The organism is Pandoraea sp. PE-S2T-3 (assembly GCF_002179965.1).
GTDB lineage: Bacteria > Pseudomonadota > Gammaproteobacteria > Burkholderiales > Burkholderiaceae > Pandoraea.
In genome coordinates, this window is the sequence record NZ_NGUQ01000007.1 from 227,969 (window position 1) to 689,341 (window position 461,373).

General features: G+C 63.3%; 386 protein-coding genes, 2 tRNA genes and 3 pseudogenes (1 of these 391 running past the window's edge). 182 read left to right on the forward strand and 209 right to left on the reverse strand.

What is annotated here, in order from left to right:
- A protein-coding gene (locus CDV46_RS03125; protein ID WP_087721770.1) for a hypothetical protein crosses the window boundary here: on the forward strand, nucleotides 1-197 show its 3' portion. It extends 139 nt beyond the left edge of the window; only the last 197 of its 336 coding nucleotides appear in the window; its start codon lies beyond the left edge, outside the window; it ends in the stop codon at nucleotides 195-197.
- A gap of 171 nt (nucleotides 198-368) precedes the next feature.
- Here the strand turns inward: CDV46_RS03125 and CDV46_RS03130 are convergent, their stop codons facing one another.
- Nucleotides 369-869 carry a copper chaperone PCu(A)C gene (locus CDV46_RS03130; RefSeq protein ID WP_087721771.1) on the reverse strand — a complete coding sequence of 167 codons (501 nt, stop codon included), beginning with the start codon at nucleotides 867-869 and terminating at the stop codon, nucleotides 369-371.
- 218 nt (nucleotides 870-1,087) lie between these two features.
- Between CDV46_RS03130 and CDV46_RS03135 the strand changes: the two genes are divergently transcribed.
- Both CDV46_RS03135 and CDV46_RS03140 read left to right on the forward strand, forming a co-directional pair.
- Entirely contained in the window at nucleotides 1,088-2,356 is a 1,269-nt protein-coding gene (locus tag CDV46_RS03135; protein WP_087690349.1) for an ATP-binding protein, read from the forward strand.
- Nucleotides 2,353-2,895, forward strand: a complete 543-nt coding sequence (locus CDV46_RS03140; RefSeq protein WP_058376821.1) for a response regulator transcription factor — start codon at nucleotides 2,353-2,355, stop codon at nucleotides 2,893-2,895. The genes CDV46_RS03135 and CDV46_RS03140 overlap by 4 nt, the downstream gene beginning before the upstream one ends.
- A 104-nt stretch (nucleotides 2,896-2,999) precedes the next feature.
- Here the strand turns inward: CDV46_RS03140 and hslU are convergent, their stop codons facing one another.
- The 7 genes from hslU to CDV46_RS03175 all read right to left on the reverse strand — a co-directional run bounded on the left by hslU (nucleotide 3,000) and on the right by CDV46_RS03175 (nucleotide 10,985).
- Nucleotides 3,000-4,358: an ATP-dependent protease ATPase subunit HslU gene (gene hslU / locus CDV46_RS03145; RefSeq protein WP_058376820.1), complete on the reverse strand. Its 1,359-nt coding sequence runs from the start codon at nucleotides 4,356-4,358 to the stop codon at nucleotides 3,000-3,002.
- Nucleotides 4,359-4,546: 188 nt separating this feature from the next.
- Complete coding sequence (gene hslV / locus CDV46_RS03150) at nucleotides 4,547-5,098, reverse strand: ATP-dependent protease subunit HslV (RefSeq protein WP_058376819.1); 552 nt, start codon at nucleotides 5,096-5,098, stop codon at nucleotides 4,547-4,549.
- A 284-nt stretch (nucleotides 5,099-5,382) separates the two neighbouring features.
- Entirely contained in the window at nucleotides 5,383-7,446 is a 2,064-nt protein-coding gene (locus CDV46_RS03155) for a TonB-dependent receptor domain-containing protein (RefSeq protein WP_087722008.1), read from the reverse strand.
- Nucleotides 7,447-7,741: 295 nt separating this feature from the next.
- The gene (locus tag CDV46_RS03160; RefSeq protein WP_087721772.1) at nucleotides 7,742-8,227 is read right to left on the reverse strand and encodes a hypothetical protein; all 486 of its coding nucleotides are present in this window, start codon (nucleotides 8,225-8,227) and stop codon (nucleotides 7,742-7,744) included.
- Between the two features lie 274 nt (nucleotides 8,228-8,501).
- Nucleotides 8,502-8,921: an RNA polymerase-binding protein DksA gene (gene dksA, locus CDV46_RS03165; protein ID WP_058376817.1), complete on the reverse strand. Its 420-nt coding sequence runs from the start codon at nucleotides 8,919-8,921 to the stop codon at nucleotides 8,502-8,504.
- A gap of 389 nt (nucleotides 8,922-9,310) precedes the next feature.
- Nucleotides 9,311-10,399 (reverse strand): CobW family GTP-binding protein, encoded by a 1,089-nt coding sequence (locus CDV46_RS03170; RefSeq protein WP_087690353.1) that lies wholly within the window; start codon nucleotides 10,397-10,399, stop codon nucleotides 9,311-9,313.
- Between the two features lie 91 nt (nucleotides 10,400-10,490).
- Nucleotides 10,491-10,985 carry a Fur family transcriptional regulator gene (locus CDV46_RS03175; protein ID WP_087690355.1) on the reverse strand — a complete coding sequence of 165 codons (495 nt, stop codon included), beginning with the start codon at nucleotides 10,983-10,985 and terminating at the stop codon, nucleotides 10,491-10,493.
- A 135-nt stretch (nucleotides 10,986-11,120) separates the two neighbouring features.
- Between CDV46_RS03175 and CDV46_RS03180 the strand changes: the two genes are divergently transcribed.
- Complete coding sequence (locus CDV46_RS03180) at nucleotides 11,121-11,996, forward strand: DMT family transporter (RefSeq protein WP_087721773.1); 876 nt, start codon at nucleotides 11,121-11,123, stop codon at nucleotides 11,994-11,996.
- 53 nt (nucleotides 11,997-12,049) lie between these two features.
- Here CDV46_RS03180 and CDV46_RS03185 read toward each other — a convergent pair whose 3' ends face one another.
- The 5 genes from CDV46_RS03185 to CDV46_RS03205 form a co-directional block, all read right to left on the reverse strand.
- A complete protein-coding gene (locus tag CDV46_RS03185; protein WP_058376813.1) occupies nucleotides 12,050-13,264 on the reverse strand; it encodes a class I SAM-dependent rRNA methyltransferase in 1,215 nt (404 codons plus the stop codon).
- 147 nt (nucleotides 13,265-13,411) lie between these two features.
- Nucleotides 13,412-14,299 (reverse strand): tyrosine recombinase XerC, encoded by an 888-nt coding sequence (gene xerC / locus CDV46_RS03190; protein ID WP_087722009.1) that lies wholly within the window; start codon nucleotides 14,297-14,299, stop codon nucleotides 13,412-13,414.
- 171 nt (nucleotides 14,300-14,470) lie between these two features.
- Nucleotides 14,471-15,148: a DUF484 family protein gene (locus tag CDV46_RS03195; protein WP_087690358.1), complete on the reverse strand. Its 678-nt coding sequence runs from the start codon at nucleotides 15,146-15,148 to the stop codon at nucleotides 14,471-14,473.
- Nucleotides 15,149-15,318: 170 nt separating this feature from the next.
- Nucleotides 15,319-16,170, reverse strand: a complete 852-nt coding sequence (dapF, locus tag CDV46_RS03200; protein WP_087721774.1) for a diaminopimelate epimerase — start codon at nucleotides 16,168-16,170, stop codon at nucleotides 15,319-15,321.
- A gap of 42 nt (nucleotides 16,171-16,212) precedes the next feature.
- Nucleotides 16,213-17,109: a lipid A biosynthesis lauroyl acyltransferase gene (locus CDV46_RS03205; RefSeq protein ID WP_058376810.1), complete on the reverse strand. Its 897-nt coding sequence runs from the start codon at nucleotides 17,107-17,109 to the stop codon at nucleotides 16,213-16,215.
- 192 nt (nucleotides 17,110-17,301) lie between these two features.
- Here CDV46_RS03205 and metK point away from each other — a divergent pair, with 192 nt between their 5' ends.
- Nucleotides 17,302-18,480 (forward strand): methionine adenosyltransferase, encoded by a 1,179-nt coding sequence (metK, locus tag CDV46_RS03210; protein WP_087690362.1) that lies wholly within the window; start codon nucleotides 17,302-17,304, stop codon nucleotides 18,478-18,480.
- Nucleotides 18,481-18,627: 147 nt separating this feature from the next.
- Here metK and CDV46_RS03215 read toward each other — a convergent pair whose 3' ends face one another.
- Nucleotides 18,628-20,016: a coniferyl aldehyde dehydrogenase gene (locus CDV46_RS03215; protein ID WP_441339304.1), complete on the reverse strand. Its 1,389-nt coding sequence runs from the start codon at nucleotides 20,014-20,016 to the stop codon at nucleotides 18,628-18,630.
- 217 nt (nucleotides 20,017-20,233) lie between these two features.
- Nucleotides 20,234-21,898, reverse strand: coding sequence for an isovaleryl-CoA dehydrogenase (locus CDV46_RS03220; protein WP_087721775.1), 1,665 nt, complete (start codon nucleotides 21,896-21,898; stop codon nucleotides 20,234-20,236).
- A gap of 312 nt (nucleotides 21,899-22,210) precedes the next feature.
- Between CDV46_RS03220 and CDV46_RS03225 the strand changes: the two genes are divergently transcribed.
- On the forward strand, nucleotides 22,211-23,890 hold the full coding sequence (locus CDV46_RS03225) for a GMC family oxidoreductase (RefSeq protein ID WP_087721776.1): 1,680 nt from the start codon (nucleotides 22,211-22,213) through the stop codon (nucleotides 23,888-23,890).
- Here CDV46_RS03225 and CDV46_RS03230 read toward each other — a convergent pair.
- The 15 genes from CDV46_RS03230 to gatC all read right to left on the reverse strand — a co-directional run bounded on the left by CDV46_RS03230 (nucleotide 23,861) and on the right by gatC (nucleotide 42,680).
- Nucleotides 23,861-24,754, reverse strand: coding sequence for a prepilin peptidase (locus tag CDV46_RS03230; RefSeq protein WP_254915914.1), 894 nt, complete (start codon nucleotides 24,752-24,754; stop codon nucleotides 23,861-23,863). The genes CDV46_RS03225 and CDV46_RS03230 overlap by 30 nt on opposite strands.
- Nucleotides 24,754-25,866 (reverse strand): type II secretion system F family protein, encoded by a 1,113-nt coding sequence (locus CDV46_RS03235; protein WP_140413281.1) that lies wholly within the window; start codon nucleotides 25,864-25,866, stop codon nucleotides 24,754-24,756. The genes CDV46_RS03230 and CDV46_RS03235 overlap by 1 nt, the downstream gene beginning before the upstream one ends.
- 36 nt (nucleotides 25,867-25,902) lie before the next feature.
- Nucleotides 25,903-27,627 (reverse strand): GspE/PulE family protein, encoded by a 1,725-nt coding sequence (locus CDV46_RS03240; RefSeq protein WP_087721777.1) that lies wholly within the window; start codon nucleotides 27,625-27,627, stop codon nucleotides 25,903-25,905.
- A complete protein-coding gene (locus tag CDV46_RS03245; protein WP_140413282.1) occupies nucleotides 27,611-28,063 on the reverse strand; it encodes a hypothetical protein in 453 nt (150 codons plus the stop codon). Before CDV46_RS03245 ends, CDV46_RS03240 begins: the two co-directional genes overlap by 17 nt.
- Entirely contained in the window at nucleotides 28,053-29,342 is a 1,290-nt protein-coding gene (gene pilO2, locus CDV46_RS03250) for a type 4b pilus protein PilO2 (RefSeq protein WP_087721778.1), read from the reverse strand. The genes CDV46_RS03245 and pilO2 overlap by 11 nt, the downstream gene beginning before the upstream one ends.
- Nucleotide 29,343: 1 nt before the next feature.
- Nucleotides 29,344-31,101 carry a secretin N-terminal domain-containing protein gene (locus CDV46_RS03255; RefSeq protein WP_140413283.1) on the reverse strand — a complete coding sequence of 586 codons (1,758 nt, stop codon included), beginning with the start codon at nucleotides 31,099-31,101 and terminating at the stop codon, nucleotides 29,344-29,346.
- Nucleotides 31,102-31,151: 50 nt separating this feature from the next.
- Complete coding sequence (locus CDV46_RS03260) at nucleotides 31,152-31,667, reverse strand: toxin co-regulated pilus biosynthesis Q family protein (protein WP_087721780.1); 516 nt, start codon at nucleotides 31,665-31,667, stop codon at nucleotides 31,152-31,154.
- Nucleotides 31,668-31,707: 40 nt separating this feature from the next.
- The gene (locus CDV46_RS03265) at nucleotides 31,708-32,349 is read right to left on the reverse strand and encodes a type II secretion system protein (RefSeq protein WP_087721781.1); all 642 of its coding nucleotides are present in this window, start codon (nucleotides 32,347-32,349) and stop codon (nucleotides 31,708-31,710) included.
- A 519-nt stretch (nucleotides 32,350-32,868) separates the two neighbouring features.
- On the reverse strand, nucleotides 32,869-36,045 hold the full coding sequence (locus tag CDV46_RS03270) for an efflux RND transporter permease subunit (protein WP_087721782.1): 3,177 nt from the start codon (nucleotides 36,043-36,045) through the stop codon (nucleotides 32,869-32,871).
- Nucleotides 36,042-37,445 (reverse strand): efflux RND transporter periplasmic adaptor subunit, encoded by a 1,404-nt coding sequence (locus tag CDV46_RS03275; protein ID WP_087690384.1) that lies wholly within the window; start codon nucleotides 37,443-37,445, stop codon nucleotides 36,042-36,044. Before CDV46_RS03275 ends, CDV46_RS03270 begins: the two co-directional genes overlap by 4 nt.
- A gap of 203 nt (nucleotides 37,446-37,648) precedes the next feature.
- Nucleotides 37,649-38,455 carry a polyphosphate kinase 2 family protein gene (locus tag CDV46_RS03280; RefSeq protein ID WP_058376798.1) on the reverse strand — a complete coding sequence of 269 codons (807 nt, stop codon included), beginning with the start codon at nucleotides 38,453-38,455 and terminating at the stop codon, nucleotides 37,649-37,651.
- 224 nt (nucleotides 38,456-38,679) lie between these two features.
- Nucleotides 38,680-40,152, reverse strand: a complete 1,473-nt coding sequence (gene gatB, locus CDV46_RS03285) for an Asp-tRNA(Asn)/Glu-tRNA(Gln) amidotransferase subunit GatB (protein WP_087690386.1) — start codon at nucleotides 40,150-40,152, stop codon at nucleotides 38,680-38,682.
- A 117-nt stretch (nucleotides 40,153-40,269) separates the two neighbouring features.
- Nucleotides 40,270-40,770, reverse strand: a complete 501-nt coding sequence (locus CDV46_RS03290; protein ID WP_087690388.1) for a hypothetical protein — start codon at nucleotides 40,768-40,770, stop codon at nucleotides 40,270-40,272.
- Between the two features lie 2 nt (nucleotides 40,771-40,772).
- Nucleotides 40,773-42,263 (reverse strand): Asp-tRNA(Asn)/Glu-tRNA(Gln) amidotransferase subunit GatA, encoded by a 1,491-nt coding sequence (gene gatA / locus CDV46_RS03295; RefSeq protein WP_087721783.1) that lies wholly within the window; start codon nucleotides 42,261-42,263, stop codon nucleotides 40,773-40,775.
- Between the two features lie 117 nt (nucleotides 42,264-42,380).
- Nucleotides 42,381-42,680, reverse strand: coding sequence for an Asp-tRNA(Asn)/Glu-tRNA(Gln) amidotransferase subunit GatC (gatC, locus tag CDV46_RS03300; protein ID WP_058376796.1), 300 nt, complete (start codon nucleotides 42,678-42,680; stop codon nucleotides 42,381-42,383).
- Between the two features lie 549 nt (nucleotides 42,681-43,229).
- Between gatC and CDV46_RS03305 the strand changes: the two genes are divergently transcribed.
- The 10 genes from CDV46_RS03305 to CDV46_RS03350 all read left to right on the forward strand — a co-directional run bounded on the left by CDV46_RS03305 (nucleotide 43,230) and on the right by CDV46_RS03350 (nucleotide 54,284).
- Nucleotides 43,230-44,273 carry a rod shape-determining protein gene (locus tag CDV46_RS03305; RefSeq protein ID WP_010805637.1) on the forward strand — a complete coding sequence of 348 codons (1,044 nt, stop codon included), beginning with the start codon at nucleotides 43,230-43,232 and terminating at the stop codon, nucleotides 44,271-44,273.
- Between the two features lie 184 nt (nucleotides 44,274-44,457).
- A complete protein-coding gene (gene mreC / locus CDV46_RS03310; RefSeq protein ID WP_058376795.1) occupies nucleotides 44,458-45,426 on the forward strand; it encodes a rod shape-determining protein MreC in 969 nt (322 codons plus the stop codon).
- Between the two features lie 9 nt (nucleotides 45,427-45,435).
- Nucleotides 45,436-45,948, forward strand: coding sequence for a rod shape-determining protein MreD (gene mreD / locus CDV46_RS03315; protein ID WP_058376794.1), 513 nt, complete (start codon nucleotides 45,436-45,438; stop codon nucleotides 45,946-45,948).
- 52 nt (nucleotides 45,949-46,000) lie between these two features.
- Nucleotides 46,001-48,283 (forward strand): penicillin-binding protein 2, encoded by a 2,283-nt coding sequence (mrdA, locus tag CDV46_RS03320; RefSeq protein WP_087721784.1) that lies wholly within the window; start codon nucleotides 46,001-46,003, stop codon nucleotides 48,281-48,283.
- A complete protein-coding gene (gene rodA / locus CDV46_RS03325) occupies nucleotides 48,283-49,431 on the forward strand; it encodes a rod shape-determining protein RodA (RefSeq protein ID WP_087690811.1) in 1,149 nt (382 codons plus the stop codon). The genes mrdA and rodA overlap by 1 nt, the downstream gene beginning before the upstream one ends.
- A 275-nt stretch (nucleotides 49,432-49,706) precedes the next feature.
- The gene (locus tag CDV46_RS03330; protein ID WP_087721785.1) at nucleotides 49,707-50,648 is read left to right on the forward strand and encodes a hypothetical protein; all 942 of its coding nucleotides are present in this window, start codon (nucleotides 49,707-49,709) and stop codon (nucleotides 50,646-50,648) included.
- Between the two features lie 150 nt (nucleotides 50,649-50,798).
- Nucleotides 50,799-52,184, forward strand: a complete 1,386-nt coding sequence (locus CDV46_RS03335) for a hypothetical protein (protein ID WP_087721786.1) — start codon at nucleotides 50,799-50,801, stop codon at nucleotides 52,182-52,184.
- Nucleotides 52,185-52,321: 137 nt separating this feature from the next.
- Nucleotides 52,322-53,200 (forward strand): hypothetical protein, encoded by an 879-nt coding sequence (locus CDV46_RS27030; RefSeq protein WP_176398992.1) that lies wholly within the window; start codon nucleotides 52,322-52,324, stop codon nucleotides 53,198-53,200.
- The gene (locus CDV46_RS03345) at nucleotides 53,175-53,558 is read left to right on the forward strand and encodes a CesT family type III secretion system chaperone (protein WP_176398993.1); all 384 of its coding nucleotides are present in this window, start codon (nucleotides 53,175-53,177) and stop codon (nucleotides 53,556-53,558) included. Before CDV46_RS27030 ends, CDV46_RS03345 begins: the two co-directional genes overlap by 26 nt.
- A gap of 30 nt (nucleotides 53,559-53,588) precedes the next feature.
- A complete protein-coding gene (locus CDV46_RS03350; protein ID WP_087721789.1) occupies nucleotides 53,589-54,284 on the forward strand; it encodes a hypothetical protein in 696 nt (231 codons plus the stop codon).
- A gap of 60 nt (nucleotides 54,285-54,344) precedes the next feature.
- Here CDV46_RS03350 and CDV46_RS03355 read toward each other — a convergent pair whose 3' ends face one another.
- From CDV46_RS03355 to CDV46_RS03365, 3 genes are all read right to left on the reverse strand, one after another.
- On the reverse strand, nucleotides 54,345-56,657 hold the full coding sequence (locus CDV46_RS03355) for a hypothetical protein (RefSeq protein ID WP_087721790.1): 2,313 nt from the start codon (nucleotides 56,655-56,657) through the stop codon (nucleotides 54,345-54,347).
- Nucleotides 56,658-56,785: 128 nt separating this feature from the next.
- The gene (locus tag CDV46_RS03360; protein ID WP_087721791.1) at nucleotides 56,786-57,124 is read right to left on the reverse strand and encodes a hypothetical protein; all 339 of its coding nucleotides are present in this window, start codon (nucleotides 57,122-57,124) and stop codon (nucleotides 56,786-56,788) included.
- Nucleotides 57,121-57,582: a hypothetical protein gene (locus tag CDV46_RS03365; protein ID WP_140413284.1), complete on the reverse strand. Its 462-nt coding sequence runs from the start codon at nucleotides 57,580-57,582 to the stop codon at nucleotides 57,121-57,123. Before CDV46_RS03365 ends, CDV46_RS03360 begins: the two co-directional genes overlap by 4 nt.
- 256 nt (nucleotides 57,583-57,838) lie before the next feature.
- Here CDV46_RS03365 and CDV46_RS03370 point away from each other — a divergent pair, with 256 nt between their 5' ends.
- Nucleotides 57,839-59,440 (forward strand): winged helix-turn-helix domain-containing protein, encoded by a 1,602-nt coding sequence (locus CDV46_RS03370; protein WP_176398994.1) that lies wholly within the window; start codon nucleotides 57,839-57,841, stop codon nucleotides 59,438-59,440.
- A gap of 70 nt (nucleotides 59,441-59,510) precedes the next feature.
- Here the strand turns inward: CDV46_RS03370 and CDV46_RS03375 are convergent, their stop codons facing one another.
- The 39 genes and pseudogenes from CDV46_RS03375 to def form a co-directional block, all read right to left on the reverse strand.
- Entirely contained in the window at nucleotides 59,511-60,020 is a 510-nt protein-coding gene (locus tag CDV46_RS03375) for a hypothetical protein (protein ID WP_140413285.1), read from the reverse strand.
- 50 nt (nucleotides 60,021-60,070) lie between these two features.
- Complete coding sequence (locus CDV46_RS03380; protein WP_087721795.1) at nucleotides 60,071-61,195, reverse strand: IpaD/SipD/SspD family type III secretion system needle tip protein; 1,125 nt, start codon at nucleotides 61,193-61,195, stop codon at nucleotides 60,071-60,073.
- A gap of 27 nt (nucleotides 61,196-61,222) precedes the next feature.
- On the reverse strand, nucleotides 61,223-62,323 hold the full coding sequence (locus tag CDV46_RS03385; RefSeq protein WP_087721796.1) for an IpaC/SipC family type III secretion system effector: 1,101 nt from the start codon (nucleotides 62,321-62,323) through the stop codon (nucleotides 61,223-61,225).
- Between the two features lie 15 nt (nucleotides 62,324-62,338).
- The gene (sctE, locus tag CDV46_RS03390; RefSeq protein ID WP_087721797.1) at nucleotides 62,339-64,060 is read right to left on the reverse strand and encodes a type III secretion system translocon subunit SctE; all 1,722 of its coding nucleotides are present in this window, start codon (nucleotides 64,058-64,060) and stop codon (nucleotides 62,339-62,341) included.
- A complete protein-coding gene (gene sicA, locus CDV46_RS27545) occupies nucleotides 64,057-65,337 on the reverse strand; it encodes a type III secretion system translocator chaperone SicA (protein ID WP_303395607.1) in 1,281 nt (426 codons plus the stop codon). The genes sctE and sicA overlap by 4 nt, the downstream gene beginning before the upstream one ends.
- A 119-nt stretch (nucleotides 65,338-65,456) precedes the next feature.
- Nucleotides 65,457-66,557 carry an EscU/YscU/HrcU family type III secretion system export apparatus switch protein gene (locus CDV46_RS03400; protein WP_217896711.1) on the reverse strand — a complete coding sequence of 367 codons (1,101 nt, stop codon included), beginning with the start codon at nucleotides 66,555-66,557 and terminating at the stop codon, nucleotides 65,457-65,459.
- A gap of 1 nt (nucleotide 66,558) precedes the next feature.
- Nucleotides 66,559-67,347 carry a type III secretion system export apparatus subunit SctT gene (gene sctT / locus CDV46_RS03405; RefSeq protein WP_217896712.1) on the reverse strand — a complete coding sequence of 263 codons (789 nt, stop codon included), beginning with the start codon at nucleotides 67,345-67,347 and terminating at the stop codon, nucleotides 66,559-66,561.
- Nucleotide 67,348: 1 nt separating this feature from the next.
- Nucleotides 67,349-67,612, reverse strand: a complete 264-nt coding sequence (locus CDV46_RS03410; RefSeq protein ID WP_087721799.1) for an EscS/YscS/HrcS family type III secretion system export apparatus protein — start codon at nucleotides 67,610-67,612, stop codon at nucleotides 67,349-67,351.
- 58 nt (nucleotides 67,613-67,670) lie between these two features.
- On the reverse strand, nucleotides 67,671-68,318 hold the full coding sequence (locus CDV46_RS03415; protein ID WP_087721800.1) for an EscR/YscR/HrcR family type III secretion system export apparatus protein: 648 nt from the start codon (nucleotides 68,316-68,318) through the stop codon (nucleotides 67,671-67,673).
- Nucleotides 68,308-69,210, reverse strand: a complete 903-nt coding sequence (locus CDV46_RS03420) for a YscQ/HrcQ family type III secretion apparatus protein (RefSeq protein WP_087721801.1) — start codon at nucleotides 69,208-69,210, stop codon at nucleotides 68,308-68,310. Before CDV46_RS03420 ends, CDV46_RS03415 begins: the two co-directional genes overlap by 11 nt.
- Nucleotides 69,204-70,124, reverse strand: coding sequence for a SpaN/EivJ family type III secretion system needle length determinant (locus tag CDV46_RS03425; protein WP_140413286.1), 921 nt, complete (start codon nucleotides 70,122-70,124; stop codon nucleotides 69,204-69,206). Before CDV46_RS03425 ends, CDV46_RS03420 begins: the two co-directional genes overlap by 7 nt.
- Nucleotides 70,112-70,567 (reverse strand): hypothetical protein, encoded by a 456-nt coding sequence (locus CDV46_RS03430; RefSeq protein ID WP_176398995.1) that lies wholly within the window; start codon nucleotides 70,565-70,567, stop codon nucleotides 70,112-70,114. Before CDV46_RS03430 ends, CDV46_RS03425 begins: the two co-directional genes overlap by 13 nt.
- Nucleotides 70,551-71,852, reverse strand: a complete 1,302-nt coding sequence (locus tag CDV46_RS03435) for a FliI/YscN family ATPase (protein ID WP_087721804.1) — start codon at nucleotides 71,850-71,852, stop codon at nucleotides 70,551-70,553. The genes CDV46_RS03430 and CDV46_RS03435 overlap by 17 nt, the downstream gene beginning before the upstream one ends.
- Nucleotides 71,849-73,930: an EscV/YscV/HrcV family type III secretion system export apparatus protein gene (locus CDV46_RS03440; protein WP_087721805.1), complete on the reverse strand. Its 2,082-nt coding sequence runs from the start codon at nucleotides 73,928-73,930 to the stop codon at nucleotides 71,849-71,851. The genes CDV46_RS03435 and CDV46_RS03440 overlap by 4 nt, the downstream gene beginning before the upstream one ends.
- Nucleotides 73,930-75,108 carry a type III secretion system gatekeeper subunit SctW gene (gene sctW, locus CDV46_RS03445; protein WP_176398996.1) on the reverse strand — a complete coding sequence of 393 codons (1,179 nt, stop codon included), beginning with the start codon at nucleotides 75,106-75,108 and terminating at the stop codon, nucleotides 73,930-73,932. The genes CDV46_RS03440 and sctW overlap by 1 nt, the downstream gene beginning before the upstream one ends.
- A complete protein-coding gene (sctC, locus tag CDV46_RS03450) occupies nucleotides 75,095-76,969 on the reverse strand; it encodes a type III secretion system outer membrane ring subunit SctC (protein ID WP_176398997.1) in 1,875 nt (624 codons plus the stop codon). The genes sctW and sctC overlap by 14 nt, the downstream gene beginning before the upstream one ends.
- A gap of 41 nt (nucleotides 76,970-77,010) precedes the next feature.
- Entirely contained in the window at nucleotides 77,011-77,781 is a 771-nt protein-coding gene (locus CDV46_RS03455) for a helix-turn-helix domain-containing protein (protein WP_217896713.1), read from the reverse strand.
- A 79-nt stretch (nucleotides 77,782-77,860) separates the two neighbouring features.
- Nucleotides 77,861-78,163, reverse strand: a complete 303-nt coding sequence (locus tag CDV46_RS03460) for a hypothetical protein (RefSeq protein WP_087721808.1) — start codon at nucleotides 78,161-78,163, stop codon at nucleotides 77,861-77,863.
- A complete protein-coding gene (locus CDV46_RS03465; RefSeq protein ID WP_087721809.1) occupies nucleotides 78,160-78,849 on the reverse strand; it encodes a hypothetical protein in 690 nt (229 codons plus the stop codon). Before CDV46_RS03465 ends, CDV46_RS03460 begins: the two co-directional genes overlap by 4 nt.
- 10 nt (nucleotides 78,850-78,859) lie before the next feature.
- Nucleotides 78,860-79,477, reverse strand: a complete 618-nt coding sequence (locus tag CDV46_RS03470; RefSeq protein WP_087721810.1) for a type III secretion apparatus protein OrgA/MxiK — start codon at nucleotides 79,475-79,477, stop codon at nucleotides 78,860-78,862.
- The gene (locus tag CDV46_RS03475; RefSeq protein ID WP_087721811.1) at nucleotides 79,474-80,238 is read right to left on the reverse strand and encodes an EscJ/YscJ/HrcJ family type III secretion inner membrane ring protein; all 765 of its coding nucleotides are present in this window, start codon (nucleotides 80,236-80,238) and stop codon (nucleotides 79,474-79,476) included. The genes CDV46_RS03470 and CDV46_RS03475 overlap by 4 nt, the downstream gene beginning before the upstream one ends.
- Complete coding sequence (sctI, locus tag CDV46_RS03480; RefSeq protein WP_087721812.1) at nucleotides 80,235-80,576, reverse strand: type III secretion system inner rod subunit SctI; 342 nt, start codon at nucleotides 80,574-80,576, stop codon at nucleotides 80,235-80,237. Before sctI ends, CDV46_RS03475 begins: the two co-directional genes overlap by 4 nt.
- Nucleotides 80,577-80,636: 60 nt before the next feature.
- A complete protein-coding gene (sctF, locus tag CDV46_RS03485) occupies nucleotides 80,637-80,888 on the reverse strand; it encodes a type III secretion system needle filament subunit SctF (RefSeq protein ID WP_087690401.1) in 252 nt (83 codons plus the stop codon).
- Between the two features lie 67 nt (nucleotides 80,889-80,955).
- On the reverse strand, nucleotides 80,956-82,161 hold the full coding sequence (locus tag CDV46_RS03490; RefSeq protein WP_176398998.1) for a PrgH/EprH family type III secretion apparatus protein: 1,206 nt from the start codon (nucleotides 82,159-82,161) through the stop codon (nucleotides 80,956-80,958).
- A 367-nt stretch (nucleotides 82,162-82,528) separates the two neighbouring features.
- A complete protein-coding gene (locus CDV46_RS03495; protein WP_087690404.1) occupies nucleotides 82,529-83,239 on the reverse strand; it encodes a tetratricopeptide repeat protein in 711 nt (236 codons plus the stop codon).
- A 181-nt stretch (nucleotides 83,240-83,420) separates the two neighbouring features.
- Nucleotides 83,421-83,843, reverse strand: a complete 423-nt coding sequence (locus tag CDV46_RS03500) for a DsrE family protein (RefSeq protein WP_087690406.1) — start codon at nucleotides 83,841-83,843, stop codon at nucleotides 83,421-83,423.
- Between the two features lie 59 nt (nucleotides 83,844-83,902).
- On the reverse strand, nucleotides 83,903-84,046 hold the full coding sequence (locus tag CDV46_RS27035) for a hypothetical protein (RefSeq protein WP_176398999.1): 144 nt from the start codon (nucleotides 84,044-84,046) through the stop codon (nucleotides 83,903-83,905).
- 635 nt (nucleotides 84,047-84,681) lie between these two features.
- Nucleotides 84,682-85,125, reverse strand: coding sequence for a 6-carboxytetrahydropterin synthase QueD (gene queD, locus CDV46_RS03510; protein WP_058376785.1), 444 nt, complete (start codon nucleotides 85,123-85,125; stop codon nucleotides 84,682-84,684).
- Between the two features lie 9 nt (nucleotides 85,126-85,134).
- On the reverse strand, nucleotides 85,135-85,770 hold the full coding sequence (queE, locus tag CDV46_RS03515) for a 7-carboxy-7-deazaguanine synthase (protein ID WP_087721815.1): 636 nt from the start codon (nucleotides 85,768-85,770) through the stop codon (nucleotides 85,135-85,137).
- Between the two features lie 58 nt (nucleotides 85,771-85,828).
- Entirely contained in the window at nucleotides 85,829-86,596 is a 768-nt protein-coding gene (queC, locus tag CDV46_RS03520; RefSeq protein WP_087721816.1) for a 7-cyano-7-deazaguanine synthase QueC, read from the reverse strand.
- A 211-nt stretch (nucleotides 86,597-86,807) separates the two neighbouring features.
- A tRNA-Phe gene (locus CDV46_RS03525) sits at nucleotides 86,808-86,883 on the reverse strand.
- 111 nt (nucleotides 86,884-86,994) lie between these two features.
- A complete protein-coding gene (locus CDV46_RS03530; RefSeq protein WP_087690410.1) occupies nucleotides 86,995-87,732 on the reverse strand; it encodes a response regulator in 738 nt (245 codons plus the stop codon).
- Nucleotides 87,733-90,024 carry a sensor histidine kinase gene (locus CDV46_RS03535; RefSeq protein ID WP_087690813.1) on the reverse strand — a complete coding sequence of 764 codons (2,292 nt, stop codon included), beginning with the start codon at nucleotides 90,022-90,024 and terminating at the stop codon, nucleotides 87,733-87,735.
- Nucleotides 90,025-90,373: 349 nt separating this feature from the next.
- Nucleotides 90,374-90,958: pseudogene (locus tag CDV46_RS27335) on the reverse strand (DUF4390 domain-containing protein); the annotation flags it as partial.
- Nucleotides 90,955-92,268 (reverse strand): 16S rRNA (cytosine(967)-C(5))-methyltransferase RsmB, encoded by a 1,314-nt coding sequence (gene rsmB / locus CDV46_RS03545; RefSeq protein ID WP_087721818.1) that lies wholly within the window; start codon nucleotides 92,266-92,268, stop codon nucleotides 90,955-90,957. The gene rsmB and the pseudogene CDV46_RS27335, both read right to left, overlap by 4 nt.
- Nucleotides 92,269-92,473: 205 nt before the next feature.
- Nucleotides 92,474-93,334, reverse strand: a complete 861-nt coding sequence (gene htpX / locus CDV46_RS03550; protein WP_087721819.1) for a zinc metalloprotease HtpX — start codon at nucleotides 93,332-93,334, stop codon at nucleotides 92,474-92,476.
- A 227-nt stretch (nucleotides 93,335-93,561) separates the two neighbouring features.
- The gene (gene fmt / locus CDV46_RS03555; RefSeq protein ID WP_087721820.1) at nucleotides 93,562-94,545 is read right to left on the reverse strand and encodes a methionyl-tRNA formyltransferase; all 984 of its coding nucleotides are present in this window, start codon (nucleotides 94,543-94,545) and stop codon (nucleotides 93,562-93,564) included.
- Between the two features lie 90 nt (nucleotides 94,546-94,635).
- Nucleotides 94,636-96,459 (reverse strand): ArnT family glycosyltransferase, encoded by a 1,824-nt coding sequence (locus CDV46_RS03560; protein ID WP_087721821.1) that lies wholly within the window; start codon nucleotides 96,457-96,459, stop codon nucleotides 94,636-94,638.
- 265 nt (nucleotides 96,460-96,724) lie between these two features.
- Complete coding sequence (gene def, locus CDV46_RS03565; protein ID WP_058376777.1) at nucleotides 96,725-97,228, reverse strand: peptide deformylase; 504 nt, start codon at nucleotides 97,226-97,228, stop codon at nucleotides 96,725-96,727.
- Here def and dprA point away from each other — a divergent pair.
- The 3 genes from dprA (at nucleotide 97,227) to CDV46_RS03580 (ending at nucleotide 102,112) form a co-directional block, all read left to right on the forward strand.
- Nucleotides 97,227-98,780 (forward strand): DNA-processing protein DprA, encoded by a 1,554-nt coding sequence (dprA, locus tag CDV46_RS03570; protein ID WP_254915915.1) that lies wholly within the window; start codon nucleotides 97,227-97,229, stop codon nucleotides 98,778-98,780. The two genes, def and dprA, sit on opposite strands and share 2 nt — an antisense overlap.
- 77 nt (nucleotides 98,781-98,857) lie before the next feature.
- The gene (locus tag CDV46_RS03575) at nucleotides 98,858-99,244 is read left to right on the forward strand and encodes a thioredoxin family protein (RefSeq protein WP_058376775.1); all 387 of its coding nucleotides are present in this window, start codon (nucleotides 98,858-98,860) and stop codon (nucleotides 99,242-99,244) included.
- A 174-nt stretch (nucleotides 99,245-99,418) separates the two neighbouring features.
- Entirely contained in the window at nucleotides 99,419-102,112 is a 2,694-nt protein-coding gene (locus tag CDV46_RS03580; protein ID WP_087690419.1) for a DNA topoisomerase III, read from the forward strand.
- 112 nt (nucleotides 102,113-102,224) lie between these two features.
- Here CDV46_RS03580 and CDV46_RS03585 read toward each other — a convergent pair whose 3' ends face one another.
- Nucleotides 102,225-103,193 carry a LysR family transcriptional regulator gene (locus tag CDV46_RS03585; protein ID WP_058380007.1) on the reverse strand — a complete coding sequence of 323 codons (969 nt, stop codon included), beginning with the start codon at nucleotides 103,191-103,193 and terminating at the stop codon, nucleotides 102,225-102,227.
- Nucleotides 103,194-103,672: 479 nt separating this feature from the next.
- Between CDV46_RS03585 and hemN the strand changes: the two genes are divergently transcribed.
- Entirely contained in the window at nucleotides 103,673-105,250 is a 1,578-nt protein-coding gene (gene hemN / locus CDV46_RS03590; protein WP_254915916.1) for an oxygen-independent coproporphyrinogen III oxidase, read from the forward strand.
- A gap of 16 nt (nucleotides 105,251-105,266) precedes the next feature.
- Here the strand turns inward: hemN and CDV46_RS03595 are convergent, their stop codons facing one another.
- Together CDV46_RS03595 and CDV46_RS03600 are read right to left on the reverse strand one after the other, a co-directional pair.
- Nucleotides 105,267-105,464 carry a YbdD/YjiX family protein gene (locus CDV46_RS03595; RefSeq protein WP_058376773.1) on the reverse strand — a complete coding sequence of 66 codons (198 nt, stop codon included), beginning with the start codon at nucleotides 105,462-105,464 and terminating at the stop codon, nucleotides 105,267-105,269.
- 102 nt (nucleotides 105,465-105,566) lie between these two features.
- Nucleotides 105,567-107,633 carry a carbon starvation CstA family protein gene (locus CDV46_RS03600; protein WP_087690421.1) on the reverse strand — a complete coding sequence of 689 codons (2,067 nt, stop codon included), beginning with the start codon at nucleotides 107,631-107,633 and terminating at the stop codon, nucleotides 105,567-105,569.
- A gap of 276 nt (nucleotides 107,634-107,909) precedes the next feature.
- On the opposite strand from CDV46_RS03600, the gene CDV46_RS03605 reads away from it, so the two are divergent.
- Both CDV46_RS03605 and CDV46_RS03610 read left to right on the forward strand, forming a co-directional pair.
- The gene (locus CDV46_RS03605) at nucleotides 107,910-109,292 is read left to right on the forward strand and encodes a cache domain-containing protein (protein WP_087722017.1); all 1,383 of its coding nucleotides are present in this window, start codon (nucleotides 107,910-107,912) and stop codon (nucleotides 109,290-109,292) included.
- Nucleotides 109,289-109,921: a response regulator gene (locus CDV46_RS03610; RefSeq protein WP_058376770.1), complete on the forward strand. Its 633-nt coding sequence runs from the start codon at nucleotides 109,289-109,291 to the stop codon at nucleotides 109,919-109,921. Before CDV46_RS03605 ends, CDV46_RS03610 begins: the two co-directional genes overlap by 4 nt.
- A gap of 24 nt (nucleotides 109,922-109,945) precedes the next feature.
- Here CDV46_RS03610 and CDV46_RS03615 read toward each other — a convergent pair whose 3' ends face one another.
- From CDV46_RS03615 to CDV46_RS03625, 3 genes are all read right to left on the reverse strand, one after another.
- A complete protein-coding gene (locus CDV46_RS03615; RefSeq protein WP_369597101.1) occupies nucleotides 109,946-110,368 on the reverse strand; it encodes a type II toxin-antitoxin system VapC family toxin in 423 nt (140 codons plus the stop codon).
- 14 nt (nucleotides 110,369-110,382) lie between these two features.
- Nucleotides 110,383-110,607, reverse strand: coding sequence for a DNA-binding protein (locus tag CDV46_RS03620; RefSeq protein ID WP_140413288.1), 225 nt, complete (start codon nucleotides 110,605-110,607; stop codon nucleotides 110,383-110,385).
- A 294-nt stretch (nucleotides 110,608-110,901) separates the two neighbouring features.
- Nucleotides 110,902-112,782, reverse strand: coding sequence for a phosphoenolpyruvate carboxykinase (GTP) (locus CDV46_RS03625; protein WP_249277648.1), 1,881 nt, complete (start codon nucleotides 112,780-112,782; stop codon nucleotides 110,902-110,904).
- Nucleotides 112,783-113,362: 580 nt separating this feature from the next.
- Here CDV46_RS03625 and CDV46_RS03630 point away from each other — a divergent pair.
- Nucleotides 113,363-114,373 (forward strand): D-2-hydroxyacid dehydrogenase family protein, encoded by a 1,011-nt coding sequence (locus CDV46_RS03630; protein ID WP_058376767.1) that lies wholly within the window; start codon nucleotides 113,363-113,365, stop codon nucleotides 114,371-114,373.
- A 146-nt stretch (nucleotides 114,374-114,519) separates the two neighbouring features.
- Here the strand turns inward: CDV46_RS03630 and CDV46_RS03635 are convergent, their stop codons facing one another.
- From CDV46_RS03635 to CDV46_RS03645, 3 genes are all read right to left on the reverse strand, one after another.
- On the reverse strand, nucleotides 114,520-115,368 hold the full coding sequence (locus CDV46_RS03635; RefSeq protein ID WP_087721823.1) for a patatin-like phospholipase family protein: 849 nt from the start codon (nucleotides 115,366-115,368) through the stop codon (nucleotides 114,520-114,522).
- A gap of 55 nt (nucleotides 115,369-115,423) precedes the next feature.
- A complete protein-coding gene (locus CDV46_RS03640; RefSeq protein WP_087690431.1) occupies nucleotides 115,424-115,825 on the reverse strand; it encodes a PaaI family thioesterase in 402 nt (133 codons plus the stop codon).
- A 215-nt stretch (nucleotides 115,826-116,040) separates the two neighbouring features.
- Entirely contained in the window at nucleotides 116,041-116,628 is a 588-nt protein-coding gene (locus CDV46_RS03645; protein WP_087690433.1) for a hypothetical protein, read from the reverse strand.
- 374 nt (nucleotides 116,629-117,002) lie between these two features.
- On the opposite strand from CDV46_RS03645, the gene CDV46_RS03650 reads away from it, so the two are divergent.
- A complete protein-coding gene (locus CDV46_RS03650; RefSeq protein ID WP_058376763.1) occupies nucleotides 117,003-117,410 on the forward strand; it encodes a DoxX family protein in 408 nt (135 codons plus the stop codon).
- A gap of 243 nt (nucleotides 117,411-117,653) precedes the next feature.
- Nucleotides 117,654-118,217: a periplasmic heavy metal sensor gene (locus tag CDV46_RS03655; protein WP_170936067.1), complete on the forward strand. Its 564-nt coding sequence runs from the start codon at nucleotides 117,654-117,656 to the stop codon at nucleotides 118,215-118,217.
- A 151-nt stretch (nucleotides 118,218-118,368) separates the two neighbouring features.
- On the opposite strand, the gene CDV46_RS03660 is transcribed toward CDV46_RS03655, so the two are convergent.
- Together CDV46_RS03660 and CDV46_RS03665 are read right to left on the reverse strand one after the other, a co-directional pair.
- Nucleotides 118,369-119,055, reverse strand: a complete 687-nt coding sequence (locus CDV46_RS03660) for a Fe2+-dependent dioxygenase (RefSeq protein WP_087690436.1) — start codon at nucleotides 119,053-119,055, stop codon at nucleotides 118,369-118,371.
- A gap of 165 nt (nucleotides 119,056-119,220) precedes the next feature.
- Nucleotides 119,221-121,482, reverse strand: a complete 2,262-nt coding sequence (locus CDV46_RS03665) for a TonB-dependent receptor (RefSeq protein ID WP_087721824.1) — start codon at nucleotides 121,480-121,482, stop codon at nucleotides 119,221-119,223.
- Between the two features lie 704 nt (nucleotides 121,483-122,186).
- Here CDV46_RS03665 and CDV46_RS03670 point away from each other — a divergent pair.
- The 3 genes from CDV46_RS03670 to CDV46_RS03680 all read left to right on the forward strand — a co-directional run bounded on the left by CDV46_RS03670 (nucleotide 122,187) and on the right by CDV46_RS03680 (nucleotide 128,170).
- Nucleotides 122,187-123,224: an aliphatic sulfonate ABC transporter substrate-binding protein gene (locus CDV46_RS03670; RefSeq protein WP_441339299.1), complete on the forward strand. Its 1,038-nt coding sequence runs from the start codon at nucleotides 122,187-122,189 to the stop codon at nucleotides 123,222-123,224.
- A 411-nt stretch (nucleotides 123,225-123,635) separates the two neighbouring features.
- Complete coding sequence (locus tag CDV46_RS03675; protein WP_176399000.1) at nucleotides 123,636-127,394, forward strand: BTAD domain-containing putative transcriptional regulator; 3,759 nt, start codon at nucleotides 123,636-123,638, stop codon at nucleotides 127,392-127,394.
- Nucleotides 127,395-127,582: 188 nt separating this feature from the next.
- Complete coding sequence (locus tag CDV46_RS03680; protein ID WP_170936069.1) at nucleotides 127,583-128,170, forward strand: molybdopterin-dependent oxidoreductase; 588 nt, start codon at nucleotides 127,583-127,585, stop codon at nucleotides 128,168-128,170.
- 14 nt (nucleotides 128,171-128,184) lie between these two features.
- Here the strand turns inward: CDV46_RS03680 and CDV46_RS03685 are convergent, their stop codons facing one another.
- The gene (locus CDV46_RS03685) at nucleotides 128,185-129,177 is read right to left on the reverse strand and encodes a FadR/GntR family transcriptional regulator (RefSeq protein WP_087721826.1); all 993 of its coding nucleotides are present in this window, start codon (nucleotides 129,175-129,177) and stop codon (nucleotides 128,185-128,187) included.
- A gap of 290 nt (nucleotides 129,178-129,467) precedes the next feature.
- Here CDV46_RS03685 and CDV46_RS03690 point away from each other — a divergent pair, with 290 nt between their 5' ends.
- The 7 genes and pseudogenes from CDV46_RS03690 (at nucleotide 129,468) to CDV46_RS03720 (ending at nucleotide 137,033) form a co-directional block, all read left to right on the forward strand.
- Nucleotides 129,468-130,673 carry an ABC transporter substrate-binding protein gene (locus CDV46_RS03690; protein WP_058376754.1) on the forward strand — a complete coding sequence of 402 codons (1,206 nt, stop codon included), beginning with the start codon at nucleotides 129,468-129,470 and terminating at the stop codon, nucleotides 130,671-130,673.
- A gap of 160 nt (nucleotides 130,674-130,833) precedes the next feature.
- Entirely contained in the window at nucleotides 130,834-131,691 is an 858-nt protein-coding gene (locus CDV46_RS03695; RefSeq protein ID WP_087721827.1) for a branched-chain amino acid ABC transporter permease, read from the forward strand.
- Nucleotides 131,691-132,686, forward strand: coding sequence for a branched-chain amino acid ABC transporter permease (locus CDV46_RS03700; protein ID WP_087721828.1), 996 nt, complete (start codon nucleotides 131,691-131,693; stop codon nucleotides 132,684-132,686). Before CDV46_RS03695 ends, CDV46_RS03700 begins: the two co-directional genes overlap by 1 nt.
- Complete coding sequence (locus CDV46_RS03705) at nucleotides 132,683-133,450, forward strand: ABC transporter ATP-binding protein (protein WP_087690452.1); 768 nt, start codon at nucleotides 132,683-132,685, stop codon at nucleotides 133,448-133,450. The genes CDV46_RS03700 and CDV46_RS03705 overlap by 4 nt, the downstream gene beginning before the upstream one ends.
- Complete coding sequence (locus tag CDV46_RS03710) at nucleotides 133,447-134,148, forward strand: ABC transporter ATP-binding protein (protein ID WP_087690453.1); 702 nt, start codon at nucleotides 133,447-133,449, stop codon at nucleotides 134,146-134,148. The genes CDV46_RS03705 and CDV46_RS03710 overlap by 4 nt, the downstream gene beginning before the upstream one ends.
- Nucleotides 134,149-134,263: 115 nt before the next feature.
- Nucleotides 134,264-135,526, forward strand: coding sequence for a Zn-dependent hydrolase (locus CDV46_RS03715; RefSeq protein ID WP_087721829.1), 1,263 nt, complete (start codon nucleotides 134,264-134,266; stop codon nucleotides 135,524-135,526).
- Nucleotides 135,527-135,585: 59 nt separating this feature from the next.
- Nucleotides 135,586-137,033, forward strand: a pseudogene (locus CDV46_RS03720) (M81 family metallopeptidase).
- A 25-nt stretch (nucleotides 137,034-137,058) separates the two neighbouring features.
- On the opposite strand, the gene CDV46_RS03725 reads toward CDV46_RS03720, so the two are convergent.
- From CDV46_RS03725 to CDV46_RS03735, 3 genes are all read right to left on the reverse strand, one after another.
- Complete coding sequence (locus CDV46_RS03725) at nucleotides 137,059-138,051, reverse strand: hypothetical protein (RefSeq protein ID WP_140413289.1); 993 nt, start codon at nucleotides 138,049-138,051, stop codon at nucleotides 137,059-137,061.
- Nucleotides 138,052-138,298: 247 nt separating this feature from the next.
- Entirely contained in the window at nucleotides 138,299-139,609 is a 1,311-nt protein-coding gene (locus CDV46_RS03730) for an MFS transporter (RefSeq protein WP_170936070.1), read from the reverse strand.
- Entirely contained in the window at nucleotides 139,606-140,802 is a 1,197-nt protein-coding gene (locus CDV46_RS03735) for a M20 aminoacylase family protein (protein ID WP_087721831.1), read from the reverse strand. The genes CDV46_RS03730 and CDV46_RS03735 overlap by 4 nt, the downstream gene beginning before the upstream one ends.
- A gap of 274 nt (nucleotides 140,803-141,076) precedes the next feature.
- Between CDV46_RS03735 and CDV46_RS03740 the strand changes: the two genes are divergently transcribed.
- The 3 genes from CDV46_RS03740 to CDV46_RS03750 all read left to right on the forward strand — a co-directional run bounded on the left by CDV46_RS03740 (nucleotide 141,077) and on the right by CDV46_RS03750 (nucleotide 144,223).
- A complete protein-coding gene (locus CDV46_RS03740; protein WP_087690463.1) occupies nucleotides 141,077-141,997 on the forward strand; it encodes a LysR family transcriptional regulator in 921 nt (306 codons plus the stop codon).
- Nucleotides 141,998-142,069: 72 nt separating this feature from the next.
- Nucleotides 142,070-143,488 carry a TAXI family TRAP transporter solute-binding subunit gene (locus CDV46_RS03745; protein ID WP_249277649.1) on the forward strand — a complete coding sequence of 473 codons (1,419 nt, stop codon included), beginning with the start codon at nucleotides 142,070-142,072 and terminating at the stop codon, nucleotides 143,486-143,488.
- Between the two features lie 153 nt (nucleotides 143,489-143,641).
- Complete coding sequence (locus CDV46_RS03750) at nucleotides 143,642-144,223, forward strand: GNAT family N-acetyltransferase (RefSeq protein WP_254915917.1); 582 nt, start codon at nucleotides 143,642-143,644, stop codon at nucleotides 144,221-144,223.
- 10 nt (nucleotides 144,224-144,233) lie between these two features.
- On the opposite strand, the gene CDV46_RS03755 is transcribed toward CDV46_RS03750, so the two are convergent.
- From CDV46_RS03755 to CDV46_RS03800, 10 genes are all read right to left on the reverse strand, one after another.
- On the reverse strand, nucleotides 144,234-144,971 hold the full coding sequence (locus CDV46_RS03755; RefSeq protein ID WP_087721832.1) for a glutathione S-transferase: 738 nt from the start codon (nucleotides 144,969-144,971) through the stop codon (nucleotides 144,234-144,236).
- 60 nt (nucleotides 144,972-145,031) lie between these two features.
- Nucleotides 145,032-146,078, reverse strand: coding sequence for a diguanylate cyclase (locus tag CDV46_RS03760; protein WP_407668816.1), 1,047 nt, complete (start codon nucleotides 146,076-146,078; stop codon nucleotides 145,032-145,034).
- A gap of 13 nt (nucleotides 146,079-146,091) precedes the next feature.
- Nucleotides 146,092-147,105 (reverse strand): chemotaxis response regulator protein-glutamate methylesterase, encoded by a 1,014-nt coding sequence (locus tag CDV46_RS03765; RefSeq protein ID WP_087690469.1) that lies wholly within the window; start codon nucleotides 147,103-147,105, stop codon nucleotides 146,092-146,094.
- Nucleotides 147,105-149,549: a hybrid sensor histidine kinase/response regulator gene (locus CDV46_RS03770; RefSeq protein ID WP_087721833.1), complete on the reverse strand. Its 2,445-nt coding sequence runs from the start codon at nucleotides 149,547-149,549 to the stop codon at nucleotides 147,105-147,107. The genes CDV46_RS03765 and CDV46_RS03770 overlap by 1 nt, the downstream gene beginning before the upstream one ends.
- On the reverse strand, nucleotides 149,546-150,232 hold the full coding sequence (locus CDV46_RS03775) for a chemotaxis protein CheW (protein ID WP_176399001.1): 687 nt from the start codon (nucleotides 150,230-150,232) through the stop codon (nucleotides 149,546-149,548). The genes CDV46_RS03770 and CDV46_RS03775 overlap by 4 nt, the downstream gene beginning before the upstream one ends.
- Before the next feature lie 5 nt (nucleotides 150,233-150,237).
- Complete coding sequence (locus CDV46_RS03780; protein WP_087721835.1) at nucleotides 150,238-151,716, reverse strand: CheR family methyltransferase; 1,479 nt, start codon at nucleotides 151,714-151,716, stop codon at nucleotides 150,238-150,240.
- Nucleotides 151,713-152,216, reverse strand: coding sequence for a chemotaxis protein CheW (locus CDV46_RS03785; RefSeq protein WP_087721836.1), 504 nt, complete (start codon nucleotides 152,214-152,216; stop codon nucleotides 151,713-151,715). The genes CDV46_RS03780 and CDV46_RS03785 overlap by 4 nt, the downstream gene beginning before the upstream one ends.
- A 36-nt stretch (nucleotides 152,217-152,252) precedes the next feature.
- Nucleotides 152,253-153,902, reverse strand: a complete 1,650-nt coding sequence (locus CDV46_RS03790) for a methyl-accepting chemotaxis protein (RefSeq protein ID WP_087690479.1) — start codon at nucleotides 153,900-153,902, stop codon at nucleotides 152,253-152,255.
- A 164-nt stretch (nucleotides 153,903-154,066) separates the two neighbouring features.
- On the reverse strand, nucleotides 154,067-154,897 hold the full coding sequence (locus CDV46_RS03795; protein WP_087690480.1) for a 3-keto-5-aminohexanoate cleavage protein: 831 nt from the start codon (nucleotides 154,895-154,897) through the stop codon (nucleotides 154,067-154,069).
- Nucleotides 154,894-156,237, reverse strand: a complete 1,344-nt coding sequence (locus tag CDV46_RS03800; RefSeq protein ID WP_087721837.1) for an aspartate aminotransferase family protein — start codon at nucleotides 156,235-156,237, stop codon at nucleotides 154,894-154,896. Before CDV46_RS03800 ends, CDV46_RS03795 begins: the two co-directional genes overlap by 4 nt.
- A gap of 252 nt (nucleotides 156,238-156,489) precedes the next feature.
- On the opposite strand from CDV46_RS03800, the gene CDV46_RS03805 reads away from it, so the two are divergent.
- Nucleotides 156,490-157,395 (forward strand): MurR/RpiR family transcriptional regulator, encoded by a 906-nt coding sequence (locus CDV46_RS03805; RefSeq protein ID WP_087690483.1) that lies wholly within the window; start codon nucleotides 156,490-156,492, stop codon nucleotides 157,393-157,395.
- 143 nt (nucleotides 157,396-157,538) lie between these two features.
- On the forward strand, nucleotides 157,539-157,937 hold the full coding sequence (locus CDV46_RS03810) for an RT0821/Lpp0805 family surface protein (protein WP_087690485.1): 399 nt from the start codon (nucleotides 157,539-157,541) through the stop codon (nucleotides 157,935-157,937).
- 111 nt (nucleotides 157,938-158,048) lie between these two features.
- Here the strand turns inward: CDV46_RS03810 and CDV46_RS03815 are convergent, their stop codons facing one another.
- Nucleotides 158,049-159,284: an MFS transporter gene (locus CDV46_RS03815; RefSeq protein WP_087690487.1), complete on the reverse strand. Its 1,236-nt coding sequence runs from the start codon at nucleotides 159,282-159,284 to the stop codon at nucleotides 158,049-158,051.
- Between the two features lie 448 nt (nucleotides 159,285-159,732).
- On the opposite strand from CDV46_RS03815, the gene CDV46_RS03820 reads away from it, so the two are divergent.
- Nucleotides 159,733-161,334, forward strand: a complete 1,602-nt coding sequence (locus CDV46_RS03820) for an EAL domain-containing protein (protein WP_087690489.1) — start codon at nucleotides 159,733-159,735, stop codon at nucleotides 161,332-161,334.
- Nucleotides 161,335-162,035: 701 nt separating this feature from the next.
- Nucleotides 162,036-162,887 carry a TOBE domain-containing protein gene (locus CDV46_RS03825; protein WP_087690490.1) on the forward strand — a complete coding sequence of 284 codons (852 nt, stop codon included), beginning with the start codon at nucleotides 162,036-162,038 and terminating at the stop codon, nucleotides 162,885-162,887.
- Nucleotides 162,888-162,983: 96 nt separating this feature from the next.
- Here CDV46_RS03825 and CDV46_RS03830 read toward each other — a convergent pair whose 3' ends face one another.
- Complete coding sequence (locus CDV46_RS03830; RefSeq protein ID WP_087690492.1) at nucleotides 162,984-164,174, reverse strand: MFS transporter; 1,191 nt, start codon at nucleotides 164,172-164,174, stop codon at nucleotides 162,984-162,986.
- 202 nt (nucleotides 164,175-164,376) lie between these two features.
- Between CDV46_RS03830 and CDV46_RS03835 the strand changes: the two genes are divergently transcribed.
- On the forward strand, nucleotides 164,377-165,285 hold the full coding sequence (locus tag CDV46_RS03835) for a LysR family transcriptional regulator (RefSeq protein ID WP_087721838.1): 909 nt from the start codon (nucleotides 164,377-164,379) through the stop codon (nucleotides 165,283-165,285).
- 26 nt (nucleotides 165,286-165,311) lie between these two features.
- Here the strand turns inward: CDV46_RS03835 and CDV46_RS03840 are convergent, their stop codons facing one another.
- Complete coding sequence (locus CDV46_RS03840) at nucleotides 165,312-166,724, reverse strand: MFS transporter (RefSeq protein WP_087690495.1); 1,413 nt, start codon at nucleotides 166,722-166,724, stop codon at nucleotides 165,312-165,314.
- A 240-nt stretch (nucleotides 166,725-166,964) separates the two neighbouring features.
- Between CDV46_RS03840 and CDV46_RS03845 the strand changes: the two genes are divergently transcribed.
- Nucleotides 166,965-167,858 (forward strand): LysR family transcriptional regulator, encoded by an 894-nt coding sequence (locus CDV46_RS03845; protein WP_058376727.1) that lies wholly within the window; start codon nucleotides 166,965-166,967, stop codon nucleotides 167,856-167,858.
- A gap of 63 nt (nucleotides 167,859-167,921) precedes the next feature.
- A complete protein-coding gene (locus CDV46_RS03850) occupies nucleotides 167,922-168,296 on the forward strand; it encodes a hypothetical protein (protein ID WP_087690497.1) in 375 nt (124 codons plus the stop codon).
- A 31-nt stretch (nucleotides 168,297-168,327) separates the two neighbouring features.
- On the opposite strand, the gene CDV46_RS03855 is transcribed toward CDV46_RS03850, so the two are convergent.
- Nucleotides 168,328-168,681, reverse strand: a complete 354-nt coding sequence (locus CDV46_RS03855) for a DUF2288 domain-containing protein (RefSeq protein ID WP_087690499.1) — start codon at nucleotides 168,679-168,681, stop codon at nucleotides 168,328-168,330.
- Nucleotides 168,682-168,868: 187 nt separating this feature from the next.
- Here CDV46_RS03855 and CDV46_RS03860 point away from each other — a divergent pair, with 187 nt between their 5' ends.
- Both CDV46_RS03860 and CDV46_RS03865 read left to right on the forward strand, forming a co-directional pair.
- Nucleotides 168,869-169,291 carry a hypothetical protein gene (locus CDV46_RS03860; RefSeq protein WP_058376724.1) on the forward strand — a complete coding sequence of 141 codons (423 nt, stop codon included), beginning with the start codon at nucleotides 168,869-168,871 and terminating at the stop codon, nucleotides 169,289-169,291.
- A 312-nt stretch (nucleotides 169,292-169,603) separates the two neighbouring features.
- Entirely contained in the window at nucleotides 169,604-169,906 is a 303-nt protein-coding gene (locus CDV46_RS03865) for a DUF4148 domain-containing protein (RefSeq protein ID WP_087690501.1), read from the forward strand.
- Between the two features lie 473 nt (nucleotides 169,907-170,379).
- Here CDV46_RS03865 and CDV46_RS03870 read toward each other — a convergent pair whose 3' ends face one another.
- On the reverse strand, nucleotides 170,380-171,333 hold the full coding sequence (locus CDV46_RS03870; RefSeq protein ID WP_087721839.1) for a dienelactone hydrolase family protein: 954 nt from the start codon (nucleotides 171,331-171,333) through the stop codon (nucleotides 170,380-170,382).
- Nucleotides 171,334-171,604: 271 nt separating this feature from the next.
- On the opposite strand from CDV46_RS03870, the gene CDV46_RS03875 reads away from it, so the two are divergent.
- Nucleotides 171,605-172,924 (forward strand): O-acetylhomoserine aminocarboxypropyltransferase/cysteine synthase family protein, encoded by a 1,320-nt coding sequence (locus CDV46_RS03875; protein WP_058376722.1) that lies wholly within the window; start codon nucleotides 171,605-171,607, stop codon nucleotides 172,922-172,924.
- A 258-nt stretch (nucleotides 172,925-173,182) separates the two neighbouring features.
- The gene (locus tag CDV46_RS03880) at nucleotides 173,183-174,037 is read left to right on the forward strand and encodes an undecaprenyl-diphosphate phosphatase (protein WP_087721840.1); all 855 of its coding nucleotides are present in this window, start codon (nucleotides 173,183-173,185) and stop codon (nucleotides 174,035-174,037) included.
- 8 nt (nucleotides 174,038-174,045) lie between these two features.
- On the opposite strand, the gene CDV46_RS03885 is transcribed toward CDV46_RS03880, so the two are convergent.
- Nucleotides 174,046-175,161 (reverse strand): Fic family protein, encoded by a 1,116-nt coding sequence (locus tag CDV46_RS03885; protein WP_087721841.1) that lies wholly within the window; start codon nucleotides 175,159-175,161, stop codon nucleotides 174,046-174,048.
- A gap of 88 nt (nucleotides 175,162-175,249) precedes the next feature.
- The gene (locus tag CDV46_RS03890; RefSeq protein ID WP_087721842.1) at nucleotides 175,250-176,113 is read right to left on the reverse strand and encodes a LysR substrate-binding domain-containing protein; all 864 of its coding nucleotides are present in this window, start codon (nucleotides 176,111-176,113) and stop codon (nucleotides 175,250-175,252) included.
- 165 nt (nucleotides 176,114-176,278) lie between these two features.
- On the opposite strand from CDV46_RS03890, the gene psrA reads away from it, so the two are divergent.
- Nucleotides 176,279-177,394 (forward strand): iron-containing alcohol dehydrogenase PsrA, encoded by a 1,116-nt coding sequence (gene psrA / locus CDV46_RS03895; RefSeq protein WP_087721843.1) that lies wholly within the window; start codon nucleotides 176,279-176,281, stop codon nucleotides 177,392-177,394.
- Nucleotides 177,395-177,743: 349 nt separating this feature from the next.
- Nucleotides 177,744-179,050 (forward strand): annotated as a pseudogene (locus CDV46_RS03900) (MFS transporter).
- Here the strand turns inward: CDV46_RS03900 and CDV46_RS03905 are convergent.
- Both CDV46_RS03905 and CDV46_RS27340 read right to left on the reverse strand, forming a co-directional pair.
- Entirely contained in the window at nucleotides 179,044-179,298 is a 255-nt protein-coding gene (locus tag CDV46_RS03905; protein ID WP_087721844.1) for a hypothetical protein, read from the reverse strand. The pseudogene CDV46_RS03900 and the gene CDV46_RS03905 overlap by 7 nt on opposite strands.
- Nucleotides 179,299-179,614: 316 nt before the next feature.
- Nucleotides 179,615-179,740 carry a hypothetical protein gene (locus tag CDV46_RS27340; RefSeq protein WP_254915918.1) on the reverse strand — a complete coding sequence of 42 codons (126 nt, stop codon included), beginning with the start codon at nucleotides 179,738-179,740 and terminating at the stop codon, nucleotides 179,615-179,617.
- 413 nt (nucleotides 179,741-180,153) lie between these two features.
- Here CDV46_RS27340 and CDV46_RS03910 point away from each other — a divergent pair, with 413 nt between their 5' ends.
- Nucleotides 180,154-180,471: a DUF4148 domain-containing protein gene (locus CDV46_RS03910; RefSeq protein WP_170936072.1), complete on the forward strand. Its 318-nt coding sequence runs from the start codon at nucleotides 180,154-180,156 to the stop codon at nucleotides 180,469-180,471.
- A gap of 145 nt (nucleotides 180,472-180,616) precedes the next feature.
- Here the strand turns inward: CDV46_RS03910 and CDV46_RS03915 are convergent, their stop codons facing one another.
- A complete protein-coding gene (locus tag CDV46_RS03915) occupies nucleotides 180,617-181,741 on the reverse strand; it encodes an adenosine deaminase family protein (RefSeq protein WP_087721845.1) in 1,125 nt (374 codons plus the stop codon).
- Nucleotides 181,742-181,817: 76 nt separating this feature from the next.
- Nucleotides 181,818-183,224 (reverse strand): NCS2 family permease, encoded by a 1,407-nt coding sequence (locus CDV46_RS03920; RefSeq protein WP_087690517.1) that lies wholly within the window; start codon nucleotides 183,222-183,224, stop codon nucleotides 181,818-181,820.
- 119 nt (nucleotides 183,225-183,343) lie between these two features.
- On the opposite strand from CDV46_RS03920, the gene CDV46_RS03925 reads away from it, so the two are divergent.
- Nucleotides 183,344-184,396: a LysR family transcriptional regulator gene (locus CDV46_RS03925; protein ID WP_087721846.1), complete on the forward strand. Its 1,053-nt coding sequence runs from the start codon at nucleotides 183,344-183,346 to the stop codon at nucleotides 184,394-184,396.
- A gap of 69 nt (nucleotides 184,397-184,465) precedes the next feature.
- Here the strand turns inward: CDV46_RS03925 and CDV46_RS03930 are convergent, their stop codons facing one another.
- Entirely contained in the window at nucleotides 184,466-185,578 is a 1,113-nt protein-coding gene (locus CDV46_RS03930; protein ID WP_087690520.1) for a nucleoside hydrolase, read from the reverse strand.
- A gap of 55 nt (nucleotides 185,579-185,633) precedes the next feature.
- Nucleotides 185,634-186,764: a porin gene (locus tag CDV46_RS03935; protein WP_087721847.1), complete on the reverse strand. Its 1,131-nt coding sequence runs from the start codon at nucleotides 186,762-186,764 to the stop codon at nucleotides 185,634-185,636.
- Nucleotides 186,765-187,120: 356 nt separating this feature from the next.
- Between CDV46_RS03935 and CDV46_RS03940 the strand changes: the two genes are divergently transcribed.
- Complete coding sequence (locus CDV46_RS03940) at nucleotides 187,121-187,897, forward strand: hypothetical protein (protein ID WP_140413290.1); 777 nt, start codon at nucleotides 187,121-187,123, stop codon at nucleotides 187,895-187,897.
- A 6-nt stretch (nucleotides 187,898-187,903) separates the two neighbouring features.
- Here CDV46_RS03940 and CDV46_RS03945 read toward each other — a convergent pair whose 3' ends face one another.
- Nucleotides 187,904-189,175, reverse strand: coding sequence for a DUF445 domain-containing protein (locus tag CDV46_RS03945; protein WP_087690523.1), 1,272 nt, complete (start codon nucleotides 189,173-189,175; stop codon nucleotides 187,904-187,906).
- Between the two features lie 131 nt (nucleotides 189,176-189,306).
- On the reverse strand, nucleotides 189,307-191,487 hold the full coding sequence (locus tag CDV46_RS03950) for a malate synthase G (protein WP_087722019.1): 2,181 nt from the start codon (nucleotides 191,485-191,487) through the stop codon (nucleotides 189,307-189,309).
- 454 nt (nucleotides 191,488-191,941) lie between these two features.
- On the opposite strand from CDV46_RS03950, the gene CDV46_RS03955 reads away from it, so the two are divergent.
- From CDV46_RS03955 to CDV46_RS03990, 8 genes are all read left to right on the forward strand, one after another.
- Nucleotides 191,942-194,002 carry an ATP-binding protein gene (locus tag CDV46_RS03955; RefSeq protein ID WP_254915919.1) on the forward strand — a complete coding sequence of 687 codons (2,061 nt, stop codon included), beginning with the start codon at nucleotides 191,942-191,944 and terminating at the stop codon, nucleotides 194,000-194,002.
- A 289-nt stretch (nucleotides 194,003-194,291) separates the two neighbouring features.
- The gene (locus tag CDV46_RS03960; RefSeq protein ID WP_058376708.1) at nucleotides 194,292-195,044 is read left to right on the forward strand and encodes an IclR family transcriptional regulator; all 753 of its coding nucleotides are present in this window, start codon (nucleotides 194,292-194,294) and stop codon (nucleotides 195,042-195,044) included.
- A gap of 44 nt (nucleotides 195,045-195,088) precedes the next feature.
- Nucleotides 195,089-196,729 (forward strand): OPT/YSL family transporter, encoded by a 1,641-nt coding sequence (locus CDV46_RS03965; RefSeq protein ID WP_087690529.1) that lies wholly within the window; start codon nucleotides 195,089-195,091, stop codon nucleotides 196,727-196,729.
- Between the two features lie 64 nt (nucleotides 196,730-196,793).
- The gene (locus CDV46_RS03970; protein ID WP_087721849.1) at nucleotides 196,794-197,984 is read left to right on the forward strand and encodes an aminotransferase class V-fold PLP-dependent enzyme; all 1,191 of its coding nucleotides are present in this window, start codon (nucleotides 196,794-196,796) and stop codon (nucleotides 197,982-197,984) included.
- A 56-nt stretch (nucleotides 197,985-198,040) separates the two neighbouring features.
- On the forward strand, nucleotides 198,041-198,754 hold the full coding sequence (gene pepE, locus CDV46_RS03975; protein WP_087721850.1) for a dipeptidase PepE: 714 nt from the start codon (nucleotides 198,041-198,043) through the stop codon (nucleotides 198,752-198,754).
- A 50-nt stretch (nucleotides 198,755-198,804) separates the two neighbouring features.
- A complete protein-coding gene (locus CDV46_RS03980) occupies nucleotides 198,805-199,746 on the forward strand; it encodes a DUF1177 domain-containing protein (RefSeq protein WP_058376704.1) in 942 nt (313 codons plus the stop codon).
- A gap of 329 nt (nucleotides 199,747-200,075) precedes the next feature.
- The gene (locus tag CDV46_RS03985; protein ID WP_087690535.1) at nucleotides 200,076-201,239 is read left to right on the forward strand and encodes a porin; all 1,164 of its coding nucleotides are present in this window, start codon (nucleotides 200,076-200,078) and stop codon (nucleotides 201,237-201,239) included.
- Nucleotides 201,240-201,411: 172 nt separating this feature from the next.
- Nucleotides 201,412-202,317, forward strand: coding sequence for a DMT family transporter (locus tag CDV46_RS03990; RefSeq protein WP_087721851.1), 906 nt, complete (start codon nucleotides 201,412-201,414; stop codon nucleotides 202,315-202,317).
- Between the two features lie 104 nt (nucleotides 202,318-202,421).
- Here the strand turns inward: CDV46_RS03990 and uvrA are convergent, their stop codons facing one another.
- A complete protein-coding gene (gene uvrA / locus CDV46_RS03995) occupies nucleotides 202,422-208,286 on the reverse strand; it encodes an excinuclease ABC subunit UvrA (protein ID WP_176399015.1) in 5,865 nt (1,954 codons plus the stop codon).
- A gap of 401 nt (nucleotides 208,287-208,687) precedes the next feature.
- Between uvrA and vapB the strand changes: the two genes are divergently transcribed.
- From vapB to CDV46_RS04025, 6 genes are all read left to right on the forward strand, one after another.
- On the forward strand, nucleotides 208,688-208,924 hold the full coding sequence (gene vapB / locus CDV46_RS04000; protein ID WP_087721852.1) for a type II toxin-antitoxin system VapB family antitoxin: 237 nt from the start codon (nucleotides 208,688-208,690) through the stop codon (nucleotides 208,922-208,924).
- On the forward strand, nucleotides 208,924-209,325 hold the full coding sequence (locus CDV46_RS04005) for a type II toxin-antitoxin system VapC family toxin (protein ID WP_087721853.1): 402 nt from the start codon (nucleotides 208,924-208,926) through the stop codon (nucleotides 209,323-209,325). The genes vapB and CDV46_RS04005 overlap by 1 nt, the downstream gene beginning before the upstream one ends.
- Nucleotides 209,326-209,551: 226 nt before the next feature.
- On the forward strand, nucleotides 209,552-210,088 hold the full coding sequence (locus CDV46_RS04010; RefSeq protein WP_254915920.1) for a sigma-70 family RNA polymerase sigma factor: 537 nt from the start codon (nucleotides 209,552-209,554) through the stop codon (nucleotides 210,086-210,088).
- The gene (locus CDV46_RS04015; RefSeq protein ID WP_087721854.1) at nucleotides 210,085-211,203 is read left to right on the forward strand and encodes a FecR domain-containing protein; all 1,119 of its coding nucleotides are present in this window, start codon (nucleotides 210,085-210,087) and stop codon (nucleotides 211,201-211,203) included. The genes CDV46_RS04010 and CDV46_RS04015 overlap by 4 nt, the downstream gene beginning before the upstream one ends.
- Before the next feature lie 160 nt (nucleotides 211,204-211,363).
- Entirely contained in the window at nucleotides 211,364-213,853 is a 2,490-nt protein-coding gene (locus CDV46_RS04020; RefSeq protein ID WP_140413291.1) for a TonB-dependent siderophore receptor, read from the forward strand.
- A gap of 76 nt (nucleotides 213,854-213,929) precedes the next feature.
- A complete protein-coding gene (locus CDV46_RS04025) occupies nucleotides 213,930-215,570 on the forward strand; it encodes an SH3 domain-containing C40 family peptidase (protein ID WP_087721856.1) in 1,641 nt (546 codons plus the stop codon).
- 22 nt (nucleotides 215,571-215,592) lie between these two features.
- On the opposite strand, the gene CDV46_RS04030 is transcribed toward CDV46_RS04025, so the two are convergent.
- From CDV46_RS04030 to CDV46_RS04045, 4 genes are all read right to left on the reverse strand, one after another.
- Nucleotides 215,593-217,746 carry a UvrD-helicase domain-containing protein gene (locus CDV46_RS04030; protein ID WP_087721857.1) on the reverse strand — a complete coding sequence of 718 codons (2,154 nt, stop codon included), beginning with the start codon at nucleotides 217,744-217,746 and terminating at the stop codon, nucleotides 215,593-215,595.
- 27 nt (nucleotides 217,747-217,773) lie between these two features.
- On the reverse strand, nucleotides 217,774-219,024 hold the full coding sequence (locus tag CDV46_RS04035; protein ID WP_087721858.1) for an NAD(P)/FAD-dependent oxidoreductase: 1,251 nt from the start codon (nucleotides 219,022-219,024) through the stop codon (nucleotides 217,774-217,776).
- Nucleotides 219,025-219,098: 74 nt separating this feature from the next.
- Entirely contained in the window at nucleotides 219,099-219,452 is a 354-nt protein-coding gene (locus CDV46_RS04040) for a RidA family protein (RefSeq protein WP_058376695.1), read from the reverse strand.
- Nucleotides 219,453-219,579: 127 nt separating this feature from the next.
- A complete protein-coding gene (locus CDV46_RS04045) occupies nucleotides 219,580-220,239 on the reverse strand; it encodes a TetR/AcrR family transcriptional regulator (RefSeq protein WP_058376694.1) in 660 nt (219 codons plus the stop codon).
- A gap of 157 nt (nucleotides 220,240-220,396) precedes the next feature.
- Between CDV46_RS04045 and CDV46_RS04050 the strand changes: the two genes are divergently transcribed.
- From CDV46_RS04050 to CDV46_RS04065, 4 genes are all read left to right on the forward strand, one after another.
- A complete protein-coding gene (locus CDV46_RS04050) occupies nucleotides 220,397-221,689 on the forward strand; it encodes an NAD(P)/FAD-dependent oxidoreductase (protein ID WP_087690549.1) in 1,293 nt (430 codons plus the stop codon).
- A 122-nt stretch (nucleotides 221,690-221,811) separates the two neighbouring features.
- Nucleotides 221,812-222,132 (forward strand): DUF3331 domain-containing protein, encoded by a 321-nt coding sequence (locus CDV46_RS04055; RefSeq protein WP_249277668.1) that lies wholly within the window; start codon nucleotides 221,812-221,814, stop codon nucleotides 222,130-222,132.
- A 285-nt stretch (nucleotides 222,133-222,417) separates the two neighbouring features.
- Entirely contained in the window at nucleotides 222,418-223,623 is a 1,206-nt protein-coding gene (gene blaPNC / locus CDV46_RS04060; protein ID WP_087721859.1) for a PNC family class C beta-lactamase, read from the forward strand.
- Between the two features lie 160 nt (nucleotides 223,624-223,783).
- A complete protein-coding gene (locus CDV46_RS04065; protein ID WP_254915921.1) occupies nucleotides 223,784-224,629 on the forward strand; it encodes an alpha/beta hydrolase in 846 nt (281 codons plus the stop codon).
- Between the two features lie 21 nt (nucleotides 224,630-224,650).
- Here CDV46_RS04065 and aceE read toward each other — a convergent pair whose 3' ends face one another.
- Nucleotides 224,651-227,347 (reverse strand): pyruvate dehydrogenase (acetyl-transferring), homodimeric type, encoded by a 2,697-nt coding sequence (gene aceE / locus CDV46_RS04070; protein WP_087690553.1) that lies wholly within the window; start codon nucleotides 227,345-227,347, stop codon nucleotides 224,651-224,653.
- 101 nt (nucleotides 227,348-227,448) lie between these two features.
- On the opposite strand from aceE, the gene CDV46_RS04075 reads away from it, so the two are divergent.
- The 3 genes from CDV46_RS04075 (at nucleotide 227,449) to CDV46_RS04085 (ending at nucleotide 229,057) form a co-directional block, all read left to right on the forward strand.
- Nucleotides 227,449-227,907, forward strand: a complete 459-nt coding sequence (locus tag CDV46_RS04075; protein WP_087721860.1) for a MarR family winged helix-turn-helix transcriptional regulator — start codon at nucleotides 227,449-227,451, stop codon at nucleotides 227,905-227,907.
- A gap of 180 nt (nucleotides 227,908-228,087) precedes the next feature.
- Entirely contained in the window at nucleotides 228,088-228,729 is a 642-nt protein-coding gene (locus CDV46_RS04080; protein WP_087721861.1) for a glutathione S-transferase family protein, read from the forward strand.
- A gap of 4 nt (nucleotides 228,730-228,733) precedes the next feature.
- Nucleotides 228,734-229,057, forward strand: coding sequence for a DMT family transporter (locus tag CDV46_RS04085; RefSeq protein WP_087721862.1), 324 nt, complete (start codon nucleotides 228,734-228,736; stop codon nucleotides 229,055-229,057).
- Between the two features lie 11 nt (nucleotides 229,058-229,068).
- On the opposite strand, the gene metC is transcribed toward CDV46_RS04085, so the two are convergent.
- The 7 genes from metC to CDV46_RS04120 all read right to left on the reverse strand — a co-directional run bounded on the left by metC (nucleotide 229,069) and on the right by CDV46_RS04120 (nucleotide 235,900).
- The gene (gene metC / locus CDV46_RS04090) at nucleotides 229,069-230,256 is read right to left on the reverse strand and encodes a cystathionine beta-lyase (RefSeq protein WP_087722023.1); all 1,188 of its coding nucleotides are present in this window, start codon (nucleotides 230,254-230,256) and stop codon (nucleotides 229,069-229,071) included.
- 77 nt (nucleotides 230,257-230,333) lie between these two features.
- On the reverse strand, nucleotides 230,334-231,953 hold the full coding sequence (locus CDV46_RS04095; RefSeq protein WP_087721863.1) for a rhodanese-like domain-containing protein: 1,620 nt from the start codon (nucleotides 231,951-231,953) through the stop codon (nucleotides 230,334-230,336).
- 216 nt (nucleotides 231,954-232,169) lie between these two features.
- Nucleotides 232,170-232,760 carry a cysteine dioxygenase family protein gene (locus CDV46_RS04100; protein WP_087690563.1) on the reverse strand — a complete coding sequence of 197 codons (591 nt, stop codon included), beginning with the start codon at nucleotides 232,758-232,760 and terminating at the stop codon, nucleotides 232,170-232,172.
- 93 nt (nucleotides 232,761-232,853) lie between these two features.
- On the reverse strand, nucleotides 232,854-233,621 hold the full coding sequence (locus CDV46_RS04105) for an amino acid ABC transporter ATP-binding protein (protein WP_140413303.1): 768 nt from the start codon (nucleotides 233,619-233,621) through the stop codon (nucleotides 232,854-232,856).
- Nucleotides 233,622-233,667: 46 nt separating this feature from the next.
- Entirely contained in the window at nucleotides 233,668-234,360 is a 693-nt protein-coding gene (locus CDV46_RS04110; protein WP_058376682.1) for an amino acid ABC transporter permease, read from the reverse strand.
- Between the two features lie 4 nt (nucleotides 234,361-234,364).
- On the reverse strand, nucleotides 234,365-235,057 hold the full coding sequence (locus CDV46_RS04115; protein WP_058376681.1) for an amino acid ABC transporter permease: 693 nt from the start codon (nucleotides 235,055-235,057) through the stop codon (nucleotides 234,365-234,367).
- A 15-nt stretch (nucleotides 235,058-235,072) separates the two neighbouring features.
- Nucleotides 235,073-235,900 carry a transporter substrate-binding domain-containing protein gene (locus CDV46_RS04120; protein ID WP_087721864.1) on the reverse strand — a complete coding sequence of 276 codons (828 nt, stop codon included), beginning with the start codon at nucleotides 235,898-235,900 and terminating at the stop codon, nucleotides 235,073-235,075.
- Nucleotides 235,901-236,078: 178 nt separating this feature from the next.
- On the opposite strand from CDV46_RS04120, the gene CDV46_RS04125 reads away from it, so the two are divergent.
- Nucleotides 236,079-236,957, forward strand: coding sequence for a LysR substrate-binding domain-containing protein (locus tag CDV46_RS04125; RefSeq protein ID WP_087690569.1), 879 nt, complete (start codon nucleotides 236,079-236,081; stop codon nucleotides 236,955-236,957).
- A gap of 51 nt (nucleotides 236,958-237,008) precedes the next feature.
- On the opposite strand, the gene CDV46_RS04130 is transcribed toward CDV46_RS04125, so the two are convergent.
- The 4 genes from CDV46_RS04130 to CDV46_RS04145 form a co-directional block, all read right to left on the reverse strand.
- Nucleotides 237,009-237,581, reverse strand: a complete 573-nt coding sequence (locus CDV46_RS04130; protein ID WP_087690570.1) for a DUF1993 domain-containing protein — start codon at nucleotides 237,579-237,581, stop codon at nucleotides 237,009-237,011.
- A 450-nt stretch (nucleotides 237,582-238,031) separates the two neighbouring features.
- Nucleotides 238,032-238,928, reverse strand: coding sequence for a LysR family transcriptional regulator (locus CDV46_RS04135; RefSeq protein ID WP_087721865.1), 897 nt, complete (start codon nucleotides 238,926-238,928; stop codon nucleotides 238,032-238,034).
- Between the two features lie 42 nt (nucleotides 238,929-238,970).
- Entirely contained in the window at nucleotides 238,971-239,675 is a 705-nt protein-coding gene (locus CDV46_RS04140; protein WP_087721866.1) for a cysteine hydrolase family protein, read from the reverse strand.
- A 127-nt stretch (nucleotides 239,676-239,802) separates the two neighbouring features.
- Nucleotides 239,803-240,768 carry a nickel/cobalt efflux protein RcnA gene (locus tag CDV46_RS04145; RefSeq protein ID WP_087721867.1) on the reverse strand — a complete coding sequence of 322 codons (966 nt, stop codon included), beginning with the start codon at nucleotides 240,766-240,768 and terminating at the stop codon, nucleotides 239,803-239,805.
- A gap of 177 nt (nucleotides 240,769-240,945) precedes the next feature.
- Here CDV46_RS04145 and CDV46_RS04150 point away from each other — a divergent pair, with 177 nt between their 5' ends.
- From CDV46_RS04150 to CDV46_RS04170, 5 genes are all read left to right on the forward strand, one after another.
- A complete protein-coding gene (locus CDV46_RS04150; protein ID WP_058376673.1) occupies nucleotides 240,946-241,215 on the forward strand; it encodes a metal/formaldehyde-sensitive transcriptional repressor in 270 nt (89 codons plus the stop codon).
- 31 nt (nucleotides 241,216-241,246) lie between these two features.
- Nucleotides 241,247-242,431: a hypothetical protein gene (locus CDV46_RS04155; protein WP_087721868.1), complete on the forward strand. Its 1,185-nt coding sequence runs from the start codon at nucleotides 241,247-241,249 to the stop codon at nucleotides 242,429-242,431.
- A gap of 19 nt (nucleotides 242,432-242,450) precedes the next feature.
- Complete coding sequence (locus tag CDV46_RS04160; RefSeq protein ID WP_087721869.1) at nucleotides 242,451-243,089, forward strand: ABC transporter ATP-binding protein; 639 nt, start codon at nucleotides 242,451-242,453, stop codon at nucleotides 243,087-243,089.
- Nucleotides 243,090-243,242: 153 nt separating this feature from the next.
- Nucleotides 243,243-244,703: an MFS transporter gene (locus CDV46_RS04165; protein ID WP_087721870.1), complete on the forward strand. Its 1,461-nt coding sequence runs from the start codon at nucleotides 243,243-243,245 to the stop codon at nucleotides 244,701-244,703.
- Nucleotides 244,704-244,950: 247 nt separating this feature from the next.
- On the forward strand, nucleotides 244,951-246,822 hold the full coding sequence (locus CDV46_RS04170) for a methyl-accepting chemotaxis protein (protein ID WP_087721871.1): 1,872 nt from the start codon (nucleotides 244,951-244,953) through the stop codon (nucleotides 246,820-246,822).
- Between the two features lie 113 nt (nucleotides 246,823-246,935).
- Here CDV46_RS04170 and CDV46_RS04175 read toward each other — a convergent pair whose 3' ends face one another.
- The 4 genes from CDV46_RS04175 to CDV46_RS04190 all read right to left on the reverse strand — a co-directional run bounded on the left by CDV46_RS04175 (nucleotide 246,936) and on the right by CDV46_RS04190 (nucleotide 253,596).
- Entirely contained in the window at nucleotides 246,936-248,318 is a 1,383-nt protein-coding gene (locus CDV46_RS04175) for an HlyD family type I secretion periplasmic adaptor subunit (protein ID WP_087721872.1), read from the reverse strand.
- On the reverse strand, nucleotides 248,315-250,471 hold the full coding sequence (locus CDV46_RS04180; RefSeq protein ID WP_087690585.1) for a type I secretion system permease/ATPase: 2,157 nt from the start codon (nucleotides 250,469-250,471) through the stop codon (nucleotides 248,315-248,317). The genes CDV46_RS04175 and CDV46_RS04180 overlap by 4 nt, the downstream gene beginning before the upstream one ends.
- Before the next feature lie 6 nt (nucleotides 250,472-250,477).
- On the reverse strand, nucleotides 250,478-251,791 hold the full coding sequence (locus CDV46_RS04185) for a TolC family outer membrane protein (RefSeq protein WP_176399002.1): 1,314 nt from the start codon (nucleotides 251,789-251,791) through the stop codon (nucleotides 250,478-250,480).
- A 395-nt stretch (nucleotides 251,792-252,186) separates the two neighbouring features.
- On the reverse strand, nucleotides 252,187-253,596 hold the full coding sequence (locus CDV46_RS04190; RefSeq protein ID WP_087721874.1) for a hypothetical protein: 1,410 nt from the start codon (nucleotides 253,594-253,596) through the stop codon (nucleotides 252,187-252,189).
- Nucleotides 253,597-253,914: 318 nt separating this feature from the next.
- On the opposite strand from CDV46_RS04190, the gene CDV46_RS04195 reads away from it, so the two are divergent.
- Nucleotides 253,915-253,999: transfer RNA gene (locus CDV46_RS04195), tRNA-Leu, on the forward strand.
- Between the two features lie 41 nt (nucleotides 254,000-254,040).
- On the opposite strand, the gene CDV46_RS04200 is transcribed toward CDV46_RS04195, so the two are convergent.
- The 3 genes from CDV46_RS04200 to CDV46_RS04210 all read right to left on the reverse strand — a co-directional run bounded on the left by CDV46_RS04200 (nucleotide 254,041) and on the right by CDV46_RS04210 (nucleotide 257,363).
- A complete protein-coding gene (locus CDV46_RS04200; protein WP_087690591.1) occupies nucleotides 254,041-254,850 on the reverse strand; it encodes an alpha/beta fold hydrolase in 810 nt (269 codons plus the stop codon).
- Between the two features lie 190 nt (nucleotides 254,851-255,040).
- The gene (locus CDV46_RS04205) at nucleotides 255,041-256,375 is read right to left on the reverse strand and encodes an MFS transporter (protein ID WP_441339305.1); all 1,335 of its coding nucleotides are present in this window, start codon (nucleotides 256,373-256,375) and stop codon (nucleotides 255,041-255,043) included.
- A gap of 103 nt (nucleotides 256,376-256,478) precedes the next feature.
- Nucleotides 256,479-257,363: an isocitrate lyase/PEP mutase family protein gene (locus CDV46_RS04210; RefSeq protein WP_087721876.1), complete on the reverse strand. Its 885-nt coding sequence runs from the start codon at nucleotides 257,361-257,363 to the stop codon at nucleotides 256,479-256,481.
- 232 nt (nucleotides 257,364-257,595) lie between these two features.
- On the opposite strand from CDV46_RS04210, the gene prpR reads away from it, so the two are divergent.
- Nucleotides 257,596-259,617 (forward strand): propionate catabolism operon regulatory protein PrpR, encoded by a 2,022-nt coding sequence (gene prpR, locus CDV46_RS04215; protein ID WP_087722024.1) that lies wholly within the window; start codon nucleotides 257,596-257,598, stop codon nucleotides 259,615-259,617.
- On the opposite strand, the gene CDV46_RS04220 is transcribed toward prpR, so the two are convergent.
- On the reverse strand, nucleotides 259,598-260,050 hold the full coding sequence (locus CDV46_RS04220) for a YiiD C-terminal domain-containing protein (RefSeq protein ID WP_087721877.1): 453 nt from the start codon (nucleotides 260,048-260,050) through the stop codon (nucleotides 259,598-259,600). The two genes, prpR and CDV46_RS04220, sit on opposite strands and share 20 nt — an antisense overlap.
- 167 nt (nucleotides 260,051-260,217) lie before the next feature.
- On the opposite strand from CDV46_RS04220, the gene CDV46_RS04225 reads away from it, so the two are divergent.
- Nucleotides 260,218-261,054, forward strand: a complete 837-nt coding sequence (locus CDV46_RS04225; RefSeq protein WP_087690601.1) for an AraC family transcriptional regulator — start codon at nucleotides 260,218-260,220, stop codon at nucleotides 261,052-261,054.
- A gap of 44 nt (nucleotides 261,055-261,098) precedes the next feature.
- On the opposite strand, the gene CDV46_RS04230 is transcribed toward CDV46_RS04225, so the two are convergent.
- Entirely contained in the window at nucleotides 261,099-262,037 is a 939-nt protein-coding gene (locus CDV46_RS04230) for a helix-turn-helix domain-containing protein (RefSeq protein WP_087721878.1), read from the reverse strand.
- A gap of 88 nt (nucleotides 262,038-262,125) precedes the next feature.
- Between CDV46_RS04230 and CDV46_RS04235 the strand changes: the two genes are divergently transcribed.
- A complete protein-coding gene (locus CDV46_RS04235) occupies nucleotides 262,126-263,598 on the forward strand; it encodes a cytochrome P450 (RefSeq protein WP_087721879.1) in 1,473 nt (490 codons plus the stop codon).
- Between the two features lie 14 nt (nucleotides 263,599-263,612).
- Here the strand turns inward: CDV46_RS04235 and CDV46_RS04240 are convergent, their stop codons facing one another.
- The 8 genes from CDV46_RS04240 to CDV46_RS04275 form a co-directional block, all read right to left on the reverse strand.
- Nucleotides 263,613-264,167, reverse strand: a complete 555-nt coding sequence (locus CDV46_RS04240; protein ID WP_254915922.1) for a DUF2878 domain-containing protein — start codon at nucleotides 264,165-264,167, stop codon at nucleotides 263,613-263,615.
- 60 nt (nucleotides 264,168-264,227) lie between these two features.
- Nucleotides 264,228-265,433, reverse strand: a complete 1,206-nt coding sequence (locus CDV46_RS04245; protein ID WP_087721880.1) for an SAM-dependent methyltransferase — start codon at nucleotides 265,431-265,433, stop codon at nucleotides 264,228-264,230.
- Nucleotides 265,430-266,272, reverse strand: a complete 843-nt coding sequence (locus tag CDV46_RS04250; RefSeq protein WP_087721881.1) for a DUF1365 domain-containing protein — start codon at nucleotides 266,270-266,272, stop codon at nucleotides 265,430-265,432. Before CDV46_RS04250 ends, CDV46_RS04245 begins: the two co-directional genes overlap by 4 nt.
- Nucleotides 266,269-267,585 carry an NAD(P)/FAD-dependent oxidoreductase gene (locus CDV46_RS04255; protein ID WP_087722026.1) on the reverse strand — a complete coding sequence of 439 codons (1,317 nt, stop codon included), beginning with the start codon at nucleotides 267,583-267,585 and terminating at the stop codon, nucleotides 266,269-266,271. Before CDV46_RS04255 ends, CDV46_RS04250 begins: the two co-directional genes overlap by 4 nt.
- A 14-nt stretch (nucleotides 267,586-267,599) precedes the next feature.
- Entirely contained in the window at nucleotides 267,600-268,724 is a 1,125-nt protein-coding gene (locus CDV46_RS04260) for an SAM-dependent methyltransferase (RefSeq protein WP_087721882.1), read from the reverse strand.
- Between the two features lie 38 nt (nucleotides 268,725-268,762).
- On the reverse strand, nucleotides 268,763-269,599 hold the full coding sequence (locus CDV46_RS04265; protein WP_087690613.1) for a DUF1295 domain-containing protein: 837 nt from the start codon (nucleotides 269,597-269,599) through the stop codon (nucleotides 268,763-268,765).
- 123 nt (nucleotides 269,600-269,722) lie between these two features.
- Complete coding sequence (locus CDV46_RS04270) at nucleotides 269,723-270,598, reverse strand: DMT family transporter (RefSeq protein WP_087721883.1); 876 nt, start codon at nucleotides 270,596-270,598, stop codon at nucleotides 269,723-269,725.
- Between the two features lie 213 nt (nucleotides 270,599-270,811).
- The gene (locus tag CDV46_RS04275; RefSeq protein ID WP_087721884.1) at nucleotides 270,812-271,705 is read right to left on the reverse strand and encodes a LysR substrate-binding domain-containing protein; all 894 of its coding nucleotides are present in this window, start codon (nucleotides 271,703-271,705) and stop codon (nucleotides 270,812-270,814) included.
- Nucleotides 271,706-271,872: 167 nt separating this feature from the next.
- On the opposite strand from CDV46_RS04275, the gene CDV46_RS04280 reads away from it, so the two are divergent.
- Complete coding sequence (locus tag CDV46_RS04280; RefSeq protein ID WP_087722027.1) at nucleotides 271,873-272,391, forward strand: sugar ABC transporter; 519 nt, start codon at nucleotides 271,873-271,875, stop codon at nucleotides 272,389-272,391.
- Nucleotides 272,392-272,484: 93 nt separating this feature from the next.
- A complete protein-coding gene (locus tag CDV46_RS04285; protein WP_087721885.1) occupies nucleotides 272,485-273,324 on the forward strand; it encodes an MBL fold metallo-hydrolase in 840 nt (279 codons plus the stop codon).
- 71 nt (nucleotides 273,325-273,395) lie between these two features.
- On the opposite strand, the gene CDV46_RS04290 is transcribed toward CDV46_RS04285, so the two are convergent.
- The 3 genes from CDV46_RS04290 to CDV46_RS04305 all read right to left on the reverse strand — a co-directional run bounded on the left by CDV46_RS04290 (nucleotide 273,396) and on the right by CDV46_RS04305 (nucleotide 285,829).
- Nucleotides 273,396-274,940, reverse strand: coding sequence for an amino acid permease (locus CDV46_RS04290; RefSeq protein WP_087721886.1), 1,545 nt, complete (start codon nucleotides 274,938-274,940; stop codon nucleotides 273,396-273,398).
- Nucleotides 274,941-276,251: 1,311 nt separating this feature from the next.
- Nucleotides 276,252-276,530: a hypothetical protein gene (locus tag CDV46_RS04300; protein WP_087721888.1), complete on the reverse strand. Its 279-nt coding sequence runs from the start codon at nucleotides 276,528-276,530 to the stop codon at nucleotides 276,252-276,254.
- Nucleotides 276,530-285,829 (reverse strand): hemagglutinin repeat-containing protein, encoded by a 9,300-nt coding sequence (locus tag CDV46_RS04305; protein ID WP_087721889.1) that lies wholly within the window; start codon nucleotides 285,827-285,829, stop codon nucleotides 276,530-276,532. Before CDV46_RS04305 ends, CDV46_RS04300 begins: the two co-directional genes overlap by 1 nt.
- A 332-nt stretch (nucleotides 285,830-286,161) precedes the next feature.
- Here CDV46_RS04305 and CDV46_RS04310 point away from each other — a divergent pair, with 332 nt between their 5' ends.
- A complete protein-coding gene (locus CDV46_RS04310; RefSeq protein ID WP_087721890.1) occupies nucleotides 286,162-287,940 on the forward strand; it encodes a ShlB/FhaC/HecB family hemolysin secretion/activation protein in 1,779 nt (592 codons plus the stop codon).
- A 139-nt stretch (nucleotides 287,941-288,079) separates the two neighbouring features.
- Here the strand turns inward: CDV46_RS04310 and gyrB are convergent, their stop codons facing one another.
- The 3 genes from gyrB to dnaA all read right to left on the reverse strand — a co-directional run bounded on the left by gyrB (nucleotide 288,080) and on the right by dnaA (nucleotide 293,730).
- Nucleotides 288,080-290,557, reverse strand: coding sequence for a DNA topoisomerase (ATP-hydrolyzing) subunit B (gyrB, locus tag CDV46_RS04315; protein WP_087690640.1), 2,478 nt, complete (start codon nucleotides 290,555-290,557; stop codon nucleotides 288,080-288,082).
- A gap of 176 nt (nucleotides 290,558-290,733) precedes the next feature.
- Nucleotides 290,734-291,840 (reverse strand): DNA polymerase III subunit beta, encoded by a 1,107-nt coding sequence (dnaN, locus tag CDV46_RS04320; RefSeq protein ID WP_058376642.1) that lies wholly within the window; start codon nucleotides 291,838-291,840, stop codon nucleotides 290,734-290,736.
- 309 nt (nucleotides 291,841-292,149) lie between these two features.
- Nucleotides 292,150-293,730 (reverse strand): chromosomal replication initiator protein DnaA, encoded by a 1,581-nt coding sequence (gene dnaA / locus CDV46_RS04325; protein WP_087721891.1) that lies wholly within the window; start codon nucleotides 293,728-293,730, stop codon nucleotides 292,150-292,152.
- An 811-nt stretch (nucleotides 293,731-294,541) separates the two neighbouring features.
- On the opposite strand from dnaA, the gene rpmH reads away from it, so the two are divergent.
- The 5 genes from rpmH to mnmE all read left to right on the forward strand — a co-directional run bounded on the left by rpmH (nucleotide 294,542) and on the right by mnmE (nucleotide 298,811).
- The gene (gene rpmH, locus CDV46_RS04330) at nucleotides 294,542-294,676 is read left to right on the forward strand and encodes a 50S ribosomal protein L34 (RefSeq protein WP_010806664.1); all 135 of its coding nucleotides are present in this window, start codon (nucleotides 294,542-294,544) and stop codon (nucleotides 294,674-294,676) included.
- A 59-nt stretch (nucleotides 294,677-294,735) separates the two neighbouring features.
- Complete coding sequence (gene rnpA / locus CDV46_RS04335) at nucleotides 294,736-295,179, forward strand: ribonuclease P protein component (protein ID WP_084656496.1); 444 nt, start codon at nucleotides 294,736-294,738, stop codon at nucleotides 295,177-295,179.
- A 79-nt stretch (nucleotides 295,180-295,258) separates the two neighbouring features.
- Nucleotides 295,259-295,615 (forward strand): membrane protein insertion efficiency factor YidD, encoded by a 357-nt coding sequence (gene yidD / locus CDV46_RS04340; RefSeq protein ID WP_087690644.1) that lies wholly within the window; start codon nucleotides 295,259-295,261, stop codon nucleotides 295,613-295,615.
- 24 nt (nucleotides 295,616-295,639) lie between these two features.
- Nucleotides 295,640-297,292, forward strand: a complete 1,653-nt coding sequence (gene yidC, locus CDV46_RS04345; RefSeq protein WP_087721892.1) for a membrane protein insertase YidC — start codon at nucleotides 295,640-295,642, stop codon at nucleotides 297,290-297,292.
- 124 nt (nucleotides 297,293-297,416) lie between these two features.
- Nucleotides 297,417-298,811 carry a tRNA uridine-5-carboxymethylaminomethyl(34) synthesis GTPase MnmE gene (gene mnmE / locus CDV46_RS04350; RefSeq protein ID WP_087690649.1) on the forward strand — a complete coding sequence of 465 codons (1,395 nt, stop codon included), beginning with the start codon at nucleotides 297,417-297,419 and terminating at the stop codon, nucleotides 298,809-298,811.
- Between the two features lie 34 nt (nucleotides 298,812-298,845).
- On the opposite strand, the gene CDV46_RS04355 is transcribed toward mnmE, so the two are convergent.
- A complete protein-coding gene (locus tag CDV46_RS04355; RefSeq protein WP_254915923.1) occupies nucleotides 298,846-299,784 on the reverse strand; it encodes an aminotransferase class IV family protein in 939 nt (312 codons plus the stop codon).
- Between the two features lie 140 nt (nucleotides 299,785-299,924).
- On the opposite strand from CDV46_RS04355, the gene CDV46_RS04360 reads away from it, so the two are divergent.
- From CDV46_RS04360 to CDV46_RS04385, 6 genes are all read left to right on the forward strand, one after another.
- Nucleotides 299,925-300,290 carry a MerR family transcriptional regulator gene (locus CDV46_RS04360; protein WP_087721894.1) on the forward strand — a complete coding sequence of 122 codons (366 nt, stop codon included), beginning with the start codon at nucleotides 299,925-299,927 and terminating at the stop codon, nucleotides 300,288-300,290.
- 205 nt (nucleotides 300,291-300,495) lie between these two features.
- Nucleotides 300,496-300,843: a hypothetical protein gene (locus CDV46_RS04365; protein WP_087690655.1), complete on the forward strand. Its 348-nt coding sequence runs from the start codon at nucleotides 300,496-300,498 to the stop codon at nucleotides 300,841-300,843.
- Nucleotides 300,844-300,857: 14 nt separating this feature from the next.
- Nucleotides 300,858-301,439 carry a hypothetical protein gene (locus CDV46_RS27040; RefSeq protein ID WP_254915924.1) on the forward strand — a complete coding sequence of 194 codons (582 nt, stop codon included), beginning with the start codon at nucleotides 300,858-300,860 and terminating at the stop codon, nucleotides 301,437-301,439.
- Between the two features lie 86 nt (nucleotides 301,440-301,525).
- The gene (locus CDV46_RS04375; protein WP_087721895.1) at nucleotides 301,526-301,888 is read left to right on the forward strand and encodes a hypothetical protein; all 363 of its coding nucleotides are present in this window, start codon (nucleotides 301,526-301,528) and stop codon (nucleotides 301,886-301,888) included.
- Between the two features lie 88 nt (nucleotides 301,889-301,976).
- Nucleotides 301,977-302,561, forward strand: coding sequence for an RNA 2',3'-cyclic phosphodiesterase (gene thpR, locus CDV46_RS04380; protein ID WP_087690659.1), 585 nt, complete (start codon nucleotides 301,977-301,979; stop codon nucleotides 302,559-302,561).
- Between the two features lie 62 nt (nucleotides 302,562-302,623).
- Nucleotides 302,624-302,842: a hypothetical protein gene (locus tag CDV46_RS04385; RefSeq protein ID WP_087690840.1), complete on the forward strand. Its 219-nt coding sequence runs from the start codon at nucleotides 302,624-302,626 to the stop codon at nucleotides 302,840-302,842.
- A 95-nt stretch (nucleotides 302,843-302,937) separates the two neighbouring features.
- Here the strand turns inward: CDV46_RS04385 and CDV46_RS04390 are convergent, their stop codons facing one another.
- Nucleotides 302,938-303,732, reverse strand: coding sequence for an MHYT domain-containing protein (locus tag CDV46_RS04390; RefSeq protein WP_087690661.1), 795 nt, complete (start codon nucleotides 303,730-303,732; stop codon nucleotides 302,938-302,940).
- 437 nt (nucleotides 303,733-304,169) lie between these two features.
- Between CDV46_RS04390 and CDV46_RS04395 the strand changes: the two genes are divergently transcribed.
- Both CDV46_RS04395 and CDV46_RS04400 read left to right on the forward strand, forming a co-directional pair.
- Nucleotides 304,170-305,735 (forward strand): DHA2 family efflux MFS transporter permease subunit, encoded by a 1,566-nt coding sequence (locus tag CDV46_RS04395; RefSeq protein WP_176399003.1) that lies wholly within the window; start codon nucleotides 304,170-304,172, stop codon nucleotides 305,733-305,735.
- Nucleotides 305,736-305,877: 142 nt separating this feature from the next.
- The gene (locus CDV46_RS04400; RefSeq protein WP_087721896.1) at nucleotides 305,878-306,825 is read left to right on the forward strand and encodes a DedA family protein/thiosulfate sulfurtransferase GlpE; all 948 of its coding nucleotides are present in this window, start codon (nucleotides 305,878-305,880) and stop codon (nucleotides 306,823-306,825) included.
- A gap of 80 nt (nucleotides 306,826-306,905) precedes the next feature.
- On the opposite strand, the gene CDV46_RS04405 is transcribed toward CDV46_RS04400, so the two are convergent.
- Nucleotides 306,906-307,361 carry a MarR family winged helix-turn-helix transcriptional regulator gene (locus tag CDV46_RS04405; protein WP_058379983.1) on the reverse strand — a complete coding sequence of 152 codons (456 nt, stop codon included), beginning with the start codon at nucleotides 307,359-307,361 and terminating at the stop codon, nucleotides 306,906-306,908.
- Nucleotides 307,362-307,580: 219 nt separating this feature from the next.
- Between CDV46_RS04405 and CDV46_RS26740 the strand changes: the two genes are divergently transcribed.
- The 7 genes from CDV46_RS26740 (at nucleotide 307,581) to CDV46_RS04435 (ending at nucleotide 317,394) form a co-directional block, all read left to right on the forward strand.
- On the forward strand, nucleotides 307,581-308,204 hold the full coding sequence (locus CDV46_RS26740; RefSeq protein ID WP_140413292.1) for a hypothetical protein: 624 nt from the start codon (nucleotides 307,581-307,583) through the stop codon (nucleotides 308,202-308,204).
- A gap of 16 nt (nucleotides 308,205-308,220) precedes the next feature.
- Nucleotides 308,221-310,005 (forward strand): ClcB-like voltage-gated chloride channel protein, encoded by a 1,785-nt coding sequence (locus CDV46_RS04410; RefSeq protein ID WP_441339300.1) that lies wholly within the window; start codon nucleotides 308,221-308,223, stop codon nucleotides 310,003-310,005.
- A complete protein-coding gene (gene mnmC / locus CDV46_RS04415) occupies nucleotides 310,002-312,071 on the forward strand; it encodes a bifunctional tRNA (5-methylaminomethyl-2-thiouridine)(34)-methyltransferase MnmD/FAD-dependent 5-carboxymethylaminomethyl-2-thiouridine(34) oxidoreductase MnmC (protein ID WP_087721897.1) in 2,070 nt (689 codons plus the stop codon). Before CDV46_RS04410 ends, mnmC begins: the two co-directional genes overlap by 4 nt.
- 416 nt (nucleotides 312,072-312,487) lie before the next feature.
- The gene (locus tag CDV46_RS04420; RefSeq protein ID WP_087690666.1) at nucleotides 312,488-313,693 is read left to right on the forward strand and encodes a cation:proton antiporter; all 1,206 of its coding nucleotides are present in this window, start codon (nucleotides 312,488-312,490) and stop codon (nucleotides 313,691-313,693) included.
- Between the two features lie 3 nt (nucleotides 313,694-313,696).
- Nucleotides 313,697-314,812 (forward strand): YbdK family carboxylate-amine ligase, encoded by a 1,116-nt coding sequence (locus CDV46_RS04425; RefSeq protein ID WP_087690668.1) that lies wholly within the window; start codon nucleotides 313,697-313,699, stop codon nucleotides 314,810-314,812.
- Nucleotides 314,813-316,140: 1,328 nt separating this feature from the next.
- Nucleotides 316,141-316,782, forward strand: coding sequence for a MarR family winged helix-turn-helix transcriptional regulator (locus CDV46_RS04430; RefSeq protein WP_058376626.1), 642 nt, complete (start codon nucleotides 316,141-316,143; stop codon nucleotides 316,780-316,782).
- A 159-nt stretch (nucleotides 316,783-316,941) separates the two neighbouring features.
- Nucleotides 316,942-317,394, forward strand: coding sequence for an SET domain-containing protein (locus CDV46_RS04435; RefSeq protein ID WP_087721898.1), 453 nt, complete (start codon nucleotides 316,942-316,944; stop codon nucleotides 317,392-317,394).
- A gap of 129 nt (nucleotides 317,395-317,523) precedes the next feature.
- Here CDV46_RS04435 and CDV46_RS04440 read toward each other — a convergent pair whose 3' ends face one another.
- Nucleotides 317,524-317,829: a 4a-hydroxytetrahydrobiopterin dehydratase gene (locus tag CDV46_RS04440; RefSeq protein WP_058376624.1), complete on the reverse strand. Its 306-nt coding sequence runs from the start codon at nucleotides 317,827-317,829 to the stop codon at nucleotides 317,524-317,526.
- Nucleotides 317,830-318,041: 212 nt separating this feature from the next.
- Nucleotides 318,042-318,887, reverse strand: a complete 846-nt coding sequence (phhA, locus tag CDV46_RS04445; RefSeq protein WP_058376623.1) for a phenylalanine 4-monooxygenase — start codon at nucleotides 318,885-318,887, stop codon at nucleotides 318,042-318,044.
- A 141-nt stretch (nucleotides 318,888-319,028) separates the two neighbouring features.
- Here phhA and CDV46_RS04450 point away from each other — a divergent pair, with 141 nt between their 5' ends.
- Nucleotides 319,029-319,541, forward strand: coding sequence for an Lrp/AsnC family transcriptional regulator (locus tag CDV46_RS04450; RefSeq protein WP_058376622.1), 513 nt, complete (start codon nucleotides 319,029-319,031; stop codon nucleotides 319,539-319,541).
- 91 nt (nucleotides 319,542-319,632) lie between these two features.
- Here the strand turns inward: CDV46_RS04450 and CDV46_RS04455 are convergent, their stop codons facing one another.
- Nucleotides 319,633-320,148 (reverse strand): FUSC family protein, encoded by a 516-nt coding sequence (locus tag CDV46_RS04455; protein WP_087690672.1) that lies wholly within the window; start codon nucleotides 320,146-320,148, stop codon nucleotides 319,633-319,635.
- A gap of 196 nt (nucleotides 320,149-320,344) precedes the next feature.
- Here CDV46_RS04455 and CDV46_RS04460 point away from each other — a divergent pair, with 196 nt between their 5' ends.
- The 4 genes from CDV46_RS04460 to CDV46_RS04475 all read left to right on the forward strand — a co-directional run bounded on the left by CDV46_RS04460 (nucleotide 320,345) and on the right by CDV46_RS04475 (nucleotide 330,819).
- On the forward strand, nucleotides 320,345-326,389 hold the full coding sequence (locus CDV46_RS04460; RefSeq protein ID WP_087721899.1) for an alpha-2-macroglobulin family protein: 6,045 nt from the start codon (nucleotides 320,345-320,347) through the stop codon (nucleotides 326,387-326,389).
- A 106-nt stretch (nucleotides 326,390-326,495) separates the two neighbouring features.
- Nucleotides 326,496-327,293 (forward strand): lysoplasmalogenase, encoded by a 798-nt coding sequence (locus tag CDV46_RS04465; protein ID WP_087721900.1) that lies wholly within the window; start codon nucleotides 326,496-326,498, stop codon nucleotides 327,291-327,293.
- 10 nt (nucleotides 327,294-327,303) lie between these two features.
- Complete coding sequence (pbpC, locus tag CDV46_RS04470) at nucleotides 327,304-329,628, forward strand: penicillin-binding protein 1C (protein WP_254915935.1); 2,325 nt, start codon at nucleotides 327,304-327,306, stop codon at nucleotides 329,626-329,628.
- Between the two features lie 219 nt (nucleotides 329,629-329,847).
- Nucleotides 329,848-330,819 carry a delta(1)-pyrroline-2-carboxylate reductase family protein gene (locus CDV46_RS04475; protein ID WP_058376619.1) on the forward strand — a complete coding sequence of 324 codons (972 nt, stop codon included), beginning with the start codon at nucleotides 329,848-329,850 and terminating at the stop codon, nucleotides 330,817-330,819.
- 11 nt (nucleotides 330,820-330,830) lie between these two features.
- Here the strand turns inward: CDV46_RS04475 and CDV46_RS04480 are convergent, their stop codons facing one another.
- From CDV46_RS04480 to CDV46_RS04505, 6 genes are all read right to left on the reverse strand, one after another.
- The gene (locus CDV46_RS04480; RefSeq protein WP_087721902.1) at nucleotides 330,831-331,703 is read right to left on the reverse strand and encodes a heme ABC transporter ATP-binding protein; all 873 of its coding nucleotides are present in this window, start codon (nucleotides 331,701-331,703) and stop codon (nucleotides 330,831-330,833) included.
- Between the two features lie 42 nt (nucleotides 331,704-331,745).
- On the reverse strand, nucleotides 331,746-332,870 hold the full coding sequence (locus tag CDV46_RS04485; protein ID WP_249277657.1) for a FecCD family ABC transporter permease: 1,125 nt from the start codon (nucleotides 332,868-332,870) through the stop codon (nucleotides 331,746-331,748).
- A 31-nt stretch (nucleotides 332,871-332,901) separates the two neighbouring features.
- On the reverse strand, nucleotides 332,902-333,738 hold the full coding sequence (locus CDV46_RS04490; RefSeq protein WP_254915936.1) for a heme/hemin ABC transporter substrate-binding protein: 837 nt from the start codon (nucleotides 333,736-333,738) through the stop codon (nucleotides 332,902-332,904).
- A gap of 176 nt (nucleotides 333,739-333,914) precedes the next feature.
- The gene (locus CDV46_RS04495; protein ID WP_087721903.1) at nucleotides 333,915-335,018 is read right to left on the reverse strand and encodes a hemin-degrading factor; all 1,104 of its coding nucleotides are present in this window, start codon (nucleotides 335,016-335,018) and stop codon (nucleotides 333,915-333,917) included.
- 141 nt (nucleotides 335,019-335,159) lie between these two features.
- The gene (locus CDV46_RS04500) at nucleotides 335,160-337,463 is read right to left on the reverse strand and encodes a TonB-dependent hemoglobin/transferrin/lactoferrin family receptor (RefSeq protein WP_087722032.1); all 2,304 of its coding nucleotides are present in this window, start codon (nucleotides 337,461-337,463) and stop codon (nucleotides 335,160-335,162) included.
- A 527-nt stretch (nucleotides 337,464-337,990) separates the two neighbouring features.
- A complete protein-coding gene (locus CDV46_RS04505) occupies nucleotides 337,991-338,452 on the reverse strand; it encodes an Lrp/AsnC family transcriptional regulator (RefSeq protein ID WP_058376615.1) in 462 nt (153 codons plus the stop codon).
- Between the two features lie 250 nt (nucleotides 338,453-338,702).
- On the opposite strand from CDV46_RS04505, the gene CDV46_RS04510 reads away from it, so the two are divergent.
- Both CDV46_RS04510 and trpS read left to right on the forward strand, forming a co-directional pair.
- Nucleotides 338,703-342,308, forward strand: a complete 3,606-nt coding sequence (locus tag CDV46_RS04510; RefSeq protein ID WP_441339306.1) for an indolepyruvate ferredoxin oxidoreductase family protein — start codon at nucleotides 338,703-338,705, stop codon at nucleotides 342,306-342,308.
- 325 nt (nucleotides 342,309-342,633) lie between these two features.
- The gene (gene trpS, locus CDV46_RS04515; RefSeq protein ID WP_087690855.1) at nucleotides 342,634-343,662 is read left to right on the forward strand and encodes a tryptophan--tRNA ligase; all 1,029 of its coding nucleotides are present in this window, start codon (nucleotides 342,634-342,636) and stop codon (nucleotides 343,660-343,662) included.
- 108 nt (nucleotides 343,663-343,770) lie between these two features.
- Here the strand turns inward: trpS and CDV46_RS04520 are convergent, their stop codons facing one another.
- Nucleotides 343,771-344,820, reverse strand: a complete 1,050-nt coding sequence (locus CDV46_RS04520) for a hypothetical protein (protein WP_140413293.1) — start codon at nucleotides 344,818-344,820, stop codon at nucleotides 343,771-343,773.
- A gap of 373 nt (nucleotides 344,821-345,193) precedes the next feature.
- Between CDV46_RS04520 and CDV46_RS04525 the strand changes: the two genes are divergently transcribed.
- Nucleotides 345,194-346,573, forward strand: a complete 1,380-nt coding sequence (locus CDV46_RS04525) for a DASS family sodium-coupled anion symporter (protein WP_087721906.1) — start codon at nucleotides 345,194-345,196, stop codon at nucleotides 346,571-346,573.
- A gap of 99 nt (nucleotides 346,574-346,672) precedes the next feature.
- Here the strand turns inward: CDV46_RS04525 and CDV46_RS04530 are convergent, their stop codons facing one another.
- From CDV46_RS04530 to CDV46_RS04550, 5 genes are all read right to left on the reverse strand, one after another.
- Complete coding sequence (locus tag CDV46_RS04530) at nucleotides 346,673-347,905, reverse strand: metal-dependent hydrolase family protein (RefSeq protein ID WP_087690861.1); 1,233 nt, start codon at nucleotides 347,903-347,905, stop codon at nucleotides 346,673-346,675.
- A 117-nt stretch (nucleotides 347,906-348,022) separates the two neighbouring features.
- Nucleotides 348,023-349,312 (reverse strand): MFS transporter, encoded by a 1,290-nt coding sequence (locus CDV46_RS04535; protein WP_087690863.1) that lies wholly within the window; start codon nucleotides 349,310-349,312, stop codon nucleotides 348,023-348,025.
- 215 nt (nucleotides 349,313-349,527) lie between these two features.
- A complete protein-coding gene (locus tag CDV46_RS04540) occupies nucleotides 349,528-350,430 on the reverse strand; it encodes a LysR substrate-binding domain-containing protein (protein WP_058376609.1) in 903 nt (300 codons plus the stop codon).
- A gap of 44 nt (nucleotides 350,431-350,474) precedes the next feature.
- The gene (fumC, locus tag CDV46_RS04545) at nucleotides 350,475-351,872 is read right to left on the reverse strand and encodes a class II fumarate hydratase (RefSeq protein WP_441339301.1); all 1,398 of its coding nucleotides are present in this window, start codon (nucleotides 351,870-351,872) and stop codon (nucleotides 350,475-350,477) included.
- A 261-nt stretch (nucleotides 351,873-352,133) separates the two neighbouring features.
- On the reverse strand, nucleotides 352,134-353,009 hold the full coding sequence (locus CDV46_RS04550) for a LysR family transcriptional regulator (RefSeq protein ID WP_087721907.1): 876 nt from the start codon (nucleotides 353,007-353,009) through the stop codon (nucleotides 352,134-352,136).
- A 236-nt stretch (nucleotides 353,010-353,245) separates the two neighbouring features.
- Between CDV46_RS04550 and CDV46_RS04555 the strand changes: the two genes are divergently transcribed.
- Both CDV46_RS04555 and CDV46_RS04560 read left to right on the forward strand, forming a co-directional pair.
- On the forward strand, nucleotides 353,246-354,754 hold the full coding sequence (locus tag CDV46_RS04555; RefSeq protein ID WP_087721908.1) for a CoA-acylating methylmalonate-semialdehyde dehydrogenase: 1,509 nt from the start codon (nucleotides 353,246-353,248) through the stop codon (nucleotides 354,752-354,754).
- A gap of 140 nt (nucleotides 354,755-354,894) precedes the next feature.
- Nucleotides 354,895-356,529: a GMC family oxidoreductase gene (locus CDV46_RS04560; protein ID WP_058376605.1), complete on the forward strand. Its 1,635-nt coding sequence runs from the start codon at nucleotides 354,895-354,897 to the stop codon at nucleotides 356,527-356,529.
- A gap of 33 nt (nucleotides 356,530-356,562) precedes the next feature.
- Here the strand turns inward: CDV46_RS04560 and CDV46_RS26745 are convergent, their stop codons facing one another.
- Both CDV46_RS26745 and CDV46_RS27610 read right to left on the reverse strand, forming a co-directional pair.
- The gene (locus CDV46_RS26745) at nucleotides 356,563-357,213 is read right to left on the reverse strand and encodes a hypothetical protein (protein ID WP_140413294.1); all 651 of its coding nucleotides are present in this window, start codon (nucleotides 357,211-357,213) and stop codon (nucleotides 356,563-356,565) included.
- A 10-nt stretch (nucleotides 357,214-357,223) separates the two neighbouring features.
- Entirely contained in the window at nucleotides 357,224-357,646 is a 423-nt protein-coding gene (locus CDV46_RS27610) for a D-alanyl-D-alanine carboxypeptidase family protein (RefSeq protein WP_087721909.1), read from the reverse strand.
- Nucleotides 357,647-358,754: 1,108 nt separating this feature from the next.
- Between CDV46_RS27610 and CDV46_RS04570 the strand changes: the two genes are divergently transcribed.
- The 5 genes from CDV46_RS04570 to CDV46_RS04590 all read left to right on the forward strand — a co-directional run bounded on the left by CDV46_RS04570 (nucleotide 358,755) and on the right by CDV46_RS04590 (nucleotide 363,570).
- The gene (locus tag CDV46_RS04570) at nucleotides 358,755-359,534 is read left to right on the forward strand and encodes an ABC transporter ATP-binding protein (protein WP_058376604.1); all 780 of its coding nucleotides are present in this window, start codon (nucleotides 358,755-358,757) and stop codon (nucleotides 359,532-359,534) included.
- 8 nt (nucleotides 359,535-359,542) lie between these two features.
- Nucleotides 359,543-360,292: an ABC transporter ATP-binding protein gene (locus CDV46_RS04575; RefSeq protein ID WP_058376603.1), complete on the forward strand. Its 750-nt coding sequence runs from the start codon at nucleotides 359,543-359,545 to the stop codon at nucleotides 360,290-360,292.
- A 95-nt stretch (nucleotides 360,293-360,387) separates the two neighbouring features.
- A complete protein-coding gene (locus CDV46_RS04580; protein WP_058379977.1) occupies nucleotides 360,388-361,587 on the forward strand; it encodes an ABC transporter substrate-binding protein in 1,200 nt (399 codons plus the stop codon).
- 88 nt (nucleotides 361,588-361,675) lie between these two features.
- Nucleotides 361,676-362,560: a branched-chain amino acid ABC transporter permease gene (locus CDV46_RS04585; protein WP_087690872.1), complete on the forward strand. Its 885-nt coding sequence runs from the start codon at nucleotides 361,676-361,678 to the stop codon at nucleotides 362,558-362,560.
- A gap of 11 nt (nucleotides 362,561-362,571) precedes the next feature.
- On the forward strand, nucleotides 362,572-363,570 hold the full coding sequence (locus tag CDV46_RS04590) for a branched-chain amino acid ABC transporter permease (protein WP_087721910.1): 999 nt from the start codon (nucleotides 362,572-362,574) through the stop codon (nucleotides 363,568-363,570).
- Nucleotides 363,571-363,727: 157 nt separating this feature from the next.
- Here CDV46_RS04590 and CDV46_RS26750 read toward each other — a convergent pair whose 3' ends face one another.
- On the reverse strand, nucleotides 363,728-364,003 hold the full coding sequence (locus CDV46_RS26750; RefSeq protein WP_140413295.1) for a hypothetical protein: 276 nt from the start codon (nucleotides 364,001-364,003) through the stop codon (nucleotides 363,728-363,730).
- A gap of 95 nt (nucleotides 364,004-364,098) precedes the next feature.
- Between CDV46_RS26750 and CDV46_RS04600 the strand changes: the two genes are divergently transcribed.
- The 43 genes from CDV46_RS04600 to CDV46_RS04810 all read left to right on the forward strand — a co-directional run bounded on the left by CDV46_RS04600 (nucleotide 364,099) and on the right by CDV46_RS04810 (nucleotide 413,267).
- Nucleotides 364,099-364,878, forward strand: a complete 780-nt coding sequence (locus tag CDV46_RS04600; RefSeq protein ID WP_087690878.1) for a sulfite exporter TauE/SafE family protein — start codon at nucleotides 364,099-364,101, stop codon at nucleotides 364,876-364,878.
- 174 nt (nucleotides 364,879-365,052) lie between these two features.
- Nucleotides 365,053-366,198: an ABC transporter substrate-binding protein gene (locus tag CDV46_RS04605; protein WP_087690880.1), complete on the forward strand. Its 1,146-nt coding sequence runs from the start codon at nucleotides 365,053-365,055 to the stop codon at nucleotides 366,196-366,198.
- Between the two features lie 244 nt (nucleotides 366,199-366,442).
- Entirely contained in the window at nucleotides 366,443-366,943 is a 501-nt protein-coding gene (gene hpaR / locus CDV46_RS04610) for a homoprotocatechuate degradation operon regulator HpaR (protein ID WP_087721912.1), read from the forward strand.
- 334 nt (nucleotides 366,944-367,277) lie between these two features.
- Nucleotides 367,278-368,333 carry a branched-chain amino acid ABC transporter permease gene (locus tag CDV46_RS04615; protein WP_058376596.1) on the forward strand — a complete coding sequence of 352 codons (1,056 nt, stop codon included), beginning with the start codon at nucleotides 367,278-367,280 and terminating at the stop codon, nucleotides 368,331-368,333.
- A gap of 18 nt (nucleotides 368,334-368,351) precedes the next feature.
- Entirely contained in the window at nucleotides 368,352-370,148 is a 1,797-nt protein-coding gene (locus CDV46_RS04620; protein ID WP_058376595.1) for a branched-chain amino acid ABC transporter ATP-binding protein/permease, read from the forward strand.
- Complete coding sequence (locus tag CDV46_RS04625; RefSeq protein ID WP_058376594.1) at nucleotides 370,148-370,894, forward strand: ABC transporter ATP-binding protein; 747 nt, start codon at nucleotides 370,148-370,150, stop codon at nucleotides 370,892-370,894. Before CDV46_RS04620 ends, CDV46_RS04625 begins: the two co-directional genes overlap by 1 nt.
- Nucleotides 370,895-372,650: 1,756 nt before the next feature.
- Nucleotides 372,651-374,615, forward strand: coding sequence for a tRNA uridine-5-carboxymethylaminomethyl(34) synthesis enzyme MnmG (mnmG, locus tag CDV46_RS04630; protein WP_087690881.1), 1,965 nt, complete (start codon nucleotides 372,651-372,653; stop codon nucleotides 374,613-374,615).
- Nucleotides 374,616-374,626: 11 nt separating this feature from the next.
- Nucleotides 374,627-375,307 carry a 16S rRNA (guanine(527)-N(7))-methyltransferase RsmG gene (gene rsmG, locus CDV46_RS04635; protein WP_087721913.1) on the forward strand — a complete coding sequence of 227 codons (681 nt, stop codon included), beginning with the start codon at nucleotides 374,627-374,629 and terminating at the stop codon, nucleotides 375,305-375,307.
- Nucleotides 375,304-375,894 carry a lipocalin family protein gene (locus CDV46_RS04640; RefSeq protein ID WP_087690885.1) on the forward strand — a complete coding sequence of 197 codons (591 nt, stop codon included), beginning with the start codon at nucleotides 375,304-375,306 and terminating at the stop codon, nucleotides 375,892-375,894. The genes rsmG and CDV46_RS04640 overlap by 4 nt, the downstream gene beginning before the upstream one ends.
- A 184-nt stretch (nucleotides 375,895-376,078) precedes the next feature.
- Entirely contained in the window at nucleotides 376,079-376,849 is a 771-nt protein-coding gene (locus CDV46_RS04645) for a ParA family protein (RefSeq protein WP_058376589.1), read from the forward strand.
- Nucleotides 376,850-376,876: 27 nt separating this feature from the next.
- Nucleotides 376,877-377,776, forward strand: a complete 900-nt coding sequence (locus CDV46_RS04650) for a ParB/RepB/Spo0J family partition protein (protein WP_058376588.1) — start codon at nucleotides 376,877-376,879, stop codon at nucleotides 377,774-377,776.
- A gap of 80 nt (nucleotides 377,777-377,856) precedes the next feature.
- Complete coding sequence (locus CDV46_RS04655; protein WP_087722034.1) at nucleotides 377,857-378,984, forward strand: SLC13 family permease; 1,128 nt, start codon at nucleotides 377,857-377,859, stop codon at nucleotides 378,982-378,984.
- A gap of 243 nt (nucleotides 378,985-379,227) precedes the next feature.
- The gene (locus CDV46_RS04660; RefSeq protein ID WP_058376587.1) at nucleotides 379,228-379,731 is read left to right on the forward strand and encodes an ATP synthase subunit I; all 504 of its coding nucleotides are present in this window, start codon (nucleotides 379,228-379,230) and stop codon (nucleotides 379,729-379,731) included.
- Between the two features lie 67 nt (nucleotides 379,732-379,798).
- A complete protein-coding gene (atpB, locus tag CDV46_RS04665) occupies nucleotides 379,799-380,650 on the forward strand; it encodes a F0F1 ATP synthase subunit A (protein WP_087690889.1) in 852 nt (283 codons plus the stop codon).
- A gap of 83 nt (nucleotides 380,651-380,733) precedes the next feature.
- A complete protein-coding gene (gene atpE / locus CDV46_RS04670) occupies nucleotides 380,734-381,000 on the forward strand; it encodes a F0F1 ATP synthase subunit C (protein WP_010807762.1) in 267 nt (88 codons plus the stop codon).
- Nucleotides 381,001-381,122: 122 nt separating this feature from the next.
- On the forward strand, nucleotides 381,123-381,593 hold the full coding sequence (locus CDV46_RS04675; protein ID WP_058376585.1) for a F0F1 ATP synthase subunit B: 471 nt from the start codon (nucleotides 381,123-381,125) through the stop codon (nucleotides 381,591-381,593).
- 2 nt (nucleotides 381,594-381,595) lie between these two features.
- Nucleotides 381,596-382,126, forward strand: a complete 531-nt coding sequence (locus CDV46_RS04680) for a F0F1 ATP synthase subunit delta (protein ID WP_058376584.1) — start codon at nucleotides 381,596-381,598, stop codon at nucleotides 382,124-382,126.
- Between the two features lie 51 nt (nucleotides 382,127-382,177).
- Complete coding sequence (gene atpA, locus CDV46_RS04685; RefSeq protein WP_058376583.1) at nucleotides 382,178-383,719, forward strand: F0F1 ATP synthase subunit alpha; 1,542 nt, start codon at nucleotides 382,178-382,180, stop codon at nucleotides 383,717-383,719.
- Nucleotides 383,720-383,807: 88 nt separating this feature from the next.
- On the forward strand, nucleotides 383,808-384,695 hold the full coding sequence (gene atpG, locus CDV46_RS04690; protein ID WP_087690891.1) for a F0F1 ATP synthase subunit gamma: 888 nt from the start codon (nucleotides 383,808-383,810) through the stop codon (nucleotides 384,693-384,695).
- Between the two features lie 61 nt (nucleotides 384,696-384,756).
- Nucleotides 384,757-386,148: a F0F1 ATP synthase subunit beta gene (atpD, locus tag CDV46_RS04695; protein ID WP_058376581.1), complete on the forward strand. Its 1,392-nt coding sequence runs from the start codon at nucleotides 384,757-384,759 to the stop codon at nucleotides 386,146-386,148.
- A gap of 148 nt (nucleotides 386,149-386,296) precedes the next feature.
- On the forward strand, nucleotides 386,297-386,716 hold the full coding sequence (locus CDV46_RS04700) for a F0F1 ATP synthase subunit epsilon (RefSeq protein ID WP_058376580.1): 420 nt from the start codon (nucleotides 386,297-386,299) through the stop codon (nucleotides 386,714-386,716).
- Nucleotides 386,717-386,980: 264 nt separating this feature from the next.
- A complete protein-coding gene (locus CDV46_RS04705; RefSeq protein WP_087690893.1) occupies nucleotides 386,981-388,699 on the forward strand; it encodes an AMP-binding protein in 1,719 nt (572 codons plus the stop codon).
- Nucleotides 388,700-388,901: 202 nt separating this feature from the next.
- The gene (locus CDV46_RS04710; protein ID WP_087690894.1) at nucleotides 388,902-390,119 is read left to right on the forward strand and encodes a Bcr/CflA family multidrug efflux MFS transporter; all 1,218 of its coding nucleotides are present in this window, start codon (nucleotides 388,902-388,904) and stop codon (nucleotides 390,117-390,119) included.
- 473 nt (nucleotides 390,120-390,592) lie between these two features.
- A complete protein-coding gene (flhD, locus tag CDV46_RS04715) occupies nucleotides 390,593-390,910 on the forward strand; it encodes a flagellar transcriptional regulator FlhD (protein ID WP_010807753.1) in 318 nt (105 codons plus the stop codon).
- A 66-nt stretch (nucleotides 390,911-390,976) separates the two neighbouring features.
- A complete protein-coding gene (gene flhC / locus CDV46_RS04720; protein ID WP_058376577.1) occupies nucleotides 390,977-391,591 on the forward strand; it encodes a flagellar transcriptional regulator FlhC in 615 nt (204 codons plus the stop codon).
- 117 nt (nucleotides 391,592-391,708) lie between these two features.
- Entirely contained in the window at nucleotides 391,709-392,569 is an 861-nt protein-coding gene (gene motA / locus CDV46_RS04725; RefSeq protein WP_058376576.1) for a flagellar motor stator protein MotA, read from the forward strand.
- Nucleotides 392,570-392,581: 12 nt separating this feature from the next.
- Nucleotides 392,582-393,589, forward strand: coding sequence for a flagellar motor protein MotB (gene motB / locus CDV46_RS04730; protein WP_058376575.1), 1,008 nt, complete (start codon nucleotides 392,582-392,584; stop codon nucleotides 393,587-393,589).
- A gap of 29 nt (nucleotides 393,590-393,618) precedes the next feature.
- Nucleotides 393,619-393,999 (forward strand): response regulator, encoded by a 381-nt coding sequence (locus CDV46_RS04735; protein ID WP_058379975.1) that lies wholly within the window; start codon nucleotides 393,619-393,621, stop codon nucleotides 393,997-393,999.
- Between the two features lie 48 nt (nucleotides 394,000-394,047).
- Nucleotides 394,048-396,252 (forward strand): chemotaxis protein CheA, encoded by a 2,205-nt coding sequence (cheA, locus tag CDV46_RS04740; RefSeq protein WP_087690896.1) that lies wholly within the window; start codon nucleotides 394,048-394,050, stop codon nucleotides 396,250-396,252.
- 17 nt (nucleotides 396,253-396,269) lie between these two features.
- Nucleotides 396,270-396,785, forward strand: a complete 516-nt coding sequence (locus CDV46_RS04745) for a chemotaxis protein CheW (protein ID WP_058376573.1) — start codon at nucleotides 396,270-396,272, stop codon at nucleotides 396,783-396,785.
- A gap of 155 nt (nucleotides 396,786-396,940) precedes the next feature.
- Entirely contained in the window at nucleotides 396,941-399,349 is a 2,409-nt protein-coding gene (locus CDV46_RS27550) for a methyl-accepting chemotaxis protein (RefSeq protein WP_087721914.1), read from the forward strand.
- 62 nt (nucleotides 399,350-399,411) lie between these two features.
- Nucleotides 399,412-401,211: a methyl-accepting chemotaxis protein gene (locus CDV46_RS27555; protein WP_087690899.1), complete on the forward strand. Its 1,800-nt coding sequence runs from the start codon at nucleotides 399,412-399,414 to the stop codon at nucleotides 401,209-401,211.
- A 262-nt stretch (nucleotides 401,212-401,473) separates the two neighbouring features.
- Nucleotides 401,474-403,105: a methyl-accepting chemotaxis protein gene (locus CDV46_RS04760; RefSeq protein WP_087721915.1), complete on the forward strand. Its 1,632-nt coding sequence runs from the start codon at nucleotides 401,474-401,476 to the stop codon at nucleotides 403,103-403,105.
- A 28-nt stretch (nucleotides 403,106-403,133) separates the two neighbouring features.
- Entirely contained in the window at nucleotides 403,134-404,075 is a 942-nt protein-coding gene (locus tag CDV46_RS04765; protein WP_087690903.1) for a CheR family methyltransferase, read from the forward strand.
- Nucleotide 404,076: 1 nt separating this feature from the next.
- Nucleotides 404,077-404,751 carry a chemoreceptor glutamine deamidase CheD gene (cheD, locus tag CDV46_RS04770; RefSeq protein ID WP_058376569.1) on the forward strand — a complete coding sequence of 225 codons (675 nt, stop codon included), beginning with the start codon at nucleotides 404,077-404,079 and terminating at the stop codon, nucleotides 404,749-404,751.
- A complete protein-coding gene (locus CDV46_RS04775; protein ID WP_084656491.1) occupies nucleotides 404,748-405,827 on the forward strand; it encodes a protein-glutamate methylesterase/protein-glutamine glutaminase in 1,080 nt (359 codons plus the stop codon). Before cheD ends, CDV46_RS04775 begins: the two co-directional genes overlap by 4 nt.
- Before the next feature lie 129 nt (nucleotides 405,828-405,956).
- The gene (gene cheY, locus CDV46_RS04780) at nucleotides 405,957-406,355 is read left to right on the forward strand and encodes a chemotaxis response regulator CheY (protein WP_058376568.1); all 399 of its coding nucleotides are present in this window, start codon (nucleotides 405,957-405,959) and stop codon (nucleotides 406,353-406,355) included.
- Nucleotides 406,352-407,026 (forward strand): protein phosphatase CheZ, encoded by a 675-nt coding sequence (gene cheZ, locus CDV46_RS04785; protein ID WP_371328806.1) that lies wholly within the window; start codon nucleotides 406,352-406,354, stop codon nucleotides 407,024-407,026. The genes cheY and cheZ overlap by 4 nt, the downstream gene beginning before the upstream one ends.
- Nucleotides 407,027-407,128: 102 nt before the next feature.
- Nucleotides 407,129-408,271 carry a flagellar biosynthesis protein FlhB gene (gene flhB / locus CDV46_RS04790; protein WP_058376567.1) on the forward strand — a complete coding sequence of 381 codons (1,143 nt, stop codon included), beginning with the start codon at nucleotides 407,129-407,131 and terminating at the stop codon, nucleotides 408,269-408,271.
- 3 nt (nucleotides 408,272-408,274) lie between these two features.
- Nucleotides 408,275-410,380 carry a flagellar biosynthesis protein FlhA gene (gene flhA / locus CDV46_RS04795; RefSeq protein ID WP_058376566.1) on the forward strand — a complete coding sequence of 702 codons (2,106 nt, stop codon included), beginning with the start codon at nucleotides 408,275-408,277 and terminating at the stop codon, nucleotides 410,378-410,380.
- Entirely contained in the window at nucleotides 410,377-411,660 is a 1,284-nt protein-coding gene (gene flhF / locus CDV46_RS04800; RefSeq protein ID WP_087721916.1) for a flagellar biosynthesis protein FlhF, read from the forward strand. The genes flhA and flhF overlap by 4 nt, the downstream gene beginning before the upstream one ends.
- A complete protein-coding gene (locus tag CDV46_RS04805) occupies nucleotides 411,653-412,501 on the forward strand; it encodes a MinD/ParA family ATP-binding protein (protein WP_058376564.1) in 849 nt (282 codons plus the stop codon). The genes flhF and CDV46_RS04805 overlap by 8 nt, the downstream gene beginning before the upstream one ends.
- A 37-nt stretch (nucleotides 412,502-412,538) precedes the next feature.
- The gene (locus tag CDV46_RS04810) at nucleotides 412,539-413,267 is read left to right on the forward strand and encodes an RNA polymerase sigma factor FliA (RefSeq protein ID WP_058376563.1); all 729 of its coding nucleotides are present in this window, start codon (nucleotides 412,539-412,541) and stop codon (nucleotides 413,265-413,267) included.
- A 46-nt stretch (nucleotides 413,268-413,313) separates the two neighbouring features.
- Here CDV46_RS04810 and CDV46_RS04815 read toward each other — a convergent pair whose 3' ends face one another.
- From CDV46_RS04815 to flgA, 6 genes are all read right to left on the reverse strand, one after another.
- Nucleotides 413,314-413,538 (reverse strand): CBU_0592 family membrane protein, encoded by a 225-nt coding sequence (locus tag CDV46_RS04815; protein WP_217896714.1) that lies wholly within the window; start codon nucleotides 413,536-413,538, stop codon nucleotides 413,314-413,316.
- 26 nt (nucleotides 413,539-413,564) lie between these two features.
- Nucleotides 413,565-414,575, reverse strand: a complete 1,011-nt coding sequence (locus tag CDV46_RS04820; RefSeq protein ID WP_087721918.1) for a nucleotidyl transferase AbiEii/AbiGii toxin family protein — start codon at nucleotides 414,573-414,575, stop codon at nucleotides 413,565-413,567.
- Nucleotides 414,547-414,963 (reverse strand): DUF6088 family protein, encoded by a 417-nt coding sequence (locus CDV46_RS04825; protein WP_087690911.1) that lies wholly within the window; start codon nucleotides 414,961-414,963, stop codon nucleotides 414,547-414,549. Before CDV46_RS04825 ends, CDV46_RS04820 begins: the two co-directional genes overlap by 29 nt.
- A gap of 329 nt (nucleotides 414,964-415,292) precedes the next feature.
- Nucleotides 415,293-415,751 carry a flagella synthesis protein FlgN gene (locus tag CDV46_RS04830; RefSeq protein ID WP_087721919.1) on the reverse strand — a complete coding sequence of 153 codons (459 nt, stop codon included), beginning with the start codon at nucleotides 415,749-415,751 and terminating at the stop codon, nucleotides 415,293-415,295.
- Entirely contained in the window at nucleotides 415,748-416,083 is a 336-nt protein-coding gene (gene flgM / locus CDV46_RS04835; RefSeq protein WP_058376559.1) for a flagellar biosynthesis anti-sigma factor FlgM, read from the reverse strand. The genes CDV46_RS04830 and flgM overlap by 4 nt, the downstream gene beginning before the upstream one ends.
- Before the next feature lie 126 nt (nucleotides 416,084-416,209).
- A complete protein-coding gene (flgA, locus tag CDV46_RS04840; protein ID WP_176399004.1) occupies nucleotides 416,210-417,262 on the reverse strand; it encodes a flagellar basal body P-ring formation chaperone FlgA in 1,053 nt (350 codons plus the stop codon).
- Nucleotides 417,263-417,691: 429 nt separating this feature from the next.
- Here flgA and flgB point away from each other — a divergent pair, with 429 nt between their 5' ends.
- The 11 genes from flgB to flgL all read left to right on the forward strand — a co-directional run bounded on the left by flgB (nucleotide 417,692) and on the right by flgL (nucleotide 428,552).
- Nucleotides 417,692-418,129, forward strand: a complete 438-nt coding sequence (flgB, locus tag CDV46_RS04845; RefSeq protein ID WP_212677145.1) for a flagellar basal body rod protein FlgB — start codon at nucleotides 417,692-417,694, stop codon at nucleotides 418,127-418,129.
- 5 nt (nucleotides 418,130-418,134) lie between these two features.
- A complete protein-coding gene (flgC, locus tag CDV46_RS04850; RefSeq protein ID WP_058376557.1) occupies nucleotides 418,135-418,539 on the forward strand; it encodes a flagellar basal body rod protein FlgC in 405 nt (134 codons plus the stop codon).
- A 22-nt stretch (nucleotides 418,540-418,561) separates the two neighbouring features.
- Nucleotides 418,562-419,296, forward strand: a complete 735-nt coding sequence (flgD, locus tag CDV46_RS04855) for a flagellar hook assembly protein FlgD (RefSeq protein WP_087690920.1) — start codon at nucleotides 418,562-418,564, stop codon at nucleotides 419,294-419,296.
- Nucleotides 419,297-419,404: 108 nt separating this feature from the next.
- Nucleotides 419,405-420,661: a flagellar hook protein FlgE gene (gene flgE / locus CDV46_RS04860; RefSeq protein ID WP_058376555.1), complete on the forward strand. Its 1,257-nt coding sequence runs from the start codon at nucleotides 419,405-419,407 to the stop codon at nucleotides 420,659-420,661.
- Nucleotides 420,662-420,701: 40 nt separating this feature from the next.
- Nucleotides 420,702-421,445: a flagellar basal body rod protein FlgF gene (locus CDV46_RS04865; RefSeq protein WP_087690922.1), complete on the forward strand. Its 744-nt coding sequence runs from the start codon at nucleotides 420,702-420,704 to the stop codon at nucleotides 421,443-421,445.
- 58 nt (nucleotides 421,446-421,503) lie between these two features.
- Nucleotides 421,504-422,286: a flagellar basal-body rod protein FlgG gene (gene flgG / locus CDV46_RS04870; RefSeq protein ID WP_058376553.1), complete on the forward strand. Its 783-nt coding sequence runs from the start codon at nucleotides 421,504-421,506 to the stop codon at nucleotides 422,284-422,286.
- A gap of 126 nt (nucleotides 422,287-422,412) precedes the next feature.
- Nucleotides 422,413-423,066 (forward strand): flagellar basal body L-ring protein FlgH, encoded by a 654-nt coding sequence (locus tag CDV46_RS04875; protein ID WP_371328807.1) that lies wholly within the window; start codon nucleotides 422,413-422,415, stop codon nucleotides 423,064-423,066.
- Nucleotides 423,067-423,152: 86 nt separating this feature from the next.
- Nucleotides 423,153-424,286, forward strand: coding sequence for a flagellar basal body P-ring protein FlgI (locus CDV46_RS04880; RefSeq protein ID WP_087690926.1), 1,134 nt, complete (start codon nucleotides 423,153-423,155; stop codon nucleotides 424,284-424,286).
- A 1-nt stretch (nucleotide 424,287) separates the two neighbouring features.
- Nucleotides 424,288-425,166: a flagellar assembly peptidoglycan hydrolase FlgJ gene (flgJ, locus tag CDV46_RS04885; RefSeq protein ID WP_087721921.1), complete on the forward strand. Its 879-nt coding sequence runs from the start codon at nucleotides 424,288-424,290 to the stop codon at nucleotides 425,164-425,166.
- A gap of 144 nt (nucleotides 425,167-425,310) precedes the next feature.
- Nucleotides 425,311-427,299 (forward strand): flagellar hook-associated protein FlgK, encoded by a 1,989-nt coding sequence (gene flgK / locus CDV46_RS04890; RefSeq protein ID WP_087721922.1) that lies wholly within the window; start codon nucleotides 425,311-425,313, stop codon nucleotides 427,297-427,299.
- A gap of 17 nt (nucleotides 427,300-427,316) precedes the next feature.
- Nucleotides 427,317-428,552, forward strand: a complete 1,236-nt coding sequence (flgL, locus tag CDV46_RS04895) for a flagellar hook-associated protein FlgL (RefSeq protein ID WP_087690932.1) — start codon at nucleotides 427,317-427,319, stop codon at nucleotides 428,550-428,552.
- Nucleotides 428,553-428,666: 114 nt separating this feature from the next.
- On the opposite strand, the gene fliR is transcribed toward flgL, so the two are convergent.
- The 13 genes from fliR to fliF all read right to left on the reverse strand — a co-directional run bounded on the left by fliR (nucleotide 428,667) and on the right by fliF (nucleotide 440,376).
- A complete protein-coding gene (gene fliR, locus CDV46_RS04900) occupies nucleotides 428,667-429,458 on the reverse strand; it encodes a flagellar biosynthetic protein FliR (RefSeq protein ID WP_087690934.1) in 792 nt (263 codons plus the stop codon).
- A 45-nt stretch (nucleotides 429,459-429,503) separates the two neighbouring features.
- Nucleotides 429,504-429,773, reverse strand: a complete 270-nt coding sequence (gene fliQ / locus CDV46_RS04905) for a flagellar biosynthesis protein FliQ (RefSeq protein ID WP_058376547.1) — start codon at nucleotides 429,771-429,773, stop codon at nucleotides 429,504-429,506.
- 16 nt (nucleotides 429,774-429,789) lie between these two features.
- On the reverse strand, nucleotides 429,790-430,476 hold the full coding sequence (fliP, locus tag CDV46_RS04910) for a flagellar type III secretion system pore protein FliP (protein WP_140413304.1): 687 nt from the start codon (nucleotides 430,474-430,476) through the stop codon (nucleotides 429,790-429,792).
- A gap of 89 nt (nucleotides 430,477-430,565) precedes the next feature.
- Nucleotides 430,566-431,147, reverse strand: coding sequence for a flagellar biosynthetic protein FliO (gene fliO / locus CDV46_RS04915; RefSeq protein WP_254915926.1), 582 nt, complete (start codon nucleotides 431,145-431,147; stop codon nucleotides 430,566-430,568).
- A 38-nt stretch (nucleotides 431,148-431,185) separates the two neighbouring features.
- Nucleotides 431,186-431,623, reverse strand: a complete 438-nt coding sequence (gene fliN / locus CDV46_RS04920; protein ID WP_058376545.1) for a flagellar motor switch protein FliN — start codon at nucleotides 431,621-431,623, stop codon at nucleotides 431,186-431,188.
- Nucleotides 431,623-432,621: a flagellar motor switch protein FliM gene (gene fliM / locus CDV46_RS04925; protein WP_058376544.1), complete on the reverse strand. Its 999-nt coding sequence runs from the start codon at nucleotides 432,619-432,621 to the stop codon at nucleotides 431,623-431,625. Before fliM ends, fliN begins: the two co-directional genes overlap by 1 nt.
- A 7-nt stretch (nucleotides 432,622-432,628) precedes the next feature.
- Nucleotides 432,629-433,111, reverse strand: a complete 483-nt coding sequence (fliL, locus tag CDV46_RS04930) for a flagellar basal body-associated protein FliL (protein WP_058376543.1) — start codon at nucleotides 433,109-433,111, stop codon at nucleotides 432,629-432,631.
- 234 nt (nucleotides 433,112-433,345) lie between these two features.
- Complete coding sequence (locus tag CDV46_RS04935) at nucleotides 433,346-434,791, reverse strand: flagellar hook-length control protein FliK (protein ID WP_087721923.1); 1,446 nt, start codon at nucleotides 434,789-434,791, stop codon at nucleotides 433,346-433,348.
- Nucleotides 434,792-434,808: 17 nt separating this feature from the next.
- Nucleotides 434,809-435,261, reverse strand: a complete 453-nt coding sequence (fliJ, locus tag CDV46_RS04940) for a flagellar export protein FliJ (protein WP_058376541.1) — start codon at nucleotides 435,259-435,261, stop codon at nucleotides 434,809-434,811.
- A 14-nt stretch (nucleotides 435,262-435,275) separates the two neighbouring features.
- Nucleotides 435,276-436,670: a flagellar protein export ATPase FliI gene (gene fliI / locus CDV46_RS04945; RefSeq protein ID WP_087691191.1), complete on the reverse strand. Its 1,395-nt coding sequence runs from the start codon at nucleotides 436,668-436,670 to the stop codon at nucleotides 435,276-435,278.
- Between the two features lie 344 nt (nucleotides 436,671-437,014).
- On the reverse strand, nucleotides 437,015-437,674 hold the full coding sequence (fliH, locus tag CDV46_RS04950; protein WP_087690939.1) for a flagellar assembly protein FliH: 660 nt from the start codon (nucleotides 437,672-437,674) through the stop codon (nucleotides 437,015-437,017).
- 19 nt (nucleotides 437,675-437,693) lie between these two features.
- Entirely contained in the window at nucleotides 437,694-438,692 is a 999-nt protein-coding gene (gene fliG, locus CDV46_RS04955) for a flagellar motor switch protein FliG (protein WP_084656486.1), read from the reverse strand.
- Nucleotides 438,679-440,376, reverse strand: a complete 1,698-nt coding sequence (fliF, locus tag CDV46_RS04960; protein WP_087721924.1) for a flagellar basal-body MS-ring/collar protein FliF — start codon at nucleotides 440,374-440,376, stop codon at nucleotides 438,679-438,681. The genes fliG and fliF overlap by 14 nt, the downstream gene beginning before the upstream one ends.
- Before the next feature lie 327 nt (nucleotides 440,377-440,703).
- Between fliF and fliE the strand changes: the two genes are divergently transcribed.
- Entirely contained in the window at nucleotides 440,704-441,039 is a 336-nt protein-coding gene (gene fliE, locus CDV46_RS04965; RefSeq protein WP_058376538.1) for a flagellar hook-basal body complex protein FliE, read from the forward strand.
- A gap of 109 nt (nucleotides 441,040-441,148) precedes the next feature.
- On the opposite strand, the gene CDV46_RS04970 is transcribed toward fliE, so the two are convergent.
- The 13 genes from CDV46_RS04970 to CDV46_RS05030 all read right to left on the reverse strand — a co-directional run bounded on the left by CDV46_RS04970 (nucleotide 441,149) and on the right by CDV46_RS05030 (nucleotide 454,222).
- On the reverse strand, nucleotides 441,149-441,433 hold the full coding sequence (locus CDV46_RS04970; RefSeq protein ID WP_087721925.1) for a type II toxin-antitoxin system RelE/ParE family toxin: 285 nt from the start codon (nucleotides 441,431-441,433) through the stop codon (nucleotides 441,149-441,151).
- The gene (locus CDV46_RS04975; RefSeq protein WP_140413296.1) at nucleotides 441,430-441,981 is read right to left on the reverse strand and encodes a hypothetical protein; all 552 of its coding nucleotides are present in this window, start codon (nucleotides 441,979-441,981) and stop codon (nucleotides 441,430-441,432) included. Before CDV46_RS04975 ends, CDV46_RS04970 begins: the two co-directional genes overlap by 4 nt.
- Entirely contained in the window at nucleotides 441,963-443,162 is a 1,200-nt protein-coding gene (locus tag CDV46_RS04980; RefSeq protein ID WP_087721927.1) for an ATP-binding protein, read from the reverse strand. The genes CDV46_RS04975 and CDV46_RS04980 overlap by 19 nt, the downstream gene beginning before the upstream one ends.
- A 258-nt stretch (nucleotides 443,163-443,420) precedes the next feature.
- On the reverse strand, nucleotides 443,421-443,789 hold the full coding sequence (locus CDV46_RS04985; RefSeq protein ID WP_087690956.1) for an EscU/YscU/HrcU family type III secretion system export apparatus switch protein: 369 nt from the start codon (nucleotides 443,787-443,789) through the stop codon (nucleotides 443,421-443,423).
- Entirely contained in the window at nucleotides 443,786-445,213 is a 1,428-nt protein-coding gene (fliK, locus tag CDV46_RS04990) for a flagellar hook-length control protein FliK (RefSeq protein ID WP_087721928.1), read from the reverse strand. The genes CDV46_RS04985 and fliK overlap by 4 nt, the downstream gene beginning before the upstream one ends.
- Nucleotides 445,214-445,283: 70 nt before the next feature.
- Nucleotides 445,284-445,622: a flagellar protein FliT gene (locus CDV46_RS04995; RefSeq protein ID WP_058376534.1), complete on the reverse strand. Its 339-nt coding sequence runs from the start codon at nucleotides 445,620-445,622 to the stop codon at nucleotides 445,284-445,286.
- The gene (fliS, locus tag CDV46_RS05000) at nucleotides 445,615-446,049 is read right to left on the reverse strand and encodes a flagellar export chaperone FliS (protein WP_058376533.1); all 435 of its coding nucleotides are present in this window, start codon (nucleotides 446,047-446,049) and stop codon (nucleotides 445,615-445,617) included. Before fliS ends, CDV46_RS04995 begins: the two co-directional genes overlap by 8 nt.
- A 42-nt stretch (nucleotides 446,050-446,091) precedes the next feature.
- Nucleotides 446,092-448,194, reverse strand: a complete 2,103-nt coding sequence (fliD, locus tag CDV46_RS05005; RefSeq protein WP_087690961.1) for a flagellar filament capping protein FliD — start codon at nucleotides 448,192-448,194, stop codon at nucleotides 446,092-446,094.
- A 157-nt stretch (nucleotides 448,195-448,351) separates the two neighbouring features.
- Nucleotides 448,352-449,764, reverse strand: coding sequence for a flagellin N-terminal helical domain-containing protein (locus CDV46_RS05010; protein WP_087690963.1), 1,413 nt, complete (start codon nucleotides 449,762-449,764; stop codon nucleotides 448,352-448,354).
- A 459-nt stretch (nucleotides 449,765-450,223) separates the two neighbouring features.
- On the reverse strand, nucleotides 450,224-450,883 hold the full coding sequence (locus CDV46_RS05015; protein ID WP_058376530.1) for a response regulator: 660 nt from the start codon (nucleotides 450,881-450,883) through the stop codon (nucleotides 450,224-450,226).
- Complete coding sequence (locus CDV46_RS05020) at nucleotides 450,880-451,794, reverse strand: sensor histidine kinase (protein WP_087721929.1); 915 nt, start codon at nucleotides 451,792-451,794, stop codon at nucleotides 450,880-450,882. The genes CDV46_RS05015 and CDV46_RS05020 overlap by 4 nt, the downstream gene beginning before the upstream one ends.
- A gap of 369 nt (nucleotides 451,795-452,163) precedes the next feature.
- A complete protein-coding gene (locus tag CDV46_RS05025) occupies nucleotides 452,164-453,558 on the reverse strand; it encodes a sensor histidine kinase (protein ID WP_249277678.1) in 1,395 nt (464 codons plus the stop codon).
- Nucleotides 453,551-454,222, reverse strand: a complete 672-nt coding sequence (locus tag CDV46_RS05030; RefSeq protein WP_058376527.1) for a response regulator transcription factor — start codon at nucleotides 454,220-454,222, stop codon at nucleotides 453,551-453,553. Before CDV46_RS05030 ends, CDV46_RS05025 begins: the two co-directional genes overlap by 8 nt.
- Nucleotides 454,223-454,493: 271 nt before the next feature.
- On the opposite strand from CDV46_RS05030, the gene CDV46_RS05035 reads away from it, so the two are divergent.
- From CDV46_RS05035 to CDV46_RS05045, 3 genes are all read left to right on the forward strand, one after another.
- The gene (locus tag CDV46_RS05035) at nucleotides 454,494-455,534 is read left to right on the forward strand and encodes an ABC transporter substrate-binding protein (RefSeq protein WP_087690967.1); all 1,041 of its coding nucleotides are present in this window, start codon (nucleotides 454,494-454,496) and stop codon (nucleotides 455,532-455,534) included.
- Between the two features lie 183 nt (nucleotides 455,535-455,717).
- Nucleotides 455,718-456,569 carry an ABC transporter ATP-binding protein gene (locus tag CDV46_RS05040; protein WP_254915927.1) on the forward strand — a complete coding sequence of 284 codons (852 nt, stop codon included), beginning with the start codon at nucleotides 455,718-455,720 and terminating at the stop codon, nucleotides 456,567-456,569.
- Between the two features lie 111 nt (nucleotides 456,570-456,680).
- Entirely contained in the window at nucleotides 456,681-457,550 is an 870-nt protein-coding gene (locus CDV46_RS05045; RefSeq protein ID WP_170936083.1) for an ABC transporter permease, read from the forward strand.
- 114 nt (nucleotides 457,551-457,664) lie between these two features.
- On the opposite strand, the gene CDV46_RS05050 is transcribed toward CDV46_RS05045, so the two are convergent.
- The 4 genes from CDV46_RS05050 to CDV46_RS05065 all read right to left on the reverse strand — a co-directional run bounded on the left by CDV46_RS05050 (nucleotide 457,665) and on the right by CDV46_RS05065 (nucleotide 461,188).
- Nucleotides 457,665-458,267, reverse strand: coding sequence for a BPSL1445 family SYLF domain-containing lipoprotein (locus CDV46_RS05050; protein WP_087690969.1), 603 nt, complete (start codon nucleotides 458,265-458,267; stop codon nucleotides 457,665-457,667).
- Nucleotides 458,268-458,584: 317 nt separating this feature from the next.
- Nucleotides 458,585-459,112, reverse strand: a complete 528-nt coding sequence (locus CDV46_RS05055) for a hypothetical protein (RefSeq protein WP_087721930.1) — start codon at nucleotides 459,110-459,112, stop codon at nucleotides 458,585-458,587.
- 46 nt (nucleotides 459,113-459,158) lie between these two features.
- Nucleotides 459,159-459,947 (reverse strand): response regulator, encoded by a 789-nt coding sequence (locus CDV46_RS05060; RefSeq protein WP_087722036.1) that lies wholly within the window; start codon nucleotides 459,945-459,947, stop codon nucleotides 459,159-459,161.
- 74 nt (nucleotides 459,948-460,021) lie between these two features.
- On the reverse strand, nucleotides 460,022-461,188 hold the full coding sequence (locus CDV46_RS05065) for an ATP-binding protein (RefSeq protein ID WP_249277680.1): 1,167 nt from the start codon (nucleotides 461,186-461,188) through the stop codon (nucleotides 460,022-460,024).
- Between the last annotated feature and the right edge of the window lie 185 nt (nucleotides 461,189-461,373).

Below are 461,373 nucleotides of genomic sequence, written 5' to 3' on the forward strand. Positions count from 1 at the left end.
CGACCGTAACCTGCTGGTGTCTCGACTGGCCGCATCTGCCGGCCTCGGCACGGCTCGGGGTCGGCGCGTGCCTATGCCCCGCGTGTCTTCGTGCGGCGCTGGTGGCCGCCGGGGTCAGTCTTACCGGCACCCCGGCCGACCTTACCGACAGCCTCATCGGCGCTATCGGCCCCAAGGCCCCCACCGACGAGACCTGAACCGGGCTTGCGCCCGGGGGCTGCCGGCGCAGGCGGCTTGCCGCGTAGCGCGGCAACACCAAAGCTGTCACCCGCGCCACTGCCGACACCCACCCCGCGCACGCCGCCCGTTCCGCGAAACATCAGCTTCTGGCGGGTACCGAGCGACTTGTTGGCCATGGCCGCGCTGCCTTACTGGCTATGCGAGCCGTGCGACATGCCCGGCATGGCGCTCATGGCACCGCCCGCTGCCGGGGCCGGCGCCGTCAGGTCGCGCACCTGCACTTGCACTTGCTGCTCTGTCTTCTTGTGATCGGCACTCTCGAAGCGCAGCGTGACCGGCACGGTGTCGCCCTTCTTCAGTTGTGTCTTCAAGTCGTTGAGCATGATGTGATAGCTGCCCGGCTTGAGCTGTACCGGCTGGTTTGCCGGCAACGGCAGGCCGTTTGGCAGCGCGCGCATCTTCATGAGCGTGCCTTCGAGCTTCATCTCATGGACTTCCGCCGTGGCGGCGGCCGGGGTGCTCACGCCGACGAGCGTGGTCGCATCGCGCGACTGCAACGTCATGAACACGCCGGTGGCGGTCTGGCCGGGCACGGTGCCGCGCGCCCACGCGTCGGAGACGGCGACCTGTGCATATGCCGAGACCGTCGCCAGGCTCAGTGCAGCAGCCACCCAAATCTTATGTTTCATGCAAACTCCTTTTGGTTGTGGGCCGGCGGATACCGGCCTTGTATCGCATGAGACGTTGCGCGACGATGTGTCGCGCAGGACGTGGACATTCATTGTAGTCGCGGCCTGCGCGCGATGCGTGGCGCCCGCGTAATAGATGGAATTTCGGCGTGCGGCAGAGTGTCGCAGCGCCCGGCGCGGCCGGACGGCCGGTGGGCCGCTCTTGGTACACTTGTCGTATGACTCATTTCCCTATCGAGCGAACCAACGTCGTTCAGCTTTTCTGGCTGCGCTGTCTGGCCATCGTCGGCCAGTTGGCCACTATCGGTGTCGCCCAACTCTGGCTCGGCGTGCGTCTGCCGCTCGAACCGATGCTCACCATCGTGGCGCTCGAAGTGCTCTTCAACGTGCTCACCTGGATTCGGGCACGACGTGGGCTGGAACGCGCCAAGCGTCGCACCGATCTCGACCTGATGGGGCAATTGCTGGTCGATCTCGCGGCACTCACCGCCCTGTTGTTCTTCTCGGGCGGCGCCACCAATCCCTTCGTCTCGTTGTTTCTCCCCGGTCTGGCGATTGCCGCCGCCGTGCTGCCCTGGCGTAACGCGTCGCAACTGGCATTGCTCTCGCTCGTCGCTTATGGCGCGCTGAACTTCCAGTACGTGCCGCTCGACCTCGCCGACCCGGGCAACCTGCTGCGGCTGCACCTCGCGGGCATGTGGGTCAACTTCGTGGTGAGCGTGCTGGTGATCGCATGGTTCGTGTCGCGCATGTCGCGGGCGCTGCGTGCCCGCGATGCCCAACTGGCCCGTGCGGAACAACGCCTGCTGCGCGACGAGCGCATGGCCGCGCTCGGCGCCCAAGCCGCGAGCGTCGCCCATGAACTCGGCACACCGCTCTCCACCATGGCGGTGGTTGTCGGCGAGTTACGCAGCGAGAGTGTGGGCAACGCCTCGCTCAAACCCTTCGAGCCCGATTTGCAGACGCTTGAGCAACAGATTGCGCTGTGCAAGAGCGCCATCGGCCACGTGCAGATGCGGGCGGCGGCGCCGGTGCGTCAGGCGCTCGCCGAGTGGTTGCCGGCCTTCACCACACAATGGCGCCTGCGTCACCCGCAGGTGCAGTTTCAGTTGCACGTGCCGCCGCAACTGACCGCGCGTATCGAAGACACCGTACAGGTCGGGCAGATCCTCACCATCCTGCTCGATAACGCCGCGTATTTCAGTCCGTCGTCGGTCACGCTCGATGTAGCGGTGGCCCCCGACGATCTGCGCTTTACCGTCTGCGACGAAGGCCCCGGCATGACTGCCGAGCTGCGTACGCGGCTGGGCAACTCACCCGTCATGAGCACACACGGCGGACACGGCATGGGCCTGTATCTCGCCTTTGCCAGTGCGCAACGTCTCGGCGGCGACATCATCCTCACCCCCAACACGCCGCAAGGCACGCGCGCCGAGCTGCGCCTGCCGATGGCCACCTTCTTCTTCGGCTCGCGGAGTCAGACATGAACGCCTCCCATTTTCTTCTCATCGACGACGACGTCGTTTTCGCCGAAACGCTGGCTCGCGCCCTCACGCGCCGCGGTTACGACGTGCAGATTGCCGCCGACGGTGCCGCCGCATTGCTCGCGGCACGCACGCGTCAGTTCGATCTGATCTCGGTCGATCTGCATCTGGGTCACGACTCGGGGTTGCCGCTCATCGCGCCGCTGCGTGCCTTGCAACCGAAGGCACGCATGCTGGTGCTGACGGGCTACGCGAGCATCGCGACCGCCGTGCAGGCCGTCAAGGACGGTGCCGACAACTATCTGGCCAAGCCCGCCAACGCCGACACCATCCTCGCGTCGTTGCGCAACGATGCCAGCGAGACGCAGGCCGACGAGGCCTTCGAAAACCCGTCGCCGCTGTCGGTGGCGCGCCTCGAATGGGAGCACATCCAGCGCGTGCTCGCCGAGCACAACGGCAATATCTCCGCGACCGCGCGGGCGCTGAACATGCATCGCCGCACGCTGCAACGCAAGCTGCTCAAGCGACCGGTCAAGCAGTAAGGTCCGTCAGGCGTCCACCGCACCTTCGACGCCAGTTCGACGCGCATAAAAAAACGGCCCCGAATGGGGCCGTTCTTCATTTCGCGAACGATGGATCGATCGCCTTACAACACGTAGCGCGACAGGTCTTCGTTCTGTGCCACTTCGCCAAGCGACGCGTCCACATAAGCCGCGTCGATGGTGACGACCTGATTCGCCTGCTTGCCGGCGTTGTACGAGACGTCTTCGAGCAGCTTCTCGATCACGGTGTACAGACGGCGTGCGCCGATGTTCTCGGTGCGTTCGTTGACCGAGAACGCGATCTCCGCGAGACGCTTGATGCCGTCCGGCGCGAATTCGAGCGCCACGTCTTCCGTCGCGAGCAATGCCTGATATTGCTTTACGAGGCTCGCATCGGTCTGCGTGAGAATCGATTCGAAGTCTTCGACGGACAGCGAGTCGAGTTCGACACGGATCGGGAAGCGGCCCTGCAACTCGGGAATCAGGTCGCTCGGCTTGGCCAGATGGAACGCACCGCTCGCGATGAACAGAATGTGGTCCGTCTTGATCATGCCGAACTTCGTGCTCACGGTCGTGCCTTCGACCAGCGGCAGCAAGTCGCGCTGCACGCCCTGACGCGACACGTCGCCGCCGCCGACTTCGCTGCGCGTGGCGATCTTGTCGATCTCATCGAGGAACACGATGCCGTTCTGCTCGACGTTACGCAGGGCCAGTTGCTTGACCTCTTCGTCGTTGAGCATCTTCGACGCTTCTTCGTCGGTCAGAATCTTGAGCGCGTCCTTGATCTTGAGCTTCTGGCGCTTCTTGCGCTGATTGCCCAAATTCGCGAACATGCCCTTGATCTGCTCGGTCATTTCTTCCATGCCCGGCGGGCCCATGATCTCCATGCCCTGCGCCGGAATCTCGACTTCGAGCTCGACTTCCTTATCATCGAGCGCGCCTTCGCGCAGCCGCTTGCGGAACGTCTGACGCGTGGCGTTATCTTCGGTGCTGGGTTCCGGTTCATGCGACACCGAACCGAAGCGGATATCACGCGAGGACTCGCGGCCCGTCGGCAGCAGCAGATCGAGAATGCGGTCTTCGGCACGATCTTCGGCCGTCGTGCGCACCTTCTTCATCTCCGCTTCGCGGGTCTGCTTGATGGCGATTTCGGCCAGATCGCGCACGATGCTGTCCACGTCGCGGCCCACATAGCCCACTTCGGTGAACTTGGTCGCTTCGACCTTGATGAACGGCGCGTCGGCCAGCTTGGCCAGACGACGGGCGATCTCGGTCTTGCCCACGCCGGTCGGCCCGATCATCAGAATGTTCTTCGGGGTGATTTCCTGACGCAGCGGGTCCGCCACCTGCTGGCGACGCCAGCGGTTACGCAATGCCACCGCGACAGCCTTCTTGGCCTTGTTCTGGCCGATGATGTGTTTGTCGAGTTCGGAAACGATCTCGGAGGGGGTCATATGGGTCATGACGTTCGCCAAATTAGGGTTTCGATCAGGGTGACGCCCGGCCGGTCATACCCCGGCCGGCAAGTCACGCCGCAGGAGTCCACCTGCTGCGGCGTGCGCGTCGACCGTCGTCACTTGCTGCTCGTTGGTCGTGAGTCTCTGCGTTGAATGCCGGGCGGATTTGCCATGCAGACCCGCCTCGCCATTCGTTACTTCGCAGCCTTCTGCGGCAGCGACTCGATGATGTGGTTCTGGTTCGTGTAGATGCACATGTCGCCCGCAATCGTGAGCGCCTTCTTCACGATTTCGGCCGGCGACAGATCCGTGTTCTGCACCAGCGCGCGCGCCGCTGCTTCAGCGTACGAGCCACCCGAGCCGATCGCGGCCACGCCGCCTTCCGGATCGAGCACGTCGCCGTTGCCCGTGATCACCAGCGTGGTCTCGGCATCGGCGACAATCATCATCGCTTCGAGCCGGCGCAGCATGCGGTCGGTACGCCAGTCTTTGGCGAGTTCGACGGCCGAGCGCGTCAGATGACCCTGGTGCTTCTGCAACTTCGCCTCGAAACGATCGAGCAGCGAGAACGCATCCGCCGTCGCACCTGCAAAACCGACCATGACCTTGCCGTCATAAACGGTTCGCACCTTGCGGGCGGTGCCCTTCATCACGATATTGCCGAGCGTGACCTGACCGTCGCCGCCGAGCGCGACCTGATCGCCGCGCCGAACGGAGACGATGGTGGTGCCGTGATATTGCTCCATGCCTGTTCCTTTTCGGGGGGCGTCGTGCGCCCCGTAACGATTGGCCCGGACTTCACCGCGCGCGTCCCCCATGCTGTGAGAACGTGCCCGACCGGGCGAGACGTGACTGTAGTTTAGGGCAATCGAAGGAATATCAAGAGGCGTCGACGGCAGCTTGTTCGACGTGATTTGTGTGCTGTTCGATAAGGCACGGAACGCGCCATCCGCGCGGCATTGCACCATGCGGAGGGGGGAATGACGGGGGAATTTCTCGGAAATTCCCCCGTTTGTGCGGCAGGTTCTGCTTAGAAGGTGGTACGCAGACCGACGCGCACCGCACGGCCGCCCTGCGGTGCAATGTCGCGCAGGAACGAACTGGCCAGACGCACTTCCTGATTCGTCAGGTTCTCGCCCTTGAGATACGCCAGCCACTGCGCGCCACCGGTCTTGAACTGATACGTGAGTGCCGCACCCAGCGTGGTGTAGCCGTTGGTCGTCAGGTCACCCGCCGGCACGCGGCCCTGATTGCTCGCATGCACCACTTCCACGCGCGCTCCCCACGGGCCGAGGCCGTACGCAAGCGCCGCCGTCAGACGCAGCGGTGCAATGCGCGGCAGCGGCTCGCCGGTGTCGCGGTTGCGGCCCAGCGTGTAGTCGCCGCGCAGTTCCACATCGACGTTGCCGTAGCCCTGCCACACCCGGGCGCGGCCTTCGGCTTCCACGCCGTAGAGCTCGGCCGGCACACCCGCATATTGATAGACGGGCAAACCGCCGGACGTCACCGTCTCGCCTTCCCCATTGACCGAACGGCCGGTGTTTTCCAGCGCAATAAAGTTGGAGAAGCGGCTGTAGAACACCCCGACGCTGCCCTTGTGCGGACCACTCGCGTAACGCAGCGACAGGTCGGTCGAGAACGCTTTTTCAAGCTTCGATTGCGCGTTGCCGATTTCCCAGATGCCGGTCGCCGCGTGCGGGCCATTGGCATACAACTCGTAGAAGGTCGGCGCACGTTCGGTATACGACGTGTTCAACGCCACCGACCAGGCCGGTGCCAGCGCGAAGACAGCGCCCGCCGAGACACTGCCCGGCGTGAAGTTGCGCGTGGGCAGATTGTCAAAACGGTCGCTGCCACCGGCCGTCGGCTTCACGTGCGTGTGTTCGATGCGCGCGCCGAACGAGAGCTTCACCGCTTGATTCACGGCCCATTCTTCGAGCGCAAAAAGGGCCACGTTGCTGGTATCGCTCTTCGGCACGAACGCTTCTTCACCGAGCGCCGAGAAAGTGTTCTGGGAGAACTGCACGCCGACGGCCCCCTCGAACGGACCGATCTTCGCGTGACGTGCTTCGATACGCCCTTCGTAGCCGTGGTTCTTGAAGGTCGTGCCGGTCTGACCGTTTTCGATCTCCTTGTGTTCGTAGTCGGTGTAGCCGAAGTTGAACTTGAGGGCCGTGAACGGGCCGCTCAGGTTGCGCACTTCGCTCGCCAGTGCGAGATGCTGCTGACGCAGCCGGATGCGCGTGTTTTCTTCGGCCACCGTGCCGTAGTCGGAGTCGTAACCGGAGTAGGACAAGCCGCTGTAGCCGTTCGCCCACGTCCACGACGCGCCGACGGCCGCACCGCTCGCCTGCCCGTTGCTGTTGGGCAGGGTGCCGGACGGTTGCTCGGTGCCTTCGGGGTCACGGGCACGTTGTTGTGCGGAACGCGCGAAACCCGGAATGCGCAGGTCCGTGCTCTTGCGCGCGAAGCCGTCGACGTGGAACGCGAACTGGCCGTTGCCCACTTCGATCAACGCCGCGCCCGCACGCTCGCGATTGGCACCGCCGTAGCTCAGGTCGGTCGCGCCCGAGACGCCGTTGATCGGTTCGCGCGGAATGCGGTTGTCGATCGTGTTGACCACGCCGCCCACAGCGTTGCCGCCATAGAGCAGCGCCGCCGGACCACGCACGATTTCGATGCGCTCGATGGAGAGCGGGTCTTGGGCCACGGCGTGGTCGTAAGACAGCGATGACGCGTCGAGCGCGCCCGTGCCGTTTTGCAGCACGCGGATGCGGTCGCCGTCGAGACCGCGAATGATCGGACGGCTCACATTCGGGCCGTAAGACGTGGATGAGACGCCGGGCAAGCCGTCGAGTGTCTCGCCAAGGGTGCCGGTACGGCGCAGTACCAGCGCGCGCCCGTCGAGTGCCGTGACGGGCACCGTGAGGTCGGCCGCTGCCCGGCCAAGCGGGTTGCCGGTGACGAAGGTCGTCGAGAGTGCCAATGCGTCGTCGCCGGGGACGGTGGCGGAAGTGGGGACGGTGGTGGCGTTAGGCGTGGCGTTGGTGGCGTTGGCGGCGGCGGGGGTCGCGTCAGCGGCGTTCGCCTGCATGGCCGCGAAGGCCAGTGTCAGACCTACGGCGAGCGGTACCGGGGCAAAGGAGAACGAGACCGCAGCGCGCGCACGCGCCACGTTGAAGGTAGGAGATGCCATGTCGTTGTTGTGTTGTCAGGTCTGCGACGGGGTACCCGTCGATTGGCACGCACGAACGCCGTCACAACATGCGCCGCAGCCACATGGGCGCAGACGAATGGCGACCTTGCCCGCAGCCGTCGGCAAAGCCGTTGAGCTGTGGGGCAAATGAAAAACGTTTCAGCGGGAATTCGCGCGTGCAGCGCGTGGAAGATCAGGCCGTGACAGGCGGGGCGCGAGAGCGGAACGGCAGCGTGAGTGCACTGGCATGCGAGCGGCCGGTAGCGCGCGATGGCGTGAGATCCGTGTGGCTATCGGCGCGCCATTCCAGCACCGCAACAGCCATGGCGGCCGCCAGCGTGGCGCCTTCGAACAGATGGCAGTGATGGTGATGACTGCCGTAGGCGGTGTGAGCGAGGCTCGTATTGACCGGCGCCCATGCGTTCTGCGCCTCGGCATCGTCATCGACGTCGGCGTCTGTGCCGGTCGCATTGCCAGTCGCATTGCCAGTCGCTATGCCCGCCGCCGGCACGCCGATGTCCGCCAGTTGCCGGGCGTGCACGATCTCGTGCTGCAAGCCCCACATCTGCACGCACAGCAGCGCCACGATGAGCCACGCCACCCAACCGCTGCGCCCACGATTCACCGGGGTGCGCAGACGCGCACGCCAGTATCGGAAGGTGAACGGGAAGGACGGCATGGAAGAGATGGCAAAGCTCAATTGCAACTGAGTTGCAATTCTGCCATAAAGCGCGCCCTGCCGCGAGCTTTGTGTGACGTTGCGCGCAGGCGACAGTCAGCCCCCTCGGGTGCCCTCTCGATCAAAAAGAGAAAACAAAAAAGGCATGTCACGAAGACATGCCCTTTGCAAACCGAGGGGCCGAAGCACCGCCACCGCGCGGTGCCTGGCTTTAAGGCTTTCGATTAGAACCTGGCTTGAATCGGATTCAAATCAGGTCCCAATCGCGTTCAAATCAATCGCCGAACAGTTTCTGACGCAGCTCGCGACGCTCTTGTGCTTCGAGCGACAGCGTAGCCGTCGGGCGTGCGAGCAAACGCGGGATGCCGATCGGCTCGCCGGTTTCTTCGCACCAGCCGTATTCACCCGATTCGATGCGGGCGAGCGACTGTTGCACCTTCTTCAGCAGCTTGCGCTCGCGGTCGCGGGTGCGCAGCTCGAGTGCGTGTTCTTCTTCGATCGTGGCGCGGTCGGCCGGATCAGGTACGAGAATGGTTTCGCGGAGGTTCTCGGTCGTCTGGCCGGCGTTACGCAGAATTTCCTCTTGCAGCTTTTCCAGACGATCCTTGAAGAAGGCGAGTTGATCTTCATTCATGTAGTCCTTCTCGCCCATCTTCAGAATTTCGGCCTCGGTCAAAAGTCTTTTCTTGCTCATGGGTTTTTGTGGCGTCTCTTTCGGATAGTCCGGCGACGCTCCTTTAGCGGGTGGAGCGTCTTGCTTGCCGGCGGTGCCGCTGGCGGCGTCCTGGGTTACGTTCCTGCCGGGTGATTTGGGCGGCCCCTTCTTGGCGGCGGCTTTCTCACCCGTCTTCGGCTTGCCTGCTGGAGCACGCTTGGCGCCCGCATCCGGCGCCGGTTCTGCCCGGCGCGTGGGGCGTGCGGTGGCTGTCTTGCGAGAGGCGGTGGCCATTGCGGTGCTCCCCTGCCTTCCCCCCGGTATGCCGCGTGAATTCGCTGGCGGCAACCCAGTGGGCAGCTATTGTAACCGAATCGGTCAACAGCCCCGTTTAAGGGGTTTCCCGTTGCTCGAAACGGCGGTCCCGCTCAGACCAGACAGCGCTCCAGCCCTTGCAGGATGATGTCTTTCGGCAGCTCGGCACCGATGAACACCATCTTGGTATTCGGTGTCTCGCCCGGTTGCCATTTCGTGCCCACGTCGCTGCCCATCATCTGGTGAACGCCCTGGAACACGACCCGGCGGTCGATGCCGCGCATGTTTAATACGCCTTTATAACGCAATAAGCGTTCGCCGTACACCTGGAGGATGCTTCCCAGGAAATCCTCCAGCTTGGCCGGATCAAACTGCTTTTCACTGCGGAACACGAACGACTTGATGGCGTCGTCGTGATGGGCGTGATGATGGTGGTGGCCATGATCGTGACCTTCGTGATCGCAATGGCCGTGATCGTGGTCGCAATGCGAATGATCACCGTGGTCATGGCCGTGGTCGTGGCCATGGTCGTGCGCGTGATCATGATCGTCGGCGGCGAGGAATTCCGGATCGATGTCGAGCTTGTCGTTCAGGTTGAAACCGTGAATGTCGAAGATCTCTTTCAGATCGGCCTTGCCGAAATCGACCACCTGCTGCGGCGCGCGCGGGTTCATGTGCGCGAGGCGATGCTTCAGGTCATCGACGGCCTCGGGCGTCACCAGATCCGCCTTGGTGATGAACAGACGGTCGGCAAAGCCGACTTGGCGCTGCACCACTTCATGCTCGTCGAGTTGCTTCTGGGCGTGCTTGGCGTCCACCAGCGTGATGATGGCGTCCAGGCGGTAGGTGTCGGCCACTTCATCGTCGATGAAGAAGGTCTGCGCCACCGGGCCCGGGTTGGCCAGACCGGTGGTCTCGATGACCACGCGGTCGAACTGGATCGTGCCGGCGTCGCGCTGGCTGTTCAGATCGGACAGCGCCTGCACCAGATCGCCACGAATCGTGCAGCAGATGCAGCCATTGCTCATCTGTACGATCTGCTCGGCGTTTTCCTGCACGAGGATGTCGTTGTCGATGTTCTCTTCGCCGAACTCGTTCTCGATCACGGCGATCTTCATGCCGTGCGCCTCGGTCAGGATGCGCTTGAGCAGCGTGGTTTTCCCGCTGCCGAGAAAGCCGGTCAGGATAGTGACGGGGGTCATGAATGCAATGTCCTGTAGTGAAGCGGTGTGCCGCAGGCCGCTGGAATGCCGCTCAATGTACCCGAGCTGGCAAAAAGCGGCTTGGCACGCGTCAGTTGGTGGCGCCGGCGCACTGGGCGCAAGTGCCGTGAATCATCAGCTCGACCTGTTCGCCCACGAATCCCTTGGGCAGGCGCTTGAGTTCGCGCTCACTTAATTGGGGATGCTGGGGCCAATCGTCAAGGCAGAACGTGCGGTGGCAGCGTACACAGCGGAAATGACCGTGTTGCGTATGCGGACGCGGCGACGCGGCCCGTTGCGGGTCGACGTGCTCGGCCATGACGAACCGGAAGATGCGGTCGTCACCGGCCTGCTTGATCGCCCAGCCCTGCGCGACCAGCCAGTCGAGCACGCGATAGGCAGTGACGCGGTCGAGCGGATCGGTGTCGGTCGCCAGATCGGCCAGCACTTCCTGATGGGTGAGCGGGCGGCCTGCCTTGAGCAGCAGGGCCAGTACACGGACACGTCCCGAAGTCACGCGCCCCGATTGCTCCTGCAAGCTCGCGCGGGCGGCTTCCAGATACGGTTGTAGTTGAGTAAGGCTCATGAATCGATTTAAGCACAGCGCCGTGAACGCTGCAACCGAGTTGCAAAAGTGGGCATTTCACGGGATGTCCACCCAAATTGGCGGAAAGTGGACAGGCGATGCGTCATACAATTGTCACAAAAAACGCCTCCCACCATGTCACCGACCGCCCTCGCCTTCGTTGTTACCGCCGCTTTTCTGCACGCCACGTGGAATTTTCTGGCCAAACGCATCGACACCACGGAGGGCGGCGGCCCCCAGCTGGTCTTTCTCTACGCGCTGCTGACGGTCGTTCTCTACACGCCGCTCGCGCTGTTCTTTCTCGTCGGCTCACACGCTGACTGGCCGGACTGGCGCGGCTGGGCCGTCATCGCCCTGAGCGCCCTGCTCCACTATGGCTACACGCTGGTGCTGCAACGCGGCTACCGGGTCGGCGATCTCTCGGTCGTCTACCCGCTCGCGCGCGGCACCGGGCCATTGCTCTCGTCGCTCGGTGCGATCGTATTGCTGGGCGAGCGCCCGGGCTGGCTGGCGCTTGTCGGCATCGGCCTGGTGGTCGGCGGCGTGCTGATCATCGCTGGCGGCGAGCGGCTGTTCCGGCGCGGCACCATGCATGCCGGGGCCGGCTGGGGCGTGCTCACCGGCGCCTTCATCGCGGCGTATACGCTGGCCGATGCTTACGCCGTCAAGACGCTGATGCTCGTGCCGCTCGTCTACTACTACCTTGAGAACGTGGTGCGCGTGGTGCTGTCCGCCCCGGTGGCGCTGTCGCGGCCAGCCAGAGTGTCGCTGCTCTGGCGCGCCAACTGGCGCAAGATCGTGCTGATTGCGCTGATCTCGCCGATGTCCTATTTCCTGATTCTGACGGCGCTTCAATACGCGCCCGTCTCGCACGTGGCCCCGGCGCGGGAGATGTCGATGATGGTGGCGGCCCTGCTCGGGGTACGGCTGCTGGGCGAAGGCGAGATGCGCCGCCGGGTCGGCGGCGCGGTACTGATTGCGCTGGGTGTTGTGGCGCTGACGCTGGGCTGACCGGCGATCCGATTGGCCGTTTGGCCGTTTGGGGGCGCGAGCCCCCGCACACCTCAGATGCGCTGAAGCCAGAGGCCCTTGAGGTACTCGCCTTCGGGGAATTGCGTGAGCATCGGGTGATCCATGCCCGCCGACAAGCGGCGCAGGATACGCGCATCGACACCCGCGTCGACCGCAGCACCGGCCACGATCTTCTGGAACAGATCGGCGTCGATAGCCCCCGAGCACGAATACGTCAGCAACTGACCGCCCGGACGCAGCAGCTTGAAGCCCGCCAGATTGATGTCCTTGTACGCACGCGCGGCACGGTCGACGTGATGCGCCGACGGCGCGAACTTCGGCGGGTCGAGCACGATCATGTCGAAGGTGCGTCCCTCTTCCCGCAAGGCCCGCAGCGTCTTGAACACATCGGCGTCGCGCCATTCGGTACGCGAGGCGTCGAAGCCGTTGAGTTCGACGTTGCGCGCGCCGATTGCCAGCGCCTCGCCCGACGAATCGATCGACAGCACACTCTGCGCGCCACCCGCCAATGCCGCGAGCGAGAAACCGCCCGTATAGCAGAAGCAGTTCAACACGTCGCGGCCCTTGGCCTGTTGCTTGACCAGCAAACGGTTGTCGCGCTGGTCGACGTAGAAGCCCGTCTTGTGGCCGTGACGCACGTCGACGTAGTACTTCACGCCGCACTCGTGCGTGGTCAGCGACTCGGGCGCTTCGGGCGGCTCGGCCCCGGCAAGCACGCCGGTAATGCTCGGCAGCCCTTCGCGCTCGCGCACGGCGGCGTCGGAGCGTTCATAGACGTTCGGGCAGCCCGTCGCGGCCACGAGTGCCTTGGTAATGGCGTCTTTCCATACTTCCACGCCAGCGGCCATGTACTGGCACACCAGTTGGTCACTCGCCGGCTGGCCCGGTGCGGATTGGTAACGGTCGACGATCAGGCCCGGCAGGCCATCGGCCTCGCCGAAGATCAGGCGGGTCGCGCCGGTGTCGTGCACCATCTGCTCGCGATAGGCCAGCGCCGCCGCCACGCGGCGTTTGAAGAAGGCGTGATCGACCGGCTCGTTCTCGTCGAACGTCCAGACGCGGGCGCGAATGGCCGAGACCGGGCTGAACGCGGCGCGCGCCAGAAAGCGGCCGTCGGCGGCACGCACCACGACCGTCGCGCCGGAGGCCGGTTTGCCTTCCACATTCGCCACGGCAGTGGCGTAAATCCAGGGATGGCGGCGCAGCAAGGATTTTTCTTTGCCGGGCTTGAGGATCAAGGTGTTCATGTGGAGCTGGCCAACGGTTGCATTCGGAGAGCGGCAAGTCTTGCGGCACGGCGTGCGGCGTCGCCACGACTGGGCGTCGGCACACGGGCGGGACTTGCTGGGGAAGGACGCGATTCTACACCGAGTCGGGGCAGCGCCACGGCTGAGTCAGGTCTTCTTGCGCGCGCGCGGGTGCGCCTGATCGTAGACCTTGGCCAGATGCTGGAAGTCGAGCTTCGTGTAGATCTGCGTGGTCGAGATGTTGCTGTGGCCGAGCATTTCCTGCACGGCCCGGAGGTCGCCGGACGATTGCAGCACGTGGGTCGCAAACGAATGCCGCAGCATGTGTGGATGGACATGCGTGGGCAGCCCCGCCGCCAGCGCGTGGCGCGATAGTCCCTGCTGAACCGCCCGCGCACCGATCCGCTTGCCGCGTGCGGACAGAAACAGGGCGTGCGGCTCGGCAGCCGTCAGCCCGGTGCGGATATTCAGCCAGTCAGTCAGTGCTTGCACCGCTTTCTCGCCCACCGGCACGCGGCGCCGCTTGTTGCCCTTGCCGGTGACGATCACCTCGCGCTCGGCCAGATCCAGCCAGCTTGCGGAGCGATAGCCATCGGCTTCCACGTAGCGATGATCGAGCCCGGTCAGCTCCGACAGCCGCAACCCCGACGAGTACAGCAACTCGAACATCGCCCGGTTGCGCAGCGCCTCGGCCGAGGTGCCGGTCGAGTGCTCGACCAGCGCCGACGCCTGATCGGGCGACAGCGCCTTGGGCAGCGGCTTGGGTTGTTTCGGCGCTCGCACACCATCGACCGGATTCGCCGCCAGCGCCGAACGCTGGGCCAGCCACGCGTAGTAGCCGCGCCATGCCGAGAGCTTGCGGGCAATCGAGCGGCCGACCAGCCCCTGACTGTGCATCTGCATCACGAACTTGCGGATGTCGCCGTGCGCCAGCGCGTCGAGCGGACGGCCTTTGGCCATCACCTGCAATTGCCGCAGGTCGCGGGTGTAGTTCTCGAGGGTGAGGGCGGCGAGCTTGCGCTCGCTCGCCAGCATGATGAGATAGGCCTGAATGCCCGGCTGAAGGGGGACTTCAGGGATATCAGCGATCTCGGAGGATTCGGGCGCCTCACCAGTGGCAGCGGTGACAGTTTTGCCGCGCGGCTTGGGCGTTGCCTTGGCTTTCGGCTTGGCGTCTGGCTTGGCCACAGTGGCGCCCGGGTCGACTCAGTCGTCCGCGCGCAGCTTGCTCAGCGCCGCGCCCGCGAGTTCGCCGATCTGCGACAGGAAATCGGTCGCCATGCCTTCGTGGAAACGGCGGGCGTCATCCGAGCCCATTACCAGCAGGCCGAACACCGGGGCGTCGGCGCCTTGTTGTGCGAGCGGATCGCGCAAGGCGAGCAGCGCGACCGATGCCGGATCGACCGGTGCGCCGAGCCACGTGACCGCTTCGAAACCGGTGTTCGCGCCGCAATACGGCGTGGCCAGACTCGACGCGAAAATCTTCACTTCTTCGCTGACGCTGCGGGCAAATTCGGCCGGTTGATACGGCGCGGACACATTCCACACGCGTACAGCGGCGAACGGCACGTTGAACACGTCGCGCAGCCCGCGGGCGATGGCATCGGGCAGCGCATGCGGATCGCGCTCGCCGAGCAGGCCGAGGGTCCAGCGGTGCAGCTTGGCCGAGATATCGTCGTTTTCGTGGCCGTAACGCATCAGTTCGGCGAGGCGTCGCTCGATCTGCTTGGTCTTCTCGCGCTGCATCTCGATCTGACGCTCCTGCAACGACACCGCCCGTTGTCCATGGGGGCTCGTCAGGCGCACGCCGGCCAGCAATTCGGCGTGGCGTTCGAAAAAGTCGGGATGCGCGATCAGGTATTCCGCAATATCTCGGTCGTTCATGAGTGTCCGTCTGCTGTTCATCGAAAACCGCACCGCCCCCTGCTTGCACAAGGAGACCCGGCGGCCGTCAGGGTCGCGATATCAGAAGCTTCAGAAACCAAATCGGTCTTGCGGGCGCCCCCGTTCTCACCATGGCCGATGCCACGGGGCGCCTTGCGGGCAACACGGTATCAGATCTCGATGGTGCCCTCGAAGACCGTTGCGGCGGGCCCCGTCATGATGACCGGGCCGGCGGCGCCATCCCACTCGATGGTGAGGGTGCCGCCATGTGTCTCGATGGCGACCGGCGAGGCGAGCAAGCCCCGGCGAATGCCCGCCACCGCGGCAGCACAGGCGCCCGTGCCGCAGGCGAGCGTCTCGGCGGCGCCGCGCTCAAATACGCGCAGGCGTGCCTGATGCTTGTCGACCACTTGCAGGAAACCGGCGTTCACGCGGCGCGGGAAACGCGCGTGGCGCTCGACCAGCGGACCGTCGGTCTCGACCGGCGCGGTGTCGACGTTCTCGACCACCTGCACAGCATGCGGGTTGCCCATTGAGACGGCCGAAATCCACGTGGTCTTGCCAGCGACATCCAGCGGCCAGAGCGTGTCGTCGCCCTCGCGGCGGCCTTCCAGCCCGCTCGCGTCGAACGGCACGTCCGACGGCGTCAGAATCGGTGCGCCCATATCCACGCTGACCTGACCGTCTTCGCGTGCGGTGAGCGTAATCACGCCCTGCTGCACTTCGACGCGTACCGAGCGCTTGTCGGTCAGCCCGGTATCGCGCACGAACTTCACGAAGCAGCGCGCGCCGTTGCCGCAATGCTCGACCTCGCCGCCATCGGCGTTGAAGATGCGGTAACGGAAGTCCACGTCCGGCAATGCCGAGCGTTCGACGAGCAAAAGCTGGTCCGCGCCGACGCCAAAATGGCGGTCGGCGAGCGCACGCCATTGTTCCGGCGTGAAATCGATGGTCTGCGAGATGCCGTCGATCACGACGAAGTCGTTACCGGCGCCTTGCATCTTGGTGAATTTGAGCTTCATGCCGCTATTGTAGAGGAGAAGTCGACGCGCATCCGGTGCCGGTCAATACACGCCCGGCTGGCCTTCCGGGCGGGTCTTGAAACGCTTGTGCACCCAGTAGTACTGCTCCGGCATTTTCAGAATCTGTTCTTCCAGAAACGCGTTCATGCGGCGGGCATCGGCGTCCGGGTCGCCGCTGGGGTAGTTTTCCCACACTGGGAACACCTTGAGCCGGTAGCCCTTGTAGTTCGGCAGCACTTCGCCGATGAACGGCAGGATTTGCGCGCGGCCCACTTCCGCCAGTCGCGACACCGACGTCAGCGTGCAGGCCTCGACGCCGAAGAACGGCACGAACGTGGAATTGCGCGCGCCGTAGTCCATATCGGCGGCCAGCATGACCGGTTTCTTCTTGCGAAACATGCGCAGCACGTCGCGGGCGCTGTCACCGCGCGGGATCATTTCGGCGTCGAACCGGCCGCGTTGCTCCCGGGCCATGGCATCGAACGCCGGGTTCGACATGGGGGTGTAGAGCGAGGCACAGGGCCGGTGCAGCGAGTAATTGATGAAAACCGAACCGGCTTCGATCCCCACGAAGTGGAACCCGAGCAGGATGGTCGGCGGCATGTTCGGATCACGCAGATCCACGGCCGAATCAAGCTCGATCAGCTTTTCCAGCTTCTTGCCGTCGGCAAACCACTGCACGCTACGCTCGGCGTAGCTGCGAATGGCGTGCACGAACGACGCCCGCGCCACGCGCTCACGGGTGGCGTCGTCCCAGTGCGGGAAACACAGGCGCAAATTGGTGTGCACCACGCGCTTTCGCGAGCTGGGAATGAGGTACAAAAGTTGTCCGAGGCCCGCGCCGAAACGCGCGACCCAGCTATAGGGGAGCAGGTTGAGCCCCCGCAGCAGGCCTACGCTCACGTAGTACCCGATGGATTTCTTGGGAGTGGTTGCCATGTCGCCAGCAGATTTTCTACAGGGGCGTATAATAAGCGACATCGCCGAGTTAACTGACAACTTGCGGGGCGATTCGAATGAGCCACCCTATCTAGGCAGCCCATTCGACTAATTTTTCCGCTAAAGCGTCGCCGCTTCTTCTCCGATGACGGCTACGTGAGTCGCCAATCATTCGTTACAGAGGAGCCTGAAGTGGCGAACGACTATCTCTTTACTTCCGAATCGGTATCCGAAGGTCACCCGGACAAGGTCGCTGACCAAATCTCGGATGCTGTCCTTGACGCGATCCTGACCCAGGACAAATACGCGCGCGTCGCCGCCGAAACGCTTTGCAACACCGGTCTCGTCGTACTCGCGGGTGAAATCACCACGACCGCCACGGTGGACTATCAACAAGTTGCGCGCGAAACCATTCGCCGCATCGGCTACGACAACACCGACTTCGGTATCGACTACAAGGGCTGCGCCGTGCTGGTCGCCTACGACCGCCAGTCGCCCGACATCGCGCAAGGCGTGGACCGCGCCCATGACGACAACCTCGATCAGGGTGCCGGCGACCAAGGCCTGATGTTCGGCTACGCCTGCGACGAGACGCCGGAACTCATGCCGCTGCCGATCTACCTGTCGCACCGTCTGGTCGAGCGCCAGTCGCAAGTGCGCCGCGACGGCCGCCTGAACTGGCTGCGTCCGGACGCCAAGTCCCAAGTCACCATCAAGTACGAAAACGGCCGTCCGCACAGCATCGACACGGTCGTGCTGTCGACGCAGCACTCGCCGGACATTGGTCTGGAAGCGCTGCGCGAAGCTGTCATCGAAGAAATCATCAAGCCGGTGCTCCCCGCCGAGCTGATCAAGGGCGACATCAAGTTCCTGGTGAACCCAACCGGTCGCTTCGTGATCGGCGGTCCGCAAGGTGATGCCGGTCTGACCGGCCGCAAGATCATCGTCGACACGTACGGCGGTGCCGCACCGCACGGCGGTGGCGCGTTCTCGGGCAAGGATCCGTCGAAGGTCGACCGCTCCGCCGCCTACGCCGGCCGCTATGTCGCGAAGAATATCGTGGCTGCCGGTCTGGCCTCGAAGTGCGTGATTCAGGTGTCGTACGCCATTGGCGTGGCGCGCCCGACGTCGGTCATGGTCAACACGTTCGGCACGGGCAAGATCAGCGATCAACGTATCGCCGAGCTGATCGAAAAGCATTTCGACCTGCGTCCGAAGGGCATCATCCAGATGCTCGACCTGCTGCGTCCGATCTACGAGAAGACGGCTGCCTACGGTCACTTCGGCCGTGAAGAGCCGGAATTCACGTGGGAAGCCACGGACCGCGCCGACGCCCTGCTGGCCGACGCCGGCCTGCGCGCCGTCGCGTAAGCTTCACACGCTGCCTGTCACCGTCAGCGCTCGCTGACGGCAGACGGGACAACGTACAGATGTAACGACGTAAAGAAAAACCCCGCTCGGGTCTTCCCAGCGGGGTTTTTCTTTGCCTGCGGTGCTTTCAAATTCCGGTGCGCCAACTCAGCGCAGCAACTGTTTGATCATCATCGCAAATCGCTTGCCATACGGCGGGTTGAGCAGGCCCGCGCCGTTGAATCGCGCCTGCCGGAAGATCGGCTTCTCCTTCGAGAACGTGCGGAACCCGGCTTCGCCGTGATACCCGCCCATGCCCGACGATCCCACGCCACCGAACGGCAACCCATGCTCCGCCACGTGCAACAGGGTGTCGTTGATCGTCACACCGCCCGAAATCGTGCCGTCCACCACCCGATCGATGCGCGTGTCGTCGGTATCGAACACATACAGCGCCAGCGGGCGCGGACGCTCGTTCACATAGGCGATGGCCGCGTCGAGATCGTCATACGGCACGACGGGCAACAGCGGCCCGAAAATCTCCTCGCGCATGACACGCATGCCGTCGTGCACACCGGTGATGACCACCGGCGGCAAGCGTCGGCGCTCGGCTTGCGCAGGCGCATCGAACAGCGCATGCGACGTTGCCCCTTGCGCGGCAGCCTCGCCCGCGAGCCCCGTCAATCGTTCGAAATGGCGCGGTGAGACGATGCTCGTGTATTGCGGATTGTTGACCGCATCGGGATACAAGCGAGCCGCCACCTGACGCGCCGTCGCGACGAACGCATCGAGCTTTTCGCGCGGCACCAGCACGTAGTCCGGCGCGACGCAGGTCTGTCCGGCGTTCACCAGTTTGCCGAGCATGATGCGCTCGACGGCATGCTCCCAGCGTGCCCCCGGCCCGATGATCGCCGGCGATTTTCCGCCCAGCTCCAGCGTGACGGGCGTGAGGTGTTCGCTCGCCGCGCGCATGACGTGATGCCCGATCGACGTTGCGCCTGTGAACAACAAATGATCGAACGGCATCGTCGAGAACGCGCGGGCCATCTGCGCGTCGCCGGTGACGACGGTCACCCATTCGGCGGGGAAAAATTCGGCGACGGCCTTCGCGAAGACTTCCGCAAAGCGCGGCGTCACTTCCGAGACCTTGAGCATCACCCGGTTGCCCGCCGCGAGCGCATCGGTCAACGGGCCGACTGCGAGAAACAGCGGGTAGTTCCACGGCACGATCACGCCAACGACACCGAGCGGCTGCGGCACGATGGCCGTGCGCGCAGGCAGCAGCCAGAGGTTGGCCCAACCGTGCGTGCCGCGCATCCATCGGCGCGTGTTGGCCAACGCATGCTTGAGGTTGCCGTGCGACGGGAACAACTCCAGCATGTCGGTCTCTTCCGCCGACCGGCCGCCGAAGTCTTCGTCGATGGCTTTGGCAAACGCCTCGCGATACTGGTGCAGCATTGCCTGCAAGGCCTTGAGATGCGCCTTGCGTGCCTGCCAGTCGACCTGCGGCGCGGCGTCGTGTGCACGGCGCATCGCGTCGAAACGCGGCAACAGCATGGCGCGCGCGATATCGTCGTCGGATGCCGCGTGCAGCGCGGGCGGCGCATCGTGCAGGCCGCCGAACTCGTGGTTGTGTCCCATGCCGTCCTCCCTGTGGCTGCCGATGGCCGCCGTTGTCATTATTGTCATTTGGTACTGCACGTCCTGCGAATATTGCGATTACTGCGAGTATTTCGAATACTGCGGGTGCTGCCGACACTGCGAATGCCGACGTTCAACCCGCAAACGCGCGATCCAGCCACGCGCGTTGCACACCCACGGCCAGTGAGTCAGGCATCACGCCATAGACGCGACCGCCATGATTCGCCAGGCGGCTCTCGACAAAGCCATGCGCCAACTCGGCCGGCGCATGTTCAAGCAACAACGCGGCCTGTGCGAGCAGTACGATCTGCTGCGCAATCGCACGCGCGCGCACGGCGTGCGTTGCCGGGTCGGCAGCGAGCCAGCCGTGCAGTTGCGCCAATGCCGCGCGCAACGGGGCGTGTGCGCCCACGCGTTGGCCCAGCCAGTCAAACCATGCCTGTGCCACTTCCGGCTCGCGCCCGATGGCGCGCAACACATCGAGGCACATCACATTGCCCGAACCTTCCCAGATGGAATTGACCGGCGCCTCGCGATACAACCGCGCGAGCGGCCCGGTTTCCACATAACCGTTGCCGCCCCACACCTCCATGCATTCGCCGGCGAGTTCGAGCGCGCGCTTGCACACCCAGAACTTCGCGGCAGGCAACACAATGCGTCGCCATGCGCGCTCGAGCGGGGCATCGTCATCCGCCTCGGCCGCGTCGAACGACTGGGCCAGCCGCATGGCGAGCCACGTCGCGGCTTCCGACTCCAGCGCAAGATCGGCAAGCACGGTCGTCATCAGATCCTGATCGACCAGCTTGGCGCCGAACGCCGTGCGATGCCGGGCGTGATGAATGGCCTGTACGACACCCGTGCGCATCATCGCCGCACTGCCGATCACGCAGTCGAGTCGCGTGTACGTCGCCATCTCGATGATCGTGGGAATCCCGCGTCCCTGCGCGCCCACGAGCGTGCCGTAAGCGCCCTGAAATTCGACCTCGCTGCTCGCGTTCGAACGGTTGCCGAGCTTGTCTTTCAGGCGCTGAATCTGCACGGCATTCTTCTGGCCGTCGGGTGTGTAGCGAGGGACGAAGAAACACGACAACGCGTCGCTGTCGTCAGCGCGGGCGAGCACCAGATGTGCATCGCATTGCGGTGCAGAGAAGAACCACTTGTGGCCGACCAGCGAATACGTATCACCGCCCAACGCACGGGCGACGGTCGTGTTCGTGCGAACGTCCGACCCGCCCTGCTTCTCGGTCATGCCCATGCCGACGAGCATGGTGTGCTTCTGCGCGAGCGGCAGATCGCGGGGATCGTGCTGCGGTGCGAACAGTTTGTCCTTGATCGTGGGAAACAGCGACGGCACCTTCGACAGCACCGGAATACTGGCAAACGTCATCGTTGTCGGACACAGCGACCCCGCTTCATTCTGTGCATGCAGAAAATACGACGCCGTGCGTGCAGCCATCGCCCCCGCCTGCGGATGCGCCCACGGCAGCGACTGCAATTGTGCACCGCGCAAAAGCCCCATCAGCGCGTGCCAGGCCGGGTGAAATTCCACGTGATCGATGCGGTTGCCGCGCGCATCGAAGGTTTGCAACTCGGGCTCGTGGCGATTCGCCGTCTCGGCCCACTGCTGCACTTCGGCCTCGCCCAATCGCGCGCCCTGACGATGCAGTTCCTTCGCATGCCAGCCGGCATTGAACGTCGTCACGGCGGCCTGCAACGCCGCGTCGGTGGCGTACAGGTTGTAATCGACGAGCGGCGGCACCTGATTGGTGACGTCGTGGGTTTGCCAAGCCTCAGTCATCCGTGTCTCCCTCCGGGAATGCCAGCCGTGTGCGTGCCGTGCAGGTCGTTGATGCGTGTCGATGGACGCTATTGCGCTCGATCGGACGGTCACACCAAGTCGATCATTTCATCATAGCGGTTGAACTCTGCCGTCCGCACAAATTAGAGGAATGCTTCACATCGCGCGCGAATCGGAGAAATGTCTGCCTACAATGAGTGCCGCCGCTTCAGGTCACAGCAATCTGACGCATGCGGTGCGGCGAATAGCAGTGCACAAGAAAGATAAATACAAAGCAGGCAATGCAGTGCCCATCCAAGGGAGGATGACAGCATGGACTATGACTACGTCATTGTCGGTGGCGGCTCGGCGGGCTGCGCGCTCGCCGCACGCTTGGCCGACGGCTTACCCGGGCGCACGATCGCCCTCATCGAAGCGGGCCCGCCCGACAACAGCTTTCTCGTCAGGCTGCCGCTAGGGCTCGCGGCGCTGGTGCCATTCCGGTCACGTCGCAACTACGGATTTCGCACGACACCGCAGGCGGGTCTCGGCGGGCGTCAGGGCTACCAGCCCCGCGGCCGAGGTCTGGGCGGATCGAGTTCGATCAACGCCATGATCTACACACGCGGACACCCCGACGACTACAACGACTGGGCGCAAGCCGGTTGCACCGGCTGGGGCTGGAACGACGTGCTGCCGTACTTCCGGCGCAACGAAAACAACGAACGCGGTGCCGACGACTGGCACGGCAGCGGCGGCCCGCTCAACGTGGCGGATTTGCGCACCGTCAACCCGTTCTCGCGGCACTATGTCGACGCAGCTCGCGAAGCGGGCTTCCCCGTTTCCAGCGATTTCAACGGTGCGCAATACGAAGGTGCGGGCATCTATCAGGTCACGCAGAAGGGGGGCGAGCGATGGAATGCCGCACGTGCGTATCTGCATGGAAAAACGCGTGCGAATCTCCATGTCATCACCGATGCGCTGGTGCAGCGAATCACCTTCGACGGCATGCGCGCGACGGGCGTCACGCTGCAACGTCGCGGTGCGCTCGAGACGCTCAAGGCGCGTGCGGAAGTGATCCTCAGTGCCGGGACTTTCAACTCGCCGCAGTTGCTGATGGGCTCGGGTATCGGCCCGGCAGCGCAACTGCGTGAGCACGGCATCGCCGTGCGGGTCGATTCGCCGAACGTCGGCGAGAATCTGCAAGATCACATCGATTTCATCATCAACAAATACGTCGCGCACAGCGATCTGGTGGGCTACACGCCACCGGGCCTATGGCACTTGCTGATGCAGGGCGTGGCGTATCTGCGCGACAAGCGCGGCCTGCTTGCGAGCAACGTTGCCGAAGCGGGCGGCTTTCTCAAGAGCGATCCGGGTCTCGTTCGCCCCGATCTGCAAATGCACTTCCTCGTGGGGATCTGCGACAACCACAACCGGCGTCTTCATCTGCGGCGCGGTCTGTCGTTGCATGCCTGCGTGTTGCGCCCGAAGAGCCGTGGCCGCGTCACGCTCGCCACGGGCGACATGCGCGATGCACCACTGATCGATCCTGCGTTTCTGCAAGCACAGGAAGACGTCGACACCTTGCTGCGCGGCGCCCGCGTGATCCGCCGGATTCTGGCCGCACCGTCACTCGCGCGCTTCGGCGGAAGGGAATTGCACAGTCGCGGCGTGGAATCGGACGAAGCACTCATGGCACTGATTCGCCAACGTGCCGACACCATCTATCACCCGGTCGGCACTTGCCGCATGGGCAGCGATGCGGCGTCGGTGGTCGATACCGAACTCCGTGTGCGGGGTGTCGACGGCCTGCGCGTTGTCGACGCGTCGATCATGCCGACGTTGATCGGCGGCAATACCAACGCACCGTCGATGATGATCGGGGAAAAGGCGGCGGACATGATTCTGCGGCAAGCGCAGCGTCAGGTCGGCGGCGTGGACGCCGGCCGTGATCGCGCCGCCAATGCCGGACATGCAACGTTAGCTGCCCGCGTACAACCACAGGCCTAGAAACCGCTCGCCCCGGAGTGCGCTCGCTACGGCTCCTGCGGCGAGCCACGGGCCGAACGGCAGCGGCCCGCACATCGTGCGGCCGCGCAGTATGCCGAGAACGCCAAACGCGAGCGTTGCCGCCACGGCGCCGAACGCCAGCGTGAGCGGCACGCCGATCCATCCGAGCCACGCCCCACAGGCGGCGACAAGCTTCACGTCGCCGCCGCCCAGTCCTTCGTTGCCGGTCAGCAGAAAGTGCCCCCCGGCAATGAGCCACATCGCGACATAGCCCAGCGCGGCGCCAAGCACCGCATCACTTACCGGCACCGTCACGCCCGCGACGCTCAGCAGCAGACCGATCCACAACAGCGGCAACGTGATCACGTCGGGCAACAGACGGGTTTCCGCATCGATGAGTGAAAGCGAGAGCAGCGCCGCGCCGAAACCGCACCACGCAAACATCGTTGCGTACAACATCAACGGCGCGAACGTCCAGCCGATGGCCGCGAACATGACACCGGCGCTCAATTCGACAATGGGATAACGCAAGCTGATGGTGGCGTGGCAATGCGCACAGCGCCCCCGCAACAAGAGATAACTCACCACGGGCAAGTTGTGCCACGCAGGGATGCGATTGTCGCAACGCGGACAACGCGACGGCGGCCACGCCAGATTGAAGATCGGCGTAACCGGAGGCATGTGCCCGGCCCAACGGGCCGCCTCGCGCGCCCACTGCACTTCGAGCATGCGTGGCAGCCGCCAGACCACCACATTGAGAAAGCTGCCGATGAACAGGCCGAGAATGCCCAACATCGCCGCGAAGCTCTCGCGCGGCAGCGCCTTGATCGAATGCACCAGCAGGTCCAGAAGGTTCGCCATCATCACATCATCGACTGCGCGTGCTCACCTGCCGCACGACCGATCTGCAACATACCGGCCACGGTCACCACGATCGTCAACCCCACCAATGCCATCAGCACGGAGCGTGCCGCCGCCGCGCGCGCCTTGATGCGATCGGCGGTCTCTTCGATGGTCATCAACCCGATCTTGCGAATGCCGACATCGAAGTTGGTCCGCCCGGAATATTCGACGAGACGATCGAACACTTCCTCGTTGAAGAGCCCCGTGTCCATGGCCTTTATCATGCTTCTGTCACTTCTGAGCGACGCGCGCATGCGCAACAGATGCGAGCGCATCCACGGCGACGCGCCCGAGAGGAGCAACGAGATCGCATCGAAGACCGAGGTCTTGGCACTGGTCAGTGCCGCGAGTGCCACCAGAAACTCACCGGAACGCACATCGCGATAGACGGCGTACGGCCCGAAATCGTCAAAACGGCGACGCAACGGCCCGGTCCAGCGGCTGAGCGACCACGACATCACGACCAGCAACACCAACGGCACACCGTAGAGCAGCGGCCACCAGTTGGCGACGAACCCCGACATCACGTATAACCACGCCCCGATCATCGGAAATTTCTCCGGCGGCATGATCTCGGTCATGATCGGCATCATCCCGTAAGCCACCCCAAGTTGAATCGCCGCGAGCAATACCGACATGAAGATCGGCAGCGTGATCGCCCCGGAGATCGCACTGCGAGTCTGTTGTTGCAGTGTCACGACGCGTGCGAGAAAGCGCAGCGTACCGGGCAGATCACCTTTTTCCCCCGCAGCAATGACCACCAGATCGGCTTCCGGGATCGTGCCCTCCAGCGATTTGCGCAAGTTCTTCGAGCTGGCCCTGTCGCGCCACACGGCGTACAGCGGCGCCATTGCGTTGCGGCGCTCCTTCGCACGAGCGCACCGGCGCGAAAACAGGTCGAACGGATTCGCACCGTCTTCGATCGCGTCGGCAAAGTCGCTGTAGAACTTCGCGCGAGTCTTGTGGAACTGGCGCTTCGCCTTGGCTAGCCCCGGGTAGGCGTCACGCGGGGGAGAGAGTTTGGCGAGGAATCGATTGGCGGCGTCGAGCATGGCGTGGAGGTGAGACGTCAAAACATCATTGCAGGGGAAGAAAGCGGCCGCGACGACTCACACACTCGCGAGTCGTCGCGGCGTCGTGGCTGTCGGCGCGGTGGCTTGGGGAAGGTGATACTTCTTCAATTTGTAGAAAGACGCTTCGATGTCGCGCGGGTCGATGCGTCCCTGTGACATCTTGTAAATCGCATGCTCGATGGCGGTCTTGCCCGTCATGTCCGGGCTGGTGAGATCGCCGTTGTGACTCGCGCGCCATTGCCGCTCGGCTTCCCAAAAATGCGACTCGCGCAGCAGATCGAGCATGTCGTCGGTCAACTCACAGACCTCGGCGACAACGGTTTGCCCCGCCGTACCTCGCCCCTTGCACCGCTCGCAGCCGGCCCCCTCGACGCAGACATTGGCGACATCGATACCGAGCGCCGCAATGACGTCGAGTGCGGGTGCATCGAGATTGCCGATCGCGGGCAATTTGCAGTGCTCGCACAGCACGGGGATCAGCTTCTGATACACCATCGCCGTCAAGAAGTTGGGTGACGTGACGGCCGCCAGCGGCATGCCGATCTCATCACTGACGAGGCGCGGGATGATGCCGAATGCGCTCGACGCGTGCACGGTGGAAAGCACTTGGTGGCCGGTCTCGGTCATCGACTTCGCGAACGAGCCTGTCTCCGAATCGCGGATCTCGCCGGGCATGAGCTTGTCCGGGTCCCCCCGCAGCAACACCTTGGCCGCCGCGCCGAACGCGGATTCTCCCGCACCATCTTCGGCCCGCCGCTGAATCGGAATCTGCGTCATGTGCGGCTGGATGTACTCAACCGGGTCTTCGATGGAGAAAAATTTCTTGCCCGAGTCGCGCTCGTACATCATCAGCGTGCGAAGCGTCGTGGATTTCCCCGACCCGGTTTCCCCTGCAATGATCGTGAGACCCGGGCTGCGATGCACAGCGTCTTCGAGCACTTCGACTTGATCATCGGAATAGCCGAGTTGCGAGAGCGAGAGCACATCGCCTTCCACCGCTTCATTAAGAAGCAGACGCAGCACCACATCCACGCCGCGATTCTCCTTCACGCTCTGGAATCGCAATTGATATTTGCGCTGGCGAATGGAGAGCGGAATCGAACAGCTTTGATGCTGATCTTCATCGAAGTGGTTGTGACTGCGGCTGCTCGGATCGGCCCGGGAGTTGTACGCGGCGGACACCGCGTCAAGCATCGCGTGATAGTCGCGCGAGAGCCGGTCGCTGTCGCCGGTCACGCGCAGCTTGCCGTGAATGCGCATGCGCACCTTCACGTGTTGCCCGTCGCGAAATTCGAAGTGGATGTCTGACGTACCGGCTTCGACCGCCTTCTCGATGAGCAGATCGAAGTTGCGATAGGCCCCGGTGCGTTGCTCGTCGGATCGGCCATCGTCATCGTCTTGCTGCTGCAACTGCGACTGCATGAGCAGAATTTCTTCGGTGGTGCCGACATAGATGCCTTCGAGATCGAGGCGATGCGTGGCGCGCACCGCCTGATCGAAGCGTTCGAGCAAATCGGAGCCCTGCATGCGCACAAAGGTCGTGTGCTCGATCAGCACCAGAAACAGTCGTGGCTTCATCGCCACCAGCACGAGCGAGCCTTGCTCCGCGCCGGCAAGCGTCAGGCCGAGATCCTGACGCCAGCCGAACGTCTGGATATCCTCGGAGCGTAGATCGGCGACGGGGCGGGCGACGGGGCGCGTGCCGCTACGTCCGTTCGCTCGCGCCCACGCGACGCGAAGACGTTCACCGATTGTCGCCATCGTGCCGCCCTTGTGCAGCGTGCTGGACAGCTAAGGCATCAGGCAGCAGCAAACGCGCGGGCTTGCCATGCCGTTTCACGTCGACGAAATCGTCACCGATGCTCACTACCTGCCAGTCGCCGACGTGATCACCGCGCTTCACCGTGTGGCCGAAGCGGCCGTCGACGCGCAGGTACGCAACGGTAGTGTTTTCCACCCCCTGTATGAACAGCAACTCGGGCGGCGAGTCCACCCGGGCGGGCTTGCTTGCTACATCGGGGGCAATGCCGTCCGGCGATTGTCCATTGCCAGCCGCCTTATCCTCCTGTGCATCTTGCGATGCCTTGAGGTGGGCGCGCGCAAACGCATCGATATTCTCTTCGGCATGCGCAGGCGTGGACAATACGGCAGCAAATGCCACCGCGAGCCGTACGAGATGACGTGATCTAGTGGACATAGTAGGTGCCTTGAGCGGTGAAGACGGGTTTGCCGTCGCTGATGTCGATCTTCACGTCACGCAGCGACATGTTGCCCGCGCGCATCATCAGACCGGCGACCGAATCGAGAAATGCGAGATGACCGGCCATCTGCCATTCGCCCTTGGCAATGGATGGCGGCACGTCTTTCCCGGCCGCCGCCGTTGGTGGTGGCTTCACCAGCGGTTCGGCCATCGTGAGCGAGATATCCATGCCGTAGTCGCCCAGCGCCTGCAAGCGCGCGCCGGCCGTGCGGAGAAACTGATTGCGGGGAATCGGCGTGACGCGGGCGTCGGCGGCGGCATCTGCGTCCTGCCCGTCGTCGGTGATCGCCACGACCTCTTTCGCGTGGTCCAGATCGACGATCATCGCGTCGGGCCGCTGTGAAAGCAGCAAATCGAACGTGCCGCCTTCCTTTCGCCGCCAGTCGATGCTGCAACGTGCTGCATTGCACTCGATGCTCGCCGGACGCCATCCCCCAGCACTCGCCGGGAGTGCCTGCACCACCGACTGCACACGCTGTGCATAATCTGCACCGAAGGCAAACGGCTCGGCGGCAATGGCCCGTGCGAGCGAACGCTTGTAAGCATCGACCGGATCGACCCGATTCGCGGCGGCCCGTTGTTGTTGTTGCAGATCGTCGTACCAAGACCAGCCCAGCCAGCCCGCGCCACCAAGTCCCGCGACGATCAGCAGCGCCACGGCAGCGATGGCCAGTTCTCTCGCGGGCAGCGGCTTGCGCACGAGTTGCAGCCGCGCTTCAGCAGGCCGCTCGCGGCGCACATGCTCGGCGATGGCATCAAGGGAGAGCGAAACGTCGGGGGGTGGCAAATCGGCCAATTCCATACCGGCAATCTTCACCGGCCCTTCGACTTCCGCCGTCCATCCCGCGAGACGCGCCTTCAGATGCGCAAGCGGCAGCACGGTATCGATGTCGGGGCGGCGGTCTCGCAGCGTAACGAACAGGGCGGCCGAAGGGTCATCCGGATCGGCATGGACGAAAGCGACATTCGCGCCGTCGACCATCTGCCCTAGCACGGCCGCAAGCGCATAGCGATCGGGGACCGCCTCGTCTTTTGACGCAACGGGCAGTGACATGAGCCCTACGGTGCGGGTGCCGGAGCCATCATCGGCCACAGCGAAGTGCGACGCATCACGGCTTCGGGCGAGGCCGCGAATCTCCGTCGGCTCCTTCTGCAAACCGATGAGCGTCTCCCACTGCGCGCCGACGACGAGATGATTGGAGAGTGCGCGTGTCATCTCACACGCCCTCGGTCAGTTCCGGCGAGATCACGATGACGACCTCGTTCACCCGCTGGCGCGCTTCTTTCGTACCGCCCTCGTAAGCAAAGATGCCGTCGCGGTCGGTGCTGTCGTCCTTGCGCCGGAAGCCGCTGAGCACCAGCGTATCGCCCGACTTCAGCGACGCGCGCTGCATCGTCTGAATCGATGCCGTCAACGGCAGTTGCATGAACGTGCCTGTGCCCAAACCGTCGTCGTGGCGGGCTTTATCGTCTTCGTCCTTGTCGCCGTCGACGGCCACCTTCACATCCTTTCCATCGACGCTGACGCTTGTACCGCCGCCCTTGCCCCCGGCGTCGCTGCCGCTCGGCGCCTCTTTGCCGGTGCGTAGATTGATCTTCTCGAGCTTCTTCAGATCGGACATATCGATCTGCACCTGCAACATCACGCTGCGGTTATCCATGACAGTGGGCAGCAAATTCATCACGAAACCCGTCGTCAGCACGGACTGCTCTGCGGTCACGACAGCCTGGCCGCCGTAGTTGCCGGGTGTCATGCTGGTCTGCGCGACGAAGCCCTGATTCTGCGTCACGGCGACTGGCGCGGGTTGATTGTTCAGCGTGACGACGGTCGTATCGATGATGGCGCTAACACGTCCCTGCTGACTGAGCGCCTTGATGAACGCCGTGGACCCGGCCAGCACGCCGCGAGGAATCTTGCTCACGCTCAAGCCACCCTTGCGTGCCATCAGCGCGCCGCCGAGCGCCGGGCCGCCTAGTCCTGCAACCAATCCACCGGCCGATTGATAGACCAGATTCCAGTCGATACCCGCCGCCGAGTTTTCTTCGAGCGTGACGGAGTACACCTGCACGCGCAGCTTGACCTGGCGGCCCAGCACGGCATTCTCGGCGTCGATGTATCGCTTCACGCGTTCCATGACTTCTGCGGTGTCGGTGACGACAAGCGAGCTCGTGACCACCGACGGCGTGACGCGACCGCCATCGGAGAGCATGTCGGAGACAGTCTTGACGAGATCGGCCCAGTAATCGAGTTTGGACTCCGTCGTCACCTTGGCGTCGGCATTGAAGTCGAGTTTGACGCCACCGGCCGAACCACCGCCACCGCTCCCGCCCGAAGCGCCCCGATCCGCCTTCATCTCCGACTTCTTGCCCACCGATGCACTGAACGTCGAACTCCCCGGCATCATCTTGATCTGGAAGCTTCGCGTGACGTAGCGAGTGAACTGCACGACACCATTGCGATACGACCAGTGCGTGCCCGAGCGATACGCGACGGTGTCGAGCAGGCCGGACAACGTGCCGTTGTAGTGCAGCGGCACGGCGGGTTCGCCGCTGTCCGTGCAATTCATCTGGAAGAGTTTTGACGCGCCACCGCCACCACGGCTGCCGCCTCGCCCCGAACCGCCGCCGTCGTCGCACGACACATCCGCCGCGACGCGAATCGTCAGCCCATTGCCGCGCGCGATCTGCCCGAGCACGACCGACATGGCGAGGGGTGCTCCGGTGGAAAAGCGGACGTTACGTTTGAAGAAATCAGGGAGGGATTCGGTGGCTTCGATCGCCACGGAATGTCTGGCGAGCCACGCGCCGTCGACGTGCTCGATGGCGCGAATCGGTATAGCGGATTTTGCGTCGATTGCCGTGCGCACGGCTTGCTGTGCCTGCGTGACGTTCGCGTCGGTCTTGCCGAGCATTCCCGGCGTACCGCACGCCGCCAGTAACGTGATGGCGCACAATACGCCGAGTCGCTTTCTCATGGGTTGCTGGTCTTTGTTATGGTGGGCTGCCGTGTGACGCACGACCAACGTTATTGCGTGGCGTGCACGACGCGCAGCACGCGATTGGCCTCGTAGACTTTCACGCGAATCGGTGCGTCGCTGTTTTGCAGCGACAGCACCACCTGCTCGATGATGCCGAGGAAATCACCCGTGAACGTCGCGGGATACTCGATAGGGAAATCGCGTTCGATTTCCCATGCGAGTTGCCAGCCGTTGGCCTCGGCGTAACGCTTGATGGCTTGCGAAACACGGCCGTCGGAGGGTTGTATGGCGAGCAATTTCTCGAGAGGACCCGCAAGCCCGCCGGCTGGGAGCGTGTCGTTATCCACTGGCGTGTCGCGAGTTCGAGCAACCGCATCACGCGCATCGACTGTCAATGCGGGTAACGGCAGCGCCGCGAGACGGGCGGTTGCCACCAACGGCCGGTGAATCGGGAGCGACGCTGCGATCGAAGTAGACGGCACTTCCTCGTGCGCCACCACGACCGTCGATCCGAACACCGAAAGCGCCGACAAGACTACGAAGTCAAGCTTGGGACGGCTCATGCTCTCTTGCCTCCAATTCTTGTCTGAGAAAATGCGGTGCTCAGCCCGCCAGGGTGAACTCAAGATCGGCTCGGGTCGCTGGGGTGTCAGCCGGGGTAGTACCTGAGTTATCGGTGGTCAACTCGCAACGCGCGTTAGCCAACGTCATCGAATCGGCAAGTGTGATGGCGGGCCCTTTAACGGGCGTTCCGTTGATCGAGAGCGTCGCAAAGGTAGGCATCATTTTTGCCGCGAACTCCCGGCATTGCTCCGTCGGATAACCCGCTGACGTCACTTGTATGCCGCTCGACGGAAACGTGCCACTACCTCCCGCCACGCCCTGCACTGTTACAGCGCCACCGAATCGATTCAATATATCCGTGCCGCTTCTGTTGAACCCGTCCATCACACCGGCAGAGACAATGTCTGCTTGATTCGTACCCGTCGCAACGAGACGCCCCGTCGCTACCGCGTTCTGCACCGCCAGCGAGGCCATCTGCCAGTCCTTGAGCTCCTGCGTCAGCTTCACGCTGGCCATCAGTCTCGGCACCCCTACCATCGCCCCGGCCATGATCAACCCCATCACCGCCACGGCGACCGCCAGTTCCACCAGCGTCACGCCGCGTTGACGGCGCTTGTTCAGGCGCTGCGTCATCTTCGTTTTGAATTGTGCGAGCGCACCTGCATTCACTTGCATAGCCATAAGTCCTCGTCCGAGATCAGAAGTTATTGAGAGGGGAAAGATTCGAAGCGCCGCAGAATTCGCCTTCGCAACGACAGGGCCGATTTATGCCTGAAGGCGATTCGCCGCGTTGTCGGGTGCAGACCGCGTCTTTAGCAAATTGACAATCCGCACAGGCGTGAAAACGCCCATTCACATGCGGTTTCCGATAGGGGATGTCACTCGGCCGAAGCGACCTGAATCGTCGCGTTCTCCCGCCCGATCTAGGCGAGACAGCGAGAGGCGTGGGGAAAGTCGTCAAGTCGAATTCGACGACATTAGGAATCGAACCAACCGCAGAACGAGTATTCGCGGCGGAAGGCGTTTTCGCCCCGATTCAGCGGTTTCACAAGCCACGTTGCATGGCCTGTCTTCGCACTACTGATGAAATTTCCGATGCCGTTCGAATGCAACTCACAACGTCGTCAACAAAAATGGCGGCAGATCACACGACAACGTCGCGCCACCTGCCGCCATCTTTAACCGTCGAACTTCAGAGCGTCAGTGCGCGCCCGCCGCCTGACGCTCGGCATGCTCGGCTCGCGCCACGCCATGTCCGGTATCGGCATCGGTATCGGCATCGCTGCCATCGCCGCCGCCATCGTTCGCCGCCCGATCCCCCGGCAGCACCAGCGGCCCCTTCCCGGCAAACCGGTCGAGATAGAGATAAATCACCGGCGTGATGTACAGCGTAATCACCTGCGAGAACAACAAGCCACCGACCACCGCCAGCCCCAGCGGCTGACGCAATTCCGCGCCCGCCCCCAAGCCCAACGCGATCGGCAGCGCGCCCATCAGCGCCGCCAGCGTGGTCATCATGATCGGCCGGAAGCGCAGCGCGCACGCCTGCCGGATCGCCTGATCGGGCGTCATGCCGCCGTTTCGCTGCGCATCGAGGGCGAAGTCGATCATCATGATGGCGTTCTTCTTCACGATGCCGATGAGCATCAAGATACCGATCACCGCAATCAGCGACAGATCCATGCCGAAGAGCCGCAGCGTCAACAACGCGCCGACCGCTGCCGACGGCAAGCCCGCCAGAATCGTGAGCGGATGGATGTAGCTCTCGTAGAGCACACCAAGCAGCACGTAAATCACCAGCAACGCGCCCACCAGCAACACCACCTGACTCGACTGCGACGCCTGGAACGCCGCCGCATCGCCGCCCCAGCTCGTGATGATGCTCGGGGGGAAACCGAGTTGACGCTGGAAGCCGACGATCTTCTTCGACGCATCGCCCAGCGCCGCCCCCGGCGCAAGATTGAACGACAGCGTGACCGCCTGCAACTGCCCTTGGTGGTTGACCGACACCGGCCCCATCTTGCGTTCTACCGTCGCCACTGCCGACAGCGGCACCAGTGCACCACCCTTGCCTCGCACGTAGATCTTGTCGAAAGCGCCTTCGTCGCGACGGTCGTTATCCGCCGCTTGCAGAATCACCTGATAGCTGTCGCTCGGCGTGTAGATCGTCGACACCTGCCGCTCGCCGAACGCGCTATACAACGCGCTGCGAATGTCACCAATCGCCACGCCCAGCGTGTTCGCCTTGTCGCGATCGATGGTGAGCTGCGCTTGCAGGCCCTTCATCTGCGCGTCGGTCGTCACGTCGCGGAAGATCGGGTCGGCACGCATCAGGTTCATCAGCTTGTCCGACCACACCTGCATCTCGCCCGGCTTCACGCTCTGCATCACGTACTGATAGCGGCTCTTGCTCTGCTTGCCGCCCAGTTGCAGGTTCTGCACCGGGTTGAAGTACACGTTCAGCCCCGGCACCTGCTTGACGTCGCGCCGCAGCGTCTCGAGCACCTCGCTCATATGCGGGCGCTCGCCGTGCGGCTTCAGGTTGATGAACATGCGGCCCTGATTGCTGTCGCTGGCCGACACGATCGCCGTATCCACAGCGGGATTCGCGCGAACGATGTCGCCCGCCTGACGCAGCAACGTCGACATGGCCGTGAACGAGATATCCTGCGCACCTTCGGCCGTCACCTGAATCTGACCGATGTCTTCGCTCGGGAAAAAGCCCTTCGGAATCGTGGCGAACAGCACCCCGGTCGCGACAAACGTCGCCCCCGCCGCGCCCATCACCCACTTGCGATTCGCCAGACACCAATCCACGCTGCGAACGTAGCGGTCCTGCACCCACACGAAACCGTCTTCAAACCATTGCGTGGCGCGCAACCCCAAGCCTTCGCTCTGCTCGTGCTTCAGATAGCGGCTGCACAGCATCGGAATCAGCGTGAGCGATACAGCGGCGGACACCAGAATCGCCAGCGACACTACCACCGCGAACTCGTGGAACATCAGCCCGATCACCCCCGGCATGAAGAAGATCGGGATGAACACGGCCACCAGCGAAATCGAGATCGAGAGAATCGTGAAGCCCATCTCGCGCGAACCGACGAGTGCCGCGCGCAGCGGCGGCACGCCGTTCTCGATGTGACGCACGATGTTCTCGAGCATCACGATGGCGTCGTCCACCACCAGCCCCACCGCCAGCGTGATGCCCAGCAGCGAGATGTTGTCGATGGAATACCCCATGCCCTTCATGAGCGCGACCGTGCCGATCAGCGACACCGGCAGCGACATCACCGGGATCATCGTGGCGGCCAGCCGGCGCAGGAACAGGAAGATCACGAGCGTGACCAGAATCACCGTGAGCCCCAGCGTGAACTGCACGTCGTCGATGGATTCGCGAATCGACACCGAACGGTCGTTGAGCAACTTGACCTGAATCGACTGCGGCATCTGCTCGGCCAGACGCGGCAGCGCGGCCTTGACCTGATCGACCGTCGCCACCGTGTTCGCATTGGGCTGGCGCAGCACGGCCAGCACGATCGAGCGCTCGCCATTGACCCAGCTGCCGGTCTTGACCGATTCGACGCTGTCTTGCACTTCGGCCACATCGCGCAGGTAGACCGGGCTGCCGTTCACGCTCGCAATGATCAGGTTCGCGAACTGGTCGGCCTTGGTCATCTGGCGGTTGGCTTCGATGGTCAGCGTCTGGCGGCTGCCGTCGAGCGTCCCCACGGGGCTGTTGGCGTTGGCCGAGGCCAGCGCGCGGGCCACATCGTCAAGTGTGAGCTTGCGGGCGGCGAGCGCATCGGGACGCGCCTTCACGCGCACGGCAAAGCGTTTCTGCCCGAAGATCAGCACCTGCGCGACGCCGGGCAGCGTGGAGAGCGTGGGCGAGACGAGGTTTTCGGCGTAATCGTCGAGTTCGGCCAGCGACATCGACGGCGAATTCATCGCGAGGAAGAGAATCGGCGCGTCGGCCGGGTTCACCTTGCGATACGACGGCGGTGTGGTCATCTCTACCGGCAGCTTTCGCTGCGCACGGAAGAGCGCGGCCTGCACGTCGACGGCGGCGGCGTCGATATCGCGGTCGCTATCGAATTCGATGATGATCGAGGTCGTGCCCTGCGTATTGGTCGAACTGATGACCGCGACGCCCGCAATCGTCGAGAACTGTTTTTCCATCGGCGCCGCAACGGACGCCGCCATCGTCTCCGGACTCGCCCCGGGCAGCGTCGCGGTGACCTGAATCACCGGCGAGTTGTAGCTCGGCAAGGCCGAGATCGGAATCTGTCCGTAAGCGATCAACCCGGCGACGACCGCTGCCACACACAGCAGAATCGTCATCACCGGCCGGCGGATACATAGTTCGGAGAGGTTCATGGCGTGCTCTTCGGCGAGGTGGCGTCAGCGGTACGCACTTCGGCCGACGTGGCGGTTGCTGCCGTGTTCGCTCTGGCGCTCGCGGCTTCGCCACCGGCAGCGGCGGCCTTCGTCGCATCCTTCGTCGGCGTCGTCTGCGGCGTCGCGTCGCCACCTTCGCGCGATGCGACCACCGTCACCTTGTTACCGGGCCGCAGGTTCTCCGCGCCCTCCTGCACCACGCGTGCGCCTGCGGGCACGCCTTCGACGACCGCGAGCTTCGCTTCCACGTAGCCGACCTTCACCGGCTTTGCGCTCACCTTCCCGTCGGCACCGATCACATAGACGAACTTGCCGTCCGGGCCGGTCTGCACCGCTTGCGGCGGCACCACGCTGGCCTGCTTCAGAATGCGGCCGATCACGGCGATGTTCAGATACATCCCCGGCCACAACTTCGCGTCGCGGTTGTCGTACGCCGCCTTCAGGCGAATCGTGCCGGTCTGCGAGTCCACCGCGTTGTCGATGAAGCTGAGTTGGCCGGTCGCCGTCATCCCCGTCGTGCCCAGCGTGGCGGTCACCGCCACCGGGCCACCGGCGCGCGCCGCCTGCAATTCGGCCAGTGCACCTTCCGGCAGCGTGAAGCTGATGTCGATCGGATCGAGTTGGGTAATGGTCACGAGCGCCGCGCCGCCCGGCGTCACGAGACTGCCCGGGTGCACGTTGATGGCACCGGTACGGCCGTCGATCCCCGCGCGAATCTGGTTGTAGTCGACCGCGACCTGACTGGCCGAGATGGCTGCACGGTCGGCCGCGACCTGCGCGGTGAGGCTGTCGACGCCGCTTTGCGCCGTGTCGAGCGCGCTTTGCGAGACGAAGTGTTCGGCGATCAACTGCTTCGTGCGTGCCAGCGTGCGGCGTGCGTTGGCCAGATCGGCTTCGTCCTTGGTGAGTTGTGCCTGCACCTTCTTGAGGTTGGCCTCGTCCATGCGGGCGTCGAGCGAGAACAGCAGTTGCCCGGCCTTGACGGAGTCGCCTTCCTTGATATGCACCTGACGGATGATGCTGGAGATCTGCGGGCGCACTTCGATGGTCTGGCGCGCGGTGACCGTACCGTTTGCCACCAGCCGCACGGGCACGTCACGTACGTCGACCGTGGCCGCCGTCACCGACGGGGCGAGCGCCGCCTTGACCGGCTTCTCGGCGCCGCGCGAGCGCAGCCAAGCCCCGGCCCCTGCCACCACCACGACCGCCAGGACGGCGATCACCCAACGGCGGGGGCGCTTGTTACCCGATGTGTTACCCGATTTGCCGCCCGAAGCCGTTTCGCTTGCCGTGGCCGCACCGTGGCCGGCCTGCGGTTGATGGGCGGCAGCCTTGTCCCCCGCCACCGGCAATGGCCGGCGGGCGTTCTCGTCACTCATCTTCTTCCCCGTTTCCCCATGCGGCGCGATCCGTTCGACCTGTTCGATCTATTCGACAGGTTCGATACGCCCATTCAGCACGACAGGCCCCCGCCCGTCCGGCTGCGCCGGTTTCTTCTATTAAAACGGCCGTGGTTTCCCACGGCCGCTCACGTCACCTCAACACCACTTGTTTCGCTATTCGACCCCGACCCTGCAAGGTTTCATTCCACCTTCATGCCCGTCAATTCGGGTCTTGCCGGTGGATAGGACAACTTGAGGTCAGTCAGTGCTTGCACCAGCAACTCTGCCACCATCAGGTTACGGTGGCGTTTCGAGTCGGAAGGCACGATATACCACGGCGCATTTTCCGTCGAGGTCGCCGATAAAGCCGCTTCGTACGCCTTGGTGTATTGCGGCCAGAAGCTGCGCTCCTTGAGGTCGCCCAGCTCGAATTTCCAGTGCTTGTTCGGGTCGTCGATACGCTCCTGCAAGCGCTTGCGCTGCTCCTCGTTCGAGATATGCAGGAAGCACTTGATGATGGTCGTGTTGTTATCGACCAGCAGTTGTTCGAAATTGTTGATGTGGGTGTAGCGGCGCTTGCACTCGTCGGCATCGATCCAGTCGTGCACGCGCGTGATCAGCACGTCTTCGTAGTGGCTGCGATTGAAGATGGCCAGCTCGCCCGCGGCGGGCACCACCATGTGCACGCGCCAGAGGAAGTCGCGCGCCAGCTCAATGGGCGTGGGTGACTTGAAGTTGGCCACGCGAATGCCCAGCGGGTCCACGTTCTGGAACACGGCGCGAATGGTGCCGTCCTTGCCGCTGGTGTCCATGCCTTGCAGCACGAGCAGCACCCGGTGCTTGCTGTTGGCATGCAGGATGGTCTGCAACTCGTCGAGCTTGGCGGCGAGTTCCGCCAACCGCTCCTTGTCGTCGTCCTTGCTATCGCCCGAGAACGGTTTGTCGGCCGGATCGTAGTCCGACAGGTCGAGCTTCTTGCCAAACGGTACGCGGTATTTCTCGAACATCGCCAACTCCTTCGTGACAAGCGCACGCCCTTGGGGCGCCAGAGTGGCAGTATCGCGCAATTTGCGGAGGGGAGAAAAAAAGCCCGATATAAGCGAATCACGCGGGCAGATAAGGCGGGGGGGGGGGCGGGAGTTGGACCGTCAACGCAAAAGCGCGGCACCGTACCGGCTGCCGCGCTTTTCGCGTGATGCGCTGAAATTCAGACGCTCATTCAGGCACTCATTCAGGCGCCCAGCTTCTTCTTGAGCAACTCGTTGACTTGCGCCGGGTTGGCCTTGCCCTTGGTGGCCTTCATCGCCTGACCGACCAGGGCGTTGAACGCCTTTTCCTTACCGGCCCGGAATTCCTCCACCGACTTGGCGTTGGCCGCCAGCACTTCGTCGATGATCTTCTCGATCGCGCCGGTGTCGGTGATCTGCTTCAGGCCCTTCGCTTCGATGAGGCGATCGGCTGCACCGTCGTCGGTGGCGCGCTCTTCCCACATCAGTTGGAAGACTTCCTTGGCGATCTTGTTCGAGATCGTGTTGTCGGCGATACGTGCCAGCAAACCAGCCAACTGCGCGGCCGAGACCGGGCTGGCATCGATACCGATGTCTTCGCGGTTGAGCAGCGACGACAGCTCGCCCATGATCCAGTTCGCGGCCGGCTTGGCGCTGGCCGCACCGGCCTTGGCCACCACGGCTTCGAAGTAACCCGCCTGCGCCTTCGATTGCGTAAGCACGGCGGCGTCGTAATCCGACAGGCCGTATTGCTCGACAAAGCGCACTTGCATGCCGGCCGGCAGTTCAGGCAGCCCGGCACGCACACGTTCGATCCATTCGGCATCGATCACGAGCGGCATCAGGTCCGGGTCCGGGAAGTAGCGATAGTCGTGCGCGTCTTCCTTGCTGCGCATCGAACGTGTTTCCTTCTTGTCCGGGTCATACAGACGCGTTTCCTGCACGACTTTGCCGCCGTCTTCAATCAGCTCGATCTGACGGCGCACTTCGTACTGAATCGCCTCTTCGAGGAACCGGAACGAGTTCAGGTTCTTGATCTCGGCGCGCGTGCCGAATTCCTTCTGACCGACCGGGCGCACCGATACGTTGGCGTCGCAGCGGAACGAGCCTTCCTGCATGTTGCCGTCGCAAATACCCAGCCACACCACCAGACCGTGCAGCGCCTTGGCATACGCCACGGCTTCCGCCGCGCTGCGCATTTCCGGCTCGGTCACGATCTCCAGCAACGGCGTACCGGCGCGGTTCAGATCGATGCCCGTCATACCCGCAAAGTCTTCGTGCAGCGACTTGCCGGCGTCTTCCTCCAGGTGAGCACGCGTGAGCGTCACCACTTTCTCGTAGGCTTCACGCCCCGTGCGAGCGTCGGCTTCGACCTGAATCTTCAGCGAGCCGCCCTGCACCACCGGAATCTCGTACTGGCTGATCTGGTAGCCCTTCGGCAGATCGGGGTAGAAGTAATTCTTGCGCGCGAAGATGCTGCGCGACGCGATGGTCGACCCGATGGCGAGACCGAACTCGATCGCACGCTCGACGGCGCCGCGATTGAGCACGGGCAGCACGCCCGGCAGCGCCAGGTCCACCGGACACGCCTGCGTGTTGGGGGCCGCGCCGAACTGCGTCGATGCGCCCGAGAAAATCTTGGAAGCGGTGGAGAGCTGTGCGTGCGTCTCCAGACCAATAACGACTTCCCATTGCATAAGGTTCACCCTGTCTCAACTTGTCGGCACGGCGCGCTCGCCCTGCCCTTGCTGCGGGTTCGTCACCGGTATCGCCCTGCGCGATGTCCCCGGGTAACGCCCCGCCTGTTCGTCAAATTACCGACGCGTGTCCGCCGCGCAAACGCCCGAATGCGGATCGAAACTCACCGGCCACGCATTCTCGTAGACGCCCGCCGTGCAATACGCCTCGCAGTTCGCGTGGCCGATCGTCACGTTGCCCGGGTCTTGCCAGATCAGCAGCTTGCAACTGCCGCTGTTGGCGCGCAACTCGATACTCGGGCGCGACTGCGTCTGGTGGAAGTCCGCCAGATTGAAGTGGCAACTGCCGCGCTGGCCCACCCACAAGCGCCAGTCGAGGGCCTGCACTTGATTGGCCGACACCTTCAACGTCGCCTGCTCGCGAAAACCGTCTTCATCCGTCTGCGAGCAATAGCCCGACAGATTGATTTCGCGGTACGCAATTGGCGTAGGGCGGCTGAACGGCAGGCTGCACGACGCGAGCGTGAGCACGGTCGCGGCCAACCCGGCCAATGCCGCCCAACGGCGGGCCTGCGAAGTCACGACGCTCACGACGCTCACAACGCGCTGGCGGGCCATCGTTATACGCCTGCCGGCGCGCGCTTGTGCCAGTCGGTCGCGCGCTGGAACGCGTCGGCCACTTGCAGCAGGCGGGCTTCGTCGAAGTAGTTGCCGATCATTTGCAGACCGACCGGACGCGATTCGCGGCCCTGTCCCACCGGCAGGCTCATGCCCGGCAGACCGGCCAGACTCACCGACAGCGTGTAGATATCGGCCAGATACATCTGCACCGGGTCGGCGCTCTTCTCACCGAGGTTCCACGCGACCGACGGCGCCACCGGGCCCATGATCACGTCGCACTGGGCAAATGCGTTCTGGAAGTCCTGCGCGATCAGGCGGCGAATCTTCTGCGCTTGCAGGTAGTACGCGTCGTAGTAGCCATGCGAGAGCACATACGCGCCCACCAGAATGCGGCGCTTCACTTCGGTGCCGAAGCCTTCGGCACGCGACTTCTTGTACATGTCGAGCAGATCGCCGTACTCGGCCGCGCGATGGCCGAAACGCACGCCATCGAAGCGCGACAGGTTCGACGAGGCTTCCGCCGGGGCGAGTACGTAATAAACGGGAATCGACAGCTCGGTCTTCGGCAACGTCACCGGCACGCGCACGGCACCGAGCTTCTCGAATTCGACCAGCGCGTTGTCGATGGCTTCGCGCACGTCGGCGTCGAGCCCTTCACCGAAGTACTCAGCCGGCAGACCGATACGCAGACCGGCGAGCGGCTTGTCGGCGGTGGCGCCGTCGAGCGGCTTGCCCAGACCGCGGGCGAAGTCCTCGTCGGCGCGCTCCAGACTGGTGGAATCACGCGCGTCGAAACCGGCCATGCCGTTGAGCATCCACGCGCAGTCTGCGGCGCTATGGCCGAACGGGCCGCCCTGATCGAGCGACGACGCGAAGGCGATCATGCCGTAACGCGACACGCGGCCATACGTCGGCTTGATGCCGGTCACACCGCAGAACGCGGCCGGCTGGCGAATCGAGCCGCCGGTGTCCGTGCCCGTGGCCACGGGCGCGAGGCGTGCCGCCACGGCGGCGGCCGAGCCACCCGACGAGCCACCGGGAACGGCGCGCTTGTCCCACGGGTTTTTCACCGGGCCGAAGTACGAGTTTTCGTTCGACGAGCCCATCGCGAACTCGTCCATATTGGTCTTGCCGAGCGTGACCATGCCGGCATCGAGCAGACGCTCGACCACGGCAGCGTCATACGGGCTGACGTAGTTTTCGAGCATGCGCGAGCCGGCGGTGCTGCGCCAGCCGCGCGTGACGAACACGTCCTTGTGCGCCACGGGAATGCCCAGCAGCGGACGGTTGGCACCCTCGCCGGCGGCGATGCGCGCATCGGCGGCACGGGCCTGCGCGAGGCTGGCCTCGGCATCGACCTGCACGAAGGCATTGAGGTCGGCGGCGTCGGCGATGCGCGACAGATAGTGTTGCGTGAGCTCGACGCTCGACACGCGCTTGGCGTCGAGCGCAGCGCGCAGGTCCTGCAAATGAATCAGATCTTGTTCCATGGTGGCGGCAATAGAGCACATGAGGGAGTGACGGAGCACGATGGGTGGGTAACACCCGCGCGCCGCAGCGTGTCGCGCGGTGACCGGACTACCCGGCGCACCGGCGCGCGGCGGTCGTCACTCGATGACCTTCGGCACCAGATAAAGGCCGTCCTGAACCGCAGGTGCCGGACGCTGATTCGCGTCGCGATCGACCACTTCGGTCACGGCATCGGTACGCAGTCGTTGGGCAACTGCTTGAATTTGCTCGATGGGATGCGCGAGGGGAGCGACGCCTGTCGTGTCGACCGACTGCATCTGCTCGACGAGCGCGAAGAAGCCGTTGAGCTCCTTTTCCATGTGAGCCGCCTCGTCATCCGCCAGCTCCAGACGTGCGAGATGGGCGATGCGTTTGACGTCGGAGAGATTCAAAGCCATGAAGAAATCCCGAAAAAATGCGCATTGGAGAGCAGCCGGATGCAGGCCTGACGCCGAAATTAGGGACAGGATGCGGAGAATGCGCGCTCGCTTTGGCGATCACGCGCGGTTTTACTCCGTGCACCGGGCTGCGCAGGAGGGCTGGCACACCGTGCCACGGGGCTTTCGGCGCGAGGGCCGGGGGAGCCGAATGTGGTGTCAACGTGCTCGTTTTTCCTGCAAAACCTGCGAAATTATAAGGTATCATTGCGCATTAAATTTGCGTCGAAGCGTGTTTTTGCACCCTTCGCCGCTGTCGCGCAGGTGGGCCACGGCAAGTCCGGGGGGCGTGACAGACGATCGCGCAGTCCAGTGGATGACCCTGACGCGACGAATTTACGAAGGCAGCCCCGCCTCCTGCCGGCACAGCATTCCTCGGTTTGTCCGCACGATTCGCGAGCCGCCGCGTGGCGCCTGGCGATTTTTTTGCGAACAGTCCGGAACCCAGATGACAGGCAGCCGTCCCAGTCACATCCCTTGGGGCGGTCTCACGCAAACACAGGATTTTGCATGTTCGGTTTTCTTCGCAGCTATTTCTCCAACGACCTGGCCATCGACCTCGGCACGGCAAACACTCTGATCTATATGCGCGGCAAGGGCGTCGTCCTCGACGAACCGTCAGTCGTTGCTATTCGTCAGGAAGGTGGCCCGAGCGGTAAGAAGACGATTCAGGCCGTCGGTAAGGAAGCCAAGCAGATGCTTGGCAAAGTACCGGGCAACATCGAGGCGATCCGCCCGATGAAGGATGGCGTTATCGCCGACTTCACGGTCACTGAACAGATGATCAAGCAGTTCATCAAGATGGCGCACGAATCGCGCCTGTTCTCGCCTTCGCCCCGCATCATCATTTGCGTACCGTGCGGTTCGACCCAGGTCGAGCGCCGCGCCATCAAGGAAGCCGCACACGGTGCCGGCGCCTCGCAGGTGTATCTCATTGAAGAGCCGATGGCTGCCGCCATCGGTGCCGGTCTGCCGGTCTCGGAAGCCACGGGCTCGATGGTCGTCGACATCGGCGGCGGCACGACCGAAGTCGGCGTTATCTCGCTGGGCGGTATCGTCTACAAGGGTTCGGTCCGCGTCGGTGGCGACAAGTTCGACGAAGCCATCGTCAATTACATCCGCCGCAACTACGGCATGCTGATCGGCGAACAGACGGCGGAAGCGATCAAGAAGGAGATCGGTTCGGCTTTCCCGGGTTCGGAAGTCAAGGAAATGGAAGTCAAGGGCCGCAACCTGTCGGAAGGCATTCCGCGCGCCTTCACGATTTCCAGCAACGAAATTCTCGAAGCCCTGACCGATCCGCTGAACCAGATCGTGTCGTCGGTGAAGATCGCCCTCGAACAGACGCCGCCGGAACTGGGCGCCGACATCGCCGAGCGCGGCATGATGCTCACGGGTGGTGGCGCACTGCTGCGTGACCTGGATCGCCTGCTCGCCGAAGAAACCGGTCTGCCGGTGCTCGTCGCCGAAGACCCGCTCACGTGCGTGGTGCGTGGCTCGGGCATGGCGCTCGAGCGTATGGACAAGCTCGGCAGCATCTTCTCCTACGAGTAAGCCAACGTGCGTGGTCCGTCGTCCGGCGCGGTGGGGCAACACCATCCACACCCCGCCAGACCGGACGGGCTACGCTGCACTCATACGCGCACGGGGGGCATTGCCATGCCGCCCGGTCGCGCCCGACTGACACCATTCGCGCACCGCAGCGCCTTGCTGCGCGTGCTCCCCTGAAGGGCCCACCATGCAGTACAGTCCGCCGCCACTGTTCAAACAGGGTCCGTCGGCGTTGGCCCGGCTGATCTGTTTTGTCGCGCTCGCCATCGGCCTGCTCGTGGTCGACTCGCACTACAACACGCTTGAGCGAGTGCGCACTGTCGTCGGTACCGCCCTCTATCCCGTGCAGCGCATGATGCTGCTGCCGCGCGATGCCATCCTGAACGTCGCAGGCTTCTTCTCGACGGAAAACCAGCTCACGACCGAAAACGGCACACTGCGCGAGAAGAACCTCGAGCTCGCGGTACAAGCCCAGCGCAACAATCAGCTCGTGGCCGAGAACGAACATCTGCGCCAGTTGCTCACGCTGCGCGAGCGCCTGCCGGTGCCCAGCATTCCTGCCGAAATCGAATACGACACGCGTGACCCGTTCACGCAGCGCGTGGTCATCGATCGCGGCACGAAGCATGGCGTGAAGCTTGGCGCGCCGGTCGTCACCGAGCAGGGCCTGCTCGGTCAGGTCTCGCGGGTGTTCCTGCTGCAAAGCGAAGTGACGCTGCTGACCGACAAGGAACAGGCCGTGCCCGTGCAGGTCACCCGTAGCGGCGTGCACAGCGTGATTTACGGCGGCCTGCGCGGCGACGTGCTCGATCTGCGCTTCATCCCGCTGTCGGCCGACGTGAAGGTCGGCGACGAGATCGCCACCAGCGGTCTGGACGGCATCTACCCGGCCGGTCTGCCCGTGGCCCGCATCACCAAGGTCGATCGCGTCTCGGACACCGCCTTCGCGCGCATCCTGTGCCAGCCGGTCGCCAACCTTCGCAGCCAGCGCCAGGTGCTGGTCCTGCAATACACCACGCCGCTCGCCCTGCATCCGGACGCCGCCGCCGATCTCGCGCGCGCCTCCGATCCGTCGGCCAGCGGTGAAAAGCCCGGCCAGAAGGGCGCCACGCGTGCGGATCCGAAGCGCGCGCCGGCCGTCAAGAAAGGCCATTAAGGAATCGACATGCCACGACCGCAATACATCCTGCTGCCGGTCAATCCGTACTTCATCGCGCTCAGTCTCGTGGTGGCGTTTCTGGTCAACCTGATGCCGTGGGGCCACGCCCCTGCCATGCCCGACTTCGTCGCGCTGGTGCTGATGTTCTGGAACATCCACCAGCCGCGCAAAGTCGGTATGGGCGTCGCGTTCCTCGTCGGCCTGCTCATGGACGTGCACAACGCCGGCTTGCTGGGTGAGCATGCGCTCGCTTACACGCTGCTGTCGTACGGCGCTATCATGATCCACCGCCGGGTACTGTTTTTCACGCTGCTCGGCCAGGCGTTGACTGTCTTGCCGTTGCTGTTACTTGCCCACGTGGTGCCGTTCATCATCCGGCTCGCCACGGGTGCTGCGTTTCCGGGATGGTGGCCGCTGGCCGCCAGCTTCGTCGAAGCGCTGCTCTGGCCCGTGATCAGTATCCTGCTGCTGGCGCCTCAGAAGCGCGCCGTCGACCGCGACGACACGCGTCCGATCTGATGGGCCAGCACCCGAACGATCGCACCACCATGGCCCGCCCGTACCCGCCAGCATGACCGAGTTCAAGAATCCCCAGCAGCAACTACAGACGTTTCACCTGCGGGTGACGGCGGCCGCGCTCTTCGTGCTGATCTGCTTCAGCCTGCTCGCGGTCCGCTTCGTCTATCTGCAAGTCTTCCGCCACAATCAGTACGCCCTGCAAGCCGACGAAAACCGCGTCTCGCTCGCGCCGATCGTGCCCAACCGCGGCGTGATCATGGACCGCAACGGCGTGGTGCTCGCGCGCAACTACTCCGCCTATACGCTGGAAATCACGCCGTCGAAGATCGGCCGTCCGCTCGAAGATCTGATTACCGATCTGTCCGACGTGATCGACATCACGCCGCGCGACCGCGCCCGCTTCAAGAAGCTCATGGACGACAGCAAGAGCTTCGAGAGCCTGCCGATCCGCACGCGCCTGACCGACGACGAAGTCGCCCGCTTCACCGCACAACGTTTCCGCTTCCCCGGGGTCGACGTGCATGCGCGTCTGTTCCGGCAATATCCGCTGGGCGAGACCGCCGCGCACGTGATCGGCTACATCGGCCGGATTTCGCTGCGCGATCGCCAGCGCATCGAGGCGATGAGCGACGAGAACGACAGCGACAGCGCGAAGTACGACATCCGCCGCGACGTGAACAACTACAAGGGCACGGACTACGTCGGCAAAATCGGCGTGGAACAGAGCTACGAGACGCAGTTGCACGGCATCACCGGCTTCGAAGAAATTGAAGTGACCGCCGGCGGCCGGCCGGTGCGCACGATCTCGCGCACGCCTGCCACGCCCGGCGACAACCTGGTGCTGTCGATCGACATCAAGCTCCAGCAGGTCGCCGAGCAGGCGTTTGCCGGACGGCGCGGTGCTGTGGTCGCGATCGAGCCGAAGACCGGCGACGTGCTCGCCTTCGTCTCTGCGCCGAGCTTCGATCCGAACATGTTCGTCGAAGGCATCGACCAACAGAATTGGGACGCCCTGAACAACTCGGCCGACCGCCCGCTGCTCAACCGTCCGCTGCGCGGCACGTACCCGATCGGCTCCACCTACAAGCCGTTCATGGCGCTCGCAGCGCTGACGCTGGGCAAGCGCACGACCAACTGGGGCTTTCAGGACACGGGTTCGTTCACGCTCGGCAACCACACGTTCCGCAACGACGTGCGCAACGGTCAGGGCTGGATCGACATGTACCGCTCGATCGTGGTGTCGAACGACACCTATTACTACATGCTCGCGCACGACCTCGGCGTGAACGCGATCCACGACTTCATGAAGCCGCTCGGCTTCGGCCAGCTGACCGGCATCGACATCGAAGGCGAAGCGCGCGGCATCCTGCCCTCGACCGAGTGGAAGCGCAAAGCCTACAAGACGGCTGCCCAGCAGAAATGGTACGACGGCGAGACGATCAGTCTGGGCATCGGTCAGGGCTACAACTCGTTCACGATTCTGCAACTCGCCCATGCCACCGCCACGCTGGCCAACGACGGCGTGGTGATGAAGCCTCACCTCGTGAAGGCGGTTGAAGACCCGGTGTCGCACTCGCGCCAACTCACCGTGCCGCACGAAAGCGCGCGTCTGCCGTACAAGCAGGCCGACATCGATTTCGTCAAACGCGCGATGGTCGGCGTGATCAAGGAAGGTACGGGCCGTCAGGCATTCGCTGGCGCGCCGTACGACGCCGGCGGCAAGACCGGTACGGCGCAGGTGTACTCGCTGGGCAAGAACGAGAAGTACAACCACAACGCGATTCCGGAGTTCAAACGCGACCACGCGTTGTTCATCGCTTTCGCACCGGCCGAAAATCCGAAGATCGCCATCGCGCTGATCGTGGAGAACGCCGGCTGGGGTGGCGCGCAGGCCGGTCCGGTGGCGCGCCGACTGCTCGACTACTACCTCGTGGACGAACCGAAGGAGCGCGCCGCCGAAGCGGCCGCGCTGCAAGCCGGGGCATCGGTACCGGGCGCCGCGTCCGGCGTCGCGGGCGTGTCGGCTGCGCCGGATGCACCGCCCGCCAGCGCCGCCGAACTGGGGCTGCGTGCGGCGGCGGGCTACGGCCCGGCCACCACGACAGTCCCGCGCGTTGCACCGGCTAATGCACCCGGTGTTGCCTCGGCAGCCGTCGCAGGCGCGGCACGCCCGGCGGATGGCAAAGCCTCAGCGCCGAGTGCCGCAAACCCGCTCAAAGCACCACCCGCACCGCCCGCGCCGCAGCGTCAGCCCGCCGTGAGCCCGACCGTCGCCGACGAGGCCCGCCATCGCGCAGCGATCCGTGCACAAAGCGCGCAAGGAGGAACGCCATGATGGCGCTCGACAAACATACGTGGAAAGAACAGGTCAAGCGCCTGTTCGTCGCCTTCGACAAGCCGCTCGCGCTGATCGTGTTCCTGTTGCTGTGCGTGGGGCTCGTCACGCTCTACAGCGCCAGCATCGACGTGCCCGGGCGCGTCGAAGACCAGATCCGCAACATCGTGCTGACCTTCATCCTGATGTGGGTGCTCGCGATGATGCCCACGCAGACACTGATGAAGTTTGCCGTGCCGCTCTACACGGCCGGGGTGGCGTTGCTCATTGCCGTCGCCATGTTCGGCCTGACGAAGAAAGGTGCGAAGCGCTGGCTGAACGTCGGCATGGTGATCCAGCCGTCCGAGATCATGAAGATCGCCATGCCGCTGATGCTTGCGTGGTACTTCCAGAAGCGTGAAGGCAACATCCGCTGGTTCGATTACCTGGCCGCGCTCGCGCTGCTCGGCGTGCCGGTGGGCCTGATCGCCAAGCAGCCCGACCTGGGGACCGGCCTGCTCGTGGCCGCCGCCGGGCTGTACGTGATCTATCTGGCCGGGTTGTCGTGGAAACTGATTCTGCCGGTGCTCATCGCCGGCATCATCGGCATCGGCACGATCCTCGCGCTGGAAGACAAGATTTGTCAGCCCGACGTCGAGTGGCACATCCTGCACGACTACCAGAAGCACCGCGTGTGCACTCTGCTCGACCCGACGTCAGATCCGCTCGGCAAGGGCTTTCACACGATTCAGTCGGTGATCGCCATCGGCTCGGGCGGCACCATGGGCAAAGGCTGGCTCAAGGGCACGCAGGCTCATCTGGAATTCATTCCCGAGAAGCACACCGACTTCATCTTCGCCGTGTTCGCCGAGGAGTTCGGGTTGATCGGCGAAGGCGTGCTGATCCTGCTGTACCTGCTGCTGGTCGCGCGCGGGCTGATGATCGCCGCGTCGGGCGCCACGCTGTTTGGCCGCTTGCTCGCGGGATCGGTAACGATGATCTTCTTCACCTACGCCTTCGTGAACATGGGCATGGTGAGCGGCATTCTGCCCGTGGTGGGCGTGCCGCTGCCGTTCATGAGTTACGGCGGTACGGCGCTCGTGACCCTCGGTCTCGGCGTGGGCATTCTGATGAGTGTCGCGCGCGAGAAGCGATTGATGCAGAGCTGACGGCGCTCGACTTCCCCTGCGCATCGACCCGGCGACACCCTCCTCGACGTGTCGCCACAACAACGGCAGAGCCTTCGCTCTGCCGTTTGTTTTTCATCGTCCGCTCACCGCTCCGACGATGAGCGTTATCTGCGAGTCGCTGGTAGGCGCATCGCGTAAAACCAAATCTGATCCTGCACGGCCCGGCGCGAAACCTTTGCCAGCGGCTCCCGGAACACCGGTGCCTCTCGCGGGACAGCGTGCGCGTGCGTCCCATTGGAAGAGGAAATTACGTCATGTCAAATACGCTGCATTCGGTTGCTACCCAATCATCCACGACGCTGGAGTACCTGAGAACCGGGGCCTTCGATACGCAAGAACTTCGCATCGGCATCCGCAAAGACGGTTCGCTCACGGTCTACAAGGGCATGCAGTACTTGCTGCATCCGAAGGAAACGCATCGGGCGCTGAAATTTCTCAAGGAAAACAAATTTAGCGAGAGCGCGAAATCGACGCTCCAACAAGATTCGCTCCGTCTGAGCAAGGCCGCCACGCGGGACTTGATCATGACATTGCGAACGCATTGCTCGTCTTATGCCGCGCCGCCCGTGCAAGCACGCAAGTCGTCGGTGGCGCACCGCCCCCGCTCCGCCAGTGCACCCACGTTGACGACGCCCAAACCCACCACCCCGATCGCACGATCCCGCGCCGGCAGCATTGGCACCTCTCCGATGCCGAACAAGGCTGACTGGGGCCTGCTGCCCCAGATCATGACCGAGCTCGCGCGTGGCCCCGAGGGTGCACCGCCACTGCCGCCGAAAGAGAATCGCGAGGCGCTGCGTAACGGTGTTGAAGCCGCACGGGCTCGCGCGGCCGGCATTAGCGCTCCGGTCCCGGCGCCACGTCGTTCGCCGGGCGCGATGCCTGTCTCGATCGCCGCAACGCGCGAGCGCCCCACGCCAATGCCGCGCAACGCGTCACTGCCGAACGTGACCACAGCGGTGTCGGCACTGCCCGACGTGACCACGGCGGTGTCGACACCGCCGGTGCCCAAACCACGCCCGAACATCGTGCGCAGCGCCACGTTTTCGGTAGCGAGCCAGAACGCCGTCCGTGCTGCACGTGCCGCCCGTGCCATGCAAACGAATCAGCCCCTCACCTTCGTAGAACAGTTGCAGCAACAGTCCGTATTGCATCCGGGTCTGCTCAGGCAAATGCTCGCCAACCGCGGCCTCTGATCCGGCGCAGTGTCCACCGGCCCCGAGGGTCCGGCGTTGTCCGCACCGCCGGGGCCGGCCTGCGCGATGAGCCAAACGTGCAAGCGCCATTCCGGCGCGACGACGACCATGGATCCATGCTCGTTCTGGATTTTGGAGGAAACCCGGCGCATGGCCTCGATCCACACGCAGATCAACGCTGCGACCCTGACCCGTCATGAAGCCGAGCGTCTGCACCGTCTCATCTGCCGTCACGCGATAGACCCCGCTCGCACCACGATCGGCGTGAGCCGTGACGGCTATCTGATGTTGCTCATCGGTTGGAGTGCCTACCGCCATCCCCGGCAATGGCGACGCGCGCACGAAATGATCGTGGCGGCGCAGTTGCCATGCCAATCACCGGCACCCTTCGTACCTGTCGAACCCGTCGTACGGGCCAGTCCATGCCCGTCGGGCCGCACCACCACGCTCGCGCGTGCCCTCCGAGGCTGCCTTGCCCGCTGGTTTCAGAGCACGCGCGCGATGCGGCTCAATCAACCCCGCGTGCTCGTCTGGCTGCTGCGCAACGCCACCGCGAGCCTCAAAGACCGGATGCTTCAGGGCATCGGACGCCAACTCACCTGGCGCGGTCACGACAGTCTGTGCCGTATCGAAATCGCAGCGCGCTGCCTGCCACACGATGCACCGACGGAGCTCAAGCTGCGCATGGGGTCGGCACAAAGCGTCACCGGACTGTACAAGCTGCTGACTGATCGGAACTCGCGCTATCGCGATCAGTTTCACCGCGAGATGTCGACGAGCCGTGACCGCAAGCTTTGGGTCTCTCGTCAAACGGTGCTTCGCGGGCGCAACGGTGCGCTGCTGCCGGCGAGCGTCATACACGTCGGTCACCGGGTGGTTGCCGTGGCGTGCCAGGCGCCCGAGCCCACCGACGTCGAGCGCCATCTGGAACTGCTGATGACGCTGCGCCCGAGCGTCGTCGTGTACGTGACGACACACCTCGTGCCAGACAGTACGTTGCCCGGACATTGCCTGTGTGCTCTCCACCTGAACGATGGCCGCGCCGGTCAGATCCGAACCGACACCCGTCACATTGCCACCAGCGCGGCGGCGACGTGCATGACCGATTTCAGCGTCTACGCGCGCACGTTGACGTCGGCGTCGCAGGAAGTCGGTTTCGCCGTGCTGCACGCCCCGTATCGGCACGCACCGGAAGTCGCCACCGACAAGCTGTATGTGATCCAAACCCTTCAGTTCATCGAAGACGCCACACGGCATGTGCCGGCTTATACCCTCCCGCGCGACAAAACCGACGGCCTCGCCACCGCAGGCACGGTCATCGTGTTCGACGACACCGACGGCATTGCCGGTGTACTCATTGCCGCCATCGCGCTGTACGCCGAATCGCCGGGCCAGCGTCAGCAGGTCAGTGTCGAGGAGGTGATTACCGACATTCGCCTGACGGGGTCACCTCATTTGATCGGCACCACCCACCAGATCGACGTCATCAGTGCATTTGCCGACGACCTCAGGTTGCCGTTGCTCAAAGACCGCTAATTCGTTCACCCGCTCACGCTATCCCGTCATTCCGTCATTCCGTCATCCCGAAATTGCCGCGGCGCCCCGACCGGCCCGCCGTTCCTTAGTACGCACGAACCACATCACGCGACACCCTCGCGTGCGGGAGATCCGCCATGCTGCCCACTGCCATCGAACCCTCGTTAATCGGACCTGCCGCGTCAGCGGTACGTCACACCTCGGGCGGCAAGACCTGGCCGCGCAATCATTTGCGTGAAAGTCCGGCGCTTTGCCACGCCGGCCGGGTACTGGCCGAGCGGCGCGAGCCCGCCAGATCGACGGACATCGAACGGTATTTGCACCGCTGGTTCACGCACCCGCCGTCGGTACTGGTCACGCTGGCCTCGGATAGCGAACTGCTGGCCCGCAACGCCGACTATCCGACGTTGTCGTGCGATAGCCGGCGCTTCGGCGACATCGCGTATTCGACCTATGTGCTCGCGCAAAACCTCAGTCCTCTGGATGGCATTTTCATGCGCACTTGTGTCGTTACGCTCACACAAGGCGACGACATCGTGACGTTTCCGGCGGTGCAGGCATGGACGCGAGATACCACCCCGATCGTGCACGCCGAAGCGCTGGTGCATCTGCATCAGATCACCGAACGACTCAGAATCGGAACCCCGGCCCGGCATACCCACCGGAGCAGTTTCTACAGTATCGAAACCGTGCCGCTGGTGGCGCGATGCCTTGCCGTGCAAGCCATCCATCGCACCGCACGTCTGGGTATGTGGCTCGCCATGTTGGCGTTGTTCGAGCGCGGCAATGCGTCTCTGGACAACGTGCTCAGAGACATTCGCATCGGCACGCTCAGGTTCGACCCGACCTTCGCCCAATATCAGGAACTCACCCGGCTCGCCAGAATGCGCCATCGCCGCGCATCCGCCGCCGATATGTCGTCCGCGTTTTCCACATCGCGTTTCGCCCTGCCTTCGACCGATTCTCCCTCACTGCCAAGGACGCCTCACGATGCAAAACCTGCACCCCTTTCATAACGTTGTCGGCGAGCTGTTGCTGCATATCGGCTTTCCGGCCTTCGCGCCCGAGCCCGATCAGGAGGTCGTGAGTCTCGACGTGGAAGATCGGTTGTCCGTGCATTTCGGCGCCATCGATCACGTGTCGTGGTTCATGCTCGCCGAGATCAACGAGCGGCCATCGACCGAGTCGATGATCGCCGCGCTGCAAGCCAATCACCTGCGTGCCGATCGCTATCAGCCCGTGATCTCCATCAGTGACGAAGGACAGCTGAATTGTTGGCTGAAGATGCCGCTCGAAGGACACGATCGCGTGTCGCTTGCCGACGCCTTCGGCGAGCTGATCGACGTCGCCCAGACCTTGCCCGGTGCGGGGTGAATACCCCTCGCTCTCATTGGAGACTACACAATGCCATCCATCCAACCGTATCAACATGCTGACGTCAGAGAGTTCGTGACCCTTCCTGAAAACACAAGAATCGGCATGACCGAGACGGATAAATTCGTCTCCTATGGGGGGACCAGTTTTTACCTCCACCCGGAGCAGACGTTGCGCGCAAGCCGCTTTATCCAGAGTTTCCCGAAAGTGGGGGCCGACGGGGAGTGGCACCGCGCCAGCCGATGGCGGCAGTTTTTGCATCACGCGCAGGCGGTGTTTCAGGGAGTCAAGGCGAGCAGCTTCATCAAGCGTTGTTCGGGCGGCCGGGCGGCAGCGCCGCTGGAAAAGTCCAAAGCCGCGGCGAACGCGGCCCGAATGAGGTTTGAGACATCGGTCAATGTTGCGATGGCGGCGATACGTTTCGGCGACGCTGGCGCCCGAGCGGCGGCACAACAGACGACGGCCCAGTCCCCCGTGTCAGCCAGTACCTCACGCATCGACGTGCCACTAGATTCGCCGACGACTGAACGCCGGGCAAAGGTGTCGAGCTTCGTCGGCACAGCAACGTTAAGGACGGTTGCACCGTCACCCGTCAATCAAGCGCGCCGTCCGCCGGTCCCGACGACGCTCCCATTACGCCAGCCGTTGACGGGGACTCCCACTGCGCAAACCTGGTCCTCCCCGCCAGAACTCACCCTTCCTGCCGAGCGTCGCATCCCGTCGTAGCCCCCACAACGTCTGACAGGACCGACGCGGATTCCACCGCGTCGGCGGCCGCACAGTGACTCAGCCAACATGCGCCAACGGTGCCCTCAGTTGCGGGTTGAACGGGTACGGCTCAAGGCGCGGCATTTGACGCGGCGGCATGCCTGTCACTTCGTCGTGACTCTCGTCACGCGCACGCTTGCGGTCCGAGGCATGCACCCAGTTGCTCTTGACCTGCGCGCCGTAGCCCCCCTTGGCATAGGCGACGAACAGGTCGGCCAGCGCGGCGTGTGCCTTTTCGCGACGTGACGGTGTGGGCGCGTCCGCCATCTGCTGCGCGCACAGGCGCAGTCGTTCGAGCAACGGTGCCGTCGACGGGACTTCTTGTACGATGCGTCGCAAGTCCGCATGCAGTGCACTGTCCGGCTCGCCGTCTGCGATATTGAAGAACAGCCTGTCGAAGGTCTCGCGCTGTCGCTCGACAAAGGCATCCCACCAAGGTCTGCCGCCGTACGCCATGCTCGTCAGACGCGTTCTCGCAATGGGCAGCAGTATGTCGAGGCAGGTGCTGCCGAAAACCAGCGATTCGGCCATGACCGACGTTGATGTCGTCGTCATGCTCGCCGAGACCGGTGCGAACGGCACCCGCGTCTTCGATCGATAGTTCGTCGCCGAGCCGGTCGTTGCGTACAGCAACGCCGCACCGTTTTCCTTGAGCTTGTAACGCAGCGTGGTCTGGAGACCCGCGTCGTACGTGATATCGCCCGCTTTGACGGCCGTGACGATGTTGGTGACGTCCCACGCACCGCCGAGGCTCACACCGGCCAGTTCGAGCGCTTCGTCCGCCCCGCCGACAAGATTGAGGGCGCCCGCGATTTTGATTTCGAGAAAGCTGCCGCAGTAGTAAGGGTCTTCGTCGCGCGTCACTTTTTCATAGGTGACCCGCACCGCTCCGCCGTTGGCCAACTCCCGGCAGAAACCCACGTTCACATCCAGTGCCGCCTGCCACTTGTCCTGCTGGCAGGTTATCTCGTGAGTGGCCAGCGCCTTGGGGCGAAGTATTCGCTGAAACTCATCAATGAGCGCCAAGCAGTTCGCTTCCTCCTGCGGCGTCAGCCGATGCTCGATCTTGAGCAATCCGAACTGCTGGAGCAACGCCCGCGAGTGCGTCTCCATCGCTTTGACGGCATTGCTCTTCACACCGGTCATCATCTCCGCCGTCACCGCTAGACTCGACTTGTCGACGTGGACGGCCAGCGCCTGCATCAGCGACCCCGCATCATGCCGGAGCACGACACCCTTCAGTACGCTTCGCGCGGCATCGGGTCGTGTCTGGGCAAGATCGATGATGTCGAGTCGCGTCCGCTTTGTGGTTGACAATTTTTTCGCGGAAGCCTCTACGCTGGACGATACGACCAGATCGACCGCTGCGCCAATGCTCACGGTGCCGGAGATGGTGTGGTGCTGCTCAAGCGGCGACGGCTCCGGCTTGCGCGAATGGATGTCGATACACTGCCCGTCGATGTTGCGCATGTGGTGATCGAGAAACGGCCGGCTGATGTCCGCACGTGCCTGATCGCTCGGATACACCGACGACAGCGAAAACAGATCGCGAATCCGGCTCAAAAGCGCGACGGGTCCTTCGTTGAGCCAGGTCCTGAACTTGTGACTGGCGCTGGCGACGTAGTCTGACAAGGAGGCATAGATATCGGCCCGGGACGCCGTCACACCCGCCGAGCAGTTGACCGACAGGAAACTCAGCAGCTCGGCATCCGCCGCAAGCGAGCCGGACCGGTCGGTACTGTCGACGAACCACTCCGTCGGCGTGAGCGCAACGCCGGCCTCGTAGGAGAGATCGGCACCCAGCCGCATCCCGGGGACCGCATCGGCGCGCAGGTTCAACGTGGCGGACCACGACGTCGACGAGCCCGGCGTCATCGTCGCCATGCGCTCGTACAGCGCGCTGTCCAGCGTCTCCTTGATGACCTCGTGCGCGCTGGCACGGAACTGCCACTTCATCGCCCGGCTGACGTACAACGCACTGGTGAAAACGTCGTCCTTGACCTGTTGACGGTCGCCAACATTTTCCAACGCATGCTGCATCGAACGGAAGAAGCGATAGGTCTCGATCATGTCCACCGCATCCGCCTCATGTCGCGGATCGCGCGCCATCAGACGCTCATATCGCTGCGCGAGTTGCTGCTCCACTCGACCGCTTCCGGCGATTTGCAGTTTTTCACGAAGATTCATCAGCACTTTTCCCAGTGCCTTCGCCACGCTCTGCACCTCTCGCGTGGAGACCGGGGCCCCGACGTTCGATGGGCGACGCTCGCGCTTGACCACCACGTCGTTGTTGTTGCTGTCGTTGGCGGCGTCCAGCGTGACGGCATCCATGCCTATCTCCATATCGGATGCACAGCTTGACGTCTCGACCGCGGCACGTCCTTTCTCGACAGTCTTTTCGACCCACGGGGTCAACGGAATATTCGCTCGGCTCATTTCAATCATAGGGTGAAGCTCCTTCAGAGAGATCCGGTAAGGAATCTCTCGACCAACGCCACGATGGCGGCCCTTGTAGGGCTCACATCGCAGGCATGAATCAATTGCATCCGACGCGACCGAAAGTGGGCGGGACCGCACAACCACCACTCACCGGCCACGCTGCGCTCGCCGTAGCGAACATCCGCTAACGGCGCGTCGGCAGACACGGCGACCATCAACGTCAGTTGACCGTGTACGTATTCCAGAATCCAGAACGGCTCCCTGCCCGCCAGTGAACGCACCTGAAAGAATGTCCCAACGTCGTCGGGTAATTCCGCGCGAAGCGCCGGCACGATGAAGGCAAAGCCATCGTCATTCATGTCGACAGGACCTCGCGCTTGATGTGCGTCGACACGACGAGAAAACGGCGAATGGCCGCTACCCGGGCGTCGAAGTCCATCGGTGCTGCCACGTAGCCGTGCAACACCAACGTTTTTCCCGCGACACCGAAGACCATCGCTCGGCGACACAATGCCGGGTTCAGTGCGAGCGCCAGCGTGGTACGGATATCGTCGACGTCCGCCATGCGACGCTCGATCCGCGTGCCGCCGGTGTGACGGATGACGCAGACATCCCCGTCGCAGGCTTCGAGAAAAATGGCATCACGATGCAGCGTGACGTCCGCGTGCCAGCGATCGCGCATGGCGTCACACAGGCATCGCGCGGTGGACGCCGCCTGATCGGGCCGCTGCGAAGGCATCGATTCACCGCGCCTCCCCTGCGCTCTGCGCAGGTCGGTGGACGACATCGACCGAGTGGTGGGGGTGGGCACTTCCATGATTTCTGATAGGGGGACGATTTTTTGGAATACGTCTTGCTTGCAGCCATGATCCCGGTCTTGTTGCTTTACTGAATTCCATCTTTCGCCCACCTGCCGCATCCATATGGGTCAGGTCAACCCGCCAAAACCGGGAAATCACCCATTTGTGAAGCACCGTGAAGGTGAAAGCGAGTGATCTTCGAATAGTCTCCACGAGATGAATCCCACCAGCACTCCGCATCACGGCAGGACCTTTTTATTCGATGATTTCTCGTTGGATGGCAGCGGCGTCCTGACACAGGCGGATCGACAGACCAGCCTGCCGCCCAAGGAAGCTGCGGTGTTGCGCGTGTTGCTCGAAGCGGCGGGAGACACCGTCAGCAAGGACACGCTGCTGAGCCTCGTATGGCCGCAGCAGGACGTGAGCGAGGAGTCGCTTACGCGTTGCATCTACGCCGTTCGGCGCTTGCTGCGCGAAAAGAAGGCCGATCGCATTGTCGAAACGGTCTATGGCACGGGGTACCGCATCCGGCGCTCGGTGGCCATCGTGTCGGCGGCATCGCGCGCGACGGCGCTCTGCACGTTAGCGGTCATGCCGTTTCGGATGCAGAACCCCTCACAGGCACTGATCCTGCATGATCGGCTGGTCACACGGCTCTTTGAGTACACCGCCTACGGCCTGCGCGTATTGCCTGCATCGATTACCCGCACCTCTCTCGAATGTCACGACATCGCCACTTTCGTTGAACGGTTCTCGCCTGACTTCTATGTGTGCGGCCATCAGATCGACGACACGCGCCTGCGCATCGAGCTGGTCGACTCGGCGGGCCATCAGTTGCTCTTCAGCGAAGACTTCCTGATCGCCGACAATGCGGGCGGACTGCCGATCGAACTTCGGATCACCGACATGATCACGAAGCACGTGCCCGGCCTCACCGCGTCGGTGCATCTCTCGCAGTCATTCGACACGTTCGATACCGCCACGACATTCCTTCACGCGCGCTTCAAGCTCCAGCAGCACACCCCGTCCAGCCTGCGTCAGTCGTTGCAGCTCTTCCATCAATGCGTGGGCGGCGGTGCTTCGCGCACGTCACCGTATTGCGGACAGGCCGAGTGTTATCTCGCGCTCGCGCATCTGGGGTTGTTCGATCAGAAGGCCGCGATGCAAGGCGCACGAGGGGCGGTGGAAGCCGCACTCGCGCTGGCGCCGCGCGACCCCCACGCGATCAGCCTGCTCGCGATTTTGCACAGCATGAAGTTCGAGTGCAGCGTCGCCAACATTCTGTTTGACCGGGCCTTGTGGTCGGCACCCGCCAACCCGTATGTGCGCTACCACCATGCGTGGCATTGCATGCTCGCGGGGCAAGCTGCGGCAGCCGAAGTCGCCCTAGATATCGCACTGGAACACGATCCGAGTTTTGTGGCCGCCGCCATGCTCAAGGCGTGGGCCATGTTCTTCGACCGGCGCACCGACGAGGCGATTCGCTTCGCGCGGGAGAACCTGCAACGGCATGGTCAATATCATCCGGTGCTCACCAGCACGATGGCGGTAATGTTGTCGCATCAGGGGCACCATGAAGCCGCAGAAACGCTGGTGCGCACATTGCGTGAAACCGGTGACGACACGGGGTTGCTGCTCATCAATCGCCACTACGTGGAACTTGGTCGCGGGGGCACCGTGGCGACACGCGCCAGTGCCCAACTGTTGGCCGAAGTGGATTGCCGTCAGGTGCGGGCGGGCTTGTTGCCGTTGATTCTGCGCGTGCACGGTTTGACCGCCGCACGCGAGACCTGGCGGAAAATGCGGATGGACTGGTATCCGTGGCAACGCTTCTATCGCCACGACCCGCGACTCGACACGTTGTTCTCGATTTGAAAACGGCCCCCCGCTGGCAACGACGGGGGGCCGAATCGGCATGACACTCACGGCATCCGGGCTGTCTTGGTTACTGCAATACCCTGTCGTTCGTGGATGCCGCGATCAGACCTTGCGCAGACAAGGTTGGCGGTCCATCGAACCAACCGAGCCCGGCGAGCATGGCCGCGACGAGCGGGTTCTTGCGAATCTCGTCGCTGGCCGTCGAACCGCGCAGAAACAACGCCAGTGCGAAAGCACACAACGACTCGCGTTGCGGATGCTCCGCGAGCATCGTGATCACGCTGCCCAACACGTCGCCCAGCAAGCGCGCTTCGCCGCTCGCAAAGCGCTCGAAGATCGTGCGTTGATGCATCGCATCGCGCGGCAGAACGGCGTCGCGCATGGCCATGTACTGGCGGCGCAGCGCGATATCGTCGAGCGGCGCAGGGTCGAGCGCATCGCGGATCACCCGCATCAGGACCACACCGATCGACGTGGCATCGCCGCTGGCAAACATCACCGACAGATACCCCTGCGACGGGAGATTGCGCAACGGGCCCGCACGAAACCCGGCGCGGCGCGCACAAGGGGCCAACACGGGTGGCACCCGCAGGCGAGCCGCATCACAGAGCACGCCGCTCACCCGGCTCACCTGAGATACCCCTTGCAGACTTCGAGCGTGGCATTGATCGTGGCGCTCAGTATCTTGACGAGGTTGTCGTAGACCGAGTTGGCCGTCGAATAGCGCTGCATCAGAGACTGCATCGATGTCTTGATCAGGTTCTCCTGCGAGGTGAAACCGGAGCGCCAGATGTCGAGCTCGAAGGGGTTCATCACGCCGCTGGCGGGCACGTTCTCGATCATGCGATCGAGCGGCGCCGTGTCGATGACGACGACATACTTGCCGCTGCCTTCCGGCTGCTCCTTCAGGCTTCGCTCGGGCAGGCCCAGATCCTTGAGCCACTTCTCGGCGGCCTCCTTGGTCGTCCCCTCGATCCCGTCGGCGTCCTTGCCCTGAGGCGGGAACAGCACGGCGGCGGGATTGGGGAGCTCGAACGCGGCTTTGACCTCCTCCAGCGCTGCCTTAAGCGCCGCCACATCCAATGTGACCTTCTCGCCCTTGTCGTCCGCCTTGATCCACGTCGACAGCTTGGCGACGATCTTGCTTATCGCATCGTTGAATTTGAGATATTTGTCGGCCGCGTCGCCATAGACCGTCAGGTAGTCGTCTTTCATCTTGCCGATCATCTCGGCAATCTTCTCCCACAGCTCGGCATTGCTCATGCTCGTGTCGTCCGCCGATGGCGGCAACTCTCCGGCCTCGGGCGCCGGGGCTTCGCGTCGCGCCTCGGGGGCGCCCTGAGCCTTCGGACCGCCCGGCCCCTCCGGATTGCCTTGCAGACCCGGCACGCTGCTACGCATCGCTTTCACGATGTCATCGCGCACCTTATCGGCGATGGGCACCTCGATGGCTGCCAGTCCGCGAATGCGGCGCGAGAGATCGTGCGCCCCCACCGCCGCCGCGTCACGTGTCGCTTGCGTGGGGGATTGCATGCGAATCTCCCGATCAAGCGTGCGCAGTCGATCGCTCAGGTTGCCGATCGCCTGAAGGGCCCCCGCGAGCAACACCACGTCGCCCGTCAGTGCGTCATCGGGGGCGGTGTCAGAGTCGGCAAGGAACGGCTCACCGGGCGGACGCCCGCCCAACGCCGGGGTATCGACACTTGGCGGCAACGGGCTCCGCCGATAGGTGGCATTGACGGTTTCGCTCATCTGGCTGGTCTCTCCAAAGGCCGTTGATCACGCACGAATATTCCCCGCGATGAGGCCCATCGCACTCGTACGTGACTGCATCGCGGTGTCGATCGCCTTAAGCATGTCGGCAATCATGGCGCTGTCGCGATTGGCCTGCTCCTGCGTCGAACCGGTGGAGTCCTTGTGAACCTGCGATGCGGCATCCTTCTGGCGCTGATCAGCCTGAGCGATGGACTCCGCGTAGCGGCCGGACCCGGTCGCGATACTGCCGGTGGTGCCGGCCAGTTGCATCAGCGCCTGCCCTTTGGTGCGTTGCGCTTCGAGCGGGTTGATCGTGTCGGCGGCGACGGCAGGCGGCGGCGTCTCCGGCACATCGGGGGCGGGGGGCGTGGGTGGTGCCGGCGGCGTTGGCGGAACCGGTGACGTCAGTGGCACGTCCGGCAGATCCGGCAGATCCGGCGCGCCGGCGACACTCGGCGTGACGCCGGTATCGAGTCGGGGGGTCGGTGACGACAAAGCAGACGAAGATGGCGTCGGCGTCGGCACATCAGGCGTCACATCCTGCCTGAGCGCGCTGGCTGGCGCGGCCACGGTCTTCAGTTGCTGGAACGCACCTGCGCCAGCCATCCCCAGCGATATGGTGGCGCCCGAGATGTTGCCCATCATGTTGGCGAGACCGCCCTTCTTGATGGCCTCGACCGAAGCCTTCAGCGACTCTGCGTTCATCTGCGTCAACGCGCTGCGCAGTTTGATGTCGTTCTCGAACGCCTTCTGGAAGAACGCGAAGAACTGCAACAGCAGCATGCCCTGCTTCGACATGATGCCGCCGAAGCCGCTGTCGCTGTCGCCGAGCGGCTTGTCATCGACGGCGGCATCCCGATTGTCGGGCATCCCGCGATTCATATCCCGACTGCCCGCCGCATCGATCTGGCGGAGCAGATCTTGCGCCGCAAGGCGATCCGCCAGCGCAGAAGGCTCGTTCAGCGCGGGCAGCGTCGCCTCGCCCTGCAAGCGCGTCTGACGTTTCGCGTCGGCATCGGGATCGAACAGGCGCGGTATTCCCGCGATCGGTGGCACCGCATTCCAGCCGGGCGGTGACGGGTTCGGTGCGACAAATACCGGGCGGCTGTCGATAGCAAAGGTCATGTGTTCTCTCCGGGATCAGGCACGTACGTTGTTCAGGATGAAGCGTCCCGCGTCGTTCTGGTTCTTCGCCGCATCGGACATCGCCGTCAACAGATTGGTGACGAAGTTATCCGACGACGTGAAGCTCTGTGCCGCCTGTTTCACCCACTCGCTGACCTTGTCGAGCGTTTGGCGCGAGATCTCCATTTCGGCGGTAAGGTCCGTCGCGTTCTTGTCGAACACGCCTGCTGCGACCTGCCCGCCGGCCTGCGTGCCCGTCAGACCCAACTCCCCGCCAACGGCGACCTTCGTCATCACATTGCCGATGACCTGCCCACTGCCTTCGTTGACCCCCATGCGCGAGGAAATCGCCGCCACGGCCTGATTCATCAGCTTGCTGCCCGCCTTGATCGATTCGCGTATCAGATCGGGCACGATCTTCTTCACCGTCTCGCCGATCAAATTCCCAATGGTGCCGCCCAGCTTGCTGGCCACGGCCGAGCCCACCACCATCGTCAACGCGAGCACGGCGATGATGGCGATGGCCGCAACCACGGCACCGATCACGCCGCCGATGATCTCGGCCGTCTCTTTGGCGACGCCCATCTTTTCGAGGAGCCCGCCGATGGCGCCACCGATTGCCGCCGCCAGCGGCTGGATCACGCTCGCCATCAACGGTTTGAGCGCTTCACCCAGCAACGAGAAGCCACTCAGCGCACCAACGGTCGTGTCGGTGAGCATGGCCCCGCCCATCACCACCAGCGGCGTGGTGAGCCCGCCGGTAAGTGCCGCCCCTACGATGCCCACGATGGTGATGACAGCGCCCAGAATCTTGCCCAGCCAGCCCATCGTGCGGTTCAGTTGCTCGGCCTTTTTCACCTGATCGCGATAGTCGGCGTTGCGCTTTTCCAAATCCTTCTCGCGGGCGTCGCGTACCGTCTCGAAGAACTTCATGTCTTCTTCGATGGCTTTCTGTGCAGAGTCCCCCAGCAACTTCGCGTACATCGCCATCATGGCGAGCAGCGACTTGATCTGTTCGAGATGCTGCTCGCCGTCTTCCCCCGGCGCCGCCTCCGGGGCCGACATCAGATCGCTCAGCAGTGCGTCGCTCTTCTTGACGGCGGCGGTGGCGGCATCGTGCGCCTTGCTCTGTGCCGATTTCGCATCGTCGAACTGCTTCGTTGCCGCGTCGAACTCCGCCTTGGCCGTATCGTGAGCCGTCTTGGCGGCGATGGCCTCGGGCGTATCCGGCGCCGCTGCATCGAGTGCCGCCTGCGTTTGCGCCAGCTTGTCGCGCGCCCGGTCGAGGGCGGTTCGCGCCTCACTCGTGACCTGAGCGGCTGACTCGTAAGCACTCAACGCATCCTTGGCGTCGCGCAAGGCACTCATGAAGGCCTCGCCCTCTTTGGTTCGAACGGTCTGTTTTGACGACTCCTGCGCCTGCCACTGCGCGAGGCGCGTCTCGATCTCCGCCAGCGAGCCGTTGCCCAGCATCTGCATCATGCGACCGATCAACGCCGTCAGGTCTGTCTCGCCCTGCGTGCGCGGAGGCTGTAATGCGGGCGCATCGGACATCGTTGCCGCCTTGTCCAGCGATGCAGGTGTCTTGTCGATACTGGCCGCCAACAAATCGCGCAGCACGTTGTCGTTACCCACCAGCGGGGGGGGCACCGGCTTGCCGGCCGGGGTGAGCGTGAGGTCGCCGTCGCCAGCGCGCGACAGCGTCGGCATTCTGCTGTCGATCGTGGTCGTATTCATGCGGCCTCCTTGGCGCTTGCGCGCTTGTCCTTCACGTCCTGTCCGTTTTGCAAACTCTGTGCGCCGTTGGTGTCCTCTGATTCCTGTGGCGCAGGGCTATCGAGCGCGCTCAGATAGGCCACGGCCCGGGCACATAACTCGGCATCGGCACTGCTCTCGCTCACGAGCGCGAAACACTCACGTGCAGCCACGGGGTCTTGCATCATCATCTGACACTGCCCGGCATAGAACACCGGACGATAGTCGTTCTTGCCGACCGCGAAGGCCATGGCGTACAGATCGACCGCCTTCTGATATTCGGCTTTCAACTGGCACACGGCCGCCAGACCGACGATGTACTCCGAGTTGTAGAAGTCGTAGATGCACAGGAAGCGGAAGAACGCTTCAGCCTGCGCCAACTGTCCTTTGCAGTAGAAGTCGTAAGCATGCGCGTACAGACCGTCCATGGTCTCGCTCGAAATGCCGTGAATGTCTTTCAGACTGGCCCCGGCGATGACCGCGTCCCAGATCGCGCCTGTGGCACGCACCGCTTCCGTTTCGAACTGCTTTGTCTCGTTTGACATTACTTTTCCTCCTTCCGATACCCGACACCGGGTGAGTCGTCGACCGGCCAATCGGCCGGTCGGTAGAAATCCATTCGGCAACGCGCCGGCACCGCGCCAGTTGGCGACCCGGGTTGCCCTGCCTGTCTTGCCCTGCGTTGCCATGGGATGCGCGATGACACCCCGTGCGTCCTTCACGGCCGCGACACCCGCGCTCTCGCGCCGGTCGCTGCGCATGACCATCCGGGGCAGCGGCAACGATGCGAGGCAACGGACCCAGCCATCGGCACTGCCCGCGCGCACGGCGCGGTAACAGTCGTCGGCCCGTGCCGACGCCGCTCGCGCCTCGGCGGTGGCATGCTGAGATTTGTGAATTGCCCGCGTGTACTGCGGGTCGCCTGGCGAGAGAACGTCCAGTACGACCTGTGTCTCGGCCACGGCATAGTCCGCCGCCATCGCCACCTGCTGACTCGCGGCAAACGCCTCGCGTGTTCGCACGTGCCCGGCCTCGGTGTGACGCGCCGAGACGCGCAGTGCCAGCACCGTCTGTCGTCGCACCAACGTGGACGATGCGATCACGCCGTACGGCGACGATGCCCCGCGCACATCGAGCGACCGGATAAACCCCGTGGGCAACGTAATGCCGTCATCGCGGGCGACCTGCATGAGTCTCGTCATCGCCGCCCCCGCAATCGCGTGAAGCGTGTCCTGCATCTCGTCGCCATGTCGTCCCATCGATCCTCCCGATCGTTCAAACCATTGGGGAGCCTCACGTTGCTGCGTTTCGCAGTCAGCGGCGTCCCGATGAGCTTCATTAAACCAACCTGCGACGTGAATAACTTGCAGAAAGCGGCTTATTCCCGGCGAACTTCCGACGGATCGTTGACTCCGCCGCCGGCCGGACCGGCGTCGGCAAGATCGTCCTGCGCGCCGGCGCGCTCGACATCGTCGAGCCATTGCAGCAGGCGCATGATGGCGTCCAGGTCTTCGAGGGCGACGAACGTGTAGCGGCGATGCGTGCGATACAGTTGTCGCGCGAGTCTCACGTCGCGGATGACAGGCACCCCCACCGACTCGGCATAGGCCCGTACGGCCATCGCGCGCTGATTGGTTTCCATCACCGAGATAAAAGGCAACGCAATGACATCGGGCCGAAAATAGATGCCCACGGCAATATGGGTGGGATTGGCGACGATCAAGCGTGAATCGCGAATGTCGGCGCGCATCGGCTCCGACAGCAACTCGTGGTGAGACTCACGGCGCCGCGACTTGATTTCGGGGTTGCCTTCGCTGTCCTTGTGCTCGCGCTTGACCTCCTGCACCTCCATCCGGTGCTCGCGGATGAACAGCCAGAACTCGACCATGGCGTCGAGCACGGCAATCGGTGCGATACATGCCAACGCGATCCACGCGAGCTTGCCGATGAGCACCGCCCACGCGGCGGCGACACCGGCCGGACTCATGTGAACCTGCGCGAACAACAGGCCGCGGCCGTCGAACCAGAGCGCCAGGGCAATGCCCGCAAAGCTCATGAGATACAGCACCGACTTCAGGGCATCCTTCATGGTGCGCAGGCTGAATATCTTCTTGGCACCCTGCAAGGGATTGAGCGCACCAAGATTGAACTTGATGGCTTGGCTCGCCCAGACAAAACCGGTTTGCAGCATCGCGGGCAGTACCGCCGCCGCCGTACACACGAGCCACACCGGCGCCAGCATGCGCAAGCCGTGCTGAAACAGGCTGAGCGCATAAGCCTGCGGGTTGGCGAACGTCCCCTCGGCGAGCACCTGACGGTATTCCTGCATCAACCAGACGAGCGGATCGGTCGACAGCACGAACAGCAGCCCGACGAAGACGAGCGTTACCGTCGTCAGCTCCTTGCTCTTGAACGATTGCCCCTTCTGGGAAGCATCGCGCAGGCGTTTGGCGGTCGGCTTCTCCGTCTTGGACGCCACCCTAGCGCTCCACGGGGGAAAGCCAGCGCACGACATCGTGCGGCCGGGTCGTCAGCCCATTGAGGGCATCGGGTAACGCGGCAGAGAAGTAGATCAGCAACACCGCAAACGCGATCAGACTCTTGATCGTCAGCGACAACGCAAACGCATTCACCTGCGGCGCGAAACGTGAGAGCAAGCCCAACATCAGTTCGCTGAGCAGCAACGCCCCGACGACCGGCGCACTCAGCGAGATCGCGTGACTCACGATCGTGTCGAGCAGGGCGTAGACACGATCGGACGACAGCGTGCATTGGCCGAATGGCTCGCAAACGCGATAGCTCTTCGCCATCACCTCCAGCAGCAGTGTCATGCCGCCGAGATGCAGGTAGATGACGGCCCCGAACCACTGGAAGAAGTTAGCCAGCTCGGACGTATCGACGCCATTGGCCGGGTCGATCACGCTGCTGAGCGTGGCGCCTCGTTGGTTGTCGATATACGCACCCAACCCGTGAAAGACCCAGAACGGCCACGCCAGTGCGCAACCCAGCAGCAAACCGACACTGCCTTCGCGAATGACCAGCGACCAGACCGGTGTCGTCATGTCGAGCGGCGCACCGTAGGCATAGGGCCAGACCCCGACTGCGATCCACATGGCCACAGCGGTGCGCAATACGCCGGACATCACATTGCCATTGAGTATCGGCAAAAGGTAGACGACCGGGGCCACGCGCGCGAACGCGATGCCTGCCGCGATCACGCCGTCAAAGTGGGCGGAGGCGAGCGACGACAGGGATGCGAATGACGTCACGTCAACTCTTGCCCGTCATCGCCAGACGCATCACGGTCGTGCCGAAACTCACCAACGTCTCGCCGTACCAGCCGGCCAGCAGGAACAGGCTCAACGAGACGGCCAGCAGCTTGAGACCGAACGGCAGCGTCTGTTCCTGCACCTGCGTTACGGTCTGGAGCAGCCCGACGGCCACACCGACCAGCGTCGCCACCGCGACCGGCCCGGCCGAAAGGATCAGCACCAGATATAGCGCTCGGTTCCCTGCAAAGATCAGGTTGTCCACGACGGCCTCCGGTACGCGGCGGTCATGTTCGCCATGACGGTCGTGAGGGTCATCGTGCTCATGGCAGGTACTGCCGGATCAGCCCCTGCGACAACAGCGACCAGCCATCCATCGCCACGAACAGAATCAGTTTGATCGGTACCGAGATCGTGACCGGGCTCATCATCATGCCCAGTGAAAGCAGGATGCTCGACACCACGAGATCGACGACGACGAACGGCAAATACAGATAGAAGCCGATCGTGAAGGCGCTCTTGATTTCCGACAGCGCGTAGGCGGGCAACAGGGCGAAGAGGGAGGGCTCGGCCGGCTCGCCGTCCCCCGGCACTGCGCCTGCGTCGCGCCCCATCTCTTCTCGCGCGAAGAATTGCGTGAGGCCCGGGTCGGCGTACTTGAGCAGATATGCCCGGTACGGCGCCAGCCCCTCGTCGATAAAGAGGCGCACGGACGCGGCGTCGGCGAAGTTCACCGGGTTCGCCTCGTAGGCATTGAACACGGCGGTGGCCACCGGCAGCATCACGAACATCGAGAGCAGCAAGGCCGCGCCATTGAGCGTCATGTTGCTCGGCACCTGCTGCAACCCGAGCGCGTTACGCACCATCACGAACACGATGGAGAACTTCACATAGCAAGTGCCGGAGGCGATCAAGAACGGTAACAGCGTGAACAGACTCAATACGCCGATGGCCGGTACATCACTCCACATGCGCCGCGCTCCCGAACCACTCGTTGATCTCTACGCCCAGCCGCCCATCGAGTTGCACGAGTTCGCCGCGCGCGATCAGCGCGTCGTTCACGCGAACTTCCACGCATTGCTCGGCCCCCGGTGGCAACGGCAGTGTCTGCGTCTGCCAAAGCTGCCGCAGCTCCGCCAGCGAGATTCGCTGGCGTTGCAGGATGAACACCAGGTCCACGGGTAATTGCTCGAGAGACGATACCTTTGATGCCGCCGATGCCGCCTCGTGCACCGCCTCCGGTTGTGTGTAGGTTTCCAGCATCAACGCTCCTTCTTCCACTCGATAGCTGCCCATCGTCAGTCCGCCGCAACTCAGCCAGCGGTGTGCCTCACGAATAAGCAGAACGTCCCCGCGCTCAATCGATCCCAGCGTCGCCGCACTCACCCGGCTCCGGCCCAACTCCGCATCCAGCCAGAACCGCACGCCATCCAGATCGCGCTGCAACCGGTCGTCGACCACGGGCGCATCGGCGATCCACACCGGGCATTCGCTCGCCCGCACCTTGAGGAGCAACCCGTCGGGCAAAGCGCTGCCGTCGATGGGTGCGCCAACCTCCAGGGCGTCGTATCCCAACTCGGGGACCGGCAAATGCAGGGGGCGCTCGCTCGAGGCAAACAGCCGCGCCGCGAGTCGCTCGGTATCCGCACAACACGCGAGCGATGCCAGCTCGCGCGATACGCCTTCGAGCCACATGCCCGGCTCGATCCACGCCTGCCAGGTTCTCGCCGTGTCGCGCACGCAGATCCACGTGCCCATGCGCGGCAGGTGTTCGAGCGACGTGCGCAAGCCCCTCGCGCGCCAGACGGCTTCTGCCCTGGCAAGCCGTGACTGGGCGCCGTCGACGCGACGCAGTCTCAGCATTCGCCCTCCTCCTGCATGGCATCGCCCATCGGCAAGACACCCGCCACCTTCAGTGCCGCAGGCTCGCCCAACTGCCAGCGCGACGCGCCTGCCGGCGTGCCCGGCCACATCGCCTGCAACCGGCGCTGCACCAGCGCATCGGACGCCCCGAGAACGAAACCCTGCTGGCCACCGATCTGCACACACTGCACGTGGACGAAATGTCCCTTGCCCCAACTGTCGAAGGCATATCGCAACCCGTCGCTGCCGACAGCCGGCAGGTATCGGTCGGTGCCACCGGGCGGCGGTTGCGCGGGCCGGTCCCGTTGTCCCTGTGCCGGGAGTGGCATGGCATGCGTGGTGTCGCGTGCGGCGCTTCCCGGCAGGCTCAGGAGCGGGACGTTGTCGGTCGCACCGATATCCGTCTTGCGATGCTCGGGCGGCAGGGGCGCCCCCCGTACGGCGCTCGCTGCCGGTGGCGCAGTGGCGTTGGCGTTCGGGACGTCGGCTCGCTCGCCAAGCCCCGCCATCGCCGTATCTGCCAGCGTGACTCGCGTTCTATGAACCGCGACGCCGGGGCGTGACCCGGGGGTGTCCGTGGTGCCGGTCTCGGCCGTTGCCGTGGCGTGCCGGTGCCGGGCGGGCGGCGGCGCCTTGCGCTCAGCACGTTCCGTCTCGGTGGCGGCACGTTTGTCCGGTCGTTGAGGCGTCGCGTGCAGCGTCGTTTCCGCACGCCACATCACCGGCCATATCGGCACCGCAGCCGGTGCGCTCCCGTCCGGCGCGTCATGCGCTCTGCGCTCGGATGACCGGCGTTTTAACGCCTGTTCAAAGGCTTTCGTCACTTCGCTATCGTTCTGTCCGTCCTGACTCTCCCGGCTCGACGCCGTACTTGCCGGTGACGGAGGCGCTGCGCGCATCTCTAGCGTTTCCATGCCAGACGCTCCTCAATGTCGAGCGCTTCGCGTTGCGCCGCACGACGCATTGCCGTCTTGCGCAACGCCGCGCTCAGGCGGGTGTACTTCGTTTCCTTGCGGCACCAACGCCGCTGCAACGCCTCGCTGTGCCCGCGTTGTGCGGCGAGGGCGTCGCTGGCTTCGTCGAGGGTCGTCGCGCGCACGCCCAACTCCCGCACTTGCTGCCGCAACAGCGCCCCCGCGCGCAATTCGCGTTGCAGCCCGGCGAGATCCAGTTGCACTTGCGACAGACGCGACGATTCGATCAGTCCCCCGATCGCATCGCACTGCTGGTGCAACGCGTCACGCTGGGCACCGAGTGTCGCCTCCCTCGCGGAGAGCTCGCGCAGATCGCGCTCCTGCAACTGCTTCAATTGTCCGGCGCCGTAGCGCAGACGGCGCAGATCAGTCCACGATGTCATGCAATCTCTCCAGGGTCTCGTCTTCTGACGACCATTCGTCGCGCGTCTGACATAGAAAAGCCTCCATGGCCGGTTTTGCGGCCATCGCACGGTCATCCTGCGCATCGACACCGGGTCGGTATTCCCCCAGATCGACGAGCGTCTGCAACGCCTCCAGACGCGCGAGCCAGGCACGCAACGCGCCTGCGGCACGCAGGTGCTTCGGTGTGGCCACACGCGTCGCCACCCGGCTCACACTGCGCAGCACATCGATGGCCGGGTAATGACTTCGCTGCGCGAGTCGCGCACTCAGATGGATATGGCCGTCCAGAATCGAGCGAATCTCCTCGGCCATCGGGTCGGTCGTATCGTCGTCTTCGATCAGTACCGTGTAGAACGCCGTGATGCTTCCTGACGTCGACGCCCCTGCGCGTTCGAGCAACTGAGGCAGCGCGGCATAGACGGAGGCGGGCACGCCCGCACGCATCGGCGGCTCGCCGGTGGCCAGCGCGAGATCGCGACAGGCGCGTACGTAGCGGGTGAGCGAATCGACAAACAGCGCGACGTGGTGACCCTGCTCGCGGAAATACTCGGCCACCGTGGTCGCCAGCAGCGCCGCATTACGCCGGGCGACGGCCGGAGCGTCCGACGGGGCGAAGACGACGATGCAGCGATGCGCACTGGGCGACTGACGCAATTCGTCGACAATTTCCACGACCTCGCGGCCCCGTTCGCCGATCAGCGCGATCACCGTCGTATCGGCCGCCACCCCGGCCATCAGCGTGTTCATGAACGATGTCTTGCCGCAACCCGCCGGCGCGAAGATGCCCACGCGCTGCCCTCGCCCGCACGGCAGACAGCCATCGATGGCCCGCAAGCCCGTATGCAGCCGCGCGTCGATCCCGACGCGGGCGTCGTAGGGGAGCGCGGGCGCCAGCAACGGGCGCGCTTCGCGCGCCCCGACCGGCACGCGCGGTGACACCGGTTGTCCGTCAATCCGGTCAACGATCTCGCCACGCGCATCGAGCACGGCACCCCGCCACCCGGCCTGCGGGCGGCAGGTCGCGTGACTTCCCGTGGGCACCAGCGCGGATTCGCACGACAGTCCCTGCGTGGCAGCAAACAGACTCAGCATGGCGCGATCGTCGTGCACAGCGATGACCTGGGCCTGCCCGACGGTCTCGGTATCGCGCCACGTCCGGCGAACCTCGCATATTTCGCCGATCGAGACGCCCGGCATATGCGCCTCCGCGGTATGGCCTGCGATACGCGAAACGAGCGACATCTGCCTGATGAAATGCGTCATATCGTGGCGATCACGTTGACTGACACCCCGTCGACCAATTCGCCGAACGACAACACTTCCAGATCGCGATAGCGCGTCTCCACCAGCTTCTTGACGAAACGCCGCACGTCGACCGATGCCAGCATCACCACGTCCTTGTGAGCACGCCCGGAGGCGTCGAGCGAGAGGCCGACGCGATCAAGCAACGTCTCGGCATCCTTCGGCTCCATGTTGACGAACGACCCGCCCGCTGTCTGACGGATCGCGCGGCGCACGGTCTCTTCGAGCTCCGCAGACAGCATGACGACCCGCAGCTCGCCGTTGCGCAGAAACTTGTTGCAGATGTAGCGGCCAAGCGCGCTGCGCACGTGTTCGACGAGGTTGAGCACGTCTTTCTCGCGCGGCGCCCACATCGCGAGCACTTCCATCACGAGCTTCATGTTGCGCACCGAGATGCGCTCCATCACCAGCCGCTGGAGAATCTCGGCCACCCGCTGCAACGCCACATGACGCAGCACTTCCTTGACCAGATCCGGGTAGTGACCTTCCACGAGATCGAGCATCTTCTTCGCCTCCTGAATCCCGAAGAACTCGTTCACGTGACGCGTCAACAAGACCGCGAGGCATTGGTACAGCTCGTCACCCGGCGCGAGCGTGGCGTGGTTCATCTGCGCGAGCAGGTCGCCCTGCGCCGGTGTGACCCATGCGCCGCGGCCCCGCTCGGGCCCCGAGAAAGCCGGTGCCAGCCCCATCGCCGCGACCTCGTCGGTATAGGCCTCGACGCGTACGCGGTCGTAGTAGATGCCGAACTCGTCGGCACGCACTTCGTTGATGTAGACGGCCGCCCGCGCGGCGTCGATCTGGGCCGAGCCTTGCAGCAGCACCTCGGGCAAATGCACCCCGAAGTCGTTGAAGAACTGACTGCGGATACGGCGCGCAAAGGCATCGGCTTCGAGCGCAGCCACCCGGGCAGTAGGGACGACGACGGCCAGCGGTGCCGTTGCCGGGGCGACGCCGTCGAGATCGTCGATCAACATCAACCCGCTGCCGGAAGCGTGCTTTGACGGCTTGCCGCTGTCGCTACCCGAGGCGTCGCCCCGGCGTGTGCCCGCAACCGCCCCGGCATCGGCTGCGGTGACCGACTTCGGCCGCGCGAAATAGCACGCCGCCGCCAGCAGACCGGCGAGCACCGTGAACGTGAGCATCGGAAAGCCCGGCAATGTGCCGATCAGCAGGGTGAGCAACGCCGTTGCCCCGAGCACGAACCGGTTGCTCATGAGCTGGCTGACAATGGTGCGGCCCATGTTGCCGGCTTCGCCGTTCACCCGCGTGACGACAAAGCCCGCCGCCACCGAGATGAGCAGCGCCGGAATCTGCGCCACCAGTCCGTCGCCGATGGTCAGCGTGGAGTAGGTGGTGATGGCACCGCTCAGCGCCATGTCACGTTGCGTCACGCCGACGATGATGCCGCCGATCAGATTGACGAAGATGATGACGATCCCGGCGATCGCGTCGCCCTTGACGAACTTCATCGCACCGTCGAATGACCCGTAAAGCTGACTCTCGCGCTCGAGCACGCTGCGCCGCTCACGCGCGCCTTCGGTGTCGAGCGTGCCGGCCTTCACGTCGGCGTCGATGCTCATCTGCTTGCCCGGCATGCCGTCGAGCGAGAACCGTGCGGCCACCTCGGCCACACGCTCCGAGCCCTTGGCGATCACGATGAACTGCACGATGGTGACGATCGCAAACACCACGAAGCCCACCGCCAGACTGTCGCCGATCACGAAGTCGCCGAACGAATCGATGATCCTGCCGGCGTCCGCATCCATCAGGATCAGGCGCGTCGTGCTGATCGAGAGGGCCAGACGGAACAGCGTGGTGATCAGCAACATCGACGGAAACGACGAGAAGCTGAGGATCTTCTCGATGTGAAACGCGCCGAGAAAAAGCAACACCGACAACGCGATGTTGATGCCGATAAGAAAGTCGACCAGAAAGGTCGGCAGCGGTATCACCAGCATCGCGATCACGCACGTCATCAGGATCAGGATGATGATTTCGGGCCGCTCGCGCAGACCGCCCAGCAGCAGGCTCGGCATCAGACACTCCTGCGGTCGCGAGAGACCGGATCCGCACCGGCGGCCACCGGCTCGCGACGATACGCGGCCTCGGCGAAGCGCAGCAGGCCGTCGAGCACCGCGTCGCGTGCGTCCTGCGTTTGCAGCGGCTCGCCCGGCAACAACTGGCAGGCACGCTGCAACAAACCGATCAGCTTGCCGTGGGCGTCGAACCCCTGCCGCATCGCTGCGTCGCCGGTAACGTCGCGCAATGCCCCATCGAGCGCTTGCGGGTCGGTCAGAATGGCCAGCAGAAAATGCAACCAGTCCTGCGCACGATCATTGAACGGGCGCGCCAGCGGGCTGGTGCTGACACGCGTGATGAAGGTGGCTTCGCAAGTCCGCAGGCGTCGCAAAACGGCGAGTCGCGTGAGGGGCAGCAGAAACTCGCGGGCCGTGCTGCTCGGATCATTGGCGCGCATATCGTCGACCAGCGCGCCTTCCATGAAATGAAGGACCTGTGTGCGCCGGTCGAAGCCGAAGCCTGCGATCCAGTTCTGATAGATCTCGACGTCGGCCTCGTCGCCGCACAGGAAATTGCGATAGGCGGCACGCAACATCGCCGGCGTATAACCCAACGGCATCCCGGCATTCGCCAGACGCGCCTTGATCGCGCAGTGAACGCCGGCCAGGCGCTCACGCACTTCCTGTGGTGGCGCGGCCTCGGCCTGCGCCAGCAAGGTGTCGAGCGCATGCTGTTGTGCCGGCGCGAGCGACTCGCGTTGCGAGATCAGAATCCGGAGCGCGAGCCAGCGGTCGCTCACGTCGGGAAAATCGACGCACAGCATGCGCGCAAGCGTTTCGGGCGAGGCCCATGTCGCGGCCAGAATTCGCTGGATCTTGTTGGGGGCCGATTCGTCGAGCAGGTGCGCGTAGCTGTCATCCAGACTCCGGCGCTCTTCACTGCTGCGCAACGCGCGCGAGCGGAACTGCGCCATTGCTGCCGACATTTCATCCGAGGCGTTCTGCGCGCGCTGTATGTCGGCCACCGGCCCGGCGAGGATCTGTCGTGTCGGGCCATCGTCATCCTCGGCCATCTGCGACGCGCGGTGACGGCTTGCTGCGGTCTTCTCCTGCGTCTGCGCGAAACGAACGGACGGAGCGTGAGGCGCGAGCGGTGCAAGCGACGAAAGGGGGCGAACCGAATCAAGCGCGTTCATGCACACCTCCTCCGCGATGCGGGATAGGCCATCTGCCGTCACTCGCTTCGATGCCGGCCGGCATCGTGTTGTCTCGCGTCTTGTCTGGCGCTTCTGGCGCGCTCGACGCGTTCGGCGCGTGCGATCCGCCCGGCGGATTCGCGGCGTCCGCACCCATTGCGCCATTGCCCGCCGGCGCGATCAACTCGCTCGCCTCGCGCACTGCCTGCAAGGTGGCATCCGGTGCATAAGGCAGCGTCTTGATCGTATCGCCGCCGATGTCGCTCGCGTCGCGCGCCAGTGCCTGACCGATCTCGCGCGGCTGAATCAGGAACACGCGAACATTGTTGTTCTGCGCGTTGCTCGTGTAGCGAAACAACCGCCCGAGCAGCGGAATATCGCCCAACAACGGAATCTTTTTCTCGACCGTATCGCCGCCGTCGCGGGTGTAACCACCGATCAGCAGACTCTTGCCTTGCGGCACGCGCGCAATGGTGCTGATGTGCGTGCGCGAGACGGTCGGCAACGCCGTGTACTTGCTGTCGCTTTCTCTGGGTGAAGCGCTCGTGCCATCTTCGATGTTGAGCGTCATCTCGATCTCGTCGTCACCGGCAAAGCGCGGCCACACGCTCACCATCGTGCCGTAGGTGACGCTTCGCAAATCGGTCGTGCGTTCGCCTTCGAGCGGCACATAAAACGTCTGGCTGCCATCGAACAACGCCGGAATATTCTCCTGCGCCAGAATCACCGGGCGCGACACCACGGTGGCCCGCCCGTTCGACGCCAGCGCGTGGATCTGCGCGAGAAAGCGCACACCGTCCAGCGTGCTCAAGGGCGTGGCGGCATTGAGCAGCATGCCCACTTTCGACCCCAGATTCACGCCGCCGGACCAGTCGATACCGAGCGAATCGAGCGCTTCGCGGCGCAGATCGATGATCCACAGCGAGAGTTCGATGTGCCGGCGCGGGACGTCCAGACGCGTCACCAACCGCTCGATGCGCTCGACCTGTTGTGCCGTCCCTCTGACGATGAGACTGTTGCCGGCAGGATAGGCACGTACGACGATTGGCGTCTGGGCCGAGGGGGCCGTCTCGGGGGCATTTTCAGGCACTGTGTGCGCCGTCGACGAGTTGTCATCGCTAGCGGCATCGGTTGCATCGGCTGAAGCATTGCCCGTCGACGTAGACGCGGAAGGTATTTCCTGCGACGGCGACGTGTCCCCTGAAGCGACCAGTTGCCTGACGATCGTCTCCATGCCGGGAATGACGATCTTTTCATCTCGCATCACGTAGGTACGGTCGGTGACGAACGCGTTGTCCATACGCACCACGCCGATATGTTCCGGCGCGGAGGCCAGCGCTTCGTCATTGCTTCGCGTGGCCCGGTCGAGCGACTTCGACGCGGCAAGCACGAGATCGACAAACACCGGCGGTCCCGAGACATAAAAAACATTGCTGCGTGTGTCACCGCGCACCGGATAACGACGGTCATAAAGGCCTGTCGTGCGCAGATACGCAGTCACATCGGCCACACGGGCATACCGAAGCGACACCGTCGCGCTGCGCACTTCCGACGCGTCGTAGAGATAGATCGACTGTCCGTCGTGATACCAGATGAGACCCAGCTTTGCCGCGAGCGATTCGAGCAAGGCGCGTGCGTTCGACAAGTCGAAATCACCCGACACCTGCTTTCTCGCAGCGGCCTTGCTCACAATCACCGGCTTGCCGAGATACGGGGAGAGGGCGTCGAAGAACACGCGCAAGTTGTCGTTGCGTGCGACATAACCGCCGCGCGGCGATGCGGTGTTAGCAGCGGGGGCTTCGTCGGGTGTGGCGGCCGACGCCAGCGTCATCGCCCACGACGCGTTGGCGGCGCCAGACATCGCGACACATAACATTGCACCGACGAGAGAGTGCCGTGTCTTCATCGGGCCAACGTCCGCAATGCACCCGCCGCATGGGTCGGCGACATGCCGATCAGTTCCTTGATCTCGGTGGAGAAGTGTGACGACGACGCGTAACCGTTGCGCAGCGCAATCTCGGTATAGCTATCGCTGCCCTGTGCGACCTCGAGCATCGAGCGCGCCATGCGCCAGTCGCGCAACACGATCTTGGCCGATTCGCCCAGTGCACAACGGCACAACCGCCGGAAATGCGAATACGACACACCGTATTTCGCGCACATGTGACGCAACGTGCCGCCCGTGTGCGAACGCGACAGCAGGAAGCGCACGAGCTTGTACGACTCGCCGCGGCGCAGCACTGCCAGCATGGTGCAGAAGGCGTCGCTTGGCGCCGCGAGTTGGCTCAGAAACCAAATCTCGCATTGACGCCGGTCGGTCCAGAGCGCGTCTACGGGCACGTGGTGCAACGTCGGCGAGCTCTCGTGGCGCTCGGCTTCGCAGGGCCCGGCGACTCTGGCTTCGTCCATGAAGGCCAGTAGTTTGACGAGCACGTCGCAATGCAACGGGTGGTAATCCAACGCGCCGCCAGCGACACGCACCTGGCCACGGCCAAACATCAACAAACCGCAGTAGCCGGCGGGCAATGCGAGGCGCGTCGACTGACTGGCATGCGTGGATTGCAGTACCAGCGAAAGATCCCCCGTCGTCTGCCGGACGAACCACACGCCATCGGATGCCAGCGCACGGGCGTCGTTTGCGCACAGTTCCTGCCGTAATCCCATGATTTCCATACCTCTCATTGCCCACCTCACTTCAGTCGTATCGTCGGGGTTCTCTCTGCGATGCGGTGCCCGCCTGCGCACCGCGTGACTACATCCCACCTATCTCCTGATAGCGCTGCCTGCCACTCTCGAACCAGTCCACCCACTGCTTGCGAATCCAGATGTCGCGGAATATCGATGCGACGTCGAAACCGCCCGCGTCCTGGTGGCTTCCATCACTGCCCTCGCTTACCGGGTCCAGGTTGTTTAGCGGCTCGGGTGCGGCATCGCCGGGTCGCCGTTCACGCCCGGCACGGGCGTCGTGCACGCGCTGTAACAACGTTGGCGAGACGGCGCTTTCCTGCGCACTCGCGACGTGGTTCGACCTGTCGAGGCTGGACACCGGGCTCATGCGGCGGCGCCCCGAGTCAAGGTTTCAACGGCGCTCCCGGGAACGTAGTTCCGCGCCTGTCGGGAGAGCGCATCGACACGCGCCTGCAACGACAACAAGGCCGGTGCCAACAGGGCGTGCAGGTCACCCGGCAACACGTCGGGCAGTACGTCCGGCTGCGCATCGAAAGCCAGACCGGCCCGTTCGAGGAACTCGGCCGGGTTGTATTCGACGACGTGATCGCCACGCCGCACGGCAACCCCATCGTCGCGGCGAAGTTCGAACGTCACAGCTGCGCGGAAGGCGGCCGTCGCGCGGGTCCGAATCGACTCGCGATGGGCCCCGAGCGTTGCCGGCAACGCGATGATCAGCGGCGCATCGGACGGCGAGGCAGCGAAGGTGTCCAATGCGTCGGCAAGGGCCGCGAGCAGCGCCTGCGGGTGCGTTGCTGCCGACGCGAGCAGGGTTCTCGTCCGGGCAGCCATCTCGGTGCGCCACTGCCGGCACATCTGCTCGGTGCGCATGAGATGGGCCACCGTGTCTTCAAGCGCCGCCGCAATGCCGCAGGCATAGCCATCGCGCATCGCCCGGCGTTGCAGCCGCGTGGCGAGCGCCTGCGATTCGCGCACGTGCCGCTTTGCCCACTGCCGGATGTCGCGATCGACGCGGGCGTGCACAGCACCGCGGGCCAGTTGCCGACGCTTCACGACGACACCGTCAATGGCGGTTGTCAGGGGGGGAATGGGGATGCTTTTTGGCATATTGCAAGGCAGTCACGAACAGGCGCAGGTCGAATGCGCCGGGGCTGTGTCCGGCACGCGCAACGTCTGACGCAAACAACAGCGGCAGACGCTGGCGCACCGGCTCGGGGAGCGGAGCGGCAATCGCGGTCAAGCGCGCGAAACCCTCGGCCAGCAGGTCCGCGTGCGAAGGCGGATGCAGCCCCGTCGGCGCGGTGGGTTCAAGTAGCGGCAGACTGGCGAAAGCGCTCGCCCAGCCCGGCAGGTTCAGCATCGCAGCACGCCGGCACAGTCCCGCCTTGAGCGCCTGACATCCCATCAGAAACGCCACTTGCGGCAAGTGCCGCCAGTTGAGCAGCCACGGGCGCTCGGCGATCCCGACGCGATCAAAGGGCCAATGCATGTCGAGCCGCAGCGCGATGATCAGAATCTCGTTGACGACGGCACGTTGACGCGGCGACGAGAGCGGCTCGGGCAAGGCGAAGTGCGCCGGGTGGATGTACGACACCGGGTCGAACATCATCATTCGCCAGTTGACCGCGATCGCACTGGGCGACTCGCGCAGGCAGGGCTTGCGCGCGGGCGTCATGGTCATGGCAGGTCCTCCACTGTCGGGAACGGGCGTTGCCTTGCCGCCCGCGCACGCGTCATCATGCCGATGCCGGACACGACGGCGAAAGCCAGCAGCAGCGCAAGTAGCCCCGTGGTCCAGTACCCCCAGTACCCGGGCCCCGCATTGCCCGGGCCCGCCGGCACTTTGGCCGGTACCTCGATGGCGGCCGGTTGCGCAGACAGCACCACCGAAATGTTTTCGTAGCGCACGTCGTCGATGCTGTTCTTCAGAAAGCGCTTCACATCGTTGATGAGCGCCGTCGCATCCACATCGTTCTGATAGATCGCGACCGCTGCAATATGAGGCGCCGACTGCCCCTGATCTGCGGCGAGACCTTCTACGTCGTAGCTCACGTGAACGCGCGCGGCGAGTACGCCGCGCATCAGACGCAGCGACTGTTCGAGCCGTTGTTCGATGGCCGAATACAGTCGTGCACGCTCGGCGCGCGGCGATGCCACCAGCGCATCGGGCGGAAACATCTGGGCGATCTCCACGCGCGGGCGCGACGGCAGGTCGTAGGTCTTGAGCCAGTCGACGGCGGCCGGGAAGTCGCTCGCGTCGACTTTGATCGCGTAGCCCGCCTTGCCGGCATCGACCTTTTCCGCCGCAATGTCGTGACGAAGCAGTACCGCCGCGACTTCGTTGGCCTGCTGCTGGTCGAGCGACGTGAGCAACATCTCGCCGCGCCGGCAACCGGCCAGCAGGATGAGTGCACACACGACGAGGGCATTGCGATACTTCACCTTAATAACGCCTCCACGGCACCGACGACCTTGCGCGCGAGCGTGGACGTCATCGACACATCCAGGCTGTATTGCGCCAGCCGGACCTGCATGGCGTTCATGGCGACGAGGTCCGTGGGGTCGATCCGGTTGACGTCGTCGGCGATCTGCGCGCGATCGGCTTCGAATCTGGCGGACATATCGGCGGCAGCCCGGATGAAACGCGACTCAAGAGAATCGGTGGCGTCGGGCTGATTGGCGATCACCGATACCGAGGCATCCATAACGGAGTGCGCGGAATGCGCGGGGGGTGCGGTGAGGCGCAATGCGGGTGAGAGCGCCACGGGAGCGATCGACATTGGGGGGCTCGCTGAATAAGGGCTGGAGGCTGGTGGCGAAAAGTGGCGGGGTGTGTAGCGTCAGAACTTCTGGATGATGCCGGCGGCGGTATCGCGCCAAGTCTTGACGGAGGCGGATTGCGCGCTTTGCACCAGCGTGTATTCCCCGAGCACGGCCTGATATTTCGCGAGTGTCTGCGCGTCGCTTGCGTCGCCCTGAATGGCCGCGAGGGCTTCGTCGACGCGCGTCTTCAGCGTCTTCGCTTTTTCGTCGAACGATCGCGATATCTTCTCGAGCGTTCTCAGATCGTCCGGTGCATTGATGGTGGTCATGATGTCTCCTTGGCGACTTGTCGCCGCTTGCTTCCGCTTGCTGGCGGTTACTGTCGGTTACTGCCGGTTACTGCCGGTTAACGAACTGCCACTGCCGTGGCCCCTCTTTGATGTAAGCCATCTCGCCGTAGGAGTACGACTTCTGCCCCGTCCAGTCGTCGCGCAAATCAACGTTGAAGCGCACGAGCTTGGTCCCCCAGCGCTTGGCGAAACTCTGCATGAAGCTGTACAGCCGGCGTAGTTGCACGTCGTCGAGTTCGGCACTGATGTGGAACGTCACGCCCTCGGGGGTATCGGTGCGCAGAAACGGCACCATCTGACGCTTGAGCGCGTCTTCGGCTTCGTTACTGGCATCCGCTTCGTCATGCGGGACGATGCTCACCCGCTTGGCGTAGGGCATCTTTTCGTGCAGCAGGCTGCGGAACTGTGTGGCCTCGTGTTCCGAGAGCCGGAAGTGCTGCTTGCCGACCCACAGTTCCGGCGCCGCCGGATCGTCGAAATAAAGCTTGAAGTAGGGAACCTGATTGCGCGATGCGTCGATCCACTGCGTGATGCGCTCGTTTTCTTCGTCGAGCGCGAGCACGACCAGCCCCTCGCGCTGGATCACCGCGGCACCGAGGATGCGTGTCAGAGACAGTCGCTGCGCGCTGTCTTCCGTGAGCACGTACATCATGCCGTCGGTGCCCGGCAGCACCTGCGCCCGGCCACCGATCGTCTCCAGATACTCGGCAATGCCCTCGGCCTGACGTTGCGGCGCACTGCGGGCGTAGAACCACGCACCGCCTGCCAGGACCGCAAGCAGCACGGTTCCCCAGAACATCTGTTGCCAGCGGCGGCGCCCGCCCGGGCTTTGCGTCGCATCGGATGCGCCACGCTGCGCGCACATGCTGCGCGAGACGTGCGTCGACCAGGGTTCATCCACACGCCTGACGCCAATGCGTACGTCGCCGATCTCCGCGATCTGGGTCGCGTCGATACCGATTTCCCTGCCCGCGACGTCACTCAACACTCTGACGAAGAGGCCCGGGCGGTCGTCGTGATCGACGAGTACCTCGAAATTGTCACCCTCGCCGTCCATCGGCACGTAAATGGCATTCGGCGGCATATCCGCTTGCCAGCCACGGTCGACGGCCGGATCGCTCGGGCCGATGACGAACAGCGTGATGCCCTCGGTCAGCGTGAATTCGCAGCCACGCATCGGCCCCGTGAGCAGCCGCAATACGGCGCTGTGCTGCGCGCTGTCGATCGCATCCATCGAAGTGTCTGGCGCCATCGATTCTTCGCGAACGGGCAGCGTGTGCGGTCGGTGCGGGTCGGTAGTCCCCGCGAGTCCTCCGCGACCTGCGGCGTTCGCGCTCCTTATGAGTAACATCGTTGACGCCGATGCTACTCACGCTGCGCCGACGAGTCCTGATGGGATTCTTCTTAAATCCCCCAACAGTGATCATGATTTGCAGACGCGACTCGGCGGCCACTCGCGGCGTGGCTTGTGACATCGGAATGGAGACGTGGGCGCGTGGGACTTACGACGGAAGACGAGATGCGGGGGTGCACCGACGTCGCGCTGGCCGTCCGTCAGCGACGACGGAACGGCACTCGCGAATGACGATGCCGTGGGATTGAAATGTCAGTTCAGGCGCTCAGCGAGTGGACGCCGCACTACCCGGCGCGCCTTGACGCTTGAAGGCATCGAGCTTGCCCTGCGCAGCAACATCCCCCTGCGCTGCGGCCTTCTCGTACCAGAAGCGGGCCTGATCGAGATCGGGGGTGACAACACCGTAGCCGCGCTCGTAGTAGCTCGCCACGATGTATTGCGAGGGCAGATCGCCGCCCTTTGCCGCCTTCTCGTACCAGCCGAAAGCGATTCTGTAATCCTTGGGCACGCCGCGACCGATGAAGTACTCGTTGGCAATCGCCGCCTGAGCCTGCACGTGGCCTTGTTTCGCGGCCTTCTCGTACCAGTGGTTGGCCTGCGGAATCGACTTGTCCACGACGTAGCCATCGTCGTACATCTTGCCGTACACGTACTGTGCCTGCGTCATGCCGGCGTTGGCCGCCCGATCGAGCCACTGCACGGCCCCCTGCGGGTCGGGGGTGCCGCCTTCGCCCGCGAGCAACATCATCGCGTAGTCGAACTGGGCCAGCCGGTTGCCTTGCTGCGCCGCCCGGCGAAACTCATCGAGCGCCTGCGTCTGCTGCCCCGCTTCATAGTCATGGACTGCCCGGTCGGTAAGTGCCTGCGCGGGGGCCTGAGCCGCCGCCACCGCATAGGGAATCGATTGGCACGCCACACTCACTAATGCGAGCGTGGTGCTGGCGAGCAGCCAGCGCATGGCGTAAGACGTCGACATGAGGTACCTCCGGGGACGGGCACGCGCCTATTGTGCGCCAAACCGGCGACGCGCGCCGGCGAGTGACGTCGCATACGAAAACACCCCGAAGGCCGGATCGATATCCAGCGCTCGGGGTGCGGCTTCCCGTTCGACCGGGCGCAAACGTCACACGCCCGAGTCGCAGATCGGCGATGTCAGGTTACGGCTTGATGTACGCGTAACCCTGTTGTTGCAGTCGCGTGAGTTCCACCACGCCCGACGGCGTGAAGTCCGCTTCCAGCACGAACTGGTCCTTCGTGAGACTGCGCTGCTTCATGGTGATCTCGCACACCTCGAACTTCACGCCACGGCCATGCAGCGCAGCGACGAGCGGCCCGACGGTCGCGGCATCCTTGTAGTTGTTCATCAGGAAGTCGACGCCCTTCGCATGCGCGACGACCACGACATCGGTGTCCGGGACGGTATCGAGCTGATTGCGGATGTTGCGCAGTCCGGCGAGCGCCTGACTTTCGGCGTCATTGATGTGGTACACGACCTTGTCTTTCGCAAATGCCGACGTGGCGGGCAAAGCAAAAGCCGTCAACAGCAAAGCGGCGAACAAGCCGCGCAGAAGCGATTTCATTTTGAGTTGTCCCCTATGAGTTACGGTGTGCAACTCGCATCATATCGCGATGACGCCGTTCAGCCGCGGTCGACGTCCGTGCGGCGTGACTGGCCGAAGAACGCACCGAGCCACGCCTTGTCCGGTGGCGCATACGGCGGCGGGACATCCACCGAAGCGTAGGCAGGCAGCGCACCGACTTGTGAGTCGTATGGCGGGGGCAAGTCTTTGTCGACGGCTGGCTCCGGGCGTCGCTCGTACGCCGCGGGAATCGCTGCCCGTCGTGTGCTCGGGGGCGTCCAACCGTGCTGCACAGCCAGATTGCCGCGTCTGCCGTCCTGGCCTCGCGCCCCTGCGCGGGCGTGTCTTTCGGGTGCCGCGCGAGGCGCCTCTTCGGCGTACGGTACGCGGCGTACGGCTTGGAGATCGGTGCGTAGTGTGTCGAGCAAGCCCGCACGCCTTTCGTAAGACCTCGGGGGCGGCACGATCGTCGGCGTTGCGCCGATTTGCACGGGTGGCAAGCCACCCCGGCGTAGATTCAGCGCTTGATTCAACTCCCCTACGATGTGAGGCGGGATGTCGCCGCCGCCGTTTCTTTCATTGTCGACCGGCGTCCATCGAAGTTCGGCTACAAATACTCTCGTCATGATGCTTCCAGAAGTGAAAAAGCCCGCCAGACTCAGGATCTGGCGGGCTCACACTTTCTGACTTCCCGTGACGGGTTGCCTCGGCTTTCGACGAATGCTTTCGAATTCGCGTCTCGGTAGGTCAGTGCCCACCGAATTCGGAAAACTCCCGCCTAAAACATGGCGAGCTTCGGCTTGTTTTCGCACGGGCGGCGCACCTCACCGTCAATGCGTTATGCCGTGACTTCCGACCAGCAGTTCGGCGTCTCGTACAGGCGCAAACGCACCAGTCGCAGGTCGCGGCCGTAGTGGGCGTCGAATACGCCGCTCAGTTTGTCGAACGCGGCGGCGGCCAGATTCTCGACGGTCGGTACACGATCGAACACGACCGTCTTGTGGTCAGGCATCGTCGCCAGAAAATCGCGCACGGCCGTATCACCCTCGTACACGAGGAACGCGTGGTCCCACACAGAGACAAGGTGCTCGTTGGCGAGTGCTTTCACGTCGGCAAAATCCATCACCATGCCGTTGTCCGATGCGCCGCTCTCGCGGCTCACCTCGCCCGCGAGCGTGATCTCGAGCACGTAGCGATGCCCGTGCAGGTTGCGGCATTGGCTGCGGTGGTCGGGAATGCGGTGGCCCGCATCGAATTCAAGTTTCCGGGTAATCGTAATCACGGCAACGGCTCAGGGAATATTCAGATATTTGTGCGTCTGCATCGACAGCGACCAGCGCGGATGCGACTTGCAATAATCGATCGCCAGCTTCGTATTGGTGTCGCGCAGCGGGCCATCCATCGGCTGGAGATAGAAATGCGTGAAGTCGAGCGTCTCGTATTCGGCCAGACGCTGGCGATCCTGCGGCACGACGACCTTCAACTCGTCGCCGCGCGTGACGACCAACCCGGCATCGGCCTTCGGGCTCACGCACACCCAGTCGATGCCTTCGGGCACGACCTGCGTGCCGTTGGTCTCCACAGCGATGCGAAAGCCCTCGGCATGGAGTGCCGCGATCAGCGGGGCATCGAGTTGCAGCAGCGGCTCACCGCCCGTGCAAACCACGAAGCGATGCGCGCGGTCGCCTTCCGGCCACAGCGCCACGATCTGCGCCACGAGGTCGGACGGCGTGCGGTACTTGCCGCCATTCTCGCCATCGGTGCCGACGAATTCGGTATCGCAGAACTGGCATACGGCCTCGGCACGGTCCTCTTCGCGCCCGGTCCACAGGTTGCACCCCGCAAACCGGCAGAACACCGCCGGGCGGCCGGCATTCGCGCCCTCGCCCTGCAAGGTGTAGAAGATTTCCTTAACCGCGTACGTCATGATGCTCTCGATTTTTGATGGATCAGGCCGCGCCGTGCGTCTGATGGTTAGCGGCGTGCTAGCTGGCGTTATTGCTAACGCTATTGCCAGCGCTATTGCCAGCGCTATTGCCAGCGTCGTTACCGCGTGCACGCCACTGCTCGTAGCCGCGCTGACGCAACTGACACGCCGGGCACTCGCCACAGCCGTAACCCCACGGATGCAGCACGCTGCGCTCGCCCAGATAGCATGTATGCGTGTCTTCACGCACGGTTTCGACCAGCAGGTTGCCGCCGAGATCCTGCGCCATCTGCCACGTGTCGGCCTTGTCGATCCACATCAGCGGTGTCTCGACGATGAAACGCTGGTCCATGCCGAGGTTCAGCGCGACCTGCAAGGCCTTCATGGTGTCGTCGCGGCAGTCGGGATAGCCCGAGAAGTCCGTCTCGCACATGCCACCCACCAGCACGCGCAAGCCGCGGCGATAGGCGATCGTCGCACCGATCGTCAGAAACAGGATATTGCGGCCCGGCACGAACGTGTTCGGCAGGTTGTTGGCCGCCATCGCGATGGTGGTCTCACGCGTGAGCGAAGTCTCGCTGATCTGACCCAGGATCGACAGGTCGATCATGTGATCGTCGCCCATGCGCGGTGCCCAATGCGGGAAGCGCTGGCGCATCTTGGCGAGTACGTCGGTGCGGCACTCCAGCTCGACGCTGTGGCGCTGGCCGTAGTCGAAGCCCAACGTCTCGACGCGCGCATAGCGCGAGAGCGCCCACGCGAGGCAAGTGGTCGAATCCTGTCCACCGGAGAACAGAACCAGAGCGGAATCGGTGCTTGTCGTCATGATCTTGCGCTAGCAGTATCAGTATCGCCCTCGCCGTCAGGACGACGGGGGCCGGGCACGCGATTCAGGCCACCGGGGCAGCCCGCGTGCGGGAGAGGGTCACGCGACATAACGCAATCAGCGCAATATCAGCGGGGCGTTATACCCCTCATCGGGGCGCGTTTCCGTGAAACGCAAAAAGGGCTTGCGCTGTGCGCAAGCCCTTCGAATTTGGTGGCCTGGGTCGGAATCGAACCAACGACACGCGGATTTTCAATCCGCTGCTCTACCAACTGAGCTACCGGGCCAAGAGAAAAGCGATTATAGAGAGCCCTGATGATTTTCGCAAGCCCTTTGTCGAAAAAACCTGCGGGAATTGCGCGCCGGTCTTTCGACGCCACGGACTTTCGCCGGTGACGTCAGGTCTTGCTCTTGGAAAGCTCCACGCCCAATTGCTTGAGCTTGCGATACAAGTGCGTGCGCTCAAGCCCCGTCTTCTCGGCCACGCGCGTCATGCTGCCGTGTTCCTTCGCCAGGTGATAAGCAAAGTACGCGCGCTCGAAGGCATCGCGCGCTTCGCGCAGCGGCACGTCGAACGAGATGTCGGCGGCGAGGCCGGCACCACCGGCGCCCACAGCCCCGTCGGCATCATGCGCCCCCAACGGCGCGTGCACCGTGGTGCCGTTCAGGCCCGTTGCCGCGTGACGAGGTTCGCTCTCGCCGAACACGCCGGTCTCGAGCTCGTCGTCAGCGGCATCGAACGCACTGGGCGCCCCGCCGGCGGCGTCGCGCTTGCCGCGCACGAGACCCTGCTCGACCGCTTGCAACAGCTTCTGCAAGGCAATCGGTTTTTCGAGGAAGTTGAGCGCGCCGATCTTGGTCGCCTCGACGGCGGTATCGATCGTCGCGTGACCCGACATCATGATGACCGGCATGGTCAGCAGTTGCTGTGCCGCCCATTCCTTGAGCAATGTCACGCCGTCGGTATCGGGCATCCAGATATCGAGCAGCACGAGGTCGGGGGTGTGCGCCGCACGATAGGCGCGAGCCTCCTGTGCGTTCTCCGCCACCTCGACGACGTGCCCCTCGTCGCTCAGAATCTCCGAGAGCAGCTCCCGGATTCCCATTTCGTCGTCCACCACCAAAATGGTTGCCATTTACGCTACCTTCGTGTGTTCTGTCGGCTTATTGCGCGACAGATCCTGGTCGTCAGCCAATTGAGTAAACAAGATCGAAATCTGTGCTCCCGCACTGCCCTCACCCTCGGGCAACGTCCGGTTGCGGATGTCGATGCGCGCCTGGTGTTCGTCGATGATCTTCTTGACCATCGCCAGACCGAGCCCCGTGCCCTTTGCCTTGGTCGTTACATACGGTTCGAATGCGCGGGTCAGGATGCGTGCCGGGAAGCCCGGCCCATTGTCCGTGATCGTGAGACGCACTGCCGTGCGTTTCGGTTCTCCGGGATGCGCGTCCGTTCCTGCGTATTCTACTGTCTTCGTTTCCACAGTGATAAGAGGGTTTTCGGTTCCACTCACTGCATCTTGAGCATTTTGCAGCAGATTATGGATAACCTGACGCAATTGAGTCGAGTCGCCCCGAATTTCCGGCAGGTCTGCACCGAGGTAGGGACGGATCGCGCCCCGCCCTTCATCCACCCCGTAGAGCGTGAGTACTTCGCCGATCAGCTCGTTAAGTTGCAGCGAATGCATGATCGCCGGCGGCAGACGCGCGTAATCGCGGAAGTCGTCGACCATGCGCTTCATCGCCGCCACCTGATTGACGATGGTCGTCGCGCCGCGACGCAGGAATTCGGCTTCGGTCGGCGGCAACTTGTCGGAGAGCTTCATCTGCAAGCGCTCGGCCGAGAGCTGAATCGGTGTGAGCGGATTTTTGATCTCGTGCGCAAGACGCCGCGCCACTTCCGCCCATGCCACCGAACGCTGTGCCGAGATCACGTCGCTGATGTCGTCGAACACCACCACATACCCGCCGCCCGAGCGCGTGGGCACACCCGCCACCGCCATCGCCGGCTCGGGCAGATGCGAGCCGCGCACGAGCAAGGTCACCGAATCGGTTTCGCCGGGCAATGTCAGGCCGATCTGCTGTTGCCAGTGACCGCCGGGGCCGAGATCGGCATTGGCATCGCGATCGGCAAATGCGCGGCGCAAGGTCTCGCCAAATTCCACGAGGGCCGGAATATGCGACGGCGAACGATTCAATTCGCCCTGAAAACTCTGCTTGAAGATGCGTTCAGCTCCCGAGTTGGCCGTGGTCAGCCGGAAATCTCGATCAAACACGAACACGCCGGCCGTCAGGCTCGACAGGATACTTTCCAGGTGAGCCTTCGAGCTTTCGAGCGCCAGCCGATTGCGCTCGACCGTGGCGCGCGCATCGGAGAGCTGCCGCGTCATCGCATTGAATGCCTGCGTGAGGAAACCCAACTCGTCGTTGGTGCGCACTTCGCCCTTCGGCGAGAGATCGCCCGCGGCCACCTCCTGCGTGCCACGCGCGAGCAGAAACAACGGCCGCGCCAACTGACTTCCGAGCGCCAGCGCCAGCATCATGGCCACGAAGGTGGCGAGAAACAGCGATAGCGTCAGCGTGCCGATATACATCTTGCGCAAGCCGGTCCGGCCAAGCGCCTTCTCCTGGTATTCACGATAGGCGTTCTGCACCGCCTCGGCGTTCTGCGCCAGATTAGCGGGCACCAGTTGCGTGACTTGCAGGAACCGCTCTTCGTCTTGCAGCGACGAGGTGTAGCTCGACGGAATTCGCAACACCACGCGCCAGCGCAACTGGTCGTCCGAGCTGTGCCGGTCGTAGCCCTCGCCGCCGCCCTCGATGGCCGTGTAGCCACGCGATTGCGTGCGCGCCTGTCGCAGCATCAGCGGTGTGGGCAAGTCGGGCACGAGCGCATTGAAGTTGCCTGACGCGGAGGCGAGCACACGGCCGTTGCCGTCGACGATCGTCGCGTCCTGCAAACCGAACTGGTCACGCATGCGCAGCAGCGTGAGCGTGCCGCCCTTGTCGCCGCTCGCGGTGAGATTGTCGGCGACGAGTTGCGCCTTGGCGCTCAGATCGGACAAGCCGTTGTTCAGAATCGCGCGGCCGAGTTCGAGCCCGGAGTCGAGCGCGGTCTCCACACGCACGTCGAACCACGACTCGATACTGCGCGAGACGAATTGCAGCGACACCAGATAGATGATGCCGCCCGGCAGCACGCCCACCAGCGCGAAGAAAATCGCGAGCTTGGCGAGCAGCCGCGTGCCGAAGCGTCGCTGGCGCAGGCGCACCAGAATGATCCAGATCAGCGCCCCGACGATGAAGACGAAGATGATCGCGACCGCGATGTTCGCCGTGTAGAGCAGCGAGTAGTAGCGATCGAAGAATTCCGTATTGGCGGAAGCCAGCGCCAGCAGGCCGAAGAGGCCGATGGCGACCAGCGCCATCGTGACGATCAGCGTGCGAATGACAATGCGCTTGAGCAGGCCGCCGCCGTTGTTACTTGACACGAGACGCCCCCGGCGGCAACGCCGCGCTGAACGCCAGCGGCAGACGGCCGGTGAGCCGCGCGACCGGCCCCGATGCAGCGTCCTCGTCAGCGGGCGAAGCCAGCAAGGCGATCGGAAGTGCCGGGGCAGCATTGGCAGACGACGTGCCCGACGTGCTCGAAGTGCTCGATAGGCCGGCGGGTGCGTTGACCGACGCCGGTGCCGGTGCCACCGCAGGCGCCGCAGAAGCCATCGCGTTCGCGCCCCCGGCCCCCGGCAGGCTGGCTGCGGCAGGCGGTTGCGGGGGTGAGAACAGGAAGCGCGCCCAGTCCGAGCTCAGGTTCCAGTCGCGATTGTTCACCGCATCGATCTGGAACGGCTTGGGCATGAGGGCATTGTCGAGTCGCATGCGCACCGACGCCTGATATTGCGTGCCGGGCTTGACCACGCCTTTCTCGATGACGCGCCAGCCGCTCACGTTGCGCACGAGTGCCATCGCCTCACGCAACGAACTGAAGCCGAGTTGCAGGCCGCTGTTGCTGCTGTTGCCGTTGTTGCTTGAGACGCGATATTGACGCGTCAGCGGCTGGAACCACAGCCGCACACTCTGCGAGCTGGTGACGACCTTCTCGTCGAACCAGTACCAGCGCGAGCGGGTGAGTTCGAAGTCGGTCGTGAAGTAGAGGGAGATACCGCGATTGACCGCGTCTTCCAGGCTACTGTTGAGTTCGAACGCGAAGCGCGCGTCAAGCGTCCACCCACCCTCGGAGGATTCGAGCCGGGCTTCGCGCACCTGAATTTCGTTGTCGGCACGTGCGGGTCCCGCAAAGCCGAGCGTAACAACGCACAGCAGCGGCAGCAGGCAGGCCAGTAGCCGTTGGGAGAAAGTCACCGTTTCTGGAAGCGAGCGTAATAGAAGCCGTCATGGGCGCCGCCAGGGGTCATCAGCAATTGCCCGGGAGCGTCCAATCGTACCGCATCTGTGCGAACGCGTTCAAACCATTGCGCTTGCTGTTCGTTTTCCGACGGGAAGATCGAGCAGGTGACGTAGACCAGCTCGCCGCCGACGGCCAGCGTTTCCCACAGCGACAGCAAAATGCGCTGCTGTTCGGCCACCAGCGCCGGAATGTCGTCGGCACGGCGCAACCAGCGAATGTCCGGGTGCCGGCGCACGATGCCCGCCGCCGAGCACGGCACGTCGGCCAGAATGCGGTCGAACGGAACGCCGTCCCAGCCGCCACCCGACCACTTGGCCGGATTGCCCGCGTCGCCGATGCGTACGTCGGCCGACAGCCCGAGGCGCTCCAGATTTTCGTAGATGCGCGGCACGCGAGTGCGGTCCGATTCGAGCGCGGTGACCTGCACGTCGGCGAGTTCCAGCAGATGACCGGTCTTGCCACCCGGCGCTGCGCACGCATCGAGCACTCGCATGCCGGCACGCGGGTTGTCTCCGAGCACGAGCGGTGCGGCCAGTTGAGCACCCGCGTCCTGAATCGACACCCAGCCTTCGGCAAAGCCCGGCAGCCGGTCCACCGGCACCGCTTGCGCGAGGCGCAGGGCGACCGGGCCGACCACTTCGGACGCCATACCGGCGAGCGTCAGACTCTCCTGCATGGCCGCCACGCTCACGCGCCGCGTATTCACACGCAGGGTCATCGGGCCCCGGTTATCGCCCGCGGTGAGCAACGTCTCCCATTGGCCGGGGTATGCGTCTCGCACCGTGTTGATCCACCACGTGGGGTAGTTCCAGCGCGCTTCTGGCTGTTGGGCGATCTGGGCCAGCAACGCCTCGCGCTCGCGCAGGAAACGGCGCAGCACGGCATTGGCCAGCCCCTTCGCGGCGGCCGTGCGGCGTTGCGCGGCAATGGCTTCGACGGCCTGATCGACCACGGTAAATTCGGTGTACGCAGCGTCTTCCACAGGGTCTTGCAGCAGCGCAAGCGCGCACAGCAGGATGTCGCGCACGCGCGCCTGCATCGCGGGCTTGACCAGCACCGCCAGCAAGGCACGGCTGCTGCCGAGACGGCGCACCGTGCGGTAAGCCAGATCCTGTGTGGCGGCGCGGGTGCCCGGGGCACACTGCGCGGTCGCCTGCGCGAGTGCCTGCGGCAACGCCATGCCCTTCTGGACAGATTCGAGGGTTTGCGCGGCACGTTGCAGCGCGTACGCCAGAGATTCGGTGGGCAGAGTGGCTTGCGGCATGGGCTTTCTACAAACAAATATGCCCGCGCGACGGCGGGCATAGGGGGCTATCGGACGGCTGTCGGGCGACAGGATAGCAGACTGACAGCCAACGGACGGCGACCCGCAGGACGCCGTCAGGCCATGCGCGGTCAGTCCTCACTCACGGGGTCCGCGATGGCTGGCGTTGGTTCTCGCGGCGGCGCGCCCTGATCTGACCCCGGGCTCAGACCGGATATTGTCCGGTGCGTGCCATCTCCATCAAGCGCGCAATACGCTCTTCAGTGGCCGGGTGCGTCGAGAACAGGTTGGCGATCGTGCCGCCCGAGAGCGGGTTCATGATCATCATCTGCGCCGTGGCCGGATGTTGCTCGGCGGCCTCGAATGGGATGCCCTGTGCAAAGCGATGAATCTTGTCGAGCGCCGCTGCCAATGCCTGCGGATCGCCCGAGATTTCGGCACCGCCACGGTCAGCCTCGAACTCACGCGCCCGCGAAATCGCCATCTGAATCAGCGAGGCGGCCAGCGGCGCGAGAATCGCCACGGCAATGCTCGCAATCGGATTGCTCGGACGCCCGTTCTGGTCACGACCGCCGAAGAACATCGCGAAATTGGCCAGCGCCGAGATCGCACCGGCCATGGTGGCCGAGATGGTCGAAATCAGAATATCGCGGTGCTTCACGTGGGCCAGTTCGTGGGCCATCACGCCGCGAAGTTCCCGGTCGGAAAGCACACGCAGAATACCGGTGGTGGCTGCCACGGCCGCATTTTCCGGATTGCGGCCGGTCGCGAACGCGTTGGGTGCATCTTCATTGATCAGATACACCTTCGGCATCGGCAACCCGGCGCGTTGCGACAACTCGCGCACCATGTTGTAGAACTGCGGCGCACTGGTCTCGTCGACTTGCTGCGCGTGGTACATGCGCAGCACCATCTTGTCCGAGAACCAGTACGAAAAGAAATTCATCGCGAGCGCAACTGCCAGCGCGAGCATCATGCCCTGCTTTCCGCCGATCATGCCGCCCACCACCATGAACAACGCGGTGATGGCCGCCATCAGCAGGGTGGTCTTCATCCAATTGAACATGGTGTTCTCCTCTGCAAATCTGGGTGACCTGAGGATTGCACGCACTTCGCGTGTCCTCGGGCGTTAGATGAGGCAAATCATCGAAAATTCAATGCCCGCAAGCAAATTGCACGCCATTTCCGCGCGGTTACCGCTGCTTGCCGACGCTTTCACCGATGTTTGCGGGTTGTTTATCGAATTTTGAAGAATAAAACCCGCCATTGACTGGTCAATGTCCGCGGTCGATGTCAGGCATCCGTGTTCGGCACGGCGTCGAACATGTCACCCGGCGCGATGGCAAATCCCGCGAGAAACTCGCGCACCGGCAGGCGCTTGCCGCCCGGCTTCTGGCATTCGGTCACGTTCAGCGCGCCTTCGCCGCAGGCGATGACCACGGCGTCAGCGCTCACTTCGAGCACGGTACCGGGCGTCGCACCGGCCTTGCCGGCAACGGCATTCGCACGCCAGAGCTTCACGGCCGTGCCGCGCAGGGTGCCCAGTGCACCGGGGAACGGATCGAACGCCCTCACCTGACGTGCCAGCGCCTGCGCCGGACGGCGCCAGTCGAGCGCCGCTTCCTGCTTGGCTATCTTCTCAGCATAGGTCACGCCGGCGTCGGGCTGAGGCTCGGCCGGCAATTTGCCGTCGCGTGCCAACTGGCGCAGTGCATCGACGATCAGCTTGCCGCCTAGCGCCGCCATGCGGTCGTGCAACGTGGCCGTGGTGTCATCGGGGCCGATCGGTTCGGCTTCGCGCAGGATCATCGCGCCAGTGTCCAGACCGGCATCCATCTGCATGATCGTGATGCCCGTCTCGGCGTCGCCGGCTTCAATCGCCCGGTGAATCGGCGCCGCACCGCGCCAGCGCGGCAGCAGCGACCCGTGAATGTTCAGACAGCCGTAACGCGGCAGATCGAGCACTTCCTGCGGCAGGATCAGGCCATAAGCCGCCACCACCATCACATCGGGGGCCAGCGCGCGCAGTTGGTCGATGGCCGCAATCGCCGCTTCCGGATACTTGCCGTTACGGCGCAGCGATGGCGGCTGTGCGACCGGCATGCCATGCGCTTCGGCGTAGCGTTTGACCGGGCTGGCCTGCAACTTCATGCCTCGCCCTGCCGGACGATCCGGTTGGGTGAGCACCAATTCGACAGGAAAACCCGCCGCATCGATGGCGGCCAGCGCGGTTTGTGCAAATTCCGGCGTGCCGGCGAATACGATACGAAGCGTCATGATGAATTTTCTCCTGCCTGCTGCTGACTGCTTGGGCTGACTGCTTGAGGGCTTGGGGGCCTTGGGTTGGCGTAGCGCCTTGGTCGTGCTTTATTGACGCAATGGCGTCAGGGTAACGCCGGGCGCGACCAGCAAGCGGAAACGCTCATTGGTGTCGCCGGCCCGACCGCCCTGCCATACCTCGCGCCACCCGGCGGGTGCGTCGATCCGCGCGGCCGCCTTGTCGAGCACCAACAGTACCCGGCACTCCGAAGCCTGCGCCAGACTCGGCAATTGCACGGGGCGAATGGCGACGAAGTAATCGAGCATCGCGCGCTCCGATTCCCCCACGTTGAACGAGCCGACACAGGTGCCGTTGAGTGTTCCGCCTGCGTCGACAAACGACGTCATCATCGCGACGAACGGCGTGCGGTAGCTGCGCGCCTCGTTGATCCACGGCAGCAACAGCGTCGAGAGCGTGCCCCACACGAACATCAATCCAGCGAAGCCGAACACGAGCGCGCCGAGCTGACGGCGGTAGATGATGGCCGCCACCCACAGGGCAGCGATGATCACCGCGCCCATCACCAGCCCGGGCGAGAACGGCAGCACGTAATCGAGCGGCAGCCATTTGCCGATCGGGCCCGCAGCAACGTGACCGTGGCCACCGAGTTGCAGCCCCCAGCGTACCCAGAGGAACACGCCCAGCACGCTCATCAATACCAGCGCGACGATCGACCACGTCTTTTCGAGCCAGTTCGGCAAGCGCACACCGGCACCGAGCACGCCGAGCGCCGGGAAGATCGACAGCATGTAGATGTCGCGAATGGCCGACGACGTGACGAGCGTCAACACGAACAGCACGACATACAGCCACAGCATGGCCAGTTCAGGGCGTTCGGCGACAAACCGGCGCAGTCCGCCACGTTCAGCGCTGCGGCTTGCAGCGCCGCTTGCAACGCTGCGTTCATGACGGCCGCGCAGTTGCGCAACCAGTGCCCCCACGGCGAGCCAGCCCGCCGGGAAGGTCAATGCCAGCAGGCTGCGGAAGTCGCTCCAATACGACTTGCGCTCGCCACCCAGATGGACGAAGCCGAAGAAGCGGCCGAAATTGTTATCCCAGAACCATTCGATGAACAGCGGCTCCGAGGCGCGCCAGAACAACGCCGGCCAGATGACCACCCAAGGCAGCGCCGCCAGCACGGCCCAACCGAGCGCAGCGGCATAACGGCGCGTGCGGTAGGCCGGCAACGCGAACGCGGCCAGCGCGGTGAGGCCGAGCACGCCGGGCACCAGCAAGCCTTTGCTGAGAAAGGCGATGCCCGCGCCGGTGCCGAGCAGCAGACCCCAGCGCCACGACGAGACCGTCGGTCTGGCCAGACGCGCGAGCGCGAACAGTGCCAGCGCGGCGCCCGCCATTTGCGGCACGTCGGCCGTGAGCTTGTGGATGTTTTCGATGGCCCCGAAGCTGCCCACCATCAGCATGGGCGCGAGCCAATTGAATTGGTTGGCAGTCCCCGTATCGGATGTCGACGTCGGCGCGTGCAGACGCTGCGCGAGTCGGGCCACGCAGAACACGGCAATCAGAAGCCACGCCAGCACGGCCAGTTGTGCGCCTTGGAAGACGGGCAGCACGGCAGACGTGAGGCGCGCGAAGATCGCACCGGTCCAATACATGACGGGGGGTTTTTCGACGAACGGATCGGCGCCCACCCGCGGCACGATCAGGTCATGGCCTCGGAAGAAGTTGAGCACCATGCCGACCGAATACGGTTCGTCGGCCTTCCAGGGATCACGATCGAACAATCCTGCGAGCAGGAAAGCGAAGAGGAGTGCGGCGCTCAACCAATAGATCTTGCGGCGACGGGACGACGTTGAAATCGATGAGGCCGACGAAGCCGTCGAAGCCGACGACGAAGCATTAACGATGGACATCCGGGGAAACCGATCGGGTTGGGCCCGACGGCAAACGTCCCGTTGACGTCCCGTCGCAGCAGGGTTTCGCGCCAAGGCTGGCGCAAAAATTCGCTGCAAGTATAGATGACTTTACTGCGTGCGCCATCTCAGACAGCGAGCGGCGAGCGGGGTGAAATCCCCGTCAGACGCCAATATCCCGCTGTGTATCGCTGAGTACCGCCGGGCGCTCGCTTGGCGCTCGGCGGGTGTTCGCCTGACGTTGCTTAACGTTGCTTCACACCGATTACGCGCGCTCGACCTGCTTTTTCATCTTCTGCTTGATGCGGTTGCGCTTGAGCGGTGAGAGGTATTCGACGAACACGCGGCCCTTGAGGTGATCCATCTCGTGCTGAATGCACACGGCGAGCAGGCCATCGGCATCGAGTTCGAACTTCTCGCCTTTCTCGTCGAGGGCCCGCACGCGCACGCGGTCGGCACGTTCGACTTCGTCATAGATGCCGGGCACCGACAGGCAGCCCTCTTCGTAGACTTTCTGCTCGTCGCTGCGCCACACGATCTGCGGGTTGATGAACACCCGCAACTCGTCGCGCGTTTCGGACAGATCCATCACGATGACTTGCTCGTGCACGTCGATCTGCGTAGCCGCGAGACCGATGCCGGGGGCGTCGTACATGGTCTCGGCCATGTCTTTGACGAGTTGACGGATGCGGTCGTCCACTTCGGCCACAGGTTTGGCCACTTTATGTAGACGCGGATCGGGGTATTGAAGAATATTCAGGAGTGCCATGGTGAAAACGGGATATCGCCGCATTGCCATCGGGGTTCACGCCAACTCACAATCGAGCGATGGCGAAACGCGTCGCGAACTACGCGCCGCAGGCTTCGCCAGCCTTGGCCCCCCGGTCAATGCTTACCGGATGATGAAAAATTTTATCACAGCGCCCCTCTCGCCGCTGGCGGGCGGCACCGCACTTCCCGTGTCAGACGGGCCTCGCCGCGAAATCGCGACCACCGACGCCGCCTTCAACCCGGGCGAGGCGAGAGGGGCCGCCATCGACGCTTCACAGATCAGGGCCGGCACGGAAGATATCAAGGCATGGTTGCGGCTGTGCGCCACGCCGCAAGTGCCGCCCGCTGCCGCGCGGCGTCTGCTGGCGGCGTTCGGGCTGCCTGATGCGATCTTTCGTGCGACACCCGATGAACTCGCCCGCGTGGTGCCGCACGAGATCGCGGCGCGGCTGCTGGCACACCCCTCTGCGGCGCTGCGCGAGCTGATCGACCGCACCCTCGACTGGGCCGCGCAGCCGGGCTGCACCGTGCTGACGCTGGCCGAGGCGGACTATCCGCGCGCGCTGTTCGACCTTGGCGATGCCCCGCCCATGCTCTATTGCTGTGGTGACGCCACGCTGGCGAACCGCGCCGGGCCAGCGGCCGTGGCCATTGTCGGCAGCCGCCTTGCGTCGCCGCAGGGCCGGGAGAACGCGCGACGCTTCGCACGCGAGCTGGGGGAAGCGGGTGTCACTGTCATTTCCGGACTCGCGGCAGGTATCGACGCGGCGGCCCACGAAGGCGCACTGGACACCCCCGGCGGGACCTGCGCGGTCATCGGCACGGGGCCGGACACCGTCTACCCCGCCCGCAACCGGACGCTGGCCGAGCGTATCGGCGGTTCTGCCGCCAACGGGCTCGTCATCTCGCCGTTTTCCGTCGGCACCCCGCCCCGGCCCGCGCATTTCCCGCAACGCAACCGGCTGATCGCTGCACTTGCCCGATGCACGCTGGTCGTCGAAGCCGCAACGAAATCGGGATCGCTCATCACGGCGCGTCTGGCGGGCGAGTTGGGGCGCGACGTCCTCGCCGTGCCCGGTTCGATCCATGCGCAGCAAAGCGCGGGTTGCCACGCGTTGATTCGCGACGGCGCGACACTCGTCACCTCGCCGGACGACGTGCTTGAGGCCCTTGGCCTGCCCGGGAACACGGCCGCCTCACCGCGGGTCCATGGTCGAAGGGTTCCGCCGACGATCACAACGGCCACAGCAATCCCAGCGACACCCCGGACGCCCCCACGACCGAACCGGCCGACCGGATCGACCGGATCGCCCCGACGGCCCCAACAGGCAGGCCCCGCCACACGGCAACCGACCGGACTGACCCCGCCTGCCGCAGCGATTCTCGAAGCGCTGGGTTATGATCCGTCGAGCGCAGACACGCTTCGTGCGCGCACCGGGCTGAACATCGTCACGGTCCTCCAGCAATTGAGCGTGCTCGAACTCGACGGCTGGATTGCACGCGCACCGGGCGCCTGTTTTGTCCGTCTGACGCCACAGGCACCCGCGTGACGATGTCGAGCCGACCGACTCGATCGGCCAGTGCAACCGCCCCCAAGAACCCCAGACACCCCCGACACCCCGATACCATGCCTGTTCTCGACCCTGTCGCCGATCGTTCCGCGCTTGCCACGGCACTGGCCGACGGCCAGACGCGTCTGGTGGCCTGCCTGTGTGCGGCGTGGTGCGGCACCTGTCGCGAGTATCGGGAGGCGTTAGAGCAGCTCGCAGCCAGCCATCCGCAACTGTGTTTCGTCTGGGTGGATATCGAGACGCACGCCGACTGGCTGGACGACCACGACATCGAGAATTTCCCGACCCTGCTCGTGCAGGACGCCCACCAGACCGGCGAAGAGGCACGGTTTTTCGGGCCCCTGCTGCCGGCGATCGGTATTCTCGAGCGCATGCTCGACGCTGGTGTGCTGGGCGACACCCGTGTGGCAGCACCCGCGCTGCGTGCCCACCTGCTCGGCTGACGCCCCGGTGCCCCGCTCCGGGTACCTGCGACCTTGCCGCCGGCCTGCGACGCGCTTATGATGTGCCGCTTTCGGGCCGCCTTGTGCCCGATCCGACGGCAACGCCGGATTCGCTATATGTTATAAAGCCAACGAATGTCGCTTGGCGACACCCCCTCTACATTACCTAACGTCATGTCAAAAGCTCTGATCATTGCCGAGAAACCGTCCGTCGCGAATGACATCGCGCGGGCGCTGGGCGGCTTTACCAAGCATGACGAGTACTTCGAGAACGACGACTACGTCATCTCGTCGGCGGTTGGCCACCTCGTCGAAATCGGCGCGCCGGAAGACTATGAAGTCAAACGCGGCAAGTGGAGCTTCGCCAACCTTCCCGTGATTCCCCCCCACTTTGACCTCAAGCCGATCGCCAAGAGCGAGTCGCGCCTGAAGGTGCTCACCAAGCTGATCAAGCGCAAGGATATCGACCTGCTGATCAACGCCTGTGACGCGGGGCGCGAAGGGGAACTGATTTTTCGTCTGATTGCCCAGCACGCGAAGGCCAAGCAGCCGGTAAAGCGTCTGTGGCTGCAATCGATGACGCCGCAGTCGATTCGCGACGGCTTCAAGCGTCTGCGTACCGACGAAGACATGCTGCCGCTGGCGGATGCCGCCCGCAGCCGTGCCGAAGCCGACTGGCTCGTGGGTATCAATGGCACGCGTGCCATGACCGCCTTCAACAGCAAGGGCGGCGGCTTCTTCCTGACCACCGTGGGCCGCGTGCAGACGCCGACGCTCTCGATCGTGGTCGAGCGGGAAGAAAAGATTCGCAAGTTCGTCTCGCGCGACTATTGGGAAGTGCGGGCCGAGTTCGTCTGCGCGGCCGGTTTCTACGAAGGCCGCTGGTTCGATCCGAAGTTCAAGCGCAACGAGTTCGATCCGGAGCAGCGCGACTCGCGTCTGTGGAGTGTCGCGGCGGCCGAATCGGTCGTGGCCGCCACGCGCGGCAAGCATGGCACGGTGACGGAAGAGTCGAAGCCGACCACGCAACTCTCGCCGCTGCTCTTCGACCTGACGAGCTTGCAGCGCGAGGCCAACGGCCGGTTCGGCTTCTCGGCCAAGAACACGCTCGGTCTGGCGCAGGCGCTGTATGAAAAGCACAAAGTGCTGACGTACCCGCGTACCGATGCACGCGCCCTCCCTGAAGACTATCTGGACACCGTCAAAGAGACGATGGCCGTGCTCAAGGAGAGCAACAACTATCACCAGTTCGCCAATCAGGTGTTGGCCAAGGACTGGGTCAAGCCGAACAAGCGGATCTTCGACAACAGCAAGATCAGCGATCACTTTGCCATCATCCCGACGCTGCAAGCGCCGAAGAACCTCTCCGAGCCGGAGCAGAAGCTGTACGACCTCGTGGTCAAGCGCTTCCTGGCGGTGTTCTTCCCCGCAGCCGAGTATCAGGTGACGACGCGGATCACGGAAGTGGTCGGTCATCACTTCAAGACCGAAGGCAAGGTGCTCACGCAAGCCGGCTGGCTCGCCATCTACGGCAAGGAATCGGCCGGTGACGGCAAGGATGGCAAGGAAGACGCCCCGACCCTCGTGCCGATCGCCAAGGACGAGAAGGTCGGTGTCGACAAGGTCGAATCCGTTGGGTTGCAAACCAAGCCGCCGGCGCGCTACAGCGAAGCCACGTTGCTCTCGGCGATGGAAGGCGCAGGCAAGCTCGTCGAAGACGGCGAACTGCGCGAGGCCATGGCAGGCAAGGGCCTCGGCACACCAGCGACGCGTGCGGCCATCATCGAAGGCCTGCTCGGCGAAAAGTATCTGATTCGCGAAGGCCGTGAGTTGCATCCGACGGCCAAGGCGTTCCAGCTGACGACGCTCCTGCGCGGGCTTGGCGTGGACGAATTGACGCTGCCCGAACTCACCGGCGAATGGGAAGCCAAGCTCTCGCAGATCGAGCGCGGCGGCCTGAAGCGCGACGAGTTCATGCAGGAAATCGCGCAGATGACGCAGACCATCGTCAAGCGCGCGAAGGAATACGACTCGGACACGATTCCCGGCGATTACGCGACGCTCAGCACGCCGTGCCCGCATTGCGGCGGCGTGGTCAAAGAGAACTACCGTCGTTTCGCCTGTTCGAATTGCAGCTTCTCGATCTCGAAGATCCCGGGCGGACGTCAGTTCGAAATTCCGGAAGTCGAAGAGCTGCTCAAGAACAAGACGATCGGGCCGCTGTCGGGTTTCCGCAGCAAGATGGGCCGTCCGTTCTCGGCCATTCTCAAGCTGTCGCCCGACGACGAAATGGGCTACAAGCTGGAGTTCGATTTCGGTCAGGACAACGGCGACGAAGACGGCGAGGCCCCGGACTTCACCGGTCAGGAGCCAGTCGGCAAGTGTCCGAAGTGCGGCGGCCGCGTCTTCGAGCACGGCATGCGTTACGTGTGCGAAAACGCCGTGGCCAACCCGAAGTCGTGCGACTTCACGTCGGGCAAGGTGATCTTGCAGCAGGAAATTTCGCGCGAGCAGATTCACAAGCTGCTGACCGAAGGCAAGACCGACTTGCTGACGAACTTCAAGTCGTCGCGCACGGGCCGCAACTTCAAGGCGTATCTGGCCCAGCAGAAGGACGGCAAGATCGGCTTTGAATTCGAGGCCAAGGCGCCGAAGAAGACGGCCGCCAAGGCGGCGGATGCCGAAGGCGATGAGGGTGGTGACGAGAAGGCGGCCGCACCGGCACGCAAGACCGCCGCTGCCAAGGCGCCGGCGAAAAAAGTCGCCGCCAAGAAGGCCCCGGCAAAGAAGGCTGCGGCGAAAACGGCCGCCAAGCCGACCAAGGCCGCGGCTGGCGATGCCTTCGATGACGACGATGCACCGTTCTGATCGACCGTCTGTCGCATATTGACCGTCAGGGTCAATGAAAAACGGCCACTTCCTCGCGGGAGTGGCCGTTTTGCTTTGGGGCGCGCGAGCGCCCGCTCAGACTGTCATGCCGTCATACCGGAATTTCGGCGTTCGGCGTGGTCGGCGACGGCAGCTTGGGCGGCACCCAGCGCTCGGCGGCCGAGATGCCTTCGTTCTGACGGAAGTATTCGACCGTCAGGTCGATGAAGCCACGCGTCTTGGCCGACAAATACTTGCGGCTCGGGTAGACGAGCGAGACATCGATCGGCGTTTGCGTAAAGTTGCGCAGCAGCGCGACGAGATCGCCGTCGCGGACATCGTTACCCACCAGATACGACGGCAGGAACGCGATGCCGTGCCCCAGCAGCACCGACTGACGCAGCAGCGCCGTGTTGTTGCAGATGAACTTGTTCTGCACGCGCACCCGCACTTCGCCTTCCGGGCCCGAGAACACGCGGTCATCACTCCAGAAATCGTTGGGCAGACCCAGCACGCCGTGTTCGCTCAGTTCCTGCGGCGTCACCGGCTCACCGTGTTCGGCAATGTAGGCCGGCGAAGCGCACAGCATCACGCGCGTCTCGGCGAGCACCCGCGAGATCAGGCTTTCGCTGTTGATCATGCGGGTCAGCAGAATGCCGCAGTCGTAGCCTTCTTCGACCAGATCGATCGCACGATCGGTGAGCGTGAGGTCGACCACGACCTTCGGGTGCATTTCCTGATACTTCTTGATGAGCGGCGCGAGGTTGCGCAAGCCGAACGACACCGGGGCGACGACCTTCAGGGTGCCCTTCGGATCGCGTGACGCGCTCGAGATCAGTGCGTCGGCCTCGTCGACTTCGTCGATGATCTGCCGGCAGCGCTCCAGATAGACCTGCCCGGCACCGGTGAGCGAGAGACTGCGCGTGGTGCGGTTGAGCAGGCGAACGCCGAGATGCGACTCCAGTTCTGCGACGTGACGTGTGACCACGGCGGCGGACAGATCCATCTGAGCGGCGGTACGGGCAAAACTCCCGTTATCGGCCACCTTGACGAAAACGCGCATCGATTGCAGACGGTCCATGTTGTTTCCAATCGTGATGTGCCGCGTCGTTCCGGCGAAGATGCATTGCGCACCTGCGAGCATGGGGGCGAACCTGCCGCTACCTACGACCGTTTCCGATGGGTAGCAGCGGGTCGTCGGGGCACCGCTTGGCCCGCCGCCCCGGAACCTTCCGGAGTGGGCCGCGTACGTGCCGCCAGGGCCGTCGACGCGGCGGGGGACTTCGATAAGGCGCTAGCTTACCGTAGGCAGCCGAAATTTGCCCGACGTGGCAATGATTCCGGTGCAGTTCTGCCATGCGGCGCGTGCATGCGTGCACTTGACAGGCGCCCCCGGTATCGCGCTTTTGCCTCGCATCCGACCCCGTTTTGGCCTGTAAAAGCGCCGTATGCGACCAAATGTCGCAATTCCGGGGCTTGAGCGCACGGTTTGACGCAGGTCACGGCTCGGCCGGCATCACGTGGCTAGAGTGGGGCATCACTCTCGTTTCAGGCTTCGTCATGCAACCCCATCCCCCCCTGTCGACGCCACGCGCCGAGGACGCCCCTGCCCCCGCCACCGAACGCCAATGTCAGGGGACGTGTCCGTCCTGCGCTTCGCGTGGGTCTGGCGCTTCTCTGGACGCTTCCTCGAACGCTTCCTCGAACGCCGCACCGGGCACCGCAAGCGCATCCACCCTCATTGCACCGCCCGCGTCGAAGACACCTCCGCTGCGCGTCGACGCCCGCCTGCTCGGCCGCTACGACGTCAACGGGCCGCGTTACACCTCGTACCCGACCGCCCTGCAATTCCACGACGACTTCGGCGCCAGCGATTACGCCCGCGCCGCGGCGCAGTCCAAGCGCTCCGGCAAACCGCTTTCGCTCTACGTGCACGTGCCGTTCTGCGACACCGTGTGCTTTTACTGCGCCTGCACCAAGATCGTCACCGGCAATCGCGCGCACGCCGACGCCTACGTGGCGCGCCTGCACACCGAGATTGCCCGTCAGGCGTCGCTGCTCGGCGCCGGACGCACGCTCGCCCAGATGCACTGGGGCGGCGGCACCCCCACGTTTCTCTCGCTGGAACAGATTGCATCGCTGGTCGATGCCATCCGCCGTCAGTTCGTGATGGCCCCGGACGACAGCGCGGAATATTCCATCGAAATCGACCCGCGCAGTGCCGGCCCCGCATCGATTCGCGCGCTACGCGCCCTTGGCTTCAACCGTCTGTCGATTGGCGTGCAGGACTTCGATCCGCGTGTGCAGCAGGCCATTCATCGCGTGCAGCCGCGCGCCTTGGTCGAAGCCACGCTCCACGCCGCGCGCGATTGCGGGATTCGTTCGGTCAATTTCGATCTGATTTACGGGCTGCCGCATCAAACACCGGCGTCGTTCTCGAAGACGCTCGATGCCGTCATCGAAATGGCGCCCGAACGGCTGTCGGTATTCAGCTACGCGCATCTGCCGCAACAGTTCAAGATGCAGCGCTGTCTGCCCGACGACCTGCCGGCCGGTCCGGAAAAAGTGGCGTTGTTGCAGACGATCATCGCGCGGCTGACCGCAGCGGGTTACGTCTACATCGGCATGGACCACTTCGCCCGCCCCGACGACGAACTCGCCCGCGCACAGGCGGCGGGCACATTGCATCGGAATTTTCAGGGCTATAGCACGCGCGCCGATTGCGATCTGATCGGTGTGGGCATGTCGTCCATCGGCCGCGTAGGCGACAGCTACGCGCAGAACGCCAAGACCCTCAAGACGTACTACGAGGCTATCGATGCGGGCGGATTGGCGATTACACGAGGCGTGCGGCTCACCGGCGACGACCGGCTGCGGCGCGACGTCATCTCGCGCCTGATGTGCCATATGTCGCTGAACTTCGAGGCGATCGAGCAGACGCACGACATCGACTTCGTGGCGTATTTCGCAGCGGAACTGGGTGAGTTGGCCGACCTCGCTGACGACGGTCTCGTCGCCATCGATGCGCGCGGCTTGCGTGTGCTTCCCGCCGGACGGTTGCTGGTGCGCGTCATCGCACAGGTCTTCGACAGCTATCGGCGCAGCGCGGCGAATGCGCGGTGCGCCAAGGTGATGTGAGGCGCCGCTAGCAGCGTTAGCAGCAGCGCCCGCCGCTCTTGCCGCCGTAGCGCGCCTCCTGACGTTCACGGAAGAACGCCTCGTAGTCCATGACCGGCTTGTCCGGATGGGTGGCCTGCATGTGTGCCACGTAGGTGCCGTAATCGGGCAGACCGACCATCAACCGCAGACTCTGCCCCAGATAGCGTCCCATCTTGCCGACATCTTCAAACATGGCGACTCCTGCTTAATCACTAATTCCGTCACTAATTCCGTCAGTCGTTTCAGCAGCGATCCCGAGGCGAACTCGTAGTCCGCCGTCGGGATCTGCACTGCGTCAGACTCGCTGGCCTGACGGCATCGGTTCGAACGGTGTTTCGCTGGCCGTCGGCTTGTTGGCGCGACGGGCGAGCATGATGGTGCGCAAGCCGAACAGCACTACCGCCACCACCACGAACATGAACACACCGGCAAGCGTGGCGTCCACGTAGTCGTTGAACACGATCTGCTGCATCTGCGCGACCGACTTGGCCGGGGCGAGCAGCTTGCCATCGGCGAGTGCTGCCTGATACTTGGCCGCGTGCGCCAGGAAGCCGACCTTCGGATCCGGATCGAACATCTTCTGCCAGCCGGCGGTCAGCGTGCAGGCGAGCAGCCACACCGTGGGCAGAATCGTCACCCAGGCGAAGCGCTCGCGCTTGAGCTTGAACAGCACGCAGGTGGCCAGCATCAGCGCAATCGCGGCCAGCATCTGGTTCGAGATACCGAACAACGGCCACAGCGTGTTGATACCGCCCAGCGGGTCGACCACGCCCTGATACAGGAAGTAACCCCACGCCGCCACGCACAGTGCCGTGGCGATCAGGTTGGCGGGCAGCGACTCGGTGCGCTTGAGTGCGGGCACGAAGGTGCCGAGCAGGTCTTGCAGCATGAAGCGGCCGGCGCGCGTGCCTGCATCGACAGCCGTCAGAATGAACAGCGCTTCGAACAGAATTGCGAAGTGATACCAGAAGGCCATCATCGCTTCGCCGCCCACCACCTGATGCAGGATGTGCGCCATGCCGACGGCCAGTGTCGGTGCGCCGCCTGCACGCGAGATGATGGTGTTCTCGCCCACGGCCTTGGCGGTCGCGGTGAGCACATCCGGCGTGATCGAGAAACCCCAGCCCGAGACGACTTGCGCCACGGCTTCCGGCGTCGTGCCGATCACGGCGGCCGGGCTGTTCATGGCGAAGTACACGCCCGGATCGATCACCGATGCAGCGACCAGCGCCATGATGGCGACGAACGATTCCATCAGCATGCCGCCATAGCCGATCAGGCGCGCATTGACTTCGTTATCGAGCAGCTTCGGCGTGGTGCCCGAAGAGATCAGCGCATGGAAACCCGAGACGGCCCCGCACGCAATCGTGATGAAGAGGAACGGGAACAGCTTGCCCGACCAGACCGGGCCGCTGCCGTCGACGAACTTCGTGAGCGCCGGCATTTTCAGCTCGGGTGCGACCACCAGAATGCCGATGGCGAGCGCGAGGATCGTGCCGATCTTCAGGAATGTCGAGAGGTAATCGCGCGGCGCGAGCAGCAGCCACACCGGCAGCACCGAGGCGACGAAACCGTAGCCGATGAGCATCCACGTGAGTTGCTTGCCGTCGAACGTGAACAGCGGCGCGAGCGTAGCGCTGTCATGCACACTTTGACCGAAGTAGATCGCGGCCATCAGCCCGATGAAGCCGATGATCGACACTTCACCGATACGGCCCGGGCGAATGAAGCGCGTGTAGACGCCCATGAACAGCGCGATCGGAATCGTGAGACCGACCGTGAACGTGCCCCAGGGCGAACCCGCGAGTGCCTTGACTACGATCAGCGCGAGCACCGCGAGAATGATGATCATGATGAGGAACGCACCGAAGAGCGCGATCACACCGGGGATCATGCCGAGTTCCGACTTCACGAGATCGCCCAGCGAGCGGCCGTCGCGACGCGTGGAGATGAACAGGACCATGAAGTCCTGCACGGCGCCTGCAAAAACCACCCCAGCGAGAATCCACAACATGCCCGGCAGGTACCCCATCTGCGCGGCGAGCACGGGACCGACCAGCGGGCCCGCACCGGCAATCGCGGCAAAGTGGTGACCGAACAGCACGTACTTGTTGGTCGGGACGTAGTCGAGGCCGTCGTTGTGACGCCATGCCGGCGTCATGCGCGAGCCGTCGAGTTGCGCGACGCGTGTTGCGATGAACTTGCTGTAGAAGCGGTAAGCGATCAGATAAACGCAGATGGCTGCGATCACGATCCAGAGTGCGCTGATGGTTTCGCCGCGCGATAGGGCGACCGTGCCGAGCGCGCACGCGCCGACGACGGCCACCGCTGCCCAGGGCAGTTGTTGCCAGATTCGATTCATTGTCTCTCCTCGGAACTGCCTCCTTAGGGCAGCGACCCGGGACTGTGCCGTGTCAGCGCGGTCCCGCCTTTGTTTTTTGACATCGTGTCGATGTCGCGAAGCGTGGCGCAAGGCATGGCCCTCTTGAAGCGAGGGTCTGATAGCAACCAGGGCACGATTCGCCGTGTAGTATTGGCGTTTGCCTGACGTGCCACAAGCGCGAAACTACGCAGGCACACTACGTAATAATACGTAGCGAATGCCGCTAAAAAGCGGCCTTGCAGGCTCTTGAACGTCATGAATCTCCGACAGAAATTTTTCGTGCTGGCCCTGCTGCCGGCTGCCCTCGCGATGGTCGCCATCGCCCTCGCCGTGCGCTATCAGGGCAATGAATTGGCACGTGCGCAGCACGAGGCGGTGCAGACCGCATCGCTTGCCAACAAGCGCGCCGAGCTGCTGCATTACGTCGGGCTGGCGCGCAACGCCATCGAGCCGTTCTACAACGGCCCGGACACGCCGGCCGCACGCGCAGAGGCACTCGCCACGCTTGCCCGTATGGAGTTCGGCAAAGACGGTTACTTCTTCGTCTACGATCTCGAAGGCAACAGCCTGATGCACCCGCGTCAGCCCGAGCTGGTCGGTCACAACCTGTGGTCGCTCAAGGACCCGGAAGGTGCGCCGACGATTCAGCGATTGATTGCAGCGGCAAGTGCTGGCGGGGGCTATGTGCAGTACCCGTGGGAGAAGCCATCGCTGGGGCAGACGGCACCCAAACTGAGCTACGTGATTGCGCTGCCGCGCTGGCGCTGGATGATCGGCACCGGCATTTATCTCGACGACGTGGAGGCCACGCTGCGTCAGTCCGACGAGCGCGCACAGAGCAACATTGACCGCACGCTAATCTGGATCACGATGATTGCCTCGACGTGTCTGGCAATCGTCGGGCTCTGCGGTCTGGTCGTGAACATCACCGAGTTGAAGACGGCTGACGCCAAGTTGCGCCAACTGGCACGGCAGGTTGTGGAATCGCAGGAAGTCGAACGCTCTCGTATTTCGCGTGAGTTACACGACGGCATCAGCCAGTTGCTCGTCTCGGTCAAGTTGCTGCTCGAATCGGCGTCGATGCGCCTGCCGGGCTCGCCTGCGGCGGCGAGCACGACGCTTGGCGTGGCGATTGAGCGACTGAACGGCACGCTCGGCGAAGTGCGGCGAATTTCGCAGGCGCTGCGTCCCGCGATGCTCGACGATCTTGGCGTCGCTGCTGCCATCGACCAACTCGCACGCGAGTTCGGCTCACATGCGGGTTTGCCGGTCGAGATGCACGTCGAAGGCGAGGCCCCGGCACTGGATGACAACATCAAGACCATGCTCTTCCGCATTGCGCAGGAAGCGCTCACCAATATCGAGCGGCATGCGAACGCGTCGCGCGTGTCGATATTGCTGGTGTTTAAAGCGGAAGGCATTCACCTGTCGATTGCCGACGACGGGCGCGGTTTCGACGTCACCGACGTGCACCACGACCCGCGTCACGGCATCGGCTTGCGCAATATGCGCGAGCGGCTTGATGCCGTCGGCGGTGCGCTCGGCATTCAATCGTGGCCCGGCCTCACTACCATCAGCGCGTGGGTGCCGCTCACGCCCGCTGCCGCTAAAGCGGCGCTCAACGCTTCACGCCAATGACTCAAGTTCACCCTATCCGTTTGTTGCTGATCGACGATCACCCGCTCGTGCGCGACGGTTTGCGCGCGCGCTTCGATGCAGCGCCCAATCTGCAAGTTGTCGGTGAAGCCGGCAATGCGGCGGAAGCGCTGGCACGGGCCAAGACGGCATCGCCCGATCTGGCGCTGATGGACATCAGCATGCGCGGCACCAACGGCATCGAGCTGACGGCACAGTTTCGCGAACAGTTTCCGCACATCGCCGTGTTGATTCTGTCGATGCACGACAACGCCGAGTATGTACGTCAGGCGGTGCGTGCCGGTGCGCGTGGTTATGTGCTCAAGGATGCCCCGGCGCATGAAATCGTGACGGCGATCGAGCGCGTGGCGAAAGGCGAGGCGTATTACAGCGCAGCGATCGCAGCACGCGTCGTGCAGGCGTCGACATCGCATGGCCCCATCGACTCGCTCACACCGCGCGAGCGCGAAATCCTGACGCTCATCGCACGCGGGCTGGCCAACAAGCAGATCGCCACGGAAATGGACCTGTCGGTGCGCACCGTCGAAACCCATCGACTCAACATCAAACGCAAGCTCGGTATCGAGGGGCAAGCGGAGTTGATCAAGTTTGCGGTGGAGAATCGGCTGTAACGAGGAGGCTAATCGTCGTACTCGTCAGTGCAAAAACGGGTTGTGCACCTCCACACCGGTATCGGTGAAATCCTTGACGTTACGTGTGACGACAACCAACCTGTGGACCAACGCCGTCGCCGCGATCAGCTTGTCGATGGCGTGCTCCTGTCGAGGCACGCGCAAGCGGGCCCATTCGTAGCAGATGGTCTGGTCGATCGACAGGATTTGTCCGTCATGATCGCGCTTCACCGATTCAATCCAACTCTCCACGAGTGATGCCTGAACGACGTCGTTTCGGTGACGAAGCACGCGCGCACCGCGGTGCAACTCGCCTAACGTGATTACCGACAGAAAACGGGGATGGTTGTTGCGGATCGCCCGGCGAATGAAGCGCTGAACGCCGACGTCCCCTCCATTGGACTTTCGGCATTCGCTGACGACGTTGGTGTCAAGCAGATACATCATTTCCCTCGATTGACTCAGTTGATGCGCTCGAAATCACTGTCGAGCCCGACGTTCGGAAAATTCAGGATCGCTTCGTCGAGCGACCGGAATCCCGGCCGACGCGCGACGTTATCAAGAATCGACCACACTTCTTCCTTCGGCGTTCTGCCATGCAAGGCGGCGCGCGACCTGATCGACCGCATGAGCGGTTCATCGATGCCGTCGATCACCATCGTGTGCATGGGCATTTTTCCCTTCATGGAAGATTTTCTGACAGACGTTTTCTTTGACATGCGCATTTCCTTTTCTTCGTAAAAGATCATCGTGATCCGTTGCAGACCACGGAGGAAATGCTATCACCGCCAACCCGCCAGAAGTCGCTGAAAACCGCGTCTGGCAAGCCTTTCGGACAGTTCACAAAGCCATAAAAAATCCCGCCGAAGTTTCCCCCGGCGGGATAGTTTGTCAGCACAGCGGCGTGTGCGGTGAGACACGTCAATCGTCAGGCAACCATCACCCTCGTTCGACAGCTTCCGCCACTAACGCCTGATGACTCACGCCTTCAACCGGCGCTCGATATCTGCCTTCGTATCGAGCAGCGCTTGCGGCAGGTTGTGCTTGAGCGTCTCGAACAGCTCGGCGTGCAGTTTCAGCTCTTCATGCCACGCGGCCGGATCCATCGACGTCACGTCGTCGAACTGCGCCGGCGTGAACGACACGCCGTCCCAATTCAGATCTTCGTAGCGCGGCGTGATGCCGAACGCGTTTTCCACGCCTTGCGCCGTCCCATCGATACGCCCCAGCATCCATGCCAGCACGCGCATGTTCTCGCCGAAACCCGGCCACACGAACTTGCCGTCGGCACCCTTGCGGAACCAGTTCACGCAATAGATCTTCGGCAGCGTGGCACCCGTCTTGTCGAGATGCGCGCCCGTGTCGAGCCAGTGCTGGAAGTAGTCGCTCATGTTGTAGCCGCAGAACGGCAGCATCGCGAACGGGTCGCGACGCACCACGCCCTGCTGACCGGCGGCCGCAGCGGTGGTCTCCGAGCCCATGGTCGCGGCCATGTACACGCCTTCCGTCCAGTCGCGCGCTTCGGTCACGAGCGGCACGGTCGTCGAGCGACGGCCGCCGAAGATGAACGCGTCGATCGCCACGCCTGCCGGGTTTTCCCAGTCGGCATCAATCGACGGACATTGCGATGCCGGCGCGGTGAAACGCGAATTCGGATGCGCCGCCTTGCGGCCCGATTCCTTCGCGCTCTCCGGCGTCCAGTCCTTGCCCTGCCAGTCGATCAGATGCGCCGGCGGCGTGTCCGTCAGGCCTTCCCACCACACATCGCCGTCATCGGTCAGCGCAACGTTGGTGAAGATCACGTTCTCGCCAAGCGTTGCGAGCGCGTTCGGGTTGGTCTTCTGGCTCGTGCCCGGGGCCACACCGAAGAAGCCGGCTTCTGGGTTGATCGCATACAGGCGGCCGTCCTTGCCCGGTTTGATCCACGCGATGTCGTCACCGATGGTCTCGACCTTCCAGCCCTCGAAACCCTTCGGCGGAATCAGCATCGCGAAGTTCGTCTTGCCGCAGGCCGACGGGAACGCGGCAGCCACGTGGTACTTCTTGCCCTGCGGCGAGGTCACGCCGAGGATCAGCATGTGCTCGGCCAGCCAGCCCTCGTCGCGGCCCATCTTCGACGCGATACGCAGCGCAAAGCACTTCTTGCCCAGCAGCGCATTGCCGCCGTAGCCCGAGCCGTAGCTCCAGATTTCGCGCGTTTCAGGGAAGTGAACGATGTACTTGGTGTTGTTGCACGGCCAGGCAACATCCTTCTCGCCATCGGCCAGTGGCTTGCCCACGGTGTGCACGCACGGCACGAATTCGCCGTCGTCGCCGAGCACGTCGTACACCGCGCGGCCCATGCGCGTCATGATGCGCATGTTCACGGCCACGTACGGCGTATCCGACAGTTCCACGCCGATGTGCGCGATGGGCGAACCCAGCGGGCCCATCGAGAACGGCACCACATACATCGTGCGCCCGCGCATGCAGCCTTCGAACAGGCCGTCGAGCGTGGTGCGCATTTCGCGCGGATCGATCCAGTGATTGGTGGGGCCGGCGTCTTCGCGCTTCTCGCTACAGATGAACGTGCGGTCTTCCACACGGGCGACGTCCGACGGATCGGACAGCGCGAGGAACGAGTTGGGGCGCTTGGCCGGGTTGAGCCGCTTCATCGTACCGGCGGCGACCATCTGTTCGCACAGACGGTCATATTCCTCTTGCGAACCATCACACCACACGACGCGCGCGGGCTGGGTGATCGCAGCGATCTGCGTGACCCAGTCGATGAGCTTGCGGTGACGCACCCACGAGGGCAGATCACGTGTGACGACATTGGACGAGGAGGAATTGAGCGCGCTCGCGCTACTGGCTTGCGTCATGGGGGTTGTCTCCATGCAGAGTCGGTAAATCGGGGCGAACGCAGAGCGTTCGTCGCGCGGGCACCGCTGGGTGTCGGCACGCCGGGACAGCACGACCGGTTGGGGATACCGGACGCACGACAAGGTCCCGACGCTTGCCATGTGCACCGGAAATTCCGGCGCCCACCGGCACGGGCCGCGTGAAATATTGAGCATGTCGCAAAACGTGCGGCACACGCGGGAAGGCAGGGGGCAACATGCGCACGGGTAGGTGCGCAGCAGGCGTCTCGCTCACCGGTTCCGACTTGTTTTTGCGGGGTGGGTTCGATTTTTTGCCATCGTGTTTGGGCGGTTTCGCCATGGTTGCCAGGACACCTGCCATACTATGCAAAACGAGGCGTCAGCATACCACCGCGCAAATCGCGCCGGTGCTGCGTCGCAACAAGGCTGGTGCGGGTTTTGCCCGGTTTTTGTCCGGGTTTTGCCGGATAGGCGCCAGCCGAGTCAACGACCAGTGCGCCCGCCGAACATGGCGGCCTCCGACAACTGTTACGTCAGCGCGCGGCCCACAAGCCGGGCGCGGAACCGATTACGCTTTGCCATGAAAATTGCCATTCTCGACGACTATCAGGATGCCGTTCGCAAGCTCGACTGCTTTTCCCTGCTCGCCGGACACGACGTCAAAGTCTTCAATAACACTGTCAAGGGCGTCGGCCAGCTCAGCGCCCGTATCGGCGAAGCCGAGGTGCTGGTACTGATTCGCGAACGCACGGCAATCACCGCCCAGCTCATCGACAAACTGCCGCGTCTGCGCGTCATCAGTCAGACCGGACGCGCCGGCAATCACATCGACATCGACGCCTGCACCGCGCGCGGTGTGGCCGTGCTCGAAGGTGTCGGCTCCCCCACCGCCCCCGCCGAACTCACCTGGGCGCTGATCATGGCGGCCCAGCGCCGCATCCCCCAATATGTCTCCAGCCTCAAGCACGGTGCCTGGCAACAGTCGGGCCTGAAGTCGTCGAGCATGCCGCCGAACTTCGGTCTCGGTCAGGTGCTGCGCGGTCAGACGCTCGGCCTCTGGGGCTACGGCAAGATCGGCAAGCTGGTCGCGGGCTACGCCAAAGCCTTCGGCATGGAAGTGATGGTGTGGGGTCGTGAAGGCTCGCGCGCAGCGGCGGCGGCCGATGGTCTGCGCGTGGCAGACAGCAAGGAAGAACTCTTCACGCAAAGCGATGTGCTCTCGGTGCATCTGCGCCTGAACGACGAGACGCGTCACATCGTCAAACTCGAAGACCTTCAGCAGATGAAGCCGACGGCGCTCTTCGTGAACACGAGCCGCGCCGAACTGGTGGAAGAAAACGGGCTCATCACGGCGCTCAATCGCGGACGCCCGGGCATGGCGGCCATCGACGTCTTCGAGAGCGAGCCGATTCTGCAAGGCAACCCGCTGCTGCGTCTCGAGAACTGCGTCTGCACGCCGCACATCGGCTACGTCGAGCACGAAAGCTACGAGCTGTACTTCCGGGTGGCGTTCCAGAACATCGTCGACTTCCTGAACGGCGACCGCGCGCATGTCGCGAACCCGGCCGCGTTGCTGGGTTTCGGTCGTTAAGCGAACGGCAATCTGGCATCGGGTTCGGCAGATTCAGCAAGTCTGACGAATCCGGCAACGCCGTCGCGCAGCGCGGTGAACTGCCCCGTTACCCGCTACCCGTCACCCGCTACCAGCCCGCTATCCGCTCTACCACCCGATTCCCGTTACCCCAGCGTCTCCAGATGGCGCAGGAACGTCTCGCCATCCTTTCTGCCGAGGTCATACGCCGGCCCCATCATGTCGGGCCGCGTGTAGTCCCAACTGGAGATCGGCACCGGCACTGACGGCTGCACGTACAGCCGGTCCTGCCCCGCGTGGTGCTGCGTGAAAATTTGCGGCCGCGGATAGCGCCGCGTCACCAGCACCAACACCTGCCCCGGCGTCGCATCCAGTGCATCGACGGGCACGTTGTCGACCATGCCCCCATCGAGCACCGCCCGACCGCCTCGCCGCAAGATCGGCGTGAACGGCGGCGTGCACGACGACTGCAACATCAGATCGGCCAGATCCGACGTCGTCGCACAATCCTGCGCCCGGACAAACTCGGGTCGAAACCCCAACTGCCGCGCGAGCGTCGGGTGCAGCGTGCGCCGCACGTGTTTATCGATGTTGTATGCCACGAGCCCCGCTGCCGTCGCCGATCTCGGCCCGAGCCAACGCGGGATATGTGAAACCCCCACGCGAATCTCCGGCCCGGTGGCGAGCTTCTCCAACTGACCGTCGTAAATGTCGAGCAATGCCTGACGGTAAATCCGGTAATGCGGAAACACGCGCTCGCGCCGCAGCAGGTTGCCCCAATAGGCGTTCTTGCGATTGCCGGCGAGCGCTTGCCGGTAGTAATCCATCACCCAGTCCGACGCGCGCATGTGCAGCATACAGGCCGTGGCCGCCCCGGCCGAAATACCGGCAATGACGCGCGGTCGCAACGGCACCTCGCGCGTCACCCGCTCCCAGAATCCCGCCTGCCACCAGCAGCGATTGCCGCCGCCGGCAAATACGATCTGATCGAACACCGTAGCCTCCCTGCTCCGTCAGTCCGCCGTGCCGTTACATCTGGCGCGTTCGCGCTCAGAGCAACGCATACGTCGTGGTCGCGTGCACCGCCATCTTTCCGGACGCGTCGAAAATCTCGATTTCGCCGAACACCAGATTCTTGCCCCGGCGCAGAATGCGCGCGATCACGCGCAGATCGCCCTCAGTGACGGGGCGCATGAACTGCGTGTTCAGCGTGACCGTCGTCATCGGTTGAAAGCCGCCAAGCGCCGCCGACAACGCCACGACCATCGCCGTATCGGCCACGGCCATGAAGACCTGACCGCAGATGACGCCGCCGCCATGTTTGAACGCCGCGTCGAACGGCAGACGCAATTCGCTTTGCTCGGCGCCCGTCGCTACGACCTGCAAATTCAGTTGCCGCACCCAGGGCGAGACGAGTTCTTCGAGCATCTTCTGCGCTTGCACCAGCTCCATCCTGATCATCCTTGTCGTTTGTGATTGTTGAGTTCGTGACGACGATGATAGCCCCATCCGGATAGACCCCGTGCCCCAAAACAAAAGCGCCACCCGGTGAGGGGTGGCGCAAGCGCCTTTTGATGGCGCTTCTCTCAATACCGCTTCAGTACTGCGCGTGCGTGTGGTTTTGGCGGACCCGTGAAACTTGGGCTGCTTGGCCGGGACGCAGTCCGTTATCCGTTCGTCTTGTCCTGACGGATGCGGTTGCTCTGATGATTTTCCTTGTGTTGAATGCCGGCTTGCTCGCCCGCGCTCACATGGCCGTTCTTGCCCGCATGCGCTTCAGCGGTATCGACATGCGCCTGACCGTGCTCAAGATTGCCGACCTGATGGTTGTTGAGCGTGCCTGCGGCCTGCCCCTGAGCGATGCGCTTCTGCTGATTCACATTGCGTTGCACGTCGGCCTGCATCCGCTCGGACGACTTGGAATTCGGGTTGGCCACGACGCCGTTGCTCTTCGCCTGCGCAATCTTGGCGCTTTCATGATTCTGCGCCGCAGCGATGCGGGCCTTCTGTGCGGCCGTGTCACCGGTGTGATCGGCGTGCGCTTGCATGCGATCGATCTTGGCTTCGCCCTTCTCGAGGCTCGATGCTTCCTTGGTGCTCAACTGGCCGCTCTTCAGGCCGTTCTCGATGCGTTGCTGCTGGTTGATGTCGCGCGAGGTTTCGGTCGCGGTGCTCTGGGCGAAGGCTTGCCCGGCGAACACACCACCGAGGGCAACGGTCACGGCGCTCAGGATAAGAGTTTTACGAACGTTCATGATGGATTCCTTATTTGCTTGCGCGGTGGGCCGCTGGCGCACCGCGTCGGCCTGATGCCGGTCGGGGCCCGGTACCGTCGGCGGGATTGCCGATCGTTTGCCGTGTCCTTAAGGCGAATAACGCGGCCCGGCGACCGCCCGCCGACAGCCACCGTGTAACGGCGTCGCCGCAAAAGTAACAGGCTGTAATCCGCAGGCCGGAGGGAATTCTTGCCAAGTGCCTGAAAAGGTTGGGAGTCCCGCAGACAGCGCGGTAACGATTTGATACAGTGGTGCCGATTTGCAAGGCGCGCCAGCCTGTCCGGCGCGTCGACCGAACCCCGAACCCATCAGCCCCCGTTGCGCATATCCGCAAGAAAGGAAGGAGCCTTACCATGCAGAGCACCAAAGACGATCTTGGCAAACTGATCCTGCGTCTTACCCTCGGTATCCTGCTGCTGTTTCACGGCGTGAGCAAAGTGATCAACGGCGTCGGATTCATCGAAGGCATGATCACATCGCATGGCTTGCCGAGTTTTCTCGCCTACGGTGCCTATCTGGGCGAAGTTCTCGCACCGGTATTGTTGATTCTCGGCGTGCTGACCCGTCTGGGCGGCGTGCTGGTGGTGGGCAACATGCTCGTCGCTTTCTCGCTGGTGCACCTGAGCCAACTCGGCGAACTGTCGAAGACCGGCGGCTGGGCACTCGAACTGCAAGGCTTCTATCTGTTCATGGGCCTGTGCGTGATTCTCTTCGGTGCCGGCCGCTACAGCGTGTCGGGTGGCCGCGGCGCGTGGGATTGAGCACCACCTGAGCCAGTCTGAAAGTGGGGAACTGAAAGCGTCACACGCTGTCACGCGAACTTCACAACGGCCCGCCTCTGTCGAACACCAACGACACAGGCGGGCCGAGTCGTTTCGGAATATTGCGAAAGCGGGCGCTGGTAACGTCGAGTAATACGGCCGTTGCACTTTGCAACTTGTTCAGCGGGGCGATGACTTACTCTGAAAATGCCAATTCCGGCAGTATCAACAGGAGTCAACACCATGCGCAAACTGAAGATCGCCGCTGCGTCGGCCGTCCTCGTCGCCACTTCGATGTTTGGCCTTGCCCATGCCGCCGACGCCACCGCGCCGGCCACGGGTCCGCAAGCCGCGATGCACCATATGCGCGGCGGTCACGGTCCGTGGGGGCTGGGCGACATCAAGAAGTTGCACGACCAACTGAAGCTCAACCCGCAACAGGAACAAGCCTGGCAGCAAGCGGTGGCCACGTCGAAGCAGAACCATGACGCGATGCGCCAGAACGGCCAGCAATTGCGTCAGTCGATGATGCAGGCGAAGGATCAGAAGATTCTCGATCTGGCCGGCATGCGCGCCGCCCGCGAGAAAGTATTCGATCAGAACCGTCAACTTCGCAGCCAGACCGAGGATGCCTGGCTGAATGTGTACAACGGTCTGGACGACGGTCAGAAGACCCTCGTGAGCAGCGCCATCAAGGCACGCTGGGCCAAGATGAAAGACTGGCACGACAAGGCCATGCAGCGCCGCCAGCAGATGCACAAGGGCGCCCCGGGTGCCCCGGCAGCGACGCCGCCGGCTGCTCAGTAAGCCCAGTAATAAGCCGAGTCATAACAAGCGCGAGGCCAGCGCAGCCGGACGCGACAGTCCGGCGCTTCGTGACACGCCCGGTCCATTGGGACCGGGCGTTTTTTTATGGTTCAGCGAACTGGCGCACTGGAGAACCCGTGGGCCGCGTGGCTCAGGTTTCGCTCCAGATCCGCAGCAGGTTGTGATAACAACCGATCAGCGTGCGGCGTGCGGTCTCATCCGCGTCTGAGGAATTGAGCCGCTGGATCGCGTTGTCCATATCGAAGAGCAGCGTGCGCTGCGTGTCGTCCTTCACCAGACTTTGCACCCAGAAGAAGCAGCCCACGCGCGAGCCGCGTGTGATCGCGTTCACGCGGTGCAGGCTGGTCGCCGGATAAAGCACCATATCGCCCGCCGGCAGCTTCACCTGATGCGCGCCGTACTGGTCTTCGATCACCAGCTCGCCACCCTCGTATTCGTCGGGGTTCGCGAGAAACAGCGTGGCCGACACATCGGTGCGAATGCGCATGCCGCTGCCCGGTTGCAGTCGAATCGCGCCGTCGACATGGTTGCCGAAGTGCATGCCTTCGCCGTAGCGGTTGAACATCGGCGCATAGACCTTGTTCGGCAGCGCGGCACTGATGAAAAGCGGATGGCGTTCGAGCGCCCCGAGAATCACGTCGCCCAACTCCCGCGCGATGGCCGAGCGTTCGTCGATCTGCTGATTCTGTTTGACGGGCGCGCCCTGATAGCCGGCCGTGGCCAGCCCGTCGACCCAGGCGTCTCCGGCGTTATCCAGTTTGGCGCGCACCCAGCGCACCTGATCGGGGCTGAGGACATTTGGCACATGCAGCAACATCGGCGGGCTTCCCTCGTGAAATAGCAAGGCGCGAGCGCGGCGACACCGCCGGCTCGCGCCTCGTATTGTCCGTCATTTTGGCCGGACCCGGCCAGCGCGGTGGCCGCCCGCTTGCGATGGATCAAGCCGTGACGGCGACCGGATCCGCGGGCGACGCCAGCCGCGTCAGAACCGGTACGTGCCCGTGAGCATCGCCGTGCGTCCGACGCCCGGCACCGCACGCCCGCCATCCGACGGAATCAACGCATCGAAGTAGTTCTTGTTGAACACGTTCAGCACGTTGAGGCGGATGTCGTACTTCGGCTGATGGTAGGCCACGGTCGCGTCCCAGCGCGTGTAGCCGCCCACCCGAATCAGGTTCGTGTTCGCCGCATAGCGCATCGACATGTAGTTCATGCCGCCACCCACTTCCCAATGCCCCAGCGTGTACGTCGACCACAACGTGACCGAGTGACGCGGCGTGTTGGCGAGCACGTTGCCCTGCGTGCCGTCATTCGCTTGCAGCACCTGCGAGTTCAGGAACATGTAGCCGCCCATCACCTGCCAGTTCGTGGTGATGTGGCCCGTCACGCCGACCTCGGCGCCGCGAATGCGCACCTTGCCCGCGTCGGAGTACTCGCCGGTCGTGCCGGTCTGCGTACGCGAGTTGTTCTGCGTGACCTGAAACAGCGCGGTGTTGATCGAGAGGTTGTCGTCGAACAGGTTCCACTTGCTGCCCACTTCGAACGACTGGTTCGTCTCGGGCGGCAGCGCCTGCGTGTTGTTCGTGACAGTGAGCTGTTCGAGCGACGGGTTGAACGACGTGCCGTACGAGAAGTAATACGACTGCGATCCGCTCGGCTGATAGATCAGGCCCGTGCGCACGCTCGTGTAGTTGACAGTCTGCGTGGCGTAACCCGGCGCGTTAAGCGTGTTCGAGAGTTGCGCCTTGTAGCGATCCCAGCGCAAGCCGCCGACGAGCTTCCACTGCTTGGTCAGCTCGATCGTGTCGTTCGCATAGAACGCCACCGACTCCGCGCTGCCCTGCGCGAGGTTGCCGGTGGTCTGCGTCACGTTCGGCAGGTTGGAGTAGTACGCCTGACTGTTCGCCGGAATCCAGCCCAGAAAGCCCGACGCCTGCCCAGCGCCCGTGCGCAGGTAGGTCTGATTCTCGTAGGTATCGCGCCCGACTTCTGCCCCGGCGATCAGCGTGTGCTTGAACGGCCCCGTGTCGAACTTCTTCACGACATCGGTCTGGTTATAGAGCGACGTGTCGGTAATCTTGCGGTCGTGACTCTGCAACTGCACCCAGAGCTGATCGAGCGAGTACGACGGAATGCCCGCCGTCTGCCCTGTCGGCAGCGTGGTAAAGCCCCCCGAGCCATTGGGCACACCCACCGCGTGCGACGCAGTCTCCACGGCGTCGATCACATAGCGGCTGTACTGCGTCTGATTGGTGATCTTCAGGCTGTCGTCGACCTTGTGCTCGATCTTGGCCGAGAAGCTCATCACGTCCTGCACCGTGCGATCGGTCGTCAGGCCGTAGAACTGATTCTTCGAGATCGGCAGCGGGTGACCGTTGTAGCCCACGGTGCCGTAGTCGGGCATGTCGTGGTTATGCTCGATGAGCGCCGACAGGGTGATCTGCGTCGGCGTGCCGATACCGAGCTTGAGCGTGGGGGCAATGCCGAAGTCCTGATTGCTCATGACGTCGCGCGTGGTGTGGATGTCCTGCGCAAAGCCGTTGATACGGAACGCCGCCGTGTCCGAGAGCGGATGGTTGAAGTCGAACGACGTGCGGTAGCGGTCGTTAGTGCCGATGGTGCCCGAGACTTCGTTGAGCGGCTTGAGGTTGGCCTGCTTGCTCACCTGATTGATGACGCCACCGGTCGAGCCCCGGCCGAACAACATCGACGACGGGCCTTCGAGCACTTCAATGGAATCCAGATAGAACGTGTCGCGATAGTACTGACCGCGATCGCGGAAACCGTCGAGATAGATGTCGGTGCGCGCCGTGAAACCGCGCAGGTTGATGTTGTTGCCGATCTGGCCGCCTTCAGCGCCGCCGATGGTGATGGCCGGTGAATTGCGCAACGCGTCGGCAAACGAGGTTGCGCCCTGTGCCTGCATCACGGCCTTGTCGATGACCGTCACCGATTGCGGAATGTCGCGAATGGCCGTCGGCACCTTGCCGCCGACGGTCGAGACGTCGCGTTGATATTCGTCACGAATCGACGTGCCGGACACCTCAGTCTGCGGCAGCGCCGCAGCAGGGGCATTGGCGGCGGGCGCAGCCGGTGAAGCGGAAGCATCCCCGGCGGTAGCCGGCGCGCTTGAAGACGCACTGGAAGCGGCACTTTGGGCCATCGCTGGCGTAGCGAAGGTGGTGGCGAGTGGCGTTGCGAAGAGGGCCATCATCGCGAGGGCCAGCGGCTTGCGTTGCATCATGATCGGTGTCGGTGTGCGTCGTCGTTGATTGCGCGCCAGTCCATGAGCCCGTGCATTCCTCCGTGCTCGTGGCCAGCGTCGAAATTTGCGCCGGAGAACGACTGCTGCACCCGATCTACGCGATCTCTGAAGCGCCGCCTGTCTCTCCCCGACTTGCGGCGCGAATATAAATAGGAATGATTTTCATTTCAAGCATCCGAAAGGATGGTAACTCTATGAAATTACGGGATTTTTTGTAATACGTCGTAATACGTTTGCACCAATATCGTGCGTGCATTCGGTAAGACGATGAAAGCATGGCAAATGCTTTCTCGACACGCTGTCGGTAATGCCGCGCGTCCGAAGCGTGATGCAGGGGTTTTCCCTAGGGCCATAGACGCAACGGCTGCTGAATTCTTGAGCAAACCTGACAGTTTCGGGAGGGTTCCAAGGTGGGCTTTCGGTTTCACCTGTCGATATCGCCGCCGTTAGCACGAAATAACGGGGTGTTGACGGCAAGACAGTCCCGCCGCCCGATCCGGCGGAATCCGGCGGAATCCGGCGAATATCGATATGCACATCGCCTCGCTAAGCAAAGTCGAATAACTTGTTGGCACGCTGCCGGTGCGACGCGTTACAAGTCGGGCAAGCGCAGCGCGCCGCCCGTGCCACGGTCCGGACCCGCTGCATTTCCCGCAGACCGCTTCGTTCCGACCGATTTTTCCATGCCCCATTCACCCGACCTCGCCCGCCGACGCCACTTTCTCCAACGCACCGGAGGCACGCTGCTGGCCGGTGGCGCACTCTCCGCGATGGGCACGCTGGGTGCCGTCGCCGGCGCGCTGGGTTCGCTGACGCAAAGCGGCAACGCCCGCGCTGCCAACGCACCGCTTACGCTGCGCATCGGCTATCAGAAGTCGTCCACCCTCATCGTGCTTGCCAAAACCCGAGGCACGCTGGCGAAGGCGCTGGCGCCGCACAACGTCACCCTCACATGGCACGAGTTCACCAGCGGCCTGCCGTTGCTTGAAGCGCTCAACGTCGGCAGCATCGATTTTTCGGCCGACGTAGCCGACACCGTGCCTGTCTTTGCGCAGGCCGCCGGAGCACGCATTGCCTATGTGGCACGAGAGACGCCCTCGCCCGACGCCGAAGCCATTCTGGTGCCGCAAAACTCGCCGATTCGCTCGCTGGCCGATCTCAAAGGCAAACGGGTCGCGGTCACGAAGGGTGCAGGCGTGCATTACCTGTTGATCGCCGCGCTGCAAAGCGTCGGACTCCGATTCACTGACGTGCAGCCCGCCTATCTCACCCCAGCCGACGCGCGCGCCGCCTTCGCGAGCGGCAATGTCGACGCGTGGGTCACGTGGGACCCGTTCTTCGCCAGCGTCGAACAACAGGACAAGGTGCGCGTGCTGAGCACCGCACGCGGGCTCGCCGGCTATCAGCGCTACTACCTCGCCACCCCCGCATTTGCGCGCGATCACGACGCCGTGCTGCGTGCGGTCTATCAGACCTTGCGCGAAACCGGTCAGTGGGTGCGCACCAACCCTCGCGAAGCGGCAGCGCAACTGGCGCCGGTGTGGGGGCTGGATGCTGCCATTGTCGAAGCGGCAAACCGCCGGCGCAGCTATGACGTGCAGCCGGTCGTGCGCGACGCGATTGCCGAGCAGCAACGCATTGCCGACGTCTTCACGCAAGCCGGGCTGCTGCCCAAGCGTATCGACGCCGCCGACGCCACTATCTGGCAAGCGCCCGCCTGATATTGACGCGTCACGAAATGGCGACGCGCCCGACGTCATCAGTCCTCACCGGGCGCCCCCGTTGTGCCAGGCGCACCGGGGGCCGCCAACTGTTGCAAAAACCACGCGCATGGCAGGCCGGGTCCGACAATAACGCACGGATTTTTCGGGTATTACCGACGAGATTCATACACCTGTTTATACTTGGGCCTGCAATACGAGAACAAAGACGGCCGGAGCCCCCCCGGAACGGCCCTTGGCGTTGTGCCAGACTCGCCATTCGCCCAGCCCGCTCACGCCGGCCCCGGGGTACCCGGGAACGCCACGTGACGTGACTGTGCGAAGGCCAGGCACGACGACATCATGAAATTCGCGACGTCGGTACTCGCCCCCGGGCGAGCGCCGGCGTTGCCTATTTGCCGTCCAGGGACAATGCAAGCCACCAGATCGCTCTACCTGCTCGGACCGATGCGGGTCGAACAAGGCAAACAGTCGTGTGCCGTGAAGTACACGAAGGCACGCGGCATGCTCGCCTATCTCGCCCTGCAACCGGGCTTCCACACCCGCGGCGCGCTGGCCGACCTGTTCTGGCCCGACGAAGACGGCCAGGGCGGACGCGACAAGCTCAAGCGCATGCTCTTCCATCTGCGCGACACCCTCGGCGACGAACTCTTCGAGTCGGACCGCCAGGTCGTGCGCCTGCGCCCCGAGACCGGCCTGTGGATCGACGCGCACGTTTTCGCGAGCATGATCACGCAGGCCAGCCGCACGCTTGATGGCGTGACCGGCCTCGATCTTGCCGCCCATCTGCAACAGCTCGCCGATGCCGTCGCGCTCTACCAAGGTCCGTTCCTGCATGGCCTGTCCGTGCGCGACACCCCCGACCTCGAGCAATGGATCGAGTTGCAGCGCGACGAATACCAGCGCCGCCGGGTCTTCGGCGAACGCCTGCTGGCCGACGGTTACGCCCGCCTGGGCGACCTCGACCAAGCCCTCGCCCATGCGCGTCAGCTCGTCTCGCTCGCGCCCTTCGATGAATCCGGCTGGCAGTGCCTGCTCGCACTGCTGTTGCGTGCGGGACGCCGCGACGAGGCGGAAAACGAATATCGCCGCCTGTGCGACATCCTGCGTGACGAACTCGGCGAATTGCCGGGCGAGGCCCTCACCCAGTTGCTCGAAACGCCGCCCGCACGCATGGAACAGCGCGCCACCGGCCCCGAGCGGCGGCAGGTGACGGTCGTCGCCGTCGAACTCGCCCCCAACGGCATCGACGACCCCGACCAGCTCGTCGGCGTGATGCGCCCGCCGCTGGTGAAGTGCGAAACGATCCTGCGTCAGTCATGGGGTTACACGCTGCGCACACCCACGGGCGGCCTGCTCGGCTACTTCGGCTATCCGACGGCGCTCGAAGGCGCCGGCCGCCATGCCGTGGAAGCGGCCATGCGCTGCGCGCAAGCCACCACCGCCCGCGTCAGCATCGGTGTGGGCGTTCACACCGGCATTGTCATCAGCTCGGCAGCAGACGACAGCCCCGACACCGGCGGACGTGTCTCGCGCTCTGCCGTGCAACTGGCCGATATGGCGCAGGCTGGCGAAGTGCTGATGTGCGATGCGACGCAGCGTCTGATCGGCGTCGCGCTGGCCAGTACGCCGCACGGCAGCGTGCGCGAGCGCCATGCCAATCGCGACATTCCGGTATTTCGCGTCAATCCCGACCCGACGCCCGAGCGCCGCTCGCGCCGTCGCGCGGCCATGCTCTTCGGGCGCGATTCGGCGCTGGCCGAACTCGGCGCCGCCCACGCCAGCGGGCGGGATGCGAGCACCGGCCATGGCGTCGTCGCCCTCGTGATCGGCGAGGCGGGCATCGGCAAATCGGCCCTCACCCGTCACTTCGTCGACACTGGCGGCTTGCGCGTGATCGATCTCGCCTGTGCGCAAGACGGCGCCGGTACCCCGTTCCATCCCATCGTGCGCTGGCTGCGTGCGCAACCGGTCGCCGAAGCCTCGCAATTGCCGCAACCGGCATTGCTCGCCTACCGGCGTTTGCGGCACTTGTTCGAGACGCCCGCCGACATCGCGGCACCGCACGCGTGGAAGCAGGCCGTGCTCGACGAAGCGCCGCGACTGCTCGCAGCGCTGCTGCCCGATGGCGGCGTGCTGCTGCTCGACGACGCACACTGGGCCGACCCATCGACGCAGGAACTGCTCGCGCTGATGGCCGAGAACCCGCCTGCGGGCCGTCTGTTGATGGTCTGCGCACGCCCTGAATTCGAAGTGCCGTGGCGGCACACCGTCGCGTTGCGGCGGATCGATCTTGCGCCGCTCGACGCGGGCGCGGCGGCGTCCATCGTGCGGGCAGCAACGCCCCGCGTCGCCCTGCCGGCAGCCCTGCGCGAGCGCATCGTGCATTTGGCCGAAGGTGTGCCGCTGTTCCTGCAAGAACTCGCCCGCGCGACCGCTGCCCAGCAAGGTGGCCGTAACGCCGGCGGCATGCCCATGCCGGCGAGCCTGCAAGAGTTGATGATGGCGCGCATCGATGCGGCTGGCAGTGCGAAGCCGGTGGCGCATTTCGCTTCGTGCTTCGGTCAGGAATTCCACGCCGATCTGCTCGCGTCGGCGAGCGGGCGCACGATGCCCCTCGTCGAACGCGCACTCGACACGCTCGTCGCCTGTGCACTCGTGCAGCGACAGGAAAGCGGGCGCTATGTGTTCCGTCATGCGTTGCTGCACAAGGCCGCCTACGACGCTCAGCCTCAGGAACGCCGTCAGGACGCGCATCGCCGGATTGCACTCGCCATGCGCGAGCACGACCCGGCCATCGTCCAGACCGAACCCGAAGTGCTCGCGTGGCATTTCCGTCAGGCCGACGAACCCGACGCCGCCATCGAGCATTACCGGCTGGCGGGGGGTTATGCCACCGGACGTCAGGCATTTCGCGAAGCCTGCGCGCATTACCAGAGCGCGCTCGACGTGCTGCGTCAAACGGGCCCTAGTACCCAAACCGCACCGCATGAATTGCAACTGCGCATGGCGCTCGGCGTGCCGCTCGTCTCGCTGCACGGCTACGGTTCGGAACCCGCGCGGCACAACTTCGAAACGGCACTCGCGCTTGCCCAGCCGATGGGCGACGACGTCGCGTTGTTCCCCGTCTACTGGGGACTGTGGCTCGGCTCCAGCTCGTGGAGCGACTTTGACCGCAGCGTCGATCTGGCCCGCAAGCTCATCCTGATCGCCGAACAGGCCGGCGACGCGCCGCTGCTCGCGCACGCTTACTACGCGCTCGGCAACAGCCTGTGCTGTCAGGGCGACTTTGGCGGCGCGGTGACCGCGCTCGAAACCGGTATTGCGCATTACCGCCCTGAGACGGCAGACACGGGCCTTGGCGAAGACGCCAAGATCACCGGGCTGTCGTTCCTGTCGTGGGCTTACTGGTTCACCGGACGGCACGACGCCTCGCTCGCCGCCAGCGAAGAAGCGCTGGCGATGGGCCGTCAGCAAGGCCGCCGCTACTCGTTCTCGTTCGCGCTGGTGTTCGCCGCCTTGCTGCGCCGCTTGCGGCGTGAAGTCGCGTCGGCCGAAGCGCTGGCCAGCGAAGCCACCGAAGTATCGGAAGAGACTGGCGTGGCACTTTGGGCACTGGCGGGTCAGACGATTCGCGGCTGGGCACTCGCCTCGCGCGGCGACGCAGCCGGGTTGGAGCGCATCACCGATAGCGTCGGGCGCCTGAGCGAAATCATGGGCGGCGTGGAAGGCATCTTCTTCGGCTTGCTGGTGGAAGCCTGCGCGGGGACCGGCGACATTGCACTGGGCCTGCATGCGGCAGAACGCGGTGCGCACGTGTCGGCACGTCGCAACGACGGCCACTGGCAGGCGGAATTTCTGCGGCAGAAGGGTGACTTCCTGCGCGCGGGACATCATCCGGAAGACGCCGTACGGCCGTGGCTCGAACATGCGTTGCAGATTGCCCGCGCACAGGCCTCACCGATGCTGACGTTGCGTGCGGCAGTCAGTCTGCTGCGCGTGGGGGGTGGCGATGCCCCGGGAGATGCCGACTGTGCCGTGCTGCTGCGCGAAGCGCTCGATGGCCTGCAAGGCGGAGAAAGCCTGACCGACGTGCAGGAAGCCCGCGCCATGCTCGCCGATGTGACGGCGAAGTTGCCCGATCGGCGCACGGCCCGCTGCGGTAGCTGATACGGAAATCGATTCGGCAGCCGGTGCCGCCTGACGGCATCGCACCGGCACGCCGGAGCCTATGACGCGCCTTCGCGAGCCCTTGCTGCAAGCCGAATAGCGGCTATCAGGCACCTCGTATGTCCGTGCCGGGGGCGGCGGCTATATTGATGCCACCGGTGCCCCCAAGCCCGTACACCGAATCCGACATGCCCATCGAACCCTTGCGTGCGTCGGCGTCCAACACGCCGGCTGCCGCCTCTGACACGTCTCGTCTGACCACGCCCGGTGCGCCGCTCACGCTGGTGAGTCCGCCACCGGCCATCACGTCGCTCGTCTCGCACGAAGTCGTGGTGTCCGGTTGCGTGAATCGCCGCCACTCGTTCGACCTCGCTTCGCTCATGCGACTGCCGACCCAACTCACGGGGCCGCTCGATGTCGTGTGTCTGTCCGGGCGGAAAGTGCGCAGCGCGAGCGAATACAAAGGCGTGCGGCTTACGGCACTGCTTGACGTGGCGCGCCTGCGCTTGCCCCAAGCGCGCGACTTCACCCGTGCTTATGTACTGGCAGAGGGTGCCGATGGCTATACGGTCATGTTCTCGTGGCACGAGTTGTACAACACGCCGGTCGGCGTAGGTGCACTCGTGGTGTATGAACGTGACGGCCGGCCGCTCGGGGAAGACGAAGGCGGCATCGGCCTGATTTCAACGTGTGATTTGCGCGTGGCATTACGACAAGTGCGCGCCCTCACACGACTCACCGTGCATCTGGCCGAGTCCGGCGCCGGCACGCGCTGACGCGGCGCGACTTATCAACCCTTCTTGCGCGGCGTCGCCCGGGTCGTCGCCACGGGCTTGGCCGGGGCTTTCTTCGCTACGGCCTTCACACGCGCCTTCACACCGGCCTTCGTCGCCACTTTTGCCGCAACCTTCGCCGCCGTCTTGCGAGGCGCACGCGCCGTCTTCACCGGTGCCGACGCCGCGGCCCCACTCTGCGAGCGAACGCGTTGCTGCATGTCGGCAATATCCGAATCGAGGATCAACCGCCCGCGCAGCTTGCCATTCATGCGCTTGATGTAAGTGCGCGCCTCCTGCATATGAAACTGCATGAGTGAACGCACGCGCTCCACATCGCCTGCCCGTGCGGCGTCCGTGATCTGTCGATGGATGTTGACGTTGGCCGTGCCGAACTTCTCGTGTTCCTTGCGCGGTGTTTCGTTGCCGAACACGATCAACTGGCGAATCATCTCGTTGACGAGTTCGCACGTAAATCGCAGGAAGCTATTCGGATTCGCCGCCGCGAGAATATCGTGAAAGTCGACGTCGGCCTGACGCTGGCGCAGCAGTTCGCTTCTGTCGTGCGACGCGGGGCTGCAACATGACATGTTGTTCTCCAGCGCCGCGAAATCGTCCTCGGTGAGATGCGGCACCGCGCCGGCCGCCAACTCCGGTTCAAGCAACTGACGCACGGTGTAGATGTCGTCGATGCTCACTTCCTTGAAGAACAGATAGTTCTGCATCAACTGGAAGGTGCGCTCCAGCGGCACTTCCACCACCATGCCGCCACCCGACGGTCCCGTGCTCACCTTAATGAGCCCTTGCACCTCAAGCGACTTGAGGGCTTCGCGGATGGTGCTCTTCGACACCGCGAACATCTGCTGCAACTCGATCTCGCGCGGCAACCGATCGCCGGGCAACAGGTTGCCTTCGGTGATCAGGCGCTTGATGGCCTCGGCGACGAGATCGCCGCGTTTCTGCTGTTTGATTTCCAACGGTTCTCGCATCGTTTGCGGATCCAATGCCATGTGGCGCCTCGTTAGGCTCTTGTTCACCCGTCAGACCGGCACGCCGGTAAATCCGGAGACTCCGGTGCCTCCGATCTCGAATTTTTTCCCGATTGACACCGAAAAGCATTATACCTACGATCAAATTCATCCTATTTATCATGATAAATATGACGGATAGGAATTAGGGGGAACAGACCCTAGGCCCCGGACGTCGCACATTGTCGTTGCCAGGTTGCTGCCTGACCCGAGCGTGACGCGCTGCACGTTTGCACCCCATGAACGATTGCTCCCCTTCATTGGAGACCATCTTGAATCGTCGTGAACTGTTGAAGCTCGCCGCCGCTGCGTCTTTGCCTGGCTCCCTACTTACCGCCCGCGACGCGTTCGCACAGGCCTCCGGCGCCATTCAACTGGCCTGTCCGGTGCCGATGTCGGGCCCGTTCGCCGCCAACGGCAAGTTTGCCGATCTCGGCATGAAGCTCATCGTCGAGCAGTACGGCAAAGTGCTGGGCCGTCCGCTCGCCTACACCACACTGGATACCGAAGGCAAACCCGCCACGGCCATTCGCCGCGTGCAGGAAATCGCCCAGCAAAAGGGCGCGCGCTTCTTCGCGGGCGGCATCCTGTCGTCCGAGGCGCTGGCGATGGGCAAGGAAGCCGAGAAGGCCGGCGGCATCTTCATCACCACGGCCGGTGCGGACGAAATTACCGGCAAGGATTGCAACAGCGCAACCTTCCGCTGGTCGGTGCCCACGTTCGGTGCCATCGAACAAACGGTGCGCCCGCTGATCGACGCGCACCCGAAAGCGAAGCGCTGGTACACCATCACGCCGCAATACGTGTTCGGCGACGGCCTGCTCACGGCCGCGAAGAACATCTTCAAAGAGAAGGGCATCGAGCACGTGGGCAACAGCTATCACTCGCTCACCGAGAAGGAATTCTCGGGCTATCTCACCAACGCCGTCGCGGCCAAGCCCGACGTGCTGCTGATTCTGAACTTCGGCTCGCAGTCGTCCGATACGCTGCGTCAGGCCGTGAGCTTCGGCATGAAGAACAACTGCACGATCCTGATGGCGTGGGCCTCGGGTCTGGAGCAGTTCGAGACGCTCGGTGCCGATCTGTGCGATGGCGTGTACTTCGGCGCGCAGTACTGGCACGCCGTGGCCTCGCCGCTCAATCTCGACCTCGTCAAGCGCACGCAAGACCGCTTCAAGCAGAACCCGAACTACAGCCTTGCCGGCTCGTACATCTGCACCAAGCTCATGCTCGATGCGATGGTCAAAGCAGGCAGCGCCGATCCGAAGGCCGTCATCGCGGCGATGGAAGGCATGAAGTACGACGGTCTCACGGGTCCGGAAGAAATCCGCAAGGGCGACCATCAGGTACTCAAGAACTACTACCTGCTCAAGGGCAAGGCCAAGTCGAAGATGAAGAATCCCGACGACTATGCCGACATCGTGAGCGCAGGCAAATCGTTCCTGCCGCTCGACAAGACCGAGTGCAAGATGGCCTGATTGGCGCAGCCGTGCGTTATTGGCACACCCAATGCACTCGGCTGTCGCCGTTCGCGGGGACGCGTACTCGTCGTCCCCGCATCTGTCGTCCGCGCGGCGCGTAACTCGACTTACGCCCGCGTGCGGCGGCCCACGTCCACTCAAGCTCTTCGGGACGCGCATGAACGTTTATTTGCTGCAAGTCATCAACGGCGTCGGCATCGGCATGCTGTACTTCCTGCTCGCCGTCGGCTTATCGATCATCTTCGGCCTGTTGCGCTTCGTGAACTTCGCGCACGGCGCCTTCTATCTGCTCGGCGCGTACTTCTGCTTTCAGGCGATGCAATGGGGCCTGTCGTTCTGGCTCGCGCTCATCGTGTGCCCGATCGTCGTGGCCGTCGTCGCATGGATTGCCGAGAAGGTTCTGCTCTCGCATATCTACGACAAGGCGCATGAGTTCCACATTCTCGTGACCGTCGGCCTTGCCCTCGTCGTGCAGGAACTGGTCATCATCGTGTGGGGGCCGCTTGGCGACAACGTGCCGGTGCCGCAGGCACTGGATGGCGTCGTGATGTGGGGCGCCTTCATCTATCCGAAGTACCGCCTCTTCCTGATCGGCTTCACCGCAGTCTTCGCCGCCATTCTCTGGTGGCTGCTCGAAGGCACCCGGCTGGGCAGCGCGGTGCGCGCGGGCAGCGAGTCGTCGGAGATGGTGTCGTTGCTCGGCATCAACGTGTTCCGTGTGTTCAGTCTCGCCTTCGCACTGGGGGCAGGCACCGCAGCGCTCGCCGGTGTGCTCGCAGCCCCCGTGCGCGGCGTCGAACCGTTCATGGGCATCGAGGCGCTGGGCATCGCATTCGTCGTGGTGGTGATCGGCGGCATGGGCAGCTTTGCCGGTGCGCTGGTCGGGGGGCTGGTGATCGGCATCGTGCAGAGCCTGATGAGCACGATCTGGCCGGAAGGTGCCCGCCTGATGATCTATGTGGCGATGGCGGCGGTGCTGCTCATGCGCCCGCACGGTCTGCTCGGGAGAGGATGATGTTCGTACGCTACCGTTTTTGGCTGCTGGCTGCGGCCGTCACGCTGATCCTGCCCGCGACACTCTCGTCGGGCACGCTCGCCACCGAAGTCCTCGTCTATGCCCTCGCCGTGCTCGGCTGCAACCTTTTGCTCGGCTACACCGGGTTGCTGTCATTCGGGCAAGGTATCTTCTTCGGCCTTGGCAGCTACACGCTTGGCATTCTGCTCACGCGCACTGCATTGCCCATGCCGCTGGCGATCGTCGTCGCCATCGTGCTGGGTGCGTTGATTGCCGCTGTCGTCGGCAGTTTTGCGATCCGGCAGAAGGGCACGTACTTCGTGATGCTCACGCTGGCGTGTGCGCAGATGTTCTACTTCGTCGCCTACACCGCCACCGACTGGACCGGCGGTGACAACGGCCTGCTCGACATCCCGCGCAAATCACTCGCCATCGGCGGCCAGACGCTGATCCCCCTCACCACGCCGTGGCAGTACTACACCTTCGTGGCGGTGATCTTCCTGATCGTGTTCGCGGTGCTGTTGCGCGTGGCCGATTCGGTGTTCGGGCGCACGTTGCTCGCCATTCGCGACAACGAAACGCGGGCGGCCGCCATCGGCTATCACGTGAAGACGTTCAAGCTCGTGGCGTTCGCGATCTCGGGCGCCGTCACTGCGCTGGCCGGTGCACTGCATGCGCTGATGACGGGCATCGCACCGCTGTCGAACATCGAGTACCACACGAGCGAAATGATACTCGTGATGACGGTCATCGGCGGCACGGGCAACCTGTTCGCGTCGGTGCTCGGTGCGGCGTTCTACGTGCTGGCATCCGACTGGCTCTCGACGCTGTGGCCGCGCTGGCTGCTGTTGCTCGGCCTGCTGCTCATCGCCGTGAGCCTGTTCATGCACAAGGGGCTCTGGGGCGTGGCCGAGTCGTTGTGGTACCGGCTTGGCGGCAAACGGCCCGACGCGGATGAGCGCAGCAAACTGGACACGCAGGGAGACCCGACATGAGCGACGTTCTCATCGAAGCCGCCGGCATCGTCAAGCGCTACGGCAAGTTCACGGCCCTGCATGGCGTCGATCTGCGCGTCGCGCCGCGCACGGTGCACTCCGTGATCGGCCCGAACGGCGCGGGCAAGACCACGCTGTTTCACATGCTCACGGGCACCGTGCCGGTGTCTGGCGGGCGCATCCTGTTCGATGGTCACGACGTGACGACCGAAGCCGACTACCGGCGCGTGCAGCGTGGCATCGCGCGTTCGTTTCAGGTCACGGCGCTGTTCCAGAATCTGTCGGTGCGCGAAAACCTTCGCCTCGCGGCGCTTGGCGTCACACCGCGTCGTGCGCTGTCGTGCTGGAGCAAAGCAGAAGGTGCCCGCGCCTGCGCATCCGTGGTCGACGACGTGCTCACGCGGCTCGCCCTCACACGTCACGCCAACACTGCGGCGGGTTCGCTCTCGCACGGTCAGCAGCGCCGGCTTGAAGTCGGCATGGCGCTCGCGGCGCGCCCCAAGGCGATCTTTCTCGATGAGCCCACCTCAGGCATGGGCATCGACGATCTCGACGACATGAAGCAACTCATTCGCGGCCTGCGCGACGATCACACGGTTGTGCTCATCGAGCACAACATGAACATCGTGATGGACATCTCCGACACGATCACCGTGATGCAGCAAGGCCGCGTGCTGGTCGAAGGCAAGCCCGATGCCATTCGCGCCGACGAGCGCGTGCGCGCGGCGTATCTCGGCAACATGATCACCGGAGGCCGCGCATGATTCTCGACGTCGCAGGCGTTCATAGCTACTACGGCAAGAGCCACATTCTGCAAGGCGTATCGCTGACGGTCGGAGACGGCGAACTCGTCACCCTGCTCGGGCGCAACGGCGCAGGCAAGTCGACCACGCTCAAGACCATCGCGGGTGTCGTTACCCCGAAAGCGGGCAGCATTTCGTTCCTGGGCAAACCGGTCGCGGGTCAGCCCGCTCACCGCATTGCGGCGCGCGGCGTGTGCTTCGTGCCCGAGCATCGTGGCATCTTCAAATTGCTCACGGTCGAAGAGAATCTCAAGCTCGGCGCGCGTCGCGATTCCCCCTGGCAGCTCGCCGATATCTACCGCATCTTTCCTCGCTTGCAGGAACGTCGCAAAAACGGCGGCGCGCAGCTCTCCGGCGGCGAGCAGCAGATGCTCGCCATCGGCCGCGCGCTGATGAATCACCCGCGACTGCTCATGCTCGATGAACCGGTGGAAGGTCTCGCACCGGTGATCGTCGAAGAGATCGTGGCGCAGTTGAAACTCATCAAACAGGCCGGCGTCGCAATCCTGCTGGTCGAACAGAATCTGGAAGTCTGCACGCAGCTCGCCGACCGGCATTACATCGTCGAGCAGGGCGTGATCGTCTACGGCGCCGATAACGCTGCGTTTCTCGCCGACGAGGTGGTCAAAGACCGTTACCTCGGCGTGGGCGTGGCCTGACGCTGCTCATCAAGAACCCGGCGCGCGACGCTACGCCGCTCAGCGCGCGCGCCATTGTTGCCAATGCGTCCGACCGTCCCTCGGCGGGGCGGACGCCCCTAAGGACTGGTGAAACATGGAACGTCTCGACCCAACCGCTGCCGCAGTGCGCATCGACGGCGCGCGCCTGTGGGACAGCCTCATGCAACTCGCGCAGATCGGTGCGACCGCCAAGGGCGGCGTGTGCCGGCTGGCGCTGACCGATCTCGACCGGCAGGGCCGCGATCTCTTCGTGAAGTGGGCGACGGAGATCGGCTGCACCGTGCGTGTCGATGCCATCGGCAATATCTTTGCGCGCCGCGCCGGGCGCAACAACCACTTGCCGCCTGTCATGACCGGCAGCCATATCGACACGCAGCCGACCGGCGGCAAGTTCGACGGCAACTATGGCGTGCTCGCCGGGCTTGAGGTGCTGCGCACGCTCAACGATCGCGGCATCGACACCGACGCGCCGCTCGAAGTCGCCGTCTGGACCAACGAGGAAGGCTCGCGCTTCGTGCCGGTGATGATGGGCTCCGGCGTCTACGCGGGGGCATTCACGCTCGATCACGCACTGGTGCAGAAGGATCACAACGGCATCAGCGTGGCCGATGCGCTCGCCAACATCGGTTATGCCGGATCGGAATCGCCCGTCGGAAAACCCGGTGCCGTCGGCGCGTACTTCGAGGCGCATATCGAACAGGGTCCGGTGTTGGAGGCCAACCACAAGACCATCGGCGTCGTGCAAGGCGCCCTCGGGCAGCGTTGGTACGACGTGGCCGTCACCGGCATGGAAGCGCACGCTGGCCCCACACCCATGGAACTGCGTCGTGATGCGTTGCTGAGTGCGGCGCAACTGATTCAGGCCGTCAATCGCATCGCGTGTGAGCATGCGCCGCATTCGCGCGGCACCGTGGGCTGGGTCGATAACTATCCAAACTCCCGCAACGTCATTCCCGGGCGTGTGAAGTTATCCGTCGATCTGCGTGCCGCCGACGACGCCACGCTCGATGTGCTCGATGCCAAGCTGCGCGCCGAATGCGCCGCGCTCGCGGCCAACGGCATCGAGGTATCGGTCGAGCAAGTGGTGTACTTTCCGCCGCAACCCTTTGCACCAGAGCTCGTTGAGGCCATTCGCAGCGGGGCACAAGCGCTCGGACTGTCGTCGATGGATGCGATCAGCGGGGCGGGGCACGACGCCGTGTATCTCGCGCGCGTGGCGCCCACGGCGATGATCTTCGTCCCGTGCAAGGATGGCATCAGCCACAACGAAATCGAAGATGCCGATCCGGCGCATCTGGAAGCCGGTTGCAACGTGCTGCTTCAGGCCATGCTGCAACGCGCGGGAGGTGTCGCATGAAAGTGATGATCGCCCGCATGAATCACGAGACCAACACGTTCTCGCCGGTACCAACGCCGATGGAAGCGTTCGGCAATCACGGGCCGACTTACGGCGACGACGCCTATCGCGACAACAAGGGCATGCGCACCGCCATGGCCGCGTTCATCGATCTGGCCGAGGCGGCGGGCGCCGAGATGGTGACGCCAGTGTCTGCCGGTGCGAATCCGAGCGGCCCGGTGGCAGCGGCGGCGTACGACGAACTGTGCCGTCGCATCGTTGCGGCAGCAACAGGCGTCGACGCCATCCTGCTCGATCTGCACGGCGCGATGGTGGCCGAGAACAGCGACGACGGGGAGGGTGATCTGCTCGAACGCGTTCGCGCTGCCGCACCGGACACGCCGATTGCCGTGGCACTGGATCTGCACGCCAACGTCACGGCGAAGATCGTGACGAACGCCGACATCGTCGTGGGTTTCAAAACCTATCCGCACGTCGACATGTATGAAACCGGCGAACATGCCGGACGGCTGCTGTTCGACCTGCTGGCCGGCAAGCGCCGCCCGCGCGTGGTGTGGCAACAGCCGCCGCTGATGGTGCACTCGCTGCGCAGCACGAGCCATGGCGGCGCAATGAAACGCGCGCTGGATGCCGCGCGCCGTGCCGAAGCCGAGGAGGGTATTCCGGCAGTGTCGGTCTTCTCGGGCTTCTCGCTGGCCGACATTCCGGCGCCTTGCATCAGCGTGGTAGTCACGGCCGACGAGAGCGAAGAGGGCGACGACGGCGTCGCACGCGCACAAGCGGTGGCCGATCGCATCGCGCAGCAAGCATGGGACGAGCGCGACGGTTTTGTCTACGACAGCGCGCCGCTCGCCGAGTCGATTGTCGAAGCGAAGCGACTCGCGCAAGGCGCCGACAAACCCGTGCTGCTGCTCGATCACAGCGACAACTGCATGTCCGGCGGCACGTGCGACACGATGGACGTGCTGGAGGCCGCTTTGGCGGGTGGACTTACCGGCATTGGGGTGGGGCCGCTGTGCGACCCGGAGGCGGTCGCTACGCTCATCGCCGCAGGCGAGGGCGCGGAAGTGACGCTCGCCCTCGGCAACAAGCGGGCGATGCCGCAGTTGGGCATCACCAAGACGCCGGCGGTACTCACCGGCATCGTGCGCAAGGTGAGCGACGGCGAGTATGTGGTGAGCGGGCCAACTTACACCGGGCAGCGTTGCTACATGGGCCGCACGGTGCTGTTCGATATCGGCACGGCACGCATCGTGGTCACCGAGCGCACGCACGAACCGTGGGACCACGGTGTCTTCACGTGCGTGGGCTCGATCCGCGCAGCGAGCGCTTTTTGCTGCTCAAGTCGCGCATGTACTGCCGCCCGGTGTTCGTGCCGATCTCGGCGGGGCTGGTGGAATGCGACAGCAACGGTGTGACGAGTTCGAACTACGCCCTGTTCCCGTTCTCTCGCGTGAATCGCCCGGTGTATCCGCTGGATCGGGACGTCACATTCAAGACGCAGTAACGAGCGAGCGTCGCTGCGACTTGCGTCAGCGACGCATGGCTTCGAACGGTGCCGTCACGATCGGCGGCACCTGCCGGACGAGGTTCACGAGCCACAAGAATGCACTATCGAATGCGTCGTATCCGGCGGCGATACGGCGTGCTTCGATCTGGGCCTCGACGACCGTCGGTTTTCCGTGTTCGTGATTGACGTGATCCACAGCCACTGCACGGGTGGCAACGAGATGCGGCGGGTAGCCGTCCGTCGCCGCCCAGTCCTCCAGACCGGACACGTTATTGGCCTTGGCATGGATCATGACCGCCACATTGCTTTGCCGGGAGAGCTCGGCGACCAGATATTCCTCTTGGTTCATCGCGATCAGGCCGCTGAGTAATGCCCGCCCCTCATTCACATACTGTTGCGTCGGCACCTGCCTGAAGGCCAATGATCGCAGTTTGCCGATGTTGTAATACAGCGCCTGCATCGTGCCCGGCTCGAAACCACGCTCGGTGAGCAATAGTGACGGCAAGCGGTAAGCCATCAGCCGCTGGATGGACGCCGGCGATATGCCGTCCTCCGGCGCCTGATCGACCAATCTGCCAAGCAATGCCCGGTTGGACAGCGGTCCGTCGCCGTGCGCATTTGCAGCGCTCATCTCATAGATCAGATTGGTGAGGGTCTTGTTGACCAGCGGGTGATCGTAGATGCTGCGGCGCGTGCGCGCCCCGAGGTTCGCGTTCACCTGGGACACATCGCCAACCTCGAGACCATGCAACGCCGCAGTCACTGCCGCTGCGGCTCGGGCGGCGTCTGCCCGCAGCGGCATCGCGTCCGCCGACCGAAGATCGGCGGACAGCGACTGTGCCAGCCGTCCGTCCAACGCCGGGGATCGATCGTGCGCCCGCTGACTGACCACGGGCGCCAACGATGCGGCCGTGGCCGGAGACGCCGCGAAGGCAATCGGCATAACGGTTGCAAGCGGGGTGGCCAGCGGGGAAAAGACCGACGGCGAGAGGGTAGTTGAAGGGATGACCGGCATAGCGAGCGCTCCTGAAATGGCGTGCCGAACCCCTCGGCGCACCGTGCCCGGATCGTCCTCCGCCACGCGCCCGCCCACTATCGAAGACTGTCACCGGCTTGTCCCCGATCGAACGCACGGTGTGCATTCCCAATGCCCGGCACCGTCGTGTCATGACGCGGCTCGCGTCGCCTCCCGCAGAAAAACAAAAGGCGACGACAGTCTCCCGTCGTCGCCTCTGCGCAGCGATACCGTTAGCGCCGAACGATTACTCGTCGAGCACCTTGTTGCCGGTTTCTTCAAACATCGACACGGCGATGAGCGAGATCAGCACGCAGGCGATCATGTACCACGCCGGTGCCATCTTGTTGCCGGTCACGCGAATCAGCCAGCCCGCGACCAGCTGTGCGGTACCGCCGAAGAGCGACACGGCAATAGCGTAAGCACTCGACATGTACCCCGCACGCAGATGCTTCGGGAAGTTCTCCGGCATCAGCGCATAGGCCGGTGCCGAACCCATCGTGTAGCAGAACATCAGCACGACCAGCGCCGCCAGCACCACCGGCAGCGACGGGAAGTGCGTCATGACCCAGAACGCCGGGTAGAGCAGCACGATCAGCAACACACGGCCGGTGATCGTGAGCGGCTTGCGGCGGCCCATCTTGTCCGACCATGCGCCGTAGATCGGGCACATCACCAAAGAGATCGTGCTGGCCGCGACACCCGCGAGCATCGACATTTTCGGCGGCAGACCGAGGTACTGAATGCAGTACGTCGGCATGTAATACATCATCACGTACGTCGACACCGACATGCCCATGATCGAGAAGATCGTGAGGAACCAGTTACGCACGTACACGGCACGCTTCGGGTCATTGCGCCCGGCGACAACCTTCGCCTTGGGCGGCTCTTCCTGAATATGGCGACGCAGATAGATACCGACCGGCGCGATCAACGTGCCGAGCAGGAACGGAATACGCCAGCCCCAGTTGTGCATCGTGTCGTCGGAGAGCAGGAAGCCCAGACTCGCGGCAAGGCCCGAGCCGAGCAGCGCGGCTGCGCCCTGACTCGCCAGCTGCCAGCTCGCACGGAAACCACGGCTCTTCGCGCCGCCCACTTCCAGCAGCGTCGCCGTGGCAGCGCCAAACTCACCGCCCTGTGCGAAACCCTGCAACAGACGCGCGCCGACGATCAGCAACGGTGCAGCGATACCGATTTGCGCGTACGTCGGTGCCAGACCGATGGCGGCCGAACCGATGGCCATCAGGCCGATGGTGAGCGTAAGTGCAGGCTTGCGGCCGGCGCGATCGGCGTAGCGGCCGAGCACGATGCCGCCGAGCGGGCGCATCACGAAGCCCACGGCAAACACGGCGAACGCCAGCAGCGACGACGTGATCGGATCGTCCGACGGGAAGAACTGCTTGCCGATGGTCAGTGCAAAGTAGCTGTAGACCGTGAAGTCGAAGAACTCCAGCAGATTGCCGATGACCGCAGCGAATACGACCTTGCGCTGTTGCGCAGGTGTCATCGGCGAGGTGCTGGCGTCAGTGGCCGGAAACGATTGCGTTGCAGTGCTCATGCTCGGTCCTTCGCAAGGAAACGTTCGACCAGACGCGTCCAGAAGGCGGCCCCGATGGTCAGATTGTCGTCGTTGAAATCGTATTTGGCGTTGTGCAGCATCGGGCGGCCTTCGCCCACACCGTTACCGAGGCGAATGAAGCAGCCCGGCACTTTTTGCAGGTAGTACGCGAAGTCTTCGCTGCCGGCGATCGGCGGGAACGGCGAAATGATGTGCTCGTTGCCCACCAGTTCTTCGGCCACGCCACGGGCGAATTCCGTTTCGGCTTCGCTGTTCACGAGCACCGGGTACCCACGGATGTATTCGATCTCTGCCGTGCCGCCGTAGCCTTCGACATGCGTCGTGACCAGCGCACGGATGCGTTCTTCGAGTTTGGCGCGCACGGCTGCCGAGAACGAGCGCACGCTCATTTCCATCGTGGCCGATTCGGGAATCACGTTCGGTGCGAAACCGGCGTGGAACGTGCCGACCGTGACCACGGCGGCTTCGGTCGGATCGATGTTGCGTGCCACTACCGTTTGCAGCGCCATCACGAGGCTGCTGCCGATCATCACCGGATCGACGGCCAGATGCGGACGCGCGGCGTGACCGCCACGGCCATGAATCTTCACCTTCACGGTGTCGCACGCCGCCATCAACGGGCCGGCGCGGAAACCGAATGTGCCCGTGGCAACGCCCGGGTGGTTGTGCAGACCGAAAATCGCCTGACACGGGAAGCGCTCGAAGAGGCCGTCGGCAATCATCTGCTCGGCGCCGCTGTTCGAACCGGCTTCTTCCGCCGGTTGGAAAATCAGATTCACGGTGCCGTCGAAATTGCGCGTCCTGGCGAGTTGCTGCGCAGCGCCCAGCAACACGGTCGTGTGACCGTCGTGGCCGCACGCGTGCATCTTGCCGTCGTGCACGCTGGCGTAGGCGAGGCCGGTCTGCTCGTGAATCGGCAGCGCATCCATGTCGGCGCGCACGCCCACGGTGCGGCCGCTGGTGCCCGCGGTGAGCGAGGCCACCACGCCGTGGCCACCCACGTTGCGCGTGACCTGATATCCCCAACCCTCGAGCTTCTCCGCCACGTAACGTGACGTGTCGACTTCCTCGTAGGACAGTTCGGGATGTTGGTGGATATGGTGGCGGATGTCGGCCAGCTGCTCACGCGCGTCGGCCAGATCGCTCACCTCACAGAAGCGAATCTCACTCATCGGGGGGCTCCTCTCTATTTTTGAATACCGCGAAGTAGCGGAGTATTGCACCGACGAAAATTCCCACCCATGACGCAAACCCGTCCAAAATGTTGCTCTCAAAGCAACAATTGACGCCATGATGTCGGGAGATTTGTTGCGGCACCCATCCAGAAAATCATAACAAATCAACGATTTATGGTGAATTTCATTCATTTATGCAGCATCTGGGGTGGTGAGCGCTACGGCAGCCGCCTTGGGAACGAAATCGCTCGAACGGGACAGTGAAGCAGAGATGACGAACGACGCATGGATGGACGAGATCGGTGAGCGTCCGCTCAAGTACCTCACCGAGATTGCGAGCACGGGCGGCGTGCGCATGGCCGCCGAATCGCTCGGCGTGAACCCGTCGGTCGTCAGCCGGCAGATCGCCGCGCTGGAGCGCCGGTTACGCTTCCCGCTCATCGAGCGTCGCGGACGCAACGTGAGCGTGACCGAGATCGGTCAGGTGCTGATCGACTACTACCGCGACGGCCAGCGCCGCCAGCGCGACCTCTCGGCACGGCTGGAGGAATACCGGCATCTGAAGCGCGGACGGGTCGCCATCGGCGTGGGCGAAGGCTTCATCGGCAACCTGATCGCGCGCGCCCTGCAACGCTTCTCGATGACGTATCCGGACATCCTCGTCGAGATACGCTCCGGCCCCACACCCGTGGTGCTCTCGCTCGTGCGCGACGACGTCGTCGACATCGGCCTGTGCGTGCGCTCGGCAGACGACCCCGCCATGCGTATCCACCCGTTCGCTGCGAAACCGTTATGCGCGGTGGTCGCGCCGTCGCATCGCTTTGCCACCATGGCGAGCGTGCCGCCCACGGAGCTGGCCAACGAGCGGCTGATCTTCATGACCGAGGCCTACGGCGTGCAGCACTTCGTCCACTCCGTGCTCGAAACCGTGCGCCTCAACGTCATTCCGGCTTATCGGGTCGACCTGTTCAACACCGCGCAGACGCTGGCAGCCGCGGGACTCGGCGTGGCCTTCATGTCGGCGATCACCGCACGGCGCGGCATCGAACTGGGCGAACTCGTCGCGGTCCCCATCGACCATCCGATCGCGACCGGTTTCTCCAGCCAGATGATGACGCGGGTCGGCCGGCGGCTTTCCCCCGCGGCCGATCACCTCTGGAAGCAACTCGCGCAGAGTCTGGCCCAGCGCTGATCGGGCAATGACGCGGGACACTCACCGCAGATGGCGTATCATCGGCCGGGTGTTGGATATTCCTGCCTGCCGATGACGACCGACGAGAACCAACCCTCCGGGCCTGCCCACAAACGACTGCGTGCGCGCTTTGTCGCGATCTCCTGGCGCGACCTTGCCGTCTCTTTCGGCCCCGTCGTGCTTGTCGCCATCGCGGCCATCTGGCTCGCCGTGTGGCTCGTACAGCCCGCCCCGCCACGCACCATCACGATCAGCGCCGGACCGGAAGGCAGTTCGTTCTGGAACGCCGCGCAGCGCTACAAGACGATCCTCGCGCGCAACGACATCACGCTCAACGTGCTGACCTCCGAAGGCTCGCGCCAGAATGTGGAGCGTCTGGCAGACAGCAAGCAGAACGTCGATCTGGGTCTCGTACAAGGCGGTGTGTCGGGTGAGCTCGACATCGATGGCCTCGTCTCGCTCGGCAGCGTGTTCTACGCCCCGATTTCCGTGTTCTATCGCGGCCCGCGCGTCACCAAACTCTCCGACTTCACCGGCAAGCGAATTGCCATCGGCCGCGAAGGCAGCGGTGCCCGCGCGCTCGCGCTCGCCTTGCTCAAAGCTAACGGCATCGAGCCGGGCGGCCCCACCGATCTGACTTCGTACGACGGGCAGGAAGCCGCGCAGGCGCTGGTCGATGGCCGCGTCGATGCCGCCATGCTCTCGGGCGATACCGCCACCGGCCCGACGATGGGCAAGCTGATTCGCACCCCCGGCGTGCGGCTGATGGACTTTGCACAAGCCGACGCCTACACGCGCCGCTTCACCTATCTGAATCAATTGACACTGCCGCGCGGCGTGTTCGATCTCGGCAAGAATCTGCCCGCGCAGCCGGTGCACGTCATCAGCCCCACGGTCGAACTCGTGGCGCGCGACAGCCTGCACCCGGCGCTCTCCGATCTACTGATCGAAGCCGCCCGCGAAGTGCACGGCAAGGCCAACCTGCTGCAACGCGCCGACGAATTCCCGTCTTCGCAAGTGCACGAGTTTCCGCTCTCCGACGACGCCGCGCGCTACTACAAGTCAGGCAAGGGCTTCCTGTACCGGCATCTGCCGTTCTGGGTGGCGAGCCTCGCCGATCGCATCGTCGTATTGCTCGTGCCGATCATCGTGGTGCTGATTCCGGCGTTCCGGCTGGTGCCGTCGCTGTATAGCTGGCGGGTGAAATCGCGGCTGTATCGCTGGTATGGCGCGCTCATTGCGCTGGAGCGCGAGGCGCTCGCCGACGATGCGCACACCGAGTACAAGAGCCTGCGTCACCGGCTCGATGCGATCGAGGCGGCCGTGAACCGGCTGAAGATTCCGCTCGCGTATGCCGACCAGTTCTACGTGCTGCGCGAACACATCGGTTTCGTGCGGCAGCGGCTCGATGCCATGAATGCCGAACCCGTACCGCAACCAGACGCTGCGGGCGATTCGGACAGCGCCCCGGCGCCGACCGGTCACGCTTAGCCCATCTCAAAGCGATGCTTATGCATGTCATAACCATCACAAGCTTTTCTTATGGACCGGTGCAGCGCAAACTGCGGCAATGTTTCGGGCGGGGATGCCAGTCATCCCGGCCTATCCTGCCCACCGTAAGCGCCTTAGCTGCCGAAAGTCCGTATGCCGTTGCTCGCCATGACCTCCGCTCCCGTGCCTGCTCCCACTGAGAAGGCGCTTGCCGCTTGCGTCGCTCGCCCCGTGCGCGACGACGATCTCCCCGCTATCACGGCCATCTATGCCCACCACGTGCTGAACGGTTCGGCCTCGTTCGAAGAAGTGCCACCGGGTCAGGCGGAGATGCACGCGCGGTGCGCCAAGGTGATCGATGCGGGGTTGCCGTATCTGGTCGCAGAACGTGACGGCAAAGTCCTCGGCTATGCGTATGCCACACATTACCGGCCGCGCTCGGCCTATCGTTTCACGCTGGAAGATTCGGTGTATCTGGCCCCCGATGCCATCGGACAGGGCGTGGGCCGCACGCTGCTGCTCGCGCTCATTGCGCGCTGCGAGGGCGGGCCGTGGCGGCAACTGATCGCCAACGTGGGCGATAGCGGCAACGCGGCGTCACTCGGCTTGCATGCGTCGTGTGGCTTCGTGCACGCGGGCACGCTCAAATCCGTCGGCTTCAAGTTTGGCCGCTGGGTCGACACGGTACTCATGCAACGCCCGCTCAACACGGGTGACGCCACCCTGCCGGAGTAAGCCGCGCGCGTCAGAACGGCGACGCGCGGTCCAGTTCCTTGTAATGCCGGAAGATGCCCGTCGTGTTGAACGCGATGCGTCGTGGCGACTTCAGATACGCCGCGATACGGGGCTGCCGCGCCACGCCGTCGTGCACACCCTGACAGCGCGGATACGCCTTCGCAAAACCCGCCATGGCGCGCGGGAATGCGTAATTCAACCCGGCAATCAGTTGAAACAACGACAGATCCGCGTACGACATCGCGCGCTCTGAGAGCCATCCGCCTGCGTGGGGATTGTTGGTCAGCACCCGCTCGAAATAATCGAAGAACTTGGGCAGACGATAGTCGATCAACTCGGCGGTGCGCTTGCGCGCTTCGGCCCGTTGGTTGCTGTAGTAGAGCCTGCTGGAGATCGGATGATGGCCGTCGTGCACCTCGGCGACGAGATCGGCCAGCGTGAGTTGCAACTGATTGACGAAGCGGCGGGCGCGCGGCGATTCGCCGACGAGACCCAATACCGGCCCCAGAAACGCGAGGATGTTGGCTGTCTGGCCGATCAACTCGCCGTCCGCACGCAGGAACGGCGGCGCGAAGGGCGGATCGGTGCAGGCGGGGTCATCCATCGTGTGCAGCATGCCGTCCATGCCCTGCCCCGGCCCCTCGCCTTGCACGATTTCCACGAACGGCGTGCCGGTCGCTTCGAAGGCCAGCCGGACAAACTCGCCGCGCCCTTGCAGACCCGGCCAATAGAACAGTTCGAAGGTCATGCCACCTCCTCAGGCTGTTTCAGGCCAGCGAATCGCGCTTCACACGTCACGCATCGCGCATTACGCGACGCCCGGTTGCATCTCCACACGATTCTTGCCCTGTTGCTTGGCGCGATAGAGCGCCAGATCCGCCGACTCGATGAGCGAGGTCGACGCCATGTGCGTGCGCGGCACCAGCGCCGCACCGCCGAGACTGATCGTCACATTGCGGCCGTTGGCCGAGCCGACGTGCGGGATGCCCATCGCATCGATCTGCGCGCGCACCTTCTCCGCAATGATGGCGGCCCCGGCCGACGACGTATTCGGCAACACCATCACGAACTCTTCACCGCCGAAGCGCGCGGCCAGATCGGCGGGACGCGTCGCCGAATCGGCCAGCGTCTGGGCCACGCGGCGCAACACGTCGTCGCCTGCGATGTGGCCATAGGTGTCGTTATAGATCTTGAAGTTGTCGACGTCGATCATCAACAACGCCAACTCGCGCTGTTCACGCAGCGCGCGACGCCATTCCGCGCCGAAGTACTCGTCGAAGTAGCGGCGATTGGCCAGCCCCGTGAGCCCGTCGGAATGCGTGAGCCGTTGCAGTTCCAGATTCGTTTCGAGCAATTGCTGCTGGCTCTCGCGCAGCGCCCGGTAAGCCTCGTCGCGTTGCAGCAGGTTCATGTACGAGCGCGAGTGATAGCGCAAACGCGCGACCAGTTCGATGGTGTCGGGCAGCTTGACCAGATAGTCGTTCGCACCGGCCGCGAACGCTTCACGCTTGATCGTCGACTCTTCTTTGGTCGAGAGCACGATGATCGGAATATCGCGCGTGAGCGGGCTCGACCGGTACTGCCGCACGAGCGACAGGCCGTCGGTGCCCGGCATCACCAGATCCTGAAGAATCACGGTCGGGCGTGTTTGTTCGGCCACGCGAAGCGCTTCGTCGGGATTCGAACAATAGTGGAAGTCGATGTTCGGCTCGCCTGCCAGCGCGCGGCGGATCGCTTCCCCGACCATCGCCTGATCGTCGACAAGCAACACCATTGCCGACGAATCGTTCAGGCTGCTCTCGGAGCCGGTCGGCAGGGCGGCGGGCGGCGTGGGTTGGCGTGGGGTTGTTGTCATGATGTGCGTCCTGTCAAACAGTGCCAAACAGCGTAATCAATTGCGGCGCGATGGTCGTGAGCGGCAAGATTTCGGAAGCCGCGCCAGCCTCCGCCGCCGCCTTGGGCATGCCATACACGGCACTCGTCGCGCGATCCTGCGCGATGGTGATGAAGCCGCGCGTGCGCATGGCACCCAGCCCGGCCGCCCCGTCGCGTCCCATGCCCGTGAGCAGCACGCCCACGGCACGAGCGCGCCAGCATTCGGCCACGCTTTGCAGAAATACATCGATGGAGGGCCGGTACACGGCGCTCTTGGGTTCGTCGGAATACCCGCAACGCCCGCTCGCATCCAGACGCAGATGCCGGTTGCCGCCCGCGAGCAGCACTTCACCCGCCACCGGCCGGTCACCTGCTTGCGCCAGCCGGACGGTGAGCGGCGTCTGCTGATCGAGCCATGCTGCCATGCCGGGCGCAAACGCGTCGTCCACGTGCTGGACAACGATCACACCGGCCGCAAAATTCGCGGGCAACCGGCCAAGCAACGTCGCCAGCGCGGCCGGTCCGCCCGCCGATGCGCCGATGGCGATCAGTGCGTCGGTGCGCGGCGTGATCGGCGGCGCGACGGGGGCGACCGGCACGACGGCATTGGCCTCGGCCTGTTGTGCGGCCACCGCATCGATCTTGGAAAGCAAGGAAGACGCCGGACGCGCCAGATCCGAACCGCCCAACACGGGCGTGTCGACCGCATCGACGGCACCGGCGCCCATCGCGTCGAACACCAGACTCGCGTGGTGGCCCACGTCGGAGGTCACGATCAGAATCGGGCACGGCGTGCGGCGCATGATCTCGCGCGTGGCCGCCACGCCGTCCATCACCGGCATCACCAGATCCATCAGCACGAGATCCGGCGGCACCGGCGCACACATCGACACCGCCTGCGCGCCGTCGTAAGCCACCCAGGCCACCTCCAGCCCCGGGCGCTGCGCAAGCGTGCGGCGTAGCGCTTCTACGGCGATGACCGAGTCGTTCACGATACCGATCTTCATCACTGCGCCTCCCCGATGAGATCCACCACCGCACGCAGGAGCGCGTCGTCGTGGAAACTGCCCTTCGCGAGATAGTAATCCGCACCGGCATCGAGCCCGCGCTGGCGATCCTCCTCGCGATCTTTGTATGAAACGATCATGACCGGCAAATCAGCCGTGCGCGCGTCGCGCTTGATCAGCGTCACGAGCTCGATGCCGTCCATGCGCGGCATGTCGACGTCGGTGATCACCATGTCGAATGTCTCGCTGCGCACGGCATTCCAGCCGTCCATGCCGTCGACGGCCACACTCACGTCGTAGCCGCGCGCGGCCAGCAGTTTGCGTTCGAGTTCGCGCACGGTCAAGGAGTCGTCGACCACCAGCACGCGCTTGCGCACCGCCACCCCACCCTGCGCCGCACGGGCGGGCAGACGCTCCAGCGAGCCGGTCTCTACGGCCTTCGCGATGGAGCGCAACAAGTCGGCCGGATCGATGATGAGCAACGGCGTGCCGTCTTCCGCCAGCGCACCGGCGGCAATGTTCGGCAGCTTGCCCAGCCGCGCATCGAGCGGCTGCACGACGAGCATGCGTTCGCCGAGAAACTTGTCGACGGCCAGTCCGTAACGCGCCTCGCCGTCGCCGATCACCACGACCGGTTGCGCACCGGGTGCCGCGACCGGCTCGCTGCCGTAGAGCACTTGCCGCGCGCTGACGACACCGATCTGACGGCCGTCGAGCGTGAAGTGCGGCCGGCCTTCGAGCATTTCGATGTGCTCGGGCGCGAGGGCAAGCGTGCGCGACAGACTCGCCAGCGGCAACGCGTAGGATTCGCCGCCAATCTCCACGAGCAGGCTGCGCACTACCGACAACGTGAGCGGCAGTTGCAGCACGAACTTCGTGCCGCGCCCCGGCGAGTGCTCGATGCGAACCGTGCCGCGCACGGCAGCGACCATCGCGCGCACAGCATCCAGCCCCACGCCTCGCCCCGAAACATCGGTCACGGTGTCGCGCAGCGTAAAGCCGGGAAGCATCAGGAATTCGAGCAGTTCGTTGTCGTCGAGCCGCTGCGCCGTTTCCATCGTCACCAGACCGCGCGCCACGACCGCGTCGCGCACCCGGTCGAGATCGATGCCCGCGCCGTCGTCGGCGACACTCACCAGCAGCAGCCCGGCGCTGTGGCGCGCACTGAGCGTAATTTTGCCTTGCGCCGGCTTGCCCGCTGAGAGGCGCTGTGCCTGACTTTCCAGACCGTGATCGACGGCGTTGCGCAGCAAATGTCCAAGCGGGGCTTCGAGCTGATCGAGAATGTCGCGATCGACCTGCGTATCTGCACCGCGAATATCGAGCTGCGCAGGCTTGCCGAGCGAGCGGCCCAGATCGCGCACCATGCGGGCAAAGCCACCCAGCCGGTCGCCGAGCGGGCGCATGCGGCAGGCGAGCGCTTCGTCGTAAAGGCGCTGCGAGAGCTGGGTCGAGCGCCGGTCGAACTGATCGAGTTCGTGCAGTTGCTCGCCGAGCAACTGACTGCCGACGCCGAGCGCGCGGCGCAGGTCCGCCAGTGCACTCAAGAGTGTCTGACGGTCTTCATCGTTGCTGGCCGCGTGCGTCAGCGCCGTGCTCATGCGATCGAGTGCCTCGCCTGCTTCATGCTGATGACGCTTCAGCCGCTGCAACGATTGTGCAAACGGTTGCGACCAGCGCGAGGCCACGAGCGCTTCGCTCGACAACCGCAGCAGGCGGTTCAACGTGTCGGCCGACACGCGCAACGCACGGGCAGCGTTGTCGCCTTCGCCCGCGTCATGCTGGTCGTCAGCGTCGTAGGCGCCCGGCAGTCCCATGATGCTGTCAGCCTCACGGGGTTGATTCATCTCGCTCAGCGATGCCAATGCGGGCGCGATCGGCTCACTGGTCGATCCGGTCGATCCGGTCGATCGGGACTGCCCGATGCCGGTCACTGCGGCTGACGGTGCGGGCGTTGCCGGTTGCGCGTCCTGCGACGACAAACCGTAGCTCGCATAGTCGAACGCTTCGGGTGCGTTGCCCGTGGTGTTCTCGGGCAGCTCGGCAAGTTGCGCTGTCAGCGTGGCGACAAACGTGTCGATCTCCGCTTTGCCTGCGCCTTGCGCCCATCCCATGTCGCCGCCCGGCGGGTGCGCCATGCGCATGAGCAGATCGACACCCTGTAACAGCTTGTCGATGTAAGCGGTGTCCAACCGGAGCGTGCCGCGCTGCGCTGCGACAAAGGCGTCTTCCAGCACGTGAGCCAGCGCCACACCAGCGTCGACGCCGACGATGCGCGCCGCCCCCTTGAGCGAGTGCGCCGCGCGCATGCACGCCTCAAGCCGCGTGGCGTCGGTTGGCGTGCGCTCCAGTGCGAGCAGTCCGTCGCCGAGCACTTGTGCCTGCGTCTCCGTTTCCATCCGGAACAGATCGAGCAACGAGGCGTTTTGCAGATCGTCGCTCATCCAAGGCTCCGGTCGAAAGCCGCGCCCACACGCGCCGGGTCCAGCAAGCCCACGACACGCTCGCGCCAATGCAGCACCGCATGGGCGAAGCCATCGGACGCACCGAGTGCCGTCGCGGGCACCGTGCCCAACGCGCTGCTCGCAGGCGTCACCGTGCCATGGACTTCCGTGACGGGGAATGCACTCAGATGCGCGCCATGACGCATGGCCAGCAGGCGCGATGTACTGGTGCGCCACGTGTTCGCCGGTGTTGCCTGCGTCGCCAGCGGTTGGGCCGCAGGCTGCACGCCGAGCAATTCGCCGAGCGACACGCACGGCACGAGCGCACCGCGCAGATTGACCAGCCCGAGCAGCGCGCGCTGACGATGCCCCGGCACCGTGTGCCATGCGCGCATCGGCGAGACTTCTTCGATGACGGAAGCCGGCAGCGCCAGCCATTCGTCCGCCAGACGGAACAACAGCAGCGCCGCCCCGCGCGAGGTCGACTCGTCGTGTGCTGCGGCACGCCATGGTGCCGGATCAGCGGGCACGACGGGCAACCGGTCGAGCAGATCGGCGGCCTGCCGATGCAGAGCACCATCACTCAACAAGGCCGACCGGCGCGCGCCAGCTTGACGGCCCGCCTCGGGGCTGTCTTGCAATGCGGGCTCGCGCGGCGGTTCGCCGGCCGTGGTGTTCGTCATGTCAGTCATCGATGTCTGGCCCCGTGGCGGTGTGCATCATGAGGGGCGTCTGCCGTGCGGTCTGCCGGCCCGGCCCGGCCGGCGCGCTCTGCACGTTCGCGCAGGCGACGTGCGCCAGCCGCATCGCCTCGCGCATCGAGTTGTGCTGCGCAATGCACGAGCGCTTCGTAGTGGCCCGGATCGAGATAGAGGGCACGGCGGTAATGCACGAGTGCCTGCTGCGCGTCGCCGCGCGCGTCTTCCACCAGTCCCAGCAAATACTCCGCCTGTGCATTGGCACGGTCGGTGGCGAGCACCGTTCGGCACAACGCAATGGCGCGCGCGAAATCGCCCGCATCGGCCAGTGTCTGCGCCTCTTGCAGTTGCGCCGCAATGTCGGGGGTCTGCGCAGATCGGCGGGACGCGGTCGTACCCACGCGCGAGGTTTCAGGAGCGACCGGATTGCCAAACGCTCGCGCACCGGGTGTTGCCGTCGGCGCTGGCGGAACCGCTGGCGTCGCAGGCATCGTGTTCGGCGCGGGGAACACCGGCGTCACCTGCGCAGCATGTCCGCGCCGATGTTGAATGGCGTCGAACGTCCGTGTCGGTGACTGCGTGCTGAACGTCGACAGCGTGCCCGTGAGGGGCGCCGCTCCGACGGGTGATGACGTCACGTCGCGCTGCGGCCCTGCCAATCGGAACGAAAACGCCTGCACGTGACCCGTCGACGACAAGCCGTTGGACGTGAGCGAACCACCCTCGGCGGGCCCGGCAAACAACGTCGCGCCCATGCGCATCAGCCGCTCCAGCGCGGCAATCGCGCGGCGCTGGCCTTCCCGGTCGAAATAGATCAGCACATTGCGGAAGAACACGAAGTCGAACGTCCCCAGCCGGTCGACGAGCGTGGGGTCGAACAGGTTGCCCGCATGCCAGCGAATCGGCGGACGCAGCGCGCCGTTCACGCGATAGGTCTCGCCCTGCGGCGTGAAGTAGCGATCACGGAACAGCAGATTGGCAACCGGCCCCCGAAACGAGTTGCGTCCATACACGCCTTCGCGCGCGATCGTGAGCGCGCGTTCGCTGATGTCGAGCGCATCGATGGTGAAGTCGCCCACCTGAAAGCCCGCATCGAACAACGTCATCGCCATCGAATACGGTTCTTCGCCAGTGGCGCAGGGCAGGCTCAACAGTCGCAACGCCTGACCTTCGCGCACGGTGCCACGTCGCGCGGCGCGTTCTTCGGCCGCCATCTGGGCGAGCGCCGTGAACGCCTCGCGATGCCGGAAGAACCACGTCTCGGGCACGACCACCGCTTCGATCAGCGCCTGCAATTCCTGCGGCGACTGTTGCAGCAGTTGCCAGTAGGTCGACGTGTCGTTTGTCTCTGGGGACAGCACCGCCAGCCGGGCGCGCACAGCACGCTCGATGGCATTCGCGCCGAGCGTGCCCGCGTCGAGCCCCATCGTGTCGCGCAGCAAGCGCTCGATCTGTTGCACGGGGCTCATGACGCGGCCTCCGACGGCGTATCGTGTTCGGGCGCATCGCAAGCGTCACGTGCGGCGTCGAACAGCAACGCCCGCGCTTCGTCGGTAAGCAACTGGTCTACGCGCACCCACTGCACCAGACCTTCCTCCGTATCGAGGACGGGGCCGAGATAGCGGCCCTCGGGCAGATCGACGCCACTCGCGCGGAATGCCTGCGCGTCGGCGCGCAAGGTATCGGTGGCCCGCTCCACGAGCACGCCCAGACGCCGCGCGTGCGGACCCGGTTCGGGGTAGTGCACGAGCACGAGACGGGTCGAGCGGCGCGCGGGCGCCGCCGTGCCTGTTGCGAGATGAGTCAGATCGAGCACCGGCACCGGTTCGCCGCGATAGCTGAACGCACCGGCCACCCAGGCGGGTGCGGCGGGCAAGCGCTTGAGCGCGAGCCACGGCAGCACCTCGGCCACGTGACTGGCCTCAATGACGTAGTGATCGGTGGCAATGGCAAAACGCAGGAACAGCATGGCGGTGTCCGCGAATAGTCAAAATGCGTGTGGCAATCAAACCAGCCCTGCGGGCGTGCTCGACAGCACCTTGAAACGCGACACGCCGCTCTTGAGTCCGTTGGCGACGTGATTGAGTTCTTCGATAGCCTGACTCGACTGCTGCAACGACTCGGCCGTCTGCTGCGCCGCTTCCGAGAGCTGCACGAGTGCCTGATTGATCTGCTCGGCGCCGGTGGCCTGCGCCTGCATGCCCTCGTTGACGACCTGGAAGCGCGGCGGCAGCGTCTGCACCTGCGCAATGATCTGCGCGAGCTGATCGCCCACCTGACGCATCTCGTCCATGCCGCGCCGCACTTCCTCGGCGAACTTGTCCATGCCCATCACACCGGCCGACACCGCAGACTGAATCTCTTTGATCATCTGCTCGATGTCGTAGGTCGCCACCGCCGTCTGATCGGCGAGGCGGCGAATCTCGGTCGCCACCACGGCAAACCCGCGACCGTACTCACCGGCCTTTTCGGCTTCGATGGCGGCATTGAGCGAGAGCAGATTAGTCTGATCGGCCACCTTGGTGATGGTGGTCACGACCTGATTGATGTTGCCGGCCTTCTCATTGAGGATGCCCAGCTTGCCGTTCACCGAACCCGCCGCTTCCATCACGTGACGCATCGCGTCTTCCATGCGCGTGAGGCCAACGTGGCCGGTACCGGCCAGCGACGCCGCGTGGTCGGCCACACCAGCCACTTCGGTCATGGTGCGGGCGAGGTCGCGCGAGGTGGCGAAGATTTCGCGCGAGGTCGCGCCGATTTCCGTGGTCGTGGCGGCCGTCTCGGAGGCCGTGGCCTGCTGCTGACGCGAGGTGGCGGCAATCTCGGTCACGGAGGTCGTCACTTGCAGCGCCGACTTCTGCGCCTGTCCGACCAGCCCGGTCAACTCGTCCGTCATGCGGTTGAAGCCCGCTTCGAGCGCGCCGAACTCGTCGCGCCGGTCCAGATCGAGACGCTTGGTCAGGTCGCCGGAGCGCATGACTTCAAGAATCTGCATCACGTTCGCGAGCGGCACGCTGACCGCCTTGAACAGCAACCAGCCGCACAGCACCGCACAACCCAAGGCGACGGCCAGCGTAATGAGCAGCGTGGCCTTCGCGGCAGTCACTGCCTCGGCAATGTTGTGAGTCGCTTCGTCAGCGAAGGTCTTGTTGGTGTCGACCAGCCGCTGGATCGCGGCGCGCCCACGTCCCCATTCCGGGTAAAGCTGTTCGGAGAGCATGGCGCGGGCGGCGGGCATCTGGCCGTTGGCCACGAGCTTGAGCACTTCGTTGCCGATGCGGCCGTACTGCTGGCGAACGCCGCGCACTTCGTCGTATTGCATGCGGTCGACCGCACGATTGACCGTGTTGCCGTAGTCCTTGATCCAGCCGTCGATCTTGGTGTCGGCCGCACGCAGCGCGTCGAGGTCGACGGCGCGCGCCTTGTCGTTGTCGTCGATCGCGACCACTTGTTGCAGCAGCTGGTAGCTCTCGAACCACGCACCGCGCAGCATGGTGCTGTAGTACAGACCCGGGGTGGAGTCGGACTCCACGCTGAACGCTTCGCGCTCAATGGCGGCGAGACGCGTGTAAGCGACGCCGGCCATCAGCGCCATCAATGCGAGGATCAGGCCAAAACTGGCCAGAATGCGATGTCGGATCGACCAGTGTTTCACGCCGCGCTCCCGTGTCGGTGTTCGCGCCCGGCGCCGCACAGGGCGACACGAGGCTTTTTGAGGTAACGCCGATTCTATTACAGCGGCACCCCGGGGCGGCGGCGGTCTAAACGTCTATTTGGCCTTATTTCGCGTCATCCCCGGGGTTTCCCCCGAGGGATAGCTCAACGAGTGAGTTCGCGCAGCGCGTCGGCGGACATCGGCACCAATGCCAGCGGGGTTGCCGCGGCACGCAACACGTCGAGCGACGCGGCATTGCCCGGCGAAACGCTGCCGTCGGGCAAATACAGGTTGTTCTCGAAACCGATGCGGGCGTGGCCGCCCTGCAACACCGCCGCCAGCGCACATTCCGCCTCGCGCGGGCCAAAGGCGCACATCGCCCAAGGCGTGGCGCCGGCATGCTCGCCACCGGCCTGCCACGCCGAAAGGAATGGCAAGAGATCCGACGGCGCCGACAACTGCCCCAAGCTGTACCGCCCCAGCACGAACAGCACCCAATGGCGGCCCGGGCGAATCGCGCCCTTGGCGCGCAGGCGCCAGTAGTGCGCCACGTCCTCCGCGTCGTACAGGATGTACTGCGCGACGATGTTCTCCTGCCACATCCATTCGAAGAACGCCTCGGCCGCCGGGCCGTGCGCGGCGTCGGGCAACACTTCGCGCAGTGCCACGGAGATCGCTTCCGGGCGCAGTGCGTGCACCGTCGCGATCTGCTGTTCGGGGGTGTAGATGCCGACGGCTTCGGTGGTGACCTGAAGCACCAGCGCGTTGCCGACGGCGCGGCGCACCGCTGCGATACCCGCCACGTAATCGGGCACTTCGAGGCTATGCGTGCCATCGGCCTTGCGCACGTGCAGGTGAATCATGGCCGCGCCCGCGTCGAGACACGCCTTCGCGCACGCGCCAAGCTCGTCGGGCGTCACCGGCAGTGCCGGGTGATCGGCGTGCGTGCGACGGGCGCCGTTCGGGGCCACCGCCAGAGCGTAGGCGCGCGTCATGCCGCGGCCCCTGCCGAAACACCGGTCACGTCGGCCACGGCCGCCGCCAGCAATTCGACGATCCGGTCGATGTCCTTCGGCTGGCAGATGAACGGCGGCGCGATCAGCGCATGGTCGCCATGCACGCCGTCGACGGTGCCGCCCATCGGGTAGATCAACAGGCCGCGCGCCTTGGCAGCCGCCTTCAGACGAGCGTTCATCTTGTCGGCCGCCGGCAGCGTCTGCTTGGTCGCACGGTCGGCCACAAACTCGACCCCGACGAACAAGCCACGGCCGCGCACATCCCCCACGTTAGGGTGATCGGCGAAGACTTCCCGCAAACGGGTGCGCAGTTGCTCGCCGCGCGCCTTCACGTTGTCGAGCAGATGCTCGTCGGCAATCGTGCGTTGCACGGCCAGCGCCGCCGCGCACGCCATGGCGTGGCCCAGATACGTGTGACCGTGCTGGAAGAAGCCGGAGCCGTCGACGACGGCGTTGTAAATCTTGTCGGAGCAGAGCATGGCGCCGATGGGCTGATAGCCTGCGCCGAGGCCCTTGGCGATCACCAGAATGTCGGGCACGACGCCGTCTTCTTCGCAGGCGTACAGATACCCCGTGCGGCCCATGCCCGACATCACTTCGTCGAGCAGCAGCAGCACGCCGTACTTGTCGCACACGGCGCGGATGCGCTTGAAATAGTCGCCCACCGGCGGCACCGCACCGGCCGTGGCGCCGACCACGGTTTCTGCCACGAACGCGATCACGGTGTCGCCGCCGAGTTCGAGAATCTTGTTTTCCAGTTCGTCGGCGAGACGCTGCACGTACGCGTCGTCGGTCTCGCCCTCATGGCGCTCGCGATAGGCGAAGCATGGCGAGACGTGATGCGCCGGCACCAGCAACGGCAGGAACGGCTCGCGACGCCAGGCGTTGCCGCCGATGGCGAGCGCGCCCAGCGTGTTGCCGTGATAGCTCTGGCGGCGGGCGATGAAAAATTGGCGCTGCGGCTGGCCGATTTCGACGAAGTACTGACGCGCCAGCTTGAGCGCCGCTTCGACGCCTTCGGAGCCGCCGCTCAAGAAATAAACATGGTTCAGATCGCCGGGGGCGCTGGCGACGAGCGTATCGGCCAGTTGCTCGGCCACTTCCGTCGTGAAGAACGAGGTATGCGCATAGGCCAGTTGCGCAGCCTGCTGCTGCATCGCTTCGATCACGCGCGGGTGGCCATGCCCGAGGCACGACACGGCCGCGCCGCCACAGGCGTCGAGATAGCGCTTGCCGGTGCTGTCGATCAGCTCGATGCCCTCGCCGCCGACGGCGACGGGCAGCGTCTGGCGCGGATTGCGGTGAAACACGTGAGTCATGCCATAACCCCTGACGGAAAGAATGCGCGCGCCAGCGTTCGCGACGCGCCAACAATGTCGCCAAGTGTAGGCTCAGCGTCGGCCGTTTGCAACATATGTTTCACGCATTTTAACATCGCAACATTCGCGCAACAGCGTTACCACACCTGCCATTTCCCCGCACGGCAAGCGTCTGGGAGATTACGCGTGCGCGCTTGTGGCATTTCATGCAACAATCGTTACACACCTACGTTGCCGTGTTGCTCTCCCCCAATGACCGAAGCCTCAGTGCTGCCGCAATCGCTCGACCAGCTCAACACCTTGTTGCGCGAGCGCTATCCCCACCTCAGCCCGCAGTTTCAAGCGGGTGCCCGCTTTCTGCTCGACCACCCGCAGCAGGTGCCCATCAGCTCGATGCGCGCGATTGCCGCCGAAGCGGGCGTGCAACCGGCCACGTTCGTGCGGCTGGCGCAGCACCTCGGCTTTGACGGCTGGCACGGCCTGCGCGAGCTGTTTCTCGAATCGATCCGTCTGGGGCCGCAGCCGTATGCGAGCCGCGCGCGGCAGGTCATCCGTGAGGGCGACGCGGCGCGCATGGTGCCGGAGATGTTTCGGGTGCAGCACAACAATCTCGACCTGACCGAAGCGGGGGCCAATCAGTCGCTCGGCGCCGCCGTGGAATTGCTCGCCAGTGCGGGCACCGTGCATGTGGCGGGTTTTCGCGCCTGCTTTCCGATTGCCTTCACGTTCCAGTACATCTACCGCCTGTTTCGCCCGACGGTGCATCTGATTCGTGGCGAAGCGGGCACGCTGGAGATGGAACTGCGGGCGCTCTCGGCGCGCGACGTAGTCGTCGTGATCAGCTTTGCGCCGTATTCGAATGAAGCGCTGATCGTGGCGCGTGCGGCCAAGGCAGCGGGTGCGCGGGTGCTGGCGCTGACCGATTCCACGGTCTCGCCGCTGGCGCTCGATGCCGACGCCACGGTGCTGTTCTCGCACGAGAGTCCGTCGTTCTTTCCGTCGATTACGGCGGGCATTGCCGTGGTGGAGACGCTGGTCGAAATGCTGCTCGCCCGCAAAGGGCGCGGCGCGGTACGCGCACTGGAGCTGGCGGAAGATCAGTTGCATGGCACGGGCGCGTATGTGACGCCGACCGGTACCGGCAAGGGGCCGGGATGACGCGGCGCCCGGATTCTTTTATGATCGACGCGTCCCCTGCCGCCGTACCGGTGCGAGTTCTGTTTTCAGGCACCGTGCGGGCCGCGCTGCCCGTGCAGCACCCGGCAGGCACCGTCCCCGCCCGACAATCTCAAGGACTCCGAATGTCGCATACCCGTTTGCTCGCGCTTGGCGCAGCACTTCTCATCGGCGCAGGCGCTGCCGCGCCCGTGCTCGCCGCCTCCAACCTCACGTTCATGAGCAACTCGCCGCTGGCGTGGCTGCGCGCGAAAGACAACGCCTCGCTCGCCAAGGCGGCCGACGACGTGCTCTCCAACAAGCAGGACAACGAGACCGTCGAGTGGAACAACAAGGGCACCGGCACGCCCACGCAGTTCACCGGCCAGATCACGGCGACCAACACCCAGAAGACCGACGACAAGACGTGCCGCGATCTGATCGTGCTGCTCAACGCCAAGGGTCAGGACGTCACGCTCAGGCTCAATGCCTGCAAGGCCGGCGAGAAGGGCAAGTGGGAACTGCAAAAGCGCGCCGCACCGTAAGGTAGTCGATACCCAAGCAAAACGCCGGTCCTGATCGCTCAGGCCGGCGTTTTGTTTTGGGCGCTGCCGGGAAAGCCCCCGGTAGCGCCCAGTCAGGCGATCAGCCCCGTATCAGGCCGCCGCCGTCTTCTTGTGACCTTCGACGTTCGGCAGGAAGATCGTCACGATACCGAGCAGCGGCAGGAACGCGCACACGTGGTACACGAAGTCGATGCTCGTCGTGTCTGCCAGTTGACCCAGCACGGCAGCACCCACGCCGCCCATCCCGAACGCGAAGCCGAAGAACAGCCCCGAGACCGTCCCGACCTTGCCCGGAATCAGCTCCTGCGCGTAGACCAGGATCGCCGAGAACGCCGACGCCAGAATCAGGCCGATGGCCACCGTCAGGATGCCGGTCCAGTACAGGCTGGCGTACGGCAGCATCAGCGTGAACGGCGCCGCACCGAGGATCGAGCCCCAGATCACATACTTGCGGCCGATCTTGTCGCCCAGCGGGCCGCCGATCATCGTGCCGGCCGCCACCGCGAACAGGAACACGAACAGATGGATCTGCGCGTTCTGCACCGACACGTGGAACTTGCTGATCAGATAGAACGTGAAGTAGCTGCTGATGCTCGCGAGGTAGAAGTACTTCGAGAAGATCAGCACCAGCAGGATGCCGATGGCGAACATCACCTTGCCGCGCGACAGGTGCGCCGTGCCGCCGCGACGTGCGGCCGGCTTGCCCTTGCTGGCCGCGCGCTGCGCCGCATACCAGCGGCTCACGTGGAACAGCACGAAGATCGCGACGAGCGCCGCCACCGAGAACCACGCCACACTGCCACGGCCATGCGGGACGATGATCAGCGCCGCCAGTAACGGGCCCAGCGACGAGCCGACGTTACCGCCGACTTGGAAGAACGACTGCGCCATGCCGTGACGGCCACCCGAGGCCATACGGGCCACGCGCGACGATTCCGGATGGAACACCGACGAGCCCATGCCCACCAGCGCCGCCGCGACAAGCAGCACGCCGAAATTAGGCGCCACCGCCAGCAGCAGCAGACCCACGAGCGTGAATCCCATGCCGACCGGCAATGAATACGGTTTCGGGTACTTGTCGGTATAAAGGCCGACGACGGGCTGCAACAACGACGCGGTGATCTGATACGTCAGCGTGATCAGGCCGACCTGCCCGAAACTCAGGTCGAAATTGGCCTTGAGCAACGGATAGATCGCCAGAATCAACGACTGGATCATGTCGTTGAGCAAGTGGGAAAAGCTGATGGCAGACAGCACGCGGAACGCCGTGCCCTGCGCAGCCGGCGTAGGGGCGCCAGCGAGGGAGGAAGCAGGTTGACTCGACATGGGAGGAACGACTTGACGTCTCTAGCTTAGGAAAACGGTCAGATTCCGACGGCTTTCGCGCAGATATGCATGAAAGTTGGGATATTTCTCAAATTCCGTCAGAAATTTAATGAGTGAAGTGTAGAGCATGCGTAAATCGTCGTTACGCCAAGTTTTGTCGCGATTCCGCCATGAATTTGCCCTGCGTTCGGCCTGAATTCGCTCTGAATTCGCCCTCGCTACGCCCCAAGTTGCGTAGCCCAAGGCGGCTTCATGCCCGTCGGAAACACGTCGTAATCGCGTCAATGCTGTGCCGAAATGACGCGATTGCGACACTCCTAAGGGTTTTGTCGTGCGGGTTTATCGGGCGTTGGATGCCGTCAGGGATTCGTGTAGAGTCGATTGACGGGTTGTGCCCTGCAACACAAACAGCACACAAGGGCCCCACTTATTTCCGGGTTGGCAGCACATGATTCAACATTCGAGAGTCGTGCAGTGGCTGGTGACCGGGGTTGTTGTGGCGGTCACGTTTGTCGTTGTCCTCTTCGTGGGCTGGCTGCGCATTTATCACATGTCGCAGTCGATTCTTCAGGAAGAAGCCGTCCGCCAGCGCGATGCCCTCGAGCGCATCGTCCTTCAGGCGGAAAAGACGCTTCAGGGCGTGACCCCGTGGGTCGGCCGCGCCTGCGAAGACGTCGGCAACCAGCTTCAGGCCACCGGCACCCTCAGTCCCTACTTCCGCTCCATCTGGCTCGTGTCACGCGGCCAGCTCTATTGCTCGTCGGTCCCACGCTCGACCGACGGCCTCGACATGGCCATGCCGGCCGAAGTCGTCCCCATGCTCACCGGCGCCCGCACGCTGCTCGTGCCCGGCTCGCCCTACGCCCGCGAAGCGCCCGCGCTGGCCCTGTATGTGCCGACCTCGGCGACCGATGGCGTGCTCGGCTATGTCGACGGCGTCTACCTGACCGAAACGCTGCATAGCGTGAAGAACAACGACCTCGCGTGGACGGCGATGACCGTGGGCAAGATGTCGCTCACCTCCGAGGGGCCGCTGCTCCAGTCGTCCGGCGTTGCCACGCGTGGCGCGCAGGTCACGCTGGCGTCGGAGCACTTTGCGACCTCGCTCGCCGGCAGCCCGACGCTCATGCGCGAGCTTGCCGCGAGTCAGGCACCCATCTTCCTGTCGTTCGGCGCCGTCATCGCGTTTCTGCTCGGTGTGATGACGTTTCGCCACCTCGGTCCGGCGCAGTTCATGCGGCGGCAGATTGCGCGCGGCATCAAGCGCGACGAATTCAAGGTGTATTACCAGCCGGTCATGGAACTGGCCACGAACCGCTGCGCCGGTGCCGAGGCGCTGTTGCGCTGGCACCACCCGCTCGCAGGCCTCGTGCGCCCCGACGCCTTTATTCCGATTGCCGAAAGCAACGGCCTGATCGTGGATCTCACGCGCTCCGTGCTCCGGCAGATTCGCAACGACATGTCGATGGGGGCGCTGCCGCCGGGCTTTCACATGGGGATCAATCTCGCCGAGCGGCACCTGCGCGACACCACCATCGTGCAGGACATCGAGCGGCTGTACGGGTCGTTGAACGACACTTATCCGCTGGTGGCCGAGATCACCGAGCGCTACGTCATTCGCGACACGGCGGCGGCGCGCCACGTCATGTCCGAACTGCAACGGCGCGGCATCGAAACTGCGCTCGACGACTTCGGCGCCGAGAACAATTCGATCGGCTACCTCAAGCGCTACGACTTCAACTATCTGAAGATCGACAAGGAATTCTTGCCCGTCACCGAAGACGACACCGTCACGCGCAATATCTGCGACTCGATCATCCAACTCGCCAACAACTTGCAGATGACGATCGTGGCAGAAGGGGTGGAAAACGAGATGCAGGCGAATTACCTGCGCGAGCGCGACGTCACTTATGCGCAGGGGTATTTGTTCGCCCGGCCGATTTCGTTCGATGAACTGGTGCAGTTTGCGATTGCCCATGCGGGCACCGGCCTCATGGCCGTCAAGACGACGCCCAGGCCTGCCGAACTGCCGCCGAGGAAGGCAGGCTGAAGGTGGTCAAGCGGGGTTGACCGACCGTTCGGCTGGAATCTCGCACTGCCCGGATATCAAGGACAACCAACTAATGCCCGGGTGTCGCCGTCAAAAATTCCGATTCGATAAACGAAAACGCCGGGGCGGAGTGATCCGGCCCGGCGAGATATTCGCTTGCGGTATGGCTTCGTTAAAACACCAACTGAGGCATATTGCTGCGTGGGGCAGGGGCAGCCGCCGCACGCGTACTGTCTCGCATTTCGGCACGCAGCAACCAGAGTCGCTGCGCCACGAAACGCCTGAAGCGCATTTCACCCGCGGAGAAAGAGATTTGCATCTGATGTCGCTTACCGTTAGGCAGTGTGCGAACCAGACGATAGTATCGAGCCCCGTCAACCGTTTCCTTGATATTCCTGACGCGCATCATTTCACCCCGTTTCTGTTGTGTCAGGTGAGTGGGCACTTCGGTAAACGTCGCATTCCCGGGCGCACCTCGTCAGGACCGTGAAGTCGTTGGTCTGGCGGGATTCGACCGGCATTGGGGGGGCATGCGGCAAATTCAATGTAGATGAGAAACGTCCCCCATTCGTCCCCCAATCAGGCCTCCGAAGTGACCTCCGTTGGTGCGCCGCAACACTCGGGCTTTCGGCTATTGTTTCTGACAGGTTCCGTAGGCCTCTACAATGCGACCACCTCTGGGTTTGATAGAAAAAAACATTATGGTTTCCGAACCTTCTTCAACGCCGGATGATGTTTTGCGCAACGAAACAAATAATGCACTGCAAGTGAGTGGCTCACTTTGGCTGCATCGCGGCAATTCGTCACTCGGCGGACAGGCACGTATCGCCCTGCTCGAACACATTGCTACGCAGGGTTCGATCACAGCCGCGGCGAAGGCTGCCGGCATGAGCTACAAGGCGGCATGGGATGCGGTCGACGCGATGAACCAGCTCGCGGGCGAACCCCTCGTGGCGCGCAGCACCGGCGGGCGCGGCGGCGGCGGCACCACGTTGACGGCACGCGGCGCGAAGCTCGTGGCAGCGTTTCGCGCAGTGGAAGCGGCGCAGCAGCAGTTTCTCGCCCGGGTGGCCAACGATCTCGAACACTTCGACGAGCAGTGGCAGGTGATTGCGCGCCTCGGCTTGCAGACAAGCGCGCGAAATCAGTTGCACGGCACGATCACGGCGATTCGGCGCTGCGGTGTGAACGACGAAGTGACGCTCACGCTGCCCGGTGGCGAAGCGATCACGGCGTCGCTCACGCATCACAGCACGCAAACGCTCGGACTCGCCGTCGGCGGCGATGCCTTCGCGCTCATCAAGGCGCCATGGATCGAGGTTGCGCGCGGGGCAGACCTTGCCGGTTTGCCGACGGCCAACCGGCTGGCCGGCACGGTGGTCGCCATTACGAACGACACCGGACAGGCCGAGGTGATCCTCGCGCTGCCCGGCGGCGGTCGACTGGCCGCCGTCATGCCGCACGACACCTTGGTGAACCGGGGACTCGCAGAAGCCAACGGCGCGACGGCGGCATTTGCCGCCACCAGCGTCATCATCGGCGTGCTCGCCTGACGTCACTCGTTGACGTCAATGAGCACAGGTGCCAAACGAAAACCGGGGCGACGGGTGTGAACCCGCCGCCCCGGCGTCATTGAAACGCGTCGACGATTACATCGCCGGTGTTTCGCAGTTCGGCGTCAGTTGTGCACGCGCATCGCGACGATCCAGACGCAGGCTCAACAGCGCCACGCCTACCCCCGCCAGCGGCACCAGCGCCGCCACCCAAGGCACCGCCGTCAGGCCGCCGTGATTGATCACGAAGCCACCCAGCCACGCACCGATGGCGTTACCCAGATTGAACGCGGCAATGTTGAAGCTCGACGCGAGGCTCTCGCCCGCACCGGACGCCTTCTCCATCACCCAGAGTTGCAGCGGTGCGACCGTTGCGAACGCCGTAGCGCCCAGCAGCGCGACAAACACGATGGACAGCCATTGCGAGTGCAGCGCAAAGGTCATCAGGCCCAGCACGACCGACAATGACAGCAGGCTGCCCAGCACGGTCGGCACGACGCGGCGATCGGCGAGCTTGCCACCCAGCAGATTGCCCACCACCAGACCGCCGCCGAAGATCAGCAGAATCGGCGACACGGCGCGCTCGGCGAAGCCGGTCACTTCCGTGAGCAGCGGCGCGATGTAGGTGAACACACCGAACACACCGACCCAGCCCAGCACCGTCGTGAGCAACCCCAGCAGCACCGGACGGCGTGCCAGCGCACGCAGATCCGCACGCCAGTCACCAGCGTCCTTCGGGGCCGCAATCTTTGGCACGAACATGGCGATCACCACGAACGCGAGCGCGCCGATGACCGTCACCGCCCAGAAGCTCGCACGCCAGCCGTAGCTCTGGCCGAGCCACGTGCCGAACGGCACGCCGAGAATGTTGGCGACCGTCAGGCCCGTGAACATCACGGCGATGGCCGACGCACGGCGCTCACGCGACACGAGACCGGTGGCGACCACCGAGCCCACGCCAAAGAACGTGCCGTGAGCAAACGACGTCAGCACGCGCGCGGCCATCAGCGCGGTATAGCTCGGCGCGATGGCACAAGCCGCATTGCCGATGGTGAAGATCGCCATGAGCACCAGCAGCACGGTCTTGCGCGGCCAGCGGGCGGTAGCGGTGGTCATGAGCGGGGCGCCGACAACGACACCTAGCGCATAACCGGAAATAAGCAGGCCTGCGGCCGCGATCGAGACACCGAAATCGGCGCCGACGTTGAGCAGCAGACCCATGATGACGAACTCCGTCACGCCAATGCCGAAGGCACCGGCGGTCAGGGCGTAAAGGGCGATGGGCACGAGAAACTCCTGTCTGAATATTGCGAATCTTTGGAAAGGCCGCGTCCGGGCGTCAGAAGAAAAACAGCAACCGCTGAGACAACGCTGACCGATGCCACGCAATATAGACGTCCTCGCATTGATGAAATAGACTGCGCGAAGGAAAATCATTTGTGACTTCAAGTCACAACACGTCAAACGACGAGTACGAGAGGCACCGACGATGGGTCGACAGGACGTCAACCGCTCCGGCGATATGGAAGTTTTCGCGCGCGTGGCAGAACTTGGCGGGTTTTCAGCCGCTGCACGGGCGCTGCATATGACGCCGTCGGCCGTGAGCAAGCTGATAGCGCGCCTCGAAGCGCGCTTGGGTGCGCGGTTATTCAACCGTTCGACGCGCCGTCTGCAACTTACGCCAGAAGGCACCGCGTTCCACGAGCGTGCCACTCGTGTGCTGGCCGACATCGAGGCCGCCGAGCGCGAAGCCGCAGCGGGTGCCGTGCCGCGCGGCCTGCTTCGTGTGAACGCGAGCGTGCCGATCGGCACGCTCTATCTGCTGCCGGTCATCCCGGCATTTCTCACACAATTCCCTGAAATCCGGCTCGATCTCACGCTGACCGATACCGTCGTCGACCTGCTGGAGCAACGCGCCGATGTTGCCGTGCGGGCGGGGCCGCTGCGCGACTCGCGACTCGTGGCGCGCAAGCTCGGCGAGAGCCGCATGCATGTCGTCGCGTCCCCCGGCTATCTCGCGCGCAACGGCCCGCTGCGCACCCCCGCCGATCTGATTCATCACAACGTGATGGCCTTCAACTTCGATCGTCAGGTGCAGGGCTGGCCGTTTCTCGATGGGGCGGGCGGTATCACGCACTACCCGCAGATCGGCAATATGGTCGTGAGCAATGGCGAGATCATGCGCAAGCTTGCCGTCGAAGGCCTCGGGCTCGGGCGTCACTCGCGATATCACGTCGATACCGACCTGCGCGAAGGACGCCTCGTCGCCGTGCTCGAAGACTACAACCCGGGCGATCTGGAACCCGTGCATGCCGTCTATGTGGGGCAGGGCGGACACCTGCCCGCCCGTGTCCGCGCGTTTCTCGATTTTCTCGTCGAGCACGTGCATCTGCCTTAGCGGCCGAGCGGCTTGGCGCCGAGAGACTATTGCGCCGCACGCGCACGATGCGACCACACGAACAACGGCCACGCCAGCGCGGCACACAAGAGCCCGCCTGACCACACGAGTGCCCAGCCGCCGATCGAGAGCAGGAACGGAATCGAAAGCGGCGTGACGAACATCGTCATGAAGACGCCCGTGTTGCCGATGCCAAGCGCAGTCCCGGCACGCGATGCGCCCGCCAGCGTCGCCAGTTCCGTGAACGCCACGCCGTGCCACGCCGACGCCACCATACCGCCCACGATCAGCAACGCGATCAGCCACGGCGTGCCGTGCGCCAGCCAGTCCGGGCGCAGCGTCAGCGCGGCCACCAGCGCCGCCAGCAGAGCAAAAACAACGCCCACCGTCACCGTACACACGCGCAAGTATTGCGGACGATTGCGGCGCTTGTCGGTGTAGCGGCCGCTCCAGACGCGAGTAAGCGCCGCGCCCGTCTGCACCGCCCCGAGCGTGAGCGAAATCGTCAGCACGCTCACATGCGCAAAGTCATGCAGAAAGACCGTCCCGAACGTCAGCACGGCGATTTGCGGCATGGCGAGCACCGCCATCCCCAGCGCCGTGCTCAGTAACCGCGCATCACGCAGCGGTGAGTATTGGACAGGTGCGCTGGCGGTGGCACCGGCACGCACTGGCGCAACACGTGCGGCGTCTGCCGACTCATGCGCTTCTTCCGGCGGTTCGAGCAACCATAGCCACGCCATGTAGGTTGCCGCAACGCACGCGACTGCCAGCCCGATGTAGACCACGGCAAAGCCGAAATGCAGCGCGGCCCCTGGCAGCAGCATCGCGCCGATGCCGCCACCCAGCGGCACCGCGCATTGCCGCACGCTCATCGCCAGCCCGCGCTCGCCGTCATGAAACCAGCGCATCACCGCGCGCCCGCTCGACCCGTTGACGCTGCCGCCCAGAATGCCGATGGCGAGCATGCCTGCGGCCAGCAACGGCATCGGTGGCACATGCCGGGGCGTTGGCACCACCCAGATGCCCATCGCGAACAATGCCGCCGCCGTCACCATCAGTCCGACCAGCAACACGCGACGGTCGCCCCAGCGGTCGGTGAGCATGCCCCATGGCAATTCGGAGACGGCGATGCCCAGCCCGATCAACCCGAGCACGAGACCGAGGTCGCCGTTGGCGAGTGCGTAGTCGCTGCGCATCTGCACGGCCGTCGCCGGCAGGCCGCCCAAGGCGGCGGCAAAGCTGGCGTTGGCCGCCACGCCCACGCCCAGCACCTTCCAGCGGTGCTCGCGGCCTAATGGGCGGGTACCGCCACGGCGCAGCGCCGCGTCAGCAGCGGGCAATACCGTGGGCGCAGGCCCGGGCGTCAGAGGCGTGAGGGGAACCAAGGGAATAGCCGGGCCGGGCGGCGCGGCGGTACACGATAGGCGATCGTTCATGAGTGACACGGTGCACGGCCCGGAGGCGCGTCGCAGAGGAGGAGGGATGCTACGCATCGTACGGATAGACAATCCATCGGAAAAGCGGGAAAATTCGATGCCTTATATCGTGTTTTCCGGATTATCTACGCCGAGGGGCGCCGGTTCGACCCGATAGGCGAGATACCGCAGAGATACCGCAGAGAAATCGCAGAGATACCGCAGCGCTATTGCAGCGACAGCACCCACCCGAGAGCCGCCATGAACGCCCGCGCCTTCGACCTCACGCAGTTACGCACCTTCATCGCCATCCACGATGCGGGCAGCATTTCGGCCGCTGCCGAACTGATCTTCCTGTCGCAATCGACGGTCAGCGAGCAATTGAAGAAGCTTGAGGAGCGGGCGGGCCAGCCGCTGCTGGTGCGCTCACGCAAGGGCATGCGCGCGACGCCGGCCGGCACGCGCCTGATTGCCTACGCGCGGCAGATTTCCGCCCTGTCCGAGGCCGCCTTTGAAGACTTGCAAGGCGTGTTGCTCGACGGCGAATTACGCATCGCCATCACCGACTACTACCGCCCCCACGATGTGGGCCGCGTGCTAAAGCGGTTCGCAAGCCTGTATCCGCGCCTGCGGTTGCATGTGAGTGCGATGCAGAGTGCGCAGATCGAGCGCACGGCGCTGACCGGCGAGCATTTCGATGTAGGGCTGGCGTTGCGGCTGATGAATGAAGATGTGGGCAAGGGCGCGAAGACGCTGGGCTACCGGGCACCGGGCACGCTGGTGCGCCGCGAGCGGCTGGTCTGGGCGATGTCGTCGACACTCGCCGAGCCCTTGGGCGAGCCGCTGCCCCTCGTCACGCTGCCACCGTCATGTGCGCTGCAAAGTCTGGTGCTCACGGTGCTGGAGCGTCACAAGGTGCCGTACCGCGTCTCGCACTCGGCAGCAGGTGTCGCGGGGATGCAACTGGCACTGGGGGCAGGCTTGGGAATTTCGTGTCTGAATGAGTCGGCGCTCACGTCCGACCTCATCGTGTGCCCGCCCTCGTTGGGTCTGCCACCGCTGCCACGCGCAGAATTCCATCTGATACCCGGACGCGCTGACGAGACCGAATTGATCCGCCACGCGCGCACCGCGCTGCTGCGGCTGTTTGCGTGATACCTTTGGCGCCCTTGCGCACCCTTGCCCCTTGCTCAACATCCATCAGAGAGTGCAATCGTCATGCCGGAAGCCACACCGATTCGTCTGAATTTCAACACCCGTCGCGCGCTGCTATTCGCGCTGACGGCCGAGCGACTGTCGGCCTTTTACGAGCATGGGCAGTGGATGACCGACAAGCAGGGCGCGTCGCTGGCGCAGCTTTGGCTGTCGCGCTCGAAACTGCAATTGCCGCTGGCAGAGCGGCGCGTGCTGTCGGAGTTGAGTGACGATTTCGCTCGCGAACTGGCCGGTACGCTGTCGCGCGAAGCGGGTCTGTACACGGCGCATGAGATGACGGAATCGCTCGACGCGGACTACGCCTACGCGTCAGCCGTCGCGCAAGACCTGCTCGAAGACTGCACGCGGCGACTGGTCGAAGCCGGCATAACCGACTGACCTCGCCCGACTTACCTCGCCGACTCTGACCTCACAGACTGACGGAGCGCTCCTGCACGAGCACCCACGGCGCGACCACCACGGCCCACAACTCGGGCGTGCGGGCGGCAAAATCGCTGGCTTGTTCGGCTTGCATGCGTTGCACCAGGCTGGACGAGAGCCACTGCGTCACGACCGGCGTGTCGTCGTTGGCCACGGCTTCCGCGACCGAGACGAGATCGACGCCCGGCGCCACGTACAGCAGCACGCCACGGGCGAAAAACGATTCCAGATCCTTCCAGTCGATCTTGGCGGTCTCGCCCAGCAAACGCACATACGTCTCGCTGGCAGTGTTGGCGGTGTCGGTGGCGGCTTGCGGGGCTTGATCTTGCTTGGGTGAATCCATGACGGCTCCAGGCGGCGCAGGCTGAAAATTGCCTGCACCCGGGGTAATTCAAATGACGAAAGCCGCATTGTAATGCGCCCCGGCGCGCGCGACGGTGGTAGCATCGGAACCCCACGCACGCCGCTGAAGTCGGAAGTGGTATCCCTCGCCGCGCTGCATGGTGACTAACGTTTTACCGAGGACCCGCATGACCAAACAAAAAACCGATCCCAAGCTGGAACAAGCCCTGACGCGCGGCGATCTCGCCATGCGCCAGATCAACTCCGCGCGCGCCACTGCCTTGCTGCGTGCCCTTGGCGAGATGATCGTGGCCGCATCGAAGACGATCGGCGTCGACGCAGTCGTGGACGTGCCGGGTGGCGACAAGATCTATGACCCGGAAGACGGCGTGTGGCCGCAATCGCTCGTGCTGTCGTTCGACGGCCCGATCGACGAAGCCGACGAAGAAGAACTGCGCACCGTGCAGCTTCGCGCCGACAAGTATCCCGAGACGTTCCAGGTCGAATGGCATCGCGCCGACGGCAAGCTGGGGCATCACGAAGCCCGTCCGCTCGCCATGGTCGCGTTCCTGACCGACGTCGAAGTGCCTTGGCTCGACGACGACGCCTGAGCCGCTTAGACATCTCGCCGCACCGCGATCCAGCGATCAGCCCCTGATTCGCTGATCCACCACACCGCCGCCCGAGGCTCACGCCCGGGCGGCGGTGTCGCATTCAGACCTCCCCCAGCCCGAAACCCGCGCCACTACTGCGTTAGCGCTCACTCGCGTGCATACGCCTGCCCCTTCTTGCGCACATTATTTCTAAAACAGCAATTTAAAATAGACAATTATCGACTTTATTGCGATTGATGCGAGCAATAGACTGCAACTGTCGACGGTGAAACGAACACCGCCAACGTTCAAACGACAGGAGAAAACATCATGAAGCGCACTCTTATTACCTCGGCTCTGGTTTCCGCAATGCTTGCTGTGTCGGCCGGTTCGGCCTTTGCCAGCGACGCCTTCGAAGGTCCTTCGGAATTCGCATGGGTTCCGCAAACGAGCGCCGTGAGCCGCGCACAGGTCCGCACGGAACTGATCCAAGCTCAGCAAGCCGGTCTGCTCGAACAGCACGACTCGGTGTATCCGACGACGGTTGCCAAGGTTGGCGGCGCCGCACAGCCGGTGATGGCAGGTTCGGTGACCAACGTTGCCAGCGCAGGTAGCACTTACTTCGGTAGCTGATCACCCGCATGTGCCCGTGAGCCGGCGCCGGTGTCAGGCGCGACGCGACTCCGGGTCACGCACCCTCACCGATGACAAATCGGCCGCAATTTCAGCGGCCGATTTTGTTTTGTCTGCGCGAAACGATGTCACTTCAGCGGGTTGTGGATAAGTCTGTCGATAACCCGGTGAACAAGCTGTGATTGGCACAGGGACAAGTCTGTGGACAGTCTGGGGATAGTGCAGGGATAACTACGGGATAAGTCGCCTCATTCGGGTGGATATCGCGTGGATAAGCCGTGAACAAGCTGTGGATAGGCCGTGGATAACCCCGGCATTACCAGTGGATTACCTGTGGAGATCCCGGGGTTTTGCGGTGATTAACCTGTGGATACCTGGTGCACAACTCTCGGAAAATCGCCCGCAGATGCCCGCCTGACGGGCATCTGCATCAGTTTGCCGAAATTCCCTAACGGTTTTGATCCTTCAGAAAATCAGGACGCAAAAGCCTTCGCCAGAAATGCGGTGACGCGAGCGATAGCGTCATCGCGCGCTTCCGGCTGCGTTCCCGTGATCGGCACGATATGGGTTTTCGGATTGGTGAACTCGGGGCGCTCGCGCAACGGCAGATTCGGATAGTCAAAGTCGTGATACGCGCCCGGATACATGTGGAAGGTGATCGGCGCGCCCTTGGCGGTCACGTCCTTCACGAAGGCATCGCACGGCACCGGCTTGGACCAGACGTCGTCGGCGCCGATCAACACGAGCAACGGGATACGCGTCGACCAGCCGGGCCCTTGTGCCTTCGTGTTGCACCACCCCGGATAGAACGCGACCGCTGCCACGAAGTCGGGTGGCGTGGGCGCCGTTGATACGGGCGCTGACACCGGCACTTTGCCCGGGCTGCGCGGCCCCACGGAGTACAACACCGTGCCACCGCCGTGCGACCAGCCCATCAGCGCGATGCGATCTGGCGCGATCCCCGGCAGTTGCTGCAAATACCGCAACGCGCCGTAGGCATCGCGCGGGCGCTCCACCGACGGTCGAACATCCCCGCCACCCCGGCATTCACTGGGCTGCCCGCGCGACGTAAAGCTGTCGACCGCCAGCACCGTATAGCCCTGCGCATTGAATCGCTGGGCCCAATCGAGCTCGCGGCTGTCGATCTTGCCCTTGCGCGTGATCATCCCGTTGCAGCCGTGCATGAACACGACCGCAGGCGTCGGCCCGTTGGCGTTGGGCGCACGAAACAGGTACGCGTCGAGCATCACCGGCTTGCCAGCGTTGTCCGTATCCAGCGAAGGAATGCTGATCTTCTCCTGCGCATGGGCCGTCGCCGACCACGCGCCCGCCATGCAGGCAAACACCAGTGCACATCGCAAAGCGGCACGCCCCGGCACACCGGCGTGCGTGCCGAGACGCGCAAAAAGCGCAGAACGAAACGTCATGATCGGGCGACTCCGTAGCGGTGGTGAATCAGCGTGAATCGAGTATATCCAGCCGAATAACGCCCAAACGTAAGCGCTATTACGCGCGATATTACGAACCGTTGCGCCCGGGCCGAGCTAAGCATGTGCAGATCAGAGATAAGGCGTCGCGGAGCAGGCCATTAGAATGTCCTCGGAGACCTAAACAAACCGCGAATCAAACCCGCTAAGCCAACTCGCCAACCCATCCGTTCCCCACCGGGAACGTCATGTTTATCCGGAGACAATCGACATGACCGAGAAGACACAGAGCACCGAAGAGAACGCACAAGCGCCGAAGTGGCGCCTGGAGACGCTGGCCGTGCACGGTGGCTATCGCCCCGACCCGACCACGCGTGCGGTGGCGGTGCCGATCTACCAGACCGTGGCGTATGCGTTCGACGACACGCAGCATGGCGCCGATCTGTTCGACCTGAAGGTGCCGGGCAACATCTACACCCGCATCATGAACCCGACGCAGGACGTGCTTGAGCAGCGCGTCGCCGCGCTCGAAGGCGGCATTGCGGCACTGGCCCTCGCCTCGGGTCAGGCGGCCGTCACGTATGCGATCCAGACGATTGCCGAGGCCGGCGACAACATCGTGGCGGCGAGCGCCCTTTACGGCGGCACCTACAACCTGCTGGCGCACACGCTGCCGCTCTCGGGCATCACCACGCGCTTTGCCGATCCGCGTGAGCCGGAGTCGTTCGAGCCGCTCATCGACGAGAAGACCAAGGCGATCTTCGCCGAGTCCGTCGGCAACCCGCTGGGCAACGTCACCGACATCGCCAAGCTGGCGGAAATCGCGCATCGTCACGGCATTCCGCTCATCATCGACAACACCGTGCCGTCGCCGTATCTGCTGCGTCCGTTCGAGCATGGTGCCGACATCGTCGTGCATTCGCTTACCAAGTATCTGGGCGGGCACGGCACGAGTCTGGGCGGTGCCATCGTCGACTCCGGCAAATTCCCGTGGGCCGACCATAAGACACGTTTCAAGCGCCTGAACGAGCCCGATGTGAGCTACCACGGCGTGGTCTACACGGAAGCCTTCGGGCCGGCGGCGTACATCGGCCGTGCGCGCGTGGTGCCGCTGCGCAACACCGGTGCGGCCATCTCGCCGTTCAACGCTTTCCAGATCCTGCAAGGCATCGAAACGCTGGCCTTGCGGCTGGACCGCATCACCGAGAACGCACTGAAGGTGGCACAGTTCCTCAAGAAGCATCCGAAGGTCGAGTGGGTGAACTACGCCGGTTTGCCCGAGCATCCCGACAACGCGCTCGTGAAGAAGTACCTGTCGGGACGCGGTCCGGGCATCCTGACCTTCGGGGTGAAGGGCGGCCGTGCGGCCGGCGCGTCGTTCCAAGATGCGTTGCAACTCTTCACGCGGCTCGTGAACATCGGCGACGCCAAGTCGCTGGCCACGCACCCGGCATCGACCACGCACCGCCAGCTCTCGCCGGAGGAATTGCGCAAGGCGGGTGTGAGCGAAGAAACCGTGCGCCTGTCGATCGGTATCGAACACATCGACGACCTGCTGGCCGATCTGGATCAGGCCCTCGCACGCCTCTGAAACGTGGCTTAGTCACTCCAGCACGTTTCTGCTGATGAAACAACGGGCGCCCCCAGAGGCGCCCGTTGTCATTTCAGCGTTACGGTGTGCCGGGCGCCAGTGAAGTGCCCCTGCAAAGACCTCATTCAAGGCCAATTCTGACGGGGTATCATGCGCGGCAGCCGGTCGGGGGCAGGGATCGGCGACGCCGTCATATGACTGTCACCAAAACGACATAATTGCAGCGTAGTGTGCTTGCCCATTTCCCAAGGATTGCGCATGGACTATTTGCAAGTGCTGGTGCTCGCGATTGTGCAGGGCGTGGCGGAGTTGTTGCCCGTTTCAAGCTCTGCGCACGTCATCATGGCCGAGAAGCTGATGGGGCTCGACCCGACCGCCCCCGAGATGACCTTGCTGCTGGTGATGTTGCACACCGGCACGATGCTGGCGGTGATCGTGTACTTCTGGAAATCGTGGCGCGAGCGTTACTTCTCGTCCCGCCGCGACTTCGTCCACAACGCCAAGCAAGTGATTGTCGCCACCGCCTTTACCGGCGTGATCGGCATTGCGCTGATGCTGTTCATCGAGAAGGTGCTGATGCGCGGCACGCAGCATTCCGAGATCGAGCATCTGTTCGGCAATCTGTACATCATCTCGGCGGGTCTCGCGATGGCGGGCATCCTGATCCTCATCTCGGGCCGCAAACGCCCGCCGATGGGCGACCGTCCGATGCGTGCCGCCGACTCCGCGTGGATCGGTGCGGTGCAGGGCGTGTGCCTGCCGTTCCGTGGCTTCTCGCGCTCGGGCTCGACCATTTCGACCGGCATGCTGCGCGGGCTCGACAAGATTCGTGTCGAAGAATTCAGCTTCGCGCTGGCTGTGGTGCTCACCCCGCCGGTGATCGTCAAGGAAGCGTATCGCCTGTACAAATCGGGCGCCACGCAGGCCTTCTCGGGCCACTTCATGACGGTGCTTACGCCGTGTGTCGTGGGCATGGTGTTCAGCTTCTTCGCGGGCCTGATCGCGCTGCGCTGGCTCTCGCGCTGGCTGGAGCATGGCCGTTGGTACCTGTTCGGCATCTACTGCCTCGTGGCCTCGGCCGTGGTGCTGTTCTCGAGCCAGTACCTGAGCTGATCCGCGCGTCAGTCCGCCAGTTCGTACGACGTATTGCGCCCCGCCCCGGGGCCTTTACGCAGCACACCGTGGCCGAGCAATTCGGTAATGTCGCGCAACGCCGTGTCCGGTGAGCACTTCGCGAGCGCCGCCCATTTGGCGTTCGTGAGCTTGCCCTCGAAGTCGTCGAGCAGTCGATTGAGCACTTTGATCTGACGGCCATTGAGCGGCAACGTGGCCCACGCTTGCCACAGATGCGCCTTGCGAAGTACCGCATCAAGCGTTTTGTCGGCTTGCTCGATAGCACGCTCCAGCGCGTCGTAGAACCACAGCAGCCACGCGGTGACATCTAACGTGCCCGTTTGGGTGCGCTCCAGAATCTCGTAGTAGCCCTTGCGCTCGCGCTGAATCTGCGCCGACAGACTGTAGAAGCGTTGCGGACTGCCGTCGCCGCGCGCGAGCAGCAGATCGCCGATCGCCCGCGCGATCCGGCCGTTGCCATCGTCAAAGGGATGCAGCGTCACGAACCAGAAATGGGCGAGGCCTGCTTTGATCAGCGCGAGTTCGTCCGACTCGTGATTCACCCAGCCGAGAAAGCGCGTCATCTCCTCGTCCAACCTTGCGGCGGGGGGCGCCTCGAAATGCACGCGCTGCCGGTTGTGCGAACCGGAGACCACCTGCATGGCACCGCTGGCATCGTCGCGCCAGTTCGCCACAGCAATGCGCGACATCCCTGAATAACCGGTCGGAAAGAGCGACACATGCCAGCCGAAGAGACGTTCGCGCGTCACCGGCTCGGCGCTACGTTGTGTGGCATCGAGAATCATCTCCACGACACCTTCGACATGGCGATCCACGGGTGCCAGTGCGCCGATATCGACACCAAGGCGATGGGCGATGGACGAACGCACCGACGCCGGATCGAGCTGTTCGCCTTCAATGGCGCTGGTCTTGAGTACGTCCTCGGTCAGCGCCGCCAGACTGGCTTCGTCGCGCAGGGACATCCCGACGTCTGCCATGCGGCCATACAAGCGCCCCTGCGCGCGACTGACCCGCGCGAGCGGACGCGCCAGTAATGCCATGTCGTAGCGCATTGCCGGCCATTCGGGAGCCTGCCAGAGATAAAGCCAATCACCGCGTTCCATGCGGCGATTATGGCGAAGATTCGCCGGAGGGGCAAATCAATCACCGCAGATTCTGCGGCGATTACACCCGACATTCACCGCAAGCGCGTCAAACCAACCCACCGACCACGTTCAGGAACGCCGCGATCATGCGCGATTCACGGCGCTCTGCGAGGCACACCACCACGGTGGTCGTCTCCACTTTGGCGTCGCTGATCGACACCATTGCCAGCCGCTCATCGGGAATGTGTTCGCGCGCCGACACCGCCGCGATGCCGAGCCCGAGAATCACCGCTTCGCGAATCGCCTCGCGGCTGCCGATCTCCATCGAGACGTCCGGCACTACCCCCGCCGAGGCAAGCGCCGCCTCCAGCGCGTGACGCGTCGTCGACCCCGGTTCGCGCATCAGCATCGGCTCGCCCGCCAATTCCGCCAGCTTCACACTACGACGGCGCGCAAACCGGTGACCCCGTGGCACCAGCAACACCACCGGATGCGTACGATACGGCACGGCATGCAGTCGCGCGTCATCCTGAAAACGCGCCAGCACCGCCACATCCGTGCGGTACGCAAGCAGGCCGTCGATCATCTCCTCCGAGTTGCCCGCACGCATCGAAATGGCAATGCCCGGATAACGCGGCCGAAACGCCGCCACGATCTCCATCGCGTGATGCGGTCCCACCGCACCAAGGCGTAGCTCCCCCGTTCTCAGCCCGCCATGCTCCTTGAGCAGACCGAGCGCTTCAGCCTCGTCCGCAAAGATGCGCAGGCTCACCGAATACAACGCCTTGCCCGTGGGCGTCAGCGTCAATCCGCGACCGTGCCGATAGAACAACTCGATGCCGTAAGTCTCTTCGAGCGCGCGAATCTGCGTCGTCATCGTCGGCTGGCTCACATGCAGCGCCTGCGCCGCACGCGTCACGCTGCCGTGATGCGCCACGGCATGGAACGAACGCAATTGGGTAATCCGCATCGGTGACGCTCCCGTGACGAGGTATAGGTTTTACCAATAGGTTGGCGAAAAAATGTGAATTGGAAGTATAGGACGGCGCTCACCATAATCCAGCTCAATCTTTCGCCAACCGTTCGCTTCGCCGGATGCGAAGCGCCAAACGCGGCATCGTCCCCGCCATCCGCCATGACCGAACGTTCGCGCTCTTCCAGCTTCCCCAGCTTTCACAACCCTGTCGACGTCCACTTCGGCGACGGCGCCCTCGCCCAGCTACCGGCCCTCGTCGGCCAGCGCCGTGTCGTGCTGGTCACCATGCCCGAAGCCCGCGCGCTGGGCATGACCGGTCAGGTCGAAGCCCTGCTCGGCGGCCAGCTTGCCGGCGTGATCGATCAGGTGAGCCCGAACCCCGACGTGCGCGAACTGGCGCCGATGTACGGCGACTTCTGGCGTCGCTACGGACAGTGCGAGGTGATCGTGGCACTCGGTGGCGGCAGCGCGCTCGACACGGCCAAGTTGTTGATGGTCGCCGGTGACGACGACCGCTTCAGCACGCTGGTCGATGCGCTCGATGCAGGCGGCACCTTCAACCCTACGCGCACCAAGCGGCTCATCACGATCCCGACGACAGCGGGCACCGGCAGCGAAGTCACGCCGTGGGCCACGCTCTGGGACCGGCACGTGAAGCGCAAGAAATACTCGCTGCATTTGCCCGAAACGTGGCCCGAAGCCGCCATCGTCGATCCCCGGCTCACTCGCTCGCTGCCCCGCTCCGTGACATTGCAAAGCGGTCTCGACGCGCTCTCGCATGCGCTGGAAGCGATCTGGAACGTCAACGCGAATCCGATCTCCGACACCTTCGCGGTCACCGCAGCGCGCGACATGATGCGCGTGCTGCCGCAGCTCATGGCGTCACTCGACGATATCGACCTGCGCCGCGCCGCTGCACTCGCCGCGTTGCAGGCAGGTATGGCGTTCTCGAACACGAAGACGGCCCTCGCCCATTCGATTTCCTACGACATGACCATTCGCCACGGGCTGCCGCACGGCATTGCGTGCTCGTTCACGCTGCCCGCCGTGATGCGTCTGGCGATCGGCCGGCGCCCGGACCGCGACGCCGTGCTCGCGCAAGTCTTCGACGGCGATATCGCGGGTGCGCCCGAGACGCTCACGGCCTTCTTGAACGACTTGGGCGTCGCCACCGAATTCGCCGCCTATGGGGTGACCGAGTTGGAGTCGACGGCAATGATTGCCGCCGCACTCGACGGCCCACGGGGTCGCAACTTTATCGGGGCAATGGCCTGACGGGCCTGCGTCCCACGCTCCACCGCGCGGCACTGAACGCATCGCAGGCGCCGGGCGCGGCGAGCCACCGAAGTTTGTCGCTGTCGTACTGAAGCATTGACGTTTCGATGTACCGGCGCGTGGCCGTTTGCAGCGTCGTTTTACTTGGGTCTGCTTTGGCTTACCTGAGCGTACCTAAGCGTGCCTAGGCATTTCCGAGACTTATCCGCAGTCCCCGCAACAGCCATTATCGAAAAAACAGCCGCCGGTCCAACGCGCGGTCACAAGACAACCATGGAGACAGACGCCCCGGCGCAGACCGGAGCGTCGCAGCGCGCCGCCACGGCGCGGCGCATCAACAGGAGGCGCAATGGAACAGGTTCTCACCGGGATCGGCAACAGCGATACCGTCTCTGCCGAAAAGGCAGTGCGTACGGTCGCGCTGGCCAGCCTGATCGGCACGACCGTCGAATGGTATGACTTCTTCCTGTACGGCACCGTCACAGGACTCGTCTTCAACAAGCTCTTCTTCCCCAGCGGCGATGCCTTCATCGCCACCGCACTGGCCTATACCGTCTACGCGGTGGGCTTCGCCACCCGTCCGCTCGGCGGCATTCTGTTCGGTCACTTCGGCGACAAAATCGGGCGCAAGCCGCTGCTCATCATCACGCTCACCATCATGGGGGTATCGACCTTTCTGGTCGGGCTGGTGCCGAGCTACGAAAGTATCGGCATCGCCGCGCCATTGATCCTGCTTTTCCTGCGCCTGTTGCAAGGCATCGGGCTGGGTGGCGAATGGGGCGGCGCGGTGCTGATGGCCTTCGAGTACGCCCCCCGTGACAAACGCGGCCAGTTCGCGGCCTACCCGCAGATCGGGCTGGCCGTCGGGTTGTGTCTGTCGACCGGTGTCGTGGCCCTGCTCTCGTCGACGCTGACCGATGCGCAGTTCATGTCGTGGGGCTGGCGGCTCGCCTTCATGCTCAGTCTCGCGCTGGTGGCCGTGGGCATGTTCATCCGACTGAAGGTACTCGAGACACCCGAGTTTGCGCGCATCAAGGACAGCCAGCACGTGGCCCATGTGCCGCTCAAGGAGATCGCACGCGACTACCGTCGCAATGTGCTGCTCGGCTGGGGGGCGCGCTACATCGACGGCGTCGTGTTCAACGTCTACGCCGTGTTCGCGATTTCCTATCTGGTGGGACGCTGCACTTCCCGAAGACGCCCGTGCTGGTGGCGGTCACGCTGGCCGCACTCGTGCTTGTCGTGACGATTCCCTACGCATCGAAGCTGTCCGATCGGGTGGGCCGCCGTCGCGTGTTCGGCTGGGGAGCGATGGCGTGCGGGTTGTCGTCGATTCCGGCGCTGGCCGTCATGCACTACTCGACAAACATCTGGTGGGTATCGCTCGCGGTGATCTTGCCGCTGGGCGTGGTGTACGCCTTCGTCTACGGGCCGGAAGCCTCGATGTTCTGCGAGCTGTTCGACACGCGCGTGCGTTACACGGGTATCTCGGTGGTGTATCAGGTGTCGGGGATTGTTTCGAGCTCGATCACACCGCTGGTGGCGGCAACGCTGCTCGAATACGGCGGCCACAAACCGTGGTGGATCGCGGTCTATGTGGTCGCCGTCGGGTGCCTCTCCGCCGCGTGCGCCGCGGCGATGAAGAAGACTTACTGACCGAAGTAGATCGAACCGGCGCGGTTCACGCGACCCGGCACTTCATACACCGGTGCCACGGTCGTGGCTTGTTGGGCGGCAACAGGACCCGGCTGGGCTTGTTGCTGCACCTGCACCTGCACCTGAGCTTGCGTTTGCGATTGCGCTTGTTGCGGCTGCGATGCCGGTTGCGTGTTTTCGGCAGCTTGTGCAGCGCCAACGGTCAGCAGGGTGGCAGCAAAGGCCGAAGCGATCAGAGCGTGTTTCATTTTCCATTTCTCCTGTCGGAAGCGACGTCCACGACGGGCGCCACCATTGCCGCCAATCTACGCTCGCGCACGCATGAGAAAAACGCGGTCCCGGAGAAGGACGCATTGCTGAAAATGAAATAATCGGGGAATGTTTGAGGCGATTGATCGCGCACACCGAATCATGGCGAACATCGCAGCGGGCTCACGTTGCACGAACCCCGCGCGAGGCGAGGCTCGCGCAAATTCAAAGTTTCGGATCAACCGGTTACACCCATCTGCGCCAGCGCAGCTTCACAACTGCGTAGCGATCGGCATCACGCCAACATCCCGGCAATCAACGACGCGTAATACGCACTGCCTGACGACGCGAGCGGTTGGCACGTTCCTGACGGCTGCGCAAATACACGGCGGTGAGCAACGAAGCACTCGCCAGCAAGAGGAAAGAACCGAGGGCAGCCATTTTTATGCTCCTGTACGGGCCAACATCGTCCGCGGTGCGGCGCACCTTGCGAACCACGACGTCGGCCAGACTTCATGATTGTTACTCTACTGCTGACACGCGTAGCAATAAACCCCATTGCATGAGACAGGTTGTTGCGCAAAGCGGCATTTCCCGCCAAATCCCCGCCCAAACCCGGTCAGCGCACAGCCATATATCCCTTATATCGGCGCCAGAGCGTTGATTTTCAATAGATTTTTCGAATCAGACGATTGGTTGTGTTTTGTGGACGCTCAGTTGCGAAAAAACCACGGGTTATCCCTAAGATTCAACTCATGCCAACGCGACGGACACCGCAGTGCAGCAAAACCGCGGAAATGCCCCGAACGCTAGCTGAACACGAAAGAACACAATCAATTGACAGGAGTATCACCATGAACACCCGTATCCTTGCTGCTGTTGTCGCTGCTACTGCATTCGTGTCGGCCTCGGCTTTCGCCGACGCTCGTTACGACAATTCGATCGGCGACACGCAACAGCTCGCCAGCCAAAGCGACGTGTCGCGCGCTGAAGTTCGCAGCGAAATTGCCCAGGCTCGCGCCGACGGTCAGCTCAATCAAGTGGAAACCGGCACGCCGTTGACCGCACAGATTCAGGACAACAAGGCAGCCCCGGCCAGCGGTATTACCCGTGCCGACGTGCGCGCCCAGTTGAACGACCGCAATCTGGTCGACCCGGACAACCACTCGTAATTCATTGGTTGGATCGTTGCCCGCGCATCGTCCCCAAGCGATGCGAAGCCGCCAGCGTGCAGACGCCGACGGCTTTTTTCTTGGGTAAAAAAAATGCCGCCCGAAGGCGGCAAATGGTCGGGTGAGACCAAGGAAAAACCGTAACTCAGGCGCCCGCACCCGGCTTTGCAAGCGACGCCTCCAACGCACGACGCGCCGTATCGAACTCCACGGCGAACGTGCGACGCCATGCGCGGCGAGTGCTGTCGTCGATCCACGCACCGTCGAGACCGTTCTGCATGAACGTCTGCAAATCGTCGAGCGAGAAGCCCAGATGGCTGAACATCAACTCCCACGCCTGCGCCGGGTTGACCTTGTGCAGCGTCGGATCGTCGGTGTTCGGGTGAATCTTCAGACCCAACCCCGGCATGCGGCGAATCGGGTGATCTTCCGCCCAGCGCTCCGGCGTCAACGTGCGCAGGTAATACGAGTTGGTCGGCACCACCGTGAACACGATGCCGCGCTCGGCGCATTCGTGCGCGAAGTCCGGTGCGTCGACGATGGTGTAGCCGTGATCGATGCGATCGCACTTGAGCAACTCGACAGCCGTCTCCACGTTCGTCCACGGCGTGCCGAATTCGCCCGCATGCGCGGTCGTCTTGAAGCCCGCCAGACGCGCGTTGCGGTACGCCTTCCAGAAGAACTCCGGCGGGCGGTCATTTTCCCGATAGTCGATACCGATACCGATTACTTCATCGGCGCGATGCGCACGCATCCACTCGACCATCTCAACGGCTTCGCGCGGATCGGCTTCGCGGTCGATGCTCGGGATCAGACGCCCGACGATGCCGTGGTCGCGCTCGGCGTCACGAATCGCGGCGACGATGGCGTCTTGCGCATCGACATACGGAATGCCCGACGTGCGCACCGTACCCGTCGGGTTCCAGAAGAATTCGCTGTAGCGCACGTTATGCGTAGCGGCATCGGCCAGATATTCGTAGGCGATGCGATGCAGATCGTCAGGCGTGGTCAGCAGATACTCGTCGAGCGCGCGCAGCACACGCAGCACGCCCACGGGCTTCTCGCCACGGGTGTAGAACCCATCGATCTCGTCGCGCGCGAGCGGTGCGTTCGACTTCTCGGCCAACGCGACGAACGTGTCGTGACGCACGGCACCCAGCAAGTGGCAGTGCAGTTCGACCTTCGGCATCGCGTGGAAAAACGTGCGATGCGCCTCCTGAATCTGCACGCCGGTGCGTGCGGCGGGCACGTGGCCCGGTGTCTCTGTCATAACGCTCAGTCTTATTGAATTCATGAGGCCCGCCCATGGCGGACGGGCCGATGTTGCTCAGGGGTAACCGCGTCGCTTAGTGACGCCCCACCACCGTCCAGAAGTAATACGCGAGGGGCAGCGTCAACACGTACAGCCCCCACGGCAGATCCTTGAAGCGCCCCATCAGCACCTTCACCAGCACATAGCAGAGCAAGCCGCCCGCGATACCCGTGCCGAAGCTGTTCGAGAGCAGCGTGAGCAGCACCATCGCAAGCACCGGGAATGCATCGCTGAAGTCGTCGAACGGCACATGACGAATCGTGCTGAACATCGACAGACCGATCAGGATGAGTGCGGGCGCCGTGGCTTCCTTCGGAATGGCCAATGCCACCGGTACGAAGAAGCACACCAGTGCAAACATGAACGCGGCGGCAATCGACGTCAGGCCCGTGCGGCCACCCGCTTCCACGCCTGCCGCCGATTCGACCAGCGCCGTCAGTGCGGGAATGCCCAGCAGCGCGCCGCCCGTGGCGGCAATCGAGTCGACCAGAAACGGTCGATTGATGTTGGCCATGTTGCCGTGCTCGTCAAGCAGGCCAGCCTTGCCGCCCACGGCGAGCGTGGTGCCCAGCGTGGAGAAGAACTCCGCCGCGAAGAACGCGAACAGATACGGCAGCGCCGCCACGGTCAACGCGCTATGCAGATCCAGTTGGAACGCTACCGGCGCAATGCTGTGCGGCAGCGAAATGAACGACTCGGGGACCTTGGTCACACCGAGTGGCACGCCGGCGAGCGCCGCCAACAGGATCGACCAGAGAATGGCGCCCGGCACCTTGCGCCCTTGCAGCAAAATGGCCGCGCCCAGCCCGACCAAGGCCACGATGGTGCCCGGCTTGCTGAAGTCGCCCAGCGCGAAGGCGTTGGTCTTGGCGTTGGCCACGACCATGCCTGCGTTGCGCACGCCCAGCACCGCAATGAACAAGCCGATGGATGCGCCCAGCCCCAGCTTGATGGCCGTCGGGATCAATCGCGCGACCACGCTGCGCGCGCCGAGCACGGTCAGCAGCAGGAACAGCACGCCCGAGAGGAACGCGATGGCGATGCCGGTCTGCCACGCGACATGCTCCGTTGCCGCCAGCGTCACGCCGACGATCACCGAGCCGCCGATGCCCGGGCCGACCACGAACGGCAGGTTCGCGTAGAAGCCCATCAGCACCGAAAACAGCACGAACACGAGCATGACCGCCGTGGTAGCGGCGCCGCGATCCATCCCGCCGGTGGCGAGCAACGAGGGAATTACCACCATCAGGTAGGCGGCGGCCAGAAACGTCGTGATACCGGCCAGCACTTCGGTACGCACGGACGAGCCGCGCTCGGCGATGGCGAAACGTCGCTCGAACCAGCCGCGCGGCGCACTTGCCGTGCCGCCCTGCGGCAGGCTGCCGCTGGTGCCGCCCGCGTGGCCACTATTAACGTCGCGCTCAGTAGGAGAGGTATGCATATGCCAAGAATAGTTGGGTCTTTGCGTGGCACTTTACGGCCAAGCGACTATAAATAAAAAATCAAATTACTTATGATTCGATAATTCGAATCTATTCTTCGCAAACCCAGGAGCGCGCTATGGCGACACCCCCGAATTCATCGCGCCGTACCGGTCAATCGGCCGCCGCCAAAGCCTCGCCCGCCACCACAACGCCGCCGCAAGCGAAGAAGGAAGCACCGGCGACAGCCAAGGCCACCGCGACCGCCCCCCCAGCCACCGTGCCGCCACTGCCTGCGCTCACGTTGCGGCAAGTGCAGTACTTCGTTGCGCTGGCGCACTCGCGCAGCTTCACGCAGGCGGCGCAGGCGCTCTCCGTGACTCAGCCCGCACTGACGGCCGCCATCCGGCAAATCGAGTTTCTGCTCGGCGGCCGGTTGTTCGAGCGCTCAGCACACCGTCTCACGCTGACCGAGGCCGGCACGACCATCCTGCCGCTCGCCGAGCGCCTGCTCAACGCCGCGCGGGGCACCTTCGACGACATGACCAGCACCTTCACGCTGCAAGCGCAGACGGTGCGTATCGGCTTCATCCCGTCGGTGGCCGCCCGCTTGCTGCCGGTGCTCGGCAGCCTGCGAGAAGCGCACCCCGGCGTTCGCTTCGCCCTGAGCGATCTGCCGAACAGCGAACTCGTCGCCGCGCTCGCCCGTGGCGAGATTGACCTCGGCGTGGGCATTCGCGATGAAGACGACGAAGCGGTCAGCGCCGAGGGCTTTCGCTGCGACGACCTGTTCGACGATGAAATCGTGCTCGTCGCGCGCCACGACGATCCGCTGGCAAAGGCGGCGTCTGCCACGTGGGCACAACTCACCGAGCGCGATCTCGCCGTCTTCGTGCGCGGCAACGTCAGCGATTCGTTGCGACGCACGGGCGGCTCGCACAATCTACGTCTGGAGCCGAAATACCGCATGGAGTACACCGAGCCGCTGTACGCGCTCGTGCGCAGCGGTCTCGCGCTTGCCATCCTGCCCAAGCTCTACACCCTGCACTTGCACGACCCGGACCTCGTCGCGCTCGACGTCACGGCACCGCGCGTCACACGTACCGTCGCGCTGATGTCGCTCGACGGCAAGGAGCGCGGCCCGCAGGTCAGCGCCTGCCGCGACTGGATCGCGAAGCATCTCGCGACGTAATCACAACATGCGAAAACGCGGTGCCCTTGTCTTTGCTGGGGCACCGCGTTGCTTCATTACCTCGAGTCGTTACGGCAGGCGCGCAATCCGCGCCAGCAACGTCTCGTAGAAACGATCGTCATCCACGTCGGTGATCCACGTGGCGTTCACGGCGCGCTTGGTGCGCCCGGTCCAGTCCACCACGGTCTCGCCCAGCGTGAGTTGACCCGTCGTCTCGACCGCCACGTTCACGCGACGCCCGCCAAACATCGTCGGATCGATCAGGTAGCCGATCGTGCAAGGGTCGTACATCGGTGCCGACTCCACACCGCGGCGGCCCTTCTGATAGGCCACTTCCGCCGCGAGAATGTCCGCCACGATCGGGCCGCAACGATTCTTCAACGCGCGGAACGGTGCCACACGTGCCGGGGTAATCGGGGCCTTCACGCAAACGTCGCGCGGCATCACCGTAATCGGCACACCGGCGTTCAGCACGATGCTCGCGGCTTCCGGATCGACAAAGATGTTGAACTCGGCAGACGGCGTGATATTGCCGCGCTCGAACCACGCGCCGCCCATCACCACGATTTCGCGCAGCGCTTTTGCGCCGTCCGGCGCGGCGGTCAACGCGGTGGCCACGTTGGTGAGCGGCCCGATCGCCACGAGCGTCACGCTGCCCGGTTTGGCCGCGCGCAGCGTGTCGATCAGATACGTCACGGCGTGCTGCGGGGCCAGCGGTGCGCGCGGCTCATGCAACGTCACGCCGTCGAGGCCCGTTCGGCCATGCACATTCGCGGCCGTAATCAGATCGCGCATGAGCGGCTTCGGGCAGCCGGCATACACCGGCAGCGAGTGCGTCTTGCCCGCCCAGTCGCGCACGATGCGCGCGTTGCGCTCGGTCAGTTCCAGCGGGACGTTGCCGCCCACCGTCGTGAGCGCTTTCAGGTCGATCTGATCGCTGGCACCCAGTGCAAACAGAATGGCGATGGCATCGTCCTGACCCGGGTCGCAATCGATGATGACGGTGCGACGCGGCGTGCCGTCGGCCGCGAGGCGCGACGCGCCTTCGGTCGACGTCAGTTCTGCCAGCGCGTTACCGGCACCGGTGGCGCCCAGCGTCGCCAGCGAGGCGGCGAGCGACGTGCGCAGGAAAGTGCGGCGATTGCGCTGCGGGGCCGTGCTCGGTTCGTTGATGTCTGCCATGGCGTCGAATCTGAAATTAGCGTGAAAGGCGAAGTCGTGAGGCCGCGTCGGTCGATCAGAACGTGTGGCGCATGCCCAGCGTCACGGCCAGCTGACGCTTGGTGCTCGATGCGGCGTAGCCGAACAGCTGCGCATTCTGCGCGTCGCCTGCGGCCTGCTGCGCGTTGAGCGTGAGCGCCACGTCAGTGCGCTTGGACAGCCAGTAATCGGCTTGCAGGTTCACCTGATGCCATTGCGGGCGCGTGTTGATCACATCGTAGTTGCCCGTCGTGAAACCGTACGCAGCGCCCAGCACGAGGGCCGGCGTGACGTTGTAGTTCAGCGTCAGGTTGTAGTTCTGCAAGTGCAGATGCGACGCGTCGAGATACGTGTAGCGCACGTCGGAGAACATCGCACCGATCAGCGCCGGGCCCCAGTGGTAGAAGCCGCCCGTGGCGAAGACGCGCTGCTGGCTCGCGTACATCGTCGGATGCACGGCGCTCTTCGAGAAGATCAGCAGCGGGCTGGCGTAGTCGTTGGCGATGGCGCCGTCGTTGTTCGTGCCGCTGAACGGGTTGTTGTATTGCGCGTACGCGGCGTTCCAGTCGAAGTCGGCGTACTTGTAGCCCAGGCCGAAGCTGTAGGCGTTGTTATTGCGAAAGCCCGTGGCCGAGTTCGAGAAGCCGTATTGCGCCGTGCCGTGGAAGCCGCCCACCGTCGGGCTCACCCACTTCACCGAGTTCTGCATACGGATATCGTTGTAGCCGTTGTCGTTGTCGCCGATGTTCACGCCGTTGCTCGAAATGATGATCGGGCCGACGTAATCGTGAATGGTGTCGTACTGGCGGCCGAGGGTCAGCGTGCCCCACTTGTTGTCCGACAGGCCGACGAACGACTGGCGGCCGAAGGCACGGCCGTTCTGGGCCGCCGTGCCGTTCACGATGCTGAAGCCGGCTTCGAGCGTGAAGATCGCCTTGGTGCCGCCGCCGAGATCCTCAGACCCACGGAAACCCCAGCGCGGGTTCTGGTTCGTACCCGAGAGCGCCTGCCACGTCTTGTTGCCGCCCTGATTGCTCACGTACCCCACGCCGCCCGAAATCAGGCCATAGATGGTGACGTTGCTTTGCGCATGTGCCGAGGTTGCGGCAAGGGCCATCGCGGCGCAGGCGCCGGCAAGGCCCAGACGGGCCAGAATCGTGGTCTTCATGAGGTGTGGCGTTCTCTAAGGTTTTATCTGCGCGCCGGCGAGATAGGTGCATTCGGCGCTACAGGGACCGAACTATAGGGAACGGGTTTGTATAAATATAATTTTGATTTTTTATATATCGATAAATTTAATCGATTCAACGACGACAGCCACGTGCGGCGGCGTCTTGGGCGGCAAAAACCGTTGTCGTGGCGATCGAGAGTGTGCGTTGCGCGCCACAGTCAGTGAAGTTTCGCGTCTTCGCCCTGCGCGATCAGGGCGTGTCCCCACCGGCGAACGTAGGCAACCGCGCGAAGCGCGAAGGTGCTCTGGGAATCGACGATCCGCGTCGATAGGATTCGCACCAGCCGGGCACATTGCCAGCACATCGTTGGCCGTTACTTCGTTATTCCGTCACTCATTTACTCAGTTACGCCCCCGGCTCTCTCTTCCCTCTGAACTGGAGCGCCCGCCTCATGACGATCGTTACCCCCCTGCCGCCCCCTGCTATCCCATACGCCAATGCTTCCGAGGCTGACGGTCCGCCCAGCGATCAGACGTACGAAACGCGGCTCGGTGAAGTCCTCAAGGAGAAATTCGCGGTCGTATACGTTGGCTACTCGGGCGCGGGATATGCAGCGCAGACCGGAATCAAGGAAGCCATCGCGCGGGACCTGAAAGCCATTTGCGAGGAACGCGGTCGAAAAGACGACGTGGTCGTGGTCGCCGGCGGCACGCCCGAAGGGATCGGCGTCGTCTACGAAGTCGCCCGGGACATGCGGCTTGCCACGCTCGGCATCGTGGCCGAACAAGGTGCGCAATATGCTTCAGCGAATTGCGAAACGTTGGTGACCGTGACAAACGGCGACACGAACGATTGGTCGACGCGCATGCCCCAATCCGGCGAGGAACTCGTTGTCACCGCGCTCAGGATCGCCAATGAGCAGGGCAAGGGCGCCCAACTGCTGGCGTACAACGGCGGTCCGCAGGCATTTGTCGAAGCGATGGCGGCGGCCAAAGCCGGCTACAACGTGAAGATCGCCCACGAACATCAGGCGATGAAGACCGACAGGCCGATGCCGTTCAACGACCCCGACAAGTTCAGTGCGCTCATCGCGGCAGGGGCGACGCTTGCATCCCCGTCCGAGAGTTGACCTCGTTCATCGCGCCAGCAGGGTCGGCGCTTGAGCGATCAGGTACAGCAGCGCGCCGATCAGTCCTCCCACGAGGGTGCCGTTGATGCGGATGTATTGCAGATCCTGCCCCACGCTCAGGCGGATCTGCTGCGAGAGATGTTCCGCATTCCAGCCGTGCACCGTCGCGCGGATGTGTTCGGTCACGAAGTCGGCGAAGCCCGGCGCCATGCGCTCGGCAGCGTCGAGCAGTTGCGCATCAAGCGCACGGCGCAGCGATTCACTGCGCGCCAGTTCTTGTGCGATCCACGACGCTGCGCCCACGATCTTCGCGCCGATCACCGAATTTTCCTGCGCCAGGTCGCGCTTCACCCAACTGCGCCACTCGTTCCACAGACTGCCCGCATAAGCGGTCAGCGCCGTGTCGCCCTTCAACTGCGCCTTGAAGCCGTCGAGCTTCGCTTGAAACTCGGCGTCGTTGCGCAGCCGCTCGATCAGTCCGGCCACCGCGCGGTCGAACGCCTGACGCAACTGGTGCGAATCGTCAGCCTCCATTTGGGCAAGCAGGCGCGTCACGGCGGCCGAAATCATGTCCGAGCCCTTGTTGCCGATCCATTCCGAGGGAAGCACCTTCTCCTTCTTCGGGTGATCGGCCTTGAGCCACTCCACGATGCGCGCCGAGAGAAATTCGCGCGTCTGCGGTTCGTTGAGCAGTTCCACGAGGTACTCGAGCGTTTCGTCGAGCAGCGCCTGATGGCGGCCATCGCGCGTGAGAGTGTCGAGAATGGCAGCAGCCGATTGCGACAGGTCGAGCCGGTCGATCATCGTGTCGAGCGCACGGCGAATGAACGCCTGCACGTTGCGCTCGTCCATCACGTCGAGCACGCCACTGGCCACCTTCACCAGCACGGCGCTCAATTGGCGTGCGTTGTCGTGCGAGCCCAGCCAGTGGGTCACCGCGTCGGCGGGATTCTGTTGCTGGATGAGGCGCACCACCGAGGGCGTATCGAGAAATTTCTCGCGAACGAAACGGGCCAGACCATCGCCCAGCGCGTCTTTCTTGCGAATGAGAATGTTGGTGTGCGCAGCCAGCCCGGGAATCGGAATGCGCCGGAACAGCGCCTCGACCGCGAACCAGTCAGCCAGGCCGCCGACCATCGCCGCTTCGGCGGCAGCGCGAATCCAGCCGGTGAGAAAGTGCGGCGGCATGAAGAGCGTGGCGATGAAAATCGCCAGCGCGACCAGCAGGAAGTACAGGGCACGCCGTTCGGCGCGTTGCAGTGCGATGGCGGGGTCCATGCGCAACAGGCTCCTGAAAAAACACGAACGCCTGACAGGTTACCCCGTCAGGCGTCCGGTGATAAGTCTTGTGCTTATCGAGACCTGCTATTCACGCAATTCACGCGATACACGCGATACACGCGATGACGTTAGCCGCGTTGTTCCGCCTTGAGCTTCAGACGGTACTTGTGCAGCAGCGGTTCGGTGTAGCCGTTCGGCTGCGTGAGGCCTTCGAACACGAGGGCGCTGGCAGCCTGAAACGCCAGCGAATCGCTGAAGTTCGGGGCCATCGGGCGGTACTGCTTGTCGCCTGCGTTCTGCTTGTCCACCACGGCGGCCATGCGCTTCATGGTCTCTTCGACCTGTTCGCGCGTGATCACGCCGTGACGCAGCCAGTTCGCCAGATGCTGGCTCGAAATACGCAGCGTGGCGCGGTCTTCCATCAGGCCGATGTCGTTGATGTCGGGCACCTTCGAGCAGCCCACGCCCTGATCGATCCAGCGCACCACGTAGCCGAGAATGCCCTGCGCGTTGTTCTCGATTTCCTTGCGGATCTCTTCAGCGTTCCATTCGGCCTTGGCCACCACCGGCACCGTCAGCAAACCGGTGAGCAGGGCGTCGCGCTCTTTCGCGTAGTCGATCTTTTCGAGTTCCTGTTGCACGGCCTGCACGTCGACGACGTGGTAGTGCAGCGCGTGCAGCGTGGCGGCGGTCGGCGACGGCACCCAAGCCGTATTGGCACCGGCCTTCGGATGCGCGATCTTCTGCTCCAGCATGGCGTGCATCAGGTCGGGCATGGCCCACATGCCCTTGCCGATCTGTGCGCGGCCACGCAGGCCGGCAGCCAGCCCCACGAGCACGTTGCTCTTCTCGTACGCGGTGATCCACGCCGACGACTTCATGTCGCCCTTGCGCATCATCGGGCCGGCTTCCATCGCCGTGTGCATTTCGTCGCCGGTGCGGTCGAGGAAGCCCGTGTTGATGAACGCCACGCGCGCAGCCGCCGCAGCGATACACGCCGACAGGTTCACGCTGGTGCGGCGCTCTTCGTCCATGATGCCCATCTTGAGCGTGTTGCGCGGCAGGGCGTACAGGTCTTCGATACGGCTGAACAGTTCGTCGGCGAAGGCCACTTCGGCCGGGCCGTGCATCTTCGGCTTGACGATGTAGATCGAGCCGGTGCGCGAGTTCAGGCGGTGCTTGCGGTCATGCAGCGATGCCAGCACGGTGACCACGCCGTCGAGAATGCCTTCCGGAATCTCACGGCCGTCGCGATCGGTGATCGCCGGGTTGGTCATCAGGTGGCCCACGTTGCGGATGAACAGCAGCGAGCGGCCATGCAGCTTCACCGGCTTGCCATCGGCGCCCGTGTATTCGCGATCGGCGTTCAGGCGGCGGGTGAAGGACTTGCCACCCTTCGACACTTCTTCCGTGAGCGTGCCTTGCATCAGGCCCAGCCAGTTGCGATACAGCTCGACCTTGTCGTCGGCGTCCACGGCGGCAACCGAGTCTTCGCAGTCGATGATGGTCGTCACGGCGGCTTCGACGAGCACGTCCTTGATATGGGCGGTGTCCGTCTTGCCGATCGGGTGGTTCGCGTCGAATTGAATTTCGAAATGCAGACCGTTTTGCTTGAGCAGCACGGCCGTCGGCTTGTCGGCATCGCCTTGATAGCCGATGAAGAGTGCCGGCGTAGCGAGCGTGGTCTTGCCGTTCTTGGTCGTGATGACGAGCTGGCCGTTCTCGACGCTGTAGCCGGTCGCATCCTTGTGCGAGCCTTCGGCCAGCGGCGCCGCCTGATCGAGGAAGCCGCGTGCGAAGGCGATCACGAGTTCGCCGCGCTTCGGGTTGTAGCCGGAGCCTTTCTCGGCGCCGTTGGCTTCGGGAATCGCGTCGGTGCCGTAGAGCGCGTCGTACAGGCTGCCCCAACGTGCGTTGGCGGCGTTCAGGGCATAGCGGGCGTTCGAGAGCGGCACCACGAGTTGCGGGCCAGCTTGTTCGGCGATTTCGTAATCGACTTCGGCGGTCGTCGCTTTGACGTCAGCCGGTGCGGGCAGCAGATAGCCGATCTTTTCGAGGAAGGCGCGGTAGGCGGCAGCGTCGGCGATCGGGCCAGGGTTGGCGCGGTGCCAGCCATCCAGTTCACCTTGCAGACGATCGCGCTCGGCGAGCAGCGCGCGGTTTTTCGGCGCGAGGTCGTGGACGATGGCGTCGAAGCCCTTCCAGAAGGTTTCGACATCGACACCGGTGCCCGGCAGGGCTTCCTTTTCGATGAACGCGATCAGATTGTCTGCGACCGTCAGGCCGCCACGCTGGGAAGTGGAAGTCATGATGCTGTACTCGAGTTTGAAAACCTGGTTGACGCTGCTTCGCCGGGCCATTCACTTGTCACCGAAAACGCATTTCACGTTAGGGCGGCGCATGATCGCTGACGAAAAGGGGCAGTCTTATATAAGACCCTGAGTGTAATCGTTCTCCCGGCGCTCGGAAACCCGGGATTTCGAGTCGTGACTCCACCCCAGCTTATAGGTGGCATAAGGGTTTGCGTATGACGCCGGCCTGACGGGCCTTCGCGGGCACCCGTCTTTTTTGGACGTGCGGTTGCAGCATTCGGTATGGCGTTTCACTTCATGAGAAATGAACACGGCGCGGTAGGAATCCGAAATTCCAAATTGATACCCATCGAGCGTTGCAGCTTCCCCACGCGATGCCCACAATCCTGCCCAGTCGCCCCCCTCTCGACGTCACAACCCTTAGCCGCCTTCAAGGGGATATCCCGTGAACATGAACACCAATCTGACGGGGCGGTTGCGCAATACGCCACTGCCGCAGCACAAAGGCCTTTTGCCGCTCTTCGAAGCGGTCGTGAATTCGATCCACGCCGTCGGCGCAGGCGAGGGAGATGCCACCCGGGGCGAGATTCAGATCGACATCGAGCGTCTCGCCCAGACCGACCTGACGCTCGACGACGCGTCGTCACGACGCGGCGCGCCACCTCTGGCACCGATCTCCGGCTTTCGTATCGTCGATAACGGCGTCGGCTTCGACGCCGCGAACATGACGTCGTTCGAAACACTCGACAGCGACCATAAAGCCGCGCACGGCTGCCGCGGCGTGGGGCGTCTGCTCTGGCTCAAGGCGTTCGAGTGCGTCACGGTAGCGAGTGTTTTCCGCACCGGCCGTCAGCGCGCGCGCCGGCGGCAGTTCCATTTCACCGCCGGACAAGGCATCCGGAACATCGACTTGCGTGACGCGCGCGCGAACGAAACCCCGCACACGGTCGTGCACCTGCAAGGCTTTTTCCAGAGTTATCGGGAGAAGTCGGCCAAGACGGCGCGCGCCATCGCCAACAGTCTTTTCGAACATTGCCTGTGGTACTTCGTGCGCGATGGCGGTGTGCCCAGCATCGTCATTTGTGATGGCGACGAAACCATCGATCTGGTCGATGTCTACGACAGCTATCTGTTGGGTGGCGCACAACGCGAGACGCTCGATATCAAAGGACATCCGTTCGTCATCACTCACGTGAAACTCAAGACCAGTGCGGTCACCCAACCCGTCATTGCCTGGTGCGCGGCGAGCCGGGTCATCGAGAACGAGCCGCTCAGCGGCAAGCTGCCGGGCCTTCACGGCAAATTGCAGGACGGCGAGGGAGATTTCACCTATGCCTGCTACGTCACATCCCCCTGGCTCGATCAGCACGTACGCCCCGAGCGTATCGGCTTTGATATTCCGGAGTCGTCCGACGATCTCTTCGGCAGCGCGTCGCCGGGACGCGCCGATATCCGGGAGGCACTGCTCGCCGCTGCGGCCAACTACCTTGCCCCATGGCTCACCCAAACCCGGCAGGCGAGCCGCGATCGCGTCGAGCGCTTTGTCACTCATCGTGCGCCCCGTTACCGCCCGATCCTCCCCCATATCGATCAGGACCGGCTAAGTGTGCCGCCTGACATCTCCGATCGGGATCTCGATCTGCTGCTGCATCGCGAATTGGCCAATGTCGAACACTCGTTGATCGCCGAGGGGCACGACATCATGCAGTTCGCCTCGAGCGAAACCACCGAGAGGTACCGCCAGCGCCTCGCGGGCTATATCGCCAAGGCGGACGACATCAAGCAATCGGATCTCGCCAATTACGTATTTCATCGCAAGACCATCCTCGACATCCTCGCGCAGGCGTTAAAGCGGGGCGAAGACGGACGCTTCGCACGCGAAGAGGTAATTCACGAGTTGTTCATGCCGATGGGCAAGAGCTCAGACGAAGTGCACGCCGAGCATGGGAATCTGTGGCTGCTCGACGAGCGGCTGACGTTTCATTCGTATCTGGCGAGCGACAAACCCCTGCAATCGATGCCGATCACGGACTGCGTCTCTGGGCGCAAGCCCGACCTGTGCGCACTGAAGGTCTTCGACCGGCCGATGCTGATGGCCGATGGCGCGCACGGGCCGCTGGCGTCACTTGTGGTGGTCGAGCTCAAACGCCCCATGCGCAACGACGCGGCGGCGGGGGAAGACAAAGACCCCGTCGAGCAGGCCATCGGTTATCTCGTGCGAATTCGCGCCGGGTCGGTCACCACGCCGGGGGGACGGCCCGTACCGGGGGCGGCGTCGCTACCGGGCTTTTGCTACGTGGTGTGCGACATCACCCGCTCTGTCGTGCAGCGCTGCCAGATGCTGCAACTGAGCGAGACCATGGATGGGATGGGGTTCTTCGGCTACAACAGCCACTTCAAGACGTATATCGAAGTGATCTCGTACGACCGATTGCTGCAATCGGCTTATGAACGCAACCGCGCGTTCTTCGACAGGCTCGGTCTGCCTTCCGGCGGCCATCCGGCGACCTAGTCACTCGCCCGCGAAGCCCCTCTTTCCCGCCCAATGAAAAACGCCCGGACTTGTCCGGGCGTTTTGTCTCGGCGTGTGAGGCTTGTCACACGCGCACCGGGAATTCCCGGCAGATCCAGCATTCATGCGGCTTGGGGGGCAGTTTTCGGCACACTTCGCACCAAAAAAGGGCGAAAAGCGACACGGGTGTTTACCCTGAATTTGTGAATTTAGCGTTGCCGCCCCATTTATGCCTTTCTAAAATGTACCACATACAGACACAGTGGTGCTAATAGAGAGACAAATTTTTATGACGCTGAAGACGCTCGACAACGCGCTGACGCTTTTGCGCCACTTCACGGCCGAGAATCCGACGTGGGGCGTGCGTGAGTTGGCCAAGGAAACCGGCATCAACCACTCGGTCGTGCAGCGCATTCTCGCGACCTGTGCCCAGCACGGTTTCGTCACGCAGCGTGGCAAGTCGCGCAAGTACGCACTCGGCATGGCGTTTCTCGAATTCGCGCAGTCGTTGCGCGAAGGGTTGCATCTGTCGGACCTCATCCTGCCGATCATGCGTCGTCTGGCGGCTAACACCGGCGAGACCGCGTTTCTCGCGGTGCTCGATGGCAAAGAAGCGGTCTATCTCGAAATCGCCGAGTCGGATCAGAACATCAAGTATTCCGTGGCCGCAGGCACGCGCTTCGCGCTGCACGCCGGCTCGTCGGGCAAGGTCATCGCCGCGTATCTGCCCGAGGCCCAACTCGACGCCATTCTCGAACACGGTCTGAAGCGCTACACGAGCAGCACCATCACCGAACCGGCAGCCCTGCGCGCCGATCTCGCGGCCATTCGCGAGCAAGGCTGGAGCTACTCGGCCAACGAATTTGCCGACGGCGTGTTCGGCCTCGCCCTGCCCGTATTCGACGAGACCGACGGCATCCTCGCCTCGTTCGGTGTCTCGGGCCCCGACTTCCGCATGACCGACGACAAGCGCCGCGAGATGCTCGCCGCCGTGCGTCAGGAACTCGCCGAAGTGCAGTCGCTCATGCGCCGTTTCTACTGACCCGCCCCGATTTCGCCAGACAAGCCCCTTCGAGAATCAACCCGATGAAATCCGCCCCGCCCTCTGCCGCCGCCAAGCCACCCGGCGCACCTTATGCGCCGCTCGACGGCAAGCACCCGTCCGTTTTCGAGCCGACATCGTTACTGCTGATGGTGGCCGTGTCGGTCGCGGGCGCGATCATCGGCATGCAGTTGATCGTCACGCTCGGCATCTCGGCCAACACGTCGATCATCGGCGCACTGCTCGCCATGCTCGTGGCACGCCTGCCCATCGCGATGATGCGCAAGTTCCGCTCCGTGCATCGTCAGAATCTGGTGCAGACGGCAATCTCGTCGGCCACCTTCGGCGCGTCGAACAGCCTGATGATTCCGATCGGCATTCCGTTCGCGATGGGTCGCCCCGATCTGATCGTGCCGCTGCTCATCGGCGTGATGATCGCCATGTTCCTCGACGGCACGGTGCTCTATCGCGTGTTCGATTCGAAGGCATTCCCCGCCACGGGCACCTGGCCCGCCGGTATCGCCACCGCCGAATCGATCATTGCCGGCGATCAGGGCGGCAAGAAGGCCCGCCTGCTCGTCTATGGCGTGGTGGGGGGCGTCGCCGGCTCGGTGCTGGGCATTCCGATGTCCGCCTTCGGTGTGGCCTTTATCGGCAACATCTGGGCGTTGGGCAGCTTCGGTACGGGTCTGCTGATCAAGGGCTATTCCCTGCCGCTGCTGCACGTCGATCTGAACAAGATCTATCTGCCGCACGGCTTCATGATCGGTGCCGGTGTGGTCGCGCTCATTCAGGTGACGTTCCTCGTGCTGCGCGGCAACCGCAAGGGCGCGCAGGCCGAGACCGGCTACCAACCCACCGTGTCGGATCGCAAGCTCGCCGGCTTCCTCGGCGTGAGTTTTCTCGCTTATGTCGGCATCGCGTTGCTGATTGCACTGTGCGCCGGCCTCGCCACGCACATGTCGCCGGGCATGCTGATCGGCTTCCTGTTGTTTGCCGCGTTCGCAGCCTTCGCGCATGAACTGATCGTCGGTATCGCCGCGATGTACTCGGGCTGGTTCCCGGCGTTCGCCGTCGCGCTCATCACGCTGGTAATCGGCATGCTGTGCGGCTTTCCGCCGACGGCCCTCGGTCTGCTGGTCGGTCTGTCGTCAGCCACTGGCCCCGCCTTCGCCGATATGGGCTACGACCTGAAGACCGGCTTCATCCTGCGCGGCAACGGTGCCGACCCGGCGCTGGAGCGCGCCGGCCGCAAGCAGCAGTACTACGCCGGCATGCTGGGTTTCTGTGTGGCAGGCGTGGCCGTCGTGCTGGCCTACCCGCACTTCTTCGCCAACAACATGTTCCCGCCGGTCGACAAGGTCTACGCCGCCACGATTGAAGCCGGTGTGTCGAACGACATCGGTCATCAACTGATGATCTGGGCCATCCCCGGTGCGCTGCTGCAACTGATCGGCGGGCCGAAGCGCCAGCTTGGCGTGCTGATGGCGACGGGCCTCTTGCTGATGAGCCCGGCCGCTGGCTGGGCCGTCGCAGCGGGTCTCGTGTTGCGCGTGCTGATCGTGCGCCGCTGGGGCGCAGCAGGCGAGTCGGCCTGCGGCACGCTGGCTGCCGGTTTCATTGCAGGCGATGCGCTGTACAGCTTCTTCAAGCCGCTGTTGTTCGGCAAGTTGCTGGCCAAGTAATTTCGAGTGGCGCGCGCCACTCGCGCGCGCCCGTTGTTTTGTCTCACCCCCGTAGGACAGTTCGATGGATCTGAATCGCATCACCGCCGACAGCGCGCTCGCGCCCGGCCTCGTCTACTTCGATCACGCCGCCGCCTCGGTGCCGCCGCGCTGTGTCGTCGACACCATGACCGCGTATCTCGCCGAGACCGCACGCACCGGCCCGTACCTGCCCGCCTTCCGTCGCGAGACGTATGCACGTGTCGAGCAAGTGCGCGCTGCCACGGCAGCCTTCGTCGGTGCCAACGCGTCTGAAATTGCCTTCACCAAGAACGGCAGCGAAGCCATCAGCCTCGTGGCCGCCGGCATCGACTGGCAAGACGGCGACGAAGTCGTGCTCTCCGACTTCGAAATGATTTCGAATCAGGCGCCGTGGCTGCAATTGCAGGCGCAGGGCCGCGTGAAAGTCGTGGTCGTGCCGGCGAACGCCGATGGTGTGATGGAAGTCGACACGCTCGCGCAATACCTCACGTCGCGCACGCGTCTGATCTCGATGGCGCATCTGCCGAACGTGACGGGCGCCTTGCAGCCGATCGATGCGATCTGTGCACTGGCCCGTGAGCGCAACGTCTGGACGCTGATCAACGCGACGCAGACCGTCGGCATGGTGCCGATCGACGTGCGCACGCTCGGTTGCGACTTTCTCGCCACGTGTGGCCGCAAGGCCCTGCGCGGCCCGGAAGGCAGCGGCTTCCTCTACGTGCGCGAAGCGCTCATCACGCAACTGCGTCCGGCGTTGATCGGCTGGTGGAATGCGTCTGTCGACGCCAGCGGCGCGCTGTCGCTGCCGGCAACGGCCAAGCGCTTCGAAGCCGGTTGCCCGATCGTGCCGTCGATTCTCGGCATGGGCGAAGCCATCGCCTACGCGCAGTCGCTCGGTATGGCCGATGTCTTTTCACGTGTGCAGCAACTCACGCGCTACGCCGTCGAGCAATTGCAGACGCTGCCGGGCGCCGAGATTTACGGGCCGTCGAAAGTCGAGCAGCGTCTGAGCCTCGTGCCCTTCAACGTCAAGGGTCTCGAAACGGATGCCATCGTCGCGCATCTCGAAGCCGCCGGTGTCATCATTGAAGCCGGTCACTTCATGGCGACGCCGATTCTCAAGCGTTTCAACATTGAACGCATGGCGCGTCTGGCAGTGCATTATTTCAATACCGAGCAGGAAATCGACCGGGCTGTCGGCCTGATTCGTGAATTGCTCGACAAGCGTTCGTGACCCGTAATCCAGTCGTCTTTGAACCGTCACTCCCTTCCCCCGACGAGGCATAAGCCATGAAACAAATTCTGATGATGAGCAGCTCCCGCAAGGGCAATCTGGGCTATCTGGAGCATGCGGACGACCAACTGCACGCGTTGCTCAAGGGGCGCACCAAGCGCGTGCTGTTCGTGCCCTACGCGGGCGGCATCACGTTCAGCTACGACGAGTACGAATCGCGTGTGAAGCCGGTGTTCGAGCGCCTCGGCTACGAACTCGAATCGATTCATCACCACAAGGACCCGCGCGCAGCGGTGGAACAGGCGGAAGCCGTGGCTGTCGGCGGCGGCAACACGTTTGCCCTGCTCGATCGCATGTACAACGCGGGCATCGTCGGTCTGATTCGCGAGCGCGTGAATGCGGGCATGCCGTATGTGGGCTGGAGCGCCGGTTCGAACGTCGTGTGCCCGACCATCCGCACCACCAACGACATGCCGATCGTCGAGCCGCCCACGCTCAAGGCACTGAACCTGATTCCGTTCCAAGTGAACCCGCACTTCATCAGCGGCAAGCCGGCCGGTCATAACGGCGAGTCGCGCGAAGAGCGTCTGGCCGAGTACCTCGGCATCAATCCGGACGAGCGCGTTGTCGGCATTCCGGAAGGCACCGCGCTGCACGTGCAGGGCGAGAACGCCACTGTGCTCGGCGAATTCGACGCGCTGTATTTCAAGCAGGGCGGCGCCATCGACAAGATCGCCACGGGCAGCACGTTCTCGCTCGCATCGATCTGAGGTCGCTACGGCGTCTCTGGTAACAAAGCAGATTCAAGAGGTTTAGAAACATGGCATTGCAGCAAACCCTGGCGGTGTATGAACTCATCGACCTGCCGAGCGTGAACGGCGACGACATCGTCGCCTTGTTCGCGCCTTACACCGACGCCGGCGTAACGGTCACGGTGGAGCGTGTGACCGAAGGCCGCGTGGCCGACTTCATCAAGATTGTGGTGCCGGGTGCGGCAGGCAAGACGGCCGGCGGCACGGCCCCGACGCTGGGCCTGATCGGCCGTAACGGCGCGATCGGTGCACGTCCCGACCGTATCGCGCAGGTGTCGGATGCCGACGGCGCGACGGCGGTGATCGCCGCGGGCCTGAAGCTCGCGCAACTGCGGGCACGTGGCGACACGTTGCAGGGCGACGTCATCGTCACCACGCACCTGTGCACCGATGCGCCGATCACGCCGCGCCAGCCGGTCGACTTCATGGGCATGCCGTGCAGCTCGACGACGATGAACCAGTTCGAAGTCGACGCCGCCATGGATGCGATTCTGTCGGTCGATACGAGCAAGGGCAACCGCGTGTTCAACGAGCGCGGTTTCGCGATCACGCCGACATCCAAGCAAGGGTATTTGCTGCGCGTGTCGGACAGTCTGTTGAACATCATGCAGCAGACGACCGGCCATCTGCCGCGTGTGATGCCGCTGACGACGCAGGACATCACCGACTACGACAACGGCCTGTACCACATCAACAGCATCATGCAGCCGACGGTGGCCACCGAAGCACCGGTGGTCGGCGTGCCGATCACGGCGCAAGCGGCCGTGGCGGGCAGCGGCGGCAGCGCGAGCCATGAAGTGGATATCGCGGAAGCCGTGCGCTTCTGTGTGGAAGTGGCGATTCAGTACACCGACCGCCAGCGCTATCAGTGCGACTTCTACAGCGAGACGGAGTATGCGCGTCTGCTGGAGTTGTACGGCCCGATGACGGTGCTGCAAAAGGCCGCGTAACACGAAAGGTGGTTGATGGACCCGGGCGATTCGATGTGAGTCGAGTCGCCCGACTTTTCCCCAAGGCGACAGGCTGAACCGCGACACGCCCGTGCTGGGTCACAAACCCGCGCGACGTGCCTGGCTGCCGCCAACGCCCTGACACAACCGGTTCGCCGGCGACTGCGCCGGACCTGTGTCGAGTGGCTCCTCTGCGACGACATGACGTCGTTCCCTTGTCTTGAAGACGGGAGCGCGGGGGCGTTTTTGCGTCAATTTTTTGAATCGAGGGCCGGCAACCTGCCATGGCTCCGTCTATTTCTCGTGCTTCAAGACCGATCGGAACTCTCATGAAATATCCGCTTCCTTCCCTGATCGCCGCCGCTGCCGGCGTGTGTTTTGCCAGCGTCGCCCCGAGCGCGTTTGCGCAATCGAACGTCACGCTGTACGGCGTGCTTGATGCGGCGGTGGTGATGCAGACCAACACCAGCCCGCAGGGTGGCAAGACCTTCAGCGTGCAGCAGGGCGGCGAGGGCTTTCTGTCGGGCAGCCGGTTCGGCCTGACCGGTAGTGAAGACTTGGGCGGCGGCATGAAGGCGCGCTTCGTGCTGGAAAACGGCCTCACGGTCAACAACGGCGGTTTCGATCAGCAGGGTCAGTTGTTCGGCCGTCAGGCGTTCGTGGGGTTGTCGGGCGCGTTCGGTGAAGTGGATATTGGCCGTCAGTACACGGGCGCCTTGCTCGCGGTATCGGCGGTCGATCCGTTGTCGGTCGGTGCGCCGGCGACGAACTCATGGCAGGTGTATCTCACTGGTCAGCGTTTTAACAATGCGTTGACGTACACCAAGTCGTTCGGCGCGATTGGGGTGAACTTGCAGTACGCGTTGGGCGGTATCGCGGGTCAGGGTTCGGCACGCTCGTCGCTCTCGGGTGGTTTGTCGTATGAAGGCAGCGGTCTGAAGATGACGGGGCAGTTGCAGCAAACGCGCGATACGCAAAGCCGCACGGCCAAGCTGTGGGTGTTGGGTGCCAAGTACGCGTTTGGTCCGGCCACGTTCTACGCCGACTACCTGCAAAGCCAGCGTGATGCAGGCTTCGACGTGACGAACGGTGGTGTCGATTTCGCGTCGATCACGAACATGAGCACCCCGGCGACGGCCAGCTCGACGGCGTCGATCGGCTCGGTGTTCAGCGCCGCACGCCGCGATCAGTTCCTGACGCTCGGCGCGACGTACAACTTCAACCCGGTGCTTTCGTTCACGGGTGCGTGGATGTACAACAACACGTCGGCGAGCAACTTCGGCGGCACACGTCAAACGGCTTACGCGATCCTCGACTATCGCCTATCGAAGCGCACCGACGTTTATGTGGCCGGTGCCTACGATCACGTGAACGGCGACTGGTCCGGCCTGTTCGGTACGTCGACCACGTCATGGACCGGCGGCTCCGGCGTGCGCCTGAACGGGCACGACAATCAGGTGACTTACTACGCCGGGCTGCGTCATAAGTTCTGATGCGTCTGTCGCGGCAACTGAAGTAGTGATGCGGTAGCTGTCGGCATGCGATGACTCGGGTAATTCGGGTCATCGGCAAATTCTGAAAAGCCTCGCGACGCCGTGCAACGACCTCCATGCTTCAGCGCAAGCTGACAGAATGCGAGGTCGTTTCTTTTTACGAGCCCCGACCATGTTCATCCGATTTGCGCGGGGTCCCGAAGTCTACGCACTCATTGCCGCCGCATTGAATGGCACGATCGGTCCGCTCACTCGTGTCGGACTCGGCTACGGTTTGACGCCGACGAACATCGCGTTCTGGAAATGTTTTGGCGCCTTTGTAGTGATCGCAAGTTACTGCTGTGCACGACGGACGTTGCGCGATCAAACGGTGCGACTGGCGAGCCGCTGGCCCGTTTTTGCACTGCTCGCGTTGCTGGGCATCTTCTGCCTCTACGCTTTCGAAACCTGGGCGTTCGCTGAGGCATCGATTCCGCTGGTCTCTTTTCTGACCTACGCCGCGGGGGGTGTCACGATTGTGCTTTCGACGCTGGTTTTAAAGGAGCAGATCGCACGGCGAAAGGTCGCTGCGTTCGGTTCCATCGTCACCGGCGTTGCACTGATCTGCCTGTTCGAAGGCGGTGTGACGGGAAGTTATCTGGGTGTTGCGCTCGCCTTATGCGGTGGCCTCGGTTACGCGTTGTTCATCTTTCTGTCGAAGTTATGGGACGTGGGGAGTGGCCTCCCGCAGCTCACTTGGCTGTTTGGATTCGGCAGTCTCTACTTGCTGCTGCTCTCGTTGCATCAGGGGTTTGCCGTACCGGTCGGGTGGGCTTGGGTCATCTTGTCAGCATTGATTCTGCTGCCTACGATTGGCGGCTTCTATTTCACAACACTGGCGATTTCGCACGGCGAGGCAAGCAAGGTACAGATCATCGAGACCAGTGACCCGTTGTTCGCCACACTGTTCGCCTTCGCATGTTTCGGAGACATGCTCGGTGGCTTCGGTGCGTTGGGTGCCGTCTGCATCGTCGCCGGGCTTTTGATGACGATTGTGCCGCGTCGTATCGGTGACCTCGTGACGAGCGATCAAGGGTGACGCGGTATGTCTGATGCAGTGCGTTTGATGACGTGAGCGCTTTAGAAAGCAAACGGGACGCCGAAGCGTCCCGTTTGTCTTTCTGCTCAGCGGAAGTCCTGCGGTTACTTCACCGCTTCCGCTTCTTCGACCTTGGCAGCCGATTGCGCCAGCACTGGCCTGAGGGCGATACCGGTATGGCTTGCCGCCACCTTCGCGAGCGCATCCGGTGATGTTGCCGCCACCACCGTGCCGCCATCCTTGCCGCCTTCCGGTCCCATGTCGACGATCCAGTCGGCTTCCGCGATGACGTCGAGGTTGTGCTCGATCACTACGACGGTGTGTCCTCCGTCCACGAGACGATGCAGCACCTTGATAAGACGTGCCACGTCGGCCATGTGCAGCCCCACCGTCGGCTCATCGAGCACATACAACGTGTGCGGCGACTTCTGACCACGGCGCGTAATGTCGTCGCGCACCTTGGTCAACTCCGTCACCAGCTTGATACGCTGTGCCTCGCCGCCCGACAACGTCGGCGACGGCTGCCCCAGCGTCAGGTAACCGAGCCCCACGTCCTTCATCAACTGCAACGGGTGCCCGATACTCGGCATCGACGCGAAGAACTCGACCGCTTCGTCCACTTCCATCGTCAGCACGTCGCCGATGCTCTTGCCACGCCACGTTACCGCCAACGTTTCGGCATTGAATCGCTGGCCGTGACACACGTCGCACAACACCTTCACATCGGCAAGGAAGCTCATGCCGATCGTGCGCACGCCCTGCCCCTCGCACGCCGGACAACGCCCGTCGCCCGTGTTGAACGAGAAGCGCGAGGCCGAGTAACCACGCGCACGCGCTTCCAGCGTGTCGGCAAAGAGACGTCGGATCGTGTCCCAGAAGCCGATATACGTTGCCGGACACGAGCGCGGCGTCTTGCCGATCGGCGTCTGGTCGACTTCGAGCACCCGGTCGATCGTCTCCCAGCCGGTCACCGACTCGCAGCCGTGCCACGCATGCGTCACCGCGCGACGCGGTTCCGCCGGTACCTCCGACTTGGCGCGCGGCTTACCGTCCGCCTTCACCGCATGCCGCACCGTGCCCTTACGGGCGCGGCGCTCGGCCGGTGAGGACATCACCGAACGGCCTACGGCGTCGAGCAAATTCGTCATCAACACGTCGCGTGCCAACGTCGATTTGCCCGAGCCTGAGACGCCCGTAATCGCCGTCAGTCGCGAGAGCGGCAGCGATGCCGTGACGTTCTTCAGGTTATGCAGCGTTGCGCCATGCACCGTCAGCCAGTTCGGCGGCACCGCTTCCGTGCCCTTCTTCGGCGCAACGACTTCGCGACGCGGTTGCAGCGGGTGCTGCAACGGATGCGCGAGGAACTTGCCCGTCAGCGAATCGGGATGCGCCGCCAGATCGGCCACGCTTCCCTGCGCAACGAGCGTACCGCCGCGTTTGCCCGCCCCCGGCCCGATATCGATGATGTGGTCAGCGCGACGAATCGTGTCCTCGTCGTGCTCGACCACCACCAGCGTGTTGCCTTGGTCGCCGAGCTTGCGCAGCGCGCCAAGCAGAATGCCGTTATCGCGCGGGTGCAAGCCGATGGTCGGCTCGTCCAGCACGTAGCACACGCCCTGCAAATTGCTGCCGAGTTGCGCCGCCAGACGAATCCGCTGCGACTCGCCACCCGAGAGTGTCGGCGCCGCACGGTCCAGCGTCAGGTAGCCCAGCCCCACTTCTTCCAGAAACTCGAGGCGGCCCTGAATTTCGCTGATCAGGTCGCGCGCAATGCTCGCATCGCGGCCATGCAGATGCAGCCCTTGCACCCAGTGGCGAACGTCGGTGACGGTCCACTGCGCAACGTCCGAAATCGCCTCTTCGTCAAAGGTCACGGCCCGCGCGACCGGATTCAGTCGCGCACCGTGGCAGTCCGGACAGGGCTGATCGCCCACGTCTTCCGGTTCTTGCTCCTCCGACGGCAGCGAATGCTCGCGTCCGCGGTTGTCTTGCCCGAGCACCGTGTCGTCGAATGCTTCGCGCTGCTCACGCGTGAGCGCGAGCCCCGTGCCCACGCAGGTCGTGCACCAGCCGTGCTTGCTGTTGAACGAGAACATGCGCGGATCGAGATCGGGATAGCTTGTGCCGCACACCGGGCACGCACGCTTGACCGAAAACACTTCGATCTTGCCGACGCCTTCGCCGGGTTGGTCACTGGTCATGGCGTCACCCAGACCGTCGAGCGGCGCCAGCAGATGCATGACGCCCTTGCCCAATTCGAGCGCCGCCGCGAGCAACGTACGCAGCAGACCTTCGTTCTCGGGGGTGATCACCACGTCACCGACGGGCAACTCGATGGTGTGCTCGCGGAAGCGATCAAGCTTCGGCCACGGATCCACCGGCAGGAAAACGCCGTCGACGCGCAGATGCGAATGCCCGCGCGCCTTGGCCCACTTCGCCAGATCGGTGTAGATACCCTTGCGGCCTACCACCAGCGGTGCCAGCAAACCGACGTGCTGACCGCGCCGGTCGCGCATCAATTGCGCCACGATGGAATCGGGGCTCTGCGCCGTCACCGGCGCGCCGTCGTGAATGCAATGCTGAATACCGAGCTTCACGTACAGCAGCCGCAGGAAGTGCCAGATCTCCGTGGTCGTCGCCACCGTACTCTTGCGGCCGCCACGTGACAGACGTTGCTCGATGGCCACCGTCGGCGGAATGCCGTACACGGCATCGACTTCCGGACGCCCCGCCGGTTGCACGATGGAGCGCGCATACGCGTTCAGCGACTCCAGATACCGGCGCTGCCCCTCGTTAAACAGAATGTCGAACGCGAGTGTCGACTTGCCCGAGCCAGACACGCCCGTGATCACGCTGAATTTGCCGCGCGGAATCTCCACGTCGAGCGACTTCAAATTGTGTTCGCGCGCATTGATGATCCGGATGGCGTCGCCACCCGCTGGCTTACGATGGGCGCGCGCGGCACGCAAGGCGGTTTGCAACGGCATGCCGGCATCGTCCTTTGTGCTTGCCGCCACGGCCTGTGCAGGTGCCACGATATTGCGCTCGTAGTCGGCCAGTGCCTTGCCGGTATGCGAGCCGGGGCATGCCACCACATCGGCCAGCGTACCGGCGCAAAGCACTTCGCCGCCGCCTTCACCGCCCTCCGGTCCCAGATCGATGATCCAGTCGGCAGCGCGCACCACGTCGAGATTGTGTTCGATCACCAGCAGCGAATTGCCGCCGTCGAGCAACTTGCCGAACGCGCGCATCAGCTTGGCGATGTCGTCGAAGTGCAGGCCCGTCGTCGGCTCGTCGAAGATGAACAGGCGGCCGCGATGCGCCACCTTCTGGCCGCTTGCCGTCTTCTTTTGCGAGGCTTCCGCCAGAAAACCCGCGAGCTTGAGACGCTGTGCTTCACCGCCCGAGAGCGTCGGCACGGGCTGGCCCAGCTTCACGTATTCAAGTCCGACATCCACGATCGGCTGCAACACACGCAGCACGTCGCGATCCGACGAGAACAGCTTCACCGCCTCGTTCACCGTGAGGTCGAGCACATCCGACACGCTCAACTCGCGCATGGCTTCACCCGGCACGGCGCGCTGAATCTTCACGTCGAGCACTTCGGCGCGATAGCGCTTGCCATCGCAGTCCGGGCAGCGCAGATACACGTCGCTCAGGAACTGCATTTCCACGTGCTCGAAACCCGAGCCGCCGCAGGTGGGGCAACGTCCGTTGCCCGAGTTGAAGCTGAACGTGCTGGCGTTGTAGCCGCGTTGCAGCGCTACCGGTTCAGCCGCGAACAGCTTGCGAATCTCATCGAACGCACCGACGTAACTTGCCGGGTTCGAACGCGCCGTCTTGCCGATGGGCGATTGATCCACGAACACGACGCCCGACAACTGCTCGGCACCCACCAATTCATCGTGGGCACCGGGCGCCTCGGTCGGGTCACCGAAGTGACGCGCGAGTGCCGGGCTGAGCACATCCTGCACGAGCGTCGACTTGCCGGAACCCGAGACGCCCGTCACGCAGACAAGCCGCTGCAACGGAATGTCGACGCTGATCTGTTTGAGGTTGTGTTCGCGCACGCCCGTGAGCGACAGGCGCGGCGTGTCGGCATCGACCGGACGCGCCCGCCAGTTCGACGCGTTCGCCACGTGCTTGCGCCCGCCGAGATAACTGCCGGTGAGGGTGTCGGCGTTGCGCACTTCGTCGGGCGTGCCGTCGAACACGATCTGACCGCCGCGCTCGCCGGGGCCGGGCCCCATGTCGATCACACGATCGGCCGCCAGCATGACGGCCGGGTCATGCTCGACCACTACCAGCGTATTGCCCGCATCGCGCAGGCGATGCATCGCGGCAACAATGCGGTCCATATCGCGCGGGTGCAGGCCGATACTCGGCTCGTCGAGCACAAACAACGTATTGACGAGCGAGGTACCCAGCGCCGTCGTCAGGTTGATCCGCTGCACTTCGCCGCCGGAGAGCGTGCGGCTCTGGCGATCGAGCGTGAGATAGCCGATGCCGACGTCGCATAGATACTTCAGTCGCGTGCCGACTTCCTCTTGCAGCAGCTTGAGTGCATCGTCGAGCAGGCTCGACGGCAGCGTGAGCGAATCGAAGAACTGACGCACGCGCGAAATCGGCATGAGCATCAGGTCGTGCATGGTCAGGCCGGGCAGTGCCTCGAGTTGCGCGCGCGACCACGACACGCCGCGCGGCATGAAGCGTTGCGACGGCGGCAGCACGGCGTCGGCGTTCTCTTTCGACCCCAGACGCCACAGCAGACCTTCCGTCTTGAGACGCGCGCCGCCGCAGGTATCGCAGGTGGTGTAGCTGCGGTACTTCGAGAGCAGCACGCGAATGTGCATCTTGTATGCCTTCGACTCCAGATAGCCGAAGAAGCGTCGCACGCCATACCACTGCTTGTTCCACTCGCCCTTCCACGTCGGGTCGCCTTCGATCACCCATTCCTGATGCTCGGGCGAGAGCTTCGACCATGGCGTGTCACGCGGAATGCCTGCCTTACCGGCGTATTCGAGCAAGTCCTGCTGAATCTCTTTCCATGCGGGCGTCTGAATCGTCTTGATCGCGCCGCCGCGCAGCGTCTTGCGCTCGTCGGGAATTACCAGACCGAGGTCGACACCGATCACGCGCCCGAAGCCTCGGCATGCCTCGCAGGCGCCGTAGGCCGAGTTGAACGAGAACAGTGCCGGCTGCGGATCGGCGTAATGCAGATCGCTATCCGGGCAGTGCAGGTCCTGCGAATACCGCCAGATGTCCGGCTCACCTTCTTCCGCGAGCACGTAGACGTTCACACGGCCGCGGCCGCGCTTGAGCGACGACTCGATGGCTTCCATCGCGCGCGCCTTCTCGGTGTTCTGCAAGCGGAAACGGTCGGCCACCACGTCGAGCACCTTGCGCGTGCCGGTGGCACTCACGACTTCGCGCTCGGCCTGCACGCGGGTGTAACCCGAAGCGGAGAGCCACTGCGTCACCTCGTCGGGCGTGACACTGCCCGGCAGTTCCACCGGGAACGTGACGACCAGTCGCGGGTCGCCCTGCGCCGTGCGCGTCATCAGTTCCGCGTAGATGGTCTCGGGCGTGTCGTGGCGCACGGGTTGCGCCGTCTCGCGATCGAACAGCGCCGCCGCACGGGCGAACAGCAGTTTCAGGTGATCGTTGAGCTCGGTCATCGTGCCGACCGTCGAGCGCGAACTGCGCACGGGGTTGGTCTGATCGATGGCGATGGCGGGCGGCACGCCTTCCACATGGTCGACCTGGGGGCGGTCCATGCGGTCGAGAAACTGACGCGCGTAAGCACTGAAGGTCTCGACGTAGCGACGCTGGCCTTCGGCAAACAGCGTGTCGAAGACCAGACTCGATTTGCCGGAGCCGGACGGACCGGTCACGACCGTCATCTCGCCGGTCTGGAGATCGACGTCGAGATTCTTGAGATTGTGCTGACGGGCGCCACGAATGCGAATGGCGTGGTTGGCCGACGATGCAGGCGACGGCGTGGTCGACGGCGTTGCCGGGGTTGTCGCCGGGTTTGTCGACAGGTCGGGTTTCGAGGACGAATTATCCAATTGTTCAGGGCCGCTTGGTTGACGTCTGAAAGTGCGCATGCGCGCCTCGGGGGAACTACTGTATCAGGCCGATACGACAGGCGCTGACAGCATCCACGCTCCGTTCGGCATGGGGCGATTGTACTGTATATTTGTACAGCACCTCACCCATACCCCCATTGCCGATAGTCCTAATTTTCGGGAGCCCTGCCTTGTCTTCCAGCACACATCACGCCACATCGACGTACACACATATGTATTTACATTCGCCGATACAGCGCCTAAAGTATGAGCACGATGTTTTCCAGTTGGAGCCGCTCATGCACATCACCCGCGCCTTTCGTAACGGCAACTCACAGGCCGTACGCATCCCTGCCGACCTGGCTTACGAAACTACCGATATCGAGCTGGAAATCGAGCGCGTCGGCGACGAACTGCGCATCCGGCCGCGTCGGCGACCGCTCTCTGGTGTGCTCGACAAGTTCGCGCGCTTCGGTGCCGATGTCATGAGCGACGGGCGCGAGCCGCAGGAGCAATCGGATCGCGAGGCCCTGTAATGCCACGCTACATGCTCGACACCAACATCTGCATCTACCTGATGAAGCACCAACCGGAAGCCGTCGCAAAGCGCTTCGCGCAATGCATGGTGGGTGACGTCGTAATGTCGGCGATCACGTTTGCCGAGCTGTGCTACGGGGTTTCCGTGTGCACAGAACCCGTACGGGAACGTCGCCACCTTGCGGCTTTGATTGAGGACATTCCGGTTTTGCCCTTCGATGCGGCCGCCGCAACCGCCTATGGGCCGATCCGCGAAGCCACCCGTGAGCGCCGCAAGGATCACCTCGACAAGTTGATCGCCTCACACGCGGCATCGCTCGATGTCGTGCTCGTCACCAACAACGAACGCGACTTCACCGCCTATCCCGGCCTGAAGATTGAAAACTGGCTTCGGGACTGACGCCACCTGCCGCTACCTGCCACCACCTACCGCTTCCCCCCGGCGGACTGCCTGCCACTCTGCGCCCCGCATCGCCTGCGTCCCCCTCCCGCGCGCCACTCCCCCGCATTTATTTCCCACCCGTCGCCGCCCCATGCGTGACATGATATGATGCGAATGATTATCATTAACCAACAAAACTGTTGAATCAGTGACGGCAGCGCAAGCCCGCGGCCGAGCCAAGATCATGATGCGTGACGACACCGGGGGCCGTTCAGACCACGCACGCGCCGAAGCGTCCGGCGTGGCCGCGCTCTATCACGATCACCACGGCTGGTTGCGTAACTGGCTGCACCGCAAGCTCGGCAACCACGGCGACGCGGCCGATCTCGCGCACGACACCTTCGTGCGTCTGCTCAGTAAAGACGCCCCCGTCTGCCCGCGCGAACCGCGCGCATTCCTCACCGTCGTCGCACAAGGCCTCGTCGCCAATCTGCATCGCCATCGCAAGATCGAAGGCGCGTATCTCGACACGCTCGCCGCACAGCCCGAAGCCGTCGCGCCCGATCCGGAAACGCGCGCCATCCTGCTCCAGACCCTCATCGACATCGACCGCCGCCTCGACGGCCTGCCGCCCGTCGTTCGCCGTGTGTTCCTGATGTCGCAACTCGATGGCCTCGCCCAACGCGATATTGCCGAAGCCGTCGGCATTTCGATTGCCACCGTGCAACGCCATATCGTCAAGGCGCTGCATGCCTGCTGCTTCGGGAGCCACCGTCCATGAGCGCCCACTCGCACACCGCTGGCGCCCCATTGCCGGAATCGGTCACGCTGGCCGCCACCGAGTGGTTCGTCCGTTTGCAATCGCACGAAATGTCCACTGGCGGCACGAGCAGCGCGGCGACGGATGCGCAGACCAGCGCCCGCGCCGCCGATCAGGCCGCCTGGCAACACTGGCATGACGCGCACCCGCAGCACGCGCAGGCATGGCAACTACTGGTCGACTTCGGCAGCCAGCTGCGCACGATTCCCCCCGTTGTCGCCCACGGCACGCTGCTGCGGATGACGGCGCGCAAGGCCGCGACGAGCCAGTCACGCCGCCGTGTACTCGGCCTCTTTGCGCTGGCGACGGTCGCCGGGGCCGCGTGGACCGCACGCGACAGCGCGACGGTGCAATCGCTGCGCGCCGACCTGAGCACCCGTGTCGGCGAGCGCCGCACCGTGCAACTGGACGACGGCACTTCACTCGCGCTCAACACCGATTCGGCGGTCGACGTGCGTTATACGCAAGACACCCGCCGCCTGCGCTTGCTTCGCGGCGAAATTGCCGTCACCACGGGTGCCGATGCCGACCACGGCCATCGACCGTTCTTCGTCGATACGGCACACGGCCGCTTGCAGGCCCTCGGCACGCACTTCCTCGTGCGTCAGCAGAACGACACCGCTTCGGTCACCGTGCTCGAAGGCGCCGTGCGCGTAACGCCATCGGACGCCGCCGGGAATGCCATCGTGCTCACCGCCGGTCAGGGGGCAACCTTCGACGCCACGGCCATCCGCTCACGCTTTGACGACACCAGCGCCGCCAATGCCGTCGCGGCATGGACGCAAGGCATGCTCGTCGTGCACGCCATGCCGCTCGGCGAGTTCCTCGCCGAATTGAGCCGCTATCGTCGCGGCCATCTCGGTTGCGCACCCGAAGTGGCCAACCTGCTGGTCTCGGGAATCTATCCGGTCGACGACACCGAGCGCGTGCTCGACATGCTCGCGCGCGCGCTGCCGGTCGAGGTCGAGCGCTATACCCGCTGGTGGGTGCGTGTGCTGCCAGGCACGCAAACCGGCGAGCCGCCAGGGCGTATCCGCACGATCCGGACCTTCGGCGGGGACCGTACGCACACCTGAACCGCGCGCGGTACGTCGATCGCCGCCCCGGTCGCCGGGCGACAGGCACCGCCCGCTAAAAACTTTTTTGCCGTCGGATGAGGGGTTTTCGAATCTCGCGGGGCATAGGAAGGAATGCCCATTTCGATGTTCGATGCTCCATAGAAAGGAATCCGCCGTCATGTCTTCTCACGTCAGCCCCACGCCGCCGCGTGCCGCTCGTGCTTCTGTTGCATGCGTTGCCACTGCCCGCCGCGCTGTCTCACTGGCCGCCTTCGCCGTCTTTGCCGTGAGCGCACAGGTCCACGCCGCCGACGCCACGTCGCCGGCAGGCACCACAGCGGCAACGGCAACCCGCCCCGCACAGCCGCTGCACATTCCCGCCGGCTCGCTGCAACAGGGGCTCGTCGCGTTCGCCCAGCAGACCGGGCTGATGATCTCGTACGACGCCGCCCAGATCGCCGAGAAGCGCACGGCCGGGGTCTCCGGCAACTACACGCCCTCGCTCGCGCTGGCGATCCTGATTGAAGGCACCGGCCTGCAAGCCACCGGCCAGCCCAACGGCGGCTACATCGTGGCGCCCGGCGCCAACGGCGGTGCACCGGCAACAGGGGCGGCCGTGGCGCTGCCCGCGACCGACGTCAACGCGCGTGCAGATCGCGACGTCGCGCGTGGCCCGGTGGTCGGCTACGTGGCGCAGCGCAGCGATACCGCGACGAAAACGGACACGTCGATCATGCAGACGTCGCAGTCGATCAGCGTGATTCCGCGCGACCAACTCAACGATCAGGCCGTGCAGACGGTTAGCGACGCACTCAAGTACTCCGCCGGTGTGAACGCCGACCCGTACGGCAGCGACACGCGCGCCGACTGGTTCTACATCCGTGGCTTCAACGCCGATGCGTATTGGGACGGCCTGCGCATTCCGCAGATCGCCAACCGCCCGGGCAGCTACGCCGCCATTCGCGTCGACCCGTACACGCTGGAGCGCGTGGAAGTGCTGCGCGGTCCCAGCTCGATCCTCTACGGCGCGGGCAATCTGGGTGGTCTGGTCAACCTGGTGAGCAAGGTGCCGAGCGCCGAGCCGTATCGTGAAATCGGCGTTGACTACGGCACGTTCGACCGCCGCCAGTTGCGCGTCGACGTGACGGGCCCGGTCAATGACGACGGCACACTGCTCTATCGCATCACCGGTCTGGGCCGTCTGGCCGACACGCAGACCAACAACGTGACCGACGACCGCATCATGATTCAGCCGTCGATCACGTGGCGCCCGAATGCGCAGACGAGCCTCACGTGGTTCTTCAACTACTTGCAGGACAACATGGGCTCGTCGGTCAGTTACGGCCCGGCCATCGGCATGGTGACGCCGTCGCGCTGGGGACGCATCGACCGTGAACTGCTCACCGGCGACCCCGCTTTCGACCGCTATCGCAAGACGCAAGTCGCTACGGGCTTCCGCTTCGAGCACCGCTTCAACGACGCGCTGCAACTGCGCTCCAGCGTGCGCTTCACGCACATGGACCTCGACTACAAGTCGATCTACGGCACCGCGCTGCTCGCGGACCAACGCACGTTGCAACGCACCGCCTATCAGGCCGAGCCGATCCTGAACGGCTGGCAGATGGACAACAACGTGCAGTACGACACGAAGACCGGCCCGGTCGCGCACAAGGTGGTCGCCGGCACAGACTTTCAGTCGCAACGTTTTCTGAATCGCGTGTGGACCGGTTCGGCACCATCGCTCGACCTCTACGCACCGGTGTATGGCGTGAAGGGCGTGCTGCCGGCCAACCCGACGACCAGCACCGATCAGACGCAAACGCAGCTCGGCCTGTATTTGCAGGACCAGATGCGCTGGGACCGCTGGTATCTGACGCTGGGCGGGCGCGAAGACTTCACGTGGTTGACGACCGACAACAACATCGCCAAGACCACCGTGAAGCAGACGCCGAACAAGTTCACGTGGCGCGCCGGTCTGTTGTACGAGTCGAGCTTCGGCGTCTCGCCGTACTTCAGCTACTCGACGTCGTTCTTGCCCACGCTGTCGACCAACCTCGCGGGCGACCCGCTCAAGCCGACCACCGGCCAGCAGTACGAGATCGGCATCAAGTACCAGCCGACGAACACCAACGCGCTCTTTACCGCGTCCCTGTTCAATCTCACGCAACAGAACGTGTCGACGGCTGACCCGGCCAATACGCGCAACACGATCCAGACCGGGGAAGTGCGCTCGCGCGGCGTGGAACTCGAAGGCAAGGTGAGCCTGACGAACAAGCTCAATGTCGTGGCCAGCTACACGTATCAGGACGTGGAAGTCACCCGCAGCAACAACGCCGATCTGGGCAAGCGCCCGTATGGGGTGCCGCGCAACATGGCGTCGTTCTGGGCCGACTACAACTTCGGCAATATCGGCGACGTGAAGCTCGGTGCCGGCGCTGGCGTGCGCTATCTGGGCCAGACGGCTGGCGATACCGCCAACTCGTTTTCGGTGCCGGGGGTGACGCTCTTCGACGCTTCGCTGCACGCTGACATCGGCTGGCGCTGGCGCCTGCAACTGAACGCGACCAACCTGTTCGACCGCACTTACGTCGCGGGCTGCAACACCACCGTGCAGTGCTACTACGGCACGGGCCGCACGGTGATCGGGAGCGTGACGGCGCGCTGGTAATGCGAGACGGCTGATTCGTGAAGCCTCGGTGGACGATGGAGTAGCATGGCGGCATCCTGACTTTGGGACATTTCCCATGGGTGCAAACCTGCCGACGGCACACGCCACGATGCCGCCGACGCGTGCCTTGGTGCGCGCGTCGGCCGCCCTCGCCGGCCTCATCGGCACACTGGTGCTGCTGGCGGCCTGTTCTGCGCCCTCGCCACGAGGGGAAACCGTCGCCGCGCCGGCATCCCTGCCGATGGCGACGGAACAAGCCCGCGTCAACGTCGCCCGCTTCCCCATCGAACACTACGATCAGGACGTCGATCACTGGATCCGTCCCGACGCCCCCGGCTACGATCAGCCACTCATCTCCTCCGCCGAGCAAGCACGCCGCTTCGAAGCATTCCGCGCGCGCTACTTCGGCACTGCCGCAGGCGATGCGTCGCCGTGGAACGGCACTTGGCTCTCGACGTCACTGCTCAATGCCGCAGGCGCCAGCCAGATTGCCGACTCGCAGGCACGACGCGTCCGCCGCTTCGACAACAGCGCCGCCGGTGTGCGCAAGACCTACGGCGAGAACTTCCAACCGCACTCACAGGCGTGGATTCGTGCGATCGAGTCGAACATGGCGCTCGCGCAACTCGACGCGGACCATGCCAACTGGCGTTACGACCCGCACCGCCGCGGCATCACGGTCGATAACTCGCTAGTGCGGCAACTGCCGACATCCGACCCCGCGTTCTACGATTTCCGTCAGGCAGGTGAAGGCTATCCGTTCGACGCGCTGCAAGACTCCGCTCTGCGTCCGGGCACACCCGTGTACACGCTCGCGCGCAGTGCGGACGGGGCATGGCTGCTGGTGTATTCGCCGGATTTGATCGGCTGGGTGGATGCCCGCACGGTGGCGTCGGTCGACGAGCGGTTTGTCGCGACGTGGCGCGCGGCGGCACAGCGCGGACTCGGTGCCATCGTGCATGCCGATACGACGCTCGCCGACACCGTGCCCGGCACACTCAAGACGATCTATCGCACGACGGCGCCCATCGGGACGGTACTGCCGATGGCACGCGCACAAGACGGCCGGCAAATCGTGATGTTCCCCGTGGCCGATACCCAGCGAGCTGCCGTGGCCCGCACGATGCAACTCGATGCGTCGACGTCGACAGTTGTGCCGATGCCGTGGACGCTGACGCCACGTCACATGGCACAAGTCATGAAGCAGATGATCGGGCGGCCGTACGGGTGGGGAAATACGCTGTTCTACAACGACTGTTCGGCGGAGACGCGCAGCCTCTTTGCGCCGTTCGGCATCTGGCTGCCGCGACATTCTTCCGACCAGTTACGCGCGGGCCAACGCACGAACCTTCGGCAAGCCGACATCGATACGCGTTTGCGCACGCTCGCCGAGCGTGGCCGGCCGCTCATGACGTTGATCCACATCGACGGCCACATCATGCTGTACCTCGGCAACACGCAGATCGACGGGCAGACCGTGCCCATGACGTATCAGAACGTGTGGGGACTGTCGCCAGCGGATAACAGCCGGCGCAACGTCATTGGCGGTTCGGTGATTCTGCCGCTGTTGAAGACTTATCCCGAAGACCCAGAAGCGCGCTCGCTGGCGGGCAAGCGGCTATTCGAAATCAGCGTGATTGGCGACGGGAATGCCGATGCCGGCGGCGACGCGGCACACGCCAAGAGTGCCGACACGCCGGAGGAAATGCCGCAGTAGCGGGAACGCTGTTAGGAACGAATCAAAGCCACGGCAGGAAGCGCTCGGTGCTCATATCCGACGTGATGTACCACTGCCGCCGCGCGGGATCGTAGCTCGCACCGAGCCCTCGAATTTCCGCGTGGTCGCGCGGATCGTAGTGCTTCAGATAGATGCGGATAATGTTGTCTGCGGACGCCAGTTGCCGATTCCGGTCCAGCGCAATATCCGCGCGCAGCGTCGATGTCTCCAGCGCCAGATCACCGATGAACCGGCTCTGAAGCACGGCATTGGCAGATGAGGTCACCAGCACCAGCTTGTTGCGCGCGCGCGTCGCGGCCACGTAGAACAGATTGGCTTCCTGATCGTGCGCGAGATGCGGGTTCGGGAATTCGTTGCGATCCATGTACGGGAGAATCACCCGGTCGAACTCGCGTCCCTTCACGTTGGAAACCGTATCGATGATCACGCGCTCGACTCGCCGTCCGGTCGTCGCGGAGGTGACTGTCGCGAGCCACGTATCGAAGAACCCCGCGAGCGTATCCGGCTTTCCCGCCATGGCACTTTCAAAGGCATCGAGCGACCGGGACACCATTTCCGCGTCATACGGTTTCGCGTAAACGCGCCGCGCAATGGCCCCGAAATCGATCCTTGTGCGAATCAGCTTGAACGCATCGACGGCGCTCAATCCTTTCACGAGTCCACGAATTTCCAGCACCAGTGCGCCGACCTTGGTCACCGGACGCTCCGGTACATCGCCCACTAGCCACGTCTTCAGGAACTCCTCGAACAACTCCGGGTTCTGCGCCAGCAGCGCTTGCATCTCACGAACGCGTCCGGGTTCGATTTGCACATTCCCGAACAGCGCCAATGTCGCGGCAATTGCCACGCGATCGGACGATTCCAGTCTGCCAAAGGCGCCAAGCGCGTAAGCAAACACGCCACGAACGAAACGGATCTCTTCGCGATGATGGAAGTTGCGCGCGGCGGGTGCCCGATAGCGGATATTGCGCCGCCACAGCACTTCTTCGATCAACGCCGATTGATGCCAGTCGCGCAGCAGAATCGCGCACGCGTCGGCACTTCCCGCCTGTGCGGCCCACGCGGCAACCTCGTCCGCGACCGCGTTGGCAACGCCTAGCGCGCTGCCGTCACTTTCCACCAATTTGATCGGCGTATGCGTGCGGACGTAAGACTCGATCGTCTTTTGCTTGAACGCAGCGACCGGGTAGGCAATGTGCGGGCCATGACGGAACGTCTGACTCAGCGGATAGAGTTCGGTCGACGTGAAGTCGTTGCGGAATCGGTCGCCCATGTAGGTGTCGCTCGCACCCAACGTCGCGTGAATCACCTGATCCTTGTCGCCGACGCCGAGAAAACGGCACTGGTTGGCGAGCAACACGCGGCACAACACCCGGTAAGCCGCCTCGTTGAAGTCGTGCTGCTCGTCGCAAACGACCAGACTGTACGGCCCCAGATACGCATCGGCGATGGCGTCCATGCCGATCGCTTTCGCCAGATCGTAGGTCGCGTCGTACGGGTCGCGAAAACGCGGCTCGTCGTCGCGTCCCCGTCGAATCCGTTCGTATTCGATCGTGATGATGAACTGCGCCCGGGTCACCCCCAGCGTCTCGAGCATGCCGTCCAGATTCTCGTCGTAGATATCGTCGAACAAGGCACCGGACGCTTTCAGACGGCGCATGGCGTCGATAGCGAGTGCCACGTTGACGTGATTGGGCTCGAAGGTTCCTTCCGGAAATGCCTCGACGGTCTCGTCAGGCACGTTGTCCATGGCCTCTTCGATCCACGGGGCCAGATCCCGATCGAGTTCGAACTGCGTGGCGCGCGAGTCATCGCCCGGCAGGCGGGAGAGCACGTGCCGGCTGAATTTGTCGAACGTGAACACGTGCACTTGCTCGGCCGCACGCACGTGGATACCCGCCTGCGCCAGCCGGCGATTCAGCACCGACGCGGCCGTGTCGGTAAACGTGAGCGCGAGAATGTTTCCCGGGGACGTGCCCCGCGCGACCGCCTCGCCAATGCGCGCCACCAGCACCGACGTTTTCCCCGCACCGGCGTTGGCCTGCACAAGGCAAACGCGTTCCTTGGCTAGCTGAATTGCCACTTGCTCGGCTGTCGGTGCCGGGCCATTCGGCACGAAGCGCGGTGCGCGCGAGGTATCAACGAAATCTTCCATCAAGCCTGATCAATTTTCTGGTGTGCGTTAGTGCGGCGTGGACGACAGGAACCGCTGCACACCAAACGGGCGCGGATCCAGCAACGGGGTCTCGCCCGTCATCATTTCGGCCACGAGACGGCCGGTGACCGGCCCGAGTGTGAAGCCGTGGTGCGCGTGGCCGAACGCAAACCACAGGTCCCGATGTGCGGGCGCAGGTCCGATGATCGGCATCATGTCCGGCGTGCAAGGACGACGGCCCATCCATGGTGCCTCGTCGACGCGCTCCGCCAGCGGGAACGTCTCGCGCGCCAACGGCTCGACGGCCGCGAGTTGCACCGGTGTCGGCGGGGTGTCTCGAAGGCCGAGTTCGACGCCCGTCGTCAGGCGAATGCCACGCGTCATCGGCGCGATCAGGAAGCCGTACTCGGCATCCAGCACCGGTTGATTCAGTTGCGCGCCATCTTGCGCGCGATAGTGCATGTGATAGCCGCGTTTGACCGCCAGCGGCAGCCGATAACCGAGCGACGCGCTCAGGGTATCGGACCACGGTCCGAGTGCGATCACCGCGCGGCGGCCTTCCACCACCCCCTCAGACGTCTGCACCGTCCACTGCGGCTTGAGCGTCGCCGCATCGCCCGTCAGCACCCGGCCACCGAGCGATTCGAAGTAGCGCGCGTACGCCGCCACCAGACCGCCCGGATCACGCACCGAGTTCGACGCCGTGTAGCGCAGTCCGCCGATGAGTGCATGCGTGAGCGAAGGCTCTTCTGCACGTAATCGCTCCACACCGAGGACTTCGTGCGGCACGCCGTATTCCTGTTCCCATTGCGCCGCATCGCGCCGTGCCACGTCCATCGCCGCGACGGTGCGGAACACCTTCACCCAGCCGCCTTCGCGCAGCAACGCCTCCGCGCCCGACGCCGCGATGAGATCACGGTGTTCCGTCAGGCAATGGACGATCAACTGGCTGTAGTGCCGCGCAATCTGCGCATGCCGTGCCGGTGCCGAGTTGTGCCAGTAACGCGCGAGGAAGGGCGCCATGGCGGGCATGGCCGACGGGTGATAACGCACGTCGGTCGAACGATTGCGCGCGTAGCGCAACAACGTGCCGATGTCGCGCGGAAACGCGTACGGATAGACGCCTTCGCGCTGAATCAGCCCGGCGTTGCCGAACGACGTCTCGTTGCCGGGCGGTTTGCGATCGATCAAGGCCACCGACAACCCGCGTCGCTGCAAGTGCACGGCGACCGACACACCGACCATTCCTGCACCGAGGACAAGCGCGTCGAACGTCATAGGGAAGGGGGCGAAAAAAGGAAGGGAGGGGGACCAGCAACGTGGCCCACCGAAGTGAGCCACGGGAGAAAAACTTACGCCAGCGCGGTGACGGCGATTTCGACTTCGAGACCGGCGCGCATCAGCGGCGACTGCACGCAAGCGCGCGTCGGGGCGTGGCCTTCAGGCACCCAGGCGTCCCACACGGCATTGAATTCGGCGAAATGCTTGGCGTCCGACAGCCAGATGTTGGCGGTGAGCAGGCGGGTCTTGTCGACACCGGCCGAGGCCAGCAGCTTGTCGATGCGCGTGAGAATTTCCGTCGTTTGCTGCGTCACCGAAACGTTCGCCGTATCCGGCACTTGGCCCGCCAGATACACCACGTTATTGGCGATCACCACCTGGCTCATGCGGGCGTTGGTTTGCAGACGTTTGATTTCGTTCGACATTGAGGCACCGTAAAAGAAAAAGGGCCGGACGTCGGCCCTGGCCCCGATATCTTATACGACTGTCACGCGTCGCTACCGCCCGATGACGCGTAGATGACCGCCGAATGACGGCCGGATGACTAGCGAATTACTGACGAATCAGCGCCATCGCGCAATCGAGCACGGTGCGCTTGAGATCGGCCATGCCTTCGGGCGGCAGGAACGGTCCCATCATGTGGCGATACGACACGGTCTTGCTGATCGCCGAGGTCAGCATGAAGAACATCACATCGGCGTCTTCCACGCGGCGGTCTTGCGCGACGAGCCAATCAGCTACCAGCGGCACCATCGCGTCGCGATACGGGCGCACGAGGCGCTGCGTGAGGATATCGAGGCGTTCGCCTTCTTCCGTGGCCGCCGTCGAGAAGAACATGCCGATGTCCGGGTTATCGAACACGGCTTCCACAAACAGCTGAACCGCCTGTTCGATACGCTCGGCGGGCTCGATCGGGGCATGGCGCAACGCCAGCGTGTCGTCGATCAGCGAGCGCGTGAGCGTCGCGATCTGATCGACCACGGCCACCCAAAGTGCCTCTTTCGAGCCGAAATGATGCGCGATCAGCGCCGCATCCACCCCCGACGCCTCGGCAATCTGCCGCACGCTGCTCGCATAGAAGCCCCGCTGCGCAAAGATCCGCCGGGCGTTATGCAACAACGCTTCGGCACCGTGCGTGCAGTTATCGGTGGGACGGCCGCGCGTACGTTTGCGCGGCAGGTCGGCTTGCGAGACAGCTTTAATCGGAGTCATTGAGCGATGGGTTGGTCGAATTTGCGACAGCAATGCACCAAGTCTAACCGACCCGCGCGCACCTGCCTGCCCAGACACACCCCATTTGACACATAGGGGGCACGGTCGCTATTATGCGCTTATTCATCACTTGTTGAATTGGACATTTCCCCCCCAAATGTCTCCCGCTAACCGAATCGTGATCGTCGGTGGTGGCGTTGCCGGCCTGATGCTGGCGACCCGCCTGGGCCGCACGCTGGGTCGTACCGGCGCTGCGCGCGTGACGCTCATCGACAGCCACCCCACGCATCTCTGGAAGCCGATGCTGCACACCATTGCAGCCGGCACCCGCGATGTGGCGCGGGCGCAGGTCGCCTATCTGGCGCATGCGTGCAGCCATGGCTTCACGTATCAGGTCGGGCGTATGTGCGGGCTGGATCGCCGCAGCCGCGAGATCGTACTGGGAGAAATGGACGCGCCGGACGGCTCGCGTCTGCTCGGCGAGCGCCGGGTGCCCTACGACGCGCTGGTGCTTGCTCTCGGCTCGCAGGCCAACGATTTCGGCATCCCCGGCGTGCGCGACGTGTGTCATTTCATCGACAGCCAGCCGCAGGCCGAAGCCTTCAACACCGCATTGCGTTGCGAAGCCTTGCGCAGCACCGTGAACGACGACGCGTTGCGTGTCGTGATCGCGGGCGGCGGCGCCACGGGAGTGGAACTCGCGGCTGAACTGAGCCGCATGTTCGAAATGGCCACGGCCTACGGCGATCCGCAAATTCGCGAACGTTTGAAACTCACACTCGTAGAAGGCGGCCCGCGCGTGCTGGGCGCCTTTGCGCCAGAGATTTCGTCGGCCACCCAAGCGCAGCTTGAGCGCCTTGGTTTTCGCGTGCTGACCGATACGCGCATCGTATGCGCCGACCGCGACGGCTTTTATCGTGACGACGGCCAGTTGATCCCGGGCGATCTGCTCGTGTGGGCCGCTGGCGTCAAAGCCCCCGACTTCCTGCAAGGCATCGGCGGGCTCGACACGAATCACGCGAACCAGATCCTGGTGCGCGCGACGATGCAGACCGCACAGGACGAGCGCATTTTCGCCGTCGGCGACTGCGCGTCGCTCGTGCCCGCGGACGGCGAACGTGCCTTGCCGCCGACCGCGCAAGTGGCCACGCAACAGGCGGCGCATCTGAGCCGGCATCTGGGTGCGTGGCTGGAAGGTCATGCGATTCCGCCGTTCGGTTATCGCGATCACGGGGCCCTCGTCTCGCTCTCGGACTACAACGCGTTCGGGGCGCTTGGGCGATTTGGTTTTTTCAAAGGTGGCATCGTGCGCGGACGCTTTGCGCAGTGGAGCCACGCGATGTTGTACCGGCGTCATCAACATGCGCTGCACGGGGTGGCCCGCGCGACGGCGCTGTTGGGTGCCGAAAAACTCGGCGGCCTTCTCGGGCCGCGCATCCGGCTGGCCTGACTATGCGAAGCGAAAACAGAACCAATTGCAGCAACCGGGGCGGCCGGGGCCGCGCATCCGGCGTATCGAGTGCCTCGGGCGCGTCATTGCGCAAGAAGGGCGTTTGGCAACATACCGTGGCCATGCTCGACGCGGAGCCGGTCGAGTGCCGGCCGGTGATTCCGTACACACGGCGCGCACCGATCGTGCGCGTGCTCGAAATCGCGAGCGAACTGACCATCACCGTCTCGTGGAACGACGCGATGGGCGGCAACTACGGCGCGCAGATCTGGCGCGTGCGCAAGGCCCATCACCCCGGTGTTTGTGCGCTCACGGGCGCGCCGATCGACGTGGGCGATTTCGTCTACCGTCCGCTCTTCGGTGACATTCCGCCGCTCAACGCCGACGCCATGATCTCCGCCGAGTCGATCCGCCGCGAAGAGCCCGCGCTTCAGGACGCCTGATTTACGAATCGATTCGCCGCTGGCCGCTGGCTGATAGCGCAGGGCTGATGGCGGATCGTCGATACCCCCGCGCTGAATGTAATCCCCCCCTGTATCGATTCAGCGTGTTGCCGCCCCGTAGAGGGCGGTTTTTTTTCGTCAAACGAGCGTTGCAACGGTTACGTCTGTTACCAGTACAGGGAACGACCGGCGACAACTTTCGGATTAGGCTTAGCGCAGTCCAAACGGGCGTCGCGTATTTCGTCGATTGCCCACCGCACAAGCCTTCAGGGAGATACCCTACCGATGAAAAAACGCCATTTCACCTTCATTACGCCGATTGCGGCGCTTGCCACACTTGCCGCCATTGGCTGGATGGCCATGAGCGCGGGCAGCTACGCCGCGCAACCCGGCGGCGATCCGCAAAGTGCCGCCATCAAGAAACTCGTCGACCAGACCGTCGCATCGGTCATGAAAGACAACGCCGTCCCGGGCATGGCCGTCGGCGTGATCGTTGACGGCAAATCGTACGTATTCAACTACGGCGTCGCCGACAAGGCAGCAAACAAGCCCGTGACGGCCGATACGCTGTTTGAAATCGGCTCCGTCAGCAAGACCTTCACCGCGACGCTCACCGCCTACGCGCAAACCACCGGCGCACTCTCGCTCACCGACAAGACCAGCCGGTTCCTGCCGTCGCTGGCCGGTACCCCCTTCGGTGAGCTCACGCTGCTCAATCTGGGCACCCACACGGCCGGCAGCCTCCCGCTGCAAGTGCCGGACGGCATTCGCGACGACGATCAACTGCTCGCTTATCTGAAGACTTGGAACCCTGCGAAGCCGCCGGGCACCGTGCGCACCTATTCCAACGTGAGCATCGGCACGCTGGGATGGATTACGTCCCGCGCGATGGGCAGCGATTTCACGACGCTCATGACCCAGCACGTGTTCACGCCGCTCGGCTTGTCGCATACCTATCTGCACGTGCCTGCCGATCAGATGGCGAACTACGCCTGGGGCTATTCGAAGACCGACAAGCCGGTTCGAATCCGACCTGACATTCTCGAATCGGAAGCCTACGGCGTGCGAACCACGGCGGGCGACCTGCTGCGCTTCGTGAGCGTGCAACTCGGCAAGCCGGTCGGCGATGCGAAGTTGCAGCAGGCGATTCACGACACGCGCATCGGCTACTACTTCGACAGTCCGATGACGCAGGACCTGATCTGGGAGCAGTACCCGTATCCGGTCACGCTGGATTCGTTGCTCGCGGGCAACGGGGCGAAGATGGCCTACGAGACCACACCGGCGCGTGAACTCTCGCCGTCGATGGCACCGACACCAGCCGTCTGGGTCAACAAGACTGGATCAACCAATGGTTTCGGCGCATATGTCGCGTTCGTGCCTGCGAAGCAGATGGGCATCGTGATCCTCGCGAACAAGGCGTTCCCGATCGCGGAGCGCGTGCGCGCGGCACATCAGATTCTGTCGACGCTCGACGGCAACTCACGCTAACGGTTTCGTCATGCTCAAGTCCGCGCGGTCTCTCGGGTTAGCACTTTCGATCACCACCGCTGCCTCCATGACACACGCTGCCACCACTGAGATTCAAGCACCCGGGCCGCAAGGTCCGCTCGCAGGCACGCTCGAATCTCCCGCGCAGCCGATCGCTACTATGCTGATCATTCCGGGCTCGGGGCCGACGGATCGCGACGGCAACAATCCGTTGGGTGTGCGAGCTGAGCCGTACAAGCTGCTCGCCGAAGGGCTGGCCGCGAATCGCATCGCCACCGTTCGCATCGACAAGCGGGGATTATTCGGCAGCGCAAAAGCCGTGGCGAACCCGAACGCCGTGACCGTCGACGATTACGTGCAAGACACCCTCTCGTGGGTCAACACCATCCGCCAGCAAACGAGTGCGCGTTGCGTCTGGTTGCTCGGTCACAGCGAGGGTGGGCTGATGGCGCTGGCAACGGCGGCCCGTCATCCGGAAGGCGTTTGCGGACTAATTCTCGTATCCACAGGCGGCCGGCCGCTAGGCGATGTGCTGAGCGAACAGTTGCATGCCAATCCCGCCAACGCTCACATCGCCGACGCTGGTGACGCGGCCATTCTCTCGCTCACGAAGGGCGAGCGTGTGGACGTCAAAACACTGCCCACGCCGCTGGCGCCGCTCTTCGCGCCGGCCGTGCAGGGCTTTCTCATCAGCCTCTTCTCGCAAGACCCCGCCAAACTGATTGCCGACGTGAGGGTGCCCACGCTCATCGTGCAAGGCGAGCGCGACCTGCAAATCGGCGTGGTCGATGCACAACGGCTCAAAGAGGCGCAGCCTGCTGCAACGCTCGCCCTGCTGCCCGACACCAATCACGTCCTGAAAACCGTGACCACCGGTGAGCGTGCGGCCAACATCGCGACGTATGGCAACCCTTCGCTGCCACTGGCCCCGGGCGTCGTGAGCACGATTGCGCGCTACATCACCGCTGTCACTTCGACGGGTGAGGCACCGCCAACGCCAAAGTAATCGTTGACGGCGCGCCACACGTCACACCGACGCCGGGTCCAGCTTCTCCGGATCGATACCGTACTTGACGATGGCCTCGGCGGCACGCTCACGCGGCAGCTTGCCTTCGTCGGCCAGCGCGGTGAGTGCCGCAAGCACGATGAAATGCCGATCCACTTCGAAGAACGTCCGCAGTGATTCACGCGTATCGGAGCGGCCGAAACCGTCCGTGCCCAATGTCACGAACCGTCGATCCGAGACGAACGGGCGAATCTGATCGCCAATGATCTTCATGTAATCGGTGGCGACCACCAGCGGCCCATCCCGCTTCGCGAGACACTGCTGCACGTACGGCACACGCGGCATTTGCGATGGGTGCAGCAGATTCCAGCGTTCTACCGCCAGCCCTTCGCGTCGCACTTCGGTCAGGCTCGTGGCACTCCACACATCGCTCGCCACGCCGAAGTCCTTCGCCAGCAGTTCCCCCGCCGCAATGACTTCTCGCAGAATCGCGCCACTGCCCATCAACTGCACGCGAGGCGCATCCGGCGCGGGTGCAGCGCCTTCCTGCAACAGATACAGCCCTTTGAGAATGCCCGCTTCGGCGCCTTCCGGCATGGCCGGGTGTTGGTAGTTCTCGTTGAGCAACGTGACGTAGTAATAGACGTCTTCGTCGTTCGCATACATCCGGCGCATGCCGTCTTGCAGAATCACGGCCAGCTCGAACTGGAACGTCGGGTCGTACGACACGCAGTTCGGAATCACGGACGACAGCACGTGACTATGTCCGTCGTCGTGTTGCAACCCTTCGCCCATGAGCGTCGTGCGCCCGGAGGTTGCGCCCAGCAGGAAGCCGCGCGTGCGCGCATCGCCGGCCGCCCACGCCAGATCGCCGACTCGTTGCAGCCCGAACATCGAATAGAAGATGTAGAACGGAATCGTTGCAAAGTCGTGCGTGCTGTACGACGTGCCCGCCGCAATCCACGAGGCAATGGCCCCCGATTCGTTGATGCCTTCCTGCAAGATCTGACCGTCGCGCGCTTCCTTGTAATAGCTCAACTGACCGGCGTCCTGCGGCGTATAAAGCTGGCCGAGATACGAGTGGATGCCGATCTGACGGAACAGTCCCTCCATGCCGAAAGTGCGTGACTCATCCGGCACGATGGGAATGACGCGCTTGCCGATCTCCGGGTCTTTTAGCAGCGTGGTCAGCATGCGTACGAACGCCATCGTCGTCGACAACTCGCGCTCACCGGAGTCTTTCAACTGCCCACTGAAGGCACTCAACGGCGGGATCGCAAGCGGTGCGCGAAGGCCGAACCGCGCCGGCAGGTTTCCGCCCTGTGCCGCGAGCCGCGCCGCAAAGTAGCGGCCTTCAGGGCTGTCCGGCGACGGCTTGAGATACGGCATCGCGTCGAGTTGATCGTCCGGCACCGGCAAGTCGAAGCGATCGCGAAACGCGCGCACGGCATCGGCGCTCATCTTCTTCAGTTGATGATTGACGTTCTGTCCTTCCCCCGCCTCGCCCATGCCGAAGCCCTTGACCGTCTTCGCGAGAATCACCGTCGGACGCCCTTCGGTGCGCATCGCTTGCGCGTAGGCCGCGTGGACTTTCAACGCGTCGTGACCGCCACGGGCCAGTTGCCAGATCTCGTCGTCGCTCAGGTGCGCGACCATCGCCAGCAACTCGGGCGATTTGCCGAAGAAGTGCTCACGCACGTAGGCACCGTTTTGCGACTTGAACGTCTGATAGTCGCCATCGACGCAGGCCATCATTCGCTCGCGCAGCAGACCGTGCGTGTCGTTTTCGAGCAGGGCATCCCAGCCGCTGCCCCAGACCACCTTGATGACATTCCATCCCGCCGCGCGGAAGGTGCCTTCCAGTTCCTGAATGACCTTGCTGTTGCCTCGCACGGGTCCATCCAGCCGTTGCAGATTGCAGTTCACGACAAAGATCAGGTTGTCGAGCCGTTCGCGCCCGCCGAGCGAAATCGCGGCCAGCGACTCTGGCTGATCCATTTCGCCATCGCCAAGAAACGCCCAGACCTTGCGGCCCTGATGCGGCTTGAGACTTCGGTATTCGAGATAGCGCATGAAGCGCGCCTGATACGCGGCGGTGAGCGGCCCGAGCCCCATCGACACCGTCGGGAACTGCCAGAAGTCGGGCATCAGGCGAGGGTGCGGATACGACGAAATACCGTCGCGCCCCGCCTCACGCCGGAAATCATCGAGCTGCGCCTCGGTAATGCGGCCCTCCAGATACGCGCGGCCGTAGATGCCCGGCGCGGAGTGCCCCTGAATGTAGATCATGTCGCCGTCGAACGTGTCGGTGCGGCCACGGAAGAAGTGGTTGAAGCCCACGTCATACAGCACCGCCGCCGACTGATACGTCGCAATATGCCCGCCGACGTTCGAGTGCTTGCCCGCGCGCAACACCATCACCATCGCGTTCCAGCGAATGAAGGCGTTCAGGCGTCGCTCGATGGCGAGATCGCCCGGATAGTCCGGCTGGCGCGACCGGGGAATCGTGTTGACGTACGCCGTCGTGACGCGTCCGTGGTAATCGCCATGACGCTCGAAATCCCAATCGGCGAGGCGATCCATCAGGTAGTGCGCACGGGCACGGCCCTCGTATTGCGTCACGCCGTCGAGTGCGTCGAGCCACTCGCGCGTCTCCTGCGCGTCGACATCCGTGGGCGAGGAATTTGCGGCGTGCGCCGCCAGCAGCGGTTGAGTCATGACATGCCTCCTTGTGAGTTGCAATTGCAATCGTCTTGCCGGCCATTCTAGCCATGTACAATTGCAACTGCAACTCACATTCGAATTTGACGAGGGCCCTCATGAGTTCAACCGACCCCGATCTGTGGTTTTCCTTCGTGCGCGCGCACCGCACGATGATTCGCGAAATCGAGCGCCGTCTGGCCAACGCCGGCCTGCCGGCCTATGCGTGGTACGACACGCTCTGGGGATTGGAAAGCGGCCCGGACGGCACCCGCCGCATGCATGAACTGGCCGACGTGCTCGCGATCGAGCGCTACAACCTCACGCGGCTGATCGACCGGCTGGAGCAGGAGGGGCTGGTGACACGGATGCGCTCGCCGGAAGACGGCCGCGCCGCCTACGCGACCATCACCGACAAAGGCCGCGCCCTGCGCAAAAAGATGTGGAAGGTCTACCAGTCCACGGTCGCGGAGCTGTTCCTGAGTCAATTCCGCGAGAAAGACGTGCGCCCGACGGCCGAAGCCCTTGATCGCGCCAGCGCCGCCGCGTTCGAACTCCTCTCCGACAGCAAACGCTAAGGCCCACAAGCCTCAATCGCCATCTCTGGACGTTCCTCGCGACCTCCTCGGTCGCCCGATGGGCGTGCGCGCCGATGACTCGCTTGCGGTTCAAAACGAAACCGCATAGGATTGCAATTGCAATCCATTACACGAAGTCATTCCTGAAGTCATTCGGCGACCGCCCACGAGAGGAACGTCATGGCACTCCCCCTGACGCTGTACACAGCAAATACCCCCAATGGGCTGAAGGTCAGCCTGTATCTGCATGAAGCCCGGCTTGACTATCGTCAGATCGACGTCGATCTGTCGTCAGGCGAGCAGAAGCGACCCGAGTTCTTGCGGCTGAATCCGAACGGCAAGATTCCGGTCATCGTCGATCACGAGCATGACCAAACGGTATTCGAGTCGGGAGCGATCCTCACCTATCTCGCGGACAAAACGGGGATTTTGCAGCCTGCCACTGAGGCCGGGCACCTCGCCGTGCAGCAGTGGCTCCATTTCCAGATCGGTGGCATTGGGCCGATGCTCGGGCAGTTGTGGTGGTTTTTGCACGGCGCGAAGACAGACAACCGCGAAGCCATCGAGCGCTATCGCAAGGAGTCGCTGCGCCTGCTTGGTGTGGTCGAAGCGCGTCTCGCACAGTCCGCCTATCTCGCGACCGACGACTATTCAATCGCCGACATTGCCGCGTTTGCGTGGCTGCGCACGTACGAAGAGTTGCACCTCGATATCGCTGCGTTTCCGCATATGCGGCGCTGGCTCGCGACTATTGCCGAACGGCCGGCTGTACAGACGGCCATCGTCGCGAATCGCGGCGTGCCACTGGCGCAGGAGGAATGACGCGATGGCTTGGGGATATTTGCTGCTGGCGGCCGCGCTCGAAATTGCGATGGGCATCGCCCTCAAGCTCAATAGCGGCTGGACCCGCCTCACGCCCAGCGTCGTCGCACTGGCCGCGGCGCTGGCCAGCATCTATCTGCTGGCACTGGCGTTGAAGACGCTGCCGGTCGGCACGGCGTATGCCATCTGGACAGGCATCGGCACGATCGGTCTGGTCGTTATCGGTGTAATGGTCTTCGGCGAAGCGTTGACGTGGTCGCGCGGGGGCTTTCTCGCCCTCGCGATTCTCGGCATTGCGGGGCTGCGCATGACGGGAGGCGAGGGCTAAGGAAAGCAGCGTTACGCTGACATTTGCGCGAATCCGGCGGCGAGATCGTCCATCAGATCCTGCGGGTCTTCCAGACCGATGTGCAGCCGCACGATCGGACCGGCCGTCGACCAGTCCTCACAAGTGCGCGTGCCGGCAACATTCGACACCGTCGCCAGACTCTCGAAGCCGCCCCACGACGCGCCGATACCGAACAGGGTCAACGAATCGACAAAGCGGTCTGCCTGTGCGGCGGTCGCGTTCGCGAACTCGAACGAGAGCAGCCCGTTGGTGCCCAGACAATCGCGTTGCCACAGGGCGTGCCCGGGGTGCGATGGGAGGGCCGGGCAGAAGACACGCGCCACGTCGGGCTGGCTCTCCAGCCAGTGCGCGATTTCCAGCGCGTGGCGCTCGTGCATCTGCAAGCGCGCCGCCAGCGTGCGCGTACCGCGCAATACGAGATAAGCATCGTCCGGGCTCACTGCCACGCCCTGCGCATCGGCCATCGTCGAAAGCGTCTGCCAGACTTCTTCGGTGGTAGTGACGGTGCCCATCATCACGTCGGAGTGCCCGCTCAGATACTTCGTCGCCGCCATCACCGATACGTCCGCACCCAGCATCAGCGGACGATATTGCACGCCCGATCCCCAAGTGTTGTCAGCGACAAGCAGCGCCCCGTGACGGTGAGCAAGGTCGGCCAGCGCGGGGATGTCGCACATCTCGTAGACGAGCGAACCCGGCGCTTCCACGTACACCAGCTTCGTGCGGGCGGTCATATGCTCGCCGACATCGCTGCCATCGGCGCGGAAGTAGGTGACGTGCACGCCCCACGGCTTGAGGAAGGTCTCAACGAAATGACGCAGCGGCTGGTACACGCAGTCGGCGATCAACACGTGATCGCCGGGGCGCACGTAAGCGAGAAACACCATCGAGATCGCCGCCAGCCCGGTCGGGAAGAGCCGCGTGCGATAGCCGCCTTCGAGCGCGGCCACCACGTCTTCCAGTGCGAAGCCGGTCGGATTGCCGCGCGCACCGTAGGTGAACATGCGCTCGGTGCTGCGACGGCGGCGGGCATCGTTCAGGTCGTCCATCGAGTCGAACAACACGGTGGACGCGCGCACCACAGGCGGGTTGACGGCACGGCCGCCGACGACAGGGGTATGCGTGCCGCCCTTCACAAGACGGGTAGCAAGACGTTGGGGGGGCGTTTGTCGGGACATGATCAGGGCGTTGGCAATGACCGGCAGGTCGGATTCGTCGCGTGCGCGACCGGGCCGCGCACGCACAGGCACTGCAATTACTTCGCGGCGTCAGAGGCAGTGATACCACCGATGCCACCAATGCGGAAGGCACCGCGCTCCTGCTCGTCGAGTTGCGCGAGCAGGCCCGTCTCCCACGCCAGATACTGACGCGCGGCCGCCTTGTTACCGTCGTGGCGGTCGTGCACGAAGAACAGGTAGTCGATGCACTCGGCATCCACCGGCAGGTCGGGCGTACTCATGCCCGGCTGGCCCGCCGCCGTCCACGCCTTGAACCCGCCAGCCAGCAGCGAGAACGTGCGCGAGTCGGCAGGATGGGTGCGACGCCAGTCGGCCACGAACAGTTCGGCAACGCCGCGCTCATCGGCCACGAGCACGACATTATGCGCTGCCGGCAACTGCGGCAGGTGCGGACGAATCGCCCATTTCGATCCGGGAATATGTTCGCGCCGGTAGCTCATGCTGGGACGCACGTCGACCACAGTGACGCTGTCGTCGGCCAACGACGCGGCGAGCGCTGCGGCGTCGATCTCCGGCAATGTGATGTCGAACGCGGGCGTCGTGGCGGCCAGCGATACGCCGCTTTCGAGTCCATCGCGCAACACACAGGCGTCGTGACCCAGTTGACGCAACCAGCTCGCGACGATCGGTGCACGTACGCCGTCGTTGTCGAACAGCACCACGCGGGCATGACGCACGCCCACATATTGGTCAGTCGCCTGAATCAACTGGCCGCCCGGCGTGTGCTGCGCGCCCGGCAACGTGCCGGCGGCAAATTCTTCCGGCGTGCGCACGTCGCACAGGTACAGCGAGCGCGACGCGTCGCCAGCCCACTCGGCAAACGTCGCTGCATCGATTTCCGGCACGGCGAAGCGCTCGGCCAGCGCGTCGCTGGCTTCCTGCATTTGCGCGACATTCGACGGCGCGACGGCATCCGGATAACGGCGCGTGCTGCCATGTTCGAGCGGCAGATCTTCGAGATACCAGCCTTGCGTGCCATTCTCGAGCGCCATCACAGGGTTCGGAATGCCGAGATTGATCAGTGTCTGCGCGCCGATGATGCTGCGGGTACGCCCGGCACAGTTCACCACGATGGGCGTTTGCGGGTTCGGTACCAGTTCGCGAATGCGGTAGCCCAGTTCACCATTCGGGCAGCAGATCGACGACGGGATCGTCATCTTCAGATACTCGTTGACGGGGCGGCCATCGAGAATCACGACCTCGTCGCCGCGCTCGCGCATCGCGGCGAGTTCGCGCGCGGTCACGCGCGGCGTGTGATACGCCAATTCCACCAGTTCGCCGAACGTCTTCGACGGCACATTCACACCGGCGAACAGCGCGTACCCCGCCTGTTGCCAGCCTTGGGTGCCGTTCTCCAGCACATGCACGTTCGTGTAGCCGAGCGCCGCCAGACGCGCGGCTGCCTCCACGGCGACCGACGCGTCGGTGTCATAGACCACCACGCGCGCATCACGGCGCGGCGCGAGCCGGGGAATATCGAGTTCGAGGCGGCTGTAGGGCAGCGTCACGCCATAGAACAGGTGGGCTTCGCCGTACTGGCCGTGCTCGCGCACGTCGAAGACGGCAATCTCGGTGCCGTCGTGCAGCCAGTCCTTGAGCTGGGCGGCCGGCACGAATGAAGGAGTGAACGAGGTCATAGCGTAGCGTCAGTTTTCGAAGTTCGTCGCGGCGTTTGCCGAAACGTAGGGATGAGCGAGCCCGCACCGCCGGTCAGGGCGGTGTGATGCGGGGGGCGCGAGATTCGCTCGCGCCGTCAGGAATTACCGCGGCCGGTGCTGCGTTCCGTGCTTGGCGCTCAGTGCACCACGCAGGCGGCGGTTTCTATCGGTGAGTTTTTGCGCTTAGCGGCGCGCTTATCGACGTGTCTTCACGCCGATGTCCATCACCTGATACGTGCCTTTATCCAGATCGAACGTGATGCGCTCGGTGAGCGTCTCCAGTGCGCGGCCGTACATGTGCAGGTGGCGAATGGGGGCTTCGCCCTTGATCTCCACGGCGTGGATATCTTCCGAGGCCAGCGCAATGCCATGCCCCGGATCGACCACGACGGTGTCGCTCACTTCGAGCGTGCCGACGCCGGGCGTCGCGCCGTCATCGGTGCGGCGATACACGTAGTTGTATTCAGTGCCGTCGACCGCCGCGATGCACGCCCACGTGGTGTGGTTGTGCGGCGTGATCTTCTTGCCGGGGCGCATCACGTTGAGATACAGCGCATAGGTGCGATCGGCATCTTCGTGAATCAGATAGCGCGCTTGCAGCTCGCCGTCGTTCGGCGGCGGGAAGTCGGCGTCGTTCCACAGCGCGGTGCGTGCGGCGAGCGACTTGACCTGTTCGAGCACGGCAGCGAGTGCCGGGCGCGTTTCGCCCGCCGGGGCCAGTGCGGCCTTCATTGCGGCGATGGCATCGGCCACGACGGCCTGGCGTTGTTCAGTTTGCGTGGACATGGTGAGGGTGTTCTCCGTGAAGCTTTGTTATGGATGTGCCCGAAAACAGCTGACTAGGGCAATGTCGCGTGTGTGTTTTATCGTTATGGGGTATCAGGCCGGTACCGCGTCGCGGGGCACGCTCACGAACGGTTGCGGACGCAGCACGTCTTGCAGGAACCGCTGCGCGCGCGCGTGTTTCGGCTGACTGAAAAACTCAGCCGGCGGCGAGTCTTCGAGCAATTCGCCCTGATCCATGAACCAGACGCGGCTCGAGACATCACGGGCAAAACCCATCTCGTGCGTGACGATCATCATCGTCAGACCTTCGTCGGCGAGGGCGCGCATGACTTGCAGCACTTCCTGCACCATCTCCGGATCGAGCGCACTCGTCGGCTCGTCGAACAACATGAGCGGCGGCTTCATGGCCAACGCGCGCGCAATCGCCACGCGCTGCTGTTGCCCGCCCGAGAGGTTGGCCGGCATCGCATCGATCTTGTGCGCGAGACCCACCTTCGCGAGCAGCGCTTCGGCTTGCGCCGTGGCTTCATCGCGCGACATGCCGAGCACCTTCGTCGGGCCGAGAATCAGGTTCTGCCGCACCGACAGGTTCTGAAACAGGTTGAAGCTCTGGAACACAAAGCCGATGCGCGCACGCAACTGGTTGAGTTTCACGTCGCGCGCCGTCACGTCCTTGCCTTCGAACAGGATGCGTCCCTGCTGAATCGCTTCGAGCCGGGTAACCGTGCGAATCAGCGTCGACTTGCCCGAGCCCGACGGCCCGCACACGACAACGACTTCGCCGCGGTTGATGGTGGCGTCGATACCCTTGAGCACGTGATGCTCACCGTAGTACTTCTGGACATTCTCGAATGCGAGCATGGTCATGGCCGCGTTCTCCTTCTGAATACTTGAGTGCTTCACGTGCTCAGGCCAACCCCGCGCGCTGGCGGGCGATGCGACGCTCCAGCCAGCCGGCGAAGCGCGAGATGGCGAAACACACCACGAAATAGAATGCTGCGAGCACGAGGAACGTTTGCAGCGGCTTGGTCAGCGTGATCGTGTTCACCTGCGCGGCCGAGTACGTCAGCTCCGGCACGCCGATGACGTAAGCCAGCGACGTCGCCTTGATGATCGACACGAACTGATTGACGATCGACGGCAGCATGTTGGCGAGCGCCTGCGGCAACTGCACGTAGCGCATGCTTTGCAGCCACGACAGCCCATTCGAGCGCGCGGCTTCCATCTGTCCGCGCGGCAGGCCTTCCAGACCGGCACGCACGATCTGCGACAGGAAAGCGCTTTCGTAGACGATGATGGCGCAGACCGCCGTCGTGAACGCCGAGACTTCGGCCCCCACCAGCAACGGCACCGCGAAGTACGCCCAGAAGATGATCATCAGCAGCGGAATGCCGCGCACGAGGCGCGTCCACACACCGATCACGCGTCGCAGCCAACGCCACGGCGAGACTTGCCCCATGCCGATCGCTACCGCAATCGGGAACGAGATCACCAGCCCCAGCGCCGAGAGAATGAGCGTGACCGCCACGCCGCCCAGCGGGCCGTTGGGCCAGCTGCCGACGAGGAACAACGCGAGATAGTCGTGAAGAATCTCGAACATGGCCTCAGACTCCCGATGGCGCCGTACGGCGCTTGGCAAAGTGCTCGGAGAGCGCCATCAAGGCCAGCGTACCGATCAGATACAAAATCGTCGCCACCAGAAATACGTCGAATGTACGGAAGGTCAGGTTATCGATCTGACGGGTGCGATACAGCAATTCGTGCACGCCGATGGCCATCGCCAGCGAGCTGTTCTTGAAGAGCAGCAACGCCTGATTGAGCAGGGCGGGCAACGCCGCACGAATGCCTTGCGGCAGGATCACGTAGCGGAACGATTGCAGATACGTCAGACCGATCGACCACGCGGCTTCCTGTTGGGTGTGGGGAATGGCGCGCAGGCCGGAGCGCATGTCCTCCGAGATAAACGCCCCCGCGTTGAGCGCGAGCGCCACCGTCGCGAAGAAGAACTCGGTGTTGCCGGCATTGATCCAGTCACGCGCGCCGTCGGGCAGCAGTTGCGGCACGCCGAAGTACCACACGAGAATCTGCACCAGCACCGGCACATTGCGGTGGTACTCGACCACCACGATCACAAAGCCCTTGAAGAGTTTCACCGGCATGGCGCGCAAGGTGGTGAGCGTCACACCCACCACGATCGCGAGCAGGCCCGAGACCACGAACAGGCGCAGCGTCGTCAGCACCCCATCGCGAAACAGCTTCAGGTAGCCGTCTTCGAGCAAAAACGAGAGATCGAACATCGCAGGGCGTCTCGCTTACTGCACTTTGATCGGCTCGACCTTGTAGTCGCGCGTGAACTTGTAGACGGACTTGGCGCCCAGCCACTTGTCGAAGCTGTCCTGCAAGCCGTTGGTCTTCTCGTAGTCGAGCAGGATCTTGTTGACCGCCGCCATCAGTGCCGGCTCGTTCTTGTTGGTCACCACACCCCAGCGTTCTTCGTAGACCGGCTTGGTCAGCAGACGATATTGCTGCGGCGTCCCTTTGGCGGCCGCTTCGCTGGCAAAACGCGACAAGATCAGTTGACCGGCGACGAGCCCTTCCACCTTGCCCTGTTGCAGCGCGAGGAACGCCGACGAGATGTCGTGGAACGTGAGCAGGTTGGAGTCGGGCAGGCGCGTGACCGAGACTGCCGCCGAGCTGGAACCTTCGGATGCGGCGATCTTCTTGCCGGCGAGTTGGTCCAGCGTCTGGATCGGCGAGTCGGCGCGCACCAGCACGCGAATCGGGGCGACGAAGTATTGGTCGCTGAAGTCGACCTGTGCGGCGCGTGCGGGCATCCATGCGACGGCGGCGGCCAGCACGTCGACACGGCGTGTCTTCAACTCAGCGATACGGGCATCGGTCGACAGTGCACGGTGTTCCAGCTTCACACCGAGACCCTTGGCGATCGCGCTGCACACGTCGACGTCGAAGCCGACGATCTTGCGCGAGGCGGCATCGGGAAACGCGTAGGGCTCGCTGGCGTTCTGCGTGCCGCAAACCAGCGTGCCGCGCGCCTTGATATCAGCCAGTTGGTCGGCGTGCGCGAGGCCCGTCATGGCGAGTGTCGCGAATAGCGCGGCTGCAAGGTGTCGTTGCCACATGATCCTGAGTCTCCTTGGGTTGGACCGATTGAGGGGATCCATTAGCGGGGGAGTGATCTGCCCTCGGTCACATAAATATTGCTTGAGTGTTACGCAGGTTATCGACCAAAATCTGCAAGAACAATTTAATTTTTATCCCGGATACATTAGCAACTCTGAAGTATCGGCACGGAACCTCATGCGAAATCTGGATATCGATCTACTGCGCACTTTCGTCGCGATTGCCCAGCACGAAACCTTTGCGGCAGCGGCCACGCGCGTGGGCCGCACCCAGTCGGCGATCACGCAGCAGATGCAGCGGCTGGAGCAGGAAATGGGCTGCCCGCTGTTCGAGAAGCAGGGCCGTCAGAAGACGATGACCGCCGATGGTGTGCGGCTGGTGGCGTATGCCAACAAGATTCTCGCGCTCAACGATCAGGCCGTGCAGGTCATGCACACGCGCGGACCCGCGGAGAAGCTGCGCATCGGCTCGCCGCACGATGTGGCCGACTCGATACTGCCGAGTATGCTGCGCCGGTTGTCGAAGCTGTCCGGTGAGTTGCAACTCGAGATCATCGTCGGGCGCAGCCCGCACCTGATGGACGCGTTGCGCGACAAGGAGCTCGATCTGGCGATCTCGACGCGCTATGACGAAGGGTTTCCGGGCATCAAGCTGCGCACGTCGCCGATGGTCTGGATCTGTGCGGACGACTTCATCTTCAATGCCGCCGAGCCGGTGCCGCTCGTCATGGCGGACGAATTGAGCCTGTTCCGGCGGTTATCCATCGAACGGCTCAATGCGGCCGGTATTGCGTGGCGAACCAGCTTCCATTCGCCCACGCTTACGGGCATCAAGGCCGCGATCAGTGCAGGGCTGGGCATCACCGCGCGCACCACCGAACTCCTCGACGCCAATATGCGCGTGCTCTCGGAGGCGGACGGGCTGCCCCGGCTACCCGATGTGGCGTTCTATCTGTATGTGCAGCCCACGTGCACGAGTCAGGTGCTGCGTGAGCTGTTCGAGTCGACCGAACACATCGCCACGCGCTTCGGGCCGCCGTTTCTTATCGGAGAGTAATAGGCGGTGAGGCGCGCGTGGCGTGAGGGGGTCGTGGGCGATGCTAATGGCTTATGCCTGCGGTGCCGTGCCCGGGCGCAGATAAGCCAGCACATGCGGCACGTAGTCGGCTTTGCCGAGTTCGACGCCGTGGTGACGCAAGATGCCGTAAGCCGTATTGATATGGAAGTAGAACTGGGCGAGCAGCCAGTCGCGCGCGTATTGATCGCCGGTCATGTCGAACACGACGCCGTTCGGCAGCGCGAGCGACACGGTGAGGTCTTGGCCGGCGTCCAGTGCGCCCGGGGGCAGGGCGTCGAGAAACGCGAGTGAGCGGGCAAGGCAAGCCTTCGCGTCATCGAACGTGCCCGGCTTCTGGTTGGCGTTCCAGCCTTCGCGCTGCACATCGAGCGCCGCCTCGGCCACGGCTTCTCCGCGCAGCCGATAGGCCGGCTCCATCGCCTGATAGCTCACGAAGCGCACTTGGGCGGCGAGCGGATACATGTCGGGGGCGAGACGCAACGTCATCAACGCGTTGGGGTCTTTGCCCGCCGAGCGTTCGTATTCTGCGGCCTTATCCAGCCAATTAGACAACGCGCGCAGCATCTGCGACAACGTGGGGACAAGCAGCTCGGTCAACGTCATGCGAAAACTCCGGTGATGGGCTCAAAGCGGTGACGGCAGGTATTGCCGCCGCGCGAAGCATAGCGCGATAGCGCTTGTTTCGCAGGTCAGAATGCGCGCTGCGCTCATCCGGTCGATCAGGCAGTCGCGAATGTCGATTCTGGCGAAAACACCGCCACCTCGCGCAAGCGGTGCCGGGCTGGCAGAGGCGTCAATTCTGGCATAGCCGGCCGTCACTGTGATTTGTCTCAGTTTGCACGGAACGGCCCGCCCGGTATCGTTGAATCAACTCGCGAAACGCGAGACCGATGAAACCGAATAGCGGAGGTCGATATGCCCTGGATGGCTCTCTTGGACGGATTGGTGGCAGTGGGTTCGGCAGCAGCACGGCTCGCCCCGGTGGCCAAATTCCTCGCACAAACGGTCGATATCTTCTGCTGAACGGCCGTTCGGCGTGGTGGCGATGTCTCGTTACCGGCGGCCGTAATGCACCGCCATGAAGTCGATGAACGCCCGCGCTCGCGGGTTGACGTGGCGCGTACGCGGATACAGCGCGTAGTAGTGATGCGCCCCCATGCGGTACTGCGGCAGCACCCGGACAAGCGTGCCCCGGGCGAGTTCGGTTCGCACCGTACGCTCGGTGAATGCGGCGATGCCCGCACCGGCGAGCGCCGCAGAAAACAGCGCAGGAATCGCGTCACTGGTGAATCCACCCGCAACCGGCACACGATGCGGCTCGCCCGCAGCGTCGGTGATCGACCACTCCGCCACTTGCCCCGGCCGCACGGACGCGAGCCGTCGATGGTTCACCAGATCGGCGGGCACCGACGGCAAACCATGTTGGGCGAGATACGCTGGTGAGGCGACGAGAACGGTATCCGATGTCGTCAGCAATTTCGCCATCAGACTGCTATCGGCCAATGGCGCAGCGCTGATGCGCAATGCAACATCGAAGCGCTCGGCAACGAGATCGACGAACTGGTCGCTGCATGACAGCGTCAACGCGATATCGGGATATTGCGATTCAAAGGCCGGCAGCCAATCGGCCAACTCCAACGTGCCGATGGCTAACGGCACCGTCACACGCAACGCACCGCTCACCTGTTCTCGCTCGCCCGACATGGCATGCGTCATGGCATCGACGCGCGACAAGATATCGAGGCAATGCCGGTGATAGCGCTCCCCGGCACTGGTCAGCGTGAAACCCCGCGTGGTGCGATTGAGCAGTTGCACGCCCAACGCCGCCTCGGTCTGCTTCAACTGCCGCGACACGCTGGAATGCGACATGCCGAGCACCTCCGCCGCCGCCGAAAACCCCTTGGCGTCGACGATGGTGCAGAAGATGCGCATTGCCAGCAGTTGATCCATGGCGGACGTCGTGTGCAGGTCAGATCGGGAACGGGGCCGCCATCAACGCAGCGGCAGACGGCGGATGCCGTCGGTGGTCATCACATCGCCGAAGGTGTCTTCGATTTCGGCGAGCGCCGCGCGGTGCAACACGTCGCTCGATACTTGCGAGCCGTCGGCGCGCGCGATGTCCCGGGTGGCGGTGGCGTCCGATGCTACCACGACGGTATAGCCCAACGGCACGGCATCCCGTGCGGCGCCGGCCACGCACGCGTGCGTCATCAGCCCCGCGATCAGGATCGTGTCGATGCCCTGCGCCTTGAGCCGTTTGTCGAGATCGGTGCTGGCAAACACACTGACCGTCGTCTTCTGCAATACCGTGTCGTGTGCACGCGGCGCCATTCCCGGCACGAACGCGACCGTTGCACCGTCATTTGCAAAAACAGCGGCGCCAGCAGGGGCGACATGCTGAATCTGGAAGACAGGAATTTTCGCTTCGTCGGCAAACGCGATGAGTTGCTTGGCGTTTTCCATCGCGCGGGCACCGTCGGGAATCGGCATGCGGCCGGTGAAATACTCGTTCTGGAAATCGATCACGAGGAGCGCCGTGCGCTTCGGATCAAGATGGTCCACCGGCGTCGCGCCGAGCATCGCGCGGATAGTCGGATGCGCAGGGGTATCAGACGCGTGTGCCGCGCCAGCGGTCGCGGCACCGAGAGAAAGGCCCAACGCGGCCAGTTTGAGCGTGCGAAGCAGAAGGTGCGTCATGTGCGGAATCCTCTATCGGAAACAATCGAGGCTCCCAGTCTAGGGACGCGGCAGGGCGTCGAACAGCTGCCCCGCCGCACAGGATTTGTTTGCCGACTGCACTAATCGACGCAGAGGAATTCCCGGCTCAGCCGTTGAACCAGAGGTGCGACGCGCCCTGATAGCCGACGTACAGGCCGACCAGAATAATCAGCGCGCCCGAGAAATACGGCGCTTTTCTCGCGAATTCACCGAACCCGCTCCAGCGTCGCGATACGTGCCGCACGCTCAGCGCCGCCAACACCCCGGAGACGACCATCGTGAGGGCCAGCCCGATGCTGAAACACAGTACGAGCCCGGCACCCAGTACGAAGCGCTTGAGTTGAAGGCACAGCAGCAACACCGTAATCGACGCGGGACACGGCACGAGACCGCCCGTCACACCGAACATCACGATCTGCCCCGTCGTGACGTTGCGATCGCCAAAGCGCTTCTCGATGTCCCGGGCGTGGGCCCGCTCGTGGGCATCCTGATATTCCGCCGTCGCCATACTCGACACTGCGCGCGCTTGTGCGGGCTGCGCATGGGCATAGGTGTGGGCGACGGAACTCAGATTCTGATGCTGCACATGCCCGGTGTGAACGTGCCCCGGCGCATGGCCGTGATCGTGATCGTGCGAATGGTCATGTTCATGGCCGTGCGGGTGCGGATGCGCGTGATCGTGATCGTGATCGTGATCGTGATCGTGGCCAGCATCGTGCGCGCGGGCCCGAGCGTTATCGCGCCACGTGCGCCACAGCATCCAGCACGCAATCAGCACGATCAGTACCGCCGACGCCAACTGGAAATACGGCTCTGACGCGTTGGCATCCCAGCCGCGTCCGAAGTACAAGCCGGCCATCGCCACCACCCACACCACGGCGGTATGCGACACCGTCGCCGACAACCCGAGCAGCACTGCCTGCCCGACCGTGCCGCGAATCGCGACGATAAACGCCGCCATCATCGTTTTGGAATGCCCGGGCTCGAGCCCGTGCAGCGCGCCCAGCAGGATCGCGCTCGGAATGAACAGCCAGGCATTGCCTTGCTGAAGAAGGGTCGAGAATTCAGTCATGAGACAGCTCGCGAACAGACGGGGAAGATCGAACAGCGCGGTCGCTATTCGACGAAACGGGTCGGAAAGTGGCCCGTAACGGTCACTCGCGACTGCCGCCAATATACTCCCCACCAGTATATTTGTGTTAGCATTTTTTTCACGGATTTCCCGGCATCTACAGGAGCGCGGTCAGACGTGCATACGATTCGAGACAAGAACAAGCTGTTGGCACGGGTTCGCCGCATCCAAGGGCAGGCGCAGGCGCTTGAGCGCCAACTGGATCAGGAGGGCGACTGTGTCGAAATCCTGCAACAGATCGCGGCCATTCGCGGCGCGGTCAACGGGCTGATGGCGGCCGTCATCGAAGGCCACCTCGTCGACCATCTGGTCAACGAACCCGATCAGGCGCAGCGGGAGACCGAAATGGCCCCGATGCTGCACGTCATCAAGACCTATCTGAAATGACCTGCATCCCCACGGCCGCGCGTCGCTTGTCATGCTGATCCTTCGATTGCGCTGGTACGCCCACGAAACGTCGAGAGTGTTGCTCAGACACTGGCAGGCGCTGTGTCTCGTGACCATGCTACTGCTGCCGTCGATGCCCGTTTTCGCGCAAGCGCGCATTCTCGGCGCGCCGGTACTGGCCACGCTCTCACCGGCACGCGGCATCGAGTGGCAGTTTCTGTGGATTCATGCGCTCGAAGGCATCGGCATGCTGTGGGTACTGGCGCAGCGCCGGGCGATTGGGGGTGGCAAGTTCGCGGCGTTCTTCCGGTCGTTGCCGATCCCCGGCTGGCGCGAGCGCGGTGTCGATCTCGCGGTATTGGCACTGGCCAGCACGCCGCTGCTGCTCAGTGTTGTGGCGGCCGTCGTCGCCCTCGCGACGCATCCCGGCACGCATTACCTGTATGTATTCGATCTGACGCTCATCACACTGGCGGCGCAGTTGGCGGTCTTGCATCGCAAGTGGCAATCCGTGTGGCCGCTGTTCGCCGCCAATCTTCTGCTGATCGCGGGATTGCGCTTCACGGGCGCCTCCGCCTATGCGGGGCTGACCGGTGCGCTGCTGATCGCCGTGTGGGCGCTCGCGCGCACGTCGCCCGTGCAAAGCGCGCATCGCAGGCTGCCGGTGGTTTCAGTCAATGCACTGCGCGAAGGCTCGCAGGGTTGGCTACCTCCCATCGCGCGACTGCAAATCGGCATCCTGCGTCATCACGCCAGCGCCGTGTTTGGCCGCTGCCTATTGATGGGTTCGACCGTCGGTCTCACCGTTTATCTCACCGCACTGTGGGAATTCGACAAGCGTGGACTGCCGCTGGTATTGATCTCGCAGGCGATCATCGTGCTGGTGGCGGCGATGCACTATCGCGAGTTGAGCGCCGCCCATCAGCGCGCAGCGCACTTCATGAATTCGCTGCCTCGCAGACGATTCACGCAGACGGTCGCCGACATCACGACCATCGCCGTGCTCGCGTTGCCATTCGCTGCACTCGGCCCGGCGTACCTGACGATCAACGGCGCCATCTCCATCGTTCAAGCATGGATCGTCATCGTCAGTGGCGCGCCGCTGGTTGCCTTGCTACGACTCCCGCAACGCTACGTCCCACGGCAATCGGTACTGCTCGGCGCCACACTCGCCGCGCTCTGGGTCGCCGTCGCGTGGCACTGCATTGTTCCCTGATCTGCTCACCGACTCCTCCATGCTTCGCTTCGAACATCTCACCAAACGCTTCGGCAGCCGTACGCTTTTCGAAGATATGCACTTTCGCGCCGGCGCCGGATGCGTCGCACTGAGCGACGAAAACGGCAGCGGCAAGTCGACGTTGCTCGGCATTCTCGCCGGGACGATCGATGCCGATACGGGCGACGTCTGGCTCGACGGTCACTCGCTGCGCGACGCACCGCTCGCCGCCAAATCCTCATTGGCTTACGTCCCGGACGACTGTCTCGCCTACCCGTTTCAGACCGGACGCGCGTTCCTCGACATGGTGGCGTCCGAAAAGAAGGTGAGCGTCGATGACAGCGTGCTCGATCTGGCCAGCCGCTTCGGGCTCGCCCCGCATATGGAAAAGCGCTTCGAGCAAATGTCGCTGGGCACGCGTCGCAAGTTCTTTCTCAGTGCCACGCTGCTCGGCGCCCCGCGTGTGATCGTCGCCGACGAGCCGGGCAACGGCCTCGACGCCGCTGCGCGTGCGGTGTTGATCGACCTGCTCACCACGCTTGGCAAGGATCGCTGCGTGTTCTTCTCCAGTCACGATCCCGAGCTCACCGAAGCGTGTGGCGCAAGAACGGTTAGCTTCGCCGACTTCACCGCATCCGAAGCAGCGAAGCCGCGCTGAGTGCGCCGGGCGCAGCGACGCCCGCGTAGCCGGTGACGACAAACCCCGTAGCAAGACACCGCGTGAGTGACGTCGACACTTCACGACGCGTAGAAACATCCCGCGCTCGCGCGCCCGTAGACTCCGGCCATCATCCTCACTGGAACGCCGGTCATGCGCGCGCATCGCGAGTTGCCTCTCACCGACAGTGTCGGCATCGAACACGCCACATCCGTTCTCGCCCCCGACATCGTTAACACCCACGACGCCGACGACGCCTCCAACACCGCGCGCCGCCGGGTATTGGCAGCGACCTGCATCAGCTATGTCGTGGTCTTGCTCGACACGTCCATCGTCAACGTTGCGCTTGAACGGTTGAGCGTCGCGTTCGACGTGCGGATGGCAGGGCTCCAATGGGTGGTCAACGCCTACACGCTGATGTTCGCCAGCCTGCTGCTCACGGGCGGCACGCTGGGTGACCGATGGGGTGCGCGACGGGTTTATCTCGCGGGGCTCGGGCTCTTCATGCTCGCGTCGCTCGCATGTGCGCTGGCGGGATCGACTGACATGCTGATTGCCGCACGCGCGGTGCAAGGCATCGGCGCAGCGCTGCTGGTGCCGTGCTCGCTCAAGCTCATTCGCGACGCGACCCCTGACCCACAGGCCCGGGCACGTGCCATCGGACGATGGGTCGGTCTCGGTGGCATTGCGATGGCCGCCGGCCCTCTCGTAGGCGGCGCGTTGATCCATTGGTTTGACTGGCGCAGTGTCTTCTTCGTGAATGTCCCGATCTGCCTCGCCGGCATGGTGCTGGCGTGGCGCATCGCGGAAGACCGGGGCACTGCCACGTCCGGTCAGCGCGCGCCTGTCGACCTGCTGGGGCTCGCCTGCGGCATCGCGGCACTCGGCACGCTGGTCGGCGTGTTGATCGAAGGACACACCCTTGGCTGGACGTCCCCCGTCATTGTCAGTGGTGCTGTCGTGACGTGCCTCGCGTGGGCCGCGCTCCTGCGCATCGAAACGGTACACGCGCATCCGATGTTGCCGCTGGGGTTGTTCCGCCATGGCGTCTTCTCGGGTTCGACGTGCGCGTCGATGGCCTCAGCCTTCGTCTTCTACGGCCTGCTGTTTGTCGTCAGCCTGCACTTTCAACAGGCGCGCAGTTATTCGCCACTGCAAACCGGTGTGGCGCTACTGCCGATGACCGTCATGGTGGCGGCGGGCAGTCTGTTGGCCGGGCGAATCGCCGCGCGGTTCGGCCCGGTCCGGCCGATGATCGCGGCCTTTGGCGGTTACGCGGCGGGAGCGCTTGGGTTGGGGTTCGTGACGAGCGACATGCCCTATGGCTTTGCGATCCTGCCAATGCTGGCGATCGGTCTGGCGTCGGGCGTTGTTTCGCCTATCGCAACCGCACCCGCATTGGAAACGGTCCCTGCGGCCCGCGCCGGCGTCGCCGCGGCGGTGCTCAATACGGCGCGTCAGGCGGGCGCAGCACTGGGTGTCGCGACCTTCGGCTCGCTGCTGGCGGCATTGCACCCTTTTGAGGCGGGCCTGCGCGCGGCGCTCGCGTTGGCCGCCCTGGTCAGTCTCGTCATGATGCCGCTGTGGTGGCGAGCCATTCGACCGGCGGCATAGGCATGCACCGTCGCGGTGCCGAGAAGTACCGCAAGGTGCCGCCGATGTAAGCATCGGAAAGCTTCGTCAGCCCCGGTTGAGCCCGGTCTGACGCGCATTGACCTGCGTTCATTAAAGTTGTCACCGGATTGCGCCGTAAGCCGAGAGAGTAGACCAGTAGTGTTTGAGTGCGTCAGCGAGGGCCAGTGCCCGTCGCGGCGGTTCCCCTCTCTCAACGGCTCGCGCGCGGGCCAATCGACGGCAGCTTATGAAAGTCACTTCGTTGCGAACCCGGATTCTGCTGATCACCTGCCTGACGGTGGTCGGTGCCCTGATTCTGTCTGGCATCACGACCTATGTGATCGTGCGTGACAGCATGATGTCGAGCATCGCTCACACCCTCGCGGCCGTGGCTAACGGCAACGCGAGCACCATCGAGCGCTGGTCCACCGATAAGGCGACCGCCGTGAACGCCACCGCGCAAGTCGTGGAAAAGGGCGACCCCGCCGGCCTCGTCAAGCTGCTTGGCAAGACCAACGATTTCCCGATCACCAGCGTCGGCTGGTCGGACAAGACGTTCTTCTCCACCGCCGTCACACAGCCCGATTACGACCCGACCGCACGCCCTTGGTACAAGAGCGCCGTGGCCGCCGGCAAGCTGGTGGTCACCAAGCCGTACGGCGATTCGTCGACCGGCATCCCGTATGTCGCCTTCACCACGCCGATTTTGCGCGACGGGCAGATCACCGGTGTCGTGAGCGGTGCCGTGGCACTCACGGGGGTGCAGGACATCATCAAGGCCGTACACCCCACCCCCGCCAGCCTGGCGCTGGTGGTCGCGAGCGACGGTCAGGTAATCGCGCACCCGGACAGCAAGTTCTCGCTCAAGCCGTCGACCGACGTGGCCGCCACGCTCACCGCCGACTCGCTCGCCGGTATGGCCGGCGACGATGCCAAGCCGGTGGAAATGACGCTCTCCGGCGCCCCGAAGCTGCTCAAGGCCAAGCGCATTCCCGGCACCGACTGGTATCTGGTTGTCGCGCTCGATCGTGCCGAAGCCACCGCCGGTCTGACCCACGTGCTGGGCGCCACCGTCATCACGCTGGTCGTGCTCACGTTGATCGCGCTGGTCATTGCATCGCTCTTCACGTCGCGCGCGTTCAAGCGCCTGTCGATCGTGCGCGACGCGATGGACACCATCGGCTCGGGCGACGGCGACATGACGCAACGCCTGAACGTGGAAGGTCATGATGAAGTCGCGCAGATCTCGAAATCGTTCAACGCGTTCGTCGACAAGATCAGTTCCGTGATGCTCGACGTGCGCTCCGGTGTTGCCTCGATGACATCTGCCACGAGCGAAATCGAAATGGGCAACCGCGATCTTTCGCAACGCACCGAGCAATCGGCCGGATCGTTGCAGGAAACGTCGTCCGCATTGACGGAACTCACGTCCAGCGTGAAGCAGACGGCCGACACCGCCGAGCACGCCACGCGTCTCGCCAACGACGCCAGCGCCGCGGCGGCACGCGGCGGTCAGGTGGTGACCGACGCCGTGACGACGATGGGCGCGATCACGCAATCGTCGCAGCGCATTACGGAAATCATCGGCGTGATCGACGGCATCGCGTTCCAGACGAACATCCTCGCGCTGAACGCCGCCGTGGAAGCCGCCCGTGCGGGCGAGCAGGGCCGGGGCTTTGCGGTGGTGGCTGGAGAAGTGCGCACGCTGGCACAACGCAGTGCCGCCGCCGCGCAGGAAATCAAGGCGCTGATCGAAACTTCAGTGCAGAACGTGAAGAGCGGCACCGAGCGCGTGCAGGCGGCCGGCAACACGATGAGCGAGATCGTGAACGGCATCACGCGCGTGCAGCGTTTGGTGAGCGAGATCCACGGTGCCATGACCGAGCAGAGCACCGGCATCAGCCAGATCGACCGCTCGGTGTCGGAGATGGATCAGGCTACGCAGCAGAACGCCGCGCTGGTGGAAGAATCGGCAGCGGCCTCGGCGATGCTCAGCGAGCAGGCGCGCATGCTTGCCGAGACGGTAGCGCTCTTCCGTCTGCGCGATGAGCCGCGCGTGGCGCAAGCACCGGCGCTGTCGCGCGTCGGCAGTGCGGCACCGCAGCGATTGGCTGCCTGAGCACCGCAACACCGTCATACGCCGACGCGGCGGGTCATGGACTGTTCGACCCGCCACGTCGGTGGCCTCGGCTGCCCAGCCGCCTTTATCGCCTGCTGGCCGGAGACCGGTCTCTATCGCTCCCCGAACGACTCCGACGTGACCTCCTTGATCGGCGAAAGCAGATAGTCGATCACGCGGCGCTCATCCGTCTTGATTTCCACCGTCACGGCCATGCCCGTCTGAATGTGCAACACGTGTCCGTTCTGGCTCACCGATTCACGAGGCAGGCGAATGCGCGCCATGTACACCGGCCCGAGTTTCTCGTCATTGACAGCGTCTTGAGAGACGTGCTCCACCGTGCCGGCGAGCGTGCCGTACTTGGTGTACGAATACGCCTCGATCTTCAGCGTGACGGCCTGCCCCGCTTTAACGAAGCCGGCGTCCTGATTGAGCACCTTGGCCTCTACCGCCAACGGCACATCGTGGGGCACCACGATCATTAAAGTCTGCGCCGGTTGCACCACGCCGCCGACCGTGTGAATGGCGCGTTGCTGAACAGTACCGTCTACGGGCGCCCGCAAAAACCGGTACTGCTCACGTTGTCGATATCGATCGATGCTCAGTTGCGCCTCACGCATCTGATCGTTGGCTTTCGTCAGTTCGGTCAGCGCCTCACGACGAAATTCGGCACGCGCCTGATTCAGATCTTCCGCCAGTCGAGCCAGCGTTGCACGATGCTGCCGGCTGCGTTGACGCTCGGCGTTCAGGGTCTGGTCGTTCTCGGCGAGTTCCTGCTGCGCCTCGAGCCATTTCAGACGCGCCACACCGTTGTGTTCGAGCAATGTCTTGAGCGCGCTCTCTTTGTTCGCCAACACATCGCGCCGCACCTTCAGCCGCTCGATTTCGCTCGCGCTGGCTGCCAGCATCGCGTCGTCCTCGGCGCGCTGCGCGGCCACCGAGGCGACCTTGGCGCGGAAGATAGCCTGATGTGATGCCAGCAGGCTGCGCGCGCGCTCCACCTGTATGGCACTGCCCGTCCCCGTGTCCCAGGCCGGCGCGCCGGCGTGCCCGTCCAACGTGGCGAGGAAATCCTGCACTTGCCCGGCATCGAGTTGCGCCGTGGTCAGTTGCCGCTCGAGTTGCATCAGATCGGCGTGCTCCTCCACACTGTCGAGCACGACCAGCAGGTCGCCTTTTTTGACCTGTTGGCCATCGTCGACCAGGATCTTGCGCACGATGCCGATCTCGAACGGCTGGATCGACTGGGTACCGCCCACCGGCACTACCTTGCCCTGCGCGACGGCGTTCATGTCGACGCGCCCAACGATCGACCAGACCAACGCGACGAAGAAGAGCGCCATGATCAGCATCGCCACCATGCGGCCAGCGGGAGACGCAGGGGTTTCGAGAATCTCAAGTTCGGCGGGCAAGAATTCACGCTCGTGCGACGGGACCCTCTGCCAGCGAGCCGTCAACCATTTCCACCCCATCGTCACATGTTGCCGGGACGTCATGCTGCAATCTCTCCGGCCTGAATTCTGCACAAGCGCGCATAACGGCCCCCTCGCGCGACCAATTCGTCATGCGTGCCGTCTTCGACCACGTTTCCCGCTTCGATGGTGATGATGCGATCGGCGTTGCGCACAGTCGATAACCGGTGGGCAATGATCAACACCGTGCGGCCCGCACAGATCGCGCGCATGTTCTGCTGAATGATGCTCTCCGATTCGTAGTCGAGCGCGCTGGTGGCCTCGTCGAGAATCAAGATGCGCGGATTCGTTACCAGTGCGCGCGCGATGGCAATGCGCTGGCGCTGGCCGCCCGACAGATTCACGCCACGTTCTTCGATCGATGTGTCATAACCGTGCGACATCCCGAGAATGAATTCATGGGCGCCGGCAAGCTTCGCCGCATCGATCACGCGCTCCATCGGCATGGCAGGATCGGCCATGGCGATGTTCTCGCGCACGGAGCGGTTGAACAGCAGATTCTCCTGAAGCACCACGCCGATCTGTGTGCGCAACCAGTGTGTGTCGACCATCGCGAGATCGACGCCGTCGATCACCACGCGCCCCGCCGAGGGCACATAAAGACGCTGCACGAGTTTGGTCAGTGTGCTTTTTCCAGACCCCGACGGGCCGACGATGCCGACGGTTTGCCCAGACCGGATGGCCAGCGTGATGCCGTGCAGCACTTCGGGCTTGTCGGGCCGATAGCGGAACGTCACGCCGTCGAACGTCACATCGCCCTGGATCGATGCCATCATCGCCCGCCCGGGGTTGTATCCCGGCTCGGTAGGGCTGTTCAGAATGTCGCCCAGACGATCCACCGAAATGCGCGCCTGCTGGAAGTCGTTCCAGAGTTGCGAGAGGCGCAGTACGGGCGCAGTGACGTGATTGGAGAACATGTTGAACGCCACCAGCTGGCCCACGGTCAACTCGCCGCCAATAACTTTCATGGCGCCGAGATACAGCAGTGTGGCGCCGCACAGCTTCGAGACCAGTTGCACCATCTGACCCGCGATATTGCCGAGATTGGCGGTACGAAAACTCGCCCGCACGTACGCCGCAAGCAATGTCTCCCAGCGGCTTTGCGCCTGCGGTTGGACCGACATCGATTTGAGCGTTTCAATGCCGCTCACCGACTCCACCAGAAATGACTGCGACTCGGCACCGCGCCGAAATTTCTCTTCAACACGTGCGCGCAGGATGGGGGTGACGACCACGGCGATCAGCGCGTAACCCGGCAGCGAGATCACCACGATCATCGTGAGCCACGGACTGTAGAACCACATGATGACGAGAAACACCACCGTGAACAGCAAGTCCATCACCAACGTGAGCGCAGAGCTCGTAATGAATTCGCGGATGCTGTCGAGCTCACGGATGCGGGCGACCGTCTCGCCGGTGCGGCGCGACTGAAAATAAGCGATCGGTAACGCTAGCAGATGACGGAACAACTTGGCGCCCAACTCCACGTCGATGCGATTGGCGGTGTGCGAGAAAACGTACGTGCGTAATCCACCCATCACCACTTCGAACACCGAGACCGTCACCAACCCGATCACCAACACCTTGAGTGTGCTCATGCTCTGATGCACGAGCACCTTGTCCATCACCACCTGAAAGAACAACGGCGAGATGAGCGCGAACAGTTGCAGAAACAGCGAGATCAGCAGCACCTCGCCGATCAGCCGTTTGTATTTCATGAAGGCCGGCAAGAACCACGCGATGTCGAACTTGCCGCCCGCACCCAGTATGGCGGCGCGCTGCGTGGCGAGAACCAGCTCACCGGTAGCCCGCGCTTCGAATTCGGCGAGCGGCAGCGCGAGCACCTGTCCGCTGCAACTGTCCTGCACCACCGCCAAGCCCTCCGCGATCTTGCCCAACAACATGAAAGTGCCGTCTCTCATGACGGCAATCGCGGGCAGCGGTGTCTTCTCGAGACGTGTTGGCAGAACCGTCACCTGCCGCGATTTCAAGCCGAGACGGCGCAGCAGGCGCACCAGTTGCGCGGCATTGACGTCGTCGCCCGCCAGTTCCCGGTGAAGCTGCGCGGCATTGGCGGGCAGACGGAAAAAGCTCAGCAGAATGACGACACTCTCGACGGCACTGTCACGGGCGGTTGCGTCGGCATTGACGGTCTGTGGTTCGGAATGCGTTTGCATGTGGGGTCAGGCTCCCTGTGTCATCAGCGTCGTGTTGAGGTCACCGAGCACGCTGTCGTCGAGATGACCGGTGGCATAAGCAAGCAGCAAGCGCGACATGTAGTACGCGTGGAATGCTTCCGCAAGACCGGTGCGCGCTTCGAAGTGCTCTTTCTCTGCCCGCAGAAGATCGAGATTGGTGCGCAGGCCGACGTCACGTCCGAGTCGCGTGGCACCCACCTTGTTTTGTGTAGACAGCCGTTGCGCCAAACGCGCGCGCACTTGCTGCACGCCGCTGTTCACACCGAGAAAGGCCTTGATCACGCTCTCGCGCACCTTGATACGGGTGTCATCGAGTCTTGCCTGTGCGCCATCGGCTTTGTAGCGTGCTTCGCGCACTTGAGACGCGTGCATGCCACCGGCAAACAGCGGGATCGTCACGCTTACCCCGATGACGTTGTCGCGTCGAGAACGGGCCGTCTCGGCATAGGTCGGCGTGCTGTCGGTGGTGCGGTGACGAGCGAAGAGTTCGACGACCGGCAGGAAACGGCCCGTGGCTTCGTCGATATGGGTTCTGGCAACGTCGAGCTCGAGCGACTTCTGTCGCAGTTCATTGCTGTCGGTATCGGCGGTTTGCACATAGGCGTCCAGTGACGCAAGCGCACCCGCCTGAGCAAAGCGCTCACCAAAGTGGGCCGAGATGGCATTCGGGTTGAGGCCGGTCAGGCGCTCGAATGCGTGTTTTGCGAGTTCCCACTCGTTCTCCGCCACGAGCGCGTTGGCCTGCGCTTCGTCGTAGGCGGCTTGCGCCTCGTCCTGATCGAGCTTGGCCGAGAGACCGAGTCCCACCTCTTCCGTGACGTTCGCAAGCTGTACGTCGAGCGCGTCGCGACTCGCTTTGGCGGCGGCATCTTTGTCACGCGCCACGAGAATGTCGAAGAACGCGCGCGCGCACTCGAGCATCAGTTGCTGCTCGCTGCCGGCGAACGTACTCACGCCGAGTGCGGTGAGTTCGCGGCCCTTTTGAAAGCCCGCGAAGCGGCCCGTGTCGAACAGCGGCTGACGAAGTTCGATGTCGAGGGTCTGGTTGCGGATCTCCTTGCCATGCAAGGCGCTGTCGCGTTCCCTGTCGAACCGGCCTTCGAGTTCGACGCGAGGCAGGATCTGCGCCAGCCCTTGGTCGAACTGCTCGCCGCTGGCGGCGAGGTCGGCGCGTGCGGCGGCGAAGCCTGCGTTGTATTCGCGTGCGGCACGCACGGCGTCGAGTAGATCGAACGCGCTCGCCACAGGCGAAATCAGGTAGAACGTCGTTACGAGAGGCAGCAGGAATGCGCGGTTCATGGCGATGGCATGGCGTTGGGGGCTAACGAAGCGGAATGCAGTCATCGCGGTCGTGTCACACCGGATACGGCGAGTGCCCCGACCACGTCGTCGCTCATTGACACGCGTCGATCCCCATGACGATTCGGCGAGGCATGACATGTCCCGATGAGTCCGGCTACCCTACGGGAGGTCATCAGGCCCTTGGATTCACCGCTATCACGATGTGACGAATCCCCGGGAGATCGATGGGAATTCACTCCTTCGATCGGGAAGGGGCGCCGTGCCGATATCTTGATTGCGTCAAGAATGACGCGAGGATGTTGTCGAGCCGTGCCGCGTGAATATCTCGACGGATCCGTTGCTCACTTGCCGACCCTCAGGTGCGATTGGCAAGTGAATGCAAGACGACCGCGTTAGTTGGGCGTTGCCAGCGATAGCGTTGCCATTGGGAGGGGCAGGATGCGAGCCGTGGCGCGGTCGATGCCGTTCTGCTGCGCGCCGAAGCTAGTCAGCGACTGCACGAGTTGTCCGAGTCTGGACTGCCCGATGGATGGCAACGAGGTAGACGGGTTGGCGCTCAGATCAAAATCGTTTAGCCGGGCCTGAGGCTTCGATCGATCATCGTCACCGTGGGTGCGAACGGGTGGCAGCACGTCTCCGGCAATCGCTATGCGTGCGTCGCTCAAACCAGCGAACGGTTGCGGCCGATCGAAACTAAACGGGCCTTCAAGCGCCATTTTTCCGAATGCCGCCGGGCTGCCCAACGCGAGAATCTGAGCTTCGGAATAACGCTTCACCTCAGACCATTTGCCGTCGCGAAACCGTTGCGCGTTGGCGCCCAGGAACACGTCACCATCCCGTTTGTAGGCATAGATGCGCGCTACGGTGTAGCCGCTGTCATCGTCAATTCTGAAACTTTTCCCACCAAGGAACGTGTTGGGGCTCATTCTTTCGATGAGTGATTTAGCAGCTTGTATTGCCTTTTCCCGATCTTCACCAGTAGCTTTATGCATGCCATTGATGTTTGAAATTAATCCGCGAACATTGATTGTATTTGCATAAAGTTCTTTGAAATTTTTTCCATAACGATCAATTCCCTTGAGGCATTCGAGCGTTTCATTCAACTTCCGGATCGCGCTTCCACCCAATTGCCTCAACTCACTCCCATCTCCGACGGTTGATATTTTTCTATCGACATTCTTGGAGAGTTCACTGAGAAGATTTACGGCCCGAAGCAACGGAGAAACTACCGGCTCATCGGAGTCCTTGAGCAGGTAGTTTTTGAAATCCACAAAGTTCTTGAAACTCCTTATTTCGTCGTCGCTGAACGTCCCAGCGCTCGGGTTCCCCGTGGGGTCCACGGCGAAGCTTCTCGCGCTTAAGGACGGCTCGCCGGATTTGTAGCTGAAAGCGTAGGTGACTGTTCCCTCATAACCACGACGTCCTTCATAGCTAATCACACGAAATTCAGGCTTTCCTGAGCTTCCGAATTCTTCAATATCCGATCGAACATCTTTCAGAAACTTCTCTTTGTTGTCTTCCGAATCATCTTGATTTTTTTGTGAGAAAAAAAATCGATTCAGATCACTAGTCAGCGTCTCAATTTGTTTCATTTTTCCGATGACCAAACAAAATTGAGGATCGTAATCCTCTACCTTACTCAGTCCGGCAATGGTATCCCCTAACTGCCTGAGCGCCTGCGGCCCCAACGCCTCTAAATTCTTTCCGTCAGCGTCAACATTGATATTTACGCCAAGGATGCCCGACAGCTTCCTGAGGTTCACTGCGGTGGTTACCAGATCGATGCTGCTTAATTCATTCATCGCATTATCTCCAAGTGATTACCAATAGGCCCGCTAAAAGAAAACGTCTGTCGCAGGCGGAATTCAATTTGGCACACAATGAATGTCAGTTGCGTAGCGTCACGTCACACTGTGAATATGCGCACGCTCGTTGTGAAAAATCCTTTGAGGAACCGCAGGAAAACGCTGGTTGACCGATGTCGGGTGTGACGCTGTCGCGGGTCACCCCCCGCGTATCGAGCGATCGATTGACTCTGCCCGCACCGCCGTCGAAAACGCGACTTCTGTGGCGTCAGGCATTCACAAAAATAAATTTTCCCGTTACAATCGCGCTCCCCTGCCCAGGTGGCGAAATTGGTAGACGCACTATCTTGAGGGGGTAGCGCCGAAAGGCATGCGGGTTCGAGTCCCGCCCTGGGCACCAGTAGTTTCGACCCCCCCCGTCTGTCTCCCCCCGAAGTCCGATCAGCCTGCGTGCTGTCTCAGAAAGTTCTCCACCAGCAACGCGAAGTACGGCGGGCATTCCTGCATCGGGTAGTGGCCGCAATTCGGTATCGATGCCAACTGCGCATTCGGATGCCATGCGAGGAACGTCGCTTGCATCGCCTCGGCCCCCAGCCCCGGATCCTTTTCGCCCACGACCACCAGAAACGGTGTCTCAAGCCCCTTCACATCGTCGACGAAGTTTGTGGCCGTCATCATGTCGAGATAACGAGGGCGGCACGCCGACGCCACGCCCTCGCGGTTCTGGCGTAGCTTTCGGTCCGCCCAAACATCCGACAATCCCCCCGTCACGAACTTGACCAGACGCCGGAAGGCATCATCGCTTTCGCACGTCGACGCGAAGAATGCGGCGGCCTCTGGCGGCAACCGGTTTCCCGCTGCGGAGATCGGACACACGGCGACCGCGCTCTTGATGCGCTCGGGCACGTTGACGGCGAGGCGCTGCGTCGCCATGCCGGTCATCGAATGGCCCAGCACGTGAAACCGGGGCCAGCCGAGTGCGTCCGCCACGCCGAGGCAATCCCGGGCAATTTCATCAATCGAATAGTCACCCGTCAGGTGCATCGACCGCCCATAACCGCGCAGATCGACGAACGCATAGGTGAAGGCGTTGCCGTCGAGGTACGGCAGCACGGCGTCATAGTTGGTGTGGTCGCCCAGCCAGTCGTGCAAGACCAGCACGGGCTCCGGGCCGGTGCCGAACTGCGTGAAGCCCAGTCGGGGCGCTGTCGAGGCAGTCGATGCACTCGATGCGGAGGAGGTGAGATTCATTTCGAAGTTTCCTTTTGGAGGTCATATCTTCCGGCGCCGCTCAAGCGGGGATTCGCCAATGACGAACGCCGGAAACCAAAAAGAAACGCCCCCCCGGCGGACCGGGAGGGCGTTCGAAATTGGACTCAATCGTATCGAGCCGTCAGCGCAAAGTCAATTCAACTGACGAGTGAATCCGGCACAACGTGCGTCAGTCGAATTTGCGACCGCGCGTTTCGGGCATCTTCAGGTAGACGATCAGCGAGATCGCGGCACAGATCGTGACGTACCAGTAGAAATACGATTCATGACCGCTTGCCTTGAAGCGCAACGCGACGAATTCCGTCGTGCCGCCAAGAATTGCCGTCGTGAGCGCATACGGGAAACCCACCGCCAACGCGCGAATGCGCGGCGGGAACAACTCCGTCTTCGCCAGCATGTGCACCGACGTGAAGCCCGAGAGCATCACGAGTCCGGCAAACGACAGCGCAAAGGCAATCAGCGGGTCTTTCGTGTGGCTCAGCGCCGTGAAGAGCGGCACGGAGAAGAGCGTCGTGCTCACGCCGAAGATGATCAGCACCGGACGGCGGCCGACGATGTCCGAGAGCAGCCCGAACAGCGGTTGCAGCGGCATGTAGAGCAGCAGCGCGATGGTTGAGACAAACGTCGACGACTCTTTCGACAGGCCGACCGAGTTCACCAGAAACTTCTGCATGTACACCGTGAACGTGTAGAACGCCACGGTGCCGCCGATCGTGATGCCGATGGCCAGCAGAATCTGCCGCCAGTGTTGCAGCACCTCGCGCGTGACCGAGGCCTCGCGATGCTTCGCGCTATGCACGAACGCCTCGCTCTCCGTCACGTTGCGGCGCATGTACAGCGCGAACATCGCCAGCACGCCGCCGATCACGAACGGAATGCGCCAGCCCCAATGTTCGATCTGCTCCGCCGTGAGCAGCACACGCTGCATCAGCAGCATCAGCCCAAGCGCGACGAGTTGCCCCGCGACCACGCTCACTTGCAGGAAGCCGAGATAGAAGCCCTTGCGATGCTCCGGTGCCACTTCGCTCAGATAGGTGGCACTCGTGCCGTACTCGCCGCCCATCGACAGCCCTTGCAGCAGTCGGGCGGCGATCAGCACGATTGGCGCGAAGATGCCGATCGTCGCGTAGCCCGGTGTGAGCGCAATCATCAGTGAGCCGACGCTCATCGCGAGCACCGAGCCGGTGAGTGCCGACTTGCGGCCGCGCCGGTCGGCATACAGCCCGATCAGCCAGCTGCCCAGCGGACGTGCCACGTAGCCCACTGCCGCGATGGCAGCGGTGTTCATCAATTGGACGGTCGGGTTGTCGCCCGGAAAAAACGCTTTCGCAAAGTAGATCGAGAAAATGCTGTACGCCAGAAAGTCGTACCACTCGATCAGGTTGCCCGCGAGGCCGCCGACGATGGAACCGATCTTGACCGGTGCGCGTGCCGGCGTGGCGGTGACGGGGGTCGGTGCGGTGGAAGGACGAGCGGCGAATGAATCCGAGGGGGGCGTCAAAATCTGTCTCCGTGACTTAATTACTTAGTTACTTTTTTTGTATGGCTGGAAAAACCAGCGACGCCACAGGGGGAAGGGGGCAGCGTCGCCGTGATGCGGTGCGGCTTCAGTTGCTGGTGCCGTATTGCTTGTCGAGCGCGTCGTAGAACGGCTTGTTGACCAGTCGCTGACGTTCGGCAAACGGCACGACCAGCGTAGGGTCTTCGTCCAGACGTCCGCTGTCGCGCAAGGTGCCGAGCGCCTTCTGCATGCCGAGGACCGCGCTTTGCAGCGCGGCGTTGGCGTAAAGGACGATGCCGTAGCCCAGTTCGGCCAGACGCGGCTGCGATTGGGTCGGCGTCTTGCCGCCGATCACGATGTTGATCAGTTGCGGGCGATCGAACAGCGCCGGCAGACGCTCGATGTCGGCCAGCGTCTCGGTCGCTTCGATGAAGAGAATGTCCGCGCCCGCTTCGATGAAACGGCGGCCGCGCTCGATCGCGGCTTCCATGCCCTCGACCGCAGCGGCGTCGGTACGCGCAATGATTTGCAGATTGCCGTCTTCGCGCGCATCGACCGCCGCACGGATCTTGCCAACCATCTCGTCGGCACCGATCACGGCCTTGCCGTTGAAGTGGCCGCATTTCTTGGGCAGCACCTGATCTTCAAACTGAATGGCGTCGGCTCCGCTGCGCTCGAGCACGCGCACCGTGTGTCGCACGTTGAGTGCATTGCCGAAGCCGGTATCGGCGTCGACGATGATCGGCAGCGAGACGGCGTCGCGCACGCGGGCGGTGTGCTCGGCCATTTCAGCCAGCCCCACGAAAGCGAGGTCGGGCAGGCCGAGCGACATGTTGGTCACGCCGGCGCCCGTGAGATAGAGCGCCTCAAAACCGGCATCTTCGATCACACGCGCCGACAGCGCGTTGAAGGCGCCCGGCACGAGCAGCCCCTGACGGGCTTCGACCTTACGGCGGAAATCGGCGCGGCGTTGGGCAGTCGCGGTGGTCATGGAAGTGTCTCCGGAATGATTGAATGGATGGATTGGAAAGACATTTCGCAAGCCGCGTGCCAGCCCCCATGCGACTTGAGAATGCGTCGCCAACCCTCGCCAAATCAGTCACTTACGGTGCACGGTATGTTTTCTACGGATGTGGCAGAATGCCCAGACAAAATTTGAAACGTTTCATGAAACATCTGAAACACTGAACGAAACGTTTCACAAGCCGCACGGAGACAACGTCATGCCCCCCCGCTTCACCGGCCCTGAGCCGTCGCGCCACACGGCGCTCCCCTCGTCACCCCATCCCCACGCCGATCCTCGCGCCCGCCGTCCCGGCATCGCGTTGGTGAGCATCAGCCGCTTGCAGACCCTGTGCGAAACCGTCGCGCCGCGTTACACCGACCGCGCCCGCTTCTACTCGGTACGCGAGGGTTACGGCGCCGCCGTCACGGCATTGCAGTCGTATGTGGAATCGGGTGCAGTGGACGTGGTGCTGGCCGCCGGCTCGAACGGCGCCTATCTGCGCGAGAACCTGTCGGTGCCGGTGGTGACGGTGAAGGTCAACGGCTTCGACGTGCTCAGCGCGATCACGCGCGCCACCACGACGTGGCCCGATCAGCCGGTGGGTCTCGTGCTGCACGAAGCCGTTTCGCGGGAGCTGGACGATCTGGGTGAGTTGTTGAAGATTCAGTTGCACCAGCGTGCGTATCGGTCCATTGACGAGGTCCATCACGTCGTCGACACACTCGCTGCCGAGGGCTGCAAGGTCATCATCGGCCCGGGCATGGCCTGCGACTTCGCGCAGGAGGCCGGGCTTGAGCACGTGTTTCTCTATTCGCTCGGCGCAGTGGAAGAAGCTTTCGAGCGATCGGTCGAACTCGCCCGCGTGAGCCGCGAGAAAGAGTCGAAGCGCATGCGGTTGAACACGATCGTCGCGCACATGCGTGACGGCGTGGCCGCCTTCGACGACAACGGGCAATTGGAAGCCGTCAACCCGGCGATGTTCGCGCTGCTCGGCATCGAGGCGGAGCGCGTTGCGACGCAAGGCGCGCGGCAATTCGAACTCACGCGCAAGCTCGGGCCGATGCTGCGCGAGTTATCCGCCAATGGTGTTGCCATCGAAGAACGTCTCGAACACATCGACGGTCGCGCGTTCATCGTGAGCTGTGTGCCGATCTCGGAACACGGGTTGCGCTCGGGTGCCGTGGTCACGGTGCAGGACGCGCAGATGGCGCAGCGCATCGACCGGTCGCTGCGAACGACGCAACGCCCACGTCATCTGGTCGCGAAACACGAACTCGATGAGTTGGTTGGCGATTCGCCGTTGATCGCCAAGGTGCGGCGTCTCGCACGCGCGGGTGCAGCCCATGACGCGACGGTGTTGCTGACCGGCGAGAGTGGAACAGGCAAGGAGTTGGTCGCGCAAGGCATTCACAACGCGAGCGCACGTCGCGGCAACCCGTTCGTGGCGTTCAACTGCGCGGCGCTGCCGGAAGGATTGATCGAAAGCGAATTGTTCGGCCACGACGAAGGTGCGTTCACGGGTGCACGGCGTGGCGGCAAGGCGGGGCTGTTCGAAATCGCGCACACCGGCACGATCTTTCTGGACGAAATCGGCGAGATGCCCGCCGCGTTGCAGAGCCGCCTGTTGCGCGTGTTGCAGGAACGCGAAGTCATGCGGCTGGGCTCGGGCCGGCCGGTGCCCATCGACGTGCGCGTGATCGCCGCCACGCACCGCAATCTGCACGAGCTCGTGGCACAGGGCCGCTTTCGTGCAGACCTCTATTTCCGGTTGAATCTGTTGCAGATCGAATTGCCCGCCTTGCGAGAGCGTCGAGCGGACATTGCGCTGCTTGCCGAAACGTTACTCACGCGAAGCACGGCGCAATACGGATTGAACGACCGCGCCACCGGGCAAATTCTCTCGGTGCTGGCGCCGCTCTTTGAGAGCTACGACTGGCCCGGCAATGTGCGCGAACTGGAGAACCTGCTTGCACGTGCTGCGATCTATCTCGATCACGATCTCTCGGCACACGCAGCATCACTGCAAGAAGTCTTCCCCGAGTTGCTCCGATTGAACACGGCTGGCGCGATGCGCACGCCGTCGCCCGACCATGCGGAAGTCATGTCCCAGCGTGAAACTGTCACCTACGAAACGGCGCAAGCGGCCTTGCAGGCGGCCGGTGGCAATCGTGCGGCGGCGGCCCGCGCACTCGGCATCAGCCGCACGACGTTCTGGCGGCTTATGAAGTCGCCGGACTGAGCGCGACGAATTCGCCGACGAGGTGTCCGACGCGCTGTCCGTCGTATTCCAGCGTCGATACGACAGAGACACGTGCCTTGCCCATGCGCGAGAACACACGCAGGAATTTCGACCATTGATCAGGGTGTTCCAGTGCAGATGTCGCCGTGAATTCTCCCGAGATCGGCAACTCGTATTCCATCGTGTTGCGCTGAATGACCAGACGGCATTCGATGCCCTCGCCACGCAGTCGCGTGTGCAACAACGACCACGCGGCGAGAATCGCCACGGCCGAGGCACTGCCGCCGAAAATGGTTTCGCGATGGTTGATGTTCGGGGCGAGCGGCGCGCGCAGCACAACGGCGTCCGCTGTCACGCGGTCTGCCGACACCTGCATCGCCTTCGACAGCGGAATGTGATCGTAGAGGTATTGCTGGAGATCGGTCGGGGACATCGTGTCGTCGTTCCTGTGGGGGAAACCATTGCGGGTTGTCGCTTGTGTTGGCAGACTACCTGTCATTGCGCGAACGCGAAACGCTCAAAGTTGGCAGGCGCGCAAGAACGATCAAATGCGCATCATTCGAAGTCTCTATAGTCCGCTCAAACGTTCTCGGAAGCGCTATGACCCCGGTAGGAAAAGCACTCTGGTATATCGAGATTCAGATAGGCAGCGAACTCACGCTCGATCATATCGCGCACGCCAGCGAGATGTCGCGCTTCGCCATTTCGCGCCTGTTTGCGATCACGACGGGCTGGTCTGTCATGCGGTATGTGCGCGCCCGTCGACTGACGCGTGCTGCACAAACACTGGCGAGCGATGCCCCCGATATTCTCAGCGTGGCACTCGACGCCGGCTATAGCTCCCACGAAGCGTTCACGCGCGCCTTCGCCGACTTCTTCGGGCTCACACCCGAGCAGTTGCGCGCCCGGCGCCATCTCGACGGCCTTGGACTCGTGGAGCCCCTCCGCATGAAAGACATCAAATTTATCGATCTCGCCCCGCCTCGCATTGAGACGGGCAAAGCATTAACGGTCGCCGGCTTGAGCAGCCGCTTCACCTTCGCAACCAACGAGGGCATTCCGGCGCTTTGGGAAGCCTTTAATCCGTACTTCCGCAATTTTCCCGATCAGGTGAGCGACGTGACCTATGGCGTGTGCTGCAACCCCGACGGGGAAGGCGGCTTCGAGTACATCGCGGGCGTGGAAGTCAGTCGCCGTGACCGTTTGCCTGAAGGGTTCCGATGTGTCGATATCGCCCCGCTGCAATATGCAGTGTTCGAGCACAAGGGACATATCTCGCTGCTGCATCAAACCGTCTACACGATCTGGCATCAGTGGCTGCCGTCGTCCGGACTGGACGCCGTCGATGCGCCCGATTTCGAGCGCTACAGCGAGGACTTCAACCCCGTAGCGGGGACGGGTTCGCTGGAGATCTGGCTGCCGGTGAAGACGCGATAAATCAGTGGGTTGAGGAGGGGTGTGCGGGGGTGGCGTGCGGGTCGTCACACCCACAACCGGTAAAGCCAGAAGGACTCGTCTTCCATGTAACGCTGGGTGAATTCGGTCGGCGAAAAGCCGGTAATGCGTTTGGCCATCCGGCTCATGTGCGCCTGATCGGCAAAGCCTTCGTCCTGTGCCATCTCGGCCCAGTCGAACGATTCGCCGGCCTCCAGCCGATCGCGGGCGGCGAAGAACACCCCCTCCGTTTTGACGAGCGCCTGCCACTCGCGCAGGGAACGCCCCGTATGCGTCTTGATGCGACGCTCGACCTGACGCGGGCTGTGCGTCTGGCGCCACTGAAGCGCCTGAAACGCCAGCCCCTCCACCCAGCGTTGCCCCGCGAGCCGTAACGAAGTCAGCGCCGATCGCTCGGGCTGAAGGGTCTGCCAACGGGGCGCGAGGTAGTGATCGAGCACAGCCATCGTCGCAGCGTCATCGGGGGCTTCGGCAAACGCGTCGAGGAACGGATGCCAGTCGTTTGCCAATGCCGCCCACGCACAAACGAAGCGATCCTGAATCTCGGACAGGTTCACGCCGAACAAGATCTTCGCCACATTCGCGGGAAAACACACCATGACGCCGCGCCCGCCGGTCGTCGCCCATGTCGTCGTCGGCATCGATTGGCTGCCTGAGAGGGTGACGCGCGTGCCGTGAGGCGTCCACCGGGCACCCGCCGGGGTGTCGTGTACGAGCCCCACATCGAAGCCTTGGTAGACCGTCAGGCACACGACAGGAGACGCCGGAAAGTGCGACAGGCGCTGCGCATCCGTCAGCGGCACGTGCCGGATGTCTCGGCTCACCACTGCCATCACTGCGCCGTACAACGCTGCCGACGGCGGATACAGCCGCGTGTGCGGCGCGGGACCGCCGCGCGCCACCAGAGGTGCGCGAGCATAGCGGTCGGGACACGGCGAGAGATTGGATGGCAGCCGGGAGGTCATGGCTCCGCAGTATAGGGACCGCCACAGGCCGTTGTAAACGTCGTTTCCGTTCAAGACAGGCGATGCGCGCTGGCGTGAAATACCCGTCATGAACACGCGAACCCCACCCCAATGTCCGTTTCACGGCGATGCCGCAGCGTCGTCTCGTCCCGTTACGCCGGAGACACCCGAGGCGGCCGCTCCTGCCCTGCACCCACCCGGCGTATGGCCGCCCGGGCCGCCGGCAGGCATCACCGGCTGGGGACTGCTCCGGCAGATGTCCGGTGACCTGCTGGGTACGTTGGCGCAATGGAAACGCACTTATGGCGACGTGGTGCACGTGCGTTTCTGGCCCGAGCATGCGGTCGTCGTGACCGACCCGCAACTCGTTCGAGCGCTGCTGGTCACGCACCACCACTCGCTGATTCGTTGGGAGCGCGGGGTGAGCGTGATGTCACAGCTTCACGGCCACAGCGTGCTGATTGCGGAAGGGGACGCGTGGCACCATAAACGGCAGACGTTGCAGCCGTACTTCCTGCCGAAGTCGGTGCAGACGTTCGTGCCGCAGATCGCAGCCGCTACGGTGCGTGCGCTCGACGCGTGGCCACAGCGTGACGCGCACTGGTCCATCGAAAGCGCGCTGACCTCGCTCACGATGGACGTGATCATGCGACAGGTGTTTTCAGGCGAAATCGGTGACGAGGCACGCATGGCGGAGCGCGCGCTGCGCGTCGCGAGCGAAGCGGCCGATGCCGAGTTCTATTGGCCCGCGAGCTGGCCGGACTGGATGCCGTGGAAGCGCGAGAAGCGGCGAGCCGTTCGTGGGCTGAAGGGATTGATTGATCGTCATGTGAACGCGCGTCTGGCGATGCCTGCTGACGTGTGGCCTGATGACCTGTTGTCGCGATTGCTGCGGTTGCATCGGGAAGATCCGCAGAGTTGGTCGTTGCAGGCGGTGCGCGACGAATGCATGACGACGTTTCTCGCTGGACACGAAACGACGGCAGGCACGCTCACGTGGTGGGCATGGTGCATGGCCTCAAATCCGGCGATACAAGAAGCCGCGCGCGACGAGGTGATTCGTGTGTTGGGTTCAGCGGGTGAGATGGTGCCGAGCGCCGAGCCCCGGCCCGCACTGCGCTATCTTTCCCAGACGATCGACGAGACGCTGCGCCTGTATCCCGCGGCGCCGACCCTGCTCAGTCGTCGTGCAACGCGTCCCATCACGCTGGGCACGTGGCAGTTTCCGGCGCGAACGTTGTTCATGTTGCCGGTGCAGTTGTTGCAGCACGACGCGCGATCGTTTGCCGAGCCCACGGCGTTCCGCCCGGAGCGCTTCGCGAGCGATGCGCCGGCGGCGCCGCGCGGCACGCATATGCCTTTCGGTGCCGGGCCGCGTGTCTGTCTCGGGCAGCATCTGGCGACCACTGAAATCATCGTGATCGCCGCCATGATCTTGCAGCGCTTCACACTGTCGGTGCCCGACGGTATGTCCGCACCCAAGCCGCGCATGCACGTGACACTGAGACCGGAGACGGCGCTACATCTCGGGTTGACGGCGATACCGTCCCCCGATGTTTGAAACGACGCCTGTCGTCACGCGGACGACGCTGCCCTCGCGGCGCCTGCGTCGTCCGTTTTCTCTCCGAACCAGACGAGCGCTGGCAGCCACACCATCCAGCCGACAGCAATGAGTGCCAAAGCGGCGGCCGGTACGATCAAGTGCGCCGCCCCGAGCGCGGCCCCAGCACGAAACGACAATGGCCCGGCGATGCCGCCCAGCAGCGCGGCAATCATCCATCGACCGCGCAGCCAGCGGAACACCGCATTGATCTGCAACGCAAAGAGCAGCCACAAGCTCGCCATCCAGTAGGGGGCATAGGCAGTTGCCGCGTCCCCCGGGTATCGGAGCCATCCGGTGCGCACCACAACGCACTCCCACGTCCATCCGCAGATCGTCACGACGCTCAGGAACAAGAGCTCGCGACGTTGGGTCTGCGTCACTGCCAAATGAGCGCAAGCCAGTACGGCGACAACCAACGCCCCGATCCAGGCCTTACCGTGCGCTGCGCCAAGCACGCACGCGAACCAGCCGATCTGTCCGGCGATGGCATAGACGCCGACTTGCGAGCGTCGTGCGATGGCGGTCACAGCGACGCCTGCGCGCACGCGCTCGATAAGCAGGACGGGAAGTGCGATCGCATATCAACGTCACACACTCACAAGAAAATGCCGCACGTCGATGCGCTGTTCCATGAACGCCGCCTCGCAGTACTGCAAGTACAACCGCCACGTCCGGATGAAGGTGTCGTCGAAGCCTTGTTCGCGCACTGCGTCGAGATTCGCTTCGAAGGCAGCGCGCCAGAGGCTCAGCGTCCGCGCATAATCGAGCCCGAACGACAGCGTGACCGCCGCTTTCATGTCGGCGTCTTCCGCGGCTTTCACGAAGCGCTCTGCGCTCGGCAGCATGCCGCCCGGGAAGATGAATTCACGGATGAAATCGCCCGACGCGCGGTAAGCTTCGAAAGCCGATTCGTCGATGGTGATCGATTGCACCAACGCTTGACCACCCGGTTTAAGGCATCGTTTGAGCGTCGCAAAATAACCCGGCCAGAACGCCTCGCCGACCGCCTCGAACATCTCGATCGACACGACCGCATCGAACTGGCCCTGCACGTCGCGGTAGTCCATCAGCACGATATCGGCGAGCGCACCGAGCCCTTCATCCGCGATGCGTTGCTGGGCGATCTCGAACTGCGCCTGCGAAATCGTCAGGCTGTGCACGTGGATACCCTGCCGTGCCGCATGCACGGCAAAGCCGCCCCAGCCACAGCCGATCTCCAGCACGCGCGCGCCCGGGCGCAGCTTCAGGGTGTCGACGATGTGCTGATACTTGGCGCTTTGTGCCTCGGCCAGCGAACGGTGTTCATTGCCGTCGAACAGCGCGCTCGAATACGTCCATGTCTCATCAAGCCAGAGTCCGTAGAAGCGGTTGCCGATATCGTAATGCGCGTGAATGTTGCGACGGCTTCCCGAGCGCGTATTCGCGCGCAGACGTTGCCGCAGTTGATACCAGAGCTGCGCCAGTCGCGAGCCCGTGAGCGTTTGTGAAACGCACGACTGATTGCGTATCGCCAGGCGCAGCAGCGCGATGATGTCGGGTGAATCGACCCACTTCGCTCGATAGGCTTCGGCAAAACCGATATCGCCCGCGTGCAGTATTCGGCGGCAAGCCCGCCAGTCGAGAATCTGGAGCGTGGCCCCCGGCGACAGGTGCGGATCGCCGAAAACGTGTTGTGTCCCGTCGGGCGCAATGAGCGTCAGATGCCCGACGCGGATGCGTTGGAGCAATCCCATGAACAGACGTGCCGACAGAGGAATCGCCGAATGCGGCGAGAGCATGCGAATCGGAATCATGGAATGACCTCTTGATCGGAAGGCGAGGCTTGTTGTTTGGCCGCATCGGCATTGGCAACGCAAGTCGTCGCCACCTGCGTCGGCGGTGTCTTGCCGTAGAACGGCACGCGCTTGCGCAGCAGACGCAACGCTTGCCAGTGAATTCGCAGCACGACGTTGATGGCATTGAACGGTAGCGCCATCACCGCACGAAGTACGCTTCGGCCAGTGAACGGCTCGGCCTGCATGCTGAGCGCCGTGCGCAACAACACCTCGTCGTGATCGAAATAGTCGATGGCAACCGACAGGTTTTTTTTGTAGCGTCGCGCGCGAAACTCGTAGCGGCCTTCGACATCGCAGAACGGCGACACGTGAAAGACCTTCCGGCATTGCAGCACCGTGCCATTCAGAATCGCGAAGTGGCCCGGCGCGCTCAGCAAGTACCCGTGATGCTCGCCAAACGTGTTGCGCACGTCGGCGTACAACGCACGCAAATCGCCGTGCCGGTCGTGGCAATACCAGAAGCTCACCGGATTGAACGCGTAGCCCGCGAGGCGCGGAATCGTTTGCAGCCAGATGCGGCCGTCTGCGGGAATACCCGCTTCGGCAAGACGGGCTCGCATCCACGGCTCAAGCGCGCTGCCATCGCGCGGACCGTAGTCGCGCGACGATATCGACATCGGTCCCCAGCGGTCCACGCCGAACCACCAGCGCTTCGATTCGTCCAGACGGCCAATGTCGCAAACGATCTGGAACAGCGGATAGTCGAATGCGTGATGTGCCGGGCGCAGGCGCTCGTGCATCACGTTGCCGCGCAAGAGATAGGCGGCGGGGCCGTCGCGCAGGTTGAGGGCTTTCATAGCTTGGCCCACTGCGGTGATACGCCGAAGTCTCTCGCGACGCGCAGCGCAGACTTCAGTCCGTCTTCATGAAAGCCGTAACCCGTCCACGCACCGGCAAACCACGTGCGCCGCTGGCCTTGCAGTTCCGGCAATCGCGCCTGCGCGTCGACGGCGGCAAGATCGAGCAACGGATGTTCGTAGGCGTAGCGGCCCAGCGTCGCTTCGGGCGCGGGTTCGTCTACCGGGTTGAGCGTGACGATCACCGGCGTGCTGAACGGCAGTGCCTGAAGCTGGTTGAGCAGATAGCTCACGCACACGGGCGATTGCGCATCGCTCTGCGCAGCATTGGCCACGCTGGTTTTGCTCAGGTAATTCCACGCCGACCAGACACGGCGGCGTCGCGGCAGCAAGCGGGCGTCGGTGTGCAACACCGCCGTGTTCGGTTGATAACGAATGGCGCCGAGCGTGCTTCGTTCTTGCGGATCGGCATCGGCCAGCAGACGCAGCGTATCGGGGGCGTGCCCCGCCATAACGACAGCGTCGAAATGTTGTGGCGCCTCGCCATCGAACATGAGCGTCACGCCATCGGCGTCGCGGCGAATGCTCTGCACGGGGGTATTCAGACGCACATCGTCGAGGGTGGCCACGATACGTTGGACGTAGTCGCGCGAACCACCGGTCACCGTCTTCCACTGTGGACGGTGATTGACTTGCAACAGTGCGTGATTCAGGCAGAACCGAAGAAACGTGGCCGCAGGGAAGCGCAGAATATCGGCCGCGCGGCTCGACCAGATCGCGGCCGCCATCGGCAACAGATAGTGATGCTGGAACGGCTGACCGTAGCCATTCGCGGCGAGCAATTCACCGACGGAATGGCGTTCGCGTTCCGCGTGGTGCAGATGGCGCTCTGCCGATGCATTGAAGCGCAGGATGTCGCGCAACATGCCCAGAAAGCTCGGCGAATAGAGATTGCTACGCTGCGCGAATACCGTGTTGAGGTTGGTGCCCGCCCATTCGAGCGCGCCGCCGTTCACCGACACCGAGAACGACATATCGCTGGCGATGGCGCTCACACCCAGCTCGTCGAAGAGCGCCAGCAAGTTGGGATAGGTGCGGTCGTTGAACACGAGAAAACCCGTGTCCACAGGTGCGGTGGTGCCGTCCAGTGTGACGTCGACCGTATGCGAATGGCCGCCCGCGTAGTTCGCCGCTTCGAACAGCGTGACGCGGTGTCTTCGCTTGAGCAGGTAAGCGCTCGCGAGTCCCGCAATACCGGCCCCTACGACGGCAATGCGGCGCCCCGGGGGAAGCCAGGCTGGTGTCGGATGCATGATGTTCCCCGTCGTCACTTCGTGAGGCGGCGCGATGCACCGGCCTTCTCGAAGAGGTAGTGCCCCACGCCCCATTCGTTACCCTTCGCGTAACCAAACAACTCGGCGACGGCCATGTAAAACATGCGCCACCGTTGCAGCCAGACGCGGGCGTCGGGGCCATAGCACGATTCGAGAATCGGCAGAATCCGCTCACGTGCCGCGTCGAGCGACGCAAGCCATTGATTCGCGGTGCGCTCGTAGTGCTGCCCGTTCAGCCACCATTGATGCGTGACGCGCAAGTCGTTCTGAAAGCGCAGCAGCAGATCCGCCGACGGCATGGTGCCGCCCGTGAAGAAGTGTCGCGACATCCAGTCGGTGCCGTCTTTGTTCTCGAAGTGATAGGCGAGGTGGCGGTGCGCGAAGATGTGCACGAACAGTTTGCCGTCGTCGTTGAGCCAGCGGGCAATGCGGGCAAGCAACGCGTCGTAGTTCTTCATGTGCTCGAACATTTCGATGGAAATCACGCGGTCAAAACCAGCGGGCACGTTGTTGTCGAATTCGAAATCGACAACGTTGCCGGTCACGATGCGCAGGTTCTTCAAGCCGCGCTGGGCCGCGACGGCTTCGATGTGCTGACGTTGTCCTGCCGAGTTCGAGAGACCGACGATGCGCGCATAGGGGTAGCGCGCGGCGAGCCATAGCGACAGCGATCCCCAGCCGCATCCGAGATCGAGAATGCGTTGTCCGTCTTCGATGCCGGCGCGCTCGGCGTAGCAGGCCAGCATGGCGTCTTCTGCTTGTGCGAGCGTTTCTTCACCGGTCGGATAGAGACAGCACGAGTACTTCATCGCCGTCCCGAGATGCGCGGCAAAGAACGCGCTCGGGACTTCGTAATGCTGGACATTGGCCGCCGTGGTCTCAATCGCGATGGGGCTGGCGCGGAGTTCGGAAACGAGCGCTTCGAGGGCCTGCGCGCTGCGCTCGGCGTCGTCGGCATGTTCGTCGCGCAGGCGCTGGCGCATCAGGGCGCGCATGGCGGCACGCAAGAGCACGTCGGGTACGAAACCCCGTTCGCACAAACGGATGAGTCCGGACTCGTCGTGCGCGGCGGCTGGCTTCGACGTGTCGGCAGGCGGCTGCGTGAGGATCGCGGTCATGGGGACGGACTCCGGCGGACGGGTGGATTGGGCGGCAGTCATGATTGGCGGCCTGACGGGGGTGATGGGGGTGAGGGGGGTGGCGTGTCCGAGTTGGACTGCATCGAAGACTTCGGCGGCCAAGGCACAAGGGCGCTGGTGGTGCGCATGTATTCGCCATAGCCCGGCCGTGTTTTGACGAGGCGCGCTTCGAGCATCGGGACGCCCGAGACCTTCAGCAGCAGCACCGCCATCAGCAGCGGCGGCAGCAGCGTGAGCCAGCCCAACGGCAAGCCCAGCGACAGCGCCGCATAGGCGCACCAGTGCACGCATTCGAAGAAGTAGTTCGGATGACGCGAATAGCGCCACCAGCCAACCCGGCAGACCTGCCCGCGATTGGCCGGGTCGGCCACGAAATGCCGCAGTTGGCGGTCGGCCGATGCCTCGCCGATGACGGCAATCAGCCAGATGACGATGGCCGCCGCGAGAGCGATCCATGACGGGGTTTCCGCCTGAAACGCGGGGATGAAGAACGCGATGGACAACGCCATCGAGATCACGGCCTGCAACTGGAAAAACCAGAACATGTTGCGGTTCGCCGCGTCGCCCCATTGCTCGCGAAACTGGCGGTAACGGGGATCTTCCGGCTGGCCGTGGTTTCGCTGCCAAAGGTGGTGGGCGAGTCGCAGCCCCCAAAGGCCGCCCGCGACGAGCACGAACACCCGGCTGACGGTGGCGCCGGTGCCAAGGACGGCGGCCAGCACCGCCACCCCGGCCAGCGACGCCGCCCAGACCGGGTCGACCATCCCGGCGTTGTGCGTGCGCAATTGGCGCAGCCACGCCCCCGTGAAGACGGCGATCAGTGCGACGTACGCGAAGGCGGCAGCGAGCAACATGCGAGCTCCGATGGCGGTATTTCCCCTCTATACGAACGGGGAGCGCCAACGGATGCAGATGTCGGCAGAAATTATCGGATTGGGTCGCTGATAGAAGAATGCTAACGGCAGGCGCTGGCGGCCTCAGGCGTTCTGGTGCCGGGGTTTCCGGGGAGGGATCGTCATGGCGGCCACGCCCGCGACGACGCATCCCAGTCCGAGCCACGCAGACGCCGTCAGCGATTCGCCAAGAAACACGATGCCGATGGCTACGCCGATCGGCACTCGCAAATAGGCCTGCGCCGTGGTGCCCACGGAACCGAGCGTCTGCACGAGCCGGAAGTAGATGACGAATGCCACAGCGGTCGAAAAGATCGACAACGCGAGCAGCGCCATGAGGGACGCCGCAGACGGGTGAAGCGTCCACGGACGGTCGACGGCCAGACTCACCGGCACGAGCAGGACCGCACCGACGATGAGTGAGCCCGCCGCCGGTGCCGCCGGAGAGAGCCCTTTGAACGATCGTCCATAGATCGCTGCCGCCGCGTAGCAAACCGTTGCCAGCAGGATCGCCAGTTGCGGGATTAGCTGGTGACCGAGTCCGTCGAACGCACTGACGCCTACGACGAGGCAGATACCGGCGAGGCCTGCGACGACGCCGATACCCTTACGAGGCGTGATCGGTTCATGACGAGTGAACAGCCACGTGCCGAGAAACGCGAGGACCGGGGAGGCGGAGTTGAGGATGGTGGCAAGGCTGGCGTCCACCGAGCGCTCCGCCCATGCGATGAGCGTGAACGGGACCACGCTGTTAAGCAGCGCCTGTACGAAGAAGCGCCGCCACACGGCCGGATCGCGTGGCATAGCAACGCGATGTATGCGCATCCAGAGCAGCAGCGCGGTGCCTGCGATCAACGTGCGCGCCGCAATGAACGTCACCGGCGGGATGGTGGCGACGCCGATCTTGATGAACGTGTATGACGCGCCCCAAAGCGTGGATAGCGTCAGCAGCAATGCCATGTCGATGGCGGTGTTCGGTGCGCTCGTGGTGGTTTGCAGTGGCTGCAATTCGGGTGCCTCGGCGTTGAGTCGGGATCGGTTCGATCTGGTCGATGAGGTCGATGAGGTCGATGAGTTCGTCGAGGCAATTGTGTGAGCGGCGCGAGGCGGAACGTTTTGGCTTCGGGTGAAGTGTGGGGTGCACGCCGCGGGTTTCGCCGAAGGCCTCCGGTTTTAAAGCGTCAAGTCCCGGGCCTCATCCAGCAGCCATTTCGCAAACGCCTGCACCGGTGGCTCGCTCAATTCGATCGGTTCCGGCAGCACAAGGCAAAAGGTCTTGGTAATCGCTTTAGCGTCGGGCCACGGCGCAACCAGACGGCCTTGTTCAAGCTCCGTTTCGATATAAAGACGCGGCACCAACGCGACACCCAAACCGGCGAGCGCGGCTTCAATCAACATCGAATGAAGATCGAACCTTGCACCCACCGCCGAATTGATCAGCAAGATGCCGGTCGCTTGCGCGTAACTCTGCCACGCGTCAGGATTCTGCCGGCGGTGAAGACGCGGTAGTGCGTCGAGCGACGTGTTCACCCCGGCTTCCGCAAGCAGCGCCGGGCTACAGACGGGCACCAGCACCTCCTCCAGCAGGGGATGCAGATGCATGCCGGTCCACGCCGGATGGTCAAAATGAATCGCCGCGTCGAAACCGCTTCCCGCGAGGAGGAACGGATCCATTCGCTCGGCGATATGCACGGTGACATTCGGATGCTGGTTCTGGAAATGCTTCAGACGCGGGATTAACCAACGGGTAGCGAAGGTCGGACTTGCGGCGATATCGATGCTCGCGCCCTCGATGGGTTGGCCCATCAGATACAGGCTGTCGCGTTCCAGTCGATCCAGCGTCTCGCGCACCTGCACCGCGTATCGCGCGCCGTTAGGAGCGAGTCGCACGCGATTTCCAGCGCGCTCGAACAGCGTGACGCGCAGAAACGCCTCCAATCGGGCGATCTGACGGCTGACGGCGCCTTCGGTTAGCGCTAGTTCATCGGCCGCCCGGGCAAAGCTGCCGTGTCTAGCTGCGGCCTCGAAGGCCTGGAGCGCGGAATTGCTTGGAATCTTGCGTCGCATGAGGGTCTCGCAGATTGGCCTGCGTGCGATGTCAGCTTGATCAAACATCACTGAAGGCTGACTTTATATCGATGTGAAGGCCGAAAACATCAGATTAGCATTACGTTAATGCAATGAGCATGCGTTTTTTCACCAGCGAATGCTCATCGGTCACTAAGGAAAATCTGATGATCTATACCGTGGAATGCAGCTACGCCGACGCCGAAAGCGAAGCCGAATGGAACGACTTCTACAGCCTTGAGAAGCTGCCCGCGCTCATCTCGGTCACGGGCTTTCACACGTCCCAGCGCTTCAAAGCGATCAGCGACGGTTGCCCCGTTTATCTGGCGATCCACACGATTGATGGGCGCGATGTTTTGACGGGCGACGAGTATCGCCAGAAGGGCGGCGGCAATTTCGCGAAGTGGCAGGAACACATCACGGATTGGCATCGCAATCTGTATGACGGCATGGGTCTTGCCCCGGCGGTGAATGACGACGAGATTCTCGCGCTTTGCGCGAATGGGCCTGAGCCGCTGATTCAAATGGGGCTTGCGCCGTTAGCCATGCACGCCGTTGCGCTGGAAATGTTTCCGGTGCGGCGTTGGCTTGCGGTGTTGTCTCGGACGGATGTGCCACGTGTCGAGTCCATCGCAGAAGGTGTCCATCTTTACTTGCCTATGGCCGCGCAACTGACAAGCGCCTGACTATGCGTTCCGGGGAGCGCGCCGGAAGCTGCTGCGCCAACGTCCTTAACCCCAAACATTCACACCCGCAATTAGTCGTTCTGGAGCCGCCCTGTGTCCAACCTCATCTTTCCCAGTCAGCAAGTCGGGGAATTCACGATTACCGCCGTCAGCGACGGCTATCTCACCGCCAGCCTAGACTTCCTCGCGAATATCGAGGCGTCGGAAGCCGCCAGACTCCAAAGTGATGCCGGGCAGAAGGCACCCGACGCCGTGCATATCAACTGCTACGTGGTGCGCGGCGCTGGCCGCACGATTCTCATCGATGGCGGGGCGGGCGGCATCAAGCAATGGGGCGGGCGCTTGAAAACCAACTTGTTGCTTGCCGGCATCGAGCCGTCGTCGATCGACACCATTCTGTTGACTCATGCGCATCCGGATCATGTCGGCGGGCTGGTGAATGCCGATGGGGCGACTGCCTTCCCGAACGCGGAGCTTGTGGTGCATCAGCGGGAGATCCGGTTCTGGCAGGACGACGGCAACCTGAGTCGTGCCAGCGAGCGGGCACGCGGTAATTTCCTGATCGCGCGTCAGGTGTTCGACGGCTATCGCGACAGAGTTCGTACGTTCGATACGGGCGATGTGCTGCCGGGTATCAGCGCGATGCCGCTGCCGGGGCATACGGATGGGCACACCGGCTATCTCATCGAATCCGGCAATCAAGGCGTGCTGGTCTGGGGCGATATCGTTCATTTCCCGCACATCCAGATTCAACGGCCGGACGTGACGATTGCCTTCGATCAGGATGCGACGATGGCGGCGGACACACGATCACGGCTTCTGGATAGGGTCAGTGCCGAGGGATTGATGATCGCCGGGATGCATCTGGGCGAACTTGGCTTCGCGAGAATCAAGCGAACAGGCGGGGAGTACGGGTTGATTTACGAGGCGTGAGATTTAAAAAGAAGGGCCTTGAATATCAAGGCCCTTCTTTTTTGTTGCAACGGCAGTGGTATTGAAACGCGCTATGCGACTTCGGTAGCCGCGCCAGACGCCGGGGCCTCTGCGCGGTTGCGGGCCCGCGCATCCGGGAATTTCATTTCACGGTACTTCACGAAGCGCGATCCTTTCACCAGCCGGTAGCCCGCCCAAATCACCAGGAACAGCGGAATGCCGATGTACGTCGCGACCACGCCGCCCCAATCGATCTTGTCTTGCAGGAACGCCTGATAGTTCTGGCCAAGCGTGATGATCAGACACAGCACGAACGCGAAGATCGGACCGAACGGGAAGAACGGCGACACATAGGGCAGGTTGGCCAGATCGTGACCCTGCTTGATATAACCGCGACGGAATCGATAGTGACTGATCGCGATACCCAGCCACGCGATGAAGCCCGTCATGCCGGAGGTGTTGAGCAGCCAGATATAGACGGCGTTGGGACTGAACACGAAGGTAAAGAAGCACAAGGCCGCGACAGTGGCCGTCGCCAGCAGCGCCCACATCGGCACGCCATTTCGCGAGATTTGACCGAAGATGCGCGGGGCCTTGCCATCGCGCGCGAGGCTGAAGAGCATGCGCGTCGCGGCGTACATGCCCGAGTTACCTGCCGACAGGATCGAGGTCAGCACCACCGCGTTCATGACCGACGCCGCGCCCAGCAGCCCGGCACGCTCGAAGATCAGGGCGAACGGGCTGACGCTGATGTCGCTCACGTCGTTACGCAGCAGATGCGGATCGGTGTACGGGATCAGCAGGCCGATCACCAGAATTGCCGCCACGTAGAAGAGCAGGATGCGCCAGAACACCTGACGCACAGCGCGCGGCAGGTTGCGTGCGGGGTCTTTGGATTCACCGGCGGCGATGCCGATGAGTTCGGTGCCTTGAAACGAAAAGCCGACGACCATCGCCACGCCGATCAGCGCGGCGAAACCTCCCGCGAAGGGAGCATCGCCCACGGTCCAGTTAGCGAGGCCACCGGTCTCGCCGCCACGAATGATGCCGAGCAGCATCATGACGCCCATTGCCACGAAGGCCAGCACGGCGACGACCTTGATCAGCGCGAACCAGAATTCGGCTTCACCGAAGCCGCGCGCCGAGAGGGCGTTCAGACCGAAGGTGATCGCGAGGAACAACGCACTCCAGTAGACGCCCGGTATGTCGGGGAACCAGTACGCCATGACCAGTTGCGCGGCGACCAGATCCACCGCGACGGTGACGGCCCAGTTGTACCAATAATTCCAGCCCAGCGCGAAGCCGAAGCCTTCTTCGACATAGCGCGCGCCGTACGTCGAGAACGAGCCGGACACCGGCATGGCAGCGGCCAATTCGCCCAGACTGGTCATCAGGAAATAGACCATGATGCCGATCAGCACATAACCTAGCAGCGCACCGCCGGGGCCCGCCTGCGCGATGGTGGCGCCGGAGGCCACGAACAAGCCTGTGCCGATCGACCCGCCCACCGCGATCATCGTCAGGTGGCGCGCCGACAGCGTCCGTCGCAGTTCGCCCGGGGCAGAAGCCCCCGCCTTGCCGCCCTCGCGGTGCGGCTCGTGTTCCGATGGTGCCAACGTCGTGTTCCTTTCGTGATGAATGTGATGTGATCGATGTGGGCTGATCGAGGTGAGGCGATCAGTGCGAAACGATCATGCGTGCGGATAAAGAAAAGGCCTTGAGTGATCAAGGCCTTTTCTTTATCCGTCGCGCTTATGTCTTACCGGTTCGATGCCACAGCAGGCCAGATGCCCCTGCGTTGTCGTTGCGTCGAACCGTCGTGAAACGGCGGCGCCAGTTGCACACACTCTGGCGCCTTGGGCGTAAGGCACCACAGTCCATGCAACTGTAGGCCCAGAAAATCAACGAGTTACCGTTGCGATCGCCAATGGGCGCTTATGGTAACACCACAGGTCCTGCGACCAACCTATCGCCACGCTGGCGTCGTCGCATAGGTGAGGCATCTGGAGCGGATGAGGGTCGAACAGGTAGCAGCGCTATCGGCAGTGTGCGCGCCAAGCGCACCATCTAAACCCGATCATCGTCATATTGTCGCCAGCACGCCACCTATCCCATGATGCTTACGCTGGCAAACCCCGTGACGACTCCGGCCAGCGCCGGGTTCATCAACTCAGGCGCTATCGCCCTGTTCTCTTTTTTTCACTAAACCATGTCACTGTGCCTGCGAACAAGCTGAACAAGACCACGAACATGGCCATTCGGCCCGTTCGATCCCAAGTCGGCAATTGATATGGGATGTCGTGAAACAACCATTGCAATGCGGGTCCCACAGCAAGTTCGATAATAACGACGCTGACCCCCATACCCATAAACCAGAAGAGGAAATAATACGTCCAGCGAAATAGTTCGAAATGTTTTTTTAATCTCATTTCTTGCCGGCTCTACCAATCTTTTCCATCTCTGTTATTCGAATGGATGCCATATTTTATCTGCCATAACCGCCAAGAGACTAGGTTTTATAATTGAATGTAAATATCCCGAAGCCTTAGAATGGATTTCGGCAGGCTGACTATTTGCACGACTTAATCGTCGTTGCGTCGTATCTCATACCAATGAGCACCACCGGCACTCCTTTGTAATCTGCGACGCTCGGATGAATTTCCGCGATCATGCCAGTTTCATAGACATCAAATTAAGATAGATTGTCGCCGGGATCGGAAGCACAGGGCCCGAAATAACTGGAGCAGGAGAACAGCAAGTCAAACACGAAGTAGTCCGAATCCTGAGGCCTCGTATGATGGAGCTTGTGAACCTGCGATCCAGAATTCAGGTTGCTCAGGGCGCTGCAGATTCTCGTTCCTTCATTACCGAAAATTTCTAGTTACTGAACTCTGATTTAGTTATCGACCGGCTCTGGTTCGGACCTTTTAGTCTTCATCACCTGCAATCGGAAGCCCTTCAAGTAAGAGTTCAAATTGCGCCAATCGGTGCGACACGCCTCTTATCGACTGAATGTTTGACTCCATTTCCCACCTAGCCAAGCCCAGATCGCGAGGTTGAACTATCCGACCCGCCCGGGCATCCTCAATAGCCTCAACTAACGGAGGATAGTCGCTCAACCAATCTACGTCTGCATTTCTACCGAGATTCGCTTGAATTTCAACATCCAGGAGCTCCGCATATTTTCTTAATTTTACTTTATCCATTAGCGCAATCCCTTTATCTCGCCGATCTTATTCGAATTTGGATCTGTCCACTGCGTGCGATTAGGCACGAGTATCTGTTGCGCACCGCCCGGCACCGAATAGGCACCCTGCTGAACAGGGGCGACTTGGCTCGAAAATGCTACAGGTGTCGTTTTCGGCAGAGGGGACATCGAATAAACGTCGAACCCCAACTGCGAGCCCCTAATAGCCTGCTCAGCAGGTAATCCAAGTTTTGCAGCAATCTGGTCTGCCGGCAATTTCGATAACGATTCGTACTCCGATCGCGTCATAAAGTACGGTGACGTTCCGCCTACTACGTCGCCAGAGTACATTCCCTTCGGCACAATTTTTATCAACTCGGTGTTTGCGCCAACGTCGAACTTCGTTGGCAACGCCGTCCCTGAATTGATCAGGTTTCTCGTATATCGTATCGCATCATCTTGTGCGTATCCTGCCGCAAGATATACGTCCACTATCGCCTGTGCTTGCGGTGTTTGCATAACGGCGGCAGACACCTGAACGCCTTGAGTTCCGAATTTCTCTGTTGTGTAGGTCAGGCGGGCCGCTTCGTTAAATGCGGCAACCTGTTTTCCCGCTTGCGTTTGTATCAGAGAACCTGTGGCTACTCCGCCCAAACTCAATGCGCCATATGCCAACGTTGCCGAATGAGAATCCAAGCCTAAGCCCTGAAGTACGCGCTCTCCGTACGTGAGTGCGGAATCTCCATTGACAAACTGAGCAAAACCAGCCTTTGAATAATCAAGGCTCGTGCCAGCAACCAGCGCACCTGCACCGCACGCCAAAATGCTAGCGCATCCAGCTCCAATTGCGGCAGCAGCCGTGGCGGCCCCCAAGACGCCTTGCACCGCACCAACAGCACGATTACTGATCTGGTAGCGATCGAATTTGTCATTCAGGCTATCTATGGTGGTATAACCATCAAAAGCACCAGCCCGCTTTAACAAACTCTGCTCTGCCGTGAATGCTGCCCCGTCAATCTGCATCTGAAGCAATACGGACTTGGTTGGATCCCCGTCGGGAACACCGTCGGCACAGCGGACTAACGTACAACTCGCCGCAGCCAACTTATATTGCTCTTCCGGTGATTTGCCTTGCTGCAATTGCTTAAGTTTTTGCTCCTCCGTCGGATGCAACTGCCGGTTAAACCGATCGACGTTATACCCAGTAAACGCCCCCGAACTCCCACCAACCGCCGCACCGACTGCCGTGCCAACCCCAGTCGCCACAATCTGCGCCAACGCCTGATCAATATCAGCATTCCCTGTCGGATGCGAGTTCTTGATCTGATCGCTCAGGTCGTTCAAAACGCCCCCCAGCTTCGACGTCGCACCCGCACCCAAAGCACCACCCAAGGCATTGCCACCGCCCAGCCCCGCAACGATCGCGCCCCCTGCCGCGTGCATGGCTGCACGGTAATCGCCGCCTTCCTTCCAGTCATCTGCCTCTTTCTGGTATTGCGCCTTCAACTCCGGATCTGCCGTGCCGTCGGCTAGCTTTTGCGCCGCATCTCGCTTCTTATCCGCATACGTCCCAATATCCCGCGCCACCGCTTCACCGGCCGCCGTCGCCGCCGCCATCAATCGCGACTGGTCGCCCAGCAGCTGCTGCAGATCCGGCGTGCGACTCACTGTGTCATTCAGGTTTGTCGTGTCGCGATTCAGACTCGCCAGGTCTTGCGTCTGGCTGGCACCGTTCGTCAGCGTGATCGTTCCCTCGCTTACTCCGCTGCGCGTCGTGCCACGCTCGCTGCCACTCTCCGACTGCGGCAGCATCGGTGAAATGCCGCCCGTGTTCTTGCCGGACGAAGGCCCCGTCCTACGCTCGTTCGCGCCGCCGTTGCCCATCGTGAAGCCGCCGCCTACGCCAAAGCTGTTCGCGCTGTAGTCCGAGTGGTTCTCGATATCGGAGAACGTCAACGTGCCCGTCGTCAGTTGGTTCTTCGACGGATCCGCTGTGCTCGCGATGTACGCCCCCTTCAGGTCCGTATTACCGGCAACGTTGACGTCAAACCCACCGCTTCCCGCTTGAATCCCCGATTGCTCCACCACGCCCGCGTAGTTGCCGCTCGCATTGCCACGCGAATAGTTAAAGCTCCCCGACGCGCCTCCCATGCTGAGGTTCAGACCACCGCCCATGCTCTCCTGATGCGCTGAGCTCTCGCCAGTGTCTTGCACGCTCGCAATGTTCAGATCGCCGCCCACGCGCGCGATCACCTTGTCGGCGCTCACATTCCCGCCAACGATGTTCGTGTCGCCACCGCTCACGATCACGGCGGTGTTGCTCGCATTAATGTGGGAGTTGTTCTGGAATGTCGAATCCGAATTCGCGTCGCCGGTTGACTTCGAGAGCGAGGCCGACACGCCCCAGCCGCCTGTGCCGAACGACACGCCAAAGCTGCCGCCTTTCGATTCGTTGTCGCTGCGGGTCGACTCCGTGTCCTTGCTGCTGAGCACGTTGACCTGGTTGTTCGCTTGCAGCAAAACGTCCTTCGCATCGATGTTCGAACCGATGATGTTGACGCTGCCTTTGCCCGACGCTGCATCTCCTGTCGCTATGAACGCTGCGGTTCCACCGGCTTTGATGTTGCTCGACACGTTTTGCGTCGTATCGACGGATGATGTCGAATGGCTGCTCGACGAGCCAAAACTTAGCTCAATCTTGGCGTCCGGCATTTTGCCCGCCTCGAGCATGCTCAACGCGCCTTTCGCTTCACCGAACGCACCCACCGCGCCGCTGGCCGCAGCGTACCCGCGTAGCACGGAAACGCGTGCATCTCCCCCGGAGTTCGTTGCAGCGCTGACCTGATTGGTGACGTTCTGCACCGCATCGATCACCGGCGATTTCACCGCCAGCGTGAAGCCAGAACTCTTGTAGTCATGCGTCTCGTCGTGATGTTGACGCTCCACCGCCGACTCGATCGTGACGTTCTGACCAATACCGGTGATGTCCTTGCCCGCCATGATGTCGCTGCCGCGAACCAGCAGGTCGTTGCCTGCCACCATGCTCACGTTGCCATTCAGGCTGCCAACCAAGCTCCCGGTCTGCGTCACACTGCTGTCGTTGGTCCAATCGCGTTGCTCGTTGCTTCCGTACGAAACACCCACGCCGCCCGAAGACCCGAGGCCCGAATGCTTCTTCTCGTAGAAGGAACGACTCTCGCTCACGTTCTCGGCTGTCTCGATGCGAAGGTCGCGCCCTGCCTGCAACGCGACGTCGTTGGTACCGACCACCGTAGATCCACCGACGACAAGATCTTTGCCAGCCGCGATACCCACCGAATCGCCCGACACCGTCGAGCCCGCGGCAATGGTCTGATGCGAGCGCGCGTCCGATGTTTCCTCCGTCTTGGAGAGGAACCCGGAACTGCTGTCGTGCTGCCAATTGCTGCTGTCGTGTGTCTCCGACACCGCGCCGATTCTGACATCCCCCGTGGCAGCCAACGCCACGCTGCCGGTCCCTTGTGACGACACCGACGAGCCAAGTACCGACAGATTCCCCGTCCCGGACGATGCAGCCACCGGACTGACCTGATAAGTGCCGAGTACACCGTTGACGGCACTCGCCTGGCCCGCGCCGATCAACACGTTGTTACCCGCACTCACAGAGGCACCACTCACCGCTTCATCGAACGACGACTTGGTGTATTGCAACGACCCGCCGAATGAACGCTCGTCGTGCGAATGCGAATCCTTCACGGCAGTGATGGTCACATCGTTACCCGCGAGGACGGAAGCGCTCCCGCCCGCCACAATCGTCGCGCCGCTCAACGTCGTGTCGCGACCGGAAACCGTTACCAGGTTGCCACCCGCAGAAATCGCGCTGCCAACATGCTGCGTGACGATATCGCTCCCGCCGTTCTGACCATCGCTTGTGCCGACGGTTTGCGATTGTCCGACCGTCACCGTGTTCAGATTAACGTCGCGACCGGCAGCGACGATCACCGACCCGTCGCTGGCGATGGCCCCCGCGTTCAGTGTGACGTCGCGCCCGGCGATCACCGCCGCGCTATTCGTTCCCGAGATGATCCCGACTGCGCCCACCCCTGTGGCCGACGCCGACGACGAGAAGCCACCGTTGTTGGTGCCTGCCACTTGCGTCAACGTCGTCGACTCATTGATGACGTCGCGTCCGGCCTGCGCCACAACGTCCTTTCCACCAATGCGTCCGCCTGTGTTGCGAATGTCGCCAATCGCGGATAGGGCGGTCGTCCCGCCACTTCCGATCACGCCAAGGTTCACAATGGCGTCGCCCAAAATCGTGGTCGCTGTATCGCTGACGATCTGACCGCTGTTGCTGACCCCCTCCGTCGCTGCGAGCTTGACGCTGCCTCCGGACACAATAGCGCCCGAGTTGGTCAGGTCGACGGTGTTGGCTTGCGCAAGATAGACCTGCGGAACGAGCACGGACTGAACGGAGCCATCGGGCAATGTCACGTCCTGCGACACCAACCAAACCATGTCGGACGTCAACTGCTTCATCTGCGCTTCAGACAGCCCGACCCCGACACTCATCCCGAACTGTTTTCCGTAAGTCACGCCGTTGTTCAGCAGGGCCGTGTACTCGTCGAGATAGTTGGTGTAGCCCGCGAGCAGCGTCTTGCCCGTCAGTGCCGTGATCTGATCGCGAACCAGTTGGGTTTCGTAGAATCCATCACCGATACGCTTTTGCGTCGCCTGCGGATCGAGCCCCAGTTGACCGAGCATGTAGTCGCTCGAAATGAATTTTCCGTAGTCGGTAAACCGCGAATCGGTCGCGACCAGATAGGTCTGTCCCGGCGCCGTTCGCAACTGGAACAGTCCATTGCGTGGCAGCGTCAGGCCGGGAATCGCCTGCGCAGAAGAACCGAGTGTCTGACGGTTCGCGACTGCGCCGGACAAATTGCCGAGCTGTGTCCCCGACGCGTTGCCGCCGGTCACGCCTGCGCTTCCCACGGTATTTCCGGAAGGATCGACGCTAGACACCGCAATACTGCGCCCGCTCGATTGAACCGATTGGTTGCCGGAGGCAATCGCGGGCAGCGACGCCAGCGTCACGGGCGGCAGCGGCGTGACCGGATAAGCCACGGTCACTTCCTCACTGTCGCCGCCCGACTTTTGATGCCAGTAAAAGGTCGACGTTTGCGTTTGCGAGACCGTTTCCTGCAACGTAATCCCTACATCGTTGACCGATCCACCCGTTGCCCGCCGAATCAAATCACGCCCAGCCGTCATCGTCGACGACTGGTTGTTGACGACACCGCCATCGGCGTTGATGCGGATAGAACCTTGGGCCTGAAGCTTCGCCTCAGGTGTTGCGCTAATCAACTCGTCACGCGTTCGCGTCGTGGTAATGACGCGCACGGTCTCGTTGTAGTCGCGTTGATCTATCCCCAAGTCGCCTCGAGAAATCGCCTGATCCGGACGGATCATCGTATTCGGATCCCAGTCCGGCCAGAAGGTGATGCGGTATGTCGCCCCGTTGTCGACGATGTTGTTGTAATGCTGCGTGGGATTCTTGCCCACCTCACGCGTCTTCGTGGTCGACTGACACTGACCATGGTCGTCGCACGGCCCCTGACCGTAGGTCGTGAGATCCTGATACGACTCTTCGAGCGGCTTCGTCAGGCTGAACGTCTGCGCCGTCATGTTCAGGTTCGTCACCTGTGACTTCGGCACATCGACGGTGATCGGCACCGCAAGGCGTTGCAGCAGCATCGATGAAATAGGCGCTGCGCCCGCTCCCCAGACCCACTCCTTGAAAGTCAGGCTGGTGTGTGACTGTGTTTCCGTTCCGCCGATCAGCCCCGCTGTGTACAGGCCGTAGCCCTTCGTAGTGGACTCCGGCGTGCCCGGCTGCGTCACGATGCTCGTACGCGTGTTGTTCACGACACGCGCGGCGATGTCCAAATTGCCATCGGCGATGATGCTGGCCGAACGGTTGTTCAGTACGCCGATTTGATTAGCAAGCAGACCCGCACCGTCACGTGTGCCGTCCCGCGCGATCTCGATATCGCCAATGCTGTACATCAACGCGCCGTCGTAATTCGACACGGAATTCGACGTGTACAGCGCAAGGCGTCGCGCGCCGCCCATGACAGCCCCCGCACCATTGTTCTCGATGTCGGTCGCGTTGACCTGCACGTCGTTGCCCAGCAACGCGTTCGTATTGACGAAGCTGCCGGCCTGAAGGCGAACCGTGTCACCGCTGACGCTACCGGCGTTGGAGAACAACCCGTCGGCGCTCAGGCGCGTTGTCGCGGCGTTGAAGCCTCCGCCCGCCGCGTTGACGATCTCCGCAGCGTGAATATCCAGTGTTCCAGGGGCGCTGAATGCGCCGGTGTTCGTCAAACGGCCTGTGGAGGTCAGTTTGAGCACGCCGTCGGCCCGCAGATGGTTGGCGGACGAGTTCACGTAATCGCCAATCGCGGCCAGCGTCAGGTTGCGTCCGGCCGTCATCTGGCCCGCGCCGCTCATGACACCGCCCACGCCGACATCCTGATTCGAGCGGATCACGCCGCCCGCGTTGTCCAATGACGCAACCTGAAGGGCAACGTCGCCTGCACTCTCCAGGGTGCCGCCCGCATTGACGACGCTTGCGCTTGTCTTCGTCGCGGTAAGCGACGTGCCGCCGAACACGCGCCCCCCCGTGTTGTCGATAGCACCGTCGACGCCGAGTGTGACCACACCGCCGCCGATGATCTTCCCGCCGGACACGTTGCTCAGCGATGCCGCCGCAACGGCAAGCTTGCCGTTGCCGCCGAGTGTTCCGCCCGCGTTGCCGATGTCGCGCGCTGCGGTGAGTGCCGTATCGCCATCGCCCGCGTTCGTGATCTGCCCCGACGCGTTGGCGATGCTGGCGGCGGTGACGGTCAGCGTATCGTGCGCGCCGTTGGCACTGATGCGCCCGCCGGTGTTCGTCAGCACACCCTTGGCGTCTACGCTCACATTACCGGCAGCTTGAAGAGAGCCCGCCGCGTTGTCGACATCGCCATCTGCCGAGACCGTAAGGCCCCGGGTGCCGTAGACCTTGCCGCCATCGCGATTTCGAAGGTATGACGTCGACGAGAGCGTCGCTGTGCCTCCCGCGCTCAGGTCGCCTGCCGTGTTGTCGATGCGTGCCGCCGTCAGGGTCAGGGCGCCGAGACTGCCAAGAACGCCCGACACGTTCGTGAACCCACTTTTTGCGAGGACGTTCAGCACGCCGCTGCCAAGATGGCTGACCTTGCCGCTATCGTTCGCCAGATCGCCGGCGTCTAGCGTCAGGCTGTTGGCGTTCGAGGCCACATTCCCACTGGCGTTATCGAAGAGGCCGCCTACCTTGATGGTCTGCACTGCCTGGCCGTACTGCTTGATCTGCCCGCCACCGTTCGAGGCGTTGCCCGTGACCGTCAGCGACAAGGTATCGGCATCGATCAAACCGTCCCGATTGTCCAAGCTGCCGGATTGGAGCCTGGACGTCGTCGCGGAGACCACGCCCTGCCGATTGATCAGCGCACCGCTCAGCGTGGCGTCGATATGCTCGCCGGAGACGGTCCCGCCGGTGTTGTCCAACTGGCGGGCGGTGACGTTCAACGCCTTGCCCGCTACGATCTGCGCCGCATTGACCAGCGAATCGGCATGTACCTTGAGGTCGCCGTTGCCGCCGATCACACCGCCAGTCTTGCCGCCTGCGGTCGTCCCGCCTGCGTTTCGAAGTTCGCCGTCGACGTCGAGGGTCGCGTCGTCGCCCGAAAGCGAAATGACTCTTCCTGCCGAGTTGTCCAGCGAAGCGCCCTTGATCTTCAGCGCCGCACCGGATTGCAGCAACCCGCGCTGGTTGTCGATGTCCGTGCCGCTGACATCCAGACGGGTCGTGGCGACCGATTGCGCGTCGCGGTTGTCGATCCGCCCCAACGCGGCCAGCGTGATGGTGTTGGCAGCCAGATTGCCGCTCGCATTCAGCAGATGCTGCGCGGCACTGATCTTCAGCGCGTTAGACGCCGAGACGATGGCGCGTTGGATGTCGATATCCCCCGCTTGCGATGTCAGTGTGAGGCCGCCGCTCGCGTCAGTCCGGCTGCCCGACAGGTCCAGCGCACTGCCCGTGATGCTCAGATCGCCTCGCGCGACGTTGCGCCCGGTTGCCGTCACCTTGCCGGAAGCCGCGAGGTTCAGATTGCCGGCGAGTGTCGCCTGACCATCCGCGTCGATACCCGCACCCAACGTCCCATCCGATGCCACGCTCGCGGCCTGCACAGCAACGTTGCCCGCAGCACTCAGCAGACCACGGTTTTCGAGTGCTCCGCCGGTACGCACGTCAGCACCTCTGCCCGCGTACATGCTGCCCTGGTTGTCGATCCCGTCGCGCGCGTTGAGCGCGAGATTCCCACTGGCCTCGGTCTTCCCGGCATTGATGAGCTTGCCCTGCGTCGTCAACGTCAGATCGCCGGCCTGCGCGGCGACCACGCCCTTGTTGGAAACGCCAACGCCGTTTTCCGTACCCACGAGGAAGATGCGCTGCGCGTACATGCCGCCGAGTTGCCCAACATCGATGGAAACATCCGGGGTTGCGCCGTCACCAGCCATCTTCTGGACGGCCAAAGTGTCGTGATCGACGCGATTCGTGCCCGTCACGACATTGAGTTGCTTCGCGTGCAACGCCGCGTTGACCTGCACCGCACGCGCGATGAGATCGACCTGATCGACATTACCGGCGTTCAAACCATCGCCTTGAATCGTCAGACGGCCGCCATTGACCTGATAGCCGGTCAGACTGCCGTCCGCCCCCATGATGGGGATACCGGTCGTCAACACTGCGCGCGTCGTGTTGATGAATCCACCACCGTCAACCATGATGCCCGCGCTATTCGCGACCACCACCTGCGCAGCTTTGCCCGCGACTTCGAGATATCCGCGTAGCTGGCTGGGTGAATTGCTGTTCACCTGATTGAGAATGACGCGCGCCGCCTGGTCACGCGCGAGGTTCGGATTGCCGTTGATGTAACCGGCCTGCTGCGTGTTCACGACGGTCGGCGAATTGTTCAGAATCACGCCCTGACGCGGCACGTCGAATTGCGAATAGACGTTCTTGGAAACGCCGGCGGCCGTGGGCGCCGTGATGTTGACCTGCTGCAATCCATTGGCGGTTTGCACGACACTCGGGCCCTGACCTCCCGGCGCCGCCACGACCTGTGCGCGCACCGATATCGGCGCAATGATCTGCGCGAGCACCAGGGCGCGAACAATGCCTCGCTGCAACCCCACTTCCAAAGCACTTCCCCGAAGCACGCCTTTGGCGCGCTGATTGACATGTGTTTTCATCTGATCTTTGTACGACTGTTCTTATGTGGGTCTTCGCCCAGTGTTTTACTTCTATCGATACAAACTTCGCATACCGAATAGTACTCAGAATTTCAGTATTCATTCGCATTGCCAACTGATCTTTCTAAAATCACTCAATATCGGTAATATCCGAAAAAATAAATAATCCGAATCAATACCGCCGGGGATCATGTTAGATTTCGACGCCTGATGTAAGGCGCGTCCAACACAGGACGCGCACATCCCACCCCTTGACGTCCCGCATCGACCCGAAGCATCGGGCCGGGATGGTGCTCGTCTTATTTCCGCGATTCCTTCTCTGTCGCTTCCGAATGAATTCCGCATCGAGTTGCTTTGCCGTAACCGTCCATCGCCAACTTGCCATCGTGGCGCTGGCATTCGCCTCGTTGCCATTTCAGGCGACGGCGCAAACTTCGCCTTCTGCGCCAGCGGTCGACGCAGCGGTGTCAAATGCGCGTCAGCAGCAACTTCTGGAACAGCAGCGCCAAGCGCAAGAACGTGCGGCGGCGATCGGGGCGCCAGTCGTTCGCTCCGAGTTGCCCCCGTCCGACGGATTCCCTACGCTTGCAACGGAAGCACCTTGCTTTCGAATTGAGAAGTTCTCGCTGGAGGTGCCCGCAACGCTTCCGAAACACGCTCGGTCCGCCGGGGCATCGGCCCTTCCGATGGACCCGTTTGCGTTTGCGGCTACCTGGCTCTCCCACTATCGTGGCCAGTGTCTGGGACGTCGGGGCATCGCAACGATCACGGCCGGCCTGACGCAGGAGATTCTGGCCAAGGGCTACGTGACGACCCGTGTGCTCGTGCCTGAACAGGACCTCACCAGTGGCGAACTGAGGCTGGCCCTGATCCCCGGGATCATTCGGGATGTTCGTTTCTCCGATGCCACGCAATACGGTACGTGGCGCACCGCATTCCCGACGTCATCGGGTGAGATTCTTGAACTGCGCGATCTGGAGCAGGGATTGGAGCAAATGAAGCGGGTGGCAAGTCAGGACGTCACCATGCAGATCATGCCGACTGAAGCACCGGGAGAATCCGATGTCGTCATTGACGTCAATCGTACGAAGCGATGGAGCGTGGTGACGTCCATCGACAACTCGGGCTCAAGAGACACGGGAAAACTACAGGGTAACCTCGCACTCGGAATCGACAATCCGTTGGGCTTGAACGACATCCTCAACGTTGGCGCCAACCATGACCTGGCGTTTGCCGACAAGCGGTTCGGTTCGAACGGATGGAATGCCTTCTATTCAATTCCGTGGGGATACTGGACCGCCACACTGTCCGCCTACGCGAATCGGTACAACCAGCAGATCGCAGGGGTGAACGACACGTTCACGACTCGCGGGCAATCGCAGAACGTCGATCTCAAGCTGGCGCGCGTTCTCCAGCGTAGTCAAAGCAATGTATTGAGCGCTCAGTTCCGGTTGAGCAAACGCTTCGGGCGAAGCTACCTCGAAGACGCCGAGATCGATCAGCAGTACCGCAACAACACGTTCATCGAATTCGGGTTCGTCGATCGGCACTACATCGGCGCCGGGCAGTTCGACGGCAGCCTCATGTATCGACAAAGCGTTGCCGGATTGGGCGCTGCGCCGGACAACGCCTTGCCCGGCACGCCCACGTACCGCTTCAAGATGGCCGTGCTCGATGCCAACCTCTCACTGCCACTCGGTCAGTTGCCGTTACGCTATGTCACGACGTTCCACGGGCAATTCACTAGCGACGTGCTGCACTACATCGACGATTTGAGCATCGGCAGTCGATACACGGTGCGGGGGTTTGATGGCGAGTCGTCGTTGGCGGCTGAAAAGGGCTTCTACTGGCGCAACGAGTTGCAATGGGCGCTGGGTGCGTCCGGCGTCTCGCTGTTCGCTGGCGTCGATTACGGACGCGTGAGTGGTCCGAATGCCGTCTATCTCGCCGGCACACAACTCGCCGGGGCAGTCATTGGTGTGCGAGGCAATGCCAAGTTGCCATTCGGCTTTGTCGCCGGGGAGGTCTTTGCAGGAACGCCCGTCTATAAACCGAAGACGTTCCAGACCGCCCACGCAACAGTGGGTTTCTCGCTCACGGCGCAGTTCTGATTCGGTACCAAAGAAAAAGGGCCTAGCCATCGGCTAAGCCCTTAATTCTTGTGGTGCAACGAAGGCAGATCCGCAGAACGCCTTCGCAAGACTATGGCGCCAGTCGCAGTGACTCTGGCGCCATACGTCTACAAACGCCTTAAACGTCGATATTCCCAGCACGCAGTGCATTCGACTCGATGAACGCGCGACGCGGTTCGACGTCGTCGCCCATCAGCGTCGTGAAGATGCCGTCCGCAGCAATCGCGTCTTCGATCTGCACGCGCAGCAGGCGGCGAACGGTCGGGTCCATCGTGGTTTCCCACAGCTGCCCCGCGTTCATTTCGCCCAGCCCCTTGTAGCGCTGCTTCGACACGTTGCGCTCGGCATCGGCCATCAGCCACTTCATCGCGGCCTTGAAGTTCGCCACCGACTGCGAACGCTCGCCACGACGAATCGTCGCGCCTTCGCCGATCAAGCCCTTGAACGTCTCGGCCGTCTTCTGCAACTGCGCAAAGTCCGCCGATTGCAGGAAGTACGGATCGATCACGCTCACCTTCACGTTGCCATGGTGACGACGCATCACGCGCAGCGAAATCACCGGCTCCGCATTCTCGACGTCTTCCGTCACCGCCTTGATCGTGATCTCCGGCGCCAGCGGGTCGTCGCTCAATGCCGCTTCCAACGCCAGAGCCGACTTCGCTGCGGCTTCCTCAGTATCCAGACTGATCTCGACACCTTCGGTCACGGCGGTCAGCACCGACGCTTCGTACAGACGGCTCAGACGCTCGATCACGCTATCGGCCAACTGGTAGCTGCGCGTCAGCTCGCCCAGCGCATCGCCCGAAATCGGCGTCGCGCCCGTCGACGGCGTCAGCTCGGCATTGTTCATCGCCAGCTTCAGCATGTACGTGGCCAACTCGGCCTCGTCCTTGATGTAGCGCTCGTCCTTGTTGTGCTTGACCTTGTACAGCGGCGGCTGCGCGATGTAGATGTAACCACGCTCGATCAGCTCCGGCACCTGACGATAGAAGAACGTCAGCAGCAGCGTACGGATGTGCGCGCCGTCCACGTCAGCATCGGTCATGATGATGATGCGGTGATAACGCAGCTTGTCGATGTTGTAGTCGTCCTTGCCGATACCGCAACCCAGCGCGGTAATCAGCGTGACGATCTGCTCGCTCGAAATCAGCTTGTCGAAACGCGCCTTCTCAACGTTCAGCACCTTGCCGCGCAGCGGCAGAATGGCCTGGAACTTACGGTCGCGACCCTGCTTGGCCGAACCGCCTGCCGAGTCGCCCTCGACCACATAGATTTCGCACAGCGCCGGATCCTTCTCCTGGCAATCCGCCAGCTTGCCCGGCAAGCCAACGCCGTCGAGCACGCCCTTACGGCGCGTCATTTCACGTGCCTTGCGTGCTGCGTCGCGCGCACGCGCCGCTTCGACGATCTTGCCGCAAATGATCTTCGCGTCGTTCGGGGTCTCGAGCAGGAACTCTTCAAGCGCCTTCGCCACGTACTCTTCCACCGGCGCACGCACTTCGGACGACACCAGCTTGTCCTTCGTCTGCGACGAGAACTTCGGCTCCGGCACCTTCACCGACAACACGCAGGTCAGACCTTCGCGCATGTCGTCGCCGGTCGTCTCGACCTTGGCCTTCTTGGCCATCTCGTGCTCGTCGATGTACTTGTTGATCACGCGCGTCATGGCCGCGCGCAGACCGGTCAAGTGGCTGCCGCCGTCGCGCTGCGGAATGTTGTTCGTGAAGCACAGCACCGACTCGTTGTAGCTGTCGTTCCACTGCATCGCCACTTCCACGCCGATACCGTCGCGTTCGCCGATCACATGGAAGATGGTCGGGTGCAGCACCGACTTCGAGCGGTTGATGTACTCGACAAAGCCCTTCACGCCACCCGCGAAAGCGAAGTCTTCTTCCTTGCCCGTGCGCAGATCCGACAGGCGGATACGCACACCGTTGTTCAGGAAGGACAGCTCGCGCATACGCTTGGCGAGAATGTCGTAGTGGAATTCAACCTTGCCGAAGATCTCCTGATCCGCCAGGAAGTGCACTTCGGTACCGCGCTTGTCGGTATCGCCCAGCACCTTCAACGGCGAGGTCTCGACGCCATCGATGACTTCCAGCTCGCGGTTTTGCGGCACACCACGGTGGAATTCCATGAAGGACTTCTTGCCGTCGCGGCGCACCGTGAGCTTCAGGTACGTCGACAGTGCGTTCACGCACGACACGCCCACGCCGTGCAGACCGCCCGACACCTTGTAGCTGTTCTGGTCGAACTTGCCGCCCGCGTGCAACTCGGTCATCACGATTTCCGCAGCGCTACGCTTCGGCTCGTGCTTGTCGTCGAACTTGATGCCCGTGGGAATGCCGCGGCCGTTGTCGGTCACGGAGATGGAGTTGTCCGCGTGAATGATCACGTGGATGTCGTCGCAATAACCCGCCAGCGCCTCGTCGATCGAGTTATCCAGCACCTCGAACACCAGGTGATGCAGGCCCGTACCGTCCGACGTGTCGCCAATGTACATGCCTGGACGCTTGCGTACGGCCTCCAAACCTTCCAGGATCTGGATGGATGCTGCGCCGTAGCCGTTTTCGGCCTGTTTTTGCTGTTCGCTCATGACAATCTTCCGGTTACTGCGTCATTGCTGACGGTTTGCTGCTTCATGACCCTGTCGCTCCCAGGTACTTTTGGCACCCGGAGAGCGATTTATCCTGCAAAAGGATCATCCTCTAGAAACGCCAAAGGGGCGCTCGGCCCCTTCGCGCATGGCGGCGCGTGTAGCGGAATTTCCGCTTAAATGCGCATCGGCATTACGACGTACTTGAACTCGTCGTTGTCCGGCAGTGTGATCAACGCGCTCGAATTGGCGTCGCCCAGACTGATCTTCACTTGCTCGACCTTCAGGTTGGCCAGCACGTCGAGCAGATACGTGACGTTGAAACCGATGTCCACCGAGTCACCGCTGTAATCGATTTCGATTTCTTCGCGCGCTTCTTCCTGCTCGGAATTGCTCGCGATGATCGTCAGCAGATTCGGCGCCAGTGTGAAACGCACGCCCTTGAATTTGTCCGACGTCACGATTGCGGCGCGCTGCAACGAACGATGCAGCTCTTCGCGGCTGATCGTGAAGCTGTTCGCGTAGCCCTTCGGAATCACGCGCGTGAAGTCCGGGAACTTGCCCTCGACCAGCTTCGACACCAGCTCGACGTTTGCAAAACGGAACTTGACCTGGCTCGGCGCCACGTCGATCTGCACGGGATCGTCGATGTCTTCCATCAGACGTTGCAGTTCGAGAATCGTCTTGCGCGGGATGATCACTTCCTGCTTGGCAAACTTCTCGCCGGCAATCTTCGTGCTGCTGTACGCCAGACGGTGACCGTCCGTCGCAACTGCCTTGATCTCTTCACCATCGACCACCAGCAGCATGCCGTTCAGGTAGTAACGGATGTCCTGCTGCGCCATCGCAAAGTGCACCATCGCCAGCAACTGGCGGAACGTGCGCTGCGGCAATGCGAAACTCGCGGCGTAATCCTTCGCCTCGGCCACGGTCGGGAAGTCTTCCGCTGCCAGCGTCTGCAACTGGAAACGGCTCTTGCCGGCCTGCACCGTCAGACGCTTGTCCGACAGCGAGAGCGCCACTTCGGCGTCCGGCATGTTGCGCAGGATGTCGAGCAGCTTGCGCGCCGCCACGGTGGTCGCCACATCATCGGCGCCTGCACCGCAATCGGCGGTCGTGGTGATCTGGAGTTCCAGATCGGTGGAGAGGAACGAGATGTCCTGTCCGTGCTTGCGAATGAGCAAATTGGCCAGAATCGGCAACGTATGGCGACGCTCGACGATGCCACTCACAATTTGCAGCGGCCGCAGCAGATTGTCTCGTTGAGTTTTGACCAATTGCATATTTATCCTTCGTAGTAACTGTTAACGGGCGCCAGTTCCTGCTGATAACCCGAAGATTCCCTTACCAATCAATCGCTTGCAAAAGGGATAACAGGGCGGAAAACGCTGTGGATGATCGGGGGACGCAATGTGCGCCGATCCGCTATTGTGCCCGAAAACACGAATTGCCCCCAAACCGCTCCCAGCTTATCCACAGGGAAACGAGCAACCCCGCTCGCGCCCCGCCATGCCCCCCGGCATTGATGCTGCCGCCTACCTTTTGCCAATCCTTTGCCAATCTCTCGCCGGCCCTTCGCGCGACCTTTCCTTTTAGCCCTTGAGCGTCTGCTCCAGCACGTGCAACTCGTGGTTGAGTTGCGCATCCTTGCTACGCTCTTCGGCAATCTTGCGCACGGCGTGCAACACGGTCGTATGATCGCGTCCGCCGAACAGTTCGCCAATCTCCGGCAGGCTCTTTTGCGTGAGCTCCTTCGCCAGATACATCGCGATCTGTCGCGGCCGTGCAATATTGGCAGGCCGCTTTTTCGAATACATGTCGGCGACCTTGATATTGTAAAAATCGGCGACGGTCTTTTGAATGTTTTCGACAGAAATCTGACGATTCTGAACCGTCAGCAGATCTTTCAGCGCTTCTTTGGTCAGCTCGATCGTGATCTCGCGGCCATGGAACTTCGAATACGCCAGAATCTTGCGCAGCGCACCTTCAAGTTCGCGCACGTTCGAACGCAGGTGCTTACCGACGAAGAACGCCACGTCTTCCGACAACCCCACACCTTCGGCCTGCGCCTTCTTGATCAGGATGGCGACGCGCATTTCAAGCTCAGGCGGCTCGATAGCGACGGTCAGCCCCGAATCGAAGCGCGAAATCAGGCGGTCGTCGATGCCGGTGATTTCCTTCGGATACGTGTCGCTCGTGATGATCACCTGCGCACGGTTCGCAATCAGCGCCTCGAACGCGTAGAAGAATTCTTCCTGCGTACGGCTCTTGCCCGAGAAGAACTGAATATCGTCGATCAGCAACAGATCCAGCGAATGGTAATAACGCTTGAACTCGTCGAAAGCCTTGCGTTGGTAGGCCTTCACCACGTCAGAAACGTATTGCTCGGCGTGGATGTAGCGAATTCGCGGGTTCTGCTTCTCGGCCAGCAACTGGTTGCCGATGGCGTGAATCAAGTGGGTCTTACCCAGACCGACGCCGCCGTACAGGAACAACGGGTTGTACGACGTACCCGGATTGTTCGCGACCTGAATCGCCGCCGCGCGGGCGAGCTGATTCGACTTACCCGTCACGAAGTTGTCGAAGGTCAGCACCGGGTTGAGCTTCGAGCGCTCGTAAATCGATTCGACCTCATGAGTCTGCGCCGGCTCTTGCGGCGTGACGCGCCAGTTGCGACGCACGGCCTCGGCTTCGCTGGCTTCCAGATCGGGGCGCTCGCCATCGAGCGCCGCGCCGTCGGAACCATTCGATCCATGCGACGCATGTGACCCGTGCTGTCCGCCATGCGCACCGTTCATACCATTGGCGCCGTTGTTAGCGCCAGTCTGCGCGCCAACCGGCGTCGTACGCGCGGCCGGCGCCTGCGTGGCGGTCGGCGCCTGAGCGGGCGCGGGGGCAGGGGTGGACGACGGCACACGCATGCCGGCCTTCGGGTCGAGCACGAAGGTCACTTCGACCGGCTCGTTCCAGAAGTCGGACGCCATACTCTGGATGCGGCCCGAAAACTGGCTCTTCACCCAATCCAGCTTGAAGCGGTTGGGTGCACCAATTTTGAGCGTGCGCGAAGCCTCGTCGAAGTCGAGCGGCGCCAGCGGTTTGATCCACGTACGGAATTGCTGGGGCGTGAGCTCTTGCTCGAGACGCGTCGCGCAGTGTTGCCAGAAGTCGTTCATGCAGCGTGTGTCCAGGTGGCGCGAAGCCCGTCTGACCTGTCCGGCAGTGTCATTGACCGCACTATCCGATACATCCGATATGGGGTCAGAACACCGAAAACCAAGTCGTCACCCGCGCCGGCATTGGGTGCCGGGGCATAGCGGAGAGGCGACTGGCCGGTACCCGAGTCAGGCCGACGGCGCAATGCAGAAGACCGGCAAAGCCTTGCCATGGCGCTGCGCTCGGGCTCTCGTCGCGCGCTCGGCCGTGCTTCGGCGCGCGCAGACGACAAAACCCGGCGCGCTATCCACATGGCGGCGTCACCGGTACTCTGCTGGGAAAAAAATTGATGGGGGATTTTACCGCCAAAGCGTCGGCAAAGCGAGTTATCCACAGGAATGCCCACAGCACCGGCATCAGCAAGCGGGCGTGCCGCGTTAACCCGCTTGCGTTCGCACAATGGCTGCGCAAAACCCCGGCAATCGCGACGATTTGCCGCGACCCTTTGGATATCTTTTAACGACGAACCGACGGATCGGCAGAAATTGATGTAACGGGCGATTTTCGCCAACAAATCAACGCCAAGTGGCGTCAGCGCGACAACCCCGGCCGCTATGGCGCATGCCCGCCTTCCACGCGGACGCTAACCTATTGACACACAACGGAAAAGCCGATTAAATAGCGGGTTCGTTAGAAAGACAACCGGATTCTTATCCAACTCCCGACGGCTGGACCGTGCGTGAAAGTCCTTGAATACGCAGGTTTTCACGGTGTCCATGTGGCGTTTCACGATGCTGCTGCGCGGGAATTTTTTCACACAGTGAGTGCATCATGAAACGTACTTTTCAGCCTTCCGTGACGCGCCGCAAGCGCACCCATGGCTTCCTGGTTCGCATGAAGACCCGTGGCGGCCGCAAGGTCATCGCCGCTCGTCGCGCCAAGGGCCGTAAGCGCCTGGCCGTTTAATCGCGGTTCGGTCGTACCGCGGTTTGCGCGTCAAATCCGCAAGGCGCGAAGTCCCGGCATTGGGGTTTCCCAAAGCTGCGCGACTTCTCAAAACGGATGAGTTTTCATCCGTTTTTAGTTTGCGCCCTCTGCGTCGTAGCGCGCATTTCGTCTTGTACATGCGTCGGCGGGAAACTGCGCCTGACGTCACTCCGGATACCGGTGCTACGCCCGATGAGGGCCGCATCGGTATCGTCGTCGGCAAGAAACATGCGCCGCGCGCGGTCACTCGCAACCTGATCAAACGTCAGGCCCGCGAGATGTTCCGACAGCGCCGCGTGTCTCTGGCCGGCTGGGACTTCGTGCTGCGACTGACCCGGCGCTTCGACAAAGGGACGTACACTGCGGCGGCCGCACCGGTTCTGAACACGCTGTGTCAGACCGAGTTCGCGCAGCTCTTCGATGCCGCTGAGAAAGCCGCACGCAAGAGCCGCACGACGAGCGACAAGACGGAAGGTAGTTAGTCCCCACACGGTAGCGCCCGAACCCGGGCATGCGCCGCCCACCCGGCCCCCAAAGGCCGGACTGACAGGCGGAATCGAGATGCGAAGCGTGCTGTTGTTGCTCCTGCGCGGTTACAAGCTGGTGATCAGTCCCTGGCTGGGGAACCGTTGCCGCTTTCATCCGAGCTGCTCCGACTACGCACGCGAGGCCATCGTCGAGCACGGTGCCGGTTACGGCACTTATCTCGCGGCCAAGCGTCTATGCCGCTGTCATCCGTTTCACCCCGGCGGTTTCGATCCCGTTCCGCCGGCTCGACACGCCCGTCCCGCTCCCGACTCCTCCGCTGAAGGCACCGATAAGGCTGCCGGCAGTGATTCGTCGCGAGCAGAACGGTCTGTCTCGTCCAGGCCCGCGGCCGCATCGGCAGTCACGCGCCGCGCGCCGAGCCATTCCTGAGTTTCGTCCACCACGAGTTACCGCATGGACATCAAACGCACCGTACTCTGGGTCATTTTCGCGCTGTCTGTCGTGATGCTTTTCGACAACTGGCAACGCGCCAATGGCCATTCGTCGCTGTTCTTCCCGGGCGCCGAAGTCTCCACCCCGGCCGGCACAGGCGGCAACGCGACCTCCGCCAACGACCTGCCGCAAGCCGCTAACGGCGCTGCGACGGGTAGCGCGCCGGGCAATGCGCCCGCCACTGCCGCTGCGCAGAAGGTACGCATCAACACCGACGTCTACGAAGCCGACATCAGCACGCAGGGCGGCACGCTGTCGTTCCTCGCGCTGAACAAGTGGCCGGACGCCGATGAGGCCGACAAGCACGTCGTGCTGTTCGACAACACCCCGAGCCATCAGTACTACGCTCGCACGGGGCTGATCGGCGGCGACTACCCGAACCACAACGACATCTTCACGATGGTGCCGGGCCCGACCACGTTGGAAGGCGACTCGCTGACCGTGAAGTTCGAATCGCCGGTCAAGGGCGGCCTGCAACTGGTGCGTACCTACACGTTCCATCGCGGCAGCTACGTGATCGACGTGTCGAACACGATCGTCAACAAGACCGACGCGCCGATCAAGCCGACGCTCTACATGGAACTCGTGCGCGACGGTCGTGAGATCAGCGGCGCGAAGTTCTCGCACACGTTCACGGGCCCGACCGTGTACAGCAGCGAAGACAAGTTCCAGAAGATCACGTTCAGCGATATCGACAAGGACAAGGCCAAGTACGCCAAGCAGTCGAGCGACGGCTGGATCGGCATGGTGCAGCATTACTTCGCCACGGCCTGGATTCCGAAGGAAGGCGTGCCGCGCGACAACTACATCGGCAAGCTCGACAACGGCCTGTATCGCGTCGGCGTGAAAGAGCCGCTCGCGAGCATCCCGGCAGGCGGCACGCAAACGGTTGACGCACGTCTGTTCGCCGGTCCGCAGGAAGAGCACATGCTCGAGCAGATTGCGCCGGGCCTGGAGCTGACGAAGGACTACGGTTACTTCACCATCCTCGCCAAGCCGCTGTTCTGGCTGCTCTCGAAGCTGCATGGCCTGATCGGTAACTGGGGTTGGGCGATCATCGCCGTGACCGTGATCATCAAGCTGGTGTTCTTCCCGCTGTCGGCTGCAAGCTACAAGTCGATGGCGCGCATGAAGGAAATCACGCCGCGGATGCAGGCGCTGCGCGAACGCTACAAGGGCGATCCGCAGAAGATGAATCAGGCGCTGATGGAGCTGTACAAGACCGAGAAGGTCAATCCGTTCGGTGGTTGTATTCCGATCGTGATTCAGATTCCGGTGTTCATCGCGCTGTACTGGGTGCTGCTGTCGTCGGTGGAAATGCGCGGCGCGCCGTGGCTGGGCTGGATTCATGACCTCTCGACGCAGGATCCGTATTACATCCTGCCGGTGCTGATGGCCGTGTCGATGTTCATCCAGACCAAGCTGAACCCGACGCCGCCGGATCCGATGCAGGCCAAGATGATGATGTTCATGCCGCTGATTTTCTCGGTCATGTTCCTCTTCCTGCCGTCGGGCCTGGTGCTGTACTACGTGGTCAACAACACGCTGTCGATTGCCCAGCAATGGTCGATCAACCGCATGCTTGGCCAGAAGAAGGAAAAGAAGGCGGCGTAGTAGTTTGAGAAATCCGGCATGCCCGGATTTCGCCGTCTGACGAACGAAGCCGCCCGCGAGTCTCTCGCGGGCGGTTTTGTTTGGTGCGTGTCAAAATGAGCCCTGTTTTTCGATGACCCGTCCTATGAGCGCAACCTCCAACGCCGCCCCGATTGCCGCCATCGCCACTGCCCCTGGGCGCGGCGGGATTGGCGTGGTGCGTGTGTCCTTCGGCAAGCATCGCGGCGACGCCGTTCAGGGTGTCATCGCACGACTCGTCGGGCAGCCGTTGAAACCACGCCATGCGTCGTATCTGCCGTTTCTCGATGGCGCCGGCGATGCACTCGACCGGGGGATTGCGCTCTACTTCCCGGGCCCGAATTCGTACACCGGCGAAGACGTGCTGGAGTTGCAGGGCCACGGCGGCCCGATCGTGCTGCAACTGCTCTTGCAGCGCTGTATCGACGAAGGTGCGGCGCTCGGTGTTCGTCTGGCGGAGCCGGGCGAATTCACGCATCGCGCCTTTCTGAACGACAAGCTCGATCTGGCGCAGGCCGAAGCCGTCGCCGATCTGATCGAAGCGAGTACCGAAGCGGCCGCACGCTCGGCCAGCCGATCGCTCGACGGCGCGTTCTCGCGCGAGATTCATTCGCTGGTGGATCTGGTGATCCATCTGCGCATGCTGGTCGAAGCGACGCTCGATTTCCCGGAAGAAGAAATCGATTTTCTGGAAGCGGCCGATGCGTTCGGGCAGCTCGAACGTATTCGCACGCAGTTGGCGCAGGTGTTGTCGCAGGCCCGTCAGGGCGCGCTGCTGCGCGAGGGCATCAACGTGGTGCTCGCGGGGCAGCCGAACGTGGGTAAGTCCTCGCTGCTCAATGCGCTGGCCGGGGCCGAGCTGGCCATCGTCACGCCGATTGCCGGCACCACGCGCGACAAGGTGCAGCAGACGATTCAGATCGATGGTATTCCGCTGCACATCATCGACACGGCCGGCTTGCGCGAGACGGAGGATGAAGTCGAGCGCATCGGTATCGAACGTAGCTGGAACGAAATCGCGAAGGCGGACGCGGTGCTGCATCTGCTCGATGCCCGCACCGGCGTGACGGCGGAAGACGAGGTCATCGCCACGCAGTTGCCCAAGCACGTGCCGATCGTGCGCGTGTTCAACAAGACGGATCTGGCGAGCGAGCCCGCGACCGTGTTGCCGAAGGAGGGCACGGCGCCCCTCGGTGTCCGGCTGTCGGCGAAGGGCGGGCAGGGCATCGATCTGCTGCGCGCGGAGCTGCTGAAAATCGCCGGCTGGCAAGCGGGTAACGAAGGCGTGTTCCTCGCTCGCGAGCGGCACCTGACGGCACTGCGGGCCGCGCGTGAGCATGTCGAGATGGCGGACGCGCACGCACGGCAAAATGCGGGCGCGCTGGATCTCTTCGCCGAAGAACTGCGACTCGCCCAAGAGCAGTTGAGCACCATCACCGGTGAATTCACTTCTGATGATCTGCTCGGCGTGATCTTCAGCCGGTTTTGTATCGGAAAGTAGGCACCGCGCCGTCTGCTGCCCATCGCAATGTTTGTCACGGCATGACGATCGGCTCGCGCGCGTAAGCCTGCGTCAGCAGCGCCACGAAGCGCGAGTCGAGCGGTATCGACACGTCGTCGATCCGATGCACCGCGACACCCGGCGTCCACGAGTTCATCACCACGGCACCGCGCATCGTCGGCAGATCGGCCATCGTGATCTCCTGCTCGCGCTGTGGCACGCCCAGCTCCGTTAGCTGCCTGCGCAAGATGCCCATGGTCGTGCCGCCCAACATCGCGGCCACCGGCCAGACCACCGATTCACCATCCCAGAACGCCAGATTCCAGATCGAGGCCTCGCTCAACCGCCCCGCGCGGTCTTTGAACGCCGCATCGTCGAAACCACGCGCTGCCGCCTGTCGCAAGAACCACGTCTTGGCGACTTCGCCGACGTGCTTCAACTCGGGTAGCACGCGTTCGTGCTCGAACGTCGCGAGACTGAGTGATCCGGCCGGCCCTGCTCGTCCATTACCCCCGGTCAGTCCAGTCCAAGCCGGCCCGGTGCGTACCAGCAGCCCCGGCACGGCCTCTGCGCCCGCGACAGTGAACTCGCCCTCAGGCGAATACACCGTCGCCACCAGCGACATCTCCGCAGGCCCTGCACGTAGCGCCGCCCGCAACGCGTGCTTGATGTGGGCGTCCGGGAGCGCTTGTCCGAACATCTGCAACGACGCGTGCCGCAAACGCGCCAAATGCAAATCCAGTCCGCGCACGCCGCCATCACGAAACTGCATGGCGGTGAAGTGCGCGTATCCGGCGAACGCCAGCGGCGTCAGATCGGCGGCCGTTGCAGGGTGCGCTTCGGGAATCGACCGCTCATCGGCATTCCCCCTCGATATCTGCGTGACGAATTTCCCGGACGTGTTCCCCGTCGCCGAGCGTGAACGCACTTCGCCCGTCGTGCGCTGCATCTCCTGCCTGCCTGTTGCTGCCATGTTGATCTCCCGATCTGGATGTCTTCATTCCCGCGTCCACACATCGACGCCTGCCCAAAGGCTAAACTCTGACAGCGCTGTCAAGGTCAAGCGTTGATGCAGACCCCGCACGCGTCACCTCATCAAGGAATCCCAGAGCCATGCGAATCGGAGAACTGGCACACCGCGCCGGTGTGAGCGAGCGGATGTTGCGCTACTACGAACAGGAGGGGTTGTTGCGCCCGGCACGCACGGGCGCGGGCTATCGCGACTACGACGAGGACGACGCGCAAGTCGCACAACGCATTCGTGTGCTCAGCGCCGCCGGTCTCAAGATCGACACCATTCGCGTGCTATTGCCCTGCATGCGCGGCGATCAACCGTTATTCGAGCGCTGCGACGACATCGTCGATGCCCTTTCGCAAGAGGTGGAAAAGCTTGATCGCAAGCTCGATGAACTCACCGAAAGCCGACGTCTCGTGGCCCGTTATCTGGCCGATCTCAAGGCAACCGTACCCCGTCGCTAGATCGTGTGTTCATGCGGATCTTCGTAAAAAACGTAATGCTTTGAAACACTTCTAACAGGCACCGTAATTGCTACGCCGAGGGGACGGGCCTAGACTCCGAAGCGTCAACTCCAGGGCGTTGTCTCGTCACATCCAAGCGAAGTGCGACGCGCGTACGCGAGGCGGAATCCACCGCGCCGGGAGTCAGTTCTTTGAGGTCTGTGCCGTGAAACGTCTACCTGTTGTCCTCGGTTTCGTCGCCGTGGCCGCCGCGCTCGCCAGCAGCAGCGCATTTGCCTGGCGCGGCGGTGTGCGCGTCTGGGTCGGCCCCGGCTACTATCCGTACGCCTACCCGTATCCGTACTACTCAGCCCCGTACTACTCGCCGCCCGTCGTTGTCGTGCCGAGCCAGCCGCAGCAATATGTCGAACAACCGCAAGCTGCCGCACAACCCGGCCAACCCGGCGCGGGCAGCGACACCTGGTATTACTGCGACAAGGCCGGTGCCTACTACCCGTACGTAAAAACCTGTCCGGCAGGCTGGCGCGAAGTGCCGGCACAGCCGGCTAACTGATCGGGAGGCACCGCATGCCGTTCGAATCGCTTTTTTCCAGCCAATCCCGCGCCAGCCAGTCCCGCAGCAACGTTCGCCGTCTGGCCGCGCCACTGGCCATCGTCGTCGCTGCGGCAACGCTTGCGGGCTGCGCGGTCGTCCCGTCCGGCCCGAGCATCATGGCCCTGCCGGGCACCAACAAATCGTTCGACCAGTTCCGGCAGGACGACTTCAACTGCCGTCAGTTCGCTAACGGTCAGAACGGCGGCATGGATACCGCCACCGCCGCCAACACCAGCGCCATCGGCAGTGCCGTGATCGGTACCGCTATCGGTGCGGCAGCGGGTGCCGCCTTCGGTGGCGGCTCGGGTGCGGCCATCGGCGCCGGTGCCGGTCTGCTCGCGGGCAGCGCCGTCGGCGTAGGTAACGCGCAGTCGTCTGTGTACATGACGCAAAGCCGCTATGATCAGGCCTACATTCAGTGCATGTATGCCTATGGCAACCGCGTGCCTGTGCGGGGCGACATGGTATCTTCGCAGCAGATGCAACCTGCGCAGCGCTATGCGCCGCCGCCTCCGCCGCCCCCGGGCTGGAAACCGCCCCCCGGCGCTTACTGAAACGACTGAACCCCATGACACCGACATGGCGCGCGCCTGCTGATCAGCGTGCCGCGCCAGCGTCGTTGTCTTCCCGAGAGAATTTCATGGCCCACCCCACGTTTGCCCGCTTCCCGTTCGCCGGGTACTTCTCCGTGCGTACGGCGCTTTGGCTGACGCTGCCCGCCGCCATTGCCGCCGTGCTGGTGCTTACGCCATCGGCCCACGCCCAGAACACGCCGGCGCCTGCCGGTGCAGTGAATCCGGCCAACGCCGCCAACGCCCCCGCATTCAATCCGAGCGCCGACATTTCGCGCGCCGTCTCGCGCGACACCACCGATGCCGCCATCCAGAGCAACTGGAACAGCATCATGCACCCGCCGGTACAAGCCAAAACGGACGAAAAGCCCGCCGATACGCCGCGCCGCGGCCGTCGCAACGGCATCAACACCGGGGTGTCGACCAACTGAGGGGTAACGATGACGGCGCTGGCTGGAATTCGCGCCACCGCCCGTCTACTATGAGAATCATCAGAAGGACACAACGACTGGTGTTCTCATGCGACTTTTCCTTGCCCTATGGCCTGGGCCGGGCGTGCGGGCGCAGCTTCACGAATGGGCGTCCGCCGCCCATGCGGAGTGCGGCGGACGCGTGCTCCGTGCACAGACCCTCCACCTGACACTCGCCTTTCTCGACGAGGTCGATCCCGCCCGGCTGCCGGTGCTCCTTGCACTGATGCAGCGCGCACCGCTCGCGCCGTTCTCGCTCACCTTCGATCATCTGGGCTATTGGTCCGATCGCAAGATCGTCTGGGCCGGTTCGCCCGCAGCGCCCGAGAGTCTGATCGCCACCCGCGACATGTTGCTCTCGCAATGGCGCGCCACCGGCGCGCGTGTGATCACGCAGTCTTTCCGGCCCCACGTGACGCTGCTGCGGCACGCACGACGTGCGCCGTCAGATCCGTATCCGCGCCCGCTCATCTGGCATTGCGACGGCTATGTGCTGGTGCATTCCGTGCGCACGCCACGCGGCCCGCATTACCGCGTGCTGGCCGAACATCATGGCGGACAGGCGGACGGTTTTTTCACCACGGCGCCGGAGAAATCGGGGATGTCGTCTGCGCAATACGGTATAGTCGGATGACGATTCGCCCGCATGAAAACACCCGCTGGCGCGTCGTTTTTCGTTATTCGCAGGAGACTCAAGTGAAAGTGGGAACGATCGTCACATCCAATCACATCGCAGTGCCGCAGGGCGCCAAAGGCATCGTGACCCGTGTGCTGGGCGACATGGCGATGGTGCGCTGGTACGCCGGCCAACCCGGGGCATCACGTGAACTCAACACCGAACCTTTCTTCATTGCCGATCTGATCCCGACGGGTGACGTCATGCCCGTGGGTGCCAGTAGTCCCATCCTGCATTGACCCGCCGCGTGCGAGCGCGCAATCACTCGCAAGCACGCGCAAAAAAACGCCGGCCCATCGAAAGACGGGCCGGCGTTTTGCTTTGTATGGTGCGCTCAGACGTGTCCGGTGCGCTGTTGCATCACGGCGTCCAGCCGTGCGGCGATACGCTCACGACGGCGGCGCCCGGTGCGATAGAGCAACACGCCCATGCCTAACAGCACCACGCACGCAATCGCGAAAACACCATACGGCAGCAGGTCGCCCTGCAAGCGCGGGCTGATCTGTGCGCGCGTTTCCGACGTGCAAATCATCGTGCCGGCGAGCATGCCCGTGTAGTGCATGCCGCACACCGCAATCGCCATGACAATGGCCGCGAGCGCGCGTTGCAAGCTCGTTTGCAGATGGAAGGCCAGCCACAGCGCCACGCTTGCCGCCACCATCGCGATGAGTACCGACAGCGCAATGATCGTCGTGTCCCACTGGAAGACGGCTTGCGTGCGCACCGCATTCATCCCGAGATAGTGCATGCCTGCAATGCCGAGCCCGCCCGCCACACCGGCGATTACGCAGTGCATGGCATTGCGGTAGGGCGCTTGAGCGACATACCAAAGCGCCGCTCCCGACACCACCACGGCGAGCACCAGACTGCCGACGGTCGGCCACAAGGCAAACGACACCGGGAACGGCATGCGCTGCGCCGCCATGCCGATGAAGTGCATGCCCCAGATGCCGACGCCGCCCAACGCAAGCGCCGCGACGGCGAGATAACCGACGCTGATGCCACCATCTTCATTGCGGATACGCGACGCGGCGACGAGTGCCACATAGGCACCGAGCGCGGAAATCAGAAACGAAAGCAGGACGAGAAACTCGCCGTACTGAAGGGGAATGACGCTGCCTGGTTGCATGGGGCTTTTCCTGTGGTTTTACCGTTGCCCGGCATCGTTCGCAGAGAGCGCACGGAGCGGGTCATTTGGTTTTCTGAGCCGGCCGACAACGCCCAGGGGCAGCGACGCGAAAACTTCCGCATCGGGCGTCAACGCCGATTCAAGCCTGTGCAATGTCTGGCGTCAAGTGGCAAAAACGTCTCGTGATCGCCAACTGACGGCGTTTTACCGCATGGCCGCAACGCAGCATGCCCGCGTTCACGGGCAAACCCTTGCCGGACGCGTGTTCCACGCAGATCGCAAGGGTCCGAGGGGCATAAAGAAGCGTAAGGGGCGGGATTAGAGCATCGTTTCCAAACTTGCGTCGCACATCCCCCGGCAATCTGCGGCACCATCCAATATTCGGAATGGTCAGGCGACTTGAGATCGCCGGCCGCCAAATCAGGGAGAGGATTTGCATGTCTGACGCCGCCACCGCCAGCCCAGCCGCCGCACCACAAGGGGCGCCCCTCACAGGCGGCCGGCTGGCCATTCTCACGGTCGGGCTCGCCCTCGGCACGTTCATGGAAGTGCTCGACACATCGATTGCGAACGTGGCCGTGCCGACCATCGCGGGCAGCGTGGGCGTTTCGAACAGTCAGGGCACGTGGGTCATCAGCTCGTACGCGGTGGCCGCCGCCATTGCCGTGCCGCTGACCGGATGGCTGGCCCGGCGCGTTGGCGAAGTCCGCTTGTTCGTGACCTCGGTCACGCTGTTCACGATTGCCTCGATGCTGTGCGGCCTCGCGCCGAATATGGAATCGCTGGTGTTCTTCCGGCTGCTGCAAGGGCTGGTCTCGGGGCCGATGGTGCCGCTCTCGCAAACCATCCTGCTGCGCAGTTTTCCCGAGAAGAAACGCGGTCTCGCGCTCGGCCTATGGGCCATGACAGTGATCGTCGCGCCAATCTTCGGCCCCGTGGTCGGCGGGTGGATCACCGACAACTACACCTGGCCGTGGATCTTCTATATCAACGTGCCGGTCGGCATTTTCTCAGCGGTTGCGTGCTATCTGCTGCTGCGTGGACACGAAACCAAAACGCAAACCATCCCCATCGATCTGGTCGGTCTGGCGCTGCTCGCCATCGGCGTGGGGTCGCTGCAAATGATGCTCGACCTGGGCAAGGATCGCGACTGGTTCAACAACGGCATGATCGTCACGCTCGCGATCACTGCGGCGGTTTGCCTTTCGGCGCTGATTCTCTGGGAGCTGACGTCCGACAAACCCATCGTCGATCTCACGCTGTTCAAAGACCGCAATTTCGCGCTCGGCGTGGTGGTGATTTCGTTCGGCTTCATGACGTTCTTCGCCTCTGTCGTAATCTTCCCGCTATGGCTGCAAACGGTGATGGATTACACGGCGGGCAAGGCCGGGCTGGCGACCGCGCCAGTGGGCTTATTGGCGCTGATTCTGTCGCCGATCATCGGGCAGAACATGGACAAGCTGAACTTGCGTGCCGTCGCGTCGTTCGCCTTCTTCGTGTTCGCGGGGGTGTCGTTCTGGAACTCGCACTTCGCGCTCAATCTGTCGTTCGCGAAAGTCATCGAACCGCGGCTGGTGCAGGGCATCGGCATCGCATGCTTCTTCGTGCCGGTGACGACGATCACACTCTCGAGCATCACCGACGACCGGCTGGCAGCAGCATCGGGTTTGTCGAATTTCTTCCGCACGCTCTCGGGCGCCATCGGCACCGCCGTGAGCACGACGATGTGGGAGGACAGGGCGATCTACCACCACGCACGGCTGGCCGAGAGCGTGACGCCATATTCCGACGCCACCACGAGTTATCTCGACCAGTTGCGGCAGGGGCTGGGCCTCACCAATGGGGCGGAGATCGGCGTGCTCAACGATCTGGTCACCCGGCAGTCGTTCATGCTGGCGACGAACGACATCTTTCACCTGTCCGGCTACGTGTTCCTCGCCATGGCGGCGCTGGTGTGGATGACCAAGCCCAAGCGGGGCGCGAAGGCGTCGATGGGGCACTGAGGGCGGTACGGAAGGCGGCATTCTGGGCGACTTTGCCCGCGATCGTTCCAAAAGAGCAACAATACTTTTCGAGATACGGGCTTCTGGCCGTCATGGCAGGGGACTACCATGCGTTATTGCGCAAATTCGCTCAGGTACCGGCATGCTGTTCGATCTGATTGCCCGCTATGGCCTCTGGCTCGTCTTTCTGAATATCTTCGGACAGGCGCTGGGCCTGCCGTTGCCGGCGTATCCCACGCTCATCGTCACCGCGTCGACGGCGCTGTTCCCGCCCCTCGGCATCATCGCGCTGGCCGCTGCCGCCGCGCTGCTCGGTGATGTCATCTGGTTTTTGGCCGGGCGCCGCTACGGGCATCACATTCTGCGGCTGATGTGCCGTCTGTCGATCTCGCCCGACACGTGCGTGAGCCGCACCGAGGGCTCGATGGGCCGCTACGGCGTGCGCGTGCTGCTGTTCGCGCGGTTCGTGCCGGGCCTCTCGGCCTTGTCGGTGCCGATGGCCGGGGCGCTGGGCGTGTCGTGGCGCAAGTTCCTGCTCTACGACGCGCTGGGCGCGATGCTCTGGTCGGGCGTGGCCGTGGCACTCGGTGTGGGTTTCTCGTCGCACATCGTGTCGGTGCTCGACGCCTTCGACACCCTCGGCCGGGGCGTGCTCTGGCTCGTTGTGATCGTCTTCGCGCTCTACCTGCTCAACCGCTGGCTCAATCGTTACCGCCTGCTGCGCTCGCTGCGCATGGCACGTATCGGCGTGCAAACGCTGGAAACATGGATGAAGGACGAGATCACGCCGGTCGTGATCGATGTGCGCTCAGCGGCACGCCGCGCCATTGACCCGTTCACGATTCCGGGTGCGATCGCCATCGAGCCGGACGACATCGCCAGCAAACTCAGGGATATTCCGCGCGACCGGCGGATTGTGGTGTTTTGCGCCTGTCCGAACGAAGTCACGGCGGCACGGCTCGCACAGCAATTGCGGCAACAGGGCTTTGCGGAAGTGCGTCCGCTGCTCGGCGGACTGGATGCCTGGCGTGACGCCGGCTACAACGTAGAGAAGATTGCAGGCTTCGAGATGCTGATGCCGGCGCACTGATCTTTTCACCGATTGTCGATTAGATTGCGTACAACTCAATGACGCGTGCCTTTCCAAAGAAAGGCACGCGTTTTGTTTTTTCACGCCTCGCCGAGGGCGTCGCGCAGTTGCAGCAGCAGATTGCGCAAGGTCTTTTGCGCCGTGTCGGATTGACCGGTGGCGGCTTGAATTTGCGCCGGCACCTGACGCGCTTCACGCCGCAGATTCACGCCACGCGGCGTCAGGTCGATAAACACCTGACGTTCGTCGATATGACCGCGTCGACGCGTCAAAAGCCCCATGGATTCCAGTCTTTTCAGCAACGGCGTGAGTGTTCCGGAATCGAGCCCGAGACGTGCACCGAGTTGATTGACGGCGATATCGTCCTGTTCCCAGAGCACGACCATCGCGAGATATTGCGAGTACGTAAGCCCGAGTCGATCGAGCATCGGCTTGTGCGCTTTGGTCATGGCAAGCGATGCCGAGTACAACGCGAAACCCAACTGCTCTTCGAGACACACGGGTGATTTTTGTGTGCCCTTTTTGCTGACTGCCATTCGGGTGGTGCTTTTCAGTTCCATTTCAATTGCGTGCCATTCTATTTCACTGAATGGAATGTGACCAGTTGAATGCGTGTGCGCATGACAGATTCATGACGCTTGATTCTGTGGGGCTTGAGCCAAGCAGGTGCCGTAGTTTCGAGATGTGCTTTCGGTGGCTGTGCGCCGCTTGGCGGCTACGTCGCGAGAAGGCAGGCGGGTGGCCCCGACGCTGGAATGAGGCTGTGGAAGGAGGCGGTGAAAATACGCCGCGCCGGAAATGGCAAAAAATCGCGACGCAACCGGTCCAATGCGGGTTCAGCGCCGCATAAATTACCTTTATCTGAATCATCCTCAGAAGTCGGCGTATGGCGGGCGCGTAGGGAAAATCGCTCTCGAAAAAATGCCTCAGGAAGGCGTCGCGCCAGAATCGAGAAAACGGTGCGCAGCGACACGAACGGCCTCGCGAAACCCGCTTATCTGAGGATGGCTCAGTTTTTGCCAAAAATCGGCAGACCAAAATCGCTCAGTCACCAGAAAGAAGGCCCTTGGTTGAAATCGGCCTCGCGCTTGGGTTTTGATCACCGGTCGACGCCGATCCATCACGATTGGAAATCCGCATCGATCGAAATCGATCCCGCCAATCGAAATGAGCTTCAAATCAACTTCAACTGGGCGTCATCTCGAAAGCGCGCTGCGACTCAGAGGCGAGTACCGCTAAAAAATACTTTACGTGAGCATCGCTCAGTTTTAGCTAGTTGGAAGGGGGTCCAAAATCGCTTTGCGGCCAAAAGCCTCCCTTCATGCCGAAAATCGGCCCATCCCTGTGCCCGGCGCACCGGTCCCGCGCTTTCAAATTAAGTCGTCGGTCGATACCATGGGACCCAATTTCGATCACGACAGTCTCCTATCCGTGTCAGCAGTGTCCGCCTGGGCCAAGTTGCCCGTCGTCGTGTGGGTGCGCCGTCAGTTCGCGCCCAACACCCTGCAAATCACGCTGCTGCTCGCCGGCATCGTCGGTCTGTTGGGCGCGTTGGCCACCGTCGCGTTTCGCGAAGCGCTCTCCGGCTTGCAATTTCTCCTCGCCGGCCATCACAGCGGCATGGTCGAGCTGGCACTGGACCTCAACTGGTGGCAGCGCCTGCTGTTGCCGACCACCGGCGGTCTCATCGCCGGGCTGATCCTGCAATACGCCACGCTCTGGGTGCCCAAGAAGGGCTCCGACGACTACATGGAAGCCATCGCCATCGGCACCGGCGTGCTGAGCCTGCGTCAGACGCTGGTGAAGAGCACGTCGTCGCTGTTCTCGGTGGCCTCGGGCGCGTCGATCGGCCGGGAAGGGCCGATGGTGCAACTCGCGGCAATGTTCGCTTCGCTGGTCGGGCGCGCGCTCGCGTTCCCGCCTGAGCGGCTGCGGCTGCTCGTCGCGTGCGGCGCGACCGCCGGCATCACCTCCGCCTATAACGCCCCGATTGCCGGGGCGCTGTTCATCTCCGAAATCGTCTACGGCTCGATCTCGACCGCAACGCTCGGCCCGCTGGTGGTCGCCTCGGTCATCGCCAACATCGTCATCCGCCAGTTTCTCGGCTACGAGGCGGTGTATCAGATGCCGCGCTTCGACTTCGTGTCGGGCTGGGAAGTGTTCTTCTACGTCGGGCTGGGCATCCTCGCGGGCGTGCTCGCGCCGCTGTTCCTGCGTTTGCTCGACACCGCCAAACAACGCTTCGGCGCGTTGCCCGTGCCGTTGTTCGTACGGCTCGCGCTGGGTGGGCTGGTCGTCGGGGTGCTCTCGCTGCAAGTGCCGCAGGTCTGGGGCAATGGGTACAGCGTGGTGAACTCGATTCTGCACACGCATTGGGCGTGGCAAGCGCTCGCCATGGTGCTCGTGTTCAAGGTGCTCGCCACGGCCTCGTCGGCAGGGTCGGGCGCGGTGGGCGGCGTGTTCACGCCGACGCTGTTCGTCGGCGCGGCACTCGGCAGTCTCTACGGACTCGCCATGAATGCGCTCGCGCCAGCCACGGCGTCGGTCGCCAGCAGCTATGCGGTCGTCGGCATGGGGGCGTTTCTAGCGGCCACGACCTATGCGCCGTTGATGTCGATTCTGATGATCTTCGAGATGACGCTGAGTTATCAGGTCGTGCTGCCGCTCATGCTGGCCTGTGTCACGGCGTATCTCACTGCCCATACGTTGCGAGAAGACTCGGTGTACGCCAAGTCGCTGCGCCGCAATCTGGTGGCCGGGCGCTGGTTGTCGATGACCGGCGAGGCGAGCCAGATGCGGCTGTCGTCGCTTGTCGTCGATCCGGACGCCAGCGATGCCGTGGTGAAGGCCGACCTGTCGCCGGAGGCCATTGGCGAGCGATTCGTCGAGACGGGGTACCGCAATCTGGTCGTGCGTGCAGAGGACGGCCGTCTGGTCGGCATGCTTGATGCGGCGAGCTGGTGGCGCCGGCAGGCGACGGGCAAGCCCGCGCAATGGACCGAAATTGTCGCCCCTTGCAACGCGCTCGATGGTGAGATGGCGCTGGTCAGCGCACTGCGCGCGGTGGCGAAATTGCATGCCGACTGGATTCCGGTCGCCGCGGCCGACGGCCGCTGGCTCGGCGTGGTGTCGCTGCCGGGGCTGATCGAGATCGTGACAGAAGAACGGGGGAGCGAATGAAGCGCCGCCCCGGTTTCAGCCCGATCGTGCCGGCGGAACCGGTCACAACCGACGGCGGCACACCTTACTCCGACGTGTTCGACGACGTTTATCTCCCTGCGGATGGCGCACTCGGGCGAGCGCGTCAGGTGTTTCTCGGCGGCAATGACTTGCCGCAGCGTTGGCAGGGTCGTGAGCAGTTCGTGATCGTCGAGACGGGCTTCGGGCTGGGGCTGAATTTTCTGGCAACGTGGGCCGCATGGCGCGACGATCCGCAACGGCCCAAACGCCTGCACTTCGTGTCGGTCGAGAAATTCCCGTTCCGCCCGCGTGACCTGCGCCAGACGCTGGCGCCGCTACTGGTGCAGCCCGGCATGACCGAACTCGCGCCGCTTGTGCAGCGGCTGTGCGATATCTGGCCGTTGCCCGTCGCGGGCTGGCACCGGCTGGAACCGGCCCCCGGCGTCGTGCTGAGCGTCGGATTCGGCGACTTCTCCACTTTGATGCCGGACCTCCGCGTAGGCGCGGACGCGTTTTTTCTCGACGGCTTCGTGCCGGCCAAGAACCCCGACCTGTGGACCCCCGAAGTCTTCAAGACGCTGGGCAAGCTGGCGCGCGAGGGCGCGACGCTCGCGACTTACACCAGCGCCGGGCAGATACCGCGCGATCTGGCCGCTGCGGGCTTTCAGACGACACGCCGCGAAGGCGACGGACACGCAGGCGAGATGCTGGCGGGTGTCTATGCGCCGCCTTACCGGATGCGCCGCTACGATCCGCCCGGTGCGCCGTCATGGCGTGAGTTTCGGGCTGCCGACGCCGATGACGATGGCGAATCCGATGCTGCGCCGAACACCGCCATCGTCATCGGTGCCGGGATGGCTGGCGCCGCCATGGCGCTGCGGCTCGTCGCGCGCGGCTGGCGGGTAAAGCTGTTCGAGCGGGCGGAGGCGCCGGGCTCGGCGGCTTCGGGCAATCCGGCGGGCGTCTTCCATCCGCAGTTGTCGGCGGACGACAACGTGCTGTCTCGTCTAACGCGCGCGGGCTTCCTGTACGCGCTTTCGCAATGGCGCACGCTGCCGGGCGGTCTGCCCGGACGCGCCGACGGCTTGTTGCAGGTAGGCTCGGACGACGACGAGGCGAGCAGCCTCGCGCAACTCGTCGCGGCGCACGGCTATCCCGAGGAATACGTGAAGTGGGTCGATGCGGCCCAAGCCTCGGCGCTCGCCGGGGAAACGCTGGCGCACGGCGGCCTGTGGTTCCCCGAGGGCGGCTGGCTGGCCCCCGCGATGCTGTGCCGTGCGGAACTCGTCGCCGCCGGCCCGTCGCTCGATGCCCGCTACGGCGTGAGTGTCGAGCGGCTTGAACAGCGGGACGGCCGCTGGTTGGCCATCGATGAGACCGGACGCGTACTGGCGGACGCCACCGTAGCCATCGTTACCGCCGCCAATGAGTCGCAACAACTGCTCGGCCCCTATCTCCCGCCGGACTTCATTCCCATCCAACGGGTACGTGGGCAACTGACGTTCCTGCCCCCCGATTCACTCCCCGATCTGCGCATACCGGTCTGCGGCGAGGGTTACGTTGCGCCGTCGCCGCTGGGCGGCGCAGGCCCGATCACGGGCGCCACCTACGGTTTCGACGATCCGGCCACCGATGTCCGCGTCGGTGACCATCAGGCCAATCTGCGCCGCCTCGCGTCGCTGCTTCCCGCCCATGCCGAGGCGTTTGGCGACGGGGAAGGCGGGTTGGGCAGTGCCGGCGCCGCCGCCCAGCTCGGCGGTCGGACCGCGTTCCGCGCGCTGGTCACCGATCGCTTGCCAATGGCCGGCCAGCTGCCGGATATGCCCGCAATCGCCAGCAGCGACCCTCAGGGCCGCCGGTTGGCCGGCGGCCACCTGCGAGACCTGCCCCGGCTGCCAGGCCTGTACGCGAGCTTTGCGTTCGGTTCTCGCGGCCTGGTCTTCGCGGCACTCTGCGCGGAGCTGGTCGCCAGCCAGATCGAAGGCGAGCCGTGGCCCGTGGGCAGCGATCTGGCCGACGCCATCGACCCGGCGCGGTTTCTGTTGCAGGCACTACGCAAGGCCTGAGCGCACGACGCCACGGCAGAACTTCGGCAGATAAAACCGGCCGACTGGCCGTTCATCACGTAGCCGGTGCCGTTCACAATAAATCGAATCTGACCCCCATAGAGTGCAAGGTCCGCCGCAGGCGGAGGCGACGCGCTACGCGCGTGCCTCCGGCATTTTTCGCCCCGCCGGCTGGGCAACCGCCCGGGAATCGGCGTGCCGCCTCGTCTTCAGGAAGGGGGGAATGACGAAGTCCCGTCACAAGGGGCTTCCCGGGGTGGCGCGTGCCCTGACAGAGCCCTCCAAACCGAGTGTGGCAAAATGGGCCCAACCCTAAGGGTTCGTCGCGCATTTGTCCTTATTTCTGCAACCCCGCGCGCGACATTCTTTTCCTTTCCACCACTTGATGCGCCGTCAAGCGGCGCAAAGCGAGCAATATGACGTCGGAACTGTCCCTTTTCCCGGGCTGGCCGCCGGCGCCTGATCCCGTTTTCTTCGCTGGTCTGGCATTGGTATTTGCCGGTCTGGCAGGAGAAATCTGTTTCCGGAGACTGCGCCTGCCGCGCATCACCGGTTACGCGGTGGTCGGGCTGGTCGGCGGTACGTTGGGTCTCTCGTCGATGCTGGACGCGCAAACGAGCGCGGCCATCCGGCTGCTGATCGATCTGGCCCTCGGCCTGCTGCTGTTCGAACTCGGCAGCCGCCTGAATCTGAAATGGATGCGGGCCAACTCGTGGCTCATCGTCACAAGTGCACTTGAGGCGCTGCTCACGCTCATCGCGGTCTACGCCGTGTTGCGCCTGTTCAACGTGGCGCCGCTCACATCGATGCTCATCGCGTCGATCAGCATGGCCACGTCGCCGGCGGTTGTCGTCCAGCTCAAAAACGAGCTGCGCGCCGAAGGCCAGGTCACCGAACGCCTGCTGGCACTGGCGGCGCTGAACAGCATTTACGCGGTAGTGGCCGTCAAGCTGGTCTACGGCTGGATGCACCAGACGTACCACTCGAGCTTCTGGGTGGTGCTGTTCCATCCGCTGTACCTGCTGATCGGCTCGATCGTGCTGGCCTTCGTACTCGCCAAGGCGTGCAATCTGGTGTTCCGGAAATTCGGCAGCCAGGATCATCACGCGTTCGTGATGCTGATCGGCCTGATCATGCTGATGGTCGCGCTGGTGCATATGCTCAAGCTGCCGAACTCGCTCACGCTGCTGCTCGCCGGGATCATTTTCCGGAACCTGGATGAGCGTCCGCAGCTTTGGCCGGCGTACTTCGGCACGGCCGGGTGGCTGCTTGCCGTGGTGCTGTTCGTGCTGACGTCGCTGGCATTCCAGTGGCAATACGTGATGATCGGCGGCCTGGCCGCGGCAGCGATCATCGTTGTCCGTCTGCTGGCCAAGGTGGTCGGGACAGTCGCCGTCGCCCATCCGGCCGGCATCAGCTACAAACAGGCCGTCGCACTGGGGCTCGCGCTCTGTCCGATGGCCAGTCTTGCGCTCGTACTCGTTGCCGACACGTACGACATCTACCCGCAGTTCGATCCGATGCTCAAGGCCGTGGTGATGTGCACCATCGCGTTGCTGCAACTGGTTGGCCCGCTGGTGGTCTATTGGGCATTGGCCCTTGTCGGTGAACGGAAGGATTAAGCCATGTCATTAGAAGAATTCATTCCCTCGAAGCCGTGCACCTTCGGTGTCGAGCTAGAGATGCAGATCGTCAATCGTCACGATTACGACCTGACCAAGGCTGCGTCGGACGTGATGCGGTTGGTGGCGAAGGAGACACATCCGGGTGAAATCAAACCGGAAATGACCGAAAGCATGATCGAGCTTTCGACCGATATCTGCCATCACCACAGCGACGCCGTCTCGCAACTGCGCCGGGTTCGCGACGTGCTGATCGGCGCCAGCGAGCAGCTCAATGTCGGGCTGTGCGGCGGCGGTACTCACGCGTTCCAGCGCTGGAGCGAGCGCACGATTTACGACTCGCCGCGTTTTCATTTCCTCTCCGAGCTTTACGGCTATCTCGCCAAGCAGTTCACGGTCTTCGGTCAGCACGTGCACATCGGCTGTCCGGACCCGGATAGCGCCTTGTATCTGCTGCACGCGATGTCGCGTTATATCCCGCACTTTATTGCGCTGTCGGCCTCGTCGCCGTACGTGCAAGGTGTCGACACGGGCTTTCACTCGGCGCGTTTGAACTCGGTGTTCGCGTTCCCGCTGTCGGGCCGTGCGCCGTTCGTACTCAAGTGGGAAGACTTCGAGACGTACTTCGACAAGATGGTCAAAACCGGTGTCGTCGAGAGCATGAAGGACTTCTACTGGGATATCCGTCCAAAACCGGGCTTTGGGACGATCGAAGTGCGAGTGATGGATACCCCCTTATCGGTCGACCGGGCGGCTGCCATCGCCTGTTACATCCAGTCTCTGGCCCGTTATCTGCTCGAGGAACGCCCGTTCACGCTGAGCGAGGACGATTACCTGGTCTACACGTTCAACCGCTTCGAGGCCTGCCGTTTCGGTCTGGAAGGCGCCTACGTCGATCCGCAGAGCGGCGAGCGGACCACGCTAGGGCAGCACATCGCTCAGACGCTGGAGGTCATCAAGCCCCACGCAGCGGTGCTGGAAGCCGAAGCGGCGTGCGAGGAGATCCGTCAGTTGGTGGCCTCGGGCATGAACGATGCCGTGTGGCTGCGTCAGATCCACGCAGATGCGAAGTCGCTCAATGAGATGGTCCGGCAGCAGTGTCTGCGGTGGGCGTCGTGATGCGGTAGCCCTTCCGGAGCGCTTGGCAGGGTGTCATGAAGCCCTGGTTCTGCGATCGGTGTAACGAAACCCCGCCTTGGCGGGGTTTTTTATTGCCTGCCGGGTTTGTCACGTGTGTCAGCAGCATCGCAAGCGCTGCGTTTTCCACTGTTCGTCCTTACCGGGTTTTCCGGCTTTTTGCCCGGCTCGTAGGATGCTTTTAAGGTTTTAATAGGTTTACTGTATGTATACATAGTAGTAGTTAACAAAGGCAGCCCACTGCTGTGGATAACCACAGTTAACGCCTTGTAAACATCAACTTGCCCGATTGAGAACTGGATGGACAAACAGCGGGTATCTCCAGAACAACTCTGAACAGTTTTTGCCCCCTGTGGAAAGATTCGCAAGTTATCCCGAACCCATGCACATGTACTCCGACAAGTTATCCATAAAGTTATCCACAGGCGCCTAAATATTGTGCAACAGACCCCCGAAAACACGGTTTTGTGGATAATTTTGACGTTCTCACTTCGCCGGAGAGGTTCGCGGCTACAATCTCGCCACTCCGTTTTTGTGACGTACCCCGCGTGTTGTCAGAAGTGATCGATGTTGGTTTTATTGGCTGTAACGCGCGAAATCGCGGTCGTCGTCCATTTCTTCACTTCGCATGTCAAAAAGGTGCTCTCACCGGACATGCCGATCAGCTCATTCCCCGAATTTTTCGCCGAACGGGTCGTTATGCGACTGAGGGTCGTCGTTCGTGTTTCAGAACATTTGCGTTCTGTCCGAAACGCAGGCGTGCTTCGTATACGCCAGCGCATGCGCTAAAGCGAAGCGGATCTCTCGATATTCGAGGCATTTTTCCCGGGGACGTAACAGGGACGCTCGTCAAACAAAAAGCGTCGCTACGGCCTGCGAGCCAAGTCCGGCGCGGCTTTGCACGGATGCTTGCGATTGGTGCGGGGTGCGAGACAAGACACGGCGTTACATCTATTGGCTTGGCGAGTGAATTCGCATGGGATGCGAAATGTTTTTGACGCTGTCACGATTCGCGCTGCGAGTGAGCAGGACACCAATATTTTGTAAACATCGCGCCTAGGATCTGGGAGATCAGTACAAGAACTGATACGCCAAAATTCGACTCAGAACACACAATGGAATCGTGGCGGGAAGGCAGGTTCAACAGCGACTTGCCGTCGCGTATCGACACGGAAGTGGGTCAGGGTTTCCCCCGGGCGGGGCGCCGAAATTGATGGAAAGGCAAGGCAACTCGTGTGATGCACCGCCTGATAGTAAATTTGACAAGCTGTTTTACCGACGTATAGTTTTTAGAAATCCTAACGAAAATCATGGCTACTCCGACCCCACTAGATGAAGCGCTCTCCAAGCGCGTAACGGCAGGTTTGTTGCGCATGGGAACGGCGTTACGGAGCCACGCCTGGGAGGGCGCGGCATTGGCTGGATTGACGCCGACGCAGGGAGAGATTCTGACGCTCCTGCTCTCGCGTGGCGTGCCGATGCGATTAGGTGAGATTGCGGAGGATGCCGCACTCACATCGGCCACGGTCAGTGAGGCCGTGAGCACACTGGAATCCAAGGGACTGGTCGAGAAACGGCGCGATGCCAACGACGGCCGTGCACTGGCACTTCGACTGACCGCACGCGGCCGTACCGCCGCCAAGCGGGCGTCGCAGTGGCCGAACTTCCTGACGACAGCGGCCGACTCGCTGGGCGACAAGGAATGTGCTCAGCTCTATCGCGCGCTGCTCAAGCTGGTCTTCACGATGCAAGAGCGCGGCGACATGCCGCCGCAGCGCATGTGTCTGACCTGCTCGCACTTCGAAGCGGCGCCGCGCGGCAAGGGCCAGTTCCATTGCAATCATTTCAATGCGACTTACGACGAATCGCGAATTCCTCTCGACTGCAATTCGCACGAGGACGCGGACATCGCCACACAGCGCAAGGTCTGGAAGCTCTACAGCAAGGCTTGAGCGACCGGCCATCCGTCGCAACGCCCAGGCGGCGCGAACGAGGGGGGAACGCCATCCGGCATGGGTGGCGTTTTTTTTCGTCGGGACTTGTCATGCACATGACCGGCGCGGCCCTGTACACTGCGCTCTTTTGTACCCACGAAACCTCGTCGCATATACATGTCAGCTAAGCGCAGAATCGAAGTCAGAAAATCCGGCGTCCACGGCAAGGGCGTATACGCGGTCAGGCGTCTCAAAAGAGGCGAACGCGTGATCGAGTACAAGGGCGAGGTCATTTCGTGGAAAGAAGCGTTGCGTCGTCATCCGCACGATCCGGCGCATCCCACGCATACGTTCTACTTCAGCCTGGAAGACGGGCGTTGCATCGACGGCAAAGTCGACGGCAACAATGCGCGCTGGATCAACCACTCGTGCGCGCCGAATTGTGAAGCGCGCGAAGAGGGCGAGCACGTGCAGATCTACGCCATGCGCGAGATCGACGCCGGCGAAGAGCTTTTCTATGATTACGGATTAGTGATCGACGCGCGTTACACCGCCAAACTCAAGCGCGAGTACGCCTGCCATTGCGGTAGCAAACAGTGCCGTGGCACATTGCTCGCACCGAAGAACTGACAGGGATCGATCGGGATATCAACCCGCGGCATCGGTGCGGACCGGGCCCTCAGTGGCCGCGATACCGTCCGATGCTGGGTGAAAAGTGGGAGAGTGAGACGTCGTGATCCGGCTGATATCCGGCTGAGTTCAGGCCGAGGCGCGATCGCCCGCGAACTGATCGATGGCGAGCGCCAGATCGACGTCGCGCTGGGTAAGACCATCCGCATCGTGCGTCGAGAGCGTGATGTCGACCTTGTTGTAGACGTTGAACCACTCCGGATGGTGATTCATCTTTTCGGCCTTGAGCGCGACCTGCGCCATGAAGCCGAAAGCCTCATTGAAATCGTGAAACGTGAAGCTGCGCTGGATCGCGTCGCGTCCAACCACCTGGTGCCACTCGGGCAGCACTTCCGCCAGGCTGGCGCGCGTCTCGGATGAGAGTCGTGTTGTCATGGCATTCCTTTCAAAGCGTATTCAGTACCGTACGAATCGAATATCGAATCGACGCGCCTTTTGAGCCCGTCGAATGGCTATTGTTTCACAGGCAGATGTGACGTGCGCAAGTTCCGCCCGGAGGGGGCAAAACCCTCAGGCGGCGCGTAACAACATCGGGTAGCAACATCGGAGGCGGCCCGGTCTTGCTCAACATCGACCGGGCCGGCGCGTCATGCCGGCAGAATGATCTGCGTATCTTCCGGCAGGCGAGCGTTGGCGGCGAACGATGGCTCGGCCGCCAGCGCCTTGAACAGCGCGGGCAAGTCGGCGCGCATGGCGTCGAACAGTTGCGCAAAGTCGTCGATGACGAAGTAGGTTTGCTGGAACGTATCGATGCGGTATTCGGTACGCAGTACCCGGTCAAGCGAGAAGCCGATACGGTTCGGTTCGTTCGAGGTCAGCGAAAACTCGGTTTCGCCGCGGCTCGAGACGATGCCGGCACCGTAGATGCGCAGGCCGTCACCATCGCGCATCAGACCGAATTCGACCGTGTACCAGTACAGACGCGCCAACAGCGGCAGTGCCCCGATTTCCTGCGCAACCTTGCCGGCCTGACCGTAGGCTTGCATGAAGTCGGCGAACACCGGGTTGGCGAGCAGCGGCACGTGGCCGAACACATCGTGAAAGCAGTCGGGTTCTTGCAGGTAGTCGAGCTGGTCGGGGCGGCGCATCCACCACGTGGCGGGAAAGCGACGATTCGCCAGATGGTTGAAGAAGACGTCGTCCGGCACGAGACCGGGCACCGCGACCACTTGCCAGCCGGTGGACGCCATGAGCTTTTCGTTCAGACGGGCGAACTCCGGCACGCGGCGGGCGTCCATGTCGAGAGCGCGAATGCCATCCATGAAGGCATCGCAAACGCGGCCCGGCAGCATGGCGGTCTGGCGTTCGTAAAGTTGTTGCCACACCGCGTGATCCACCGCGCCGTATTGCTCGACGGGTTGATCGATGGTGAAGTCGGGCCGGGTCGTGAGACCGGCGTCGAATTGCTCTTGGAGCATGGCGGTAGTGGACATGATGCTTACGTCTCAATCAGGCAGTAACAATGATTGAAAGTGTAGTGCGCATGGCATGCGAAATGGGCGCATAATGCGCCTGTGGTGAAAGCCGTTTGCATAAAGTTCGCAAAAATAAGCGATTTATTGCGGAGAATCGTCATGGTTGATCTGGATAGCTACGATCTGTCCCTGTTGGAGTCCTTGCAGAAGGACGGACGGGCCACGCATCATGAGTTGGCCAAAGATGTGGCGCTCTCCGCGTCGCAGATCGGCCGGCGGCTTCAGCGGCTCGAAGCGGCGGGCATCATCGAGGGGTATCGGGTGGTGTTGCGGCCTGAGGTGTTGGGCCTTGGGGTGACGGCGTTCACGACGCTACGCCTGCAACATCATGGCGATCACGTCATCGAGCGTTTTCAGGCCGAGATCGATCTGTTACCTGAAGTGCTTGAATGCCACGCGGTGGTCGGCGAGGCCGATTACCTGTTGCGCATCGTCGTGCCGGACCTCAATGCCTTGTCGGCCTTCGTGATGAAGCGCCTGATGCAGGTGCCGGGCGTCGAGAACGTGCGCTCGAATATCGTGTTGAGCGCCTTCAAGCGCAGTAACTCGCTGCCGCTGCACTATCTCGCACGCAGCACGGGTGTGCGCCGGGTGGTCGGCTCGGACGATTGATCGGGCTGGGCCCAAATGGCCCGCCTCGCATCGTCCGTCTTAGTTGCCTGCCGTAGTTGCCCGCCGTAATCGCCTGTCTTGGGCGCCGGCCTTAGTCGCCCGGCATCAGCCAGGGTTTGACGTAACGTCCGTAGATCAGCGACATGATGAGCGCGACGGTCGACCCGACCAGTACCTCGATCACGCGCAACATCGCGAGGCTCAGCTCCTCGTGGAGCCCCTGTCCCTGGCCGCTCAGCGCAGCGGACATCAGAATGACGACCGTGGCCGGCCCTAGCCGCCAATTGGCCGGATAGTTCTGCACCAGCATCGCCGCGAGCGTGGCGATGGTGATTCCCACCAGCATGGCCGCCAATCCCGGCCCCATGACCAGCAAGACAATACACGCCACGATGGCCCCGCTGATCGTATTGATCGAGCGCGCCTTGAAGTTGCTGCGCGCCTGTAACGGGTCAGGCTCGGTCACGATGATGAGCGAAATCATCGCCCAATACGGCTCGGGAAAGCCGGCCGCCCGCAGGCCGAACCAGACGATCAGCGACCCGGTGAGAATCTTGACCAGATAGACCAGCGCATTCTTCTTCGGATGGAGAAAGGCGATGGACATGGGGAGCAGTGGTGCGAAGACAGGAAGTTGGCAGTGTGACATAGGCCGCGTCCGGGGCGCACCGGCTGATTGTCCGAATCGCCGTGCTCTGGAATCCGAATTGCCATGAATACCTGCCGTTGTCACTGGGAAATGGTTCGAGATGCCAAAAAGTGCAGGGTAGAATCCGATGACCAGAAACCGGGAGGAGTCCGGCATGCACAGCCGAACACAGCGAACGCATCGAACGCAACGAGTCTGGCCGGCCGCGCCTTTGGCGCTGGCGGCACTTTGTCTTGGCGTCTTCGCGACGTCGCCCGCACACGCCGCGCGTGTGACGAGTGTGAGTCCGCAAGGCGAAGTCGCCAGCGTCGATCAGGTGGTCGTCAAGTTCGACGAAGCGATCGTCCCGGCGGGAGATCCGCGGGCGCAGGCACCGGCAAGCGTGCGCTGCTCCGACGCGAAACTCACTGGTGACGGTCATTGGCTCGAACCGAAAATCTGGGTGTACGACTTCAAGCAGTCGTTACCTCCCGGCGCGAAGTGCACGGTGGAGATGCGCAGCGGTTTGTCCGCCGTCTCCGGCACGGCGGTGTCCGGTACGACACGCTACGCGTTCAACACCGGCGGCCCTGCCGTGACGGGGATTCGCCCGTCGTATGGCCCCATCGACGAAAACCAGATATTCGTTCTCACGCTCAATGGCGAGGCCGACCCGGCCAGCGTGCGCCAGAACGCCTGGTGCGAGACCGAAGGCATCGGTGAGCGCATCGGTGTGAAGTGGATCGAGGGGGACGCGCGCACGGCGCTGCTCAAGCGGTTCAATCTGGATAAGCAGGCCTCTCGCGTGGTGATGCTGCAATGCAATCGCACGCTGGCCGCTGGCGCCAAGATGCATCTGGTCTGGGGGGCGGGCATTGCGACACCGTCCGGCGTGGCGACGCGCAAGTCGCGTCCGTTCGAATACGAGGTGCGTGAACCCTTCACTGCAAGCTTCAGTTGCGAGCGCGAGAACGCCAACGCGCCGTGCACCCCGTTGCGTCCGCTGCGACTGACGTTCAACTCGCCGGTCGCACGAGATATGGCGGCCAAACTGCGCGTCACAGGCGCGGGGGCCGATCGCAGCCCCAAGATGGATGCCTCGGATCGCTCGGCCAGCGTGACCGACGTGACGTTCGATGCACCGTTTCCCGAGAAAGCGGAACTGACCATTACGCTGCCCAAGGGCTTCGCCGATGACAGCGGACGTCCGCTGGCCAATGCCGGTGAGTTCCCGCTGCATACCAAGACGTCGACGATGCCGCCGTTGGCGAAGTTTGCCGCCGCGCCGTTCGGTATCGTCGAGCGATTTGCCGAACCCGGCATGCCGGCGATGTTGCCCGTGACGTTGCGCAAGGTCGAGCCGGCGTTGCAGATCAACGGTCTTGGCGTCGCGGGTGAAGCGGCCGCCAACGGGCGCACTCTGCAACTGCGCGTGGAGGACGACACGCAGGTGCTGGAGTGGCTCTCGCGAGTGCGCCGTTTCGACGAAACATGGATGACGCGCAAGCAGATTGCCGGCGACATGCCGTCGATTCTCACGGCGCCAGCCGCCAAGGACAGCTTTGGTCCGAACGCTGCCGCGATTACCGAAAACAAGGTGACGCGTTACGACACGCGCAGCCTGTCGCTGCTCTCCGGCCTGCCGGGCGTGCAGGCCCTGACGCTGCCGGTGCCGAAGGAAAAGGATCCGCGTCCGTTCGAAGTTGTGGGTATCCCGTTCCAGAAGCCGGGCTTCTATGTGGTGGAGCTGGCATCGCCTTCGCTGGCGGCGGCGCTGTTGGGCAAAGCGGTGCCGATGTATGTGCGCACCACCGTGCTCGTGACCAACCTTGGCGTGCATTTCAAGATGGGCCGCGATAACGCCGTCGCGTGGGTGACGACGCTCGACAAAGGGCAGCCAGTGCCCAACGCCAGCGTGCGCGTGCTCGATTGCGACGGCAATGAAGTCGGCACCGCCGTGACCGACAAGACGGGCGTCGCAAAGATCGACAAACCGTTTGAGAGCTACAAGTACTGCGAGAGGACCAGTCGATCGGGCTACTTCGTCGTCGCCCGTACGAAGGGCAACGACCCCGACATGGCCTTCGTTTCGTCGGACTGGAACCGCGGCATTGAACCGTGGCGTTTCCACGTGCCGACCGATGGCGGCAGCAGCCCGACCGTGCGTGCACAAACGGTGTTCGATCGCATGTTGTTCCGCGTCGGCGAGACCGTCTCGATGAAGCACTTCATCCGTCAGGAAACGATGCAGGGCTTGTCGTTGCCCGGTGGCTTGCCGTCGCAACTGACCATCACGCATGAGGGATCGGGGCAGACCTATACGCAGCCCGTAACCTGGCGCAACGGTCGGCTGGCGGAGAACTCGTTCCAGATTCCGCAAGGTGCCAAGCTTGGCGAGTATTCGGTCACGCTCGACTACACCGACGGCGACAAGCGGCCACCGAATTACCCGGCGTCGCTCGATGCCGGACGTTTCCGTGTTGAAGCCTTCCGCCTGCCGGTGCTGGCGGGCAGCATCGGCGTGCGCGACGCAGCGAAGTCGCCGCTCATCAACAAGACGGAAGCACCACTGAATGTGCAGGTGAACTACGTGGCAGGCGGTCCGGCGGGGAATTTGCCGGTACGCGTGTCCGCGTTGCTGCGTCCGCGTGATCTCACGTTCGACGGATATGACGATTTCAGCTTCACGCCGTATCGTCCGCCGTCGGCACAGACGGGCGCGTCGGATGACGATGATCAGAATGGCGACGATGGGGCAGGGGCGAGCGACCAGAAGCTTGTTGCCGACAAGCAGCGTCTGGTGCTCGATCGCAATGGCGCGGGCAGCCTCACGCTCAAGGATCTGCCGAAGGTTGACCGGCCGAGCGATCTGGTGCTGGAAGCGAGCTTTGCCGATCCGAATGGCGAGATTCAGACGCTGCGCGGTAACGGCACGCTGTGGCCGGCCAATCTGATCACCGGCGTGCGCAGCGAAAGCTGGGTATCGGTGACCAACAAGCTGCCGGTAAAGGCGATTGCGCTGGATCTGCAAGGCAAGCCGAAGGCCGGCGTGGCGATGGACGTGCGTGCCGAGGCGCGCATTACCACCAGCAGTCGCAAGCGGATGGTGGGGGGCTTCTACGCCTATGACAATCGCACCGAAATCAAGGATCTCGGGACGGTGTGCAGCGGCAAGACGGACGATCGCGGGCTGCTGTCGTGCGATGTGTCTCTGACCCAGCCGGGCGAAATCACGCTGGTGGCGCAGGCCAAGGACGACAAGAGCAATCTGAGCACGGCCACGACCAGCGTCTGGGTGACCGGACGCGGTGAAGTGTGGTTCGGCGGTGACAACACCGATCGCATGGATGTGCTGCCTGAGCGCCGCAACTACGAGCCGGGTGAGACGGCCAAGTTGCAAGTGCGTATGCCGTTCCGTACCGCGACCGCGCTGGTGTCGATCGAACGCGAGGGCGTGATTGAGACGCGCACGATGGAGATTTCAGGGAAGGAGCCGAATATCTCGCTGAAGGTCGACCCGTCGTGGGGGCCGAACGTCTATGTCTCGGTGCTGGCGGTGCGTGGACGTATTCACGAAGTGCCTTGGTATTCGTTCTTCCAGTGGGGCTGGAAGCAGCCGCTCGAATGGTTCCGCGCGTTCTGGTACGAGGGGCGCGAGTATCAGGCGCCCACAGGGCTGGTCGATCTGGGCAAGCCGGCCTATCGCTTCGGGGTGACGGAGCTTCGCGTGGGCACGGCCGGTCAGCGTCTCGGCGTCGAAGTGAAACCGGACGCGGCGACTTACCCGGTTCGCGGTCATGCCAAGGTGCGCATCAAGGTGACGCAGCCGGATGGCAAGCCGATGCCGGCCGGGTCTGAAGTGGCGCTCGCCGCCGTGGACGAGGCGTTGCTGGAACTGGCGCCGAACACCAGTTGGAATCTGCTCGACGCGATGTGGCAGCGCCGCAGCTACAGCGTGACGACCGCCACGGCGCAGATGGAGATCATCGGTCGCCGACACTACGGCCGCAAGGCCGTGCCGGCAGGTGGCGGTGGGGGCAAGAGCCCGACGCGTGAACTGTTCGACACACTGCTGTTGTGGCAGCCGCGCGTGGTGCTCGATGACAAGGGCGAGGCGAGCGTCGATGTGCCGCTCAACGACGCGATATCGAGCTTCCGCATCGTGGCGATTGCCGACGACGGCAAACCGGGTGATGCGAGTGCCAAGGCGCTCGGCTGGTTCGGCATGGGTACGGCGACGATCCGCACCACGCAGGATCTGCAACTGATCTCGGGGCTGCCGCCGCTGGTGCGCGAGGGCGATAACTATCGCGCGCAATTCACGGTACGCAACACGACGCAGCACGCCATGCAGGTGCAACTGACCGCCCGTGCAACGCAACTCACGCTGGCACCGCAACGTATCGACGTGCCGGCGGGTGAATCGCGCGAAGTGGCGTGGGAGGTCACCGCGCCGACGGGGCTGGCGGATACCCGCGCGCAACGCGTGATTTGGGAGGTCTCGGCACAGGCGCCTGCGGTGAGTGGCGCGGCGGCGGCGAGCGATGCGATCAAGGTCGGCCAGGATATCCAGCCGGCATTGCCCGCGAGCGTGCAGCAGTCGGTTCTCACGCAAGTGGAAGGCAGCCTCACGTTGCCGATGGCGGCACCGGCCGGTGCCGTGGCCGACAGCACAGGCAAGTTGCGTGGCGGCGTTCGCGTGAGCTTGCAGCCGCGTCTGTCGCAAGGGTTGCCGGGCGTGAAACGCTGGTTCGAGCTGTATCCGTATGCGTGTCTCGAACAACAGGCGTCGAAGGCATTGGGCTTGCGTGATGTCGCGCAGTGGAAGCGAGTGACCGGGACGCTGCCGTCGTATCTCGACGAAGACGGTCTGGCCAGCTACTTCCCGCCGCAAGAAGGTTTTGCCAATCAAGGCAGCGACACGCTCACTGCCTATCTGCTTGCGGTGAGTAACGAAGCCAAGGCACTCGACCCGGCGTACGCCATTCCCGATGACGCGCTCGCGCGTATGCAAGACGGGCTGGCGGCGTTTGTCGAAGGTCGCCTGACTCGCAAGTTCTGGGCACCGCGCGATGACCTGACGCTGCGCAAACTCACGGCGATCGAAGCGCTATCGCGCTATGGCCGCGCCAACGCTCGGATGCTCAGTTCGCTGACGATTGCGCCGAACGACTGGCCCACGTCGGCTGTCATCGATTGGTACGCGATTCTGCAACGCTTGCCGGATGTGCCGCAGCGCGCGGAGCAGATGGCACAGGCCGAGCAGATCCTGCGGGCGCGTCTGTCGTATCAGGGCACACGGGTGGGCTTCTCGACGCAATCCAGCGATGGGCTCTGGTGGCTGATGGTCGGCCCGGAAACCAACGCGGCCCGACTGGCGTTGTTGATGAACGCGAACCCGGCATGGAAGGATGAAATGCCGCGTCTCGTCATCGGTTTGCTCGGGTTGCAATCGCGCGGCGCGTGGTCGACGACTACGGCAAACGTGTGGGGCGGGTTGGCCGTGGATCGCTTCTCGGCGCGTTTCGAACGCGACACGCCGACGGGGCAGACGGCCATCCAGTGGCAGCGCGACAACCAGACGAGCGGTGGCGTGCAGACCGTCGACTGGGACAAGCTGAAAGCGGGCACGGTGCCGCCTGCGATATCGCTGCCGTGGCTCGCGCAGACCTCCACGGGTGCCGACAATGGCCGCGACGTGTTGCGGATGGACCAGACCGGCGCAGGCAAGCCGTGGGCGACGATCCAGAGTCTTGCGGCGGTACCGCTCAAGGCACCGTTCTCGGCGGGCTATCGGGTCACGCGCAGCGTGCAGGTGCAGGATGCGGCCGATAAATCGGGCGACAGCTATATGCGCGGTGCCGTGCTGCGTGTGCGGCTCGATATCGATGCGCAGGCCGATATGCGCTGGGTGGTCGTGAGCGATCCGCTGCCGGGCGGTGCAACGGTACTGGGTGGCGGGCTGGGTCGTGACTCCGCCATTGCGACGCAGGGCGAGCGCAGCGAAGGTGCCATGCCGGCATTCGAAGAGCGTGCGCAGGATGCTTACCGCGCGTATTACGACTATCTGCCGAAGGGCCAGCATCGCATCGAGTACACCGTGCGTCTGAACAACGTCGGCAAGTTTGCAACGCCGCCGACGCGTGTCGAAGCGATGTACGAACCGGCCATGTATGGCGAGTCGCCCAACGCTGTTGTGCAGGTCATTCCGGCCAAATGATTCGCCGAGTGACCGGCCCGTGGTGCGCCGTCGATCAATCGCCAGATGATGGTGATTGCGAGGGCGCATCCTGGCGAAATCGAATGAATCGGAGCTTGAGGGCGCAATGACGTCGAACTTCTTCCAGCCTGCGGCGGCGCTGCCGCGCGAAGCACGACGCTTCTGGTGGCTCGCGGCCGCCGCCGGTGCCGCCTATGCGGTGTCGTTGCGCGGCGCACCGTATCCCGATCAGGCCGTCGCCAAGGTCTTCCTGTGTGTGATGTTGCTGTTCGCGGCGCTCTACCATCGCGAACACCGCGAGCGCGTGTGGTTGTGCGCGGCGTTGGTCTTCTCCGGGGCGGGGGATGTGCTGCTGGCATTGCCTGCGATGGCACAGGGCTTTGTGCTTGGACTCGGCGCGTTCCTGTTGGCGCATCTTGCCTACTTCGTTCTGTTCTGGCGCGTGCGGCGCCGGTGGTCGCAGGTGCCCGCGTGGCATCGGGTCGCGATTGTGCTGGTATGGATCACGGCGGCGCTCGCCTACGTGATGTACTGGCCCGGTATGGGCGAATTGAAGGCGCCCGTGGCGTGCTATGTGATCGTGCTGGCGATGATGGCATCGGCGGCGCTGCTCGCCGACGTCGGGGGAGAGTGGGCCGCCGTCGGAGCGTTGCTCTTTACCGTTTCGGATGCCCTCATCGGCACCACCCGCTTCGTCGGCAGCGTGCCGGCTCAGGAATACGCCATCTGGATTCTCTACGGGCTGGCGCAGTTGCTGCTCACGGCCGGTATCTTGGCCAAACGCCCGGGCACCGACGTACGCGCTTCCGGTGCAAACAGCGGGAGCGGCGGCAGCGGTGAACGTGGTGACGGTGGTGAAGGTGGTGAAGGTGGTGAAAAGAGTGGAGACGCCCGCTGTGCCTGACCTTCGTCGTCTGACGGCGTCCGTCGTCGTCGCGCTTGCGCTATGCACGCTACAGGCAGTGCAGCCCGCGCACGCGGTGCCGTCGTTTGATGAGGTACGGCAGGATTGGCGCGCGTCCGACTGGATATTGCTCGATCGGCACGGGCAGCCATTGCAGCGTTTGCGTGCCGACATGCGTGCGCAACGTGGCGATTGGGTCACATTGGCCGACGTCTCGCCCGCGTTCCGGCAGGCATTGATCGTCTCCGAGGACAAGCGTTTTTACGAGCACAGCGGCGTCGATTGGCGAGGTGTCGCGGCGGCAGCGTGGGGCAATCTCTGGCACTCACGAACGCGCGGTGCATCGACGCTGACGATGCAGTTGGCGGGTTTGCTTGACGACGATTTGCGGCCGAACACGCGCAATCGCTCGATGACGCAGAAAGTCGGTCAGGCTGCGACAGCGGTGTGGCTGGAACAACGCTGGCGCAAGGATCAGATTCTCGAGGCGTATCTGAACCTCGTGCCGTTCCGGGGGGAACTGGTCGGGCTCTCGGCGGTGTCGCAGACGCTCTTCGGCAAGCTTCCGATCGGACTGGACGCACGCGAGTCTGCGATAGCCGTGGCGCTGTTGCGTGCGCCGAATGCGCCCGCTGCACGAGTGTCGCAACGGGCCTGCGGCATTCTCCGCGACATGGCGCAAGGTGGCCTCGGCGGCGTTGGCAGTGTAGGCGGCGCGGCCAACGACTGCAACGGACTGGAGGGTTACACGCAACTCGTGTTCTCACGTCCTGCGGCCGTCATGGCCACGCGCGACGCGGTCAATCTGGCACCGCATTTCGCGCGCCGGTTGTTCTCGGTGAGCCGGCCACCCGCCGGAACGCGTCTGACGAGTACGCTCGACGCGAATCTTCAGCGCATGGCCGCCACCACACTGCAACAGACGCTGCGGGAGCTAGGCGCACCCGGGCGTTCACGCAACGTGCAGGATGGCGCGCTCGTGGTTATCGACAACGCCAGTGGCGACATTCTCGCGTGGGTCGGCTCGTCGGGCGCGCTCTCGGCTGCGGCACAGGTCGATGGAGTGACTTCGCTACGTCAGGCAGGCTCGACGCTCAAGCCCTTCCTGTATGCGCAGGCCATCGCTGAACAGCGAATCACGGCGGCGACGTTGCTCGACGATTCACCGCTCGATTTGCCGACAGGTGGCGGGTTGTATATCCCGCAGAACTACGACCGGCACTTCAAGGGATGGGTCAGCGCTCGCACGGCGCTCGCATCGTCGTTGAACGTGCCTGCGGTGCGCACGTTGGTGATGGTGACGCCGCGCCGTTTTGCGCAGACGTTGGTGTCGCTGGGTTTGCCGCTGACGCAAAGCGGTGACTACTACGGTTTCAGCCTTGCGCTGGGCAGTGCGGACGTCACGCTGCTATCGCTGACGAACGCCTATCGCGCGTTGGCCAACAACGGTGTGGCGAGCGCCACGCGCGATCAGATGCCGGTAGCCGCCCGCGCAGGCACCGGCAAACTCGCTGCCAACGCCAACGCCAACGCCAACGCCAACGCCAACGCCAACGCCAACGCCAACGCCAACGCCAACGCCAACGCCAACGCGACCGTTTTCTCGCCGCAGGTGAGTTTTATCGTGTCCGACATGCTCTCCGATCGTCAGGCGCGTACGCGCACGTTCGGGCTGGACAGTCCGCTCTCCACCCGCTACTGGACGGCCGTCAAAACCGGCACGAGCAAGGACATGCGCGACAACTGGGCAGTGGGCTATTCGCGTCGCTATACGGTCGGTGTCTGGGTGGGGAATGCGGATGGTGCGCCTATGTGGGACGTCTCCGGCGTCTCGGGGGCCGCGCCGATCTGGCATCGCGTGATGGACTATCTGCACCGCCGCACGGCCAGCCTGCCGCCACCGCCACCGGCGGGCGTGGAGCATGTCGCAGTGCAGTATGCCGAGCACGTCGAACCCGCGCGCGAAGAGTGGTTTCTCGCGGGCACGGGGCAAAGCACGATTGCCTTGTCGTCGCTCGCTTCGAAAGCACCGGGCGGCCCGCTCTGGCGCATTTCCGGTCCGGCCGACGGCACCATCGTCGCGCTCGATCCCGATATTCCGCCCGCTAATCAACGCCTCTGGTTTCAGGTGGCTGCGGCATGGCCCAAGGGGGCCGCGTGGCGACTCGATGGCAAGCCGTTGAGTGGCGGTGCGCGCGTGAGCTGGTTGCCCTGGCCGGGACGACATACGCTCGAACTCGTCGATGCCTCAGGCACGGTGCGCGATAGTGTTCGTTTCGAGGTACGCGGAGCGAGCGTGAATGACGGCAAGCGCATGCGCAATGCGAGTCGCTGAGCGCATGTGCGCTGCCGATGAACTGAATCTGCCTGGAATGTGCTTATTCCGCCACAAGGATTGCCCTGATTAATTTTTGATGAAGCAGACGCGTCGACGCGATGCGCGCTACACTAAAAATCAGACTTGGCAATGTTGGCAATACGTGACGCGATGTGTCGGTAGCGAGTCGAAACGCCATCGGACTGTGCGGACACGCCCTGTAGCGGAGACACATCGATGATCACGCTGGATGCGCGTCAAACTGCGCAGTTGCTACCCTATCCGCAATTGGCCGATGGTATCGAGGCCATGCTCATGGAGATGCGCTCGGGCACGGCGCGTGCGCCGGAGCGTCTGCATTTTCCCCTGACCGAACCTGAACGCGGCCGCCGTGGCGGTGTGCTGCTTGTCATGCCCGCCACCAATCGCGATGTTGCGATGACCAAGCACATCACGGTGCATCCCGAGAACTGTCGTGCGGGCAAGCCGTCGATCATCGGCGAAGTGATGGTGTTCGATCCCCACACCGGCGAGCGTCTGATGTTGCTCGACGGACCCACGGTGACCGGGCGCCGTACAGCAGCCGTCACGCTGTTTGCCGCTCGCAAGTTTGCCCCGCGACCGCAGGGGCCGGTGCTGATTGTCGGCGCGGGTGTGCAGGCGCGTGCGCATCTCGAAGCCTTTGCTGCCGGCATGGGCACCCGTCACTTCATGATTTTCTCGCGCAGCCCGGAGCGTGCGCATGCGTTGGCCGATCATGCCGCCACCCTTGGCGTGGAGGCGACGGTAGTCGACGCCATCGAGCCGGTGCTGAGTACGGTGAGCATCGTCATCACGGCCACCACGAGCAGCGAACCGGTGTTGCCCGACAGCGATGCGATGCGGTGGCGTGACGACATTTTTGTCGCCGGCGTCGGCGCGTTCCGGCCCGACATGCGAGAACTGCCGCCGCAGTTGTGCCGTGACGCCGCGGTGCGCGGAACGCTGGTTGTCGATACGTGGGAAGTCAAACACGAAGCGGGCGATTTGCTGCATGCCGCGATCGACTGGGGCCGTGCAGCACCGTTGATGGACGCCATCATCACCCCCGACCGTTTCCGCGCCAGCGGCCCGGTGCTGTTCAAGAGCGTGGGTTACGCGCTGTGGGATCTGGCGGCGGTGCTGTGCGCACGCGCCAATCTCAAAAAGGATGGTGTGCCGGAAGCTTGAGTGGCGATTGACTACGCTGGCAGCGCAATCGGCACGCCCGCCGCCCCCGACGAGACATGAGAAAGGTGCGTGAGGTCGGGGGTAATCACATGCACGGGCAGACCGAGCGTCTGCTCGATCAGATCGGCACGCATGATCTCGCGCGGTGTGCCTGTCGCAAGAATACGGCCGTCGGCCAGCAGCGCCATCCGGTCGGCATGGCGCGCCGCGAGGTTGACGTCGTGCACGATCGCCATCGCACCAAATCCCCATGACTTGGCCAACTCACGTGTGAGCGAGAGCAGATGATGCTGATGCGCGAGGTCGAGCGCCGCCGTCGGCTCGTCGAGCAGCAGATAGCGCGGTACTGAAGCCGCCGTCTCCTTCGGCGTACCTGAAGCACCCGAAGCATCCGATGGCCACAACTGCGCCAACACCCGCGCGAACTGTACCCGCGCCCATTCGCCACCGGACAGCGTCGTCACGTCGCGATGCAGCAGCGCTCCCGCGCCTACGCGTTCCAGCGCCGCCGTCGCAATCTCCGTGTCGCTGGCACCACGTGCGTTGCCGCGTCGCGGTGTGGCAAACGGCAAACGTCCCATCGTCACAATTTCCAGCGCGCTGAACGGAAACGACAACTGCGCGGTTTGCGGCAACACGGCACGCAACCGAGCCAGCGCGGCCGTGGTGTATTGCGCGAGATGCGCGCCATTGAGCGTGATAGCGCCAGACACGCGCGCGCGCGGCGACATCGGCTCTCCGGCGAGCGCTTTGAGCAACGTACTCTTGCCTGCGCCATTGCGCCCAAGCAACACCAGCAATTCGCCGGGACGGATGTCGAGCGACAGGCCGTCGAGCACGGGCGAATCGGTGTGAGCAATGGTCAGATCGTGGGCGCTAAGCATGTTGAATTCCTGTCGGGTGTCGTTGCACGTTTCGGTCCCGTCCTATAGCCCGAACTGGCCACGGCGTCGCCACAGCAGCATGAGGAAGAAGGGCGCGCCCAGTAGCGCCGTCAGAATGCCGAGCGGCAATTCGGCCGGCGACACCCACGTGCGCGCCACCAGATCGGCGAGCAGCGTCAGAATCGCGCCGAACAGCGCCGCCGCAGGCAGTACCGCGCGCGGATCGGGGCCGACCACCAAGCGCACGATATGCGGCGCGATCAGACCGATGAAGCCGATCATCCCGCTCGATGCCACCAGCGCGCCGACGCACAACGCACACGCCACCATTACGCGACGCTTCACCGACTGCACGGCGACGCCCAAGTGCAAGGCTTCGGCTTCGCCGAGCAGCAGCGCATTGAGCGAACGGCACTGGCTGGCCAGCACGACGATGCCCAGCGCCACCGGCCATACGATCACGGCCAGCATCGACCATTGCGCGCCGCCCAGACTGCCGAGCGTCCAGAACGTGAGGGTGCGCAGTTGGGTGTCGTTGGCGAGATACGTCAGCAAGCCGATCGCGGCACCGGAGATCGCGTTGATCGCAATACCGGCGAGCAACAGCAACGGCAACGCGAGACGCCCCCGTCCGGCCGCAAGCCGGTAGACGAGGGCGGTCACGCCAAGCGCACCGACGAACGCCGCCAGCGGCAGCATCCAGAGACCGAGGGACGCGGCGAGCGCGGCCGGCAACAACACGCCGCCCATCACGATGACCCCGGCAGCACCCAGCGCCGCACCGCTTGCCACGCCGATCAGTCCGGGATCGGCAAGCGGGTTGCGAAAGAGTGCCTGCAACGCCGCACCCGCTGCGCCGAACCCGGCACCCACGAGGATGCCGAGCACGATGCGCGGCAGACGAATCTGCAACATCACACTGCGTGCCTGATCCTGTACAAAGTCGCCGCTGGCGCCGCGAAACAGCGCCATGATGGCCTCGCCCGGGGCGATCCGATACGCGCCACCACATAACGCAGCAAGCACCGTCAGCGCTAGCAGCGTGACGAGTACCGTCATCACCAGCCATCGCGGCGGTCGCCGGCGAGCGATGCCGGTCGCAGGTTGCGCGAGCCTGTTGAGCGTATTGGGCGTATTGGTTGTGTTGATCGGGGGAGCGGCTGACATATCTTCGTTCAATAGCGGACCAATAGCAGCTTTACGCCGCGTGCACGCGTTGCGCCAGTTCGGCCACCGCTTGCGGCAGGCGCGGGCCGAAACCGAGCAGATAGAGCGCGTCGAAGCTCACGACACGTTTGGCACGTCCGGCAGGCGTAGTCGCCAGCCCGGGTTGTGCCAGCAGCGTGGCGGCGGGATCGACGCTCGACGGACCGGTCGTAGTCGTCAGCAGCACATCGGGCTGTGCCGCAACGGCGGCTTCTGCCGTCAGCGGGCGATACCCCGTGAAACCGCTTAACGCATTCTCGGCACCGGCGAAGGCGAGCATCGCGTCGGCGGCGGTGTCCTGCCCCGCGACCATCACCTGATTGCCGGTGTGACCCAAGATGAACAACACGCGCGGGCGACGTTGCTTGCCATAGCGTTGGGTGATCTCGTCGCGTGCCTTCTGCCAGTCCGTCATGAAGCGATTGGCCACGCGCGCACCGTCGTCGTTCACGCGCAACGCGGCGGCGACGTCACGAATGTTGTCGCGCACCAGTTCGGCGGTGTAGCCGTGCGTGAAGCGTTTCACCGGCACGCCGGCCGCCGCGATTTGCGTCAGCACATTCGGCGGACCCGCTTCCGCACCGGCGAGCAGCAGATCGGGATGCAACGACAGCACGCCCTCGGCGGAGAGCGTGCGCAGATAGCCGATCTTGGGCAGCTTGGTCGCGGCCTCGGGGTACAGGCTGGTGAGGTCGTTGGCGACCACACGTTCCTGCGCGCCGAGTGCGTAGACGATCTCCGTCAGCGCGCCGCCTGCGACGATGACCCGCTTCGGGCCAGCGGCGTTGGCGGGCACGGCAGCCGTTGCCGCCAACGCCGACGAGACCATGCCGAAGGGCGAGAGCCATGCGCCCGCTGCAAGCGCAGCGCCGCCCGCGAGCAGCGCTCGCCGGGCAGGCTTGCCCGGCACACCTGCCGCGGTAACCGATGACGTGCCCGATGACGTGCCCGATGACGTGCCCGATGACGTGTCCATGGCGGCCTCACGTGCGTCGAATGTCGTTTTCACGCGGCGGCTCCGGCGGCGGCCACGCGACCCAGCGTCTCGCGCCAGTCTTCGCGTTCGGCCTGACCCGGCTTGCGCTCGCCGAAGAACATGGCGATCACCATCCCCGACGCGTCGAGCAGTTCCAGCGATGACACGATGCCGTCGGACGTCGGCTTGCGCACGATCCAAGCGGTGTCGACGAGGTCTTCACGCAGATGCAGGTTGAAGCCCGGGTCGAGCACATTGACCCACGGGCCCATCACGCGGATGTTCTGCACCGGGCCGGTGTGAATCTGGATCATGCCGGCATTGCCGACGAAGACCATGATCGGCAGGTCGGTGCCGGCGGCATCTTCGAGCAGCGTGCGCACCGATGCGGCGGGAATGCTTTGTGCGTGATCGGCGGGTGCCAGACGCAGGGCTTGTGCGCGCGACACGCCGTGACGCCGGAGCATCTCGAAGAACTGGTGCGTATCGGTCATGGCGAGCCAATCGCGCTGGAACGCGGCGACATCGATGTCAGCGTCGGGCGTTTCGGCCTTCGGGGCGTCGGCGGCAACCACTTGCTCGCCCGGCGTCTGGTCGTCAGCGCGGTATTTGGCGACGAGCGCTTCGAATGCCCCCACGTCGCTGTGATCGCGAAGGAACATCTTGTGCACGGCCGTGCCGGTCTTGTCGAAGAATTGCAGCGAGCGGCGCGGACCGTTATCAGCCGGCGTTTCCACGGCATAGCCGTAGGCCCACTGGTGATAGAAGATGCGCAGATCGAGCTCTTTGCCGAGGCCGAGACCGATGGTGCCGTTGTGCGAGAGCTTCTCGTACGGACCGTCCTTCTCGTGCACGGCAGCGTTGTTGCGCGTGAGCGCCATCACGCGGCCCAGCGCGGGCAGGGCTTCGACAATCTCGATGAAGTCCGGGCGCAGACGCACGACGTGTTCGCCGACAAACGCGGCGACGGTCTCGCCTTCCGACACGCCGAGCGCCGCCGCAGCGTCACGATCGCGCAGGTTCTGCTCGGACTTCAGGCGTTGGAATTCGCTGCGCAGACGGGTGACGTCGGCGAGGGCGGGAAAGACCGGCTTGGCAGCAGCGGTGGCGGAGGCGTTCTGAGCGTTCATCATGGCAAATTCCTTTGTTGCGGTAGCTTGCTGGCAGGTGGCTGGCACGTGCCCGCACGGCGGCGGGCACATCGTCTGACTGGGTCTGACTTGTCTGACTAATCGGATCTCGCGACACATCTCGTCAACTGACGATTCGATCGGTCAGTACTGCAATTTCAGGCTCACAGCCACGCTGCGGCCCGGTGCCGAATACGCGTCCTTCACGTTCGACGTTTCGGCGATGTTGCGCACGTCCGACCAGTTCCAGTACTTGCGGTCGAACACGTTGTAGACGCCCGCATAAACCGTGGCGTGCTTGTTGATGTGATACCCGCCCGACAGGTCGAGCACGATCGACGACCCCGGGGCCCAGCAGGTCTGGTTTTGCTGCGTACCCGACGTGCAGGTCTTGGCGATCTGGCTTTGCGACTTGGCGGCCTGGAACAACAGGTCGGCTTGCGCGAACCACGTGCTGTTCGGCTCATAGCGCACGCCGAGCACCATCGAGAACGGGTTGATGGTGTTGAGCGGCTGGCTGCTCGAACCATCGTCTTCCGTGGTGCCGTGTGTGTAGGCCATCGCCGTGCGTAGCGTCACACCGCCCTTGAGCGCCCACGTGGCACGGCCTTCCCAGCCCTGAATGCGGGCGCGGCTGAAGTTCACGTACTGATAGATGAGCGGATCGTTCGGGCGGCCCGAGCCGCTGATGTTCTGCTGCGAGATGAAGTTGCGATAGTTGCCCGCAAAGACGGCGGTGCTATACGTGACCGGCCCCAACGTGGTGGCCAGACGTCCGCGCAGACCCAGTTCGACCGTATCGCTCGTTTCCGGCTTCAGGTTCGGGTTGGCGATCGACATGTAGCCGTACAGCGGGTTCGAAAAACCGTTGTTGACCTGATCCGGCGTCGGCGTGCGGAAGCCGCGTGCGTACTGCACATACGGAATCAGCGACGGGGCGATTTCATACATGATCGCCAGACGCGGCGAGAACGCCGAGTCGTTCGACGAGGTCGGCGCGACCGGCTTGCCGTTAGCCGACTGCGAGACGTACAGCGGGTCGTTCTGTTTCGGCGAGAGCCAGTACGCGTCGTAGCGGATACCCGGCGTGACGGTCAGTGCGCCGTAACGGATTTCGTCCTGCAAGAACGCGCCGAAGAGGGTGTAGTCGGTATCCGGGAACGCCTTGTTCGGGAACGATTCACCAGCACCCGGCACGGTGCCGTTGCGATAGCTCGTGATGAACGCGCTGCTGGCGTCCGTGCCGTACACCAGCTTGTGCGCCAGCGGGCCGGTGGCGAAGTTGCTCTCGGCTTGCAGCGAACCGCCGATGGTGCGTTCCTTGTACGTGTTGTCGCGCGTGCGGGCGCCCGCCGTACGATTTTCGTACGCGTACTGGTTGTTCTTTGCATCTTGGAAGTACAGCAACGCGTGCGCGTTCTGCACATACGCCTGCGACGCGTCGTTGAAGTCGTAATCGAGGCTGACGCGATTGCGTTCCAGACGGTCGCTGGTGGCCAGACCCAGCGTCGTGGGCGGGTTCACCGCCGACAACACCTGCGTGTCCACGCGGCGGCGCACGTTCTCGGCCGTGAGCTTGAAGGTGGAGCTCGGCGTAGCCTTGAACACGAGCTTGCCCAGCACCGAGTCGCCATTGCTGTCCTGCGGATTGGCGGTCGTGCGTGCCGTGCTGGCGCTGTTGTTGGTGCCCTTGCTGTCGAGCTCGTGCCCCTTGTTGCCGTCGATGATTACCATGCCCTGCCACTGCTCGCCGCCCCAGGCGGCTTGAGCGGTGGTGCCGAAGCTGCGGTCCATCGAGTTGTAGTACGGGCGCAGCGAGAAGTAGGTCGACTTGCCGAAGGTGTCGAGCAGGTCCTGCGGGTCTTTGGTCAGGAAGTTGACCACGCCGGTCAGGCCGTCGCTGCCGTAGAGGGACGAGGCCGGGCCGCGCAGAATTTCAATGCGGCGCAGGATGTCCATGCTCATGTAGTCGCCGCGCCCCGCTTCGAGCGGGCCGAACGAGTAGCCGGACGGCATGCGGATGCCATCTTCGAAGAGGGCGACGCGATTGCCTTCGAGACCTCGGATGTTGATGCTGGAATTGCTGTCACGCCCACCGCCCAATGCCGCGGAACCGGGGCGATACGGCGCGCGGCGCACGGTGACGCCGGGCTCGTAGCGCAGCGCTTCCTTGATGTCTTGCGCCTGCTGCTCTTCGAGATCCTGATCGGTGATGACCGAGATCGATGCCGGCGTGCGGTCCGATTCAGTGCGCGTGCGCGTGGCCGTGACGTTCACCTCTCTGAGGTTGGCCTCGGCGAGCTGCAACGGTGCCTTGGGTGTTGCCTGTGCGAGCTGGACGGCCGGGATGGGCTGGGCCGCCGTAGCTGCCGTAGCTGTGGCAGCCGCCGCACCGGTCGTTTCGACCTGAGCCTGCGCCGGAGCCTGTTGCGCGTACGCAGCAGTCATCCCGGCGGTGAGCCCGGCAGGCAGCCAGACAGCGGCAAACACCGCACGCACCAGCGGACGCAGACGCCGGTGGTTCTCACGAGCGCGTTCGCTACGCGAGTCTTCGACACGGTTGCCGGCGATGCGGCTGGTACGAATCGAAGGGTTGGCGCCGTTTCCCCGGCGCGTGGTCATGACAAATTGGCGGTCCCCGCCGCTCGACGACTGCTTCACTGCTGGCTCCCAGTGCAAAAAACCCCGTTGCTGGCTGGCAAGCGCTCGTGGCAATCGTCGTGTTCCCCCGATGTCGAAAACGACCGGGCGAAACACGCTGGCAGGCGCGGCTGGCGAAATCTCGTGCCACCCGGCCGCATGTTTTTCGGCCTCGGGACAACGAACTTAAATAAGAATCATTCGCATTTTTAACGATAAATGAAACCGGCGTCAAGGGGGAATTTCCTCGACGGTGTCAATGGGCGGGAAGGGTTGGCAAGGCGGCGGGAAGGCGCGGCGGGGCACGGGTGCCCCGCCGTGTGATTCGCTTGCCGTCAGACCGGCAGGCTCGTATCGAACTTGATTTCGCGCAGCACTACGCTGGTTTTGACGTGGGCGACGGCGGGCAGGCGGAAGATGTGTTCGTGCAGGAAGGCGTCGTACGCCTTGATGTCGGGCGCCACGATTTTCAGGATGTAGTCGGCTTCGCCGGTGGTGCTGTAGCACTCCGTCACCTCAGGGCAGGTGCGGATCTCGCGCTCGAACTGTTCCGTGCCGCCTTCCGTGTGGCGCGTGAGCTGCACGTGCGCCAGCGCACACACGTGCAGGCCGAGCTTCTCGCGATCGAGCAGCACCGTGTAGCGCTGGATCACGCCGTTCTGCTCCATCTCCTTGATGCGCCGCCAGCACGGGGTCGCCGACAGCCCGACGTTTTCCGAGAGTTCCTGCGCTGAACGGCGCGAATCGATCTGCAAGAGGCGCAGGATCTGCCGCGCAAAGTTGTCGAGTAATTCCATTTTCCAAAATGGCCTATTTCGAAATGAACGTTTCTTATTCTGCGCCAAACCGAGTGAAATAGTAAAAATCTTTCTCCTGCCTCCCCATACACTGCTTCCATACGGACGCTCGCCTGTCCTGCTGGGCCGGGCGCGACAACGAACATAACGACACGCCCCCGAAGCACGGCCGCCGCATCGATCACATCCCTGATCACAAGATGCCGGAACGGGCCGCACGGGGATCAGGAGATACACGATGAATGCCCCCATGCGCGCCGCGCTCGCGACGCCCACGGCCAACCCGCTGGCCCATCCCGACTATCAGCTCTCCGACGCGCTCACCGCACGCCGTGGTCAGATTTTCCTGACCGGCACGCAAGCGCTCGTGCGCATTTTGCTGATGCAACACCAGTTGGACGCCGCACGCGGTCTGAACACGGCGGGCTTCATCAGCGGCTATCGCGGCTCGCCGCTTGGCGGCGTGGATCAGCAACTGTGGAAGGCCAAGAAGCTGCTCGACGCGGCGAAGGTCAAGTTTCTGCCGGCGATCAACGAAGAGCTCGGCGGCACGGCCGTCATGGGCACGCAACGCGTGGAAGACGACCCTGAGCGCACCGTCGAAGGCGTGTTCGGCATGTGGTACGGCAAAGGCCCGGGCGTCGACCGCGCGGGCGATGCGCTCAAGCACGGCAACGCCTACGGCGCATCGCGCCATGGTGGCGTGCTGGTGGTGGCGGGTGACGATCATGGTTGCGTGTCGTCGTCGATGCCGCACCAGAGCGACTTCACGATGATGTCGTGGAGCATGCCCGTACTGAACCCCGCCGACATTGGCGAACTCGTCGAATTCGGTCTTTATGGCTATGCACTGTCGCGCTTCTCTGGTGCGTGGGCGGGCCTCAAGGCGATTTCGGAAACCGTGGAATCGCGCGGCACCGTCGACCTCGACAAGATCCGCACCGACTGGGCCGAACCGCTCGATTACGTGACGCCCGAAGGCGGCCTGCACAACCGCTGGCCCGACCTGCCGAGCCTCGCGCTCGAGACGCGTCTGGCCGCGAAGCTCGACGCCGTGCGCGCATTCGCCCGCGTGAACAGCATCGACAAGTGGATTGCGCCGACGCCGGACGCCGATATCGGTATCGTCACCTGCGGCAAGGCGCACCTCGACTTGATGGAGACGCTGCGCCGTCTGGACATCACCATCGAAGACCTCGCCGCCGCCGGTGTGCGCATCTACAAGGTGGGTCAGTCGTTCCCGCTGGAAATGTCGCGTCTCGACAGCTTTGTGGCCGGCCTCACGGAAATTCTCGTCATCGAAGAGAAGGGCCCGGTGGTCGAGCAGCAGATCAAGCAATACCTGTACAACCGCACGACCGGCTCGCGCCCGATCGTGCTCGGCAAGACCGATACCGATGGCCGCGCGTTGCTGTCTGCACTCGGTGAACTGCGTCCGTCGCGCGTATTGCCGGTGTTTGCCGAATGGATCGCGAAGCATCGCCCGGCGCTCGATCGTCGCGAGCGCGTGGTCGATCTCGTGGCGCACGACATCCTCTCGAACGAAGCCGACGGCGTGCGCCGCGTGCCGTATTTCTGTTCGGGCTGCCCGCACAACACGTCGACCAAAGTGCCTGACGGCTCCATTGCGCAGGCCGGTATCGGCTGCCACTTCATGGCGTCGTGGATGGACCGCGACACCACGGGCCTGATTCAGATGGGCGGCGAAGGTGTCGACTGGGCCGCGCACTCGAACTTCACCAAACGTCCTCACGTTTTCCAGAATCTGGGCGACGGCACGTACTTCCACTCGGGCTTGCTTGCCATTCGTCAGGCGGTCGCCTCGAAGGCGAATATCACCTACAAGATTCTCTACAACGACGCGGTCGCGATGACCGGCGGGCAACCCGTCGACGGTTCGATTTCGGTGCCGCAGATCGCGCGTCAGGTTGAAGCCGAGGGGATTGCCAAGCTGGTGGTGGTGAGCGACGAGCCGGAGAAGTACGTCGGACACGAAGGTCAGTTTCCGAAGGGCACGACGTTCCATCACCGCAGCGAACTCGACGCCGTGCAGCGCGAGTTGCGCGAGATTGCGGGCGCGACCGTGCTCATCTACGACCAGACCTGCGCGGCGGAAAAGCGCCGTCGCCGGAAGAAAAACGAATTCCCGAATCCGGATCGCCGCCTGTTCATCAACGAAGCGGTTTGCGAAGGCTGCGGCGATTGCGGCGTGGCCTCGAACTGCCTGTCGGTCGAGCCGGTGGAAACAGCGATGGGCCGCAAGCGCCGCATCGATCAATCGTCATGCAACAAGGACTTTTCGTGCGTGAACGGCTTCTGCCCGAGCTTCGTGTCGGTCAAGGGTGCCGCGTTGAAGAAGGCGCTCGCTGCGGCGTTCGATCAGGCCGCGTTTGAAGGGCGTCTGAACGCGCTGCCGCAGCCGGCTGCGCTTGCTGGCGATGCACCGTTCGACATCATGGTCACGGGTGTGGGGGGGACGGGCGTGGTCACGATTGGCGCGCTCATCACGATGGCGGCGCACCTCGAAGGCAAGAGTGCTTCGGTGCTCGACTTCATGGGCTTCGCGCAGAAGGGTGGCGCTGTGCTGTCGTTCGTGCGTTTTGCGAACACGCCGCAGGCACTCAACCAAGTGCGTATCGACACGCAGCAGGCCGACGTGCTGCTGGCCTGCGACATGGTCGTGGGGGCGAGCGCCGATGCGCTGCAAACCGTGCGCCGCGACCGCACGCGTGTGGTCGTCAACACGCATGCGATTCCGAACGCGACGTTCGTGCAGAACCCCGATGCCAACCTGCATGCCGACGCGTTGCTCGCGAAGATGCGTCATGCGGCCGGCAACGAGAAGCTCGACGCGTGTGATGCGCAGGCGCTGGCGCAGCGCTTCCTCGGCGACACGATGGGCGCGAACATCATCATGCTCGGTTTTGCGTGGCAGTTGGGTCTCGTGCCGGTGTCGCTGGACGCGCTGCAACGTGCGATCGAACTGAACAATGTTGCCGTGCCGATGAACCAGTTGGCGTTGGCTATCGGCCGCCTCGCGGCCGGTGACCCGACGGCACTGACGCAAACGACGGCCAAGGCCGTGAATCAGCCGGTGCATGCGCCGGTGGCGGCGGACATGTCGTTCGACGAGCTCGTCGCGCACCGCGTCGACTTGCTGACGAAGTATCAGAGCGCGGCGTATGCGGCGCAGTTTGCGAGCTTTGTGAAGCAGGTTGCCGATGCGGAAACGCGGGTGGCGGGTGCGCCGGGTCGCGTGTCGCGCGCCGTGGCGCAGCAGCTTTCGCGTCTGATGGCGTACAAGGACGAGTATGAAGTGGCGCGTCTGTATGCCGAGACGTCGTTCACCGAAGCGCTGGGCGAGACGTTCGACGGCAAGCCGGGCCGCGATTTCCGCCTTGAGTTCCACATGGCCCCGCCGCTCATCGCGCGCGGCAAGGACGGTGGCGCGCCGAAGAAGGTCACGATCGGCCCGTGGTTGTGGCCCGTGTTGCGCGGCATGGCGAAGCTGCGCGGTCTGCGTGGCGGTGCCCTCGACGTGTTCGGTTACACGCTGGAGCGCCGCATGGAGCGTCAGTTGATCGCCGACTACCGTGCGACCATCGGTCAGGCGCTGGCCGGTCTGAACGCCGATAGGCTGGCGGACGTCGCAGCGTTGGCGGAAGTGCCGGCGAAGATTCGCGGCTACGGCCATGTGAAGCTGGCGAATCTGGTGATGGCGAAGCGTGTCGAAGCGACCATTGCCGGCCGTCTCGACGTGACGCCGGCCACCGGTGATGCCGTGACCGAGGCACTGGCCCACGCGCGCAGCAGCGGCAAGTCCCTCAAGGGCATTCCGGTGGTGACGGCGCGCTAAGCTAACGCCATCGAAGGCTGCAATCCGTAGGTAATATGCTGGCAAATGCCGTTCAGTGGCAAGACTGAACGGCATTTTTATTTGGACGCGCAAAGCGATCATGCCGCGCTATCCGAATTGGCGTCACGTAAGGCGTTTCCATACCGGCATCCGGCCAACGCGCTACCATTCGGGGGTTACGGTTTACGCGAGTGGGTAGACTCGATGCCGGCTGGGCATGCGACGGAGGGTTTTGGCGCGGCTCGGCGGGTGTGGCCGGCCCACCAATCTGCTAAGTAGCCGGTTGAGTCGTCGGTTCAATAAGCGGTTGATTATGGAGAGAAAAATGAGTGTTTCGAAGTCGCCTGCGGACCGCAAGGTCATTCTCACGGGTGACCGCCCGACTGGCCCGCTGCATTTGGGTCACTACGTCGGCAGTCTGAAGAACCGCGTCGCTTATCAGCACGAATACAAGCAATTCGTGCTCGTGGCCGACGCACAGGCGCTCACCGACAACACGGATGATCGCGGCAAGGTGCATCGCAACGTCTCGGAAGTGGCGCTCGACTATCTGGCCGTTGGCATCGACCCGGATGTGACCACCATCTGCGTGCAGACGTGGCTGCCCGAGCTGACCGAACTCACCTTCTACTACCTGAACCTCGTCACGGTGGCGCGCCTCGAGCGCAACCCGACCGTGAAGCAGGAAATCGGGCTGCGCAACTTCGAACGCGATATTCCCGCCGGCTTCCTCACCTATCCGGTGAGCCAGGCCGCCGACATCACGGCGTTCCGTGCGACGCTGGTGCCGGTGGGCGAAGACCAACTGCCGATGATTGAGCAGACGAACGAAATCGTGCGGCGTCTGAACCGTCTCGCCGATCGCGAAATCCTGGTCGAAACGAAAGCCCTCGTGCCGCCGATCGGCCGTCTGCCCGGGATCGACGGCAAGGCGAAGATGAGCAAGTCGCTCGGCAACGTGATCAACATTTCGTCCTCGCCGGACGAGATTCGCAAGGCCGTGAAGAACTGCTACACCGATCCGCTGCACCTGCGCGTGGAAGACCCGGGCCATCTGGAAGGCAACGTCGCGTTCGCATATCTCGATGCGTTCGACGAAGACAAGGAAGGCGTGCAAGCCATGAAAGACCACTACGTGCGTGGCGGTCTGGGCGACTCGAAGGTCAAGGCGCGTCTGGAAGAGCGTCTGCAAGAGATGCTGCGTCCGATGCGCGAGCGCCGCGAAGAATTCGCGAAGAATCCGGATTACGTGTGGGATATGCTGCGCGCCGGCACCGAACGTGCCCGCGAAACCGTGTCGCAAACGCTGGACGACGTGCGCTCGGTATTCGTCACGCCGGGGTGGAAGAAGTAACGTCTTACGAGCAAGACACAAGCGCGATATTTGCGTGAAGCACGCGCTTCAGATGTTGAGAGGGGCAGTCCGAGAGGGCTGCCCCTTTTTTTGTTGATGCCATCAAATTTACGTCGAGCGGGCAGCTTCAAAATCTTTTCGCATGCGCTCCATCGTGGCATTCATCGCGTCCATTGAGGAACGAAGGTTGCTGATGTCATTCCCCATCGTTGTCGTTCGTTTATCGATATCGTCCGTTGCGCGTCCGAGACGCCTGACGTCATTGCGCAAGTTTCCCGTTTCTTGTGTGAGATGTTCGATGCCTTTGAGCGTGCGATAGGAATTTACGGTGTTCATGCGTTGCTCCAGTTGTGTGATGGTCAGATCGTGCAGCTTGTCGATGGATTTGGAGAACTCGTTCCAGCCGGCATCTCGCTGGTAGAAGCGTTGATTGAGAATGGTGTTGAGCGCACTGGCTAACGTGTATGCGATGCCGAAGGCCACGGCTGCGACAGCGATTGCCCCGCCAGACAGCACGAACGCAGATACCGTGATGGCGATGGACGTGGCCGCGAGCATCACGATCACCGCAGCCTTTGTGTTGAGCCGATTCTTTGACGAGGGCAGGCATTTGCGGGCGGCGTCGAGGTGCGTGCGTAATTCACTGAGCAAAGTGGCCTGTGTCACGCTGTTGTCCGCGCTTTCCTTGCTTTCACACAGCGTCGATGTCGTCTTCAGCAGAGCGTTCAATGCGCCGTCTATTTGCCGCAGACTCTCGTGGAGATTGCGTACCGATTTCGACAGATTTTCCGCATCGTGCCGATCGTTTTGCTTGCGCGCATACCGGCGAAAACAATGCAGCGGATTTTGATGACGACCCGGCGTGCCGGTCTTGTCCCACACGGTCGCATCGAGCTTCTTCATCGCCTTGTCGAGGCCCTCGATGGCGACGTCGATTTGCGCTGGCGGGACTGCCTCGAAACGATTTTCGCCCAGTTGCCAGGCAACGTTTTTTACTCCCTCAAGCTTTGCGACGATGTCGCGATGTAATCCGTTGGTTGACCGCCCTGCGGCAACCGAGGGGTGAGGCATTTTGGCGTCATGCAGCGATGCGTCAAACGGGGAATAGACATCGGAACTCCAGGGTTTCCATGGGGTGAATGAAAATTCGGATGACATGTGGAGTGGCTTCCTCTGACGGCGTTTGCAGTTTCAGGAAATGCTTCGTCACGTGCCGACGCTATCTGACGTAGCCGGGCCAATTTTTCTGCCGTTCGATGCGACGCGCTTTCGGTTTCCCCGTTCGTGTTTCGCCAAGTGGACATTGCCGGTCCCCTCTGCGCTCCCCCTGATTCCCCGCCCAAAACGTGTTTGGGCCTTTTCCTTGGCGTTACTTCGGCAAATTGGCATCTAACGTACGCGCGCGAGTCACGGCTGCTTTGCTCCCCCGGGGTGAAGTGCCGGGCGAACTCGCCGTGTGGCCCTCGATCACCCCCCCAAAGCGGTCAGGGCGCCGCCAATCAAAACGACTACATGGATCGAGGTATAGGAGATGAACGATATTGTTGGAAAGGTGGCACGCACCTGGGCCGTGTCCACACGCGATATGTGGGTGCTGGCGGCCAGTGCCCTGATGATGGTGACGATGATTCTCGTCTTGCCGTTCGAAGACAAAACCAACCGCGGCCTCGCATTGGCCGCTTTCGTCGCGGTGTTGTGGCTATCGGAGGCCGTGCATCTCACCATGACGGCGTTGATGGTGCCTGTGCTGGCGGTTCTGCTGGGCATTCTGGAGACACCGGCGGCCTTGCAGTCGTTCGCACATCCCATCGTGTTTCTGTTCTTCGGCGGGTTCGCGCTGGCGACGGCGCTGCGCGTGCAGGGACTCGACCGTTTTCTCGCCAACCGGCTGTTGCATCTGGCCGGTGGTCGCATGAACCGCGCGGCGTGGATGTTGTTCGGGGCGACGGCCGCCATGTCGATGTGGGTGAACAACACCTCCACCACGTCGATGATGTTGCCGCTCGCGCTCGGCATCCTTGTGCAACTCGACACGCGGGACGACCGCAACACCGTGGCGTTCCTGCTGCTCGGCATTGCGTACAGCGCCAACATCGGCGGCTTGGGCACCATCGTCGGTAGCGTGCCCAACGCGATGGTGGCGACACATTTGGGTATCGACTTCCTGACGTGGGCGAAATTTGGAGTACCGCTGGTTGCGGTGTTGTTGCCGCTGATGGTGGTCACGATGTATGTCGTGCTGCGCCCGCGACTGGACCAGCGGATCGAGACGACGACGGAACCCATGGTCTGGACCGCGCAACGCGTCGTCGCCGTGACGATCTTTGCGGGCACCGTACTCAGTTGGATCTTCAGTCAGCAGATCAGCCAGTTACTCGGTGGCGTGAAGCAACTGGATACGCTCATTGCGTTGTCAGCAGCGGTCTTGATCGGCATGACGGGCGTGGCCAGTTGGAAGCAGATTCAGGAGCACACCGATTGGGGCGTTCTGTTGCTGTTCGGTGGTGGTCTGACGTTGAGCGTGGTGCTGCGCAATTCGGGCGCGAGCGTGGTGATGGCGGAAGGTGTGTCGAGCGTCTTCGCGATGAGTCACACGCTGGCAGTCTTGCTGATCACTGCGGCGTTCATCGTGTTTCTGACCGAGCTCACCAGCAACACGGCCAGCGCGGCAATTCTGGTGCCGATCTTTGCAACTATTTCGGTATCCTTAGGTTTTCCAGAGGCGTTGCTCACGATGGTGATCGGCATCGGCGCGTCGTGTGCCTTCATGCTGCCGGTGGCCACGCCACCTAACGCCATCGTGTTCGGTACCGGACAAGTGCCGCAACGCCGGATGGTACATGCGGGCTTTTTCATCAACCTGATTTGCGTGGTGGTGATCACCGCATTCGCATGGACGTTGTGGCGATGAGGCGCAGCGCATCGAAGTAGCGACACAATGAAAAACGCCGTGACGTGTAGAACGTCACGGCGTTTTCTCATGCCCTCGCAAGCGAGGTTGCTACGGCGATTACTTCGGCTGCTTTGCGACCTTGCCGTCCTTGAACACCCACTGGATGCCTTCGCCTTGGCCGGTCAGCACGCCGATGGTTTCCAGCGGATTGCCGTCGACGACGAGCACGTCGGCGAGTGCGCCCGGTGCGATCACGCCCAGCTCGCCTGCGCGGTTCAGAATCTCTGCGCCGATGACCGTTGCCGAGCGCAGCGTCTCGGCGGCACCCAGCACGTCGGCGCGAATCGTCAGTTCATCCGACTGGTACTTGTGCATGTCGCCCAGCAGGTCGGAACCGAAACCCATCTTTACGCCCGCGTCGCGATAGATCGACAGTGACTCGCGGCCCGCACGTTGCACGCTCTCGACCTTCGCCACCGATTCCGGCGGAAGGCCCAGCGATTCGCCATCCTTGGCGAGTGCGTCATACGTCACGAGCGTCGGCACTACATACGCGCCTTTCTCCGCCATGAGCTTGGCCGTCTCGGCATCGCACAGGTTGCCGTGCTCGATGGTGCGCACGCCGCAGCGTACGGCGCGTGCGATCGCCTTCGGCGTGTACGCGTGGGCCATCACATACGTTTGCGCGGCTTCGGCTTCTGCGACCGCTGCGCGGATCTCGTCTTCCGAATACTGCGTGTTCGCAATCGGATCGACCGGCGAAGCGACACCGCCCGACGCCATCAGCTTGATCTGCGTGGCGCCCTTTTGGATCTCTTCACGCACGGCCAGACGGATCGGGTCGACACCGTCGACCACACGGCCGATGGCGCCTGCACGGAACGCGCACGAACACGGCTCCAGCACGTCGCTGCGCGGACGAAAATCGCCGTGACCGCCGGTCTGCGAAAGTGCTTTGCCCGACGGGAAGATACGCGGGCCCGGAATCACGCCTTGTTCGATGGCCTGTTGCAGCGCCCAGTCGGCACCGCCGGCGTCGCGCACGGTCGTGAAGCCGCGGTTGAGCATGCCTTGCATGATCGGCAGCGACTTGAGCACGGTCAGCACGTTGGGCTGACTGGCGTTGGTGCCGAGATTCGGATGCGAGGCGAGTACGTGCACGTGGCAGTCGATCAGGCCGGGCATGACGGTCTTGCCGGTCACGTCGATGACGGTCGCGCCATCGATGTCGAGCGGCGTCGCGGAGACGGCGGTGATGCGGTTGCCCTCGATGGCGACGTCGTGGCGCGCGAGCAAGCGGCCGGCGGCAGCGTCGAGCACATTGCCGCCGCGAAGCAGGGTAACGGACATGGGGGAGTTCCTTGGACGTTGTTGGAGTGTTGGTGCAGAGGTGCAGCGAATTGCAGCGAAATTCAGCGAAATGACAAAAAGGCGCGCCGGTGAGGGCGCGCCTTTTCTATGAAACGGTCAGGCCTTGGTTTTGTACGGCAGCGGCTTGACGAAGCGGGTGCCCACGAAGCTGATGGCCGCCGCGATGATCACGTAGATCGCCGGGGCCATGTTGCTGCCCGTGCGGGCGATCAGCCACGTGATGATCAGCGCAGCGAAGCCGCCGAAGATCGTGACCGCGAAGTTGTATGCCACCGACAGGCCGGTCGACAGCACCTGCGGCGGGAACAGCTCCGAGAATGCCGCGAGAATCGGGCCCGTGTAGCAGGCGATCAGCAGGCCGAACACGATCTGGAACGTCAGCAGCGATTGCAGACCCGGTGCCACGTTCAGATACGTGAACATCGGCCACGCGAGCAACAGAATCAGCAGTGCGGAACCCGACAGGAACGGACGGCGGCCGTAGCGGTCTGCCAGACGTCCCACGACCGGTGCGAACACCAGAATCATGGCGCCGCCCACCATGCCTGCGGTGAAGCCATTGGCGGCCGGCAACTTCAGCACGCGTTGGGCATACGTCGGCATGTAGAACAGCAGCACGTAGGTGCAGATCGTCCACAGCACGACCATCGAGAAGCTCGCGAGCGTTTCGCGCGGGTACTTCGAGAACACGTCGCGCAGCGGCGTATTCGACTTTTCGGCGTGCTGGAACGTCGGCGTCTCGTCGACCTTGCTACGGATGTAGAAGCCGACCGGGCCGATCAGCATGCCCACGATGAACGGCACACGCCAGCCCCACGATTCGAGCGAAGCCTTGTCCAGTTCCGTCGTCACGAACGTGCCCACGGCCGCGCCGAGCAGCACGGCAAAACCGATGCTCGACTGAATCCATGCGGAGTAGTAGGCGCGCTGATTGGCCGGCGCATATTCGGTGAGGAACGCCGTCGCGCCGCCCATTTCGCCACCGGCCGAGAAGCCTTGCAGCAAACGCGCGAGCACGATGATCACGGGGGCGGCCAGGCCGATCTGGTCGTAGGTCGGTGCGAGGCCGATCATCGCCGTGCCGGCAGCCATCAACAGGATGGTGAGCGACAGCGCTGCCTTGCGGCCGACGCGATCGGAATACACACCGAGCACGATGCCGCCGACCGGGCGCATGAAGAAGCCCACGCCGAACGTGGCCACGGCCAGCAGGAACGACGAGAGGTCGTCGCCGGTGGGGAAGAATTGCTTGGCGATAATCGCCGCGAAGAAGCTATAGACGGTGAAGTCGAACCATTCCAGACCATTGCCGATCACCGTCGCCACAATGGCGTGACGGCGTTGGCGGTCCAGGTTGGCTTGAGGCACTGCGTACGTCGCCTGCATCTGGGTCTCCCGGAGGATGGGTGGCGTCCGTTGCGTGCGAGAAGTCACGTCATGCCGGTAATACGCCTGCTTTTTTGTCGGATCACGTTCGCCCTACGGCACGAACATGCGCGGATGAACCACAACATAGGTCAGACAAAATGACAGGAAAAACGATAATTCCGCATGTTGCCATGCGTGCAGCGCATAGCAACTTTGTCAGATGCCCTCTAACCCTATGACGGCAAACGGGTTTGTGAGTAGATCCAATTGCGGAAAATTCTGGCTGCGGCATGCTCATGGCGCTCGGCAGGCCACACGAGATAGTAGCCGCCGCCCAGACTCGCACGTGCGTCGCACGCCGGGACGAGCAGACCCGCCTCAAGGCAGGGGTCGATCATGTGACGCCAGCCCATCACCAGACCGCCGCCTTCGATGGCCATCTGCACGAGCAGCGGGTAGTAATTGGCGCTGACCATGCGCGGCGACTTGGGCGCGCTCACGCCTTGCAGCTCGAACCAGTCTTGCCACGACATCCACTTGCGCTGACCGTCTTCGATGAAGAGCAGCGTCTCGTTGACGAGATCGGCGGGTTTGAGCGTGCGGCCGTCGAGATAGGCGGGGGAGCAGACGGGAAAGACTTCTTCGTCGAAGAGCCGCCGGCCCGCAAAATCGGGCGGCAGATCGTTTCGCACGTAATAGACACCGAGATCGAATTCCGACGCCGAGAGCGAGGTGAGGCCGTCTTTGACGATCACGCGAATCTTTACGTCGGGGTGGGCCGCGCGAAAGCGCATGAGTTGCGGGGTCATCCACAACACCGCGACGCCGGACGAACACGCGACCGTCAGTTCGAGGTCGCCGCGACGCTTCATCAGGTCGGCGGTGGCCTCGGCACATTCGTTGAGCAGGCGTTGAATCTGTTCGGCGTAGCGCTGGCCGGCAACGGTGAGGCGCAGCGTGCGATGTTCGCGCGTAAAGAGGGTGCGGCCGAGAAATTCTTCAAGCTGCGCGATCTGACGGCTGACCGCGCTTTGCGTGAGATTGAGCTCCGCCGCCGCGCGGGTGAAGCTCGCGTGCCGCACGGCAGCGTCGAACGCGACGAGACAGTGCAGTGGCGGCAACGGCGAGATGGGCATGCGCGGCGGGGTCTCCTGTGAGCGTTAGGGTGGCAGCGTGACGCTTAGCGCTTGCCGACCATTTGCTCCGGGCGCACCCAGGCGTCGAACTGCTCGGACGTGACGTGGCCCGAGGCCAGTGCCGCCGCCTTGAGCGTGGTGCCTTCCTTGTGCGCCTTCTTGGCGATGGCGGCCGCCTTGTCGTAGCCGATGTGCGGGTTGAGTGCCGTCACCAGCATGAGCGACTCTTCGAGCAGGTTGCCGATGCGCGCGCGGTTCGGCTCGATGCCGATGGCGCAGTTATCGTTGAAGCTCACCGAGCCGTCGGCCAGTACGCGCACGCTTTGCAGGAAGTTGTGGATGAGCATCGGCTTGAACACGTTCAGCTCGAAGTTGCCCATCGAGCCGCCGATGTTGATCGCCACGTCGTTGCCCAGCACCTGACAGCAAAGCATGGTCATCGCTTCGCATTGGGTCGGGTTGACCTTGCCCGGCATGATCGAGCTGCCCGGCTCGTTTTCCGGAATCTGCAATTCGCCGATGCCGCAGCGCGGGCCGCTGGCGAGCCAGCGCACGTCGTTGGCAATCTTCATCAGGCTGGCAGCGAGCGTCTTCAACGTGCCGTGTGCATTGACGATGGCGTCGTTGGCGGCGAGCGCTTCGAACTTGTTCGGGGCGGTGATAAACGGCAGGCCGGTGTCGCGCGCGAGCGCTTCCGCCACTTTCTGCGCGAATTCCGGGTGGGCGTTCAGGCCGGTGCCCACGGCGGTGCCGCCGAGTGCGAGCTCTGCCACGTGGGGCAGGGCGTCGTCGACGTGCTTCAGGCCGTGATCGATCTGCGCGACCCAGCCCGAGATTTCCTGACCGAGTGTGAGCGGCGTGGCGTCTTGCAGGTGGGTGCGGCCGATCTTGACGATGTTGTCGTACGCATGGGCCTTCGCAGCGAGCGTGTCGCGCAGTTGGCCGACGCTCGGCTTGAGGTGGTTGATCAGCGCGTCGAGGGCTGCCACGCTCATGGCCGTCGGGAACACGTCGTTCGACGACTGTCCCTTGTTCACGTCGTCGTTGGGGTGCACGAGACGCTCTTCGCCGCGCACGCCGCCGAGCAGTTCGCTGGCACGGTTGGCGAGCACTTCATTCATGTTCATGTTCGACTGCGTGCCCGAGCCGGTCTGCCACACGGCCAGCGGGAATTCGTCGTCATGCTGACCGGCGACGACTTCGTCGGCGGCCTTGATGATGGCATCGGCCTTCTTGGCGTCGAGCACGCCCAGACCCTTGTTGACTTCGGCGGCGGCGCGCTTGACGCGGGCCAGTGCGCGCACGAGTTCGCGCGGCATCTTTTCCGAGGAAATCTTGAAGTTTTGCAGCGAACGCTGCGTTTGCGCACCCCAAAGACGATCGGCAGGCACTGCAATTTCGCCGAAAGTATCGCGTTCCATTCTCACAGACATGATCAACATCCTTGTAGAGAGACAAGCGTCTGCCCCGCTGAAATGGGTAGGGCGGACTCTGAATTGTAGAACTTCAATGACGATTCGACATGACAGGCATCCCGGGGGAAAACCGTGTCATGAGAATGAATTGCGGGGGCCTCGCGTGTTCGGGTGGCGGCTTTTGCGGGCTCGGAGGCCACGTCTGGTGGTGATTCGGCCGCTATTTCAGCCACCTTTCAGCCGCTTTACAGCCGTCTTATAGCCATTTTCTGCGCCGCCGGTATTCTGTCACGCCCAGACCGCCGCGACCAGTTGCAGCGCGGCGGCAATGGCGGGTTCTTCCCGGCGGGCGGCCAGCGTGACGAACGTGAGTTCCGTGGGCACGGCCACACCGTCGGCAATGACCAGCCCGTGGGCACGGGCTTCGCGCAGCGCTATCGAGTCGCGCATGAGCGACAGGCCAATGCCGGATTTCACCAGATCGAGCATCGACGGCTCCTGATCGACCTCCGCCACTTTCACCGGCGAGACGTCGAGTGCGCCGAACAGCGCCGAAAGCAGACGGTTGTGGGCGGATTCGGGCGGCGTCCAGATCCACGGCAGGGCGGCCAGCTCGCGCCAGCCGCGCCGGGCCACACGCTCGCGCCAGCCCGCCGGGGCAAGCACCTGATAGGAGAACGGTGTGAGGGTAATCGTGTGAAAGCGATCGCCTTCGGGGCGGCCTAGATAGAAGCCGACATCCAGCTCGCCGCGAGCAATCTGTTGCAGCACCGAGCCTGACATGCCGTGGCGCAGCGCCGTTTCAATCTGCGGATACGACTCGACCAGCCGCTTGAGAAAGGCGCCCAGTCGCGTGAATTCCGGATCGAGGATCGTGCCGATGCGCAACCGGCCGCGCACCGTCTCACGCAACGCGCCAGCAGCTTGTTGCAGATCGGCCAGCGCGGCCAGCATGCGTTCGGCGAGCGGGAGCAACGCCTGCCCGTCACGCGTGAGCGCCAGCCCTTGAGCGGTGCGCGTGAAGAGTGTGAGGCGCAGGGTTTCCTGAAGGGCTTTGACTTGCAGGCTGACCGCCGGCTGCGTGAGGTGCAGGCGCTGCGCGGCACGTGTGAGGTTGCCCTCATGGGCGATGGCAACGAAGGCGCGAAGATGAGCGAGTTCCATGCGGCGGCAGGCAGAGAGCGTTGAAACGGGGCAGCAAAGCGCAGAAATCCCCCGCTTCACGCCCCGCAATATAAGGGCATCTTATATTGCTTTTCATAATTTCTCATTGGATCGCACCGCCATCCGGCAGTACGCTAGGCAATCACTTTGGCGAATCGCGTTGTGCTGCGGTGCGGCACAACGTCAATTCAGGCCATTGCCATTCCACGCAGAGACCGGATTCAGGGAAAACCAACATGAGTAGCGCTGATATTGCAACCGTGCAGCACTTCATTGGCGGCCAACAGGTGGCCGGCCGCAGCGAGCGCTTTGCCGATGTGTACAACCCCTCAGAAGGCACCGTGACGGCCCGTGTGGCGCTGGCGAGCGAGGCGGATGTCGATGCCGCGGTCGCCGCAGCAAAGGCGGCCTTGCCTGCGTGGTCGGAAACGGCGCCGCTCAAGCGCGCCCGCGTGCTGTTCAAGTTCAAGGCGTTGCTCGACGCGCATCAGGACGACCTCGCCCGGATCATTTCGCGTGAGCACGGCAAGGTGTTTTCCGACGCTCGTGGCGAAGTCACACGCGGCATCGAGATTGTCGAATACGCGTGCGGCGCACCGCAATTGTTGATGGGCAAGCACAGCGACAACATCGGCGGCGGCATCGACAACTGGCATTTGCGTCAGCCGGTCGGCGTGTGCGCTGGCATCACCCCGTTCAACTTCCCCGCGATGGTGCCGATGTGGATGTTCCCGGTGGCGATCGCGTGCGGCAATACGTTCGTGCTCAAGCCGTCCGAGCGTGACCCGTCGGCGAGTCTGCTGATGGCGGAACTGCTGCGCGAAGCGGGCTTGCCCGATGGCGTGTTCAACGTGGTGCAGGGCGACAAGGTCGCCGTCGATGCGCTGCTCGCGCACCCCGATGTGGAAGCGCTGTCGTTCGTGGGCTCCACGCCGATTGCCGAATACATCTACACGGAAGGCACGCGACGCGGCAAGCGCGTGCAGGCGCTCGGCGGTGCGAAGAACCACCTCGTGGTGATGCCTGACGCCGATCTCGATCAGGCGGTCGATGCGTTGATCGGTGCCGCCTACGGCTCGGCTGGCGAGCGGTGCATGGCGATTTCGGTCGCGGTTGCGGTGGGGCAGGTGGCCGATCGCCTCGTCGAGGCGCTGGTGCCGCGCGTGAAGGCGCTGCGCATTGGGCCGGGTTCCGACGACGCGTCGGAGATGGGCCCTGTCGTCACCGGTGCGCATAAGGCGAAGATCGAGGGTTATATCGCCGAGGGCGTGAAAGCGGGCGCCGAGTTGCTGGTCGACGGTCGCGGCTTGCAGGTGCCGGGGCATGAGAAGGGCTTCTTCATCGGTGGCACGCTGTTCGATCACGTGACGTCCGACATGACGATTTATCGCGAAGAGATTTTCGGGCCGGTGCTTGCGGTGGTGCGTGTGCCGGATCTCGCCGCGGCCATCGAACTCGTCAATGCGCACGAGTACGGCAATGGCGTGTCGTGCTTCACGAGCGATGGCGGCGTGGCGCGTGCGTTCTCGCGTCAGGTGAAGATCGGCATGGTCGGCATCAATGTGCCGATTCCGGTGCCGATGGCGTGGCAATCGTTCGGCGGCTGGAAGCGCTCGTTGTTTGGCGACCATCACGCTTACGGCGAAGAGGGTGTTCGCTTTTACACGCGCTTCAAAAGCGTGATGCAGCGTTGGCCGGACAGCATCGCGAAGGGCGCGGAATTCACCATGCCGGTGGCGAAGTAGCGTGACGGGATAGACTGCGTCACACGACACGATAAAAATGAACCCGGTGGTGGTGGCGGCAGTCCACCACACTCGGGCGCCGCACCAGAGCCGGCGTCGCTATCTGGCGAACGCTGCGCCATCGACGGAGACAGGCGGGAATGAGCAAGCAGGCAGCAAAGGAAGAGACCTTCGATTACGTGATCGTAGGGGCAGGATCGGCCGGCTGCGTGTTGGCCAATCGTCTGACGCAGGACCGTGACGTCAACGTGCTGCTGCTCGAAGCGGGCGGCAAGGACGACTATCACTGGATTCACATTCCCGTCGGCTATCTGTATTGCATCGGCAATCCGCGCACCGACTGGCTCTATCGCACGCAAGCCGAAGCGGGCCTGAACGGCCGCTCGCTCGCGTATCCGCGCGGCCGCGTGCTGGGCGGCAGTTCGTCGATCAACGGCATGATCTACATGCGCGGTCAGCGCGAGGATTACGACGTGTGGGCCGACGCGACCGGCGACGATGGCTGGCGCTGGGACAACGTGCTGCCGCTGTTCAAGCGCAGCGAAGATCACTACAAAGGCGGTTCAGAATTCCACGGCAGCGGCGGTGAATGGCGCGTCGAGAAGCAGCGTTTGTCGTGGCGCGTGCTCGATTCCTTCGCCGATGCCGCCGAGCAAATGGGCATTCCCAAAACGGACGACTTCAATCGCGGCGACAACTTCGGTATCGGCTACTTCGAAGTGAATCAGCGGCGCGGTGTGCGCTGGAGTGCCGCGAAGGGGTTTCTGCGACCGGCCAGCGAGCGGCCGAATCTGACGGTGATTACGGGCGCGAGCGTGAGCAAGTTGTTGTTCGAAGGCACGCGTTGCACGGGCGTAGCGTATCGCGGCGGCAATGACGACTACACGGCGCTCGCGCGTGCGGAAGTCATTCTCGCGGCAGGCGCGGTGAATTCGCCGCATCTGCTGGAGGTCTCGGGCATTGGCGATGGCGAGCGTCTGCGTGGTTTCGGTATCGACGTGGTGTCCGATCTGCCCGGTGTCGGCGAGAACTTGCAGGACCATTTGCAACTGCGCACGGTGTACAAGCTGCGCGGCGTCACGACGTTGAATCTCACCGCGAACAGTCTGTGGGGCAAGCTCAAGATCGGCATGCAGTATGCGTTCGCGCAGCGCGGGCCGATGAGCATGGCACCGTCGCAACTGGGCGCGTTTGCGAAGAGCCGCGAAGACGTGGCGAGGCCAGATCTCGAATATCACGTGCAGCCGCTCTCGCTCGACAAGTTCGGCGAGCCGCTGCACAAGTTCAACGCGTTCACGGCGTCGGTGTGCAACCTGCGCCCGACATCGCGCGGCAATGTGCATTTGACGTCGCCCGACGCGCGCGTGGCACCGGCGATCGCACCACACTACTTGTCGACGGAAGCCGACCTTGCGGTGGCCGCCGATGCCATCAAGCTCACACGCCGCATCGTGGGCGCGCCCGCATTTGCGCGCTACGAGCCGCGCGAGTATCTGCCGGGGCCGTCGTATCAGAGCGATGAGGATCTGAAGCGCGCCGCGGGGGATATCGGCACGACGATCTTCCATCCGGTAGGGACCTGCCGCATGGGACGCGCCGACGATCGCAACGCGGTGGTCGATGCCGAACTTCGCGTGCGCGGCGTGCAGAACCTGCGCGTGGTGGATGCCTCCGTCATGCCGGTGATCACCTCAGGTAACACCAATTCGCCGACGATCATGATTGCCGAACGCGCGAGCGACATGATTCGCGCGGCGCGCAAAGCAGGGCGGTGATTGTATTTTTTTCGCTAGCGAGCTCTAGTTGCGCTAGCGTGGCACTGTGGTGAGGGGTTGTTGCTTCGGTGGTGGACTGAGCAGTGGCGCGAAATATCTACCGTTAACAATTTCCGGAGTACTGGCGCGCTGAGCAAGGGTTCCACCGAACGTAATCAACGCCATGCCGGTTGAATAGGCAGGGTCACTCGCCGGGACGACCAATTCGGCGACAGACGATTCCGTATGTGGAAGTATTGATGCTGTGATGGGTCTGGGGCGCGCCTGACTATAATCGCCTGAAGAGAATGTACCTTCCCAATCGAAGGTAATGTTGGCGCGCTTCTCATTCGCCGGATAATCCGAGTCTGTTTGATAGCTCAGGGAGCAAACCATTCCTTGGAAAGGCGTGCAGTGGGCGGCATCGATCGTTACGTAAGCCGGTTCAACTCCGTGGGCATCATAATTGGCCCAATAAGTATCTATGTCGCGTTGCCAGACGCGGGCGAGCAGGCTAGGCATCTTGTCGGGTGTTAGCCCAACGGTAACGCTCAGAATAGGGGCGTCAGAATTGTTGGTTACTTGGTATCGATAGACCACTTGCCCATGCCGCTGAAGCGAGGTCACACTCACCACTGCGGGTGACCCGGCAAACGCCGTAGTTGAAACTAAGCAAAAAATTGAAATCAGGCGGTGCTTTTTCATCGCAGGTTCCTCATTGAAAATGCCACGGTTCCCCAGGGACGGCCTGGCGACTCACCTTGCATTCTTCTGCAATTGAGTTCACTTGAGATGAGGTCAGACCTCGTGGCGTCACGTCAAATGCCAGACCTCGTTCGTGACGTGACCTACCTGGTTCCGCAACGGCCTGTCCGGGTCTGAGGCCATGATTGCTCATCTCGCGTGCAACGGAGGACATCACCTCAGTGCATTCCTCCAAGTTTTTCAATTCGGTCGCGCGTTGGCGAATTTCCGCGTCTTTGCGGACGATGTCTTGAAGATGGGCCTGGTATTCCGTGGATCGCCATGCGGAGCCATTCATGACGATGCCTCCCTGAGCCGTGACGGCACCTTGAAGGCAAGCGAGTTTTGACTGATAGTCTTCCGTCAGACGATCTGGCCTCCACCGATTCCCCATCTCAAAATCAAGGGCATCTGAATCTCTAATTTCGGTTAGTGGGCTTATTGGGCAAGCAGTTTGATCCTGTATTGAGTATCCGAGATCTGCGATTGGTCCTCCAGAACGCGGTTCCGCCAAATAGCATTCCGCCCCACCTCATAAATTCTGCCCCCCATATAAATCGGAGTAGCACCGGTTGCGGCTTCACACGCCAACCAGGGGCTCGGTCCAGCTGCGCAATGCGAGTACCTCCCATCCTGCGATGGACCGTTCTTGCAAGCGACATAAAACTCCCGCTCCTGTGAGTGGGCGGAACATGAAAGTGCTATTCCTGCCAAGCATAACCAAGCAATCGCTCTCATTCGATGCCCCCGTGCATAGTTGATGCGATACAGGTTTTCGGGGACTCGAGTGCCCCGACGTGGCCTGAAGAATGGCGTTGGTAGTTACCGATGTCTTTGGGCTTCGGATGCGGGACTTTCAGATTCGGAAACGCTAGATCCGAGGGGGACGGGGCATCGAGGAGACTTCTACGAGCCGCTGGATTTCGCGGCGTTGGATCCGTAGCGTGGGCTTGCACTTGTCCGTCGATGACTACACCGAACTTCGATATGAAGTCGATGTCGTGAGGATGTCTGGACGCGCTGAATCGTTCGCCGGCGAGCGAACGACAGCGCGTTTTTTGTCTTTCCGGATTTCCGGATTTCTCCGGCTCGCCGCCAAAACTTACGTAGTAATACCTAATGTTGGTCGAGCACCCTGCTGCGCGCTCATCGACTTTAGCTATCGCACCTGCATTTGCGTGTGCCGCAAAAGCCTTATGCCACAAGGCCGGGAGAGGTGCGTGCGCATTGTTACCGAGTGGTCTGCAACACGTGCAGACATGCGTGTTTCAGGCGGTGCGAAGCCTAGTGCAAATCCCAATGATCGCGTTGCAGCAATCCGCCCACAATAACGTTTCCCTATGTGCGACCGAACCAAGAATTCGGCGCGACGCGAGGGACGCGAGAGATTCGTCGGGCAACGCAAATGACAGCGTCACCTGAGTGCCTCGCGGTTGTCACAGACGATGGTGCCGGGGCCAACCAATCGCCTCACACCGCCAACCAGGAATGTGGCAGGAGACATGGCGAACAACGATTACATTCTCGAAACCCGCGGACTCACCAAAGAGTTTCGTGGCTTCACCGCCGTGAACGGGGTCGACCTGCGCGTTGCGCGCGGCACCATTCACGCACTCATCGGGCCGAATGGCGCAGGCAAGACAACCTGCTTCAACCTGCTCACCAAATTCCTCGTGCCGAGCGCCGGCACCATCACGTTCAACGGCGAAGACATCACGCGTGAAGCGCCCGCACAGATCGCGCGGCGCGGCATCATTCGCTCGTTCCAGATCTCTGCCGTGTTCCCGCACTTGTCGGTGCTGGAGAACGTGCGCATCGGCCTGCAACGCAACCTCGGCACGGCATTTCACTTCTGGCGCAGCAGCGATTCGCTGCATCAGCTCGATGCACGTGCCATGGAGTTGCTCGCCGAAGTCGGACTCACCGAATTCGCTCACACTCTCACCGTCGAGTTGCCCTACGGCCGCAAGCGTGCGTTGGAAATCGCCACCACACTTGCTATGGAACCCGAACTAATGTTGCTCGATGAACCCACGCAAGGCATGGGTCACGAAGACGTGGATCGCGTGACGGCACTCATCAAGAAGGTGTCGGTCGGCCGCACGATTCTGATGGTCGAACACAACATGAACGTGGTGGCCGGCATCTCCGACACCATCACCGTGCTGCAACGCGGTGAGGTGCTCGCCGAAGGGCCGTATCACGAAGTCTCGAAGAATCCGCAAGTGATGGAAGCCTATATGGGCACCGCGGACAGCGAATTGCAGGGAGCCCACGGGTGAGGACGGCTATGTACGGTAACGGCGGCGGCAATGTGCCCGCACTCGAAGTCGAAGGACTGCAAGCCTGGTACGGCGAATCGCACATCCTGCACGGCGTGGATCTGACCGTGGGCCGTGGCGAAGTCGTCACGCTGCTCGGTCGCAACGGTGCGGGCCGCACCACCACCCTGCGCGCAATCATGGGCCTCACGGGGCAGCGTCAGGGCTCGATTCGTGTGGCCGGCGAAGAAACGATTCATCTGCCGACCTATAAGGTCGCGCATCACGGCGTGGGCTACTGTCCCGAGGAGCGCGGCATCTTCGCGAGCCTGTCGTGCGAAGAGAACCTGATGCTGCCGCCATATATCGGCATGCGCGGCAATCGGCGCGAAGACGGCGGCAAGGGCATGTCGATCGAAGAGATCTACGACATGTTCCCCAACCTGAAGGAGCGTCGCCATAGTCAGGGCACGCGACTCTCGGGCGGCGAACAACAGATGCTGGCCGTCGCGCGCATTCTGCGCACGGGCGCGAATCTGTTGCTGCTCGACGAGATCTCGGAAGGTCTCGCACCGGTCATCGTGCAGACACTCGCCCGCATGATTACCACGCTCAAATCGCGGGGTTACACGATCGTGATGGTCGAACAGAATTTCCGTTTTGCAGCACCGCTTGCCGATCGCTTCTATGTGATGGAGCACGGCAAGATCGTGGAGCGCTTTGGCGCGCCCGAGCTGGAAACGAAGATGCCGGTGCTGCACGAATTGTTGGGCGTATGAGGTGAGCTACCCGGCGCGTTGCCGTGCGCTGCATGGCGCGCACGCCGGGCGATGGACCCAGGCGATATAAATCCACGAAGGAGACGAAGATGACGATGCGGATGAAGGCGTTGGCGGTTGCGGCTGCGATCGGTTTTGCGGCAATGGCCTCGCAGGCCCAGGCCGATGGCAACACGGTGAAGATCGGTTTCATTACCGACATGTCGGGTCTGTACACCGATATCGACGGACAGGGCGGTGCGGAAGCCATCAAGATGGCGATCTCCGACTTCGGCGGCAAGGTGCTCGGCAAGCCGATCGAACTGGTCACGGCCGATCACCAGAACAAGGCCGACGTGGCCGCGTCGAAAGCCCGCGAATGGTTCGATCGCGGCGGCGTCGACATGCTCATCGGCGGTACCAACTCGGGTACCGGCCTCGCGATGAACAAGGTCTCGGCCGAGAAGAAGAAGGTCTACATCAACGTGGGTGCCGGCTCGGACGCCCTCACCAACGATCAGTGCCAGCCGTACGGCGTGCACTACGCGTACGACACCGTCGCACTCGCACGCGGCACCGGCTCGGCCGTGGTCAAGGCGGGCGGCAAGTCGTGGTTCTTCCTGACCGCCGACTATGCGTTCGGTCACGCGCTGGAGAAGGCGACGGCCGACGTGGTCAAGGCCAACGGCGGCACGGTCAAGGGCGCGGTCAAGCACCCACTCTCGGCGTCGGACTTCTCGTCGTACCTGTTGCAGGCGCAGTCGTCGGGTGCACAGGTGCTGGGTCTGGCCAATGCGGGTGGCGACACTATCAACGCGATCAAGGCGGCGAAGGAATTCGGCGTCAAGGGCAAGATGCAGATCGCCGGTCTGCTGGTGTTCATCAACGACATTCACTCGCTCGGTCTGGACAACACCGAAGGCATGTATCTGACGGACAGCTGGTACTGGGACAAGGACGACAAGACCCGTGCCTTCGCCAAGCGCTACTTCGACAAGATGCGCAAGATGCCGTCGAGCCTGCAAGCGGGTGACTACTCGGCCACGATGACGTATCTGAAGGCTGTGCAGGCCGCCGGCAGCACCGACGCCGACAAGGTCATGGACGAGCTGCACAAGATCAAGATCGACGATATGTACAGCAAGGGCTACATCCGCAAGGACGGCACGATGGTCCACGACATGTACCTGATGCAAGTGAAGTCGAAGAAGGAATCGAAAGAGCCGTGGGACTACTACAAGGTCGTCGCGACGATTCCGGGCGACAAGGCGTTCACCACCGTGGCGGAATCGACCTGCCCGTTGATGAAGAAGTAAGCCGGGTTCGCATCGTCATCTGACAGTGCACTGAAAAGCGGCGGGACGTGTGTCCCGTCGCGGTCTTTCTCCCAGAGAATCGATTTCGATGGAATTACTAGGCATCCCCCTGCCGGCGCTGTTGAGCCAACTGCTGCTGGGACTGGTGAATGGCTCGTTTTACGCCATGCTGAGTCTTGGCCTGGCGGTGATTTTCGGTCTGCTCAACGTGATCAACTTCGCGCATGGCGCGTTGTTCATGCTGGGTGCCATGCTCGCCTGGATGGGCGGCAACTATCTCGGCCTCAATTACTGGGTCATGCTGATTCTCGCCCCGATCGTGGTGGGCATTATCGGCATCATCATCGAGCGCACGATGCTGCGCTGGATTTACAAGCTCGATCACCTCTACGGACTGCTGCTCACGTTCGGTATCACGCTCGTACTCGAAGGCGTGTTCCGTTCGATGTTCGGTGTGTCCGGGCAACCGTACGACGCGCCGGAAGCGCTCTCGGGCGCAACCAATCTCGGCTTCATGTTCATGCCGAACTATCGCGGCTGGGTCGTGGTGGCTTCGTTGATCGTGTGCTTCGCCACATGGTTCGTGATCGAGAAGACGAAGATCGGCGCGTATCTGCGGGCCGGCACGGAAAACCCGAAGCTCGTTGAAGCGTTCGGCGTGAATGTGCCGCTCATGATCACGCTGACGTACGGCTTCGGTGTCGGGCTGGCCGCATTTGCGGGCGTGCTCGCTGCACCGGTCATCCAGATCTCGCCGCTGATGGGCCAGTCGATGATCATCACCGTGTTCGCCGTGGTCGTGATCGGCGGCATGGGCTCGATCATGGGGTCGATCATCACCGGTCTGATGTTGGGTGTGATCGAAGGCTTCACCAAGGTGTTCTACCCGGAAGCGTCGGCGACCGTGGTGTTCGTGATCATGGTGATCGTGCTGCTGCTGCGCCCGGCAGGGCTGTTCGGCAAACAAAAGTAAGGGGCACAGCAATGCAACATCGTATGCAACAACGGGTGCTCTATGCGCTCTTGCTACTGGCGCTGATCGCGGCGCCGTTTGCCGGGGCGTATCCGGTCTTCGTGATGAAGGTGCTGTGCTTCGCGCTGTTCGCCTGTGCGTTCAATCTGCTGTTGGGTTTTACGGGACTGCTGTCGTTCGGGCACGCCGCGTTCTTCGGCAGCGCAGGGTATGTGACGGGCTACGCGATTCGCAACCTCGGTTTCACGCCGGAAGTCGGCATTCTTGCCGGCATGGTGGCGGGCGCGGCGCTGGGGCTGGTGATCGGCTTGCTGGCGATCCGGCGTCAGGGCATCTACTTCGCGATGATCACGCTGGCACTCGCACAGATGCTGTACTTCCTGTGCATGCAAGCGCCGTTCACGGGCGGGGAAGATGGTCTGCAAGGCGTGCCGCGCGGCAGCCTGTTCGGTGTGCTGCCGCTCGACTCGGACCTCACGCTGTACTACGTGGTGCTGGCGATCTGCGCGCTGGGTTTCCTGCTCATCATGCGTGTGGTGCACTCGCCGTTCGGTCAGGTGCTCAAGGCGATCAAGGAGAACGAGCCGCGCGCCATCTCGCTGGGTTACGACGTCGACCGGTTCAAGCTGCTGGCGTTTGTTTTGTCGGCCACGCTGGCAGCCCTCGCGGGGTCGACCAAGACGGTGGTGCTGGGCTTCGAGACGCTGACCGACGTGCACTGGACGATGTCGGGCATGGTGATTCTGATGACGCTCGTCGGCGGCCTCGGCACGATGCTCGGACCGGTGGTCGGTGCGGTGCTGATCATCGTGCTGGAGAACAAGCTGGGCGACATCGGTAACTGGCTCGCTACCGCAACGGGTGTGACTTGGTTCCAGACGCTCGGCGAGTCGGTGACGATCGTCATCGGCGCGATCTTCATCATCTGCGTGCTGGCGTTCCGGCGCGGGCTGGTGGGGGAATTGATCGCGCGCAGCAAGTTCTTCCGGCGCGTGGCGCAGCAGTCATGACGGCGGGCGGAAGCCGGGGGATTGCACCGAAGTGGGGCGTCTAGCCATACCCCCGGCGCCACCCCGGCGCACGAATGTCGGAAAAATGCCCATTCGTAGGGGTAAATGCTGACTTGTGGTGCATTGGGTGCTCCTTTATTCTCACCCCTAGTTCGCGTCACAGCAGGATATAGGGGCGAGGAACGAGGAGACAATAAGCGCGATAACGCGCACCGCCAAAAAGGAAGCGCTGTTGGAGAATGCTCCAACAGCGCTTTTTATATTGTGCTTCGATATCGTGTTTTTCATTGCGCTCCACGTCGCGTTTCACGTCTCGCCGCATGCCGCGCTGGCTTTCGCGCTGTTCTCCACAGCGTTCGCCGCAATATTCCTTGTGATTCCCATTCTGACGCCGGTCATTCCCGGCGCGTGCTTTCCTTCCCCCATGCTTCACGTCATGCCTCGCATTGCTTTGGTCATTGGTTCGCTCGTTGCTCCGCTCATTGCCCCGCTCATGGCCCCGTTTAACGTTGGCTCAGGGCGGCCGTCATGCTGAGCTCGCTCGCGCTCCCTGATCTCCTGATGCTCGCTGGCGGGGCGTTTCTCGCCGGTCTCGTGGATGCCGTCGTGGGCGGTGGCGGACTCATCGCCGTACCCACGCTCTTCGCCGTCTTTCCCAACGCCGCGCCACCGCTGTTGCTGGGCACCAACAAGATGGCCGGTGTCTGGGGCACTGCGTCGGCGGCGTGGCGTTTCGCGCGCGGCGTGCAACTGCGCTGGGCGATCCTGCTGCCCGCGACGGTCACGGCGTTCGTCTTCTCGTTCTGCGGCGCTTTCGCCGTCACCCATCTGCCCGCCGATGCGCTGCGCAAGCTGCTGCCGTTCGTGCTGGTTGGCGTGGCGATCTACACCCTGCGCAAGAAGGATTTCGGGACCGTACACGCGCCTGTCAAAGGTGGCACGGGGGTCACCCTTGCCGCAGTGGGCGTGGGGGCGGCCATCGGCTTCTACGACGGTTTCTTCGGCCCGGGCACGGGCAGCTTTCTCGTGTTCCTGTTCGTGCGGCTGTTCGGACAGGATTTCGTCAATGCGTCGGCGTCCTCGAAGATCGTCAACGTGGCGACGAATCTGGCCGCATTGCTGCTCTTCGGCATGGGCGGCCACGTGTGGTGGCAGCTCGGGCTGGGTATGGCCGTGATGAATGTGCTGGGCAGTCAGATCGGCAGTCGTCTGGCACTGCGGCACGGTGTCGGTTTCGTGCGCCGGATGTTCCTTTGTGTGGTTGGCGTATTGATCCTGAAGACGGGTTACGATGCCTTCCTGCGCTAGGTTTTGCCCTTCGCAGTGCAACATGCCGGGAAAACCCCTTGTGGCAATTGCCACATTTGGGGAAACCGCACTTTACGAGACGGTACGGGTGCCCGTAAGATGGGCGGCAATTCACCGACTGAGCGGTCGGTTAATGTAAGAAGAACGAATTCGAAATTTTGTGAGGAGACCCAAATGAAACTGAAGTTGTTGTGCATGGCATCGGCGATGATGCTGGCTGCGGGCGTCGCGCACGCTCAAGTGAAGATTGGCGTGTCGCTGTCGGCGACGGGTCCGGCTGCATCGCTGGGCATCCCCGAGAAGAACACGATCGCGCTGATGCCGAAGACGATCGCAGGGCAGACGGTGCAGTACATCGTGCTCGACGATGCGACCGACACCACGACCGCCGTCAAGAACATGCGCAAGCTCATCAGCGAAGATCACGTCGACGCCGTGCTCGGCTCGACGGTCACGCCGAACTCGCTGGCGATGGTCGACGTGGCTGCGGAAACGCAGACGCCGGTGATCTCGATGGCCGCAGGGGCTGCCATCGTCGAACCGATGGATGCCAAGCGCGCCTGGTCGTTCAAGACGCCGCAGAACGACATCTTGATGGCCACCGCTATTGCCAAGCACATGGCTGACACCGGCGTGAAGACTGCCGCGTTCATCGGCTTCTCGGATGCGTACGGCGAAGGCTGGTACAAGGAATTCCTGAAGGCCGCCGACCTGAACAAGATCAAGATCGTCGCCAACGAGCGCTTCAACCGCGCGGATACGTCGGTGACCGGTCAGACGCTCAAGATCATGGGCGCGAACCCCGACGCCGTGCTGATCGCCGGTTCGGGCACGCCGGCCGCACTGCCGCAACGCTCGCTCAAGGAGCGCGGCTACAAGGGCAAGCTGTACCAGACGCACGGTGTGGCCAACAACGACTTCCTGCGCGTGTGCGGCAAGGACTGCGAAGGCACGTTCCTGCCGGCGGGCCCGCTGCTCGTCGTCGACCAACTGCCGGCGGACAACCCGGTGAAGAAGTCGGCTGCCGCGTACAAGGCCACTTACGAGAAGGCCTACGGCGCCGGTTCGATCTCGACCTTCGGCGGCCACGCCTGGGACGGCGGTCTGCTGCTGCAAACGGCCATTCCGGTCGCGCTCAAGAAAGCCAAGCCGGGCACCCCGGAATTCCGCGCCGCACTGCGTGAAGCGCTGGAAAACGTGAAGGAAATGCCGGGCACCGCCGGTATCTTCAACATGAGCAAAAACGACCACAACGGTCTGGACCAACGCTCGCGCGTTATGGTGCAAATCGTCGACGGCAAGTGGAAATTGGCGAACTGATACGCCGCGGGGCTGCCTATAGCACACAGGCATGCTCCGCTTTCTCATCTGCGGTATCTGCGCCCGGCGTGAGTTTGGGCGGAAGAACGGGCGTTCGCGCCCGTTTTTTTTGAGCGTGGTAGTTTCGCGCTTCGCAAAGAGTCGGCAGGACATGCGAAACGAGCGGCACATGAGAGGCCGCGTTGTCCCAACCTGATCGCCGCAGCCGGGGGGCTGTCCGCGCGATCCTTTCGAGCGTAAATCCATGACGGGTGAATTCGAGCACCGCAATCTATCTCTGGTGTTGTTGCAGTCGCGTGAAGCGGTGATGGGGCTGTTCCGGCCCTTGCTCAATCGTTACGACATCACCGAGCAGCAATGGCGCGTGATCCGTACCGTAAATGACAGTGAATCGGGGGAGATGGAAATCGGGCAGGTGGCACGCGAGTGCTGCATTTTGAGCCCGAGCCTGTCGGGCATGCTGGAGCGTATGGAGGCCGCCGGCCTCATCCTGCGCAAGCGTGTGTCGTCCGATCAGCGGCGGGTAATGGTGTCGCTGACACCGGCGAGCCGGGCCTTGTGCAAGAAGCTCGGTCCGTTGGTCGAGGAGCGATACGGCTATCTGGAAGACAAGGTCGGGCGCGACACGCTCGCCGAAATCTACCGCTTGCTTGACGTGGTGCGCGAGGCGTTGCCGCCCGAAGTGCTGGCCGACGCACCATCGCTGCCGGCCAAACCGCGCCGCCGCCGCAAGGCTGCGCCTTGATTTGTACGCATATGTGTTGCCGGACGTTGGGGTGTGAAGCCCTAATGTCCGTGGTGGTTGGTTGACGTTGTCCGGGGTTATCGACGCAGGCGGGGTGCCTGACCGGTCGATTTATGAAGGGCGGGTGACAAGGAGACGGGCGTTATCTCAGTAGTCACCCGGGTTTTACCAATGCATAACCGTTTATACAATTCATAATTCGCTGCATCACTCCTTGGAGACCGGGAGGATGTGTCGAAGTGAAGGGGAACGGGGCGGCAGCGCGCCGCGCCGTGCATCACACCGGCTGTCTCGCCAGCCGGTTCAAGAAGTACTCAAACGAAGTGAGAGGAGCATGGATCTTTCGATTGCCGCCATCCTGGCGCAGGACGGCATCACTACGGGGGCGATTTATGCCTTGCTGGCATTGGCCCTCGTACTGGTGTTCTCCGTTACCCGCGTCATCTTTATTCCGCAGGGCGAGTTCGTGTCGTATGGCGCACTCACGCTCGCGGCCCTGCAAACCCAGAAATTCCCGCTGACCAGCTGGCTGCTCGTGGCCATGGGCGTGTGCACGTTCATCGTGGAGACGGCCGGTGTGTTGCGCCATAGCGAACGCCGCAAGCTCGCGGGCCGACTGGTGCCGGTGCTGGCGGGCAAGTATCTGGTGTTCCCGATTGCCGTGTTCTTCGTCGTGAAGGCGCTGGCACCGATGACGTTGCCGATGCTCGTGCAGATCGCCATCACGCTGCTGCTGGTCGTGCCGATGGGCCCGATGCTCTATCGCCTGGCCTATCAGCCGCTGGCCGAAGCGAGCACGCTGCTGCTGCTGATCGTCTCGGTGGGCGTGCACTTTGCGCTGACCGGGCTGGGTCTGGTGATGTTCGGGGCCGAAGGCTCGCGCACGCAACCGTTCTCGGATGCCAGCTACAACATCGGCTCGGTGATGATCTCGGGCCAGAGTCTGTGGGTGCTCGGGGTGTCGGTGGTCATGATTCTGGCGCTGTACTTCTACTTCGACCGTTCGCTCTCGGGCAAGGCACTGCGCGCAACCGCCGTGAATCGTCTGGGCGCGCGTCTGGTCGGTATCGGCACCGTGCAGGCCGGCCGATTGGCGTTCACGCTGGCGGCGGCACTGGGTGTGCTGTGCGGCATTCTGATTGCGCCGATCACGACCATCTATTACGAGTCGGGCTTCCTGATCGGTCTGAAGGGTTTCGTGGGTGCGATCATCGGTGGTCTGGTGAGTTACCCGGTCGCGGCGCTCGGCGCCATTCTCGTGGGCCTGCTTGAGTCGTACTCGTCGTTCTGGGCGAGTGCGTACAAAGAGGTCATCGTGTTCACGATGATCCTTCCGGTGCTGCTGTGGCTGTCGCTCACAAGCAAGCACGTGGAAGAGGACGAGGAATAAGCCGGGGCGGACCACAGAATGAAAAACAAATACTTCCTGATTTTTCTGGTGCTACTGGCCGTGTTGCCGGTACTGCCTGCGCCGGTACGTCTGCCCGAATACTGGGTGACGCTGCTCAATTACATCGGCCTCTACAGCATTGTGGCCATCGGTCTGGTCCTGCTCACGGGTGTGGCCGGCATGACGTCGTTCGGGCAGGCCGCTTTCGTCGGCTTGGGTGCCTATGCGACGGCTTATCTGACGACGGCCTACGGCGCATCGCCGTGGCTCGGTCTGGTGGTCGGCATCGTCATCACGGCCGCTGCGGCGCTCGTGATCGGCGCGATCACCATGCGTCTGTCGGGTCACTTCCTGCCGCTCGGTACGATCGCGTGGGGTCTGGCGCTGTACTACCTGTTCGGCAACCTCGAGTTCCTCGGCAAGTACGACGGCCTGAACGACATTCCGACCATCAACGTGTTCGGTGTCGAGCTGGCGAGCGGCCGTCAGATGTTCTATCTGATCTGGGTCGTGGTGGTGCTGGCGGTGGTGTCGGTCAAGAACCTGCTGGATTCGCGTCAGGGCCGTGCGATTCGCGCGCTCAAGGGTGGCGGCGTGATGGCCGAAGCCATGGGCGTGAACACCGCGTGGATGAAGGTGGTGGTGTTTGTCTACGCCGCCGTGCTCGCCGCGATTTCGGGCTGGCTGTACGCGCACTTGCAACGTGCGGTGAACCCGACGCCGTTCAACCTGAACCACGGCATCGAGTACCTGTTCATGGCGGTGGTGGGCGGTGTCTCGCACGTCTGGGGCGCAGTGCTGGGGGCGGCCATCCTGACGGTGCTCAAGGACTACCTGCAAAACATCCTGCCGGTGTTGCTGGGTGCTAACGGCAACTTCGAGACGATCGTCTTCGGGGTGCTGCTGGTGTTGCTGCTGCAATACGCACGCGATGGCGTGTGGCCGTTCTTCGCGAAGATCTTCCCGGCACGCCGCGTGGCCCGGGCCCCTGAGCAAGCGGACGCGCTGGGCCATCGCGCCAAGCCGGCCGTGGGCGAAGTGGTGCTCAAGCTGGAGAAGGCGCGCAAGGAGTTTGGCGGGCTGGTGGCGGTCAACGATGTGTCGTTCGAGGTGAAGGCCGGTGAAATCGTCGGCCTGATCGGCCCGAACGGCGCGGGCAAGTCGACCACGTTCAATCTCGTGACCGGCGTGTTGCAGGCCACGCGCGGCGAGATTTCGTTCCTCGGCGAGCGTATCGATCGTCTGCCGTCGCGTGAGATCGTCAAGCGCGGGATCGGCCGGACCTTCCAGCACGTGCGGTTGATGCCGCATATGAGCGTGCTGGAGAACGTGGCGATCGGCGCGTATCTGCGTGACAAGAACGGTCTGCGCCGTCGTCCGCAGGGCGGTGTGTGGTCGAGCGTGCTGCGTCTGGACCGCCACGAAGAAGCCATGCTGCTGCACGAAGCCGCGAAGCAGATCGAGCGTGTGGGCCTTGGCGCGCACATGTACGACGAAGCGGGCAGTCTCGCGCTGGGGCAGCAACGGATTCTGGAAATTGCGCGCGCCCTGGCGTGCGATCCGACGCTGCTGCTGCTCGATGAGCCGGCCGCTGGCTTGCGTTACAAAGAGAAGCAGGCGCTGGGCGATTTGCTGCGCAAGCTCAAAGATGAAGGCATGAGCGTGCTGCTGGTCGAGCACGACATGGATTTCGTGATGAACCTGACCGATCACCTGGTGGTGATGGAGTTCGGCACCAAGATCGCCGAGGGGCTGCCCGAAGACGTGCAGAAGAACCCGGCGGTGCTCGAGGCGTACCTCGGAGGAGTGGAGTGATGGCAGAGGCGATTCTGGAGGTCAAGGACCTGGCGGTAGCCTACGGCAAGGTCGAGGCAGTACATGGGGCACACCTGCGCGTGGAAGCCGGTCAGATCGTCACGGTGATCGGTCCGAACGGGGCAGGCAAGTCGAGCATGCTCAACGCGATCATGGGCGCGCTGCCGCACAACGGTTCGAGCCGCGGCAGCGTGGCGTACCTCGGGCACGAGATGTCGGCGCTGAGTATCGAGACGCGCGTGGCGCGCGGCATGTGTCTGGTGCCGGAGAAGCGCGAGTTGTTCTCGACGATGACGGTCGAAGACAACCTGCTGCTCGGCGCATACCGCCGCAAGAAGGCCGGGGAGAAGAACTTCCTCGACCAGATGGAAGTGGTCTACGCGCTGTTTCCGCGCCTGAAAGAGCGCCGTGTGCAGCAGGCCGGCACGCTATCGGGCGGCGAGCGCCAGATGCTGGCGGTGGGCCGTGCGTTGATGGCCAAGCCGCAACTGCTGATGCTCGACGAGCCGAGCCTGGGGCTCGCGCCGCTGATCGTGAAGGAAATCTTCCACATCATCAACGACTTGCGCAAGACCGGCGTGGCAACGCTGCTGATCGAGCAGAACGCCCGTGCAGCCTTGCAGGTGGCCGACTACGGTTACGTGATCGAGACCGGTGAGCTGGCGCTGGAAGGCCCCGCACAAGAGCTGGCAAGCAACCCGAAGGTGATCGAGACGTATCTGGGGCTCGCAAAGAAGGCTGCCTGATACTGCCGAAGCATGCTTATCTGGCACGGCATGTCGCGCCGACGTTGAATAAGAAACCCGCCTCCCGGCGGGTTTTTTTATGGCCGTCGGTGGGTGTGGATTTTGGGGGCAGGTTTTGGGAGGGGGAGTGCATTTTCGGCGGCGTGACGAGGCAACGAAAGATTGTCGCGAATATGATCCGGCCCCAATTTCGAAATGATCCAAAAGGCGAGTTATCCACGCCAACGAGAACTCACTTATTCACAGTTGCTTGTGGATAGTTATGCAACGCGCAAATCTATGGCGCACTGCCGCAATAAGGGGTTCGGCGATTTTTACGATTTTCGAGTGAATTCGTCGCTTAGGGTTATCCACAGAAAAGCAATTTCTTGTTTGCGGTTTAGCGAGGGGGGGAGGTGGTGTGGATAACGCAGTGTGTCTCCCCACTTTGTTCGACGAAATTGCGGTGCCAAAGTATTTGGTTTTGGCGAACGCGATTGCGGTTTTTCGTGTCCGCCGACTCGGTTAAACGGAAGCGAGTGATGTCTGGTGGGGGAGAGATTTTTGCGTGTCCGGTGTTTCACGTGGAACGCGCGATGCTGTGGTTGTATCCAGTGGTCGAGGGTGGAATCTCGGCGGTGTAGATTTCGTCGTTGGGTATCTGCGAGGCGAATTTCTGTTGCCGTGTTTTTTGGATGAGTGCGGCGCCTGTGTTTGCATCCAGTGATCGTCGGTGGCGTTACTGGATGGATAGTCAGGTTTTGAGTTTCCGGATGCTGTCGTGGGTGTTTTGGTTTTGACGGTGCTGTGGAGTAGGGACTTTATTCTCGAATCCGGCATCGCGTTCGGGAACGCCTCGGCTTGGTTTTTGTTTTTGCGGAGGCAGATGCAAGAACGACTGCCCAGGCAACTGAAGGGGAAGCGGCGGAATATTTGTCGGTACGCGGGGTGTTGGGTTGCTATTGCCCGCCGAACGTTATTTTGGGTTTTGATTTCCGGGTGCGAATACGTAGCGAGACTTCGAATGGCGAGTCCCCGGCGAATCACCTGAACCGAAAGCGTTTCCCTTTGCGCTATTGCTGTTTCACGTGGAACAGGGGAGGGGTGGTTCCTTGCATCAACTCATTCGCTACGGAGCAGCCATCCCAGTCGCTCATACGACGGGAGGTATCGATGGACGGGCAGGCATTTAATAACGAAGTCGACACGAGACGGGCAAATCTTCGTAATCGGGAGCGCTGGAATTCGGGGTTGTTGTGGATATCGGGTTCGGCGTTGATTCGCTCGGGGGAAAGGGGCCGGGAATTTTCGGGGCGTGTTTCACGTGAAACGTACGTCACTACGATCCTAGGCGCGCCCGGTGGGCGATTTCCGTAGCTGTTTCACGTGAAACATAAAATCTGGCAGCGACGTCGTTCAAACTTGCCGGAAGGCGGTGGGGTGAAGGTAGCTCGGTTGGTCGTGTGGTTTTCACCGCGTCGAGGACTATCGGCGATAGGGGACAGGCCTATCCGGCACGCACCGATATCGAATGTTTCACGTGAAACGCGAGTCGAGCGACTGCGATCTTGGCACGATCGTCGCCGCGCATCCGATCTCGATATGCCCTCAATGCTTCGACCCTCCCCAATGTTCCACGTGGAACAGTCTCCAATATCGTCGTTTTCCACTCACGTTCCACGTGAAACATGGCGTGGTTACAAATGATGCATCGCAATACCGCTATAATTCCGCAATTACCGAATCCAGAGAGTTTGCCGCGCGCGGCAAAATTGCGATGCTTTATCCAACCGAGTTCGATGTGATCGTAGTGGGTGGCGGCCATGCCGGCACTGAGGCTGCGCTCGCCTCGGCCCGCATGGGCTGTAAAACCCTTTTGCTTACCCACAATATCGAGACGCTCGGTCAGATGAGCTGTAACCCCTCGATTGGTGGGATTGGCAAGGGCCATCTCGTCAAGGAAGTCGATGCCCTTGGTGGCGCCATGGCGGCGGCGACCGACGAGAGCGGCATCCAGTTTCGCATCCTGAATTCGTCGAAAGGGCCCGCCGTACGTGCGACACGGGCCCAAGCCGACCGTATTCTCTATAAGCAGGCGATTCGCCACCGGCTGGAAAATCAGCCGAATCTCTGGCTGTTCCAGCAAGCCGTCGAAGACCTGATCGTCGAAGGTGACCGCGTTGTCGGTGCCATCACGCAGGTTGGGCTGCGCTTCCGCGCCCGTGCCGTGGTGCTAACCGCCGGTACGTTCCTCGATGGCAAGATCCACGTCGGCCTGAACAACTACGTCGGCGGTCGTGCCGGTGACCCGGCGGCCATCAGTCTGTCGGCCCGCCTGAAAGAGTTGAAACTCCCGCAAGGTCGCTTGAAGACCGGTACGCCGCCGCGTATCGACGGCCGTTCGATCGACTTTTCCGTGCTTGAAGAGCAGCCCGGTGACCTCGATCCGGTGCCGGTGTTCTCGTTCTTGGGCTCTGCGGCTCAGCATCCGCGCCAAGTGCCGTGCTGGGTGACGCATACCAATGAGCGCACGCACGACATCATTCGTGGGGGACTCGATCGCTCGCCGATGTACACGGGTGTGATCGAAGGGGTAGGGCCTCGCTATTGCCCGTCGATCGAAGACAAGATTCATCGCTTCGCCGATAAAACATCGCACCAGATTTATCTGGAGCCGGAAGGGCTGACAACCAACGAGTTCTATCCGAACGGCATCTCCACGAGCCTGCCTTTCGACGTGCAGCTCGAACTGGTCCGCTCGATGAAGGGCATGGAGAACGCGTATATCCTGCGTCCCGGCTATGCCATCGAGTACGACTACTTCGATCCGCGTGGGCTGCGTAGCTCGCTGGAAACGCGCGTGATTTCGGGCCTGTTCTTCGCCGGTCAGATCAACGGCACGACAGGTTACGAAGAGGCCGCAGCGCAGGGGCTGCTCGCCGGTATGAATGCTGCGCTTCAGGTGCAGGGCCGCGAAGCCTGGTGCCCGCGTCGCGATCAGGCCTATCTGGGCGTGCTCGTCGATGACCTGATTACGCGTGGGGTGTCCGAGCCGTATCGCATGTTCACCAGCCGCGCCGAATATCGCCTGTCGCTGCGTGAAGACAATGCCGATATGCGCCTGACCGAGGTCGGCCGCGAACTGGGCGTGGTGGACGACATTCGCTGGGAAGCCTTCTGCCGCAAACGCGATGCTGTTTCACGTGAAACAGAACGCCTCAAGACGACGTGGGTGAATCCCAAGACATTCCCGGCGGAAGATGCCGTGCCGCTGCTCGGCAAGGCCATCGATCACGAGTACTCGCTCGCCGATCTGCTGCGCCGTCCGGAAGTCAGCTACGACGCGCTGATGGCAGTGCAGGGCGGTCGACTTGCCCCCGAGAGCGCGCTGTCCGACGATCCGTTGCAGGCCGGGCAGATTCGCGAGCAGATCGAGATTGCCGCCAAGTATCAGGGCTACATCGATCGTCAGGCAGACGAGATCGTTCGCAAGGAAGCCAACGAGAACACCGTGCTGCCCGCGAGCATCGACTACAACGAGGTGCGTGGGCTGTCGATCGAAGTGCGCCAGAAACTCGCTGCCCAGCGTCCCGAGACGTTGGGGCAGGCGTCGCGCATTTCCGGGGTGACACCAGCGGCAATCTCGCTGCTGATGATCCATCTGAAGAAGGGGCTGGGACGCCGTCGCGCGTCGGGCGAAACAAGTGCGGGCGCCGATGATGGCGACCAGCACGCCGCCTGACCGGAGACGACATGACGGCTTCAAGAAACACTGCCGCGCAAGGCGGCAACGAACTGACTGCGCTATTGGCCGACGGCATCGCGCAACTCGGCCTGTCCATCAGCGCCGAGCAGCAAGTGCGGTTGCTCGAGTTTCAAGCGTTGCTGGCCAAGTGGAATGCCGCTTTGCAGATGACCTCGATTCGCGATCCGCGACAGATGGTCGTCAAGCACCTGCTGGACTCCCTCTCGATTCTGCCGCGCCTCGACCGTGAGCCGATTTCACGTGTACTTGACGTGGGCTCAGGCGGCGGTCTGCCGGGCGTGGTGCTGGCTATCGTGCGCCCGGACTGGCAGGTGACAGTCAACGACATCGTGCACAAGAAGACCGCCTTCCTGACGCAGGCGCGGGCCACGTTCAAGCTGACCAACCTCACCGTCGTGACTGGCCGTGTCGAGTCGCTGGTGATCGGCAAGGAAGTGCCGGCAGCCTTCGACGCCATCGTGTCGCGTGCCTTTGCCGAGCTGAACGACTTCGTGACGCTGGGGCAGAATCTGCTGGCCCCCGATGGCAGCTTCTGGGCCATGAAGGGTGTCGCCGCCGAGAGCGAACTGGCGTTGCCGCCGGGTTACGCACTGGTCGAACGCTTGCCGCTGCAAGTGCCATTCCTCGACGCCGAGCGTCATTTGCTTCGCGTGAAGGTGGCTGCATGACCGGAATTACCCGCTGGATTGGTGCTGCGATCGTTGGTTTTTCGCTGCTCGCCGCCGTCGCCTGGGCGCAAACCGGCCAAGAATCGCTGACCACACGGGTACGCCCGGTCGCCGCGATCGATAAAACGCGTTATGTCGGCACCTGGTACGAAATAGCGCGCTATCCGAATTTCTTCGAGCGAAAATGTGTGTCGGACGTGACCGCTGAATACGTAGCGCGCGCCGATGGCAGGATCGAAGTCACGAACAAATGCCGCAAAGACGATGGCACCTGGGTCAGCGATGCTGGCCTCGCACGCACCGACGGGCAGGGCACCGGCACCGCGCGGTTCAAGGTGACCTTTGCACCGGACTGGTTGCGCTGGATTCCCTGGCTTTGGGCGAACTACTGGGTTATCGTGCTCGACGGCGACTATCAGTATGCCGCTGTCGGAGAGCCGGGCCGCGAGTATCTGTGGATCCTGTCGCGCACGCCGACCATCGACGAGAACACGTTGAATCAAATGCGCGCGCAGTTGCGCAAACAAGGCTACGACACCGACAAGCTCGTGTTGACGCCGCAGAAAGCCAGTACCGGCAATAACTGAGCATTGCTCAGGTAATCGAATTCATCGAATTTGCAGTATTTATCGGCAAGTCAGCCATCGACCGGCCGCGTGACCATGTCATGCTGTCGAATCGTTCGCCGACTTGGCGGCACGACCTGCATCACCCCGCTTCATCAGCATCAACCGCGCTTGAACAAGGCAGCATTCGGAGGACTACATCGGCATGGCGAAAATTTTCTGCGTGGCCAATCAGAAGGGCGGCGTCGGCAAGACGACCACCACGGTGAACCTCGCCGCCGGTCTGGCGTCGCACGGACAGCGTGTCCTGTTGGTCGACCTGGATCCGCAGGGCAACGCGACAATGGGCAGCGGCATCGACAAGGGCGCGCTCGAGACGAGCGTCTACGAAGTGCTGGTCGATGGCACCGACGTGAGCGTGAGCCGTCAGCGTTCGGAGACGGGTAACTACGACGTGTTGCCCGCCAACCGCGAACTCGCGGGGGCCGACGTGGAGCTGGTGTCGCTCGAGAACCGCGATACGCGTCTCAAGCAGGCACTCGAGAAAGTGGACGACGCGTACGATTTCGTCCTCATCGATTGCCCGCCGACGCTCTCGCTGCTGACGCTCAACGGCCTGTGTGCCGCGCACGGCGTGATCATTCCGATGCAGTGCGAGTACTTCGCGCTCGAAGGGCTCTCGGATCTCGTCAACACGATCAAGCAGGTGCACGCGAATCTGAACCGTGACCTGAAGGTCATCGGCTTGCTGCGCGTGATGTTCGATCCGCGTATCACGCTGCAACAACAAGTCTCGGAGCAGCTCAAGCAGCACTTCGGCGACAAGGTTTTCAACGCGATCATTCCGCGCAATGTGCGGCTCGCCGAGGCGCCGAGCTACGGCATGCCCGGCGTCGTCTTCGACCCCGCATCGCGTGGCGCGCAGGCGTATCTGCAATTCGGCGCAGAGATGATCGCGCGCATTCAAACTATGTAAGGCGCATTCGCGCAGGAACGCATTGTCATGGCGACCAAGACCAACGCACTCAAAAAGAAGGGCCTGGGCCGCGGCCTCGAAGCGCTGCTCGGCGCACACGCCGATAACCATAACGGCGCCGACGAAGCCTCGGCCGAAGGCGCACCGTCGGTGATGGCGCTCGACCGCTTGCAGGCGGGCAAGTACCAGCCGCGTACGCGCATGGATGAAGGCGCATTGCAGGAACTCGCCGCGAGCATTCGCGCGCAAGGGCTGATGCAGCCGATCCTCGTGCGCCGTGTCGACGGTGAGAAGTACGAAATTATTGCCGGCGAACGGCGCTTCCGTGCCGCCCGCATGGCCGGGCTGTCGGAAGTGCCCGTGCTCGTGCGCGATGTGCCCGATGAAGCCGCCGCCGCGATGGCGCTCATCGAGAACATTCAGCGCGAAGATCTGAATCCGCTGGAAGAAGCGCAGGGCATTCAACGCCTGCTCGGTGAATTCAATTACACGCATGAACAGGCCGCTGAATCGCTCGGCCGTTCGCGCAGCGCCGTGTCGAATCTGCTGCGCCTGCTCAACCTCGCGCAACCGGTGCAGACGATGCTGCTCGCCGGCGATCTCGATATGGGGCATGCACGTGCGTTGCTCTCCGTCGATGCCGCCACGCAGATCACGCTCGCCAATCAGGTGGTGAACAAGCGGCTTTCGGTGCGCGACACCGAGCGCATCGTCAACGCGTCGCTCAAGCCGCAAGGCGATGGCATTCGCCGTCGTTCGGCGGAAGAGGGCGGGCGCGATGTGACGCGTCTCGAAGAAGAGCTGTCCGATTTGCTGGCGTCGAACGTGAAGATCAAGGTCGGCCGCAAGGGCGCCGGTGCGCTCACCATCGAATTCGGCAGCCTCGATGCGCTCGACGGCATTCTCGCGCGCATTCGTGACGAATAATGTCGGTGTCCTGATTATCTGAATATCCACACATGACCGATGACGCGCAGCATCAGACGGCACCCGCGCGGTTGACGCTGATGAAGCGCACATTGGGTGCGTTGGGTGTGTTGTTCGAACGGGTGCGCAGCGATCGCGTGCTCGTGATTTTGCTGATCGCGTTTGTCGCGCTACAGATACTTCGACCGGCAAGTGCCGGTGCGTTGTTTGCGCGGATCGATCAGCACACCATCCTCACGCTCGCCGGCCTGCTGATGCTTACGCGGGCCATCGACCAGAGCGGCTTTCTCGATTGGCTCGCGCAACGATTGTTGCGATGGTTTCGCACCGAACGGCGCCTCGCGTTGTTGATGGTGAGTTTTGCGGCGGTGTTGTCCACGCTGCTCACCAACGACGTCGCGTTGTTCGCGGTGGTGCCGCTGGCGTTGTCGCTGGCGCGCATTGCGCCGGTGCGCATCGAGCGGCTGATCATCTTCCTCGCACTGGCGGTCAACGCCGGGTCGAGTCTCACGCCGCTGGGCAACCCCCAGAACCTCTTCCTGTGGCAGCACAGCGGGATGGGCTTCGGTGGGTACGTCGTCATGATGACGCCGATCACCGTGGCGCTCATGGCGCTTCTGCTGGCCGTCTGTGCGTTCGCGTTCGACTCGCGGGCCCTGCATTTTCAGCGGCGGGGGCCGTCGCACGAGGTGCGCTGGCCGCTGCTGTGGACCGCACTCGTATTGTTCGTCGCGTTCGTGGCGCTGGCCGATCACGGTCTCGCCGGCTGGGCGTGCGCCGGGGTGGCGGTGGTGCTGTTGCTGGCGCGCCGCAGTGCGGTGCTTGGCATCGACTGGCTGCTGCTGACGATCTTCGTGCTGATGTTCGTGGTGTTGCGCGGCGTGGCCGAGATGCCGGAAGTGCGCACGCTACTGGGGCATGTCGATTTTTCGGGCACCCTGGCGGCTTATCTGGGCGGCGCCGTGTTGTCACAATTCATCAGTAATGTGCCCGCAGCGATTTTGCTCGCGGAGTACACGCAGAACTGGCCGGCGCTCGCTCACGGCGTTGCCGTCGGGGGCTTTGGCCTGGCCGTCGGGTCGTTAGCGAACCTAATTGCATTGCGCATGGCGAAATCGAGCAAAATCTGGTGGCACTTTCACTGGATTTCGATACCGTTTTACCTGGTGGCACTGGGGCTGGGGTTCGCTGCCCTGAAATGGGTCTGATCATGCCCTCGAAGCGGCGCAGATGTCGTGATTGCGCGGCCTTCCGGACGAATGCCGCGCTGCACCATGCGAGAATGCGCACTCCGTGAGAGTTGGCGCCAAATCGAAGCATGCACTGCACAGTTTCGGCGAATTTGTTGCGTGTTTCAATTGACTGGCGTTCGTAATCTCCCGTAAAATCTCGCGGGTTTAACTGCTTGAAGAGCCCATTCGTTTTGCACGAGTCGGGCGGGGAGGTACGAGATGGCCGATGAAATACGGTCGAACTTGGAACCGAAACCGCAAGCGCCGGCGCATGCAACAGATGATGTTTGGGACGACGAGCAGGAGCAAGAAACAATCGTTCCGCTCACGCGTGCGCAGGCCGAGCGCCTGTTCGGTCCCAATGTGGGGCGCGCATCCCGTGTGACTCCATTCAGAGTGGTGGGTGCCCAAGTACTGTTGTCGCTCGCGGCGACACTGGCTTGGTGGGTACTCTCGGCATCGCCCCAAGAGGCTGCGGTGTCTGCGTGGCTGGGCGGAATGATGGGTTGGGTGCCGGGCGCATTGTTTGCGCTGCGGCTAAGAATTTCAGGTGATCGCCTCTCCGTCGGTTCATTGGTGGCGGGGGAAGCGGTCAAGGTAGCAACGACGATTGCGTTGTTGGTGGCCATAGCGTTCGGTTACCCGGGAGTTCACTGGGTAGCGTTGCTGGTCACCTTCGTGCTGACGCTGAAGGCCTATTGGCTGGCGATGGCATTCAAGTAGCGGTCAATTCCGCTCACGCGTCGCGCGCTGCCGTGTGCGGATTTTCATAATTGGGTGTTTGATCGCTATGTCAGTAGAAGCCGGTAGCCACGCTCCGAACCCGTCGGAGTACATTTCGCACCACCTGCAAAACCTCGCGAGCTCGACGCAGACGAAGATCGTCGACTTCTCGATCATCAACTGGGACACCATGTTCTGGTCGATCGCGATGGGCGCGCTGGGCTGCTTCGTGCTTTGGTTGGCCGCTCGTAAAGCCACCTCGGGCGTGCCGGGCCGTTTCCAGGCTGCGGTCGAAATGCTCGTCGAAATGGTCGAAGACCAGTCGAAGAGCATCGTGCACGGCAATCGTGCCTTCATCGCGCCGCTCGCGCTGACCGTGTTCGTCTGGGTCGCGCTCATGAACTCGCTGGACCTGTTGCCCGTCGACCTGCCGTCGAAGGTCATCGGCTGGGTCGGTCTCGGCTCGATCATTACGCACCACCGTATTGTCCCGACGGCCGATTTGAACGGCACGCTCGGTATCTCGTTTGGTGTGCTGATCCTGATGCTCTTCTACAGCTTCAAGATCAAGGGCGCTGGCGGCTTCATGCATGAGCTGTTCACGGCACCGTTCGGTAACCACTTCCTGCTGTGGATTCCGAACCTGCTGCTCAATCTGATCGAATTCTGTGCCAAAACCGTGTCGCTCGGTATGCGACTGTTCGGCAATATGTACGCCGGCGAGCTGGTGTTCCTGTTGATCGCGCTGTTGGGCGGTATCTGGAGTTTTGGTGCAGATGCGTCGGTGCTGGGGTTTGTCGGTCATGTCATCGCCGGCACCGCATGGGCAATTTTCCACATCATGATCGTGCTGCTGCAGGCGTTCATCATGATGATGCTCACGCTGGTGTACATCGGCCAGGCGCACGACCATCACTGATCGGTTGTCGTGGTCGTTACCTGTTTCCCGGTTTTTCGTTTTTCAAATTTAAAGTTTCAAGTCTCTAACCAATAGGAGTAATCATGCAAGCTTTCATCGCTAACATCCAGGGTCTGACCGCCATCGGTATCGGTATCATCATCGGTCTGGGTGCCATCGGCGCCTGTCTGGGTATCGCGTTGATGGGCGGTAAGTACATCGAAGCATGCGCACGTCAGCCGGAACTGATGAACCCGCTGCAAACGAAGATGTTCCTGCTGGCTGGCCTGATCGACGCCGCATTCCTGATCGGCGTGGGCGTTGCCATGCTGTTCGCATTCGCGAACCCGCTGCTGTCGAAGCTCGCTTAAGTTTCTTTCGGATGGTCGCGCACTGATCCGCGCGACCTGGACATGAACGGCGCGCCCAAGCCAGCAGGCACAATGGGGCGCGCTGTTTTGCCAATCGACTCGCAACACCGAAAGGGAACACCGTGAACATCAACGCAACTCTGTTCGCGCAAACCGTCGTGTTTCTGATCCTGGCATGGTTCACGATGAAGTTCGTGTGGCCGCCGCTGATCAAGGCTATTGACGAACGCGCGAAGAAAATCGCTGACGGTCTGGCTGCTGCCGATAAGGGCAAGGCCGAACTCGAAGCCGCCAACAAGCGCTCCACGCAAGCCCTCACGGAAGCCCGTGACGAAGGCGCGAAGCGTATTGCCGACGCTGAAAAGCGCGCGCAAGCCGTGGCCGAAGAGATCAAGCAGCAGGCTCAAGCCGAAGCCGCCCGTATCATCGCCAACGCCAAAGCTGAAGCCGAGAACCAGGCCGTCAAGGTCCGTGAATCGCTGCGCGAAGACGTTGCCGGTCTGGCAGTCAAGGGCGCCGAGCAGATCCTGAAGCGCGAAGTTGACGCCAAGGCCCATGCTGACCTGCTGAACCAACTCAAGGCAGAGCTCTGATCATGGCCGAACTCGCAACCATCGCTCGTCCGTACGCTGAGGCGTTGTTCCGCGTGGCCAAGGCCGGTGATCTGAATCGCTGGTCGGAGCTGGTGCGCGAACTGGCGCAAGTGGCAGCGCTTCCCGAAGTGGCCAATCTGGCCGACGATCCCAAGGTAACGCCGGCGCAAGTCGTCGACGTGCTGACGGCTGCCGTGAAATCGACCGACGCTGAAGTGCGTAACTTCGTCGCCGCTGTGGTCGAAAACGGTCGCCTGGCTGCCATGACGGAAGTCGCCGAGCAGTTCGAGGCGTTGAAGAACGCCGCCGCCGGTTCGGCGGATGCCACGATCGAAAGCGCCTTCCCGCTCGACGGTGAGCAACTGACCTCGCTGGTCAAGGGCCTCGAGCACAAGTTCGGCCGCAAGCTCAACCCGAGCGTGACGGTAGACCCGTCGCTGATCGGTGGCGTGCGTGTGGTGGTTGGCGACGAGGTGCTGGACACTTCGGTGCGCGCCCGCCTGGCGGCCATGCGGACGTCGCTGACGGCCTGACGGCCGGCGCGAATCGCCTGCGACGGCAAGAATTGAATATCAGGAGCACATATGCAACTCAATCCCTCTGAAATCAGCGAACTGATCAAGAGCCGGATTCAAGGTCTCGAGAGCGGCGCCGAAGTCCGTAACGAAGGCACCGTGATTTCGGTGACTGACGGTATCTGCCGCATTCATGGCCTGTCGGACGTGATGCAAGGTGAAATGCTCGAATTTCCGGGCAACACCTTCGGTCTGGCACTGAACCTCGAGCGCGACTCCGTCGGCGCCGTGATTCTGGGTGAATACGAGCACATCTCGGAAGGCGACACCGTCAAGTGCACGGGCCGCATTCTGGAAGTGCCGGTCGGTCCGGAACTGAAAGGCCGCGTCGTTGACGCGCTGGGCGTGCCTATCGATGGCAAGGGCCCGATCAACGCCAAGATGACCGACGCAATCGAAAAGATTGCCCCGGGCGTGATTTGGCGTAAGTCGGTGTCGCAGCCGCTGCAAACGGGTACCAAGGCTATCGACGCCATGGTGCCGATCGGCCGTGGCCAGCGCGAGCTGATCATTGGTGACCGTCAGACGGGTAAGACCGCTGTGGCCATCGACACGATCATTTCGCAAAAGGGCAAGGGCGTGACCTGCGTCTACGTCGCGATCGGCCAGAAGGCTTCGTCGATCATGAACGTGGTGCGCAAGCTCGAAGAAATGGGCGCGATGGAATACACCATCATCGTGACCGCTACCGCTTCGGACTCGGCCGCCATGCAGTTCATCGCACCGTACGCCGGTTGCACGATGGGCGAATACTTCCGCGACCGCGGCGAAGACGCGCTGATCATTTATGACGACTTGACCAAGCAAGCTTGGGCGTACCGTCAGATCTCGCTGCTGCTGCGCCGCCCGCCGGGCCGTGAAGCTTACCCGGGTGACGTGTTCTATCTGCACTCGCGTCTGCTTGAGCGTGCCGCTCGCGTCTCGGAAGAGTACGTCGAGAAGTTCACGAACGGCGCGATCAAGGGCCAAAGCGGCTCGCTGACCGCACTGCCGATCATTGAAACGCAAGCCGGTGACGTGACCGCGTTCGTTCCGACGAACGTGATTTCGATTACCGACGGCCAGATCTTCCTGGAAACCGACCTCTTCAACGCAGGTATCCGTCCGGCAATTAACGCCGGTATTTCGGTGTCGCGCGTCGGTGGTGCTGCCCAGACCAAGGTCATCAAGAAGCTGTCGGGCGGTATCCGTACCGACTTGGCTCAGTACCGTGAGCTGGCTGCGTTCGCGCAGTTCGCTTCGGACCTGGATGAAGCCACCCGCAAGCAGCTGGAGCGCGGCCGCCGCGTGACGGAACTGCTCAAGCAGCCGCAGTATCAGCCGCTGCAAGTGTGGGAACTGGCCGTGTCGCTGTTCGCCGCCAACAACGGTTATCTGGACGATCTCGAAATCGCTCAGGTCCTGCCGTTCGAAAAGGGTCTGCGCGAAGTTCTGAAGACCAGCCACGCTGCGCTGATCGGCCGTATCGAAGAGACCAAAGATCTCTCGAAGGACGACGATGCTGCCCTGCACGCTGCGATCAAGGACTTCAAGAAGACCGGCGCTTACTAATCCGGTTGAATCGGTAACTATTCAACGGACCCGGGAAGGCGCGATGTTCAGGCAAGAGCGGACGTCGCGCCGAGACAAGGAGTAAGCAATGGCTGGAATGAAGGAAATTCGCGGCAAGATCAAGAGCGTGCAAAACACGCGCAAGATCACCAAGGCCATGGAAATGGTGGCCGCGTCGAAGATGCGCAAGGCGCAGGAACGCATGCGCCATGCCCGGCCGTACGCTGAGAAGGTACGCCAGATCGCTGCGCATATGGGCCAGGCGAATCCGGAATACCACCACCCGTTCATGGTGAAGCATGCCGACGCGAAAGCGGCCGGCATCATCGTGGTGACGACGGACAAGGGTCTGTGCGGCGGCTTGAACACCAACGTGCTGCGTGCCGTGGTGAGCAAGCTGAAGGCGATCGAAGCGCAAGGTTTGAAGATTGAAGCCACCGCCATTGGCGGCAAGGGCTTCGGTTTCCTGAACCGTATCGGCGCGAAGGTGGTCTCGCACGTGGTGCAACTGGGCGACACCCCGCACCTCGACAAGTTGATCGGCGCCGTGAAGGTGCAGCTCGACGCGTATGCCGAAGGCAAGCTCGATGCCGTGTATCTGGCCTACAACCGCTTCGTCAACACGATGAAGCAGGAAACCGTGGTCGAACAACTGCTGCCGCTGCCCGAGAAGTTCGAAGGCCAGTCGGAAGACGCGAGCGCAGTGCCGGCAACGCATTCGTGGGACTACATCTACGAACCGGACGCAAAGTCGGTGGTGGATGCCCTGCTGGTGCGTTACGTCGAAGCGGTCGTGTATCAGGCAGTCGCAGAGAACATGGCGTCGGAGCAGTCCGCCCGTATGGTGGCCATGAAGGCCGCATCGGACAACGCGAAGACCGTGATCGGTGAATTGCAGATGGTCTACAACAAGGGCCGTCAAGCATCGATTACGAAGGAACTGTCCGAAATCGTGGGTGGCGCTGCCGCTGTTTAAGCGGTGGCACGGGCCGATGCGCCGCAAGGCGAAATGAATTTGAGTATCTAAAGGAAAAGCGATGAGTACTGCTTTGATTGAAGGCAAAATCGTACAGTGCATCGGCGCCGTGATCGACGTGGAGTTCCCGCGCGATAGCATGCCGAAGATCTACGACGCGCTCATTATGGACGGTTCGGAACTGACGCTTGAAGTTCAGCAGCAGCTGGGCGACGGCGTGGTTCGTACCATCTGTCTGGGTTCTGCCGAAGGCCTGCGCCGCGGCATGATGGTGAAGAACAGCGGTCTGCCGATCACTGTGCCGGTCGGTAAGCCGACGCTGGGTCGCATCATGGACGTGCTTGGCCGTCCGATCGACGAAGCCGGTCCGATTGCACGCGATCACACGCGCTCGATCCACCAGAAGGCTCCGGCATTCGACGAGCTGTCGCCGTCGACGGAACTGCTCGAAACCGGCATCAAGGTTATCGATTTGATCTGCCCGTTCGCCAAGGGCGGCAAGGTGGGTCTGTTCGGTGGCGCCGGTGTGGGCAAGACCGTGAACATGATGGAACTCATCAATAACATCGCCAAGGAACACGGCGGTTATTCGGTGTTTGCCGGCGTGGGCGAGCGTACCCGTGAAGGGAACGACTTCTACCACGAAATGAAGGACTCGAACGTTCTGGATAAGGTCGCGCTGGTGTACGGCCAGATGAACGAGCCGCCGGGCAACCGTCTGCGCGTCGCGCTGACCGGTCTGACGATGGCCGAGCACTTCCGTGACGAAGGTCTCGACGTGCTGTTCTTCGTGGACAACATCTACCGTTTCACGCTGGCCGGTACCGAAGTGTCCGCACTGCTCGGCCGTATGCCGTCGGCAGTGGGCTATCAGCCGACGCTGGCTGAAGAAATGGGCAAGCTGCAAGAGCGTATTACGTCGACCAAGAAGGGCTCGATTACGTCGGTGCAAGCCGTGTACGTGCCTGCCGATGACTTGACCGACCCGTCGCCTGCAACCACCTTCGGCCACTTGGACGCCACCGTCGTGCTGTCGCGTGACATCGCCTCGCTGGGTATCTACCCGGCAGTCGATCCGCTCGACTCGACCTCGCGTCAGATCGACCCGAACGTGATTGGCGAAGAGCACTACACGGTCACCCGTCGTGTGCAGTCGACGCTCCAGCGCTACAAGGAATTGCGCGACATTATCGCGATTCTGGGCATGGACGAACTGTCGCCGGACGACAAGCTGGCAGTGGCACGCGCTCGTAAGATCCAGCGTTTCCTGTCGCAGCCGTTCCACGTGGCAGAAGTGTTCACGGGTTCGCCGGGCAAGTACGTTCCGCTCAAGGAAACGATCCGCGGCTTCAAGATGATCGTCGACGGCGAATGCGACCACCTGCCCGAGCAGGCGTTCTACATGGTCGGCACGATCGACGAAGCGTTCGAAAAAGCCAAGAAGATGCAGTAAACGGTTGAGTGCCGGGTGATGGCGGAGGTCTCTCGCGAGACTTGCGCTGCACCGGCAGGTGACTGTCGAACGGCGAGGTAGCGGGGCGAGGGCGGTAACGACCGCGCTCGGTGCCTCTGCCGCTTCATCACACTCAACGGGAGCGATTATGGCAACCATTCACGTAGACGTCGTCAGCGCAGAAGAGCAGATCTTCTCGGGTCGTGCGCGCTTTGTGGCGCTGCCGGGCGAAGCCGGCGAGCTGGGCATTTTGCCCGGTCACACGCCGCTGATCACGCGCATCAAGCCGGGTGCCGTGCGCATCGAGGACGAAGCAGGTAACGAAGATTTCGTCTTCGTCGCCGGCGGCATTCTCGAAGTGCAACCGGGCACGGTGACCGTGCTCGCCGACACCGCTATCCGCGGCAAGGACCTGGACGAGGCAAAAGCTGCCGATGCCAAGCGTCGCGCGGAAGAAGCGCTTGCGAACAAGGATTCGAACATCGAGTACGCGAAAGCCCAGGCCGAATTGGCCGAAGCCATCGCCCAACTCGCTGCGATCAGCAAGCTGCGCAAGGCAAAGCTGTAAATTGGCGTTGTCGTAGTACCGGCCCCAACGCCGGTGTTGCGAACGATGCAGAAAGCTCCATGCATGAAAGTGCGTGGAGCTTTTGTTTTTTCCGATCACCGCATTCTCTCAGGGCCATCCCCACTCGTTAGGTCACGTGAATTACGTTAACGTAAACGTCAACGCAGCGTGACGCGCTATTGTTGTAAAGACCAGCCAATAGCAGCGTCGGGCACGACAGCATTTCGCCATTTCAGCATTGCTTCAGTATCAGGAGACAAAAGCATGGAAAGCCGGGAAGGTGCAGGCGTAGTCCCACGTAATGGGTTGTCGTATGTGAAGGGCGACACGACGGTGCCGTTGTCGTCGCTCACGGTGTTTGGTCTGCTGGCCGAGACAGCCTCGACGTTTCCTGAGCGCCAGGCCGTGGTGTTTCGAGAGCAGGGCGTGGATTGGACGTGGCGCGAATTCATCGCGCACGTCGACACGTTCGCCGCCGGTCTGCTGGCATTGGGACTGAAGAAGGGCGACCGGGTCGGCATCTGGTCGCCGAATCGCGTCGAATGGCTCGTCACGCAATTCGCGACCGCACGCGTCGGGCTGGTGCTGGTGAACATCAACCCGGCCTACCGCCTGGCCGAGCTGGAGTACGCGATCAACAAGGTCGGCTGCAAGGCGCTGGTGGCTGCCGAGTCGTTCAAGTCGTCGCGCTATCTCGACATGCTGAACACGCTCGCCCCCGAGCTGGCGCAAAGCGAGCCGGGCCTGCTGAAGTCGGCGAAACTGCCCACCCTCACCACGATCATCCGCATGGGCACCGGCATCACGCCGGGGATGATGAATTTCAGCGACGTCGTGACCCTCGGCGCCGACGCGAGCCTCGAGACGCTGCGCAGCATTTCCGACGGTCTCGATTGTCACGACCCGATCAACGTTCAGTTCACGAGCGGCACCACGGGCAGCCCGAAGGGCGCGACGCTCACGCACCACAACATCGTCAACAACGGACGCTTCATTGCGATGGCGATGAAGTTCACGGAGCACGACAGCCTGTGCATCCCCGTGCCGTTCTATCACTGCTTCGGCATGGTGCTCGCGGTGCTGGCATGCGTCTCGACGGGCGCGACGATGGTCTTCCCGGGCGAGGCGTTCGACCCGAAGGCCACCATGGCCGCCGTGTCGGAAGAAAGCTGTACGGCGCTGCATGGCGTGCCGACGATGTTCATCGCGCAGCTCGACCATCCGGACTTCGGCAACTATCACTTCGATTCGCTGCGCACCGGCATCATGGCCGGGTCGCCGTGCCCGATCGAGACGATGAAGCGCGTGATCAGCCAGATGCACATGAGCGAAGTGACGATCGCCTACGGCATGACGGAGACGAGCCCGGTCTCGTTCCAGACCACCACCACCGACCCGCTCGAAAAGCGCACGAGCACGGTGGGCCGTGTGCAGCCGCACCTCGAAGTGAAGCTGGTCGACGCGGCGGGCGAGATCGTGCCGGTGGGCGAGAAGGGCGAGCTGTGCACGAAGGGTTACTCGGTGATGCTGGGCTATTGGGATGACGAACCGCGCACGCGCGAGGCGATTCGCGACGGCTGGATGCATACGGGCGACCTCGCGACGATCGATGAAGACGGCTACTGCAACATCGTCGGCCGCGTGAAGGACATGCTCATCCGTGGCGGCGAAAACATTTACCCGCGCGAGATCGAGGAATTCCTGTTCCGCCATCCGAAGATTCAGGCGGTGCAGGTGTTCGGTGTCCCCGACGCGAAATACGGCGAAGAGGTCTGTGCGTGGATCGTGCTGAAACCGGGCCAGAGCGCCACGGAAGACGACATCCGTGAGTTCTGCAAGGACCAGATCGCCCACTACAAGGTGCCGCGCTATATCCGCTTCGTCGACGACATGCCCATGACGGTCACCGGCAAAGTGCAGAAATTCATCATGCGCGAGCAGATGGTCGAATCGCTGGGATTGAGCGAAGAAAAGACCGCCTGATCTGCCCTTGTCGATCGATGTGGATCGATGTCAGCCGATCTATTTCCTCTCTGACCGGCGGACACGGAACGATGGATGTCCCCGCAACCAATGCCCGCCCGCAAGGCGGGCATTGGCCTATCTGGTGTTATCCGCGTGCCGCCCTGCCGACGGGCACACGGACAATGCCGTATGATTCGGGATTACCCTAGGTGCCCCGGCCATGTCTGCCCACTATTTCCGCTCGGTGTTTGTTCTCGGCATTCTGTCTGCCATCGGCTCGTTGTCGATCGACATGTATCTGCCGGCGTTGCCGAGCATCGCACGGGAACTGAACACGACGGATGCGGCAGCGCAATTCACGCTCGCTTCGTTCTTCATCGGGCTGGGACTCGGACAATTGCTGCACGGCCCGCTGGCCGATCGCTTCGGCCGGAAGCGCCCGCTCTATGCCGGTCTCGCGCTCTATACCATCGCGTCGGCCGGTTGCGCACTCGCCCCCAACATCGAAACGCTGATCGTCTGTCGCTTCATTCAGGCGGTGGGTGGCTGCGCCTGCTTCGTGATCGCACGGGCGATGGCGCGCGACCTGTTCGATACGAATACCGTGGCCCGCGTGCTCTCGCGCATGACGCTGATCATGGGCGCCGCACCGATTCTCGCGCCGCTCGTCGGCGGTCAGGTCTTGATGTTTGTCGGGTGGCGCTGGATCTTCTGGGGCCTGACGGTATTCGGCGTCATCTGCTTTGCGATGGCCGTCTACTGGCTGCCCGAGACACGTCACGCGGCCAAACAGGCGCGCCACTGGCTGGCCACGGCATGGCACAACTACGGCGCGCTGGTGCGTGACCGCGAGTTCATGGGCAACGCGCTGGCAGGCGGTGTGGCACAGGCCGGCATGTTCGCGTACATCACCGGCTCACCGTTTGTTTTCATCAACCTGTACGGCGTGGACCCGGCCCACTACGGCTGGCTGTTCGGCCTGAACGCCTGCGGCATCATCTTCGGCTCGCAGGTCAACGCGCACTTGCTGCGCAAACGCCGGCCGGCCGATGTGTTGCGCCGTACCAACAATCTGGTCGCCATTCTCGGGCTGGTGCTGTTGGCAGTGGCGGCGCTCAAGCTCGGCGGACTGCCCGGTTTGATGGTGCCGCTCTTCGCCTACGTGGCGAGTCTGGGCTTTTCGCAGCCGAACGCCGTGGCCGAAGCGCTCAATCGCCAGCACCAGCGGGCGGGCGCGGCCTCGGCGTTGCTCGGTGCCCTGCAATTCCTCGCGGCAGCCAGCGCAGGGGCGGCGGTCGGGATGTTGCACGCACGCTCGGCGGTGCCCATGGCGGCCGTGATTGCGGTGTGCGGCGTGCTGTCGTGGTGCCTGCACACACTGTTGATTCGCCGCGCCGGTCCGCCGGCGGCGCTGCCGCCCGCACCGGAAAACGTGTAAGCGCGGTCTGTCGCAGCAAGCGAACGTCGGCGTATTTAGGGAACTTTGCCCGAAGTTTTCTTCCAAACTTGGGATTCGGCACAGGTCACTACATCTGTAACACTTTGTAATTGCACTGTTCCGGCGTGAAACGGGTCGGCAAAGTACGATCCAGCCGCTTCGCAAAAGCCCCCCAAATCTTTTTGCAAAGACGGCTAAAGTTCGGCGCAAAACGGCCGAAATACAGACGAGTAGTAGAGCGCAGCTTCGTGTCATTTGCGTGAAGCCACCGTCTTTTCACACCGATCATTCCCCCCGAATGCATCGCAGGGGCCGCTCGCGCCCCACGTGTAGGAAAAACTCCTACAAAAAACTTCCGCTTTTCTTGCCCTTCTATGTAGTTTTTCTCCGATTTCTTTATCTTTCGCCTTTATCCACAATGCGAGGGAAAACGGAGTAGTACCGCAAGATCATCCATTGCGCCGGGGGGCCGCATGCGAAACAGCGAAACACTGAATGAGATTCGTGAATTGAATCTCTCCTACCTCGTACTGGCTCAGCGCCTGATTCGCGAGGACCGTGCCGCGGCGATGTTCCGCCTTGGCATCAGCGACCAACTTGCCGACGTGCTCGGCAGTCTCACCTTGGCTCAACTCGTCAAATTCGCGGGGTCGAACCAGCTTCTGTGCCGATTTCGCTTTGACGACCACGTGATTCTTTCGACCCTTACGCACGGTGCGAAGGACGTGGGTATGCAGCAGTCGCACGCATCGATTCTGCTCGCGGGGCAACCCGTCGAGCAGATCGGCTAAGTACGCGATGTAATTCGCGCGCTACCCGGGGGTAGCGCGCCGCGTCACCTGCCAGGAAGCCTGCATATGCGTACCAAAAGCGTCGTTCTCGAGGCCCGCGAGATCCAGTTGGCCATCGAACTGATCGAACTCGGCGCCCGCCTCCAGTTGCTGGAAGCGGAAACGAGCCTCAGTCGGGATCGCCTCATCAAACTCTACAAAGAGCTCAAGGGGGCTTCGCCGCCCAAGGGCATGCTGCCGTTCTCGACCGACTGGTTCGTGACCTGGCTGCCGAACATCCACTCGTCGCTTTTCCACAACATCTATCGCCATCTCGTGCACCACGGCGGTTGCCAGGGCATCGAGGCCATCGTCAAGGCCTACCGGTTGTACCTGGAACACGTCGAACTGCATGGCTGGGAAGCCGTGCTCGGGTTCACCCGCGCATGGACGCTGGTCCGCTTCTTCGACAGCAAGATGTTGCAGATGACGCCGTGCACGCGTTGCGGCGGCCATTTCGTCACGCACGCTCACGAGCCTCACGGCCAGTATGTCTGCGGCCTGTGCGCGCCGCCGTCGCGTGCCGGTAAGACGCGGAAAGCAAAACATGCACACGCCGCCGATCTGGCGCCGGTCGAGGCCGAAGCCCCGGCGGGCGTGCCCGGGCCCGGTGGTACGGACATTTCGCCGTTGGCTGCCTGAGCGGCACATTCGTCACGAGGACGCATCCCCTACAGTTTCCCTGCTTGTCTGCCGTTAAGCCCTCTGAACAGGAAGGACATTTTTCCGTAGACGTATTTTTGCGAGAGGTATCCGGCAGTGCTTGTCGTCATTGGTTACATCATCGTTCTTGCCTCGGTCTTTGGCGGTTTCGTCATCGGCGGAGGTCACTTGGGCGCGCTGTTTCAGCCGACCGAGCTGCTGATCATCGGTGGCGCGGGCGTCGGCTCGTTTGTGGTGGGCAACAACAGCAAGGCGATCAAGGCGACGATGAAGGCGCTGCCGATGCTGTTCAAGGGCTCGAAATACACCAAAGAGCTGTACATGGAGCTGATGGCACTGCTCTACGTGCTGCTCGCCAAGGCGCGTAAGGACGGCATGCTCGCCATCGAAGGCGACGTGGAAGACCCGGCATCGAGCCCGGTGTTCTCGCAATACCCGCGCATTCTGAACGAGCCGCGCATCATGGAATTCCTGACCGACTATCTGCGCCTGATGGTCAGCGGCAACATGAACGCGTTCGAGATCGAGAACCTGATGGATCACGAAATCGAAACGTACCGTCACGAAGGCGAGGTGCCTGCCCACTGTCTGCAAAAGACCGGCGACGCGATGCCTGCGTTCGGCATCGTGGCCGCAGTGATGGGCGTGGTGCACACGATGGCCTCGGCCGACCAGCCGCCGGCCGTGCTGGGTGCACTGATCGCACAGGCGCTCGTGGGGACCTTCCTCGGCATTTTGCTGGCGTACGGCTTCATTTCGCCGCTCGCCCAATTGATCGAACACCGCATCAACGAGTCGGTCAAGCTTTACGAGTGCATCAAGGTCACGCTGCTGGCGAGCCTGAACGGCTACGCCCCGGCGCTGTCGGTGGAATTCGGCCGCAAGGTGCTGTATTCCACGGTGCGCCCGTCGTTCGCCGAGCTCGAAGAGCACGTGCGCCAGGTCAAGGCACGTTGACGGACGGCAGCAATGAGCGAGAAAGACGAGCGGCCCATTATCGTCAAGCGCCGCAAAGCCGGCGGGCACGGCCACCATGGCGGTGCGTGGAAGATTGCCTACGCCGACTTCATGACGGCCATGATGGCGTTCTTCCTGCTGATGTGGCTGCTCAGTTCCGTGAGCAGCAAGGAACTGACAGGCATCGCCGAATACTTCCGTACGCCGCTCAAGGTTGCCCTCACGGGCGGGCGTAATGCAGCGGACAACAGCGGCGTGATTCCCGGTGGCGGCACCGACACGACGCGTACCGATGGCCAGAAGTCGCGCGGCGATCAGGTCCGCTCGCGTCAGGCCACGACGGCCGAGTTGGCCGAGCGCGCCGATGCGCAGCGTTTGCGCGAACTCAAGGCGCGGCTCGAGAAGGCGATCGAAAATAACCCGACGCTCAGGCAATTCCGCAAACAGTTGCTCATCGACGTGACGACCGAAGGCTTGCGCATTCAGATCGTCGACGATCAGAACCGGCCGATGTTCGCCAACGCGAGCGCGCAGGTGCAACCGTATATGCGCGACATCCTGCGCGAGATCGGCAAGTCGCTCAACGACGTGCCCAATCGCATCAGCCTCTCGGGTCACACCGACGCGACGGCGTATGCGCAGGGCGACAAGAGCTATAGCAACTGGGAGCTGTCGGCCGATCGCGCGAACGCCTCGCGTCGCGAGTTGATCGCGGGCGGCCTCGATGGCGAGAAGGTCTTGCGCGTGGTGGGGCTGGCCTCGACCGTGCCGCTCGATCGCGACGACGCTTACAACCCGATCAACCGACGCATCAGCATCATCGTGCTCAATCGCCGTGCCGAGGCTTCTGTGAAGCACGAGGGCGATCAGCCGACGATCGATGCGACGAACGCCCGAGGCTCGGGCGCCGACGCCGTCAACGCTGCCATTAGTGGCGTGTTGCCGCCGGGCGTACCGTCGCCGCCAGCACCCCCCGCAGCCCCTGCTGCGCCGGGTGCAAACGGCGCAGCGGCGAGATAACCGATAAGAAGAGGAGACGCATGGAGGCCATGCAGGCACGCAATACGATTCTCGCGGTCGACGACTCCGCGTCAATGCGTCAGATTCTGGCGGCCACGCTCGATGAAGCCGGCTATGCCGTGACGACCGCGCGCGACGGACAGGAGGCACTGGCACTGGCATCGAATGCGAATTTCGATCTGGTGCTGACCGACCAGCACATGCCCGGTATGGACGGGCTGTCGCTGATTCGTGCCCTGCGGGACCTCGATGCGTTCGCACAAACGCCGATTCTGGTGCTCACCACAGAAGTTGACGGCGCGTATAAGACGGCGGCCCGTGAAGCGGGGGCAAGCGGCTGGCTGATCAAGCCGGTCGACCCCGAGGCACTGGTCGACGTGGTGGGCTCGCTTGTCGGCGCGGGCACATGACGATGTTGATGGCGTCGACGGCACAACCAAGTTAGGACGAGGAAACCGGTGGATATCACCCAGTTCTACCAGACCTTTTTCGATGAAGCGGAAGAGTTGCTCGCAGAGATGGAGCATCTCTTGCTGGCGCTCGACGTGAGCGCGCCGGATAACGAGCAGCTCAACGCGATCTTTCGCGCCGCGCACTCGATCAAGGGCGGGGCCGCGACGTTCGGCTTCACCGCGCTCACCGAGACCACTCACTTGCTGGAAAACCTGCTCGACCGCGCGCGTCGCGGCGAGTTGCAGTTGCGCACCGAGATGGTCGACACCTTCCTGGAAACCAAAGACGTGTTGCATCAACAGTTGAATGCCTACCGCGCCTCCAGTGAACCCGATGTCGAGGCGATGACGCGCATCTGCGCGGTGCTCCAACGCTTGGCCGCAGAAGAAAGCGGCGAGGCGCCGTCGGCCGCGCCGGCTTCGCCTGCTGCCCCGGCCCCCGTTGCGGCCGCCGCGCCTGCGGCGCCCGAAGCCACGACCGACGCGAGTGGCGCACCCACCAGCCCGGTCGCACCGGGCCAGACCCGCCTCAAGGTCACGCTCACGGGCGTGAGCGAAAAGGACCAGACCCTGCTTGCCGAAGAACTCGGCAACCTCGGTCACGTGGCCGGCCGCCAGTCGGTCGACAACGCACTGCACCTGTGGCTCGACACCACCTGCGGCGCCGACGACATTCTCGCCGTGTGCTGCTTCGTGATCGAGCCGTCGCAGATCGACGTGCAGGATGCCGCTGCGGTCGCCGCGCTTGCTGCCGCGACTCCCGCTGCGCCGGTTGCGCCTGCCGCGCCCGTTGCTGCGGCCCCGGTCGCACAGCCCGCCGTCGAAATCTTCGAACCGATCGCCGCCGCGCCGGCCCAGATCGAAGTCCCCGCCGCTGCCCCGGCAGCCGCGCCTGCCCCCGAGCAGATCGTGGTGCCGCCGGCCCCCGTCGCGCAAGCCGGTGCCAGTGGTGGAAATGGTGGCAATGGCACCCATCCGCCGGAAAAGCGCGCCGCGGCCCCGGCCGCCGGCGGCGCTGCCGGTCACGAGAACAGCTCCATTCGTGTGGGTGTGGAAAAGGTCGACCAGCTCATCAATCTGGTGGGCGAACTGGTGATCACGCAGGCCATGCTCGCGCAGACGGCCAGCAGCCTCGACCCGATGCTGCACGACCGTCTCTTCAACGGCATGGGCCAGTTGGAGCGCAACGCACGCGACCTGCAAGAAGCGGTCATGTCCATCCGCATGATGCCGATGGACTACGTGTTCTCGCGCTTCCCCCGCCTGGTGCGCGATCTCGCGACCAAGCTCGGCAAGCAGATCGAACTGGTCACGTTCGGCCAGGCGACCGAACTCGACAAGAGCCTGATCGAGCGCATCATCGATCCGCTCACGCACCTGGTGCGTAACAGTCTCGACCACGGCATCGAAACCTCGGAAGCGCGTCTCGCCTCGGGCAAAGACCCCGTGGGCCAGCTCGTGCTGTCTGCCGCGCATCAGGGCGGCAACATCGTGATCGAAGTGAGCGACGACGGTGCCGGCCTGCGCCGCGAGAAGATTCTCGCCAAGGCGCAGCAGCAAGGCATGAACGTGTCCGACTCGATGGCGGACGAGGAAGTCTGGCAGCTGATTTTCGCGCCGGGTTTCTCGACGGCCGAAGCCGTGACCGACGTGTCGGGCCGTGGCGTCGGTATGGACGTCGTCAAACGAAACATTCAGCAGATGGGCGGCCACGTGGAGATTCTGTCCACGCGCGGCAAGGGCACCACCATCCGCATCGTGCTGCCGCTTACGCTGGCGATTCTCGACGGCATGTCCGTCAAGGTCGGCACGGAGATCTTCATTCTGCCGCTGAACTTCGTGATGGAGTCGCTGCAACCGCGCCGCGACGACATTCGCGCGGTGACCGGTGAAGGGCAGGTCGTGCTGGTGCGCGGCGAGTATCTGCCGCTCGTGGAGCTGTACCGCGCGTTCGACGTGCCGGAGGCGCGTGGGGATCCCACGCAGGGCATCATCGTGATCCTGCAAGCTGAAGGCCGCCGCTTTGCGTTGCTCGTCGACGAGCTGGTGGGCCAGCAGCAGGTCGTGGTGAAGAACCTCGAAACCAATTACCGCCGTATTCACGGTATTTCTGCCGCCACCATCATGGGTGACGGCAGTGTGGCCCTGATCGTGGACGTGGCGGCGCTTCAGCGCGGCCAGCGCTCGGCATCGGCCACCATCTTCAACTGAAGTCGGAGAGTCGTCAGATGGAAAAGCTTTCGCAAGAGCATGCCATGTCGCGCCAGGGCGGCGCCATGCAGACCGAGGGCGACGGCCAGGAATTTCTGGTCTTCACGCTCGGTGAAGAGGAATACGGAATCGACATCCTGAAGGTGCAGGAAATTCGCGGCTACGACGCCGTCACGCGCATCGCCAACGCCCCCGACTTCATCAAGGGCGTGATCAACCTGCGCGGCATCATCGTGCCGATCGTGGACATGCGTATCAAGTTCCGCCTCGGCCGTGTCGAGTACGACACCCAGACCGTCGTGATCATTCTGAACGTGGCCGGCCGTGTGGTCGGCATGGTCGTTGACGGTGTGTCCGACGTGCTCACGCTCGCGCGCGGCGAAATCAAGCCGGCACCGGAGTTCGGCGCACAACTGGCGACCGAGTACATCACGGGGCTGGGCACGGTCGAAGGCCGCATGCTGATCCTGATGGACATCGAGAAGCTCATGACCAGCGACGACATGGCGCTGATCGAACGTCTGGCGAGCTAAGGCCGGCTAAGGCGCAGCACCACGGCGCGGCGTCCGGAGATGCCGTGCCGACAGCAGCAAAGTGATCGAAACAGACGGAAGCAGACGGGCAGAGACACCCGCAGCGTTACCCACAGACATAACCCACTCACCCGAAGACTACGGAGACCGAGCACGTGCGCGATAACCAGCCCGTCACCCAGAACGAATTCGTCATCGGCGAGCATCAGTACCTGATCTCGCGAACGGATCTGAAGGGGCGGATCACGTATGCCAATCCCGCCTTCGTGGAGGTGAGTGGCTATTCGCGTGACGAACTGCTGGGCGCGCCGCACAACATCGTGCGCCATCCCGACATGCCGCCCGAAGCGTTCGGCGACCTGTGGGACACGATCAATCGCGGCGATACGTGGACCGGCCTCGTGAAGAACCGCCGTAAGAACGGCGACTTCTACTGGGTGTTGGCAACCGTCACCCCGACGCTCGAAAACGACGCGGTGGTGGGGTACACCTCGGTGCGCGTGCGCCCGGCGGCCGGTGCGACCGATCAGGCTGAAACTATCTACGCGCGCTTTCGCAATGGTCAGGCCGGCAATCTGCGCATTCGCGGTGGCCGGGTCGAACGGGGTGGCATCGCTGCACTCGTGCGCAAGATTCGCATCGACACGCTGCGCGCGCGCCTGACCGGCATCATCGTGCTCGGCGCGCTGCTGCTCGCCATCGTGGGCGGACTGGGCCTGTGGGGCATGTCGAGCAGCAACGCCAAGCTGCTTCAGGTGTACCAGAACGGCATGGTGCCGGTCGGCACACTGGGCGCCATCGGCCAGAAGCTCGACCGCGACGTATTGCTCGTGGCGGAAGCCATCGGCAGCCCGAATCTCGACGCGATGAAGCGCGCGGGCGACGAGATTACCGCCAGCCTCGACGACATCAATCGCGAGTGGGCGAACTACATGAAGTCGGTCGACCCGGCCACGCAGGCACAGGCCGAACGCTTCAACGTGATTCGCCAGCGCTTCACCACCGATGGCCTGCAACAGACCGTCGAAATGCTCAAGGTCGGCTCGGCGGAAGGCGCGCAACAGACGTACCTCGAGAAAGTGAAACCCGCGTACGGTCCGATGCGCGACGAGCTCAACGTGCTCACGCGACTGGAACTCACGCAGGCGACCGACCTGTATCAACAGGGCCAGCGTGAGCACACCATCGTGCGTGCGCTCACGGCGGTGGCGGTGATCGGCGGCATCATCGTGCTGTTCGTGCTCGGCAGCATTCTGCGCCGTGCGATCAACCATCCGCTGCGCGTGGCGCTGTCGATGTCCAAGCAAATTGCGGCGGGTGACCTGACCGGCAAGGCCGAAGGCACCGGGCGCGACGAAGTCGGCCAACTGCTGTTCGGCCTGACGGTCATGAAGAACAGCCTGCTGTCGATCGTCTCCGACGTGCGCGAGGGCATCGAGTCGATCAACGTGGCGTCGCGCGAAATCGCCGCGGGCAACACCGATCTGTCGGCGCGCACCGAGCAGCAGGCCGCGTCGCTGGAACAGACGGCGTCGTCGATGGAGCAGCTCACGGCCACGGTCAAGCAGAACGCGGACAACGCCAAGCAGGCGAGCGCGTTGGCCGTCAACGCGTCGGAAATTGCAGCACGAGGTGGTCAGGTGGTCGGCAACGTGGTCGACACCATGCAGGGCATCTCGTCGAGTTCGCACAAGATCGTCGACATCATCAGCGTCATCGAAGGCATTGCCTTCCAGACCAACATCCTCGCGCTGAACGCCGCTGTGGAAGCCGCGCGTGCGGGCGAACAAGGCCGCGGTTTCGCCGTGGTCGCGGGCGAAGTGCGCACGCTGGCGCAGCGCAGCGCGTCGGCGGCGAAAGAAATCAAGGTGCTCATCGAAGACTCGGTGGGCCGCGTCGAAAACGGTTCGGCACTGGTGTCGCAGGCCGGCAAGACGATGGATGAAATCGTGCAGGCCGTGCAGCGCGTGACCGACATCATGGGCGAGATTTCGGCGGCCTCCGCCGAACAGTCGGGTGGTATCGAACAGGTCAACCGCGCCGTGTCCCAGATGGACGAGGTCACGCAACAGAACGCGGCACTGGTCGAAGAAGCGGCCGCTGCGGCGGGCTCGCTGGAAGAACAGGCGCACCGCCTGCGCGACGCCGTCTCGGTGTTCCGTGTCGGCGATGCGTTCAAGGCAGGCGATGCGCGCAGTGCGGCACTCGCGCGCGCTGCCAGCGCCCAGACCGTTCGTCACTCGACGGCAGCGAGCACAGCGCAACCCGTTGCTAGCGCAGCCAAGACAGCATCGGCCGCGAGTGCAACGAAAGCCTCGGCAACTGCCGCGGGTGCAGCCACCGCGCGCGCGAGCGCCGGTGCCGCTGCGGCGCGCACGGTAACGCGCCGTCCGCAAACCGCCGCTGCTGCCGCTGCCGCCGCTGCCGCCGGTTCGGCAGCGATGGCCACGAATGCACAGGAAGATGCGCAGGTCTTGCAACTGGCGGCGCGTCGCGGCAAAGCGGCACCCGGCAGCGCGCCTGCCGGTGGCGCGAGCGACTCGGGCGACTGGGAAGAGTTTTGAACGTTTCGGTGATTGGGATGGGTACGCCGGCGTGAGCCGGTATTCACGGGGTAGAGGTCGTTATGTTTAAAAATGTCACCATCCGGGCACGGCTGACGCTGGCGCTTGGACTCTTCATGGTGCTGCTGGTCGTCGGCGCCGCGGTGGGGCTCTTGTCGCTGCGACAGAGCAACGCGTCGTTGCAGGATATGTACACGAACGACATGGCGTCGTCGCGTGCCCTGGCACAGACCACGCTCTCCACGCTCTCCGCACGTGTGACCCTGGCGCGCATCGAGTTCATCGCCGATCCGAGTGAAATCAAGACGGCCATCGACGGGGTGCGCAACAACCTCAAGAAGGCCGACGATGCGTGGGCCACTTACGCCGCGCTGCCGATGAGCGATGGCGAGAAGCCGCTGGCCGACGCCGCCGTCGCCACCCGCAGCAAGGTCGTGAACGAAGGCATTCTGCCGGCGCTCAAGGCGATCGAATCGGGCGACATTCCCGACTTCCACGCCAAGACCGTGATGGATGTGCCGCGCCTGTTCGGCGATTACACCAAGGCGATGACGACGCTGGCCGACCTCCAGGTCAAGAACGCGCAAGATCGCTACGACGTGGCGCAGACCCGCTACACGCTGGTGATGTGGATGGTCGGCATCGGCCTGCTCGTGGGTCTGGTGGTCGGTCTGATCACGCAGATCACGCTCACGCGCGCCATCGTCGGCCCGATCGACGACGCCATCAAGCACTTCGAGAAAATCGCCGGCGGTGACCTCACGCAGCGCATCGACGTGTGGAACGACACCGAGACCGGCCGCCTGTTCAAGGGCGTGAAGCACATGCAGGACAGCCTCGTGCGTACCGTTGCCGAAGTGCGCTCGGGCACCGAGTCGATCACGTCCGCCGCGCAACAGATCGCCGCAGGCAACACCGATCTGTCGGCCCGTACGGAACAGCAGGCCGCCTCGCTGGAAGAAACCGCCTCGTCGATGGAGCAGCTCACCGCCACCGTCAAACAGAACGCCGACAACGCTCGTCAGGCGAGCCAGCTCGCAGTGAATGCGTCGGATATCGCGGCACGCGGCGGTGACGTCGTGGGCAAAGTGGTTGGCACGATGCAGGGCATCTCGACGAGCTCCAGCAAGATCGTCGACATCATCAGCGTGATCGACGGTATCGCCTTCCAGACCAACATTCTGGCCCTGAACGCCGCTGTGGAAGCTGCGCGCGCGGGCGAGCAGGGTCGTGGCTTTGCGGTGGTTGCAGGCGAAGTGCGCACGCTGGCACAGCGCAGCGCCGCAGCTGCGAAGGAAATCAAGGAACTGATCGAAGACTCGGCCCACAAGGTCGAGGACGGTTCGGCGCTCGTCGAGCAGGCCGGTCAGACGATGGAAGAGATCGTGCAGGCGGTCAAGCGCGTGACCGACATCATGGGCGAGATTTCGGCCGCGTCGGCCGAGCAGTCGGGCGGCATCGAGCAGGTCAATCGTGCCGTGACGCAGATGGACGAAGTCACGCAGCAGAACGCGGCACTCGTCGAAGAAGCCGCCGCCGCCGCCGGGTCGCTCGAAGAGCAGGCCAACCGCCTCAAGTCGGTCGTCTCGGTGTTCCGTCTGGACGCCAGTCAGGCCGCAGGTGCCCAAGCCGGTCACGCCGCGCATGCTGCACCGGCACTGGCGGCAGCGCCCGCACCGCGAGCCGTTGCTCGCCCGCCGGTCAGAAAGACCGCCGCGCCGGCCCCGGCAGCAGCCCCGAAGGCGGCAGCACCCAAGGCCGCTCCGGCAGCCGCACCGCTGCGCCGTCCGGCCCCGGCCGCTGCTGCCCCGGCAGCCCGCACCGGCACGGACGACGCCAACGGCGATTGGGAAACGTTCTGATCGTCTTGAAGCGCGCGTTATCACGCGATAGCGCGCCCTTCCGGCAACACAGTACAGGCAACACCCGCAGCACCAGCATTACGTGCAGTACAGGCAACACCAGCAGTAACTACAGGAACGGTGCACATGCCGGTCCGGAGTGGCAGCTTACAGCTCCGGGCGGTACGTGTCGGCAAGTGGCAACAATGGGTAAGACAAAAGCCGCCGTGCGTGCGGGACACGATGTCCGCGCGACGGTGAGCCGGTGGTGGAGGGTCACATCATGATGCAGTTGAGTCTCAAGGCAAAACTCTGGTCCGCGCTCGCGCTGATGTGGCTGGGTCTTTTATTGCTCGGCGGTTGGGCGTCGTGGCATGAACGCGGCACGATGCTGGCCGAGCGGCGAGACGCCGTGCAGGACATCGTGACCACCGCCGACGGCATCGTGCGCGATTACGCCGCACAGGCCGCTGCGGGCAAGATGCCTGAGGCCGAGGCCAAACAGCAGGCAATGGCACGTCTGAAGTCGATGCGCTACGGCGACGGCGGCAGCGGCTATGTGGTCATCTTCGACACCAAGCCGACCGTGCTCATGCACCCGACGCTCGCCGATCTGGTGAACAAGGACGTCTCCACCTACAAGGATTCGAACGGCAAGCTGCTTTATGTCGAAATGGCCCGCGTGGCCAAAGACAAGGGCGCAGGCTTCGTCGACTATTACGGGCGAGTGGCCGGCAGCGACAAGCGCATGGCCAAGCTCTCGTTCGTGAAGTACTTCGCGCCGTGGGACTGGGGCTTCATGAGCGGTGTGTACGTGCAGGACGTCGACGATGCGTTCCTCGCGACGCTGCTGCGCTACGGCATCGTGCTGTTGCTCATCGGCGGTATCGTCACGGCGGCCATGGTCGCGATCATCCGCAATGTGCAGCGCAGCCTTGGCGGCGAGCCCGAATATGCGGCAGAAATCGCGCAACGCATTGCGGCGGGCGATCTGCAAAGCCACGTGAACGTGGCCGCCGGCGACAACACCAGCCTGCTGTTCGCGATGCAGCGCATGCAACACACGCTGGCCGACACCATCGGACAGATTCGACAAGGCACCGAGTCGATCACGACGGCCGCGCAGCAGATTGCGGCGGGCAATACCGATCTGTCGGCGCGTACAGAACAACAAGCCGCTTCGCTGGAAGAAACCGCGTCGTCGATGGAGCAGCTCACGGCGACCGTCCGGCAGAACGCCGACAACGCGCGTCAGGCCAGCCAGCTCGCGGTGACCGCGTCCGAGATCGCCTCGCGTGGCGGACAGGTGGCCGGGCAGGTCGGCACGACGATGGATGGCATTTCCGCCAGCTCCAGCAAGATTGTGGACATCATCAGCGTGATCGACGGCATTGCCTTCCAGACCAACATTCTCGCCCTGAACGCCGCCGTGGAAGCCGCACGTGCGGGCGAACAAGGCCGTGGCTTCGCGGTGGTGGCGGGCGAAGTGCGCACGCTGGCGCAGCGCAGCGCGTCGGCTGCGAAGGAAATCAAGGCACTGATCGAAGAGTCGTCGCGCCGGGTGCAGGACGGCACCTCGCAGGTTGCACAAGCGGGCCAGACGATGGAAGAGATCGTGCAGGCGGTCAAGCGTGTGACCGACATCATGGGCGAAATTTCGGCGGCGTCGGCCGAGCAGTCGAACGGCATCGAGCAGGTCAATCGTGCCGTGACCCAGATGGACGAAGTCACGCAACAGAATGCGGCACTCGTGGAAGAGGCGGCTGCGGCCGCCGGGGCACTGGAATCGCAGGCGCACGAACTGCGTGCGGCGGTTTCGGTGTTCCAGACGAGCGGGGCGGGCAGCGCAAGTATTCATGCGATGAGCGCCACGCGTCGCGAGAGCCCGCCGCAACCGTTCGCTCGCGCGGCATAAGGCGAGCCACTGACGCCGGTGAAACTCAATGACTGACTCGCGCATTACCTCGCATACGACGCGTCGCGGCGCCCCCGGCAACGAGGGTGGCGACGGCAGCCGCAGCACGGAGTTTGCCCGTGCCAGCGGGGCTGCGCTCGCGGGCGAGCGCGACTTCGCGTTCTCGCTGGCCGACTTCGGCCGCATTCGCAATCTGATTTATCAGCGTGCGGGCATCGCACTGGCCGAACACAAGCGGGAGATGGTTTATAGCCGCATCGCACGGCGGCTGCGCGCGCTCGGCATGACGAGCTTCACCGAATACCTCGACATGCTCGAAGCCGACACCGGTGATAGCGAGTGGGAGTCGTTCACCAACGCGCTCACCACCAACCTGACGTCGTTCTTCCGCGAATCGCATCACTTCCCGCTGCTCGCCGATTTCATCCGTAACCGCGCCAAGCCGATCTCGATCTGGTGCTGTGCGGCCTCGACCGGCGAAGAACCGTATTCGATTGCGATGACGCTGGTCGATACGCTGGGCTCGCGGCCCAACGCCAGTGTGATTGCGACTGACGTCGACACGCAGGTGCTCGCACGCGCCTCGGCGGCGGTCTACAACGGCGAGCAAACCGGCAAGCTCTCGCAAGAGCAACTGCGCCGCCACTTTCTGCGTGGCACGGGTGCGAACGCCGGCAAGATCAAGGTGCGCCCCGAATTGCAGCAACTGGTCACGTTTGCGCCGCTCAACCTGCTCGCCCCGTCGTGGCAGCTTGGCGGGCCGTTCGACGTGATCTTCTGCCGCAACGTGATGATCTATTTCGACAAGGCGACGCAGGCGCGCATTCTCGAGCGCTTCGTGCCGTTGCTCAAACCGGACGGACTGCTCTTTGCCGGGCACTCCGAGAACTTCACGTATGTGAGCCGGGCGTTCCGTCTGCGCGGGCAGACGGTGTACGAACTGGCCGGCACCGGAGCAAGGGGAGCCTGACATGGCGCAGCCGCTGGCCGAAGCCCTCGCGACCAATCATTACTTCGACAGCGCGTTCAACACGCGCGCCGTCAAACTGCTGCCGTCCGAATACTTCGTCACGACCGAAGACATCATGCTCGTGACGGTGCTGGGCTCGTGTGTGGCCGCGTGTGTGCGCGACAACGTCACGGGCATCGGCGGCATGAATCACTTCATGCTGCCCGACGACGGCGAGAGCGACCGCGACCGGTTGCTCTCGGCATCGATGCGCTACGGCGCATATGCCATGGAAATGCTCATCAACGAGCTGATCAAGCTCGGGGCACGCCGTGAGCGGCTCGAAGCCAAGGTGTTTGGCGGCGGCGCCGTGCTGGCGGGCATGACCACATTGAACATCGGGGATCGCAACGCGAACTTTGTGTTGCGCTATCTCGAGACCGAGCAGATTCGCGTGACTGCGCAGGATCTGCTCGGACCGCATCCGCGCAAGGTGTGCTTTCTGCCGCGCACCGGCCGGGTGATGGTCAAGAAGTTGGGCGATCGCGGAGACCCGGCGATTGCACAGCGCGAACAGGCGTATGCGCAGCGACTGCGCACACGCGAAGTACGGGGCTCCGTAGAACTCTTTGCGCCACCGGCCAGAACCGCCAAGCCTCGGCCGGGGCCTGACAACCGAAAAATGGAGGAGGCTTGAGCGAACCTATCAAAGTCCTGTGCGTGGACGATTCCGCACTCGTGCGCAGCCTGATGACCGAGATCATCAATGCGCAACCGGACATGACGGTGGTGGCGACCGCACCCGACCCGCTGGTCGCGCGCGATCTCATCAAACAACACAACCCTGACGTGCTCACGCTCGACGTCGAAATGCCGCGCATGGATGGTCTGGACTTCCTCGAGAAGCTCATGCGTCTGCGGCCGATGCCGGTGCTGATGGTGTCGTCGCTGACCGAGCGCGGCTCGGAAGTCACGCTGCGCGCGCTGGAACTGGGCGCGGTCGACTTCGTGACCAAGCCGCGTCTGGGCATTCGCGACGGCATGCTCGAGTACGGCGAGATGATCGCCGACAAGATTCGCGCCGCCGCGCGCGCCCGTGTGCGCAGTGCACCGCCCAAGAGCGCAACGCCGGCACCGATCGAAGCGGCGCCGCTTTTGCGCAACCCGCTGGTGTCGACTGAAAAGTTGATCATCATCGGCGCGTCGACGGGCGGGACCGAAGCGATTCGCGAAGTGCTCGTGCCGATGCCGCCCGATGCGCCCGCGATTCTGATTACGCAACATATGCCGGCCGGCTTTACCAAGTCGTTCGCGCAGCGCCTGAACGGGCTTTGCCGTATCACGGTGAAGGAAGCCGAGCATGGTGAGCGCGTGCTGCCGGGCCATGCGTATATTGCGCCGGGTGGCGACACCCACTTGCAGCTCTCGCGTAGCGGTGCCAACTATGTGGCCTTGCTCGACCCGGCACCGCCGGTGAATCGACATCGGCCGTCGGTCGATGTATTGTTTCGCTCCGCAGCGGTCCACGCCGGGCGCAATGCGATCGGGGTGATTCTCACGGGGATGGGCCGCGACGGTGCGGCCGGACTGGTGGAGATGCGCCGGGCAGGCGCGCACACGTTTGCGCAGGACGAAGCGAGCTGCATCGTGTTCGGCATGCCGCGCGAAGCCATTGCGATGGGCGGGGCCGAAGAGGTCGTGCCCCTGTCGGAGATGGCGCGCAAAGTGCTGCATCAGGTCGCGAAATTTGGCGAACGCACGCAACGAGTATAGTAGGGCGCTTTTCGTTTTCGCAGTATGCTTCGCATGTTTTGCGAGCACCCAGGGCACTGGAGTGCTGCGGCGAAGGCCCCATGAAATGGCGCCGGGCCCCTCGGGGGCACCGGCCGAATTGGAGTGATGATGGTAGACAAGAACTTGAAGTTTCTGGTCGTCGACGATTTCCCGACGATGCGCCGGATTGTGCGAAACCTGCTCAAGGAGCTGGGTTTCTCGAACGTCGACGAAGCCGAAGACGGCGCGGCGGCGCTGGCCAAGCTGCGCGGCGGCAGTTTCGAATTCGTGGTCTCGGACTGGAACATGCCGAACATGGACGGCCTGACGATGCTCCAGCAGATTCGCGCCGACCCGAACCTCTCGAAGCTGCCGGTGCTGATGGTGACTGCCGAAGCCAAGAAGGAAAACATCATCGCTGCCGCGCAGGCGGGGGCGAGCGGGTATGTGGTCAAGCCGTTCACGGCCGCAACCCTGGATGAAAAGCTGGGCAAGATCTTCGAGAAAATGGAAAAGACGGGGGCCTGAGCGTGACCCACGACGCGAGCACTGAATGGCCGGTCGAGCCCAACGGGGCCGCGCCGGCAGGAGACCCGGCCGAGCGCATGCTCATGCGCATCGGGCAATTGACGCGCATGCTGCGCGACAACCTGCGCGAACTCGGCCTGGATAAACAACTCGAGCAAGCCGCCGAGGCCATTCCCGACGCGCGCGACCGGCTGAACTACGTCGCGACGATGACGGAACAGGCCGCCGTGCGCGCGCTCACCGCGATTGAGCTGGCCAAGCCCATTCAGGAGCGGCTGGAAGTCGACGCCAACGCGCTCGACGCGCGCTGGGAGAAGTGGTTCGACCAGCCGCTCGAACTCGAAGACGCGCGCAAGCTGGTCACCGAGACGCGCGGCTACCTGCGCCGGGTGCCCGAAGACACCCGCGCGACCAATGCCCATCTGATGGAAATCATGATGGCGCAGGACTTTCAGGATCTGACCGGTCAGGTCATCAAGAAGATCATGGAAGTCGTGCAGGAGATCGAGAAGCACCTGTTCCAGACGCTGCTCGAGAACATGCCGCCCGAGAAGCGCAAGGAAGCGGAAGACTCCCTGCTCAACGGTCCGCAGGTCAAAAAAGAAGGTCGCACGGACATCGTGTCCGATCAAGAGCAGGTCGATGACCTGCTTGCCAGCCTCGGGTTCTGAAATACCGCCCATTCCCGCCTCTATTCCCCCCTTTGTGTCTTGACGGTTACGGACATAATCGGTCGGGATAGGGTGGGTCTGTCCGCCCGACGTGGATAGGGCATGGCTGAGGAAAGCGATCTCGAAAAATCGGAACCCGCGTCTCCCCGGCGTCTTGAAAAGGCGCGCGAGGAGGGGCAGGTTGCGCGTTCGCGCGAGCTATCCACCTTTGCCCTGCTGGCTGCCGGTGTCGCGGGCATGTGGATGACCGCCGACCGGATCTCCCAAGGCTTCGCCCAGTTGATGCGTCACGGCATGCAATTCGAGCCGGGCACCGCGCTCGACACCCACCGCATGCTTGCCAACGCCGCCCACTCGGGGGCCGACGCCCTCATGGTCATTGCCCCGCTGCTCGGCCTGCTGGTGCTGGCGGCGATCACCGCGCCCATGGCGCTGGGCGGCTGGCTCTTCTCCACCAAATCGCTTGCACCCAACTTCGGCCGGCTGAACCCGGCGAAGGGTTTGGGGCGCATGTTCTCCACGCAGGGTCTGGTCGAGCTGATCAAGGCCATCGCCAAGACCGTGCTCGTGGGGTCGGTTGCTTACTGGGCGATCGCCCGCGACCGCGACGCCGTGATGGGCCTGATGACCCAGTCGCCGCGCGTGGCCCTGCCGCATGTGGGCGAGATGATCGTGGTGTGCTGTGCGTTCATCGTGATGTCGCTGCTGCTGGTGGCGGCCATCGATATCCCGTTCCAGCTCTGGCAGCACTACAAGAAGCTGCGCATGACCAAAGAGGAAGTGCGCCAGGAGAACAAGGAAAACGAAGGCGATCCGCACGTCAAGGCGCATATCCGCCAGTTGCAGCGCCAGGCGGCGCGCCGGCGCATGATGCAGGACGTGCCCAAGGCCGACGTGATCGTCACCAACCCGACGCACTTTGCCGTCGCGCTCGAATACAAGGACAACATGCGCGCCCCGCGCGTGCTGGCCAAGGGCACCGATCTGGTGGCCAAACGTATCCGCGAAATGGGCGAAGAGCACCGCATCCCGATTCTCGAAGCTCCGCCGCTGGCCCGTGCGCTGCACAAGCACGTGGAAATCGGTCACGAAATTCCGGCCACGCTCTACACGGCCGTGGCCGAAGTGCTTGCGTGGGTCTTCCAGCTTCGCCGCTGGCGTAACGAAGGGGGCGCCGAGCCGCGTACCCCGTCGGATCTGCCGGTCCCGGCTGAACTCGACGCGCTGCCGCGCGCCGGAGCGTAACGAATGAACCTCAACCCCCGCGCGAACCAGTTTCTGCGCTCGTCCCAAACGTTGCTCGGCGGCAACCTGAAGTCACTCGCCGCGCCGGTGCTGATCGTCATGATTCTGGGCATGATGATCCTCCCGTTGCCGCCGTTCATCCTGGATCTGCTCTTTACGTTCAACATCGCGCTCGCCGTGATGGTGCTGCTGGTCAGCATGTACACGCAAAAGCCGCTCGACTTCGCGGCGTTCCCGAGCGTGCTGCTGTTCTCCACGCTGCTGCGCCTGTCGCTGAACGTGGCGTCCACCCGGGTGGTGCTGCTCGAAGGTCACACCGGCCCGGATGCGGCCGGCAAGGTGATCGAGGCGTTCGGCCACTTCCTCGTCGGCGGCAACTACGCCGTCGGTATCGTGGTGTTCATCATCCTCGTGGTCATCAACTTCATGGTGATCACCAAGGGTGCCGGGCGTATCGCCGAAGTGGGCGCGCGTTTTACCCTGGACGCCATGCCGGGTAAGCAGATGGCCATCGACGCCGACCTGAACGCCGGCCTGATCGGTGAAGACGAAGCGCGCAAGCGCCGCACGGTGATCGCGCAGGAAGCCGACTTCTACGGCTCGATGGACGGTGCATCGAAGTTTGTGCGCGGCGATGCGGTGGCGGGCCTGATGATCATGGTCATCAACATCGTCGGCGGTTTGATCGTCGGCGTAGCCCAGCACGGTCTGGACATCGGCACGGCGGCCAAGAACTACACGCTGCTCACGATCGGTGACGGTCTGGTCGCGCAGATTCCGGCGCTGGTGATCTCGACGGCGGCCGGTGTGGTTGTCTCGCGCGTGGCGACCGACGAAGACATTGGTCAGCAGGTCGTCTCGCAGCTGTTCAACAACCCCCGCGTGCTGGGCATTACGGCCGCCATCCTCGGGTTGATGGGCCTGATTCCGGGCATGCCGCACTTTGCCTTCCTGGTGCTGGCCTTCGGGCTGGGTGCACTGGCTCGCTGGCAGCATCAGCGCACCGAGCGCGCCAAGCAGGAGTCGACGCGTCCCGCGCCGGTCGCGACGTCGGCACCCAGCGAAGTGGCCGAAGCCTCGTGGGACGACGTGGCGCTGGTCGACCCGCTGGGGCTGGAAGTCGGTTACCGCCTGATTCCGCTGGTGGACCGCAATCAGGATGGCGAGCTGCTCAAGCGCATCAAGGGCATTCGCAAGAAATTTGCGCAGGAAATCGGCTTCCTCGCGCCGGTGGTGCACATTCGCGACAATCTGGAACTGCGCCCGAACCAGTACCGCATCACGCTCAAGGGCGTGATCATCGGCGAAGGCGAGGCATATCCGGGCCAGTTGCTCGCGATCGATCCGGGTCAGGTGAGCGCACCGCTGCAAGGCACACCCACGCGCGATCCGGCGTTCGGCCTGCCGGCCATGTGGATCGACGTGGGCCAGCGCGATCAGGCGCAGGCGTACGGTTACACGGTGGTCGATGCCGGTACGGTCGTGGCCACTCACCTGAACCACCTGATCAACGGGCATGCGCACGAATTGCTCGGCCGTCAGGAAGTGCAGCAGCTCATCGAGCGCATCGGCAAGGACGCGCCGAAGCTCATCGAAGACCTGGTGCCCAAGACCGTCGCGCTCACCACGCTGCAAAAGGTGCTGCAAAACCTGCTCGAAGAGCAGGTGCCGATTCGCGACATGCGCACCATCATCGATGCGATTTCCGAACATGGCGCGCGCGTGCAAGACCCGCACGAACTCACGGCGCTGGTGCGCCTGTCGCTGGGCCGGGCGATCACGCAGAGCGTGTTCCCGGGCAACGGCGATCTCGAAGTGGTTGGCCTCGACGCCAATCTCGAACGCATTCTGACGCAGGCGTTGTCCGCTGGCGGGGGTACCGGTCTGGAGCCGGGCCTCGCCGACACGCTGTTGCGCGAAACACAGGCAGCCGTGGCGCGTCAGGAGCGTCAGGGGCTGCCGGCCGTCTTGCTGGTTCAACATCCGCTGCGTTCGCTGCTCTCGCGCTTCTTGCGCCGCAGCTTGCCGCAGCTCAAGGTTCTGTCGTATGCGGAAGTGCCTGATACGCGCAACGTGAAAATGACGGCACTCATCGGAGGTCAAGCGTGAAGATTCGTAAATTCTTTGCGGGCACGTGCCGCGACGCACTGCGCCAGATTCGCGAGGAAATCGGACCCGACGCGGTCGTGTTGTCCAACCGCTCGGTCGCCAACGGCGTGGAAATCGTCGCGCTGGCGGAAGAGGATCTGGACGCACTCGCCGGTGGCGATATGCCGACGCACCGACCGCGTCCGCGTCCGGCCCAACCCATACAACCCGCGGCGGCTGCGCCGGTCGCAGTTGCCGGACTAACCGCTTCGGCACACGATGCGGCGGCGGCCAGCGCGTTTGCGCAGAGCATGATGGGTGAGCTTCAGTCCATGCGCGGTCTGCTCGAAGAGCAGGTGGCGGGGCTGGTGTGGAACGACAAACAGCGCCGTTCGCCGGCACAGGGCGAGATTCTGCGCACGCTGCTGGCCGCCGGGTTCTCGGCGCAACTGGGCCGTGCGTTGCTGGAACACCTGCCCGAAGGCAGCGACCGCGATGCCGGGCTCGACTGGGTGAAGAACGCGCTCAAGCGCAACTTGCCCGTCATGCCCAATGAAGACGAACTGATGGAGCGCGGCGGCGTGTATGCGCTCATGGGGCCGACCGGTGTGGGCAAGACCACGACGACGGCCAAGCTGGCGGCACGTTGCGTGATGCGCCACGGTGCCGAGAAGCTCGCGCTGCTCACGACCGACAGCTATCGTATCGGCGGTCACGAGCAACTGCGCATCTACGGCAAGATTCTCGGTGTGACGGTGCACGCGGTGAAAGATGCGACGGATCTGCGTCTGGCGCTGACCGAATTGCGCAACAAGCATATGGTGCTGATCGACACGGTCGGCATGAGCCAGCGCGACCGCACCGTGCCCGAGCAAGTGGCGATGTTGTGCGGGGCCGAGACGCCGGTGCAGCGCCTGTTGCTGCTCAATGCGACGAGCCATGGCGACACCCTCAATGAAGTGGTGCATGCCTACCGGAGCGCGAGTGCGGAAGGTGGCAGCGACCTGGCCGGGTGTATTCTGACGAAGCTCGACGAAACCACTAATCTCGGGTCGGTACTCGACACGGTGATTCGTCATCGTTTGCCGGTGCATTACGTGTCGACGGGGCAGCGCGTGCCGGAGAACCTGCACGTGGCAGACCGTCAGTTCCTGATCGACACGGCGTTGTCGGCACCGGTGACCGGGTCGCCGTTCGTGCCGGCCGAGGAAGATCTGATGGCGGTTGTGCGCGGGGTCGATCCTAACTACAGCGGGCTGTTCGCGCCCGCCCAACCTTCAGGCGAGGCGTGCTTTGGTTAAACTCGTACTCGATCAAGCGGAAGGGCTGCGCCGGTTGGTGGCGCGCCATACCACGCGCGTTGTCGCGGTGGTGGGAAGTGCGCCTGAAGCCGGTCAGACGAGTGTTGCCCTCAATCTGGCCAGTGCGCTGGCCCATCATGGTCAGGATGTCGTGCTGGCCGACGAAAGCGGCCATGCCGCGCCCGCCATGGGGTTGCCGCTGCGCGGCGACATTCATGACGTGCTGGCGGGGCGGGTCTCGCCCGACGCCGTTCGGGTGAGTACGCGCGACAATTTTGTCCTGGTGCCGGTGGCGCACCGTCATCCCGAGCGCATCGACCCGGTGCGGGCCATGCCGTTGCTCACGGTGGGCGAGCCGGACGTGGTCGTCATCGACTGCACGCATGCAGGCGCGTTGCTGAGTCCGTTGGCGGCGCATGCGCACGATGTGCTGGTGGTGCTGGGGTGTGAGCCGGCGTCGATCACGGGGGCGTACTCGTGGATCAAGCAGGCACATTTCGAATATGCGTTGGCGCAGTTCCGGGTGTTGGTGAACCGCGCCGAGGATGTGGAAGCGCGAGTGGTGTGCCGCAATCTGGCCACGACCGCGAGCCGGTATCTGGCGGTGTCGCTGGAGCTGGCGGGTCATGTGCCGTCGGACCGGCAGGTGCTGCGCGCGCGACAACTGACGCGCACGGTGGTCGATGCGTTCCCGATGGCACCGGCGGCGGTGGCGTATCGGCAGTTGGCGGCACAGGTGATGCATTGGCCGTTGGCGGCACGCGAGACAGTGGCCGCGGGCATGGCTGACATGGGCGAGATGGCGCATGGCGCGGGCGTATTGCCTGCGGCCACCGCCTGAGCGCCACGGCACGCGTCGAGAGGAAGCGGAGGGAAACATGTATACCGCGCGCGGGAAGGTCGACACGAACGACACGCTGACCCAATACGCGCCGTTGGTGCGCCGACTGGCGCTGCAATTGATGGCCAAGCTGCCGGCGAGTGTGGAGCTGGAAGACCTGATTCAGGCCGGCATGCTGGGGCTGCTCGATGCAGCGAACCGGTATCAGGAAACGCAGGGTGCGCAGTTCGAGACGTACGCGAGTCAGCGCATTCGCGGCGCGATGCTTGACGAGTTGCGCGAGCTGGACTGGGCGTCACGCGGCATTCGCAAGACGGCGCGTCAGATCGAGAAGGCGGTGCAGCGGCTGGAGCAACGGCTGGGTCGCGGCCCGTCGGAGAGCGAGATTGCGGGCGAGCTGTCGATCGGACTGACTGAGTATCAGCAGATGTTGCAGGACGTGCACGGCTGCCAGCTGATCTACTACGAAGACTTCGAATCGGCGGATGAAGAGCCGTTCATCGACCGGATTTGTGCAGACCCGGGGGCGGACCCGCTCAAGATGCTGCTTGATGAAGGGTTGCGTCACGGCGTGGTGGATGCGATCGACCGGCTGCCGGACCGCGAGAAGTTGCTGATGAGCCTGTACTACGAGCAGGGGCTGAACCTGCGCGAGATCGGTGCGGTGCTCGAAGTCAGCGAATCGCGTGTGTGCCAGTTGCACAGCCAGGCGATTTCACGCTTGCGCGCGACGCTGCGCGACAAGGCGTGGACGTCGGCGGGTTAAACGTAACGTCATTAGCAGAATAGAAAAGCCCTCAGGCGCTCGCGCGTCAGAGGGCTTTTTGCAATCCGTAGAGACTGATCGCTCCCCAGAAGATTTCGATCAGCAGGGACGCCGGATTCGGGTTGTAGACGAGGGACACCGTAATCAAAGCCGAGCCGCTGAGATTGATCGCTGGAAAGCGCCAATCGCCGGATGACAGCCGGTCTGTCTGATTCAGGAAGTAGGCAAGCACCACGAATGCGGCACCGAGGATGCCGATGAAATCGGGCAAAGACAAATGCATGGTCAGGCGGCGGGTTAGTGCGGTGGACCGCAAACAGGCGATACGGGGCAGGGAGGTGGCTTCGTGGACGGTATCGTGCGGAGAAACGTCCGCGCCACGGTCTTGAAGACGCCGAAAGCTTCGCCGAAGGATGGCCGATCGTTACCGTAGATCAATGGGACGAGTTTCGTCCCGTATTCGTCTATCGTCTGTTGATCGTCGCCAATCGCTTCCAATGCTTCGCCTAAGCATTCCGCCGGATTTGCGCAGAATTCGGCGTGCAGGGTAAATTCGTCTTGGTCAAAAGCAACGAGATCATTGAAGTGCCTGATCGCCAGATCGACCGCCGCTCCATCCGCTTTGACGATGCACCAAGTGTCGTAAATGTGCCGCACCAATGCGTCGTCCCAGTCCCCCCGCTTGCCAGCACGATGCTCGGCGAAACGACGGAGAAATGAAAGTACCTTTTCCGCCAGCGTTTCTTCGACAGCCACGCAGGTCATCGTGAACTCCGCCGTGTCTTTGCCAGCCGATTGGTGCGCTAGGTACCCCAGTGATCGTTCCGACGTGGCGAAGCAAGGTGTTCGCGTTGTGAATTCAAGCTTCAGGTGTGGGCGCAGGGTGGTGTTGGCGGCGTACCGTTGCCGATATAGCCAGCCACTTGCGAAGTACCTATTCGCGTTCCGTGCAATAGCTTCCTCCGGGACCTCTACGAACCCCAGTCCCTTCATGCAATCGACGACCTGTTGCTTTAGGGCCGAAAGTCTCTTTTTCAGTTGGTGTTGCGAAAGCCCGTGGTCCGGTGCAAGTACGACCTTCAGGTCGATGTCTTCGGACATTCGACTAATTAAGCGATGGGCTTTCGAGAGGCTCGTGCCGCCGCAGAACACCAACCGTATGTTTTTGTGACTTAGTGATGCCAACGCCTGAAGCGTGTCGCTCACGTGAATGTCTTTTTCTAAGATTGCAGCAGAGAGGCCGCCGAGGTCGGCTTCCGCGACCAGCGCATCGATAAGTTCAAGTTGCTCTCTGGAAATTGTTCTCATACTGAATGAATTGCTGCCCGAACCCAAGTTTGCGGGCAATGCGGCGGTTTCCAGTATTGATGACAACCTTTGCGGGCAACTGTGTGGAGCGACCGGCGTTATAGGCTGCGACTAGTCTGCTGGGGTACGTTCTGACGCCAAGTCTCTTGAGCACTTGCGGCGCCAGGACTTCGACTGGACGTACGGGGATTGGCCTGCCGGACAGGACGCTAGGTTTTGCTTTCGCATACACCCCAACCCCCAGCTTGACGATGATCCCGTCGTCGACAAGTTCTCGTAACGCGCGGCTGAGCTGTGCCTCACTCCCAAGGTCTGCGAAGTCGGCGCGCAGAAAGACTTCCGCTCTACGCTTGCGGAGCGAGGATATCAGTCTGTCTTTCATGCTCATGGGACTCTCCTTTCGTTGCAAACAAATTCTCGTAACCTATTGATAGATAAAATTAAATCAATCTGGTCACGATCATTTTCGGAGTGTAGCACAGGGGTGTATTCGCAAATGACCGACGGCCCGGCGTCGGCGATATGGCATGCGTTCGCACGCAATGACTGAGCGAGATCGTAAGTCGCTAAAGGGCGCACGTGCAGGAAGTCACGGATTTTTCGGACAATTCGCGATTGAGGCGCTGCGGCTAGATGCGACGCCTGATGGCGCGCTGAGGGGGATACGCGAGGTCGTGGCCGAAGTGGTGGCCGAGATGCTGGCGAGTGGTGAGGCGATTACGCCGTCACACTCCCGCCGCTAGAGCGCGGCGTGGTGCGGCCGTCGGGGCCGTAGAGCGGGGCGTTCTGTTCCGGGCCGTAGAGCACGTTCAGCGCCTGCTGCGTGTACGTCAGGCGGGTGCGGATGAGTACGCCGTTGGTCTCGTTGGCGCGCTTGGCTTCGGCCGCTGCGCTCAACAATGCCTGCCACGCGGCGCCCAGACGCGGTTCGCTGGCGGCGGCCGCCGTCGCACCGGCTTCATCCGGCGAGTAACCCAGCACCTGAAGCTGCGCATCGCGCTCGCGACCAAGCGTCGCGAGGTCGGCAACCGCACGCGTCTTGCGCTCGGTCAGCTCAGGCAGCGCGTCGAGCGTGCCACTGACCAAAGCCTGCTGTTCTTCGCCAAGCAACGCCGAAAACGCGTTGATCGCGTTCATCTCGGTCGTGAGGGCAGTCAGCAGGGCTTCAGTGTTCATGAGTTCGATTGCGTGGAGAGCAGATCGCGTGCGGTCGAAATGAGCCCGTCCGCAATCTTGCTGGGATCGATGGTAAGACGCCCTTCCGCAATCGCTTGCTTGATCTCGGACACCTTGGCGACGTCGATGTCGGCCGAACCCGTTTGGGCCAGGGCCGCCTGCAACGCACGCATCTCCGACGACAACGCGCTCGTGCTGACGCTCGCGTCATTACCGGCCGCAGGCGTAGCCGCGCCGTCAGCGCTCGCAGCGCCGGTGCTCGTCCGATCGGTCGTCGTCCCCTTCGTCGGGCCGACGCCGGGCAACGGATTGGCGGGTGGTTCGATTTTCATGTGCTTTCCCCAGAAACCTGCCTGTGTAACGGCATTATCCGCTGTAACTTTAGGCAAGTAACATACTGTTACCAGTTCAAGTGCCCGGGTGAAGTCAGCAAATTCTTGGTAAGAGTGAATACTTACTTATAGTGCAACTTCGACTTCAATGTTGCCCTGCTTGTTGCTTTTCACGGTGCCGCTGATGACCTGACCGGCACGCGTACGGACCTGCACCGGGTCACCTGCACTGGCCCGCGACAGCACCTGACCCTCGGTGCTCACCTCAAAACCAGAGCCTCGCGTGACCACGCGCACGGTCTGGCCTTGCTGCACGGCGATGGCGCTGCGCAACAGGTCTGAACGAATCGGCAGACCCGACGTAATACGGTTCACGGCCACGGTGCCCACGATCTGCCCGGCGTCGGTCGCCACGGTACGCGGCAACAGCGTGAGGTCGCCCTGGCGCGGCGACAGATCGTTCGGGCCGATGGTCTCGCCCGGGTTGATCTGGCGCGCGGCCACAAAATAGGTCGCGTTGATGCTCACGCGGGCTTGCAGGTACAGCGTCCACGGACGCTCACCCGCGCAACGCACCCCCACCGTCGTCGAGCCCCACAGGCGCGCGCCCGGCGGCAGGAACGGCTCAAGCGCGCCGCACGCCGGCATGCGGTCCGACACCGCATCACCCACCGTGATCGTCACGCGTCCGGGTAAGCCGGTCGTCTGTTCGCGCAGAAACCGCTCGGCAGTCTGCCGCACGGCTTCCGTGTTCTGGAATTGGGAATTGTTCTGGGGGGCTTGCGCGGCTTGCTGCGCCGGGGCACTTGCCACGCCGCCGTTCGCACCGCCATTGGCATAGCCGTTGTTGGCGTTCACCGCTGCCGCCGGGGCAACCGAGCGCGAATTGTTCGGCACGTTGGTCGCTACGCCACCCGCTGCGGCATTGTTGCCGGGGATGACAATGGCGCCGGGGCCGAGGGTATCGCCGAGATTCTGGGCGTTGGGATCGGTGGCGATGCCTTGCGCGGGATTGGCCGCATGCGCGACACCTACAACGCCTGCGAGGCCAAATCCACCCGCCAGTGCCAGCACTGACGCCAGCAGGCCGGAGCGCAGTACGGCCGTGCGCCGGCCATGCCGCAGCGCTTGCCGCGCGCGGGAGGCCAAGGCGGAACTGCCGCCGAACTTGCCAGCCATGCTCTCTCTCCTTGCGGCGCGGCCCGCTGTTGCGTCAGCCGCACGCTCAACCATCCGGGACGTCGCGTCCCTCTTCAGAAGCCGACGACACCGGGCAGCGCTCCTGTGCCTGGGGGGCGAGCTCCGCCCGATGCCGTCAGGAAGCCATTCTAGAGACGTCCGGCATCGCGCTATGGGTCGAAATGGCGGTCAATACCCTTGCTATTCCTCCGATTGAACCGAGGGGGTGAGGCATACGATGCGAAGCATGCCAAAAGGTCCGTACTTTTTTCGGACCCGGCAGGGCATCCCGTCTGTACACGCCGATGAGCCAGCGCTCAGCGGCGATACCGCAGACGCCGGTGGACACCGATAGCGGCGTCCCGGCAGCGGGGGCCATCTTCTTCAGCAGTACCGGGCATCAAGGCAAGCATCGAGCGAGGCGAGATCATGGACAAACTGGACGCGGCAATGCGGTTCAACCAGCAGGCGTTAGCCATGCGCGCCTATCGTCAGGAAGTCATTTCCTCGAACATCGCCAATGCCGATACCCCGGGCTATAAAGCGCGTGACGTCGACTTCAACAACGCGTTGAGTCAGGCGGTCGAGCGCGGCGCCCAGCAGCAACTCGCCACCGAGTCGAGCGTGTCGCTCACGCGCACCTCCTCGCGCCATATCGCTGCGCGCGCCACGACGCCGGCCCCGGCCATGGGCGGCCCCGAATTGCTTTACCGCGTGCCGTATCAGCAAAGCATCGACGGCAACACCGTCGAACTCGACGCCGAGCGGGTGAACTTCGCCGATAACGCCGTGCATTACCAAACGGGCCTCACGGTCCTCTCCGGCCAGATCAAGACGATGCTGGCGGCCATCACGAGTCAAGGGTAAGCGCCATGCCACTCATGAGCATTTTCGATGTCGCCGGGTCGGCCATGACGGCCCAGTCGCAGCGCATGAACGTCACCGCCAGCAACCTGGCCAACGCCGAGAGCGTGACCGGGCCGGACGGGCAGCCGTACCGCGCCAAGCAGGTCGTGTTTCAGGTCAACCCGGTGACGGGCAGCGAAGTGGGCGGTGTGAAGGTGGCCGGCGTGGTCGAAGACTCGTCGCCGCTCAAGACCGTCTACGACCCGAAGAACCCGGCGGCCAACGCGCAGGGCTACGTGACGATGCCCAACGTCAACCCGGTGGAGGAGATGGTCAACATGATCTCCGCCTCCCGCTCCTATCAGGCCAACGTCGAGGCGCTCAACACCGCCAAGACGCTGATGCTCAAAACCCTCACGGTCGGCCAATAAGCAGCCGCGCGGAGACCAGAAGATGGCAAGTATCAATACGTCGAACGCAGCGAATTTCTCACAGACTTTCCTCGATTCGGTCAACGGCACCGCCAATAGCAGCAGCTCGAGCTCCAAATCGTCGGCCGGCAGCGCGGACGATTTGCAGAACAGCTTCCTGAAGTTGCTCGTCGCACAGATGAACAATCAGGATCCGCTCAACCCGATGGACAACTCGCAGGTGACCTCGCAGCTCGCGCAGATCAGCACGGTCTCGGGCATCACCCAGTTGAACACGACGCTGTCGTCGGTGACCTCGCAGCTCAATTCGACGCAGAGCCTGCAAGCCGCCGCGCTGGTCGGCAAGGGCGTGCTGATTCCGGGCACCAACATCGGCGTGGGCAGCACCACGGCGACCGACGGCACGGTGACCAAGACGGCCACGCCGTTCGGCTTCGAGCTGCCGAGCGACTCCGACACCGTCACGATCCAGATCAAGGACAGCACCGGCAAGGTGGTGCGTACCGTCAACGCGGGTGCGCTCGACGCGGGCGTGCAGGCGCTCACGTGGGATGCCAAGGACGACGCGGGCAACGCCGTGGCGGATGGCAAGTACACGCTGGCGGTCACCGCAACGTCCAACGGCAAGGCCGTGACGCCGACGCTGCTGTCGTACGCGCAGGTGCAAAGCGTGGTGGCCAGCACCACCGGCGCGCCGCTGCTCAACGTCGGCACGGGCTCGAACATCAAGCTCTCGGATGTGCGCGAGATCTTGTAAGCCGCGTGTGACACCGAATACGTATCAAGCGACATAACAAGCGAAGTCAGTCTTTAACCGTTTTATCGCGACCGATAGCGTCGTCAACCGAATTTCAGGAGTATCACCATGGCCTTTTCGACCGGACTGAGCGGCCTGAACGCCGCCTCCAAGGATCTGGACGTCATCGGCAACAACGTTGCCAACGCGGCGACCGTCGGCTTCAAGCAGGGTCAGGCGCAATTCGCCGACATCTACGCCAGCTCGCTGTTCGGCGCCGGCAACAACACGGTCGGGATCGGCACGCGCGTGTCGAACATCTCGCAGCAGTTCACGCAGGGCGACATCACCGTGACGAACCGTCAGCTCGATCTGGCGATCTCCGGCAATGGTTTCTTCCGCGTGTCGAACGGCGGCACCATCGCCTACACGCGTAACGGTCAGTTCTCGCTCGACAAGAACGGCTACATCGTCGACGCCAACGGTGACCAGCTGACCGGCTATCTGGCCGGCCCGAACGGCATCATCAACAGCGTCTCGCCGGTCGCACTGCAAATCCCGACGGGCGATCTGGCCCCGACGGCCACGAGCACGATCACTGGTCAGTTCAACCTCGACTCGCGCAGCGCCGTGAACACCACGACGTTCTCGATCACCGATCCGAACTCGTACACCAACGGTACGTCGCTCAAGGTCTACGACTCGCTGGGCAATTCCCACGACGTGAACCTGTACTTCAAGAAGTCGGCCGTCGACCCGGTGACGAACAACGCCACGTGGCAGGTCTACGCGTCGGTCGATGGCACGACGCAAATCGGCACCGGCCCGGTCGCTACGCTCACGTTCAACTCGGCCGGCAGTCTTACGGGACAAACCGACTCGACGGGCACTGCCGTCACCGGCCCGATCACGCTGCCGACGATTGCGTACGGCAACGGCGCATCGGCGGGCAACATCAAGATGAGCCTGACGGGCACGACGCAGTACGGCAACACGTACACGCCGAACACGCTCACGCAGAACGGCTACACGTCGGGCCGCCTGACGGGCTTCACGTTCAACGCGGACGGCACGATCGTCGGTACGTACTCGAACACGCAGTCGATGGTGCTCGGCCAGGTGGCCCTCGCCAACTTCAACAACGTGCAGGGTCTGATCCCGATGGGCAACAACCTCTGGCAAGAGTCGGCCGCCTCGGGTATCCCCATCGTCGGCGTGCCGGGCGGTACGAACATGGGCAAGCTGCAAGCCGGTGCCGTCGAAGCCTCGAACGTCGATCTGACCGCCGAACTGGTCCACATGATCACCGCGCAGCGCAACTATCAGGCCAACGCGCAGACGATCAAGACGGAAGACCAGTTGATGCAAACGATGGTCAACCTGTAAGCGGAGCGGCGCGCATGCGTAACTTGCACGAGGGACGTCGATGGATCGTCTGATCTATGTCGCCATGACTGGCGCGAAGCAGGCGATGGAGCAGCAATCGACCACCGCCAACAATCTGGCCAACGTCTCGACGCCGGGCTTTCGGGCCCAGCTCGCGTCGTTCCGTCAGGTGCCGGTACGCGCCGAAAACGGCGCAGCCGGCACACGTACCTTCGTCACGACCTCGACGCCGGGCACAGACTTCACGCCCGGCGCGATGCAGCAAACGGGGCGCGCGCTCGACGTCGCCATTCAGGGTCAAGGCTGGCTGGCCGTGCGCGATGCGCAGGGCCGCGAAGCCTACACCCGTGGCGGCAACCTCGAAATGACGGCCGACGGCCAGATCACGCTGCACGGTCTGCCGGTCATGACCGACGCCGGACCGGCCTCCGTGCCGCCGGGCGCGGCCGTGACCATCGGCACCGACGGCACGATTTCGGCGCTGGGGCAGGGCGATCCGCCCAACTCGATCGCCGTGATGGGGCAGTTGAAGCTGGTCAATCCGCCGGAAGGCAATCTGGTGCGCGGCGACGACGGCTTGTTCCGTACGGGCAACAACGCACCGGTACAAGTCGACCCGAATGTCGTCGTGGTCGCAGGCTCGATCGAGAACAGCAACGTCAACCCGGTCAGTAGTCTGGTCAACATGATTTCGCAGTCGCGTGCGTTTGAAATGCAGATGAAGATGCTGCAAACGGCCGATACCAACGAGCAGTCCGCCAACCAGTTGCTGAATTTCAGCTAACGGGCCGACGGCGCGCCACACCCGGCGCGCCACGACCGTACACGGGGAGAAACACCAAATGATCCGTTCGCTCTACATCGCTGCTACCGGCATGAACGCCCAGCAGACGAACATGGACGTGATTTCGAACAACCTCGCCAACACCAGCACGAACGGCTTCAAGAAAGGCCGTGCGGTGTTCGAGGACCTGCTGTACCAGACCATTCGCCAGCCCGGCGCCCAGTCGTCGCAACAAACGCTGCTGCCGTCGGGCCTGCAACTGGGTACCGGTGTGCGTCCGGCCGCGACCGAGCGCATCTTTACTCAGGGCAACCTGACGTCCACCAGCAACGCGAAGGACGTGGCCATCAACGGCGACGGCTTCTTCCAGGTGCTGATGCCGGACGGCACGACCGCCTACTCGCGCGACGGCTCGTTTCAGGTCGACAACAACGGCCAGTTGGTGACGGCGTCGGGTTACCCGATTCAGCCGGCGATCACGATCCCCGCCAACGCCCTGTCGCTGACCATTGCGCGCGACGGTACGGTGTCGGTGACGCAGCCGGGCAGCACGGCCAACGTGCAGATCGGTACGTTCCAGCTCGCCACGTTCATCAACAACGCCGGTCTGCAAAGCCTGGGCGAGAACCTGTACGCCGAGACGGCCGCCTCAGGCGCGCCGAACGTCGCACAGCCGGGCACCAACGGCGCGGGCGTGCTCAACCAGAACTACGTTGAAACGTCGAACGTGAACGTGGTGGAAGAACTGGTGAACATGATTCAGGCGCAACGTGCCTACGAAATCAACTCGAAGGCCGTGACGGCCTCCGATCAGATGCTCCAGCGTCTGACGCAGATGTAAGTGGCGCTTGCCGCTATCGTTGCCGCCAGACTAGTGTTCAGGAAAGCCGAGATGTCAGTTCAGTCAGCCAAATCGACCGATTCAGTTACTCAATGTGCCGCAAGCCCGGTGCGGTATCTCGCGCTGATGGCAGCCGTCGCATTGAGCGGTCTGGCCGGCTGCGCCTACGTACCGCAGGAACCGGTGGTGCAGGGCCCGACCACCACGCGCCCGCCGCCCCCGCCGATGGGCGCCGATCCGGAAGGGTCGATCTATCGCCCGATCTACTCGAACCGGCCGCTGTTCGAAGACCGCCGTCCGCGTAACGTCGGCGATATTCTGACCATCACGATCAACGAGAACACGGCCGCCAGCAAGAATTCGGCTGCCAACACCAGCCGCGCCGGCAGCGGCTCGCTCGCGCTCAATCAGATGCCGGGCGTCGTGGGCGGGGTGTTCAACAACCAGAGTCTGGATGCCAATGGCGCGAACAAGTTCGACGCCAAGGGTGCGGCCAACGCCAACAACGTGTTCTCGGGGCAGATCACCGTGACCGTGATGGAAGTGCTCGGCAATGGCAACCTGACGGTGGCCGGCGAGAAGCAGATCGCGATCAATCAGGGCACGGAGTACATCAAGTTTTCGGGCGTCGTCAGCCCGCAGACGATTTCGGGCGCGAATACCGTGCCTTCGACGCAGGTGGCCGATGCGCGCATCGAATACCGTGGCAAGGGCTACATCAACGAAGCCGAAACCATGGGCTGGCTGCAACGCTTCTTCCTTAACGTTTCGCCGTTCTGATGTCGATCATGTCGTCCCTGCCGCGCCGCGCGCACGCTTCCCGCCAGTCTGGCCAACACGCTGGCCCGCGTGCTCACGCTCACCCGATGGCGAAGGCGCTCGCTAAGGTGCTCGTTAAGGCGCTCGTCGTCGCGGGTGCCGCCGGCTTCGCGATGCTCGCGCCCGGTGCCGCCCATGCGGAGCGCCTGAAGGAACTGGCCTCGATTCAGGGTGTGCGCGACAACCAGTTGATCGGCTACGGTCTCGTGGCCGGTCTCGACAACTCGGGCGACCAGACCACGCAGACGCCGTTTACCGTGCAGAGCATGACGAACATGCTCTCGCAGCTCGGTATTACCGTAGCGCCCGGTACCAACATGCAGTTGAAGAACGTGGCGGCGGTGATGGTGACCGCCACGCTGCCGGCGTTCACGCGCCCGGGCCAGCCGATCGACGTCGTTGTCTCGTCGATGGGTAACGCCAAGAGCCTGCGCGGCGGCACGCTGCTCATGACCCCGCTCAAGGGGCCGGACGGTCAGGTCTACGCGCTCGCGCAGGGCAACCTGCTGGTGGGCGGCGCTGGCGCGTCGGCCAACGGGTCGAGTGTGACGGTCAACCAGCTCGCGTCGGGCCGGATTCCGAACGGCGCGATCGTCGAGCGCAGTGTCCCGACCGCCATGGGCGGTCAGCCGGGCACCATTCAGATGGAATTGAACGCCACCGACTTCTCCACCGCCCAGCGGGTGGTCGACGCGGTGAACCGCCGCTTTGGCTACAGCACGGCGCAGGCGCTCGATGGCCGGGTGATTCTGCTGCGCACGCCGACCGATCCGTCGGCGCGGGTGCAGTTCCTCGCCCAGTTGGAAAGCATTGAAGTGAAACCGGACAACTCGGCAGCGCGCGTGATCATCAACGCCCGCACCGGTTCGGTCGTGATGAACCAGAACGTGACGATCCAGCAGTGCGCCGTGGCTCACGGCAACCTGTCGGTGGTGATCGACACGCAAAACAATGTCAGCCAGCCGGCGCCGTTCTCGGGCGGGCAGACGGTGGTGGCCCCGAATTCGCAAATCTCCGTGCAACAGGAGAACAACGCGCTCAAGCTGGTCAAGGCGGGCGCGAACCTCGCCGACGTGGTCAAGGCGCTGAACTCGCTCGGCGCAAGCCCGGCGGACCTGATGTCGATTTTGCAGGCCATGAAGGCCTCGGGCGCGCTGCGCGCCGACCTGGAGATCATCTGATATGGCGGACGGCAACCGAGTCGCTGGCAAGAACCTGCCCGACCTGACGCAGCGTGCGACCTACGACATGCAGGGCCTCACCGCCCTGCGCGCCGCCGCACATCAGCAGACGCCGCAGGCCACCCAGCAGGCGGCCAAGCAGTTCGAAGCCGTCTTCACGCAGATGATGATGAAGAGCATGCGCGACGCCACGATGTCCGGCGGCTTGCTCGGCAGCGATCAGGAAAAGATGTTCAACGGCATGCTCGACGACCAGCTTGCCCAGCAACTCGCCTCGCACAAGGGCATGGGGCTGGCCGACCTGATGCTCAAGCAGCTCGCCCAGACCGGCACCACGCTGCCGCCCGCCGCCATGGGCCGCCAGCAGTCGTTGCAGGGCCGCGCCTACAACTCGGCCGACGCCATCGGCGTGGCCGACGGTGCCCCGGCGGTCGCGGGTGAATTTGTCGACCGCATGGCCTCGGCCGCGCAAAGCGCCAGCGCACAAAGCGGTATCCCGGCACGGTTCATGCTGAGTCAGGCGGCGCTGGAGTCCGGCTGGGGCAAGCGCGAGATCCGCCGCAGCGACGGCAGCACCAGCCACAACGTGTTCGGCATCAAGGCGGGCAAAAACTGGACCGGGCCGACGGTGGAAGTCGCCACCACGGAATATGTGGGCGGCCAGCCGCGCAAGGTCATGGCCAAGTTCCGGGCGTACAACTCGTATGACGAGGCGTTTGCCGACTACGCCAAGCTGATCTCGAACAACCCGCGCTACGCGCAGGTGGTGGCCAGCGCCAACGACGCGGCAAGCTTCGCCAACAACCTGCAACGCGCCGGTTACGCAACCGACCCGCAATACGCGAACAAGCTGATGAAGATCATGAAGCACTTCGCCTGAGGCGGAGTGGCTGCTCAATCTGCCTAAATTTTAGGCAAAACCGGCCGGGCCTCAATATTGCCGCCAGGCTGCCGTAAACACATCGGTAACGGTGCGCGAACGGGCTTTCCCGTGGGACGCGCCTCCAACTCAAGCCGCGAGATCATGAGCCTAATCAATATTGGCATGAGCGGGCTGAACGCCGCCCAGTTCGCCCTCAACACCACCGGCAACAACATCTCCAATTCGGGGACGGCCGGCTACAACCGGCAGATCGTCAGCTACACCCAGGCGGACAGCCAGTTCGCGGGCGTGGGCTATATCGGTTCGGGCGTGCTGGTGAGCGACGTGTCGCGGGTGTACGACCAGTTTCTGGCAGGTCAGGCCAATCAGGCGCAGACCCAATACAGCCAGCTCAACACTTACTACCAGCAGATCTCGCAGATCAACAACGCGCTGGGTAGCTCGACGACCGGCCTGTCGGCCTCGATGTCCTCGTTCTTCACGAACTTGCAGACCATCGTGACCGCGCCGAACAACTCGGCCACCCGCGCCACGGTCATCTCGTCGGCCCAGACGCTCACGAGCATGTTCCAGTCGCTCTCGGGTGCGCTCTCGTCGCTGCGTACGGCCGTGAACGGCAATCTCACGCAGTCGACCGAACAGATCAACACCTACGCCAAGCAGATCGCCACGTTGAACGACGCGATTCTGCAAGCTCAGGGCAATGGCGGCGGCGTCACCCCGAACGACCTGCTCGACCAGCGCGATCAGGCGGTGGCCAGCCTGAACGCGATCGTCCAGACGAACGTCGTGAAGAACACCGACGGCTCGTACAACGTGTTCGTGGGCAACGGCCAGTCGCTCGTGATGGGCAACTCGGCGTACCAGATGACCACGGTGCCGTCGACGAGCGATCCGTCGCAGCTGACCGTCGCGTACGTGTCGCCCAATGGCACCAAGATTCCCATTCCGGAATCGTCGATCACCGGCGGTTCGCTGGCCGGTCTGCTGTCGTTCCGCAGCGGCGCGCTCACGCAGGCGCAGAACTCGCTGGGCCAGATCGCGCTGTCGCTGGCCGGCACGTTCAACGCACAGAACCAACTCGGTCTGGACCTGTATGGCCAGATGGGCGGCAACTTCTTCACGGTGCCGAGCCCGACGATCATTGCGAACACCGGCAATTCCGGTGCGGCAACGCTTAACGCGTCGATCACCGACGCCTCGAAGATCACGGCCAGCGACTACTCCGTGACCTACGACGGCACCAACTACACCATGACGCGCCTGACCGATGGCGCCAAGTGGACGGCAGGTGCACCGGCGACGCCGGGCACGCCCCTGAATTTCCAGGACAGCAGCGGCGCGGCATTTGCCGATGGCTTCAAGGTCACGGTGGGCAACATGGCCGCCGGCGACAGCTTCACGATCCAGCCGACCCGCAACGCCGCGCAGAACATCGGCGTCGCGATCACGGACCCGGGCAAGATTGCACTGGCCGCACCGGTCATCGCTTCGGCGGGCAGCAGCAACGGCGGTTCGCTCAAGGTCGATCAGGGCACGGTTGACGCCAGTTACTTGTCGAACGTGCTGACGGGGCCGGTGAACTTCACGTTCAGCAAGAACGCGACGACTGGTGCGATCACGCTCGTCGCGCCGGCGCCGATGACGGTGACCGTCAATGGGGTGACGACGTCTTACGCCGCGGGCGACACCGTGCCGTACGACGCCACCAACGGCGCCAAGATCACGACGGGCGGTGTGACCGTGAACGTGAGCGGCACCCCGGCCGACGGCGACAAGTTCAGCATTGCGCCGAACACCTCGGGCGCGGTGACGGACAACCGTAACGGTCTGGCACTGTCGGCACTGCAAAACGACAAGACCAAGGTGGGCGGCTCGCAGAGCTACACGTCGGCCTATGCCAATCTCGTGTCGTATGTCGGTTCGACCACGAACACCTACAAGGCGACCAGCGCCGCGCAGCAAACGCTGCTGCAACAGGCCCAAGGGGCCCAGCAATCGAATTCCGGCGTGAACCTCGACGAAGAGGCAGCCAACCTGATCAAGTATCAACAGCTTTATCAGGCCAACTCCAAGGTCATTCAGACAGCGTCGTCGTTGTTCGACACGATCCTGCAAATGGTCAACTAAGGGCAGGAGACAGCGCCATGCGAATCAGCACCAACATGATTTACGATCAGGGCCTGCGCGCAATGAGCCAGAACACCTCTGATCTGCTCAATACGCAACAGCAGCTCTCGTCGGGCCTGCGCGTGACCACGCCCAGCGATGACCCGGTGGCTTCCGCTCAAGCCGTGGCCGTGTCGCAGAACAACGACATGAACTCGCAGTACTCGGCGAACCGCGCGTCGGCGACGACGCAGTTGCAACTCGAAGACTCGACCTTCGGCAGCATCATCAACACGTTGCAACACGTGATGTCGCAAGTGGTGACGGCCGGTAACCCGTCGCTCAACGACAGCGACCGCAACACGATCGCCACCGACCTGCAATCGAGCTTCCAGCAATTGCTCTCGCTCGCGAACACGACCGATGCCAACGGTCAGTACCTGTTCTCGGGCTATCAGGGCAACTCGGCGGCGTATGTCACGTCGGCCACGGGAGCGTCGTACGCAGGTGACGCCGGCGTGCGCTACGTGCAGGTCAGCCCGAATCGTCAAATCGCGATCAACGACATCGGTTCGAGCATTTTCCAGAGCATCCAGCCGGGCACGGCGGGTGCGCTGATCACGGGCAACAGCAGCAATCAGGGCTCGGCCACGTACAAACCGGTTTCGACGACCGACGTGACCAATCCGGGCGCGACCCACCAGTATCAGATCAGCTTCGCCGTCGACAGCACGACCACGCCGCCGACGACGACGTACACCGTCAAGGATCAGACCGACACGACGGTGCCTGACGTGACGGGGGCGTACACCGCCGGCCAGCCGATCACGTTCGGCGGCAAGTCGGTCACCTTCAACGGCGCACCCGCCAATGGCGACAACTATCAGGTGCAACCGGCGAACAAGGGCAGCACCAACGTGTTCGACAACCTGCAAGCGCTGATCAACACGCTCAAGACGCCGCTCAGCAGCGCGGGTCAGGCGGGGCAGTCGAACCTGTCGAACGCGCTGACCACGTTCAGCGAAATGTTCAGCAACACGTACGACAACGTCACGACGGTGCGCACGACGGTGGGCTCGCGCATGAACGAGCTGTCGTCGCTGAACAATATCGGCGACAGCAATTCGCTGAACTATCAGTCGCAACTGGCCGACCTGCTGCAAGTCGACTGGAATTCGTCGGCAACCAAGTTTGCGCAGTTGCAGGCCGCATTGCAGGCGTCGCAGCAAAGCTTCCTCCAGACGCAGAAGCTCTCGCTGTTCAGCTTGCTGTAAGCGACACACGCAGCGTGGACGGCGCCACTGCGCCACCACGCCGCGGCAGGACAACACGGGCCGCCGGCATTGCCGCGCGGCCCGTTTGCTTTTCAGGGGAAGGGGGCAGGCCGTTCAGGCCTTGGGGACGAACGCTGCGGTGGCGCGGATCATCATGTCCACGCCGATCGAGGTGAAGTGGTCCATCACCGGCGCGATGCGCGGCATCATCAGTTCGAGCACGAAGAGGCCAACGGCCAGCGTAAGCGGAAAGCCCACGGCGAAGATGTTGAGCTGCGGTGCTGCGCGGTTAAGAATGCCGAGCGCCAGATTGCAGATCAGCAGGGCCGCCACCAGCGGCAATGAAAGCATCAGTGCCAGCGTAAAGAGCTGCCCGCCGAGCGAGGCGAGATACTGCCAGCCGCCTGCCGAGATCGGTGTGCCCGAGATCGGCAACACCGCAAAGCTCTGGACGAGCGTGGCGTACATCACCAGATGACCGTTGGTGGCGAGAAACACCAGCATGGCCACCACGTTGAGGAACATGCCGAGCACGGCAGTGCTGCCGTCGCTGTTCGGGGTGAGCAGCGTGGCGAACGACAGACCCATCTGCAAGCCCACGAAGTCGCCCGCCATGCTGATCGCCGAGAACACGATCTGCATGCACCAGCCGAGCGCGGCGCCGATCATGAGCTGCTGCGTCAGAATCCATAGCCCTTCCCACGAGAACGGCGACACGGCCGGCATGGGGCCGAGCATCGGTGCCAGCGCGAGGGCGACGATGCCCGCGAGACCGATCTTGACCGTCGACGGCACCGCCGAGTCGCCGAAGAGCGGCGCGCTCATCGTGAGTGCCAGCAAGCGGACGAACGGAAACAAGAACGCCGCAATGACGCCCGAGAGCTGGTCGTAGGTGAAGCTGATCAAGGGACGAGGGAGAGGGCGGCGTGCCGTGGCATGACTCGGCCCGCCTTAGCTGACGAGGCCGGGAATGCCGGTGAGCAACTGCTTCATGTAGTCGACCATGAGGTTGAGCATCCACGGTCCGGCCACGACCAGTGTGATGAACACGGCCAGCAGCTTCGGAATGAACGACAGCGTCATTTCATTGATCTGCGTGGCGGCCTGAAACAAGCTCACGAGCAAACCCGAGACCAGCGCCACCAGCAGCAGCGGCCCGGCCAGCAGCAACGTGACCTGCATGGCCTGATGGGCCAGCGCCATAACGGTTTCCGGCGTCATTCGGCGTGCCTCCCCGCTACATGTTGAAGCTCTGGGCCAACGAGCCCAGCAGCAGTTGCCAGCCATCGACCACCACGAACAGCATCAGCTTGAACGGCAGCGACACGGTGGAGGGCGAGACCATCATCATCCCCATGGCCATCAGCACGCTCGCGACCACCAGATCGATGATCAGGAACGGGATGAAGATGGTGAAGCCGATCTGGAAGGCCGTTTTCAACTCGCTCGTAGCAAAGGCCGGCACGAGAATGCGCATCGGCACGTCTTCCGGGCCGTTCATCGGCGGGGTCTTGGCCAGCTTGGCGAAGAGCGCGAGATCGGCTTCGCGGGTCTGCTTGAGCATGAACGCGTGGAACGGCTTGGCACCGGTGTCGATGGCCTGCTCGAAGCTGATCTTGTTGGCCGCGAACGGCTGATAGGCGTCGGTGTACGCCTTGTCGAAGACCGGCGACATCACGAAGAAGGTCAGGAACAGCGCCAGCCCGATGAGAATCTGGTTCGGCGGCGAAGTGGTCACGCCGATGGCGTGACGCAGCAGCGAGAGCACGATGATGATGCGCGTGAAGGCGGTCATCATCAGCAACATCGCGGGCAGGAAGCCCAGCGACGTGAGCAGCAACATCGTCTGCACGGACAGCGAGTACGTCTGTCCGCCGCCCGGGGCGGGCGTGGTGGTGAGCGCCGGCAGGGTGGCCTGTGCCATGGCCGTGCCCGGCAGGGCGACGGCGCAGAGCAATGCCAGTCCGAGCGCCAAGCCCAGTTTCCACTCGGCGGGCAGCCAGGCACGAGACATCAGGAATCCTTTTTCATCGATTCGCGCAGCTTTTGCGCAAAGGCTTGCGCGGCGCGGTTGGCCTGCGCACCCGGATGCGGGCCGCTCGGCGTGGCAGGCAGATCGGCGACGCGCTGGGCGTCGATGGTGTGCAAGGCGCGGACTTGTCCCGGGGCAACGCCCAGTACGACCCAGTCACCGGCCACTTCCACCACGACCACGCGTTCGCGCTGACCCACGGCGGCGCTGCCGACAATGCGCACGTTACCGCCGCCCAAGGGGCGTTGCAGTCCGAATCGCTTCGCGAGCCACGCCAGCCCGAAGAGCAGCGCGAGCACGAACACGAGGCCCAGCCCGGTCTGCACGATGCCGGCACCGCCCAGACTCGGCACGGCCGCCGCTTGCGAAGCGGTGCCTTGCGCATGCGCGGCGTTCGCCATGAGCAGCGTCGAGGCAGTGAAGGCAGTGAAGAGACTGAATGGGATACGGAACAGACCGGCGAGACGTGCCGGGAGGGTGGCGGCAATATCGGCGGCGATGCCGGTAGGGCGTGCGCCCGGCAGCCACGCTCGCGGCTTCGCGAGCGCTGCTGCTTGTGCCATGGCGCGCCTCACGGGCAGGCCGTGGACTTTCGTTGCAATCATCGGTTGAGCTTACGGATGCGTTCGGATGGCGTGATGATATCAGTCAGGCGAATGCCGAACTTGTCGTTCACGACCACCACTTCGCCTTGTGCGATGAGGCAGCCGTTGACCAGCACATCCATCGGCTCACCGGCCATGCCGTCGAGTTCCACCACCGAGCCTTGTGCGAGTTGCAGCAAGTTCTTGATGGCGATCTTCGTGCGGCCCAGCTCCACGGTCATCTGCACCGGGATGTCGAGAATCAGATCGATGTCGTTATGCGTGGCGCCTGCCGGGTTGCCGGCGGTCGCAGCGAGCGGCTGGAACACGGGCGCGGCTGCCGGGGCGGCGGCGGCGGGTGCCGGCTCGGCCGCGGTCTGCTCCGCCATGGCACTGGCCCACTCGTCCGCCATGGCCTGGGCGTCGTCACCGGGCGTTTGAGGGGTATCGCTCATCACTCGTTGTCCTTCGTGTAATCGCTATGCGAATGGTTGATCATCTGGTTCACGCGCAAAGCGTATTGACCGTTGAAGACGCCGTAATTGCAATGCATGACCGGCACGCCGTCGACCTTGGCTTCGAGCAGCTCGGGCACGTCGAGCGGAATCACGTCGCCCACGCGCATGTTGAGCAACTGCGAGAGCGTCATGTCGATCTGCGAGAGGTTGGTCACGATTTCCACATCGGCGGCCTGCACCTGCTGCGAGAGCAGCCGCACCCAGCGCTTGTCGACTTCGAGCGTCTCGCCTTGCAGCGGGCTCGAGAGCTGGTCGCGCAGGGGCTCGATCATCGAGTAGGGCATGCAGATGTGGAATTCGCCGCCGACCGAGCCGAACTCGATGTCGAACGTGGTGGTGACCACCACTTCGTTGGGCGTGGCGACGTTGGCGAACTGCGTGTGCATTTCGGCACGCACGTATTCGAATTCGACCGGATGCACCGGCTTCCACGACGCGCCGTAGTTCTCGAACACCAGATCGAGCAGGCGCGCGATGATGCGCTGCTCAGTCTGCGTGAAGTCACGCCCTTCGACGCGGGTATGGAACCGGCCGTCGCCGCCGAACAGGTTATCCACCACGAGGAACACGAGGTTCGGGTCGAACACGAACAGTGCCGTGCCGCGCAGCGGTTTGATGTGGACCAGATTCAGGTTGGTCGGGACGGGCAGGTTACGAATGAACTCGCTGTACTTCTGCACGCGCACCGGGCTGACCGAGATTTCGGCGCTGCGGCGCATGAAGTTGAACAGCGCGATGCGGAACAGGCGCGAGAAGCGGTCGTTGATGATCTCGAGCGTGGGCATGCGCCCGCGCACGATGCGCTCTTGCGTCGCGATGTTGTATGGGCGGATGCCGGAATGATCTTCCGACTCCGACCGGTCATCCTGTTCGCCGGTGACACCCTTCAGAAGGGCATCGACTTCTTCCTGCGACAGGAACTCCTCATGCGCCATGAATCACTCACTGAATTACAAACGCGGTGAACAGCACTTCGCCCACAGCCTGTTGTGGCATGTTGGCCGCAAACGGTTGCGCGACCAGCGTGCGGATTTCGCTCGCCAGACGGCGCTTGCCGTCGATCGTGGCCAGGTCCTGCGGCTGCTTGGACGACAGCAGCAACAACACGCGGCTACGCACTTCGGGCATGTGCTGCGTGATGCGGGCCTGCGTCTCGGCGTCTGCCACCTTGAGCGAGAGACCGATATGCAGGTAACGCTCGCCGTCCTCGCCCGACAGGTTCACCGTGAACGGGTCCATGCCCACGAACACGGGCGGCGGGGGCGGCGGCGGTGCTTTAGCCGTCTCGTTGTGTCCGGTCAGCAGGTACACCGCAGTCGCCGCGCCTGCGGCGGCCATCAATGCCACCGCGACGATCAACAGGATCCATTTGCGCATACCTCCCCCCGAGGGAGCGGCCGCTTGCGTGGGTGCGGGATTTGCCATGTATTCGCCTGCTATTGGGTAATGATTGTCGGCCAACCCGCCACCGGGTGATCGGCCGAAAAGAAGGGACAATCGCGTCTAACTCGCGTCTTTGTCTTAACGGCAGAAAAACCCGTGTGCTTTAGGGCAATACGGCGTGGCGTCGCGCAATGACTGCACTGCGAAGACACCGCAGACCCTTATGCTGCGCGGGCCGAAGCCCGATTTGAACGGTCTCGACTAACTCAACGAATATCAGGCGAACGTATCTACCAAACCATTGGAGACGCGCACTGGCACGCTCACCGCCGTAGCGGCGAGCGAAGCGTCATCTCCCTGACCGAAGCCGGGCAGGCCTCGTCCATTCCCGTTCCCGCTGCCATTGCCGCCACCGTTGCCGTTGGCACCCTGTTGGGCAAAGGCTTGCTGCTGGGAGCTGTCGGCGCTCACGGAGGCATTCCCCAACGCGATGCCGTTGTTCGCGAGACTTTCGCGCAGTTGCGGCAGGGCGGCTTGCACCGCGTCGCGCACAGCGGCGTGTTGCGAGACGAACATGGCCTGCGCCGAGTCGTTGGCCACGTTCAGCACGACGTGCAGCGGGCCGAGATCGGGCGGATTCAGGCTCAGTTGTGCCGTTTGGGCGTGTGCCGACGACAGCCACACGACTTGCTGTGAGAGCTGGTTGTTCCAGTCCTGCGTGCCCACGCGTGCGTTCAGCGCCAGCGTGGCCGGCAGACCGGCTTGTGCCTGCAACTGCGGCTGGGCATCGACGGCTGATGTCGTCGCCTGCGCAGCTTGTGCTGCGGCTTGGTTGGCGACCGTGGCTGCCTGTGCGGCAGCGTCGCGCCCGCCTTGCGAGGCGGCCATCGCATCCACCAGACGCTGCGTCTGCGCGTCAGCGCTGACGACCGGCGTCGCAGGGGCCTTGGCTTCGGTCGCGGCGGGTTGTGCGTTGGTCTGCGTGGCCGTGGCGTTCTTGGCGAGAGCGTCGAGCGACAGGCCGCCGGTCTTGGCGGGGGTCGCTGCGGTGCTGGCGGCAGTGGTCGTGCCTGCCGGGACAGCCGGCGCTTTCGTATCGGCCGTGGTGCTTGCCGTGTCTGCGGTACCGACCGGCGGCTGGCCAGTCAGTTGCGCAGCGCCGGTGGCTTGCAGCGCGCCGTTCACGGCGGCGGCAATAGCGGCGCCGGTGCCCGGCTTGCCGTCCGTTGCGCCATCCGTAGCCAACGCGGCAGCGGCCGCGGCGGGCGGCGGCGGGGTCAGCGGCGTACCGTTCATGGCGGCCAGTGCGACAGCCAGCGCGGCGGCAGCGGCCGGATCGACCGGCGCGGCGGTGCTGGCCTGCGCTTCGTCGTCGCCGTCTTTGTCGTCGTCTGCCGATTTGGACGGTTGTGCAGGTTTTTTCGTTGCCGCTGTTTGGCCGGTCTGCCCAGCCTGCGCCGTCGCGTTGTTCGAGTTGTCGCTCGACTTGGTCGAATTGTTCGACGACTGCGTCTGCTGCGTTTGTGACTGCGACTGCGACGCGTTGTTGGTGTTGTTGTTGCTCACCGGCGTCGGCACGGTCTGACGCGTTTGTTGCTGCGAGAGCACAGCCGAGAACGGCAGCACGCCGCTATCGGTGCTGGAACCGGTGCTGGATGCGCCAGCGCGGCTCGCGGCATTCGCGGCCTGCGAGGCATCGGGCAGGAAGCTCAGAATCGACATGGTGACTCCTATGTCCTTCAGATCGGTGATTCGGCACGGCGGCGCAGGCTGCGCGCGGCGTACTCGTCGTTTTCTTTCTGCTCGCGGCGTGCCACCCGCAAGGTCGTGCGGGCCTGTTCGCGCGAGGCGAGCGTGCCGAAGGAATTCAGGCGGCGCTGCTGGGCCTGCCATTCACGGCGGGCCGCTGCGAGACGCTCTTCGGCTTGTTCGAGCAGCATGGCTTGCTGGCCGATAGCCGTGTCGAGCGTATCGATGAATTGCTGGAAGTTGCGCCAGTCGCAACCGGCCATGCCCTGAATCGTGGCCGTCTGCATGCGCGTGCGGTACTCGTGGCGGTACTGACGCAAGGCTTCAAGCTGGCGTTCGACGTCTGCGCGCTGGGTCTGACGCTCGCCCAGCAGGCGTGCGGCTTCGTCGACGTCCTTCTGAGCCAGTTCGATCAGGAGTTTCAGGGGCAGGGTGGAGTTCATGGCCACACCTCCGATTAACGGAACAGGCCGTGCATCATCTGCACGGCATCCGGATAGCCGGCCCGCTCGCGCATCCCTTGTTGCAGGAAGCCTTCGAGACGGGGATATAGCTCGATCGCCTGATCGAGCATCGGGTCGCTACCCGGTGCGTACGCGCCCACATTGATCAGGTCGCGGTTGCGCTGGTAGCGAGACAGCATCTGCTTGAAGCGGCGCACGGTATCGAACTGCGCGTCGTCGATGAGCGACGCCATCGCGCGGCTGATGGACTGTTCGATATCGATGGCCGGGTAGTGCCCTGACTCCGCCAACTGACGCGAGAGCACGATGTGCCCGTCGAGAATGGCGCGAGCCGAGTCGGCAATCGGGTCCTGCTGGTCGTCGCCTTCGGTCAGCACGGTGTAGAACGCCGTGATCGAGCCGCCGCCGTCCGGGCCATTGCCTGCACGCTCGACGAGCGCCGGCAGCTTGGCAAACACCGAGGGCGGATAGCCCTTCGTGGCAGGCGGTTCACCGATGGCGAGTGCGATTTCGCGCTGGGCCATGGCGTAGCGGGTCAGCGAATCCATGATCAGCAGCACGTCTTTGCCCTGATCGCGGAAGTGTTCGGCCAGCGTGGTCGCGTACGCGGCGCCTTGCAGGCGAAGCAGCGGCGACACGTCGGCCGGCGCGGCCACCACGACCGAGCGGGCCAGACCGTCCGGGCCGAGAATGTTCTCGATGAAGTCTTTCACTTCGCGGCCGCGCTCGCCGATCAGGCCCACGACGATGACTTCGGCCTGCGTGAAGCGCGCCATCATGCCGAGCAACACACTCTTGCCCACACCCGACCCGGCGAAGAGGCCCATGCGCTGACCGCGTCCGACGGTCAGCAGCGCGTTGATCGCGCGCACGCCGACGTCGAGCACCGATTCGATCGGGGCGCGCCCGAGCGGGTTGATCGGCACCGAGGCGAGCGAAGCACTGTCGGTCAGGCCGAGCGGGCCGATGTCGTCGAGCGGGCGGCCGGCGGCGTCGACCACGCGGCCGAGCAGGGCATCGCCCACCGGCAGGCGTTTGCCGTTGTGACGCTGGCTGGGCAACGGGCCGTCGGCGGCCGGTTCCATCGGGAACACGCGCGCGCCGGGCAGCAACCCGGTGACTTCGGTTTGCGGCATCAAAAACAGACGGTCGCCGCCAAAGCCGACGACTTCCGCTTCGGCGGTCGCCGGTTCGCGCGATGCATCGTGAACGGGCAACTCGATCAGGCAGCCGGCACCGACCGGCAGGCGCAGGCCGACAGCTTCGAGCACCAGACCGGCAGCGCGGGTCAAACGGCCGCAGCGGCGCGTCGGTTCGATGGCATGCACGTGCGCGATGCGCTCGCGCAGCGTGTTCTGCCAGCGGCGAAGATGGGCGTCGCGCGCAATTTCACGGGCACCGAGGGCGTGCGACGTGCTGGCACCGGCGGCCGGAGCGCCGTGGGTGTCTGCGTGCGCGTCGGCGTGTGCTACGGCGTCATCCGAATCGCTCGAATCGTGCGAGTCGGTGGCGTGGAGCGTGTCCGGGGCTTCGTCGTGATCGTCGGGCTGCAACGCACCGGCTTGCACGTGCGTGTCGATCTCATCCCACAGCCGCACGCTGGGCGACGTGCCGTCGTTGGCCGGCGTGGTTGCCGGGCCAGCGGTGGCAGACGTGGCGGGCGCGTCGCCATGCGCGTTTTCGGTGCTGGGCAGCACCGGCGCATGGGCGGCGAGTGGGGTGAGTTCGGCGTTCACCACGGCAAATCCTTGCCCAGTGCAGCCATGACGCGCTCCCAGCGGGTCGCGACGGTGGCATCGACTTCGCCGCTCGCCGCTTCGGCCTTGCAGCCGCCACGCTCGATGGCCGGGTCGGCGCGCACGGTCCAGCCGGCCGCTTGCAACTCGGCGCCGACATGGGCTTCGACGAGTGCGACATCTTCCGGATTGAGCAGCAGGCGCGGCGAGCCTGTCAGCGGATCGTTGGCGAGCAGGTCGCGCACGATCGGCAGCAGGGTCTCGGGGCGAATGGTGAGCGTCTGACGCAGTGCCTGACGTGCGATGTCGAGCGCGAGGCCGAGCAGCGGTTCGGCCAATTCGCGGTCAATCGCATTCACGGCATCCCCCAGCGCGTGGGCAATGTCGCCGAGTTGTGCGGCGCGGGCCTGCACTTCGGCCTGACCGGCGGCTTGTCCGGCGGCATAACCTTCGGCGTGTCCGGCGGCGTGACCTTGTGCGTGCCCTTCGGCGCGCGCTTCTTCACGCCACGCGGCGATTTGTTCGACCAGTGCGGGGTCGTCGAGCGGGCTCGGCGGCTTGGGTTGCGGCGGGGCCGGGGGCGGCGGCGGGTCGAACGACGCCATCTCCCAGCGTTGCCAGGCGGAGAGGCGTTCTTTCGGGATGATGGTCGACATGCGCGCGGGCCCCGTCCGGTTACACGTAAGCGTCGTCGCCGCGGCCGCCAATCATGATGGCGCCCTGATCGGCCAGGCGCCGCACCACTTGCAGCACCTTCTTTTGTTCGGATTCGACTTCCGAGACGCGGACCGGGCCGCGCGACTCCAGGTCTTCGCGCAACAGTTCGGCCGCGCGGGCCGACATGTTCTTGAAGAACTTCTCGCGCAGCTCGACCGGCGCACCCTTGAGCGCGATGATGAGCGACTCCGACTCGATTTCCTTGAGCAACACCTGAATGCTGCGGTCTTCCACATCGAGCAGGTTCTCGAACACGAACATCTCTTCGACGATCTTCGCCGCGAGGTCCGAGTCGTAGTTGCGCACGGCTTCGATGACCGACTCTTCGTGCACGCCGCCCAGATAGTTGAGAATTTCTGCGGCCGTGCGAATACCGCCCATCGGGCTGCGCTTGATGTTCTCGCTGCCCGAGAGCAGTTTGGTGAGCACGTCGTTGAGCTCGCGCAGCGCGGCAGGCTGAATGCCGTCGAGCGTGGCAATACGCAGCACCACGTCGTTACGCAGGCGTTCGGTGAAGAGCGCGAGCACTTCCGAGGCCTGATCGCGGTCGAGGTGGACCAGAATCGTGGCGATGATCTGCGGGTGCTCGTGGCGGATCAGTTCGGCGACTGCCGTCGAGTCCATCCACTTCAGGCCTTCGATGCCGCTGGTGTCGCCACCTTGCAGAATGCGCTCGATCAGGCCGGCGGCCTTGTCGTTGCCGAGTGCCTTGTTGAGCACCGAGCGGATGTATTCGGACGAGTCGAGCGAGAGGGCCGAATGTTGTTCGGCTTCGAGCACGAAGTCTTGCAGCACGTCGGCGATCTGGTCGCGCGTGACTTGTCGCAGCGAGGCCATGGCCGCGCCGAGCTTCTGCACTTCCCGGGGCGCGAGGTACTTGAAAACCTCCGCGGCCTCGTCTTCACCCAGCGACATCAACAGGATGGCGCTGCGTTGGAGTCCCTCAGCTGCGCTCATCGCCGCCCACCCATGATTTCACTACCGTTGCCACGATCTTCGGATCCTGTCGCGCGACCTGACGCGCGTACTGCAAGTTGCGCTCGTAGGCGCTGAGTTCGCCCTTGGCGCCGGACGCACCGTCTTCGCCGTCTTCACCCGCGCCACCGCTGCCGCCACCGGCGGCGCCGCCAGCGACGCCTGCCATCGTCGGCTCGGCCGGCGGGGGCGGTGCCAGATGCTTGCGGATGGCCGGGCGCACCACACCAAACCACAAATACAGACCGACCAGCGTGATCAGTGCCCACTTGCCGGCTTGCTTGGCCAGTTCGATGTTCTGACGCTGACGCCACCACGGCAGGTTGGCTTCCGGATCCTCTTCCACCGTGAACGGGCTGTTGACGATGTTCAGCGTGTCGCCGCGCTGGCCCGAGAAGCCGATGGCTTCCTTCGACAGATTCTGAATCTGGTCGAGCTGGGCCTGCGTGAGCGCGACCATGGCCGGCTTGCCCTTGGCGTCTGCGCCCGGACGGTAATTCACGACGATGGCGGCCGACAGGCGCTTCAGGCTGCCCGTGGCTTGCTGGACGTGGCGAATCGTGCGGTCGATTTCGTAATTGACCGTGGCGTCCTTGCGGTCGCTGCGCGGGCCTTGCGGACCCTGCGCGCCGCTGGCGCCGCCCGGTGCGTTGGCACCTTGCTGCACGAACTGGTTTTGCTGCTGCGTGATCGGGGCAGTGGCCTGACCCGGCGGCTGGTTCGACAGGGCGCCCGGGACGCCGCCTGCCGGGTTGGCGCCGACCTGCGTGGCTTCGCTGCTTTGCTGGCTGCGCACGGCCTGTTCGCCCGAATTCGGCTTGTAGTTCTCGGAGGTTTGTTCGACCTGATTGAAGTCGATATCCGCCGTGACCTGCGCGTGCACGTTACCGGCACCGACGATCGGGTTCAGGATCGACTCGATACGGCGGGCGTACGACTGTTCCAGTTCGCGCACGTACTTGAGCTGGCTCGCGTCCAGACCGAGGGCGTTGCCGCTCTGGGCCGACAGCAGGTTGCCGTTCTGGTCGAGGATGGTGACGTTCTTGACCGGCAGTTCCGGCACGCTGGACGACACCATGTGGACGATGGCGCTGACTTGGCCGTCGTCGAGCACGCGGCCCGGGTAGAGCGTGACGAGCACCGAGGCGCTCGGCTTTTGTTGTTCGCGCACGAACACCGAGGGCTTGGGAATGGCCAGATGCACGCGTGCGGCCTGCACGGCGGAGAGCGATTCGACCGAACGGGCTAGTTCGCCTTCGAGGGCGCGCTGGTAATTGACCTGTTCGGCGAACTGGCTGATACCGAACTTCTGGTTGTCCATCAGTTCAAAACCGACCAGACCGCCCTTGGGCAGGCCTTGCGAGGCGAGACGCAGGCGCACGTCATGTACCTGCTCGGACGGCACGAGAATGGCACCGCCGCCTTCGGCGAACTTGTACGGCACGTTCATCTGTTGCAGCGACGTGATGATGGCACCGCCATCGCGATCGCTCAGATTGCTGTAGAGGACCTTGTAGTCTGGCGCACGGCTCCACAGGAAGACGGCGATCAGCAGCGCGATGAGGGCAGCACCGCCGACGAGCAGCGGCAGGCGCTCGCGCGAGCGCAACTGCGCGAGCAGAGGCGGTTTGGCGGCGACGTCGGCCGTCTGGGTGGCGGCGTTCATGCGCGGCCCCACGCCAGTAGCGTCAACAATACGTTCATCGCGGTGGAAGTGCTCACTAACATGCGACAGAATTCTCCGGGTACGCGTGGCACCGTGAGTGCGATAAGGAATGGAAAGGTCCGCTTCCGAGTACGCACGACGCCGATGGTCCTGATTATTCGACGGCGAATATGGAATCGTTTTGAGGATTAGGCGGGTGTTTTGCCGCTAATTAGGGTATTGGGGGCTTGCCACAGGGTGGTAAGCTCCGACGTGACTGATAAAAGGCTGACCGGTGGGGACTGCGCGATGGCGCGGGCGGCTGGCGCCTGTTAAGGACAAAAAATCATGGCCATTCCGGGGATCGAATCGGTATTGCAGAAGCTGGGCAGCGTAGCGTCGCAAGCGGCGGGCTCGGTGCTGGGCACGTCCAATGCTGGCGCGGGTGCCGCGTCGGCGACGGGTGGTTTTGCCTCGGAGCTGGAAGCGTCGCTCAAGCGCGTGTCGGCATCGCAGACCGGCGCGGAGACGCAGGCCAAGGCATTTGAGATGGGCGAGCCGGGCGTGGGGCTGAACGACGTGATGGTCGACCTGCAAAAAGCCAACATCGGTTTCCAGATGAGCCTGCAAGTGCGCAACAAACTCGTTTCGGCCTACACAACCGTGATGAACATGCAGGTGTGAGGTAACGCGCGCAAGTTTGCGTGCCGGGTGGTTATCCGGCCGATCGCGCTAGCGCGGACCTTATGAAAAGCCCCGTCGATGACGGGGCTTTTTTGTTGGGCGACGAGGGTCAACGTCCGTGACGGGCGTTGTGCAATAGGCGGGCGATCTCAACACGCGGGAGCTCAGACCGATATTGATAGACGGTGTGAAACGGCGTACGGCGAATGACCAGCTCGCGTGTTCCCGGGGCTTCACCGGGGCGGCCGATGGCCGGAAATCGGTGAAGCACGGAAACCTGTTTGGAAATCTCCTTTGATTGACTCTGGGCCGCCCGGGCGTTGCGCAAAAGCAGATAGTGCAGTGCGTCGAGCCTTTCTCTGATGGCGCGACGCGTCCAGAAGATGGGAATCATTGCTCGTCATCCCTCGCCGCTATTTTCGCCATCAGTTCCGAAATCAGACGATCAGCAGCATCGTTTGACGCTTCATGAGATACCCATGCCGTTGTCGGGTCGTTCGCTTCGCGTAGTGCCTGAATGGCTGCCGCGCAGAGCCAGTCCGCGTAGTCGTGCGGCTCGCGGGCGCCTTCGTCGATAACCACGGAATATTCGGCAACGCCAAGCGCCAGAAGGTGGTCGGCCGCATCGTTCAGACAGTTGAAGGTTGCCGCGAGACCGGTGTCCGGTCGCGCCAGCAATTTCAACGCCATCCCGTCGATCACTTCGATCCGCCAGACGTTGCCGTTCCATGCGGCAAAGATGCAGCCATCGGTTCGCGCGATGTGCTCGAGAAACGCAGCGTGTGAGATCGTCGTTATGGGCGCTGACGGCATGTGAGGTGGGCGTGCCCGCACGGCGGCACGGCAGATAAATGGTGAATGAGTCTGGAGCATCGGGTTCGGGGCGTTGATAAGTAACGAATCGGGGCAGGTATATGCCGGGGTTATTCGGTGGTTGCACATAGCCGTAAGTCCGGCATGACCCGTTTCAGGAATTCATGGAAACGGGGCACCGTGAAGGCCGCGTCGCCTTGGGGGGCGCTGTAGAGCATGCCTTTGCTGATGAGGTCGTTACGCACGGGTTCGAGGGTCTCGACGGGCTTGCCCATCTCGGCGGCGACCACGTCTGAATAGTGTGGGCCTGCGCCAAGCTCGGCCATCGCGCGCAGATAGCGCCTTTCCGGCAAGGTCAGACGGTCAAAGCGGAAAAGGAAGAAGTTGTTATCCAACGCGTCAATGGTGGCCGGCGCCGCATTGCGAACATCGTCTACCGTAATCGGACTTGCTGACGCAGCGCTCCAGGCATGCCTTCCCCACTGTTGCAGGAAATATGGATAAGCGCCGGCATGCTCGACAATGGCGTCGAGCGCATCGGGCGTGAGGGTGACACCCTCCTGCGCCGCCGGCGTGGTGATCGCTTTACGAGCATCCACGTCGGAGAGTGGTCCGATAGTCGTGCATTCGAACATGCGCTCTGCATAGGATTTGGCATCACCGATTTGCCTGCGCAATTGCGGCAAGCCTGCCCCAATCAAAATCACCGGCAATTGCAACTGCGCACATCGATGCAATGCGTAAAGCATCGCCGCCATTTCCCGCTTCGGCATGCATTGCAGTTCATCGATAAAGATGGCGAGCACCGTCTTCGCCGAACGGGCGGCGTGGCCTGCCTCGACAAGCAAAGCGCGTAAGTCCGTTTCCAGATCGCCGCTATCCGCCAAACCGGGTTCGGGGGAGTAGTCCAACCCCACTTCGATGTCGTGATAGATCAACTTGAGTCCGGAAACGAAACCGGCCAGCGCACGCAGCCCGCGAATCACGGCATCTTTTGCCGACTGGATACGGTTCATCCGCAACAACGCCAGTCGAAGGGCTTTCGCCAGCGATGCGGGCAGCGATCGGAATTCGGGGGCTTCAAGGTGCACCGTGATGGCGCCTTGTTGTTCGGCGTCATGCACCAGACGCTCAAGTAGCACGGTCTTGCCGACGCCGCGCAGGCCGATCAGCAACTGACCGTTGGCATGACGTCCCAGCAGCAGGCGTGCAATGCAGTTGTGCAGGTTTTCGCGTACGTCGTCGCGCCCGGAAAGCGTCGGCGGCGGGGTGCCTGCACCGGGATTGAAAGGGTTGTGTGTGATTTGCATGGGGCGTGCCTTGTCAGCGAGTCATGTCGGTCATGTCGAAAAGGGCGAGCATCTTGGCCGCTAAGACAAAACACTCGAAGGACATGCTAGTGACGCGAGGCAGGCCGTGCCCGTGGGGCGGCGCTCTCAATCAGTGACGGCACGGCGCAAAGCCGCATGAACGCTCACTTGACGAGTGATCGTCTTGAACACGCGAAGGGAAAAATTCGGAAGGTTCACGGTGCACGCCGACAGGCAACGCGCACCGTGCCATGCGACTCAGGCGTCGTTGCCCGTCGCCGTCTGCGATGCAGGGGGTGTGGACGCCGCTGCATCGGCTTGCGGCCCCAAGATGCCCGGCGGCAACTGCGGCGGCTTGCCGCCCCGGCCCGCTTCCAGTTTGTAGAGCCACGCGAGCAATTCCGCCACGGCCTGATACAACTGCGCGGGGATGCGCTGATCGAGATCGACCTGCATGAGCAGACTGACCAGCTCCGGCGATTCATGCACGTACAGACCATGCTCGCGCGCCGTGCGCACGATGGTCTCCGCAAGCAGACCGTAGCCCTTGGCCACCACACGTGGTGCGGTGTCCTTCGCGCCATAAGCGAGGGCGACGGCGGTGCGGCGTTCCGGTGGCAACGTCATGCTGTGCCTCCGCTCGTGGTGGCGTCCCCGGCCGATGCGATCGGCACCGGCAGTTCGGCAGCGCTCTGATCCGCATTACCGCTGACATCGGCGGCATTCCCCGCCGTGCTCACACCCGCTGCCTGTGTCGCGGCTTGCGCTTCCAGCGCGCCGAACGACAACTGACTGGCGATGAGTCCGACGGCGGCCAGCCGCTGCCGCAGATCTTCGCCTTCACCTGCCAACGTCGTGGCCGAGTCTGACGAATCGGCGAGTACCCGCGCCTGCAATTGCTGCCCCGATAGTCCAAGCGTGACATCGACCGTACCCAGCGACGGCAGCGTCAGACGTAGATGCGTGTGCCACGTCGACGGCGCGGGGGCGTCTCCCGGGGCTTGTTGAGCGGCACGCTCTTCGACCTGCCATTCCATCGGCGCGCCCGGCCATGCCATGCCGTTCCACTGAAATTGCGGATTGACCAGCATGTCGAGCTGCTGGCGCACGAGCGTCACGCTTTCGGCCGGTGTATTCGCTACCGCCGCAATCGCGCCCGCGGCGCCGTGCGGCTGGGCATTCGCCGCTGACGGATCGGTGCCTCCCACGAGGAGTGCGTCCGCCTCCCGGCCGGTCGGCAACACGCTGCTCGTCGTGTGCGCCACGCTGGCCGCATGGGCCAGCGCGGTCGCCGTGTTCGGCAAATTGGCACTGGTATGCAAACCACCGTCACCGCCATCCGCCTGATTGGCCACGCCCGGTTGCGCAGGCGCCGCCGCTGCCGTCGATGCCGAGGGTAAGGACGGCAATGAACCGACGCCCAACGCCGGCCATCCGGTGGCGAGGGCTGCCTCACCGCCCGCCGGACCGAGCAAACGCGTGAGGGGACCGGGGCCCGGCAGCGTCGCGTCGGCGCCCGCAGCGCGCAATTGCGCCGCGAGGTTGGCCGACGCGGGCCAGCGCAACTGCGGCTCGGCCTGCAACTGTTCGAACGAGCGGCTGCCCGAGGCCCACTGCGAAAGATGCGATTCGTAAAAGAGGCCGCTTGCCGACAGCGCTTCCTTGAGCGCTGCGGCGACCAACGGTGCCAGCGCCGGTGCGCCCGTACCGGGGGCCGCCGGCCAGACAGGGGTGCCGGCCTGTACCGGGCCGGGTGACTCAGGGGCGAGTCGCAGAATGGTGTCGATCGTGCGTGCCGCCGCCGAGAGCGTGGCTTGCTGCACGGGCGTGGGCGCGCGCCCTGCGGTTTGCGCAGGCGCATTGCCGATGCCGGTGGCACCTTGAGAGGTTTGGGTGGTGAGGTTCGCCGGTGCGGATGTCGCGTCGCCGGCCGGCGGGGCACCGGCGACGGCGCCGGGCGCTGCCGACGACGAGACGCCCTGCCCGAAGCCGAGCAGCGAATCGAGCCGCCGCGCGAGGGTGGCGGCGACTACCGAGTCGAGACCGGCCATGCCGTACTCCGTATTTCGTGTTGCGTGTTACGAGATGACAGGCGAAAGACACCGCGCTGCTGCGCGGGCCTCAGGCGCCCAGATTCAAGCCGTAGACTTCGTGCAGGGCACGTTGACGGCGCGTGCTGTTGATCATGGCGTCGAGATGCGCAAGACGCGGCACCGCAAGGTCGCGAATGGCGGCATCGTCCGCGAGAATCCGGCGAATGATCGCATGCTTGCGCGCACGCTCATCTTCGCTGAGCGGCAGCGCGGCGTCGAGCTGCTTGATCGCGTCGACCTGGGCGCGATACTGCGTCTCGAGATCGATCAGGGCATCCCAGTCGCCTTCACGGGCAACGCCGAGCATGCGCTCGGTGAGGCCGGCAATGCTTTCGTAGCAGTTCAACAAGGTTGTGGCTTCATTCATAGCGCACTCCGGTGCCCGCCTGTGCGGCGGGGGCACCCGTGCCGGCGGCCGGCGCGATTTCTCGCCAGGCCGATGCAATCGTGTCGAGCAGGGTGTCGACTTCTCGTACCTTGGCGACGTCGTTCTCGAGATTTGCCTCCAGCAGACGCCGCCCCATGTAGTCGTACAGATCGCCAAGGTTACGCGACAGTTCCCCGCCGACTTCCATATCCAGACCGTCGCGAAGACCGCCGATGATACCGATGGCCTTCGAGAGCGCCTGTCCCCGCTCGGGGATGCGGCCGTCTTCAAAATGCACGCGTGCTTTGGTGAGGGCCGCTTTGGCACCATCGAACAGCATCATGATGAGCTGGTGCGGACTCGCGGCAATGACGCCCGTCTCGAGTCCGACCTTGCGATACGCGTTGGCGGCGTTTTGACCGTACATGACTTTCTCCGGAGCGCGGACGTGATTGCGCGTACCGTGCGCTTACTTCGAGGACGACGAAGAGGACGAACCACCGAGCACCTGCTTGAGGTAGTCGCTGGTGTTTTGCAGCTTGGCCATCGTCGCATCCAGTGCCGTGAACTGGGCGAGATAGCGGTTCTGCATCTGCGTCATCTGGTCCTGCCAGTCGCTTTCCTGTTGCTGCACCTGCTTGATGCTGGCGTTCAGGTTCGACTGGGCCGTGCTGATCGCACCCTTCGCGCTCAGGAAGTTGCTGACCTGATTCGACAGCAGCGACGCATAGCCTTGCGAGAAGTTGATCGTGCCGCGATTGCCGAGATTGGTGCCGGTGACCTGAATCTTGAGGCCATCGGTCTGCGACCCGGCCGCGCCGGTCAAAAACTGACCGCTGCCCGTGGCGATCACGCCGCCGATCGAGCCGCCGACGTCCACGCCGTCGACGCTGGGCGACACGCCCGTGCCGAACAGCGCGGTCATGGCATTGCCCGACGTTACGCGCACGTTCGAGGCGGAGCCATAACGGTTCGACGTAATCGAGAGAACGCCGTTGGTTTGCTTGACGGTCACCGACGAGCCATTGGTGACGAACTGCGAGTTCCCGTTGATGGCCGCTTGCAACGCCGATGCCATCTTATCCGGCGTGTAGATGCCGTTCGGGATGGTGATCGACGTGCTCTTACCGTCGACCTGCACCGTCAACGTGTTGTTGGTGCCGTCGATGATGGTGTTCGCGCCCAGCGTGGCGTTCGACGTGAGCGTGCCCTGGGTCGCCAGGCGCGTAATCACCACGTCGTACTGACCCGGCTGCGTATTGCTGGTCGAGCCTTGGTAGCTGATCAGGCTGTCGGTGGTCGTGCCGTTGGTCGCCAGCAGCGAGGCAAGCTGAGCGAACCCGCCCGAAGCGATGGCCTTTTGCAGCTTGGTCGAGTCGACCGCGAGCTGACCCGAGGTATCGGTGGCGCTGCCGGTGCCGTCGCCAGCCTGGAACGTCACGCCGATATCGGCCAGCGATGTCAGCACCGACCCCGAGACCCCCGGCAGCTTGCCGTTCAGGATCTGCTGGATCTGCGTGGTGATCATCTGCGTGGTCGTATCGCCGATCAGCGGACCGTTGTTGTTCGAGGTGCTGCCCGGCGTGGCGCTCGACTTGTCGAAATACGTCAGCTTGCCGATGGCCGATTGCAGCGTGTTGTACGCCGTGACGAAATCGTTGACCGACTTGCTGACGCCATCGCTGTTGTTGCTCACGCTGACCGTGGTCGAGCCGGTCTTGAGCAGCGTCATCGACAGACCCTGTACGGCGCTCTTCACGGTATTGGTCGGGCTCGACACCGCCAGACCATTGATGGTCAGGTTGGCGTTCTGGCCTGCTGCGGTCTGCGTCAGGTTCTGCGTGCCGGTCGGGTCGTACGCCAGCATGTTCGTGAGCGTGCTGTCGCCGCCTGCTGCGACGTCGACTTTCATGCTCATCGTCTGACCGGTCTGCGTCGAAGTCAGCACCAACCGGTTCGGCGTGGCGCTGCCGTCGTTCACGATCGTGGCCGTCACACCGCCGTTGGCGGCGTTGATGGCGTCGCGAATGCCTTGCAGCGAGTTGTTCGTGTTGGTGATCGTGACGCTAAACGGCGCTTGCTGCGCGTTCGGCGAGAAGCTGGCGCCGGCGTACGTGCCGTTGGTGAGCGTGCCGCCCGAAATCGTGCCGAAGCTGAAGGTCAGCTTGGTGGACGTGCCGCTGCCGATCGAGGCGGCGGGGTCCGACACGCCCGACGTCGTCAAGCTCTGCGCTTGCGCCAATTGGGTCGTGTTGATCGTGTAGCTGCCCGCTTTCGCCGTGGTATCTGCCGACGCAGTCAGGAACGTCGCGTCGCCCGGCGTAGCCGTCATTTGCAAGAACGACGATGCCGAGGACAGCGCCGACAGCGACGTTTGGAACGAACTAAGTGCCGATTGCAGGCTGCCGAGTGCCGATACCTTGGTCTGGTAGCTGGCCTCTTGCGACTTGAGCAAGTTGAGCTTTTGCGTGGCCGGCTGCATCAGACTGGTGACGAGCGCGTTGACGTCCAGCCCGGAGCCAATGCCCGGTGACGAAATAGAGCCCGTTGTAGAACTGCCGGTAGTCGCCATAAATTGCTCACTCTTTAAATTAGTTGCTCAACGCGCAAAACGCCGGCGCAAAAAATTACAGCCTTTGTAATGCTTGCGGCGACGCCCCCCGTGAAGGTGGCGCCGCCGGCGGCCCGGCCGAGTTGCCGCCGGGCGTTACACCATGCCAAACAGGCGCTTACTGGAGAAGCTTCAGCACTTGTTGCGGCAGTTGGTTTGCCTGAGCCAGCATCGAGATGCCTGCTTGTTGCAGAATCTGCGACTTGGTCAGGTTAGCCGTTTCAGCAGCGTAGTCGGTGTCTTGCACGCCCGAACGCGCCGAGGTCAGGTTTTGCGTCGTGGTCGACAGGCTCGAAATCGTCGACTGGAAGCGGTTTTGAATTGCGCCCAGGGTCGATTGCAGCGTGTCAACGGTGCCGATGGCCGAGTCGATTTGCGACAGCATCAGCGTGGCGCTGTTGACCGTCTTCACGTCGGCTTGTGCCAGGCTACCGCTCGTAGCGTACGTCGTGGCAGTCGTCGGCAGGCCCAGCTTGGTCAGCGTTGCCGCCGTACCGCCGCTGATCTGGAACGACGAACCCGAGCTCAGGTGCATCTTGCCGGCGGTGTCGACATACGCGTTCACGCCGCTGTTCGACGAGTTGATCGCGTTGGCCAGGTCGGTGGCGCTGTTCATCTTGCCGGTGATGTTGGTTGCCTTACCGTTCACGGTCAGGACCAGATCGCCGGTAGCCAGCGTTTGCGAGAACGTCGAAGCGACGGCGGTCGACGTGCTCGTCGTACCGGCGGCGCCAGCGGCCACAGCCAGACCCAGCGTGGTGGCGTCAGCGCCAGCAATCGTCAGCGTTTGCGTCGGATCGGTGTTGGTGACCGCGATTTCGCCAGCCGAGTTGACCGAAGCGACGTTGCCCGTGAAACCGGCGCTTTGTGCAGCCGTGTTGATGGCCGTTGCCAGGTCTGCCGAGCTGTTGTACGTACCGGCCTTGACGTTCACTGCCGTGCCTGCGCCCAGTTGGACGGTCATGGCAGCAACGGTGAAGCTCAGCGGGTTCGTGGCCGAGGTCGTTTGTGCGACCGAGCCGATGCTGGAGATGGTCATGCTTTGTTGCAGGTTGACCGAGATGGTCTGACCAGCGTTAGCACCCACTTGGAAGTTCGCCGTGCCCATCGAGCCGTCGAGCACGTTCAGGCCGTTGAACGACGTTTGCGTTGCCAGGCGGTTCACTTCAGCCAGACGCTGTTGAACTTCTTGGTCCAGTGCGGCGCGGTCCGAAGCCGAGTTCGTCGAGTTCGTCGACTGAACGGCCAGCGTACGGATGCGTTGCAGGTTGTCCGTGATCGACGACAGGGCGCCCGCAGCGGTTTGCACCAGCGAGATACCGTCGTTGGCGTTGCGCTGAGCTTGCTGCGTGCCGTTGATCTGGGCCGACATACGGTCCGTGATCGCGAGGCCGGCGGCATCGTCAGCAGCGCTGTTGATGCGCATGCCCGACGACAGACGGGTGATCGAGGTCTGCAGGCCCGATTGCGACGTATTCAGGTTACGTTGAGCAACCAGCGAGAAGATATTGGTATTGATGACAGATGACATTTAGCCACTCCTTTCCCAAAATTTTTGGCTCCGGCGTAAGTGCCGTAACTTTGGCCTTACAGCCATTCGCCGAAAGCCGCCGTTGTAGGGGATATCGGACGGCCTTTGGGAAAATTTAGGGTGGTTTTGCAAAATGCTCTGCCGCCCCCCATCGACTGGCGTCGTCGATGTCGGAAAAACGCTAGTAAGCCAGTCTACGAAATTCCTCCACGATTGATCCGGCAAGGAAAGGGGCAAAGTGCCGCCAATTCAAGTCCGGTAAGGCTCGGAGAGGTAACGGCCTGCGCTGCACACTGTGGCGCTCAGGTCGACATTGCCGGGTACCGCGAGACCGGGCACCGTGTGCAAAATATTTTTTGCAGGGATGAAAAAATATTGCCGCCCGAGGGGCGGCAATAGGGGTGTTACGGTTTGCGCTTACTAACTTAGGCGCAAGTTATACGCAAGTTAGACGCAAGATCAGGCGCACATCGGTCCCATCTCGGCACTGACCAGACCGTGTTGCATCACGTAATACGTGAGCTCGGCGTTGTTGTTCAGCCGCATCTTCTCGAGCAGGCGCGTGCGATACACGCTGACGGTCTTCACCGAGAGCGAGAGCGCGTTGGCGATGTCGGTCAGGCGCTTGCCCGAGCCGATCATGCACAGCGTCTGGTATTCGCGATCGGACAGACGTTCGTGCGGCGGCTGGTCGGCGTCCGGTCCGAGGTAGTCGGCCAGCGTCTCGGCCACCATCGGGCTGACGTACTTGCGTCCCGCCGCCACCTGACGCACGGCCGACACCAGTTGCTGGGCGTTCGAGCGTTTGCTCAGATAACCGGCAGCACCGGCCTTGAGCGCACGCAAGGCAAACTGGCCTTCGCCGTACATGCTGAAGATCATCACCGGCAGGCGCGGGTGTTTTCGTCGCAGGGTCTTGAGAATCTCGAGACCGTTCGTGTCGGGTAGCGAAATGTCTAGCAGGACGATGTCCCACTGCGCGGCTTCTGTCATCTCCAGCGCTTCCGCGCCGCAATCGGCTTCGCCGATAACGGCGATGCTCCCGCTATCGGAGAGCAACTGCCGGACGCCCTGGCGCACGATGGCGTGGTCGTCGACGATGAGCACTCTAAGCGTCATGATGCGTATCCGTGAAGGGCAAGCGATTCCGGGGCTTTGAGACCGGCAGCGAGCGCCGCTGTCGGGACCGACAGGATCTGGTGCCAGGGAAGACGTGCGCTCACGAGCGTCCCCGATCCTTGAACACTGCCAATACGTAGCGTGCCGCCGAGCGCCGTACAGCGCTCGCGCATACCAACCAGTCCGAAATGTCCGTGCTTGCGACGCGCGCCGCGGGCTACGCCGCAACCGTCGTCGGAAATCGTAAGTTTGAGTGAGCGGTGGCTGCTGTCGAGCGCCACGACCACACGCGTAGCGCGTGCGTGCCGGGCGACGTTAGTCAGCGCTTCCTGCGCAATGCGGTACAGCGCGAGCATTGCATCGGGGGTGAGGTTTGTCACACGCTCGCGCGTGATGTCGTCGCAACGCCAGATGCACGTGAGGCCGCTTTGCTCGCCAAAGCCGCGCAGCCAGACGCGCAGTGCCGGCACGAGGCCCGCATCGAGCGCCGGTGGACGGTGGCGGCCGACGAGTTCGTCGGCGGCATCTTGTGCCGCGTTGGCGGCGTTCTGAATCTGGGTGCAGAGGGATTGCCATTCGGCAGCATCGGCCGGCGCTCGCGCCGACAGGCGCGCCACGACCAGTTGCAATGCCGTGAGCTGGGCGCCCAGCCCGTCGTGCATCTCTTGTGCGATACGCGTGCGCTCGGCTTCGCGTGCGGCGTCGATCTTTCGGGCTACCGACTGTGCGAGCGGACGTGCCACGGCGGCGCGCGCGGGGCGCAAGGCCGGCTCGGGCGCCTCGTGCGGCAACACCACGCCACTTGCGGCGGGCAGTTCCGATACCGGCGTCACGGCACGCGAGTGCAACGCATCGTCAAGCGACACGCGACGTCTCGCAGCCTGTGCGGCAGGATCGACGAGATACGGCATGGAGATAAATCCCTGAGAGAAAAAGTCTCGTGCCACAACCCACGCGGCGAGACCCACATTCAATTTAACAAACTTTACATTTCGTCACAATTACACGCGGCGGGCACCCGCATGGTTGACAGCGAAGTGTAACTAATTGATTTGGATCAAGAAGTTTCCACTTGCTTGAGGAGGATTCTACGATGGCCCCAAATATATCAGGGTTTGTCCTAGCGCATCCAGTCGAGCGTATGTTTCAAACGACATTTCTGATCTAAACAATTGTAACGCCTTAATTTTTATCGCGACTTCATACGGATGTTATTTTCTTTCAGTCGTCCGCCCGGGTTTACGTGTGCACTTTCGGTGCCGGTCTCTTTGCCGTGTTCCCTATCGGGCGTTGCTTTCGGCCTCCGAACTGAGCGGTAGCGACACGGTCACGATCAGGCCGCGCCCGTCCTCGCCCGGCGAGAGCGTGACGGTGCCGTGACTGGCGGCAACGATTTCCTTGACGATGGCGAGCCCCAGGCCGGTGCCCGGCTGGCCCGGCGGCGCGTTGCGGTAGAAGCGCTCGAACACGCGCTGACGCGCCTCGGCGTGAATGCCGGGGCCGTCGTCGATCACTCGCAGGTGCGCGACGTGGTCCGCGCTGTCGATGGCCACGGTGACGCGTCCGCCCTCGTGGATGTAGCGGATCGCATTGTCGACAAGATTCATGACCATCGCATGAAAGAGGCCGCCGTTGCCGGCCACCCACACGTGGGTATGGGCCGATTCGAATCCCAGATCGATGTTGCGCCGCTGCGCCAGCGCGACCAGCTCTTCAAGCACGCCCGCCGCCACCGCCACGAGATCGACCCGCGAGCGCGAGAACGCCGGGGTGTCGGCGGCTTCCGCCTGCGACAGCAACAACAGCTTGTTGGTCAGGTCGGCCAGCCCCCGGCTGCTGGTCTGCATGGCGGTGAGCACGTCCGCCAGCGCGGCCCGGTCGTCGAGCTGGGCGGCGAACTGCAACTGGGTGTCGAGCAGGGTGAGCGGCGTGCGCAACTGATGTGCGGCGTCGGCCACGAAGCGCCGTTGCTGCTGAGCCTGCGCGGAGAGCCGCTGGATGCACAAATTAATGGCATCGACGATCGGGCGCAGCTCGGTCTGCAATTGACCGGCGCGAATCGGCACCAGCTCTTGCGGCGAGCGTCCGGCCACTTCGTCTTTCAGCCGGATGAGCGGATGCAGCTCGACCGTCAGCCCGATCAGCACCAGCAGGGCGGCGAGCGCGGCCATGGCGATCTGCCGGTGCAGCGAGGGTTCCCACAACTCGGCGAGCATCCGGTCGTGCGCGTACATCGTCTCGGCGACCACCACCGCGACGCGGTGCGGCGTGCCCGAGTCGTACATCGTGCGCACGAAACTGATCACGCGCAGCGGCTCGCCGTTGTAAGTCACGTTGGCATAGGCCGGCACCGTGGCCGGGAACAGCGCCGGGTGCGGAAAGTCGGGCGGTCCGGCAAGCAACTGGCCGCGCTCGGTGATGACCTGATAGAACACGCGATCGTGCGCCGGCGATGCGAACAGCTCCAGCGCCGACGGGGGCACGCTCGCCCGCAGCGCACCGTCCACCCAAGCGATTTGCCCGGCGATGACCTGCGCCGAGGTGAGCAGCGCGCGGTCCTGCACGAGTTCGGCCGTGTCGTGGGCGCTGCGATAGGCCAGCCACGCGCTCGCGCCGATGTAGAGCGAGAGCGGCAGCATCAGCCACATCAGCAGTCTGACGCGCAGGCTAAGCATCTTTTTCGCGCAACAGGTAGCCGAGTCCGCGCAGGGTCATGATGGCCGCGCGGCTCGCTTCGAGCTTCTTGCGCAGACGATGGATATAGATCTCGATGGCATCGGCGCTCGGCTCGTCGTCCAGACCGAAGACGCCATCGACGAGCGCGCTCTTGGCGACGGTCTTGCCTTGCTTGCGCATCAGAATCTCGAGCACGGCGTGTTCGCGCGACGGCAGTGCGAGCGGCGTGCCCGCAATGGTGAACTGCCGTGTGCCCGTGTGATAGCCCAGATCGGCACACACGAAGTCGGCGCTTTGCTCGGGGGCGTGGCGTCGCGCCAGCGCCTTCACCCGGGCAATCAGCTCGCGCACTTCGAAGGGCTTGACGAGATAGTCGTCGGCGCCCGCGCCAAGACAATCGACCTTTTCGTCGACCGAGCCGCTCGCGGTCAGGATGATGACCGGCACGTTGTTGCGCCGCTCGCGCAGCCGGCGCAGCACGTGTTTGCCGCCGAGCTTCGGGAGCATGAGGTCGAGCAGCACCACGTCGTAGGTTTCGGTTTGCAACAGACGGTCGGCCGCATCGCCGTCGCGCGCAGCGTCGACGGTGAAGTTGTCGTCGCGCAGCATGCGGGCGAGCCAGTGGGCGAGGGTGTCGTTGTCTTCGATCAGCAAGAGTTTCATGACGGCCTAGGCGAATTGCCTGCGGGAGCGCCCCGGAGTGTGCCCGCTACGCACGGGCAAGCCAACAGCGGGTAAACACCCACCCGTTGCCGGCGAAAACCTGCATGGGACGAAAGCTCGATGAAAGCTTCGTTTTTCTACAATCCGCCAGAAGGCAGATGAAAGGATCGCTGCCTTGACCTCGATGCACCGTCACACCGTTGCCCGAGGCCAGCCGAAACCGCACCGCGCGGGTCCGGCCCATTATCCCTAAAACAATGGAGACACCACAATGCGAGCAAGCCTTGGCCTGCGCCTGCCGAAAGCCCTTGTGAAACCTGTTCTCGCCAGCGTGTTCGGCGTGGCATTGGCAGCTGCCAGTGCGCCGGGCTTTGCCGCCGATAGCGGCAAGGTCACGATCATGGTGGGCGGCATCACGAAGATGGTTTATCTGCCGGCCAAGCTTGCCGAGCAACTCGGCTACTTCAAGGACGAAGGCCTGAACGTCGAGCTGCTCTCGCAGCCGGCCGGCGTGGACGCCGAGAACGAATTGCTCGCCGGTGCCGTGCAGGCCGTGGTGGGTTTCTACGATCACTCGATCGACTTGCAGAGCAAGGGCAAGGAAATTCAGGCGATCGTGATCTTCGGTCAGGTGCCGGGCGAGGTCGAGCTCGTCAACACGAAGAGCAAAGACACCATCAAGAGCATGGCCGACGTGAAGGGCAAGACCCTCGGCGTCACCGGTCTCGGCTCGTCGACCAACTTCCTCACGCAGTACCTCGCGGCCAAGCACGGCATCCCGTCGTCGCAGTACTCGGTGCTGCCGGTGGGCGCTGACAACACGTTTATCGCTGCTATCAAGCAGAACCGCATCGACGCGGGCATGACGACCGAGCCGACTGCCTCGCAGTTGCTCAAGACGGGCGACGCCGCCGTGCTGGTCGACATGCGCACGATGGAAGGCACCGTCGCGGCACTGGGCGGCGCTTACCCGGCATCGAGCCTCTACGTGCAACGTGCGTGGCTCGACAAGCACAAGCCGGAAGCCGCCAAGCTCGCGCGTGCGTTCGTGAAGACGCTCAAGTTCATCAACACGCACTCGGCCGCCGAGATCGCCGACAAGATGCCGAAGGACTACTACGGCAACAACAAGGCGCTGTACGTGCAGGCTCTGCAAAACTCGCTGCCGATGTATTCGCCGGACGGCCGCATGCCGAACGGTGGTCCCGAGACCGTGCTGAAGGTGCTTGCCGCGTTCAATCCGAACGTCAAGGGCAAGCACATCGATCTGTCGAAGACGTACACCAATGAGTTCGTCGATCAGGCCAAGTAACTGATTCGCCCGACTCGCCTCTCTTGACCCGGTAGTACCGGCGCGCGGTCGCTACGACGCCGCGTCAACTGAACCAGCAACTGAGCCGCCCGCACCTGACCCCCGTCCGGTGTGCGGGCGCGCTCACCCCTTGAATTGGCGCAACGCCGCCGATAGCCCGTCGACGTACCAGAGGAGCTGAGCATGACTCAGACGATTAGCCAGACTCACACCCCCGCCGCTTCGGCACCGGCCCGTGCGGCCAGCGCGGTCTCGCGCGACACGCCGGCCATCGAGTTCGACAACGTGTCGTGCCGTTTCATCTCGCCCGACGGCAAAGCGACTATCGCGCTGCGCAACTTCAGCATGTCGGTGGCGCGTGGCGAGTTCGTCGCCATCGTCGGCCCGACCGGCTGCGGCAAGTCGACCACGCTGTCGATGATTACCGGGCTGCTGCGCCCGACCGCCGGCTCGGTGCGCGTGATGGGCCAGACCGTGAACGGCATCGATCCGCGCATCGGCTTCGTGTTCCAGAACGATGCGGTGTTTCCGTGGCGCAGCGTGCGCGAGAACGTGGCCGCCGGCCCGCTGTTTCGCGGCCAGTCGAAGGACGCTGCGTACGCGCTGGCCGATCAGTGGATCAAGCGCGTGGGGCTCGACAAGTTCGGCGGTCACTATCCGCACCAGCTCTCGGGCGGCATGCGCAAGCGCGTGGCACTCGCACAGACGTTCATCAACGGCCCCGAAATTCTGCTGATGGACGAGCCGTTCTCGGCGCTCGACATGCAAACGCGCACGCTCATGCAGGACGAGCTGCTGCAACTGTGGTCGTCGACGTCAGGCTCGGTGGTGTTCGTCACGCACGATCTGGAAGAAGCGATCGCGCTGGCCGACCGGGTGTTCGTGCTGACGGCGCGTCCGGCCACGCTCAAGAACGTGTACACGATCGACCTGCCGCGTCCGCGCGTGATGTCGGAGATTCGTTACGAACAACGCTTCATCGATATCTCGCGCGAGATTTGGGCTGACCTGCGTGAAGAAGTGAAGATCGGTTGATGTCGTGACCGGGCCAACATCTTCAGTGGATCGCCCGGTGATGAGCAGTGTCATTGAAAGTGAATTGACGGGCCGCGCAGCCGCGCGTGCCCATGCCGTCAGGAGGAGGGCATGAACATGAGTGAACAGGCCGTGCTGGCAGGTTTCGGCGACGCCGATCTCGCGCGCGAGGAAGCCGCCGCGCAACGTCGTATCAAGCAACGCCGCGCGCTGGTGATCTTTCTGCGCGTCGCGATTCTGGTGGTTGGTCTCGGTGGCTGGGAAGTGGCCGCGCGTATCGGCTGGATCGATCCGTTCTTCTTCTCGCAGCCGACGTTGATCGTCGAGCAGATTTACGACTGGTGCGTGAATGGCACGTCGCAAGGACCGCTGTGGGCGCAGGTGCTCGTCACGCTCGAAGAGACGGTGCTGGGCTTTCTCATCGGCGGTGTGGCCGGTGTGATCTGCGGCATCGTGCTCGGACGTAACAAGCTGCTCTCCGATGTGTTGAGCCTCTACATCCAGATTGCCAACTCGATTCCGCGTGTGGTGCTGGGCTCGATCTTCGTGATCGCGTTCGGTCTGGGCATGGCTTCGAAGGTAGCGCTCGCGGTGGTGATGGTGTTCTTCGTGGTGTTCGCCAATGCATTTCAGGGCGTGCGTGAAGCCGATCGCTACATGATTGCCAATGCGCAGATCCTCGGCGCATCGCGTCGTCAGGTGACGATGGCGGTGGTGATTCCGTCGGCGCTGTCGTGGATTCTCGCCAGCCTGCACGTGAGCTTCGGTTTCGCGCTCGTCGGTGCGGTCGTCGGTGAGTTCCTCGGGTCGAAGCAAGGCATCGGCCTGTTGATCTCGACGGCGCAGGGCGCGTTCAACGCGAGCGGTGTGTTCGCGGCGATGATCGTGCTCGCCGCGGTCGCGCTCGGTGCGGATTATTTGCTGACCTCGCTTGAAAAGCGTTTGCTGAAGTGGCGTCCGGCAGCCTTCAGTAACGAGTAAGCGGCATCGTCGCGCAGCAGCGACGTGCAATAGCGGCATGCATAAAAAACGGCGCCACCCCGCGAAGGGTGGCGCCGTTTTCCTTTGGAGCACTGCGAGCCCGAAGGCTCGGCGTCAGATCTTCAGCTTGGTGACCTTCGTGCCTTCGACGTTCAGGTTGGCCATCAGGCCGGCGTTGGTCATCACGATCACTTCCACGGGCGACGTGGCCGTGTTCAGGTCGACCGCGCCGTTGGCACCGATCTTGACCACCGCGACAGAAGCGTCGGCACCGGCCGTCCAGCCGTCGGTGCGCTGGAATTTGTCGAGGGCGTCCTGCGTCATGAACAGAAAGATCACGGCCTTCGACTGTGCGCCGATTTGCAGACCGAACGATGCCGTCACCGTGTTGTAGTAACCCTGCGTGTTGCCGCCTACGCGCAGCGCGCCTTCACCATATTCGCCACCCACGACGAAGCCGGCTTGCAGCACGGACGGGAAGACCAGCACGCCACGGGCCTTGCTGACCAGTTCGCGTGAGCCTTTCACCGAGGCGTACATCTTGTCGAGTGCGCCGTTCACCGAGGCATCGATTTCGCGGCGCTTGTTGGCATTGGCGCCCGGCGAGCTATCGCTCTTGTCGGCTTGCGACGGCGTGGTCGTCGTGCAACCGGCAAGCGCAAAGGCGGCCGCGGCAACGGCGACAGAAGTTTTCATCAGGAAATCACGTTTTTGCATTTTCTCCCTCCAGAAGCGTGGGCCGCTTGGACAGTGTCGCGGCATGGATTCGGATAAAACGTCATGTCGTGGCGAGCACCCGGGACATTCGGGGCGGGCAGCCCGCTACGGCGGTGAAGCGGATGATGAGGTCGATGCTTCGGTATCCGATGGAGACCGGGACAGGCGTCGGGCGAGCGCGTTTGCGAAGTCGCAACGGTGGCCTGAAGGGCGTCGACATGACGTCGATTATGCGGCGTCTACCGGCTTTGTCAAGAAATTCGCGCAATAAGTTCTGCTAACTTGCGCCTATCTCGCGCTAACTTGTAGGAGTCTGCCTACGTGCACTTGCGCATGTATTCTTCCTTGAGCGCTTTGCGTGGGTTTGTGCGTGTAGGAATGTCGATGCGATTGCCGTTGGGCTGTACCACCGGGCGATCGCGGGTGTAGACCGCCTTGTCGGGCGTGTTGGCTATTTTGTCGGCAAGGGCTTTGCATTCTTCGCGTTGCGTCGGCGAGACCGGAGCGGCGGAGGCCGACTGTTCGGCGGCCTGATTGCGGGCGGCCTGTGAACACTGTTCGGCCGGCAAGGCGCGGCCCACGCTATCGAAGCACACGGGGGTCTGGGCGAGTGCGAAGCCGCTGCTGCCAAGCATGGCGAGTGCGACGCCCGCACGCAAGAGCGGCCCGGGCCTCAGCGTGTGAGATGACGCGTGCCGGAGACGGAAGCGCGAGACGAAAGAGACAAACGGAACAAGAGAGACGGCGGCGGTGCGGGGCGCCGTGATCGGCGTGAGGCTCGCGGATGGCGCGATGCGAAGCGGCGGGACAGACATCGGGGACAGCGTGGCGGTGCGGCGGGGCATCGTCAATCTCCTCAATGACAGCACACCCGTGGATGCGCGGGTGCGCCTATTCTGGCACTGCGCCGGGCGGGTTGTCGATAGCCGCGACGTCGTGCCGCGCCGCGAGCCGCCCCGGCCGGTCGGTGCGCAACTCCAGCCGGTAGCCCACGCCGTAGATAGAGCGGACGATCTCTTCGTCCGGGCGAATCGCCTGCAACTTGCGCCGCAGATTCTTGATGTGACTGTCGACGGTGCGGTCGGCGACCACACGATGATCGTCGTACATACGATCGAGCAGATGCGCGCGCGGAAACGTTTTATCGGGGTGGCTGGCCAGTGTGGCGAGCAACCGGAGTTCGACCGGCGTGAGCGGCAATTCATGACCATCGAGCCGCGCGTGATGGCGTACGGCGTCGATGATCAGTGCCGGTTGTTGCGGTACGACTTCGTGCGCAATGGCTGCCACGGCGCTCGCCGGGCCGCGCACACGGCGCAGGATGGCTTTCACGCGGGCGACGACTTCGCGCGGGCTGAACGGCTTGCAGATGTAGTCGTCGGCGCCGAGCTCGAGGCCGAGCAACCGGTCGGTTTCGGCGGCGCGCGCCGTGAGCATGACGACCGGGACTTCGGAGATTTCGCGAACGGCGCGGCACACTTCCAGACCGTCCATGCCCGGCAACATCAGGTCGAGCAGGATCAGGCGCGGCTCCGTCGCGCGCACGGCAGGCAGCACGTCGCGCCCGTCGGAGAGAATTCGGCAAGGCATGCCTGCGACGCGCAGATATTCCGCGAGCAACGCCGCCAGTTTCGGCTCGTCTTCGACGATCAGAATCGGCGCGGTGTCGGGCAGCGTCATGGCGTCAGTCGGTGAGCGCAACGGGGCGCCTTTGTCGGCAAATGTCTGCAAAGCGATGTTCATTGCGGCCTGTGTCAACAAAGGGTTGTCAGTGTGCTGGTAGAGAACGCGGCACCGGGTGCCGGTTCATCGCCGGTGCCGGACAGAGGCGTGCCGAACGTGCCGCCCAAGGCGCCACCCAACGCACCGCCCAGTGCGCCATTGAACGCGGAGAGACACGAGTTGTTGCGGTGGCACGGCAGGGTAATCGAAAGCGCGAGTCCGCCCAATGGGGAATGGCGCGCGACGATCTGACCGCCGTGCGCTTCGACAATGTGTTTGCACAGCGCCAGCCCCAGTCCTGCGCCTCCGCTGCGCCGGCTGCGCGAGGCTTCCACACGGAAGAGGCGCTCGAACAGACGCGGCAGTGCGTCGTCGGGAACACCGGGCGCGGAATCTTCGATTTCGAGCCGCAATTGCGCGCCGCTCGACGACAGATACACCCGCGCTGCGCCGCCGCCATCGGTGTAACGCAGCGAATTCTCGAACAGATTGCCGAGCAACTGCGTCAGGCGGTGCAGGTCGCCATCGACGGTGAGCACGTCATCGGGCATATGCACGGTGAGCGCGATGCCCTTCGCTTCGAACCAATCGCGAAAGGCGGTGACGGTGGTCGCGACGCGCTCGGTCATGTCGACCGGTGCGAACTGATAGGTGAGTGCGCCGATGTCGGAGAGCGAGAGCTCGTAGAGGTCGTCGATCAGCTTGGCCAGCAACGAGACTTCGACGCGCAACGACGCCAGTGCGTCTTGCGTGAGCGGGCGCACGCCGTCTTCCATGGCCTCGATTTCGCCGCGCAGCACCGAAAGGGGCGTGCGCAACTCGTGCGAAATGTCGGCGAGCAGATCGCGGCGCAACTGATCATTGTGCGCAAGCGTGTCGGCCAGCCGGTTCAGGTCGGCCGCGAGCCGGGCGAGTTCGTCGGCGCCCACGGTGGGCGCACGCACGCTGTAGTCGCCCATGGCCATGCGGTGCGTGGCTTCGAGCAGCGGCGTGACGGGCACGAGCAGCCGTTGCGCGACCCGAATCGCGACGGCACCCAGTGCGGCAATGCCGAGCAACGCCAGATAGAACAGGTTGTCGCCGGCCAGCCAGCTATGCCCGTTCAGCGCGGCGCGCACGACGAACGCCGTGGCCGCCATGGTGACCAGGCCGGTCGCGAAGATCGCGAGGAACAGCTTGCGCGTGATGCCGGAGTTCATGCGTGGGTTGACCGGGTGGCTTCGTTGATCGAGGTGGCGACGAAATAGCGACGAAATCGCGACAAGGTGGCGAAAGCGTCGATGGCGCGCCATTTTCTCAGCTTCACGGTGACACGCGCCGTGCCTCCACAAATTTTCCACTATTTGTGCGCACTGGCTGCACTCCCTGTTTTTACTATTCCTTA

What these genes read in the sequence shown, in the direction of transcription:
- CDV46_RS03305 (WP_010805637.1), top strand. Translation starts at nt 43,230, where the DNA reads ATGTTCGGTTTTCTTCGCAGCTATTTCTCCAACGACCTGGCCATCGAC.
- CDV46_RS04460 (WP_087721899.1), top strand. Translation starts at nt 320,345, where the DNA reads ATGCACAGCCGAACACAGCGAACGCATCGAACGCAACGAGTCTGGCCG.
- blaPNC (WP_087721859.1), top strand. Translation starts at nt 222,418, where the DNA reads ATGAAAAAACGCCATTTCACCTTCATTACGCCGATTGCGGCGCTTGCC.
- CDV46_RS03580 (WP_087690419.1), top strand. Translation starts at nt 99,419, where the DNA reads ATGTCAAAAGCTCTGATCATTGCCGAGAAACCGTCCGTCGCGAATGAC.
- CDV46_RS03595 (WP_058376773.1), bottom strand. Translation starts at nt 105,464, where the DNA reads ATGTTTGAAGATGTCGGCAAGATGGGACGCTATCTGGGGCAGAGTCTG.
- CDV46_RS04865 (WP_087690922.1), top strand. Translation starts at nt 420,702, where the DNA reads ATGGATCGTCTGATCTATGTCGCCATGACTGGCGCGAAGCAGGCGATG.
- CDV46_RS03625 (WP_249277648.1), bottom strand. Translation starts at nt 112,782, where the DNA reads ATGACGCAAGCCAGTAGCGCGAGCGCGCTCAATTCCTCCTCGTCCAAT.
- CDV46_RS03855 (WP_087690499.1), bottom strand. Translation starts at nt 168,681, where the DNA reads ATGGATTCACCCAAGCAAGATCAAGCCCCGCAAGCCGCCACCGACACC.
- hslV (WP_058376819.1), bottom strand. Translation starts at nt 5,098, where the DNA reads ATGGAGCAATATCACGGCACCACCATCGTCTCCGTTCGGCGCGGCGAT.
- CDV46_RS04465 (WP_087721900.1), top strand. Translation starts at nt 326,496, where the DNA reads ATGACGTCGAACTTCTTCCAGCCTGCGGCGGCGCTGCCGCGCGAAGCA.
- CDV46_RS04980 (WP_087721927.1), bottom strand. Translation starts at nt 443,162, where the DNA reads ATGCAAATCACACACAACCCTTTCAATCCCGGTGCAGGCACCCCGCCG.
- hemN (WP_254915916.1), top strand. Translation starts at nt 103,673, where the DNA reads ATGCAACCCCATCCCCCCCTGTCGACGCCACGCGCCGAGGACGCCCCT.
- CDV46_RS27040 (WP_254915924.1), top strand. Translation starts at nt 300,858, where the DNA reads ATGCCGTTCGAATCGCTTTTTTCCAGCCAATCCCGCGCCAGCCAGTCC.
- CDV46_RS04120 (WP_087721864.1), bottom strand. Translation starts at nt 235,900, where the DNA reads ATGTGGCAACGACACCTTGCAGCCGCGCTATTCGCGACACTCGCCATG.
- CDV46_RS04005 (WP_087721853.1), top strand. Translation starts at nt 208,924, where the DNA reads ATGCCACGCTACATGCTCGACACCAACATCTGCATCTACCTGATGAAG.
- flgE (WP_058376555.1), top strand. Translation starts at nt 419,405, where the DNA reads ATGGCCTTTTCGACCGGACTGAGCGGCCTGAACGCCGCCTCCAAGGAT.
- CDV46_RS03615 (WP_369597101.1), bottom strand. Translation starts at nt 110,368, where the DNA reads ATGATGTATCTGCTTGACACCAACGTCGTCAGCGAATGCCGAAAGTCC.
- CDV46_RS04490 (WP_254915936.1), bottom strand. Translation starts at nt 333,738, where the DNA reads ATGGTCTCGTCGGCGTTGGCGGCAACGGCTGCCGTGCCCGCCAACGCC.
- CDV46_RS04045 (WP_058376694.1), bottom strand. Translation starts at nt 220,239, where the DNA reads ATGACTCCGATTAAAGCTGTCTCGCAAGCCGACCTGCCGCGCAAACGT.
- CDV46_RS27030 (WP_176398992.1), top strand. Translation starts at nt 52,322, where the DNA reads ATGCTGCCCACTGCCATCGAACCCTCGTTAATCGGACCTGCCGCGTCA.
- fliL (WP_058376543.1), bottom strand. Translation starts at nt 433,111, where the DNA reads ATGGCAAATCCCGCACCCACGCAAGCGGCCGCTCCCTCGGGGGGAGGT.
- CDV46_RS04525 (WP_087721906.1), top strand. Translation starts at nt 345,194, where the DNA reads ATGAACGATATTGTTGGAAAGGTGGCACGCACCTGGGCCGTGTCCACA.
- CDV46_RS04820 (WP_087721918.1), bottom strand. Translation starts at nt 414,575, where the DNA reads ATGAGAACAATTTCCAGAGAGCAACTTGAACTTATCGATGCGCTGGTC.
- CDV46_RS04425 (WP_087690668.1), top strand. Translation starts at nt 313,697, where the DNA reads ATGTCATTAGAAGAATTCATTCCCTCGAAGCCGTGCACCTTCGGTGTC.
- CDV46_RS04970 (WP_087721925.1), bottom strand. Translation starts at nt 441,433, where the DNA reads ATGATTCCCATCTTCTGGACGCGTCGCGCCATCAGAGAAAGGCTCGAC.
- CDV46_RS03430 (WP_176398995.1), bottom strand. Translation starts at nt 70,567, where the DNA reads ATGACATCGTGGACTGATCTGCGCCGTCTGCGCTACGGCGCCGGACAA.
- CDV46_RS03360 (WP_087721791.1), bottom strand. Translation starts at nt 57,124, where the DNA reads ATGAATGACGATGGCTTTGCCTTCATCGTGCCGGCGCTTCGCGCGGAA.
- CDV46_RS04130 (WP_087690570.1), bottom strand. Translation starts at nt 237,581, where the DNA reads ATGACGTTGACCGAGCTGCTTGTCCCCACGTTGTCGCAGATGCTGCGC.
- CDV46_RS03350 (WP_087721789.1), top strand. Translation starts at nt 53,589, where the DNA reads ATGCCATCCATCCAACCGTATCAACATGCTGACGTCAGAGAGTTCGTG.
- phhA (WP_058376623.1), bottom strand. Translation starts at nt 318,887, where the DNA reads ATGTCCACTACCGCCATGCTCCAAGAGCAATTCGACGCCGGTCTCACG.
- thpR (WP_087690659.1), top strand. Translation starts at nt 301,977, where the DNA reads ATGCGACTTTTCCTTGCCCTATGGCCTGGGCCGGGCGTGCGGGCGCAG.
- rsmG (WP_087721913.1), top strand. Translation starts at nt 374,627, where the DNA reads ATGACGGCTTCAAGAAACACTGCCGCGCAAGGCGGCAACGAACTGACT.
- CDV46_RS03990 (WP_087721851.1), top strand. Translation starts at nt 201,412, where the DNA reads ATGTTCATCCGATTTGCGCGGGGTCCCGAAGTCTACGCACTCATTGCC.
- dksA (WP_058376817.1), bottom strand. Translation starts at nt 8,921, where the DNA reads ATGAGCAAGAAAAGACTTTTGACCGAGGCCGAAATTCTGAAGATGGGC.
- CDV46_RS03530 (WP_087690410.1), bottom strand. Translation starts at nt 87,732, where the DNA reads ATGGCAACCATTTTGGTGGTGGACGACGAAATGGGAATCCGGGAGCTG.
- fliH (WP_087690939.1), bottom strand. Translation starts at nt 437,674, where the DNA reads ATGTCGACCATCATCCCGAAAGAACGCCTCTCCGCCTGGCAACGCTGG.
- CDV46_RS03205 (WP_058376810.1), bottom strand. Translation starts at nt 17,109, where the DNA reads ATGGCAACCACTCCCAAGAAATCCATCGGGTACTACGTGAGCGTAGGC.
- metC (WP_087722023.1), bottom strand. Translation starts at nt 230,256, where the DNA reads ATGTCCCGACAAACGCCCCCCCAACGTCTTGCTACCCGTCTTGTGAAG.
- CDV46_RS03610 (WP_058376770.1), top strand. Translation starts at nt 109,289, where the DNA reads ATGACTCAAGTTCACCCTATCCGTTTGTTGCTGATCGACGATCACCCG.
- flhD (WP_010807753.1), top strand. Translation starts at nt 390,593, where the DNA reads ATGCGAAACAGCGAAACACTGAATGAGATTCGTGAATTGAATCTCTCC.
- yidD (WP_087690644.1), top strand. Translation starts at nt 295,259, where the DNA reads ATGCGAAGCGTGCTGTTGTTGCTCCTGCGCGGTTACAAGCTGGTGATC.
- CDV46_RS03760 (WP_407668816.1), bottom strand. Translation starts at nt 146,078, where the DNA reads ATGACAACAACCCCACGCCAACCCACGCCGCCCGCCGCCCTGCCGACC.
- CDV46_RS04140 (WP_087721866.1), bottom strand. Translation starts at nt 239,675, where the DNA reads ATGACGCACCTTCTGCTTCGCACGCTCAAACTGGCCGCGTTGGGCCTT.
- CDV46_RS04180 (WP_087690585.1), bottom strand. Translation starts at nt 250,471, where the DNA reads ATGCAAACGCATTCCGAACCACAGACCGTCAATGCCGACGCAACCGCC.
- hslU (WP_058376820.1), bottom strand. Translation starts at nt 4,358, where the DNA reads ATGACCCATATGACCCCCTCCGAGATCGTTTCCGAACTCGACAAACAC.
- CDV46_RS03645 (WP_087690433.1), bottom strand. Translation starts at nt 116,628, where the DNA reads ATGAACGTTCGTAAAACTCTTATCCTGAGCGCCGTGACCGTTGCCCTC.
- CDV46_RS03260 (WP_087721780.1), bottom strand. Translation starts at nt 31,667, where the DNA reads ATGAGCCGTCCCAAGCTTGACTTCGTAGTCTTGTCGGCGCTTTCGGTG.
- CDV46_RS04015 (WP_087721854.1), top strand. Translation starts at nt 210,085, where the DNA reads ATGAGCGCCCACTCGCACACCGCTGGCGCCCCATTGCCGGAATCGGTC.
- CDV46_RS03910 (WP_170936072.1), top strand. Translation starts at nt 180,154, where the DNA reads ATGAACACCCGTATCCTTGCTGCTGTTGTCGCTGCTACTGCATTCGTG.
- CDV46_RS04505 (WP_058376615.1), bottom strand. Translation starts at nt 338,452, where the DNA reads ATGGAATTACTCGACAACTTTGCGCGGCAGATCCTGCGCCTCTTGCAG.
- CDV46_RS03985 (WP_087690535.1), top strand. Translation starts at nt 200,076, where the DNA reads ATGAAATATCCGCTTCCTTCCCTGATCGCCGCCGCTGCCGGCGTGTGT.
- CDV46_RS04225 (WP_087690601.1), top strand. Translation starts at nt 260,218, where the DNA reads ATGACCCCGGTAGGAAAAGCACTCTGGTATATCGAGATTCAGATAGGC.
- def (WP_058376777.1), bottom strand. Translation starts at nt 97,228, where the DNA reads ATGGCACTCCTGAATATTCTTCAATACCCCGATCCGCGTCTACATAAA.
- CDV46_RS03730 (WP_170936070.1), bottom strand. Translation starts at nt 139,609, where the DNA reads ATGAGCACTGCAACGCAATCGTTTCCGGCCACTGACGCCAGCACCTCG.
- motB (WP_058376575.1), top strand. Translation starts at nt 392,582, where the DNA reads ATGAGCGAGAAAGACGAGCGGCCCATTATCGTCAAGCGCCGCAAAGCC.
- flgD (WP_087690920.1), top strand. Translation starts at nt 418,562, where the DNA reads ATGGCAAGTATCAATACGTCGAACGCAGCGAATTTCTCACAGACTTTC.
- CDV46_RS03710 (WP_087690453.1), top strand. Translation starts at nt 133,447, where the DNA reads ATGATTCTCGACGTCGCAGGCGTTCATAGCTACTACGGCAAGAGCCAC.
- CDV46_RS04655 (WP_087722034.1), top strand. Translation starts at nt 377,857, where the DNA reads ATGAAGCGCACATTGGGTGCGTTGGGTGTGTTGTTCGAACGGGTGCGC.
- fliD (WP_087690961.1), bottom strand. Translation starts at nt 448,194, where the DNA reads ATGGCGACTACCGGCAGTTCTACAACGGGCTCTATTTCGTCACCGGGC.
- mnmE (WP_087690649.1), top strand. Translation starts at nt 297,417, where the DNA reads ATGAGCGCAACCTCCAACGCCGCCCCGATTGCCGCCATCGCCACTGCC.
- CDV46_RS03675 (WP_176399000.1), top strand. Translation starts at nt 123,636, where the DNA reads ATGCAAGCCACCAGATCGCTCTACCTGCTCGGACCGATGCGGGTCGAA.
- CDV46_RS03265 (WP_087721781.1), bottom strand. Translation starts at nt 32,349, where the DNA reads ATGGCTATGCAAGTGAATGCAGGTGCGCTCGCACAATTCAAAACGAAG.
- CDV46_RS03865 (WP_087690501.1), top strand. Translation starts at nt 169,604, where the DNA reads ATGAAGCGCACTCTTATTACCTCGGCTCTGGTTTCCGCAATGCTTGCT.
- CDV46_RS03440 (WP_087721805.1), bottom strand. Translation starts at nt 73,930, where the DNA reads ATGCCGAGCCTGCTGCTGGGCGGTCTGCGCGAGCGGCCCGAAATCATC.
- CDV46_RS03160 (WP_087721772.1), bottom strand. Translation starts at nt 8,227, where the DNA reads ATGCCGTCCTTCCCGTTCACCTTCCGATACTGGCGTGCGCGTCTGCGC.
- CDV46_RS05030 (WP_058376527.1), bottom strand. Translation starts at nt 454,222, where the DNA reads ATGAAACTCTTGCTGATCGAAGACAACGACACCCTCGCCCACTGGCTC.
- CDV46_RS03435 (WP_087721804.1), bottom strand. Translation starts at nt 71,852, where the DNA reads ATGACGCATTTCATCAGGCAGATGTCGCTCGTTTCGCGTATCGCAGGC.
- CDV46_RS04170 (WP_087721871.1), top strand. Translation starts at nt 244,951, where the DNA reads ATGAAAGTCACTTCGTTGCGAACCCGGATTCTGCTGATCACCTGCCTG.
- CDV46_RS03335 (WP_087721786.1), top strand. Translation starts at nt 50,799, where the DNA reads ATGGCCTCGATCCACACGCAGATCAACGCTGCGACCCTGACCCGTCAT.
- CDV46_RS04160 (WP_087721869.1), top strand. Translation starts at nt 242,451, where the DNA reads ATGCTTCGCTTCGAACATCTCACCAAACGCTTCGGCAGCCGTACGCTT.
- fliE (WP_058376538.1), top strand. Translation starts at nt 440,704, where the DNA reads ATGGCCATTCCGGGGATCGAATCGGTATTGCAGAAGCTGGGCAGCGTA.
- flhC (WP_058376577.1), top strand. Translation starts at nt 390,977, where the DNA reads ATGCGTACCAAAAGCGTCGTTCTCGAGGCCCGCGAGATCCAGTTGGCC.
- CDV46_RS04390 (WP_087690661.1), bottom strand. Translation starts at nt 303,732, where the DNA reads ATGCAACCAGGCAGCGTCATTCCCCTTCAGTACGGCGAGTTTCTCGTC.
- CDV46_RS04300 (WP_087721888.1), bottom strand. Translation starts at nt 276,530, where the DNA reads ATGGATAAAGTAAAATTAAGAAAATATGCGGAGCTCCTGGATGTTGAA.
- fliJ (WP_058376541.1), bottom strand. Translation starts at nt 435,261, where the DNA reads ATGAACTCCACCCTGCCCCTGAAACTCCTGATCGAACTGGCTCAGAAG.
- htpX (WP_087721819.1), bottom strand. Translation starts at nt 93,334, where the DNA reads ATGTTCAATTGGATGAAGACCACCCTGCTGATGGCGGCCATCACCGCG.
- CDV46_RS04475 (WP_058376619.1), top strand. Translation starts at nt 329,848, where the DNA reads ATGATCACGCTGGATGCGCGTCAAACTGCGCAGTTGCTACCCTATCCG.
- CDV46_RS03920 (WP_087690517.1), bottom strand. Translation starts at nt 183,224, where the DNA reads ATGCATACCTCTCCTACTGAGCGCGACGTTAATAGTGGCCACGCGGGC.
- CDV46_RS04600 (WP_087690878.1), top strand. Translation starts at nt 364,099, where the DNA reads ATGCTGAGCTCGCTCGCGCTCCCTGATCTCCTGATGCTCGCTGGCGGG.
- CDV46_RS03365 (WP_140413284.1), bottom strand. Translation starts at nt 57,582, where the DNA reads ATGGAAGTGCCCACCCCCACCACTCGGTCGATGTCGTCCACCGACCTG.
- mreC (WP_058376795.1), top strand. Translation starts at nt 44,458, where the DNA reads ATGCAGTACAGTCCGCCGCCACTGTTCAAACAGGGTCCGTCGGCGTTG.
- CDV46_RS03770 (WP_087721833.1), bottom strand. Translation starts at nt 149,549, where the DNA reads ATGAGCGACGATCTGCAAAACGCCTCGTTGCTCGATCTGTTCCGGATG.
- CDV46_RS04075 (WP_087721860.1), top strand. Translation starts at nt 227,449, where the DNA reads ATGAGTTCAACCGACCCCGATCTGTGGTTTTCCTTCGTGCGCGCGCAC.
- flgJ (WP_087721921.1), top strand. Translation starts at nt 424,288, where the DNA reads ATGGCGGACGGCAACCGAGTCGCTGGCAAGAACCTGCCCGACCTGACG.
- CDV46_RS04495 (WP_087721903.1), bottom strand. Translation starts at nt 335,018, where the DNA reads ATGATGAACGCTCAGAACGCCTCCGCCACCGCTGCTGCCAAGCCGGTC.
- queE (WP_087721815.1), bottom strand. Translation starts at nt 85,770, where the DNA reads ATGACGTACGCGGTTAAGGAAATCTTCTACACCTTGCAGGGCGAGGGC.
- CDV46_RS03780 (WP_087721835.1), bottom strand. Translation starts at nt 151,716, where the DNA reads ATGAGCCCCGTGCAACAGATCGAGCGCTTGCTGCGCGACACGATGGGG.
- flgK (WP_087721922.1), top strand. Translation starts at nt 425,311, where the DNA reads ATGAGCCTAATCAATATTGGCATGAGCGGGCTGAACGCCGCCCAGTTC.
- CDV46_RS04540 (WP_058376609.1), bottom strand. Translation starts at nt 350,430, where the DNA reads ATGCCCATCTCGCCGTTGCCGCCACTGCACTGTCTCGTCGCGTTCGAC.
- CDV46_RS04190 (WP_087721874.1), bottom strand. Translation starts at nt 253,596, where the DNA reads ATGAATGAATTAAGCAGCATCGATCTGGTAACCACCGCAGTGAACCTC.
- CDV46_RS03220 (WP_087721775.1), bottom strand. Translation starts at nt 21,898, where the DNA reads ATGACTGAGGCTTGGCAAACCCACGACGTCACCAATCAGGTGCCGCCG.
- CDV46_RS03500 (WP_087690406.1), bottom strand. Translation starts at nt 83,843, where the DNA reads ATGAAATCGCTTCTGCGCGGCTTGTTCGCCGCTTTGCTGTTGACGGCT.
- CDV46_RS04875 (WP_371328807.1), top strand. Translation starts at nt 422,413, where the DNA reads ATGGCAGCCGTCGCATTGAGCGGTCTGGCCGGCTGCGCCTACGTACCG.
- CDV46_RS04270 (WP_087721883.1), bottom strand. Translation starts at nt 270,598, where the DNA reads ATGGCATTGCTGCTGACGCTATCCACGCTTTGGGGCGCGTCATACACG.
- CDV46_RS03815 (WP_087690487.1), bottom strand. Translation starts at nt 159,284, where the DNA reads ATGTCGAGTCAACCTGCTTCCTCCCTCGCTGGCGCCCCTACGCCGGCT.
- dnaA (WP_087721891.1), bottom strand. Translation starts at nt 293,730, where the DNA reads ATGAACGACTTCTGGCAACACTGCGCGACGCGTCTCGAGCAAGAGCTC.
- CDV46_RS03155 (WP_087722008.1), bottom strand. Translation starts at nt 7,446, where the DNA reads ATGCAGGCGAACGCCGCTGACGCGACCCCCGCCGCCGCCAACGCCACC.
- CDV46_RS04040 (WP_058376695.1), bottom strand. Translation starts at nt 219,452, where the DNA reads ATGTCGAACGAAATCAAACGTCTGCAAACCAACGCCCGCATGAGCCAG.
- CDV46_RS03705 (WP_087690452.1), top strand. Translation starts at nt 132,683, where the DNA reads ATGAGCGACGTTCTCATCGAAGCCGCCGGCATCGTCAAGCGCTACGGC.
- CDV46_RS04585 (WP_087690872.1), top strand. Translation starts at nt 361,676, where the DNA reads ATGGAATTACTAGGCATCCCCCTGCCGGCGCTGTTGAGCCAACTGCTG.
- CDV46_RS04700 (WP_058376580.1), top strand. Translation starts at nt 386,297, where the DNA reads ATGGCAACCATTCACGTAGACGTCGTCAGCGCAGAAGAGCAGATCTTC.
- CDV46_RS05020 (WP_087721929.1), bottom strand. Translation starts at nt 451,794, where the DNA reads ATGCCGTATCTCGTCGATCCTGCCGCACAGGCTGCGAGACGTCGCGTG.
- CDV46_RS04395 (WP_176399003.1), top strand. Translation starts at nt 304,170, where the DNA reads ATGTCTGACGCCGCCACCGCCAGCCCAGCCGCCGCACCACAAGGGGCG.
- CDV46_RS04265 (WP_087690613.1), bottom strand. Translation starts at nt 269,599, where the DNA reads ATGTTGCTCGCTGCCGCCTTCGCGTACGTCGCACTGATCGCCGTCTTC.
- CDV46_RS03935 (WP_087721847.1), bottom strand. Translation starts at nt 186,764, where the DNA reads ATGAAGACCACGATTCTGGCCCGTCTGGGCCTTGCCGGCGCCTGCGCC.
- CDV46_RS04080 (WP_087721861.1), top strand. Translation starts at nt 228,088, where the DNA reads ATGGCACTCCCCCTGACGCTGTACACAGCAAATACCCCCAATGGGCTG.
- CDV46_RS05045 (WP_170936083.1), top strand. Translation starts at nt 456,681, where the DNA reads ATGAACATGAGTGAACAGGCCGTGCTGGCAGGTTTCGGCGACGCCGAT.
- CDV46_RS03960 (WP_058376708.1), top strand. Translation starts at nt 194,292, where the DNA reads ATGACGCTGAAGACGCTCGACAACGCGCTGACGCTTTTGCGCCACTTC.
- rpmH (WP_010806664.1), top strand. Translation starts at nt 294,542, where the DNA reads ATGAAACGTACTTTTCAGCCTTCCGTGACGCGCCGCAAGCGCACCCAT.
- CDV46_RS03230 (WP_254915914.1), bottom strand. Translation starts at nt 24,754, where the DNA reads ATGATGGCGAACCTTCTGGACCTGCTGGTGCATTCGATCAAGGCGCTG.
- fmt (WP_087721820.1), bottom strand. Translation starts at nt 94,545, where the DNA reads ATGACGCTTCGTATCGTATTCGCCGGCACGCCGGAATTTGCACAAACC.
- atpB (WP_087690889.1), top strand. Translation starts at nt 379,799, where the DNA reads ATGTCAGTAGAAGCCGGTAGCCACGCTCCGAACCCGTCGGAGTACATT.
- fliP (WP_140413304.1), bottom strand. Translation starts at nt 430,476, where the DNA reads ATGGCACAGGCCACCCTGCCGGCGCTCACCACCACGCCCGCCCCGGGC.
- CDV46_RS04065 (WP_254915921.1), top strand. Translation starts at nt 223,784, where the DNA reads ATGCTGATCATTCCGGGCTCGGGGCCGACGGATCGCGACGGCAACAAT.
- CDV46_RS04430 (WP_058376626.1), top strand. Translation starts at nt 316,141, where the DNA reads ATGGCTACTCCGACCCCACTAGATGAAGCGCTCTCCAAGCGCGTAACG.
- CDV46_RS04650 (WP_058376588.1), top strand. Translation starts at nt 376,877, where the DNA reads ATGGCGACCAAGACCAACGCACTCAAAAAGAAGGGCCTGGGCCGCGGC.
- gyrB (WP_087690640.1), bottom strand. Translation starts at nt 290,557, where the DNA reads ATGAGCGAACAGCAAAAACAGGCCGAAAACGGCTACGGCGCAGCATCC.
- CDV46_RS03270 (WP_087721782.1), bottom strand. Translation starts at nt 36,045, where the DNA reads ATGAACCTCTCCGAACTATGTATCCGCCGGCCGGTGATGACGATTCTG.
- CDV46_RS05010 (WP_087690963.1), bottom strand. Translation starts at nt 449,764, where the DNA reads ATGTCATCTGTCATCAATACCAATATCTTCTCGCTGGTTGCTCAACGT.
- CDV46_RS04680 (WP_058376584.1), top strand. Translation starts at nt 381,596, where the DNA reads ATGGCCGAACTCGCAACCATCGCTCGTCCGTACGCTGAGGCGTTGTTC.
- CDV46_RS04570 (WP_058376604.1), top strand. Translation starts at nt 358,755, where the DNA reads ATGGCGAACAACGATTACATTCTCGAAACCCGCGGACTCACCAAAGAG.
- fliN (WP_058376545.1), bottom strand. Translation starts at nt 431,623, where the DNA reads ATGAGCGATACCCCTCAAACGCCCGGTGACGACGCCCAGGCCATGGCG.
- CDV46_RS05025 (WP_249277678.1), bottom strand. Translation starts at nt 453,558, where the DNA reads ATGCTTAGCCTGCGCGTCAGACTGCTGATGTGGCTGATGCTGCCGCTC.
- CDV46_RS04055 (WP_249277668.1), top strand. Translation starts at nt 221,812, where the DNA reads ATGCTCGACGCGGAGCCGGTCGAGTGCCGGCCGGTGATTCCGTACACA.
- CDV46_RS03665 (WP_087721824.1), bottom strand. Translation starts at nt 121,482, where the DNA reads ATGATGCAACGCAAGCCGCTGGCCCTCGCGATGATGGCCCTCTTCGCA.
- CDV46_RS04880 (WP_087690926.1), top strand. Translation starts at nt 423,153, where the DNA reads ATGGCGAAGGCGCTCGCTAAGGTGCTCGTTAAGGCGCTCGTCGTCGCG.
- CDV46_RS04710 (WP_087690894.1), top strand. Translation starts at nt 388,902, where the DNA reads ATGTCTGCCCACTATTTCCGCTCGGTGTTTGTTCTCGGCATTCTGTCT.
- CDV46_RS03745 (WP_249277649.1), top strand. Translation starts at nt 142,070, where the DNA reads ATGACGACCGACGAGAACCAACCCTCCGGGCCTGCCCACAAACGACTG.
- aceE (WP_087690553.1), bottom strand. Translation starts at nt 227,347, where the DNA reads ATGACTCAACCGCTGCTGGCGGCGCACGCCGCAAATTCCTCGCCCACG.
- CDV46_RS04360 (WP_087721894.1), top strand. Translation starts at nt 299,925, where the DNA reads ATGCGAATCGGAGAACTGGCACACCGCGCCGGTGTGAGCGAGCGGATG.
- CDV46_RS03755 (WP_087721832.1), bottom strand. Translation starts at nt 144,971, where the DNA reads ATGACCTTCGAACTGTTCTATTGGCCGGGTCTGCAAGGGCGCGGCGAG.
- CDV46_RS03740 (WP_087690463.1), top strand. Translation starts at nt 141,077, where the DNA reads ATGACGAACGACGCATGGATGGACGAGATCGGTGAGCGTCCGCTCAAG.
- CDV46_RS04245 (WP_087721880.1), bottom strand. Translation starts at nt 265,433, where the DNA reads ATGATTCCGATTCGCATGCTCTCGCCGCATTCGGCGATTCCTCTGTCG.
- CDV46_RS03535 (WP_087690813.1), bottom strand. Translation starts at nt 90,024, where the DNA reads ATGGCGCTGGTCGCCATCGGCCTCTTCGGCCTGCTGGCGCTGGCTTCC.
- CDV46_RS04035 (WP_087721858.1), bottom strand. Translation starts at nt 219,024, where the DNA reads ATGACGTTCGACGCGCTTGTCCTCGGTGCAGGAATGGTCGGTGTGTCG.
- CDV46_RS04455 (WP_087690672.1), bottom strand. Translation starts at nt 320,148, where the DNA reads ATGTCCATCGCCTTTCTCCATCCGAAGAAGAATGCGCTGGTCTATCTG.
- dprA (WP_254915915.1), top strand. Translation starts at nt 97,227, where the DNA reads ATGGTGAAAACGGGATATCGCCGCATTGCCATCGGGGTTCACGCCAAC.
- CDV46_RS26745 (WP_140413294.1), bottom strand. Translation starts at nt 357,213, where the DNA reads ATGAAAAAGCACCGCCTGATTTCAATTTTTTGCTTAGTTTCAACTACG.
- CDV46_RS03420 (WP_087721801.1), bottom strand. Translation starts at nt 69,210, where the DNA reads ATGCTGAGACTGCGTCGCGTCGACGGCGCCCAGTCACGGCTTGCCAGG.
- CDV46_RS04275 (WP_087721884.1), bottom strand. Translation starts at nt 271,705, where the DNA reads ATGCGACGCAAGATTCCAAGCAATTCCGCGCTCCAGGCCTTCGAGGCC.
- sicA (WP_303395607.1), bottom strand. Translation starts at nt 65,337, where the DNA reads ATGGGACGACATGGCGACGAGATGCAGGACACGCTTCACGCGATTGCG.
- sctI (WP_087721812.1), bottom strand. Translation starts at nt 80,576, where the DNA reads ATGTCGATCGCTCCCGTGGCGCTCTCACCCGCATTGCGCCTCACCGCA.
- CDV46_RS03225 (WP_087721776.1), top strand. Translation starts at nt 22,211, where the DNA reads ATGGACTATGACTACGTCATTGTCGGTGGCGGCTCGGCGGGCTGCGCG.
- prpR (WP_087722024.1), top strand. Translation starts at nt 257,596, where the DNA reads ATGCCCCCCCGCTTCACCGGCCCTGAGCCGTCGCGCCACACGGCGCTC.
- pepE (WP_087721850.1), top strand. Translation starts at nt 198,041, where the DNA reads ATGAAACAAATTCTGATGATGAGCAGCTCCCGCAAGGGCAATCTGGGC.
- CDV46_RS04605 (WP_087690880.1), top strand. Translation starts at nt 365,053, where the DNA reads ATGAAACTGAAGTTGTTGTGCATGGCATCGGCGATGATGCTGGCTGCG.
- CDV46_RS03620 (WP_140413288.1), bottom strand. Translation starts at nt 110,607, where the DNA reads ATGAAGGGAAAAATGCCCATGCACACGATGGTGATCGACGGCATCGAT.
- CDV46_RS04155 (WP_087721868.1), top strand. Translation starts at nt 241,247, where the DNA reads ATGCTGATCCTTCGATTGCGCTGGTACGCCCACGAAACGTCGAGAGTG.
- CDV46_RS03385 (WP_087721796.1), bottom strand. Translation starts at nt 62,323, where the DNA reads ATGACCTTTGCTATCGACAGCCGCCCGGTATTTGTCGCACCGAACCCG.
- fumC (WP_441339301.1), bottom strand. Translation starts at nt 351,872, where the DNA reads ATGTTGATCATGTCTGTGAGAATGGAACGCGATACTTTCGGCGAAATT.
- CDV46_RS04085 (WP_087721862.1), top strand. Translation starts at nt 228,734, where the DNA reads ATGGCTTGGGGATATTTGCTGCTGGCGGCCGCGCTCGAAATTGCGATG.
- CDV46_RS03805 (WP_087690483.1), top strand. Translation starts at nt 156,490, where the DNA reads ATGACCGAAGCCTCAGTGCTGCCGCAATCGCTCGACCAGCTCAACACC.
- flhA (WP_058376566.1), top strand. Translation starts at nt 408,275, where the DNA reads ATGAACCTCAACCCCCGCGCGAACCAGTTTCTGCGCTCGTCCCAAACG.
- CDV46_RS03180 (WP_087721773.1), top strand. Translation starts at nt 11,121, where the DNA reads ATGTCACCGACCGCCCTCGCCTTCGTTGTTACCGCCGCTTTTCTGCAC.
- CDV46_RS03245 (WP_140413282.1), bottom strand. Translation starts at nt 28,063, where the DNA reads ATGTCCACTAGATCACGTCATCTCGTACGGCTCGCGGTGGCATTTGCT.
- CDV46_RS04260 (WP_087721882.1), bottom strand. Translation starts at nt 268,724, where the DNA reads ATGACCGCGATCCTCACGCAGCCGCCTGCCGACACGTCGAAGCCAGCC.
- CDV46_RS05050 (WP_087690969.1), bottom strand. Translation starts at nt 458,267, where the DNA reads ATGCAAAAACGTGATTTCCTGATGAAAACTTCTGTCGCCGTTGCCGCG.
- CDV46_RS04985 (WP_087690956.1), bottom strand. Translation starts at nt 443,789, where the DNA reads ATGACGTTGCCACCGGAACGCCGCACCGCCGTCGCCCTCGCTTATGGC.
- hpaR (WP_087721912.1), top strand. Translation starts at nt 366,443, where the DNA reads ATGACGGGTGAATTCGAGCACCGCAATCTATCTCTGGTGTTGTTGCAG.
- flgA (WP_176399004.1), bottom strand. Translation starts at nt 417,262, where the DNA reads ATGGCTGGCAAGTTCGGCGGCAGTTCCGCCTTGGCCTCCCGCGCGCGG.
- CDV46_RS04030 (WP_087721857.1), bottom strand. Translation starts at nt 217,746, where the DNA reads ATGGAAGATTTCGTTGATACCTCGCGCGCACCGCGCTTCGTGCCGAAT.
- CDV46_RS04100 (WP_087690563.1), bottom strand. Translation starts at nt 232,760, where the DNA reads ATGTCCACGCAAACTGAACAACGCCAGGCCGTCGTGGCCGATGCCATC.
- CDV46_RS03950 (WP_087722019.1), bottom strand. Translation starts at nt 191,487, where the DNA reads ATGACTTCCACTTCCCAGCGTGGCGGCCTGACGGTCGCAGACAATCTG.
- CDV46_RS04050 (WP_087690549.1), top strand. Translation starts at nt 220,397, where the DNA reads ATGTCTCCCGCTAACCGAATCGTGATCGTCGGTGGTGGCGTTGCCGGC.
- CDV46_RS03495 (WP_087690404.1), bottom strand. Translation starts at nt 83,239, where the DNA reads ATGTCGACGTCTTACGCCATGCGCTGGCTGCTCGCCAGCACCACGCTC.
- CDV46_RS04975 (WP_140413296.1), bottom strand. Translation starts at nt 441,981, where the DNA reads ATGTGCAACCACCGAATAACCCCGGCATATACCTGCCCCGATTCGTTA.
- CDV46_RS03800 (WP_087721837.1), bottom strand. Translation starts at nt 156,237, where the DNA reads ATGACTCACGTGTTTCACCGCAATCCGCGCCAGACGCTGCCCGTCGCC.
- CDV46_RS04375 (WP_087721895.1), top strand. Translation starts at nt 301,526, where the DNA reads ATGGCCCACCCCACGTTTGCCCGCTTCCCGTTCGCCGGGTACTTCTCC.
- CDV46_RS04200 (WP_087690591.1), bottom strand. Translation starts at nt 254,850, where the DNA reads ATGAATCTCACCTCCTCCGCATCGAGTGCATCGACTGCCTCGACAGCG.
- cheY (WP_058376568.1), top strand. Translation starts at nt 405,957, where the DNA reads ATGGTAGACAAGAACTTGAAGTTTCTGGTCGTCGACGATTTCCCGACG.
- CDV46_RS04305 (WP_087721889.1), bottom strand. Translation starts at nt 285,829, where the DNA reads ATGAAAACACATGTCAATCAGCGCGCCAAAGGCGTGCTTCGGGGAAGT.
- CDV46_RS03810 (WP_087690485.1), top strand. Translation starts at nt 157,539, where the DNA reads ATGTCGCATACCCGTTTGCTCGCGCTTGGCGCAGCACTTCTCATCGGC.
- xerC (WP_087722009.1), bottom strand. Translation starts at nt 14,299, where the DNA reads ATGCTGGCGAGCGAGCGCAAGCTCGCCGCCCTCACCCTCGAGAACTAC.
- CDV46_RS03215 (WP_441339304.1), bottom strand. Translation starts at nt 20,016, where the DNA reads ATGCTGTTGCCGCGTTTCGACGCGATGCGCCGTGCACACGACGCCGCG.
- mnmG (WP_087690881.1), top strand. Translation starts at nt 372,651, where the DNA reads ATGCTTTATCCAACCGAGTTCGATGTGATCGTAGTGGGTGGCGGCCAT.
- CDV46_RS03930 (WP_087690520.1), bottom strand. Translation starts at nt 185,578, where the DNA reads ATGGCAGACATCAACGAACCGAGCACGGCCCCGCAGCGCAATCGCCGC.
- CDV46_RS05055 (WP_087721930.1), bottom strand. Translation starts at nt 459,112, where the DNA reads ATGCCCCGCCGCACCGCCACGCTGTCCCCGATGTCTGTCCCGCCGCTT.
- CDV46_RS03130 (WP_087721771.1), bottom strand. Translation starts at nt 869, where the DNA reads ATGAAACATAAGATTTGGGTGGCTGCTGCACTGAGCCTGGCGACGGTC.
- CDV46_RS03750 (WP_254915917.1), top strand. Translation starts at nt 143,642, where the DNA reads ATGCCGTTGCTCGCCATGACCTCCGCTCCCGTGCCTGCTCCCACTGAG.
- CDV46_RS03925 (WP_087721846.1), top strand. Translation starts at nt 183,344, where the DNA reads ATGGCGACACCCCCGAATTCATCGCGCCGTACCGGTCAATCGGCCGCC.
- CDV46_RS04185 (WP_176399002.1), bottom strand. Translation starts at nt 251,791, where the DNA reads ATGAACCGCGCATTCCTGCTGCCTCTCGTAACGACGTTCTACCTGATT.
- CDV46_RS03875 (WP_058376722.1), top strand. Translation starts at nt 171,605, where the DNA reads ATGACCGAGAAGACACAGAGCACCGAAGAGAACGCACAAGCGCCGAAG.
- CDV46_RS03135 (WP_087690349.1), top strand. Translation starts at nt 1,088, where the DNA reads ATGACTCATTTCCCTATCGAGCGAACCAACGTCGTTCAGCTTTTCTGG.
- CDV46_RS03880 (WP_087721840.1), top strand. Translation starts at nt 173,183, where the DNA reads ATGGACTATTTGCAAGTGCTGGTGCTCGCGATTGTGCAGGGCGTGGCG.
- CDV46_RS03290 (WP_087690388.1), bottom strand. Translation starts at nt 40,770, where the DNA reads ATGGCCCGCCAGCGCGTTGTGAGCGTCGTGAGCGTCGTGACTTCGCAG.
- CDV46_RS03680 (WP_170936069.1), top strand. Translation starts at nt 127,583, where the DNA reads ATGCCCATCGAACCCTTGCGTGCGTCGGCGTCCAACACGCCGGCTGCC.
- CDV46_RS04810 (WP_058376563.1), top strand. Translation starts at nt 412,539, where the DNA reads ATGTATACCGCGCGCGGGAAGGTCGACACGAACGACACGCTGACCCAA.
- CDV46_RS04735 (WP_058379975.1), top strand. Translation starts at nt 393,619, where the DNA reads ATGCAGGCACGCAATACGATTCTCGCGGTCGACGACTCCGCGTCAATG.
- CDV46_RS03715 (WP_087721829.1), top strand. Translation starts at nt 134,264, where the DNA reads ATGGAACGTCTCGACCCAACCGCTGCCGCAGTGCGCATCGACGGCGCG.
- CDV46_RS04560 (WP_058376605.1), top strand. Translation starts at nt 354,895, where the DNA reads ATGAGCAAGCAGGCAGCAAAGGAAGAGACCTTCGATTACGTGATCGTA.
- CDV46_RS03850 (WP_087690497.1), top strand. Translation starts at nt 167,922, where the DNA reads ATGCCGGAAGCCACACCGATTCGTCTGAATTTCAACACCCGTCGCGCG.
- CDV46_RS03170 (WP_087690353.1), bottom strand. Translation starts at nt 10,399, where the DNA reads ATGACCCCCGTCACTATCCTGACCGGCTTTCTCGGCAGCGGGAAAACC.
- CDV46_RS04310 (WP_087721890.1), top strand. Translation starts at nt 286,162, where the DNA reads ATGAATTCCGCATCGAGTTGCTTTGCCGTAACCGTCCATCGCCAACTT.
- CDV46_RS03820 (WP_087690489.1), top strand. Translation starts at nt 159,733, where the DNA reads ATGATTCAACATTCGAGAGTCGTGCAGTGGCTGGTGACCGGGGTTGTT.
- CDV46_RS04110 (WP_058376682.1), bottom strand. Translation starts at nt 234,360, where the DNA reads ATGTTCGAGATTCTTCACGACTATCTCGCGTTGTTCCTCGTCGGCAGC.
- CDV46_RS03460 (WP_087721808.1), bottom strand. Translation starts at nt 78,163, where the DNA reads ATGAGCCCGGTGTCCAGCCTCGACAGGTCGAACCACGTCGCGAGTGCG.
- CDV46_RS04135 (WP_087721865.1), bottom strand. Translation starts at nt 238,928, where the DNA reads ATGGATCAACTGCTGGCAATGCGCATCTTCTGCACCATCGTCGACGCC.
- queC (WP_087721816.1), bottom strand. Translation starts at nt 86,596, where the DNA reads ATGACGACAAGCACCGATTCCGCTCTGGTTCTGTTCTCCGGTGGACAG.
- CDV46_RS04450 (WP_058376622.1), top strand. Translation starts at nt 319,029, where the DNA reads ATGGTTGATCTGGATAGCTACGATCTGTCCCTGTTGGAGTCCTTGCAG.
- CDV46_RS03380 (WP_087721795.1), bottom strand. Translation starts at nt 61,195, where the DNA reads ATGAGCGAAACCGTCAATGCCACCTATCGGCGGAGCCCGTTGCCGCCA.
- CDV46_RS03840 (WP_087690495.1), bottom strand. Translation starts at nt 166,724, where the DNA reads ATGAACGATCGCCTATCGTGTACCGCCGCGCCGCCCGGCCCGGCTATT.
- CDV46_RS03885 (WP_087721841.1), bottom strand. Translation starts at nt 175,161, where the DNA reads ATGGAACGCGGTGATTGGCTTTATCTCTGGCAGGCTCCCGAATGGCCG.
- CDV46_RS05015 (WP_058376530.1), bottom strand. Translation starts at nt 450,883, where the DNA reads ATGACGCTTAGAGTGCTCATCGTCGACGACCACGCCATCGTGCGCCAG.
- CDV46_RS04765 (WP_087690903.1), top strand. Translation starts at nt 403,134, where the DNA reads ATGACTGACTCGCGCATTACCTCGCATACGACGCGTCGCGGCGCCCCC.
- CDV46_RS04625 (WP_058376594.1), top strand. Translation starts at nt 370,148, where the DNA reads ATGGCAGAGGCGATTCTGGAGGTCAAGGACCTGGCGGTAGCCTACGGC.
- CDV46_RS03735 (WP_087721831.1), bottom strand. Translation starts at nt 140,802, where the DNA reads ATGAGTGAGATTCGCTTCTGTGAGGTGAGCGATCTGGCCGACGCGCGT.
- CDV46_RS03835 (WP_087721838.1), top strand. Translation starts at nt 164,377, where the DNA reads ATGGGTCGACAGGACGTCAACCGCTCCGGCGATATGGAAGTTTTCGCG.
- CDV46_RS03700 (WP_087721828.1), top strand. Translation starts at nt 131,691, where the DNA reads ATGTTCGTACGCTACCGTTTTTGGCTGCTGGCTGCGGCCGTCACGCTG.
- CDV46_RS03255 (WP_140413283.1), bottom strand. Translation starts at nt 31,101, where the DNA reads ATGAGAAAGCGACTCGGCGTATTGTGCGCCATCACGTTACTGGCGGCG.
- CDV46_RS03140 (WP_058376821.1), top strand. Translation starts at nt 2,353, where the DNA reads ATGAACGCCTCCCATTTTCTTCTCATCGACGACGACGTCGTTTTCGCC.
- CDV46_RS04620 (WP_058376595.1), top strand. Translation starts at nt 368,352, where the DNA reads ATGAAAAACAAATACTTCCTGATTTTTCTGGTGCTACTGGCCGTGTTG.
- CDV46_RS04095 (WP_087721863.1), bottom strand. Translation starts at nt 231,953, where the DNA reads ATGACCTCGTTCACTCCTTCATTCGTGCCGGCCGCCCAGCTCAAGGAC.
- CDV46_RS04025 (WP_087721856.1), top strand. Translation starts at nt 213,930, where the DNA reads ATGGGTGCAAACCTGCCGACGGCACACGCCACGATGCCGCCGACGCGT.
- CDV46_RS04705 (WP_087690893.1), top strand. Translation starts at nt 386,981, where the DNA reads ATGGAAAGCCGGGAAGGTGCAGGCGTAGTCCCACGTAATGGGTTGTCG.
- CDV46_RS04010 (WP_254915920.1), top strand. Translation starts at nt 209,552, where the DNA reads ATGATGCGTGACGACACCGGGGGCCGTTCAGACCACGCACGCGCCGAA.
- CDV46_RS04420 (WP_087690666.1), top strand. Translation starts at nt 312,488, where the DNA reads ATGACGTCGGAACTGTCCCTTTTCCCGGGCTGGCCGCCGGCGCCTGAT.
- CDV46_RS03425 (WP_140413286.1), bottom strand. Translation starts at nt 70,124, where the DNA reads ATGGAAACGCTAGAGATGCGCGCAGCGCCTCCGTCACCGGCAAGTACG.
- sctF (WP_087690401.1), bottom strand. Translation starts at nt 80,888, where the DNA reads ATGACCACCATCAATGCACCGGACGATCTGAGAACGCTCGAGAAGATA.
- CDV46_RS04640 (WP_087690885.1), top strand. Translation starts at nt 375,304, where the DNA reads ATGACCGGAATTACCCGCTGGATTGGTGCTGCGATCGTTGGTTTTTCG.
- CDV46_RS03685 (WP_087721826.1), bottom strand. Translation starts at nt 129,177, where the DNA reads ATGGCATTGGATCCGCAAACGATGCGAGAACCGTTGGAAATCAAACAG.
- CDV46_RS05065 (WP_249277680.1), bottom strand. Translation starts at nt 461,188, where the DNA reads ATGAACTCCGGCATCACGCGCAAGCTGTTCCTCGCGATCTTCGCGACC.
- CDV46_RS27340 (WP_254915918.1), bottom strand. Translation starts at nt 179,740, where the DNA reads ATGGCTGCCCTCGGTTCTTTCCTCTTGCTGGCGAGTGCTTCGTTGCTC.
- CDV46_RS04355 (WP_254915923.1), bottom strand. Translation starts at nt 299,784, where the DNA reads ATGGCAGCAACAGGCAGGCAGGAGATGCAGCGCACGACGGGCGAAGTG.
- mrdA (WP_087721784.1), top strand. Translation starts at nt 46,001, where the DNA reads ATGACCGAGTTCAAGAATCCCCAGCAGCAACTACAGACGTTTCACCTG.
- CDV46_RS03970 (WP_087721849.1), top strand. Translation starts at nt 196,794, where the DNA reads ATGGATCTGAATCGCATCACCGCCGACAGCGCGCTCGCGCCCGGCCTC.
- flgB (WP_212677145.1), top strand. Translation starts at nt 417,692, where the DNA reads ATGGACAAACTGGACGCGGCAATGCGGTTCAACCAGCAGGCGTTAGCC.
- gatC (WP_058376796.1), bottom strand. Translation starts at nt 42,680, where the DNA reads ATGGCTTTGAATCTCTCCGACGTCAAACGCATCGCCCATCTCGCACGT.
- CDV46_RS03775 (WP_176399001.1), bottom strand. Translation starts at nt 150,232, where the DNA reads ATGACGAACACCACGGCCGGCGAACCGCCGCGCGAGCCCGCATTGCAA.
- CDV46_RS04405 (WP_058379983.1), bottom strand. Translation starts at nt 307,361, where the DNA reads ATGGCAGTCAGCAAAAAGGGCACACAAAAATCACCCGTGTGTCTCGAA.
- CDV46_RS04410 (WP_441339300.1), top strand. Translation starts at nt 308,221, where the DNA reads ATGGGACCCAATTTCGATCACGACAGTCTCCTATCCGTGTCAGCAGTG.
- CDV46_RS04235 (WP_087721879.1), top strand. Translation starts at nt 262,126, where the DNA reads ATGAACACGCGAACCCCACCCCAATGTCCGTTTCACGGCGATGCCGCA.
- atpA (WP_058376583.1), top strand. Translation starts at nt 382,178, where the DNA reads ATGCAACTCAATCCCTCTGAAATCAGCGAACTGATCAAGAGCCGGATT.
- cheD (WP_058376569.1), top strand. Translation starts at nt 404,077, where the DNA reads ATGGCGCAGCCGCTGGCCGAAGCCCTCGCGACCAATCATTACTTCGAC.
- CDV46_RS04175 (WP_087721872.1), bottom strand. Translation starts at nt 248,318, where the DNA reads ATGACGTCCCGGCAACATGTGACGATGGGGTGGAAATGGTTGACGGCT.
- CDV46_RS04530 (WP_087690861.1), bottom strand. Translation starts at nt 347,905, where the DNA reads ATGTCCGTTACCCTGCTTCGCGGCGGCAATGTGCTCGACGCTGCCGCC.
- CDV46_RS04590 (WP_087721910.1), top strand. Translation starts at nt 362,572, where the DNA reads ATGCAACATCGTATGCAACAACGGGTGCTCTATGCGCTCTTGCTACTG.
- CDV46_RS05035 (WP_087690967.1), top strand. Translation starts at nt 454,494, where the DNA reads ATGCGAGCAAGCCTTGGCCTGCGCCTGCCGAAAGCCCTTGTGAAACCT.
- flgC (WP_058376557.1), top strand. Translation starts at nt 418,135, where the DNA reads ATGCCACTCATGAGCATTTTCGATGTCGCCGGGTCGGCCATGACGGCC.
- mnmC (WP_087721897.1), top strand. Translation starts at nt 310,002, where the DNA reads ATGAAGCGCCGCCCCGGTTTCAGCCCGATCGTGCCGGCGGAACCGGTC.
- CDV46_RS04145 (WP_087721867.1), bottom strand. Translation starts at nt 240,768, where the DNA reads ATGACTGAATTCTCGACCCTTCTTCAGCAAGGCAATGCCTGGCTGTTC.
- flhB (WP_058376567.1), top strand. Translation starts at nt 407,129, where the DNA reads ATGGCTGAGGAAAGCGATCTCGAAAAATCGGAACCCGCGTCTCCCCGG.
- flgL (WP_087690932.1), top strand. Translation starts at nt 427,317, where the DNA reads ATGCGAATCAGCACCAACATGATTTACGATCAGGGCCTGCGCGCAATG.
- atpE (WP_010807762.1), top strand. Translation starts at nt 380,734, where the DNA reads ATGCAAGCTTTCATCGCTAACATCCAGGGTCTGACCGCCATCGGTATC.
- CDV46_RS04830 (WP_087721919.1), bottom strand. Translation starts at nt 415,751, where the DNA reads ATGAACACTGAAGCCCTGCTGACTGCCCTCACGACCGAGATGAACGCG.
- sctW (WP_176398996.1), bottom strand. Translation starts at nt 75,108, where the DNA reads ATGAACGCGCTTGATTCGGTTCGCCCCCTTTCGTCGCTTGCACCGCTC.
- fliM (WP_058376544.1), bottom strand. Translation starts at nt 432,621, where the DNA reads ATGGCGCATGAGGAGTTCCTGTCGCAGGAAGAAGTCGATGCCCTTCTG.
- mreD (WP_058376794.1), top strand. Translation starts at nt 45,436, where the DNA reads ATGCCACGACCGCAATACATCCTGCTGCCGGTCAATCCGTACTTCATC.
- gatB (WP_087690386.1), bottom strand. Translation starts at nt 40,152, where the DNA reads ATGCAATGGGAAGTCGTTATTGGTCTGGAGACGCACGCACAGCTCTCC.
- CDV46_RS03655 (WP_170936067.1), top strand. Translation starts at nt 117,654, where the DNA reads ATGCGCAAACTGAAGATCGCCGCTGCGTCGGCCGTCCTCGTCGCCACT.
- CDV46_RS04995 (WP_058376534.1), bottom strand. Translation starts at nt 445,622, where the DNA reads ATGAATGAAGCCACAACCTTGTTGAACTGCTACGAAAGCATTGCCGGC.
- CDV46_RS04230 (WP_087721878.1), bottom strand. Translation starts at nt 262,037, where the DNA reads ATGACCTCCCGGCTGCCATCCAATCTCTCGCCGTGTCCCGACCGCTAT.
- CDV46_RS26740 (WP_140413292.1), top strand. Translation starts at nt 307,581, where the DNA reads ATGAGGCTGTGGAAGGAGGCGGTGAAAATACGCCGCGCCGGAAATGGC.
- fliS (WP_058376533.1), bottom strand. Translation starts at nt 446,049, where the DNA reads ATGTACGGTCAAAACGCCGCCAACGCGTATCGCAAGGTCGGACTCGAG.
- sctE (WP_087721797.1), bottom strand. Translation starts at nt 64,060, where the DNA reads ATGAATACGACCACGATCGACAGCAGAATGCCGACGCTGTCGCGCGCT.
- CDV46_RS04435 (WP_087721898.1), top strand. Translation starts at nt 316,942, where the DNA reads ATGTCAGCTAAGCGCAGAATCGAAGTCAGAAAATCCGGCGTCCACGGC.
- CDV46_RS04535 (WP_087690863.1), bottom strand. Translation starts at nt 349,312, where the DNA reads ATGCAGGCGACGTACGCAGTGCCTCAAGCCAACCTGGACCGCCAACGC.
- fliF (WP_087721924.1), bottom strand. Translation starts at nt 440,376, where the DNA reads ATGAACGCCGCCACCCAGACGGCCGACGTCGCCGCCAAACCGCCTCTG.
- CDV46_RS03630 (WP_058376767.1), top strand. Translation starts at nt 113,363, where the DNA reads ATGAAAATTGCCATTCTCGACGACTATCAGGATGCCGTTCGCAAGCTC.
- CDV46_RS03640 (WP_087690431.1), bottom strand. Translation starts at nt 115,825, where the DNA reads ATGGAGCTGGTGCAAGCGCAGAAGATGCTCGAAGAACTCGTCTCGCCC.
- fliG (WP_084656486.1), bottom strand. Translation starts at nt 438,692, where the DNA reads ATGAGCGCAGCTGAGGGACTCCAACGCAGCGCCATCCTGTTGATGTCG.
- CDV46_RS03915 (WP_087721845.1), bottom strand. Translation starts at nt 181,741, where the DNA reads ATGACAGAGACACCGGGCCACGTGCCCGCCGCACGCACCGGCGTGCAG.
- CDV46_RS04935 (WP_087721923.1), bottom strand. Translation starts at nt 434,791, where the DNA reads ATGTCGATTCTGAGCTTCCTGCCCGATGCCTCGCAGGCCGCGAATGCC.
- CDV46_RS03575 (WP_058376775.1), top strand. Translation starts at nt 98,858, where the DNA reads ATGCCTGTTCTCGACCCTGTCGCCGATCGTTCCGCGCTTGCCACGGCA.
- CDV46_RS03240 (WP_087721777.1), bottom strand. Translation starts at nt 27,627, where the DNA reads ATGGCGACAATCGGTGAACGTCTTCGCGTCGCGTGGGCGCGAGCGAAC.
- CDV46_RS03455 (WP_217896713.1), bottom strand. Translation starts at nt 77,781, where the DNA reads ATGGAAATCATGGGATTACGGCAGGAACTGTGCGCAAACGACGCCCGT.
- CDV46_RS04660 (WP_058376587.1), top strand. Translation starts at nt 379,228, where the DNA reads ATGGCCGATGAAATACGGTCGAACTTGGAACCGAAACCGCAAGCGCCG.
- CDV46_RS03280 (WP_058376798.1), bottom strand. Translation starts at nt 38,455, where the DNA reads ATGTTCGAGAAATACCGCGTACCGTTTGGCAAGAAGCTCGACCTGTCG.
- CDV46_RS04745 (WP_058376573.1), top strand. Translation starts at nt 396,270, where the DNA reads ATGGAAAAGCTTTCGCAAGAGCATGCCATGTCGCGCCAGGGCGGCGCC.
- CDV46_RS04520 (WP_140413293.1), bottom strand. Translation starts at nt 344,820, where the DNA reads ATGTCATCCGAATTTTCATTCACCCCATGGAAACCCTGGAGTTCCGAT.
- CDV46_RS04500 (WP_087722032.1), bottom strand. Translation starts at nt 337,463, where the DNA reads ATGACTGCTGCGTACGCGCAACAGGCTCCGGCGCAGGCTCAGGTCGAA.
- flgM (WP_058376559.1), bottom strand. Translation starts at nt 416,083, where the DNA reads ATGAAAATCGAACCACCCGCCAATCCGTTGCCCGGCGTCGGCCCGACG.
- CDV46_RS03785 (WP_087721836.1), bottom strand. Translation starts at nt 152,216, where the DNA reads ATGCTGTTCCTGCGTTTTGCCATTGCCACCGATCACTACGTCATTGAG.
- CDV46_RS27555 (WP_087690899.1), top strand. Translation starts at nt 399,412, where the DNA reads ATGTTTAAAAATGTCACCATCCGGGCACGGCTGACGCTGGCGCTTGGA.
- CDV46_RS03585 (WP_058380007.1), bottom strand. Translation starts at nt 103,193, where the DNA reads ATGGACCGTCTGCAATCGATGCGCGTTTTCGTCAAGGTGGCCGATAAC.
- CDV46_RS04550 (WP_087721907.1), bottom strand. Translation starts at nt 353,009, where the DNA reads ATGGAACTCGCTCATCTTCGCGCCTTCGTTGCCATCGCCCATGAGGGC.
- CDV46_RS03870 (WP_087721839.1), bottom strand. Translation starts at nt 171,333, where the DNA reads ATGACGTTTCGTTCTGCGCTTTTTGCGCGTCTCGGCACGCACGCCGGT.
- CDV46_RS04645 (WP_058376589.1), top strand. Translation starts at nt 376,079, where the DNA reads ATGGCGAAAATTTTCTGCGTGGCCAATCAGAAGGGCGGCGTCGGCAAG.
- rsmB (WP_087721818.1), bottom strand. Translation starts at nt 92,268, where the DNA reads ATGCCGCAAGCCACTCTGCCCACCGAATCTCTGGCGTACGCGCTGCAA.
- yidC (WP_087721892.1), top strand. Translation starts at nt 295,640, where the DNA reads ATGGACATCAAACGCACCGTACTCTGGGTCATTTTCGCGCTGTCTGTC.
- CDV46_RS03415 (WP_087721800.1), bottom strand. Translation starts at nt 68,318, where the DNA reads ATGTGGAGTGATGTACCGGCCATCGGCGTATTGAGTCTGTTCACGCTG.
- CDV46_RS05060 (WP_087722036.1), bottom strand. Translation starts at nt 459,947, where the DNA reads ATGACGCTGCCCGACACCGCGCCGATTCTGATCGTCGAAGACGAGCCG.
- CDV46_RS03345 (WP_176398993.1), top strand. Translation starts at nt 53,175, where the DNA reads ATGCAAAACCTGCACCCCTTTCATAACGTTGTCGGCGAGCTGTTGCTG.
- CDV46_RS04825 (WP_087690911.1), bottom strand. Translation starts at nt 414,963, where the DNA reads ATGAGCATGAAAGACAGACTGATATCCTCGCTCCGCAAGCGTAGAGCG.
- CDV46_RS03825 (WP_087690490.1), top strand. Translation starts at nt 162,036, where the DNA reads ATGGTTTCCGAACCTTCTTCAACGCCGGATGATGTTTTGCGCAACGAA.
- CDV46_RS04555 (WP_087721908.1), top strand. Translation starts at nt 353,246, where the DNA reads ATGAGTAGCGCTGATATTGCAACCGTGCAGCACTTCATTGGCGGCCAA.
- CDV46_RS04480 (WP_087721902.1), bottom strand. Translation starts at nt 331,703, where the DNA reads ATGCTTAGCGCCCACGATCTGACCATTGCTCACACCGATTCGCCCGTG.
- rodA (WP_087690811.1), top strand. Translation starts at nt 48,283, where the DNA reads ATGGCGCTCGACAAACATACGTGGAAAGAACAGGTCAAGCGCCTGTTC.
- atpD (WP_058376581.1), top strand. Translation starts at nt 384,757, where the DNA reads ATGAGTACTGCTTTGATTGAAGGCAAAATCGTACAGTGCATCGGCGCC.
- flgG (WP_058376553.1), top strand. Translation starts at nt 421,504, where the DNA reads ATGATCCGTTCGCTCTACATCGCTGCTACCGGCATGAACGCCCAGCAG.
- CDV46_RS03490 (WP_176398998.1), bottom strand. Translation starts at nt 82,161, where the DNA reads ATGGCGCCAGACACTTCGATGGATGCGATCGACAGCGCGCAGCACAGC.
- CDV46_RS03980 (WP_058376704.1), top strand. Translation starts at nt 198,805, where the DNA reads ATGGCATTGCAGCAAACCCTGGCGGTGTATGAACTCATCGACCTGCCG.
- CDV46_RS03650 (WP_058376763.1), top strand. Translation starts at nt 117,003, where the DNA reads ATGCAGAGCACCAAAGACGATCTTGGCAAACTGATCCTGCGTCTTACC.
- trpS (WP_087690855.1), top strand. Translation starts at nt 342,634, where the DNA reads ATGAGTGTTTCGAAGTCGCCTGCGGACCGCAAGGTCATTCTCACGGGT.
- vapB (WP_087721852.1), top strand. Translation starts at nt 208,688, where the DNA reads ATGCACATCACCCGCGCCTTTCGTAACGGCAACTCACAGGCCGTACGC.
- CDV46_RS04575 (WP_058376603.1), top strand. Translation starts at nt 359,543, where the DNA reads ATGTACGGTAACGGCGGCGGCAATGTGCCCGCACTCGAAGTCGAAGGA.
- CDV46_RS03890 (WP_087721842.1), bottom strand. Translation starts at nt 176,113, where the DNA reads ATGCGGATTACCCAATTGCGTTCGTTCCATGCCGTGGCGCATCACGGC.
- CDV46_RS04280 (WP_087722027.1), top strand. Translation starts at nt 271,873, where the DNA reads ATGATCTATACCGTGGAATGCAGCTACGCCGACGCCGAAAGCGAAGCC.
- CDV46_RS03470 (WP_087721810.1), bottom strand. Translation starts at nt 79,477, where the DNA reads ATGACCATGACGCCCGCGCGCAAGCCCTGCCTGCGCGAGTCGCCCAGT.
- fliQ (WP_058376547.1), bottom strand. Translation starts at nt 429,773, where the DNA reads ATGACGCCGGAAACCGTTATGGCGCTGGCCCATCAGGCCATGCAGGTC.
- CDV46_RS03355 (WP_087721790.1), bottom strand. Translation starts at nt 56,657, where the DNA reads ATGGATGCCGTCACGCTGGACGCCGCCAACGACAGCAACAACAACGAC.
- CDV46_RS04760 (WP_087721915.1), top strand. Translation starts at nt 401,474, where the DNA reads ATGATGCAGTTGAGTCTCAAGGCAAAACTCTGGTCCGCGCTCGCGCTG.
- CDV46_RS03765 (WP_087690469.1), bottom strand. Translation starts at nt 147,105, where the DNA reads ATGAAGATCGGTATCGTGAACGACTCGGTCATCGCCGTAGAAGCGCTA.
- CDV46_RS03955 (WP_254915919.1), top strand. Translation starts at nt 191,942, where the DNA reads ATGAACACCAATCTGACGGGGCGGTTGCGCAATACGCCACTGCCGCAG.
- CDV46_RS03905 (WP_087721844.1), bottom strand. Translation starts at nt 179,298, where the DNA reads ATGAAACACGCTCTGATCGCTTCGGCCTTTGCTGCCACCCTGCTGACC.
- CDV46_RS03670 (WP_441339299.1), top strand. Translation starts at nt 122,187, where the DNA reads ATGCCCCATTCACCCGACCTCGCCCGCCGACGCCACTTTCTCCAACGC.
- CDV46_RS04165 (WP_087721870.1), top strand. Translation starts at nt 243,243, where the DNA reads ATGCGCGCGCATCGCGAGTTGCCTCTCACCGACAGTGTCGGCATCGAA.
- CDV46_RS03660 (WP_087690436.1), bottom strand. Translation starts at nt 119,055, where the DNA reads ATGTTGCTGCATGTGCCAAATGTCCTCAGCCCCGATCAGGTGCGCTGG.
- CDV46_RS04220 (WP_087721877.1), bottom strand. Translation starts at nt 260,050, where the DNA reads ATGTCCCCGACCGATCTCCAGCAATACCTCTACGATCACATTCCGCTG.
- CDV46_RS03860 (WP_058376724.1), top strand. Translation starts at nt 168,869, where the DNA reads ATGACCAAACAAAAAACCGATCCCAAGCTGGAACAAGCCCTGACGCGC.
- CDV46_RS04510 (WP_441339306.1), top strand. Translation starts at nt 338,703, where the DNA reads ATGCGCGCCGCGCTCGCGACGCCCACGGCCAACCCGCTGGCCCATCCC.
- CDV46_RS04255 (WP_087722026.1), bottom strand. Translation starts at nt 267,585, where the DNA reads ATGCATCCGACACCAGCCTGGCTTCCCCCGGGGCGCCGCATTGCCGTC.
- atpG (WP_087690891.1), top strand. Translation starts at nt 383,808, where the DNA reads ATGGCTGGAATGAAGGAAATTCGCGGCAAGATCAAGAGCGTGCAAAAC.
- CDV46_RS05040 (WP_254915927.1), top strand. Translation starts at nt 455,718, where the DNA reads ATGACTCAGACGATTAGCCAGACTCACACCCCCGCCGCTTCGGCACCG.
- CDV46_RS03600 (WP_087690421.1), bottom strand. Translation starts at nt 107,633, where the DNA reads ATGAATCGAATCTGGCAACAACTGCCCTGGGCAGCGGTGGCCGTCGTC.
- dnaN (WP_058376642.1), bottom strand. Translation starts at nt 291,840, where the DNA reads ATGCAATTGGTCAAAACTCAACGAGACAATCTGCTGCGGCCGCTGCAA.
- CDV46_RS27610 (WP_087721909.1), bottom strand. Translation starts at nt 357,646, where the DNA reads ATGGGGAATCGGTGGAGGCCAGATCGTCTGACGGAAGACTATCAGTCA.
- CDV46_RS04115 (WP_058376681.1), bottom strand. Translation starts at nt 235,057, where the DNA reads ATGTTCGATCTCTCGTTTTTGCTCGAAGACGGCTACCTGAAGCTGTTT.
- pilO2 (WP_087721778.1), bottom strand. Translation starts at nt 29,342, where the DNA reads ATGACACGCGCACTCTCCAATCATCTCGTCGTCGGCGCGCAGTGGGAG.
- CDV46_RS03795 (WP_087690480.1), bottom strand. Translation starts at nt 154,897, where the DNA reads ATGACGCGCGCCTACGCTCTGGCGGTGGCCCCGAACGGCGCCCGTCGC.
- CDV46_RS03560 (WP_087721821.1), bottom strand. Translation starts at nt 96,459, where the DNA reads ATGTCCATCGTTAATGCTTCGTCGTCGGCTTCGACGGCTTCGTCGGCC.
- CDV46_RS03845 (WP_058376727.1), top strand. Translation starts at nt 166,965, where the DNA reads ATGAACGCCCGCGCCTTCGACCTCACGCAGTTACGCACCTTCATCGCC.
- CDV46_RS03330 (WP_087721785.1), top strand. Translation starts at nt 49,707, where the DNA reads ATGTCAAATACGCTGCATTCGGTTGCTACCCAATCATCCACGACGCTG.
- CDV46_RS03965 (WP_087690529.1), top strand. Translation starts at nt 195,089, where the DNA reads ATGAAATCCGCCCCGCCCTCTGCCGCCGCCAAGCCACCCGGCGCACCT.
- psrA (WP_087721843.1), top strand. Translation starts at nt 176,279, where the DNA reads ATGACCGAACGTTCGCGCTCTTCCAGCTTCCCCAGCTTTCACAACCCT.
- CDV46_RS04250 (WP_087721881.1), bottom strand. Translation starts at nt 266,272, where the DNA reads ATGAAAGCCCTCAACCTGCGCGACGGCCCCGCCGCCTATCTCTTGCGC.
- CDV46_RS04580 (WP_058379977.1), top strand. Translation starts at nt 360,388, where the DNA reads ATGCGGATGAAGGCGTTGGCGGTTGCGGCTGCGATCGGTTTTGCGGCA.
- CDV46_RS03695 (WP_087721827.1), top strand. Translation starts at nt 130,834, where the DNA reads ATGAACGTTTATTTGCTGCAAGTCATCAACGGCGTCGGCATCGGCATG.
- CDV46_RS03275 (WP_087690384.1), bottom strand. Translation starts at nt 37,445, where the DNA reads ATGAGTGACGAGAACGCCCGCCGGCCATTGCCGGTGGCGGGGGACAAG.
- CDV46_RS04440 (WP_058376624.1), bottom strand. Translation starts at nt 317,829, where the DNA reads ATGACAACACGACTCTCATCCGAGACGCGCGCCAGCCTGGCGGAAGTG.
- CDV46_RS04020 (WP_140413291.1), top strand. Translation starts at nt 211,364, where the DNA reads ATGTCTTCTCACGTCAGCCCCACGCCGCCGCGTGCCGCTCGTGCTTCT.
- CDV46_RS03175 (WP_087690355.1), bottom strand. Translation starts at nt 10,985, where the DNA reads ATGAGCCTTACTCAACTACAACCGTATCTGGAAGCCGCCCGCGCGAGC.
- fliO (WP_254915926.1), bottom strand. Translation starts at nt 431,147, where the DNA reads ATGGCACAAGCAGCAGCGCTCGCGAAGCCGCGAGCGTGGCTGCCGGGC.
- CDV46_RS03725 (WP_140413289.1), bottom strand. Translation starts at nt 138,051, where the DNA reads ATGCCGGTCATCCCTTCAACTACCCTCTCGCCGTCGGTCTTTTCCCCG.
- CDV46_RS04125 (WP_087690569.1), top strand. Translation starts at nt 236,079, where the DNA reads ATGCGAAATCTGGATATCGATCTACTGCGCACTTTCGTCGCGATTGCC.
- dapF (WP_087721774.1), bottom strand. Translation starts at nt 16,170, where the DNA reads ATGAAGCTCAAATTCACCAAGATGCAAGGCGCCGGTAACGACTTCGTC.
- sctC (WP_176398997.1), bottom strand. Translation starts at nt 76,969, where the DNA reads ATGTCTGGCGCCGCCAACGCGTCGTGGGCGATGACGCTGGCGTCGGCC.
- CDV46_RS04400 (WP_087721896.1), top strand. Translation starts at nt 305,878, where the DNA reads ATGCTGTTCGATCTGATTGCCCGCTATGGCCTCTGGCTCGTCTTTCTG.
- CDV46_RS04615 (WP_058376596.1), top strand. Translation starts at nt 367,278, where the DNA reads ATGGATCTTTCGATTGCCGCCATCCTGGCGCAGGACGGCATCACTACG.
- fliK (WP_087721928.1), bottom strand. Translation starts at nt 445,213, where the DNA reads ATGGCCGGTCTCGACTCGGTAGTCGCCGCCACCCTCGCGCGGCGGCTC.
- CDV46_RS04210 (WP_087721876.1), bottom strand. Translation starts at nt 257,363, where the DNA reads ATGACCACCGCGACTGCCCAACGCCGCGCCGATTTCCGCCGTAAGGTC.
- CDV46_RS04485 (WP_249277657.1), bottom strand. Translation starts at nt 332,870, where the DNA reads ATGTCAGCCGCTCCCCCGATCAACACAACCAATACGCCCAATACGCTC.
- CDV46_RS03945 (WP_087690523.1), bottom strand. Translation starts at nt 189,175, where the DNA reads ATGGACCCCGCCATCGCACTGCAACGCGCCGAACGGCGTGCCCTGTAC.
- CDV46_RS03605 (WP_087722017.1), top strand. Translation starts at nt 107,910, where the DNA reads ATGAATCTCCGACAGAAATTTTTCGTGCTGGCCCTGCTGCCGGCTGCC.
- CDV46_RS03195 (WP_087690358.1), bottom strand. Translation starts at nt 15,148, where the DNA reads ATGAACGACCGAGATATTGCGGAATACCTGATCGCGCATCCCGACTTT.
- CDV46_RS04105 (WP_140413303.1), bottom strand. Translation starts at nt 233,621, where the DNA reads ATGCTCGCATTCGAGAATGTCCAGAAGTACTACGGTGAGCATCACGTG.
- CDV46_RS03185 (WP_058376813.1), bottom strand. Translation starts at nt 13,264, where the DNA reads ATGAACACCTTGATCCTCAAGCCCGGCAAAGAAAAATCCTTGCTGCGC.
- gatA (WP_087721783.1), bottom strand. Translation starts at nt 42,263, where the DNA reads ATGGAACAAGATCTGATTCATTTGCAGGACCTGCGCGCTGCGCTCGAC.